Consider the following 447,237-nt stretch of genomic DNA (forward strand, 5'->3'; position numbering starts at 1 on the left):
GCTTGTTCTTCAGCATCTTGCCGGTCGCACCCAGCGGGATGCCGTCGACGAAGGCCACGTCATCGGGCGTCCACCACTTGGCGATCTTGCCCTCGTAGAACGCGAGCAGTTCCTCGCGCGTCACCGACGCGCCCGGCTTGCGCACGACGACCAGCAGCGGGCGTTCGTCCCACTTCGGGTGGGCCACGCCGATGCAGGCGGCCATCGCGACGGCGGGGTGCGACATCGCGATGTTCTCGAGGTCGATGGAGCCAATCCATTCGCCACCGGACTTGATCACGTCCTTGCTGCGGTCGGTGATCTGCATGAAGCCGTCGGCATCGATCGTGGCCACGTCGCCGGTGGGGAACCAGCCGTCCACGAGCGGGCCGGCGCCCTCGTCGTTCAGGTAGCGGGCGACGATCCACGGACCGCGCACCATCAGCTCGCCGCTCTGGCGGCCGTCCCACGGCAGTTCGGCGCCGTCCGCACCGACGATCTTCATGTCCACGCCGAACACGGCGCGGCCCTGCTTGAGCTGGATGGCCGCGCGTTCGCCATCGGGCAGATCGAGCTGGCGTCCCTTGAGGGCGCACACCGTGCCCACGGGGCTCAGTTCGGTCATGCCCCACGCGTGCAGCACCTGCACCTCGTGGCGTTCCTGGAAGGCCTTCATCATCGCGGGTGGGCACGCGGCACCGCCGATGATCGTGCGGCGCATGCTGCTGAACGTCAGCTTGTTCGCGTCGACATGGTTCAGCAGGCCCTGCCACACGGTGGGCACGCCGGCGGACAGCGTCACCTGCTCGGCCTCGAACAGCTCGTGCAGCGACTTGCCGTCGAGCCCCGGTCCGGGCAGCACCAGCTTCGCGCCCACCATGCAGGCGACATACGGCAGGCCCCACGCGTTGACGTGGAACATCGGCACCACGGGCAGGATGGCGTCGCGGCTGCTGCAGTTCAACGAGTCCGGCAGCGCCGCGGCCCACGTGTGCAGCACGGTCGAGCGGTGGCTGTAGAGAACGCCCTTCGGGTTGCCGGTGGTGCCGCTCGTGTAGCAGAGCGACGAGGCGCGCTGCTCGTCGAGGGCGGGCCACTCGAACGTGTCGGACGCGTCCGCGAGCAGTTCCTCGTAGCACAGCAGCCCGGGGACCTTGCTCGTGGCCGGCATGTGGGCGCGGTCCGTCATCGCGACGAAGGCCTTGATGCCCGGCAGCAGCGACGCGATGGCCTCCACCTGCGGCAGGAAGCTCAGGTCGAAGAACAGCGCGCGGTCCTGCGCGTGTTCCGCGATCCAGCGCAGCTGGTCGGGGTGCAGGCGGGGGTTGAGGGTGTGCAGCACACGGCCCGAGCCCGACACCGCGTAGTACAGCTCGAGGTGACGATAGCCGTTCCAGGCGAGCGTGGCGACACGGTCGTCATCGCCGAGGCCCAGTTGCCGGAGCGCGTTGGCCAGCTGGCGCGAGCGGCGCGCCAGGTCGACGAAGCGGTAGCGGTGGATGTCGCCCTCGACGCGGCGCGACACGATTTCCTGCTCACCGTGGTGGCGCTGCGCGTGGGTGAGCAGCGCGGAGACCAGCAGCGGCTGGCCCATCATCAATCCATTCATGGTCCGGGGCTCCGACATGTGATGTGCCGGATTGTTGGCGCAAGCCCCGGAAACCGATTGCCCCGTGATGCCAGCGGCTTACCAGTTCGTGCCATCGCCCGAACGGGACGGTGAAGGTCAGGTCGATGGCCCGTCAGGCCCCGAACGCTTCGGTGAGCGGGTGAAGGTCAACGAGGCCTGCTTGAGAAAATGCGTTTCAGGCCGTGTCCCGGGGGCTCGCCCGCCGGACAACGGACGATCCCGCACATCGATCCGCGCGGTGCTCGTCAGAACGCCCCGCTCGTCGGCGGCGCCTCCCCCTTCAGGTGCCACGCGCCCGTCACCGCCGCCTTCCAGTCCCGCGGGTTGTGGTTCGCGACCGTGCGCGCGTTGCGCCAGTGGCGGTCGAGGTTGTGCGTGCGGTCCGTGGCGGACGCGCCACCCACGTCGAAGAGCCGCTCGGCCGCCTTGAGCGCGGCCTGCACCGCGAAGTACTGCGCCTGCGCCACCTCCACGGAGGCGCGGGTCAGCGCGGCCTCGTCGAGATCGGCCGCCCACGCGTCGTCGAGGGCATCGGCCGCGCGCAACACCGCCGCCTCGGCGGCGTAGGCCTGCGCGGCGATCTCGCCGACGCTGTGCTGCACGTATGGATCGTCCACCGACTTCTGCGCGCTGCTGTGGCGGATGGGCCGGGCCACGTGGCGCGTGAAGGCCACGGCGTCGGTCAGCGCGTTGCGCGCGATGCCCGCCTCGACCGCGGCGAGGTACAGCTGGAACATCGGGATCACCGGGTTGCGGCGGTCGCGCGCGATCGGGTGCTGTCCCACCTCGTCGTCCGCGACCAGCACGTTCTCGTAGACCGACGTGCCGCTCGCGGTCAGGCGCTGGCCCATGGCGTCGAAGTCGTCGGCGAGGTACAGGCCCTCGCGGCCGCGCGGCACGATGAAGTTCGTCTCGCGGTCCTCGTCGTTCAGCGCGAACGAGCTGATCCAGTCGGCGAACAGCGCGCCCGTGCTGTAGTACCGGGTGCCCGAGGCCTTGTAGTGATCGCCCTCGCGGGTCAGCCGCGCGCGGGAGGTGCCGTGGGCGCCGCCCCGCTCGAGGCCGGCGTTGCCCACGATGTGTCCTGCGAGCAGCCGCGCGAACCAGCGCTCGCGCCCGGCCTCGTTGCCGGGGTTCGACAGCAGGCTCTCGACGAAGCCGAAGTTGGGCCGCAGCGCCTGGGCGATGTTCGAGTCGACAGAGGCGATCTCGATGACGACCCGGATGGCGTCGCGCACCGAGCCGCCCGGCCCGCCGTGGCGTTTCGGGATGCGCACGGTCAGCAGCCCCGCCTCGGCGATGCGCCGCACGAGCGCAAAGGGCAGCTCGCGTTCGCGCTCGCGGCGGGCCGCGCCCTCGGCGATCTGCGGCAGCAGCACGTCGAGGCGGGCGAACAGCGTGGCCACGTCGTGCGCGGGCGGCTCGGCGCGGGTCAGCGGGGCGGGATGGCGGGTGGAGGCGGACGAGGTCGACACGGCAGGACGGCGCGGGGCGCGGGAGGTGCGGATCGGTCGAGCTTAGGGAGGCGGATCCCGCGCGGCAAACTCGAAGAACGAGGATGCAACTGCGCCCCGCGAGGCCTGGTGCGCCCAGCGGGCGACGGCCGACCGGCTCCAGCGCCTGGGGGTCGTGCTCCGCCGGGTGAACGTGCGGGACATCGCCCGGGCCGAACGCGGCTGAGGAGCTTTTCGGGCGCTTCAGGCACTTGGATGCATTTGGTTGCAGGAAATCACGGCCCGAAAGCTGCTTTTTCTGGCAAATCGTGAGGGTGGTCGAGGTTTACAGTGTGGGTCGGATCGGCGAAGATGGTCCGATCCGCCCTCATTTCACCCTGTGACATAACGCCGTGCCCGTGGACACCCTTGTCGAAGCCCCCCAGTCGTCGTTGTCCGGCGTCGCACGCGTCCTGGTCCACGCTGGCAAGCTGAACGCCAAGACGGCCGAGGACCTGGTCAAGTCCTCCAAGGAAAAGAAAACCAGCTTCATCTCGTCGGTGATCGCTGGCGGCGCCATCACGTCCGCCGACCTGGCCCACACCCTGTCCGCCGCACTGGCCCTGCCGGTCATGGACATCAACGCGGTCGACCTGCAGCGGCTGCCGCGCAACGTCATCGACACCAAGCTCGCCAGCCAGTACCAGGTGCTGGTGCTCGGCAAGCGAGGCAACCGGCTCTTCATCGGCGGGGCGGATCCCACCGACCAGGAAGCGGTCGAACGCATCAAGTTCGCCACCCAGCTGTCGCCCGAGTGGGTCATCCTCGAACACGACAAGCTCGCCAAGATCCTCGAAGACTCGGGCGCCAGCGCCACCGAAACCCTCGAGAACATCGTCGGCGGCGACTTCGAGTTCGACGTCAGCGACGAGGAATCCGCCGCCCCCGAGACCCAGGAGGTCACGGTCGACGTGGAAGACGCGCCGGTGGTGCGCTTCCTCCAGAAGATGCTGATCGACGCCATCAACTCCCGGGCGTCCGACCTCCACTTCGAACCCTACGAGTTCCACTACCGCGTCCGCTTCCGCGTCGACGGCGAACTGCGCGAGATCACGCAGCCGCCCATCGCCATCAAGGACAAGCTCGCCTCGCGCATCAAGGTCATCTCGCGCATGGACATCGCCGAAAAGCGGGTCCCGCAGGACGGCCGCATGAAGCTGAAGTTCGGCAACAAGTCCATCGACTTCCGGGTCAGCACGCTGCCCACGCTGTTCGGCGAGAAGATCGTGATCCGGATTCTCGATTCCTCGAGCGCCAAGCTCGGCATCGAGGCCCTGGGCTACGAGAAGGTCGAGAAGGACCGCCTGCTCAAGTGCATCGCACGCCCCTACGGCATGGTGCTCGTGACGGGCCCCACCGGCAGCGGCAAGACCGTGTCGCTCTACACCTGCCTGAACATCCTGAACCAGCCGGGGGTGAACATCTCCACGGTGGAAGACCCGGCTGAAATCAACCTGCCCGGCATCAACCAGGTCAACGTCAACGACAAGGCCGGCCTCACCTTCTCGGCCGCCCTGAAATCCTTCCTCCGCCAGGATCCGGACGTCATCATGGTCGGCGAAATCCGGGACCTGGAAACGGCCGACATCGCCATCAAGGCCGCCCAGACCGGCCACATGGTGATGTCCACGTTGCACACGAACGACGCGCCCACCACCCTCACCCGGCTGCTGAACATGGGCGTGGCCCCGTTCAACATCGCCTCGAGCGTGCTGCTGATCACCGCCCAGCGCCTGGCCCGCCGCCTCTGCGAATCGTGCAAGGCCCCGGCGGAGTACCCGAAGGAGGCCATGCTGAAAGCGGGCTACAAGGAGTCCGACCTCGACGGATCCTGGAAACCCTACCGGGCCGTCGGCTGCTCGGCGTGCACGAATGGCTACAAAGGCCGGGTCGGCATTTACCAAGTGATGCCCATCAGCGAGGACATTCAGCGCATCATCCTGGCCGAGGGGACCTCGATGGACATCGCCGAGCAGGCCCAGCGCGAGGGGATCCGCGACCTGCGCCAGTCCGGCCTCGTCAAGGTGCGCGCCGGTTTCACCACCCTCGAGGAGGTGATCGCCGCCACCAACGAGTGACGTTCTTTGTCACCCGGAGGGCGTCGCCCGCCACCTGATCCAGTCCAGCAGCATCCAACGACAATCAACGGGACGGGAACCCCAGAGTTCCCGGAGAGACCATGGCAACAGCAGCAGCCGTCAGAGAAAAAGAGTTCGTATTCGAGTGGGAAGGCAAGGACAAGAACGGCAAGATCGTCCGTGGGGAAATCCGCGCCGGCGGCGAAGCCATGGTCAGTGCCACGCTGCGCCGCCAGGGCATCCTGATCCGCAAGGTGAAGAAGCGCCGCACGAGCGGCGGCCGTGCCATCCAGCCGAAGGACGTGGCGGTGTTCACCCGCCAGCTGGCCACCATGATGCGCGCCGGCGTGCCGCTGCTGCAGTCGTTCGACATCGTGGCCCGCGGCAGTTCGAACCCGCGCCTGACCAAGCTGCTGACCGACATCCGCACCGACGTCGAGACCGGTACCAGCCTGTCCTCCGCGTTCCGCAAGCACCCGCTGTACTTCGATTCGCTGTACTGCAACCTGGTCGAGGCCGGTGAAGCCGCCGGTATTCTCGACACCCTGCTCGACCGCCTGGCCGTGTACCAGGAAAAGACGCTGGCCATCAAGGCCAAGATCAAGTCGGCCCTGATCTACCCGGTGGCCGTGCTCGTCGTCGCCTTCATCGTGGTCGTCATCATCATGATGTTCGTGATCCCGGTGTTCAAGGAGGTGTTCACCTCCTTCGGCGCCGACCTCCCGGCGCCCACGCTGCTCGTGATGGCCATGTCCGACTTCTTCCTGAAGTGGTGGTGGGCCATCTTCGGCTTCCTGGGAGGCGGCATCTACTTCTTCTTCGAATCGTGGCGGCGCTCCGAGAAGATGCAGCGCACCATGGACCGCCTGCTGCTGAAGGTGCCCATCTTCGGCGAGCTGATCAACAAGGCGTCGGTGGCCCGCTGGACCCGCACCCTCTCCACGATGTTCGCCGCCGGCGTGCCGCTGGTCGAGGCGCTCGACTCCGTGGGTGGCGCTGCCGGCAATGCGGTGTTCCGCGACGCCACGTACCAGATCCAGAAGGACGTCTCCACCGGCGCCAGCCTCACCTCGTCGATGGAAACCACCGGCGTGTTCCCGAACATGGTGCTGCAGATGTCCGCCATCGGCGAGGAGTCCGGTGCACTCGACGGCATGCTCGGCAAGGCTGCCGAGTTCTACGAGGCCGAGGTGGACGAGGCCGTGGCCGGCCTGTCCAGCCTGATGGAACCGATCATCATCGTGATCCTCGGTACCATCATCGGTGGCATCGTGGTCGCGATGTACCTGCCGATCTTCAAGCTCGGGGCGGTGGTCTGATCGACACCGATGGAATGGCTTCAGCTTCCCCCCTCTGACCTCCTCGCCAGCCCATGGATCATGGGCCTGGTGGGGCTGTGCATCGGCAGCTTCCTGAACGTGGTCGTGCACCGCATGCCGCTCGCGCTCGAGCGCGGGTGGAAGCAGGACAGCGCCGAGCTGCTCGGCATCGAGGTCGATCTCCCCGAACCGGTGACGCTCTCGCGCCCGGCGTCGCGCTGCCCGTCCTGCGGGCACGCCATCCGGTGGTACGAGAACATTCCCGTGGTCAGCTACCTCGCGCTGCGCGGACGCTGCTCGGCCTGCAAGACCGGCATCTCGCTCCGCTACCCGCTGATCGAGATCGCCACCGCGCTGCTGTTCGCCGGCGTCGCCTGGCGCTTCGGTGAACACCCCGTCGCCTGGCTCTGGGCCGGGTTCACGGCGGTGCTGGTGGCACTGGCCGGCATCGACTGGGACACCACGCTGCTTCCCGACAACCTGACCCTCCCGCTGCTGTGGGCCGGCCTCGTCGCCAGCGCCCTCGGCTGGACGCTGCCGCTGTCGCAGTCGGTGTGGGGCGCGGTGGCGGGTTACCTCTCGCTCTGGTCGGTGTACTGGGTGTTCAAGCTCCTGACCGGCAAGGAAGGCATGGGCCATGGCGACTTCAAGCTGCTGGCCGCCCTCGGCGCCTGGCTGGGCGCCACGATGATCCTGCCCATCGTGCTGGGCGCCTCGGTGATCGGTGCCATCGTCGGCATCGGCATGAAGATCGCCAGCAGCCTGCGCGAAGGGCGTTACGTGCCGTTCGGCCCGTTCCTCGCGGGCAGCGGCCTCGTGATGATGTTCGCCGGCCCCGAGCGCGTGATGGGCTGGCTCGGCTGGCGCTGACCCCATGGGCACGCCCGGTGCCGCCCCGTCCGGCCGCCCGCGGCCGCTGCAGATCGGCCTGACCGGCGGCATCGGCAGCGGCAAGAGCACCGTCGCGGCCATGCTGGTGAAGCTGGGCGCCGTCCTGATCGACACCGACGCGATCTCCCGCGGCCTCACCCTGCCGGGTGGCGCCGCCATCGACCCGCTGCGCGCCGCGTTCGGCAACGACGTCATCGCGGCCGACGGCGCCATGGACCGGGTCCGCATGCGCGAACGGGTGTTCGCCGACCCCTCGGCGAAGGTGCGCCTCGAAGGCATCCTCCACCCGCTGATCGGGCTCGAGACCCAGCGGCAGTCCGATGCGGCCGGCGACGCGGTGCGGGTGTTCGACGTGCCGCTGCTCGTCGAGTCGTCCCGCTGGCGCGCCCGGGTCGACCGGGTGCTCGTGATCGACTGCCCCGAACACGTCCAGGTGCAGCGCGTGCTCGCCCGTTCGGCCTGGGCGCCGGGCACCGTGGAGGCGGTGATCCGCCAGCAGGCGCCCCGGGCGGCACGCCGTGCCGCGGCCGACGCCGTGATCTTCAACGACGGGCTGACCCTGGACGAACTTGCCGCCGAGGTGGCTTCTGTGTGGCAACGATGGAACCCTGTGGAACAATGTCACGGCAGCGATCGGTGCTGATCGAGCAGAAAGCCACCACTTGGTCCTCTACGAATACCCCTTCAACGAAAGCATCCGCACCATGCTCCGGCTCGAACACCTGTTCGACCGGCTGGGGCGCCTGCTCCCGCGCGACGAGGCGGTCGACCACCACTACGCGCTCGCGACCCTGTTCGAGATCATGGACGTCTCGTCGCGCGCCGACCTCAAGTCCGACGTCCTCAAGGACCTGGAACGCCAGCGCACGCAGTTCAACAGCTACCGCGGCAACCCGTCCATCTCCGAGGAAGCCCTCGACGACGTGATCCGCCGCATCGACCACGCGTTCGACGGCCTCAACAACCTCGCCGGCAAGGCCGGCCACTCGCTCAACAGCAACGAATGGCTGATGGGCATCCGCAGCCGCATCAGCATCCCCGGTGGCACCTGCGAGTTCGACCTGCCGGCCTACTACGCCTGGCAGCAGCACGAACCGGCCCGACGCCGGGCCGACCTGAACGGCTGGATCGGCACGCTGATGCCGCTGGCCGAGGCGCTCAAGCTCGTGCTCGCGCTGCTGCGCGACTCGGGCGTGCCGCACAAGGTGATGAGCCAGGGCGGCCAGTACCAGCAGAGCCTGCCGGCCGGCCGCGTGTACCAACTGCTCCGGCTGCGCATCGACCCCGCCCTGCAGCTCGTGCCCGAGATCAGCGGCCACCGGCTGATGGTGCTCGTGCGGCTGATGCGCCAGGACGCCGAGGGCCGCCTCAAGCCCGCCGGCACCGACGCCAGCTTCGAACTCACGCTTTGCACATGACCTCGCCCACCGGCACCCGCCGCCTCGTGAAGTGCCCCGGCTGCGGTGGCGACAGCCTCTACGCGCCCGAGAACCCGTTCCGCCCGTTCTGCAGCGAACGCTGCAAGAACGCGGACTTCGGCGCCTGGGCCACCGAGAGCTATCGCATCGACGCGAAGCCGCCGGCCCCCGAGGACGAGGACCCGGACGCCCCGCACCGGCACTGATCCCCGCGCCCGCCGGCGCCTTCCGGCCCCAGGAGCCCCATGGCCTACGACTACAGCTCCGAATCGAAGCGCCTCGAACTGCCGAACCCGTACCGGCTGCAGAACCGGCTGCTGTGGTTCTGCGCCGTCGTGCTCGTCGCCGCCGGCGTCACCAGCCTCTGGTGGGCGCGTGGCGCGGTGCAGGCGCAGTCCGTCCGGCTCGCCATCGCCCCGCTGCTGACCGGCGTGCTGCTGCTCGCCTCGGGCCTGGCGTGCGCGGCCACTGCGGCCCGGCGCCTGCGCTTCTTCTTCGGCCGCGGGCGCCCCGCGTCGCTCGCCCCCGAGATCCCGGCCGGCGCGGTCGGCGGGTCGGCCGCGGCCAATCACGTCAAGGAGATGCTGCGCCAGGGCGGACTCACGTACGCGGAACCGCAGGGCGCCGTCGAAGGCCTGCTGTACCACTGGGCGCCGAGCCTCATCACGGCCCCCGAGGAAGTGCAGTCCCTCGCCCGGCGCCACGTGTTCAACCTGGCGGCCATCGGCGCCACGCTCGTGAGCTTCCTGGTGTCGTGGGTGCTGTTCGGCACGCCGGCCACCCGGCCGTGGATCGGGTTCCTGTACTTCGCCTTCGGCCTGTTCTTCCTCGTCAAGCCCGCGCTGAGCCAGCAGCGGGCGCGGCTCAGCACGGCGTCGCTCGTGGGGCTGGTCGTCGCGGCCATCGTGGGGCCCGTGCTCGTCGCGTGGCTCGCGCCGCAGCTGCCGTCCACCCAGGGCTTCTCGCTCAACACCCAGACCTTCGTGATGCTGGGCACCGCACTCGTCGCCAGCGGCTTCGCGATGGCTGCGGTGCTGGGCCAGGTGGACCCCGCCCCGCAGACCCGCGCCAGCGTCGAGCAGGGCCGCCTCTCGATGAACGCGCCGCCGGCCACGCTGATGGACGAACTCGACCGCACGCTGCAGTCCGAATGGACCGAACGCATCCCGAACCGGCGCTACGCCCGCATCGACCCGCTCACGCCGGCCACGTCGCCGTCGGGCAGCTTCGCGGGTGAACTCTTCGAGGAGACACAACCCATGCCCGCCTCGGGTGCCGAGGCGCCCACGCTCGGCCTGGCCCTGTCGAACCGCCGCCACCGCCACGTGCTGCTGCTCGACCTGTACGGCGTGGTGCTGGTGTGCGTGGCCACGGGCCTGGCCCTCGCCTTCGTGCACGGCTTCGATGCGCTGGCCGACTGGCGCACGAACCGGTTGTCGCTGCTGGGCAGCGCCGTCATCCTCGGGTTCGTCGCCGCCTTCTGCTTCCAGTCGGCCGGCCGGCTGTGGGGCCGCTTCAACTTCGAGTCGGTGCTGGTGTGGGTCGAGATGGCCGGCAACTGGCAGACCTCGCGCGTGGGCACGGGCAACAACTTCCTGAGCCGGCTGAACACCGAAAACGACGTGGTGCGCACCGAGGGCATGACGCTGCGCGTGTGGCGCGCCCGCATCGAGTCGGTGGTGTTCGGCAAGGACGAGCGCCGGCAGGTCACCGCGATGTTCTCCACCGAGCCCGAGGCCAAGGCCCTCGCGGTGCACCTGGCCCGGTTCGCGCGCGAGCAGAGTGTGCTGGTGACACCGGGTTCCTCCGAGGACCAGGCCCGCTTCGCCACGCTGCGCGCCGGCGACGAGGCCCTGGGGGCTGCGCCGCCGGCGGCGCAGCTGGCGCACGAGCAGCACGTGGCGGCGGCCATCGCAGGGATGCCGGCGCTGCACTGCACGCGGTGTGGGGCGCCGGCGGCGTCGGCGGATGCGAAGTTCTGTGCGAAGTGTGGGGCGGCGTTGCCGGTGTGAGTCCGGAGAGCCGGGAATGTCCGCTATGTCAGGGGAAGCGGACTTTCTTGACTTCTCATGCCCAGAGGAATAACCAGGACTCCCCCGGGGAACGCGCGCCCTCACCCGCGTAAACGACAGAGGAGGTTAAGCGATGCCGATCAGGGATCTTGCGTTGTTTCCAGAGCGGACAGACGCCTATGGTGATTTTGGTTGGCTCACAAACAACGTCGAATACATCTACGGGTCGATATTGGCTGGCGCCCGTATCGAGTGTGCGAGGGTGTCTCGATTGAACATGATCTTGCACCCTGGTCCGGTCGATGAGTCCAGCGGCGTGGATTTCGAGGCGATTTATCCAGAGGTCAGGGTCCACTTCCCCGTTGACGGCTTTGCCGTTGACGATCCAATCGCGTCGCAGGCACGGTTATCGTCGGTGATCACCGCGGCGCTGAAGCGGATCTGCCCGCACAGCGATCAGGCGCTCGACGCGATTCACACAGAAGTGTTGGCGACGGGATTCAGCGTAGATAGCTATATCTCCAGAAAATGGGTGAAGAGCCCAGGACGAAAATATTCAATCAAGATTGGAATGACGACGGGATTTCTCCAGACCCGATTTTTCGTTGACCGCCTCATCAAGCGCGGCAATGTCCGTCGAAATTATGTCTTCGCTGGTCGGCCGTCGCCTCGGTATTGCGAGTTTATTTGCTTCAAAGACCTGATCGTTTCTGATGAGGGGATCGTGGAAATTGTGCTCAAGCACCCCGGCGACGAAATCTATCAAGGACTGGTGTTTGGTTCTCGGTATTACGACACCCGCAACTGCGACGTGGTTTCCGAGGTCGAGGACGAAGGTGATGTCGTCATTCGGTTCTCCTGCGCGCAAGAATGAAGAGTCATGGTCCATCGCCAGAACGAGAGCACGAAGTGGTGGCGAACCTCGTCGAGATGCTCATGCGGCTCGCAGATGCCACTTCAGACGAGCAGGAAGCTTCGATCACAGCGGCACTTGCTCGTCGGCTCGTTTCAGAGAACGGTCCAGCAGGGCTCGAGGCGTTGGTTTGCGCTACTCGCGATGAACTTGCGCACCACAAGGGACCGTTCTGCGATTCGCTCGATCAATCGGAAACGGTTCTCGTGCTCCGAGAAGGCGCTCGTGACGCGGCGAAGCGCGCCGTGAATTTCTTCGTCATCAAGCGAAGACCTGATCTGGGCTTCACGGCGCGCATTGACGGATGATTTCGCACGGGCGCTGCGACCGCTTTGTGCTTGACGCAGATGACCGATGTGCCCAGCGGAAGCGGACACTGCGCGGGCCGAGACCCGGCGGGACCTCACCCGAATAGAGGACACCACGCCAAATGAATCCATGCCACGAGGGCCGAGCCGACGCCCAAGGTCCCGGCCTTCGCCGGGACGACGAACGTTTGGAGAATGCGTGTGTTCCGGAGCCGGGTCAGGCCCGCAGCCGATCCACCGGCGCCATCGTGCCCGGCCACTGCCCCCCGAGCGACCGCGTCGCCATCTCCGCCGCCGTGAGCAGCAGCCCGCCCATGCGCTGCACGGCCAGTTCCGAGAAGCGTTCGAGCGGCCCCGACAAGGACAGCACGCCCAGCAGCAGCCCCGACGGACCGAACACCGGGCACGCGATGGCCGCGCACAGCGGGTCGCGTTCGCCGAAGGACGTGAAGATCAGGGGCGCCTGCGACGAGGCGCCCTTCGCGAAGGCCACCAGCGCGCGGCCGCCCGCGCCGCGGTCGAGCGGCAGCACGTCCCCCTCGCGGACGCGGTCCAGCGTGGAGTGCGGGGAGTCGATGCGGAAGAGGCACAGGCGCGTGTCACGGCCGTGCATCACGTGGAACGACGGGCTTTCGGTGTTGTGGGCCACGAGCCATTCGAGCACCGGCACCACCCCCTCCTTCAGGCCGTAGGTCTGCTCGAAGCTGCGGCCGAAGAGGAAGGCGAGCGGCCCGAGGGCGTAGCGCTTGTCGCTGCGGTGCACCACGAGGCCGCTGCGCTGCAGCGAGGACAGCAGCCGCAGCAGCGTGCTCTTGTACATGCCGGTGAGGCGGGCCAGGTCGGCCAGCGTGAGCGTGGTGTTCGACTGGGCCAGCACCGTGGCGATGGTGAGGGCACGATCGACCGCCGCGACGCCGTCGCCGGGCACGAAGGTCACTTCCGAGGGTGTCTTGGGCATCGCAGTCACTTCCGGGTCGTCGGATCACCGCTTGACCACGAAAGTGGACGGGCATCCAAAAACAAAGAATGCCAGAGCCCGATACGGGCTGCCCTCGGGAGACACCCTGAGTTCAGCCGGATCGGGGGCTGAACGTCCGGGGAAACACCACCGGCCCGGAGCGGTCCTTCAGCCGGTAGCCCATCGGTGGCCGGTTCGTGCCCCGCGGCACCTGGCCCGTCTCGACGAGGAAGTCGGCCGACAGCATCCGGGTGCGGAAGCCGCTCTTGTCGACCGGGCGGCCCAGCACCACCTCGTAGGCCTGCTGCAGTTCCGGCAGCGTGAACGGTTCGTCGAGCAGGAAGGCCGGCAGCGACGTGTACTCCACCTTGCCGCGCAGCCGCTCGACGGCCGCCCGGAGGATCTCGCCGTGGTCGAACGCGAGCGGTGCCGACGCCAGCACCTGCTCCACGTCGAACCAACCCACGTCGCTCGCGTTCGCGCCCTTTTCCAGCGGCGCGCTGCCCAACGAGACGAGGGCGAAGAACACGTGCGTGGCCGACCAGCCGCGCGGGTCGCGCGTGGCGCTGCCCCAGCTGCCCAGCTGCTCGAGGTAGGGGCTCGCGACCCCGGTCTTCTCGGCGAGCTTGCGCCGCGCGCAGGCGTCGAGGTTCGCGTCCCGGTCGACGTCGACGTACCCGCCCGGGAGCGCCCAGTGGCCCGGGAACGGTTCGTCCGGGCCTTCGGCCCGGCGCACCAGCAGCACGTTCAGCGCGCCGTCGCGGACCGCGAAGATGGCCACGTCGACGAGGGTGGCCGGCTGGGGAAAGGAGGGAGCGCGCCTGGCCATGGTCAACGCGGCGTGATGCCGAGGAAGTGATCGAGCATGTGGAAGTGGTCGTCGTGGAACTGGTCTTCCATCGACCCGAGCGTGTCGATGGGCACCCACGTGGCCTCCAGCGCGTCGTCCGCGCCGTGCACCTCCGGCAGCTCCCGGTCGCCGAGGTCGAAGTGGTGGGCGTGCGTGATGGTGCGGCCGCGCTGGCTGCGGTCGGGGTGGTCGAACACGGCGACCTCGCGCAGCGCGCGGCGCATCGCCGTGTCGAGCAGGTCGAGGCCGGTCTCCTCGGCGAGTTCGCGCACGGCCGACTGGTACACCGTCTCGCGCTGCTCGATGAATCCGCCCGGCACCGCACGCAGGCCCTTGCCCGGTGCAGCCCCGCGCCGCACCAGCAGCACGTGGCCCGCGCACTGCACCACCGCGTCGACCGTGACGAACACGGGCGGATACGGCGCCGACGACCAGGCGGCCTTGTACTGCCGCAGCATTCGCCACTCCTCGGCGAGCACTGCCGCCTCGGGCAGCGCGAGCCACGCCCGCAGGAAGGCCAGCGTGCTCGCCGGGGCCTGCTCGACGAGCGCGGCCAGCGTGGCGTCACGCGCGTCGAGGCCCGCGCTGAAGAGCGCGTCGCGCATGCCGGTGCCATCGGCCTCGCGCACGCGTGGCAGCGGCACCACGGACCAGCCCGCGAACGCGCGCAGGTAACCGCTGGTCGCGTCCTTGAAGTGCCCGACCAGGGCGACGGACGAGCCCTGCGGCAGACCCAGCGTCACGCCCGCCTGCACGGTGGTGACCCACCGCGCCTCGTCGTAGTGGTCGCGCACCGGCAGGAACGACACCCGGGCTGCGTCCGCCTCGCCGAGTGCGAGCCGGATCATCTCCGAGCGCTCGCGCCACGTGAACGGGTTCTTCGGCGACCGCGCCTGGAACGCCGAACCGATCACCACCATCACCTTCGGCGCGAGCGACAACGCGTGGTGCAGCAGCGCCAGGTGGCCGAAGTGGAACGGCTGGAAGCGGCCGACACACACCGCCACGTCGAAGGTCTGGGCCGCGCTCATGCGTGGAACGCCGCGATGGGCATCTGGCGGCCGCTGCCGAAGGCGCGTGAACGCACGCGCAGGATGGGCGGCGCCTGCCGCCGCTTGTACTCGCTGCGCGCAATCATGCGGCGGATGCGCGCGACGAGCGCGGGCCCCTCCGGCGTGGCGAGCAGCCGGTCGACGAAGGCCTGCGCCTGCGTGCGCTCCCAGCCCGCGAGCCGGCCGCCCTCGATCTCGAGCTTCAGGATCTCGTCGAGCACCTCGTACGGCGGGAGGCTGTCGGTGTCCTGCTGGCCCGGCGCCAACTCGGCCGACGGGGGCTTGTCGATGATGGCCTGCGGGATCAGCTCGCGCCCGGCGGCCTCGTTCAGGTGGCGCGACAGCGCGAACACCTCGGTCTTGTAGAGGTCGCCCAGCAGGCCGAGGCCGCCGTTGGTGTCGCCGTACAGCGTGCAGTAGCCCACCGACAGCTCCGACTTGTTGCCCGTGGTGAGCAGCAGGTGGCCGAAGTGGTTGGAGTGTTCCATCAGGATCGTGCCGCGGATGCGGGCCTGCAGGTTCTCGAGCGGCAGCCCCTTCAACGGGGTTCCGAACGTGGCCGCAAACCCCTCGGCATACCGGTCCACCAGCGGCGCGATGGGGTGGCGGTGCAGGCGGATGCCGAGGTTGTCGCAGAGCCGCACCGAGTCGTCGACGGACCCGCTCGACGAGAACGACGACGGCATCGTGATGGCCTCGACGTTGTCCGCGCCCAGCGCGTCGACGGCCAGCGCCAGCGTCAGCGCGCTGTCGATGCCGCCCGACGAACCCACCACCGCCTGGCGGAAGCCGCAGCGGCGGGCGTAGTCGCGCAGGCCCAGCACCGTCTGCGCGCGGTAGAACGCCATCGTGGAGAGGCCTTCCGCGGCCACCGGCGGCAGCGCCGAACCGTCGCGGGCGAGGAAACGCCCGTTGTCGAAGCGCAGCGTCTCGACGTGTTCGACGAACCGCTTCGCCTCGTAGGTCACGCCGCGGCCGGGCTCCACGGCGAACGACGCGCCGTCGAACACGATCTGGTCCTGCCCGCCCACCTGGTTCACGTACAGCAGCGGCAGGCCGTGGCGCGTGCTCGCCTGGCCGAACACCTGGTGGCGCTGCTCGCGCTTGCCCACGTTCGACGGGCTCGCGTTGATGGAGACGACGAGGTCGGGCGCCGCGTCGCCCAGCCGCGTGAACGGGTTGACGAGGTAGTCGCCCCCCTCGTCGTTCCAGCCGTCCTCGCAGATCATCAGGCCTACCTGGTTGTTGCCGATGCGCAGCACCCGCGCCACGTCGGGACCGGGGGCGAAGTGGCGCTGCTCGTCGAACACGTCGTACGTGGGCAGCAGCTGCTTCGCGTACTGCGTGACGACCTCGCCGCCCGCGATCACGAGCAGCGCGTTGTGCAGCTTCTTGCCGGGGCCCTGGCGGCGCACGGGGGCACCCACCACCCAGTGCAGGCCGGGCAGCTGGCGCGAGGCCGCGCGCAGTTCGTCGAGGCCTGCGGCCACGCGCACCAGGAATCCCGGTTCGTCGAGCAGGTCGCCGGGGTAGTAGCCGGTGAGGCACAGCTCGGAGAACACGACGAGGTCGGCCCCGTCGAGCGCCGCGCGGTGCGCGCTTTCGATCATCTTGCGCGTGTTGCCTTCGATGTCGCCGACGAACCAGTCGAGCTGGGCGACCGTGATGTGCAGCATGGGGAGCTCCTCAGATCGTGTGGTTGAAGACCTGGCGCAGGTACGCGAGGAAGGTCTCGTCGTCGCACAGGGTCTTGCCAGGGCTGTCGGACAGCTTGGCCACCGGCTGGCCGTTGCACCGGGTGAGCTTCATCACGATGTTGAGCGGCTGCAGGCCCACGTCGTTGCTGAGGTTCGTGCCGATGCCGAAGCCGAGCTGCACGCGGTCGGCGAAATGGCCGTACAGGCGGAAGGCCTCGGGCAAGTCGAGACCGTCGGAGTACGTGAGCCGCTTCGTGTTCGCGTCGATGCGCAGCTTCGCGTAGTGGGCCAGGGCCTTCTCGCCCCACACCACCGGGTCGCCCGAGTCGTGGCGCAGGCCGTCGAACAGCTTCGCGAAGTACAGGTCGAAGTCGGCGAGGAAGGCGTCCATGCCCACCACGTCGGTGAGGGCCACGCCGAGGTCGCCTCGGTACTCCTGCACCCAGTTCTCGAGCGCGAGGCGCTGGAAGTCGCGCAGCCGCACGTCGAAGGCCTGGTACGACTGCAGGTACTCGTGGGCCATGGTGCCGATGGGCACGAGGTCCAGCTGCTGCGCGAGGCGCACGTCGGACGTGCCCTTGAAGTACTGCGGCACCCGCGTCTTGAAGGTCTCGACCACCTCGGCGTGCCAGGCGCGCGAGAAGCGGCGGCGCACGCCGAAGTCGAAGAACTCGAACGGGTGGCGGTGCTTCACCTCGCGGCCCAGCGATTCGAGCAACTCGATCTTCGCGTTCAGCCGGCGCCGGCCCTCGGCCACCGCGGCGGCCTGGTCGGCGCGGCGGAAGTACAGCTCGTTGACGATGGCCAGCACGTAGATCTCGAACGCCATCACGTGCACCTGCGGCCCCTCGGCCACGATGCGCAGCGTCGGGCCGTCGGCCACCGCCTGGATGAAGCGGCGCTGGAACCGGAAGATGCGCAGGAAGTCGACGAAGTCGGGCTTGATGTAGCGCAGCGCGCCGAGGTAGGCGAGCTCGTCCTCCTGGAACGACAGCGAACACAGGTGGTCGAGCTGCGCGTTCACCTCGGGCAGCAGGTCGGCCAGCGGGAACGCCGGCGTGTTGCGGCAGACGAAGCGGTACTCCGCCTGGGCCTGCGGGTGCCGGTGCAGCATGGTCTGCCACATCGTGAACTTGTAGAGGTCGGTGTCCAGCAGGCTCTGGATGATCGGGGTCATGGACGGCTTTCTCGCAGTTCGTTCAACGGTTGCGCCAGGTGGCGAGCACCTCGGTGCTCGTGGCAAGCCGCGCTCCGCGTGCGGCCATGCCCTTCAGGAAGGCGTCGTGCTGCGCCTGGAAGCCGCCGACCGGGCTCATGCAGTCGGTCAGCAGCACGAGGCGGTCGGCGCGGCCGCCGGGCAGCTGGTCGACGAAGTCCTCGACGGTCGACTTGACGCAGTGGCTGCCGGCCTCGCCCGCGACGATCAGCGTGTCGGCCCGTTCCAGCACGCCCAGCAGGCCCTGGTTCAGCAACGTGTCGGGGTCGGACGGGTCGGGCACCTCGGCCTGCAGCGCGCTGTAGTGTTCGGTCCAGAGGTTCGAGCCCTTCGCGACCTTGCGCACCACCTTCAGCTGGCGCACTTCCCACGTGTTGTAGGCCGCGCGCACCGCGGCGTGCACGCCATGGCCCCAGCTGCCGATCTCGCAGTGCACGGGCCACACCATCAGCACGTAGCGGCCGCGGGCCTCGAGCGCCTCGACGTACTGCAGCGCCCTCGTCTGCGCCGAGGCGTCGCGCGTGCGGTACGTGCCCGCGCGCACGTCGGCGGCCGTGATGGCGGTGAACGGGGCCACGTCGCCGCCATCGCCCCGTTGCCAGAACGTGGGGTGCGCGATGTGCAGGCGGTTGTGGCTGTCGAGGGTGACGGTGATGTCGTCGAGCCGGTCGCCCGCATCGCGGATGAACGCGGCGAGGCGTTGCAGGTCGGCGTGGGCGCCGGCCACCGGCAGCGCGGGGGTGGTGCGTGCGCCCGACACGGGGTCGGTGGGGCACCACGATTCGGGCAGGTCGCAGAAGTCGTTCTGCGGGTCGATGATCAGCAGCTGGGTCGAGGCGGTCATTCATCTCTCCTTCGGTGTGAGGCCACTGTACCGCAGAAAGATGCACAGTACAACTTATTACGTCCCGAAGGGTCTTCCATCCCCTTCCCGCCGGTCGTGCACCCCGGGCGAGCGGCATGGATCTCGCTTCGACGACCGGGCCCATCCTTCACCCCGCGACACGGAGGAACGCCATGCACCAGCCCGACTCGCCCGACTCCGACCTGCTGCCCATGGAGGCCGCGGTTTCCGAAGTGTTGCCGAAGTTCGGCATCGCGTTCTTCACCGATGGGCGAAGCCGCACCTGGGGTGCCACGCGCACCACGCTCGGGCCCGCGCTCGACGACCTGACCGAGGGGCAACGGGTGCGCCTGTACCTGCTCGACCGCGATGGATTTTCCATCGTCCGCCATTGCGAGGTGCTGCAGGAGGCGCGGTAAAGTCGGCGGTCCGAAGGACACGGCCGCCCCCATGATCGAGATCGAACTGAAGTTCCAGGTGCCCGCCGCGGCACGCGACGCCGTGGCCAAGGCCATGGCGTCCGGCCGCAGCGAACGCACCCGCCTGCAGGCCGTCTACTACGACACCCCCGACCGCCGGCTGGCCGCCGCCAGCGCCGCGGTGCGCCTGCGCCTCGAAGGCTCCCGCTGGGTGCAGACCGCGAAGGCCGGCGATCCGCACGGCATGCAGCGGCACGAGCACAATGCCCCGGTCGATGGTGCGGCCGACGGGCCGCCGCCCGCCCTCGACCTCGCGCGCCACCAGGGCACGCCGGTGGGCGGCCTGATCGCGCGCGCCCTCGCCGGTGCGGCACCCGCACCGCTGTTCCGCACCGACGTCCACCGCACGCACCGCGAGGTGCGGGCCGGCAAGGGCACGCTGGAACTCGCGCTCGACATCGGCGAGATCACCGGCGGCGACCGGCGCTGGCCGCTGCACGAGCTGGAGATCGAACTGGTCGACGGCGATCCCCTCGCCGTGCTCGATGCCGCCTCGTGCTGGGTGGCGCGGCACGGGCTGTGGCTCGACGTTCGGTCGAAGGCCGAACGGGGCGATCGTGTGTCCCGCGGGGTCGACACGGGCGAGCCCGTGGTGGCGTCGTCGTGGCCCGCGAACCCGTCGCTGCGGCAGGTGGCCCGCCTGGGCCTCGCGCACCTGCTGCCCAATGCGAGCGAGGTGGCGTCGGGCACGTTCACGCCCGGCCACCTGCTGCAGGTGAACGACGCGCTGCGGCGCATCGTGGGCACGCTGCCCTCGTTCCCGGAAGCCGATCCGTCGTGGACCCCCACGCTCACCGGCACGCTCGCGGCCACGTCGGACGCCGCCACGGCCGTCGACGCGCTGCGCCAGCCGGCATTCACCCAGGTGCTGCTGGCCCTGCAGGCCGTGGCGCTGGTGCCGGAAGGTCAGCCGGTGACGATCAGCTGCACCATGGACCCGAGCACGTTCTCGTAGACCTCGTCGGCACCCGCCCGCGCCGTCACCGGCGCTGCGGGTTCGATCCCGGCCAGCAGTGGCGCGAGGGCCGAGACCGGCAGCCAGCGGTCGCCGTCGCGCAGCCCGGCGAACTGGCCGGCCGCGTTGAACACGCCCCCGCCAGCCGCGCCCGCGGGGGCATCGATGCCGAGGCGCCGCCGCCGGGCCACCCGGTCCGACGCGCCCAGGAACCCGGCGTGCAGCCAGGGCCAGGCGGCATCGCCCCCTTCCGAAAACGCCACCGTGTAACCGGGGCTGCCCGCGAACGGGTCGCGTGCGGCGAGCCCCGCCGCATGACCGGGCGACGCGAGCACGGCGACCCCGAGGTCGGTGTCGACCCGTTCGACGGTGGCGGTGGCCGCACGGCCCAGGCCGTCGCGCACCCACATCGACGAGGCAGCGACCGAACGCGCGGGCACGAGCACCCGCCCCGGTGCCACGCGCACACCGGAGGCCATCACACGGTGTCCCGCCGGCAACGTGTCGCCCGTGGGTTGCGGCGCCATGCGATGGGGCGTGTCGAGCAGCACACCGTCCGCCACCGGCCAGGCCGAGGCGAGCTGGCGTGCGGTGGCGTCCACCACGGCGTCACCGGCCCAGCGCGATTGCGCGAGCGCCAGCGTGCGCTGGCCCGCGTCGAGCTGCCCGCCCAGCCGCAACAGCCAGGCGTACAGCGCCCCCGGCGCCGCGGCCTCGCGGTGTCCGCCCGCGGTGTGGGCGCAGAACGCGAGCGCGCGGCGGTACTCCCCGGCCTGCAGCCAGGTTCGCACGAGGCCCATCTCGGTGTCGGCGGCATGGAGCAGGGCCGCCGCCCGTTCGAACGCCACCTGCGCGGCGTCCGTGTCGCCCCGGACCAGCGCGGCCTCGCCCGTGGCGAGCAGGGCCGCGCGGTCGGCCATGGCGGCCGCCTGGTGCACGCGCGGGTCGTTGACCCGCGCGGCCCGCTGCGCCATCAGTTCGCGCAGGCGGACCTCGCTGGCGGTCTCGGCGGCGGCCACGCCCGGCCCGGCGGCGAGCCAGGCCAGCAGCGTGCGTCGCCGGAGGCCGCTCACGGCAGGCGCGTGATGCGCGGCAGCTTCAGCGCCGGGTCGGCCGGGTCGTAGGCCGGCGCCGGGGCCTTGTAGCCGCTGCTCAGGTAGGCGATCAGCGCGTCGATGTCCTGCGCACCACCCAGCACCGCGGTGCCGCCCATCAGCACGGTGAAGCCGTCGCCGCCGGTCGCGAGGAAGTTGTTGACCGTCACGCGGTAGGTCTTCGTGGGGTTCAGCACGAGGCCGGCGCGCACGATCTCTTCGGCAACCCCGGCGGACACCGGCGGCACCACCGACACGTCGGTGGGCGTGAGGCTCAGGTCGACGATCTTCGCGCACGGCGCGGCCGAGGCGCTCCACGAGTACTTCACACCGTTGGACACCTGCAGGATGCGCTGGCCCGTCTGGCCGTTGCAGCCGGCGAACTGCTGCTCGAGCAGGTCCTTGAGCTGCTGGGCCGTCAGCGTCATCGTGACGAGGCTGTTGCCGAACGGCTGCGTGGTGAACGCGTCGCCGTAGGTCAGCGCGTACGGGTACGCGGCGCCGGTGAAGCCCGGGTTGCGCACGCCGCCCGGGTTCATGAAGGCGGCCACCGCGCCACCGAGGCCGGCGGGTTGCGTGGCCATCAGCTGCGCGTCGGCGATCAGGCTGCCGGCGGGCATCTCGCCAGCGGCGTTGGCGGTGTTGGGCAGCGCCGTGGTGATGGTGCCGATCACCTGGCCGGCGAGCGGCGACGCGAGCGCGGCGTAGCCGTCGACGAGGTTCTTCGTGGCCGGGTTCGTGGCCACGGCCTGGATCAGCGCCGGGTCGGTGCGGTCCACGAGGCGGTTGGTGGCGGCCACCGAGACCACGTCGCGCGTGGCGGTGTCGATGGTGAGGTCCACGTCGGTCAGCACGCGGCCGAAGGCGCTGGCGCTCGTGACGGGCACGAGGCGGCCCGTCTTGTTCGGCAGGCCCGTGGGACGCGGCGTCACGGTGACGGCACCGGCGACGCTGCGCACGTCGACCGTGCCGGCCGAGCAGTTGTAGGCCGCGTGCGTGTGGCCGCTGATCACGAGGTCGACGGCGTTGTCGAGCTTCTCGACGATCTTGCCGATGTCGGAGGCGCCACCGCCCGCGACGGCGAGGTTGCCGTCGCAGCCGTTGATGTCGCCGAGGTTCGGGCTCGACTGGAAACCGCCCTGGTGCACCAGCACGACGATGGACTCGATGCCTTGCGCGCGCAGCTTCGGCACGAGCGCATTCACCGTGGCGGCCTCGTCGTTGAACGTGAGGCCGGCGACGCCGGTGGGCGTGACGATCGACGGCGTGGCCTTGAGCGTCATGCCGATGAATGCCACCTTCACGCCGTTGAAGGTCTTGACGCCGTAGGCGGGCAACAGCGTGCGGCCGGTGGCGGTCTCGACCACGTTGGCCGACAGCCACTTGAACTTCGCGCCGTCGAACGTGCCCGGCGCGCCGGAGCCGAGGCCGCGGCAGCTGTTCGGGTCGGGCAGGCCGTTGGTGGTCTTGCAACCGCCGTTCTGCAGGCGGCGCAGCTCGGCCGAGCCCTTGTCGAACTCGTGGTTGCCCACGGCGTTGAACTCGAGGCCGATCTGGTTGAGCGACTCGATGGCGGGTTCGTCGAAGAACAGCGCCGACACCAGCGGCGAGGCGCCGATGAAGTCGCCGGCACCGACGACCACGTGGTTCGGGTTGCCGGCCTTCAGGCGGGCGACGGCGGCGGCGACGAACTCGGCGCCCCCCACGGCCGGGCGCTGGGCCGCGGGCACGGTGGTGTTGACCCCGAAGGTGCCTGGCGATTGCAGGTTGCCGTGGAAGTCGTTGAAGCCGATCACCTTGACGGTGACGGTGGGGCCGGCGTGGGCCAGCGAGCAGGCCGCAAGGGCCAGGGCGGCGGCGAGGCGGGAGATCGTCATGGTGTGCCTCCCGTTCAGCCGCGGCGGCGGGCCAGGCCGGCGAACAGCGCGAGGCCGGCCACCATCATCGCGAGGGCCGGGGCCTCGGGCACCGGGGCCATCGTCAGGTTCACGGCGCCGGCGGTCGAGTTCAGCGGCAGCCCGTCGAACTGCACCGATTGGCCGAGGTACCCCGAGATGCGGTAGGTGCCCGCGCCGAGGGAGAACGTGGCGCTGCTGAAGTTCGCGGGGTCGGCCAGGGCGGCCGCGTAGTCGAGGCCGGCGTAGGCGGCGGTGTCGACCGAAGTGGCCGGCACGAACGACGTGCTGCCGAGCAGGCTGCCGAAGTTGCTCACGAGGAAGGTGTCGCCCGCGAAGCCGGCGTCGACGACGGTGAGGCTGCCGGTGAACCCCGAGGCGATCGTGAATTCGAAGAAGAGCTGCGCGCCGAAGGCCGGGTCGAGGCTGTTCGCGTTGTCGATCCATTCGACACCCTGCGACAGGGCATCGAGGTCGCTGACGTTGAAGCCGACCCACTGCCCGTCGGCGGCGAGCGACACGGTGGTGGCGGCGGCCGGGGCGGCCAGCGCGGCCGACAGCAGGCCGGCGGCGATCAGATGCTTCTTCGACACGTGGGATCTCCCTGTTGGAACGATCCCGTGACTTTCTTCACGGCGCATGACGCGCCTGTGAAGCTCAGAATGAGCAACCCAGCGTGCGCAGCGCCCGGCGCAGCAGCGAGGAACGGGTGGGCACCACCGAGGGCGGCCGGGTGCCGGCGCGCGCCATCGACGGCGATGCCAGCGCGTGGCGGTGGTACGTCGCGCTGCGCACCACGCGGCGCGCCGTCGTCGGGAACAGGGTCGGGGATCCGGGGGCCATCACTCACTCCTTGAATCAGCCTCACGCGATGGTGGGGGCCGACCGTGTCAGGGGAATGACGCCGCCGGAAAAACCTTCAGGGCTCCCGGTTCTTCCGGAAGGCGAGCCAGCCCAGGCAGCCGGTGAGCGCCGCCACGAGGCCCACCACCACGAGGAACCCGTGCGGGTGGTCGGCGAGCGGGATGCCGCCCACGTTCATCCCCAGCAGGCCGGCGATCAGGTTGATCGGCAGCGCCAGCACGGTCACGATCGTCAGCACGAAGAGGCTGCGGTTGTTCTGCTCGTTGACCTGCGCGGCCACCTCTTCCTGCAGCAGCTTGATGCGTTCCTGCAGCGACTGCATGTCGCGCAACACCACCGAGAACTCCTCGGTCGCCTGGCGCAGCTCCTGCACGTCGCGCTCGGCCATCCACGACGGCGGGTGCTGCAGCAGCCGGAACAGCGAGGCGGGCTCCGGCGCCAGCAGCCGCTGCAGGCGCACGAGCAGCCGGCGCAGCACGCCGAGCTTGGCCCGCTTGGTGTCGAGCTTGCCGGCGAGCAGCTGGTCCTCGATGTCGTCGATGCGCGCGGTGACACTCCGCACGATCTCGACGAGCACGTCGGCCTGGTCGCGCATCAGGTGCTCGAGCAGCTCGACCGTGGAGCGCAGCGGGATGCCCCCGCGCACCGCGCCGCGCAGCTTGTCGACCGAACGCAGCGGCTGGCGGCGGGCGGTCACCATCAGGCGCCGGTCCACGTGCACCCACAGCGTGGAGAGGTCCGACGGCTCGAACGAGAAGTCGAAGTGCACGTCGTTGATCACGGCGATCAGCACGTCGTCGGCGCGTTCGATGCGGGTGGACCGGGTGTCGTCCTTCAGGGTCTCGAAGAAGGTCTCGGACAGCCCGCCCTGCTCCGCGAGCCAGCGCTCGGCGGCGTTGTGGGACAGGTTGAAGTGGAGCCAGACGAACGCATCGTCGTCCACGCCATCGCCGTCGGCCTTCGCCCAGGCAATGGCTTGCGCGGCGTCGATGGGCGCCGCCGCCTGCCCCGGGCGGAGCAGGTAACCGCAGATCAGGCCCGTGTCGTCGGCGCCGTAGGTGGGTGCGCCAGTGTCCATGGCGGGTCCTCGCATCGAAAGAAAGCGGGGCCGACTGTAGCGGAAGCGCCAGGCGGCGCGGTGAAGAATGGTCAGCGGCCGGTGCGCCGAGCCGCCTCGTCCACCCACTCGCCGAGCGACGCGGCGAAGGCGGTCGCGTCCATCGGCTTGGTCAGGTGCCGGTCGAAACCGGCCTCCAGCGCACGGCGCCGGTCGTCGTCGTGCCCCCAGCCGGTGGCGGCGACGATCAGCACGCGGCGGCCCCAGTCGGTGGCCCGCAGCCGCGTGGCCACCTCGTAGCCGCTCAGGCCCGGCATGCCGATGTCGAGCACCACCACCTGCGGCCGCAGGCGTTCGGCCGCGACGAGCGCGGACGTGCCGTCATGGGCGACCTCGACGGTGTGCCCCTCGAACTCCAGCAGCATGGCCAGGCTCTCGGCGGCATCCTCGCTGTCGTCGGCGACCAGGATGGTGAAGGCACGCGGCTCGGGCGACACGGGCAGGGAACTCCTCGGGACACCCGCGCCAGCCGCGGGCAGCCCGTCATTGTGGGCCGGACGAAGGCGAGCCGCGACACGGCCTCCGTGACGGATGCCCCGACTTCCCGCCCCGCGCATAGACTCGTGGCTGTCACGAAGGGAAAACCCATCCATGCTGAGAACCATCGCGGAACGCTGGCTGCGCAAACGGTTCACGTTCCCCGTGCTGGTCATCGTCGCCGCCGGTCTGCTCGTCCTGAGCGAGGTCACCTACTTCCAGACGTCCGCCACGCTGCGCGGCGGCATCGGCTGGAGCGAGGCCCGCATGGCCACCGCCCGGCTCCAGCAGCTGATGACCGACGTGGAATCCGCCTCGCGCGGCTTCCTGCTCACCGGCCACGTCGACGACCTCGCCCCCTACCAGACCGCTCTGGCGGAACTGCCCGGCGCGCGGCAGGCCGTCGCCGACCACCTGGAGCGGCTGGGCCCCGCCGGCCACGAGACCGGCCGGCGGCTCGCGCTGGTGACCAGCGAGGCGCTGGCCGAGACCGCCGAGGCGCTCGCGCTGGCCCAGTCCGGCCGGCGCGACGCCGCCATCGCCCTGCTGGAGACCGGCCAGAGCCGCGAGAAGATGGCCGCGCTGCGCTACACCCTCGGCGAGCAGCTGCAGCAGACGGCGAAGTCGCAGGTCGCGTCGCGGGTCACGATCTTCGATTCGCTGATGGTCAACCGCCTCGGCGTCGGCGCGCTGGCCGTGCTGAGCGTGCTGGGCCTCTTCGTCTACATGGGCCAGCTCCACCTGCAGGACCAGGAGCGCAACCAGCAGCAGGCCGCACTCGCGCGCGAGCGGGTGCGCCTGGAGGACGAGGTGCGCCGACGCACCGCCGACCTGCGCGAACTCACCCAGCACCTGCAGACCGCCCGCGAGGACGAACGCGCCCACCTCGCCCGCGAGCTGCACGACGAACTGGGCGGGCTGCTCACGGCCATCAAGCTCGACCTGGCCCGCCTGCGCAACAAGCTCACCGACCGCGACGACCTGAAGGAACGGCTCGACCACATGAACCGCAGCCTCAACGAGGGCATCGCGTTCAAGCGCCGCATCATCGAGGACCTGCGGCCGTCCGCACTCGCCAACCTGGGCCTGAAGGTGTCGTTGGAGGCCCTGTGCAAGGACATGGCGGAACGCCTGGACGTGCCGGTGGACGCGCAGCTGACCGACGTGAGCCTGAGCCCGCAGGCCGACCTCGCGATCTACCGCTTCGTGCAGGAGGCGTTGACCAACATCGGCAAACACGCCGAGGCCACGAGCGTGAGGGTGACGCTGGGCCCGTCCGGCGACCGGGCGGTGGTGGAGGTTCGCGACGATGGCGCGGGCTTCGACACCACCCTGCCGCGGCCCGGCCACCACGGGCTCACGGGCATGCGCTTCCGCGCCGAGACGATGGGCGGGCGCGTGACGGTGACGTCCGCGCCCGGGCGGGGCACGCTGCTGCGCGCCGAGTTCCCGCGGAAGGTGTCCGACGAGGAACGGGCGGCCTGACGCGGCGTCAGCGCCGGTGGGCGCCGGGCCTCACGCCGCCGTAGCGCGCGGCGAAACCGGCGGCGAACACGGCCCGCAGGGCCTGCCACGAAAAGGGGAACGGGTTGAGTCGCATGACCGCGGCGACGCAAGGCCCATGCCGCGGCACCCTCCCGCTGGCGGTGCATCCGTGCCCTGCCATGGTGCCGAACGGGCCGCTTTTGCTGGCACACCGCTTGCAACCGTTCGGCTCGCGAGAAAGACCATCACGTCTTCTTTCACAGGATGGCTAGGGTTCCGGCTGCCGGCACGGCAGCGCTGGTCCGAGAGCCATCGGCCTGTCGCGGCCTTCACCGCACCAGGCTCCACGGCGGGACAAAAGCCCGGGAGATTCACTTCGGTCCGAGAGGACGGAGGTGGTGTCTCTCGCGCGCCCATCCCTCGTCCAGGAGCCTGTGATGTCCCGATTCCCCTCAGCGTTCGTCCGCCGTGCCGCCGGCGCGGTCACCGCCCTCGCATTCGGCCTCGCCGCCCTCGCCCCGCTGCCCGCCGCGGCCGAGGTGAAGGTCGGGGTGTCCGACTGGCCCGGCTGGGTCGCCTGGTACGTGGCCGAGCAGAAGGGCTTCTTCAAGAAACACGGCGCCGACGTCAAGCTCGTCTGGTTCGCCAACTACACCGATTCCATCGCCGCGCTGTCGTCCGGCCAGCTCGACGCCAACGCGCAGACCTGGTCCGACACGCTCGGGCCGCTCGCCAAGGGCCTGCCGCTCAAGGCCATCCTCGTGAACGACAACTCGGCCGGCAACGACGCACTGCTCGTCGGCCCGAAGGTCACGTCGTTCGCGCAGCTCAAGGGCAAGTCGGTCGCGCTCGAGCAGTACAGCATCTCGCACTTCGTGCTGGCCACCGCGCTCGCGAAGAACGGCATGAAACCGTCCGACGTGAAGATCGTCAACCTGCCCGCGGGCGATGCGGCCGCGGCCTTCCTCACGGGCCGGGTCGACGCCGCCGTGGTGTGGAACCCGTGGATCAGCAAGATCGAGACGAGCGGCAAGGGCCGCGCGCTCTTCACGTCGAAGGACATGCCGGGCCTCGTGCCCGACCTGCTCGTGGCGCAGGAGAAGGCGATCGCGTCCAAGCGCAAGGACCTCGTCGGCATGATCCGCGCGTGGTTCGACACCGAGAAGTTCATCCGCGAGCAGCCCGACGAGGCCGCGAAGATCATGTCGAAGGTCGTGGGCATGACCCCGGCCGAATACAAGGTCTTCATGCCGGGCACCCGCTTCTTCGACAGCGCCGCCAACAAGAGTGCGCTCGACGGCAAGCAGCCCCAGTCGCTCTCGGCCACCGCCCCCACCATCGCGGCGTTCCTCGCCGAACACAAGCTGATCGACGGCAAGCCCGACGCCGCCCGCGGCATCGACGCCACGCTGCTCGCCGACGCGCTGAAGTAAGGCCATGGCGACACCGTCGATGTGGGCCATCCGCCAGGCGATCCCGCGGCGGGCGTACGGGATGCTCGCCCTCGCGGGCCTGCTGATCCCGCTCGTCGCGTGGGCGTGGCTGAGTGCGTCGTCCGGGGTCAACCCGGTGTTCCTGCCCGGCCCGCTGAAGGTGCTGGAACGGATCCACACCTGGTGGACCGAGGACGACCTGCTCGGCGACACCGCGATCAGCACGCTGCGCGTGTTCCTCGGCTGGGCGCTGTCGGTCGTGATCGCCGTGCCCATCGGGCTCTTCATCGGCACGTGGCGCTCGGTGCAGGCGCTGCTGGAGCCGCTGACGGACTTCGTGCGCTACATGCCGGCCGTGGCCTTCGTGCCGCTCGTGATGCTGTGGGTGGGCATCGACGAAAGCGCGAAGATCGCGATCATCTTCCTCGGCTCGTTTTTCCAGATGGTGCTGATGGTGGCCGAAGACGTGCGCCGCGTGCCGCTCGCGCAGATCGAGGCGGCGCAGACGATGGGGGCCACGCGGCGCGAGGTGCTCGAACGCGTGATCTTCCCGTCGGCCAAGCCCGCGCTGCTCGACACGCTGCGCATCAGCATGGGCTGCGCGTGGACCTACCTCGTCGTGGCCGAACTCGTGGCCGCGAACTCCGGGCTCGGCTTCTCGATCCTGAAGGCCCAGCGCTTCCTGCAGACCGACAAGATCTTCGCCGGCATCCTGCTGATCGGCCTGATCGGGCTCGTGATCGACCAGCTGTTCCGACTCCTCCACCGCAAGGTGTTCCCGTGGATGCACACCCGATGAAGATCGAATGCCGGCAGGTCTTCAAACAGTTCGGTGCGGTCACCGCGCTGCAGGACGTGAACCTCGCCATCGCCGACAACGAGTTCGTCACGTTCGTGGGCGCGTCGGGCTGCGGCAAGTCGACGCTGCTGCGCACCATCGCCGGGCTCGAGACCCACAGCCGCGGCGAGGTGCTGGTGAACGGCCAGCCCATCGCCGGCCCGGGCCGTGACCGCGCGATGGTGTTCCAGCACTACAGCCTGTACCCGTGGCTGTCGGTGACCGGGAACATCCGCTTCTGCCGCCAGCTCGACGCCCAGACGAACGGCCGCACCAGCGCCGACGTGGAAGCGGCCTCGGGCCGGGCCGACGCGCTGCTGCAGCTGATGGGCCTGTCGGCCAGCGCGAACGCGTACCCGAACCAGCTCTCGGGCGGCATGCAGCAGCGCGTGGCCATCGCGCGGGCGCTGATGGGCAAGCCCGAGATCCTGCTGATGGACGAACCCTTCGGCGCGCTCGATGCGCAGACGCGCGAGGTGATGCACGACCTGATCCTGCACGTGCACCGCCTGGAGAAGACCACGCTCGTGTTCGTCACGCACGACGTCGAGGAGGCGATCTACCTCGGCCACCGCATCGTGCTGATGGCGCCACGCCCCGGCCGCATCGACACGATCTACGACGTGCCGCTGCCCCGCGAGCGCACGCAGGACATGAAACACAGCCCCGAGTTCCTGGCGCTCAAGCGCCGGCTGCTCGACCGCATCCGCGAAACCTCGGGCATGGCCACCGACCTCGAACAGCTGGCCCGCCTGAACCGACAGGAGACTTCCGCATGAACGACCAACCCATCGTCGACGCCTTCCCGCACTGGCAGCGTTTCGCCGCCGACCTGCCCGCGGACCGCGTGGTGTGGAGCGAGGTGCTGCCCGGCGGCGCGCACTGGAGCTGGCGGCTCTCGCGCGGCACGGCGCTGCGGTTCGCGGCGCTGGACGACCGCGCGAACTGCTCGGTCGTGCTGTACGCCGCGCACGACCCGCTCGAACGCTACAACCTGCCCGACTCGCTGAAGGCGCAGCACACCGCGCACTACACGCGCGGGCACACGCTGATGAGCGACATGGGCAGGGCGCTCGCGTCGTTCACGCACGACACGCTCGGCTGGCACGACCCGTTCGGCGGGTTGCTGGACAGCGCCCGCATGGCGCAGAAGTACGGCGAGCACCGCTACGAGGTCCACCGCAACGCGATGTACCGCTCGGGTCGCGACGGGCTGCTGGTCGAGATCGGCAAGCACGGCCTCACCGCCCGCGACCTGATCGCGCCGGTCAACCTGTTCAGCCGGGTGACGGTGGACGCCAACGGCCGTTTCGTCTTCGACGACCAGCGGAAGACGGCAGGCGCCTCGGTGGAACTGCGCTGCGACATGGACGTGATCGTGGCCGTCTCCACCGCGCCGCACCCGCTCGACCCCCGGCCCGGCTACCAGCCCGGCAAGGTGGGCATCGCCGCGTGGAAGTCCGGGGCGGCCCCGGCCGACGACTACTGCCGCGGCTTCCGCCCCGAATGCGCCCGGGCCCTGCACAACGCCGACGTCTTCGCGCTGGCCTGAGGAACACGCCATGAACACGCTGAAAGAGAGCCCGCTCGACGTCGCCACCGCCGTCGCCCGCCACCGCCTGCCCGCCGGAGAACCCTGGCTCGCCGAGGTGAAGCGCGGCCAGACGGTGCGCATCGTCGACCTCGAGGGCAACCAGGCCGCCGACATCCTCTTCTACAACCGCCACGACCCCGCCGAACACTACGACGCGGCCGGCACGATGCTCGCCGAAGGCGGCATCTACCTGAGCACCGGCTCGGTGCTGCGCTCGAACGCGGGCAACCCGCTGCTGACCATCGTCGCCGACACCTGCGGTCGCCACGACACGCTGGGCGGCGCCTGCGCGGCCGAGAGCAACACCGTGCGCTACGCGCTGCAGAAGAAGTTCATGCACTCGTGCCGCGACAACTACCTGCTCGCGATGGCGAACGCCGACGTGGGCCTGACCAAGCGCGACCTCGTGCCCAACGTCAACTTCTTCATGAACGTGCCGGTCACCCCAGAGGGCGGGCTCGAGTTCGCCGACGGGGTCTCCGGCCCCGGCAAGTACGTGGAGCTGCACGCCGAGATGGACGTCTGGATGCTGGTGTCCAACTGCCCGCAGCTCAACAACCCCTGCAACGCCTACAACCCGACGCCCGTCGAGTTCGTGTTCTGGGACCCGGCCTGAACGGGCCCGTGCGGCGGGACGACCCGCTGCACGAAACCGATCCCGCCGGGACGACCCGGCACCAGGGACCTGACCCGATGACCACCACCGGAACCCGTTTCGACACCGTGCTGATCGCCAACCGCGGGGCGATCGCCTGCCGCATCATCCGCACGCTGCGGACGATGGGGCTGCGTTCGGTCGCGGTGTACTCCGAGGCCGACGCCGACTCGGCCCACGTCGCCGCCGCCGACGCCGCCGTGTGCATCGGCCCGCCGCCCGCGGCGCAGAGCTACCTCGACGCCGACCGCATCCTCGCCGCGGCCAAGGCCACTGGCGCAGGCGCCATCCATCCCGGCTACGGCTTCCTCTCGGAGAACCCCGGCTTCGCCGAGGCCTGCGAGGCCGCGGGCATCGCGTTCGTCGGCCCCACGCCGGAACAGATGCGCGCGTTCGGCCTCAAGCACACGGCCCGCGCGCTGGCCGAGCAGCACGGCGTGCCGCTGCTGCCCGGCAGCGGGTTGCTCGGTGACCTCGCCCATGCCGAGGCCGAAGCCCTGCGCATCGGCTACCCGGTGATGCTCAAGAGCACCGCGGGGGGTGGCGGCATCGGCATGCGGCTGATCCGCTCGGCCGCCGAAATGGCGCCGGCCTGGGAGGCCGTCGAACGCCTCGCCCGCGCCAACTTCAAGGACGCCGGCCTCTTCCTCGAGAAGTTCGTCGAACGCGCGCGGCACATCGAGGTGCAGCTGTTCGGCGACGGCCACGGCGAGGTGGTGGCCCTCGGCGAACGCGACTGCTCGGCGCAGCGGCGCAACCAGAAGGTGCTGGAGGAAACGCCCGCGCCGGGCCTGCCCGCCGACACCCGCACCGCGCTGATCGACGCGGCGCTGCGGCTCGGGCGTGCGGTGGGCTACCGTTCGGCCGGCACGGTGGAATTCGTGCTCGACGCCGACACCGGCGCGTTCTACTTCCTCGAGGTCAACACGCGGCTGCAGGTGGAACACGGTGTCACCGAACAGGTGACCGGCATCGACCTCGTCGCGTGGATGGTGCGGGTCGCACGCGGCGACCGCTGGGCACTCGCCGTGCCCGAGCCCACCGGCGTGTCGATCCAGGCGCGGCTGTACGCGGAGGACCCCGCCCGCCAGTTCCAGCCCAGCGCCGGCCTGCTCAACGAGGTGGTGTTCCCGGACGACGCCCGCGTCGAGACGTGGGTGGCCGCGGGCACCGAGGTGCCCGCGAACTACGACCCGATGGTCGCCAAGCTGATCGTCACCGGTTTCGACCGCGCCGACGCCGTGCGCCGCATGCAGGCGGCACTCGCCGCCACGCGCCTGGCCGGCATCGAGACCAACCTGCGCTACCTGCGCGAACTGGTGGCCTCGCCGGTGTTCGTCGGCGGCGAGGTGGTGACCCGGTCCCTCGCGGACTTCACGTACCGCCCGAACGCCGTGGAGGTGCTCGACGCCGGCGTGCTGACCACCGTGCAGGACCACCCCGGGCGCCTGGGCCACTGGGACGTGGGCGTGCCCCCGTCCGGCCCCATGGACGACCTCGCGTTCCGCCTCGCCAACCGGCTGGTGGGCAACACCGCCGAGGCCGCGGGCCTCGAATGCACGATCGGCGGGCCCACGCTGCGCTTCCACGCCGACGCGGTCGTCGCGGTGTGCGGCTCGCCAATGCCGGTGACCCTCGACGGCCGGCCGCTCGCCCCGTGGCAGGCCCACGCCGTGCCGGCCGGCGGGGTGCTGAAGATCGGCGGCGGTGCGGCCGCCGGCGCCCGCGCCTACCTCGCGGTGCGCGGCGGCCTCGACGTGCCGCACTACCTCGGCAGCCGCTCCACGTTCACGCTCGGGCAGTTCGGCGGGCACGCCGGACGCCAGCTGCGCGTGGCCGACCTCGTGCACATCGGGTCCGACATCGCGGGCGAAGTCTCCCCGCCGCTGCAGGCCGTCCCGGCCTACGGCCGCACGTGGACGCTGTCGGTGCTGTACGGCCCGCACGGCGCCCCCGACTTCTTCACGCCCGACGACATCGACACGTTCTTCGGCGCGACCTGGGAGGTGCACTACAACTCGAGCCGCACCGGCGTGCGCCTCGTAGGCCCGAAGCCCCAGTGGGCGCGACCCGACGGCGGCGAGGCCGGCCTGCACCCGTCGAACATCCACGACAACGCGTACGCGATCGGCGCGATCGACTTCACCGGCGACATGCCCGTGATCCTCGGCCCCGACGGTCCGAGCCTCGGCGGCTTCGTGTGCCCCGCGGTCGTGATCGCGGCCGACCGCTGGAAGCTCGGCCAGCTGCGCGCGGGCGATACGCTGCAGTTCCGCCGCGTGACGCTCGACGACGCGGTGGCCGCGCTGCAGGCGCAGGACCGGTTCGTCGAGACCTTCGAGGCGCCGCCCGCGCCATCCGACACGCACGCGCCCCTCGACTCGCCGGTGCTGCTGTCCGTCCCCGCGTCAGCGGGCCGACCTGCCCTCGTCATCCGCCGCGCGGGCGATCGCTACCTGCTCGTCGAGCTGGGCGAACTGCAGCTCGACATCGCGCTGCGCATGCGCATCCACGGCCTGTACGCGGCGCTGTCCGGACGCGCGCTCCCGGGAGTGATCGACCTCACCCCGGGCATCCGCTCGCTGCAGGTGCACTTCGATCCGGCGCGGCTGCCCCACGCCACGCTGATCGACACGATCGTGGCGCTGGACGCGGCCCTCGGCGACACCGACGACCTCGAGGTGCCATCGCGCACCGTGTGGCTGCCGCTGTCGTGGGACGATCCATCGACGCGCCTCGCGATCGAGAAGTACATGCAGTCGGTGCGGCCCGACGCGCCCTGGTGCCCGAGCAACATCGAGTTCATCCGCCGCATCAACGGCCTCGACTCGATCGAGGCGGTGCAGCGCACGGTCTTCGACGCGAGCTACCTCGTGCTGGGCCTCGGCGACGTGTACCTCGGCGCGCCGGTGGCGACGCCCGTGGACCCGCGCCACCGCCTCGTCACGACGAAGTACAACCCCGCCCGCACGTGGACGCCCGAGAACGCCGTGGGCATCGGTGGCGCCTACATGTGCGTGTACGGCATGGAAGGCCCCGGCGGCTACCAGTTCGTGGGCCGCACCCTTCAGATGTGGAACCGCTGGCGCGACGAACGTTCGGGCGCGCGCGACTTCGAGGCCGGCAAGCCGTGGCTGCTGCGCTTCTTCGACCAGATCCGCTTCTACCCGGTCGGCGAGGCGGAGCTGCACCGCATCCGCCGCGACTTCCCCGCCGGCCGCTACCCGCTGAAGGTCGAGGCGGGCCGCTTCGGCATGCGCGGCTACCGCGCCTTCCTCGACGAACACGCCGACGACATCTCGGCGTTCCGCACCACCCAGCGCGCCGCGTTCGCCGCCGAACGCGAGCGCTGGCGCGAGGCCGGCCAGGCCGAGTTCATGGGTGACGACGCGGTGTCCCTCCCGCCACCCGCGGGCGACTTGCCGGCAGGCGCCCGCGCGGTCGCGAGCCCGGTGCCGGGCAGCGTGTGGAAGGTGGTGGTGAACGAGGGTGACACGGTGGCCGAGGGCGACACGCTCGTCGTGGTGGAGTCGATGAAGATGGAGTTCCCGGTGCCCGCGCCGTGTGGCGGCACGGTGCGTTCGTTGCGCTGCCGCGCGGGCGGGTCGGTGGCGGCGGGGCAGGACGTGGCGGTGATCGACGTCACGCCAGCCTGAACGCGGCCACCGCCTGCACGAGCCGCGCGGCCTGCCCCTTGAGGCTCTCGGCGGCCGCCGCGCTCTGTTCGACGAGCGCGGCGTTCTGCTGCGTCGTCTCGTCCATCTCGGTGATGGCGCGGCCCACCTGGTCCACGCCCGCGCTCTGCCGGGTGCTGGCCTCGCTGATCTCGCCGACGATGCCCACCACGCGGCGGATGGCCGCGACGATCTCGTCCATCGTGCGGCCCGCCTGGCCCACGTAGGCGGTGCCGGCGTCCACGCGTTCGGCGCTGGTGCCGATCAGCACCTTGATCTCGCGCGCGGCGTCGCCGCTGCGGCCGGCCAGCGCGCGCACCTCCTCGGCCACCACGGCGAAGCCGGTGCCGGCCGCGCCCGCGCGTGCCGCCTCGACCGCGGCGTTGAGCGCGAGGATGTTGGTCTGGAACGCGATGGCGTCGATGACACCGATGATGTCTTCGATGCGGCGGGCGCTGTCGGCGATGCCCTGCATCGTGTCGACCACCTGCCCCACCACCCGCCCGCCCTCGGCGGCGAGGCCCGAGGCGTCCAGCGCCAGCTGGTTCGCCTGGCGCGCGCTGTCGGCGTTGTGGCGCACGGTGTCGCCCAGCTCGGCCATCGTCGCGGCGGTCTGCTGCAGCGCGCTCGCCTGCCGTTCGGTGCGCACCGACAGGTCGTGGTTGCCCTGGGCGATCTCGGCGCTGGCACCCGCCACCTGAGCGGCGTTGCCCTGCACGTCGCGCACGATCGCGCCGAAGTCGGCCTGCAGGCGCCCCATCGACTGCAGCAGCCGCACCGTCTCGTCGTTGCCGTCCGGCCGCACCGGGCCGGTGAGGTCGCCCTGCGCGAGGCGGTCGGCCACGTCCACCGCGTGGGCCATGGGACGGGTCATCCGGCCGGCGAGCCACCACGACGCGGCGGCCATGCCCGCGAACGCCAGCACCAGCACGACGGCCAGCACGGCGCGGGTGCGGCGCACGTTGGTGGCCGCGTCCTCGTTGACACGCACGCCGCGCTGCTCGATGGAGTCGGACAGCGAGGCCATCTGCTTCTCGAGTTCGGCGAAGGCGGCCTGCAGCGTGGCCATGGCCGTGTCCGCATCGGTGCGCCCCTCGCGCGCGGCCACGACGAGCCCCTGGGCGGCCTCGATGTAGCTCGTCACCAGCGGCTTCACCGTCGCGAGCGCGGTGCGGCTGTCCTCGTTCAGCGGCAGCGCGTCGAGGCGCGCCAGCGCGGCGTTGAACGTGTCGGCATGGGACTGCAGGCCCTCGCTCGCGGCCTGGATGCGGGCGGGCTCCTTCTGCAGGAGGCCGAAGAGGGCCATCTGGCCGTCGGCGCGGATGGCGTCGTGCATCATGTCCGCCTCCTGGCTGGCCTGGAGCGCCTGGCTCGCCTGCACGGAGGCTTCGATGGCCCCGCCGAGCCGCACGGTGGCGACCAACCCGATGCCTCCCACCGCCGCGGCGACCACCGCCCCCGCGAGGCCGAGGGCCATGACCTGCTTGCGCAATTTCATTCCGGGGGCTCCTTGTCTGGCCGGAGCTGCATCCTCGGCCCGGAGCCGGGGAGCCGTCAATGGCACAACCCGCTTGCTCGCCGGGTGCATGACCATCCTCGCCCGTGCGGCACGCCGCGATGGCACCATGGCGGGTTCGAATACCTCAGGAGGGTCTCCCATGCGTCCAGTTCTTCCACGCGCGCGCCACGTGGCCGCCGCCCTGTCCCTCGTGCTGCTGGCGGCCTCCGCCCACGCGGCCGACCTGCTCGACGAGGTGCGCCAGCGCGGCACCCTGCGGGTGGCGGTCGAGGGCACCTACCCCCCGTTCAACTTCAAGGACGCCAGCGGCAAGCTGACCGGCTTCGACGTCGAGATCGCCGAGGCCATCGCCGGCAAGCTGGGCGTGAAGGCGGCGTTCAGCACCACCGAGTGGAGCGCCATCCTCGCCGGGCTGCAGGCGGGCAAGTACGACGTGATCGTCAACCAGGTGGCGGCCACCGACAAGCGCCGCGAGACCTTCGACTTCAGCGACCCGTACGTGGTGTCGAGCGCCCAGCTGATCGTGCGCACGAACGAGACGCGCACGCTCGCCACGGCCGCCGACCTGAAGGGCAAGAAGATCGGCGTGGGCCAGGGCAGCAACTACGCCGACCTCGCCAAGGGCATCGCCGGCGCCGAGGTGAAGGTGTACCCGGGTGCGCCCGAGTACCTGCAGGACCTGGCCACCGGCCGCATCGACGTGGCCCTCAACGACAGCCTGCTGATCCCCTACCTCGCCGAGAAGACGAAGCTGCCGGTGAAGGCCGGCGCGCCCATCGGCCCCACGGAAAGCAACGCCATCCCGTTCAAGAAGGGCAACCCGAAGTTCAAGCAGGCGATCGACAAGGCCCTGGCCGACCTGAAGGCCGACGGCAGCTTCCAGAAGATCTCGGCCAGGTGGTTCGGCCGCGACGTCAGCAAGCCGCCGGTCGCCAACTGAGATGGACCTCGTCGCGCTGTTCCAGCTCGCCGCGCCGGTGCTGCTGCGGGCCACGCTGCTGACCCTCGGGTTCGCGGTGGCGGCCATGGTGCTGGGCCTCGCGCTCGGCGCCGTCATCGCGCTGGTGCGGGTGCTCGAGGTGCCGGGGCTGCAGTGGCTCGTCCGCGGCTACGTGAGCCTCTTCCGCGGCACGCCGCTGCTCGTGCAGGTGTTCGTCATCTACTACGGGCTGCCCAGCATCGGCATCGAGTTCTCGCCGCTCGTGGCCGGTGTGCTCGCGCTCACGCTCAACGTGGGCGCCTACCTGTCGGAGGGGCTGCGCGGCGCGATGGTGGGCATCGGCAATGGGCAGTGGCTGGCCGGCGCAAGCCTCGGCCTGACCCGGGTGCAGACGCTGCGCCACGTGGTCGCGCCGCAGGCGCTGCGCATCGCGGTGCCCAGCCTGTCGAACAGCCTGATCGGGCTGATCAAGGACACGTCGCTGATCTCGGTGATCGCGGTGACCGAGCTGATGCTCGCGACGAAGGAGCTGATCTCCACCACCTTCCAGCCGTTCCCGCTGTACCTCGCGGCGGCCGGCATCTACTGGGTGCTGAGCCTCACGTTCGAGGCGTTGCAGCGGCGGATGGAGAAGCGGCTGGCGTTTCCGCACTGAACGCGGGGGGCTCAGCCCGCCCGCGTCTTGAAGTTCGAGATCACGCCCATCAGTGCCACGGCCTGCTGCTTCATGCTCTCGGCCGCCGCGGCACTCTCCTCGACGAGCGCCGCGTTCTGCTGCGTGCCCTGGTCGATCGACGCGACCGACTGGTTCACCTGCAGGATGCCGGTGCTCTGCTCGAGGGTGGATGCGTTGATTTCGGCGACGAGGTCGGTCACCTGGCGAACGCGGGTCACGATGTCGTCCATCGTGCGGCCCGCCTCGCCCACGAGGGTGCTGCCCGCGTCGACGCGGTCCACGCTCGCGCCGATCAGGGCCTTGATCTCGCGGGCCGCGGTGGCCGAACGTTGCGCGAGGCTGCGCACCTCGGCCGCCACGACCGCGAAGCCGCGGCCCTGCTCACCCGCACGGGCCGCTTCCACGGCCGCGTTCAGCGCGAGGATGTTGGTCTGGAACGCGATGCCGTCGATGACCCCGGTGATGTCGGCGATCTTCTTGCTCGACTCGCTGATGTCGCCCATCGTGGCGACCACGCGGGCCACCACCTCGCCACCGCGGCCGGCCACCTCGGCGGCCGACGAGGCGAGCTGGCTCGCCTGGCGCGAGCTCTCGGCGTTCTGCTGGACCGTCTCGGTCATCTGCTGCATCGACGCGGCGGTCTGCTGCAGCGCGGCGGCCTGCTGTTCGGTGCGGTTGGACAGGTCGGCGTTGCCGGTGGCGATCTCGCTCGACGCGTTGGCGATGCCGTCGGCGGTCTGCCGCACGCTGCCCACCATCGCCGACAGGCTGCCGTTCATCTGGCGCAGCGCGGCGAGCAGCTGGCCGGTCTCGTCCTTGCGGTCCACGACGATGTCGGTGCGCAGGTCGCCCGCGGCCACCGATTCGGCGAGCCGCACGGCGCGCGTCAGCGGCACCGTGATGCATTGAGAGAGGTACCAGCCGAGGGCCATCGCGCCACCGGCGGCCAGCACGCACGCGATGATCATCGTCCAGCGGTCGGCGCGGAAGGCCGCCTCGGCCTGATCCACCTGGGCGGTGGCCTGGGTCTTGTCGTATTCGATGAACTCCGAGGTCGTCTTGAGCAGCGCGGCCAGCAGCGGGCGGCACTCGACGTTCATCTTGGCGACGGCCTCGTCGCGCTTGCCGTCCAGGGCGAGGCCCACGATGGCCAGCGCCACCGGGCCGTACCTGGCCTCGATGCCTTCGATCTCGGCGAGGATCTCCCGGTCGCGCGGGGTCGAGTCCTTCGACGTCTCGATCGCGGCCTTCAGCGCCGCGAACTGCTTGCCGACACGTTCGTGGGCGGCGGTCACCGCGGCCTTCTCGAGGGCCTGGTCCTCGGGTGTGGTCACCAGCACGAGGTTGCGCGCCGCGACCGCGCGGGCGTTGGCGGCGGCCCGGAGGTCGGTCGCCAGGCGCTCCCGGTTCCCGACCCCGTCGAGGTAGCCCGTGAACCGGTCGTTGGATCGCCCGAGCGACTGCAAGGCCAGCCCCGACACCACCAGCACCACCGCTGCCATCACCACGAAGCCGGTCAACAGCTTCGTCTTCACCCGCCAATCCGTCACGCTCATGTTCCGCTCCCACGGTTCCGCTCGAACAGGCACGCCTGAGCGGCGCCCCCTCCTCCGGGTTATCGACGCGGACCGGTCCGGGGTTGAGGCAAATCAACGTGAAAGTGTGTCTCCCGGTTCGTACACGTCGAGGAGCACGTTGAGCGCCCCGAACGCGCCGTTGCTGCCGTCAAAAAACGTCGCATTTCGGCCGTCCAGCACCACCACCGGTTGCGTGCCCACCACCCGGGCCTGCCCGCCATGCACCACGATGGCGCTCGATTCGCTGATGCCATACACCGGCGTGTGCCGCCGCTGAGCGCCCACGCCGTACAGCCGGCCCCAGCGCTTGTCGATCTGCAGCCGCGGTTCGAACGCCGCGCCGCGCAGCAGCCCGAGGCCCGGCCGCACCACGGCATTGCGGCTCTGGAAGGCGGCGATGGCGTCGTCGGCCGTGTCGCCTTCGGGGATGGCATCGAAGTGTTCACCGGCGGCCGCGGTCATCGCACGTTCGAACAGGACCACGTTCGCCGAACCCGCGGCCGAACGGATCCAGTCGGTGAACGCGCGGTCGGCGAGCACCGCACCCATCAGCGACTGGTCGCCGCCGAGCAGCAGCACCCCGCTCGCGTCCTTCGCCCGCGCCGCATCCAGCCGGGTCTGGCCGTGGAGGTGGATGGACGTGGTGCCGGCCCAGCCGGCGGCCACGAGCGCGCGGGCGTAGAGGTCGGCCGCGGCCTGGGCGTCGGCCGGCGACGCGTAGGCCGCGGCCACCACCACGATCTTGCCCAGGCGCTGCTTCGATGCCTGCCGCACGAACTCGCGGATCACGGGCCCGCCGAGGTCCTCGGAGACGTCGCCGCCCAGCATCAGCATGGCCTCGTGCCCGGAGCGCAGGCCCGGCGTGCCGCGGGGCTCGTCGTACGGCACCGGGCGGCCACGCCACCACGGCTCGCGCCGCGCGAGGTCGAACGCCACCTGCCGGCCCGGCGGCAGCACGTGGGTGAGCACGCGGCGGGCGCTCAGCGCGGCGTTCGGTCCGACCCACGCGTGGCGGGTGCGCGCGGTGCGCAGGTCCACCACGATGCCGGACGACACGCCCTGGATGCTCGAGATCCAGCGGTCCCCGGTGATCACCGCGCCCGTGTCGTAGTCGAAGCCCAGCCCGAGCAGGCCGCCGTGCCCGTAGGCGTCGGCGGTCTGCGCCGCGGCGTTGACCATGCGCCCGAGCCGGCCGCGCGAGTGCAGGTGTTCGTCGATCACGACCTGGCGCGAGCCGAACACGAGGCCGCGGTGCTGCGGCGGACGGCCCAGCCACAGGTCGATGGACCCCTTCTGCAGCGCGTTGGTGGAGTCGCCCGCGTCGGTGTAGCCCGCGTTCATCGCGAGGGACTGGATGGCCGCGCCCGCGCTGGTGCCGCCGAACACGACCCCGCGCTCGGCGGCCGTGGTCATCGTGGCCTCCGCCGGCGTGCCGGCGAGGATGCGCGCGGCATAGGCCTGGTCGCCGCCGGTGAAGAAGATGCCGTGCAGCGTGGGATCGGCCAGACGGACCAGGATGGCGGGGTCGTAGGCATCGCCGGCCACGTACAGCGGCACCGACGTCACGTCGCAGCCGGCCGGGAACGCGATGCGGTCGATCACGGCCTCGCAGGCCAGCCGCAGCGCCTCGACGTCCTCGGCGAGGATGATGGGGTCCTCCGGCAGCACCGGGTCGTCGGCGAACGCCGCCGGCACCATCACCATCCGCACCGCCGGGCCGCGCGCCGTGCGCGCCACCTCGACCGAGTAGCCCTTCAGGGCCTCTTCATAACCACCGCCCACCGGGTAGAGGCGCCGGACCGGGCCGTCGCGGGCGATGGCGCCGGAGGCCACGCACAGCGTGAGCAGCAAGGTGACGAGCAGCGAACGCGGCGCCATCGGCCGCCAGGGTGTGGAGGTCATACAGCGCCTTTCCGTGAGGGGAAGGCCACTGTGCCGGGGCGGCGCGCGGCCGGTCAACACCGGCTGGCGCGCATTCTGTCCGCATCGCGCCGGAACGGCGCGCTTCCTCCCTCATCGAGAGGATGAAGTCACGCGGGTGTCACGCCTTCGGCGGTGCGGCGGCCGGGTCCATCCACACCACTTCCCACAGGTGGCCGTCGAGGTCCTGGTAGCCGTGCTGGTACATGAAGCCGTGGTCCTTCGGCGGCCAGGGCAGCGTGGCGCCGCCCTTCACCGCGTTGGCCACCATCTCGTCGACGGCCTCGCGGCTGTCGGCCGACACGCAGACGATCACCTCGGTGACCTTGCGCGCGTCGGCGATGGGGGTGTGCGTGAAGGTCTGGAAGAACTTCTCGACCAGCAGCATCACGAAGTTGTCCTCGCCGAGCACCATGCACGTGGCGTTCTCGTCGGTGAAGTTCGGGTTGAAGGTGTAGCCCAGCCCCTTGAAGAAGGTGACGGACCGGTTCAGGTCCTTGACGGGGAGGTTGACGAAGAGTTTGGTGGCCATGGGTGCTCCTGGGGAATGGAAGTGGACAACGTACACAAGCAACACTGAACAAGATAGCAAACAATTTGGACAGTGTCCACATCCCCGGTTTCCCCCCGACGCCCGCCGACCGCAAGTCGTCGCACAATCCGGCACCGTCCTCTCCCGGAGTCCCGATCCCCATGCCCACCTTCTTTCCCCGCTGGACGTTGAAAACCTCGGGCGACGTCGCCCCCGACGAACGCCTGCCCTGGCCGCAGACCACGGTGATGGGCATCCAGCACGTGGTCGCGATGTTCGGTTCGACCGCGCTGGCCCCGATCCTGATGGGCTTCGACCCGAACACCTCGGTGTTCTTCTCGGGCATCGGCACGCTGATCTTCTTCCTCATCACGGGCGGCCGGCTGCCGAGCTACCTCGGTTCGAGCTTCGCGTTCATCGCCGTGGTGATCGCGGCCAGCGGCTACACGGGCAGCGGGCCCAACCCGAACATCGGCGTGGCGCTCGGCGGCATCGTGGCCGCGGGGGTGGTCTATGCGCTGATCGGGGTGCTCGTGCAGGCCTTCGGCACCGGGTGGATCGAACGGCTGATGCCGCCGGTGGTGACCGGGGCCATCGTCGCGGCCATCGGGCTGAACCTCGCGCCCGTGGCGGTGAAGAACCTCTCGGCCTCGTCGTTCGACGCGGTGGTGGGCCTCGCGACGGCGCTCGCGGTGGGCCTCGTGGCCGTCAACGGCCGCGGTGCGATCGGCCGACTCCCGATCCTGATCGGGGCCGCGTTCGGCTACGTCGTCTACATCGTGGGGGCCAACGTGATGGGCTTCGGCAAGCCGGTGGACTTCAGCGGCATCGGCCAGGCCGCGTGGTTCGGGCTGCCGAACTTCACGGCACCGGTGTTCCAGGCCTCGGCGATGGCGCTCGTCGCGCCCATCGCGGTGATCCTCGTGGCCGAGAACCTCGGCCACGTGAAGGCGCTCGCCGCGATGACCGGGCGCGACTTCGACCCGCTGATCGGCCGCGCCTTCATCGCCGACGGTGTCGCCACGGCCGTGTCCGGCATGGGCGGCGGCACGGGCGTGACCACCTACGCCGAGAACATGGGCGTGATGGCCGTGACCCGCATCTACTCGACGCTCGTGTTCGTCGTGGCCGCGGGCGTCGCGCTGCTGCTCGGCTTCTCGCCGAAGTTCGGCGCGCTGATCCTCACGCTGCCCGTGCCCGTGATCGGCGGCCTCGCGCTCGTGGTGTTCGGCCTCATCGCCGCCACCGGCGGCCGCATCTGGGTGCTCAACAAGGTCGACTTCTCGAGCCCGCGCAACCTGCTCGTGGCCGGCATCGCCCTCACCGCCGGCGCGGGCGACCTGACGCTGCACCTCGGCAGCTTCACGCTCGGCGGCATCGGCACCGCCACGTTCGGGGCGATCCTCCTGTACCAGGTGCTGCGCGAGCGGCGGGCCACCTGAGGCCTGGCACGGCTCGTGCACTCCGGGTGCCCATGACCCCCACCTCGCCCCGCCACTTCCATTTCAACGGCAGCCTCACCGGTCCGTGGCGCGTCACCCGGCAAGTCGCGCTGCGGGGCGACCCGCTGCCGGCCGCTCCGTGCCTCGTCGTCGGCACCGCTGACCAACGCCCTGGCGTGTGGCACCTGCAGGGCATCACCAGCAACGAGCGGTATGTCACGCGGGCCGAGCGCACCGAACTCGTGGCGCGGCAGGAGGGGCTCGGCCGTGTGGCGTCCACCCGCGCCGCGCTGATCCCAATCCGCAAGACCGCCGCGTGGTGGGCCCTGACGCAGGACGAACGGCGCGACGTGCTGGAAGGCCAGTCGCGCCACATCGCCATCGGACTGCGCTACCTGCCCGCCATCGCGCGCCGCCTGCACCATTGCCGGGACCTCGGACCCGACGAACCGTTCGACTTCCTGACCTGGTTCGAGTACGGCCCCGACGACGAACCCGCCTTCGACGACCTGCTGGCCGCGCTGCGCGCCTCGCCGGAGTGGACCTACGTCGACCGCGAAGTGGACCTGCGGCTCGCGCGCTGACGCGCCGTCAGTGCGTGGGCTCGTCGACGGCGTGGAGCCGCACGGTCCACGCCACGCCCACCGCCAGCAGCACGATGGCCGCCCACTCCAGCGGCCGCGGCATCGCACCGGCCAGCACGAAGCCGTAGGCCAGCGCGAAGAGCGTCTCGAAGACGATCAGCTGCCCGGACAGCGTGACCGGCACCCGCCGGCACGCGATGTTCCAGAGCTGGTTGCCGATGAGCGAGGCGCCCACGGCGAGGAAGAGGCACACACTCCAGAACACCACCGAGTCGCGCTCGGGTGACGGGGCCGGCGGCCGCCCGCCGAACGCCCACCACACGGCGGCAGCCACCAGCGCGAGGGTGCCGCTGGCCAGCCCGTACAGCGCCGACCACTCGCGGCCCGAGAACTTGTGCACCCGCTTGAGGTAGCGGGTGTTGTCGATCGCGTACCAGGTCCAGCACACGAGACCGCCCAGGGCGCACAGCAGCCCGATCGCCTTGTCGGCGAGCGACCCCGACGCCGGCCCCGCGTGCGAGAACAGGTCGACGTTGATGCAGGCGATGCCCGCGGCCACCACGGCCAGGGGCCAGGCCAGCACCTTCAGCGGCACCGCCCCCTGGTCACGCCGCCCGACGAGCGTGACGCTCAGCGGCAGCACGCCGATGATCAGTGACGTGAGCGTGACCCCCGCGAGCTGCACGCCGTAGCCCAGCAGCACGTAGTAGGCGACGTTGCCGGCCGCGCCCTGGCGGAACATCGCCACCAGGTCGGCCCGGTCGATCTTGCCCCACGTGGCCCGCCACGTGGGTGCGAGCGCCACGAGCGCGATGGCCGCGTACGAGGTGTAGCGCCCGAACGCCAGCTCCCACGGCGAAAACGCCGACAGCCATTTCGGCGCGATGAACACGGTGCCCCAGAACGCACCCGCCAACATTCCACACAGAACACCCCAAGTCATGGGGCGATTATCCGGCGCGGCCGGGATACCATTCGTTTCGGCGCACGCGGACATCGCGGCGACCGGGCCCGCACAGGGCCACGCATCAGAACAATGCAAAGGGGAGGGGCGAGGATGGAAACGGCCGCGCAGGTGCAGCTCGTGTTCCGCGGCGAGGTGCTGCAGGGATTCCACGTGGAGGACGTCAAGCGCGCGCTCGGTGAGCGGCTGCGCATCGACGAGAAGGGCCTCGCGAACCTCTTCACCGCGCGCCGCACCGTGGTCAAGCGCGCGGTCGCCCCCACCGAGGCGGCGCGCTACATCGCCACCTTCGCGAAGCTGGGCGCCATCCTCCACGCCGAAAGCCTGGCCCCGCCCGCGCCGCCGGTGCGCCCCGCCACCGGCCTGTCGCTGCCCACCATCGTCCCGCCCCCGGAAGACGCGGCGCCCCCTCCGGCGGCGCGCTCCGGGCCGCCCGCCCCCGCGCCCATCCCCGTCGCGACCCGCCCGCTCGCCCTGGCCTCCGCACCCGAGGCCCCGGCCGCCGCGGACGTCGAGGAGGTCGTCTGCCCGAACTGCGGCGAACGGCAGAGCAAGCGCCTGCTGTGCCGTTCCTGCACCACGAACATCGAGATGGCCCAGGCCGCCAAGACCGAGGCCGACGCGGCCGCGCGCGCCGCGGCGCTGGCCGAACGTCAGCGCAAGTACGGGATCAAGACCGGCATCGAACCCGAACGGGTGGTGGAGGCGTCCGGGGAGCCCGGGTACTGGGGACTGGGCTTCGAGGGCCGCATGCGGCGGCTGCCTTACTGGACCGGCGGCTTCGTCCTCCTGACGGCGCTGTACCTCGCCGCCCTGCTGCTCCTGCAGCGGCCCGGCTCGGGAGGGTGGGTCCTGCTGGCCCTCTTCTACCTGCCGTGCCTCGTGATCAGCCTGCGCTGGACCGCGATGCGGCTGCACGACCTGAACGCGAGCGGCTGGTGGGCCGTGGTGCTGTTCGTGCCCTACGTGGGCGCCGCAGCCGGCCTGGTCCTGTCGTTCGTGCCGGGCAACACGGGCGACAACGACCACGGCGAACCGCCCCCCGACGGCCGCTGGAGCCACCTCATCGCCGCCGCCGGCGCGTTCGTGCTGTCGGTGGTCTTCACGTTCTCCATCCTGACGGCCCTCCTGATGCGCGTGTACCTGGAGGACGAGGACGGCCTCGAGGCGCTCGCCGAACCGGCCGCCGCGGGCACCGCGTCGGCCGAGCACCTGCTCCCGCCCGGCGCCGCCCGCAGGGCGTTCGAGAGCGTCTACGCCACCGCGCCGGGCTTCAAGGCCTTCGCCTCGTCCTCGTCCGGCCCGTGGGGCTGGTACGGCGGCGCCCCGACGCTGGCCCACGCCACGGCCGCGGCCATGCAGCGCTGCGAAGGGCAGCGGCAGTCGGACCACGCGCCATGCGAGATCCTGGATGCGAGTGCCCGGTGACCGGAACCTCGTCCCACCCCGAAACGCGAACCCGTCCCCCGGCCTTCATGACCTCCAGACTCAGCGTTCTCTGCCTCTCCGTCGTGCTGCTGGCCGGCTGCGGAGAGGAACCCGACATCGAGGAATTCGGCGTCACGCCCAGCCCCATCACCGCCCCCACGGGCACCACGCCGTCGGCGTTCCGGATCGCCGTGCGGTCCACCGACGCCGACGACCTCACCTGCGTGGTGCAGCTGTTCGAATCGAGCAACGAGAGCGTGTCGACCTGGCCCGTCATCGAGAGCATTCCCGGCAGCGCCTGCGTCGCCCGGCACGAGATCCCGTGCCGCTCGTCGCTGTCGAGCACCGATGCGACCCGGCGCGAGATCGACTGCTTCGACGCGGCCGATCCGGAGAAGGCGGTGTTCCACGCCAGTCGACCGGCCGGCAGCCAGCTCGTCTTCCGGGTCGATGCGGTCTTCCAGAAGGCGTCGATCCCGAAGGCGGTGGCCTGGTCCCTGACCCATCCGGGCCGCAGCGGCAGCGGGGACCCGACCCGCGACACGACGGTCGAACTGCGCTGAACATGCTCAAACCCCTCACCGTCGCCACGGTCCTGGCCCTGTCCGCCTGCGCGGCGCCGATGACCTACGACACCACCCTCGCCTCCTGGGCCGGCGCCCCCGAAGAGGAACTCGTCCGCGAATGGGGCGCGCCGCTGCGCACCACCGAGGCCGATGGCCGCAGGTCCATCGCCTTCGAATCGCGCCGCATCGCCCGGGAGCGCTCCCGGACCGGCGATCGGGAGTACGTGAACGTGAGGTTGTCCTGCACCACGACGTTCGAACTGGAGAACGGCCGGGTCGTCGAATGGTCCCACCGTGGCAACGACTGCCGGCCGCGCCCGTCCGCGAACCGGGACGGCCAGCGTTCCGTGCCCATTTCCGATGAGGACACGCCGGGCGCCCCCGCGATCGTCCGGGTCGGTCGCACGGGCCACGCAGCGGGGTGCGGGCTGCTCACGCCGGACGACCTGGTCGAACTCGGCGTTCCCGGCGACCTGCGCAACACCCATTCGATCGAGAAGGGCGACGGCGCGCTCGTGTGCCGGTTCGACCCCGTGTCCGGCAAGCTGCCCTCGGTCACGCTGCTCTTCCTCCGGGGAAACGACCGGCGAATCAACCAGTTCAGGACCGACGTCGAGGAGAAGGCCCGCAAGCCGGCACCCACCCGGTTCGTCATGCCCGACGGCTTCTGCGAGGCAGGCGCAAGCCCGGTCGTGGCGGTCGTCAAGGTCATGGGCGGCACCGCGGCCACCGACCACTCGATCGTGACACTGACGGTGCTGACCTCGGGCCAGCACACGCGGCCGCCCCAAGGTGCCGAACCTGAGCAACGGGTGATGCAGCGGCTGCTCGATCGGGTGCGCGAGGGCGGAGCATGACCCTCGGCTTCTGGCAACTCGGCCGCTGGATGGGGGTTCCGGTCGCACTGCACTGGTCGGCCCTGCTGCCGTTCGGGTGGTGCCTGCTGCACCGCCAGAACGTGCTGGCGGCCCTGTCGAGCGTGCTGGCCTTCCTCGTGCTGATGGCGGTCCACGAACTGGGCCACGCGGTCGCCGCACGGTCGCGCGGGCTCGATGTCATCGGCATCCGCCTCTACCTGCTGCACGGCGTCTGCGAGGTCGAGGCGCCCGAGCGGGAGGAGGACGACGTGTTCATCGCCTGGGGCGGCGTGCTGGCGCAGCTGTGCCTGTTCGTGGCCGCCCTCCTCGTCCTCCAGGCCGCCTCCGCGCTGCTGCCCGGAAGCGCCCCGGTGCTGCAACCCGTCCTGTTCGTCTTCCTCCACGCGAACATCGTCATCGCCGCCCTCAACCTGTTTCCCATGGCGCCCCTGGACGGGCACCGGGCCTGGCGGGTCCTGCCGCTGCTGTGGCGGGCCGCGCCCCCTCGCCTGCAGGCGCTGGGACGAGGCCTCGGCCGCGCGGTCGACATCCACCGGCGGCGGCGCATCGAGAAGACGTCGCACGCCGCGGCCAACGAGTTGCTCGACCGGCTGAGGAAGAAGTAGCGCACGGCGCCGTCCGCGCCGGAACTCGAACCCGACCCATGAGGATCCGCACATGACCATCACGACCCGTCACCTGTTCGCTACGGCAGGCCTTGTCCTCGCCTGCCAGGGTCCTGCCTCGGCTCAGGAGGTCTTCAAATGCTCGGTCGGCGGCAAGACCGTCTATCAGTCGGCACCTTGTCCCGGGCAAGGCAAGTCGCTCGAGATCAAGCCCGGCCCGAGCGAAGAAGAAGTGCAGGCCGCGAAGGCCGAAGCCGACGCCCGGAAGGCGAAGCTCCCCGGCACCGTGGCGCCCGCACGGGCACCGCAGCCCATGGCCGCGGGCCATGCCATCGGCAAGACCGTCGATTGCGCCAAGCTGAACAAGCAGCGGGGCGACGCGTACGGCCGCCGCAACGCCGGCATCCGCGGGAGCACCAGCCCCAACGTCGACCGCTCCATGGAGGTGATGAACGCCCGGGACGACATCAACCGCATCGAGGCACAGATGGCCAGCGCCGGGTGCGCTCCGACCTGATCGGCCCGCGCGACGCCGTCACCCCGCCACCGCCACCACCTCGTCCCGCAACCACCGCTGCGCCACGTGCCCGTGGTTGCGCTCGTGCCAGACCAGGCACAGTTCGAACCCTTCGACCGGGAACGGGCACGGCAGCACCTGCAGCCCGGCCGCGCGGCCCTTGACGAGGCGCTCGGGCACCATCGCGACGAGGTCGGAGCGGGCAACGATGTCGGGCACGAACAGGAACGATGCGGCCGACAGCACCACCTTGCGCTGCAGGCCAAGCGCAGAGAGTGCATGGTCCACCGGGGACGAGAACGCGCCGCCGGCGGGTGACACGATCACCTGCTCCAGCCGCGCGTAGGCCTTCGGCGTCAGCTTCCCGTGCACGGCCGGATGGTTCCGGCGGGCGATGAGCACGTAGCGTTCGTGGAAGAGCGGCCGCATGCGCAGGCCCGGCGGCGCCTCGCTGGGCATCAGCAGCGCGACGTCCACCTCGCCGCGGGTCATCTGTCCGTCGAGCTGGTGCGGATCGAGGTGGCGCAGCGCGACCCGCACGCCGGGGGCACGCCGCCTCAGCCGCAGCACCAGCGGCTGCAGCACCGCCGTCTGCAGGTAGTCCGACGCGGCGATGGTCACGGTGATCTCCGCCGTCGCCGGATCGAACTCGAGGTGCGACCCCACGGCGGACCGCACCTGGTCCAGCGCCTGGCGCAACGGCTCCAGCAGCGCCAGGGCCTTCGCCGTGGGCGTCATGCCCCGCTGGGCGGGCAGCAGCAACGGGTCGCCGAAGTGGTCGCGCAGGCGGCTCAGCTGCGCGCTGACGGCCGGCTGGCTCAGGTGCAGCCTCGCAGCCGCCTTCGTCACGTTGCGCTCGGCCAGCAGCGCCTCCAGGGTCACGAGCAGGTTCAGGTCGAGGCGGCTGGTATCCATTCCATGGATGGTAGGCCAAGCCGATCGCGATTTCACGGATGGCGGCCGGCTCCCCAGAATCCGGGACATCGCTTCTTCAACGCCCGTCCCATGTCCAAGACCATCCTCATCGTCCACGCCCAGCCCGAACCCACGTCGCTGACCCGCACGCTCGTCGACACCGCCGACCACACGCTGCGCGAGGCCGGCCACCGCGTGCTGCAGTCCGACCTCTACGCCATGGGCTGGAAGGCCGTCGCCGACGCCGCCGACTTCCCGCAGCGCGCCGACCCGGAGCGCCTGTCCTTCGTCCGCGAATCCGGCCACGCCTACGCGAACGGCCGGCAGACCGACGACGTCGTGGCCGAGCAGGCCAAGGTGCTGGCCGCCGACCTCGTGATCCTGCAGTTCCCGCTCTGGTGGTTCGGCATGCCGGCCATCCTCAAGGGCTGGATCGACCGCGTGTGGGCGCAAGGGCTCGCGTACGGCTACCAGGGCGCCGGCAACCGGCACCGCTACGGCGAGGGCGGCTTCCACGGGCGCCGCGCGATGGTGTCGGTGACCACCGGCGGCCCGGCGGCCGACTACGGCCCGCGCGGCATCAACGGCCCGCTCGACCAGCTGCTGTTCCCGATCACCCACGGCACGCTGTTCTACCCAGGCATGTCGGTGCTGCGCACGCACGCGACCTACGGCACCGGGCGCATCACCCCCGAGGGCGTGGAAGCGGCCAGGGCGGCGTGGCGCACCCGCCTGCAAGGCGTGTTCGACGAAACGCCGCTGCCGTTCCGCGCACAGAACGGCGGCGACTTCCCCGACGGCCACGCGCTCGCCGAGCACGTCGCACCCGAGCGCACCGGGTTCGAGGCCCATCTGGCGTGACCGAGGCGGCGGCGGCGGCTTTGGAGTAGTCTGCCGGTTCGAGTTCTCCACCCGCCGCCATGAACCTCCGCGACCTCCTGGGCACCGCCCTCCCCCTGATCCAGGCCCCGATGGCCGGCATCCAGACGCACGCGATGGCCATCGCGGTGTCGAACGCCGGCGCCCTCGGGTCGCTGCCCGCCGCCATGCTGTCGCCCGACCAGCTGCGCGCCGAACTCACCGCGATCCGCGCCGGCACCGACCGCCCGTTCAACGTCAACTTCTTCGCCCACACCAACCCGGCCCCCGACGCGGCCCGCGAGAAGGTGTGGCGCGACGCGCTGCGGCCGTACCACGCCGAGTTCGGCCTCGACGTCGACAGCATCCCGCCCGGTGCGGGCCGCGCGCCGTTCGACGCGGCCATCGCCGACCTCGTCGAGCCGTTCCGCCCGCCCGTCGTCAGCTTCCACTTCGGCCTGCCCGCGCCCGAGCTGCTCGCCCGCGTGAAGGGCTGGGGCAGCCGCATCCTCGCGTCGGCCACCACGGTGGACGAGGCCCTCTGGCTCGAACGCCACGGCGTCGACGCCGTCATCGCGCAGGGCCTGGAGGCCGGCGGCCACCGTGGCATCTTCCTGACCGACGACCTGACCACGCAGGTGCCCACGTTCGCGCTGCTGCCGCAGGTGGTGGCCGCGGTGAAGGTGCCGGTGGTCGCGGCCGGCGGCATCGCCGACGCCGCGGGCGTGCGCGCCGCGATGGCGCTCGGGGCGGCCGGCGTTCAGGTGGGCACCTCGTACATGCTGTGCGACGAGGCCACCACCAGCGCCCTGCACCGCCGCGCGCTGCAGAGCGAGGCGGCGCGCCACACGGCACTCACCACCCTCTTCACCGGCCGCCCGGCCCGCGGCATCGTGAACCGGCTGATGCGGGAACTGGGGCCGCTCTCCCCGTCCGCACCGCCGTTCCCGACCGCCACCGCCGCCATCGCCCCGCTTCGCGCGAAGGCCGAGGCCGCCGGCAGTGGCGACTTCTCCCCCCTGTGGTCCGGCCAGAACCCCACCGGCTGCAAGGCGGTGGGCGCCGCAGCACTCACCGCCGAACTCGCCGCGGGCTTCTGAACGCCCGCCGCCCCAACCGCTGGAGGCCCCGATGAACGCCGATCAACTCCGTGCCGCCCAGGCGCCCCTGAAGGAGCGCTACCGCGACACCCCGCAGGCGGCCCTCGTCACCCTCAGCGCCGAAGGCCGCGCCGGCGAGGGGGTCACGTGCCGCCTCGAGACCGGCAAGGCCCTCGTCGTCGCCGGCCTCCACCCGGCCACCGGCGGCAACGGCCTGGCCGCGTGTTCGGGCGACATGCTGCTCGAAGCCCTGGTGGCCTGCGCCGGGGTGACCCTCGGCGCGGTGGCCACCTCGCTCGGCATCGAACTGCGCGACGCCACGCTGCGCGCCGAAGGCGACCTCGACTTCCGCGGCACCCTCGGCGTCACGAAGGACGTGCCCGTGGGCTTCCGCGACATCCGCCTCCAGTTCACGCTCGACACCGATGCGTCGGAGGAGCAGCTCGCCACGCTGCTGCGCCTGACCGAACGGTACTGCGTCGTCTACCAGACCCTCGCCCATCCGCCGGTCCTGGCGGTGACTCGCAAGATCCCCTAGACCCGCCCTTCGGCCTCCAGCGTGGCGAACTCCTCGTCCGTGAACAGGCGCGAGCGCGTGAGGAACCTCAGCCCTTCCGGTCCCTCCAGCGAGAACATGCCCCCGCGCCCCGGCACCACGTCGATGATCAGCTGGGTGTGTTTCCAGTACTCGAACTGCGGGCCGCTGATGTAGAACGGCGCGCCGCCGATGTGCCCCAGCAGGCGGTCGCGGTCGCCCACGATGAAGTCGCCCGCCGGGTAGCACATCGGGGCGCTGCCGTCGCAGCAGCCCCCGCTCTGGTGGAACATCACCGGGCCGTGCTTGCCCGTGACGACGCCGATCAGCGAAAGCGCGGCATCGGTGGCCGTCACCTGCGGCACGGTGGTGGTGTCCGTGTCCATCAGAAGAACCCCAGCGCGCTGTCGCTGTAGCTCACCAGCAGGTTCTTCGTCTGCTGGTAGTGGTCGAGCATCATCTTGTGGTTCTCGCGTCCGATGCCCGAGTTCTTGTAGCCGCCGAACGCGGCGTGTGCCGGGTAGTGGTGGTAGCAGTTCGTCCACACCCGTCCTGCCTGGATGCCGCGGCCCATGCGGAACGCGGTGTTCATGTCGCGGCTCCACACGCCCGCCCCGAGGCCGTAGAGCGTGTCGTTGGCGATGGCCAGGGCCTCCGCCTCGTCCTTGAACGTGGTGACCGACACCACCGGACCGAAGATCTCCTCCTGGAAGATGCGCATCTTGTTGTTGCCCTGGAACACCGTGGGCTTCACGTAGTAGCCGCCCTCCAGTTCACCGGCCATCTTGTGCCGCTCGCCACCGATCAGGCACTTCGCGCCCTCCTGCTTGCCGATGTCGAGGTAGCTGAGGATCTTCTCCAGCTGCTCGTTCGAAGCCTGCGCGCCGATCATCGTGTCGCTCTCGAGCGGGTTGCCCTGCTTGATCTTGCCGACGCGCGCGATGGCCTTTTCCATGAACTTCTCGTAGACCGACTCCTGCACCAGCGCGCGCGACGGGCAGGTGCACACCTCGCCCTGGTTCAGCGCGAACATCGCGAAGCCCTCCAGGGCCTTGTCGAGGAACGCGTCGTCCTTCGACATCACGTCGGCGAAGAAGATGTTGGGCGACTTGCCGCCGAGTTCCAGCGTCACGGGAATGATGTTCTGGCTCGCGTACTGCATGATCAGCCGGCCGGTGGTGGTCTCGCCGGTGAACGCGATCTTCGCGATGCGGTTGCTCGACGCGAGCGGCTTGCCCGCCTCCACGCCGAAGCCGTTGACGATGTTGACCACGCCCGGCGGCAACAGGTCGCCGATGAGCTCCATCAGCACGAGGATGGACGCGGGCGTCTGCTCCGCGGGCTTGAGCACCACGCAGTTGCCGGCGGCCAGCGCGGGCGCGAGCTTCCACACTGCCATCAGGATCGGGAAGTTCCACGGGATGATCTGGCCCACCACGCCCAGCGGCTCGTGGAAGTGGTACGCGAAGGTCTGGTGGTCGATCTCGCTGATGCCCCCTTCCTGCGCGCGCACGCACGACGCGAAGTAGCGGAAGTGGTCGACGGCGAGCGGCAGGTCGGCCGCCATCGTCTCGCGGATGGGCTTGCCGTTGTCCCAGGTCTCCGCCGTGGCCAGCATCGGCAGGTTCTGCTCGATGCGGTCGGCGATGCGGTTCAGCACGTTGGCGCGTTCGGCCGGCGAAGTCTTGCCCCAGGCCACCTTCGCGGCATGTGCGGCGTCGAGCGCGCGGTCGATGTCCTCGGCCGTCGAACGCGGCACCTCGCAGAAGACCTTGCCCGTGACGGGCGTGACGTTGTCGAAGTACTGGCCACCGGACGGAGCGACCCACTGCCCGCCGATGTAGTTCTCGTACCGCTTCTTGAACGGCACCGCGAGGCCGAACTTGCCGGGTTCCATCATGTCCATGAGTTTCTCCAGGGTTTGCGGGTGGGCCGCGTCGTGCGGCGCGAAACACGGCGCAAGGCCCATACCCGAAAGCCTCCGGACTTACCCGAGGCCCGCTGTGCGGGGCGTGCCCTCGGGCGCAAACTGCGAAGTCCACGCGTCGCATCGGCGGTGTCGCACGATGCGACACCGGCGGGTGCGACAACGTCGCATGGCGCGAATGCCGTGCGACACCGAGGAGTTGCCATGTCCGACATGCCATCCGGCCTGTCGCGGGTCCAGCAGGCCCGCGAACGCTTCTTCGACGAAGGCCGCGCCCCCGACGGCTGGGTGCCGCCGCACATCACGCGCTCGTGGATGCGCTGCCGCAGCCAGGGCCCGCGGCCCGAGCTGTGGGTGCCCATGGCCACCGCCCTCGTGCGCGAGCGCCGCCACGAAGCCCGCTCGCTGCTCGACTGCGCGATGCCCGAACTCGACGGCCTCGCCCAGCACGCCGCCGACACCGGCTGCATCGCGGTGATCTGCGGTCCCGACGGGATCATCCTCGATGAGGTGGGCTCCACCGAGTTCGTGCCGAAGGCCGACCGCGTGGCATTGCGCCCGGGCGCCGACTGGTCCGAGGGCGCGCGCGGCACCAACGCGATCGGCACCGTGCTCATCGAACGCGAGGCGCTCGCGGTGCTGGGCGGCGAACACTTCCTCGACCACAACGGGTTCCTCGCCTGTGCGGCAGCGCCCGTGTTCGACGGCGCCGGCCACGTGGCCGGGGTGCTGGACCTGTCGGGCGAACCCTCGCGGTTGGACGCCCATGCCCTCGGCCTCGTGCGCCTCGCCGCACGGCAGATCGAACACCGGTTGATGCTGGCCTCGGCCCGCGGCCAGGTGCTGCGTTTCCACGCGAAGGCGGGCCTGCTCGGCACGCCACGAGAAGGGCTGCTGGCGGTGGAGGACGGCCGCGTGGTCGCCGCCAACGGCATCGGCCTCTCGCTGCTCGGCGAGACCTGGGACTCGCTGCTCGGCCAGCCGGTCGAGCGGGTGCTCGGCCGCACCTGGTCGCGCATCGATCCGCGCGGCGAGGTGCTCGTGCTGCCCAGCGGCGCGTCGCTCGTCGCCGGCATCGCACCGTCCGCCCGGCCCGTCGCGGTGTCCGTGCCGGCCCGCGAGGCGCCGCGCCCGGCGCCGGTGGCCGATCCGTTCGACACGCTGCTGGCCGTCGCCGTGCGCGTGCTCGACGCGGGCGTGCCAGTGCTCGTGACCGGCGAGACCGGCGCGGGCAAGGAAGTCTTCGCGCAGCGACTGCACCACGAAGGCCGGCGCCGCCATGGCCCGTTCGTCGCCGTCAACTGTGCCGCGCTGCCCGAGACCCTGATCGAGGCCGAGCTGTTCGGCTACGACGACGGCGCCTTCACCGGCGCCCGCCGGCGCGGCGCCCCGGGCCGGCTGCGCGAGGCCGATGGCGGCGTGCTGTTCCTCGACGAGATCGGCGACATGCCGCTCGCGATGCAGACGCGGCTGCTGCGGGTGCTGGAGACCCGCGAGGTCACGCCCCTCGGCGGCGGCAAACCCGTGACGGTCGATTTCGACCTCGTGTGCGCCACGCACTGCGACCTGCCGCGCCTCGCGGCCGAAGGGGCGTTCCGCAGCGACCTGCTCTACCGCATCGCCGGCTACGGCGTCGCGCTGCCGGCGCTGCGCGACCGGCCCGACCGCCGCGGCCTCATCCGCAAGCTGTTCGACACACTCGCGGCGCCACGCCGGCTCGCGCTGTCGGACGAGGCGCTCGACCAGCTCGACCGGCATCCGTGGCCAGGGAACGTGCGGGAGTTGATCCACACCTTGAAGACGGCGGTGGCGCTGGCGCCGGACGGGGGGACGGTGGAGCGCGTGCAGCTCGTCGCACATCCCGCTCCCGCGGATCCGGCCCCGCCGGTGGCCGCGCCCGTCGCACTCGGCGACCTCACGGCACAAGCCATCGAACGGGCGCTGCAGGCCTGCGGAGGCCGGGTCGCCGACACCGCGCGCCAGCTGGGCATCCACCGCAGCACGGTGTACCGCCACCTGGCGCAGCGCCGGCGAGGCCACTGACCCCGGTCAGAACTCCTGCACGGTGGGGCGCAGCACCACCTCGTTGATGTCCACCTCGGCCGGCTGCTCGATGGCGTAGGCAATGGCACGCGCCACCGAGTCGGCCGGGATCTGGTTCTGCTCGTAGAAGGCCTGCACCCCCGCGCGGGCGGCCGGGTCCGTGCTGTGGTCCTTCAGCTCGGACGCCACGGCCCCGGGCGACACGATGGTCGTGCGCACACCCGCCGGGGCTTCGGCGCGCAGCCCTTCGGAGATGGCGCGCACCGCGAACTTCGTGGCGCTGTAGACCGTGCCGATCGGCGTGAACACCTTGTGGCCGGCGATCGAGGCGATGTTGACGATGTGCCCGCTCTTCTGCTCGGTCATGACCGGCAGCACCGCGGCGATGCCGTGCAGCACACCCTTGATGTTGATGTCGATCGTGCGGCTCCACTCGTCGACCTTCAGCGCGGCCAGCGGCGACAGCGGCATGGTGCCCGCGTTGTTGACGAGCACGTCGATGCGGCCGAAACGCTTCAGCGCCGCGTCGGCCAGCGCACGCACCTGCGCGGCGTCGCCCACGTCGGTGGTCACGGCGATGGCCTGGGCACCGTTCGATTCGAGTTCGGCGACGAGGCCTTGCAGCCGGTCGGTGCGGCGGGCGGCCAGCACCAGGCGCGCGCCGCGTGTGGCCAGCAGGCGGGCCGTGGCCTCGCCGAGGCCGCTGCTCGCGCCGGTGATGACGACGACCTTGTCCTGGATGCCGTTGAGGGAGTTCATGTCGGTTCCTTTCGGGGTGGGTTGGTGACGCAACTATCGGTGCGGCCCTTGTGCCCGTAAATGGAATCCGGCAGAGTTCAGAATTCCCGGAACTGGAACACCGATGAACAACCCCCTGGAAGCCCTGCGCGTGTTCTGCGTCGCCGCCGAGTCCGGCAACTTCCGCGAGGCGGCCACCCGCCTGTCGGTGTCGCCCCAGGTCGTGACCCGCGTGGTCAAGGCGCTGGAGGACGAGCTGGGGAGCCGCTGTTCCACCGCAGCACGCGCGGCGTGCAGGTGAGCGACTTCGGCATTCGCCTGCTGGAGCGCGCTCGGGCCGCGGTGGCGGGTGTCGACACGCTGTTCGAGCGGCGCGACCGCCGGGCCCTGTCGGCCCATGCCGGCACGGTGCGCGTGGCGGCGCCGTCCATCATCGGCCGCCCCTTCGTGACCGACGCGCTCGCGCCCTGCGCGGCCGAACACCCGGGCCTCGTGATCGACCTGCGGCTGTCGGAGGTGATCGCCGACGTGGTGCAACAGCAGATCGACGTGGGCGTGCGCATCGGCGCGCTCCGGGACAGCCGCTTCGTCGCCCGGCCCGTCGCGAAGGTGCACTTCCACGTCGTCGGGTCGCCTGCGCTGCTGGACCGCGTGGGCACACCGCGCGACCTCGAGGCGCTGTTCGCGCGCCCCACCACCGCGTTCGTCGACCGCAACAACGGCCGCACGTGGGCGTGGCTCTTCAAGGGCGGACGGCAGGTGACGCCGGCGAACCCCGCGTTCGTCACCGACGACCCCGAGGCCGAATGCGCCGCGGCGGTCGCGGGCTACGGCTTCGCGCAGCTGCCCGGGTTCCTCGCCGCGCCGCACCTGCGCGCGGGCCGCCTCGTCAGCCTGTTCGACTCGCTGGCCCCGGACCCGTGGCCGCTCTACGTGTACCGCGCGCAGCGGTCGCCGGTGCCGGCGCGGGTGCGGCTCGTGTACGACACGCTGCTGGAGGCGATGGCGGCGATCGACAGCCGGTGAGGACCGGTCACGGGCGCGCGGCCGACGTCACCAGCCGCAACCCCAGCAGCACCATCACGCCCCCGGCCAGCCGGTCGATGGCCGACTTGGCCCGCAGGTACACGCCGCGCGGCCGCGCCGACGACAGCACCACGGCCACGATGCCATACCACCCCGCTTCGATCGCGAACACCGAGGCACACACCGCGAGGTCGAACCCGAGGGTGGGCGCCACCGGCATGAACGCCGCGAACACACTCGCGTAGACGATCGCGGTCTTGGGATTGCTCACCTGCGTCGAGAGCCCGTACAGGAAGGAGCGGCGCCAGGAGACACCCGCCACGGGCCCTTCCGCGAACATCGACAACGCCGTTCCGGCCCCGCGCCAGATGCGCCAGCCGAGGTACGCGAGATAGGCCCCGCCCGCGACCTTCAGCGCCACATAGAGCGACGGCACCGCCTGCAGCAGCCCGTTGAGCCCGAGCAGCGCGGCGATGGCGAACAGCACCCCTCCGACGCCCATGCCCAGCGCCGCGGCCACGCCGTCGGCGCGCGACGCCGACACCGCGGTGCGCGCCACCATCACGAAGCTGGGCCCGGGGCTCATCGTGCCGACGGACAGGGTCATGGCGATGCCCAGCAGGGCGGCGAGGTCGACCATCGGAAGCTCCTTGCGGTGAATCAACACATCGTACGCCCGCCGCGCACTGACACGGTCGCGTCACGGCCCTGTCACCCCCGCTTCCGAAGATCCCCGGCTGCGCCCCCGAGCGCCGGGGCGGCCGAATGCTCCTGTGCCGGAGGGACGCAAGAACCAAAACACCACAGGAGTATTCATGGGCAAGTTCAACCTGCGCCTGGCAGCCGTCGCGGCCGCCATCGCACTCGTCTCGCCGCTGGCATCCGCCACGGTCCTCACGTTCGACGACATCGGCGCGGATGGTTTCGTGCCGTCCAACTACGGCGGCCTCGACTGGTCCGCCAGCAGCTGGTTCGCCTACGCCGGCGAACAGGCGCCGTTCTCGGCGCACTCGGGCGACTACCGCGCCACGGTGGGCTGGGACGGTTCCGTCGACACCAGCGCCGTCAGCTTCCTCACCGCCAGCACGTTCGACGGCGCCTGGTTCGCCGGCTTCGAAGGCGTGTCGGTCGCGTTCGACCTGTACTACCAGGGCGCCCTCGTCGGTTCCTCGGCCTCGCTGGGCCTGTCGGGCACGTCGTCGTTCCTGTCGAGCGGCTACGCCGGCCTCGTGGACCGCGTGACGATCCGCAGCAACGACCACGCGAACTTCGTGATGGACGACTTCACGTTCAGCGCCCCGGTGCCCGAACCCGAAAGCGTGCTGATGATGCTGGCCGGCCTCGGCCTCGTCGGCGCCGCCGCCCGCCGCCGCAAGAACGCCTGAGGACCGGACGATGACCCAGAACACCACCCCGGAACGCCGCAAGTTCCTGCGCACCGTCGCCACCACCGCCGGTGCCACCGCTGCGCTGACCTCGTTCCCGCCGGCCATCGCCCGCGCGCTGTCGATCGCGGCGAACCGCCGCACCGGCACGCTGAAGGACGTCGAGCACATCGTGATCCTCACGCAGGAGAACCGCTCGTTCGACCACTACTTCGGCACGCTGAACGGCGTGCGCGGCTTCGCCGACCCGTTCCCGATCCCCCGCGCCGACACCACGAACATCGCCGGCAAGACCGTGTTCGTGCAGCCGCCGCGCACCGGCACCGCCGCCACCACGACCACCGTCGCCCCGTTCCACCTCAACACGGCGCAGAACTTCGGTGTCATGCGCGTGGGCGGCACGCCACACTCGTGGACCGACGCGCAGGCCGCGTGGGACCACGGCCGCATGGACAAGTGGCCCGCCGCGAAGCAGAACCACTCGATGGGCTACTACAAGGAAGAGGACATCCCCTTCCAGTTCGCGATGGCCAACGCGTTCACCGTGTGCGACGCCTACCACTGCTCGTCGCAGACCGGCACCAACACGAACCGCCTGTTCCTGTGGACCGGCACGAACGACCCGCTGCGCAAGGGCAACGGACCGTCCACGGACAACAGCCACGACTGGTTCAACGAGAACCCGGCCGACGACTACACCTGGACCACCTACCCCGAGCGCCTGCAATCCGCCGGCATCTCCTGGCAGGTCTACCAGAACATGGCCGACAACTTCACCGACAACTCGCTCGCCGGGTTCAAGGTGTTCCGCGACGGCTGGTACAACCGCCCGGGCTACTCGCAGCAGCTCAAGGACCGCGGCATCTCCACGCGCGACCTCGACAAACTCAAGGAAGACGTGCTCGCCGACAAGCTGCCGCAGGTCTCGTGGGTCGTCGCCACCGCCGAAGGCTCCGAGCACCCGGGCCCGTCGAGCCCCGCGCAGGGCGCCGACTACACCGCCAAGGTGCTGGACGCGCTGACCGCCAACCCCGACGTCTGGGCCAAGACCGTCCTCTTCATCAACTTCGACGAGAACGACGGCTTCTTCGACCACGTGCCGCCGCCGGCCGCCCCGTCGTACGTGACGTGGAACGCCGACCCGGCGCAGGCCGTGCTGGCCGGCGCCTCGACGGTGGACACCACCGGCGAGTACAACGAGATCCTCAACGGCTCGTCGGCCACGTACCTGCACCGCAACTACGGCATGGGCCCGCGCGTGCCGCTCTACATCCTGTCGCCGTGGAGCAAGGGCGGGTTCGTGAACTCGCAGGTGTCGGACCACACGTCGGTGATCCGCTTCATCGAAGCCCGCTTCGGCGTGAAGGAGCCGAACATCAGCGCCTGGCGCCGTGCCGTGGCCGGTGACCTGACCTCGTGCTTCAACTTCGCCGACCCGGAAGACTCCGCGTTCTTCGCGAACCTGCCGAACACGGTGGCCCTGGCCAACCGCGCCCGCGCGCTGCCCAGCACCACCACGCCGGCCGCCCCGTCGGCCGTGACGCTGCCGGTGCAGAAGTCGGGCGTGCGCCCGGCCCGTGCGCTGCCGTACGACCTGCAGGCCACCGCCCGCATCGTGCCGAGCGCCGTGCTCAACGGCACGAAGGTCGACGTCGTGTTCGAGAACCTCGGCCGCGCCGCCGCCGTCTTCCACGTGTACGACCGCCTGAACCTCGCGGCCATCCCGCGCCGCTACACGGTCGAGGCCGGCAAGCAGCTGACCGGCACGTGGGCCCCGGCCGCGAGCGGTGCGTACGACCTGTGGATCCTGGGCCCGAACGGCTTCCACCGCCACATCGCCGGCAACGCCCGGCGTGCCGCGTCGGCCGGCCAGCCCAACCCGGACGTGATCGCCCGCGCGAACCCGCAGTACGGCGAGCTGTCGCTGCAGCTCGTGAACACGGGACCGGTGGCCGCGACGTTCTCGATCGTGCGCAACCGCTACGCCGCGGTGCCCGCGCAGACGGTCATCGTGCCGGCGCGTGGCACGAGCGACGTGCGCATCCCGGTCGCCGACACGGCGCACTGGTACGACGTGTCGGTGAAGGTGGTGGGCCAGGCCGACTGGCTGCGCCGCTTCGCCGGCCACGTCGAGACCGGCCAGTCGTCGGTCAGCGATCCGGCGATGGAAGGGGCGGCGAAGGCCGATCAGTTCCGCGTCGCGGGCTGATGATGTGAAACGTGGACGGCTTGGGGGATCCGGCCGTCCACTGCCTGGTGACTCTGGCGATTGCCTTGCGCCTGGCGTGAGCGAATGTCTTGCCTGCAGTTGGTCGAGATGAACCCAAAACCGCCGTGCCCAGCGGAAGCGGTCATGCGTCGCGAACCGTGGTTGAGACTGCAATCGGCCAGGAGCGGACATTCGCCAGCGGGTCAGGTGTGACAGACTCGTGGTTCAGGTTGTCGCCTGATGAGGACTTCATGCAGATACGTCGGTTCAGGCTTGGGGATGAAGCGGCCTTGTTCCGCGTGTATTTCACGGCCATCCACGAGGTTGCCTCCCGCGACTACTCACCTGAGCAGGTCGAGGCATGGGCTCCGGCGGACTTGGACACAGACCTATGGGCCAATCGAGTTCGAAGAATCCGACCCTTTGTCGCCGAGCTTGGTGACGAAATCGTCGGCTACGCGGACGTCCAACAGGACGGATACGTCGACCACTTCTTTGTGTCGGGCGCTCATCCGCGGCAAGGAATTGGGACAAGGCTGATGGCTCGTATCCATCAGGAGGCCAAGTCTCGTGGTCTGACCGAGCTGACGTCGGACGTGAGCAAGACTGCCGAGCCCTTTTTTGCCCTCCATGGATTTCACGTGGTCGAGCGACGCTTTCCAGTGCTTCGAGGCGTGACACTTCAGACCGCTCTGATGCGCAAGGTGCTTGCGAATGAGGGGGAGCGTCTCGTCTAGCCTCATGACCTACGGGCGCACGCCTGCTTCGGAGCGCGGCGTACAGCCGGTATGGGTCGGTAGCTGCCCGCCAACAATCCAGCAGCGAGGACCGCTTTGTGCCAGAAGCGGTCGCTGCAGCACAAGCGCAATGGGTTGGTGACGCGAGTGGCCACGCTCGCCTTCGCGCGGGGCTCAGGCATTCGACGGCATGACTCTGGCCGGCCGTTGAATCGCAACAAGCGCCGAATCGCCCTCACTCCGCCGGCAACGCCACCACGCGGAAGTCCTTGAGCTGGAAGTGGCTTGTGGTGGTGCGGAACGCGAACCAGCCCTCCGCATAGCGCGCCGGGTCCGTGTGGCTGAAGATCAGTTTGTCGTTCGCATACCAACGCAGCGTGACCGGATCCGCCGCGGTGGCCGCGCGCGACACGATGCGCACGCGCGTCGGCGTGTTGGCCACGAGGCTCGTGTCCGCGGTCATGCCGCCGGCCTTGTCGTCGGCGGTGGCCGATTCCGCGGTCGCGTAGCCGGTGATCTGCGGGCGCGCGGCCGTGCCGTCGTTGCGTCGCAGGCGCGTGGTCGTGTTGCTGTTCGCACCGAAGCCCACGTAGTACAGGTAAAGCGGGTTGTACGAGGCCAGCGCGCCGTCGTAGGTGACCGACGTGGGATCGGGGTTCGCCGCGCCCGGGATGGTCGCGTTCCAGAACACGTTCAGGTCGGAGATGCGGTCGACGAAGCGGGTGCCCGCGAAGGTGATGGGCACCGGGATCGCGGTGAAGCGGATCTCGTAGTTGCCCGAGAACTTCTGCTTGAACCAGATCGTCGCGCCGGACGGCTGCACGATGTCGAGCACGCCGTTGGCGGCCGTGACGGTGCCGGCCACGTCCTGTTGCTCGACCTTCCACTTGGCCGTGCCCTGCGTGAAGTCGTCGGAGGCGAGCACGGTGGGTTCCACGGTGTCGTCGTCGTCACCGCCGCAGGCCTGAAGGGCGGCGAGCGAGACGAGCAGCAGGGCCTGGGCGGCGGTGCGCCAGGAAGGGAGTCGGGAAGCGGGAGCGGTCATCGGGCCAGGAGGAAAGGATCGGAAGGTCGCGATCGTTCCACGTCCCTCGGGGAAACCCTAGGAAGCTTCTCGCATAAGGTTGTACGACAACCTGCCGCTCACCCCAGTCCGTGCGCCTCCCGGTAGGCCGTGGCTTCGGCGATCAGCCATCCACGAAACGCGGCGAGCAACGGCCGCTCCGACCGCTGCTGCGGATGGATCAGGTAGTAGGACCGATCGCTCAGGTAGTCGTGCCGCACCACCTGCACGAGGCGCCCCCGTTCCAGCTCGTCCTCCACCATGAAACGAGGCACCAGCGCCACCCCGAGCCCATGGATCGCCGCCTCGGTCAGCATCGAGAACAGCTCGTAGCGCGGCCCCGCCATGTCGTTCGCCGACCGCACGCCCGCCGACTCGAACCAGTGACGCCACGCGTGCGGCCGGGTGCTCTGCTGCAGCAGCGGCAGGCGGCCGAGTTCGTCGGGCTTGAGCTGTTCGCGCGGCGCGATGAGCTCCGGGCTCGCCACGGTGATCAGGTTCTCTCGCATCAGGAAGTGCCCCTCGGTGCCGGGCCAGCTGGCCTCGCCCGCGTAGATGGCGGCGTCGAACGGGGTGCCGTCGAACAGGAAGGGCCGGGTGCGCGGGGTGAGGTTCACGAGCGTGCCCTCGTGCGCCTGCTGGAACGCGCCCAGCCGCGGCAGCAGCCACTTGGTGGCGAACGTGGGCACCACGCCCAGCTCCAGCGTGCCGCCCTGCCCGCGCCGGGCCATCAGCTCGAGCGTGTCGCGTTCGATGGCCTCGAGCCGCGCGCCCACCTGCTCGCTGTAGTGCCGCCCGGCTTCGGTCAGCACGACACCACGCTTCGAGCGCCGGAACAGCTTCACGCCGAGGAAGGTCTCCAGTGCGGCGATCTGCCGGCTGACCGCGCTCTGGGTCATCGCCTGCTCGGTGGCGGCAAGCGTGAAGCTGCGGTGGCGCGCCGCCGACTCGAACACGGCCAGCGCGGTGGTGGACGGGATCCTGCGGCGCATGGGCGGGGCTCTCGGAGTTCCAAAAATGCATGGATGCGTGACAACAAAGCGATTGCCGCGCCCCTCGTACGATTCTATATTCCTGAGTCCAGCTCCCTACTGATCGGAATCCAACATGAGTTCAAAGAATGTGACCGGCAAGGCCAAGGCCGCCTTCCACTGGGACGACCCCCTGCTGCTGGACCAGCAACTCACCGACGACGAACGCCAGATCCGCGACGCCGCGAACGCCTACTGCCAGGGCAAGCTCGCCCCCCGCGTGCTCGAGGCCTTCCGCCATGAAAAGACCGATCCCGCGATCTTCCGCGAGATGGGCGAACTGGGCCTGCTGGGCCCCACCATCCCCGAGCAGTACGGCGGCGCCGGCCTGAACTACGTGGCCTACGGCCTGATCGCCCGCGAAGTGGAACGGGTGGACTCGGGCTACCGCTCGATGATGAGCGTGCAGTCGTCGCTCGTGATGGTGCCCATCAACGAATTCGGCAACGAGGCCACGAAGCAGAAGTACCTGCCGAAGCTGGCCTCGGGCCAGTGGATCGGCTGCTTCGGCCTCACCGAACCCGACCACGGCTCCGACCCGGGCAGCATGGTCACCCGCGCGAAGAAGGTCGACGGCGGCTACAGCCTCACCGGCGCGAAGATGTGGATCAGCAACAGCCCCATCGCCGACGTGTTCGTCGTGTGGGCGAAGGACGATGAAGGCGCCATCCGCGGCTTCGTGCTCGAGAAGGGCTGGAAGGGCCTGTCGGCCCCGGCCATCCACGGCAAGGTGGGCCTGCGTGCGTCCATCACCGGCGAGATCGTGCTCGACAACGTGTTCTGCCCGGAAGAAAACGCCTTCCCCGAGGTGCGCGGCCTGAAGGGCCCGTTCACGTGCCTCAACAGCGCGCGCTACGGCATCGCGTGGGGCGCGCTGGGCGCCGCGGAAGACTGCTGGTTCCGCGCCCGCCAGTACACGCTCGACCGCAAGCAGTTCGGCCGCCCGCTCGCGGCCAACCAGCTGATCCAGAAGAAGCTCGCCGACATGCAGACCGAGATCACGCTGGGCCTGCAGGGCTGCCTGCGCCTCGGCCGCATGAAGGACGAGGGCACCGCCGCCGTCGAGATCACGTCGATCATGAAGCGCAACTCGTGCGGCAAGGCGCTCGACATCGCCCGCCTGGCCCGCGACATGATGGGCGGCAACGGCATCAGCGACGAGTTCGGCGTGGCGAGGCACCTGGTGAACCTGGAGGTGGTGAACACCTACGAGGGGACGCACGACGTGCATGCGCTGATCCTGGGGCGTGCGCAGACCGGGATCGCGGCGTTCAGCTGACCCGCCCCGACCGCCGGGAGGGGACATGCGACGAGCTGTCATCCCGGCGACTCACCGTCCGTTCCGACGAGTCCGTTTTCCACCCCGAAGCGGCACAATCTCCCTTTTCGCCAACCCCTTCGGAGCTTTCCATGAGCAAGGACATCTGGATCCTCAGCGCCACCCGCACCGCCATCGGCAGCTTCGGCGGCGCGCTCAAGGAAGTGCCGCCCACCCAGCTCGGCGCCACCGTGCTGCGCGAAGCGGTGAAGCGCTCGGGCGTCGACCCGGAGGCCTTCGGCCACGTCGTGTTCGGCAACGTGATCCCCACCGAACCGCGCGACGCGTACCTCAGCCGCGTGGCCTCGATGGAGGGCGGCCTGTCGAAGGACGTGCCCGCGTTCAACGTGAACCGCCTGTGCGGCTCGGGGCTGCAGGCCATCGTGTCGGCCGCGCAGGCCATCGCGCTCGGTGACGCCGACTTCGCCGTGGGCGGTGGCGCCGAATCGATGAGCCGCGGCCCGTACATGGTGCCCGCCGCGCGCTGGGGCGCGCGCATGGGCGACATCGCGATGGTCGACTACATGACGGCCATCCTGCACGACCCGTTCGGCAAGTTCCACATGGGCATCACGGCCGAGAACGTGGCCGCCGAACACGGCATCTCCCGCGAGATGCAGGACGAGCTGGCGCTCGAGAGCCAGCGCCGCGCCGTCGCCGCCATCGACGCCGGCCGCTTCAAGGACCAGATCGTCCCGGTGGAGATCGCCGGCCGCAAGGGCACCGTGGTGTTCGACACCGACGAACACCCGCGCCGCGACGCCTCGTTGCAGGCCCTGTCGGCGATGCGCACCGTGTTCAAGAAGGACGGCACCGTGACCGCCGGCAACGCGTCGGGCATCAACGACGGCGCCGCCGCGCTGGTGCTCGCCAGCGCCGGCCGCGCCCGCACGCTGGGCCTGAAGCCGATGGCCCGCCTGGTGGCCTACGCCCATGCCGGCGTGGACCCGGCGCTGATGGGCATCGGCCCCGTGCCCGCCACGCAGCGCGTGCTGGAGAAGGCCGGCCTCAAGGTGAGCGACCTCGACGTGATCGAGTCGAACGAGGCCTTCGCCGCGCAGGCCTGCGCCGTGTCGCGCGCGCTCGACTTCGACCCGGCCAAGGTCAACGTCAACGGCTCGGGCATCTCGCTGGGCCACCCGGTGGGCGCCACGGGCGCCATCATCGCCACGAAGGCCCTGCACGAGCTGCAGCGCGTGCAGGGCCGCTACGCCCTCGTCACGATGTGCATCGGTGGCGGCCAGGGCATCGCCGCGATCTTCGAGCGCGCCTGATCCCCCTCAGGCGGGCGACGACCGCAGGCCGTAGGCCTGCTGGTCGACGAAGAGGTATTCCACCCGCAGCACCGCGTCGCCCTTCTCGCCGGCCGACGTGTACCCGATCACCGCCAGGGTGGCACCGGGCTTGATCTCCTTCACGCGCCACGCCTCCATGCGCGTGAGCGGCGCCAGCTCCAGCGTCCAGCGCTTGTCGCGCCGCGTGGGCAGCACCGTCTTCTTCAGCACCGCGGGGCCGTCCACCTGCGCGCTCTGCGCGGGCAGCGGCAGCTTGGCGAGGTCGGCGGGCAGCTTCAGGTCGGGCTTCACGTCGAGTTCCAGCTCCACGTGCGGGTTGCGCCAGCGCACGCTGGCGGCCTGGCCTTCGAGGTAGATCGGGTGGTCGGTGTCGAAGCTGCTCCACCCGTGGTGGGCGAAGGCGGGGGCGATCCAGCTTCCCGCGGCGGCGATCATCAGGTGGCGGCGTTGCATGACGAAGTCTCCTTCAGGCATAGGCGATCCAGCGACCGCAGATGATGACACCGAGCCAAGTCCCCAACGACAACGCGCCCAGCCAGCGGGCCAGCGCATCGTGGCGGCCGGTGCCGCCCCGCGCGTGGAAGGCCGCGGCGTTCAGGCCGGCGAGCACGATCAGCCCGAGCTTGACCTGGAAGGCGCGGTTGTGGAGCAGTTCGTCCGGCTGCGTGCCGAACATCGCGAGGCCGCTGGGCAGCACCAGCGCGAAGCCCGCCCAGGTGACCCCGAGGGTGAGCCGCGCGAGCCGGCCGGCGTCGAGCGCGGCCGCCAGCCCCCACAGCCGCAGGTCCAGCACCACGAGACTGCCGAACAGCATCGCGATGCCGGCGAGGTGCACCACCTCCAGCAGCGGATAGGCCCACGGGTGGGACAGCGTCAGGAACGGTTCGAGCATTCGTTGATCCTCCGGGGTTTGCCCTTTGGGGCAATGGTGCTCGGCGCCGCGACGGGATACCTTCCGTCCGAGATACCTTCGGGGAGGCCGAGTTCCCATGTCCCTGCGCATGATGCTCCTCATGGCGGCCGCCGTCCTGGCCACCGCCTGTTCAAAACCGCCACCCGCCGCCGCGCCACCCGCGCCCGCCGAGGTCGCGGCGCTCACGGTGTCCGCCCGCGAGGTGCCCGTGACCTTCGAGTTCGTGGGCCAGACCGAAAGCTCGCAGCAGGTGGAGATCCGCGCGCGGATCGACGGATTCCTCGAGAAACGGGTCTACACCGAAGGCTCGGCCGTGAAGGCCGGCCAGGTGATGTTCCTGATCGACCGCAAGCCGTTCGACGCGAACCTCGCCGCGGCGAACGCCGAACTCGCCCAGCAGCAGGCTCGCCTCACCACGGCCCGGGCCAACCTGACCCGGGTGAAGCCGCTCGTGGCCGACCATGCGCTGTCCGCCCGCGACCTCGACGACGCCACCGGGCAGGAGCAGGCCGCGGCCGCCGCGGTCGAGGCCGCGAAGGCGAAGGTCACCGACGCGAAGCTGAACGCGGGCTACGCCACCATCACCTCACCCGTCTCGGGCCTGTCGTCGTTCGCCAAGGTGCAGGAAGGCGCGTACGTCAACGCGTCGAACAGCCTGCTGACCTACGTCGCGAAGCTCGACCCGATGCGGGTGAACTTCAGCCTCTCGGAGAACGAGGTGCTGCGGGTGCGCGCCGAGACGGCCAAGGGCCAGCTCAAGGGATCGGACCGCGCGCACTACACGGTCACGCTCCGCATGGCCGACGGCTCGATCTACCCGTTCCCCGGCCGCATCACCTTCGCCGACGCCGCCTTCAGCCAGGACACCGGCACCTTCCTGCTCCGCGCGGAACTGCCCAACCCGAAAGGCGACCTGCACCCCGGCCAGTTCGTGCGGGTGAGCGTGTACGGCTTCACGCGGCCGAACTCCATCGTGTTGCCGCAGCGGGCTGTGCAGCAGGGGCCGCGCGGGTACTTCGTGTGGCTCGTCGACAAGGACAACAAGGCCGCCCAGCGCGAGGTCGAGGCCGGCGAATGGCTCGGGGACAACTGGCTCGTCGGCAGCGGGTTGAAGGACGGTGACCGCGTGGTGGTGGACGGCGTGATGCGCCTCGCGCCCGGCGTGCCGGTCAAGGCCACGGCCGCACCGGCGGTCGTGATCCCGACGGCGGCCGAGATGCAGGCGTCCGCGGCAGGCGCGGCCGGGGGCACGGGCGCCCACGTCGCGGCACCCGCGGGCGGCCTCGGCCGGGTGCTGTTCGCGAAGGGCAGCGCGGTGCTCGACACCCGCGCGAAGGCCACCCTCGAACAACTGGCCGCCACGATGAAGGCGTCGCCTTCGCTGCACGTGACGGTCAGCGGTTACGTGGACTCGGACGGCAGCCACGCGGCCAACACCACGCTCGCGAAGAACCGCGCGGTGGCCGTGCGCGACGCACTCGCCGCGGCTGGCGTGCAGGCCGACCGCATCGCGCTGCGCCCGCCCGCCGACATCGTGGGCGGCGCCGACCACGACCAGGCGCGCCGCGTCGACATCGCCGAGGCCGCCGCCCGATGAAATTCGCCCACTTCTTCATCGACCGGCCGATCTTCGCGTCGGTGCTGTCGATCATCCTGGTGCTGGCCGGCGCGGTGGCGATGTTCAACCTGCCGATCGCGCAATTCCCCGACATCACGCCACCCCAGATCTCGGTGAGCGCCACCTACCCCGGCGCCAGCGCCGAGGTCGTCTCGCAGAACGTGGCCGCCCCGATCGAACAGCAGGTCAACGGCGCGGACAACATGATGTACATGAGCTCCACGGCGAGCTCCACGGGCAACGTCACGCTGTCGGTCTTCTTCGAGATCGGCACCGACCCGTCGCTCGCGCAGGTGGACGTGCAGAACCGCGTGAACCTCGCATTGCCCACGCTGCCGTCGGCGGTGAGCGCGCAGGGCGTGAGCGTGGCGAAGAAGTCGGCGGCGTTCATGCTCATCATCACCATCTTCGCGCCCGACAACCGCTACGACGCGAACTTCATCGCGAACTACGCGAACATCAACGTGCTCGACGCGATCAAGCGCATCCCGGGCGCGAACCAGAGTTCGATCATGGGCTCGCCCGACTACGCGATGCGCCTGTGGCTCAAGCCCGACCGCATGGCGAGCCTCGGCATCACCGCCACCGACATCCAGCAGGCGGTGGCCGCGCAGAACCAGCAGTACGCCGCCGGCCGGCTGGGCGCGCCGCCCACGGCCGCGCCGGTGCAGCAGACCTTCCCGGTGACGACCACCGGGCGCATGACCGAACCCGCGCAGTTCGACAACATCATCCTGCGCGCCGAGCCGGGCACCGGCGCCATCGTGCGCGTGAAGGACGTGGGCCGCTCCGAACTCGGCGCGAAGGACTATTCCATCCGCGGCAAGTACAACGGCAAGACCGCGACGCTGATCGCGATCTACCAGCAGCCCGGCGCCAACGCGCTGCAGGTGGCCAAGGACGTGCGCGCCACGCTCGCCGAGCTCAAGAAGAGCTTCCCCGAGGGCCTGGAGTACGAGGTGGCGCTCGACACCACCGAGTTCGTGCAGGAGTCGATCACCGAGGTGGTCCACACCTTCCGCGACGCGGTGATCCTCGTGATCATCGTGGTGTTCGTGTTCCTGCAGAGCTGGCGCGCGACGCTGATCCCGATCCTCGCGGTGCCCGTGTCCATCATCGGCGCGTTCATCGGCATGACCGCGATGGGCTTCTCGGTCAACATGCTGACGCTCTTCGGCATGGTGCTCGCCATCGGCATCGTGGTGGACGACGCCATCGTGGTCGTCGAGAACGTCGAGCGCAACATGAACGAGTTCGGCCTCGCACCGAAGGATGCCGCCAAGCGCGCGATGGACGAGGTCTCCGGGCCGGTGGTCGCCATCGTGCTCGTGCTCTGCGCGGTGTTCATCCCGGTCGCCTTCCTGTCGGGCATCACGGGCCAGCTCTACAAGCAGTTCGCCATCACCATCGCGGTCTCGGTGGTGCTGTCGGGCCTGGTCGCGCTGACGCTGTCGCCGGCGCTCGCGGCCATCCTGCTCAAGCCCGGCCACACCGAGAAGAAGGGCTTCTTCAAGTGGTTCAACACGATGTTCGACCGCGCCACCACGGGTTTCGGCAACGTGGCGCAGGCCGCCATCCGCCGAGTGCTGATCGCGGTGCTGCTGATCGTGGGCATGCTCGTGCTGATGATGGGCCTGTTCTCGAAGGTGCCGTCGTCGTTCCTGCCGGTGGAGGACCAGGGCTACCTCTTCACGGCGGCCATCCTGCCCGATGCGGCGAGCCTCGACCGCACCGAGGCCGCCACCGGCCGCGCCGCCGGCTGGTTCCGCCAGCAGCCCGGCGTGAAGGGGGTCGTGGAGGCGCCGGGGTTCAGCCTGATCGACTCGCAGTACAAGGCGAACGCGGGCGTGCTGTTCGTCACCCTCAAGGGCTTCGCCGAACGCCACGCCGAGGCCGACAAGGCCGGCGCGATCATCAAGGCGGCCGGGGCCGAGTTCACCCGCTACACCGAGGGCCTGATGATCCCCGTGAACCCGCCATCGATCCCCGGCCTCGGCACCACCGGTGGCTTCGAGTTCTGGGTGCAGAGCGAAGGCGGCGCGTCGCTGCAGCAGCTGGAGGCCGTGACACGCGAGCTGATCGCCAAGGCGAGGCAACGGCCCGAGCTGCGCGGCGTCAATTCGACGATCAACACCCGCTCGCGCCAGCTGCTGGTGGACGTGGACCGCGACAAGGCCGAGAGCCTGGGCGTGCCGGTGCAGGAGGTCTACTCCACGCTGCAGACGCTGTTCGGGTCCCTGTACGTGAGCCAGTTCCCCAAGAACAGCCGCCTGTTCCAGGTGATCCTGCAGGCCGAGCCGGACTTCCGCGTCCGCCCCAACGACCTGCAGAACATGTACGTGCGCAGCCGCAACGGGCACATGGTGCCGCTGAAGGCCGTGGCCACCACCGTGCCCGCGTTGGGCGCCGACATCGTCACGCGCTTCAACAACTTTCCCGCCGCGAAGGTCACCGGCGACGCGGGCGCGGGGTACAGCTCGGGCCAGGCGCTCGCCGCGATGGAGGAACTCGCCCACGAGGTGCTGCCCGCGGGGTTCACGTACGCCTGGTCCGGCCAGTCGTACGAGGAGAAGAAGGCGGGCTCCACCGCGGGCATGGTGTTCGCGTTCGCGCTCGTGATGGTGTTCCTGATCCTCGCCGCGCAGTATGAGAAGTGGACGCTGCCGATCGGGGTGCTGCTGGCCGTGCCGTTCGCGCTGTTCGGCGCCATCGCGGCGATCTGGCTGCGCGGCATCCAGAACGACATCTACTTCCAGATCGGGCTCACGGTGCTGATCGCACTCGCGGCGAAAAACGCGATCCTGATCTTCGAGTTCGCGGTGGAGCTGCGCGAGAAGGAAGGCAAGTCGCCGCTCGACGCCGCCATCGGCGCGGCCCGCCTGCGGCTGCGCCCCATCGTGATGACCTCGCTCGCGTTCATCCTCGGCTGCATCCCGCTCGCCATCGCGAGCGGCGCGTCGTCGGCGAGCCGGCAGTCGCTCGGCACCGGCGTGATCGGGGGCATGCTGGGTGCCACGGTGATCGCGATCTTCTTCATCCCGATGTTCTTCTGGGCGTTCGAGACGCTGTCCGAACGCGCCTCGCGGAAGAAGCCCGCGGCCGGAGGCTCCCATGAGACGCCTTGACCTCGTCCCCTGCCTGCTCGCCACGGCACTCGCCGGCTGCACGCTCGGGCCGGACTACCAGCGGCCCGAGACCGCGGCACCCGCGTCGTTCCGCAGCGCCGGCGCCGCGGGCCCCGCCGATCCCACGCTGGCCGACGGCGCCTGGTGGGCGCAATGGAACGACCCGGTGCTCGCCACGCTGGTGAACGAGGCGCTGGCCGCCAACCTCGACGTGGTGGCCGCCGCCGCGCGCGTGGACCAGCTCCACGGCGCCGCCATCACGTCGCGCGGCCAGATGGCCCCGCAGGTGGGCGCCGAGGCGGCCGGCACGCGGCAGCGCATCACCGACCTGCAGGCCGGTTCGGCGCGCAACCCGTCGACCGTCTACCAGGCCGACGTGTTCGCGAGCTGGGAGATCGACCTGTTCGGCCGCCTGCGCCGGCTGAACGAATCCGCGCAGGCGGACTACCTCGCGGCCGAGGCGGCACGGCGCGGCGTGCTGCTGTCGGTGGTCAGCGCCACCGTCGCGAGCTACCTGAACCTGCGCGACCTCGACAACCGCCTGCTGATCTCCCGGCGCACGGTGGCCACGCGCGAGGATGCGCTGAAGCTCTTCACACGGCGCTACGAAGGCGGCGTGGTCTCGGAGGTGGAACTGAACCAGGCACGCTCGGAGTACGCCGCCGCGCAGGCGACCGTGCCGCAGCTCGAACGCTCGATCATCGTGCAGGAGAACGCGCTGTCACTGCTGCTCGGGCGGCCGCCCGGCCCCGTCGAGCGCGGCGCACCCATCGACACACTCGCCGCACCGGCGGTTCCGCCGGGCCTGCCGTCGGACCTGCTCGAACGCCGGCCCGACCTGCAGCAGGCCGAACGCCAGCTGGTCTCGGCCAACGCGCGCATCGGCGCCGCGAAGGCGCTGTACTTCCCGCGCATCTCGCTGACCGGTGCGTTCGGCGGTGCGAGCCCCACGTTCTCGTCGCTGTGGGACGGCCCGTCGCGCGTGTGGAGCTTCGCGGGCGCCGTGACCGTGCCGATCTTCAGCGGCGGCACCATCGCGGGCCAGGTCGAGTCCGCCGAAGCCGCGCAGCGCGAAGCCGTGGCCGCCTACCGGCGCGCGGTGCTGGCAGCGTTCCAGGACACCGACGACGCGCTGATCGGCGTGCGCAAGTCGGTCGAGACCCGCGACGCGATCCAGGTGCAGGTGGACTCGCTCGCGCGGTACGCGGGCCTGTCGCGCCGCAAGTACGAAGGCGGCTACACGAGCTACCTCGAGGTGCTGGACGCCGAACGCAGCCTGTTCTCCGCGCAGCTGCAGTACTCGCAGGCGCAGGCCGACGTGCTGCTGCAGCGGGTGGCGTTGATCAAGGCCCTGGGCGGGCCGTGGGTGGATGCGGCCGACCGGCTGGCGCCGCAGCCGGTGAGCGCAGCGGCGTCCCGGTGACGTTCATCGGCGCCGTGCCGGCGCTCTGATGAACCTGGTTCATGGATCGATGAGATCAAACCATTTTACTTCATCGATCCCCATCCATAGCATTCGCTCCATGACACGCCCACTCCGTCTGGTCGCCGTTTCCGGCGGACTGCAACGCCCGTCCCGGTCCGCCGCCCTGGCGGCGCACCTGCTGGACCTGATCTCCGACGAACTGCCGTGCGAGCAGCGCCTGGTCGAGCTGGGTCAACTCGCCCCGCAGCTGGCCGGTGCGGTGTGGCGCACCCACCTGCCCGACGCGGTCGAGCGGGAACTGGCGGCGGTCGAGCAAGCCGACGTCCTGGTGGTGGCGACCCCGGTATTCCGGGGCGCCTACACCGGACTGTTCAAGCACTTCTTCGACTTCGTCCACCAGGACGCCCTGGTCGACAAGCCCGTGTTGCTGGCGGCCACCGGCGGCAGCGAGCGCCATGCCCTGGTGATCGACCACCAGCTGCGGCCGCTGTTCAGCTTCTTCCAGGCGCGTGTTCTGCCATTGGGCGTCTACGCCACCGACAAGGACTTCACGGACTACCGCCTGCAGGACGAGGCCCTGATCGAACGGGCCCGGCTGGCGGTGCGACGGGCACTGCCGCTGCTGGACCTGGCCCAGGAAGTGGTCGTGGCCTGAAACCGGGCCCTTCCCTCCGACATCAGCTCACTGGATCGACATGAACACAGAACTCACCTTCAAGCTCAAGAGCCTCCGTTTCGATGAGAACTACCACCCATCGGACGGCACGCGCATCACCACCAACTTCGCCAACCTGGCGCGGGGCGCGAGCCGGCAGCAGAACCTGCGCAACACGCTGGGGATGATCGACAACCGCTTCAACGACCTCGCGCATTGGGACAATCCGACGGGGGATCGCTACACGGTCGAACTGGAGATCATCTCCGTCGAGGTGAGCCTCGATGCCGGGAGCGGCCCGGGCGCGTTTCCGCTGATCGAGATCCTGCAGACCCACATCCTCGACAAGAAAACGAACAAGCGCATCGAGGGCATCGCGGGGAACAACTTCTCGTCGTACGTGCGCGACTACGACTTCAGCGTCTTGCTGCCGGGCCACAACGCCGATCGCGCGGAGTTCAGCGTTCCGGACGACTTCGGCGACCTGCACGGCAAGCTGTTCCAGCAATTCGCCCACTCGCGCACGTACCAGGAGCGCTTCAGCAAGCCGCCCGTGATCTGCATCAGCGCGTCGACCAGCAAGACCTACCAGCGGACCGGCAACCAGCACCCCGTGCTGGGCATCGAGTACCAGCAGAACGAGCTGTCCTCGACCGACCAGTACTTCGCCAAGATGGGAATGCAGGTGCGCTTCTTCATGCCCCCGAAGAGCGTCGCGCCGCTGGCCTTCTACTTCCACGGCGACCTGCTGGGCGACTACACGAACCTCGAACTGATCGGCACCATCAGCACGATGGAGACCTTCCAGAAGATCTATCGCCCGGAGATCTACAACGCCAACTCGACTGCGGGCACACTGTATCGGCCGAGCCTGAAGAACCAGGACTACTCGTCGACCCGGATCGTCTACGACCGAGAGGAACGCAGCCAGCTGGCCGTCAAGCAGGGGAAGTTCGCGGAGGAGCACTTCATCAAGCCGTACAAGAACGTCCTCGACCAATGGGCTGCCGAGTTCGCGCTCTGACCCCACCCCCTCTTTGCCTGAAAGGAATCCCCGATGTTCGAATCCTCCATCGCCGGCAGCCTGCCGAAGCCCGCGTGGCTGGCTGAAACCAACAAGCTCTGGCCCCAGTGGCAGGCCGAAGGCGACGCGCTTCGCCAAGCCAAGGCCGACGCCACCCTGCTGTGGATCAAGGCCCAGGAAGACGCGGGCCTGGACATCGTGAGCGACGGCGAACAGTCGCGCCAGCATTTCGTGCACGGCTTCCTCGAGCAGATCGAGGGCATCGACTTCGAGCACAAGGTGAAGATGGGCATCCGCGACAACCGCTACGACGCGATGGTGCCGCAGGTGGTGTCGGCCCTGCGCCTGAAGGGCCGCGTGCATGCCTTCGAGGCGCAGCTGGCGCGCGCGCACACGAAGAAGAAGCTGAAGTTCACGCTGCCCGGCCCGATGACCATCGTCGACACGGTCGCGGACCGTTTCTACGGCGACAAGGTCAAGATGGCCTTCGCGTTCGCCGAACTGCTCAACCAGGAAGCGCTCGCGCTGCAGGCCGATGGCGTGGACATCATCCAGTTCGACGAGCCCGCCTTCAACGTCTACATGAAGGACGCCGCCGACTGGGGCGTGAAGGCGCTCGAACGCGCGGCGCAGGGCCTGACCTGCACGACGGCCGTGCACATCTGCTACGGCTACGGCATCAAGGCCAACACCGACTGGAAGAGCACCCTCGGCGACGAATGGCGCCAGTACGAGACGGTGTTCCCCGCGCTGGCCCGCAGCCGCATCGACCAGGTGAGCCTGGAATGCATCCACTCCCATGTGCCGCCCGACCTGATGAAGCTGCTGGCCGGCAAGGACGTGCTGGTCGGTGTCATCGACGTGGCCAGCGACGTGGTCGAGACCCCCGAGGAAGTGGCCGACACCATCGGCCGGGCGCTCGAGTTCGTGCCGAAGGAGCGGCTGTTCCCTTGCACGAACTGCGGCCTGGCGCCGATGGGGCGCGACGTGGCGTGGCGCAAGCTGAAGGCGCTGGCGGAAGGCACGAGGCTGGCGAAGGAGCGGTTCGCCAAGGCGTGACACCACGCCGGCCGCGGCGGCGGACAATGAGGAGCGATGTCCACCGTTCCGCCACCCCTGACCCGCCTCCACCGCGCCCGCCTGCAGCAGCTGTGGCGCTCGGCCGGCTGGCCCAGCCACGATGCCCTCGAGCTCGACCTGCTGGCCGCGGGCCTCGTCACGCGCGAGGCCGGGCCCGACCAGCGCGAGACCCTGCGCCTCACCGACGCCGGCATCGCGTGGCTCGCCGAGCAGCGGCGGCAGGGGCGCCGCGCCGAATCGCCGCACGACCGGCTCGCGGGGCGGGTGTCGGCGATGCTGATGGCGTCGGGGCGCATCGTGTGGCGCGAGCTGTCGCTGCGGGCGGTGGCCGACGCGCCGTCGGCGCCGGTGCCGGGACCGATGGCCCCGCTGTTCGGTGACGAGCCGGCCGAGGCGGCGCGTGCCACGTGGCGCATCGCGCGGCCCGACGTGTTCTCGGTGCGCCACACCACGGTCGAGGCGTACCTGCACCCCTTGGTCCATGAGATCAAGGTGAGCCGGGCCGACCTGCTGTCGGACCTGCGCCACGCGGCCAAGCGCCAGTCGTACCAGTGGCTGTGCTCGGAGGTGCACTACGTGTTCCCGGCCGGCATCGCCGAACCGCAGGAGATCCCCGAAGCCTTCGGCGTGTGGCTGCTGCACGGCGACGTGGACACGGGCCGGCTCGAACTCGCGCGGCCGGCGCGCCACGTGGCGTGCACGCTGCCGTTCCCGGTGTGGATGGCGCTCGCGCGGGCCACGCCCGACGTCGCGCCCGACGACGGGGTCCAGGGTGCGCTGGGCGACCCCGGGGACCCGACGCCGACTTAAAGCATCGCGAGCGGCTGCTTGCGCCGCGGCGCCGGGTGGGCTTCGTCGAGGTCGGCGAGGTCGTCCTCGGTCAGCACCAGCGAGGCCGCCGCGAGGTTCTCGCGCTGGTGTGCCTCCTTCGCGGCCTTCGGGATCGCGAACGCGCCCTCGCGCGACAGCACCCAGGCCAGCGCCACCTGCGCGGCCGACACGCCATGGCGCTCGGCCACGGCAGCCACCGCGTCGTCCTGTGCGAGCGCGCCCTGGTCGATGGGGCTGTAGGCCATCAGCGGCATCCGGCGGTCGCGCAGCCACGGCAGCAGGCTGAACTCGGGGCCGCGTTCGGTCATCGAGAAGTAGACCTGGTTCGTGGCACACGCCGGGCCGTCCCCGCCCACCTCCTCGAGTTCGCGCAGGTCGTCGACGTCGAAGTTGCTGACGCCCCAGTGGGACACCCGCCCCGCGCCCACCAGCTCGCGCATCGCGGCGACGGTGTGGGCGAGCGGGTGCTGGCCCGGCCAGTGCAGCAGGTACAGGTCGACGTGGTCGAGGCCCAGGCGCCGCAGGCTGCGTTCGCACGCCTCGACGGTGCCGCGGCGGCTCGCGTTGTGCGGGTACACCTTGGTGACGACGAACACGTCCTCGCGCGCGAGGACGCCGGTGCGGATGGCCTCGGCGAGCGCCTGCCCCACCACCTCCTCGGCGCCGCCTTCGCCGTACATCTCGGCGGTGTCGATGAGGCGGTAGCCCAGGTCGAGGGCCGAGCGGACGGCGCGGACGTCGGCCGGGCGGCGGCCGGGGTCCTCGCCGAGGCCCCAGGTGCCGAGCCCGAGCGCCGGGACGCGGGCGCCGCTTCGCAGCGAGACGGTGCGCATGGACGGTTCTCCGTGGATGGAACGGCGACTGTACGCCGAACGCGGCGGCCGGGCCAAATCGCGGTCTTGCCACCGGCGGGGATCCGGCATCGTCCTACAAGCAGGGCCTTTCTGCGGCCTTAAGGTCCGCATCAGTGCGTTTCGAACTTCAGGAGTGCCCCATGCCCCACCTTCAGAACCCCCATCCCCACGCTGACCACATCGATGTCCGCCAGGACGAGGACGTGGCCTACTGGACCCAGACCCTGGGTGTCAGCGAGGAGGAACTGCGCCGCACCGTCGCCGAGGTGGGCGACGAGGTGGACGCGGTGACCGACCGCCATCCGGCGGTGTGACCTCCGTCAGCGCGGCGAACGGTGCTGCGCGCCCGCGAGGCGCTCGCGCAGGCCGTGCAGGCGTTCGCGCAGGTCGATGACCTCGTCGGCAGACGCCTGCACCGCGCGGGCGATCTCGACCGGCACGCGCTCGGCCTTCTCGCGCAGCGCGGCCCCGGCCGGCGTGAGCGTGACCACCACGCGCCGCTCGTCGTCCTTCGCACGGGCCCGCACCACGAGGCCGCTCGACTCCATGCGCTTGAGCAGCGGCGTCAGCGTGCCCGAATCGAGGAACAGCTGGTCGCCCAGCTCACCCACGCTGCGGTGGTCGTGTTCCCACAGCGCCATCATCACGAGGAACTGCGGGTACGTGAGGCCCAGGTCGTCCAGCAGCGGCTTGTAGACCTTGGTCATCGCGAGCGACGACGCGTACAGGGCGAAACACAGCTGCTTGTCGAGGCGAAGGAGGTCCGCGCCGCCGGCGAGTGGCGGTCGGCCTCCGGGAGCGGTCGTCTTGGGCATGCGGACGAGGTCGTGGCAGAGGCCTCCATCAGAGCCCAGCGGACGCACAACGTCCATCCCCTGTGTGCTCGCCCCCGCTTGGGGGGTGCGAGGGAAAACGAGGTGCACGGACGGGACGTATAGTGCGTCCGCCCCGTCACCTCCCCGCCCGCCGACATGTCCCGACTGCTGGTGCGACTCACGGCCACGACCCTCGCGCTGGCCCTCTCCGGGTGTGCCCTCGTCCGGCTCGACCGCGAGTCGAAGGCGTTCTATGCCTCGGCCGTGCTGGCGGGCCGCATCGAGGCCCCCGGCTGCACGGGTGCGCCGCTGATCGTCGCCGCCTGGCAGGCCCGGCCCGACGGCCCCGCCCTCGCCCACCGCACACTGCTGCACGAGCCCGGCGGCTTCGAACTGGTGGTGCCGCCCGGGCGCTACGGGCTCTTCGCGTTCTGCGACCGCAACCGCAACGGCGCGCCCGATCCGGGCGAGCCGTCGGGCGCATCGGCGGGCGAACCGGTCGCGGTGGCCGATGCCGGCGTGGTGGTGATGCCCGACCTCGCCGTGGGCGACGGCTCGGGTGAATCCACGACAGCGGGCCGGGCCGCCGCCGCGTGGCCCGCGTTCACCGGCCACCACAGCACCCAGGCCGGCGCCCTGGCCGACCTCGACGCCCCCGCGTTCTCCGCGGAGAACGGCCGCCGCGGCTACTGGGAACCCATGGCGTTCTTCCGCGAGACGGGCGGCAACCTGTACCAGCTCGAACCGTACGACCCGAAGCGCATCCCGGTGATCTTCGCGCACGGCGCGACGGGCTCGGCGCAGGACTTCCGCGGCTTCTTCGACCACCTCGACCGCACGCGCTACCAGGCCTGGTTCTTCCAGTACCCGTCCGGCGCCTCGGTCGATTCGATGGCCTACCTGCTGTACTGGAAGGTCTTCGGCCTGCAGGTGAAGTACCGCTTCGAGAAGGTGCACTTCGTCGCGCACAGCATGGGCGGGCTCGTGGTGCGCAGATTCTGGGGACGGCACGGCCAGCAACTCGCGCCGCTGACGTCGTCGTTCATCTCGCTGTCGACGCCGTGGGCGGGCGAGACCTCGGCCGAGACCGGCGTGAAACACGCGCCGGCCGTGGTGCCCTCGTGGCGCGACATGGAACCCGGCGGCCCGTTCCTGGTGTCCCTGTTCGACACGCCGCTGCCCGCCGGTGTCGACCACTACCTGCTCTTCGGCTACCGCGGCAGCGCCGGGCTGACCCGCCCGAACAACGACGGCGTGGTCACGCTCGCGAGCCAGCTGCGCGGCCCGGCGCAGGCCGAGGCGAAGCTCGTGTACGGGTTCGACGAGGACCACGTGAGCATCCTGTCGTCGCCCCGCGTGTGGGCGCTGGTGAACACGCTGCTGGCAAATGCCGACACCGCGGCCGACACCGCGGCCGGCGCCCCACGCCCTGCCGGCCGTGTCGAGACCACCTTCGCATTCGACAACCCCGGAGGCCCGCCCCCAGGACTGCCGTGGCTCGTCCTCCGGCGCCCCGGTGGCGGGACGGCGGACACGCTCGTGATCCCGATGTCCGCCGCGGACAGCGGCCGCCCCATCGGGCCCATTCCGGCCGGCGTCTACGACACGAGCCTCGTGGTCCCGGCGTTCAAGGCCGAGCCGGCAGTGCAGCGCCTGCGGGTCCGGAACGACCGCACCGCGGCACTGTCCTTCCGCCTCGTGCCCCGCGGCGAACTCGCGGGCTACATCGGCGCCGACGACGGGGCCTTCGGCATGGCGGCGGGTGGGTTCCGTCCGCCGAGCCGCACGGTGCGCATCACGTCGGTGACGCTCGCGGGAGCCGGGGTGTCCCGGCACGTGGTGCCCCGGGAGGACGCGGCCACCGACCCGGCCGACTGCACCGTGTCGGGCACCGACGCCGCGTTCCCCGCGGGCTTCTGCTTCTTCGACCTGCCGGCCGGCGAGTACGAGCTGACCATCCAGGCGAAGGGACACCGGCCGCACGTGTCGCGCCACCAGGTGACACCCGGACGCCCGGGGCCGATGGCGCCCGTCGTGATGGTGGCGGAGTGACCCGGCTCAGCCGTTCTTGAAGAGACCCCTCTCCTTCATGCGCATCAGGCGCGAGCGCCGCTGCGGCGTCTCCGCGAGCGAGGCCAGGTGGTGGGGGTCGACGGGCAGGATGACCGCCTCGTCGGCGAGGGGCTCCACGGCCGCGGTGACCGGGTGGGGCACGGGATCCGGCAACGCCACGGGCGGCGGAGGCAGCGGTGGCGGGGGGAGTGGCACGGGCACCGGCTCGGCAGCCGCCGTCAGGGCCATCGTCCGGCTGTCCTCGACCTCCTCGTCGGCCACCACGTCCATCAGCACCGGCAGGTTGCGCGGGGCCGCGCGGCGTTCGACGAAGGGAGGCGCCGGCTCGGCACTGATGGCGAGGTCGACGAAGTCGGCGCCGCGCACGTCGTCCCTGCGGCGCGCGGGGGTCTTCTTCGGGCGCGGTGGCTTGCGTTCGACCGGCAGCTCGACCTCGGCCGCCAGCACGGGCAGCGGCGCGGGGGCGGGCACGGGAGGGGCCGCACGGACCGGCACCGGCGCCGCCGCGGGGTTGGGCCCGATGGCGGCCACCCCGTGGATGCGCACGTTCTCCCACACGAGCCCCGCCGCGGCGAGCTGGCGGATGCGTTCGCCGCGCAGGCCCGCGTCACCGAGCCGCAGCAGTGCCGCGTGCAGCTCGGGGTAGAGGTCGCTGTCGAGGTCGAACTCGAGGCGGACGGTGGCCATGGGCCGGTGTGACCGAAACCTCAGCCTTCCGCCAGCGCCTCGCCGATCATCTGGAAGCCGCGCACGTTGGCCGCCATCGAATCGGGCATCACGAACACGGGGATGGCGGGGAAGCGCTTCGTGAGCACGTCGCGGTAGCGCTCCGGGTGGCCGCCCACCAGCACCACGAGGTCGATGATTTCGTGGGCGTCGCGGAGGCCGTCGATCATGCGGTTCACCGAGTCCTCGACGACGCTCATGATCACCGGCTCGTAGCGGTCGAGGTCGTGGGCCACGCCGGACAGCTTCACCTTCGTGCGCAGGCGCAGCGCGTCGTTGACCTTGGGCATCACGGCCGGGCCGAGCGGCCGGCCCAGTTCGGCGCCGAGCGACTCCTGCACGGCCCGCACCACGCGGTGGCGACCGGCATCGGACGCCGCACCGCTCGCCTTCGGGTTGATGGAACCCTGCTGGATCAGCAGCCAGTCGAGGGTGTGTTCACCCGGGTCGACCATCAGCACCGCGAGGTCGTCGAGCGCGTCGCCGCTCGGCAGCGGGTCGAGCGCGCCGCCGGTCTTCGTGATCACGGCGTTCAGTTCGTCGAAGTGTTCGTCGATGGCGGCGTAGCCACCCATCGGCTGGGCCTGGACCACGACCTTGGCCACCGACACCGTCTTGCCGTCGCCCACGTCAATGTCACCCTGGTAGTGATCGCGGAGGTAGTCGCGGCGCTTGGCGTCGTTGTACTGGTTCACGGGGAGGCCCAGCACCAGCAGGTCGATGCGGCTGTCGCCGGCCTCGGCCATGTAGCGCAGCGCGCCCTTGGTGAGTGCCTCGTAGATGGCGCCGCGGTAGAACTCGTCGGTCACGTCACGCCCGAAGCTGCCGCCCGCCTGCGCGAGGCCCACGTCGCGGCCCACCTCGTACAGCGCGCCGTTGACCGGCACGTCGAACGTGTCTCGGCGGCGGGTGCCGAGCGTTCGCACCGCGCTGGCGTCGGCCGGCAGCGCGATGGAGGGGAAGTTGATGATGGTGGTGCCGTCGCCGTCCCCGTCGCGGACGCTCAGCTTGACGAGGCCGAAGCCGACGTCGATGGCCCGGACGACCGGGGAGGCGGAGGTTTGCGGAGCGGGGACTTCACGCAGCTTGGAAGTGTTGGGGGTGGGCATGGAGCGGCCTCTCTCGGATGGAGTTGTTTCTTCCCTCCCCAACCCGCCGCGGCTGCGCCGACGATGCGCCAACCGCGACTTGCTTGCTTTTCTGATCTTCACGCTTCGACCGCGTCGGATCGGTGCCGCGCGAGAATGTTCCTTTATGGCCCTCCTTATAGCGCGGGTGTTTGCCCCGGGCGATGAATTCAACACCCGAGGCAAGGACATCGGTGCGAAGGTCGCACCGAGCCGCGTGATCAGGTCGGCGTGCGCACCGCCTGGCGGGCCACCAGCTTCCACTGGCCACCCTGGCGCTGCCACACCTGCAGCACCTTGAGGCTCACGGTGCCCGGCTTGCCGGAGTCGTTGGTCTGGGCCGCGAGCGCGTGGCGGATCAGCGCCACGTCGTCGCCGCTCATCGCGACGGTCTGCTCGGTCAGGTCGAGGGTCACGAAGTCGGACTTCCCGTTCATCAGGTCGCCGATGAAGCTCTGCTTCGTGTCGACGCGGCCGCCGGAGTGGCCGTAGCTCAGCTGTTCGGCCACGAGGCCGTCGAGGGTCGAGGCGTTCGGGTCGATCATCGCGAGGCGCAGGCGCTCGGCCGCCGCGGTGACTTCCGCCTTGCCGTCGCCCGCGGGCGCCCCGCCGGACGTGGCGCAACCGGCCATCACGACACCCAGACCCGCCACCACCAGACCACGGCGGATCGCTTGCACTGCATTCACCATCGACATTCGGAACTCCTGAGGTACGAAGTCGGACATCGTACGACTGAGTCACCACACCAGCACCCCCGGGAAAACGCCGAGGCTCCACGGCCCGCCGCTGCTATCGTGTCGCGTCGCCACAGAACGGCAGGGAGCACGACGATGGCAAGCGTGGTCGAGAAGGTGATCCGGGGCGCGGTCTCGCGCGTGCTGGGGGGCATCGCGTCGTTCAACCGGCGCTGGCTGCCGGTGCCCGACGGGCCCTACCCGTACTTCACGGGCCTGCACGAGCCGGCCGCCGGCGAGTACACGGTCGAGAACCTGCACGTGACCGGCGTGCTGCCGCCCGAGCTGGACGGCCGCTACCTGCGCATCGGCCCCAACCCGGTCCACCGCGACACGCGCGGCCACCACTGGTTCGTGGGCGACGGCATGGTGCACGGCGTGCGCCTTCAGGGCGGGCAGGCCCGCTGGTACCGCAACCGCTTCGTGCGTTCGCGCAAGGTGTCCGAGGCCCTGGACGTGCCGATGGCGCCGGGCCCGCACCGCGGCCGCTTCGACAACGTCAACACCGCGCTCGTGGCCGTCGGCGGTTCGGCGTGGGCGCTGGTCGAGGCCGGCAGCGCACCGGTGCGCCTCGGCGACGACCTCGAGCAGCAGGCCTACGACGACTTCGGCGGCACGCTGCAGGGCCCCTTCTCGGCGCACCCTCACCGCGATCCGGTGACGGGTGACCTGCACGCCATCGCCTACCGCGGCGACGAGCCCGACAGCGTGCGCCACGTGGTCGTGAGCCCCGAGGGCCGCGTGCGCCGCGAGCTGCGCATCCCCGTCGCCCACGGCCCGATGGTGCACGACTGCGCCGTCACGGAGCGCTACGTCGTGATCCTCGACCTGCCGGTCACGTTCTCGATGAAGTCGATGCTGTCCGGCCAGTACTTCCCGTACCGCTGGAACCCCGAGCACCCGGCCCGCGTGGGCCTGCTGCCGAAGGACGGCGGCGTGGCCGACATCACGTGGGTCCCGGTCGACCCGTGTTTCGTGTTCCACACGGCCAACGCCTACGACACGGCCGACGGCCAGGTCGTGCTCGACGCGGTCGTCTACGACCGGGTGTTCGACGGCAGCACCCACGGTCCGGCCTCCAACCCGCGCGGCCTCGAGCGGTGGATCATCGACCCTGCCGCGGGCTCGGTGACCCGCCGCCTCGTGGACGCCGCCCCGCAGGAGTTCCCCCGCATCGACGGGCGCCGCAGCGGGCTGCCGCACCGCTTCGTCTACACGCTGGGCCTGCCGGAGGCCTTCACCCCCGACATCGTCGGCGCGAGCCACCTGTTCCGGCACGACCTGCACACCGGCGAACGCCAGCGCCACGACTTCGGTGCGGGCCTCGCGCCAGGCGAGTTCGTCTTCGTGCCGCGCCACGAAGCGGCGGCGGAAGACGACGGCTGGCTCGTGGGCTTCGTCATCGACGCCGCGGTCGACGCGACCGACCTCGTGGTGCTCGACGCCACCCGCTTCGAAGGGCCGCCGGTGGCCTCGGTGCGCATCCCGCACCGCATCCCGGTCGGGTTCCACGGAGAGTGGTTCCCGGCGCGGTAAGTCGACCGCGTTCCCATGCGGCCCTTTCGGACTGCACCCGACGGACGGAGTCCTCTTGCACAAGCGCAGACTATTGCGTGGCGCGCCGCACGATGCCGTTCCGGGTCCGGGCGTGAGCGGTCCTCTCGCCCCTAGTCGCGCAGCTGCCCCCGTTCATCCACCACCGTGATCCCGACCCAGCGCGATCCCTCGTTGAACCGGTTCGAGAAGTCGACCCGGAAGTCACCGAACGCCTGAGGCCCCCGCGCCTTCAGGCGCCGGGCCAGCTGTGCGCCGCCGCCCGCAGCGCCACCTGCGCCGCGAGGCACCCTTCGAGGTGGAACGGCGTGGGTTCCGTCCCGCGCCCCGAGCGGGCCCCGAGCGCACGGCTCCGTACAGCCCCGGGCCCGTTCGCCTGGCCTGTTTTCCTACACGCAGCAAAGCCGCGCCCTGATGCACCGTGCCAGTGCCGCGGCTTATCGTGATCTCGTCAAGCAGCCGGAGCACACGATGTCGACCTGGGATTTCACGGAGGCGAAAAAGCCAGCCGAGCGGTCCCTGCGCAAGGACTTGGCCTTCGCCGCCGCGGCCTTCGCCCGGCGCCGCCACGACCTGGTCCGCGGCGACATGGCGATGCGCCTGCATGCACAGGGCTGGATCGAATGGCACGAGGGACATCTTCGCCTCTCGCGCGAGGGCGCAGCAATCTGCGACGGGTACCTCGCGAGCCACTGGTGACCGGAGGCGCCCCTTGCACGACTTCGCCGATGTCGAGCTGCCCGCCGGTTCGTTCGCCCGCCTCGCGCAGCTTTGCGCGGCCGACACACGCTTCCCGAAGGACCTGCAGGATTGGGAAGCGCGCGTCTCGCACGACACCGAGGCCGCGCACCGCGGTGGCCATCCATCGCAGCCGATGCGGATCGACCCCGACCGCTTTGAACGCTGGTGCCACACGTTCGAAGTTCCGCCCTGCCTCGATTCGTTCAGGGCGTACTGCATCATCCACCGCCTGCCGCGTGGCCATCACCACTACGGACCGACCGCGCTCGACTCGGAGGCCGGCCCGCTCGAGCCCTGAATGCGTGACCCGGCGTGGCCTCCGCCCGCGGTGCTCTCGGGCGTCGATTTCAACGCCCCATCGATCGAAGTCGCCCGCGCGCTCATCGGCGTGGGATTGTTCGTCGACGGCGTGGGCGGCCGCATCGTCGAGACCGAGGCCTACGACGAGGACGACCCGGCCTCGCACAGCCACCGGGGTCCGTCGACGCGGAACGGCGCGATGTTCGGGCCACCCGCGCACACGTACGTCTACCGCTCCTACGGCATCCACTGGTGCCTGAACCTGGTCTGCCGCGAGGCCGGGCATGGCGCCGGGGTGCTGATCCGGGCGATCGAACCCACCGCAGGCCTCGCGGTCATGCGGCAGCGGCGCGGGGACGTCGGCGACCGGCAGCTGTGCGCCGGCCCGGGCCGCGTGGCGCAGGCGCTCGGCATCACGGGCGACCACGGCGCGCTGCCGCTTGACCACCCGCCGTTCGAACTGCGCGCAGCCGACACACCGTGCGAAGTGGCCTGCGGCGTGCGCATCGGCATCTCGAAGGCGGCGGAGCAGCCGTGGCGATTCGGCCTGGCCGGCTCGCGGTTCGTGAGCCGGCCGTTCCGCTGACGCGGTCGTCAGTTCGAGGCCGCCGACGCCGGCGTGCCCGGCATCGTCGAGCTGGTCGTGCCCGTGGCCGGCGTGTCGGCCGGCGTGCCCGTCTGGTTCGTGTCCTTGCGACCGCAGCCGGCAGTGGCCGCGAGTAGCGCAGCGGCCAGGACGAGGGCGAGGGGATGTCGGACGTTCATGCGGATCTCCTGGGAGTGGGTGACCCGCGTGCGGCAAACGGCATGCCCCGTCGCCCCGGGGTTCATGAAGCAGAATGCCACTGCTCCAACATTCAATGAACCGGATTCATCCATGATCGAACGCAGCCACCTGGCCATCGTGCAGGAGGTCGACAAGCAGGGGTCCCTCACCGCCGCGGCGGGTGTGCTGTGCCTGACCCAGTCGGCACTGAGCCACGCGATGAAGAAGCTCGAGCAGCAGCTGGGCACCGACATCTGGCTGCGCGAGGGCCGCAGCCTGCGCCTCACGCAGGCCGGCGAGTACCTGCTGGCCGTGGCCAACCGCGTGCTGCCGCAGCTCGACCTCGCCGAGGCCCGCCTGAAGCAGTACGCGCAGGGCGAGCGCGGCACGCTGCGCATCGGCATGGAGTGCCACCCCTGCTACCAGTGGCTGCTGAAGGTGGTGTCGCCGTACCTCGCCGCGTGGCCCGACGTCGACGTGGACGTGAAGCAGAAGTTCCAGTTCGGCGGCATCGGCGCGTTGTTCGGCTTCGAGATCGACATGCTCGTCACGCCCGACCCGCTCCACAAGGCCGGGCTGCTGTGGGAACCGGTGTTCGACTACGAGCAGGTGCTCGTGGTGGCGAAGGACCATCCCCTCGCGGACGTGCCGCACGTGAAGCCCAAGCAGCTGCTCGACGAGGTGCTCGTCACGTACCCGGTCGCCACGGACCGCCTCGACATCTACACCCAGTTCCTGATGCCGGCAGGCATCTCGCCCCGCCGCCACAAGACCATCGAGACCACGGACATCATGCTGCAGATGGTGTCGAGCGGCCGCGGCGTGGCCGCCCTGCCCCGCTGGCTCGCCGAGGAGTACGCGTTGAAGATGCCCGTGGTGGCCGTGCGGCTGGGCGCCAGGGGCATCGCGAAGCAGATCTTCCTCGGCATCCGCGAGGCGGATGCCGGGACGGACTACGTGAACGCGTTCATCCAGCTGGCGCGCGCATCGGCGACACGGGCGTAGCCGCCTCGAAGACCGCCTCCTCCTCGTCCCGCCCATGCACCAGCCGGTACAGCACCGGCAGCACCAGCAGCGTGAGCACGGTGGAGGACAGGATGCCGCCGATCACCACGGTCGCGAGCGGGCGCTGCACCTCGGCGCCCGTGCCGGTGGCCAGTGCCATCGGCACGAAACCGAGCGATGCGACGAGGGCCGTCATCAGCACCGGCCGCAGCCGGGTCAGCGCGCCGTCGTGGATCGCCGCGTCGAGCGGCTGCCCGGCCTCGCGCAGGTTGCGGATGAACGACAGCATCACGAGGCCGTTGAGCACCGCGACGCCGCACAGTGCGATGAATCCCACCGCGGCCGAGATCGACAGCGGGATGCCGCGCAACCACAGCGCGACGATGCCGCCGGTCAGTGCGAACGGAATGCCGGTGAACACCAGCAGCCCGTCCCGCAGGTTGCCGAACATCGCGAACAGCAGCGTGAACACGAGCAGCAGCGACACGGGCACGACCACCTTCAGCCGGTTCGTCGCCGACTGCAGGTTCTCGAACTGGCCGCCCCAGGTCATCCAGTAGCCCGTCTCCAGCTTGACCTGCCGCTGGATCGCCTGTTCGGCCTCGGCCACGAAGCCGCCGATGTCGCGCCCGCGCACGTTCGCGCTGACCACCACGCGGCGCTTGCCGTCCTCGCGGCTGACCTGGTTCGGGCCGGGGGCGACCGACAGCGACGCCACCTCGCTCAGCGGGATGAACCGCTGCGGGCCCTCGCCGCTGCGCGGCAGCGCGACGGGCAGGCGCTGGATGGCGTCCTGGTCGGCGCGCAGGCGCTCGGGCAGTCGCACGAGGATGTCGAAGCGGCGGTCACCCTCGAACACCGTGCCGGCCTCGCGCCCGCCCACCGCCGTGGCCAGCGTGTCCTGCACGTCCTGGACGTTCAGGCCGTAGCGCGCGGTCTTCTCGCGGTCGATCTGCACGGTCAGCATCGGCAGGCCCGTGGTCTGCTCGACGTTGACCTCGGTCGCGCCCCGCACGCCCTGCAGCACGCCCGCGATGCGGGTCGCCGTGTCCTCGAGCACGTCCATGTCGTCGCCGAACACCTTGACCGCGACGTCGGACCGCACGCCCGAGATCAGCTCGTTGAACCGGAGCTGGATGGGCTGCGAGAACTCGTAGTTCTGGCCCGGCAGCGTCGCCAGTTCGGCCTTCACGGCCGCGAGCAGTTCGTCGCGCGTGCGGCGCGGCTCGGGCCATTCGCCCGCGGGCTTGAGCATCACGTAGCTGTCGGAGATGTTGGGCGGCATCGGGTCGGCCGCGATCTCGGCCGTGCCGGTGCGGGCGAACACGCGGTCGATCTCCGGGAACTTCGCCTTCAGCGTGTGTTCCAGCTGCTGCTGCATCGCGACCGACTGCGACAGGCTCGTGCCCGGGATGCGCAGCGCCTGCACCGCGAAGTCGCCCTCGTTCAGGCTCGGCACGAACTCGCTGCCCAGCCGCGTGGCCAGCAGGCCCGACAGCACCACGACCACGGCCGCGGCGGTGAGCACGAGCGGCTTGGCCGACATCACCCGGCGCAGCAGCGGCTCGTACACCTGCCGCGCCCAGCCCATCAGGCGGTTCTCCTTCTCGGCGACCTTGTCGCCGATGAACAGCGCGACGGCCGCGGGCACGAAGGTGATCGACAGGATCATCGCGCCGATGAGCGCGATCACCACGGTGAACGCCATCGGGTGGAACATCTTCCCCTCGACCCCGGCCAGCGCGAAGATCGGCAGGTACACGACCATGATGATCAGCTGCCCGAAGAGCAGCGGCCGGCGGGCTTCCTGCGACGCGAGGAACACCTCGTGGAAGCGTTCGGCGCGCGTGAGCGGGCGGCCGTGGTGCGCCTGCGCATGCGCGAGGCGCCGCACGCAGTTCTCCACGATCACCACGGCGCCGTCGATGATGATGCCGAAGTCGAGCGCGCCCAGGCTCATCAGGTTCGCGCTGACCTTCTGGTTCACCATGCCGGAGAACGTGAACAGCATCGACAGCGGGATCACCATCGCCGTGAGCACGGCCGCGCGGATGTTCCCGAGGAAGAGAAACAGCACGGCGATCACGAGCACCGCCCCTTCGAGCAGGTTCTTCTTCACCGTGGCGATGGCCTTGTCGACCAGCACCGTGCGGTCGTACACCGTGACGGCGTGCACCCCGGCCGGAAGCCCGCGGTTGATCTCCACCATGCGCTTGTCCACGGCCTGCGACACGGTGCGGCTGTTCTCGCCGATCAGCATGAAGACGGTGCCGAGCACCACCTCGCGGCCGTTGTCGGTGGCAGCCCCCGTGCGCAACTCCCTGCCGATCTCGACGGTGGCGACGTCTTTGATGCGCACCGGCACGCTGCCCTGGTTGCGCAGCACCACGTTGCCGATGTCCGTCATCGACCGCACCTGGCCCGGCGCGCGGATCAGGTACTGCTCGCCCTGGCGCTCGATGTAGCCGGCGCCGACGTTCGCGTTGTTGCGCTCCAGCGCGGCGACGACATCCCCGAGCGTGAGCCCGTGCGCGGACAGCTTCGTCGGATCGGGGGCGACGTGGTACTCCTTCGCGAAGCCGCCGATCGAGTTGATCTCGGTGACCCCGGGCACGGTGCGCAGCTGCGGCTTGATGACCCAGTCCTGGATCTCGCGCAGGTCGGTGGGCGTGTACGGACTGCCATCCGGCTTCGCCGCGCCCTCCTGCGCCTCCACGGTCCACTGGTAGATCTCGCCGAGGCCGGTGGAGATGGGGCCGATCGCGGGCGTCACGCCGGGCGGCAGCTGGTCGCGTGCGCCCTGGATGCGCTCGTTGACGAGTTGCCGCGCGAAGTAGATGTCGGTGCCGTCCCGGAAGATGACCGTGACCTGCGAGAGCCCGTAGCGCGAGAGCGACCGGGTCTGCTGCAGGCCGGGCAGGCCGGCCATCACGGTCTCGACGGCGTAGGTCACGCGCTGCTCGGTCTCGAGCGGCGAATAGCCCGGCGCCTCGGTGTTGACCTGCACCTGGACGTTCGTGATGTCCGGCACCGCGTCGATGGGGAGCTTCTGGTAGTTGTAGACGCCGAGGGCCGCCATCCCGAGGACGGCGAGCAGCACCAGCCACCGTTGCTCGATGGCGAAGCGGATGATTCGTTCGAACATGGGGGGGTCCTCGTCAGTGCGAATGCGTGGCCGAGGCCTTGCCGGCCTCCGACTTGACGACGAAGCTGCCGGCAGCGGCGTAGCGGTCACCGGCGCTCAGGCCCTTCACCACCTCGACCCGAGCCCCGTCGGCGCGCCCCGTCGACACGGGACGTGCCACGAAGCCCGCCTCCGTCCGCACGAACACCACGCTCTGGTTCCCGACGGTCTGGATCGCATCGGCCGCCACGGCAACCGGCACCGGTGTCTCGTCGCCGCTCACCTCGACGTCGACGAACAATCCGGGGCGCCACAGCGCCTTCGGGTTGTCGACCACCATGCGCGCCTGGGCGGTGCGCGTCTGCTCGCCGATGAGCGAGCCCACGTAGGCGACCCGACCCGAGGCCACCTGGTCGAAAGCGCTCGCGCGGATGCGGATCTGCTCGCCCACGCGGACCCGCGGCAGGTCCCGGGCCGGCACGTCGATGCGGGCCCACACGGTGCGGAGGTCCGAGAGCGTGAAGACCTGCGTGTCCTCGCGCACCTGTTCGCCGAGCGAGATGTGTTTCTCGACCACGGTGCCGTCGAACGGTGCGCGCAACTCGAACCGGTTCAGGTTCCCCGTGCCCGGGCCGGCACCCACCGCCTGCAGCTTCTGCCGCGCGTTGTTCACCGCGATCTCCGCCTCGCGCAGCGCCGCCTCGGCCTGCAGCACGTCCTGCTGCGGCGAGATCTTCTGCTCCCACAGCGCCTTCTCGCGCTCATGGGTCGACCGCGCGAGCTGCAGCCGCGTCGTCGCCGCCTGCAGTTCGGCCCGCAGTTCCGAGACCGCCGAGCTGCCGATGACGGCCAGCACCTGGCCCTTCCTCACCGCTTGGCCGAGCGCCACGGGCACGGCCTCGACCACCCCCGTCACGCGGGGCACGACGTGGGCCGTGCGGTCCTCGTTGAAGCCGATCTCGCCGGGCAGGCGCAGCGTGGCGCGGAGGGCGGCGGGACCGGCGGTCTCCACCGCGATGCCGGCCGCCTTGATCTGCTCGGCGGTCATCGCGACCGTGCCTTCCGCGGGTTCCTCGTGGTGTTCACCCCCCTCGGCGTGGTCGTGGTCGTGGCCGTCTTTCTCCTCGCCGTGGTGTTCCGCGTCGGCGTGGCCCTTCGCTTCGTCATGGCCGTGGCCTGCTTCCGAGGCGGGTCTGGCGCCGAGGATCGCGGCGGCCCCGGCCCCGCCGAGGAGCAGCACGAGGACGATGGCGATCAGTTGTTTGCGGCCGAGGGCCGTGTTCGTCGTCTGGTTCATGGGAATCTCAGTGTTCGTTGTCCGCGGCGCCGAGGCGGCGCTCGAGTTCGGCGGCGGCGCGGTGGGCCGATGCCAGCGTGGTCAGGTACTGGGAGCGCGCGAGCAGCCACGTGCGCTGCGCGTCGAGCACCTCGATGAAGTCGAACTTGCCCAGTTCGAAGCCGCGGCTCGCCGCCTCGTAGGCGCTGCGTGCGCCGGGGAGGACCTCCTCGCGCAGGATCTGCACCTCGCCCGCCAGGGCCTGCAGCTGGTCGATGCCCTGCAGCACCTCGGCCTCGACCCGCCGCGCCTCGGCCAGCGCCAGGGCTTCGGCCGCGTCCCGGCGGCGCAGGGCCTCGTGCTGGGCGCCGCGGTTCGTGTCGAACACCGGCAGCGGGATCGAGAAGCCGATCACCGGCTGGTTGCGGCCCAGCTCCTGCGAGCGCTTGGTGCCGAGGCTCAGCGTCAGGTCGGGGATGCGCCGGGCCCGCTCGAGTTGGTAGGCCGCCCCCGCGCGATCGACCTCGCCCCGCGCACGCTGCAACAGCGGCGAATGGTCGATTCGCCGACGCAGCGTGTCGCCGGCCGGCAGCGGCGGGAGCGCCTCCGCCCGACCGTCGAGCCGGCCCGACGGGCCGCGGGGCTCGCCCATGGCCACGCCGAGCGCGAGCATCGCGCGCTGGCGGTCCGACTCGGCCTGGCGCAGCTCGATGCGCGCGTTGGACTCGGCGACCCGGGCGCGGGTCTCCTCGGTCGGCGACACCTTGCCGGCGGCGACCCGGCGCGTCGCCGCGGCCGTGCCACTCGCCGCGATGCGCAGCGATTCCTCGGTGACACCGACCCGCTCCTGGGCGATCAGGGCGTCGAAGAAGGCCTGGACGGTGTCCGCGCGGACCTCGGCCCGGCGGGCGGCGAGGTCCGCGTCGGCGACGGCCCGGCCGCTGCGGGCCAGCGCGACCCGCGCCGAGCGTTTGCCGCCCAGCTCGATGGGCTGGTTCAGCAGGAACGTGGTGGTGCGGGTGTCACGCCCCGCGTCCTCCTGTTCCACGCCGAGCGTCGGGTTGGGCCACACGCCCGCCTGGTCGACGGCACCGTCCGCGGCGTCGACCTCGGCCGACGCGGCGCGCAGCCGCGGATGCTGATGAAGCGCGGCCTGGAGGGCCGCCTCCAGCGTCAGGCCGGGACGTTCGGCCACGGGGGGTGATGGAAGGGCAGGCACGGGCGCCTGGGCGAAGGCCGTGGACACGGCCAGGGAAATCAGTGCCGCGCACAGGGGCGGCACGCAGGTTCTGCGCATCGAATGCTCCAAGGGGTTGCTAAGGCAGCCGGATGGGATTCGACGAGGGCAGCAGCGTCAGGTGGGAAAGGGGTTGGGCCTGGGGTGCGCTCGCCGAATCAGGCGAGGCCCCAGTTGGGCCGTTCGAGGCGATCGGGCTCGCGGGTCTGGAGCGGGTGCACGGTGCCGGCGGGTGCATGGCGGCCGTTCAGCGCGGGCACGGCCAGCGGCTCGGCCTGCAGCGGCTTGAGGGCCGTCAGATGGCAGGAGCCGCAGTCGTTGTCGCTCGCGAACTTGGCGAGCTTCACCGCATCGCGGGTGTCCTTCCCGGCCTGCACGGCGTCTTCGTGTTCGTGCTCGTGGTGGCCCACGTGCCGTGCGGCCGGCGCGGCTTCGTGCTGGCAGTACACGGCCGCCGCCGCCCAGGTGAACTGGAGCGGCAGGAGGACGAGCAGCAGCAGGGAAAGCCAGCGACGCATGGGGCGAGATTATAGGGAGGGCCCCGTTCGCGCCGTGCCACCGGCGGTTCACGCCGTCCGGACACGGTCCGTCGCATGGGGGTCGTCACCCGGGGACGCCTGGCGCACGATGCCTCCCATCCCACCCGGAGATCCACCATGAACCACCCCACCCTCCCCCGTGACGACGCATCGCTGACCCGCCTGGCCCGCCGCCGCGTGGCGATCAAGACCGGCTGGATGATCCATGCCCTGGTGTTCGTCGCCGTGAACCTCGGCCTCTTCGTGCTGAACAGCGTGACCGGCGGCCTGCGGTGGCACATGTTCCCGCTGGCCGGCTGGGGGCTCGGCCTGGCGATCCATGGGCTGGTCGTGCTGCTGGTGCTCGGCAACTGGCGCGACCGCCTGGTCGCCCGCGAGGTCGAGCGGCTGCGCACCCCGGCCGCGCATTGAGCCGGCGGCTCACTTGTCCTCGAGGTACGCCGCGTCGTTGATCCAGGCGCTCGTGCGCTTGTCGTCCCACGGGAACGAGAAGACGCGAGCGACCTGGCCGTTGTCGAAGTGCAGTTCGAGGGCGTAGCGGTCGACCGTGTAGGTGCCGCGGTTGCCCGCGCCGTCGCCGCCCGCACGCTGGTTCGAGACGGTGACGCCGCCGCCGCTCGCGAAGCCGGACGTCTGCGAGCCCTTCGTGTCGCGCACCGTGGTCTGCCCGGCGGTGAAGCCGTTCATGGCCGCCATCGAGCCGGCGCCGCTCTGCGAGAAGCCGAGGCTGCTGAAGCGGCCGTCGCGCTTGAAGAACCACACCTGCTTCGTGTAGGTGCCGCCCGTGGCGATGCTGCCGTAGAAGTCGGACTTGGCGAAACCGCCCTCGATGGACGGGCCGTCGGGCCAGGGTTTCACGCGCCACATGCCGGTGACGGGTTTCCAGTCCTCGCTCAGGCGTCCGCGGGCATCGGCCCGGCGTACCAGGTACTTGCCGCCCCCCGCCGACTTCCAGCGGTGCCAGTACTGGGGCTCCAGGTCGCGCGAGGCCTTGACGTCGAGGTCCGACGGCGGCGGCGCGCCCGGGCGGTCGTACAGCCAGCCGTCGTCGAGCAGCAGCATCGCGGCCTTGCCCGAGAACAGCACGGCCTCGATGTCGCCGGATCCGACACCGCCCCCCGGTTTCGTGCGCACGCGGTCGAGCGGCACGCCCTTGCGCACGAGCCAGTCCGCATCGGACCCCGTGGCCGCCACGAGCCGGGACGGGTCGGCCACCACGCGGCCGTCCTGCAGGAAGGCCACGGTCGACGGCAGTTCGTTCAGCGTGCCGGCCAGCACGATCTCCCGGCCTTCGTGGGCCGCCAGCGAAAAGCCCGGCGCGATCGACAGGCGCGCGACCCAGGTGCCGTCGTCCTGCACGAGGAACCAGCGGTCGCCGCGTTTCACCGCCGTGCCCTTCACGAACAGCGGCGCACGCAGGCGGCTGCGGCGTTCGTCGAGCGAACCCGTGGCGTAGTGGCGCTGGAGCTGGGCGACGGTGAACACCGTGCCGCTGGCGGACACCCCCTGCGGCGCGGTCGACGGCGATGCGGCCTCGGCGTACGCCAGCGGGTACCTGGCCCGCATGTCCATCCCGGCCTCGCGCCAGGCCGCGGGCAGCGCAGCACACACCACGTCGGGCGCGCCACGCTCGGCCATCTTCGCGTGCAGCGCCGACTCGTTCGACACGACCGACTGCCGCACCTTCTCGATCCACGCGGGATCGGTGCGCCGCGTCACCGCCTCGACGTCGTTGCGCTGCCGCCACTCGGTCCACGCGGCGCGGACCTTCGCCACCTGGCCCGGCGCACGTTCGTCGCAGAAGACCACGGTGGACTGGTTGGCGAGGTCGGTGGCGACCACCGAGGCGCGCGCGGTGGTGGCATCCGGGCCGGATGCCATGGCGGCCGTGGCGAACAGCGCGGCCACGAGGCCGGCCCGGACGTGTTGCATGTGGAGCTCCCTGGAGCGCGCGATGCTAGGGACCGCCGGGCGCGGGTGACATCCCTAACCCGGAGCTCCCGAGGCCGTCGCCATTGCCGTAGAGTCGGCGCCCATTCAGAACCACTGACCTGGGGAGGTCGCGTGATCGAAGGTCTCCGTTCCACGTTCGCGAGGGCACTGCTCTCTGCGTTCGCCTGCACCACCGCCCACGCGGCCGACACGCCCCCTCCGGCGAACATGTCCGTCGAGATCGCCTACCCGTCGCCCCAGGCCGCGCTGGAAGCGCTGCGCGCCAAGCCCGGCGTCACGGTGCGCGAGGAGAACGGCTGGTTCGTCCTCAAGGAGCCGGGCGGCGTCTCCTTCTGGTCCATCACCCAGTCGACACACCCGGCCCACCCGACGGCGGTCCGGCGAACCCTCGTGCAGGATGCCGAAGGCATCCGCATGGTGATGCGCGTGCAGTGCGGCGCACCGAAGGAGACCTGCGACCGGGTGGCGCATCAGTTCCAGCAGGGCGACGCCCGGCTCGTGGAACAGCTGCGGCGGGCCGCGAAGGGCCCGCAGGGCTGACCGCTCAGGCGCGGCGACGCGCCACGCCCGCGACGATGCCGAAGCCCGCCAGCATCAGCGCGAGGGCGCCGGGTTCGGGCACCGGCGCGGCCGTGTAGCTGAAGTCGTCCATCACGTAGAAGGCGTGCTGCCCGCTCGAGACGACGACCGTGTCGACCGCGCCGTCCCAGCCCGCGTCGAGGAAGGCCGGCGTGTCGGTCAGCGACAGCGTGGTCGAGCTGGCGACGAGGTTGCCCTCGAAGTACAGGTCGAAGCGCACGGCGGCTTCGGTGTAGCCGGCGAACCAGGCGCCGTCGAACACGGTGGGGGCGTTGAAGCGGATGGTGCTGGCGGTGTCGTCGCTGCCCCAGCCCATCGTCACGCGGCCCTGGCCGGAGTGGGCGGTGTACGGCGACATCCCGGTCGTCAGCACGGACCAGGTGGAACCCGACCAGTCCAGACCGCCGTACGAGGCGGGCACGGCGGTGTAGTCGTCGATGCCGGCGATGTCGTCGAAGGTCAGCACGGTGGCCGAGGCGAAGGGGGCGCAGAGCGCGAGCGCGGCAGCAACCGCGAGGTGGCGAATCATGGGAAATCCTCTCGAAATCATGGGATCGGTGGCGGACCGGCGGCAACGCGCCGGCCCGTGACCGGGTGTCAGGCGCGTTGGCCCAGGGCGGGGTCGCTGACCGTGTGGCGACCGGTCTCGACGCGGCCGGCGAAGCGCCGCACGTACTCGGGGTGGCCGGTGACCTTGACGCTGAAGTCGTACCAGCAGTCGCTGCCCGTGACGGGCAGGCGCACGGTCAGTTCGCCGCGGGCCGCGACCGTGTGGGTGCTGGTCGACGTCACGTAGGCGTTGGCACCGAGCGTGAACGTGCAGGGCGCCGTGCCGGCGTTGACGTAGCGCAGCACCAGCTCGCCGGTGCGGCCGTCGCAGGTCACGTGCACGTCGGGCCGCGGCTGGCCGGCTGCGGCGGCGCGCAGCGCGCTGCCGGTGAAGTGGCGGTGGAAGCCGTTGGGGCCCAGCACCCACAGGTCGTACGCGCCACCGAGCGCGGGCGTCCAGGTGTCCGACAGCGACTTGCCCGCCTCGACCGTGTACCGGCGCGGCACCGCGGCGAGGTTGTTGCGGTCGTAGACGTGGAACACCGCGGCCTGCCCGCCCGTGTTGCCGAAGGTCAGCGCCACGCGCGTGGCGGCGAGGCTGGCCGCGCCCGGCTGGATCTCGCACGTGGTCGACAGCTCGTACGGCAGCGCGCGCGACGGGCGCGTGCCCGCCGCCACCTGCGGCAGCTGCGGCGATGCCGGCGGCGTGATCTGCTTGAGGCCTTCCTGCTGCTTGCGCAATGCGTCGGCCTGGGCCTTGTCGCGGCGGCCGGTCAGCACCGGCAGCACTTCGGTGTTGGGCGTGGCGAAGTTGAACGCGCTGGTCAGGTCACCGCAGACGGCGCGGCGGAACGGGCTGATGTTCGGCTCCATCACCCCGAAGCGCGCCTCGAGGAAGCGCAGCACGGACGTGTGGTCGAACACCTGCGAGTTGACCCAACCGCCGCGGCTCCACGGCGAGATCACGTACATCGGCACGCGCGGTCCGGGGCCGTAGACGCGGCCGTCCGGCGCGGGCTGGCGCGTGCTGCCGGCCGGCTTCGGGTGGGTGTAGTACTCGGCGGCCAGCGCCCCTTCGGCGAGCGTCGTCTTGCCGGCGTAGCCGCCCTTGCCGTCCGGCGACGGGGCCGACGGCGACGGCACGTGGTCGAAGTAGCCGTCGTTCTCGTCGAAGTTCACGATGAGGACGGTCTTGCTCCAGACCTCCGGCACCGCGGTCAGCGCGTCCAGCACTTCCTGCAGGAACCACGCGCCCTGCACGGGGCTCGACGGGCCGGGGTGTTCGCAGTAGATCGACGGGGCGTTGAGCCACGAGACGCTCGGCAGCTTGCCCTCGCGGATGTCGCGGCGGAACGCGTCGAGGTAGGTTTCGGGCGTGGTGCCGGGCAGCGTGTTGGCGATGCCCTTGTAGAGCGGGTTGTTCGCGTTGTCGGTGGCGGCGTCGTACGCGTGGTACGGCACGGCCTGGCCGGTGTTGGTGTAGGGCTTGCCCGGCGAGCCGCCGCTGGAGACGGGGTAGCCCGACGCGATGTTCGCGCGCTTGAACTGGCGGAACGCTCCCAGCATGTTGTCGCCCCATTCATCGGGCATGTTCTGGTAGCTGATCCAGCTGATGCCGGCCTGTTCGAGGCGCTCGGCGTAGGTCGTCCACGTGTAGCCGGTGTTCACGCCGCTCGCGAGCCCGTCGATGGCGTCCCATTCGTTCGTCACGAACGCGGTGCCGGTGGGGACGGCGCCGTTGGTGCCGGTCAGGAAGAACGAGCGGTTGGCGTCGGTGCCGGTGTGCATCGCGCAGTGGTACGCGTCGCAGATCGTGAAGGCGTTGGCCAGCGCGTACTGGAACGGGATCTCGGCTTCCTTGAAGTAGCCCATCGAGATCTGGTTCTTGTAGCGCGGCCACTGGTCCATGCGGCCGTGGTCCCAGGCCTGCTGGCTGTCGTTCCAGTCGTGCGGCGTGCCGCTCGCGCGCTGCGCGTTGCCCACGTCGCCGTTCAGGTGGAACGGCAGGATGACCTGGCCAGCGGCGTTGCGCTGCTGCCAGACGTTGCGGCTGTCGGGCAGCGGGATCGGGAAGCGGTCGGCGAAGCCGCGCACACCCGGCAGCATGCCGAAGTAGTGGTCGAAGGCCCGGTTCTCCTGCATCAGGATCACGACGTGTTCGACGTCGCGGATGGTGCCGGTCGCGTTGTTCGCGGGGATGGCCAGCGCGCGCTGGATGGAGGGCGGGAAGGCGCCGAAGGCGGCGGCTGCGAAGCCGGCGGAGGCGCTGCCCCGCAGGAAGGTGCGTCGAGAAGTCATGGCTGTACTGCGGCAGGGTGAAGGTCACGCGCCGGAGCGCGCGGCGGCGCCGTTCGACGGGCGTCCGCAAGGTGCAGCAGTCTCGGCCGGGGGGGTGTCTTCGCCATGACCCGGGCGACGCACGGCATGGTCCGATCGGACCATGCCCGCAGGCTTCAGCCCGGGCGGCTCAGGGCGTGAGCGTGCCGAAGGCCCAGCCGACGGACAGCGAGGCGGTGGGGGTGCCCCGTCCGCCATCGCCCAGCGCCTGCAGGTAGCCGAGGCCGGCCTTCACGCGCAGCCGGTCCTTCGGCACGATCCCTTCCCACTGGGCCCAGACCTCGCCGCCGCCGACCGCACCGCCGCGCACGTCCACGCCGCCACCGCCCGCGGCACCCACGACCCCTTCGGCCCCCAGGCGCACGCCGTTCATCCGCGGCGTCTTCGCCCCGACGCCGACGAGGCCGTACGAGAAGGCCCCGGCCTGGCCCCAGGCGGCGCTGCCCGCCTGCGCGATGCCGTACCAGGTGGGGTCGAAGTCGCGGGTGAACGTGAGACCCAGTCCGGTCACGTCGTCCTGGGTGCCGTCCTTGAAGTGGAGCTTCTGGAAGTGCTGCGTGGAGAGGTACCAGGCCATCTCCTGCACGGTGCCCGTGAGCAACGCGTACGGGGCGCGTGCACGCGACGGGTTTTCCAGCGGGAACGACAGCGACAGCCGCACCTGCTCCGACTGGTAGTGCCCGTCCGGCGCGGTGAGGTACGACGCGTCGGCGCGCAGCGTCGGACCCCACGGCGTGATCCAGCGCAGCGTCGGCCCGGCGCGCAGCAGCCAGCCGCTGCCCGTGTCGATGTCACCACCGCCACCGAGGCCGGCCGAGGCCTGGACGCCGACGCGCAGGTTCTCGCTGAAGAGCCCCCAGTCGGCACCCGCATTGCCGAGGACTTCCATGTAGCCATCCCGGCCGCCACCGGCCGCGCCCGACGCCTCGACACCCCACCAGCGTCCCGGCGCCACGTAGCGGCGCAGGTCGGCGCCGGCCTTGTCGAGGCGGTCGGTCAACGGTGCGCCGCTGCGGCTGCGGCTGCCATGGCGGAAGTTGGCAGTGCCCGCGCTCAGCGCGAACTCGTCGAACTTGAGGCCGGTGCGCGCATCGGCCCGGCCGGGCAGGCCCGCGTCCGTGGGCAGGAAGCTGAAGAAGCTGTCGGACCGGCCGATCACGACGGTCCACTGGGTGTCGCGGATGTTGCCGCTCGGGAAGTTCACGTGAGCCACGCCCAGGCCCGCGTACATCGGCCCGAAGTTGCGGCGCACCGACAACTCGGGCCGCAGCATGAACCCGCCCCCGACATCCGCTCCCTTCGCACTGGCGCCGCCGCCCGCGCCGGCGTAGAGGCCGGCCGCGAGGTGCCACTGCGACGAGAACAGCCGCCAGCGCCGCTGCGCCGTGACCCCGAGGGAGAACATGCCGCCGTAGTCGCCCTGGGCCGCGGCGTACACCGACGGACCGAAGCCCCAGTCGGGGTTGACCGCGACCATGTAGGTGCCGCCCAGCAGCGCCGTGCGGTCGCCGTTGGGCATCACGATGGGGGTCCAGTTGAATTCGGCGGCCGCCTCGCGGCGTTCCGGGTAGGCCCAGGTCGGCGGTGCGGAGTCGGTCGTGGCGCCCATCGCCGCGGTGGCGGCGAGGGTCAGGAGGGACGGGGCGAAAGCGCGAGGGAAAGCTCGGCGAGGGAGTTGGCGTGGCATCGGGACGGCAGCGGCAGTGGCGCGCTGGACGCGCGGACAGACCGGCGGTTGTAGCACGCCGGCGCCGGCGGCCGGTTCAACCCGTCTTCAGGCGGAAGTGCCCCACGATCGCCGACAACTTCCGCGCCTGGCCGTCCAGGCTCTCGGCAGCGGCGGCCGACTGCTCGACGAGCGCGGCGTTCTGCTGCGTCATCTGGTCCAGCTCGACCATGGTGCCGTTGACGTCGCCGAGACCTTGCGATTGCACGCGGGCCGCGGCGGTGATCTCGCCGATCATGTCCGACACCTTGTGAACGGACCCGACGATCTCGGTCATCGTGCGGCCGGCATCGTCGACGAGACGGGCACCCACGTCCACCCTGTCGACACTCGCTCCGATCAAGGCCTTGATCTCCTTCGCGGCGTTGGCCGATCGGCTGGCGAGGCTTCGCACCTCGCTCGCGACCACGGCGAAGCCGCGGCCCTGCTCGCCGGCGCGCGCCGCTTCCACCGCGGCATTCAGCGCGAGGATGTTGGTCTGGAAGGCGATGCCGTCGATGACGCCGATGATGTCCGCGATCTTCTTCGAACTGGCCTGGATCTCGTTCATCGTCTTGACCACATCGCCCACCACCGCGCCGCCGCGCTCGGCCACCTGGGCCGCGGACGAGGCGAGCAGGTTGGCCTGGTGCGCGGCGTCGGCCGACTGGGACACGGTGCCGGTAAGCCGGGCCATCGAGGACGAGGCCTGCTGCAGGTTCGACGCCGTGCGTTCGGTGCGCTGGCTGAGGTCGAGGTTGCCGGTGGCGATCTCGCTGCTCGCCGTGGCGATGCCCTGCGTCGTGGCCTGGAGTTCCTCGACGGTGGCGCTCCATCGGGTGCGCATCGCTTCCAGGCGCTCCAGCAGCTGCCCGGTCTCATCGCGGCTGCCAGTGGCGCGGATGGCCTGCGACAAGTCGCCCTCGGCCATGCGGTCGGCCTCGCTCACGGCCAGGCGCAGCGGAACCTTCACGGAAGCGGTGATGCGCCACGCGGCCAGCACGGCGAACCCGATGGCGATCATCGAGGCCACCAGCACGACGGCGATGCCGCCGTCGGCGCGTCGCACCAGCATCGCCTGCTGCTCCGCCACCACGGTGGCGGTGCGGGCCTGCAGCGTGTCGATGTCCGCGAGCCACTTGTCCTGGGCCTTGTTCCAGGCGTCGAGGTTGACGCGCAGTTCCATGCGCATGAGCACCGAGATCTCCTGCACGGCATTCGGCGAGGACGCCTGCTTCACCGCGCGGTCGAACACCTCGGCGGCGGCCTTGCGGTCGTCCGCGAGCGCGCCGAGGAGCTGCTGCTCCTCCGCATCGGCCCCGGCCAGCAGGGCCTTCGACAAGGTGTCGTAGGTCGCGTAGGCCTGGGTGAGTTTCCGGAGCTCCTTCGCCAGGTCCTCGTCCGCGGTGAGGATGCCGATGTTGCGCATGGACATGGCCTGCTGGTTGACCTGCAGGCGCATCTGCACGAGGCGGTCGGTCTTGGGACGCAGGTGTTCCTCCATCAGCGTCACACGCTGCCGGGTGTCACGCATGCTGACGACCGCCACCAGGGCGACGACGGCGAGGAGGAAGACGATGACACCGAAGCCGACGGACAGGCGCCGGGAGATGCTGGAGGAGCGGGTGAGGAACAGTGACATGGAGGAGTTCCGCGGATCAGGCGGCCAGGCGGCGCCCCGGCGCAGTACCAGGACCTTTTCGGTTATCGGCACGGCGCCGGGATCCTGCCTCAGGGAAAACACCAGCGCGCACGGGCGCGGTGGAGGTGTCGGTTCTCATTGAGCGTGGACGTCATCGCCGTGCTGGATCAATGACTTGCAGTAACGCTCATCATCGAGTGTGGAACTGAGTTTTCAGTAAGCATGGAATTCTCCGAACCGCGTTTCTTTTAGCGTGGAATTTTCGCCGAAGTGCGTTGCCTGGGTGTCCTGGTTCAACAATCCGTCGCTGGAACTCATCGGCTACATCCCACCCGCGGAGGCTGAGGCAAACTACTCCAGGCAACTCGCCGGTCGAACCGTCGCGGTGGCGGCCTGACTTAATCCAACTGGCCTCCACCGAACCCGGGGCGATTCGCATTCGCAGCCTCAAGGCGCGGCCTCGACGTCGGGCAGAACCCACCGCTTCTCGAAGAACTCCTTCTTGGGTCCGTAGACGCGAAACATCAGTTCGAACCCCCGCGTGGGGTCGGTTGGAACCCAGCTCCGTTCCTTGCCTGCGGGGGCCGTCGGACCGAAGTAGACGTCGACCGAGCCGTCAGCGTTCCTCGGCATGTCGGCGATCTGGGAAGACCGGCTCGCGCGTGACATGCCCTTGATCAGCGCATGCGTCTCCCGGTCGTACGCCGTGACCGACCAGTACTGTTCGACCGGCGCGCCCGCCGGCACCCTGAGTCGGTACTGGCGCGAACCATGGAATGGCTGGCCTTCCTTGTCACGGATCGAGATCAGGTAGAACTGCGCAGTGCCTGGTCGTTTGATTGAGATGTAGCCGTAGGTGTAGAGGAGGCCTCGTGCATCCACAGGGTACTTGTCCTGTTCACCGTAGTTGCTGCCCTGTCCTTCGATGGCCTCCTGGTGGGTCGGGTTCGTCCAGTGGCTGCTCGCCGAAAAGAACGGCGCGAAGCCCTGGTCGTAGCGATGCACCAACGCCGCCTTGGCATCGGCTGCGCCGGCGAGCAAGGCTTTCTGCACCGCGTCATTCGGCGAGAACGGCTTGCCCTTCTCTATGCCCACTGTCCGCAGCACGTCGATCATCGCCCGGTCCCGCTCGATCCAAGGTTCGGCCTGCACCACGCGGTGCAGCGAACGGAAGAAAGAGAGGTCGTAGCGGATCGTGCTGTCGAATTCGATGTCCTTGACGTCAGAGATGACCGTGGCCGGCGGCTTCGACGCCTGTGCCAGCGGGTACACGCGGATGCGCCGCGCATAGGCAACCGCCTTCTGCACGTCCGCCTCGGCGTGGCTCGTCATGTTGACCCGGAGCAGGGCATACGTTGTGTGGGTGTCGGCCTTCAAGGGCGTGAAGCCCACGGGAACTTTCCCTGCATGACCAGGGGGCAAGATCACGAAACGGCCGCCCTTTCCCCTGTCGACGCCCAGCACGCCGACATCTTCGAGTGCGGTCTGCCACATGGTCATGGTATTGCCGGTCAGCGAGCCGCCAGCATCCGCCCTGGGGACCTCTAGAACTACCGGCCCGACCTGGCGAGTGTCGAAGAATGCCATCACGTAGAGCGTATCGGGATTGGGCGTCAGGGTCTGGTTGCGTGAATCCAGGGGACGTCCCCAGTAGATGAGCTGGTTCATCCGACCTGGTGTCTTGTCGAGCATCTGCTGCAACATCAGGTCCGTGTTCACTGCTGGCATGCCCCAGATCACGGCCTGCGACGCACGGGATCGGACGAGCGTGGCATTCGCTTCGTCCTCCGGAGGGAAAATTTGGGCCTGAGCAGCCGTCGTGACGCCTACGAAAAGGCAGATCGATAGCCCACGCATCATTGCACCTCCTCGAAGTCTCCGGGCTTCCAGCTGCCGTCGAACGCGGGCGCCTGCGGGCCGTAGATCCTGAAGTAGGCAAACCAACCCCGACCAGGTAGCGTCTTAATCCATCGACCTTCCTGTCCTCGCGGTGGCGTTGGCCCGAAGAAAAGGTCTGCAGATGTACCTGTCAGATCCTTGAGTTCAAACAGCGAACGCAGCGCAGCTTTCCCCTGATCGGTCTGCACTTGGCTGCGCGTCTGCGCGTCGTACACAGTCACCGACCAGAAGAGCTTTCCGGGCACGGGCAACGGCACCCGGAGCCGATATGACTTGCTGCCGTCGAGATAGGCTCCCTCGCGATCCCGCAGGCCCAACCAATACAGTGACCCCGCCGCGGGATCTCGCCGGAACATCGCCGGTGAGGCAGCAATGGCCTGGTAGAACCACTTGTCCCGCGCGTAGGTGTCGGTGTAGTCCGGCGTGTCGAAGCTGCCGTTCTCGAAGCGAAGAGCCGCCCACTGCCACGCGCGGTCTGGCCAAACCACACGGTCAGGACGACGGTCCGCGAATGACTCGACACGCATCTGGGCAGCGCCCTCTCGCGCCGCCTGTACGAGGATGCGCTTCATTCGCGCATCCGGTGTGAACGGTCGGCCCTTAGAGATTCCGAGTGCGGCGAGGTCGCCGTAGTGGGTCCGCAAGTTGGCAAGCGGGGGTTCCTGGTCCACCACTTGGTGCAGTGCCTCCCAAAAGCGAAGGTTGTCTTCGACGGCATTGGGCGTGGTGTCCTGAGGCTTCGGCGTCATGTCGATCCAGGTCGGCGGCGACCAAGGGGTCGACGGGTCGAGCGGATAGACCTTGATGCTCTGCAAGCGTGCGATGGCGCCCGGGACGTCCCCGTGTTCCGGCAGAGACCGCATGCCCGCGACCACGCGAAAGGATGTGGCCCTCGCCACGAAATATCCGGCAGGCACATCGCCCTGGTAGCCCGGCGGCAGCACCAAGTGTCTGCCGCCCTTGCCGCCGTCAGGCCCTGGAAGTCCCATGTCGGCGATCCACCGTTGGTGGATGTCCAGACCCGCCCCGAGCAAGGGTCCGGGCGGCACTTCAATAACTAGTGGGCCCGCGTGAAGGTCGAGGAGGATCCCGCCATACGGAGTGTCTGAATTGAGCGTATAGCCGACATGACGTGGCTTCGTATCCATGTAACCGAACACCTTGTTCGGCACCACACCGACTTTCAAAGTGCCGTCAAAGATGGCGGCTCCCGACACGGTCGGGAAAAAAGTGCGGTAGCTCTGAACGGCGCGGTTCAGGTCTGCAGCGTCGTGAGCGTGCTGCGCCGCCTCGTCGGTCGGATACCCGCCGTTGAAGCCGGCAAGCCCAGGTGTGGGGCCTTGCGCCCGTCCCACCGTCGCTCCGCACAGCGTGATTCCAACAAGCGCCAATGCACGGAATACTCGTTTCATGGCCAACTTCAAGAACCAAAGGGACCTCAGTGTGAGGTTGGGCATGTCTGGCCGCAATCGCCCTTTGGTGCAGAAGCAAGGTTGAACTGACCCGCAAGTGACCCGGCTTGAAGACGCTCGGGCAGCCCAATGTCCTAGCGCACGGATGCCGCCGGCGACGGCACCTCGGTGCGGGTCAGGGACATCCGACTTGATCTGCTTAGGATGCGGAGTGAGCCGCCTGCCTTGTCGACGGCCAATCATGCCGAAACCGGAACTCCGGCAGCTCAACAGGTTGCGGGCTGGCGCCCCGTCAAGTATAGACCTGCCGTTTCATTGAAGATGACACCCCGTCGGCTCACCAGCTGCGTTTCACCCCGATCCTCGCCGAGACGGCCGAGTACGACTGGTTGCCCCATTGCCAGCCCACGTTGCCCCAGCCGGTCCACCCCCGGTCTTGCATCACGTTGACGCCTAGCTTGATCTCGTAGCGGTCCTTCGGATACAGGTCCTTCATGGCGATCTCGTTGAAGGCGACGACGTTGTCGATGCGGTCGTGCCACCAGTTGAGCGTCAGGTACGGCTGCGTGCGGCGTCCGGATTCGTGGATCCAGGTGCGGTGGGTCCGAAGCCCGAGCCGACCGATCCAGCCGCTGCCTTCGGCACCGTCGATGCGGGTGCCGTTCGGTTCGTTGAAACCATCGGCCCGGCCGTGCACGTACACCAGCTGGGCCTGCGGTTCGAGGATCCAGTCGTTGTCCTCCTTCGGGCGGCCGGCGTAGCCCGCCTCGGCCGAGACGTTCACGACACGGGAGTCGTACTTCACGGCGCCGAGGCTGTCCCCGTCGACGCGGTTCTCGAACCAGCCGAGCAGGCCCCACAGGTCCGTGTACCAGCCGAGGCGCGAGGCATTGTTCTGGTACCACGTGCCGTAGGCGCCCACGTGGAACCCCTGGGTCGTGCCCTTCGCGCGGTTGGGATTGCCCCGCGCCGAGCCGTCCGTCCAGGCCTTGCCGTAACCAACCATCGCGCCCACGTGGAGCCGGTCGGTCTCGGAGGCCACGGACCAGTCGGCGACGTCGGCACCGACCTGCAGCATCAGCGATTTGCTCTCGACGTCGAACTCGCCGTCGCGGCTGGTGCTGTCGATGCGCTTGCCGACGAGCCGTGCCCACGCGGACCGGGGTTCGTCGTTCGCGGGGTCGAAGCCCTGGGACTCGATCCACTGCGGTTCGCCGAGCCGGTCGTGCAGGCTGTGGAGGAAGAGGCCGCCGGAGAGGCGCTGGTTCGACAGGTACGCGCCCACCTCGGGGCGGTACATGGGGTCGGGCGGCGGCGGGGGGGCCGGGGCGGGCGGCGGTGGAGGTGGCGGCGGGGGAGGAGGAGGAGGTGGTGGTGGCGGAGGAGGGGGTGGTGGAGGTGGTGGTGCAGGCTGCTCGGACCGGAGGTACCACGCCTCCCCGTTCGAGCCGTCCGCGCTCCCACGGTGCAACTGGTACTCGTACGGCCCCGCCACGACCCGGCCGTTCAGCGCGAACGCCGAAGTCCCGGTCGTGCCACCGTTCACCGCATCGACCACCATGATGCCGTTGCTCACCGTGTAGGCCCCGGCACCGCCCGCGTTCGTGATGCGCAGACCGGTCTGCCCGCCGGCGGTGCCGCCGTCGATCACCAGCTTGTCCGACGGCGAACCATCGGACGCGAGGACCGTGTTGAGCCCGATGACGGCGTTGCCGGTGCCGGTGTACTGGTTCACCGTCAGCGTCTTGAACGGCCCGGCCGACGAGGCCGGCGCACTGAACAGGATCTGGCTCGCGTTGTTGGCGAGCGTGGTGAGGTTCGAGTTGCCCGTCAGGTTCCACAGCGTGTTGCCGTTCAGCGCGACGTCGGAGACGCTGCCGGCCGCCGTGGTGGCCGAACCCGTCAGGATGGAGCCGGTGGCCACCACGTTCGAGCCGCCCACCGTGGCGAGGGGCACTTCCGTGAGGGACCGGTGCCGTCGCACGGGGTCGAGCCGCAACGGGTCCGGTCCCGGCACGGGGCTTTCGTCGGTCGGGTCCGGCACGCCGGTCAGCGGCGGTTCGGGCGCGGCCAGCGGCGGGAAGTCGGAGGATGGGCCGACGTGCAGCCACTGCCCGCTGCCGGAGACGCTCGTGCTCGTCAGCGTGACGTTGACTGCGCCGGTGAGCCCGATGGTCGGGCCGCTGGTGTTGGTGAGCGGCCCCCCGGAGAACTCGGCGGCGGACACCTGGGACGGACTGCCGATGGCGTACAGCGCCGCCGAAGCCGTGCCCGAGGCGCTGACGGTGGTGGCGGTGCCGATCACGCGTGCCCCGGCTTCCACCACGGCCCCGTGCGCACCCGGGCCGCGGGTGGAGACCGACGACTGGTCGAGGATCACGGACGCCGATGGGTTTCGCGCCAGCACGCCGTGGGCGCCCGCGCCGTCGGTGGAGACCACGCTGCGGGTCGCGGTCACAGTGGCGCCGGGCCCCGGGTCGGGCGCGGTGCTGCGGGTCACCCACACCGCGCGCAGGCCGACGGCCCCGTCGCCACGGGTGGACACCGTGGCGCGGTCCAGCGTGATGGTGGAGGGCGCGTTGTAGCTCTGCTGGGCCAGCACGCCGTGCGCCAGCGCCCCGCGTGTCTCGATGCCGATGTTGCTCGCGTCGATGGAGGCGACGAACCGGGTGCCGTCCTGCTCGACCACCGAGAACAGGCCGATCGAGCCCGCGCCCTCGGTGACGAGCGTGTTGCCCGACAGCGAGAGCGAACCCCCGTCGTCCGCGACACCGCCGATGGCGACCTGCCCGGTGGTGGTGACACGCGTGCCGTTCGCGACCAGCACGCCGCCCGGGTTCCGGGCCGCGAGGCCGATCGGGCGTCGGCCCTGGCCGTCGTCGTTGCCCGACGTGGTCACCGAACCACCCGTCAGCTCGACCCGGCCATCGAGGTCGGCGATCGCAGCCATCGCGTTGCCGTCGCCGGAGGTGGTGATGGCGGTGTTCGACAAGGTCACCGTCGCGCCGCCTCCCGCGGCCGTCACGGCGGTGGCATTGACACCTTGCGTGTTCACGGTGCCCCGCTCGACGGTCACCGCGGCGCCCGTCACGCTTCGGACTCCGTAGCCCGTGGCCACGGTGGTGCTCACGCCCACGTCCGTGAGGCCGATGCGGGAGCCCGCGCCCTCGGCGGAGATGGCGTTGCTGCCCGCCGACAGGACGCTGCCGCGCACGACTGTCGCCTCGCCGCCGCTCATGACGGTCACGCCGATGGAACGCGGGCCGCTGACGGAGACGGCCGTGTCAGTCAGGAAGACCTTCGAGCCGGCATCCTCCACCGAGGCCCCGTGCCCGAAGTTGCCGCCCGATGCGGTGATCGCGCTGCCCACGCCGTCCATCCGCACTGTCCCGCCGGTCACCGCTCGCACGCCGCCGGTCGGGTTCGACACGGTGCCCGCACCGGTGGTGACGAGCGTGCTGCCGGTGAGTGAAACCGACCCGCCGTTTTCGGCGCGGGCCGCGTTGGCCAGCGTCGCCGAGGTGCTGGCCGTGATGCCGGTCGCGTTGATCTGGCTGCCCGCGCCCGTCGCGATCAGCGCGTGGCTGCCGACCGGTGACGTGCCGGTGGTCTGGGCGCCCGACGTGGCGACCTGGGCGCCGTTGCCGAGCGTCACGTGCCCGCCGTCCTCGGCCGCGACACCGAACGCGCCGCGTGACGCGACCGAGACCGAGCCACCGGAGAAGCTCAGGCTGCTGCCGCTGCCGGACGCCAGCAGGCCCCGGTAGCCGGTGCCGTTGGTCTTTCCGTCGACGGTCACCTGCGTGTTGGTGAGCGTGATGGTGCCGCCCCCGAAGGCGCCCGCGCCCGTCACGCCCGCGGACGTGGTGGCCGTCGTCGGCCCGAGCGTGAGCGTCGCGCCGGTGGCGCGCACCTCGCTGCCAGCACCGGTCGCGCGCAGCCCCGTCTGCCCCGCGGCCTGCGCGGCGGTCGACGTGGTCCTGAGGGTGCTCCCGTCGAACGTGATGCGTCCGCCCGCCTCGGCGAGCGCCCCGGTGGTGTTGGCGTTGACGAGTTGGACCGTCGTGCCGCTGGCCGTCACCGTGCCCGCGGCGCCGGCCCGCAGGCCCACGGGGTTGGCCGTGTTCGCGGTGATGGTGGTTCCCGGCGTGACCGTGCAGGCCGAGCCGGTGGCGACGACCGGCGAGGGGCAGCCCTGCGCGGCTGCGTCCAGGGGCCCGCCGAAGAGCGCGGCCACGGCCGCCATCTGCAAGGCGTGTTGACTGAAACGGGGATCCCGACCCGTCTCGGCGATCCGCTCGCAGCGACGGGTCGGCAAGGCATTGGTTCTCATGCTCGCTCCCTTCTCGGCGTTCCGCACGCGGGGGAGTGGGTCCCCCGCGATGTGCCGACGGCCCCGTCGTCGAGGGCGGGGAGGCGGAGCTTAGCCCCCGGCGGAACGGGTTCCAATTGCCCTTTGGTGCAGGCGATTTACGTCGACTCCGTCACGGCCCGGGGCGAACAGGCGGTAAATCACACCCCAATCCGTTCGACCGGCACCGGGACCTTGAGGCAAGCTCCTGGGTCCTGCTCGTCCGTGATGCCGTTCTTGATCGTGTCGTTCGTTCCACCGCGCCTCTTATTCCGTTCGCTGCTGTTCTCGTGTGTCGTGCTGCTGGGCTGCGGCGGCGGCGGCGATGGCGGCGCTCCCGAGCCGGAGCGGCGCACCAGCGCGGTGTCACCCGCCTGCGAGGGCTGCGGCGCCGTGTCGCCGGACACCTACTCGGGCAGCGGCCTCGGCGTCTGGAGCCACCGGAACGATGGTGTGGTGGACACCGACGTGCCCGTCTACATTACCGGCGTCGGCGGCCGCGACGTGTCGCTCGTGTTCACGCGAGACACCACCACCACGTCCGTTGCATCGACCGGCGCCGTCGCGGCGACTCCCGCGCCTGCGGTGCGTTCCCTGGCCGAGGGTCCGGCGCCCGCCATCGGCACGCCGCGCACCTGGCGGCACAACGACAACTCCGACCGTTCGACGCGGCTTGCCGGTTCACGCCTCGCCAGGGACGGCACGCGGGTCGACCTGTGGGTGGAGGAGGGGCAGGCGGGTGACGGCAAGGTGTCCGCCGCCATCGTCGAATCGCTGCTGTCCGCCTATGCCGACACCCTCCACGACGCGCTGATCGAACTCGGGGGGCCGCTGTGGGGCCCCCACGTCTACGACGGCGGCATGCTGCCCGACGAGCCCCGCCCCGTCGACATCGTGCTGCTCGACTTCAAGGCCTCCGGCAACCAGCCGCGGGCCTACTTCTGGGCGCGCAACAACTACCTGAAGGCGTTCGCGCCCGACAGCAACGAGGCGCTGGCCGTTTTCCTGGACGCCGGCAGCACGTACGCGTCGGCGCGCGGACTCGCGTGGGCGCGCAGCAACCTAGCGCACGAGATGCTGCACCTGCAGAACTTCTACCGCCGCCAGGTGAGCTCGGCGTTCCGGGACACCTACCCCGTGTGGCTCGAGGAAATGACCGCGATGGTGTTCGAGGACATCGTCACGGCCCGGCTCGGCGGCACGTACAGCAGCCTCCGGGACGGCCGCCTGCCGAGCTACCTGGCCGGCAACGCGAACTGCGCCTGGATGAACTTCACGGCGGTCGAAGGAGGTTGCGACCCTTACGCAGCAACGGGCCTGTTCGGCGCCTACCTCTTGCGCCAGTTCGGCGTCGCTTGGTTCAGCGACGTGCTGCACCGCGGCGGGAACGACGGCATCACGGTGGTCGAAGGCGCGATGCGCGCCGTCGCACCCTCCAGCGACTTCGCCACGGCCTACCGGCGCTTCGCCGCGTCCGTGTCTTCGCTGGTGCAGTCCGCGTCGGCCCCTCCGGGCTACGGGTTCCCGGCTCGGCAGGACGCGCGGTGGGGCCTGGTGACCATCGAACCGCGCGACATGGCGCGCTACCGGATGGTTCCCGCGTCCCTGCCCGCGACGATTGCGGAATGGGGCAGCACGGTGCTCAAGCGTCAGCCGGATCGCGGCGTGTACTCGGACCTCGTCCGCGTTCCTCCGGGACTGACCCTCACCGTGGTGGTCCAGTAGGCGTCCCCCTCGGGCGCACGCCGCCAGCACGAACTCGCGATCTTCGAGGCTGTCGACAACGACTAGAACATGTTTCACCGCGGGGCGACTCTCAACCGACTACGGATGGGGGCATTGTCAAGTGAGTTTTCTCCCTCCGGTGTGGCTGCTGCCATTGCCCCCGCCATGCGGCCGTTCAACGCCAAGTGAGAAAAGCTCAGGACTTGGTGAGAACCGCCAACTGCCCACGCGCAGGGGCCGTGAGTTCCATTGTTAGTGAGAAAAATTCCAAACTCACTGAGAACCGACAGAGGGTCCCGCTGCAAACCCAGCACTTGAACCCACCCCATCCGGCCCAACTTCAGCAAGCTCTGGCCCGAAGCCAGCAGCCCGGGTCTTGCCAGCCGACCTCGGCTCCCTATAATCCGCTCTGCTAGCACTCGACCCGGTCGAGTGCCAACAGTGGTCCGAACCCCATCGATGCGGACTGCTGGAGATTCGTCAGTGATCGCCAACTAGCGATTTCTGCCCCGCAGAAGTTCGATACCGAGTCATCAAGGAGATGCTATGAAACTTCGTCCGTTGCACGACCGCGTGGTCGTCAAGCGCCTGGAACAAGAAACCAAGACCGCTTCCGGCATCGTGATCCCCGACGCCGCCGCTGAAAAGCCGGACCAGGGTGAAGTCATCGCCATCGGCACCGGCAAGCGCAACGACAAGGGCGAATTCGTCGCCCTGAGCGTCAAGGTCGGTGACCGCGTGCTGTTCGGCAAGTACAGCGGCCAGACCGTCAAGGTCGACGGCGACGAGCTGCTCGTGATGCGCGAAGAAGACCTCTTCGCCGTCGTCGAGAAGTAATCCCCCGCCCCCACAGAATTCGGAGAAATCAACATGGCAGCAAAAGACGTTGTCTTCGGCGGCGAAGCCCGCGCACGCATGGTCGAGGGCGTGAACATCCTCGCCAACGCCGTCAAGGTGACCCTGGGCCCGAAGGGCCGCAACGTGGTGCTCGAGCGTTCGTTCGGCGCCCCCACCGTCACGAAGGACGGTGTGTCGGTCGCGAAGGAAGTCGAGCTCAAGGACAAGCTCCAGAACATGGGCGCCCAGATGGTCAAGGAAGTCGCTTCCAAGACCAGCGACAACGCCGGTGACGGCACCACGACCGCCACGGTGCTGGCTCAAGCCATCGTCCGCGAAGGCATGAAGTACGTGGCCGCCGGCATGAACCCGATGGACCTGAAGCGCGGCATCGACAAGGCCGTCACGGCCCTGGTCGCCGAGCTGAAGAAGGCCTCGAAGGCCACCACCACGTCGAAGGAAATCGCTCAAGTCGGCTCGATCTCGGCCAACAGCGATGAATCCATCGGCAAGATCATCGCCGACGCGATGGACAAGGTGGGCAAGGAAGGCGTGATCACCGTCGAAGACGGCAAGTCGCTCGACAGCGAACTCGACGTCGTCGAAGGCATGCAGTTCGATCGCGGCTACCTGTCGCCGTACTTCATCAACAACCCGGAAAAGCAATCGGCGCTGCTGGACAACCCGTTTGTCCTGCTCTTCGACAAGAAGATCAGCAACATCCGTGACCTGCTGCCGGTGCTGGAGCAAGTGGCCAAGGCCGGCCGTCCGCTGCTGATCATCGCTGAAGAAGTCGAAGGCGAAGCGCTGGCGACCCTGGTGGTCAACACGATCCGCGGCATCCTGAAGGTTGTCGCCGTCAAGGCCCCTGGCTTCGGCGACCGCCGCAAGGCCATGCTCGAAGACATCGCCATCCTGACGGGCGGCAAGGTCATCGCCGAAGAAGTCGGCCTGACCCTCGAGAAGGTCACGCTGGCCGACCTCGGCCAGGCCAAGCGCGTCGAAGTGGGCAAGGAAAACACCACGATCATCGACGGTGCCGGCGCTGCTGCCGACATCGAAGCCCGCGTCAAGCAAGTGCGCGTGCAGATCGAGGAAGCCACGAGCGACTACGACCGTGAGAAGCTGCAAGAGCGCGTGGCCAAGCTGGCCGGCGGTGTTGCCGTGATCAAGGTCGGCGCTGCCACCGAAGTCGAAATGAAGGAAAAGAAGGCCCGCGTCGAAGACGCCCTGCACGCCACGCGTGCGGCGGTGGAAGAAGGCATCGTGGCCGGTGGTGGCGTGGCCCTGCTGCGCGCCAAGCAATCGGCTGGCGCCATCAAGGGTGACAACCCCGACCAGGAAGCCGGCATCAAGCTGGTCCTGCGCGCCATCGAAGCACCGCTGCGCGAGATCGTCGCCAACGCCGGTGGCGAAGCCAGCGTGGTCGTCAATGCCGTCCTGGGCGGCAAGGGCAACTACGGCTTCAACGCCGCCAACGACACGTACGGCGACATGATCGAAATGGGCATCCTGGATCCCACGAAGGTCACCCGCACGGCCCTGCAGAACGCGGCTTCGGTCGCTTCGCTGATGCTGACCACGGAAGCCATGGTCGCCGAGTCCCCGAAGGACGACGCTCCGGCCGCCGGCGGCATGGGCGGTGGCATGGGTGGCATGGGCGGCATGGGCATGGACATGTGATGTCCCGGCCGGACCCCTCCGGTCCGGCCAGTTGCCTCGCGCACATCGAAAAGGGCTGCTTCGGCAGCCCTTTTTTACGGGCCGAACACGGCGCATTTCGTCACCAACGCCTTTTTGCCACCGCCGCATAATGGCGTCGATGGCGACCGTAGTCCCCCCCCTGCTCCAATCCTTCGTCGACGCCGAACTCGGCCAGTCGGCCGACCTGATCGCCCGCACGCTCGCGACCATCCAGAGCCAGCTGCGCCAATCCGGCGACGGCATGCTGGCCGCAGCCGAGCGCCAGCACCACTTCGACCTCGCCCAGGCCCTGGCCCAGCACCAGGTCACGTTCCAGCGCCGCTTCGTCGACGCACTGCGCGATGCGGTCGTCGCGGAACTGAACCCCACGGACGACACCGCCAGCGGCATGTCCCTGGCCTCCAGCGGGCTGGGCGGCCTGCACCTGATGGACGAGACGCGGGTCGAGTCCGAGATCGGGCTCTCGCGCGCCATCCAGGAGATCGACACCGCCGCCGAATGGGAGCTGCGCGAACTGCAGACGTTCACGTCCACGCTGCGCGGCCAGGAACACGTCACCGCCGAGTCGAACCCGATGCGCCCCCGCGTCTACGCGAAGGCGCTGGCGGAGGCCTCGGAGGCCCTGCCCGTCCTGCCGGTGCAGCAGGCGCTGCTGCTGCGCCTGTCGGCCACGGCCATCGCCCCGCTGCTGAAGAAGGCCTGGGCCGCGGCCTCGTCGAGGCTGGAGCGCAAGGGGGTCACGCCCAGCATCTACCGCACCGTCGTGTTCGCCCCCGGCGTGGGCGTCAAGGCCCCGCCCGAGGTCAACGTGACCCAGCCCGGCGCGCTCGAAGCCCTTCGCCGCACGATGCCCGAAGGCCCGGCCACCACGGCGGCGCCCGGTGAACTCGACAACGCGCTGTCGCGGGTCGAGGCACTGCTGAGCCGCATGCCCACGGTGTCCGGCACCACGGCGCCGGCGCCGAAGCTGCTGGAGCACCGCGCATCGCTGCTGGCCAACACCGGCGCGTCGGTCGAGCGCCAGATCATCGAGCTGATCGCCCGCCTGTTCGAGGTGATCGTGTCCGACCCCGGGCTGAACCCCGTGCTGCGCTCGCAGCTGGGCCGGCTGCAGGTGCCGGCGCTGCGCATCGCGCTGAACGACCCCGACATGCTCGACCGCCACGAGCACCCGGTGTGGGTGTTCATGGCCCGCATCGTGAACGCCGCGTCCAGCTACCCGAACCCGGGCGACCCCCGCCTCGTGTCGCTGCTCGGGTGCACCGACAGCCTGATCGGCGACCTCACCGCCCGCCCGCGCCAGGACGCCGAGCAGTACGTGCGCGCGCTGTCCCAGCTCGACGCCTTCCTCGACGACCAGTTGCACCAGCAGCAGGACGCCGCCCGCTCGGCCATCGAGACGCTGCTGCGCGCGGAGCAGTCCGACCAGCTGCAACAGCAGATCTCGGCGCGCCTGTCGGAGCAGCTCGCGCCGGTGCGCACCACCCCGGTCATCCGCCGCTTCATCACGGGCGCCTGGGCCAAGGTGCTCGCCACGTCGATGCTGCAGCACGGCGACACGTCCGACATCACCTCCGGCTACGTGAAGGTGCTCGACGAACTCGTCTGGAGCCTCCAGCCGCCCGACCAGCCCCAGAGCCGCCAGCGGCTGCTGGCCGTGCTGCCCGGCATGCTGCAGAAGCTGCGCGCCGGCATGGCCGCCATCGACCTGCCCGCCGCCGAACGCCAGGCCGTGCTCGACGACCTCGTCACCGTGCACACCGAGGCGCTGCGCCCCGGCCCGCGTGCGGGTGCCACGCCGGAAGCGGCGCTGACGCCGGAAGAAATCGTGCGCCGCCTGCGCGAGGAAGTGACGGCACCGGATGACGACGGCCCGGGCTTCGGCGACTCGCTGATCGACCTGGCCTCCATGGACACGGTGCCCGCGGCGCTGATGACCGAGACCTCGCCGGTCTCCAAGGAAGACCCGGCCGACTGGGTGACCCAGGTGTCGCCAGGCACGCGCCAGCGCATCTTCCTGAACGGCCGCTGGACGCAGGCCCAGCTGCTGTGGCGCAGCCCGCGCGGCACGTACTTCGTCTACGCCGGCGAGGCGGCGGGCCGCACGCACTCCGTCACCCAGCGTGCGCTGGAGCGGCTGCGCAAGGCCGACCTCGTCGAGGACATCAGCGCGAACGCGCTGGTGCAGCGCGCCGTCGACGCCCTGTTGCGCCGCATCGACACGCCGGGCGCCTGAGCGCCGCCGGTCAGCGCGCCAGCGCCGTCTCGATCTCGGCCGCGATGCGGCCGGGCATCTCGTGCACGATCCAGTGGGTGGCGCCCGGGATGCGCACCACGGTGAGGTCGGGCACGAAGGCCTCGAGCCCGTCGAGCAGCGACGGCGGCAGCGCGCGGTCGGCCTCGCCCCACACCACGTGCACCGGCACCCGGATCGTCACGGCCTCGGGCGGGAACACCACGCTGCGCACTGCCGAGTCGGGCCCGGTGGGGGGGCGCAGCGGCGACGCCCGGTAGTAGTTCACCGGTCCTGTCAGCCCGACCGACCACACGGCGCGGTACTGCGCACGGACCTCGTCGGTGAGCCAGCCACCGCCCGGGTGGTCCGGGTCGGTGGCCCCGCTGCGGTCGAACAGGTGCCACAGCATCGCGAAATCGTCGGCGGCGAGCCGGTCTTCCGAACCCGGCTCGTTGAAGTCGTTCATGTAGGCGCTGGCCGCCTGCTGCACGGGGTTGCCCAGCAACTCACGCAGGAACACCGCGGGGTGCGGCGAATTGACGATGAACAGGCGCTCGACGAGGGCCGGGAACGCGGCGGTGAAGGTCCAGGCGACCGCACCACCCCAGTCGTGCGCGACCAGTGCGGCGAGCCGGCCTCCGAAGGCCCCGACGAGGGCCCGGATGTCGCCGATCAGGTGCTTGGCCCGGTAAGGCTCCACGCCGGCCGGGGTCGACGAGCGCTCGTAGCCCCGCAGATTCGGCGCCACGCAGCGGTAGCGGCCGGCGAAGTGTTCCAGCAGCGGGTCCCAGACGAACGCCGCCTCGGGGAAACCGTGCAGGAACATCAGCACCGGTGCGTCCTCCGGGCCGGTCACCCGGCAGCTGAGGGTGATGCCGTGGGGCAACGTGATGTCCTGGACGGTGATGGTCATGGCGTCGGGGTTTCCTCGGGGTGGGTCCACGCATGCAAGACCTGGGCGGCATCGCCGACCCCCGACTTGTAGAGCGCGGAGAAGAGCGACATGCTGACGTCGGCCTCGTCGGTGGACAACTCGCCCAGCACGTCCTGGGCGGCGGCCAGCGACTTGTCGGCGTCGCGGCGGTTGAGCTTGTCGGACTTGGTCAGCAGCACCAGCAGCTTGACCGAGCCATTGCCCACGCGCGGGGCCACGAACTCGAGCAGCTGGCGGTCGAGGTCGGTGAAGCCGAGCCGCGAATCCACCATCAGCACCACCCCGGCGAGCGACCGGCGCAGCTCCAAGTAGTCAGCCATCACTTTCTGCCATCTCAGCTTGGCGCCACGGGCCACGGCGGCGTAGCCGTAGCCGGGCAGGTCGGCGAACAGGGCGTCGGCCTGCAGCTTCGGGCCCAGCTCGAACAGGTTGATGTGCTGCGTGCGCCCGGGCGTCTTCGACGCGAAGGCGAGGCGCTTCTGCTGGGTGAGGGTGTTGATGGCGGTGGACTTGCCGGCGTTGGAGCGGCCCACGAACGCGATCTCGGGGAGCTCGGTGGCGGGCAGGTGTTCCAGCTGGCTGGCCGTGGTCAGGAACCGGGCGGTGTGGGTCCAGGCGAGTGCCGACTTCTCCGCGCTGGCGGCGTCGGCGACCGGGGGATTCGAATTGTTTTGCTCGGTCATGCGGGAGCCCAAAACTTGCATTGTAAAATCGCTGGGTTTTGCACAAGGAATCGCCTCACGCCATGAAGTCTTTTGCACCTGTGTTGTCCAGCCTCCTGTTGACCGCTTCGCTCACCGCGCCGGCAGTCGCCGCGGACCACGCACCCGCGAAGCCTGACCTGGCCAAGGGAGAGGCCATCTCCACGAACGTCTGCGCCGCGTGCCACGTGGCCGACAACACCCGGGGCGCCCCGGCGAACCCTCTGCTCAAGGGCCAGCACCCCGAGTACCTGGCCAAGCAGTTGCACGACTTCAAGGAAGACAAGCGCAAGAACGCCGTGATGAAGGGCTTCGCCTCCGCGCTGAGCGAAGACGACATCCGCAACGTCACCGCCTTCTACGCCAGCAAGGCCCCGTCGAATGGCACGGCCAAGAGCAAGGCCACCATCGCCCTCGGCGAGAAGATCTACCGCGGCGGCATCGCCGACCGTGGCGTGCCCGCCTGTTCGGGCTGTCATGGCCCCACCGGCAGCGGCCTGCCGTCGCAGTACCCGCGCCTGCGCGGCCAGCACGCCGACTACACCGTGGCCCAACTGCTTGCCTTCCGTGGCAACACCCGCACCAACAGCCCGCAGATGGTGGGCGTGGTCGCGAAGATGAACGACGCCGAGATCAAGGCCGTCGCCGACTACATCGCCGGGATGCGCTGAACTTCCCGCGGGTTGTCTGCTCCAAGAGGCCGGTCCGTTGACCGGCCTTTTTTGATGCGGCGGCCGCATCGCACGCCCCTGTTCTCCCGTTCCGCCTGAAGTCCATGGCCGCCTCCCCCTCCGGCATCCGCGTGCATTCCGGCTCGCGCCTCCTGCGCGACGCCATCGAGCTGCTGTCGTCGATGCGCTTCGCGATCTCGCTGCTGACGCTGATCTGCATCGCCTCCGTGATCGGCACCGTGGTGAAGCAGAACGAGCCCGCCGCGAACTACGTCAACCAGTTCGGGCCGTTCTGGTCGGAGTTGTTCGCCACGGTGGGCCTGACCCGGGTCTACAGCGTCTGGTGGTTCCTGCTGATCCTCGCGTTCCTGGTGCTGTCCACCACGCTGTGCATCCTGCGCAACACGCCGAAGATCCTCACCGACCTGCGCCAGTACAAGGAGCACGTGCGCGAGCAGAGCCTGCTGTCGTTCCACCACCGGGGCCAGGCCGACCTCGCCGAGACGCCCGAGCAGGCCTACGCCCGCGTCACGGGCGTGCTGGCCGGCGACGGCTGGCGCGCGAAGGTGCAGCAGCGGCACGAGGACGGCACCTGGCGCGGCACGATGATCGCGGCGCGCAAGGGCGCGGTGAACAAGCTCGGCTACATCGCGGCGCACTCGGCCATCGTGCTGATCTGCATCGGCGGCCTCCTCGACGGCGACCTGATCGTGCGCGTGCAGATGCTGCTGCAGGGCAAGACGGCGTACCACGGCAGCGGCCTCGTGAAGGACGTGCCCGCCGAACACCGCCTGGGCCCGGGCACCCTCACCTTCCGCGGCAACATGGAGGTGCCCGAGGGCGCCCGGCGCGGCACCGCGATCCTCACGCAGCAGGACGGTGTCGTGCTGCAGGACCTGCCATTCGACATCGAGCTGAAGAAGTTCGTCGTCGAGTACTACGAGACCGGCATGCCCAAGCTCTTCGCGAGCGACATCGTCGTGCACGACCGCGACACGGGCGAGGCGAAGGCCGTCACCGTGAAGGTCAACGAACCCGCGTTCCACCGCGGCGTGGCCATCTACCAGAGCAGCTTCGACGACGGCGGCTCGCGCCTGAAGCTGCGCGCCTTGCCGCTGCAGGCGGGCGTGAAGGGTTTCGACCTCGACGGCACGGTGGGCACATCCGGCACCTTGCCGCTCGTGGGCGTGGCCGACGGCGAGAAGCTGACGGTCGAGTTCACGGGCCTGCGCGCCATCAACGTCGAGAACCTGCAGGCCACCGGCAGCGGCACCGACGTGCGCAAGGTCGACCTCGTCGACAGCGTGCAGGCCCACCTGGGTTCCGGCGCGAAGGTGCGCCACCAGAAGGAGCTGCGCAACGTGGGCGCGTCGTTCAGCTACAAGCTGCGCGACGCGGCGGGCCAGGCGCGCGAGTTCAACAACTACATGGCGCCCGTGGACCTCGACGGCCAGCGCGTCTACCTGGCCGGCGTGCGCGACACGCCCGCCGAGAATTTCCGCTACCTGCGCATCCCCGTCGACGACCAGGACGGCATGGACCGCTGGCTGCACCTGCGTGCCGCGCTGCAGGACCCGGCCCGGCGCGAGGCCGCGGCGGCACGCTACGGCAAGCTGGCCACGCCCGCCGACAAGCCGGCGATGACGCCGCAGCTCGTGACCACGAGTCGCATCGCCCTCGACCTGTTCGCCGGTGCGATGCCGCCCGGCGACGGCGAGAAGCCGCTCGGCGGGCTGCCGGGCCTCTCGCGTTACCTCGAATCGAAGGTGCCCGAGGCCGAGCGCGCACGGGTGTCGGAAGTGATGCTGCGCGTGTTGAGCGGCAGCCTCTTCGAACTCGTCAACCTCGACCGCGAGGCCGCCGGGCAGAAGCCGCTGCCGGGCGACACCGCGACGCAGGCCTGGATGACGCAGGCCATGATGTCGGTGTCGGACAGCCAGTTCTATCCGGCCCCGGTGCTGCTCGAACTGATGGACTACACCCAGGTGCAGGCGAGCGTGTTCCAGGTGGCGCGCGCGCCCGGCAAGACGCTCGTGTACCTGGGCTGCGTGGCGCTGATCATCGGCGTGTTCGCGATGCTCTACGTGCGCGAGCGCCGGCTGTGGATCTGGCTGCAGCCCGCCGAGGGCGGCGGCACCCACGTGCGCACGGCGCTGTCGACCACCCGGCGCACGCTGGACGCCGACGCCGAATTCGAGACCTTGAAGTCGGCGCTGCTGACCCCGGCCGCAGGCAGGACCCCATGAACACGACCACCACCACCACGACCACCCTCGACTTCGGCCGCACCGGCTACTTCTCGGGCCGCAGTGTGTACGACTGGCTGTTCGCGCTGGCGGTGCTGGCCGGTGGCGCCTGGGCCTTCGCGCGGTACGGCGGGTCCATGGACATGTACGAGAAGCCCATCTTCGCGGCCACGCTGCCGTCGCTGGTGGCGCTCGGCTGGTTCTGGGGTCGCCTGCGCGGCCTGTCGCTCGGGGTCGCGGCCGCCGTGCTCGCCGCCATCGCGCTCTACCACCAGCACCTCGACGGCTTCGGCGCCGACCTGTCGAAGGCCGACAGCGTGTTCCTGCTGAAGTACTTCCTGTCGAGCCAGAGCGCCATTCTCTGGATGAGCGTGCTGACGTTCATGAGCACCGTCTTCTACTGGGTGGGCCTGCTCGCCCCGGGCGAGGACAACACCGCGCTGAAGCTCGGCTCGCGTTTCGCGTGGGCGGCCGTGGCGATGGCGCTCGTGGGCACGTTCGTGCGCTGGTTCGAGAGCCACCAGATCGCCCCGGACGTGGGCCACATCCCCGTCAGCAACCTGTACGAGGTGTTCGTGCTGTTCTGCTGGCTCACCACCACGTTCTACCTGTACTACGAGCAGCACTACCGCACCCGTGCGCTGGGCGCCTTCGTGATGCTCGTGATCAGCGCGGCCACCGGCTTCCTGCTCTGGTACACCGTGGTGCGCGAGGCGCACGAGATCCAGCCGCTGGTGCCGGCCCTGCAGAGCTGGTGGATGAAACTGCACGTGCCGGCGAACTTCATCGGCTACGGCACCTTCGCGCTGTCGGCCATGGTGGCCTTCGCGTACCTGGTCAAGCAATCGGCGGAACAGTCGCGCTGGTGGCAACTGGCCCCGCTGTTCCTGCTGGGCATGGTGCTGTGCCTGGAGCCGGTGGTGTTCCGCAAGAATCCCATCGAGGCGCTGAGCAGCTACTGGGCGGTCTACTTCGGGGTGGCCGCGCTGGTCACCGGCGGCATCCTGGCAGCCCGCCGCCGCATCGCGGCCCGGCTGCCGGCGCTGGAGGTGCTCGACGACGTCATGTACAAGGCCATCGCGGTCGGCTTCGCGTTCTTCACCATCGCCACCATCCTCGGCGCCTTCTGGGCCGCCGAGGCCTGGGGCGGGTACTGGAGCTGGGACCCGAAGGAGACCTGGGCGCTGATCGTCTGGCTGAACTACGCCGCCTGGCTGCACATGCGGCTGATGAAGGGCCTGCGCGGCCCGGTGGCCGCGTGGTGGGCCCTGGTCGGGCTGGCGGTGACCACGTTCGCCTTCCTGGGCGTCAACATGTTCCTGAGCGGGCTGCATTCGTACGGCGAACTTTGATGCCCGCTTTCATGCCGGCAGGGTCGGGACGGGTCTATAGTGCGTACATCGCAGCCCCCCACCGACCTGCACCATGCCTTACGTCCGACGTGGCCCCGACGGCCAGATCGACAGCCTGCACCGCCAGGGCGCCGAGGGCATGGAGTTCCTGCCCGACGGCCACGCCGAACTGATGGTGTTCCTGGGGCACACCGCCCCGGCCACGAGCGACTTCGGCCGTCTCGACGCCGACTTCGTGCGCGTGATCGAGGACGTGATCGACACGCTCATCGTCAAGAACATCATCAACATCACCGACCTGCCGGGCGAAGCCCAGGCCAAGCTGTTCGCGCGCAAGAACTTCCGCGAACGCATGTCGAAGAGCTCGCTGCGGCTGTTCGTCGACACCGGGTTCAACTCGCTGATCGACGACACCAACTTCGGCGAGTTCCGCTGACGGGTCCGGCCGCGGGGGTTCCGCCCCCGCGCCAGCGGAAACCGGGAACTGGCGGTAAGGTACGCGGGTCCCACACGGCCCGGATCGTCCGGCCGTCCCAAGGAGTTTCCTCATGCTGTTCCTCAAGGACCGCGGTTTCCAGCACCCCGCGGCGTCGGAGATCACCCCGCGCACGGTGTACGAGCAGCGGCGCCGCCTGCTGCAGCTGATGGCCGCCGGCAGCGGCGGCCTCGCGATGGCCGGCTGGGCCGCCCGCGACGCGATGGCGCAGATCCCCCGCCCGAACAAGCTGGCCGCCCTGCCCGGCGCGCGCAGCACGGTGCCCGGCGCCACCACGATGGAAAAGCTCACGGCCTACACGGACGTGACCACGTACAACAACTACTACGAGTTCGGCACCGACAAGAGCGACCCCGCCCGGGCCGCCGGTTCGCTCAAGACCCGCCCGTGGACCGTGGCCGTCGAGGGCGAGGTGAAGAAACCCCGCACGTTCGACATCGAGGAGCTGCTGAAGCTGGCCCCCATGGAGGAGCGCGTGTATCGGTTGCGCTGCGTTGAAGGCTGGTCCATGGTGATCCCCTGGGTGGGCTATTCGCTGTCCGAGCTGATCAAGCGCGTGGAGCCCACCGGCAACGCGAAGTTCGTCGAGTTCGTCACCCTGGCCGACAAGAAGCAGATGCCCGAGCTGGGCTCGCACGTGCTGTCGTGGCCCTACGTGGAGGGCCTGCGCCTGGACGAAGCCATGAACCCGCTGACGCTGCTGGCCTTCGGCCTGTACGGCGAGGTGCTGCCGAACCAGAACGGCGCCCCCATCCGCCTGGCCGTGCCCTGGAAGTACGGCTTCAAGAGCGGCAAGTCCATCGTGAAGATCCGCTTCACCGAGAAGCAGCCCGCCACGTCGTGGAACCACGCCGCCGCCTCCGAGTACGGTTTCTACTCGAACGTGAACCCCAACGTGGACCACCCGCGCTGGAGCCAGGCGAAGGAGCGCCGCATCGGCGAGGACGGCCTGTTCGCGAAGAAGCGCGCCACGCTGATGTTCAACGGCTACGAGGCCCAGGTGGGGCAGCTGTATGCCGGCATGGACCTGAAGAAGCTCTACTGACCCGCAGCTCCCCAGCACCCCACGTTCCGCGATGCCGTCCGCCGTTCCCCAGGCCGCACCCCCAGCCGCGGCCCCGGCCCGCCGCAAGCCCCTGTTGCTGCACCCCGCAGCCAAGGTGCTGCTGTTCGTGGCCGCGCTGCTGCCGCTGGCCTGGTACGTGTGGGGCGCCGTGGCGAACACGCTGGGCGCCAACCCCGCCGAGGCGCTGATCCGCGGCATGGGCGACTGGACCCTGCGCTTCCTGTGCCTGACGCTCGCGGTGACCCCGGTGCGGCAATGGACGAACACCCCGGCCCTCGCCCGCTTCCGCCGCATGCTGGGCCTGTTCGCGTTCTTCTACGGCTGCCTGCATTTCCTCTGCTACGCGTGGCTCGACAAGGACCTGCTGCTGTCCGACATCCTGCCCGACATCGCGAAGCGGCCGTTCATCCTCGTGGGCACGCTGTCGCTGCTGCTGATGCTGCCGCTGGCGGCCACGTCGTTCAACCGCGCCATCAAGGCGCTGGGGGCGCCACGCTGGCAGCGGCTGCACCGCCTCGTGTACGTCACCGTGCTGCTCGCGCTGCTGCACTTCTTCTGGATGCGGGCGGGCAAGAACAACTTCGCGGAGGTGGGTGTGTATGCGGCCATCGTGGCGGTGCTGCTGGGGTGGCGGGTGGTGAATGCACTGCGCCGGAAGCGCGCCACGGCTTGACATCAGGGAAGGCGGTCCGACGACTTCTCGCTCAGCTTTCCCTTGAGAAAAGTGAGCAGGACCCTGGGGCGGGTCTTGTCACCGTAGTGACCCCAGGCGTAACGCTGCTCATGGCCGTTGAACGTGAGGATGTCGGCCCGCAATTCGCCTTCACAGCCGAAGGCTCGCACGGCGGCGGCAAGATCAGTCTCGAACGGCTGCAGTTGATCGTAGGCCGCACGGGTGGGTTCGCAGGATGACGACGGCTTGTCCTCGGCCACTGAGAAGTAGCCACTGCGCATGAACAGCCCGAAGGGTGCCCTGAAAACCAACTCCATGCTGCGCCGGCCCTGCTGCAGGTCGGCCCACCGGTAGATCTTGTCCTCGGCGGTGGCGAGGGTCGGCGCCGGTTCGAAGCCCGGACAGCCGATGCGCTTGAGGGCCTCTTCCTGTGTCAGGTGGAGCACCAGCCCGTCGTACGTGGCCCGGTCGGGGAAACAGGCCGTGCGGTCATTCGTGGGCGGAGGAGATGGCGCGGCTTCGGCCGCGGCGACCTCGTCACCACCACCGCCACCACAGGCGGCCAACGTGGACACGGCGAGCAGGAAAACAGCAGTGACACTGCGGAACGAACGGGACATGACGAAGCCTTTGCGATGAGCCTTGGAAGACCTCCAGTCTCCCGCCGCCCCCGCCCCGTACTCCCTTCAGCCCCCCCGACTTTCCAGCTGCACCAGCAACAGATCCACCAGCGACAACACCTGCCCCCGATCCCGCACGTCCACCGCCACCACCGGACACACGACCCCGTGCCGCGCCGCCACGTCCGCGAACGCATCCAGCCCCGGCTCGTTGCCCGCGTGCATGCGCGCCACGCCGATCACGCAGCCCGTGCGCGCGATGAGGTCGAGGAAGTTCTCGAGGTAGATGGCGAGGTCGGCGAGTGGCGCCGGCCTCGCGTGGTCGACGAGCACGACGAGGCCCATCGCGCCGTCGGCGAGGGCCCGCCACGTGGGCTCGAACCGGCGCTGCCCCGGGGTGCCGTACAGGCGCAGCCGGTCGCCGTTGTCGAGCACCACGTCGCCATGGTCGACCGCAACGGGGACGCCATCGCCGTCCACGGCCTCGCTGACCAGCGGCACGCCCAGCAGCGAGGACACGGCGGTGGACTTGCCCACGCCGATGGTGCCGGTGAACAGAATGCGGTGTTCCTGGTTCATCGTGGCCCCTCGAGCCCGAGTTTCGAACGGATGCGGGAGAAGAGCCCCGCGTTGCCGGCTTCGTCGGCGTGTGGATCGTCGGGATCGATCAGCCATTGCGCCACACCGTTCGCATGCAGCACCGCGGCGAACGCATGGCACGTGGCCAGCGGGATGTTGGACTTGGCCGACAGTTCGTCGATGGCGAACGGCCGCGCGCCGAGCATCGTGGCGAGCCGCAGGTAGCGCAGGTCGGACCCGAGCAGCGCGTCGGGCGGCCAGCGCAGCAGTTGCAGGCGGCGGCCCGGTCCGGCCGCGACGGGGCGAGCCTCCCCCGTGTCCGAACGCCCCGGCCGCAACATGCCCTCGTCGAGCGCCAGCTGGCCGCTGACCCGGTCGAGCTGGCTCCACAGGTCGTCGGCCCGCAGCGGCAGCGCCACGTTCATGGCCGCCGCGCCCGCGGGCAGGTCGCCGGTGAAGCCCACCGGCACGATCACGAGGTGCACGGGGTCGGCATCCACCGCGGTCCAGCGGTCACGCGTGCGGCCCGCCAGCAGGCGCACCATCGAGCGCACGACGAGGCCGTCGCGTTCGGAGAACCCGACGAGGCGGAAGCGCCGGTCGACCGCGCGGGAAGCTGCGGACGCCATCGGTCAGACCACCGTGTCCCAGGGTTTCGACAGTCGCATCGCGCCGTTGATGATGCCCACCATCGAGTACGTCTGCGGGAAGTTGCCCCACAGCTCGCCGGTGTCGGGCTTCAGGTCTTCCGACAGCAGGCCCACGTGGTTGCGCCGCGAGAGCAGCGTCTCGAAGATCTCGCGCGCCTGCTCGACACGGCCGATGCGCGCGAGCGCGTCGATGCGCCAGAACGAGCAGACGTTGAACGCGGTCTCGGGCCGGCCGAAGTCGTCGGGCGCCTCGTAGCGGCGCATGAACGGACCGTCGCACAGCGTGGCCTCGAGCGCGTCGACGGTGGCGACGAACCGCGGGTCCTTCGGATCGATGAACCCCACCTCGGCCATCAGCAGCACGCTGGCGTCGAGGTCGCGGCCGCCGAAGCTCTCGACGAAGGCCTTGCGTTCCTCGTTCCACGAGGCCTCGAGGATGCGGCGGCGAATCACCGCGGCGCGGTCGGCCCACAGTGTGTGGCGGTCCCGCAGGCCCAGCGTGGTGGCGATCTTCGCGAGGCGGTCGCACGCGGCCCAGCACATCAGCGACGACGACGTGTGCACGCGCGAGCGCGTGCGCAGCTCCCACATGCCGGCGTCGGGCTGGTCGTGCAGCTGCCACGCGCGCTCGCCCATGGGCTCGAGCGCGGCGAAGTCGTCGACGTCGGCACGGCGGAACAGGCGGTGGTCGTGGAAGGCCTGAGCCGCGCCGAGCACGATGTTGCCGTACACGTCGTGCTGGAAATGTTCGTAGGCCTGGTTGCCCACGCGCACCGGACCCATGCCGCGGTAACCGCCGAGGTTCGCGAGTTCGCGCTCGACGAGCCCCTCCTCCAGCCCCACGCCATAGAGCGGCTGCACGTGGCCACCGTCCGCACTGCGCACCACGTCGTGCACCCAGCGAAGGTAGTCCTCCATCGTGCCCACCTCGGACAGGCTGTTGAGCGCACGCACCACGAAGAACGCATCGCGCAGCCAGCAGTAGCGGTAGTCCCAGTTGCGCTGGCTGTTCGGGGCCTCGGGGATGCTGGTGGTCATGGCCGCCACGATGGCGCCCGTGTCGCCGTACTGGCACAGCTTGAGCGTGATGGCCGCACGGATCACGGCCTCCTGCCATTCGAGCGGCAGCGCGAGGCGGCGCGTCCACTCGCGCCAGTACAGCGCGGTCTGTTCCTCGAAGTCGCGTGCGGTTTCGCCGATGCCGCTCGAGATGGTCTCGTCGGGCCCCAGCAGCATGCTGATGGGGCCGTGCAGCGAGAACCAGGTTTCATCGAGCACGTACGTGAGCGGCGCGTCGGTGCTCAGCCGCAGCGTGCCGGAAGGCGACACGTAGCGCACGTGGTTGCTGCCGCGCGTGAGCGTGGGGGCGACGGTGCCCCATTCGCTGCGCGGCCGCACGATGAGCCGCACGCGCGGCCGCCCGCTCAGCGGACGGATGCGGCGCACGAGCTGCGCGGGATGGAACATGCGCTCGCGCACCCAGAAGCGCGGCGCGAAGTCGGTGACCTCGATGCCGTGGCCCGCCGCATCGAAGAGGCGCGTGCGCACGACGGCCGTGCCGGGTTCGTAGAACTGCTCGCTGCGCACGGCGCCTTCGAGTTCCACCGCGAGCGTGCCGTCGTGGCCCACGCCCTCGCCCGAATCGAGCAGCGCGTGGAAGACGGGATCGCTGTCGAAGCGCGGCATGCAGCACCACACGATGCGTGCGTACCGGTCGACCAGCGCGCCGATGGCGCAGTTGCCGATGAGCGCGAGATCGAGCGTGGCATCGCGCTTCAGAAAGGGGTTGTCAGTTGCAGGTCCACTCACAGCGACTCCTTTGTTTGTAGGGCTTGTCCGACACGAGAAACCGCCGATTCGACACAGCGGCCCACTGTACATTCGTCCGCATGGATTTGTGTGATGCGAGTCCATTCCCCTTCGCTTCAAAGACCTCGGTAACGGTCCCTGCTGCGGGCCTTCCGTCAAGCCAATGAACTCTCTGAGACTGCAGCTTCGCTTCCTCCTGCCGCTCGTGCTCACGTTGATCGCGACGGCCTATCTCGTGCTACCGCTGATGGACCGCCTGACGCTCAGATGGTTCTCGCGCGACCTGAACCTGAGGGGCTCGCTGGTCGCGAGCGCGCTGTCCGACTCCATTGCCGAGAACCGCCAGGACTTCAAGACACGCCGCCTGCAGACGCTCATCGATCGCGCCGCGCAGGACGAACGCCTCGTGGGCATCGGCCTGTGTTCCATCGAGGGCGAGGTGGTGCGCCGCACGGCCGGCTTCCCGACCGACCTCACATGCGAGAAGGCCCGCGAGATCGCCGGCAAGAACGAATCGCAGCTCAAGCTCGAGGGCGGTTCGGTGCAGGTGGGCATGCACCCGATCAACGGCGACAACGGCCGCATGGCCGACCTCGTGATCCTGCACGACCTGAGCTTCCTCGAACGTCGCAGCCAGGACACCCAGAAGTACCTCATCATCCTGATCGCGAGCCTCGGCCTCGCGATGACCCTCATCACCGTGGTCGTCGCGCAGCTCAGCTGGCGCGGCTGGATGGCCGGCGCCCGCGCGCTGCTGCGCGGCGAAGGCGTGCTGATGCCGATGTCGCCCACGTCGCCGGCCGCGGCCGCGCCGCCCGAGCTCGCGCCGCTCGCGGCCGACCTGCGCGCGCGCCTGCGCGACCTGGAGGACGAGTACCGCCGCGCGCAGGGACCCGACGCCGAATGGAACCCCGAGCGGCTGCGCACGCTGCTGCGCACCACGCTGCGCGGCGACCAGGTCATCGTGGTCTCCAACCGCGAGCCCTACATCCACGAGAAGGGCCCGGACGGCGTGATCGTCAAGCGCCCGGCCAGCGGCCTCGTGACCGCGGTGGAGCCCGTGATGCGCGCGTGTTCCGGCACGTGGATCGCCCACGGCAGCGGCAGCGCCGACCACGACGTGGTGGACAGCAACGACCGCGTGATGGTGCCGCCGGGCCACGACGAGTACGTGCTGCGCCGCCTGTGGCTCACGCCCGAAGAGGAGCAGGGCTTCTACTACGGCTTCTCGAACGAGGGGCTCTGGCCGCTGTGCCACGTGGCCCACGTGCGCCCGGTCTTCCGCGAGGCCGACTGGAACCGCTACCGCGAAGTCAACCAGCGGTTCGCCGACGCGGTGGTGGCCGAGGCCGTGGTGGAGGACCCGGTGGTGCTCGTGCAGGACTACCACTTCGCGCTGCTGCCCGCGATGATCCGCAAGAAGCTGCCGCGCGCCACCATCCTGACCTTCTGGCACATCCCGTGGCCCAACCCCGAGTCGTTCGGCATCTGCCCGTGGCGCCGCGAGATCCTGGAAGGCATGCTCGGCAGCACCATCCTCGGCTTCCACACGCGCTTCCACTGCAAGAACTTCATCGAGACGGTGGACCGCTACCTCGAGGCGCGCATCGAACACGAACACTCCACCATCTCGTTCCACGACGACGACACGCTGGTCGAGAGCTACCCCATCTCGATCGAGTGGCCCTCCGACCGCGAGGTCGCCACCTGGGCGCCGGTGGACGTGTGCCGCCGCAACGTGCGCGAACGCTTCGGCTACGGCCCGGACCACTACATCGCCGTGGGCGTGGACCGCTTCGACTACACGAAGGGCATCCTCGAGCGGCTGCATGCCGTGGAACGTCTGCTCGAGAAACACCCCAAGTGGGTCGGTCGCTTCTCGTTCATCCAGGTGGCCGCACCCTCGCGCAGCTCGCTGGAGGAGTACCGCTCGTTCCAGGACCGCATCCAGCAGGTCACCGAACGCATCAACAAGCGCTTCGGCTCGGAGGGCTACCTGCCGGTGCACCTGCTGGCCGAGCACCACGAACACGCGGCGTTGATCGAGCTGTACCGGGCCGCGGAGATCTGCGTGGTCACGAGCCTGCACGACGGCATGAACCTCGTCTGCAAGGAGTTCGTGGCGGCGCGCGACGACGAGCTGGGCGTGCTGATCCTCAGCCGCTTCGCGGGCGCGGCGCGCGAGATGCCGGAGGCGCTGATCGTCAACCCGTACCACGTCGAGGAGTGCGCGGACGCGCTCGAACAGGGCCTCGCGATGCCGGCCGCCGAGCAGCGTGAACGCATGGCCAGCCTGCGCGCGAGCGTGCGCGAGTTCAACGTCTACCGCTGGGCCGGCCGCATGCTGGCCGACGGCGGCCGCTCACGCCTGCGCGACCGCATCCAGGCGCGCCTGAAGCGCCACCAGCGCGCCTGAACCGCAGGGACGACCTCGTGATGAAACACCTCTTCACCCCGCCCGGCGAGCAGGCACTGCACACGGTGATGGCGCTGCGCCCGCTGCTCGCGTTCGACTTCGACGGCACGCTCGCGCCCATCGTGGCACGGCCCGACGACGCCCGCGTGTCGGCCGCCATCGCGCAACAGCTGCGCCAGCTCGCCACCATGTGCCCCGTCGCCATCGTCACCGGCCGCAGCGTGGCCGACGTGGCCCAGCGCCTCGGCTTCGATCCGCACTTCATCGTGGGCAACCACGGCGCGGAGGACCCGCTCGACACGGCGCCACCCCACACCAGCCCGTCGCTCGACGCGCTGCGACTGCGCCTCGCGGCGGCCGGGCCCGCGCTGGCCGCGGCCGGCGTCTCCATCGAAGACAAGCGCTTCTCGCTCGCGCTGCACTACCGCCTCGCCCGCGACCGCGATGCGGCCCAGGTCGCCATCGACCAGTTGCTCGTGTCGCTGGAACCCGGCCTCGAAACCTTCGGCGGCAAGTGTGTCGTCAACGTGGTCGACACCACGGCGCCCGACAAGGGCGACGCGGTGGTGAAGCTCGTCGAGCGCACCGGCGCGGACGCCGCGGTGTTCGTGGGCGACGACGTCAACGACGAGTCGGTGTTCGTGCGCGCGCCGCCGCACTGGCTCACGGTGCGCATCGGCCGTGACGACCCGCGGTCCCGCGCGGCCTACTTCCTCGACGGGCACGCCGAGGTGGCGCTGTTCCTCGGGATGATGCTCAACGCGCTGTCCACACCCTAGGGGTCTGGGCGGCAGAGGGAAGGGCTCGCGCCGCCCAGACTCCTAGCGCGGCACCCGCTCCAGCTGCAGCTGGGCCAGCGCCGGGTACAGCGGCGGGCTCAGCAGCTTCGACACCAGGCTCGCGAGCAGCGCGCAGGCCATCAGGCTCAGCACCATGCCGTGGCCGTCGACCATCTCCATCACGATGATGAAAGCGGTCAGCGGGGCCTGCGTCACGGCGGCGAGGAAGCCCGCCATGCCGAGCGCGATCAGCGCCGGCGCCTCGCGCGCGCCGGTCAGCCAGGCCACGTCGTTGCCCAGCGCCGCGCCGATCGACAGCGACGGCGCGAAGATGCCGCCGGGCACGCCGCTCCACGCCGTGATCCAGGTGGCCAGGAACTTGAAGAGCACGTAGACCGCCGGCGTGCCCGGCTCGCCCTCGAGCATCGCGCGGGTGGGCTCGTACCCGCCGCCGTACGTCGCGCCGGCCGTGACGATGCCGATCACGGCGACCGCCAGCCCGCACAGCGCGGCGAACAGCACCGGCCGGCGCGCGCGCAGGCGGCTGGCGCGGTCGGTGCCGCCGGACAGCGACGTGACCATCAGCCGCGCGAACAGGCCGCCTGCGAGGCCGCTCAGCGCCGCCACGAGCAGGCCCGGCCCCAGCAGCGAGAGGTGCAACTCGGGCACGCGAATGACGCCGAAGTAGGTGGAGTTGCCGTAGATCGACACGGCCATCAGGCCCGCGAGCACGATGGCCGCGACCAGCAGCCCGCTGCTGCGCTGCTCGGGCCGCCGGGACAGCTCCTCGATGGCGAACATCACCCCGGCCAGCGGGGTGTTGAAGGCCGCGGCGATGCCGGCCGCGCCGCCGGCCACGAGCAGGCCGTGCGCGGTGACCGTGGAACGTTCGGGCAGCCACCGGCGCAGGTGGTGCATCACGCCGGCCGCGATCTGCACCGAGGGACCTTCGCGCCCCAGCGACAAGCCCGCGAGCAGCCCCCACGAGGTCGCGAGCATCTTGAACACGGTGAGCTTCACCGACACGAAGAGCCCGTGGTGCGTGGGCGGCACGGCCGGCTCGAGTGCGGCCATCACCTGCGGGATGCCGGAGCCCGAGGCGCCCGGCGCGAAACGCCGCGTGAGGTAGACGATCAGCGCGGCCGAGAGGGGCGTCCACAGCAGCGGCGACCACCAGGCCAGCGACGTCAGGTGCTGGAACAGGTCCAGCGACCGCTCGGCCATCCACGTGAAGGCGACCACCACGAGCCCGGCCAGCGCGGCGAATGCCAGCACGAGGCCCCGCGTGACCCAAGGGCGCCAGTCGGAGAACTCCTGACGGACGTTGGCAACGGGATCGTGGGGTTCGTTCATGGTCGAGGCAGGGTGAGAGGCACGGCCGGCTCCAGCAAGTCCCGCGCCCGCGTCAGCCGGCCTTGGGCTTGGGCGCGGTGTTCTGGCACCGCAGTGGCAGGTAGCGGGCCGGGACGTCGGTGACGTCGTCGCCCTGCGCTGTCATGTTGCCGGGCACCGGCGCGGCCGCGCACAGCCACACGAGCGGCACCTGCGGATAGCCCTCGACGAAGGCGGGCCGCCACGAAAGCCGCTTGCCCTTCAGCGCCGCATCGGCCGCGTTGCCGAACACCAGCACCAGCGCCCCGTCCGCCACGGCCACCGACGACAGGTGGTTGCTGACGATCTTGTCCGGCGGAGGCAGGCCCGCTTCGACGTTGTCGGCGGGAAAGGTTTTCGTGGCCACGTACCGCGCGTCGATGGCGCCGCGGGCGAAGGCCAGGCCGTCGAGGGCATCGGCCACCTGCTTGCGCACGATGCGGTCCCGGTACGACGGGATCGCCATCATCGACAGGATCGCGATCACGACGACCACGACCATCAGTTCGAGCAGCGTGAAACCGCGGGGGGCGGCGTTCGGGCGATTCATCCATCGGCACTGTACCGGCATTCCCCACCGCCGCCGCAGGGCTTTGGCGCCAGCATATGATGATCATCATAATTCGGTCCGGACCAACGCCATGAACGAGACCCCATCCCGCAAGGAACAGACGCACGACCGCATTGTGACAACCGCGTCGCAGGCCATCCGCCGCAAGGGCTACGGCGGCATCGGCGTGGCCGACATCATGAAGGAGGCGGGACTCACCCACGGCGGCTTCTACGCCCACTTCGCCTCGAAGACCGACCTGCTCGCCGAGGTGGCCGACCGCACGGGCGCCGAGAGTCTGGCGCGCCTCGGCCGCATCGCCGACCGCGCGCCGGAGGGCGAATCGCTGGCGGCCATCGTCGACGCCTACCTCTCCGACAAACACGTCGAATCCCCGGAGACGGGGTGCCCGGTCGGCGCGCTCGGCTCGGAGCTGGCCCGCCAGGAAGCCCCGGTGCGCCGGGCCGCCACCCGGCGCATGAAAGAGGTGATCGACCTGCTCGGCCGCCAGTTGCCCGGCTGGGCCGAGGGGGCGGACCGCGCCCAGGCCCTGGCCACCTACTGCACCCTCGTGGGCGCGCTCACCATCGCTCGCGCGGTGGACGACCCGGCCTTCTCCCGCGCCGTGCGCGACGCGGCCCGCGACCTGATCCTGGGGCCGCGCGATTGAGCGCGGCACCATCGATGACGATCATCATATTCTTTGCCTGAAAAGGACCCCTCGCCATGAAGATCAAAGACTCCGTCGCATTCGTCACCGGCGCCAACCGCGGGCTCGGCGCCGCCTTCGCCAAGGCGCTGCTCGCGGCCGGCGCGAAGAAGGTCTACGCCGCCGCGCGGGACCCCGCATCGGTCGACATCCCCGGCGTGCAGCCCGTGCGCCTGGACGTCACCCGCCCCGGCGAAGTGCTGGCCGCGGCGCGGGACTTCCGCGACGTCACGCTGGTCATCAACAACGCCGGCATCTCCAACGGCGGCGGGCTGCTGAACGGCCAGGCGAGCCTCGACGCCTTCCGTGTCGAGTTCGAGGTGAACACCTTCGGCCTGCTGGCGGTGAGCCAGGCGTTCGCGCCGCACCTCGCCGCCAACGGCGGTGGCGCCATCGTCAACGTGCTGTCGGCGCTGAGCTGGGCCACGCTGCCCGGCACAGGCAGCTACTCGGCCACGAAGGCCGCGTCGTGGGCCCTGACGAACGGCCTGCGCCAGGACCTGAAGGCCCAGGGCACGCAGGTCGTCGCCCTGCACGTCGGGTTCATGGACACCGACATGACGGCGAAGATCAACGCGCCCAAGTCGCGCCCCGAGGACGTCGTGGCCCAGGTGATCGCCGCCGTCGAGGCGGGTGAGTCGGAGGTGCTGGCCGACGCCATCTCGCACCAGGTGAAGCAGGGCCTGTCGGCCGGCGCGTACCTGGCCCCCGCCACGCGCGGATGAACGCGCCCGCGACCCCGGCGGCCCAGGCCGCCCGCGCGCGGGCGGACCTGCTGCTGCGCGGGCCCGTCGGGCCCACGCTGCTGAAGCTCGCGGTGCCCAACCTCGTGGTCATGCTCGCGCAGGCCGCGGCCAACTTCCTCGAGAGCTACTACGTCGGGCTCATCGGGGTCGATGCGCTGGCCGGGGCCGCGCTCGTGTTCCCGGTCGTCATGCTGATGCAGATGATGTCCGCGGGCGGCATCGGCGGCGGCATCTCCTCGGCCATCGCGCGGGCGCTCGGCGCCGGCGACCACGAACGCGCCGAGTCCCTCGTGATGCATTCGGTGGTGATCGCGCTGGGCTTCGGCGTGGTGTTCACGCTGTGTGCGCTGCTGGGCGGCCCGTGGCTGTACGCGGCGATGGGCGGGCGGGACGCCGGGCTGTCGGCGGCACTCACGTATTCCAACGCGATCTTCTGCGGCGCGACGCTGCTGTGGCTGCTCAACGCCTTCGCGAGCGTGCTGCGCGGCAGCGGCAACATGCGGCTGCCGGCGCTCGTGCTCGCGGGCGGCGTAGGGGTGCTGCTGGTCGTCTCGCCCGTGCTGATCTTCGGCGCGGGCCCGCTGCCCGGACTGGGCATCGCGGGTGCGGGCTTCGCCCTGGTGCTGTACTACCTGCTCGGCTGCCTCGTGCTCGGTCGCAGCCTGCTGCGCGGCGACGGGGGCGTGCGGCTGCGCTTCGGCCAGCCCCTGCGGCGCGACCACTTCGCCGACATCCTCGGCGTGGGCGGCGTCGCCATCGTCAACAACGTCAACACGAACCTGTCGGTGGTGGCGGCCACGGCACTCGTCGCGCCACTGGGCATCCCCGTGCTCGCCGGCTTCGGGCTCGGCATCCGCCTGGAGTACCTGCAGGTGCCGCTGGTGTTCGGCATCGGCACGGGCATGGTCGCGATGATCGGCATGAACGTGGGCGCGGGGCAACTCGCCCGCGCACGGCAGATCGCATGGACCGGCGCGCTGATGGCCGCCGCCGTCACCGAGGTGGTGGGCCTCGCCGCCGCATTGTTCCCGCGCGCCTGGCTCGGTCTCTTCACGCACGACCCCGCCGCCATCGAGGCGGGCGCGGCCTACCTGCGCCATGTCGCCCCGGCCTACGGGCTCTTCGGGCTGGGCCTCGCGCTGTACTTCGCGTCGCAGGGCGCTCGGCGCATGGGCTGGTCCACGCTCGCGAGTTCGGTGCGGCTGCTGGTGATCGCCGCCCTCGGCCACCTCGTGGTGACCCGCATGGGGGGTGGCTTGAACGGCCTGCTCACCGTGATGGTCGTGGCGCTCGCCGCGTTCGCCGCCATCGCATGCGTGCCGTGGGTCCGCCGCGTGCCGGAGGAACGCCCCTCCCCGACCCCATCCGTCCTGAAACCCGGAGAAGCCCGATGACCGCTCCCCTCTACCTCGACGACATCCACATCGGAGACCGATTCACCACCGGCGAACACACGCTCGACGAAACGCAGATCATCGCGTTCGCGCAGCAGTTCGACCCGCAGCCCTTCCACCTCGACCACGAGGCGGCAAAGGACTCGCTGTTCGGCGGCCTGGCCGCCAGCGGCTGGCATACCGCGTCCATCTCGATGCGGCTGATGGTCACGACCGGCATGCGCGTGCAGGGCGGCAACATCGGCGCGGGCTGCGAGCTGCAGTGGCCGCGCCCCACGCGGCCGGGCGACGTGCTTCACGTGGAGACCGAGGTGATCGACGTGCGCCCGTCGGCCACGCGCCCCGACCGTGGCATCGCCACGCTGCGCAGCGAGACGAAGAACCAGCGCGGCGAGGTCGTACAGGTCCTCGTGTCGAAGATGGTGATGCCGAGAAGGCCGGCCTAGGCGACGACGCTGCGGTAGGGCCAGAGCAGCCGCGTGTACGCGGCCTCGGCCCGCTCCAGCGAATGTTCGCTCTTCGAGAGCCGCTGGGCGTACATGAAGCTCATCATCAGCCCGAAGATCTCGAAGACGAGCTGTTCGGGGTCGGTGTCGGGCCGCAGGTGCTTGAGCGCCACGGCCTGGCGGATGGTGCGTTCGAGCGCCGACTGCCACAGCACGAAGCCCTTCACGAGGCGCGCGCGCAACGGCAGGTGCACGGGGTCGACCTCGAAGGTGCAGTGGCCGTACATGGAGCCGATCAGCACGTGCATGTCGGCGCCACCCGTGATCCACAGGTGCATCATCTTGTCGAGCCGCGGCAGGCCGGGCTCGGCGGTCATCGCGGGTTCGAACACGGTGCGGCGGAAGAACGCCTCGTACTCGTCGAGCACCATGTTCTTCAGCGCGTCGATGGACCCGACGCGCAGGGCGACACCGCCCTTGCTGATGTTCAGTTCCTTCGCGACGCTGGTGAGCGACACGTTCTGGAGGCCCTGCTGACGGGCAATGAGGAAGCCCGCGGCCACGATGGCCGCCAGGGTCTGTTCGCTCTTTTCGCTGCGCTTACGGTTCATGGAACGAACACGGTTCATCTCTGTGTCATGGAGTATACGAACGCGGGGGCTTCTGGCGTGTTTCTGCCCGGTTTCGCACACTTGAGGGTCGTTCCGCGACCACACGGACTCACCCCCGCCACCGCGCTCCGCTTCATGAAATGAAGGCGTTCTGCGACACCGCCTTCAATGCGGTCGAGTCCGAGGGAAAACCCGATTCGACACAAGTGAACGTCAGTTCATCTTCGTGCGGCACGCCGGAATCCACCGGCGGCAACCCCAGACCGTCACGGAGACAAACACCATGAAACTGCTGATCCAGCTGGCCGCCGCGTGCGGCGCCCTCGTGCTGTCCGCGGCCGCCGCCGCGCAGGCCAACCCGTACCAGAAGGGTCCGGACCCCACCGTCTCGGGCCTCGAAGCCGCACGCGGCCCGTTCGCCGTGGGCCAGACCCGCATCAGCAGCACCGTCTCCGGCTTCGGCGGCGGCACGCTGCACTACCCCACCGCGGCCGGCAGCTACGGGCTGATCGCCGTGGCGCCGCCGTTCATCGCGCAGTCCTCGTCGATCGGCTGGCTCGGCCCGCGCATCGCGTCGCACGGCTTCGTCGTCGTGATGATCGACGTCAACAGCACGCTCGACTTCCCCGAGAGCCGCTCGCGCCAGCAGCTCGCCGCGATCCAGTACGCCATCCAGCAGAGCAGCCGGGCCACGAGCCCGGTCTACAACAAGGTGGACGCCACGCGCATCGGCGTGTCCGGCCACTCGATGGGCGGCGGCGCCACGCTGCTGACGGCCCGCAACGCCCCGACCAACATCAAGGGTGCCTTCCCGCTCACGCCGTGGAGCAGCGACAAGAACTTCCGCAGCCTGAGCGTGCCGGCCGGCATCCTCGCGTGCGAGTCGGACACCGTGGCGGCCAACAGCAGCCATTCGAGCGTGTTCTACAACAGCACGCCGTCGAGCACGCCGAAGGCGTACTACGAGCTGCGCGGCGAGAGCCATTTCTGCCCGCAGTCGGTCTCCAACAACCCGGTCATCGGGAAGTACGCGGTGGCCTGGTTCAAGCGCTTCGTCGACAACGACGAACGCTACGCGCCGTTCCTCAGCGGCGCGCTGCCCCAGGCCGACCTCGGCAACCGCCGGTTCTCCGAACTGCGCACGAACGGGCTCTGACAGACAGACCCAGGTTGCGTGAAAACCCTCTGAACGAAAACTGAACAACGGTTCATCGTTCGTCTGCCGCCGGACAAGGACGGGCCACGACGCCCTCCGCCGGCGGCCACCCCGGCCGTCGGCCGGGGCGCCCCAGACCAGGAGACAGAGATGAAGACCTTGTTCCAGGCCGCCGTGCTGTGCGGCGCGATGCTGGCGTCCGCCACCGCCTTCGCCCAGACCAACCCGTACCAGAAGGGCCCTGCCCCTACCGTCGCCAACCTCGAGGCCGCGCGCGGCTCGTTCGCGGTGAGCTCCACCTCGATCAGCAGCCTGAGCGCCACGGGCTTCGGCGGCGGCTCGCTGCACTACCCCACCGCCGCCGGCACCTACGGCCTGATCGCCGTGGCCCCACCCTACCTCGCACAGTCGTCGTCCATCGCCTGGCTGGGCCCGCGCCTCGCATCGCACGGCTTCGTCGTCGTGATGATCGACGTCAACAGCACGCTCGACTTCCCTGAAAGCCGCTCGCGCCAGCAGCTCGCCGCGATCGACTACGCCATCGCCCAGAACGCCCGCCGCACGAGCCCCATCTACGGCAAGGTCGACACCACCCGCCGCGGCGTCACCGGCCACTCGATGGGCGGCGGCGCGTCCATCCTCACGGCGCGCAACTCCCCGGCCAACATCAAGGGCGCCTTCCCGCTCACGCCGTGGAGCAGCGACAAGAACTTCTCGAACCTGCAGGTGCCCACCGGCTACCTCGCGTGCCAGGACGACACGGTGGCGGGCAACGCCGACCACTCGCTGAACTTCTACAACCGCATGCCGGCCAGCACGCCCAAGGGCTACTACGAGCTGCGCGGCGAGACCCACTTCTGCCCGCAGAGCACCACCAACAACCCGGTCATCGGCAAGTACCTGGTGGCGTGGATGAAGCGCTTCGTCGACAACGACACCCGCTTCTCGCCGTTCCTGTCGGGCGCGCTGCCGAACGCCGACCTGTCGTCGGGCCGCTTCTCGGTGCTGCGCACGAGCGGGCTCTGATGGACTGACCGGCCCCGGAGGGCCGGCGCGAGGGGCGCCTTCCGCGAGGACGGCGCCCCTTTTTTCACGCACGACCGTGGGTCGCGTTCGTCCTCAAGGCACCGCGTCAGGGTCCTCGAACGCCAGCCCTTCGGCCGCCATCCACTCGCCCGCGGCACGGAAGGCCGCGACCGATGCCGGCACACCGGCGTACGGCGCGACGTGCAGCAACACCTCGCGCAACTCGGCGAGCGTCGCGCCGTTGTTTATCGCCCCGCGCAGGTGGCCCTTGAGCTCGTTCGTGTGGCCGAGCGCGGCGAGCATCGCCACCGTGCAGAGGCTGCGCTGCTTCAGCTCGATCACGCCGCGCTGCCACGTCGCACCCCACGCATGGTCGTTGACCAGCTGCTGCAGCGGCTGAGTGAACGGCGTGGCGGACGACAGCGCGCGGTCGACGAAGGCGTCGCCCATCACCTGGCGGCGGCGGGATTCGCCCGGGCTGCGGGCGGGAGGGGTGGAGTGGTCGGCCATGGGGTCTCGCTCGTGAAGGGAAAAGGGGGATGCCGAACGATAGCCCAAGCCCTTCGGAGCCCCTTCGGAACCTGGAACCGGTCTCAGGGTATGTCCCGAAGCGCCGTTGAGGGGCGCACCTCATATTGCCGCACAGCCCATCATGAACACGACCACCCGAGCCACCCTCAACGACGTCGCCCGTGAAGCGGGCGTGAGCCTCGCCACCGTCGACCGCGTGCTGAACAAGCGCCCCGGCGTACACGCGCGCACGGTGAACCGCGTGGCCGACGCCGTCGCGCGCCTCGGCTACCGCCCCGACCCGTCGGCCGCCCGGCTTGCCCGGCCGAAGCCGCACCGCGTGTGTTTCGTGCTGCCCGCGGGCAACAACAGCTTCGTCGCGATGCTGCGCGACCAGGTCACCGACAACCTCGGCTGGGCGAGCGACCACCGCGTCACGCTCGAGATCGCCGCCGTCGACGTGTTCGACCCGGCCGAACTGGCCGAAGGGCTGCGGTCGACGAAGGGCAACTTCGACACCGTCGTGGTCGTCGCCCACGACCATCCGCTCGTGCGCGCGGCCATCGACGAACTCGTCGACGCGGGGATGGGCGTCGTCACGCTCGTGTCCGACGCGCCGTCATCGCGCCGCCACCGCTACGTGGGCATCGACAACGTCGCCGCGGGCCGCACCGCCGCCACGCTGATGGGCCGCTTCCTCGCGGGCCGCCCGGGCGAGGTGGGGGTGGTGGCCGGCAGCCTCGCGCTGCGCGACCACGCCGAACGCTGGTTCGGCTTCGGCCAGGTCATGGCCTCGGAGTTCCTGCACCTGAAGGTGCTGCCGCCGCTCGAAGGCAAGGACGACTCGCTGCGCACCGAGCCCCTGATGCGCGAGCTGCTCGCGGCGCACCCGCGGCTGATCGGCCTCTACAGCCTCGGCGCCGGCAACCGCGGCATCGCCGCCGCGCTGCGCGAAGCCGACCGCGCGCGCGACGTGGTGTTCGTGGCCCACGAGCTCACGCCGTACGCGCGGCGCGAGCTGCTGTCCGGCACGATGGACGCCGTCATCAACCAGGACGCCGGCCACGAAGTGCGCTCGGCGCTGCGCCAGGCGCTGTCGCGCCTGACCCGCGAGCCTGTGCTCTCCGACCAGGAGCGCATCCGCATCGACATCTACGTCAAGGACAACCTGCCCTGACGGCCGCCACCCCGCGTCTCTCTCCTCCACAAAAGGAACGACCATGGCCACCACCCTGAAGGGCCCCGGCATCTACCTGGCCCAGTTCGCGAGCGATACCGCACCGTTCGACTCCTGGTCCGCCATCACGCGGTGGGCCGGCGAAAAGGGGTTCGAGGGGGTGCAGATCCCCTCGTGGGACGGCCGCATCTTCGACCTGCGCCGCGCCGCCGAATCGAAGACCTACTGCGACGAGGTGGCGGGCGTGGCGCGCGAGAACGGCGTCGCGATCACCGAACTCGGCACGCACCTCCAGGGCCAGCTCGTGGCCGTGCACCCCGCCTACGACGAGGCCTTCGATGCCTTCGCACCGGACGCCGTCAAGGGCAACCCGAAAGCCCGCCAGGCCTGGGCCGTGGAGCAGATGCTGCTGTCGGCGAAGGCGTCCTTCCACCTCGGCCTCACGAGCAACGTCAGCTTCCCCGGCGCCCTCGCGTGGCCGTACCTGTACCCGTGGCCGCAGCGCCCCGCCGGCCTGATCGACACCGCGTTCGACGAACTCGCCCGCCGCTGGCGACCCATCTTCGACGCGTTCGACGAGGCCGGCTGCCACGTGTGCTTCGAGCTGCACCCCGGCGAGGACCTGTTCGACGGCACCACCTTCGAGATGTTCCTCGAACGCGTGGACAACCACCCGCGCTGCTGCATCAACTACGACCCGTCGCACTTCGTGCTGCAGCAGCTCGATTACCTCGCGTTCATCGACATCTACCACTCGCGCATCCAGTCGCTGCACATCAAGGACGCCGAGTTCCGCCCCACCGGCCGCCAGGGTGTGTACTCCGGCTACAGCCCCTGGGTGGAACGCGCGGGGCGCTTCCGCTCGCTGGGCGACGGACAGGTGGACTTCGGGGCCATCTTCTCGAAGATGGCCCAGTACGACTACCCCGGCTGGGCGGTGCTCGAGTGGGAGTGCTGCCTCAAGCACCCGGAGGACGGCGCGGCGGAAGGCGCGGCCTTCATCCGCGACCACATCATCCGCGTGACCGGGAAGGCGTTCGACGACTTCGCCGGCTCGAAACAAGACCCGGCGCAGCTGCGCCGCATGCTGGGACTCTGACCCATGGCCACGACCTTCCCTCCCCGCGTGCGGCTCGGCATGGTGGGCGGCGGCGAAGGCGCCTTCATCGGCGCCGTGCACCGCATCGCCGCCCGGCTCGACGACCACTACACCCTCGTCGCGGGCGCGCTGTCGTCCACCGCCGAGAAGTCGCTGCGCTCGGGCGCCGCGATCGGCCTCGAACGCACCTACCCCGACTACGAGACGATGGCGCGCGAAGAGGCCGCACGCCCCGACGGCATCGAGGCCGTCGCCATCGTCACGCCGAACGACCAGCACGCGCCGGCCGCCGAGGCGTTCCTGAAGGCCGGCATCCACGTGATCTGCGACAAGCCCGTCACCACCACGCTGAAGGATGCGAAGCGCCTGAAGGCGCTGGCGCAGAAGCACGGGCGCCTCTTCGCCGTCACTCACAACTACACCGGCTACCCGATGGTGCGCCACGCGCGCCGGCTCGTGGCCGACGGTGCGCTCGGCACGCTGAGGGTCGTGCAGGTCGAGTACGCGCAGGAGTGGCTCACCGAGCGGCTCGAGTCCACCGGCCAGAAGCAGGCCGGCTGGCGCTCCGATCCGAAACGTTCGGGCGCCGGCGGCTGCATCGGCGACATCGGCACGCACGCCTACAACCTCGCCGACTTCATCACCGGCCTGACCGTGGAGTCGCTGAGCGCGGAGGTCAGTTCGTTCGTGAAGGGCCGCGTGCTCGACGACAACGTGCAGGTGCAACTGCGCTACGCCGGCGGCGCGCGCGGCTCGCTGTGGGCCAGCCAGGTGGCCCCGGGCAACGAGAACGGCCTGCGCATCCGCGTGTACGGCAGCAAGGCCGGCCTCGAATGGATGCAGGAACATCCGAACCAGCTGCGCTTCTCGCCGTTCGGCCAGCCCACGCAGGTCATCTCGCGCGGCACCCCCGCGGCCAGCCCGGACGCGGCCCGCGTGAGCCGCGTGCCGTCGGGCCACCCCGAGGGCTACCTCGAAGGCTTCGCGAACCTCTACACCGAGATCGCCGCGGCCATCCGCGCCGCGCGCCCGGGGAAGCGGCAGCGGCTCGACAAGGCCGTCACGTTCCCCACGATCGACGACGGCATCAAGGGCATGGTGTTCATCGAGACGGCGCTGAAGTCGTCGGCCAAGGACGGGCGCTGGACGAAGCTCTGATCCCGCCATGAGCCTGCACGTCCGCTTCAACGGCATCGTCAAGGACTTCGGTCCGGTGCGCGTGCTGCACGGCGTCAGCTTCGACCTGGAGCCCGGCCACGTGTACGGCCTGCTGGGCGAAAACGGCGCGGGCAAGTCCACGCTGATGAAGATCCTCTCGGGCTACGAGCAGGCGAGCGGCGGCGAACTCGCGGTGGCCTCGTCCCCCTGCCGGTTCAAGGACTCGCGCGAGGCCGAGGCCGCGGGCATCGTGCTGATCCACCAGGAGTTCAACCTCGCGGAAGACCTCACCGTGGCCCAGAACGTGTTCCTCGGCCGCGAACTCCACACCCTCGGCTGGCTCGACGACACGGCGATGCGCGCGGCCACCCGCGAGGCGCTCGCCGAGGTGGGGCTGCACATCGCCGCCGACACCCCCGTGCGCGACCTGATCGTGGCCGAGAAACAGCTGGTCGAGATCGCCAAGGCGCTGTCGCGCCACGCGCGGCTGCTGGTGATGGACGAACCCACGGCCACGCTGACCCCCTCCGAGACCGAACGCCTCTTCGGCCTGATCCGCCGCCTGCGCGAGCAGGGCACCACCATCGTCTACATCTCGCACAAGCTCGACGAGGTGGAGCGCATCACCGACGAGGTGCTGGTGATGCGCGACGGCCGCTTCGTCACCCGTGCGCCCACGTCCACCCTCACCCGCCAGCAGATGGCGAACCTGATGGTGGGCCGCGAGCTGGTCGACATGTTCCCGCCGCGCGAGCCGGTGGCCGACGCCCCGCCGCTGCTGCGCGTGCGCGGCCTCTCGGTGCCGGGCTGGGCGCACGACGTCGCCTTCGACGTGCGGCCCGGCGAGGTGCTCGGCTTCGCCGGCCTCGTGGGCGCCGGCCGCACCGAACTCTTCGAGGGGTTGCTCGGCTTGCGGCCACGGTCCGGCGGCGAGGTCGAACTCGCAGGCCGCCCCGTGCGTTTCGACAACCCGCGCCAGGCCGCGTCGATGGGCCTCACATACCTGAGCGAGGACCGCAAGGGCAAGGGCCTGCACCTGCGCCTGTCGCTGTCGGACAACCTCACCCTGATGGACCTCGACCGGCACGCCCGTCCGTGGCTCGACCTCGCCTCCGAACGGCGCGCGCTCGACCAGGCCATCGCGGGCCACGGCATCCGCACGCGCGACCCGGAGGCGCCGGCCTCGAGCCTGTCGGGCGGCAACCAGCAGAAGCTCGCGATCGCCAAGGTGCTTCAGCCCGACCCGCGCGTCGTGGTGCTCGACGAACCCACGCGCGGCGTCGACGTGGGCGCCAAGCGCGACATCTACTTCCTGATCCAGCGGCTCGCGGCGGAAGGCCGCGGGGTCGTCGTCGTGTCGTCCGAACTGATCGAGCTGATCGGCCTGTGCCACCGCGTGGTGGTGATGCGCGGCGGCCGGGTGTCGGCCACGCTCGACGCGGACCACCTCACCGAAGAGGAACTCATCGCCCATGCCACAGGCACCCACTAGCGAACTCGCCCCGGTCGCCGACCGCCCGCGCCGCGGGTCGTGGCGCCGCCATGCCGCCGGGCTCGGGCCGGTGCTGGGCCTCGTGCTGCTGTGTTTCGCGGGCACGCTGCTGAACCCCGACTTCGCCACGTGGGACAACGCGATGAACGTGCTCACGCGCACCGCGTTCATCGGCATCATCGCGGTGGGCATGTGTTTCGTCATCACGGCCGGCGGCATCGACCTGTCGGTGGGTTCGATGGCGGCGCTGATCGCGGGCAGCGTGATCCTGCTGATGAACGCGCTGATCCCGCACGTCGCGTCGCCCGTGGCCATCGTCGCGCTGGGCATGCTGTCGGCGCTCGCGCTCGGCGCGGTGTTCGGCTGGGCCCACGGCATCCTGATCACCAAGGGCCGCATCGAACCGTTCATCGTCACGCTGGGCACGCTGGGCATCTTCCGCGCGTTCCTGACGTGGTTCGCCAACGGTGGTGCCATCACGCTCGACGGCAAGCTGTCGGAGGTCTACAGCCCCGTGTACTACGGCAGCGCGCTCGGCGTGCCGCTGCCCATCTGGGTGTTCGCGCTGGTGGCGGTGGCCGGCCTCGCGATCCTCAACCGCACGCGCTACGGCCGCTACGTGCAGGCCATCGGGTCGAACGAGCAGGTGGCGCGCTACGCCGCCGTGGCCGTGGACCGCGTGAAGATCCTCACCTACGTGGGACTCGGCGTGTGCGTGGGCATCGCCACGCTGCTGTACGTGCCGCGCCTCGGTTCCGCCTCGCCCACCACCGGGCTGCTGTGGGAGCTGGAGGCCATCGCCGCGGTGATCGTCGGCGGCACGGCGCTCAAGGGCGGCGAGGGCCGCATCGTGGGCACCGTGGTGGGCGCGGTGCTGCTCTCGGTCATCAGCAACATCCTCAACCTCACGAACATCATCAGCGTGTACCTCAACGCGGCGGTGCAGGGCATCGTCATCATCGCGGTGGCCTTCCTGCAGCGCGGACGGCGCTGAACCCGGTATCCCTCGGCGGCCGGGGCTCGGCCGCGAACATCCTCAGGAGATTGACGTGAACGTTCGATTCCTCTCCCGTGTTGCACTGGCCGCCATCGGCCTGTTCGCCGCCGCCGGCTGTTTCGCGCAAGGCAATCCGAAGACCACGATGGGCGTGTCGATCCCGTCGGCCACCCACGGCTGGGCCGGCGGTGTCGTCTACTGGGCCAACCGCACGAAGGCCGAACTCGAGAAGCAGTACCCCGAGATGAAGGTCATCGTGAAGACCGCCGGGTCGGCCAGCGAACAGGCCAACCAGGTGCAGGACCTGCAGACGGTCAACAAGATCGACACGCTCGTGATCCTGCCGTTCGAGTCCGCGCCGCTCACGCAGCCGGTGGCGCAGGTCAAGGGCAAGGGCGTGTTCGTCACCGTCGTCGACCGCGGCCTCACCGACACCAGCGCGCAGAACGCGTACGTCGCCGGCGACAACCCGGGCTTCGGCAAGGTGGCCGGCGAGTACGTCGCCAAGGCGCTCGGCGGCAAGGGCAACGTCGTGATTCTGCGGGGCATCCCGACCGTGATCGACAACCAGCGCGTGGACGCGTTCAACGCCGTGATGAAGGCGAACCCGGGCATCAAGGTGCTCGACGCCAAACACGGCAACTGGAACCGCGACGACGCCTTCAAGGTGATGCAGGACTACCTCACGCGCTTCAAGCAGATCGACGCGGTGTGGGCGTCCGACGACGACATGGCGGTCGGCGTGCAGAAGGCCATCGAGCAGGCGAAGCGAACCGACATCAAGCTCGTGCTCGGTGGCGCCGGGTCGAAGGACTACGTGAAGAAGGTCCTCGACGGCGACAAGGTCGTCACCGCCGACGTGACCTACTCGCCGAGCATGATCGCCGACGCGATGAAGCTCACCGCGGACGCGCGGGTGAAGGGCACGGCGATGCCTGCGACGACGATCATTCCGTCGGTGCTGATCACGAAGGAGAACGCGGCGAAGTACCACTTCCCCGATTCGCCGTTCTAAAGGCCCCCCCAGTCGGCTGGCGCCTCCTGCCCCCAGGGGGCGCCACGGGTCGCCCGGGAAACCCGGGCTCGCGTGTTGCTTGATCGGTCGGCGGCTTCGCGCGCCTCCGTCGGGATGACGGGCGTGGGTTGTGCTACAAACGCGCCGGTTCACCGACCGGTCCGCGCTTTCCATGCCCACCACCCCGACGAAACCCCGCCCGGCCCGCAAGGCCGTGGTCCCCGCCGCCGAAGGCACCCGCCGCCACCGCCAGATCGCCGACAAGCGGGCCGCCATCCTCGGCGCCGCGCTGGGCCTGTTCTCGCGCTTCGGGCTGCACGGCACCACCATCGACCAGGTGGCCGCCGCGGCCGACGTGTCGAAGACGAACCTCTTCTACTACTTCGCGAACAAGGAAGCGCTGTACGTGGCCGTGCTGCGCGACCTGCTCGACGTGTGGCTCGAACCGCTGCGCGCCTTCGCGGCGGACCAGGACCCGCACGAGGCCCTGGCCGGCTACATCCGCAGCAAGCTCGCGTTCTCGCGCGACCGGCCCGAAGCCTCGCGGCTGTTCTGCCTCGAGGTCATCCAGGGCGCCCCGCTGCTGCGCGACGAACTCGCCAACGCGTTGCGCGCGCTGGTGGACGAGAAGGCCGGTGTGATCCGCACGTGGGTCGACGGCGGCCGCCTCGCCCCGGTGGACCCGCACCACCTCGTCTTCGCACTGTGGGCGGTGACCCAGCACTACGCCGATTTCGCCACGCAGGTGGAACTGCTGACCGGCCGCACGCTCGCCGACCCCGACTTCTTCGAGGAGACGGTGGCGAACGTGCAGCGCATCGTGCTGCAGGGCGCGGAACCGCGCGCCTGACGGCGGACGCTCAGGGGGCCAGCCGCAGCTCGTGGTAGGCCCGGCCGAAGTACACGAGCGCATGCGGCTCCGCGTGCGCCGCCAGCGACTGCACCTCGCAGAACAGCACATCGTGTGTGCCGACCTCGGTGCGGCGCACCACGCGGCAGTCGAACGACACGGCCGCGTCGTCGAGCACCGGCGCGCCGGTCGACTCGGCGTGCCACGCCACGCCGGCGAAGCGTTCCGCCATCGGCGTCTTGCCGCCGAAGAGGCCCGAGACCGCCTGCTGCCCCGCCCCCAGCGCGTTCACGCACAGCGCGTCGTTCGCGGCGAACACCGGGTACACCGAGGCGCCCCGGTTCAGGCACACGAGCAGCGTGGGCGGGTCGTCGGTCACGCTGCACACCGCGGTGGCGGTGAAGCCCGCGCGGCCGGCCGGACCGTCGGTGGTGACGATGTTGACGGCCGCCCCCAGGCGGGCCATCGCGTCGCGGAAGTCGGTCTTGTCCATCGTCACACCTCGCCAGTCACCGCGACCTCGGACAGGAACGCGATCAGCTGCGCGTTGAACACGTCCGCCTCCGTCACGGTGTGCGCATGGCCACCGTGGGGAACGGCCTGCAGCGTCGCACCGGGCAGGCCCTCGGCGAGGCGCTGCGACCGCGTCCAGGGCACCAGCACGTCGTCCATCGCCGCGGCCACCAGCACGGGCGCGGTGACCTCGCCGAGGCGCGCATCGACGTCGAACGCCCGCAGCGCACCGATGCGCGCGCGCATCGTGGCCTCGCCGGGGAAGTGCGCGAAGGCGTGGTCCACCTCGGCCTGCACACGCGAGGCGTTCGCGGCGGCCCAGGCCGCGGGGTACAGGAAGATCGGCTGCGCCTCCACGTAGGCGCGCGGGCCCACGGCGCCCAGCAGCGCCAGCCGCGCGTCGAAGCAGCGCGCCGAATGCGGGTTCGGCGCCGACCAGGCGTTGACGAGCACCAGGCTGTCGACCCGCTCCGGCGCATCGAGCGCGAGCTGCAGGCCCACGAGGCCGCCGAGCGCGTGGCCCATCAGGTGGCACGACGCCGTGCCGCTGGCGTCGAGCACCTCGACCACGTCGCGGGCCATGTGGGCGATGGTGTACGGCGCGGGCAGCGTGTCGGCGCTGCGGCCCGTGCCGCGCTGGTCGTACGCGATCACGCGGTAGCCGGCGGCCAGCAGCGCCGGCAGCTGCGGCTGCCAGAACGCGGCCGCGCCGCCGAGGCCGGAGGACAGCAGCACGGTGGGCGCGCCGTCCGGCCCATGCACGTCGAAGCGGACCGTCGCCATGGTCAGGCCTTCTTGCCGACGTGGGCGATGGACGCGATCTCGACGAGCGCGTCGGGTTTCACGAGGCCGCACTGGATGCAGTAGCGCGCCGGCTTCACGCCGGGGAAGAACTCGGCGTACACCGCGTTGATCTTCCCGTAGTCGGCCCAGTCCTTCAGCATGATCATGTTGAAGGTGACGTCGTCCATCGTGCCGCCGGCGGCCTCGACGACCCCCTTGATGATGGTCAGCACGTGTCGCGTCTGCGCGGTGGCGTCGCCCACGTGCACGACGTTGTTGTCCTTGTCGAACGGCAGCGTGCCGGACACGTACAGCACGCCGTCGGCGAGGGTGCCGGGCACGAACGGGGCGATGGGGACGCCGGTGCCCGGCGGGATGATGGCGGTCTTGGGCATGCGAGTTCTCCGGAGGAAGGTAGGGAGCGATCAGGCCGCGACGGTGCGGCGGAAGTCGGCGACGGTGGACACCCACCCGAAGAAGGTCTCGACGTTGTAGACCGAGGCCTTCTGGATGGCGGGGCCGCCCAGTTCGTGGGTGGCGTCCTCCAGCATCACGGCGAAGTACTCGAGGTGGAACGCGTCGCGCAGCGACGACTCCACGCACACGTTCGTCGCGATGCCGGTGAACACGAGGTTGCGGATGCCGCGCGCGCGCAGCGTGCTGTCGAGGGTGCTGTTGAAGAACCCGCTGTAGCGCGTCTTCGGCACCACGATGTCTCCCGGCGCGGGCTTCAGCGCGTCGACCAGTTCGTAGTCCCAGCCGCCCTCCGCCAGGAACTTGCCCGACAGCTCGGGCCGGCGGCGCATGGTCTTCAGCGCGTTCGACTTGTGCCAGTTCGGCGAGCCGGGACCGCCGGCCTTCACGTAGTCGGGGTCCCAGCCGTTCTGCAGGAACACCACGAGGATGCCGGCGCGGCGCGCCGCCTCGACGGTGGCCACGATGTTGTCGATCACCCCCTTCGCGCCGGAGATGTCGAAGCCCGCGGTGTCGACGTAGCCGCCTTCGGTGGCGTAGGCGTTCTGCATGTCGACGACCACCAGCGCGGTGTTCGCGGCATGGAACGCGAGCGGCTCGGGCCGCGCCGGCAGCACGAGCGGTGCGGGAGCGCCCGGCGCGTTCGGCACGCCCGCGGGCACGGTGGAGGTGAGCGTGGTGTTCGTCTTCATGCGGCGGCCAGCTCCGGCTTGGTGACACGCGACGGCACCTGGGCCTCGACGTGCGCGCGGCTCGCCATCAGCGGCTGGATGCGCGAGCCGAAGGCCTCGACGCCCGCGACGAAGTCGTCGAAGGTCAGCAGCACACCCTCGGTGCCCGGCACCTCGGCCATCTCGTCGAGCAACTTCGCCACGGTGGCGTACGAGCCCACGAGCGTGCCCATGTTGATGTTCACCGCGGACGTGGGGTCGGCCATCTGGCGCACGTTGGTGTCCGAGCCCGACTTGGTGTCGACCGCACTCTGCTGGCCGAGCCAGGCGATGGCCTCCTGGTCGGCGCCCGCCTTGTAGTGCTCCCACTTGGCGCGGGCCGCCTCGTCGGTCTCGTCGGCGATCACCATCACGAGCACGTAGGTGCTGACGTCGCGGCCCGTGGCGGCCGTGGCCTCGATCAGCTTTTCCGCCGCCGGCGCGAAGGCCTTCGGCGTGTTCACGCCCTTGCCGAAGCAGAAGTTGTAGTCGGCGTACTTCGCGGAGAACGCCATGCCGGCATCGCTCTGGCCCGCGCAGATCACCTTCATCGGCGCCTGCGGCATCGGGCTCACGCGGCAGTCGTCCATCTGGAAGTGTTCGCCCTTGAAGTCGGACTTCCCCGTGGTCCAGAGGTCACGCAGCACCTGCACGTACTCCGAGAGGTACTGGTAGCGCGTGCCGAAGAACTGGTCGCCCGGCCACAGGCCCATCTGCGAATACTCGGGCCGCTGCCAGCCCGTCACGAGGTTCACGCCGAAGCGGCCGCCCGAGATGGAGTCGATGGTGGAGGCCATGCGCGCGACGATGGCCGGCGGCATCGTGAGCGTCGCGGCGGTGGCGAAGAGCTGGATGCGCGACGTGACCGCGGCCAGGCCCGCCATCAGCGTGAACGACTCCAGGTTGTGGTCCCAGAACTCCGTCTTGCCGCCGAACCCGCGCAGCTTGATCATCGACAGCGCGAAGTCGAAGCCGTGGGCCTCGGCCTTCACGACGATCTCCTTGTTCAGCTCGAACGTCGGCCGGTACTGCGGCGCGTTCTCGGAGATCAGCCAGCCGTTGTTGCCGATGGGAATGAATACGCCGACCTTCATGGGAAGCACCTCGAAAGGGTGGGGGCGCCCGGTGCACCCCCTTCGACGGAGCCCTTCTGCACGGGGCGTGCCAGCCGAAATTCCGCTTAAAAATCAACGACTTGCCAGAAAGTGCCCTCTGTTTGCAGACCATTTGATCCACTTTGGATCACCAAGTCTGGTGCACCGTCCCCCTGCCGGTGCACCCGCCACAAATGAAACGTGGGCGAAGCGCGGTTGATACAGGGGCTGCGGAGACTCCGGTCCACGTTCAACCCTCTCCCGACCCTCCATGAAACAGACCGACCTGCTCCTTCCGTCCGTGCTCTTCGCGGCGCTGCTCGGCGCCGCCACGCTGGTGTTCGCCGTCGACGAACCCCGCACCGAGGTGTTCGCATCCCCCGCCCTGGTGAGCACCCTGGTGGGTGGGGTCAGTCCCCACCTCTTGATGGCGCCGTGACGCGCATTCGCTGCTATCTTCCGGGGGACCGTATCCGGCACCCGGCATGACGACGCACCCGTTCCTTCGCACCCTGACCGGCAAGATCCTCCTCCGACTGGCGGGCGGCGGGGCCGTGGTGCTGCTGCTGACGAGCGTGTTCGGCACCTACGTGCTCTACCGCCAGGCCGAGGAGCAGGCGCTGCAGCGGCTCGCGGACATGGTGGTGGAGCGCGCCCGGCTGGCCCAGCACGTGCTGCACCACACGGCCGAGACGGTGAACCCGCTCGGCGCCACCCCGGTGGAGGCCTGGACGCCGTACCAGAGCGCCGACTTCCTGATCCGCATGCTGCCGCCCCCCTCCGGCATGGGCCGCCACATGCTGTTCATGGGCGACGGGCAACTCATCGCCGACAGCACGCTCGGCGACGCCGTCTGGAAGGACGTGGGCCGCTACCCGCTGAGCCGCCTCGGCGGCGACCTGCCCGACGCCCTGATGGCCGCCGCGTCGGACGCCTACGGCGACGTGCGCACCGGCTTCAGCCCGCGCAGCGACGTGTACTTCGCCGTCGCCCGCATCGAACGCGCCGGCTGGTACATCGCCACCGCGGTGCCGGGCGCGTCCATCCGCGCGCAGGCCTGGGCGCCGGCGCTGTGGGCGTTCGGCCTGGGCCTCCTCGTGCTGCTGGGCCTGCTGCTGATCTTCTCGCGCGTGCTGCGCCGCCACGTGGCCGCGCCGCTGGGCGTGCTGACGCTCGCGGCCGAGCGGCTGTCGGCCGGCGACACCAGCGTGCGCCTGCCCGAAAGCCGCGACGACGAACTCGGCCGCCTCGGCGCCGCGTTCAACCACATGGCCGGCAACGTCGCGGAACGCGATGCCGCGCTGCGCGAGGACAAGCGCCAGATCGAGATGGCCCTCACCTCGCTGCGCATGACCGAGGAACGCTGGCGCGCGATGACGGACAACGCGTCCGACTTCATCGCCGTGGTCAACGAACAGGGCGTGTTCCGCTACGTCAGCCCGCCCGTCGAACGCATGCTGGGCTTCACGCCCGAGGAGATGGTGGGCCGCGGCGCGCTGTCGCTGCTGCACCCCGACGACCTCGACCGCATCCGCCCCCGCCTCGCCAACCCCACCGGCATCCCGTCGCAGTTCCGCTACCGGCACAAGGACAACCGCTGGCGCGTGCTCGAAGCCGTGGGCCGCAACCTGCGCGACCACCCCGCCGTGCTGGGCCTCGTGCTCAACGTGCGCGACGTCACCGAGACGGCCCATGCCGAGGAGGAACTGGCCCGCCAGCGCGATTCGCTGCACCAGAGCGAGAAGCTCTCGGCCCTCGGCGGCCTGCTGGCCGGCGTGGCGCACGAGCTGAACAACCCGCTCGCGGTGGTGGTGGGCCGTGCGAGCCAGCTCGAGTCCGATGCCGAGAGCATGGCCGACCGCAACACGGCCGCGAAGATCCGCCAGGCCGCCGAACGCTGCGCGCGCATCGTCAAGACCTTCCTCGCGATGGCGCGCCGCCAGGAGTCGGTGCGCGAGCCGGTGGACCTGAACAAGGTCATCAACGACGCGCTCGACGTGCTGACCTACACGCTGCGCAGCGGCGGCGTGACCCTCGACCTCCAGCTGGCGCCGAACCTGCCGCCGGTGCTGGCCGATGCCGACCAGCTGGGCCAGGTCTTCATGAACCTGTTCACCAACGCCCACCAGGCGATGGCCTCGCGGCCGGGAACGCGGGTGCTGAAGATCGCCAGCCACGCGGTGCCCGACCAGGCGAAGGTGCAGGTGACCGTCACCGACTCGGGCCCCGGCATCTCGCCGGAGCTGCGCAGCCGCATCTTCGAACCGTTCTTCACCACGAAGGCCGTCGGCGAAGGCACGGGCGTGGGCCTGTCGGTGAGCCTCGGCATCGTGCAGTCGCACAACGGCACGCTGCGCCTCGGCGACGCCGACGGCGACGGCGCGTGTTTCGTGCTGTCGCTGCCGGCCCTGCGCTCGATGGCGCCCCGCCCCAACGGGTCCGCCACCACGGCTTCGGCCCACGACCCGCGGCATGGCGCGCGCATCCTCGTGGTCGACGACGAGGTGGACATCGCCGAGATCCTCCGCGACATCCTGACGCCCGCCGGCCACCGCATCACGCTGACCCACAACGGCCTCGACGCGCTGCGCCGACTCGACGCCGAGCCGTTCGACCTGGTGCTCACCGACCTGAAGATGCCGGGCCTCGACGGGCCCGCGCTGTACGCGGAGCTGTCGCGCCGGCATCCGCACCTCGCGCACCGCGTGATCGCCATCACCGGCGACACGCTGGGCTCCACCGCGCGCGAGTTCGTGCGCACGAGCCAGGTGCCGGTGATCGACAAACCCTTCGAGCCCAACGACGTGCTGACGCGGGTCGCCGCGCAGCTGGCGGTGCCCGTCGGCTGACGCCCCTGTCCTTTGGTGCAGGGGACACACGGCCCGCCCCGATTCGGCATATGCTGCATCGAGCGGCCGGAACGGCCGTGCCGAGGAGACACCCCATGTCTGTCCAACGCCCCGTCTTTCTCGCGGCCGCCGCCGCGGCGCTGCTGGCCGCCTGCCAGTCCTATTCGCCGGGCGGCTTCCAGCCGGGCGCCACGGCGGTCCAGGTCCGCGAGAGCATGGGCGTGCCCACCGGCACCTACCCGCTGCCCGACGGCGGCGTGCGCTACGAGTACGCCCGCGGCCCGTGGGGCAAGCACACGTACATGATCGACTTCGACGCGCAGGCGCGCCTCGTCCGTTCGGAACAGGTGCTCACCGAAAACAACTTCGCGAAGATCCGCCCCGGCCAGACGCGCGACCAGGTGCTCTTCGCCATCGGCCACCCGTCGGACGTGAAGCAGGTGCGCTACCAGAACCAGACGGTGTGGTCGTACCGCTACGACGCGATCTTCTGCATCTGGTTCCAGGTCAGCCTGAGCCCCGAGGGGCAGGTGCTGGAGGTCGGCAACGGGCCCGACCCGGCGTGCGACCGGGACAACGAGCGGCCCTGAGGGGCGCTCGTCGTGCGCCCCTGAGTCACGCCCGCGCCAGCACCGGCTTGAGCGCCGCCCCCGTGTGGCTGCGCTTGTTGCGCGCCAGCGCCTCCGGGCCGCATTCGGCCACGATGGTGCCGCCACGCACGCCGCCCTCGGGGCCCAGGTCGATGACCCAGTCGGCCTCGGCGATCACGTCGAGGTCGTGCTCGATCACGACGACGCTGTGGCCGCCGTCGACCAGCCGGTGCAGCACGCGGATGAGCTTCTCGACGTCGGCCATGTGCAGGCCCACCGTCGGTTCGTCCAGCACGTACAGCGTGTGCGGCGCCTTCTGCCCGCGGCGGCCCACCTCGTCGCGCACCTTCGTCAGTTCGCTCACGAGCTTGATGCGCTGCGCCTCGCCGCCGCTCAGCGTCGGCGACGGCTGGCCCAGCGTCAGGTAGCCGAGCCCCACGTCCTTCAGCAGCTGCAGCGGGTGGGCGATGGACGGCATGCTGCCGAAGAACTCGACGGCCTCGTCGACCTCCATGCGCAGCACGTCGCCGATGCTCTTGCCGCGCCACGTCACCGCGAGCGTCTCGGCGTTGAAGCGCTGGCCGTGGCACACGTCGCACGGCACCTTCACGTCGGGCAGGAAACTCATCTCGATGGTGCGCATGCCCTGGCCTTCGCAGGCCGGGCAGCGGCCTTCGCCGGTGTTGAAGCTGAAGCGGTTCGGCGCGTAGCCGCGGGCGCGCGATTCGAGCGTGTCGGCGAAGAGCTTGCGGATGGTGTCCCAGAAGCCGATGTAGGTGGCTGGGCACGAGCGCGGCGTCTTGCCGATCGGGGTCTGGTCCACCTCCAGCACACGGTCCACCTGCTGCCAGCCCTCGATGGACTCGCAGCCGGCCCAGCTCGGCTTGCCGCCGCGCGTGTTGATGAACGTGAGGTTCGCGAGCAGCACGTCGCGTGCGAGCGTCGACTTGCCGGAACCGCTGACGCCCGTCACCGCCACGAGGCGCTTGAGCGGCACGTCCACGGTCACGTCGCGCAGGTTGTGCAGCGCGGCGCCCGTCACCGTCAGCACCGGGCCGTCGGCGACGGCGCGGCGCTGCTGGATCGGGTGCACGAGCGGCTTCGCGAGCGAGCGGCCCGTCACCGAATCGGGGTGGCTCGCGAGTTCGCTCACCGTGCCCTGTGCCACCAGAGTGCCACCGCGTTTGCCGGCGCCCGGGCCGATGTCGATGATGTGGTCGGCCCGGCGGATGGTGTCCTCGTCGTGTTCGACAACCACGAGCGTGTTGCCCTTGTCCCCGAGCTTGTGCAGCGCGTTCAGCAGGATCTGGTTGTCGCGCGGGTGCAGGCCGATCGTGGGTTCGTCGAGCACGTAGCAGACGCCCTGCAGGTTGCTGCCGAGTTGCGCGGCCAAGCGGATGCGCTGCGCCTCGCCGCCGCTCAGCGTGGGCGCGGCGCGGTCGAGCGTCAGGTAGCCGAGGCCCACCTCCTCGAGGAACTCGAGGCGGCTGCGGATCTCGGTGATCACGTCGCGGGCGATCTCGGCGTCGCGCCCGGTCAGGTCGAGCGACTCGACCCACTTGCGGCAGTCGGCCACGGACCACTGGGCGATCCACGCGATCGAGTGGTCCTCGAACTTCACTGCGCGTGACACGGCGTTGAGGCGCGTGCCGCCACAGTCGGGGCAGGCCTCGTCGCCCATGCCCTCGACCTCGGGCTCCTCCGACGGGAAGCTCTGCTCGCGGCCCTTGTTGTCCTCGTCGCGCACGGAGTCGTCGAACGCCTTGCGCTGCTCGCGCGTGAGCGCGAGGCCCGTGCCCACGCAGGTGGTGCACCAGCCGTGTTTGCTGTTGTAGCTGAACATGCGCGGGTCCAGCTCGGGGTAGCTCGTGGCACACACCGGGCAGGCGCGTTTGGTCGAGAACACCTTCACCTGGCCGATCTTGCGCGTGGGCGTGCCCGCGAGCATCGCGCCGCGCAGCGCGCCGAGCGGGCTCAGCAGGTGCATCACGCCCTTGCCGAGGTCGAGCGCGGTGGCCAGCAGCGAACGCAGCTGCGCCTCGTTGCCGGCCTCGACCACGAGGTCGCCCACCGGCAGCTCGACGGTGTGTTCCTTGAAGCGGTCGAGCTTGGGCCACGGCTCCACCTTCACGAACTCGCCGTCCACGCGCAGGTGCGTGTAGCCGCGGGCCTTGGCCCACTTCGCGAGGTCGGTGTAGAGGCCCTTGCGGTTGATCACGAGCGGCGCGAGCAGCCCGACGTGCTGGCCCTTGTGGTGCTTGAGGATCTGTGCCGCGATGCTCTCGGCGCTCTGCGGCATCACCGGCGAACCGTCGTTGACGCAGTGCTGGATGCCGAGCTTCACGTACAGCAGCCGCAGGAAGTGCCACACCTCGGTGGTGGTGGCCACCGTGCTCTTGCGCCCGCCGCGGCTCAGCCGCTGCTCGATGGCGACGGTGGGCGGGATGCCGTACACGGCGTCGACCTCCGGCCGCCCGGCCGGCTGCACGATGCTGCGGGCGTAGGCGTTGAGCGACTCGAGGTAGCGGCGCTGGCCCTCGTTGAACAGGATGTCGAACGCGAGCGTCGACTTGCCCGAACCCGACACCCCCGTCACCACGCTGAACTTGCCGCGCGGGATCTCGACGTCGAGCGACTTCAGGTTGTGTTCGCGCGCGTTGACGATGCGGATGGCCTCGCTGTGGTCGCGCGCCTCGCGCACCACCTGCTGCAGCGGGCGCCCCTCCTCCACCGCGTGGCCGTTGAGGCCCAACTGGCGGTCGTACTCGGCCAGCGCCCGGCCGGTGTGGGACGTGGGATGCAGCTTCACGTCTTCCGGCGTGCCGGTGCACACGACCAGGCCGCCGGCATCACCGCCTTCGGGGCCCAGGTCGATCAGCCAGTCGGCCGCGCGGATCACGTCGAGGTTGTGTTCGATCACGACGAGCGAGTGGCCGGCGTCCAGGAGCTTGCGGAACGCGCGCATCAGCTTCGCGATGTCGTCGAAGTGCAGGCCGGTGGTGGGTTCGTCGAACAGGAACAGCGTGCCCTTCTTCGCGACCGCCTGGCGGCTCGCGGTGGCGCTCTGCGCCGCCTCGGCGAGGAAGCCGGCGAGCTTCAGGCGCTGGGCCTCGCCGCCGCTCAGCGTGGGCACGGGCTGGCCGAGCTTCACGTACTCGAGGCCCACGTCGATGATGGGCTGCAGCACGCGCAGCACCTCGCGGTCGTGCGCGAACAGCTGCACCGCCTCGCTCACCGTGAGTTCGAGCACGTCGGCCACGTTCAGCTCGCGCACCACGTCGCCGGCCAGGCGCCGGTCGATCTTCACCTCGAGCAGCTCGGGGCGGAAGCGCTTGCCGTCGCAGTCGGGGCAGCGCAGGTACACGTCGCTCAGGAACTGCATCTCGACGTGCTCGAAGCCCGAGCCGCCGCAGGTGGGGCAGCGGCCGTCGCCCGCGTTGAAGCTGAACATGCCCGCGCCGTAGCCGCGCTGCTGCGCGAGCGGGGCCTGGGCGAACAGCTTGCGGATCTCGTCGAACGCGCCCACGTAGCTGGCCGGGTTCGAGCGGGCCGTCTTGCCGATGGGCGACTGGTCCACGAACACCGCGTCGGTGAGCCAGTCGGCCCCGAGCAGCGCGTCGTGTTCACCCGGCGTCTCGGTGGCCTTGCCGAAGTGGCGCTGCAGCGCGGGGAACAGCACGTCCTGCATCAGCGTGCTCTTGCCGGAGCCGGACACGCCGGTCACGCACACGAGGTGCTGCAGCGGGAACTCGACGGTGACGTCCTTCAGGTTGTGGTCGCGCGCGCCCTGCAGGATGAGCTTGGGCGTGGCTTCGTTGACGAGCCGGCGAAGCCCCAAGCCCACCTGCTTGCGCGCGCCGAGGTATTCGCCGGTCAGCGTGTCGGCCTGGCGGATGGCCGACGGCGTGCCGTCGAACACGATGGTGCCGCCGCGTTCGCCCGGGCCCGGACCCATGTCGATCAGCCGGTCGGCGGCCAGCATCACGGCGGGGTCGTGTTCGACGACCACGAGCGTGTTGCCCGCGTCGCGCAGCCGGTGCATCGCCTCGACGATGCGGTTCATGTCGCGCGGGTGCAGGCCGATGCTGGGCTCGTCGAGCACGAACATCGTGTTGACGAGCGACGTGCCGAGTGCCGTGGTCAGGTTGATGCGCTGCACCTCGCCGCCACTCAGCGTGCGGCTCTGGCGGTCGAGCGTGAGGTAGCCGATGCCCACGTCGTTCAGGTACTTGAGCCGCGTGCGGATCTCGTCGAGCAGCAGCTTGAGCGCGTCGTCGAGCAGCGAGCTGGGCAGCACGATGTTCGCGAAGAAGCGCTGGATGCGCTCGATGGGCACCAGCATCAGGTCGTGCACCGTGAGGCCCGGCAGCGCCTCGAGCTGCTCGCGGGACCACTTCACGCCGTTCGGCATGAACCGCTTCGACGGCGGCAGTGCGGCGTCCGCGTCCTCCTTGGAGCCGAGGCGCCACAGCAGCGATTCGGTCTTCAGGCGCGCGCCGTCGCAGGTGGGGCACGTCGTGTAGCTGCGGTACTTCGACAGCAGCACACGGATGTGCATCTTGTACGCCTTCGACTCGAGGTACTCGAAGAAGCGCGCGACACCGTACCACTGCTTCTGCCACTTGCCGTTCCACTGCGGCGAGCCCTTGATGACCCAGTCCTTCTGCGCGTCGGTCAGCTGCGACCACGGCGTGTCGCGCGGGATGCCGGCCTCGCCGGCGTAGCGCATCAGGTCGTCCTGGTTCTCCTGCCACGCGGGCGTCTGCAGCGTCTTGATGGCGCCGCCGCGCAGCGTCTTGCGCGGGTCGGGGATCACGAGGCCGTAGTCGACGCCGATCACGCGGCCGAAGCCGCGGCACGTCTCGCACGCGCCCATCGCCGAGTTGAACGAGAACAGCGCGGGCTGCGGGTCGGTGTAGCGCAGGTCGCTCTCGGGGCAGTGCAGCCCGGTGGAGTAGCGCCACAGCACCGGCTCACCGTCCTCGGCGAGCACGTAGACGTTGACACGGCCGCTGCCGCGCTTGAGCGCCGTCTCGATGGCCTCGACGGCACGCACCTTCTCGGTCCCCTGCAGGCGGAAGCGGTCGGCCACCACGTCGAGCAGCTTGCGCGGCCCGGTGGGCGAGGCGATCTCGCGTTCGGCCTGCACGCGGGTGAAGCCGCTGGCGGAGAGCCACTGCGTCACCTCGTCGGCGCTGGTGTTCGCCGGCAGCTCCACCGGGAACGTGATGGCCAGGCGCGGATCGCCCTCGGCCGTGCGGGCCATCAGCTCGGTGTAGATGGTCTCGGGCGTGTCGTGGCGCACGCGCTGCGCGGTCTCGCGGTCGAACAGCTCGGCGGCGCGGGCGTACAGCAGCTTCAGGTGGTCGTTCAGCTCCGTCATCGTGCCGACCGTGCTGCGCGACGTGCGCACCGGGTTGGTCTGGTCGATCGCGATGGCGGGCGGCACGCCGTCGACCCGCTCGACCGCCGGGCGGTCCATGCGGTCGAGGAACTGGCGGGCGTAGGCACTGAAGGTCTCGACGTAGCGCCGCTGGCCTTCGGCGTAGAGCGTGTCGAACACGAGGCTCGACTTGCCCGAGCCGCTGGGGCCGGTCACCACGGTCATCTCGCCGGTGCGGATGTCGAGGTCGAGGTTCTTCAGGTTGTGCTGGCGGGCGCCGCGGATGCGGATGAGGCCGGAGGACATGCGGGGGAGACCTGCTGCGGGGAGGAGGCGGAGATTCTAGGAGGGGGCTGCTGACAGCTTCTGGCGGAAGGCCATTGGCCTGCCGTTTCAACTGGACACAAAAACGTACGTAAAAACCCGTATCGGCGCCTTTAGGCTTCGCCCCCATCACACCGATAAAAACAGCATGGACAAGAAGCTGGTACGTTGGGGGGTTGGGGTGATGCTCGCGATGGTGGCTTCGGCCGGCCATGCGCTGGTCTTCGCCATCAACGAAGGGGTGACCTACCGGGTCACGAACGAGGAGATCGCCGCGCGGTACGCCGCCATCGCGACCGACCTCGGCAAGCTGCTGCGCCAGCCCGTCACCATCGAGCCGGTGGGGCCGTACCCGCTGCTGCGCAAGGGGCTGGCCGCGAAGTCGTACGACCTCGCGATGGTGCACCCCGCGCACCTGTCCATCCAGGCCATCAAGTCGTCCGGCTACAAGCTCGTGGCCGTCACGAAGGGGTACGAGGCGTACACCGCCAACTTCCTGATCAACCCCGATTCGCCGCTGAAGTCCCTCACCGAACTGAAGGACAAGAAGATCGGCGCCCCGGACGAGGACTCCATCACCTCGTGGATGGTGCGCGCCACGCTGCGCGACGCGCTGGGCGGCGCCGACAAGGTGAGCTACATCTACACCCGCTACCAGGACGCCGTGCCGTTCATGGTGGAGAACAAGTTCACCCCGACGGCGGCCACCGCGGCCGGGGCCGTGATCAAGGGCTGGCAGGCCAAGGGCGGCAAGGTGCTCGCCAAGTCGCGCCCGGTGCCCATCAAGCACATCATCGCGAGCCCGAGCCTCACGCCGGAGCAGGTCGAGAAGGTGCGCGACTACCTCGTCAACCTCGACACCACCGAGGAAGGCAAGAAGAAGCTCGAGACCACGAAGTACAAGGGTTTCGCCACGTACGACGAGCAGCAGATGCTCGCCATCGGCACGTGGCTGGGCCTCTGACCGGAACCGCCTTTTGAACCCGCCATCAGGGAATCCACAGGCTCGCACCGTCACATGACCCAACCATAATTCGCCGTTCCACCCCCGCACACAACGAGGCCGATCCCAAGTCGTACGGCCCGCGCTCAGGAGGATTCAAGTGACGTCCACACTCAAGGACCTGCTCGCCACCGGCTCCGATGCCGGCATCGCCATTTCCGCGCCCGACCGCCCGGCGCTCACCTACGCCGCGCTGCGCGAGCTGATCGCCAGCACGCTCGCGAGCCTCAACGCCCTGGGCGTGGGCCGCAACGACCGCGTGGCCATCGTGCTGAACAACGGCCCCGAGATGGCCACGTGCTACATGGCGGCAGCCTCCGGCACCACCAGCGCACCGCTCAACCCCGCCTACCGGGCCGACGAGTTCGAGTTCTACCTCTCCGACCTGAACGCCAAGGTGCTGATCGTCGAGTCGGGCAGCACCTCGCCCGCCATCGCCGTGGCGAAGAAGCTCGGCGTGCGCGTGGTCGACCTGGTGGTGCCGCCCGGTGCTCCGGCCGGCGCCTTCACGCTGGCCCCGCGGGAACCGGCACAGGCTTCGGCGCCCGCGAAGGGCGGCTTCTCGGAAGCCGGCGACATCGGCATGGTGCTGCACACGTCCGGCACCACCTCGCGGCCGAAGATCGTGCCGCTGTCGGTGGGCAACCTGTGCGCGTCGGCGGGCAACATCCGCGGCACGCTGCGGCTGACCGCGAGCGACACCGGCCTGAACATCATGCCGCTGTTCCACATCCACGGCCTGATCGCCGGCGTGCTCGCGCCGCTGTCGGCGGGCTCGCAGGTGTTCTGCACGCCGGGGTTCAACGCGCTGAAGTTCTTCGGGTGGATGGACGAGGCGAAACCCACCTGGTACACGGCCGTGCCCACGATGCACCAGGCCATCATCGGCCGCGCCAAGGGCAACGCCGACGTGATCGCGCGCAACCCGCTGCGGTTCCTGCGCTCGTCGTCGTCGTCGATGCCGCCGCAGGTGATCCGCGAACTCGAAGAGATCTTCGAGGCCCCGCTGATCGAGGCCTACGGCATGACCGAGGCCACGCACCAGATGGCCTCGAACCCGCTGCCGCCGCAGGCCCGCAAGCCCGGTTCGGTGGGCCTGCCCGCCGGCCCGGAGGTGCAGATCATGGGCGAGGACGGCCAGCTGCTCGGCGCGGGCGAGATCGGCGAGATCGTCATCCGCGGCCCGAACGTCACGGCCGGCTACGAGAACAACCCCAAGGCGAACGCCGAGGGTTTCCTGAACGGCTGGTTCCGCACCGGCGACCAGGGCACGAAGGACAGCGACGGCTACATCAGCCTCACCGGCCGCCTGAAGGAGATCATCAACCGCGGCGGCGAGAAGATCAGCCCGCGCGAGGTCGATGAAATCCTGATGGACCACGCCGCGGTGTCGCAGGTGGTGTGTTTCGCCATGCCCCACCCGAAGCTCGGCGAGGAAGTCGCCGCCGTGGTGGTGCTGAAGGAAGGCGTGGCCGCCACCGAACGCGAACTCCAGGACTTCGTCGGCCAGCGTGCCGCCGAGTTCAAGGTGCCGAAGAAGATCCTGTTCATGGACGAGATCCCGAAGGGCGCGACCGGCAAGCTGCAGCGCATCGGCCTCGCCCAGAAGCTCGGTCTCTGATCTGAATTTCACCGCTCGGCCACGAGGTGCCCGTCCAGAGGCGCCCGGATCGATGCGTCCCCGCTCGACCACTGTCATCACACTCAGGAGAGGAAAACCATGAGAAGCCGCCGTTCGACCGCGGGCCCGCTGGCCGCAGCCTTCTTCGCCGGCGCGATGCTGGCTCCCGCCGCGTTCGCCTGGGAGCCCAGCAAGCCCATCGAGTTCGTCGTGCCGGCCGGCACCGGCGGCGGTGCGGACCAGATGGCCCGCTTCATCCAGGGCGTGGCCGCGAAGAACAAGCTCACGTCGCAGCCCATCGTGGTCGTCAACAAGTCCGGCGGCGCCGGCGCCGAGGGTTTCCTCGACGTGAAGGGCGACAAGGGCAACCCCCACAAGATCGTCATCACGCTGTCGAACCTGTTCACCACGCCGCTCGCCACCGGCGTGCCGTTCAACTGGCGCGACCTGACACCGGTGCAGATGCTGGCGCTCGACCAGTTCGTGCTGTGGGTCAACGAGGAGTCGCCGTACAAGACGGCCAAGGCCTACCTCGACGCCGCGAAGGCGCAGCCGGACAACACGCTGAAGATGGGCGGCACCGGCTCGAAGCAGGAAGACCAGATCATCACGATGCTGCTTCAGAAGGTGGCCGGCAAGAAGATCACCTACGTGCCGTTCAAGGGAGGCGGCGACGTGGCCGTGCAGCTCGTCGGCAAACACGTCGACTCCACCGTCAACAACCCGATCGAGGCCGAGTCCCACTGGCGCGCGGGCAAGCTGCGTGCGCTCTGCGTGATGGACAAGGACAAGCTGCCGTACGCGGCCAGGCTGACAGCCACGCAGTCCTGGAACGACGTGCCCACCTGCACGTCGGCCGGCCTGCCGGTCGACTACCTGATGCTGCGCGGCATCTTCATGCCGCCCGACGTCACGCCCGACCAGGTGGCCTACTACCTCGACCTCTTCAAGAAGATCCGTGCCTTGCCCGAGTGGAAGGAGTTCATGGAAAAGGGCGCGTTCAAGCAGACCGCCCTGACCGGCCCCGACTACGTCGCCTGGCTCGGCCGCAACGAGCAGCTCCACCGAGAGCTGATGAAGGAAGCCGGCTTCATCGCCAAGTGACGACGACGACGATGACGTGACGACCGGGCCGCCGCGGCGGCCGATGGAGGCACACATGGAAGAGAACCCTGGGCCGCAGGATGCGGCCGGCCCGTCGGTCGGCAGCCGCTGGCCGGAGGCCATCGTCTCGGCGCTGCTGGTGGGCGTGGCGGTGCTCGTGATCACCGACAGCCTGCGGGTGGGCAACGGCTGGGCCGACGACGGCCCGCAGTCGGGCTACTTCCCGTTCTACATCGGGCTGATCCTGCTCGCGTCGAGCGGGTCGGTGCTGATCGGAACGCTGCTGAAGTGGCGTGGCGAGAACCCCGTGTTCGCCGAACGCACCCAGCTCGCGAGCGTGCTCGCGGTGCTGGTGCCGATGGGGGTCTACGTGGGCGGCATCGCGTGGCTGGGCATCTACGTGGCGTCGTTCCTGCTGATCGCCTACTTCATGAGGCGCCACGGCAAGTACGGCTGGACCGCGACCGGTGCGGTGTCGGTTGCGGTGCCGCTGGTGGTGTACGCGGTGTTCGAACGCTGGTTCCTCGTGCTGCTGCCGAAGGGTCCGCTCGAGTCGTTGCTGGGGGTATGACATGAGCCCCCACGTTCATTTCATTCACTGCCCCCCGAGGGGGCGCCTATTGCCCTTCGGGCGGCCGGGCGGGCAATAGCATGGACGAGATCGGCAACCTCCTCCACGGCTTCAGCGTCGCGCTGACCCTGCCCAACCTCGGCTTCATGCTGGTGGGCATCACGCTCGGTGTGCTGATCGGCGTGCTGCCCGGGCTGGGCGGCGCGAACGGCATCGCGATCCTGCTGCCGCTCACGCTGTCGATGAACCCCACGACGGCGATCATCATGCTGTCGTGCATCTACTGGGGCGCGCTCTTCGGCGGCGCCATCACGTCGATCCTGTTCAACATCCCCGGCGAACCGTGGTCGGTGGCCACCACCTTCGACGGCTACCCGATGGCCCAGCAGGGCCGCGCGGCGCAGGCCCTCACCGCGGCCTTCACGTCGTCGTTCGTGGGGGCGCTGTTCGCGGTGGTGCTCATCACCTTCCTCGCGCCGCTGCTCGCGAAGTTCGCGATCCGCTTCGGTCCCGCCGAGTTCTTCGCGGTGCAGCTGCTGACGTTCTGCAGCTTCGTGGGCATGAGCAAGGAGCCGCCCGCGAAGGTGATCGCCGCGATGATGCTCGGCTTCGCGCTCGCCGCGGTGGGCATGGACAGCGTCACCGGCCAGCTGCGCATGACCTACGGCTACCCGCCGCTGCTCAAGGGCTTCGACTTCCTGATCGCGGTGATCGGCCTCTTCGGCATCGGCGAGATCCTGCTGACGATGGAGGAAGGACTCGCGTTCAAGGGCAAACACGCGAAGATCGACCCGAAGGTGGTGTGGTCCACGTGGAAGACGCTGCCGCGGCACTGGCTCACGTTCCTGCGCTCCACCGCCATCGGCTGCTGGATGGGCATCACGCCCGGCGGCGCCACGCCGGCCTCGTTCATGAGCTACGGCATCGCGCGGCGCATGTCGAAGGAGCCCGACTCCTTCGGCAAGGGCCAGATCGAGGGTGTGCTCGCGCCCGAGACGGCGGCGCATGCGGCCGGCACGTCCGCGCTGCTGCCCATGCTGACGCTGGGCATCCCGGGCTCGCCCACCGCGGCGGTGCTGCTGGGCGGGCTGCTGATCTGGGGCCTGCAGCCGGGGCCCATGCTGTTCGTCGAGCAGAAGGACTTCGTCTGGGGCCTGATCGCGTCGATGTACCTCGGCAACATCGTGGGCCTGTTCGTCGTGCTGACCACGGTGCCGTTCTGGGCCGCGATGCTGCGCATCCCGTTCTCGGTCATCGCCCCGGTCATCGTGGTGATCTGCGCGATCGGCGCGTACACGGTCCACAGTTCCATGTTCGACGTGGTGCTGATGCTGGTGTTCGGCGTGCTCGGCTACCTGTTCAAGAAGTTGCGCTACCCTCTGGCACCGCTCGTGCTCGCCCTGGTGCTGGGTGACATGGCGGAGGCGAGCTTCCGGCAGTCGATGCTGATCTCGCAGGGCAGCCTGTCGATCTTCTGGAGCAACGGGCTGGTCGGCGGCATCGTGGGGCTCGCACTGGTGATGTTGTGCTGGCCCCTGCTCGGCACCGTGAAATCGTGGCTGCAGCGCCCGCCGCCCGCAGCCCCTGCAGAAGGAAACGCATCATGAAGATCGCGGTGGTCGGGGCCGGCGCCATCGGTGGCTACCTCGGCGCGAAACTGGCCCTGGCGGGCGAGGACGTGACGTTCATCGCCCGCAACCGCAACCTGGCGGCCATCAACGCGAACGGCTTCCGCCTGATCGCCGAAGACGGCACGGAACACGTCGCCCGCAACGTGCGCGCCGTCGAGAAGATGGCCGACGCCGGGCGCCAGGACGCCGTGCTGCTCACGCTGAAGGCCCACCAGGTGAAGGACGTGCTGCCCGAGCTGCGCGCGCTGTTCGGCCCGGACACGATGGTGGTCACGATGATCAACGGCGTGCCCTGGTGGTACTTCCACAAGCTGCCCGGCCCCTACGAAGGCCAGCACCTCGAGAGCGTGGACCCGGGCGGCGTGATCGCCTCGTTCATCGAACCCGAGCGCATCATCGGCAGCGTGGTGTACCCCGCCGCCGAGCTGGTCGAACCCGGCGTCGTGCGCGTGATCGAGGGCAACCGCTTCACGCTCGGCGAACCCGACGGCACCCGCAGCCCGCGCATCGAGCAGCTGGCCGGCGCGATGATGAAGGCCGGGTTCAAGTCGCCGGTGTCGAAGGACATCCGCGGCGAGATCTGGGTCAAGCTGTGGGGCAACCTGTGCCTGAACCCGCTCAGCGCGCTGACCCACGCCACGCTGGAAGACATCTGCCGCTTCCCCGCGTCGCGCGAACTCGTGGCCACGATGATGCGCGAAGGCCAGCAGGTGGGCGAGAAGCTCGGCGTGGAGTTCAAGATCTCCATCGACAAGCGCATCGCCGGCGCCGAGGCCGTGGGCGCCCACAAGACCTCGATGCTGCAGGACGTGGAACACGGCCGAGCGCTCGAACTCGAGGCGCTGGTGGGCAGCGTGGTGGAGCTGGGGCGCATCACCGGTGTGCCCACGCCCACCGTCGCCACCGTCTACGGCATCACGCAGCTGCTGGCGGCCACGCTGGCGGCCCAGCGCGGCAAGCTCGTCGTTCAGCCCGCGTAGACGTTCGACAGCACGCCGATGCCGTCGATCTCCACCTCGACGGCGGTGCCCGGTTTCATGGGCAGCGCGCCCACCGACGTGCCGCACAGGATCACGTCGCCGGGGTGCAGCGTCATGTCGAACGAGATGCGCGACACCAGTTCGGCGGGCGGGAAGGTCATGTCCGCCAGCGGGTAGTTCTGGCGCTCCCGGCCGCCCACGCGCGTGCGCACCGAGGCGCTGGCCACGTCCAGGTCCGTCTCGATCACCGGGCCGAACACGCCGAAGGTGTCGAAGCTCTTCGCGCGGGTCCACTGCGGGAAGCTCGGGTCGCGCGTGAGCAGTTCGAGCGCGGTCACGTCGTTCGCGCAGGTGTAGCCGAAGATGCACGACGGGGCGTCGGCCACGGACACGGCCGAGGCGGTGCGGCCGATCACGATGGCGAGTTCACCCTCGTACATCACCCGCCCGTCGTACGCCGCAGGCTGGCGGATGCCCTGCCCGTGCGCCGCGAAGCTGCTGGCCGCCTTCAGGAAGTACAGCGGCTCGGCCGGACGGCCCCAGCCGTTCTTCTCGGCCGCGGCGTTGAAGTTGTTCCAGAGGCCGATCATCTTGCCCGGCAGGCAGGGGATGAGCCACTCGATCTCGGCGACCGGCAGCCGCTCGCCCGTGGGTTCGGGCGATGCGAACAGGTCGCCGGTGAAGACCTCCACCTGGTCGCCGTCCAGGCGACCCAGGGCCTCGCGTCCACCGTGGCGGAACCGCATCCATTTCATCCGTGTCTCCCAGGGAGTTCTCGAAGCGGGTCGATTCTGCCCGGTCAGCGCCGGGAAACCGCTCCGTGAAAGCGCTCACTTCGGCGCGCAGTGGCCGCAGTGGATCCCGGCGTTCGCCGGGATGACGGTGCATGGGGGCTCAAAACAAGCACCGTGACGGGCCGAGCCCGTCACGGTGATTGCTGCCATGCGGCCACTGGGCCTGTCCACGACGCCCTTTCTCCCTGAGCAACGCCAGTCTGCTCGTCCAGCGACAGGCTCACAACTGTCAACTCTTGCAGGTGACAAATCGTGACAGGGAGGACTGGAAATGGAACGCCCGTTCAGCGACGGGCGGCGCGGATCTGCCGCATCTGGGGCGACACCTCGGTGGCGGCCCCGTCGAAGGGGATCGAGGTGGCTCCCACGCGGCGCAGGACCTTGGCCACGTAGGCGAGGGTCTCGGCGTACGGCGGCACGCCGCGGTAGCGGTTCACGGCCCCCTCGCCGGCGTTGTAGGCGGCGGCCACCAGAGCCACGTCGCCCTCGAAGTACGCCAGCAGCCAGCGCAGGTAGGACACGCCGCCGCGGATGTTCTGCGCCGGGTCGTACGGGCGCGAGACGTTGAAGCGGGCCGCCGTCTCGGGAATCAGCTGCATCAGCCCCTTCGCGTTTTTCGGGGACAGCGCGGCGGTGTTGAAGTTCGACTCGGCTTCGATGATGGCAAGCACCAGCTGCGGCTGCACCTTCATCTCGACGGCGGTGTTCTTCGCGATCTCGACGATGTGCGCCGGGGCGTTGGCCGGCACGACCAGGTCGACCGGCGGGACCACGCGGCCGGCCGCGGCCACGGGGACGGCCGCCGGCGGCCGCATGCACTCGGGCAGTTCGCTGCTCGGGCCGCCCACCGTGCGCAGCATGCGGATCGCCTGGGGCCAGCCCTGTTCCGCGGCGGCGTGGAAGAAGAAGGCGGCGGTGGCGTCGCTGCGCTCCACGCCGCGGCCGTTGCTGTACATCCACCCGAGGTTGTACTGGGACTGGGCGTCGCCCATCCGCGCGGCCTTGCAGTACAGCTCGGCGGCCCGGGCGCCATCGCGCGGCACCCCTTCGCCGTTCTCGTAGGCGGACGCCTCGTCGCGGATCAGGGTGGCCAGCAGGTTCTCGGTGGGGGTCTTCTGCACCGGCACGGGAACGGGGTCCGCCTCGACCTCCGCCCACGCGGCACCGCACACCGGCATGAGGCAGGTGAACGACAAGGCGGCGAGGGTCTGGCGGCGAAGGAACGGCATGCCGAGACTTTAGGCGGCACCCACCCCGGTCGGCCACCCCCGAAGCCCCCGATCCAAGGGGGAGCAGACATCCCCAGTCGGGGGGACGTTCAGTGCTTCTCGCCGCCGTCGACGCCCAGTTCGCGGCCGGGCAGGCGGTGCCGGGGATCGGCGTGGGGCCCGCCGAGCGCCCGGCGCAGGCCCGCCATCAGGTGGGCGCGGTCGACCGGCTTCACCCAGTATTCGTAGGCGCCAAGGCTCATCGCCTTGATGATGTCCATCGACAGGTTGTCGGCGGTGAGCAGCGCCACCTTCAGGCCGCTCGAGATCTCGATCATCAGTTCGCGCACCACCTCGAGCCCGCCGAAGTCGGGCAGGTGCATGTCGAGCAGCACCAGGTCGGGGTGTTCGGAGCGCACGAGGCGCACGCCGTCGGCGCCGGTGGTGGCCTGGATCAGCGTGATGCCGGGGAGGTCGGACAGCTGGGCCTCCATCAGCACCTGGTTGATCTCCTGGTCCTCGATGTAGAGCACCTTGCCCTTGACGTCCTGCATGCCGTCGACCGTCTCGTTCATGGGCCAAGCATAGAACGCGGCCCGACCGTGGCAAGCGGCCAGCGACTCCGCAACAGGGTCATCGTGCGGAATCCCCCACGTTGACACGCGACAGGCGTATGCAAAATGGCGGGATGACCGCCAACGACAACCTTTTCGTCGCCCTGCGCGACGCCTTCCCGTCCGACCGTGACCGCGTGGCCATCGAAACCACCGGTGACACCCCGCTGTACTACCGCTGGAACGACCTCGACCGCGCCACGGCCCGCATCGCCAACCTGCTGCAAGGCCTCGACCTGCCCGCCGGCAGCCGCGTGGCCGCCCACGTCGACAAGTCGGTCGAAGCGCTGATGCTGTACCTCGCGGTGCTGCGCGCCGGGTTCACGTACCTGCCGCTGAACCCCGCCTACAAGGCCGGCGAGCTGGGCCACTTCATCCAGGACGCCGAACCCGCGGTGGTGGTGTGCGCCGGCGCGAACTTCGGCTGGGTCAGCAAGCTCGCGTTCACCTCCGGCGTGGCCCACGTGTTCACGCTGAACACCGACCGCACGGGCAGCCTGCTCGAACGCGCGTCGTTCCAGCCCGACACGCACGAACCCGCGGTGCGGGCCGCATCCGACCTCGCGGTGATCCTCTACACGAGCGGCACCACCGGTCGCAGCAAGGGCGCGATGCTCACGCACGGCAACATGCTGAGCAACGCCCGCACGCTGAAGGAGTACTGGGCCTGGCAGCCGGACGACGTGCTCGTGCACGCGCTGCCCATCTTCCACATCCACGGCCTGTTCGTCGCGTGCCACGGCGCGCTGCTCAACGGCAGCCGCATGATCTGGTTCGACCGCTTCGAGCCGGGCCCGGTGCGCGCCCGCTTCGCCGACGCCACCGTGTTCATGGGCGTGCCCACGATGTACGTGCGCCTGCTCGCCGACCCGGCGCTCACGCCCGAGGCCTGCCGGGCCATGCGGCTCTTCGTGTCGGGCTCGGCCCCGCTGCTGGCCGAGACCTTCCGCGAGTGGCAGGCCCGCACGGGCCACACCATCCTCGAGCGCTACGGCATGAGCGAGACGGTGATGCAGACGTCGAACCCCTACGAGGGCGAACGCCGCGCCGGCACGGTGGGCCACCCGCTGCCGGGCGTGGACCTGCGCATCGCGTCGCCCGACGCGGACAGCGGCAACGGCGGCATCGAGGTGCGGGGGCCGAACGTGTTCGCCGGCTACTGGCGCCTGCCCGAGAAGACGAAGGAGGAGTTCACCGCCGACGGCTGGTTCCGCACCGGCGACGTGGGCCGCTTCGACAGCGACGGCTACCTGCACATCGTGGGCCGCGCGAAGGACCTGGTCATCAGCGGCGGATTCAACGTGTACCCGGCCGAGGTGGAGGCGACCATCGACGAACTGCCCGGCGTGGCCGAGAGCGCGGTGATCGGCGTGCCGCACCCCGACTTCGGCGAGGCCGTGGTGGCCGTGCTGGTGCCGCGGGCCGGGGCCACGCTCGACGGCGACACGATCGTGAACGCCGTCAAGACGCGCCTCGCGGGCTTCAAGGTGCCCAAGCGCGTGTTCGTCGTGGACGAACTGCCGCGCAACGCGATGGGCAAGGTGCAGAAGAAGGCGCTGAGGGATCAGCACCAGCACCTCTTCAAGGCCTGACCGATCAGAAGTTCAGGGGGAACTGGACGCCGACGGAGATGATGTCGCCACCGGAACCCCCGATGTTCTCGAAGTCGGCGCGCAGCGCGGCCTGCGGGATGAACTGCCACTTCACGCCCACGCCGATGCCGAGCTCGGCCGAACTGTCCTGCGTGGAGCCGTTGGGCGCGTCGTGTTTCATGCGGAAGTAGTGCACGCCCAGCTTGCCGAACACCGAGAGGTTCTGGACGACGGGCATCGTGGCGGTGCCGTAGATGCCGGCGGCCCAGGCCGAGTCCTTGTACGTGTACAGGCCCTGCTGGTAGGTCTTCGAGCCGTAGCTGGCGACCTGGCCCTCGATGCCGAAGATGTTGGTGAGCTGGCCGCCGCCGAACACGCGGATCGCGGTGTCGAGGTCGGTGTCGCCGATGGCGGCGCCGATGTACGGACCCGTGAACTTGACCTGCTGCGCCTGCACGGCTGCGGCGCCGCAGAGCGCGAAGGCCAGGGCCGCGGCACGGATGACCGCGCGTTGAATGAGTCGTTGCATCTTCTTCTCCTGTGGTTTCGAAATTCGCGGCCACCCCCAGTGCGGCCGACTGCCGGGCAGCTTACGGGCGCGGCGGTGCCCATCGCGCGATCTGCCGCGTCAAAGACGTGACAAGCCATTGCCGCGCGTTGGTTGAGCGCCACTCGTCGTAAGCAGACGCGTCGAGGGGAAACGCGCGGCAACGCACGCGTGTGCGGCGCGGTGCCAACTCGATCACGGAAAGGTGACGCGCACCCCGCGGCATCCCCGCAGGTTCGCCGCGCCGGCGCGGCACTCGCTGAACACCGAGTAACAACCTGCCACATCTCCCTCCCGGCCGACACGATGAAATCGCTTCCGGCCTCATGGGGGAGGCTCGCCTCACCGCGCCATCCAACGAGAACGAGATCCAGACCATGGCTCCACACACCACCGAACCGTCCGAGCAGGACACGACCGCGGACCGCAGCGCGGGCACGAACGGCCTCGCCGGCGTGGGCGCCCTGCTCGCCAGCGCCGCAGCGCTCGCGGCGTGCGGCGGGGGCGGCATGCGCGGCCCGCGCGGCCCCGAAGGTACCTCCGATCAAGCGAACCTGCCCGGCTCGGGCGGAGACGAACCGCCGCCCACCAGCACGCCGCCCACGCAGGTCGACGCCGCACGCTTCATGTCGCAGGCCACGTTCGGCGCCCGCTCGGCCGAGGAGATCGAGGCGTTGCGCACCGAAGGCTACGAGCACTGGCTCTGGGGCCAGTTCAACTCGACCACGATGTCCCACATGAGCTACCTCGACTGGCGCCGCGTCTCCGCCGAGGAGTTCCGCGTCAGCGACGACATGGCGTACGAGGCCATCTGGATGCAGTGGCTCAAGGGCGGCGACCAGCTGCGCGCCCGCGTGGCCTTCGCGCTGAGCCAGATCTTCGTGGTGTCCAACAGCTCGGGCGCCCTGCGCGCGTTCGGCATGGCCTCGTACATGGACATGCTCAACCGCGAGGCCTTCGGCAACTTCCGCACGCTGCTCAAGAGCGTCACGCTGCATCCGACCATGGGGTACTACCTCAACATGATCGGCAGCGAGAAGGAGAACGCGAAGCGGGGCATCCGCCCGAACGAGAACTACGCACGCGAGATCCTGCAGCTGTTCTCGATCGGCCTCGTGCGCCTCGACCTCGACGGCACCGTCATGCGCGACGGCGAGGGCCGCCCCGTGCCCACGTACGACGAGGACGTCGTCAAGGGGTTCGCGCGGGCCTTCACCGGCTGGTCCTCGCCGCGCGGCAAGAACTTCCACGACATCGACGTGAACGTCGAGGAGAACTGGTACCTCCCGATGCGGTCGTACCCCGACTACCACACGCCCGAGAGCAAGCTGCTGCTCGACAGCTTCGTGATCCCGGCCGGCGGCACCTGCGAGTCGGACCTCGAAGTCGCCATCGACAACATCTTCAACCACCCGAACGTCGCGCCCTTCATCTGCCGCCAGCTGATCCAGCGCCTCGTCACCAGCAACCCGAGCCCGGCCTACCTGCGTGCCGTCTCGCTCGTGTTCAACAACAACGGCGCCGGCGTGCGCGGCGACCTGCGCGCGGTGGTGCGCGCGATCCTGCTGCACCCCGAGGCGCGCGATCCGTCCCTCGGCGCCAACGGCCGCTTCGGCAAGCAGCGCGAGCCGGTGCTGCGCTTCGCCAACTTCCTGCGCGCGCTGGGGGCCACCAGCACCAGCGGCCGCAACGACATCCACGAACTCGACGGGTCCGACAACTCGCTGGGCCAGAGCCCGCTGCTCGCGCCCACGGTGTTCAACTTCTTCAAGCCCGACTACGCCCAGGCCGGCCCCATCATGGACCAGGGCCTCGTGGCTCCCGAATTCCAGATCACCACCGAGACCACGCTCGTCGGCGGCCTCAACTTCTTCGCGCGCCTGATCAACAACGAAGGCTTCGGCAACGGCGAGAACCGCCTGCGCATCGACTACGCGCCGCTGCAGGCGCTGGCGGCCGACCCGTCCGCGCTCATCGCGCACCTCGACCTGCTGTTCTTCAACGGCCAGATGAGCGCGTCCACGCGCCAGCGCCTGGCCACGATGCTCGCGGCCATTCCCGCGAACGACCCCAAGCGCCGGGTGAAGTCGGCGCTGATCGTCACGTCGCTGTCGCCCGACCACGTGATCCAGACCTGAGCCGCACCGAAGGCCACGACCATGAAGAAGAAACACCTCCACTGCGCCGACGCCTACCCGCGCGCCACGTCCGACCTGATGCCGCACCTGCCGGATCCGGCACGGCGCTCGCTGCTGAAGATGATGGGCGCCACCGGCGCGATGGGCGCGGCCTCGCACCTGCTCGCCCCGCTCACGGCGCTCGCCCAGACCACCACGGGCTCCGACTACAAGGCGATCGTCTGCCTGTTCATGTACGGCGGCAACGACGCGAACAACATGGTGGTGCCGCGCGACGCGACCGAGTACGCGCTGTACCGCACGGGCCGCACGAACCTCGCGCTGCAGCAGAACTCGCTGCTGCCGCTCACCACCACGCCGGTGGCCGAAGGCGCGACGGACCCGTCCCGCTACGGCCTGCACCCCGCCATGGCCGGCCTCGCGAACCTCTACACCCAGCAGAAGATGGCGGTGGTCGCCAACATCGGCCCGCTGATCGCACCCACCACGAAGGCGCAGTGGAACGCACGCTCGGTGCCGCTGCCGCAGGGCCTGTTCTCGCACAGCGACCAGCAGGACGCGTGGCAGAGCGCCATCTACGACACCATGGGCAAGACCGGCTGGGGCGGCCGGATGATGGAACGGCTCATCGCCGAAGGCAGCGTCAACCGCGGCTATGCCTGCATCTCGATGGCGGGCGGCAACCTGTGGGAGACCGGTGACAGCAGCCTGCTCGCGTACAAGATGTCCTCGTCGGGCAATTTCGGCTTCGACTTCTACAAGGCCGGCAACACCACCGACCCGCTCACGCTGGCCATCCAGCAGACCCTGGCCGACCAGCGCAGCCACCTCTTCCACCAGGCCTGGCTCAGCACGATGGGCCGGTCCATCGACATGCAGCAGGTGCTGACCGCGGCATTGAAGTCGTCCACCGTGGGCACCACGTTCCCGAACAGCGACCTCGGCCGCCAGCTCAACACCGTGGCCAAGCTGATCTCGGCCCGGTCCAGCCTCGGGCTCAAGCGCCAGGTGTTCTTCGTGTCCATCGGCGGCTTCGACACCCACGGCGACGACCAGATGCAGCAGCAGAACCGCCTGTTCGGCGAGATCAGCCAGGCGGTCTCGGCCTTCTACCAGTCCACCGTGGACATGGGAATCGCGGACGGCGTCACGCTGTTCTCGGCCTCCGACTTCGGTCGCACCTTCGCCTCCAACGGCCAGGGCTCGGACCACGGCTGGGGCAGCCACCAGTTCGTGGTGGGCGGTGCCGTCAAGGGTGGCCAGGTGCTCGGCGCAGTGCCGAACCAGACGCTCAACGGTCCCGACGACACCGGCGCCGGCCGCTGGATCCCCACGCTGTCGTCCGACCAGATGTCCGCCGCGCTCGCGCGATGGTTCGGCGCGGACACCAGCGTGATCGGGACCGTGCTGCCCCACGCGTCCGCCTTCAACGCCCTCGACCTGCTGGCCTGACCCCCTCCACCGATCACCTCCTCCGAACGACCATGCACCACGCCCTCCGCTCCACCTTCGCTTCCGCCACGCTGCTGGCCCTCGCCGCCGCCGCGTCGCCCGCCTGGGCCCAGGCCGCGGGCGACGTCGCCCGCGGCAAGCTGCTGTTCGAGGACACGGCCGCCACGTCGGGGGTCAGCACCCTCACGTCGAGCTGCACCGGCTGCCACCAGACCGTGCAGAACCGCCGCATCGCAGTGGGCGGCAGCGCCACGGCCCAGATCGAGCCCGACACCGCGTACACCGACATCGTCCGGGCCATCGGCTCCGTCAGCCAGATGACCCAGTTCAACGCGCTGGACGCCGACGACGTGCGAGACCTCGCGGCCTACATCGCCGACACCGCCCACGTCGACAAGACCACGCTCACCTTCACGTCCTCCGGCGTGAACACGGCCGCCGCCGCGCAGACGGTGACGCTGAAGTCGCCCACGGCGCCCTTCGCGCCGCTGATCGTGCGCAACATCGCCATCGCCGGCACCGGCGTGGGCAACTTCACCCGCACCTTCACGTGCGACAGCAAGACCTTCACGGCCGGCGAGTCGTGTACCTTCTCGGTCACCTACGACCCGCGCGACAACGTGAACTCCAACCCCGTGCTGACCGTGACCCTGCGTGACGGCACCACAGGAACCGACTACAACCGCCGGGTGCAACTCCAGGGCAGCATCTCGGGCACCACGCCCACCACCCCCACGACCCCGACCACGCCGACGACCTCGTCGGACTCGGGTGGCGGCGCCGCGGGCTTCGGCCTGCTGGCCCTGCTGGCCGCGGCCACCGGCGTGCTGGGCGTGCGCCGCCGCCGCGCCTGACCGGCCACACCGCCATGGACACGCCCGACCGCTGCCCCCGCTGTGGTGGCGGGTTCGTGTGCGAGGCGGCCACGGCACTGCAGTCGCCGTGTGCGTGTTTCGCGGTGAGGCTGTCGGACGGCGCACGCGCCGCGCTGCGCGAGCGCTACACCACGTGCGTGTGCGTGCCGTGCCTGCGGGCGGTGCAGGCCGAGTTCGAGGTCACGCCGCCGCAGGCACCCTCGCCGCCGCCACCCGGGCAGTGAGCCGCGGGCGCGGCTCGCCGCGCACCCGGGCCACGGTGTCGCTCGGCGATTCGCCGAACACCGCCCGGTAGTTCGACGCGAACCGCCCGAGGTGGTTGAAGCCCCAGTGCAATGCGGTGTCGGTCACGGAGCGGGTGTTGCCCGGGTCGGCCAGTTCCACGTAGACGCGGTTGAACCGCGCCATCGTGAGCCAGCGCTTGGGCGGCATGCCCACGCCCTGGCGCATCGCGTGTTCCACGAGGCGTTCGGAGGCGGCGCACAGCCGGCTCAGCGCCGCGGCGTCGATCTCGGCGCTCTGCGCACCCTGGCGGGCCACCGACTCCACCACCTCCATGATGCGCCGGCGTGTGCGCGCGCCGCGCGGCTCCGGGGTGCTGGGGGCGTGGGCCAGGGCCTCGGTGAGGGCGTCCAGCAGGGCCAGGTCGCAGTACAGCTGCGTCTCGGGGTCGGCGACGGGCTCGGACGCGAGGCGGTAGCCCGTCTCGATCTGCTCGAGCACCTGGCGGGTCAGCGCGGGGTCGGGTTCGAACTGCGCGCACCCGGCCACCGGGATGGCCAGCTCGCGGCCCAGGCGCCCCACGGCGTGGGCCTGCAGGTCCTCGCGCGTGACCGTCACCGTGTGCCAGCAGGCCGCATGCGTGGTGACGTAGTCGATGGACGCCCCTTCGGCGTACACCTGCAGCGCGTGGGGTGGCAAGGGGCGCCCGTTCAGGAACACCTCCCCGCGCCGCATGGGCGCGAGGCTGATGGTCAGCGCGCCCGGGTGCAGCACCCCCTGGGCGTAGACGGCGCAGCCGTAGTCGCCCGCGCCCACGGCGAAGCGTGGCCCGGTGCGGTTGCGCACCCGGATCTCGAGGTCGCCCGCACCGAGCAGGCGATGTTCGATGCGTGACTGGTGGACCACATCGCGCAGGGCCTCGGGATCGAAGCTCGTGTACGTGCGGTCGGCATAGTGGTGACGTCCCATGGTGTCGCTCCCTGCGGCCATGCGGCCGTAACGCCGGGTGGGTGCCTGCACGGAAACCGTGCAGCCCGGGGGACATGGGATGTCCGGGCCCGCCCTGGCGCGCAAAGCTTAGTACACACTCACGTTTTTGTGGAACTATTTGGCGGCCCGGGCGTGGGGGTTGTCCCTGCGGAATGCGGATAGTCGCGGCCGGGAGGGGACTTCTAGACTGAACTTCCCTAGACCACTGCGAGGACCTCTCATGTCCACAGCCCTTCACGCCACCGACATGCCGGTGCGGGACGAAACGGTCGACGACCACGGGCAAAGCCCGATTCTGCACACCGCATTCGAGACCGAACGGCTCGATCCCATGCGGCTCGAGACGGCGGACCACCTGCCGATCCGCGCGTTCCGGCTCCTGAGCCCGGGCCCACGGCGCCTGTCGCACCGCTCGTGCGACGACGGCAACCAGCAGGTGCACCTCCTGCAGATCGACGCCGCCGTGTACCTGGAGCTCGACCTGCCGCCGGGCAGCCGCTATCGCCTGTGGGCCGAGCGTGCCGAGGGGCTCTACGTCGACAACGAACCGGCCACCGTCGGTGCGGTGTTCGAGTCCGCGCTGGGCGGCCCGCTGCGCATCGTCAGCCGCCACGCCTTCTCGCTCGACCTGGTGTCGCGCCGCCTGCCCGCGGTGTCGGGCGCCACGCCCCAGGCGCCGTCGAACCTCGACGCCGACGCCCGGCAGTCGGTGCGCCAGCTGCTCGACGTGGCCCGTTCGCTGTGGATCACCCCGCCCACCGCCCCGCGCCGCCGCTCGCCGGCCTCCAACGTGCTGGAAGTGGTCGAGCGGGTGCTCGCCGAGCAGCCGTACGGCACGCTGCACCCGTCCGACTTCGCGCAGCCGGCCGGCATCTCCGTCCGGTCGCTGGAACGTGCGCTGCAGCGTTCCTACGCGATGGGGCCGAAGCGATGGATCACCACCACACGCCTCAACACCGCCCACCGCCACCTGAGCGACCCGGGGCCCGACGACCGCACCGTCGCCCAGATCGCGCGGCGCTGCGGCTTCCAGCACGCCGGGCGTTTCTCGCAGGCGTACCGGGCGCTGTTCGGGGACTACCCCCACGACGTGCTGGCCCCATCCACCCCCCACGGGAGCACCGGCACGCGCTGACGCCGGACCGGGCGAGGTCAGAAGCGGTAGCCGTAGCGCAACTGCAGGAAATCCTCGCCCGGGTTGGGCTCCTTGATGCCGGCGTTCGAGAAATGCTGCAGCCGCAGCGTCACCTCGTGCGCACCGCGCTCGCCGAAGCGCCGCCCCACGGCCAGGTGGTCGCCGAAGTTGAACGTCGTGCTGAAGCGCTTGTCGTCACTGCGATAGATCGGCAGCAGCAGGTTGGCGCCGATGCCCAGTTCCCCGAACCAGCCGGTGTCGCCACCGCCCGGGTACAGGCGCAGCACCGGCGTGATGCCCACCTGCGTGACCCACGCGTGCGCACTGCTGCCGCCGGCATCGCTCGCCCAGCGACCGAACGACACCTCCCAGTAGCCGGTGAACCGGCCCCAGCCGAGGTCGCGACGCCAGGACCAGTCCCACGTGAGCCCCAGGACGGCGGCATTGGCGTGTTCCGCGGCGCCCGCTTGCACGAACGCCGAGGTGGGTTGCCACCACGGGCGCGCGGCCTCGGCCGAGGCAGGCCCGGGCAGCAGCAGCAGACCGCAGAAGGTGAGAACGACGGGGCGAAGGAACGCTGGGGCAGGGGACTTCTTCATGCACGGCAGCGTCGCAGGATCGCTTCCGTGGCGAATCACCCGGGGGATCCACCCTCGGCATCCCGGAAGCGGCGCCTGACACTAGGCCGATCGACCGATCGGCACTTCCGCCGAGGCAATCCGAGGTCCCTCCGCGGAGGGGACGGGATTCAGGAGCCCGACACCACCGCGCAGAGCATGTCGGCGGCGGCGACGAGCATCGCGTCGCCCGTGGGCACCACCTGCGCCACCGGACCGGCGGACGCGGCCCCCGCGTCCTGCGCCATGAGCGTCAACGCGCCCGCCACGGCCAGGGCGGCGGTGGCGGCAACGAGGGCGTGACGGTTCAGGGTGCTCATGGCGGTCTCTCGGGAAAAGGGGGTTGGCTCAGGGTGAACTTTAGGTGGCCCGGCCCTCGGGAAAAAGACCTTCTTCCGGAACACGCTGTTGCGGCGATCGCAACAAACCCCCTCCAAAGACCTAGCCCGCGATGGCCCCGCGGCGAAACGACCGCGCCGCGGGTTTCCTGCACGATGGCGGCTTCCCCACTCCGGAGACCGACATGGCCGGCCTGACCTCCCTCGGCATCGTGCACACCGCCATCAGCCTGGTCGCCGTCGCGGCCGGCATCGCGGCCCTGGTGAAACACCACCACATCCTCGACACCACACCGTCCGGCCGCGTCTACCTGTGGGGCACGGTGCTCACCTGCATCACCGGCTTCGGCATCTTCCAGCACGGCGGATTCGGCAAGCCGCACGCGCTCGGCGTGATCACGCTGCTCGTGCTGGCCCTGGCCTGGGTGGCCGGACACACGGCCCTCTTCGGGCGGGCCTCGGCAGGGATCGCGTCGATCAGCTATTCGCTCACGCTGTTCTTCCACAGCATCCCGGGCATGACCGAAACCTCGACCCGCCTGCCGGTGAGCGCCCCGCTCGCCTCCGGCCCTGACGATCCGGGCCTGCAGGCGGCCGTGGGCATCGCGTTCCTCGTGTTCCTCGCGGGGGCGGCGCTCCAGATCCGTGACCTGCGCCGGCGGACCTCCGCCCGCCCGGGTGCGGTGCCCGCGGCCTGAAAAAGCAAGCGGGCCGGTGCGCCCTTCGGCAGCACCGGCCCGCATCCGGACGAGGGATCGTCCGGGGTCTGGCTACGGATTCGACGCGCTCGAGGCGGCGTGGGGTGCCACGTCGATGCCGTGTTTCTCTCCGCTGATGTCCACGTCACCGCCCTTGGAGAGCAGCCACATGGCCAGCGCAGCGAACACGAGGAATCCCACAACGATCTTCCACATCTCGATCAGTCCTTCGCGTAGATGTCCACGTCCTTCGTCTCCTTGACGAAGAGCATGCCGACCACGAACGTGATGGTCGCGAAGATGATCGGGTACCAGAGGCCGTTGTACATGTTGCCGGTCTGGGCCACGATCGCGAGGCCCGTGGCGGGCAGCAGGCCACCGAACCAGCCGTTGCCGATGTGGTACGGCAGGCTCATCGAGGTGTAGCGGATGCGGGTCGGGAACATCTCGACGAGCATCGCGGCGATCGGGCCGTACACCATGGTCACGTAGATCACAAGCAGCGTCAGGATCGCGATGATCATCGGCTTGTTCATCTTGGCCGGGTCGGCCTTGGCCGGGTAGCCGTGGGCACGCAGCTCGTCGATGGTGGCCTTCTTGAACGCGGCGTCCTTGGCCTTGGCTTCATCCGCCGGCAGGCCCTTCGACGAGTACGACTCGATCTCCTTGTCGCCGATCTTGATCTTCGCCGGGCCGGTGCCGGCCACGTTCTCGTAGCTCACCGAGTTGGCGGCCAGCACCTGCTTGGCGATGTCGCACGAGCTGGTGAACTTGGCGATGCCGGTCGGGTTGAACTGGAACGAGCATTCGTTCGGGTCGGCCACCACCGTCACCTGCGACGTGGCTTGCGCCTTGGCGAGGTCGGGGTTGGCGGCGACGGTGAGCGCCTTGAACAGCGGGAAGTAGGTCAGCGCGGCGATCAGGCAGCCGGCCATGATGATGGGCTTGCGGCCGATCTTGTCCGACAGCGAGCCGAACAGGATGAAGAACGGCGTGCCGATCAGCAGCGCGACCGCGATCAGGATGTTGGCGGTGGCGCCATCGACCTTCAGCGGGCCGGTCAGGAAGAACAGCGCGTAGAACTGCCCGGTGTACCAGACCACGGCCTGGCCCATCGTCAGGCCCACGAGGGCCAGGATCACGATCTTCAGGTTCTTCCACTGGCCGAACGACTCGGTCAGCGGGGCCTTCGAGGTCTTGCCCTCTTCCTTCATCTTCTTGAAGGCGGGCGATTCGTTCATCGAGAGGCGGATCCACACGCTGATGGCCAGCAGGAAGATCGACACGAGGAACGGGATGCGCCAGCCCCACTCGGCGAAGGCCTCCTCACCGATGGCGGTGCGGGTGCCGAGGATGACGATCAGCGAGAGGAACAGGCCCAGCGTGGCCGTGGTCTGGATCCACGACGTGAAGGCACCGCGCTTGCCGTGCGGGGCATGCTCGGCCACGTAGGTGGCCGCGCCGCCGTACTCGCCGCCGAGCGCGAGGCCCTGCAGCAGGCGCAGGCCGATCAGGATGATCGGGGCCGCGACGCCGATGGACGCATAGGTGGGCAGGATGCCGACGATGAAGGTCGACAGGCCCATGATCAGGATGGTGACGAGGAAGGTGTACTTCCGCCCGATCATGTCGCCGAGGCGGCCGAACACGAGTGCGCCGAAGGGCCGCACGATGAAGCCCGCGGCGAACGCGAGCAGCGAGAAGATCACCTGCGAGTTCGGGTCCAGTGCCGAGAAGAACTGTTTCCCGATGATCACGGCGAGAGTGCCGTAGAGGTAGAAGTCGTACCACTCGAAGACGGTGCCGAGGCTGGAGGCGAAGATGACCTTCTTCTCCTCCTGGGTCATCGGCGCGCCTTTTGCCGACGATGCCGGCATGGTTGCTGTTGCCATGATGCAGCTCCTGTGTGTGCTGTGTGCGTGCGAGGGGCCCCTCTCCCAACAGGGGGCTGAGGGCATCTTCTTGAAGGGCGCTGACGGTGTTCTGACGGGAAGCTGAACGCTGGCTGACAAACTCGGGACGAACCCGCACGCAACGTTTCTCATCGCGGGAATCCAAGGGTCCACCCTGTCAGGACTTTCGCTAGGGGGCTGTCGCAGGACGGCACAGCCTCCTATCGTGCGGCCTCTCCGCCCTCGCCTTCCGACCCCATGCGCCCACGCCTTCTCCGCCTCGCGTTGTCCCTCGCCGCGCTCGCCTTCGCCGGTGTGTCGTCCGCCGTCACCGTCACGGTCCGGCCCGACCGCGAGGGCCCCGCGGTGCGGCCCTCGACGATGGCGGGCTACAACTTCGGCAACTGGATGCCGGTGGCCGAGGTGCGCGACAGCCTGAAGGAGGTGCCGCCCGGCGCGCTGCGTTTCCCCGCGGGCAACGCGGGCGACGAATCCAACCTTGACGCCGCGGTGCTGGGCACGTTCGCCGCCGCGCTGACCCTGATGCCCGGCCAGCCCGAACTGATGGTGCAGACCCGAGTGTTCCAGGGCCGCGACGGCCGCCCCGCGGCCAACGCGCCCGAGGACGCGGCCGCGGCCGTGAAGCTCGCGCGCGAGCGCGGCCTGAACGTCACGTACTGGGAGATCGGCAACGAACCCGACCTGTACGGCCCCGTGCGCGGCGACACGTCGTGGACCGCCGAGCGCTACTGCGACGTCTTCCGCGCGCAGGCCGCGGCCGTGCGGCGCGAGCAGCCCTCGGCGAAGATCGCCGGCCCCGCGGTGTCGGGCGCCGTGCCCGGCGCGATGAAGTTCCTCGACACCTTCGTCGAGCGCTGCGGCGACGTGGTGGACCTGCTCACGTGGCACATCTACCCCACCGAGGGCGACGGCAGCGACGCCGCCGCGCTGACCACGGTGCGCGAGGCCGACCGCACGCTCGCGCATGCACGCGCCGTGTGGGCCGACCCCAAGCGCAACCCGAAGGGCCACACACGCACCATCGAGTTCGGCGTCACCGAATACGGCCTGTCGTGGCGCACCGAACGGCCGCGCTTCCTCTCCGACCAGACCGGCGCCCTGTGGGCGATGGAGACCACGCTGCGGCTCGCGAAGGGGGGCGCCGCGGTGGCCCACTACTTCGCCTACCTCGCGACGGGCTTCCACGGCCTGATCGACAACGGCGGCGGACCGCGCCCCACCTTCTATGCGTTCCGGCTGCTGTCGGACCTGAAGGGCCGCTTCGTGGACGCGGCCTCCGACAACACCGGCATCTGGGCGCACGCCGTGCGGGACGGCGACACGGTGAACCTCGTGCTGATCAACAGCCACGCCACGCGACAGACGGTGCAGGTGGACGCCGGCGCGTTCGCGGTGCGGGGCGCGCGCTGGTTCGATGCGGCCATCGCCGAGCAGGAGGCCGAGTACGGCACGCTGCCGGCCAAGCCCCAGCTCGTGCTGCCCGCGCGGTCGGCCACGGTGGTGACGCTGACACGCCCCGCCCCCTAGGACACCCATTGCGGAGCGGCTCGTCACCGCCTAAGGTCGTGGCCGGCGCCGCGTGATGGCGCCGCTCCGCCGCGCCACGACCGGGCCCGCCGGCGGAGCCGCTCCACCCGCCCGGACCGGAGGTTCCCGATGACCCCATCCCTCGCCGGACAAGGGCAAGCGCAGGGCAGTTCCCGCACCCGAGCCACCGTGCTGAACCTGCTCGACCGCAGCGGCCTGCGTGGCGCCGCCCGCGTGTGCCGCCGCACGCTGCGGCAGGCCGGCCGCCAGGCGGTGCGGCACGACCAGGCCCTCGTGGCCACCTACCTGGCACGGGCCGACTCCCCCCGCCTGCACATCGGCTGCGGGCCGCACCTGCTCCCGGGCTGGCTCAACTCCGACTTCGATCCCGCCTCGCGCGCCGTGCTGCGGCTCGACGCCACGCGGCGCTTCCCGCTGCCGTCGTCCACGTTCGATGCGGTGTTCAGCGAACACATGATCGAACATGTGCCGTTCGCCGGCGGCGCCGCGATGCTGGCCGAGTGCTTCCGCGTGCTCAAGCCCGGCGGCCGCATCCGCATCACCACCCCCGACCTCGCCTTCCTGCTCGCGCTGTACGGCCCCGCGCCCACGCCGATGCAGCAGGCGTACCTGCACTGGGCCACGAGCACCTTCCTGCGCGGCGCGCCGGCGGGCGACCCGGTCTTCGTGATCAACAACTACGTGCGGGACTGGGGGCACCAGTTCATCTACGACGACCGCATGCTGCGCTTCGCGCTGGAAGGCGCCGGCTTCACGCAGCTGGAGCGGCGCCTGCTGAACGACAGCAGCGACCCCACGCTGCGCGGCCTGGAGAACACGGACCGCATGCCCGAAGGCTTTCTCCAGCTGGAGTCGATCACGCTCGAGGCGGTCAAGCCGATGGCAGTGCCGCGATGAGCCGTTCGATCGCCTGATCGCCGTCGAAGCGACGGCCGTCCCACACGATGGCGGGCACGGGCCCGGTCGGTGCGGGCAACGCATGCCCATCGTGCGGCAGCCCGAGCGCGGACGCCAGCGCCTCCATCGGTTCGACGGGACCGCGCAGCAGCACCTGCTCGCACGGCCACCGTCCCGGTGCGGGCTGACCGCCCAGCAGCCGCATCCACGGGGCCACGCCGGCGGGCGAAGCCACGGGCCGGTAGTCCACCAGCACCGAGCGGCCCTCGAGCGCCTGGGGCAGGCGATCGAACAGGTCCCGCGTGGCCGCGGACACGCCGTCGAACTCGAACACCAGCGCAATCATGCGGGCAGCGGCGGGAAGCCGGGGTGTTCGCGCTTGCGCACGGCCAGCACCTCGAGCAGCGCACGGCGCGCGTCGTCATCGATCTTCGACCACGACGCGATCTCGTCCCGCGTGCGGTAGCACCCGCGGCACAGGCCGTCGACGGGATCGAGCTTGCACACGTCGGTGCACGGCGACGTCACCGACTGCACCACGTCGGCCACGGGCGCATCCGTCATCTCGACGAGCTGCTGCGGCGACGCCGCGAACACGCCGTTCGGATGCCCCGCCGCGGCCCACACCACGTCGAAGCGGAACAGCTCGCGGTCGATCAGCGTGACGGGCCGCTGCAGGTGGGCCACGGGGGACACGCCCCCGATCGAGAAGCCCGTCTGTTCCTTCACGAAGGCCGCGTCGGCGCGACCCAGCGGGCCGGTCAGCGCGGACACCTTGCGTTCGTCCACGCGCTGGTCGCCCGACGTGACGACGAGCACGGCCACCCCGTCGGAGACCCGGCGGAAGATCACGCTCTTGGCGATCTGGCCCAGCTGCACGCCGAGGCCGTCGGCCGCTTCCTTCGCGGTGCGCGCGGCCACCGGCAGCGCGATGGGCCGGTGCGCGTGGCCGTGCGCCTCCAGCCAGTCGGACACCCGTTCGAATCCGTCGTTCATGCAGCGGCCCTCTCGCGGCGCGCCAGCAGCGCCTTGCCCACGCGCGACGACACCGGCCGGCCGAGCGCACGCGAGATGCCCGCGGCCGCGTCGACGAGGCGTTCGATGTCGATGCCGGTCTCGATGCCCAGGCCGTTCAGCATGTACAGCACGTCCTCGGTGGCCACGTTGCCCGTCGCCCCCTTCGCGTACGGACAGCCACCGAGCCCGCCCACGCTCGCATCGAACGTGTGGATGCCCACTTCGAGGCACGCGTAGACGTTCGCGAGCGCCTGGCCGTAGGTGTCGTGGAAATGGCCGCTCACCTCGGCGACGGGGTAGTGCTTCAGCGCACGTTCCATCGCGGCCTGCACCTTGCGCGGCGTGCCCACGCCGATGGTGTCGGCGACACCGCAGTGGTCCACGCCGGCCTCCTTCATCAGCCGCACGACACGCTCCACCTCGTCGGCCGACACGTCGCCCTGGTAGGGACAACCGACCGCGCACGAGATGGCGCCGCGCACCTTGATGCCGTGGCGGTGCGCCTCGGCGACCACGGGGCGGAAGCGCTCGAAGCTTTCCTCGATGCTGCAGTTGATGTTGCGCTGGCTGAAGGCCTCGGTGGCCGCGGCGAACACCACGATCTCATCGGGCCTCGACGGCAGCGCCGCCTCCAGGCCCTTCAGATTCGGTGTGAGCACCGAATGGCGCACGCCCGCGGGCCGTGCAATGCCGGCCATCACCGCGGCGTTGTCCGCCATCTGCGGCACCCATTTCGGGCTCACGAAACTCGTGACCTCGATCTCGCGCAGGCCCGCGGCCTGCAACTGGTGCACGAGCGCCACCTTGTGGGATGTATCCACAGGCTGGGACTCGTTCTGCAACCCATCGCGCGGGCCGACGTCGACGAGGGTCACCCGTTGGGGCAACAACATGACTTTTTCCTCAATATTGTGGATTGGGCCCGCGAACCCCCTGACAGGGGGTATCTGCCACGGACCCATGGGAGGAAGATACCTGAACTCGCCAGGGAAATACGCCGTGTCCACCCCCGCTCAACTGCGCATCGCCGCCCGCATCCACTACGCCCTCAAGGGCCTGCTCGGAGAAGGCATCGATGTCTCGGCCATGCTGAACGACCCTGCCGAAGCGCGCGAAGTGCTGTACGTCTGCCAGGCCTCGGGGAACAACGAACTCATCGCACTCGCCAACCAGTTCTTCATCGAAAGCGAAGTGGCGCGGCTCGCCGACGCCTCGTCGCTCTCGAAGCCGAAGCGCAAGCCGCAGCCGAAGGCCGCCCCGCAGGACGCCGCCTGGTCGCGCGACACCTCGGGCTTCGGCATCTCGCAGCCGGGAGACCTGCCCACGCTGCCGAACTCCCGCACCAGCTGGATCAAGAGCTTCGCCCAGCGGCTGGTGCGCTGAGCGCCACCGGCCCGGGGCCGAAAATCCCTTCTGTCCGTTCTTTCCCCTTGATGCCGAGGGTGCCCTTCGACTACCGTCGAAACGCATCCACGATCAGGGAGACGACGATGATGAGCACGTGGCGCGCGCGGGCCGTGGGCATGTTGTGGAGCGGCCTGGCCGCGTTGCTGGCAGCATCGCCCGGTCCTGCGGCTGCCGCCGAGGGCTGGGCCGAGATCGGCTGGCGCTACAAATGGGGCGAAGGCAGCATCATCTACAACCGGGACATCGAACCCGTCGACCTGCAGGATGGCGGTGGCACGTTCCGCAACAGCATCGGCCCGTTCGACATCCTGGGCTGGGACATGATGACCCCCGTCTACTTCCAGGGCGTGGGTGGCACCATGACCACGCGGAACGGCATCCGCCCCGGCTGCCCGCCGGAAGACATCTGCGACATGATCTCGGTGCGCATCGACTTCGCCCCGCTGTCCAACGGCGACCCGGCCCACTGGCGGCTCGACATGACGGCCCCCGGCCGCCTCGACCGCTTCGGCCTGCCCGAGCTCGGCAACGGCTGGGAATGGGAAGGCCCCACCTTCGGCGGCGTGCTGACCAACGACCTCGACGACCGGCGCTATGGCGGCCCCAGCGAGTACTTCCACAGCTGGAACCTTTCGGTGGCCAAGCCGGTGCCCGAACCCGGGCCGCTCGCGCTGATGGCGCTGGGCCTCGCCGGCGTGGGCCTGGCGGCTCAGCGCTGGCCGAAGCGGGCCGCGAGGCCCCGTGCGCGGAACTCCTCGACCACGTAGTCGACGAACACCCTCACCTTCGGCGGCATCAGCTTGCGGCTCGTGTAGTAGATCGACAGCGGCAGCGTCTCGGCGTACCACTTCGGCAGCACCCGCACCAGTTCGCCGCGTTCGATGAGCTGCGAGGCGTGGGGCAGCGGCACCATCGCGATGCCCATGCCGGTGGCCGCGGCGCGGGCGAGCGCCTCCGGGTCGTCGAGCACCATCACCGGGCGCACGCTCGCCACCACCTCCTCGCCCGTGCTGTTCTTCAGCGTCCACGGCACGAGCCGCCCCGTGGCGAGCGAACGGCGCAGCAGCCCGCGGTGGCGCGCCAGGTCCTGGGGATGGGATGGCGCGGGATGGGCCTTCAGGTAGGCGGGGGCAGCGACCAGCACGATGCGCAGCCGCGCCAGTTCGCGCGCGATCAGCGCGTCGGTGAGTTCGATGCCGCCGCCGATGGCGACGTCGAAGCCCTGGGCGATCAGGTCGACCTGCCGGTTGTCGAAGTGCAGGTCGGGCACCACGTCGGGGTAGCGCCGCACGAACTCGTCCATCATCGGCACGAAGTACTCGCGGCCCACCGTGTGCGCCAGCGCGACCTTCAGCGTGCCGGCGGGCTTGCCCGCGCCCTGGCGCAGGTCGGTCAGCGCATCGCCGATCTCGCCCCAGGGCAGCCGCACCTGACCGTAGAGGCGCTCGCCTTCGGAGGTGAGCGCCAGCCGGCGGGTGCTGCGCTGGAAGAGGCGCACGCCCAGGCGCGACTCGAACTGCGCGACGCTCTTGCTGACGGCGGCCGGCGTGAGGCCGAGGCGCCGCGCGGCGGCTGAAAAGCTGCCCTCGTCCGCGGAGGTGACGAACGCATCGAGGTGGCTGCGGAGTTCGGTGGACATGCCGCCAGCTTATACCAATGGTTGAAACTGAACGCACCGTTCCGAGACTACCGCGATCAGGCGGCGACGCCGACACTGAACTCATCAACCACCCCATCCGAAAGGAAACATGATGAGCACCACCCCCTCCCTCCGCGGCCAAGTCGCCTTCATCCACGGCGGTTCGCGCGGCATCGGCGCCGCCTCCGCACGCCGCCTGGCCCGCGACGGCGCCACCGTCGCCATCGGCTACTCCACCTCGGCCATCGCCGCCGAAGCACTGGCCGAGGAGATCAAGGCGAACGGCGGCCAGGCCATCGCCGTGAAGGCCGACGGCGCGGACGCCAAGGGCCTCGTGCTGGCCATCGACAGCGTCGCCGAACGGTTCGGCCGCCTCGACATCCTCGTCAACAGCGCCGGCGTGCTGGCCGTGGCCCCGCTGGAGCAGTTCTCGCTGGAGGACTTCGACCGCACCGTCGCCGTGAACGTGCGCTCGGTGTTCGTCGCGTCGCAGGCCGCAGCCCGGCACATGAAGGAAGGCGGCCGCATCATCAACATCGGCAGCACCAACGCCCAGCGCATGCCCTTCGCGGGCGGGGCCGTCTACGCCATGAGCAAGTCGGCCCTCGTGGGCCTCGTGAAGGGCCTGGCGCGCGACCTCGGGCCTCGCGGCATCACCGTCAACAACGTGGCCCCGGGCCCGGTCGACACCGACATGAACCCGGAGAACACCGAGTTCGCCGCAGGCATGCACGACCTGATGGCCCTGCGGCGCCACGCGAAGGCCGACGAGATCGCCGGCATGGTGGCCTACCTCGCGAGCGCGGAAGCGGCGTTCGTCACCGGGGCCGACCTGCTGATCGACGGCGGGTTCGCGGCCTGAGTTGCTCGCGCCTCACCCGAGGCGCAGCAACTCCGCGCCCTCGCCCACCTGGTCGCCCGCCGTGAACAGCAGCGCCTCCACGGTGCCGGCCTTCGGCGAGACGATGGTGTGTTCCATCTTCATCGCTTCCATCACCGCGAGGGCCTGGCCGGCCTTCACGGCGTCGCCCGCCTTCACGAGGAAGGCGGACACGCGGCCCGGCATCGGGGCGGTGAGGCGGCCGGTGAACGCGGCCGGGTGGGCCTCACGCGCCAACGGGTCGCGGAGGGTCACGGCCGCCTGGGCCTCGTCGGCGAACAGGTACACCACACCGCCGCGGGCCAGTGCGGTGACACGCTGGCGATGGCCGTCGAGCTGGACTTCGTGCACATCACCGTTCGCGGTGGCAGCGAAAGCCCACGCGCCGCCATCGACCTGCAACCGGCGCGTGCCGTCGCGCGACGTGACGAGGCTCGCAGCCACCGTCTGTCCCGCGACGTCGAGCGACCAGCGCATCGCGCTGTCGCCCGCGACGCGCCAGCCATCGCGACGCGACCACGGGTCGGCATCGACCGCCGCGGCCTGGGCCGCGAGCGTGTGCGACACGAAGGCCGCGGCAGCCCAGCGCACCTCGAGCGGCGGCGCATCGAACAGCACGGCGCGCTCGCGTTCGATCAGCGCGGTGTCGAGGTCGGCCTCGGCGAACGAGCGGCTGCGCACGACCCGCCGCAGGAACGCGGCGTTGTGGTGCGGGCCCACGATGAAGGTCTGCGCCAGCGCCTGTGCGAGGCGTGCGCAGGCAGTGGCCCGGTCGGGCGCCCACACGATCAGCTTCGCGATCATCGGGTCATAGAACGGGGTGATCGCGTCGCCCTCGCGCACGCCGGCGTCGAGGCGCACGTCGCCGCGCGCGAAGCGCACCGTCTCCGGCGTGCGGAACACGCGCAGCGTGCCGGTGGACGGCAGGAACTGCTTGTCGGGGTTCTCGGCGCACAGCCGCGCCTCGATGGCGTGGCCGTGGATGCGCAGGTCCTCCTGTTTCAGCGGCAGGGGCTCGCCCGCGGCCACGCGCAGCTGCCATTCGACCAGGTCCAGCCCCGTGATCGCCTCGGTGACCGGGTGCTCGACCTGCAGCCGCGTGTTCATCTCCATGAACCAGAAGCGCACCTCGCCATCCGCGGCGGGTTCGGCGATGAACTCGACGGTGCCCGCGCCCACGTAGCCCACGGCGCGGGCCGCGGCCACGGCGGCCTCGCCCATCGCGCGGCGCTGCGTGTCCGACAGGCCCGGCGCGGGGGCTTCCTCGAGCACCTTCTGGTGGCGGCGCTGCACCGAGCAGTCGCGCTCGAACAGCGAAACCGCGTTGCCATGGGTGTCGGCGAACACCTGGATCTCGATGTGGCGCGGTCGCGTGACGTAGCGCTCGACCAGCACGGCCTCGTCGCCGAAGCTGTTCTTCGCCTCGCGGCGGCAGGCCGCGAGCGCGTCGGGAAACTCGGCCGCCGACGCCACCGCGCGCATGCCCTTGCCACCACCGCCCGCGCTCGCCTTGATGAGCACCGGGTAGCCGATGGCATCGGCCTCGCGCTGCAGCCGCGCGGGGTCCTGATCGTCGCCGTGGTACCCCGGGACGAGCGGCACACCCGCCGCGGCCATCAGCGCCTTCGCGGGCGCCTTCAGGCCCATCGCGCGGATGGCGGCCGCCGGTGGGCCGATGAACACGAGGCCCGCGTCGGCGCAGGCCTGCGCGAAGCCTTCGTTTTCGCTGAGGAAGCCATAGCCGGGATGGACCGCTTGCGCGCCGGTCGCCCGTGCGGCCTCGATGATGCGGTCGCCGCGGAGGTAGCTGTCCTTCGCGGGCGCGGGGCCGATGGCGACGGCCTCGTCGCAGGCCGCCACGTGGGCCGCGCTCGCGTCGGCCTCGGAAAAGACGGCCACGGTGCGGATGCCCATGCGCCGCGCCGTCGCAGCGACTCGGCAGGCGATCTCACCGCGGTTGGCAATCAGGATCTTAGTGAACATGTTGTCTCCGCGGCGCGAGCCGCGCCACCAGCGCCTTCAGGAATCGGAAGAACACCCACACGAGCGTGACCATCACCACGAGCGCCACGCCGAGCGCGACGAACAGCGCGATCGGATGCGCCCACGAGAGCCACAGCATGACCGGAACCGCGCCGTCGCCGAAGAGGGACAGCCCGAGGTTCGTGAAGGGCTCGGGCAGCGTGTTGGCCGCCGCGCGGGTGGTCGCCTTGGCGATGTGGCTCGTGGCGGCGAGCGTGCCGCCGAGCAGCGCCGCCGCGGTGGCCCACGTGGCCTCGTCGCTGCCGAACACGCCGGCGGCGAGCGCCGCGCCCGCGGGGATGCGCACCACCGTGTGCACGACGTCCCACACCGTGTCGACCCCGGGGATCTTGTCGGCGAAGAACTCGAGCGCGAACATCCCGCCGCTGGCCCACAGGAGCAGCGGCTGCTCCAGCACCTTCAGGCCCGCCGGCAGGTCGACCCAGCCGAGCGCGCCGGCGAGGCCCGTGAGGAACACGACGGCGTAGAGGCGCAGCCCGCTCGCCCACCCCAGGGCCGCGGCGATCGCGACGAGCTGGGGGGTGTCGAGGTTCACAAGCCGGGCCCTCGCCAGGACGGTGGCCGCTTCGCCAGGAACGCGGCGACGCCCTCGCGGCCTTCGTCGCTCGCGCGCACATCGGCGATGCGGCGTGCGGTGTCGGCGCGCAGGCCGTCGGTGATCGGGTGGCCGGCCACGTCGCGCACCAGCGCCTTGCAGGCGCGCGTGGCGAGCGGGCCGTTCGGCAGGATCGCGGCCAGCACCTCGTCGACGCGCGTGTCGATGTCGGCGAGCGGGCACACCTCGTGGACGAACCCGAGCGCGGCCGCGCGGGCGGCGCCGAAGCGTTCGGCCGTCACGGCGTAGCGCCGCGTGGCCTGTTCGCCGAGCGCACGCACGACGTACGGGCTGACCGTGGCGGGCAGCAGCCCGAGCTTCGCTTCGCTGAGGCAGAAATGCGCGGTGTCCGCGGCCACCAGCACGTCGCACACGGCGGCGAGGCCCACGGCACCGGCGTAGCAGTCGCCATGGATGCGGCCGATCACCGGCACGGGGCAGCGGTACAGCGTCCACAGCATGTCGGCGAGGGCCTGCGCGTCGGCACGGTTCTCCTCCCACGAGTAGCCGGCCATCGCACGCATCCATGCGAGGTCGGCGCCGGCGCAGAACACCGGGCCGTGGCCACCGAGCACGATGGCGCGCAGGTCCGGCTCGGCGCCCAGCGACGCGAAGGTGGCGGACAGCGCCGCGATCACCTCGTCGTTGAACGCGTTGCGCACGTCGGGCCGGTTGAGGAACACGCGCGCGACCGGGCCGTCGCGGCGCACGTCGAGGGGCGAGGTGTTCATCGTGCGGAGCTCTCCTGCTGCAGCATCCACACCAGGTCGAGCTCCGGGGCCGGGTGGCCGAACCGCGTGATCGCCGCGGTGATCTGCCCGCGGTGGTGGGTGCCGTGGTTGAAGACGTGGGCCAACGTGGCCGCGAACGGCAGCGAATGGGCGACCCCCTGCGTGCTGCGGTAGTCGAGCGAACCGTCGAAGCGGTCGTCGGGCCACGACGCGATCAGCGGGCCCCAGTTCGCGGCCGCATCCATCAGGCGCGCGCGCAGCGCGGCGCGATCGTGCTCGACCTCGTCGTCGAGCCGCAGCGACGGAGACGCGCCCTCGGCGAACCGCCGGTACCACAGCAGGTGCTCGGCCACGAGCAGGTGGTTCAGCGTGCCGTGCACGCTGTGGAAGAAGAGGCCCGCCTCGCCGCGGTACTCGGGTTCGGGCAGCAGGTCCACGTGTTCGTACAGCCGCGGGAGCACCCACACCCCGTAGCGCGCCAGCATCGCGAAGTGCGCGCGCATCGGTGCGGCGTTCACATGCGGAACACGCCGAAGCGTGTCTCCGGAATGGGGGCGTTGAGGCTCGCCGACAGGCCCAGCGCCAGCACGCGGCGGGTGTCGGCGGGGTCGATCAGGCCGTCGTCCCACAGCCGCGCGGTCGCGTGGTACGGGTGGGCCTGGCGTTCGAACTGGTCGCGCACGGGCTGCTTGAAGGCCTGCTCCTCCTCGGCCGACCAGGTGCCGCCCCGCGCCTCGATGCCGTCGCGCCGCACGGTGGCGAGCACGCTCGCGGCCTGCTCGCCCCCCATCACCGAGATGCGGGCGTTGGGCCACATCCACAGGAAGCGCGGGTCGAACGCGCGGCCGCACATGCCGTAGTTGCCGGCACCGAAGCTGCCGCCGATCACGACGGTGAACTTGGGCACCTGCGCGGTGGCCACGGCCGTGACCATCTTCGCGCCGTGTTTCGCGATGCCCTCGTTCTCGTGCTTGCGCCCCACCATGAAGCCGCTGATGTTCTGCAGGAACACGAGCGGGATGCGGCGCTGGCAGCACAGCTCGATGAAGTGCGCGCCCTTCTGCGCGCTCTCCGAGAACAGCACGCCGTTGTTGGCGACGATGCCCACGGGCATGCCCTCGATGTGCGCGAAGCCGGTGACCAGCGTGGCGCCGAAGCGGGCCTTGAACTCGTCGAACTCGCTCGCGTCGACGATGCGGGCGATGACCTCGCGCACGTCGTACGGCTTGCGGGTGTCGGTGGGCACGATGCCGTGCAGCTCGGCCGGGTCGAACGCGGGCGGCCGCGGCGGCAGGCACGCGAGCGGCGCCGGCTTGGTGCGGTTCAGGTGCGCCACGCAGCGCCGCGCGATGGCGAGCGCATGGGTGTCGTCCTCCGCGAGGTGGTCGGCCACGCCGCTGATGCGCGTGTGCACGTCGCCACCGCCCAGGTCCTCGGCCGACACCACCTCGCCGATGGCCGCCTTCACCAGCGGGGGCCCGGCGAGGAAGATGGTGCCCTGCCCCTTCACGATGATCGACTCGTCGCTCATCGCCGGCACGTAGGCGCCGCCGGCCGTGCACGAGCCCATCACCACGGCCACCTGCGGGATGCCCGCGGCGCTCATCTGCGCCTGGTTGAAGAAGATGCGGCCGAAGTGGTCGCGGTCGGGGAACACCTCGTCCTGGTTCGGCAGGTTCGCGCCACCGCTGTCGACGAGGTACACGCACGGCAGGCGGTTCTCGAGCGCGATCTGCTGCGCGCGCAGGTGCTTCTTGACGGTGACGGGGTAGTACGTGCCGCCCTTCACGGTGGCGTCGTTGCAGACGATCAGGCACTCGATGCCGTGGATGCGCCCGATGCCGGTCACGAGGCCGCCACCCGGCGCATCGCCGTCGTACAGGTCGTAGGCGGCGAGCGCCGACAGTTCGAGGAACGGCGAACCGGGATCGAGCAGCGCCTCGACGCGGTCGCGCGGCAGCAGCTTGCCGCGCGCCACGTGTTTCGCGCGAGGCCCCTCGCCGCCGCCGAGCGCGGCCTGCGCGAGTTTCGCGGCGAGGTCGTCCACCAGCGCGCGCATCGCCGCCGCGTTGGCCTTGAAGTCGTCCGACCGCGGGTTCACCGAGGACACGAAAACAGGCATGGGGGCTCCTACCGGGCTACCAGGGAATGGGCGACCCGTCGTGGTCGAGGAAGCGCCCCGTGTCGGCCGGGGTCAGGCCGGCGATCACGGCGCGCATGGACGACACGCTCTGCGCGGGCGTCAGGTCGGCGCCTGCGCCGCCCATGTCGGTCTGCACCCAGCCGGGGTGGAAGGCGACGCAGGTGGCGCGGTCTCCGAGCGCGAGCGACGTGTCCTTCAGCACCGAGTTCACCGCCGCCTTCGACGCGCGGTACAGCCAGCCGCCCGACTGCGTGCGCGAGCCGATGCCACCCATGCGCGACGACAGCACCACCAGCCGCGCGCCGGGCGCGAGGCTCTCGACGAGCTGCGGGATGACCCGCATCGGGCCGAGCACGTTGGTGCGCATCACCTCGTCGAACTCGTCGGCGGTGGGCGTGTCGAGCGCATTCTTGCGCGGGCCGTAGACGCCGGCGCAGACGATGACCACGTCGAAGGCCTCGCCGTCGAGCTGCCACGCGAGGCCCGCGGTGCTGTCGAGGCGCCCCACGTCGAGCCGCAGCGGGCGGCCACCGTACGCCTTGATGGCCGCGAGGCCCTCGTCGCTGCGCGCGGTGGCCACCACCCGCGCGCCGTCCTCGCCGTACTGGCGAACGAACTCCAGCCCGATGCCGCGCGAGGCGCCGACCACGAGCACGTTTCTTGTCATCGATTCATCTCCAGGAAAACCGGCCCGGACGTGCCGGGATCACTTGGCCAGCGCCGCCTGCTGCGCCGCGGCCTCGCGGGCGCGCCGGATGTTCTTGAAGCGCCGGCGCGTGTCGTACGGGAACACGTCGTGCACGTGGCCCGACAGGATGCGTTCCTTGTGACCTTGCCAGAACGCCGCGTCCAGCAGGTCCGCATGGTGTTTCATGAACACCTCGCGCACGCCCGGGTTGCCGAGCAGGAAGGGCTCGAAGGTCTCGGGGAACACGTCGTGCGGGCCCACCGAGTACCAGACCTCGCCCGACATTTCCTCTTCCTCGTTGCGCGGCGTGGGCACCTTGCGGAAGTTGCAGTGGGTGAGGTACTCGATCTCGTCGTAGTCGTAGAACACGACCTTGCCGTCGCGCGTGACGCCGAAGTTCTTCCACAGCATGTCGCCCGGGAAGATGTTGGCGGCCACCAGGTCCTTGATGGCGTTGCCGTACTCGACCACCGCGCGTTCGATCTGCCGCGGCGAGGCTTCCTGCAGGTAGATGTTCAGCGGAATCATGCGCCGTTCGATGTAGACGTGGCGGATCACGAGGTCGCTGCCGTCCTGTTCGAGCAGACTCGGGCAGAAGTGCTGCAGCTCGGCCACCAGCTCGTCCTCGAACCGCGCGCGCGGGAAGGCCACGTTCGAGAATTCGAGCGTGTCGGCCATGCGGCCCACGCGGTCGTGCTGCTTCACCAGCAGGTACTTGCCCTTGATCTGCTCGCGCGTGGTTTCCTTCTGCGGCGGGTAGAAGTCCTTGATGATCTTGAAGACGTACGGGAACGACGGCAGGTCGAACACCAGCATCACCATGCCCTTGATGCCGGGCGCGATGCGGAACTGGTCGCCGCTGTGGCGCAGGTGGGCGAGGAAGTCGCGGTAGAAGAGGTTCTTGCCGTGCTTCTGCAGCCCGAGCGTGTTGTAGAGCTCGGTGCGCGGCTTGCGCGGCATCATCGAGCGCAGAAACTGCACGTAGGCCGACGGGATCTCCATGTTGACCATGAAGTAGGCCCGCGCGAAGCTGAACAGCATCTGGAGGTCGCCCTCGCCGAACAGCGCCGTGTCGATGGTCAGCAGCCCGCTCGGGGCGTGCAGGATGGGCAGCGCGAACGGCGTCTCGCGGAAGCCGTTGATGATCTTGCCCACCACGTAGGCGCCCTTGTTCCGGTAGAAGAGCGAACTCAGCACCTGGAACTGGAAGTTGGCACGCGGCAGGAAGTCGCCCAGCTCGGCGGCCACGGCCTCCTCGACGTGGCGCACGTCGCGGTGGATGTCCTCGAACTCCAGCTGAAGCTGGAAGTTGTTGATCACCCGCACCCACGTGTCGTGCATGCGGTCCTTGGCCGGGTAGTACGCGCGGTACGTGGGGGTGGCGGCCGGCTCGTCGTTCTCGATGTATTCGGTCGAGATGGCCGGGCGCACGAAGATGAAGTCGTTCTTGAAGTACGCCCGGTGCAGGATCTTCGTGGTGACCGAGTTGAAGAACGTCTCGGCCAGTTCGGGCTGGTGGTGGTTGGTGAGCAGTCCGATGTAGTGCAGCTTGACCTGCTGCCACACCTCCATGCTGAGTTCACTCACCTTGAACTCGGTCTGGAGCCTCTCGGCGGCCTCGTCCACCCGCACGTCGTAGAACTCGATGCGTTCGCTCTGGCTGCGCTGCTGGCCGTGCCAGTCGGCCTCCTCGAAGCGCTGCTTCGCGTCGGCGCTGGTCTGGCGGAAGAGCCGGTAGTGGCGGTCGAACCCGTCGAGCATGGCCTGCGCGATGTCGAAGGCGCGCAGGTCGGTGAGTGCTTGCGGGAAGACGGCCAACGGCATGTGTCAGGGCTCCGGGGGGCTGTAGCGTTTGTGGATCGCGGCCAGCGCCTTCTCGAACGCGCCGGTGAGTTCCTCCGGCGAGGCGACCGAGATGGACAGGTCCTTCAGCCGGCCGTCGGCCAGGCGGTAGAACCAGCCGTGCACGGCGACCTGCTGGCCACGGGCCCAGGCGTCCTGCACGATGGTGGTCTGGCACACGTTGAGCGACTGCTCGATCACGTTGAGCTCGCACAGCGCGTCGACGCGGCGGTCGAGCGGCACGGTGTCGAGCCAGGCCTGGTGGCGGTTGCGCACGTCCTTGACGTGGCGCAGCCAGTTGTCGGCCAGGCCCACGGACACGTCGTTGAGCGACGCGGCCACGCCGCCGCAGCCGCTGTGGCCCACGACGATGATGTGCTTGACCTTCAGCATGTCCGTGGCGAACTGGATCACCGAGAGGCAATTCAGGTCGGAGTGCACCACGACGTTCGCCACGTTGCGGTGGACGAACAGTTCGCCGGGCAGCAGCCCCACGAGTTCGTTGGCGGGCACGCGGCTGTCGGCGCAACCGATCCAGAGGTATTGCGGCGCCTGTTGGGCGAGCAGGTTCGTGAAGAAGCCCGGGGTACGGGTCTCCGTCTCTTGCGACCAACGCAGGTTGTTGGCGAAGAGTTCTTGAAGTTCGGTGGAAGGCATGCGTGAGATTTTACCGGGCCTGTCGGGTCCGACCGTTCAGGCCGTCTCGCCGAACAGTTCCCGCCCGATCAGCATCCGGCGGACCTCCGACGTGCCCGCGCCGATTTCGTAGAGCTTCGCGTCACGCCAGAACCGCCCGAGGGGATAGTCGTTGATGTAGCCGTTGCCACCGAAGATCTGCACGCCCTCCCCGGCCATCCACGTGGCCTTCTCGGCGCACCAGAGGATGACCGACGCGCAGTCCTTGCGCACGCGGCGCACGTGGTCGGGGCCCAGCCGGTCGAGGTTCTTGCCCACGGTGTAGGCGAACGACCGGGCCGCCTGCAGCGTCGTGTACATGTCGGCGAGCTTGCCCTGGATCAGCTGGAACTCGCCGATGGACTTGCCGAACTGCTTGCGCTCGTGCACGTACGGCACCACGTGGTCCATCACCGCCTGCATGATGCCGATGGGGCCGGCGGCCAGCACCGCGCGCTCGTAGTCGAGCCCGCTCATCAGCACCTTGGCGCCGCCGTTGACCTGGCCCAGCACGTTGGTGAACGGCACCTCGACGTCCTTGAACACCAGCTCGCCGGTGTGGCTGCCGCGCATGCCCAGCTTGTCGAGCTTCTGAGCGACGCTGAATCCGGGCATGGCCTTCTCGACGAGGAAGGCCGTGACACCACCCGCCCCCAGCTGCGGATCGGTCTTCGCGTAGACCACCAGCGTGTCGGCGTCGGGGCCGTTCGTGATCCACATCTTCGTGCCGTTGAGCACGAAGACGCCGCCGCGCTCCTCGGCGCGCAGCGTCATGCTGAGCACGTCCGAGCCCGCGTTCGGCTCGCTCATCGCGAGCGCGCCCACGTGTTCGCCGGAGATCAGCTTCGGCAGGTACTTCGCGCGCTGGGCCTCGGTGCCGTTGCGGCGGATCTGGTTCACGCACAGGTTGCTGTGCGCGCCGTAGCTCAGGCCCACGCTGGCCGAGGCGCGGCTGATCTCCTCCATGGCCACCATGTGCGCGAGGTAGCCGAGGCCGGCGCCGCCGTACTCCTCACCCACGGTGACCCCGAGCACCCCCAGGTCGCCGAGCTTGCGCCAGAGGTCCATCGGGAACTGGTCGGTGCGGTCGATCTCGGCGGCGCGGGGCGCGATCTCGCGTTCGGCGAAATCGCGGACCGCATCGCGCAACGCGTCGATGTCCTCTCCGAGCTGATGGTCGAGTCCGGGCAGATCCATGGGCGTTTTCCTCGAAATGTCGTGGACACCTGAGCGACAGCAGGGGTCGGAGTCGATCCTAGGGGCCTGGGCGGCAGAGAAAAGGGCTCGCGCCGGGGCGAGTCGCGGTGCCAGACGAGGCGCCGACGAGGCCGTGTGGCCAGCCACACAACGAGTCGGCAACGACGGATGGCACCGCGAATCGCCCCGGCCCGGAGGGTTGGGCCTGAAAGGGTCCGCCGGCGTCGTTGCAAATGCTCACCGGGGATGACCCCGGTTCCGCTTTGCGCCTATCCGGCGGACCCTTTCAGGCCCAACGCGAGCCCTTTTCTCTGCCGCCCAGGCCCCTAGAATGGTTCGATCAAAGTGTAGCCATCCAAGCCATGAACGAACTCGAACGGCAACTGCAGTACCCCCAGGGAGAAACCCTCCCCGAACCCGGCCGGACGATCGAACTGGCCCCCGGCGTGCGCTGGGTTCGCATGGGCCTGCCCTTCGCGCTCGACCACATCAACCTGTGGCTGCTGCGCGACCGCCTCGACGGCCGCGAAGGCTGGACCATCGTCGACTGCGGCATCACGAACGCCGACACGCAGGCGAACTGGGAGAAGGTCTTCGAGACCGAACTCGACGGCCTGCCGGTGCTGCGCCTCGTGGTCACGCACATGCACCCGGACCACATCGGCCTCGCGCACTGGCTCACCGAGCGCTGGGGCACGCCCGACCATGAGTGCCGCCTGTGGATGAGCGCCACCGACTACACGAGCGCCTGCCTCGCGAGCCGCTCCACCACGGGCCACGGGGGCCCGGCCGCGGCCGCGTTCATGGCCAGCCACGGCCTGACCGATCCGGATGCCATCGAGAAGATCAAGGCCCGTTCGAACTACTACGGCTCGATGGTGCCCCAGGTGCCCGCGAGCTACCGCCGCCTGCTGGACGGCAGCGAGATCACCATCGGCGGCCACGTGTGGCGCTGCATCGCGGGCTACGGCCATGCGCCGGAACACCTGTCGCTGCACAGCGAGACGCTCGGCGTGCTGATCTCGGGCGACATGCTGCTGCCGCGCATCTCGACGAACGTCAGCGTGAGCGACCTCGAACCCGAGGCCAACTCGCTGACGCTGTACCTGCAGTCCATCGACCGCTACCGCGCGCTGCCGGCCGACACGCTGGTGCTGCCGTCGCACGGCCGCCCGTTCAAGGGCATGCACACACGGGTCGACCAGTTGCACGCCCACCACGACGAACGCCTCGCCGACGTCATGACCGAGTGCGCGAAGGAACCCCAGACCGCCGCCAGCCTGCTGAAGGTGCTGTTCCGGCGGCCGCTCGACCTGCACCAGACCACGTTCGCGATGGGCGAGTCCATCGCCCACCTGAACGCGCTGTGGATCGACGGGAAGCTCCGTCGCGAGCGGGGTGCCGACGGGGTGCTGCGCTTCTCCGTGGCCTGACCCGCGCGCCCGCGGGCGCCTCGGGCGAGTGATAATCGTTCGCAGTGTCGCGGCGCCACTCCGGCGCCGGTGCCCGTCTTCCGGAGTCCCGTTCCCATGACCGTTCCCTTCCGCCCCCTCGTCGACCCGTTCGGACTCGACCAGTGAGCAAGGGACCTCGCGCGGCCGGGCCGCTCTGGCGCACCGGCGCGCTGCTCGTGGCGCTGGGCGTGCTCGCCCCCGTCGCCACGCTGCTGTGGCTCGCCGCGGGCTCGGACATGGCCCACTGGGGGCACCTGTCGCAGCACGTGCTGCCGCGTGCCGCGCTGAACACCGCCGTGCTGCTCGCCGGCGTGGGCACCATCGTGCTCCTCGTCGGCACCGGCTGCGCCTGGCTCGTGACCGCACACGACTTCCCCGGCCGCGGCGTGCTGAGCTGGGCGCTGCTGCTGCCGCTCGCGATGCCGGCGTACATCGTCGCGTTCGCGTACCTCGACCTGCTGCACCCCATCGGCCCCGTGCAGGGCGCGATCCGCTGGATGCTGGGCATCGACAGCCCGCGCGACTTCCGCCTGCCCGACCTGCGCTCGATGCCCGGCGCGATCTTCGTGCTCGGCTTCGTGCTGTACCCCTACGTCTACCTCACCGCGCGGGCCATGTTCATGACCCAGCCCGCCCACCTGATGGACGCCGCACGGTCGCTCGGCGAGACCCGCCTCGGCGCGTTCTTCCGCGTGGCGCTGCCCCTCGCCCGGCCGGCGCTGATGGTGGGCCTGAGCCTCGCGTTGCTGGAGGCGCTGAACGACATCGGCGCCTCCGAGTTCCTCGGCATCCAGACGCTCACGGTGACCATCTACACCACGTGGGTCGTGCGGTCCGACCTGGCCGGCGCCGCGCAGATCGCCTGCACCATGCTGCTCATCATCGTGGCGCTCGTCCTGCTCGAACGCCATGGCCGCAGCGGCCGCCGGTTCGCCTCGGTGCGGCGCATGCAGCCGATGCGGCCACGGCGGCTGCACGGACTGTCCGCCGTCGGCGCCACCCTCGCGGCCACGGTGCCGGTGCTCATCGGTTTCGTCGCCCCGGCCGCCTACCTCGTGTGGGAGACCGTGAAGCGGCTGCAGCAGGGCGGCGGCGTCTCGCACGGCCTGCTGCTCAGCATGGGCAACACGCTCGGGCTCGCGGCGGGGGTCACGGCCACCGCGGTCGTCGCGGCGCTGCTCGTCACCTGGGCCTCGCGCCACACCGGCGCGGCGGCCAACCGGGCGCGGTGGCAGGCGCGGGTCGCGAGCCTCGGGTACGCGCTGCCCGGCACCGTGCTGGCCCTCGGGCTGCTGACCCCGGCCCTGTCCTTCGACGCCTTCGTCGGCCAGGCACTCGGCCTGCAAGGGCTGCCGCTGCTCGGCGCGGGCGTGGTGCTGGTGGCGGCCTGCGCGATCCGCTTCCTCGCGATGCCGGTGGGCACCCTCGAGTCCGGCCTCGCCCGCATCCCCGCCGCGCTCGAGCAGGCCGCGCGGCTGCTCGGCGAAACCGCCGCGGGCACGCTGCGCCGCGTGCACCTGCCGCTGCTGCGGCCCGCGCTGGCCGCCGGCGCGCTGCTCGTGTTCGTCGACGCGATGAAGGAGCTGCCCGCCACGCTGCTGCTGCGTCCGGCCAACTTCGACACCCTCGCCACCTGGCTGTATGCCGAGGCCGCGCGGGGCACCTATGAAGAGGGCGCCATCGCGGCGCTGATCATCGTGCTCGCCGGCCTGCTGCCGGTCGTGCTGCTGGCCCGCGACCCGCTCGGCGCGGCCACCCCTGAAGGAAATCCATGAGCGTCCGGCTCGAACTCGACGACCTGTCCGTGGTGTACGACGGCGCGCGCGACGGCCACCCCGCGGTGGCGGGCGTGTCCCTGTCCCTCGAAGCGGGCCGCATCGGCTGCCTGCTCGGCCCCTCGGGCTGCGGCAAGACCACGGTGCTGAAGGCCATCGCGGGCTTCGAGCCGGTGCGCGCGGGCCAGGTGCGGCTGGGCGGCTCGGTGCTGTCGGCGCCCGGCGTCCACGTGCAGCCCGAGCGGCGGCGCGTGGGCATGATGTTCCAGGAGTACGCGCTGTTCCCGCACCTGTCGGCCGCGGAGAACGTGGCCTTCGGCCTGCGCCGCCGACCCGCGCCGGAGCGGCGCGCGCGCGTGGCCGAGCTGCTCGCGCTGGTGGACCTGGCCGACGCCGGCGAACGCTACCCGCACCAGCTGTCGGGCGGGCAGCAGCAGCGCATCGCGCTCGCGCGCGCGCTCGCGCCGGAGCCCGCGCTGCTGCTGCTCGACGAACCGTTCTCGAACCTGGACGGGGCCACGCGCGAGCGGTTGTCCGTCGAGGTGCGCGACATCCTGCACCGCGCCGGCCAGACGGCGATGCTCGTCACCCACCACCACTCGGAAGCCCGCACGCTCGCCGACGACATCGGCACGATGCACAACGGCCGGCTGACGGACTGGGCCGCCGCGCCGCGCTGAAGCCCGTCAGCTGCGAACCAGCTTCGACGCGTACAGCCGCAGCGTCTCGCCGAAGCGCCCGCACGACCGGGCACTGACGTCCGGCGCGAACTCCCGGTCGTAGCGGCCCTTGAGCCGGTCGAACAGCGCGGCCGAGGTCTGGCGGGCCTCGTCGCGGCTGATCTTCAGCGCCTCGGCGGCATGGTCCTCGACGCGGCGCATCGAGGCCACGAACACCCCGGCGTTCTCCTGCTCCCAGGCGCGGAACGTGGCGCGGCCCGGGTAGCCGAGCTTCTCGCACAACTCGCCCTCCTGCGTCGCGAACGCGAAGTACATGACGTTGGCGGCGGCCTCGGTCTCGGTCATCGCGAACGCGGGCGTGCCGGCGATCAGCGCGGCGGCCAGCACCAGCGCGCGGGGCGGGAAATTCATTCGACGGTCCTCGGGAGCGATGGGGCGCACTGTACGCGGATTCAACGCGACTTCAGCGCCTCCCGCCGCGCCTCGGCCGCCGCCGCCGACTCGGGGTCGCCGAGCGCCCGGTGCAGCTGGACCAGTTCGGCGAACACGTGCGGATCCGGTTCGCCGGCCGCGTCGCCTTCGCGCGCGAGGCGCTGCTGCACGGCCAGGGCCTCGGCATGGTCGCCCATCGAACGCAGCGTCCACGCCACCATCCACCACGCGATGCGCGTGGCGCCGGGGTTCGCCTGCGCCTCGCGCAGCACCACCGCCTGCCGGAACTCGGCGAGGGCCTCGTCGAAGCGCCCCGACGCATGCAGCGCGAGACCGATGTTGTTGCGCAGCGGTGCCTCCCAGCGGCGGGCATCCGGCTGCGTGCTGGCGGCGGCGACCGCCAGCGCCTCGCGGTTGCGGCGCAACTGGTCCGCCGGGGCCGTGTCGACCAGCGCCAGCATGTGCAGGGCATCGACCGCCAGCGCGTCGAGGGCGGACTCGCGCGCGAGCGTGGCCGCGACCTCGTAGTCGGCCCGGGCGAGGTCCCGGTCGGTCGGCGTGATCGCCTCACGCGGGTGGGCGGCCGACACACGGCACCGCCCGCGCTCCAGCGCATGCCGCACCCGCGCCTCGGGCCCGGCCCGCGCCACCGCGGGCGCCATCTCGTCGAGAAGGGCCAGGGCGCGCACGAAGTCGCGCCGCAGCCCGTGCGTGCGGGCCACCTGGGTGCGCAGGATCAGCTGGTCGTCGCCCACAGCCTCGCCCATGGCAGCGAGGAAACGCTGCTCGGAGACGGCGGGGCGGGCGAAGTCCCAGAGCGGAGCGAGGTCGAGGGCCATGGCCGACCGTCAACCGCGCCGGGCGGGCGCCGAGGCCTGGACTTGCGCCCCGACCCTCAGCGCCGCGCGTTCCGCCACCACCACCGCCCACTGCGCATACTGCCCCGGCCCGGGGTGGTAGCCGTCGTGCGCGAACTGCTCGGGGCGCGCCGCCCACTGCAGCGGCAGGTACTCGTGGGTGGGCCGTGTGCGGGCCCAGGCGGCCAGCGCGGCGTCGTTGCGGAACGCGCATTGGCCGAGGTACCAGCGCAGCGGCTGCGGCACCTGCGGCAGCACGTGCATCGGCGGCACGCCGTTGACGATCACGACCCGTGCGCCGGTGCGCGCGACGAGGTGGTCCGACAGCGCGCGGTAGTCGGCGATGAACCGCCGGCCGAGGCGCTGCGCCGTGACGTCGTTGACCCCCAGGGCGATCACCACGACGTCGGCGGGCTCGAGGTTCGACGCGGCCGCGAGGGTCAGGGCCTCGCCGGTGTGGATGCCCGAGCGCGCGACGAGCTGCCACCGCACCGGCCGGCCCGTGCGCGCCGCGAGGCGCTGTGCCACCGGCTGCGCCAGCGCCTGGTGCTGGTGCTCGACCCCGACGCCCGCGGCGGAGGAGTCGCCCACCACGAGCAGGCGCAACGCGTCACCCGCCTCGGGGTCGCCCTCGAGTCCCGCCCGCGGACCGGCCGCCTCCGGCAACCGCAGCGCCTTCAGGCGCGTGCGCCGCCCCTGCACGAGCAGCATCGGCCCGAGGGCCATCTTCCAGACACCCAGCATCGTCTCGTCCCTGTCTTGTCGTTGTCAGGGACGGTCTCGCGCCGCCCCCTGGTCACACTTGCGGCACGCGAGCACCCAGCCGAGTGCCGCGGACCGCCCTTCGGCGGTGATCACCCACGGCCGGAGCTGCCAGGGCGGATCGTGCCGCACATGCTGATTGTGACCGCAGGCCAGTTCGGCGACCCAGTGCCGTTCGTCGTCCTGGTGGAAGCCGGTGATGGGCTGGTCCATCGTCAGCGCGTGAGCTGGCGGAACAGCGACCACGCGACCCGCGCGGCCTTCGTGGCGCCGAACAGCGCGATGGCCGCGATCACCGCGAAGAACACCACGGTGGCGGGCGCCGCGCCGGGCAGCCACACGAGGGCCGCGGCGGCACCCAGCGCGGCAACGGCCACCGACACGACGGCGGTCTTCAGCGTGACGGGGTCAATGGCCCGGGTCATAGAGCGGCTTGCCCTTGTCGACCACGTGCACCGTGTAGAGCTTCAACGAGGTGTCGCCCACCACCGTGAAGCCACCGTGTTTCACGTCGCGCAGGTTCAGCAGCGAGCTGCCGGTGGCCAGCAGCATCGGGTCCTTGCCGGGCACCTGCACGCGGGCGCCCTGGACGATGTAGGCGGCCTCCAGGCCGTGGTGGAAGTGGAGGTCGATCTTCTCGCCCGGCTTGTACTCGGCGGTGGACGTGATGACCTCCATGCCGGGCGCGCCCGACAGGTCGGCGCGCTTGAGTTCGACGCGCTGCGGCGAATCGGTGGTCTGCGCGACGAGGCCGGTGGCCACGCCGAGACCGAACAGCAGGACCGCGGCGGCGCCGCGCACGGCGTGGATCTTCTTCATGAACTCCTCCCGGTGTGATGGCACCGCGCAGTGTGCGTGCCGCGCGCCACCGGGGTCAAGGTCAGGCGCCGCGCACGTGGACGTAGCCGAACGCGCCCACCGACACCACGCGGCCGTCGACCGTGGTGTACGACAGCACGCCGAGCGGGTGGTACGTGGACACGAACGCGGTGAGCGCACCGATGCCCAGGGCCCCGGCGAGGGGACTGCGTTCGGCGATGGCCTGCCGCACTTTCGCGCGGTGGCGTTCCGGCGACGGATTGGTCGCGAAGGCGACCACGGCGAGGAGGGCGAGTGCGGCAACGATCCGGATCTTCTGCATCGGGGGATTCTGCACCGGCCGCCTCCGGCGATCTGCACCAAAGTGCCATAGACACCCCCCGGGCAACTGCGGGATAACTCGCTGGCGCCGGCGAGCCTCGTCGGCCGGCGCGCCGAACCAGGGAGAAGACGATGCCAGCGTGGAACCGGACCTGCCGTGTCATGACAACCCTCGTGGCCACCCTGGCGTGCGGCACCGCGGCCCAGGCCACCGAGGGTGCCCTCGGCCGCCCGGTGACCGGCACCAGCGTGACCCCGAACGCCGGCATCGTGCCGCCCTCGCCGATCTTCGCGGTGAACCTCGGGCAGATCTACCTCGACGGCGACCTCAAGGGATCGCGCCCGGCGCCCATCGCGGGCAGCGTGTCGGCCGGCATCGACGCGAAGGTGTCGTTCACGCTCGCGACCTTCATGAAGGTGTGGGACACCCACACCGGTCCGTGGAACTTCGCGTCGTCGATCACGCTGCCGTTCCTCTACACGAAGGTGAAGGCCTCGTTCGCGGCCGGCCCGCTGGCGGGCAGCCAGGAGGACTCGGCCTCGGGCCTGTTCGACCTGTACTTCACGCCGCTGATCGCGGGCTTCCACATCTCGAAGACCGAACACCTCGCGCTCAGCGTCAACATCTGGGCGCCCACGGGCAAGTACGACCCGTCGCAGCTCGCCAACACCAGCCTGAACAACTGGACCTACATCCCGCAGGTGGCCTACACCGCCATCCTGCCGCAGCATTCGCTGCAGTTCGACGTGACGGCGGGCATGCAGTTCTACACGCGGAACGAGGACACGGACTACAAGAACGCGCCGCTCTTCACGCTCGACGCGATGGTGCTGCGGCGCTTCCGCGACGGCCTGTCCGCCGGCCTGGTCGTCGGCACCACGCAGCAGATCGGCCACGACAGCGGCCCCACGGCCGACCGCCTCGGCGGCTTCCGCGGCTGGGACGTGGCGCTCGGCCCGATCGTCACGTACGACGCGAAGGTGAGCGGCGGCACGCCGCTGTCGCTGTCGCTGCGCTGGGTCCCCACGATCAGCAGCCGCAACCGGATCGACAGCACCGCCACCGTGATGGGCACCGCCACGCTGGTGTTCTGACCCGAGGGCCCTGCGATGAACGACGTGCTCCTCGACCGCCGCGGTCTCCTCGCGCTCGGCGCTGCCTCGCTGGCCGCGCCGGCCTTCGCCGCGCCCGCACCGCCCGCCCCGGGTCCGGCCGACACTCCCTGGCCCTTTGCAGTGAAGGTCAGCGGGACGCTGAGCCTGCTCGTGTACCCGCCGCAGCTCGACCACTGGGACGGCGGCGTGCTGAAGGCGCTCGCCGCGGTCGTGGCGCGCGAAGGCTCGGGCGACAAGACGCGCAACACCTACGGCACCGTGTCGATCGAGGCGAACACGCTCGTCGACAAGGGGGCGCGGCGCGTGACGCTCGACCACATCCGCATCGCCCACGCCGAGTTCCCGACGGCCGGCAACGAGGCGCAGGCCTGGGTGGACGCGCTGCAGAAGGACGCGGCCACGCGCACGCGCACCATCCCGCTCGACCTGCTCGAAAGCCAGCTGCACAACGCCGCGGCCGGCCGCTCCGCGGAAGCGCTGCCGCTGCGCAACGATCCGCCCGCCGTGGTGTTCTCGCGCCGGCCGGCGATCCTCGTGACGATCGACGGCAACCCGCACTACGGCACGCTGCAGGGCAATCCGCTGCAGCGCGTGATCAACACCCGCGTGCTGCTCGTGCGCGACGCCGATGGCCGGCACTACCTGCACGTGTTCGACGGATGGCTCACCGCCACGTCCCTTTCGTCCGAATGGACGGTGCTGCCGCGCGAAAGCGCCGACCTCGCGGCGCTGCGCGAGGTGGCCGAAAAGAACCGCGCCGCCGACCTGCTCAGCGGCACCACGGTGTCCACCGCCCAGGGCGCCAAGTCCGCGGAGAAACCGCCGTCGCTGAAGACAGGGACCGTGCCCGCCATCGTCATCGCGATGCGGCCCACCGAACTGGTCGTGAGCGACGGCGACTGGAGCTGGACGCCCGTCCCGGGCACGCGGCTGCTGTACGTGTCGAACACCACGGGCAACATCTTCCGCGACAACGGCGACCAGCAGGTGTACCTGCTGCTGTCGGGCCGGTGGTTCCGCGGCCCGGGCGAGAACGGCCCGTGGACCTACGTGGCCGCGAACGCGCTGCCGGAGGACTTCGCCAAGATCCCCGACGACAGCCCGAAGGAAAACGCGAAGGCGTCGGTGGCCGGCACGCCGCAGGCGCACGAGGCCGCCATCGCGGCCACGGTGCCGCAGACGGCCGCGGTGCGCATCTCGCAGACGAAGATGCAGCCGCTGCGATTCGACGGCGCGGTGCAGTGGAGCGGCATCCCCGGCACGGCGCTGCAGTACGCGCAGAACTCGGCCACGCCGGTGATCCGCATCGACGACCGCACGTTCTACGCACTCGAGAACGGCGTGTGGTTCGTCGCGACCTCCGAGCAGGGCCCCTGGGTGGTGGCCACCACCGTGCCGGCCGTGATCTACGGCATCCCGCCCGCGTCGCCGCTGCACTACGTGACCTACGTGCGCATCTACGGCGTGCAGGGCGACGTGGTCTACGAAGGGTATGCGGCCGGCTACCAAGGCACGTACATCGACCCGGTGACCGGGGTCGTGGTCTACGGCACCGGCTACGTGTACGACCCGTGGCTCGGCACCATCTGGGTCGGCTACCCGCCCACCTACGGCTATGCCACCGCGGTGACGTACACGCCGTGGACGGGCTGGTTCTTCGGCTTCTGCTTCGGCTGGGCCTGGGGGGCCGCCACGTCGGCGTGGGGCTGGGGCTGGGGCCCGTATCCGTACTGGGGACCGTGGGGCTACGGCTGGGGCGGGTGGTGGGGTGGCGCCGCCTACGGCCCGCGCGGCGGCATGGCGGCGTGGGGCCCGGGTGGCTGGGCGGGCTACACCGGCCCGATCTACCAGCGCTGGGGCAACACCGCGGCCGTGTCGCGCTACACCGGCGGCTTCGATGCCTGGACCGGCAACCAGTGGGCCACGCGGTCCGGCATCGCCTACAACTCGCGCACCGGCATCACCGCGGCCGGGCAGCGCGGCGTGGTCAGCAACGTGTACACGGGCAACTTCGCGGCCGGCTCGCGCGGGGTCGTCACCGGCCCTGGTGGCGTGGTGGCCGGCGGCACCCGGGGTGTCGCAGGCAACACCTTCACCGGCAACACGGTGTCCGGCAACAAGGGCTTCGTCTACAACCCGAACACGGGGAACGTGACGAAGGTCGGCGGCATCCACGGCGACCAGGGCGGCGTGGGCCACATCGGCGACGACGTCTACGCGGGCCACGACGGCAACGTCTACCGCAACACGGGCGACGGCTGGCAGAAGCACACCGACGGCGGCTGGCAGCCCGTGAACCCGGGCGGCGGCGCGGCTCCGGCCAGCCGCCTCGGCGAAGGGGGCGCCGGGCAACGCAACCCGAACCTCGTGCAGCGGCCCGGCGCGGGTGGCGGCGGCGAACGTGCCCCCGACATCGGCCAGCAACTCGACCACGACCGCGCGGGCCGCATGGCCGGCATGGACCGCGCCAACCGCTTCGAGGGCGCTCGCGGCGGCATGCAGCGCTCGTTCGGCGGCGGGCGGCTCGGTGGCGGCGGGTTCCACGGCGGCTTCCGCCGCTGAGCCGCCATGGCCGAGACCGGAGGGGTCCCGTCCCTGCTGTGGGTGATGCTCGCCGCGGCGATGGCCCCCTGGCTGTCGGACCGGCTCGCCGCGCTGCGGCTGCCGGTCGTGGCGCTCGAACTGCTGCTCGGCGTGCTGATCGGCCCGGAAGGGCTCGGCCTCGCGGCATTCGATGGCGCCCTGCCGGTCCTCGCGCGGATCGGCGTCGCCCTGCTCTTTTTCCTCGCCGGCACCGAGATCGACTTCGGCACGCTGGGCGGCGCACCGTTGCGCCGGGGCGCGGCCGGCTGGCTGCTTTCGCTCGCGCTGGCCGGCGCGGTCGCCTTCGGTCTCGCCCACCTGGGCTTCCTGCACAACCCGGCCGTGGTGGCGCTCGCGTTGTCCACCACCGCGCTGGGCGTGATCGCGCCGATCCTGCGCGACGCGGGCCTCACCGGCACGCCGACGGGCATCGCCGCCACGGCCTGCGGCGTGATGGGCGAGGTGGGGCCGATCCTGCTGATGTCGGCGCTGTTCGCCGGGCCCGGCCACCAGCTGACCCAGGTGGGGCTCACCGCGCTCTTCGCGGCCATCGCGGTGGCGGTGTGCTGGGCCTCGCTGCGCATCCGTCCCCCGGGACTGCTGGGCATGCTCGCGCGGACGATGCACCGCAGCGGCCAATGGCCGGTGCGGGTCTGCATGCTGCTCGTCATCGCGCTCGTGGTGCTGGCCGAGAACTTCGGGCTCGACCTGGCCCTCGGCGCCTTCGCCGCCGGCCTGGCGGTCGGCCAGGCCAACCGCAACCCGCGCAGCGAGGTACTCGCCCACAAGCTCGATGCCGTGGGCTTCGGCGTGATGGTGCCGGTCTTTTTCGTCACGAGCGGCATGCAGCTCGAGGTGCGGGCCCTGTTCGCCCAGCCCGCCGCGCTCGGGGCCGTGGCGCTGCTGACGCTGCTCCTGCTCGTCGTGCGGGGCTTGCCGGCGCTGGTGTTCCTGAATCCCCTCACGGCGCGCGAGACCGCCGCCGTGGGCCTCTACGCCGCAACATCGCTGTCCCTGATCGTCGCGCTGACCTCGGCGGCCGTGGCGGTGGGACAGATGACCCGCTTCCACGCCACCGAACTCGTTGCGGCCGGCCTCGTGTCCGTGCTGCTGTTCCCCTGGCTCGCCGGCCTGCTGTTGCCGCCGAGCCGGCGTTCATCCTCCGCGCCGGCCCCGGCCGATGCCCTCTGATCTTCAACCCGCACCCAGGAGACCCCGATGAAGTCCCTTCCCAACGCCCTGCTCGTCGCCCTGTCGATCGCCGCGATGTCGAGTGTCTCGACGGTCCATGCCCAGGCGGCCACCCCCACCGTGGCCGACGCCGCCGCCGACGGCGTGCGCATCACCGTGGTGGGCGAGATCACCGCCGTCGACGCGGCGGCCCGCACCGTGTCCATCAAGGGCCCGAGCGGCAACATCGGCGACTACGCGGTCGACCCGGCCGTGCGCAACCTCGAGCAGGTCAAGGTCGGCGACCGCGTGCAGCTCGACTACCGGGCCGCCGTGGGCCTCGCGCTGGTCAAGGGCGGCGACGGCATCCGCGAGAAGGTCGAGGGCGATTCGACCGCCACCGCCAAGGACGGCGCGAAGCCGGGCGGTGCCGTGCTGAAGACCACCACCATCGTCGCCAACGTGCTGAGCGTCGACAAGAAGCGCAAGCTGGTGAAGCTGCAGGGTCCGGAAGGCCGCGTGGTCGACGTGCAGGTTCGCGACCCCAAGGTGCTGAAGGAGGTCAAGGCCAACGACCAGGTGGTGGCGAAGGTGACCGAGTCGGTGGCGATCAACGTCAAGCCGGCGGCGAAGTGACCGCCGTCCCGGCCTCAGGCCGGGACGTGATGCATCACCGCCAGGCGTTGCCCACCTGGATGTACCAGGCCTTGTCCTGCGTGCTCCAGGCCATGTCCATGCCCACGTAGATCCCGAGCTTGCTCGCGATCAGGTACCGGAAGCCCGCGCCCTTCGAGACCGTGCTCGCACCGTCGGAGAAGTCCTCGCGGGTCCCCCAGGCCTTGCCGCCGCCGAGGAACCCGACGAGGGCCCAGCGGTGGTCGAGGTTCCAGCGCAGTTCGGTCTCGAGCACGGCGGTGCGGGTGTCCTGCAGCCGCATCGCGGGCACGCCGCGCAGGTCGACGAAGGGCAGCATGTAGAACGGCACGTCGCCCTCGGCGGCGCGACCGTCGGCGCGCAGGCCCAGCACGAGCACGGGCGACACCTTCCAGTAGCTGAAGACGTGGGCCCGGTACGACTGGAAGCGGGTGTCGCTGCCGATGTCGGGGTCGTAGAACGTGAGGTCGAGACTGCCGGTCCAGCCGGTGTTGGGTGTGAAGAGGTTGTCGCGCGAGTCGTACTCGAGCGACACGCCCAGGCCCGAGGCCTTGTTCGTGCGGGTGGTGTCGACGAACTGGCCGGCCTGCCCGGGCAGGTCGAACTTGTTCTCCAGGCTGAAGTAGTTCCAACGCAGCACGGCCCAGGCGTTGCTCTCGCCGAGGCGCACCATGCCGTGTTGCACCGACATCCATCCGTCGAGGTTGTAGGCGAGCGGGCCGATCAGCCCCCCGGCGCCGTAGAAGTCGAGGTTGACGTTGGTGCGGGCCACGCCGCCGCGCCAGCGGTAGCGGTCCTCCCGGAACGTGAACATGCCGCCGCCCCCCGCGCCCCATGTGCCGTTTTCGGTGCCGAACGCCGCCAGGGCGACGATGTCCGGCGGGGTGTAGTGGCCCGTCTCCTTGGCCTTCTCCGCCGAGTTCTTGATGGAATCGAGGAAGAAGACCGGGGCGATGCCGCCACCGTACCCGACGGCCGGCTCGGTGATGATGATGGGCACCGGCAGGAAGCCCTTCTGCTCGAGCAGCCAGTCGGACAGGTCGAGCTCACCCGTGGCCGGGTCCTTGAACCTGTCGGGCAGCCAGCCCTCGGCGAAAGCCGACGGCAACCCGAGCGCCATCAGCAACCCGGCCTTGCACCCCTGCGCCGCCAGGCGCCTCGCCACGGTGTGTCTCATCGTGGCGATTCTTCGAGCGGGTGGCGCGAAAGTAAATTGCACCTTGGTGCAAAGCGGCCGGAGAGGCTCAGACCGCGCGGCGCTGCTCCACCAGCAGGCGCACGGCGAGCGCGCCCAGCACGAGGCCCATGACGTAGCGCTGCACCGCGAGCCACGCGGGATTGCGCGCGAACCACCGCGCGATGCGCGCCGCGCCGAGGGTCACCGCGAGGTTGACGGAAGCCCCGATCAGGATCTGCGTCGAGCCGAGGGCCAGGCTCTGCCCGAGCACCGAGCCGTGCTCCGGCGAGATGAACTGCGGCAGCACCGACAGGTAGAAGATCGCGACCTTGGGGTTCAGGATGCTGGTCAGCAGCCCCATCGTGAACAGCCGCCGCGGCGATTCGTCGGGCAGTTCGCGCGCCTCGAACGGCGACGACGCGCCGGGCTTCACGGCCTGCCACGCCATCCACAGCAGATAGCACACGCCCGCGAACTTCAGCACCTCGTAGCCGAGCGGCACGGCCATGAACAGCGCCGTGAGGCCCAGCGCGGCCGAGCACATGTGCACGGTGAAGCCGAGCACCACGCCCACCCAGGACATCAGGCCCGCGCGCCAGCCCTGGCACAGCGAACGGGAGATCAGGTACAGCATGTTGGGGCCGGGCGTGAGCGCCATCAGCAGCGCGGCGCCGGCGAACACCGCGAGGGTGGTCAGCGAGATCAAGGGGAACTCCTCGGGGTCGAACGGTGGAACTTTACGGCAGATGGCTTGTCCGACGCCCACACCTGGAATCGAACGACCGTTCGATTTGGTTCACAATCGCGGAATTTCCACGCCCTCCCAGGAGCCTCCCATGTCCGACCTCGCCACCCAGTTCGAAGCCGCCCGCGCCGATTCCAAGAACCTGCCGGAGAAGCCCGACAACATGACGCTGCTCAAGCTGTACGCCTTCTACAAGCAGGGCAGCGAAGGTGATGTCAACACCGAACGTCCCGGCATGACCCAGTTCGTCGACCGCGCGAAGTGGGACGCCTGGAACGAACTGAAGGGCTCGTCGAAGGAGTCGGCGCAGCAGGGCTACATCGACCTGATCGAATCGCTGAAGTGATCCGGTGCCGGGCCGCTACCGCTTGCGGCCCAGCCAGGTGACCAGCGCCCACGTGGCCCCCATCACCACGAACGACACGAGCGTCGTCACCGTGCCCAGCGCGTAGATGGCCGGCGTGGTCACCGTGCTGGTCAGTCCCTGCAGTTCGAGGGGCAGCGTGTTGACGTCGCCGATGGCCTGCGACGTGCGCGCGATCTCGTCCCAGCTCAGCGTGAAGCCGAACATGCCGACGCCCACGAGGCTCGGCGCGACGAGCGGCAGCACCACGTGGCGGAAGCCCTGCCATGGCGTGGCGCCCAGGTCGCGCGCGGCCTCCTCGTAGGCCGGGTTGAATCGGTTGAACACCGCCAGCATGATGAGCAGACCGAACGGCAGCGTCCACGTCAGGTGGGCGCCCAGGGCCGAGGTGTAGAGGCCCATCGCGGTGCCGTAGCCTTCGAGCAGCCCGTCGAGTCCCCACTGTGTGAGCAGCGCCTGCAGGCCGGTGTCGACGAGCCGGAACTGCAGCCCGATGCCGAGCGACACCACGATCGACGGCATGATCAGGCTCGCCACCGACGTGTAGAACAGCGCCCCCGCCCCGTTCAACCGGCGGCGGAAGGCGAGCCCCGCGCCGAGCGACAGCAGCACCGTCAGCACCATCACCACGGCGCCCAGCGCCACCGAGCGGCGGAACGCGGCAGCGATGTCCACCACGCCCATGCCTTCCCAGAGCTTGCCGAACCAGTGGAACGAGAAGCCGCGCATCGGGAAGGTGAGGCCGCCCTCGGGGCCCTGCAGGCTCAGCACGAAGATCACGAACATCGGTCCGTAGAGGAACAGCACGAACAGCGCGAAGACGGCCGCGAGGCCGTAGAAGGCGGGGGGGCGGCGGGAGGCGCTCACAGCTCCCTCCGCAGGTCGACCACACGCGTCAGGGCCCACACCATCATCAGCGTGGTGGCGAGCAGGATCACCGCATTGGCCGCGGCCATCGGGAACTGCAGGTACGAGGTCTGCACCTGGATCACCTTGCCGACCGAGGCGATCTGCTGGCCGCCCATCACGCCGATGGTGACGAAGTCGCCCATCACGATGGTCACCACGAAGATCGAGCCGATGACGATGCCGGTGCGGCACAGCGGGACCACCACGTTCCACACCGTCTGCCAGCCCGTGGCACCCGAATCGCGCGAGGCCTCGATCAGCGCGGGGTCGATGCGCTTCATCGAGTTGAAGATCGGCACGATCATGAACATCGTGTAGAGGTGCACGAAGGCCAGCACCACCGAGAAGTCGCTGAACAGCAGCCACTCCACCGGTGAGTCGACCACGCCCAGCCCCAGCAGCCCCTGGTTCACGAGCCCGTTGCGCCCGAGCAGCGGCACCCACGAGATCATGCGGATCACGTTCGACGTCCAGAACGGCACCGTGCACAGCACGAACAGCAGCGTCTGCATGGACGTGGACTGCACGTGGAACGCGAGGAAGTACGCCACGAGGAAGCCGAGCAGCAGCGTGATGGCCCACACCAGCACGCAGAACTTCAGCGTCGACAGGTAGGTCTTCAACGTGACGCACAGCTCCTCGGTGTTCGCGCAGCCGTTGAACACGTCGACGTAGTTCTTCACCGTGAACGCGGGGATCAGCTCGTAGTCGGTCGCCTGCCAGAAGCTCACCGTGGCGACGAGCAGCAGGGGGAGCACGAGGAAGAGCGCGAAGACCAGGGCGAACGGAGTCGCCTGCAGCCACGGCGGAAGGTGCAGTGATTTCAAGGGGGCTCACCGAGGAGGCAGTGGGTCCCGGCGTTCGCCGGGATGACGCGCTTCGTCAGGCGGCGACGAATTCATTCCACTTTTGAACCATGTAGGCGTTTTCATCCATGATGGCGTTCCAGCACGCGATGCCGCCCATGCGTTCCTCGTAGCTGCCGCCGTCGCGCACGCCGCCGGCCTTCTGCAGCAGGTCGCCGTTCGGGCTCTTGATGTCCTTCGCGGCGGCCTTGCCTTCCATCCAGTAGGCCCACTCGTACGGCTCCATCTTGGCCTTGGCCGTCTCGAGCACCGCGCTGTAGTAGCCCTGGCGGTTGAGGTACGCGCCGGCCCAGCCGTCGAGGAACCAGTTGATGAACTCGTAGACGGCATCGGCCTTGCGGCCCGTCACCGACTTCGGCACGCCGAAGCCCGCGGCCCACGCGCGGTAGCCTTCCTTGAGCGGCTGGAACGTGCACGCGATGCCCTTCGTGCGCACGGCCGTCACGGCCGGCGACCACATCGACTGGATCACCACCTCGCCCGAGGCCATCAGGTTCACGCTTTCGTTGAAGTCCTTCCACAGCGCGCGGAACTGGCCGTTCTTCTTCGCCTCGATCAGCACCTTGATCGTGAGGTCGATCTCCTTCTTCGTCATGTTCCCCTTGTCGGGGTACTTGTAGAGGCCCGCGGCCTCCACCACCATGGCCGCGTCCATGATGCCGATGCTCGGGATGTTCAGGATGGCCGACTTGCCCTTGAACTCCGGGTTCAGCAACTCCGCCCACGACGAGATGGGCCGCTTGATCAGGTCGGGCCGGATGCCCAGCGTGTCGGCGTTGTAGACGGTGGGGATCAGCGTCATGAACTGCGTGGGGGCGGCCGAGAACGTCTTCGACGTGGGCGACTCGAGGTACATCACCTTCTTCGGGGCCGTGCCCTGGTCGCCGACCTTCTTGCCCCCGATCTCGCCCTTCGTGAACAGCGGCGTGATCTTGTCGGCGTTCTTGATGCGCTTCGTGTCGATGCCCAGCAGGTTGCCGGTGGGCAGGATCTTCTTCAGAGAGAAGTACTCGGTGTCGATCAGGTCGAACGAGTTGGGTGCCGTCACGGCGCGCTTCGTGACGTCGTCGGTGGTGACCGGGATGTACTGGATCTTGATGCCGGTGTCGGCCTCGAACTTCTCGGCGATGGCCTTGTCCTGGTTCACCGCGGTGCCCAGGTAGCGCAGCGTGATCTTCTCCTGTGCATGCACGAACGGGAAGGCGATGGCGCCGCCGGCGGCGGCCGCGCCCTTGATCAGGCTGCGGCGGGTCGTGTCGAGCTTGTTGGACGAGTCGGACATGGGTTCTCCAGGGGGCAAAAGAGGGGTCAGGCCACGAGCGCGTGGGCATCGCGCGCGGGCCACGACGCGTAGACGGTTTCACCAGGGGCCAGCGGGCCGGCGTCGAACACGGCATCGGGCACCGAGGCGGTCCAGAAGGTCTCGGCGCCACCGGCCACCGGGCTCACCTTCACGAGCACGCAGGTGCCCTGGTACTCGACAGCACGCACGGCCACCTCGCGCGCATCGGGCACCGGCGTGCGGTGCAGCGCGAGCCGGTCGGCGCGCACCGCGATCGGGCCGGCGGGGGAATCGATGACGTTGTGCGCGCCCATGAAGCGGGCGACGAATTCGGAGCGCGGCGCGTTGAACACCTCGCGCGGCGACCCGGCCTGCTCGATGCGCGCGTTGTTCATCACGACGACCTGGTCCGCGAGGGCCATGGCCTCTTCCTGCGAGTGGGTGACGTGCACGAACGTGAAGCCGAGCTCCTGCTGCCAGCGCTTGAGTTCGGCGCGCATCTGCACGCGCAGGAACGGGTCGAGGGCGGACAGCGGCTCGTCGAGCAGCAGCACGCGGGGTTCGGTCATCAGCGCGCGGGCGAGCGCCACGCGCTGCTGCTGGCCACCCGACAGCTGCGACGGCAGCCGCTGCGCGAGCGCGCCCATCGAGACGAGGTCGAGCAGCTCGCGCGCGCGTTTGTGGCGCTCGGCCTCGGACCGGCCGCGCATCTTCCAGCTGAACGCGACGTTGTCGAGCACCGAGAGGTGCGGGAACAGCGCATAGCTCTGGAACATCATCGCGGTGCCCCGGTCGGCCGGTGCGCTGCGGGTGATGTACTTGCCGCCGAGGAGGATCTCGCCGCTGCTGACCGTCTCGTGGCCCGCGATCATCCGCAGCGTGGACGTCTTGCCGCAGCCCGACGGCCCGAGCAGGCAGCAGTAGCTGGCGGACGGGATCTTGAGGTCGATGCCGGCCACGGCGACGGTGTCGCCATACCGCTTCACCAACGCCGTGAGCACGAGGGAGGAGTCCTGGACCATGCGCGGGACTGTATGCAAAGGGTATGCCACGAACCGCCCCCTTTCGACGCACCGAACTGGTTCATCCCGGGCCGACGCCCGGGCGCGCGACTTGCAGCGACGGCGCCATCCTTGATCTTTTTGTATACACGCCATGCGCATCGACGTGATCAACCCCAACACCACGGCCTCGATGACCGCGGCCATCGGCCATGCGGCCCAGGCCGTGGCGGCGCCCGGCACCCGCATCGTCGCGACGCAGCCGAGCTTCGGCGCGCCGTCGATCGAGGGCCACCACGACGAGGTCTGGGGCGCCGCGGGAGTCACCGAACAGGTGCGCCTCGGACAGGCCGCGGGCGCGGACGCGTTCGTCATCGCGTGCTTCGGGGACCCGGGCCTCGCCGCCGCGCGCGAACTGGCGTCCGGCCCCGTGATCGGCATCGCCGAGGCCGCCTTCCATTGCGCCTCGATGCTCGCCACCGGCTTCTCGGTGGTGACCACCCTCACGCGCACCTGCGTGATCGCCGAACACCTCGTCGTGCAATACGGCTTCGAGCGCACCTGCCGCGGCATCCACGGCACCGACATCGCCGTGCTGGAACTTGAGGACCCGGCCAGCGACGCCTACGGACGCATCCTCGCGAGCGCCCGCGACGCGCTCGCCCGTGACCGCTCCGGGGCCATCGTGCTCGGCTGCGCGGGCATGGCCGACCTGTGCCGGCGGTTGCAGCAGGCGCTGGGGGTGCCGGTGGTGGACGGCGTGGTGGCGGCGGTGAAGCTCGCCGAGTCGCTCGTGTCCCTGGGGCTCGGCACGAGCAAGGCCGGCGACTACGCCCGTCCGCTGCCGAAAACCTACGTGGGACTGGCCGCTCCGCACGGCCCTGTCGCGAACTGACACCAGGCAAGCGGATTGCCACCCGCTCCGCCTGCAGCGCCTCGCCGAGGCGCGCAGGAGGAACCGCCATGAACTGGTTACGCACGCTCACCCTGTCCACCCTGATGGCCGCCGCGGCGGCCCCTGCCCTCGCCTCGCGCGGCATCCCGCCGTGGTACCGGCACCCGCTGCTGCCCGAGACGTTCGCCTTCACGGGGGTGATCACGCCCACGGTGCTGCAGGACGGGGCGCAGGTGGCCGCGAACAACAACGTCCCGTCGGACTGGGCGGGCGGCACGATCCGCGGCACCATCACGCTCATTCCGGACCGGGCGGAAGGCGGGGATGCGGGCCCCGGCTCGATCTCCTGGTACGACGGCAACCCCGATTTCGGCCGCAGCGGCAACTGGTACACCGTGAGCATCACCAACCCCGACGGCAGCGTGTTCACGGTGCCGGGCGACGCGCCCGCCCCTTCACCCATGGGCGACACCAGCACCGGTGTCTTCCAGGCGGACGACGGCTGGTTCAGCCCGGCCGACCAGGCGCAGGAGACCTTCCACACGAGCCGCAGCTTCTCCGACGAAGCCCACCAGCAGGCCTTCCAGATCGACCTGGCCACGATCATCGGCCTGCCGCCGGAAGGGCCCCACATGCTCTCGTACCCGCCGCGGGAAGAGTGCTGCGTGTTCGAGCTGCTGCAGACCATCCAGGTCGACGTCGGCGCGGCCACCTTCACGAACGCCGGGTTCGTGAGCCAGTTCATCGCAGGCGCCGACGGCGAGCGCTACGCCTACGGCTTCCAGCTCACGAAGTTCGTGCACCTGGCGCCGGTGCCCGAGCCGGAGACGTGGGCCATGATGATCGCCGGGCTCGGACTGGTCGGCTGGGCCGGCCTGCGGCGAGCCCGGGGCTGAGGCAGCCCCATACAGGGTGCTGCAACCGTTTCCATCATCCGGAAAGCCCCCCGATGCACGTTTTGCGCCGGTGGGGCATCATGGACCCATGGCAAACCTCCGAAAACTCCTGCTGCTCGCCCTGCCCTTCGTGGCCGGCGCCACGCTGGCCCAGGCAGCCACGGAACCCGGTCCGGTCGAACGCACCGGCGCGGCCATCGACCGCACGGCCACCCGCACCGGTCACGCCATCGAACGGGGTGTCGAGCACACCGGCCGCGCGCTGAACCGCACCGGCGAGGCCATCGGCCGCGGCGCGCACCGCACGGGCGCCGCCATCGAGCGGGGTGCCCGCAAGACGGGCGCCGCGATCGGGCGCGGGCTCGACCACACCGGCGCAGCGATCCATCGCGGCGCCGAGAAGGTCGGCCTCACCGACTAGGCGCCACCTTCGGCAGCCACAGGCCCGCAATCGTGTTGAGTTCCGCCAGCGCGGGCTCGGTGCGGTCACGGCAGTCGAACAGCACCGAGTCGCCCTGCTGCGCGCGCACCAGCGTGAACGCATCGGCCAGCGAGCGGCTGTTGTCGAACATCAGCGTCATGTCGGCCAGCGGCGCGGCCTTCGCGATGGCCTGCTGCGTGCGGGCGTAGCGCGACCGCAGCGCGGCCTCGGGCACACCGTGGCCACCCTGGGCGCGGCGCGTCTGCACGCGCAGCATCGACATCTGCACCGTGGCCAGGCCCACGAACAGCAGCACCACGAAGTAGCCCGCGGCCTGCAGCTGCAGCACGGTGTCCGCCTTGCTTTCGACCGTGCCGTCGGGGCGCGGCTTCCAGTGCGAGAACACCGTCTCGAACGCGAACGGCATCTGCTTGCTCATGATCAGGCCGGTGAAGGCCTGCACGCCTTCCTGCGAGAGCCGCTGCCAGCGCTCGTCGTCGTCGCGCAGCCGCTGGGCCCACGGGGCGATGCGGCCGGTCAGCGGGTCGGGTGGCGGCAGGATCGAGGCGGTCAGCCGGTCGGCGTTGACGAGCGGGATCTGCAACTGGTGCGCCAGCCGGTCGTGCCACAGCGTGGACTTGCCCGAGCCGTTGTGGCCGGCGAGGATGAACGCGGGCGGGCGCTGGACGTTGGAGGCCGAGCGCAGCGCCGTGTCGAGCAGGGTTTCGACCCGGGGGACGCCGCGGGTGCGAACGCGGGGCGCCGGGCGGTCCGTCAAGCCTTGCCGGGCCCGACGGGGCGGAAGCGGCCACCGACGAGGCGGCCGATCATCTTGCTGCCGTCGGCGCTTTCGCGCACGACCTTGGTGGGGTCTTGCGGGTAGACGGAGTAAGCACTGATGCCGGCACCCGAGCCGGCACCGAAGACCGACTGGCGGCTGATGCCGGGCTTGCTCAGGGCCTTGCCGGCCTTCAGCACCAGGGCACCGGCCCGTTCGCCGGGGCCGAGCCGGGCCGGGTCGCGCGCGGCAGCGCCCAGGCGAACGAGCACGAGGTCGTCGTTCAGCGTGGGGATGCGGGTGCCCTTGACCTCGATGGCGTCCGCCTGCGGTTCTTCCACGGCGTGGGCAGGCGCGCGGGCAAGGGAACGGGCGGCGGAACGGGACATGGCGACACCACGGCAGATCGGTTGGTCAAAGCGTACCACCGAACGACCGGACGCGCCGTGACGGACGCCCGGAACCGGCCTTCCCGACGGGGTTCGTCAGGCGCGCCGGTCGCCCGCCTCGCGGGCCAGCAGCCCGTCGAGGTTCTTCTCGATCTCGGCCTGGATGGCCCGCTGGAAGCCGCTCAGCAGGAAACCCAGCCGCGCGGTCAGCTCGAAGTGGTCGCCCGACACGACCAGCTGGCCGGACACCCCCGTGCGCTTGAACTCGACCGTGTCGCCGGCCTCGCCCGAGTCCACCGAACAGACCATGTCGTACTTGCGGGCCGCGTCGGCGACCCACTGGCGGGAGATCTCGCGGGCGCGGTCGAGGCCCAGGTCGTGGGTGCGGTGGATGTGGACGTCGGACATCGGGTGGGGGATGGATGGGAAGTCAGGGGCCGAGTGTGGCCCGCCGCTCGGCCTGCGGCAAGGCGGCGAGGCGTCGCACCTCGGCGTAGAAGCGGTCGAAGTCGCCGCCCTGGGCCTGGAACAGCGCCTCGAAGCGGGGCACGAGTTCGAAGTAGGCGCCGATCACGCCCAGTGCGGCGTTGTTGGCGCGCTCGAACCACGGGTCGTAACCCTTGAAGCCGCCCCACGGGCCGGCCTTCAGCGCCTCGTACTCGGCGCGCATGGCCGCCATGGCCTCGGCCTTGGCCACGCGCTTCTCGTCGTCGGTGCGGCTGCTGCGGAAGATGCCGTCGAGCGTGACCCGCGTGCGCAGCGTCAGCGCGCGGAAATCCTCGCGGCGCGCCTCCAGCCGCTGGTACTCCTCGCGCACCGCCGGGCTGCCGTGGGCCGCCAGCCACCGCTGCACGCCGATGCGCTCGACCGCGGTGGCGAACGACTCGTTGAACACGGTGTCGCCGGGCGCGTACGCCACCTGGTGCGCGAGCTCGTGGAAGATCAGCCGCGCGAGGTCACCCTCGGCGTAGCGGATGAAGGTGTTGAGCAGCGGGTCGCTGAAGTACGCACCGGGGATGCGGCCGAGCGTCGAATACGCCGGCACCGGGTACACGCCCACCTCGAGCCCCTGGGCCCGCAGCTCGGCGGCCTCGGCGTCGGCCGCCGCGCGGTCGAAGTAGCCGCGGTAGCCCACGCAGCCCACGATCGGGAAGCACCAGGTCTTGAGCGTCAGGTCGAGCTCGGGCGTGGCCACCACGTTCCACACGGCCGCCGTGCGGTTCAGGTCGGCATAGCGGCGGTAGCTCGCGTTGTCGGGCAGGTGCAGCGCCTGCACGGCGAAATCGCGGATGGATTCGGTGAGCGCGAGGCGCTCGCGCAGCTGCGCCGGCGTGGCCGGGTCGGCGATCCAGTCGGGCACGGGCCGGGCGCTGTTGAGCAGCGAGAAGTGCCCGCCGATGGACTGGCCGTAGTAGCCGAGGGTGCCGCAGCCGGTGATGCCGCCGGCCAGCACGAGGGCGCCCAGGGCCCCGAGGACGAGGCGGCGCTTCACGCGGGGCGCACGTCCACGAGGCAGTCGTAGAACGACGGGGCGCGGCCGATGTCGGTGAGGTGCTGGTGCGTGAGTTCGTTGACGTTGGTGCCGCGGACGCCCAGCTTGCGCCACCAGATGCCCAGGCCATTGACCACGCCGGGCCGCGCGCGCGTGCTGACCCGCGCGGTGCAGTGGTACGTCCCGCGGTCGTTGAACACCTCGACGGTGGCGCCGTCGGCGATGCCGCGCACGGCCGCGTCGTCGGCGTGGATCTCGAGCAGCGGTTCGCTCTCGATGTCGCGCAGGCTCTTCACGTTGACGAACGTGGAGTTGAGGAAGTTGCGCGCGGGCGGCGAGATCATCGCGAGCGGGTACCGCGCGGCCAGCGCGGGCGTCGACTCGGCGGACTCGTGGTTCGGCACATGGTCGGGCACACCGAGCCCCGGCGCGTCGATCAGGCAGCGGCCGCTCGCGGTGGGGAACCGGCCGTCGGCCAGCGGCGCCTCGGGCAGCGGCAGCTTGACCCAGCCCTCGGCACGCAGGCGGTCGAAGTCGACGTCGCGCTTGAAGGCGACGCGGGCCATGTCCTCGTCGGTGTCGCGGAAGCACGGCTCGTCGAAGCCCATGTGGGTGGCCAGGTCGCGGAACACCTGCGTGTTCGACCGCGCCTCGCCCACCGGCGCCACGGCCTGCTCGTTGATCACGGCATAGGTGTGGCCGTAGCTCGTGTGCACGTCGAGGTGCTCGAGCTGCGTGGTGGCCGGCAGCACGTAGTCGGCGTGGTCGGCGGTGTCGGTCAGGAAGTGTTCCAGCACCACGGTGAACAGATCGTCGCGGCGAAAGCCCGCCACCACCTTCGGCGACTCGGGCGCCACCGCCACCGGGTTGCTGTTGTAGACCACCAGCGCCTCGATCCTCGGACCGAACGCGGGCGAGGCCTCGCGCAGCAGGTCGTCGCCGATGGTGCTCATGTTGATGGTGCGCGGGCGCCGGCCGGCGAGCAGGTCGGGCCGCTGCAGCGCCGCGGCGTCCTTCGGGAACCAGCCCGACGCCGACAGCAGCAGCCCGCCCGCACGGTGCCGCCACGCACCGGTGAGGCACGGCAGGATCGCGATCAGGCGCACGGCGTTGCCGCCGCCGCGCACGCGCTGCATGCCGTAGTTCAGGCGGATGGCCGCGGGGGCGGTGGTGCCGTAGTCGCGGGCCAGGCCGCGCACGTCGTCGGCGGTCAGGCCGCACACCTCGGCGGTGCGTTCGGGTGTCCACGCCTTCGCGCGCTCGCGCAGCGCGGGCCAGCCCTCGGTGTGCTGGTCGATGTAGTCGTGGTCGAGCCAGTCGTTGGCGACCAGCTCGTGGATCAGGCCGAGGGCCAGGGCCCCGTCGGTGCCAGGGCGCAGCGCGAGGTGCTGGTGGCACTTGTCGGCGGTTTCGGTGCGGCGCGGGTCGATGCACACGAGCTTCGCGCCCTGGCGCTTGGCCGCCTGGGCGAAGGTCCAGAAGTGCAGGTTCGACGCGATCGAGTTGCTGCCCCAGATCAGGATCAGCCTGCTTTCGGCGAAATGCTCGACGTGCATGCCGATGCGCGCGCCATAGGTGGCGGCGAGCGCCTCGCTGCCGGCGTTCGAGCAGATGGTGCGGTCGAGCAGCGAGGCGCCCAGCTTGTGGAAGAAGCGGCGGTCCATGCTTTCGCCCTGCAGCAGGCCCATGGTTCCGGCGTAGCTGTACGGCACGACGGCCTCTGGGTTCCGGGCGGCGATGGCCTTCAGGCGGGCGGCGATGTCGGCCAGGGCCTCGTCCCACGTCACGCGCACGAATTCACCCGCCCCCTTCGGCCCCACGCGCTTGAGCGGATGCAGCACGCGCTCGGGGTGGTACGTCCGTTCGGGGTAGCGGGACACCTTGGTGCACAGCGCCCCGTGGGTGGTGGGGTGCGCGGGATCGCCCTGGACGCGCACGGCGCGGCCGTCCTCGACGGTGACGCGCATGGCGCAGGTGTCGGGGCAGTCGTGCGGACAGGCGGCGCGAACGGTGACGGCGGAACTCATGCCCTCACTATTGCACAGGCCCGTCGCGGGGTCGCGAATCGCCGGGTAAACTGCTTTTTCGACCTCGGCGCGCCCGCGGACGCGCCGGTCCCCCGGGAGTCCCTCACCATGCAGTTGATCGAATCCATCCTGGCCGACAGCGCCGCCGCGACGGCGCTGCGCCGCGACCTCCACGCCCATCCGGAACTCTGCTTCCACGAGACGCGCACGTCCGACGTCATCGCCAACGCGCTCACCGAGTGGGGCATCCCCATCCATCGGGGCCTCGGCACCACCGGCGTCGTGGGCATCGTGAAAGGCACCCGGGGCGAAAGCCCCCGCGCCGTGGGCCTGCGCGCCGACATCGACGCCCTGCCCATCACCGAACACAACACCTTCCCGCACGCCAGCCGGCACGCCGGGAAGATGCACGCGTGCGGTCACGACGGCCACACCGCGATGCTGCTGGCCGCGGCCAAGCACTTCTCGAAGCACCGCGACTTCGCGGGCACCGTCTACCTCGTGTTCCAGCCCGCGGAGGAAGGGGGCGGCGGCGCGCGCGAGATGATCAAGGATGGCATCTTCGAGAAGTTCCCGATGGAAGCCATCTTCGGCGCACACAACTGGCCGGGCCTGAAGGTCGGGCAGTTCGCGGTGTGCGACGGGCCCTGCTTCGCGTCGAGCAACGAGTTCCGCATCACCATCCGCGGCAAGGGATCGCACGCCGCGATGCCGCACCTGGGTGTGGACCCCGTGCCGGTGGCGTGCCAGATGGTGCAGGCGTTCCAGACCATCATCTCGCGCAACAAGCGACCGTTGGAAGCCGGCGTGATCTCGGTGACGATGATCCACACGGGCGAGGCCACGAACGTGGTGCCCGACAGCTGCGAGATCCAGGGCACCGTGCGCACCTTCACGGTGGAACTGCTCGACCTGATCGAGCGCCGCATGCGCGACGTGGCGTCGCACACCTGCGCGGCCTTCGAGGCCACCTGCGAGTTCGAGTTCAGGCGCAACTACCCGCCCACCATCAACCACGACGCCGAGACCGCGTTCGCGCGGCAGGTGATGGCCGACGTGGTGGGCCCCGAGAACGTGCAGGAGTTCGAACCCACGATGGGCGCGGAAGACTTCAGCTTCTTCCTGCAGGCCAAGCCCGGCTGCTACTTCGTGATCGGCAACGGCGAAGGCGAGCACCGCATCGGCGGCCATGGCCTCGGGCCGTGCATGCTGCACAACCCGAGCTACGACTTCAACGACGACCTGATTCCGCTGGGCGCCACGCTGTGGGTGCGGATGGCGGAGGCCTGGCTGGCGCGTTGATCCTCTGAAAACACGTCATCCCGGCGAAGGCCCACTACTGTCCGGGGAAAATCGAGGCGTCGGCCAACAGGCCCGATCCAAAGCGGGATGCGCTGAATTTGCTGATTTCCCGACTCGATCGCATCGCAAGAACCAAGATGTCACCCCGGCGCAGGCCGGGGCCCTGGGCCTGGCGCGCGAACAGCCCGTCATCGCAGAGCCCGACGCGATCGCGTGCAGGCGCCAGCGCCTGCGCTCAGCAGGATGTTCCGCCCTGCGCGGAACGACGCGAGTGGCTCGGTTGAACCGAGCGCTCGCGAAGGCAGACCCCGCGAGTCAGAGCCTGGCGAGAAGTCCTGGCGTCATCGAGTTCTCGGCGTTCGACGCGCGAGTCCCGCGGAGCAGGAGCAGCAGAGCCGCATAAGCCGAAGCTGGTGTTCAGGTGCTTTGTTGGTTACTTATTTGCACCAGCAAATAAGTGACTCGCCCGCCGGGGCGAACTCCCGGCGCGGTCTCACTCACGAGGGGAACGGTGGCGCGCGCAGCCGGCACGGCCTGACCGGGCATGGCCATCCGCGCTTCGGGTCAGGCCCAGGGTCCCGGCCTGCGCCGGGATGACGGGTGTTTCGAAGGCGTCTCGATTTTCCCCGGACAGTAGTGGGCGAAGGCCGGAATGACAGTGCTTGTTGATCAGGCCGCTTTTTCGTCCCACACGCTGTTCGCAGCCAGCTGGTCACGCAGCCGCACGATGCTCTGCGGCTCGCTCAGCAGCCGCATGCGGTCGGCGTTCGACAGCCGTTCGGCATCCTGTGGCGCCATCACGGCGCGCATGAGGCTGCGCCGCACCTTGCCGCGCACGCCCCACGCCGTGTTGCGCGGGCCCATGGCCGAGCGCACCACGTCGAAGAGCCACGGGTCGGTGACGGCGTCGCTCCAGCTCGGCAGCGGCTCGGCGTCGTTCGCGTAGGCCCAGGCCTGGCGCAGCACCGTGGGCGACCACGATTCCTCGGGGGTCACGAGCAGCTGGCGCGCCTTCACGCGTTCGCCGAAACCGGCGCGGCTGGTCGCCACGGTGAGCGGCACGGCGAACAGCAGCGGCAGGGCCACCGGGGCCAGCCACAGCGCGGCCCCCGGCTCGATGGCCAGCGCCACGCCCACGAGCGCCACGACGACGGCCATGATGGGGGCGAAGCGGCGGACCGCATCGCCCCAGCCGATGTCCTGCGCCTCACGCGGAGGCGACTTCCAGTTCAGCTTCAGGCCGGTCAGGGCCACGACGACGAACATCGTGTGCGCCACCATGCGCACCGGCGCCTGCAGCACCGACAGCAGGCCTTCGAGGAAGCCGCTGCGCACCACCGCGCCACCACCGCCGTACAGGTGCTGTTCCTTCTTCAGGAAGATGGTGACCACGCCGAGGATGCGCGGCATGAACAGCATCGCGCCGGTGGCGAGCCACAGGCCCAGCATCTCCATGCGGATGCCGTACTGCGGCGTGAAGATCGCGTAGCCGCCGAACAGCCACAGCGCACCGCCCAGCAGCACGAAGCCGAGCCACAGCGGCGCCGACAGGTACGCGAGCGCACCGGTCAGCAGCATCGCGCGGTGCACGCCATGCAGGCCCGGCTCGGTGAGCAGGCGGGCGTTCTGCAGGTTGCCCTGGCACCAGCGGCGGTCACGCGACAGTTCTTCCAGCAGGTTGGGCGGCTGCTGCTCGTAGCTGCCCGGCAGGTCGGACACGAGCCACACGTGGTAGCCGGCGCGGCGCATCAGCGCGGCCTCGACGAAGTCGTGCGACATGATGTCGCCGCTCAGGCCGCCGCGGCCCGGCAGCGGCGCCAGCGAGCAATGCTTCATGAAGGGCTCGACGCGGATGATCGCGTTGTGCCCCCAGTAGTGCGACTCGCCCAGCTGCCAGTACTGCATGCCCGCGGTGAACAGCCGGCCGGCCACGCGGCCCGCGAACTGCTGCGCGCGTGCGTGAACGGTCGACAGGCCGCAGGCCTGCGGGGCCGTCTGGATGATGCCGGCCTTCGGGTGGGCTTCCATCAGCTTGACCAGCGTGACGAGGGCGTCGCCGGTCATCACGCTGTCGGCGTCGAGCACCACCATGTAGCGGTAGTCCTTGCCCCAGCGGCGGCAGAAGTCGGCGACGTTGCCGCTCTTGCGCTTCGTGCGGTGCTGGCGCCAGCGGTAGTACACGCGGCCGTTGCCGCCGAGCGTGGTCCGCAGCTCGGCCCACGCGGCGAGTTCGGCGGCGCGCAGGGTCGGATCGCTCGTGTCGGACAGCACATACAGGTCGAACAGGCGCGAGCCGCCCGCGGCCGCCACCGATTCGAGCGTGGCGCGCAGGCCGGCGAACACCGTGGCCACCTGCTCGTTGCAGATCGGCATGATGATGGCGGTGCGGGCGTCGGGCGACAGCGTGTCGTTCAGCACGTCCTGGTACCGCAGCGCGTGCGGATCGCCGCGCAGCTGCACCCAGAAGCCCATCAGCGCCGTGAAGAAGCCGGCCGCCACCCAGGCGAACAGCAGCGAGAACAGCGCGATCTGCCCCACGCGCAGCCAGTTCGCCTCGTAGACGGGCAGCACCTGCGTCAGCAGCGCGGTGGCCCCCACGGCGGACAGGGCGACCAGCACCAGCAGCACGCGCCGGCGCCACATCGCGGCCACCTCCCACGGCAGCTTCGGTTCGAACGACGTGCCGCTGCCGGAGAACACACCGGCCACACCTTCGAACAGGCCTCGCCAGAAGCCGCGCCACGGCGTGGCCACCATCGACGCGCGCCGGATCGGCGGGGCGCTGGGCCCCACGCCAGGCACGCGCGGGATCAGGGGGGACGAGGACGAGCCGACAGGACCCGGGCTCATCAAGCGGGCTGAATGATGGATGTCCATGTTTCGGTCAATGCGTGGGTGGATTGCTGGAGGAAGGCGCGCAGCTCGACCGGCTGCGTCGCATCGATTCGGCGCACGCGCAGCGTCAGGCGCCAGGCGCCGTTGGCCGCGATGCGGTAGGCGTTGGTCTCGACGACGCGGCCGTTGGGGCCGGCGGAGACCACGGGCTTGACCGCGGCGTCGTGCGGCAGAGCATCGAGTGCCGGGCCGGTGAAGTCGACGACGTAGTTCACTTCGTCGGCCGCCACCTCGGCGAAGCCGCGGCCCGTGCGCGACTGGGTGGCCCAGCCGGTGGGCGGGCGCTGCTGCACATCGCCCTGGAACGACATGCGGTACGCGAAGTCGAGCGGCTGGCCCGGGGCGGGCACCGTGTCGGGCACCCAGTACGCCACGATGTTGTCGTTGGTCTCGTCGGCCGTGGGCCACTGGAAGAGTTCGACACGGCCCGCCCCCCACGCGCCCTTCGGCTCGATCCAGGTGCTCGGGCGGCGTTCGTAGCTCGCCTCGGTGTCTTCATAGCTCGCGAACGCGCGGTCGCGCTGCATCAGGCCGAAGCCCTTCGGGTCGCGCGTGGCGAACGACGTCACGAGCGGCTTCGAGGGGTTGATCAGCGGACGCCACAGCCACTCGCCTTCACCGGTGGCCACCATCAGGCCATCGGAGTCGTGCACCTCGGGGCGGAACTCGCCTGCGCGCGGCTGGTTCTCGCCGTGCTGGAACATGCTGGTGAGCGGCGCGATGCCGAGGGTGGCGACGCCCGCGCGCAGGTACAGGCGGCTGCGCACGTCGGCCACCGTGCTTTCGCCCGGGCGCAGCGTGAACTGGTACGCCCCGGTCGCGCGCGGCGATTCGAGCAGCGCGTGGACCACGAGCGACGTCGCGTTCGACGCGGGTCGCTCGATCCAGAACTCCGTGAAGCGCGGGAACTCCTCGCCCTTGCCGCCGGCGGTGTCGATGGCAAGGCCGCGCGCGGACAGGCCGTAGTGCTGGTCGCGGCCCAGCGCTCGGAAGTAGCTGGCGCCGAGGAACACGACCAGCTCGTCCTTGTACGTCGGCTTGTTCAGCGCGTAGTGCACGCGAAAGCCCGCGAAGCCCAGGTCGCCCCAGTTCGCGGGGTTCACCTTGTTCTTGCCGTAGTCGAAGGTCTTCGGGTCGAAGGTGATGTGGCGCACGGCGCCGGAGGAGGTCACCTCGTGGATGCGGACGGGTGCGGTCTGGTGCTTGCCGAGGTGGAAGAACGCGAGCTCGAACGGCAGGCCGTCGGCACGCCACATCGCCTGGTCCGGCTTGAAGCGGATGTCGCGGTACTGGTCGTACGACAGCCCCCGGAGGTCGGGCGGCAGGTTCAGCGGCGCCGTGACGTGGGGCAACGCGGCCTTGGCCTTCGCGAGGCGGTCCACGTCGTCGAAGCCGAACGCGAAGCTGCCGCCGGCCGCGAGGCAGGCCGCCAGGCCGGCGGCCAGGCGAAGCAATGGCAGGGAACGCGAGAGGAGCTGCAAAACGGGGTCCTTGGGGCTAGGGGTCGGAAACCGCTGAAAACCAGCGGCGCGACTCCTCTAGCGCAATGACCATGCCAAAGCGACCAACCTCAATGAAATCAATGGCTTACGAGAAATGAGGTGACCGAGTCCACCCTCATTTCCTCGTTTTCTGTCGCCCCTCGGCGACAGCGGAAAGCGGACCTCCCGGTCGCTTTCCCTCTGCTGCACCGCGGCAAACCAGTTGTCGCGCATCGGCGACAACTCGGATCGGGTGACGCCGCCCGGTGGCCTATTCGGCCGTCGGCGTGTCGGCGCGGAACCGACCGGGGGTCAGCCCGTGCTTCTGCAACAGGCGGTAGAACTCGGTGCGATTGCGGTCCGCCAGACGGGCTGCATCCGCCACGTTGCCATCGGTCATTTTGAGCAAACCGACCAGGTAATCTCGTTCAAAGCGTTCCCGCGCCTGCGCGAAGCTGAGCACCTCGACGGTGGGCACGCGCAGCGCGCGCTGCACCAGCGCGAGGGGGATCAGCGGCGTGGTGGCGAGCGCGCAGACCTGCTCCACCACGTTGTGCAGCTGCCGCACGTTGCCCGGCCACAGGGCCGTGGCCAGGGCCTTCAGCGCATCGGGGGCGAAACCGTTGAGCGGCTTGCCGTACTTCTCGCCCAGTTTCGAGAGGAAATGGTTGGCCAGCAGCGGGATGTCCTCGCGGCGCTCGCCGAGCGGCGGCAGCGTCAGGGCCACCACGTTCAATCGGTAAAAAAGGTCTTCCCGGAATTGCCCTTCGGCCATCGCGGCGTCGAGGTCGCGGTGGGTGGCGGACAGGATGCGCACGTCGACGGGGATGCTCTCGCTCGCCCCGACCGGCCGCACCGACCGCTCCTGGAGCACCCGCAGCAGCTTGACCTGCAGCGCCGGGGGCATGTCGCCGATTTCGTCGAGGAACAGCGTGCCCCCGTCGGCGGCCTGGAAGAGGCCCCGGTGGTTGGCCACGGCACCCGTGAAAGACCCCTTCACGTGCCCGAACAATTCGGACTCGAGCAGGGCCTCGGGGATCGCGCTGCAGTTCACCGCGACGAAGGGTTTGTCGGCCCGCGCGCTGGCCTTGTGGATGGCCTGCGCGAGCAGTTCCTTGCCGCTGCCGCTCTCGCCGCAGATCAGCACGCTGGCGTCGGACGCGGCCACCATCTTGGCCTCGGCCAGCAGCTCGGCCATGCGGGCCGAACGGCTCACGATGGCCTCGCGCCACTGCTCGTCGCCGTCGGCCGCCTTGTGCGCGGGGGCGCCCAGCGCGAGCGCCTGCGAGATCTTCTCGAGCAGCGCCTTGCCGTCGAAGGGTTTGGTGAGGTACGTGAAGACACCGCGGGCCGTGGCCTCGACCGCATCGGGGATGGTGCCGTGCGCGGTGAGCAGGATGACCGGCAGCGCCGGGTGGTGGGCGCGGATCTCGTCGAACAGCGCGAGGCCGTCGCGGCCCGGCAGCTGCACGTCGCTCACGACGAGCTGCGGGCGGGCGACGTCGAGCTGCGCGAGGGCGTCCTCCGCGGACGCCACCGCCGTCACGTGGTAGCCGGCGGAGGTGAGCCGCATCGACAGCAGCTTGAGCAGGTCCGGGTCGTCGTCGACCAGCAGGAGGTTCGCCGGCATCACGGGGCTTTCGAGGCAGGAGCGGGTGCCGGCGGCGCGGACGGCGCCGGGGGTGGCGGTGGCGCGGAGGGCTTCACGGGAGCCGACGGCGGCCGCGCCGTCAGGCTGCGTTCGATGGCCTTGAGGGCCTCGAGCTTGTCGTTGGTCTGCTGCAGGTTGCGCTGGGCCTCGCGCAGCTGCAGGCCCTGGCGGTCCAGCTGTTCCTCGAGCTTGCGCTGTTCGACGAGCCGCACCGACAGCAGGCGCGCCAGCGGTTGCCACGGCGCGATGTCGGGGTTGGTGGACTTGACGATGGGGTCGAGCAGCGCGGCCGCCCGGGCGATGTCCCCGTTGTTGCGCGCATGGGTCAATGCAAGCGAAAGCTCCATCACGAGTTGCGGCGACGCCGCCTGCGCGTTGGCGGACACGAGCGCGTTCAGCCGCGTGAGTTCCTGGCCCAGCTCGGCCGGCGCCATCTGCCGCAGTTGCTCGTTGTAGGCGAGCAGCCGCCGCGCCACGCCCTCGCTCGGGTCGACCACCGGCGGCGGTGGGGGTGGCGGGGGCGGCGGCACGGGGGCCGGCGCGGGCGGCGGAGGCGGCACGGGGGCCGGCGGCGGCGCGGGCTGCAGCGCCGTGCAGGCGGCCAGCGCGAGGCTGCCGCCCGCCAGGGCCCAGGCACGAAGAAGGTCAGTCCGAGGACGCATGCGGAAGCTCGATGTGGAAGTGCGCCCCCGGCCCGTCGGGCAGCAGTTCGATCTGCCCGCCGTGCGCGGTGACGTATTCATGGACGATGGACAACCCGATGCCACTGCCACGCGCCTCGTCGGCCGGCTGGCGCTCGCCCCGGTAGAAGGGTTCGAAGACGCGGGCACGGTCGGCGGACGCGACACCCGGGCCGCTGTCGACGATGTCGATGCAGGCCCGGCCGGCTTCCCGGGAAACCGAAAACTGGATGGTACCGCCCGAGGGGCTGAAGCGGATCGCGTTCGACAACAGGTTGGCAAGGGCCATTCCCATCTTGTCGCCATCGATCTCGGTCCAGAGCGGGTCGCCGTCGACCCGCACGCGCAGCAGCTTGGCCTGCCACTGCAGGCGCTGCTGGTTCACGAGGTCACCGATGAAGGCCACGAGCTCGGTGCGCCGGCGCACGAGGCGGCGGGCCTCGAAGGCCGCGGCGTTGAAGCGCAGCAGGTCCTCGATCTGCCGCTGCAACACCACGGTGTTCTGCTGCAGGATGCGCACGACCTGCACCTGGTTGTCGTTGAGCGCGCCCGTGACCCCGTCCTCCAGCAGCGACACGCCCTCGCGCAGCGCCGCCAGCGGCGTCTTCAGCTCGTGCGACACGTGCCGCAGGAACCGCGCCTTGTCGGAGTCGAGCTCGGCCAGGCGCAGCCGCAGCCATTCGAGCCGCTGGCCGATCAGGCGCACGTCGGCCGGGCCGCGGATGTCGATGGTCTTCTCGAGGCGGTTCTCGCCGAGGCCCACGATGGCGTTCTCGATGCGCTTGAGCGGCCGCGCGAGCCACAGGCCGAACACCAGCGCCAGCACACCGGCGACCACGATGGCACCGAGGATCTGCTGCGCGAGGTCCACGCGCCGCGCCTCGAGTTCGTCGCGCAGCACCTGGTTGCGCTGCTCGGTGGCCTGGCGCACCTGCTCGGCGATGGTGGTGTTGAGCTGGTCGAGCGACGTGAACGCCGCGGTAAGCGCGAGTTCGCGCTGGCGCTGCGTGGGCGGCGTGCCGGTGAGCTGCGCCTCGATCTCCGCGAGCGTCGCGCGCCACTTGTCGGCCGACGCCTTCGGCAGCGACCCCGCCGACAGCTGTTCGAGCGAGTCGCCGGCCTCGCGGGCCGCGTCGTCGAAACGCTGGCGCAGGTTGGGGTCGCCCAGCACGAGGAACTGGCGCGCCGCACGTTCCATGTCGACGCTGCGCTCGGCCATCAGCTGCGCAGCCGCGCTGAGCGTGACCGCCTGGCGGGCGCCCGCGCTGCTCTGGCGCAGCAGGCCTTCGAGGGTGAAGAGGCCGCGCAGCGATGCGGCACTGAGCAGCGCGGCGATCAGCAGGAACGCCACCAGCAGCAACTGCCGGAAGGAGTAGCGATGAAGACTCATCGCGATGCGACCGTCAATCGAAGACCGGCAGCACGTCGTCCTTGAGGGTGCCGCGGGCCTTTTCGAAGTCGGGCATCACCGAACGCACCACGTCCCAGAAACGCGGGCTGTGGTTCATCTCGCGCAGGTGGGCGAGTTCATGCGCCACCACGTAGTCGATGGTGGACATGGCGAAGTGGATCAGGCGCCAGTTGAGGCGGATGGAGCCGTCGGCGCTGGCGCTGCCCCAGCGCGTCTGCGCGGACGACAGGCTGAGCCGCTTGTACTGCACGCCCAGCTGCACCGCGAAGTGGCGGCAGCGTTCCTCGAACACGCGGCGCGCTTCGCGCTGCAGCCAGCTCTGGACCGCGTCGCGGATCTGTTCCGGCCCCGCGGTGTGCGGCAGGCCGATGTGCAACGTGTGGCTGGGCACGCCCGGCAGCCCGGACGCATCGGTGTTGAGCGCGGCGCCGCCCTTGGCGGTGCTGGCCCGCGCGTCGAGCACCACGATGACGGTGTCGCCGAGGTACGGGATGCTGGTGCCGTCGCGCCACTCGACCTTCGCGGCCAGCAGGCGCTGCTGGCGCTCCTGCTGTTCGCGCAGCTTGCGCAGGATCCAGTCGGCCTTCTCGTGCAGCGCGGTGTCGATCTCGGCAAGGCCCACCCACTTCGGGGCGGAGACGGTCAGGCCGTCGAGCCCGACCACGAAGCCGATGCTGCTCCGGCGCGCGCGGCGCAGCGCGTAGGCGACCACGTGGGAGTTGAGGCGGATCTCGCGGTGCGCCTGCGGATGGCGGAACACGGCAGGCGCCAGCGCGCTCGGCGCCGGGCTCACCGCCAGGGGCAGGCGAGGCGTGGGCGCCGGGGCCGAAACCATCGGCGGTGCATCGGGAGGCACGGACATCAGGGGCAGAGCAGCCGGCGAGCCGTCATCGAACAGCGAAAGCTGCATCGTGCGGTGGGCCGGCGAGGGACGCGTCATGGGCGCTCATTCTATGCGGCGCCCATGACCTTCAGGTTGCGGAGGACACGTAGGCCTCGGGATCGATGCGGCGCATTTCCGCTTCGATCCAGGTTTCAACCTCGCGCATCAGGTCGTCGGCCGTGCGGCCCTCGGACGGGATGGGCTTGCCGATGGAGACGTCGACCACCCCCGCGCGCACCATGAACGACTTGCGCGGCCAGCAGCGCGCCGCGTTCACCGCGATGGGCACCACCGGCACGCCGGTGGCCACGGCCAGGCGCGTACCACCGGCCTTGTAGGTGCCCTGCCCGCCGCGCGGCGCACGGGTGCCTTCGGGGAACATGATCACCCAGTTGCCGTGGCCCATGTGCTTGCGGCCCTGCTCGGCCACCTTGTTCCAGGCCTCGGCGCGTTTGCTGCGGTCGATGTGGATCATGTCGATGCGCGCCATGGCCCAGCCGAAGAACGGGATGTAGAGCAGCTCGCGCTTGAACACGTAGCAGAGCGGCTTCGGCATGATCGTGGGGTACGCGAACGTCTCCCACGTGCTCTGGTGCTTCGACAGCAGGATCACCGGCCCGTCGGGCAGGTTCTCCATGCCCTGCACGCGCTTCTCGACGCCGCAGATCACCTTGCAGCCCCAGATGGCCACGCGCAGCCAGCCGGCGCACAGCCAGTAGATGGGCGCGCCGCGCACGAAGATCGAATAGACCAGCACAGCGAGGGCCCAGGGCACCACGGTGACGGCCATCCACAGCAGGAACAGGAACGACCGGATCGCGGTCAGCAGTTTCGTCATGGGGGTTCAGTCGAGACGTCCGAGGCTCGCGTCGCCCGCGCCGGCACTGCCGCGCAGGACACGCTCTTCCTGGATCAGGTATTCGGCGAAGGCCGCGAGGTCGTCGTGCACCACGGTGCCCGGCACCTGGTGCAGCACGTTGCCGGCCACGGTGGCGGCGCCCTTGCCGGTGCGCACGAGGTGCGGCTTGCAGCCCACCGCGGCGCCCGCCTGCAGGTCGCGCAGCGAATCGCCCACCACCGGCACGTTGGCGAGGTCCACGCCGTAGCGTTCGCCGATCTGGCGGAACAGGCCCGGCAGCGGCTTGCGGCAGTCGCACGATTCGTCGGGCGTGTGCGGGCAGAAGAACACCGCATCGATGCGGCCGCCCACCTTCGCGAGCAGCGAGTTCATCTTCGCGTGCATCGCGTTGAGCGCGGCCATGTCGAACAGCCCGCGGCCGAGGCCCGACTGGTTGCTCGCGATCACCGTGTGCCAGCCCGCATGGTTCAGCCGGGCGATGGCCTCGAGCGAGCCGGGGATCGGGATCCAGTCGTCGGCCGACTTGACGTAGTCGTCCCGATCCTCGTTGATCGTGCCGTCGCGGTCGAGGATGATGAGGTTCATCGCGTGATGCTCAGGTGGCCAGCTTGGACAGGTCGGCCACGCGGTTCATCGCGGCATGCAGGCTCGCCAGCAGCGCCAGGCGGTTGGCGCGCAGCGCGGGGTCTTCCGCGTTGACCATCACGCTGTCGAAGAACGCGTCCACCGGTGCCTTCAGCACGGCCAGGGCCTGCAGCGAGGCGGTGTAGTCACCGCGCTCGAAGGCCTCGGTGGCCGGGCCGTTGGCGGCGCGCAGCGCCTCGAACAGCGCCTGCTCCTGGGGCTCGACGAACCGCGCGGCGTCCGGCGTGGCGCCCACGGCACCTTCGGACTTCGCGAGGATGTTGCCCACGCGCTTGTTCGCGGCGGCCAGGCTCGCGGCCTCGGGCAGCGCGGCGAAGGCCTTCACGGCCGCGAGCGCACGCGGCACCTCGTGCACGCGGCTGCCGCGGCGGCTCAGCACGGCATCGATCTCCTGGGCGGCATAGCCCTGGTCGCGCAAGCTGACCGCGAGGCGGTCGAACATGAAGTCGACCACGAGGCCGGTGGTCTTGGCCGGGTCGGCGACCAGCGGGCCGAAGGTCTCGACGGCGGCGCGCACGAGCGCGTCGATGTCGAGCGGCAGCGCGCGCTCGACCAGCATGCGCACCACACCGAGGGCATGGCGGCGCAGCGCGAACGGGTCCTTGTCGCCGGTGGGCAGCTGGCCGATGCCGAAGAGGCCGGTCAGCGTCTCGAGCTTGTCGGCCAGGGCCACCGCGACACCCACGTCGTTGCGCGGCAGTTCGTCGCCCGCGAAACGCGGCTTGTAGTGGTCCTCGATGGCCGAGGCGATGGTGTCGCCCAGGCCGTCGCCACGGGCGTAGTAGCCGCCCATGATGCCCTGCAGCTCGGGGAACTCGCCCACCATGTCGGTGAGCAGGTCGGCCTTCGCCAGCTGGGCCGCGGTGTCCGCCTGCGCGGCCACGTCGGCGCCGCCGATCGCTTCGCCGATCACGCGGGCGATGGCGCGCACGCGCTCGACCCGTTCACCCTGCGTGCCCAGCTTGCCGTGGTACACGACGCGGCCGAGGCCCTCGACGCGCGATGCGAGCGTCTTCTTGCGGTCCTGGTCGAAGAAGAACTTGGCGTCGGCGAGGCGCGGGCGCACCACGCGTTCGTTGCCACCGATCACGCGGCTCGGGTCGGCCGGCGCGATGTTGCTGACGATCAGGAACTTGTTCGTGAGCTTGCCCGCCGCATCCAGCAGCGGGAAGTACTTCTGGTTGGCCTTCATCGTGAGGATGAGGCACTCCTGCGGCACGGCGAGGAACTCCGGCTCGAACTGGCACAGCAGCACGTTCGGGCGCTCCACCAGCGCGGTGACTTCGTCGAGCAGCGCGGGGTCGTCGATGGGCACGAGGCCTTCGCGGTCGGCGGCCACCTTCAGCTGGCGGGAGATCTCGGCGTGGCGCGCCTCGAAGCTCGCGATCACGGCGCCCTGCTCCTGCAGCTGGTGCGCGTAGTGGTCGGCGTCGAGCAGCATCACCGGGTCGACCGAGGCCTCGAAGCGGTGGCCGTGCGTGGCGCGGCCGGACTCGAGGCCCAGCGCCTTCACCGGCACCAGGTCGGCGCCGTGCAGCGCGACGAGGCCGTGGGCCGGGCGCACGAAGTTCACGCTCGACCAGCCGTCTTCCAGCTGGTACTGCATGACCTTCGGGATGGGCAGCTTCGCGAGCGCCTCGTCGAGCGCCTTCTGCAGGCCCTCGGCCAGGCGGGCGCCCTTCACGACGGTGTCGAGGAACAGGGCCTCGGCCTTGCCGTCCGGCTGGCGCTTGAGCTGGGGCACGACGGAGGCATCGAAGCCGAGCGAACCCAGCTTCTTCAGCAGCGCCGGCGTGGCGTTGCCCGAGGCGTCGAGCGCGACGGCCACCGGCATCAGCTTCTGCGTGACGGGCTTGTCGTCGGCCTGGTCCAGCACGCCGCTCACATGGGCGCCCAGGCGGCGCGGCGAGGCGAACGGGGTGACGGCCGACTGCGCCGAAGCGAGGCCCGAGGCCTTCAGGCTTTCGGCGATCGTGCGGGCGAAGGACTCGCCGAGCACCTTCAGCGCCTTCGGCGGCAGTTCCTCGACGAACAGTTCGATCAGGAGGTTCTTGGTGGTCATGGTTCAGGCCGCCTTCTTGTTCTTCTCGAGGGAGGCGACCACTTCGTCGGCCCAGGCCTTCGGGGCCATCGGGAAGCCGAGGCGGGCCCGGCTGTCGAGGTAGCTTTGCGCGACGCTGCGCGCGAGGTTGCGGATGCGGCCGATGTAGGCGGCGCGTTCGGTGACGCTGATGGCGCCCCGCGCATCGAGCAGGTTGAAGCTGTGCGCGGCCTTGAGCACCTGCTCGTAGGCCGGCAGCGCGAGCTGCGACTCCATCAGGTGCTTCGCCTGCTTCTCGTGCGCCGCGAAGGCGGTCAGCAGGAAGTCGACGTCGCTGTGCTCGAAGTTGTAGGTGCTCTGCTCGACCTCGTTCTGGTGGTACACGTCGCCGTAGCTGAGCGTGTCGGTCCACTTGAGGTCGTAGACGCTGTCGACGCCCTGCAGGTACATCGCCAGGCGTTCGAGGCCGTAGGTGATCTCGCCGGTGATGGGCTTGCACTCGATGCCGCCCACCTGCTGGAAGTACGTGAACTGCGTGACCTCCATGCCGTTCAGCCACACCTCCCAGCCGAGGCCCCAGGCGCCGAGCGTCGGGTTCTCCCAGTCGTCTTCCACGAAGCGGATGTCGTTGGCTTTCAGGTCGAAGCCGAGCGCCTCCAGCGAGCCGAGGTACAGCTCGAGGATGTTCGACGGCGCGGGCTTGAGCACCACCTGGTACTGGTAGTAGTGCTGCAGGCGGTTCGGGTTCTGCCCGTAGCGGCCGTCCTTCGGGCGGCGGCTGGGCTGCACGTAGGCAGCCTTCCAGGGCTCCGGACCCAGGGCGCGCAGGAACGTGGCGGTGTGGCTGGTGCCCGCGCCGACTTCCATGTCGTACGGTTGCAGCAGCGCGCAGCCCTGGCGGTCCCAGTAGTCTTGCAGGCGCAGGATGATTTGCTGGAAGGTCAGCATGGTGGTGCAGTCACGGGAAAAGGGCAGGAGGCGGGATTTTACGGGCCCGCCGCCCCGCCCGGGATGTCAGTCTTCGGCGCGGCGGAGGACGAGGGCGCCCAGCAGCGGCAGCAGCGCCACGATCAGCAGCGGCAGCAGCCCGAAGCGCGAGGACCACGACGCGAACGGCGTCAGCCCGGTGCGCCCCGTCACCGGAGCGTTCAGCACGCCCTGCGTGAACGTGGGCATCGCCTGCGTCACGTGGCCGGTGTAGTCGATCACGGCGGTGGTGCCGGTGTTGGTCGCCCGCACCATCGGCCGCTGGAACTCGAGCGTGCGCATGCGCGAGATGTGCAGGTGCTGGTCGACCGCGATGGTGTCGCCGAACCAGCCGATGTTGGTCAGGTTCGCGAACACCGTGGGCGCCACCGGCTCGTCGGCGAACCGGGCGGCGAGTTCCTCGCCGAACAGGTCCTCGAAGCAGATGTTCGGGGCGACCCGTTCGCCCTTCACCGGGAACGACGGAGCCACCCGCGGGCCCCGGCCGAAGTCGCCGAGCGGGATGTTCATCAGGTTCGTGAACCAGCGGAAGCCGGTGGGGATGAACTCGCCGAACGGCACCAGGTGGTGCTTGTCGTAGCGGAAGAAGCCGTCGTCCATCTTCACCGTGTCGCGGGAGATGCCCACGGCGGAGTTGGTGTAGCTGGTCTCCAGGCTGCCGAGCGGCCGGCCGAAGAGGGCCGCCTGCGAGCCGCGCTGGAAGTGCTTCAGCAGCGGCTGCCAGTACTCGGGCGGCAGCTGCTCCGGCAGCAGCGGGACGATGGTTTCCGGCGCGATGACCAGGTCGCCGCGGGCGGCCATCAGGTTCTTCGCGGCCCAGTCGAGGTTCTGCGGCAGCACCTCGACCGCGAACTTCTCGTTCTGCGGCACGTTGGGCTGCAGCAGCGACAGTTGCAGCGTGCCCGTGGCCGTGGTGTAGCCCGGCAGCTTGATGAAGGTCAGGCCCGCCAGCACGACGCCGACGGTGGCCACGCACACGGCCGTGACCCCGCCCGGCTGGCGGCGGTCGCGCAGCCCGGCCACGAGCAGCGCGGACAGCCCGGCGGCCACCGCCCCGATGCCGTACACCCCGATCACCGGAGCCAGCGCCGCCAGCGGCGAGTCGACATGGGCATAACCCGAGGCGGCCCACGGGAAGCCGGTCAGGACGTAGCCGCGGGCCAGCTCGGCCAGCAGCCAGCAGCCGGCGAACATGGGCACGTCGAGCCACAGCGCGTGGCGCCGGAACTTCGCGAAGAGCCCCATCGCGGCCGCGAGGTAGAGGGACAGGAACGCCGACAGCGCGAACACCGCGAGCGCCGACAGCGGCGCCGACAAGCCGCCGTAGCGGTGCATGCTGATGTAGAGCCACCAGGTGCCGGCGCACAGCCAGGCCGTGCCGAAGGCGAAGCCGAGCAGCGCCGCGCGCCCCACCGAGGCCCGGCTCACGCGGAACGCGAGACCGGCCGCACACAGCAGCTGGATCCACCAGAAGCGCGGGTAGGCGGTGGGCAGCGCGTGCAGCGCGCCCAGCAGGATCACGAGGGCCAGGTCGAACCCGACGAAGACCCGGTCGATGGCCGTGCCCTTGCTGCGCCGGGCCCCGGCGCGGGCACTCCTGCCAGCGCTCTTGCCGGTGTCGCCACCGCGGGTTGTCGTACGGGTTGTCGAATTGGTTTTTTGAATGTCAGGCACCGTCACTCCCCAGGGCGATCTCGGGGTTGCGGGTGACCTTGAACCAGCGCACCGCGCCACCACGGGTCAACATGACCGAGAACACGAGGTTCGCGATTGTCACGGATTCGCCGCGACGCGGGACACGGCCCAGTTCCTGGGCGACCAGGCCACCGATGGTGTCGAACTCGTCGACCGGCAGGTCGACCACGAACGCCTCGTTGACGGCGGCGATCTCGGTGTCGCCCGCCACGCGGTGGCTGCCGTCGGCCAGGGTGTAGATGCCGGACTCGCCGTCCTTCTCGTCGAACTCGTCCTCGATCTCGCCGACGATCTCCTCCAGCACGTCCTCGATGGTGATGAGGCCGGCGGTGTTGCCGAACTCGTCGATCACCATCGCCAGGTGGTTGCGGTTGGAGCGGAAGTCGCGGAGCAGTTCGTTCAGGCCCTTGGACTCGGGCACGAAGACGGCCGGGCGCAGCAGGGTGCGCAGGTTCAGCTCGGGGGCCCGCTGCAGCTTGAGCAGGTCCTTGGCCATCAGCGTGCCGATGATGTTGTCGCGGGAGCCCTCGAAGACCGGGAACCGGGAGTGCCCGGTGTCGATCACGACCCAGAGCAGGTCGTCGTACGGCGACTCGATGTCGAGCACGTCCATGCGCGGCGCGGGCACCATCGCGTCGCCGGCCGTCAGGTCGGCCATGCGGATGACCCCCTCGAGCATGACCCGCGACTCGGGCGGGATCAGCTCCCGCTGCTCGGCGTCGGCCAGGGTCTCGATGAGTTCGTCGCGCGAGTCGACGCCCGGCGACACGAACTCGACCAGCCGCTCGAACAGGCTGCGCTTGTCGGCCTGCGGGGCATGACGGTCCCCCCGGGGGGGGCGGCTGGGATGAGGGTCGGGCATCGCGCGGGCGCGGGGAGTCGGAATGGGCAAAAGCTTAACAGCAGTAGGCGTATGTCCGGTCCGGCGAGCTTGACACATCTGGTACCTTCGAGAAAATCGCTTGTCAACCCCGCCCGCGACCCCACATGGGCCCGCATGGGTTCTTCTCCGCCGCCGGCGGCACCCTCCCCCACAGGTTTTCCATGAGTCTGATCCCCGCCACCATCCTGACCGGCTTCCTCGGTTCGGGCAAAACCACGCTGCTCAAGCGCGTGCTCACCGAAGCCCACGGCCAGAAGATCGCCGTCATCGAGAACGAGTTCGGCGACGAGAACATCGACAACGAGATCCTGGTGCAGGACAGCCGCGAACAGATCATCCAGCTGAACAACGGCTGCGTCTGCTGCACCATCCGCGAAGACCTCCGCAGCACGCTGACCGTCCTGGCGGCCAAGCGCCGCAAGGGCGAACTGCAGTTCGACCGCGTGGTCATCGAGACCACCGGCCTCGCCGACCCGGGCCCGGTCGCCCAGACCTTCTTCATGGACGACGAGGTCGCCGAGAACTTCCTCCTCGACTCCATCCTGACCCTGGTGGACGCCAAGCACGGCGACCAGCAGCTCGACACCCGCCAGGAAGCGCGCATGCAGGTCGGGTTCGCCGACCAGATCTTCATCAGCAAGGCCGACCTGGTCGACGACGCCTCGGTCGACGCCCTGGCGCACCGCATCAAGCACATGAACCCCCGCGCGCCGCAGAAGCGCGTGAACTTCGGCGACGTGCCGCTGAAGGACGTGTTCGACCTCAAGGGCTTCAACCTCAACGCCAAGCTCGAGATCGACCCCGACTTCCTGAAGGCCGACGACCACGGGCATGGCCACCACCACCATGACCACGATCACGACCATGAGCACGGTGAACATTGCGACCACCCGCATCACCACGCCCACGACGACGATGTCAAGTCTTTCGTGTTCCGTTCCGATAAGCCTTTCAATCCGGCCAAGCTGGAAGACTTCCTCGCGGCCATCGTCCAGGTGTACGGCCCGAAGATGCTGCGCTACAAGGGGGTTCTGAACATGAAGGGCAGCGACCGCAAGGTGATCTTCCAGGGCGTGCACCAGCTGATGGGCAGCGACCTGGGCCCCGCGTGGGCGAAGGGCGAGAAGAAGACCAGCAAGATGGTCTTCATCGGCCTCGACCTCCCCAAGGACGTCTTCCAGCAGGGCCTGGAGCAGTGCCTGGCCTGACCCCTTGACGGGGGGCAGCCCGAAGGACGGCAACGTGGCTACAATCCGCGGCGCCTGATCTCGGCTACCGGGGTGCACGTGGCCCCCATAGCGGGTATAACTGCCGTTGCGAGGAGATTTCCAGTGAGCAAGACCCCGGTCCAGCGAACCAGCGCGAGCAAGCCAGCGGCGAAGAAGCCGGCGGCCAAGGCCGCCGCCAAATCTCCGGTGAAAGCCACAACCACGGCCACAACCACGGCCACCGCGGAGGCCAAGCCGGCCGCGAAGGCCGCGGCCAAGTCGGCCCCGAAACCCGCAACCAAGGCGGCGCCCGCCCCTGCCAAGCCCACCCCTGCTGCCGTGACCCGCACCCCCGCCCCGAAACCCGAACCCGCCCCCGCGAAGGCTGCCCCCAAGGCGGCGCCGGTGGCCGAGGCCGTCGAGGCGGACAGCGGGGTCATGAAGGCCTCCTCTCCGCGTGTCGCGGCGGCCCGAGCCGCCGCGGCGCCCCCGCCGGCCCCCATTCCGCCGGCCACCTCCCGCTTCGCGGACCGCTTCGCGCCTCCGCGGCCCCCTACCCGCCAGATGAATTCTTCCGTGATCGACATCGCCAAAACCCCTCACAAGGCCGACCCCAAACTCGCCAACGCCTGGAAAACCAAGGCCGGCAGCGAACTGACCGAGGCCGAAGTGCTCGCCATGCCGGACAGCGAGTACATGAAGGACAAGCAGATCGAATTCTTCCGCGCCAAGCTGCAAAGCCTGAAGGACGACCTGCTCAGCAACGCCGGCGAAACCACCGAGCACCTGCGCGAGGACACCTCCATCGTCCCCGACCCGGCCGACCGCGCCACCATCGAGGAAGAACACGCCCTCGAGTTGCGCACGCGCGACCGTGAACGCAAGCTTCTGAAGAAAATCGCACAGTCTCTGGTCCGCCTCGATTCGGGTGACTACGGTTTCTGCGACGAAACTGGCGAACCCATCGGTTTGGGCCGCCTGATCGCCCGCCCGACCGCTACACTGTCCCTGGAAGCCCAACAACGGCGCGAACTGAAACAGAAGATGTTCGGCGACTGACGCCCTGCGTCGGCCCGATCCAGCTTTATTTCTTTCGACATGGCGGACAACAAAGACAGCTCCAGCTTCTTCCGGAAGGTCGTCAAGTTCGTGGCCAACCCGGCCACGGATTGGGCGCAGCTCGGCGCGCCCACGGAAGACGCTCGCGAGAGCGAATACGCCAAGTCCGAGCTCAAGGCGATGATCGAGCGCAAGCGGCGCAACGACTTCGTGCGCAAGCGCGAGTTCGACATGCTCCGCAAGGTGCGCCGCGAGGGCCTGACGAGCGAACAGCTCGCCACGCTCGGCGGCTCGTCCCGCATCGACGACTCCGAAGCCCGCATGCCCGAGAGCGGCGCCAAGCCGTACAGTGGCGTGAAGGCCAAGATCGACGAGATCGAGCAGCAGATGGTCGGCGACGGCCTGGCATCGCCCTCGCGCCGCACCCCTGCCTTCTACGACGCCCCCACGCAGCCCGCCGCGATGGGTTACGCCGCGACGCAGCCCGATGGCGGCACGCCCGGCCTGACCCCGGTGCCGCCGCCCGGCCCGCGCCCGGGCATCGCCCCGCAGGCCGCCGTGGTCATGAGCCCGGGGCTGTCCCCGCTCAACGGCAGCGTCGAATCGTCCGAACTCGCCCGCCCGTTCGCGGCGGAGGTCAGCGAGGTCGAGCACGACCCCGAACTCGACGAAGCCGTCATCGCTTTCGCGAACGCCGACTTCGAGCTGTGCGAGGAATCACTCTCCCAGCTCACCGCCACCTCCGGGCCCCGCGCCCAGCACGCGGAAACCTGGCTCGCGCTGTTCGACCTGTACCGCGCCATCGGCCAGCAGCAGAAGTTCGAGGGCCTGGCCCTCGACTACGCCCAGCAGTTCGGCTGGTCGGCCCCGCAGTGGTTCTCGATGCCGCGCCTCGTGGCCGAGGCCGCCAGCGAAGAGCGCCGCCCGAGCAACGCCCGCATCGACGGCAACGTCGGCTGGGTGTGCCCGAGCCTGGTCGAGGCCGACACCGTCGCCGAGTTGCGCTCGCAGACGCTGCAGATGCCGCTCCCGTGGGTCTTCGACTGGAGCGCGCTCCAGTCCATCGACGCCGAGGGCTGCGCCCGCCTGAGCGAACTGTTCCGCAGCTGGATGCCGCAGTCGATCGACATGCGCTGGGTGGGCGGCGAACGCCTGCTGCAGGTGCTGTCGGATGCCGCGCCCACCGGCGTGCGCGACGCGGACCCCGTCTTCTGGCAGGTGCGCCTCGACGCACTGCGCCTGGCCAACCGCCCCGACCAGTTCGACGAAGCCGCCATCGACTACTGCGTCACCTACGAGGTGTCGCCGCCGTCGTGGGAGCCCGTCACGTGCCAGGTGCGCATCAGCGGCTCGAACCTCAGCACCCAGTCGCCGCCCATGTCGGTCGTCAGCGACGTCTCCACCAGCTTCCAGGAATCCCAGCTCATCGACGAGCCGGGGGTGGTGCAAGTGGCCGGCGTCGAACTGTCGGGCCAGCTGGTGGGCGACATCAGCGCCACGCTGACCAAGATGCACGAGGACCTGGGCAACGCCACCATCGTCAACGTGTCGTGCGCCCGCCTGATCCGCGTCGACTTCATCGCCGCGGGCGACCTGCTGAACTGGGTGCTCGCCCGCCGCAGCGAGAACCGCTCGGTGAGCTTCTCCGACGCCCACCGCCTCGTCGCGCTGTTCTTCGGCGCGATGGGCATCAACGAACACGCGAAGGTCAAGGTCCGCGTCGTCTGATCCCGGCTTTCGCCGGGATGACGGCCAGCCCGCCGCCCGCCCCACCACTTCCGTCATTCCGACGAAGGCCGGAACCCTGGGCATCGGCCGAAGGTCCCGGCCTTCGCCGGGATGACACGTTGCGTGGGTTTTCTGTTTCGCACCGGGGTTGAACCCGGCGCATCCGCCCGGATCTGACCCCCATGGAAAACTATCACGGCACCACCATCCTGAGCGTGCGCCGCGGCAACGTCGTCGCCCTCGGCGGCGACGGCCAGGTCACACTCGGCAACATCGTGGTCAAGTCCACGGCCCGCAAGGTGCGCAAGCTCTACCGCGACCAGGTGCTGGCCGGTTTCGCCGGCGCCACCGCGGACGCCTTCACGCTGTTCGAGCGCTTCGAGGCCAAGCTCGAGAAACACCAGGGCCACCTCGTGCGCGCCGCCATCGAACTGACGAAGGACTGGCGCACCGACCGCGTGCTGCGCCGCCTGGAGGCCATGCTGGCCGTGGCCGACCGCGACGCCTCGCTGATCATCACGGGCAACGGCGACGTGCTCGAACCCGAGAAGGGCATCGTCGCCATCGGATCGGGCGGCGCGTACGCCCAGGCCTCGGCCCTCGCCCTGCTGCAGCACTCCGAACTCTCGCCCCGCGACATCGTCAAGAAGTCGCTCGAGATCGCCGGCGACCTCTGCATCTACACCAACCAGCAGCACACCATCGAGACGCTGGAATGAGCACCATGACCCCCCAGGAGATCGTCTCCGAACTCGACCGCCACATCGTCGGCCAGAAGGACGCCAAGCGCGCCGTCGCCATCGCCCTGCGCAACCGCTGGCGCCGCCAGCAGGTCGAGGAAGGCCTGCGCGGCGAGATCACGCCGAAGAACATCCTGATGATCGGCCCCACCGGGGTCGGCAAGACCGAGATCGCGCGCCGCCTGGCCAAGCTGGCCGACGCGCCGTTCATCAAGGTCGAGGCCACCAAGTTCACCGAGGTGGGCTACGTCGGCAAGGACGTCGACTCCATCGTCCGCGACCTGCTCGAGATGGCCGTGAAGCAGGAGCGCGAGGCGCAGATGCGCCGCCAGCGCGTGCGCGCGGAAGACGCCGCCGAGGAACGCGTGCTCGACATCCTCGTGCCACCGCCGCGCCCGTCCGGCCACGACTTCGGTCTCACCGCGAGCCCCCCGCCCGCCCCCGCCGCCGACAACACGGCGCGCCAGGTGATGCGCAAGCGCCTGCGCGAAGGTGCGCTCGACGACAAGGAGATCGAGGTCGACCTGGTCGAGCCGAAGGCCAACCTCGAGATCATGGGCCCGCCGGGCATGGACGAGATGGCCGAGCAGCTCAAGGGCATGTTCTCCAACCTCGCGCCCACGAAACGCAAGACCCGCAAGCTCAAGATCGCCGAGGCGCTGAAGCTGCTGGGCGAGGAAGAGGCCGCCAAGCTCGTCAACGAGGACGAGGTGCGCACCCGCGCCCTCACCAACACCGAGCAGAACGGCATCGTGTTCCTCGACGAGATCGACAAGGTCGCCTCGCGCTCGGACAGCGGCGGCGCCGACGTGTCCCGCCAGGGCGTGCAGCGCGACCTGCTGCCGCTGGTCGAGGGCACCACGGTGAACACGAAGTACGGCATGGTCAAGACCGACCACATCCTCTTCATCGCCTCCGGGGCGTTCCACCTGAGCAAGCCGAGCGACCTGATCCCCGAGCTGCAGGGCCGCTTCCCGATCCGCGTCGAACTGGGCTCGCTCTCGGTCGACGACTTCGAGGCCATCCTCACGCAGACCCACGCCAGCCTGCTCAAGCAGTACCAGGCGCTGCTCGCCACCGAGGGGGTCACGCTCGACCTCGCGCCGGACGGCATCCGCCGCATCGCGCAGATCGCGTGCGACGTGAACGAACGCACCGAGAACATCGGCGCGCGACGGCTGTCGACGGTGATGGAGCGGCTGCTCGACGAGATCAGCTTCGATGCGCCGAACCGGGGTGGGCAGACGGTGTCGATCGGGGCGGCGGAAGTGGATGCGAAGCTCGGCGCCCTCGCGAAGAACGAGGACCTGTCTCGCTACATCCTCTGAGAAACGCTGTCATCCCGGCGAAGGCCGGGACCCTGGGCGCAGGCTGAAGGTCCCGGCCTTCGCCGGGATGACATGCTTGTTTTCAAAGGGCCAGGCGATGGGATTGCAGGGCCAGCAACCCGTCGAACACGAGCTTCTCGACGTTCTCGAACTTCAGGTCGGTGATGGCCGACAGCTTCGGCGCCGCCCCGCCGCTCATCAGCAGCACGGGGTCCTGGCCGCAACGTTCGCGCAGTTTGCGGTGCATGCGCTCCACCGCGCCCACCATCGCGCTCGAGCCGCCGGTCATCAGCGCGTCGCTCGTGTTGGTGGGGAAGTCGACGATCTCGCCGGTGGGCACCTTCAGGCCCGCGGTGCTCATCTCGAGCGCCCGCTGCATCACGCCGAAGCCCGGCAGGATCATGCCGCCGAGGAAGTTGCCGTCGGCGTCCATCGCATCCACCGTCACCGCGGTGCCCACCATCACGACCAGCGCCGGGCGCGGGGCGCCGTGGGCCAGCACGCGGTGGCGCGCCCCGATGAGGGCCACCCAGCGGTCGGTGCCGAGGCGCCCCGGGTGGTCGTAGCCGTTGGAGACACCGGCCGCATGGGCGCTCGACACGACCCAGCGCGGGTCGATGTCCCACAGCTCCAGCTGCTCCTCGACGCGGCGGCGGATGCCCTCGCCGGCCACGACGCAGCCGAGCATGCTGCCCGGCGGGGTGAGTTTTTTCCACTCGGACTCGGCGAGCGTGTCGATGGTCTCGAGGAACACCGCGCCGTGCGCGACGAGCGGGGCCCCGGGGAACGGGGCCGCGTACTGACCCCACTTCAGGCGCGTGTTGCCGATGTCGATGGCGAGGAACGTCATGCGACAGAGATTACTACGGTCATGTCACCGATTGTGACGACAGCAGCTCACGGACGCGCGACATGGTCTGGGAGGCCCACAGCCCCTTGAACGGCTTGGTGATGCGCAGCTCCACTTCCTCGAGCAGCCCTTCGAGGTCCGCACGGCTGCGCGCGCGCCGCAGGCGCAGCAGCGTGAGCGACCCGGCGACCGGGGCTTCGGCGCGCACGGCGCGGATCATCAGGTCGCGGGCCTCTTCCAGCTGGGCATCGCCGCCCTCGCGGATCAGCGAATCGAGGTCGCCCAGGTCGGACGGGGGAGGTTCGTTCAGCATCACCGAATCGTTCAGCGTGGACTCGGGCTGCAGCGTCAGCGAGGCGGGCAGCAGGCTGCTGTGGACCGAATCGGGGCCGGCGGGCGGCACGTCGACCAGCAGCACCGGGCCGGGCGCGGGCGCCGGCTCCTCGGCCAGCGGCATCGGCGCGCTGACAGGCACTTCCAGCACGGGCTCGGGCAGCGTGATCATGCCGAGTTCGACGAGTTCGTCGAAACAGGTTCCGGCCGCGCCGGCCTGCAACGCCATCTGCCGCACCTGGAGCTCGGACCGCTTGCCGTCGACCAGCAGCAGCACCGTGCGATGGCGCTGGCTCAGCTTGCGCTGGCGACTCGCCAGCTCGGCCACGGCCTCCGGCGTTTTCTGGGGAATGGTCTGGGCGGCCACGTTGACTCCTGCTGTCTCGTGTCTGTTTGTGCGCGGGGCGTACCCGTCGTTCTAGGACCGGATTGTGCCGGGATTCCGACAGCCCGAGCCCCCCGCCGATGGGTGACAGAATGAAAACCTGCACCGATTTCCACAGGGAAGGAACGCATCGATGGCCGCCACGAAGATTGACGCTAGCCCTTACCAACACGCCACGGCAGACAGCGCCTCGAAGAAGTTCCGCCTCGACAAGGTGGACCCCGGCGACAAGCCGTTCTCGACCGGCGACAAGGTGGAGGACCGCGCCCTCGTCGACACCCTCGCCGTCGAACTCGACACGCTGCAGAACCTGCTGTATGCCGACCGGCGCTTCAAGCTGCTGGTGGTGCTGCAGGGCACCGACACGAGCGGCAAGGACGGCACGCTGCGCGGGGTGTTCGGCCGCATGAGCGCCCTGGGCGTGAAGACCATCGGCTGGAAGGCCCCGAGCGAGCAGGAGCGGGCCCGCGACTACCTCTGGCGCATCCACCAGCACGTGCCGGCCGCCGGCGAGATCATGGTGTTCAACCGCAGCCACTACGAGGACGTGCTCGTGCCGCCCGTCAACGGCTGGATCACGAAGGCCCAGACGAAGCAGCGCTACGCCCACATCAACGACTTCGAGCGGATGCTCACCGAGACCGGCACGGTGGTCTGCAAGTTCATGCTGCACATCTCGAAGGACGAGCAGCGCGCGCGACTGCAGGAACGCCTCGACGACCCGGCCAAGCGCTGGAAGTTCGCGGCCGACGACCTGACGGCCCGCAAGCAGTGGGACGACTACCAGGCCGCGTACGCCGACCTGGTCTCGGCCACCGGCACCTCCTGGGCGCCGTGGACCGTGGTGCCGGCCGACTCCAAGACCCACCGCAACCTGATGATCGCGACGCTGCTGAAGCAGAAGCTCGAATCGATGGACCTGGGCTACCCGCCCGACGACCCGGCCCTGAAGGACCTGAAGGTCACCTGAGCCGGACCGATGCCCGCCGCGGGAGCGGCGGCCGGCTCGCTCGCCAAATGCACTAGCGTGCACTTACGAGCGTGAAACTCGCGGGGAAACCCGCGCAGCCCGCACACAAACTGTTGCATCGACACCCCCTAAATCGTTGTTGCGCGAAGGTTTTCCCTCGCGACACCGTCATGAACGCCCGTTTAGGATTTGCACATCCGTGCAGATCAGACCGCGCGGCAACGCGGCGGGACGGATTCCATCGCCCGCCGACGACTTGGTAGCCAAGCCATTGGAGGACAACGATGACAATGAATCGAAGAGACGTGCTGGCCACAGGGGTGGCCGGCGGAGCCTTGTGGGGGACCGGCCTGGGCAACGCCCAGGCGCAGGTCGTGCCCCCCGTGTCGGCACTCGATGCCGCCTCGCTCGCCATCGTGCGGGTGTGGGTGCCCATCGTGCTGGGCGAAAGCGCCCTGCCCGCCGACCCCACCGCGCGGCAGGCGGCCATCACCCTCGTCGCCCAGCGCGCCGGTGAACTGGTCAGCAACTACCACCCGTTCAACCAGGCGAGCGTGCTCGGCCTGTTCACCACGCTGAAGAACGGCCCCCAGATCTTCAACCCCGCCTTCCCGCCCACCTGGGAAGCGATGCCCGCGGCGGCCCTCACGGCCCTGCTCGACGCCCTGCGTCTGAGCGCATCCGCCAGCCAACGTTCGATCTACAGCGCCTTCATGGGGATCATCCCCAACGCGCACTACTCGAACCCGACCAACTGGCCCGCCATCAACTACCCCGGACCGCCGAGCATCAAATGACCATCACCATTCCACAAATCGTTCCCGTGCCCTCGAAGAAGCCGGTCGACCCGTGGGTCGTCGGCAAGAAGGCCGGATGGAAGATCACCGACGCCTCGACGATCACGGCGGACCAGACGGTCACGTTCGACGTCGTCATCATCGGCACCGGTGCCGGCGGCGGCATCACCGCCGAGATGCTCGCCACCGCAGGGCTGAAGGTCGCGCTGATCGAGGAAGGCCCGCTGAAGAGCTCCACCGACTTCAACATGAAGGAATCGGAAGCCTACCCGGCGATGTACCAGGAAGCGCTCGGCCGCCGCACGCTCGATGGCGGTGTCGGCATCCTGCAGGGCCGCACCGTCGGCGGTGGCACCACCATCAACTGGGCCACCAGCCTGCGCACCCCGCCCGTCGTGCTCGAGCACTGGCAACGTCGCTTCGGCCTAACCGACCTGACCCAGGCCCGCATGGACCCGTGGTTCCGGGCCGTGGAAGCGCGCCTCGGCGTGCAACCGTGGAAAGGCGTGCCGAACGCCAACAACGCGATCCTGTCGAACGGGCTTTCGCGCCTGGGCTACACGTGGGGCACCCTGTCGCCCAACGTGCGCGGCTGCGCGGACCTCGGCTACTGCGGCCTCGGGTGCCCGATCAACGCGAAGCAGTCGATGCTCGTGACCACGCTGCCCACGGCGCTCGCCCGCGGCGCCAGCCTGTACACGCGCCTTCGCGCCCAGAACTACGTGTTCAACGCCGCGAAGACGAAGGTGGAATCGCTGGTGTGCGACGCACTCGACCCCGCGGGCCTGCGCCCGAGCGGCCGCAAGGTGACCTTCAAGGCGAAGCACTTCGTGCAGGCCGCCAGTGCCATCAACGGCCCGGGCCTTCTGCTGCGTTCGGCGGCGCCCGACCCGTACGGCACGCTCGGCAAACGCACCTTCCTGCACCCGTCGGCGGCCGTGAGCGGCATCTACCCGAACCAGGTCAAGGCCTTCCAGGGCCTGCCGCAGTCGGTGTACTCGGACCACTTCCTCGACCAGAACCCCGTCACCGGCCCGCTCGGCTTCAAGCTCGAGGTGGCCCCGCTGCACCCGGTGCTCGTCGCCAGTTCGGTGGCGGCCACCGGTGAGGGCCATGCGGACGTGATGCGCAACTACGCCAACTACGGCACCGTGATCTCCTTCGTGCGCGACGGGTTCCACCCCGACGCGCCCGGTGGCTCGGTGGTGCTTCGCTCCGACGGTTCGCCGATCCTCGACTACCCGCTCACGGCGCCGGTGTTCGAGGCCCTGCGCCGCGCGATCAAGGTGCAGGTGGACGTGCAGTTCGCCGCCGGGGCGACCCGCGTGTTCACGGGACACCAGCAGTCGAAGCCGGGCGGCTACACGAGCAACGCCGAACTGCAGGCCGCGATCGACGGATTCAACTTCTCGTCGGGCCTCGTGCGCCTGCAGTCGGCGCACCAGATGGGCGGCTGCGGCATGGCGGCCGATCCGAAGCTCGGCGTGGTCAACGCCGATGGCCGGCACCACCAGCTGACCAACCTGTCGGTGCACGATTCGTCGATCTTCCCGACCAGCCTCGGCGCGAACCCGCAGGAGACCATCTTCGCGCTGTCGGCCCGCATGACCACGAAGCTCGCGCTCGACATCTTCAAGAAGAACTGCGCGCTGACCTCGGTCTGACCGCGGAACCCACCTCGTCGGTTTGAAAGGCGCCCCTCCCCCGGGGGGCGCCTTTTTTCATTCCAGGCGCGTCCAGGGCTGGGTGTAGTCCACACCCGTGGGGTAGCCGTCCGCGTTCAGCGTCCCGTCGCCCTGGCCGAGGAAGAGCTGGCCGCCGACGCGCACGCGCAGGTCCTTCTCGTTCGTGTAGCTCGCCTGCACGAGGTCGTCGCTGTAGATCACGAGGCCCGAATCGGGCGCCACCACCTGCAGCTGGCCGTCGACGATCCGCACGTGGTCGCTGCCGGTGTCGACCGTCAGCGCGCCGCCGGCCGACGAGGCGGTGAAGCGCACCGCGGTCACCGAGCCGGACGACGGCGCGGCAACCGACTGGGTGCCCGTGCCGGTGAGCAGGATCAGGGGGAAGCGGATCGAGACGAACGCGGGGCCACGGCACCGCGTGCCGAAGTACTGCCGCAGGCCGAACGAGGCCTGGGTGTCCGAGAACGTGAGCACCGTCTGCATCGACGTGAAGCCGTCGGCATTGGCCGCGCAGACCGCGAAGCTGCCGTTGACCGAGGTGTCATCGGCCGACACGTCCCCTTCGGCATCGCCGCCACCGCCACAGCCCGCCACCATCGCGCCCAGCAGCAGCGCCCATCCCCATCGTGATCGCATCGTCGTTCGTGTTCCCTGGAATCGATCGGGCCAGGATAGCTCAGGCCGCCCGGGCGTGCGGCACCTGCAGCGTCAGCGGCGACTCGGGCCGCGCCACGCACGGCAGGATCCAGCCTTCCTGCTTCTCCTCGGCGCTGAGCCCCGGCCACTCGATGGCGTAGCTGACGCGCCCGGCGGTGGCGAGGCACATGCAGGTGCGGCAGGTGCCGTTGCGGCACGAGCTGGGCAGCACCACGCCGGCGGCCAGCGCGGTGGCGAGCAGCGTGTGCTCGCGGGGTGCGTCGAGTTCGCGGCCGAGCGGCTCGATGCGCACGGGGAACGTGGGCTCCGCGTCAGCCATGCACGGCGCCCTGGAACTCGCGGCGGTAGGCCGACGGCGACGTGGCGAGCGCGGCCGCGAAGTGCTGGCGCATCGACAGCGCCGTGCCGAAGCCGGCCTCCACCGCGATCAGGTCGATGGGCCGCTGCGTCGTCTCGAGGAGGCGCTGCGCGAACGCGAGCCGCTGGCCCTGCAGCCACCGGCCCACCGTGGTGCCGGTGGCCTCGCGGAAGTGGCGGGTGAAGGTGCGCCGGCTCATGCGCGCGCGTTCGGCCAGGCTGTCGAGGGAATGCGTTTCGTCGAGGTGATGTCCCACCCAGTCGAGCAGCTCGGAGATGCGGTCGCCCTGCACCACGGTGCGCACCGGCTGCGCGATGAACTGGGCCTGGTTGCCCTGGCGGTGGGGCGCCACCACCATGCGCCGCGCCGCGCGGTTGGCCACCTCGGCGCCACACAGGCGGCGCATCAGGTGCAGGCAGCAGTCGAGGCCGGCGGCCGTGCCGGCGGAGGTCAGCACCTGGCCATCGTCGACGTACAGCACGTCGGCATCGAGCCGCACCTTCGGGTAGCGTTCGGCGAACGCCGGGGCCAGGTGCCAGTGCGTGGTGGCGGGGCGGCCGTCGAGCAGCCCGGCCTCGGCCAACACGAACGCCCCCAGGCACAGGCCCACCACGGTGGCCCCGCGCCGGTGGGCGGCCCGCAGCGTGTCGAGCAGCTCGGGCGGGGCGGGCCGCAGGTCGTCGTGCCACGACGGCACCACCACGATGCCGGCCGCGCCCACGGCCCCGAGCCCGTCGGGCACGTCGATGCGGAAGCCCGCGCCGGTGCCGAGCGACCCCGGCGCCACCGCACACACGCGGGTCTCGAAACGCGGGCTCTGGTCGTGGATGCGGTCCTCGCCGAACACGAGGCACGGCACGGACAGGTGGAACGGGCTGATGCCGTCGAAGGCGATCACGGCCACGGACAGGGGGGTCGACGTTGGCATGGCCCGATTCTATCGAAAGTTGACATTCGGGCCACTGTCGGCCGGCGTCGCCGCTGCGCAGAATGCCTTCCATGGACAGCGCCTCCCGCTGCCCTCCACCGAAAAGGAGAACCCCATGACCGCCCCGCGCCGCGCCCTTGTCGTGATCGACGTGCAGAACGAGTACTTCACCGGCAACCTGCCGATCGAGTTCCCGCCGGTGGCCACGAGCCTGCCGAACATCGGCCGGACCATGGACGCGGCCACCGCGGCCGGCATCCCGGTGGTGGTGGTGCAGCACACGGCCCCCGCCGGCGCCCCCATCTTCGACAAGGGCACGCCGGGCTGGGACCTGCACCCCGAGATCGCCCGCCGGCCGCATGACCACCACGTGCACAAGCGCGAGGCCAGCGTGTTCACCGGCACCGAGTTCGGCGCGTGGGTGAGCGCCCAGGGCATCGACACGCTGACCATCGTGGGCTACATGACACACAACTGCGACGTGTCCACCGTGATGCAGGCCTCGCACCTGGGCCTGAAGGCGGAGTTCCTGTCGGACGCGACCGGCGCGCTGCCGTACGAGAACGCCGCGGGACGCGTGAGCGCGGAGGAAATCCACCGCGCCTTCAGCGTGGTGCTGCACAGCAACTTCGCGGCGGTGGCCACCACCGACCAGTGGCTGGCGGCGGTGCGTGCGGGTGAAGCCCTCCCGATGGACAACGTGCCGATGTCGAACCGGCGCGCACGGGAGACAGCGGCCGGCCGCAACGCGTGATAGAACGGCAGGCTCCGACGTCCTCGAGGGCCTGCCCATGTCGATCATTCTCGTGCGCCACGGCGAAACGCTGCTCAACGTGGCCCGCACCCTGCAGCCCGCCGACACCCCGCTCAGCCCCACCGGCCTCGCGCAGGCCGCCGCGGTGGCCCGCCGCCTGGCCGATCAGGGCGTGGGGGCCATCGTCAGCAGCGACCTGCCGCGGGCCCGCGCCACCGCCGACGCCATCGCCTCGGCCACCGGCCTGCCGGTGGCCGAAACGCCGCTGCTGCAGGAACGCAACTTCGGCGACCTGCGCGGCCAGAGCTACGACAACCTCGGCTTCAACCCGCTGACGATGACCGACGCCCCGCCCCACGGCGAGTCGGCCGACGCCTTCTTCAAGCGCGTGGCCCGGGCCTTCGACGACGCCGTGCAGCGCCAGCGGGGTCTCGCGAAGCCGCTGGTGGTGGTGACCCACGGCCTGGTGATCCACGCGATGCTGCAACGCCACCTTCAACTGGCCGCGATGCACACGATGCCGGCGCGGCTCGGGAACACGTCGGTGACGGTGTTCAGCCCCGAGGCGCCCTACCCCGTGGACCTGGTCGATTGCACGGCGCACCTCGCGGGCGCGGTGCAGGACAAGGCCGGCAGCTTGTCGGGCGGGTGACGGCAGATCAGTCCGCCACCGGCGCCCAACCCAGTCGTTTCAGCAAGCCCCCCGCCGCCAGCGGCGCCTTTTCCTTCGCACCCGCGATGAACAGCATGAACACGTCGCGTGCCGACCCCGCCTTCGGCGCGGCCTCCACCCGCGGCAGGTCGGCCGGGTGCTGGCCCTGCGACCACGTGCGGGCCGCCTCGGCCCAGTCGTCGAGCGCCTTCGGCGTGTAGCCCAGCTTCACCGTGGGCTGGGTGCGCATCAGGCGGGCGTACACGAACGGGCCCGTGACGTCGGCGAACACGGGGTAGTCGTCGGAGTCGGCGAAGACCGTGGCCATGTGGTGCTGGCGGGCGAGCGCGAGGTACTCGGGCACCATGAAGCTCGGGTGGCGCACGTCGAGCACGTGGCGCAGCGCCACGCCGTCGACTTCCTTCGGCAGCAGGTCGAGGAAGGCGGCGAAGTCGTCGGGCACGAAGACCTTGGTCTCGGCGAACTGCCACACGATGGGGCCGAGCTTCTCGCCCAGTTCGGAGATGCCGCTGTGGATGAACTTGTTCACCGAGTCGCCGGATTCGGCGAGCACGCGGCGGGCCGTGGCGTAGCGGGAGGCCTTCACCGAGAAGACGAAGTCGTCGGGCGTGTCGTCGCGCCACTTGGCGAAGGTGGACGGCTTCTGGGAGCCGTAGAAGGTGCTGTTGATCTCGATCATCGAGACCTGACGGCTGGCCCAGGCCAGCTCCTTCGCCTTCGACAAGCCCTCGGGGTAGAAGGTCTCGCGCCAGGGCTCGTAGTTCCAGCCACCGATGCCGACACGGATTTCGGGTTTTCGCGCCATGGTCACCTCGCTCGGATTCGCATCACAGGAATGCCATCTTCGCCCAGGCGCGCGCCAAGTCCTGTCAGGGAATGGGTGGTAAATCCGCCACCCCGAAGGCGGTCGCCGCGGTCGATAGACTCGCCCTCTTTCGACTGTTCTGGAGTGCGAGATGTCCTGGATCCTGCTGGTCATCGCAGGCCTGTTCGAGGTGGGCTGGGCCATCGGCCTGAAGTACACCGACGGCTTCACGAAGCCGCTGCCCACCGTGCTGACGGTGGGGGCGATGGTCGCGAGCGTCGGCCTGCTGGGCCTCGCGATGAAGGAGTTGCCGGTGGGCACCGCCTACGCGGTGTGGACCGGCATCGGCACGGTGGGCACCGTGCTGCTGGGCGTGTGGCTGCTGGGCGACTCGGCCTCGCCGATGCGGCTGGCCTGCGTGGGCCTCATCATGCTCGGCATCGCCGGGCTCAAGCTCACAGCCTGATCAGGTCGTTGCCCTCGACGCGCACGCGGTCGCCCACCTGCAGGCCGTCTCGAGCGCCCACGCGCACGGTGCGCGTGTCGCCGTCGTCCATGCGAACCGACACGCGGTAGCCCACGACGTGTTCGCTGCGGCGCTTCTCGATCTCGTTGCCGGCGAAACCGCCGCCCACGGCACCGACCACGGTGGCGACCTTGCGGCCGTTGCCGTCGCCGATCTGGTTGCCCACGACCCCACCCACCACGCCGCCGATCACGGCACCGGCACCGGTGGGTTTCTTCGCCTCGACGATGGCTTCGACGCCGGTCACGCGGCCCAGGTGGCGCTCGACCGGGGGCGCGCGGCGCTCGGCCACCGGCTGGGTCCGCGTCGTGGGTGCGGCCGCGGTGGCTGGGGTGTCCATGCGAGGCATCACGGGGTCGCCCTTTTCCGGTCCGCAGGCGGTCATGACGGCGGCGGAACCGATGGCGGTCAGGAAGACGGCAAGGGCGGGAAGGCTGCGTTGATGGGCATTCATGGGAAACCTCGACTGGCAGAAATCGGTGCCAGGATCTTCCCGCCGCGCCCCTGCCGCGGCTGCCCGCCGATGGCGGATCGCGGCGTCAGCCGCCGCCGAAGCGCCCGTAGGACAAGGCCACACCCACGGCGAGCAGCACCAGCAGCACGGCGTTGATGGCGATGAGCCACCGCGCGCGGGCGCGCAGCACCCCGATGGCCTCGACCACCTTGGCGTTCTGCTCGGCCAGCGCCTCGACCAGCTTCGCCGACGCCTGCTCGCGTTCGGCCATCTCCTGCAGGCGCGCCTCGAGCAGCCGCAGCCGCTCGGAGGGGTCGGCGCCGGGCGGCACCACGGGCGCGGGGTCGTCCTCGGTGCGCGAGAAGATCTTGCGCGCACCCTTCACGATGGCCGGCGCGGCCGTGATGACGTCGCCCCACGGGACGACCTTGAGCGCGGTGATGAGGCTGCCGAGGGCCACGGGCGGGAACCTTTCTGCGGAGGAGAAACCGGACCCCAGTGTCTCACTGAACGTGTACGCCCGGGATGCGGGCGACCGCGCGCTGTAGTCATCCTCCTACGAGGTGTCGCTCGGTCGCCTGATATCCGGGATCGGACCCACACCGCACGATCTCGTTCCATGAACCTGTCGTGTCGCCGGGTCATCCAGGAGTGCCAGCATGAGCAGCAACGACGAGCAACGCATGGAAGACGTGAACCGCTGGTACTACGGGGGCACGCCGCCTGAGACCTACCGCGAGGACCCGGACGGCGACGACGCCATCGGCTACGAGGCCGCCCATCCCGCGCTGCAGGCCCTGCACTGGCCCGACGCCGCCTGGGCCGCGCCGGTCACGCCATGAACGCCACGGTGGCACACGCCTGGGAGCGGGTACCGGCGTGGCTGCGGTCGCCGAGGCTGCTGGTGCCCCTCGCGGTCGCCGCGATGCTCGTGCTGCTGTTCAGCTTCGCGTCGGTGGTGCAGGACATCGTGCACCAGGGCGAGGTGGGCAACGGTTCGCCCACCTCCGCGGTGTCACCAGGTATCGACCGGACGTGACCCCACGGGTCCCACCTTCGCCGACGCCAGCCCGAGCGACAGCCACCGCCGTGTGTCCGCGGGGTCGATGACCGCGTCGATCTCCAGCGCGCTCGCCATGTTCGTGGCCTGACCGCGTTCGTACTGCTGGGCCACCAGTTGCTGGAACAGCGCCTCGCGCGCCGGACCCTCGGGCACCGCTTCCAGCTCCTTGCGGTAGCCGAGCCGCACCGCCCCTTCGAGCCCCATGCCGCCGAACTCGCCGCTGGGCCAGGCCGCGGTGAACACCGGGGCGTGGAACCCGCCCGCGGCCATCGCCATGGCCCCGAGGCCGTAGCCCTTGCGCAGCACCACCGCGAACACCGGCACGCGCAGGTGCGCGGCCTGGACGAACATGCGGCTCACGTGCCGCACCTGCGCCTGGGCCTCGATGTCCGGCCCCACCATGAACCCCGGTGTGTCGATCAGGCTGACGACGGGCAGGCCGTGGGTGTTGCACAGCTGCAGGAACCGGGCGGCCTTGTCGGCCGCATCGGCGTCGATGGCGCCGCCGAGGTGGGCCGGGTTGCTGGCCAGCAGGCCCACCGGACGCCCCTCCACGCGCGCCAGCGCGGTGAAGATGCCGACGCCGAAGCCGGCCCGCAGCTCGAGGAGGCTGCCCTCGTCCGCCACGCCGTGCAGCACGTCGCGCATGTCGTAGGACCGCACGCGGTTCTCCGGCAGCACGTGGCGCAAGGCCTGCGGGTCGGGTGCGCTCCACTCGCTGATGCGCCCCTGGAAGTACGACAGGTACTGGCGGGCCGCGGCGACCGCGCGGGCCTCGTCGTCGACCAGCACGTCGATCACCCCGCTGCGGAACTGCACCTCGCTCGGGCCGATGTCCTCGGGCCGGAACACCCCCAGGCCTCCGCCCTCCACCATCGCCGGGCCGCCCATGCCGATGTTGCTGCCACGGGTGGCGATGACGACGTCGCTGCAGCCGAGCAGTGCCGCGTTGCCGGCGAAGCAGCGGCCGGCCGCGATGCCGACGACGGGCACCTGCCCGCTCAGGCGCGCGTAGCTCGCGAAACTGGTGAGGTGCAGGCCGGCCACGGCCGTGGAATCGGTGTCGCCCGGACGCCCGCCCCCGCCTTCGGCGAACAGCACCACCGGCAGCCGCTGGGCCAGGGCCACCTCGACGAGCCGGTCCGTCTTCGCGTGGTTGCGCATGCCCTGCGTGCCGGCGAGCACCGTGGCGTCGTAGGCCAGCACCGCGCAGCGCGAGGCCTCGGGGCCGAACAGCCCGGCATTGACCGACCCGATGCCCGTCACCATGCCGTCCGCCGGGGTGTTGCGGATCAGGTCGTCGAGCGAGCGGCGGCGGGTCTGGGCGGCGATGGCGAGTGCGCCGTATTCGATGAACGAGCCGGCTTCGCACAGGTCGTCGATGTTCTCTCGCGCGGTGCGCAGGCCGAGGGCGTGGCGCCTGGCCACCGCCTCGGGGCGCGCCGCGTCCAGCGTCAGCGCGTGGCGGTCGAGCACGGCCTGCAGGTCGGCCCGGATGGTCGCGGCGCTCACCCGGGGTGCGTCGTCCGCCACCTTCGCCACCGCCGCCGCCAGACCGGGCGCACCCAGCACCAGCAGGGCCTCGTCCTCGGCCACCGTGTCGCCCACCGCCACCGGGAGGGACGTGACACAGCCGTCGCGCGGCGCCCTCACCTCGTGTTCCATCTTCATGGCCTCCAGCACGAGGAGCAGCTGGCCGGCCCGGACGGTGTCGCCGGAACCGGCGCAGACCTGGACCACGGTGGCGGACATCGGGGCGAGGATCGGTTCGTTCATGCCGGTGACTCTAGGGCATCGCACCGAAACGGGGTGTCACCCAGGAGCCTCCCGAACGCCGCACAATGGGGGCCATGGCCACCCCCACCCTCCTCAAAGCGCAGTCCTTCACCGACGCCGATGCGGCCCTGGCCCATGCGTCGACCATCTACGCCGCCGGCATCGCCCACCTGCGGGACAGCCTGCAGCGGTTCGTCGCCGGCGAAACGCTCGGGCAGCACGTGCGAGCGTGCTACCCGTACCTGCGGGTGCACACCGACACCGTCGCCCGCGCCGACAGCCGCCTCGCCTACGGTTTCGTGGCCGGGCCCGGCACGTACGAGACCACCCTGACCCGCCCCGACCTCTTCGGCGACTACTACCGCGAGCAGTTCAGCCTGCTGCTGAAGAACCACGGCGTGTCGCTCGAGGTGGGCATGAGTTCCCAGCCCATCCCCGTGCACTTCTCGCTCGCCGAGAACGACCACCTGGAGGGCAGCCTGACCCGCGAGCGCCGCCTGCTGCTGCGCGACCAGTTCGACCTGCCCGACCTCGCCGCCATGGACGACGGCATCGCCAACGGCACCCACGAGCCCGAGCTGGGCCACGACGGCAAGCCGAAACACCCGCTGTCGCTGTTCACCGCCCCGCGCGTCGACTACTCGCTGCACCGCCTGCGCCACTACACCGGCACGGCGCCCGACCACTTCCAGAACTTCATTCTCTTCACGAACTACCAGTTCTACATCGACGAGTTCGTGCGCCTGGGCCACGACGCGATGGCGCAGGCCGACGGCGAGTACACCGCCTTCGTGGAACCCGGCAACGTGATCACGCGCCGCGCGGGCTCGCCGCGCGAACCCGGCGACGACACGGGCATCGCCCCGCCGCGCCTGCCGCAGATGCCGGCCTACCACCTGATGCGCGGCGACCGCGCCGGCATCACGATGGTCAACATCGGCGTGGGCCCGGCCAACGCGAAGACCATCACCGACCACATCGCGGTGCTGCGCCCGCACGCGTGGATCATGCTGGGCCACTGCGCCGGCCTGCGCAACACGCAGGCCCTCGGCGACTACGTGCTGGCCCACGGCTACGTGCGCGAGGACCACGTGCTCGACGAGGAACTGCCGCTGTGGGTGCCCATCCCGCCGTTGGCCGAGGTGCAGGTGGCGCTCGAATCGGCGGTGGAGGAAATCACGCAGCTCAAGGGCTACGAGCTCAAGCGCATCATGCGCACGGGCACGGTGGCCAGCACCGACAACCGCAACTGGGAGCTGCTGCCATCGCACCATTCGGCCACCACGCCGGAGCGCCGCTTCAGCCAGAGCCGGGCCATCGCGCTCGACATGGAAAGCGCCACCATCGCGGCCAACGGCTTCCGCTTCCGCGTGCCGTACGGCACGCTGCTGTGCGTGAGCGACAAGCCGCTGCACGGCGAGATCAAGCTGCCCGGCATGGCCAACACGTTCTACCGCGAACGCGTCGACCAGCACCTGCGCATCGGCATCCGCGCGGTGGAGCTGCTGCGCGACCAGGGGGTCGACCAGTTGCACAGCCGCAAGCTGCGCAGCTTCGCCGAAGTGGCGTTTCAGTAAGCCGGCGCGCCGTCGTCGTCGATGCCCCAGGGCGTCGGCGCACGGCCGCCGAAGGCCGCTTCACCGCGATGCCATCGCGGCGGCCCGTCCGCGTGGGTCCACGCGAGGGTCACCTCGGGCGACACCCAGGTCCACGCATCGTCGCCCCCCGGGCGCGTGGACACGCCCGCGAGGCGCGCGGGAGCCACACCCTCGAGGCGGCGCTTGAGCCACGCCTCCTTCAGCGTCCACAGCTCGCGGAACGCGGCATCGCGGGCCGGGCCCTGCAACGCGGTCAGGCGCGCCTGCTCCGCAGGTGAACACACGTTGGCGGCCAGCGCCAGCACGTCGCGGGCGCGGCCCGGGGTTTCGACGTCGAGGCCGATCGCCGTGGCCGACACCGCCCCGGCCACCCACCCGCCGCTGTGGCTCAGCGCGAGGCGCACGCCGGCGTCGGCCGGCACGAGCGGCGGGCCGTCGTCCGCCGCGGTCAGGGACCAGTCACGCGCCTCGCCGCCCAGCGTGGCGGCGAGCAGGCGGCGCAGCAGCAGCCGGCCCGCGAGGAACTCGGCCCGGCGCTTGGCCGAGCTGATGCGTGCAAGCCGCTGCTGCTCGGTCGCTGACAGCAACTGCAGCAGGCCCGCTTCCGCCTCGGCCGCGAGCGGGCCGATGCGGTCGAGCCAGAGCACCGCGCCCGTCAGGCCGAGTGCGGCCACCGCTTGAAGATCAGCGAGGTGTTGAGGCCACCGAACGCGAAGTTGTTGCTCATCACGAGGTCGGTGTCGAGCGCGCGGCCGTCGCCGGTGATGTAGTCGAGCGGGGCGCAGTCGGGGTCGACGTCGGTGAGGTTGATGGTGGGGGCGAACCAGCCCTCGCGCATCATCTCGATGGTCATCCACGCCTCGAGCGAACCGCAGGCGCCCAGCGTGTGGCCCATGTAGCTCTTGAGCGAGCTGATGGGCACCTGGCCGCCCAGCACCTGGTGCGTGGCCTGCGATTCCATCACGTCGCCCTGGTCGGTGGCCGTGCCGTGGGCGTTCACGTAGCCGATGGCGCTGGCCGGCAGGCCCGCGTCGTCGAGCGCGAGCTGCATCGCCACGCCCATGGTCTCGGCGTTGGGATGGGTCACGTGCTTGCCGTCGCTGTTGGTGCCGTAGCCCACGATCTCGGCGAGGATGCGCGCGCCGCGCGCCTGCGCGTGCGACAACTCCTCGAGCACCAGCGTGCATGCGCCCTCGCCCAGCACGAGGCCGTCGCGGCCCTTGTCGAACGGGCGTGGCGTGAGTTCGGGTTCGCCGTTGCGCACGCTGGTGGCGAACAGCGTGTCGAACACCGCCGCATCGATGGCATGCAGTTCCTCGGCGCCGCCCGCGAGCATGGCCACCTGCTTGCCGCTCTGGATGGTCTCGTACGCGTAGCCGATGCCCTGGCTGCTGGACGTGCACGCGCTCGACGTGGTGATGACCCGGCCGGTGATGCCGAAGAACACGCCCATGTTGACCGGGGCCGTGTGCGCCATGCACTTGATGTACGTGTTGGCGGTGATGCCCTCGGTGGTGTTCTCCGCGATCATCTTGCCGAACGCGCCGATGGCCGACGGCGAGCCGATGGACGAGCCGTACGCGATGCCCATGCGGCCGCTGCCGAGCAGCGGGTCGTTCAGCAGGCCCGCGTCGGCCAGCGCCAGCTCCGTGGCGCGCACCGCCAGCACCGCCACGCGGCCCATGCTGCGCATGGTCTTGCGGTTGTAGTGCTCGGGCAGGTCGAACGGCTTGGCCACCGACCCCAGCTGGGTGTTCAGGCCTTCGTAGACGGACCAGTCCGGGATCAGCTGCACGCTGTTGCGCAGGCTGCGCAGGTGCGCGTGGACGGTGGACCAGTCGTGGCCGAGCGGGCTCAGCGCCCCGACGCCGGTGACGACGACGCGCTTCATCCGACCATCCCCCCGTTGACCGAGATGACCTGGCGCGTGATGTAGGCCGCGTCGGCCGACACGAGGAACGCGACGAGCGACGCGACCTCGTCGGGGCGGCCCATGCGCCGCATCGGGATGATCTTCATGGCTTCTTCCAGTACTTCGGGGGAAATCATCTCGGTGTCGATGAGGCCGGGGGCGACGCAGTTGACGGTGATGTCGCGCTTGGCGAGTTCGATGGCCAGCGCCTTCGTGGCGCCGATGATGCCGGCCTTGGCCGCACTGTAGTTGGCCTGGCCCCGGTTGCCGACCAGGCCGGACACGGACGCGAGCGTCACGATGCGCCCCGGCTTGCGCCGGCGCACCATGGGCATCACGAGCGGATTGAGCACGTTGTAGAAGGCGTCGAGGTTGGTGTGGACGACGGCGTCCCACTCCTCTCCGGTCATCGCGGGGAAGGCGTTGTCGCGGGCGATGCCGGCGTTGCACACCACACCGTACGGCGCGCCGTGGGCCTCCACGTCGGCCAGCAGCGCGGCCGAGGCGGCGGCGCGGTCGGCCACGTCGAACGACAGCACCCGGGCCTCGCGGCCCAGCGCCCGCACCTCGGCGGCCACGGCCTCGGCCTGCTCGACGCCGCTGCGGCAATGCACCACGATGTCGTGCCCCGCTTGCGCCAGGCGCAACGCGATGGCGCGGCCGATGCCGCGGCTGGAGCCGGTGACGAGGATGGTGGAGTTGGCAGTCACGACGTCTGACCCTTGAGAATGCTGGCGCCGTCTTCCGGCTCGTAGATGGAAAGGCGGGCCGATGCGACCTCGTCGCCCTGCTGGAGGATGCGGCAGGCGAACATGCCGAGGCCGTTGTCGCCCACGAACTCCTGCTGCACCTCGATGCGCAGCACGCTGCCCGCGGCGAAGTCGGGCACCTGCGCCTGGTAGCGGCGAGTGCCCAGCAACATGCCGAGGCGCGGTGTACCGCCGGCCTCGGTGTGCCGCACGCCGGACCAGGCCGAGATGGCCTGCGCCATGTATTCGAGGCCCACCCAACCGGGCATCCGGCCGTCCTGCACGAACAGGCCGTCGGCGGGCACGGTGACCTCGGCCACGGCGTGCGTGGGGCCGGCGTCGAGCAGGCGGTCGATCAGCAGCATCGCGCCGCGGTGCGGCACGTACGCCTCGACGGGGCGGAAGGACGTGGTCATCTCAGGCGGCTCCCAGCAGCAGCGCGGCGTTGCTGCCGCCGAACGCGAAGGAGTTGCTCAGCACGTGCCGCGGCGCGCGCCCGAGCGATTCACCCGGGGCCACGAGGTGCAGCACCGGCAGGGCCGGGTCGGCGGCGCCGTCCCACCAGTGCGGCGGCAGCCGGCCCGACGGGTTGTCGACGAGGGTCAGCCAGCCGAGCGCGGCCTCGATGGCACCGGCCGCGGCGAGCGCGTGGCCGGTGAGCGGTTTCGTGGAACTGGTGGCCACGCCCGCGCCCAGCACCTGGGCGACGGCGGCGCTTTCCATCGCGTCGTTCAGCGGCGTGGCCGTGCCGTGCAGGTTCACGTAGTCGATGTCGCCGGCAGCCAGCCCGGCCCGGGCCAGCGCCTGCTGCATCACGGTGACGGCACCATGGCCCGTGGGATCCGGCGCGGACATGTGGTGGGCGTCGGAGCCCTCGCCCCAGCCCGCGAGCACCAGCGGGCCGGCGTCGCGGCCCATCAGGAACAGCGCGGCACCTTCGCCGATGTTGATGCCCGAGCGGTTCGCCGACATCGGGTTGCAGCGCGCGGCCGACACCGATTCGAGCGCGCTGAAGCCCGCGATGGTGAACTCGCACAGCGCGTCGACGCCACCGGCGACCACCGCGTCGACGAGGCCGGCATTGAGCAGGCGCGCCCCGGAGATCAGCGCCTTCGCGCCGGACGAGCAGGCCGTCGAGATGACATGCGCCGGGCCGCAGGTGCCCAGTTCGCCGGCGAGCCATTCGGCCGCGTTGCCCATCTCCTGGAGCGCGTAGTCGAACCCTTCGGGCCAGCGGCCTTCGGTCTGCCACATCCGGCTGGCGCGTTCACCCTCCTCGACCCCGGCAGTGCTGACGCCCAGCACGATGGCGACGCGGCGCGGGCCGAAGCGGGCGATGGCGGCATCGACCTGCGGACGGATCTCGGCGAGGGCCGCGGCCAGCACGGCGTTGTTGCGGCTGCGCTGGCGCAGCGGAGCGCCGTCGAGCGGCGCCACCTCGGCGGGCAGGACGCCCAGGTGCAGCGGGCGGCCGGCCGTGTAGCGGTCGGTCTCGACCACGCCGGCGAACGACGGTGAAAACAGGGCTTCGCGGACGGCCGGGGCGCCCATGCCGAGGGCACAGACGACACCCATCGCTTGCAGGTGGACGTGGTTCATGGAAGGCCTCGGGTGTCGACCACGAGGTGGTACTGGTCGCGCCGCTGGTCGATCTCGATGCGGGATGCGGAAGGATACGTGACGGCGACGACCGGGTCGGTGGCCTGGCGCAGCACGCGGCCGCCGGCCACGGTGTCGAGGAACCAGCCCGGGGGCAGCGCGGCGCGCACCGCGGCCTCGGGCCACATCGCGAGCTGCAGGTCGCTCAGGATGCGTTCGCCGGACACCACGGCGGGGAGCCACGGGGCGCGGGTCTCGGAAAGCTTCTGGCCGTCCCACTCCAGGCGGGCGGCCGTCTGGCCCATCGCCACGAGGGCCAGGCGCACGGCGGCGGCGTCGACCTCCAGCAGCACGTCGACGCGCTGGGTCTGGCCGCGCGTGGTCACCGACAGCTGCTGCTGCACGGCCAGGTCCTTGCCCAGCGAGGCGGGGGACAGGCGGAACACTGGCGCGGCCTGGTCGGGTGCGCAGTCGTCCGCCGCCTTCGGCAGCGAGGTTCTCGGCGTGGCGGCACACCCCGCGAGCGCGGCGGCGAGCAGCAGCGTGCACCAGGCCTTCCAGGTCATGCGGGCGCCCGTTTCCTGAAACGCATCAGCGTGTGGCAGTAGCCGATGCCGTCGCGGCTGGTCACGAGCTCCAGGCCCGCCGCCTCGGCGAGGCGCAGGTAGTCGGTGCTTTCGTAGACCTTGCTGTTGCCGCTGGCCATCGCCGTGAAGTACGGCGACGTGTTGATGAGGCAGTACGCAGCGATGTCGTAGCGCTGGCGGTCCCACAGCGTGTCGAGCACCAGCACCTGGCCATCCGGGGCGAGCGATGCGGCGGCCCGCTCGAAGATGGTGGCGATCACCGGTTCGCTGAAGCAGCTGAGGAACTGGCTCATCCAGACGATGTCGGCGCCGGCCGGAAACGCGGCCGCCGGGTCGAGCATGTCGATGGCGTGGAACTCGGCGCGGCCGGCCTGGCCCGTGGCGCCGACCCGGTCGCGCGCGGACGCCAGCTGCTGCGGCAGGTCGACCAGCCGCACCTCCACCCCGGGATGGGCCTCCAGCAGCGCCGCGGCGAACTTGCCGGTGTTGGCCCCCACGTCCATCACGCGCTTCGGCGCGGTGGCCAGCACGTCGGGCATCACGTCGGGGAAGGAGGTGTCGGAGTAGTGGTGGTCGAACGCGAACCAGCTGGTGCGGGCCGGCTCGGGCAGTTCGGACAACCCCTGGTACAGCGTGGGCCACGTGCCCAGTTCCTCGAGGCCCACCGGGGTGCCGGTGGCCAGCGCCTCTTCCAGCCGGTGCAGGCCGAGGTAGCAGACGTCGTGGATGAAATCGAGGTTGATGCGCGTGATGGGATCGGCCAGCAGGCAGTACCCGGCCTTGTCGAGCACGTAGCGCCCGTCGACCCGCATCACGACCCCGGCGGACAGGCACGACTCCAGCACCACCTTCAACGCATAGGCGGACCACCGCCCGGACGCGGCGAGCGTCTCCACGTCGAGCCCCGCCTCGCCGGCCTCGGCCAGGCGGTCCAGCATGCCCTGCTTCCAGGCGATGCGGACGCATTGGAACACCACCGGGCCGAAAGCGATCTTCTGCGCGTCGAAGCGCGCATCGAAAGCCGACTGGCCGGCGGGAGAGAACCGTTTGGAGTGCATGGTGGGGGTCGTCATGACGGTCATGGACCCGAGTATCCCTGGCGGGTTCCGGGGATTCGCGTCACGAGCACAACTCGGCCAGCACGGCCAGGCGGCGCTTGGGTTCGGCGACGAACGGATTCTTCGTGTCCCAGGCGTAGCCGGCCAGGATGGACGAGATCATGCGGTGCACCTCCGGCGACGAATCCTTGTGGAAGATGATCTTCTGGAATTCGCCGGCGTACCAGGCCTCGACGTAGGCACGGAAGCAGTCGACGCCGGCCTTCAGCGGCAGGGCGTAGTCGCGCTGCCAGTCGACCTCGACGCCCGCGGCCTCGCGGGCCAGGCAGTCGGTGGCGAGGCTCGCCGACTTGAAGGCGATGGTGACACCGCTCGAGAACACCGGGTCCAGGAACTCGCCGGCGTTGCCCAGCAGCGCGAAGCGGTTGCCCCACAGGGACGTGACGTTCGACGCGTAGCCGACGATGGTGCGCGCGGGCGTGTCCCACACGGCGTCGCCCAGCAGCGCCGACAGTTCGGGGTCTTCCGCGACGATGGCCTTCAGGCGTTCGGTCTCGTTGCCCGGGTACTTGGCCAGGAACTCGTTGTGGGCCACGACGCCCAGCGAGCAACGGCCGTCGGAGAACGGGATGGTCCAGAACCACACGTCCGGGAACTTCGGGTGCACGGTGACGCGGATCTTCTGGCGGTCGAACGTGCCGCCGGGCGGGATGCGGTCTTCCACGTGGGTGAAGATGGCACCGCGCACCGGGAAGTCGGACGGCCGCTCGAGCTTCAGCAGGCGCGGCAGGATGCGGCCGAAGCCGCTGGCGTCCAGCAGGAAGTTCGCCTCGATCACGTGGATGCGGCCTTCGGTGTCCTTGACCGTCACGCGCGGCTTGTCACCCGACACGTCGGCCTCGACCACCTCGTGGCGGTAACGGATCTCGGCGCCGGCACGCTCGGCGGCGTCGGCCAGCACCTTGTCGAAGGTCGCGCGCTGCACCTGGTACGTGCTGCCCCAGCCGGGCGAGAACTTGTCGCGGAAGTCGAAATCGGTGTACTGGCCGTTGCGGGCGAAGGCCGCGCCGTTCTTGTACTGGAAGCCGGCCTCGACCACGGCCTGCAGCATGCCGGCCGCCTCGATGTACGCCATGCTCTGCGGCAGCAGGCTCTCGCCGATGGAAAAACGCGGGAACTGCTCGCGTTCGACGACCAGCACCCGGCGCCCCTGCTTGCGCAGCAGGCCAGCGGCGACCGCGCCGGCGGGGCCCGCGCCGATGATGAGGATGTCGGTGGTTTCGGTGGGAGTGGACATGGGACGGTGGACCGTGGGAAAGAGGTTCAGGGAGAGGCCGGTGGGCCGTCGTCGCGGACGGCCAGCACGAACCGGAAGGGGCACCCGCTGTCGTCGGACTCGACGCGGAAACCGTGTTCCGCGAGGCGCGTGCCGAAGTCCTGCTTGTGCCAGGGTTCGAGGAAGGGTTCGAACGCGCGCTGCGACAGCCACTTGAAGTAGAGGCCACGCCAGCCGTAGCGGCGAAACACCCGCCACACCGACAGGTGCCACTGCTCGGGCGACGGTTCGAGCACGGCGAGGCGGCCGCCCGGACGCAGGATGCGGCGCACCTCGGCGAGGATCTGCAGCAGGTAGCGCGGCGGCACCTCGTGCAGCAGGAAACACATGGCGACCGCATCCACCGACGCATCGGGCAGGCCCGTGCGCTCGGCCAGCCCCTGGCGCCAGCGCACGTCGGGGTAGGTCTTCGCGGCGAACTGCAGCAGGTAGGGCGACGGGTCGATGCCGATCACCTCGGGAATGCCCGAGGCCTTCAGCGCCGCAGCGGTGTGCCCGCCGCCACAACCGAGGTCGACGACCTGCCGCGCGCCGGCCAGCGCCTGGGCGATGCGGGCGCGGCCGCCCGCCATGCTGCCGATCATCACGCGGTCGAAACCGCGGGCGTACCCCGCGCTGATGCGCTTGGAGTAGTTGCCGTTGGGCAGGTTGTGGAATTCCTGGAGGATGTACTTCGCGATGCCGTCGGCGCCGGGTAGCCCGTCGGGCAACTGGACACGGGCGCGGGAGCGGCCCAGGGCCTGGCGCATCAGGCGCAGGCCTGTGAGCGGATGTTTCCAGTCGAGCCGATCCGGCCAGGCATCCGGCAGTTCCACTGCCGCCCAGTCGATCGTCGAATCGGCCGAAAACCCCTCGCTCATTGCCCCACGCCCGAGAAAACAAACCGCGATTTTCCCCCATCGCGCGGGCGGTTCCTGTCACCCTTGCAGGGGTATCGCCCCCTAGGTTGATTTCGCGGGGATTTGTGCACGCTGCCCGGGGCGGGCGAAGTAGAACCATTCGGCCCCGGGCACGGCCCGCGGGTTCGGGAACACCACGTGCCCGTCGGCCGGGGCCACCACGGCCGTGCCGTCGTGGCGCACGCCGATCGGCTCGCCGGCCGCCACCGGATCGAAGCTGGACCAGTCCCGCACGAAGCGGTCGTCCGGATGCTGGCGGTCCACCACGTCGGCCAGGACCAGCAGTTGGAAGGCCGGGGCCGGCGGCGCGGGGGTCTCCCCCGTCAGGCCCAGCAGCGCGAGGGTCTGCACGATCGCCCGGTACGCCACCTCGGGCGCCTGCGGGTCCTCGTGCTGGCCGCATTCGAGCGTGATGCCGTAGCCGCCCTGCGAGCGCATGTACTCGGTGGTGCCCACGCCGTAGGACGGGTCGGCGCCGGGGCCGCGACGCTCCACGCCCTTCGCGTAGGTCTCCAGCCAGCCTTCCACGAGGCGGGTGGGCCCCAGGTGCAGCGCGAGGCGGGTCTCCGCGTCGGCGTGGGCGAAGGGTTCGAGCGCACCGGTGTTGTCCGGCGGGCCGATCATCGCGAACGGGCGGCCGGCGGTGTGGAAGGAGTGCAGGTCGAGCAGCACGTCGTGGGCCGCGAGCATCGGGCACAGCACGTTGGCGACGTGATCCTCGTAGTCGACCGGGTCGGCGCGGGGCACGAGGCGGCGGTTGAGGTTGCGCTCGCCCTCACGGGTGACCCGGGCGCCGGCGAGCGGGTTGGCGGCGGGCACCAGCGTCAGCAGCCCGCGCGAGACCGCACGTTCGCCGCGTTCGAGTTCGCCGAGCAGCCGGCGGATCGCGAGGGTGCCGCACACCTCGTTGCCGTGCACGCCGCCCAGCACGATCAGGCGGGGCCCGGGGGACAGGCCGGCGAACTGGTGGGCGCGCAGGTGCCCGAACTGCGGGGACGTCACGTGGGAGGAAGCCATGGCCCATTGTGCAGCGACCTGACATGCAGGCTGGCTACACTGCCCCGCATGGCCCTCTTCCCCCAGAACGCGCTCAACGACGGCGTGCGCAAGCGCGAGGTCTTCGGCTGGGCCATGTACGACTTCGCGAACTCGGGGTACACGACCGTCGTGCTCACCGCCGTGTTCAACGCGTACTTCGTGTCGGTGGTAGCGGGCGGGGCCTCGTGGGCCACGCTGGCGTGGACGCTGACCATCGCCGCGTCGAGCCTCGTCGTGATGCTGACGCTGCCGGCCCTGGGCGCCTGGGCCGACCTGCGCGGCGCGAAGAAGCGCCTGCTCGGCCTGACCACGGCCACCTGCGTGCTCGGCACCTGCGCCCTCGCACTCGCCGGCCCGGGCAGCCTGTGGCTCGCGGTGGCCGCGGTCATCGTCTCGAACGTGGCGTATTCGTACGGCGAATCGCTGGTCGCGGCCTTCCTGCCCGAACTCGCGCGGTCCGATTCGATGGGCCGTGTCTCCGGCTGGGGCTGGAGCCTCGGCTACGTGGGCGGCATGCTCGCGCTGGGCCTGTCGCTCGCCTACGTGCTGTCGGCCTCGGCGCGCGGCGTGCCCGCCACGTCGTACGTGCCGGTGACGATGCTGATCACGGCGGGCGTGTATGGGGCCGCGTCGCTCGCCACGTTCCTGCTGCTGCGCGAGCGGGCCGTGCCGGCCGCCGCGGCCGCGACGGACGACGGTGGCATCGGCGCCTCGCTGCGCCGCCTGGCCGGCACGTGGCAGCACGCGCGCCGCTACCGCGACTACGTGTGGTTCCTCGCGTGCAGCACCAGCTACCAGGCGGGCATCTCGATCGTCATCACGCTCGCGGCGGTGTACGCGAAGGAAGCCATCGGCTTCACCGACACCGACACGATGCTGCTGGTCTTCCTCGTCAACATCGCGTCGGCCCTCGGCGCGTTCGCGTTCGGCTACTGGCAGGACCGCATCGGGCACAAGCCCGCGCTGCAGGTCACGCTCGTGGGCTGGCTGGTGATGACGGGCCTGGCGGTGGCGTCCACCGGCCCGGTGCTGTTCTGGATCGCCGCCGTGGTGGCGGGCCTGTGCATGGGCTCGAGCCAGTCGGCGGGGCGCGCGATGGTGGGCCTCTTCACGCCGGAGGACCGGCGCGCCGAGTTCTTCGCGCTGTGGACGTTCGCGACGCGCCTGTCCGCGATCATCGGCCCCGTGACCTACGGGCTCTTCACGATGGTCACGTTCGGCAACCACCGTGCCGCGATGGCGGTGACGGCGCTGTTCTTCGTCGGCGGCCTGCTGTGCCTGCGCCGCGTGGACCTGTCGAGGGGCGAGGCCGCGTCAAGGGCGGTCACACCCCCTGAACCGGGCATCTGATCCCCCTCGTGCGGGTCATGTCCTAAGTCATTTGGGGGAGGCACCTCCCACAAATGGGGCATGGCAGCAAGCAGGGGTGACACCTACGCTTGATCCAAGGCCGCAATCGATCGCTGGCCCGCCAGGAGCAAGACCATGAACACCTCGTCGATGAACCCGTGCCGCTACGAACTCCGGTTCCAGCCGTTGGTGCCCGAAGGCGAGGTGTTCGCGTTCCCGTGCGACGCCGAAGGCCACGTCGACATGGACGGCCTGAGCGACCGCGACCGCCGCGAGTACCTCTACGCGCGGGCCGTCATGGGCCGTGAGGTGGCGATGCCGGCGGTGCGGATCCGGGGCGGTCACTGACCGCCGGCGGCCGGAACAGCGGCGCCATCATCCACACCAGCAGCACACCGAACAGCAAGGTCAGCCCGAACGCCCGCAACGCGGGGGTGGCCGACAAGCCCAGCAGACCGAAGGACAACCAGGTGCTCGCCGCGCCGAGCACCACCGCCAGCCAGGCCGACGGATCCCCGTCGTGCTCCAGCAGGAAGATGCCGTAGTCGACCCCGATGCCCAGCAGCAGCACGAGGGCCAGCACGGTGAAGAGCTGGAACGGCTGTCCCATGTACCCGAGGATCGCGACCGCGAGGCCGCTCGCGATCACCGCCGGCAGCGACGCGCGCCACGCGCGGCCGCGAAGGCGCCACCACAGCAGGACGAACACGGCCACGTGACCCAGCACCAGCAGCCACGTCATCGCGACGCGGTAACGGCCCAGCAGGTCGGAGACCTCGGCGGTCTTGTCGACCCAGCGCACGCCCTCCAGCCCCTCGGACAACGCCGCCAGCTGCGGCAGCAGCGCCGGGTCGTGCAGGCCGCGCACCATCACCACGCTGGCCACACCGCCACGCACCGGGCCCAGCCACAGGTCGCGCGACGGGGCCGACACGGGGTCGGCCAGCCAGCGGTCGAGGGTCAGCGGCGCCGCGTCGAACGCCGGCCGCCGCAGCGCTTCACCCAGCCGTGTGTTGACCGCGGCCACCACCTCGCCTTCGACCTTCGCGGTCAGCGCCGCGTCGGCGGCCTGGCGCGCGGCCGACGGCACCCAGTCGGACACGGCGCGGTAGCCCGCGAGCCGGCCATCGCGCACGAGGGTGTCGAGCCGGGCCTTCAGCGCCTCCTCGCGCGCCAGCACCGATTCGGCGTCGGCCCCGCGCACGAGGTAGAACTGCGCCGGGCTCGGCACGCCGAGCAGGCGGCCCACGTCGCGCTGCGACTGCATCAGCGCGGCGGGCGAGCCCTGCAGCTGGCGGATGTCGTCGTTCGTGTGCACGCGCCACCAGCCGCCGGCGCACAGCGCCAGCACCACGGCGTACAGCAGCAGCTCACGGGGCGACCACCCGAGGCGCGGCCAGCGGTCGAGGCTGGCCGCCACCTTGGCGGCGAACCGCGTGGGCCGCACGGCGCCGCGGTCGAGCCACGGGAACCAGCACGCGGCGGTGAGGAAGGCGGCGGTGAGCCCCACGGCCGAAAACACCGCCATCTGCCGCAGGCCGGGGAACGGCGCGAGCCCGAGCGTGAGGTACGCGAGCACGCTGGTGGCCAGCGCGAGCGCGAGGCCCGGCAGCAGCTGGCGCATCAGCGAGCGCGGCGCGGCATCGGGATTCCCCTGGCGCGACGCGAAGTAGTGGATGCCGTAGTCCTCCGCCACGCCCACGAGGCTCGCGCCGAACACGAGCGTGATCAGGTGCACCTGGCCGAACCACCACACGGTGACCGACAGCGCCGCGGCCACGCCCACGCCGAGCGACAGGGCCACGAGCACGATGGGCCGGAGCGACCGGAACGCGAGCCACACGAGCAGCAGCACGGCGGCGAGCGATCCCCAGCCGATGGTGTTGATCTCCTGGTTGGCCTGGACGGCCGCGGCCTCGCCGTGCAGCGGCACGCCGGCGCGCAGCAGCATGACCTGGGGCGCCACGGCCCGCGCCGCGGCATCGGCCGCGCCGAGCGCCCGGCCCAGCACGGCCTCGCCGTCGAGCGCGAACGCCGAGCCGCTGACCTCGTACGGCAGCGCGATCCATTCACGCCCCTCGACCGAGACCCACAGTTCGCCGTCGCGCGGGCGCAGCTTCGTGTCGGCCGCGCGATCGGTCCACCAGCGGCTCCACAGCGCGAGCGGGTCGGCCGCCCAGTCCGACAGGCGCAGGCCGGCTGCCGGCTGGAACAGCGTGGCGAGGGACTTGTCGACCCAGGCGGACGCGGGCTGGCGGGAGAGGTCGGCACGCTGGTCGGCCGTCAGCAGGCGGTCCCGCCACGGGCGGTAGAAGTCGACGGCGCGGCCGAGGCTGCCGCCGTCGAGGCCGGGCGCCGGCTTCAGCGTGGACGCGGGCAGCGCCTGGCGCCACGCAGCGGCGGCGGCCTTCGCCGTGGGCCAGTCGGACGCGCCCAGCAGCACGATGACCTGCCGCTGCGCGCGGTCGGCCAGGCGGCGCGTGGCCTCGGTGATCTCGGGTTCGTGTTCGTTCTCGGGCAGCAGCGCCAGCACGTCGGTGTCGATCGCCGCGTGCCGCCAGAAGTGCCATTGGTGCCCGGCCACGGCCAGCACGCAGGCCAGCCACAGCAGCGCGGCTGCCGCCCAGGCGCGGCGGTCAGTCGAAGCGGGCTGCATCGTCGCGGGTCAGGGCCGCGGCGGTGACGTGGCCGGACAGCACGATCTCGCTGCTGTCACCACCCGCTTCGGTGAAGCGCACCTTGCGCACGAAACGGTCGCCCTCGAGTTCGATGCGGGCCACCCACTGCGCGAGCGCGGCGTCGCGCGGCTTGAGCGCGAGGCGCCAGCCGTCCTTGCCCTGCAGCGCACCGTCGATCTCGAACCGGGCCGACAGCGCGGCGAGGTCGGCGGCCATCAGCGCGAAGAGCATCTCGTTGACGGCGCGGATGCCCGGCTCGTGGGCGGCGTCGACCCGCGTGTTGACCGAACCGTCGGCCTGCTTCGACAGCAGCCGGTCTCGCGTGACGATCAGCTGCGACGCGAACGGCTCGCGCGTGGCCCACACCACGCCGCGCTCGCGCGCGACGAGGAAGTCGCCGCGGGACACGAGCGGGTTGCGGAAGCCCTTGACGGTCTTGCGCTGTTCGAACGCGCCCTTGAGCACCGGCGCGTCGGCGAGGCGCTGGCGCACCTGGGCGAGCACGTCGCTGCCGGCGGCGAACGCGGGCACCGCGACGGACACCAGTGCGGCGGCGATCAGGTGGCGCCGCTTCAAGCGCTCACCCCCAGCCGCTCCCACAGCACCGGCGGGCAAACGAAACACATCTCGCGCGTGGCGATGTCGACGGCCACCTGGATGGTGTGGCCCGTGGTGAGCTTGCGGCCGGTGGCCTGGTCGCGGATCACGTACTCGATGCGCAGGCGGTTCTCCCACTCGACGATCTCGCAGCGCACGACGATGGGTTCACCGAACACGGCCGAGCCCACGTACTTCAGGCGCAGGTCGACGATGGGCCAGGCGTAGCCCGAGTCGCGCATGTCGCGGTAGCCGTACCCGAAGCTCTCGAGCATGGCCGACCGCGCGGCCTCGAGGAACTTCACGTAGTTGCCGTGCCACACGATGTCCATCGGGTCGACGTCGTAGAACTCCGGCCGGAGGACGTGTTCGTAGGTCAGGTCGGGCTGGCTCATGCGTGCGGATTCCAGACCGCTTCATCGCGCGCCGCCAGCAGCGCCTGCAGGTCACGATCGAGTGCACGGTCTTCCACGACCAGCGGCACGCGGTCGGACAGGTCGGCTTCGAATGCGGCCAGCGCGGGGGGCACGGCCAGCGACGGGTCGGCGCGGCGGCGCAGCGCGAGGCCCTGGCGCGCGGTGATCAGCATCGCGGCGAGCACCTGGTCGGTGAGGTCGAGCACGCGCAGGCAGTCGCGTGCGGCGATGGTGCCCATGCTGACCTTGTCCTGGTTGTGGCACTCGGTGGACCGCGAGAAGACGGACGCCGGCATGGTCTGCTTGAGCGCCTCGGCCGTCCATGCCGACACGCTGATCTGCAGCGCCTTCAGCCCGTGGTTGATGGCCGCGCGCGGGCCGGTGGCGCCCGACAGGTTCGACGGCAGGCCGTGGTTGTAGCGAGTGTCGACGAGCAGCGCCATCTGGCGGTCGAGCAGATCGGCCACGTTGGCGACGGCGTTCTTCAGGCCGTCCATCGCGAAGGCGATGTGGCCACCGTAGAAGTGGCCGCCGTGCAGCACGCGTTCGCCCTCGGCGTCGATGATGGGGTTGTCGTTCGCGCTGTTGAGTTCGTTGTCGATCAGCGAGCGGAAGAACGGCAGCGCGTCTTCGAGCACGCCGATCACGTGCGGGGCGCAGCGCAGCGAGTAGCGGTCCTGCAGGCGTTGTTCGTTGCGGCTGGCGCGCGCGGCGGAACCCGTGTCGAGGTCGGCGCGCAAGCGGGCGGCCACGCGCTGCTGGCCGGCGTGGGGCTTCACCGAGAACAGCGTCTCGTCGAAGTGGTGGGCGTTGCCGCTGCTGGCCACCACGTTGCAGGCGGTGAGCCGGGTGGCCAGGCGCGCGACGCGGTCGGCGCGACGGAACGCGAGGCACGCGAGCGCCGTCATCACGGCGGTGCCGTTCATGATGGCCAGGCCTTCCTTCGGCCGCAGGCGCAGCGGCGCGATGCCCAGTTCGGCGAGCACCTCGCCGGCCGGGCGCGTGCGGCCCTGGTACAGCACGTCGCGTTCGCCGCACAGCACGGCGGCCACGTACGACAGCGGTGTGAGGTCGCCGCTCGCGCCCACCGACCCTTCCGCGGGAATGAGCGGCAGCACGTCGTTCACGAGCAGCGCTTCGAGCTGAGAGAGCAGCGCGACGCTGACCCCGGACATGCCCTGCGCGAGCGACGCCAGCCGCACGGCCAGCACGGCGCGGGTCTCCTCGGCCGTGAGGAAACGGCCGGCACCGCAGCCGTGGTACGTGTAGAGGTGGTGCGGCAGCTCGGCCACCAGGTCGGGCGGGATGGTGACGGTGCACGAGTCGCCGTAGCCGGTGGTGACGCCGTAGACGACGCCGTCTTCCTTCAGCAGGCGGTCGAGGAAGTCGGCGCCGCGGGCGATGCGGGCGATGAACGCGGGCTCGCGCGACAGCACGGCGCGCGCGCGGCGCTCCGACAGCGCGGCGATGTCGTCGAGGCCGAGGCGGCTCCCGTCGAACAGCACGGTGGGAAGGTCGGAGGTGGAACGTGTCATCGTTGGGCCCAGAACGGGAAAAAATTGAACCACTCGTAGGGCGATCGCGCCAGCAACGTTTCGATCCGTTGCGCGTACTGCCCGGCCAGCGTGGCGAACACCTCGTCGCGCGAGCGGCGCGGCAGCACCACCTCGTCGGCGAGCCGGTCGAAGTGGAGGGTGTGGCCGTCGCCCTCGCGCAGGCAGGCCATCAGGAACAGCGGGCACTTGAGCAGCGCGGCGAGCACGTACGGGCCCACGGGCCAGTCGGCCTCGGCGCCGAGGAACGGCACGCGCACCGTGCGCCCGCCGCCGACCGGCACGCGGTCGCCCGCGATGGCGACGAACTCGCCACGCGCGACACACTCGGACAACAGCACCGCGGTGGCCGGCGTGATCTCGGCGACCTGGATCAGGCGCACCGCGCCGTCGGGGTCGAGCCGGCCCAGCAGGCGGTTGAACTGCTCGGCGTGGGCCGTGTGCACCAGCACGTTGAGGCGGATGCGGCGCGTGCGGTTGATGGCTGCCTGGCACATCTCGAGGCAGCCCATGTGGGCCGTGACGAACACGGCGCCCTGGCCGCGTTTCGTGAGCTCGAGGATGGCCTCGACGCCGTCGAAGCGGATGTTCTCGAAGCGGTAGCGGCCGCTCATCGCGAGGGTCTTGTCGAGCAGCGTGTCGGCGAACGACAGGAAGTGCCGCAGGCCGTGGCGCCATGTGGGTTCCTGCCCGAGGCTGCCGTGGGTGGCCTGCAGGTGCTGCAGGTACTCCATCGACGCGCGGCGCGCCACGCCGCGGCGCACGCGGTAGTAGAAGACCACGGGGTAGAGCACCAGCAGGAAAGGCACGCGCCCGAACAGGCGGTACACGGCCACGAGGAAGCGCAGGCCGAGCACGAAGGTGCTCTCGCCCACATCGGCCCAGTGAACGGGCTTCATGCCGCCACCTTGCGCCAGAGCAGCATCGGCAGGCGCAGCAGCATGCCGAAGAAGAGCCGGGCGTGCATGCGCGAGATCAGCACGTTGTCCTCGAGGCCGCGGAAGTGCGAGATGCCGTCCTGCGGGTACGTCACCGCCGTGGGCTGGTGCACGAACGGCACGCCGCGCCAGTGCAGGCGCACCAGGATCTCGGGGTCGAAGTCCATGCGCCGGCCGAGCCGCGCGCCATCGATGGCGGCCACGGTGGGGGCGAGCGGGTAGACGCGGAAGCCGCACATCGAGTCACGGATGTCGAGCGACAGCGTGTTGATCCACACCCACACGTGCGTGAGGTAGCGGCCGTACAGGCGGCCCTTCGGCACCGAGCGGTCGTACACCGGCGTGCCGCAGATGACCGCACCGGGCGAGGCCTTCGACAGCGCGATGAAGGCCGGGATGTCGGCCGTGGCGTGCTGCCCGTCGGCGTCGATCTGCAGCGCGTGCGTGTGGCCGCGGCGCAGCGCTTCGCGCAGGCCGGCCATCATCGCGCCACCCTTGCCCTGGTTGACGGTCAGGCGCACGAGCGTCACGTCGGGGCCGGACGCGGCCAGCGCGTCGAGCACGGCGGCACAGCCCGGTTCGCTGCCGTCGTCCACCAGCACGCACGGCAGGCCGTGGGCGCGCACCGCGGCCACCATCGTGCCGATGGTGGCGGGATGGTTGTAGACCGGGATCACGACCACCGGACGGTACGGCATGGCCTCAGGCATCGGCGGCTCCGAACACGACGGCGCCGCTCGCGTGCGGGCCGGCGTCGGACGTGTAGGTGAACGCGAGCGAACCGGTTTCCGGACGCCAGGTGAGCGTCAACGTGAGCAGCATGCCCGGTCGCACCGGGCTCTGGAACTTGAGGACGTCCAGGCGCAGGAACCGGGGTGGTATCGCGAAACACTCGCGGGCGAAGCCGACGGCCCAGTCGAGCTGCGCGACGCCGGGCAGGATGGGCACGGCGGGGAAGTGCCCGTCGAACACGAGCAACTCGGGGTCGATGGGCAGCCGGGCGATGGCCTTCAGCTCGCCGCGCTCGAGCCACTCGGGTTCGGGCCGCACCGGGCGGAACAGCGCCTGCAGCGTGGCGAGCGGCGTCTTGCCCTGCGCGTTCGCTGGCAGGCGGTCGAGGTAGCGGAAGCGGCGCGGAAGCACCACACGCTCGACCACCTGCAGCAGCTGGGCGCGCAGCCGTTCGTTGAGCACCCGCTTGCCTTCGGCGAGGCGGGCGCTTCCGGCCGGCGTGGGCACGCCCACCACGGCGAGGCGCGGGCCGGTGTCGCCGGGCAGCTCGATCACGCGCGCCTCGGCGAGGTCGCCGCCGGCAAGCAGCGCCTGCTCCATCGCGGTCAGCGACACGCGCTTTTCCTCGATCTTCACGATGCGGTCGGCCCGGCCGCGCAGCACGAAACCGTCGCCGTCGGCGGCCACGCGGTCGGCCGTTTCGAACCAGGCGCCGTCGGGCAGGTGGCGCGAACGCACGCTGAGCTGACCCTCGTCGCCCGCGCGCCAGTCGATGCCGGGCAGCGGGGTCCAGCGGTCGCCGTGTTCGGCGCGGCGGCGCCAGGCGATGCCGCCGGTCTCGGAGCTGCCGTACACCTCCGTGGGCGAATGGCCCAGCAGGTCGAGGGTGGTGGCCGCGGCCTCGGGCGGCAGCGGGCCGCCCGACGAGAACACGGCCAGGAGGCCCGCGCGCGCGGCCGACCAGTCGAGCGTGTCGGGGAGTCGCTTGAGGTGCGCCGGGCTCGTGACCAGCACGGACGTGCCGCCCAGCTGCGCGGCCATCTCCTCGGGGTACTGCAGCCGGTGCGCCACGAGCACGCGGCCCGAGGCCAGCGGCCACAGCGCATGGAACAGCAGCCCGTAGATGTGCTGGTGCGACACCGTGGCGAACACCTCGGCGCCGTCGCGCGCGGCCAGTTGCGCGCCGAAGGCGGCCTGCAGCGTGTCCATCTCGGCATCGAGCTGGGCGAGCGACTTGGCGATCTCGACCGGCTCGCCGCTGGAGCCCGACGTGTGCACGACGAGGCCGGTGCGCTGCGCATCGAGCGCGGCGAGTGGTGTCACCGCGGCCCCCTCGCGCGGTCCGATGGCGCCGGGCAGTTCACCCGCGCAGGCGTCCACGCCCGGCAGCACGCGCTGCAGCGTGGCGGGCTGGGTGTCGCCCGGCAGGGACACGTGTTTGCCGGCATGCCACGCGCCGTACAGCGCGCAGGCGAAGGTCCAGGTGTCGTCGAAGTACAGGGCGACGCGCGGGCCGGCCACGGCCTCGAACGCGGCACGCCAGGCGGCGACCTCGGCGAGGAAACGCGTGCGGTCGCGCACGACGCCGTCCACGCGCGCCACGGGCCGGGCGCCGAACCCCGGCGCCGAGGCGACCTCGGTCAGCGGCAGCCACTCAGCCATGGGCGGCCTCCGCGTGCACGCGGGCACGCACGCGCCGCCGCACGAGCCATTCGCCCGCGAACAGCAGCCCCATCAGCCCGTAGCTGATCAGTCCGTTGTAAAGCGCCCAGACGGCGTTCGACGCCCACAGCGCGGTGGCGAGGGAGATCGACCCGTTGAGCACGAAGAAGCCGCACCACACCTGGGTCACCCGGCGCGTGTAGGCCACACCCTCGGGCGGCAGGTCGGGTTCGGTGAGGCGGGCGAAACGTTCGATGGCCGACGGCGGGTGCACGAGGCTGATCGCGAACACGACCAGGAACACGGCGTTGACGAGCAGCGGGTAGAGCTTCAGCGGCAGCAGGCTGTTGCCCGCGAACCCGAGCGCGGCCAACACACCGGCGCCCGCGGCGGCCACCCACCAGAACGCCGTGCGGGACGCCAGCGCGCGCAGCAGCGCGACGCCGCCGAGCAGCAGCGCGAGCCACTGGGGCTGGAGGTGGGCGATGCCGGCGTAGACGAGGAACGGGTAGGCAAGCGTGACCGCGCCCAACAGCACGGTCAGCGGACGAAAGGTCATGTCGGTGGCGGCCGGACTCAGGCCGCGGGGTCGTGAACCAACTGGTAGAGCGCGTCGACCACGTCCTGCACGGTGCGCACCGACTTGAACGCGTCGGGTTGCAGGCGTTTGCCCACGAGCGGCTTGAGCTGCACGATGAGGTCGACCGCGTCGATGCTGTCGATGTCGAGGTCGCCGTTGAGCGTGGACGTGGGCGAGATGCGCTCGGGCGCGATGTCGAACGTCTCGTGGAGGATGGAGACGATCCGTTGGTAGATGTCGTCTTTGGTCATGATGGCGGCCCGGGGCGAGCGGTGGATCGGGTTCAGGTCGGTTGGGCGGGCTTGCGGTTCGCGGCGACGAATGCGGCGAGCGCCTTGACGTTGGCGAAATGCTTGCGGGTCTCGGCGGAGTCGGCCGACATGTGCACACCGTAGCGCTTTTGCAGCGCCAGGCCCAGTTCAAGGGCATCGATCGAGTCGAGGCCGAGGCCTTCGACGAACAGGGCGGCGTCGGAATCGATGTCCTCGGGACGGATGTCTTCCAGCGCGAGCGAGGAGATGATCAGCTCCTTGAGCTCGAGTTCAAGTGACGGCACGGCGGATCTCCAGGGAAAAGTAGTCGGTCAGGTGCGCAGTGAGTTCGCGGGTGGCGATGGCAGCGCTGCGGGCCTGCAGGAAGGGGGCCACGGGAATGTCGTCGCACACCTCGATGACGAAGTGCCCGCGACGGGGCGGCACGCGGTACCACGGCACGCCCTTGGCCAGCATGGGCGGATGGCAGCGGATGCGCACCGGAGTGATGTCGATCTCGCCTCGGACGGCGATGTTGGCGGCGCCGCGCTGCAGCGGCAGCGGCGGGGTACCGGGCAGCGGCGTGCGCGAACCCTCGGGGAAGATGATGAGGTTGTTGCCGCGCCGCACCGAGGCGACGCAGTCTTCCACGAGCCCCGCGCCTTCGTCGTTGCAGAGGAAGCCGGCCGCGACCACGGGCCCGCGCGTGAAGGGGTTGCGCGCGAGCGAACTCTTCACGATGCAGTCGGCGCGGTCGATGCAGGACATGAGGAACACAACGTCCACCAGCGACGGATGGTTGGCAACGATGAGCCGGCCGCCGCCCTGCAGCTTCTCCAGCCCGTGGATCTCGAGGCTCAGCACCCCCACCCGGCGCATCATCGCGACGAACACGCGGAACGTGGTGCGGATGATGGCCTTGACCCGCACCGCGCGGCGCTCGGGGTCGCGGGTGGACCAGCGCACGCAGGGGAACACGAGGACGCGCAGCGCCAGCCCGCCCAGCCCGAAGGTGGTGAAGCACAGGCCGGTGGCGACGATGCGCCACACGCGTTCGAGGCGCTCAAGCATCGTGGCGCCGCCAGGTCCAGGCCGTGCCCGAGGCCGTGCGGGTGAGGCTCGGGGCGTCGGCGGCGACGAACCGCATCACGTCGAGGCCGAAGGGCAGCGCCGCCGGCTCCGACGCGGCCGCCGCCGGCTCGGCGGCCAGCGAGTAGCGCACCTGCCCGGCCACGGGGGCGGTGACCCGCCACGCCCAGGCGTAGAGCGCGGCCGGCCCGTCCTCGAACGTGGCGTAGCCGCCGGGCAGCGGGGCGTCGCAGCAGACCACCAGCACCTCGGGTGCGCCGTCGGCCAGCAGGCCCGCGGCCTCGACGAGGCCGGCCGCCGCCGTGCCGGGGCCGGCGGCCACGGACAGGTAGTTGCTGCGGTCGCCCCGGATGATGGAGTACATCGCGCCGATGGCGTTGTGCACGGAGAGGCCGAACGACGTGGGCGACAGCGCCTCGCCGCGGACGAGTTCGGCGAGCAGGTCGAGCGCGCGGGAGGCGTCGCCGTACCGCGACGCGAACACCACGGGGACGTCGGGCGCCGGCGTGTGCACGTCGAACGCCGGCTGCAGCGCCGTGCGGCCGAGCGCGTTGAGGCGGCGCCGCACCATCGCGGGCACCTGGGACAGGTCGGGGCGCGGTTCGCCGGCCGGCACGCAGGGCGCGGCCGCCCACGCGCGCCAATCGGCGGGCGTCGACAGACCAGGACCGCAGGCGGCCCATGACGGGATGGCGAATTCGAGGTTCACGGTGTATCGGGGGGAGGCCGCGGGATCGTGCCCGTCGGTCCATCGGAATTCCGCGTCGGACGCGGTACCACTCCACCCGTTGGCTCCAAACCGTCGATTCTACGAAAGCCCCCTGCCCGCGGCCGACAACTTCATGCCCCCAAAGCGGGGTGTTTGCCACACGGACGAGCCCGGTGGCAGGACCGATTCAGCGCTCGAACGGCCGGGTGAGGGCAAACCCGTGGGCATCGGTGGGTACGCCCGGCGCGGCGCCTTCGCCCGTGCCGCGGGCCTGCAAACGATCGATCTCGGCATAGGCGAAGCGCAACTGGCCCTCGAGCCGCACCAGTTCGGCGCGGTGATCGGCCGCCGCGGCCGCGAGGCGCCCCTGGATGGCCAGCTTTTCCTTGTCGAGCGAGGCCTGGAGGCGGGCATTGGTGGCGCGCAGTCCCTGCGTGCCCGTGGCGTACTGCTCCCGCGCGGAGGCGACGAGCCGACGCTGGCGTTTCATCGCACGGCTGGAGCACCACTGCCATGCGATGGCGCCGCCCACGATCATTCCCAGCCCGGCGGCGGTGCCCGCCGAGATCATCCACGCCAGATTCATCTGACCACCCCATTTGTTATTCGCGCACCGAGGCCCCTTGGCCGACGGGAACGCATGGGGCGAACAGTAGCAGCCGCCGTGCCGGAGTGAACGCCCGCGAATGAGGGCCCGCCGCGGGCAGCGTGACAAAGTGACGCGCGGGAGGATCCGCGCGGGAGGGGCCGTCAGAACTGGCCCTTGACGTACAGGCCGACGCCGTTGCGCCGCACCCGGAGCGACATCTTGTAACCCGAGTCGAGCTGGAACGCCACGCTGCGGGAGGCGCCGTCGAGGCCGAACTTGTTGCTGCGGGCCTTCCACGCCACACCCACCTTCGTGCTGTAGCGGTCGTTGGTGTCGGCGTCGAAGCGGCGGGCGCCGGAGGCGTCGGCGAAGACGGTGGAGTGGTCGTCCACCTGGTAGCGCCAGCCGAGGGTGAGCACCGAACTGCTGTAGGCGAGCGCCTGGGCGCCGCCGGGTTCGGTGGGCGGCACGACGTAGCCCAGCGCGCCCACGCCCACCCCGAAGTTCGACGCGCCGCGGCTGACCCACCACCGGTACGTCACACCCCCCAGCTCGACGAGCGGGCGGCCGTAGGCGTCGAGGCCGGTGCGGCTGGAGGGGGCGCGTTCGTCGTCGAGCACTCGCTCGTGCTCGACGGTGAGGCGGGGGGCGGCGGCGAGGGTGGCCGGGGCGATGCGACCGAGCAGGGAGTTCATCGTTTCGCCGCTGGCGGCCGGGATGGCTGCCACGTCCTGGGCGTACGCGGTGTCGGGGGCGAGGGAGACCGCGGCCAGGAAGGCCAGCACACCACCGGCAACGGCCCAGGCATCCCTCGGGACGAGGGGGAAGCCGATCCTGGGCGCCAGCATGGTGTTCATGGTGACCTCGACGACGACAGTGAGGGTGAGTATGGAACTCCTGTCGGACTCGTGGCTCATGCCATTTGTCCCGGAGCGTGACCAAACTATCGTTCACCCCCTTCTCCACCACTGTCGGCCGCGTTTGGGACCGTCTGTAGGACAAGCGCACGGCGGAGCGCCTGTCCCCTTCCCCCGGGCGCGTCAGCCTTTGCGCGGACGCACCTTCGACGCAGCCTCCTTGGCCCGCCGGCGAGCCACTTCCACGTCGGCGTCGTACGCGAGCGCGACACCCATCCGGCGCTTCTCGAAGCTCTCGGGCTTGCCGAACAGGCGCACGTCGGTCTGGGGCACGCGCAGGGCTTCGTCAAGACCATCGTAGGCAATTCCGGTGGCTTCGACACCCCCGTAAATGACTGCACTTGCGCCCGGGCTCTTCAGCGCCGTGCTGACCGGCAGGCCGAGGATGGCGCGGGCGTGCAGCTCGAACTCGCTTTGCCACTGGGTGGTCATGGTGACCATGCCGGTGTCGTGCGGACGCGGGCTGACCTCGCTGAACCAGACCTGGTCGCCCTTCACGAACAGTTCGACGCCGAAGACACCATGTCCGCCGAGGTTGTCGGTCACGGCCTTGCAGATGTCGCGCGAACGCTGCAGCGCGGCCGGGTGCATCGGGTGCGGCTGCCAGCTCTCGACATAGTCGCCCTTGACCTGCACGTGGCCGATGGGCTCGCAGAAGTGGGTTTCGGTCTGGCCGTCGGCACCGGCGGCGCGCACGGTGAGCTGGGTGATCTCGTAGTCGAAGTCGATGAAGCCCTCGACGATCACGCGGCCGTGGCTCACGCGGCCGCCGGCCATCGCGAAGTCCCAGGCCTTCTGCACGTCGGCCGGGCCGTCGATCTTGCTCTGGCCCTTGCCCGAGCTGCTCATCACCGGCTTGACCACGCAGGGGTAACCGATCTTGGAGTCGATGGCCGCCTGCAGCTCGGCGAGCGAGTCGCAGAAGACGTACGGGCTCGTGGGCAGGCCGAGCGTCTCGGCGGCGAGGCGGCGGATGCCTTCGCGGTCCATCGTCAGGCGCGCGGCGCGGGCGGTGGGGATCACGCGGACGACCTTCTCGGCCTCGAGCTGCTCCAGCATGGGCGTGGCGATGGCCTCGATCTCGGGCACGACCAGGTCCGGGCGCTCCTTCTCGATCAGCGCGCGCAGCTGGGCCGGGTCGCTCATCGTGATGGTGCGGGCGTGGTGGGCGACCTGCTGGCCCGGGGCGTTCTCGTAGCGGTCGACGGCGATGGTCTCCACGCCGAGGCGTTGCAGGGCGATCAGCACCTCCTTGCCGAGTTCACCGCTGCCGAGCAGCATGACCTTGACGGCGGTGGGCGACAGCGGTGTTCCGAGAGTGACGCTCATGATTCAAGTCCCCGTGAAAAGCGAATGGAATGGCAAAGGGCGCAATTGTCCACCAGCCGCGCGCCTCCGCCGCTTGCGGCACACTCGCGCCCATGCCCGATGCCCTGATCTCGCTGTCCTCCGTCGACAAACGTTTCGCCTCCGGCACCGTGGCACTGCAGTCGGCCTCGCTCGAGGTCCGGGCCGGCGAGTTCGTCTCGCTGCTGGGGCCGTCCGGCTGCGGCAAGAGCACGGTGCTGCGGCTCGTCGCGGGGCTCGACCAGCCCACCGCCGGCCGCGTCGACACCCCCGCCTGGCGCGACCCCGGCCAGGCCCGCACCGGTTTCGTCTTCCAGGACGCCACGCTGCTGCCCTGGGCCGACGTGTTCGACAACGTGTGGCTGCCGCTGCGGCTGGCCGGCGTGTCCCGCGCCGAGGCCGCGCCGCGCATCGGCGCGCTGCTCGCCTCGATGGGGCTGGCCGACTTCGCTCATGCGATGCCGTCGGAACTGTCGGGGGGCATGAAGATGCGCGTCGCCATCGCGCGCGCCCGCGTGACGCAGCCCGAGGCGCTGCTGATGGACGAGCCGTTCGCCGCCCTCGACGAGATCACCCGCCAGCGCCTGAACGCCGAGCTGCTCGAGGCCTGGCAGGCCGAGCCGATGGCCGTGATGTTCGTGACCCACAGCGTGGTGGAGGCGGTGTACCTGAGCCAGCGGGTGCTGGTGATGGGTGCGCGGCCGGGGCGCATCGTCGACGTGGTCGAGATCGACGAGCCGCATCCGCGCCCCCCCGGGTTCCGCACCTCGCCCCGGTTCGCCGAACTGTGCCGGCGGCTGTCGGACGCGCTCGAAGCGGCGACGGCGGCATGAAGCGGCTCACCGACGCGCTGCTCCCCGCAGGGGTGATGGTGGCCCTGCTCCTGGCCTGGGAGGTGCTCGTACGGGTCGCGGAGATCCCGCACTACACGCTGCCCGCGCCGTCGCTCGTGCTCCAGACCCTGTGGGCGAACGCCGCCTCGCTCGCCGGCAGCTGGTGGTTCACGCTCAAGATCACGTTCGGCGCGCTGGCCCTGGCCGTGGCCGGCGGGGTGCTGGTGGCGAGCGTGTTCGCGCTGTCGCGGCCGCTCGAACGCGCGTTCCTGCCCGTGGCGGTGATGCTGCAGGTGACGCCCGTGGTGGCCGTGGCGCCGCTGATCCTGATCTACGTCGAGAGCACCACGGCCGCGCTGCTGCTGTGCACGTGGATCACCGCGTTCTTTCCGATCCTGTCGAACACCGTGCTGGGCCTGCGTGCGGCCGAACCGGGCCACCGCGACCTGTTCCGGCTGTACCGCGCGACGCCCTGGCAGCGGCTGCGCCTGCTGCTCGTGCCGACGGCCTTGCCCTACTTCGCGGCCGGGCTGAAAATCTCCGGCGGCCTGAGCCTGATCGGGGCCGTGACGGCCGAGATGGTGGCCGGCGCGGCAGGCCGTGAAACCGGGCTCGCCTCACGCATCCTCGAGGCGAGCTTCCGCACCGAAACGCCGAAGATGTTCGCCGCGCTCGTGCTGCTCGTGCTGACCGGGGTCGCGATCTTCTGGCTGTTCGACCGCCTGTCCCACGCGCTGCTCGGCCGCTGGCACCCCACGGGGTCGCCGAACTGAACCTGTCCCTCCCTGGAGTCCGCCTGCAATGACCGCCCTGCCCCGCTGGTCCCTGATCGCCCTCGCCTCGCCGCGCTGTGCGGCACCGCCGCCGCCGCCGACAAGGTCACCTTCGCCACGAACTGGAAGGCGCAGGCCGCCCACGGCGGCTTCTACCAGGCCATCGCCGACGGCACCTACCAGAAGCTCGGCCTCGACGTGACCCTGGTGCCGGGCGGCCCGCAGGTGAACAACCGGCCGCTGCTGCCGGCCGGCCGCATCGACTTCCTGATGACCGGCAACCTGCTGCACAGCTTCGACAACGTGAAGAACGGCGTGCCCACCATCGTGGTGGCCGCGATGTTCCAGAAGGACCCGCAGGCGCTGATCGCCCACCCGGGCCAGGGCTACGAGTCCTTCGAGTCGCTGAAGAACGCGCCGGTGGCGCTGATCGCGAAGGACGGCCAGTTCAGCTGGTGGCAGTGGCTCAAGGTCACGCACGGCTTCCGCGACGAGGCGCTCAAGCCCTACAACTACAACCTGGGCCCGTTCCTCTCGAACCCCAAGGCCATCCAGCAAGGCTACTCGGTGGCCGAGCCCATCTATGTGCAGAACCAGGGCAAGTTCAAGCCGGTGGTGCACCTGCTGGCGGACCACGGCTTCAGCACCTACTCCACCGTCATCGAGGCCCGCACGGCCACCGTGCGCGACAAGCCCGACCTCGTGAAGCGGTTCGTCGACGGGTCCATCCTCGGCTGGGTGAACTACCTCTACGGTGACCGCCGCGCCGCCAACGCGCTGATGCTGAAGGACAACCCCGAGATGACCATCGAGGAGCTCGAGGCGTCCGTCGCGCTGATGAAGCAGCAGGGCATCGTCGACTCGGGCCAGTCGCTCACGCAGGGCATCGGCGCGATGAACACCGCGCGCATCCAGGACTTCTACACGCAGATGGTGAAGGCCGGCCTCTACAAGCCCGGTGAGGTCGACGTGTCGAAGGTGGCCACGCTGCAGTTCGTCAACCGCAAGGTGGGGCTGGACGTGAAGGCCGCCCTGGGTAAACCCTGATTCAAGCGCGGCGCGGCGCACCGATATCCGAAGTGACGACCTCGCCTCCGTCCGCACCATGAGCCCGCTCGCCCCCGCCCCGCTGGACACCGCCCTGCCGAACCTCGACGCCTGGGTGGCGTGGTTCCGCAAGGCCGAGATGCCGGTGCTGGCGGACACGGCCGACGCGCTGGAGGCGATGCGCGCGAACGAGGACGACGTCGACGCGAACCTCATCGGCGAGATGGTGGCCCACGACCCGCTGATGACGCTCAAGATCCTCGCGCACGCGGCCACGCACCGACCCGAGCGCCGCGTCACGGACGTGGAGACCGTCACCGCCGCCATCGTGATGATGGGCATCTCCCCGTTCTTCAACACCTTCGGCCCGCAGCCCACGGTGGAGGACCGCCTGGCGCCCGTCGACGGGGCACTGGAAGGGGTGAACCACGTGCTGCGCCGGGTCCACCGCGCGTCGCGTTTCGCGTTCGCCTTCGCGGTGCACCGCATGGACCTCGATGCCGCGGTGATCCACGAAGCCGCGCTGCTGCACGACTTCGCCGAGATGCTGCTGTGGTGCCACGCCCCGTCGCTCGCCCTGCGCATCCGTGCGATGCAGCAGGCCGATCCTGCGCTTCGGTCCGCGGCCGCGCAGCAGTCGGTGCTGAACATCACGCTCGCCGACCTGCAGCACGAACTGATGAAGGCCTGGGCGCTGCCCGACCTGCTGATCCGCATCACCGACGACCGCCAGGCGCGGCACCCGAGCGTGCAGAGCGTGGTGCTCGCGATCCGGCTCGCGCGCCACACGGCCGAGGGCTGGGACAACCCCGCCGTGCCCGACGACATCACGGAGATCGCACAACTGCTCAACCTCTCCCCCGACGCAGCGCTGCAGTTCGTGAACAAAGTCGACGAATGAGCCCCCGCGAGTGTGGTGTCGCCCCTCCTCGGGGTGATTGTCCGGCTCGGGGGTGCGCTCGACACTCGTCGGCGTGAACCCGCAGTCTCCGCTACGACCCCACCCCGTCGCGCGCCCAGCGCACGGTTTCCTCGAACACGTCCGGATGGCCGGCGAGGTGGACGTGTGCCATCGCGGGCACGTGGCGGTTGTCGGCGCCATCGAGCGTCGCCGTGGACGGCGGGAAGACGATGTTGTCGCAGTGGCTGTAGAAGCACGTGAAGCGTGCGAGCAACTCCGGCGTTTCGGCCGCGGCGAGGCGGCCGAGCAGGCCGCTGTCCTGTCGCATGTCACCCGCGTTTTCGGTGGTGCTGAAGCGCGCGGCCCACGTGCCATGGTGCGGGCTGGCGATGGTGATCACGCGGTGCACGCCGCGGCCGCCAGCCGCCATCCATGCGCGCACCGCGAGGCCCCCCATGCTGTGGGCCACGATCACGGGCTCCCGGCCGGTGGCCTGGTGCACGCGCCGCACCGCCGCGCCCACGACCTCGGCGTAGGTCGTGATGGGGCAGAACGCGGGCTCGAGGTCCACGGCCACGTGCGGGATGCCGCGTGCGGCGAGCCGGGGCATCCAGTCGTTCCAGAAGCCGCGGTTGCAGACGAAGCCGTGCACGAGCACGACACCGCGCGCCGCTGCATCGGCCGGCAGCCAGTCGGGCTGCACCGTGGAACGGAACGGCTGCAACCAGCAGAACACACGGGGCGACGTGGTGACCTCGCCGAACCAGGCGCGCAGTCGCTGGCCGAACGTGGGCCGGGGCGCGGGGTCGTCGCCGTGCACCCAGGCCGCGAGCACCATCTCGAACCCCATGACCAGCAGGTAGCCGCCCACGACCAGTGCGGTGCCGACCCAGGCCCATCGGCCCTGGCCCAGCGCGATCGCCATCGCGGCCCAGCCGGACACGAAGGCCAGGAGACCGAGGGTCACGAAGCGCTGCAGGCGGGCGATCATCCGCGCGATGCTAGCAGCGGCCCGGAGGTTCCCCGCGCCGAACAACCACTTACAAAGACCCCCGCTTTCGGGTGCCGCCGTGTCCCGGGTGCCGGTGTGAAAATTCCGCGCCGCCCAGCGGGTCGGGCCCCGCTCCGTTTCTTCTCTTTCTTTCTCCCACTCATCTCGAAGGATCTCCCTTGAGGCAGCTCTTGTTCACCTTGCTTGCGTTCGTCGGCGCCCCCGCGTTCGCCGCCACGGTTTCGCTCGCCGGGTTCTCGTACTCCGGCGACGCGCAGTCGATCGCCGCGCGCTTCCCCTACACGCAGCGCTTCAACCAGGCCATGGCCGCGCAGGGCGCCACCACCGACAAGGTGCTGGGCCAGATGCTCGCCTCCACGAAGATCGACAACTTCACGCTGCAGCAGGGCGAACTCGCGCAGCTCAAGGGGCGTGATCAGGCCGTCGCGGTCTCGATGGTGATGACCAGCGAGACGGTCTCGTACGAGCGCTTCGGCGGCCTCTACAAGCTGTTCATCAACCTGCGCGGCCAGGCGCTGTTCTTCGACTTCAAGTCGATGACCATCCTGCGCTCGTACCCCATCACCGTCGCCTACCTCGACGTGCTGGGCGCGCCGCCGAGCGATGCCGTGCTCGACGACCGCGTGCGCAAGCTGTTCCTCGGCGACGGCGACAAGGCCGGCCTGCTGCAGCGCTTCGCGTCGCAGCTGTCCGTGGCCACGCTGCCGGAACACGTGCCGCGCTTCCTGCAGGTGGGCAAGGTGTCGATCTCGCCCGAGGCCCGCAACGAACTGCCCGAGGCCTTCAAGGCCACGCCCACCACGGCCGAGACGTGGCTGGCCGACCAGTTGAGCGAGATGATCGCCACCCGCGCCGGCGTGCCGGTGCTGCCCTATGCCAAGGGCTACGCCATCGGCAACACGATGGCCATGCGGTTCGCCGACGGCACGGTGTTCAACCTGAAGATCCCCGAGGCCGACTACGTGTTCTCGGTGGACCTGACCCAGTTCAAACGCGTGAAGACCGGCGAATCCGCCGCCGGCGCGAGCTACGTGTACGGCAGCTTCGTCGACCTCAAGCTCGTCGAGCCGGTCTCGGGCCGCTCGTACCTCGACGCGAAGATCAAGAACGGCGAGGTCAAGCTCGTGCCCGCCACGCAAAGCGAGATCGACGACTTCCCGTCGTACTCGGTGTCGCTCCGCAGCCTGTTCTCGAAGTTCACCTCGGTACTGGGTGGCAAGGACGACCCGTGGGTCAAGTCCGCCGTCACCGCCTCCGACATCAACGCCCAGATTTCTGCCACCAAGACGGTTCTCCAATCATGCAAGTAATCCGCACACTCCTGATCGCCCTGCTCGCCTTCGGCATGCAGTTCGCGTTCGCGCAGGTCGAAAACGCCAAGGGCTCGGCCACCGTTCGCTACGAGCGCAAGCTCACGCCCGAAGACAAGGACCGCGCGTTCAAGGAAGCCCAGGTCAAGGCCGTCGAGCGCTACTACGCCGAGAGCGGCGAGGCCGACAGCGCCAACTTCGACAACGTGCGCGACAAGGTCCTCGAGAACCTCGACAAGTTCGTGCTCAGCGCCACGCTGATCAGCGACCAGGACATGCCGGACAAGAAGCAGTACAACGCCGTCGTCCGCATCGAACTGAACGTCGCGCGCCTGCGCAACACGCTGAAGGCCAACTCGGCCATCGGCAGCACGCCGGCCGGCAACAAGTCGCCGCTGACCTTCGTCTTCATGGCGCGCCAGGTCGCCTCCGTGAAGGCCTACGACGCCCGCGTCGTCAAGCGCGCCGAAGTGCGTGCCGATGCCTCCGGCGCCATGCAGGCCCGCGAGAAGACCGCCGAATCGGAACGTGTCGGTGGCAGCAGCGTGAAGACCTCCACCGCCGTCGACCGTTCGTACAACGCGTCGGCCCAGCGCTCCATCACCGCCGAGACCGGCGGCAGCTCCACGCAGAAGTCGGATGACACCACGTGGCGCCTGATCCCCGCGCAGAGCCTGAACTCGCAGTTCACGGGCGTGTTCGCCAAGGCCGGCTTCGACGTCGTCGAGGCCGCCTACGTCGAGCCGCAATCGAAGGGCCTGCTGAGCGTGAAGTCGATCGAACGCGACTACGAAACCGGCAACGACCTGAGCCCCGAGACGCTGCGCAACACGGCCCAGGGCCTGAAGAACGCCGAGATCCCCTACCTCGCGCTGGGCACGCTCGACGTGGGCACGAAGGACCAGGATCCGGCCACCGGCCTCGTGCGCGTGTACGTGACGGTCTCGGGCAAGATCCTCGACCTGAACTCGCGCTTCCCGAAGGTCGTCTCGTCGGTGGGCCCCGTCCAGTTCGCCGGCACGGGCCCGACCGAGGCCGTCGCGCAGACCAACGCGCTTAAGTTGGCGGCCGACAGCGCCGCCCGTGAACTGGTGAGCCAGATCAACAACGTGGGTGTGCGCTGAGCACGTTCCCCCGTTTCTTCCCTTCCACTCGATTCATTCCGCAGGAGTTATTTCGATGATCAACCGCAAGCTGCTCGCCCTCGCCGTCGCCGCCGTGTTCGCGGCCCCCGCCATCTCCGTCGCGCAGTTCAAGCTGCCGTCGCTTCCCGGCACGGGCGGTTCCGCCTCCAGTTCCGACGCTGCAGCCCAGCAGGACCAGCTGGTCAACGCCTACGTCGGCGCCGACAAGGAAGTGCTGGCCGCACAGTCGAAGATGGCCGACGCCGTGGGCCTGAAGGATCGCGCCGCCCAGCTGCAGGCCACGAGCGATGCGCTCGGCGCTGGCGCCACGAAGGAAAGCCTCGAGCAGTCGGAGACGATGCAGAGCGAAGCCTCGCAGGAAATCCAGGCCAAGCTGAAGGACGGCAACACGAAGCTCGACGCCGCCGGCAAGAAGAAGTTCAGCGAAGGCCTGGGCCTGCTGGGCCGCGGCATCGCCAAGTACGCCAACCTGAAGGGTCCGATCGCCAACTTCCAGAGCGCGGTGTCCGGCAGTGGCGTCACCGGCGCACTCGGCGCGGCTTCGAAGCTCAACGCCGGCCGCTACATCGTGACCAGCACCCCGGGCCACGTGAAGAACCTGTCGAGCACCCTCAGCAACGCCGTCAGCTACGCGAAGAGCAACGACATCCCGGTGCCGGCCGACGCCACCGCGGCGCTCTGATCGACGTCCCCCGAAACCCGGAGCGAATCGCCTGATGATGAAACCGTACCCGTTGATGTTCGCGGCGGCCTGCCTCGTTCTCGCCGCCTGCGACAAGCAGGACGCGCCGCCGCCGGCGGCGGCCGCAGCGAGTGCGGTGGCGGTCGCTCCGGTGGCGCCGGCCCCTGCGCCGGCGCCGGCTCCCGCCCCGATGGTGGCGGGGCTCGATGTCGGCAAGACCGGCACCCAATCCACGCGGGCGCCGGGCGCCGGCAAGTCGCTGGCGGCCGCCGTCAACGACGCCATCCGCACCGCCATCCTCCAGGTCAACGGCACGGCCGTCGACCTGAGCACACAACAGTTCAAGTTCGCGCTGGACGTGGCCACGCCCTACAGCGAGACGAACATCCGCGCCACGGGCTTCGCCGACGTGGTGCAGCAGCAGTCGCGCGGCGCCATCACGGGCTTCAAGCTCGAGAGCGCCGAAGGCCCCGACAGCTCGGGCGTCTACAAGGTGTGGATCGACGCCCAGGTGGCGAAGTACACGCCGCCCGAAGCCGAGGCCAAGAAGATCAAGCTGGTCGTGGCGCCGCTGCGCTTCGACGCCAAGTCGTTCACCGTGGGCGGCCGTTCGGTGCCCGCGGCCCAGGTGGCGCAGGAGATCCGCGCCCGCGTGCTCGAGAACCTCGCGCAGTCCGGCCGCTTCGCCGTGCTGGACCGCGAGTTCGATGCCGAGGTGCAGCAGGAGCTCGACATGGTCGAGAGCGGCCAGACGCCCAACAGCCAGTTCGGCAAGCTGGGGCAGGCCTTCAGCGCCGACCTCATCTGGATCGGGCGCATCCGCAACCTCGGCTACGTGCGCCACAGCCGCGAGCTGCGCGCGACCGACCGTGAACTCGTCAGCTACTCGGGCGGCTGGGCGGTGTCCCAGAAACTCGTGAACGTGGCGACGCGGCAGGTGCTGCTCGCCAACTCGCTGCAGGACCAGCTGCCTGCCACCGCGCCCACCACGCTGGGCGCCACGGTCGACAGCGACAAGACACTCGCCACGATCCAGAACGGCATCGTGCAGCAGGTGGTGTCGTCGATCATGGCGACAAGCTTCCCGGTCAGCGTGGTCTCGCGCGACGGCAACGCCGTCATCCTGAGCCAGGGCGCGAACGCGCTCAAGGTCGGCACGCGGTACCAGGTCATCGCGCTCGGCGCGGAACTGAAGGACCCGCAGACGGGCCAATCGCTCGGCCGCACCGAAGCGCCGTGCTGCGAGGTCGTCATCGACCGCGTGACGCCCACGCTGTCGTACGGTCACCTCGAGGCCGTGACCATCGCCATCGACCAGGTGCCCGCGGGTGGCCTGCTCGTCCGGGAGGCGGTGAATCGCAAGGCCTCTTCGCAGGTGGCGGCCGCGGATGCACCGCCGCCGAAGACTGCGCGCGCACGCCGGGCCGAGAACGACGACATGGGTGGCCCGGCTGCCCCAGTGAAGTCCAAGCGGAGCGATGCCGACTGGTGACACGCTGACATCACCGTCGTCTCCACGAGACAAGGGCCCGCCACCTTCCGGTGCGGGCCTTTTTTTCGTGCATCCATCCTTTCGGGTGGGCGTGATGGGTGTCTCACCTCGCCGACACCCTCCGGTTCGCTAGTGCAACTACCGTAGCTGGGCGCGGGTGAACCGTCGAACATCGGCGGTTTCAACGTGCCCTGACTGATTGGAGTTCCGCCCATGCAAAAGCCTTGGCTGAAGAGTTATCCGCCTGGCGTTCCCGCCGAAGTCGACATCACGGCCTATGGCTCGCTCGTCGACCTGCTCGAGGAGTCGTTCCAGAAGTATGCGGATCGGCCGGCTGCCGACAGCATGGACAAGCAGATCACCTACCGCGAGATCGACGAAGGGTCGAAGGGGCTCGCGGCCTGGCTGCAGTCGAAGGGCCTGGTGCCCGGCGCGCGCGTGGCCATCATGATGCCCAACGTGCTGCAGTACATGATCGCCATCGCGGCCATCCTGCGCGCCGGCATGGTGGTGGTCAACGTCAATCCGCTCTACACGGCACGCGAACTCGAGCACCAGTTGAAGGACTCCGGGGCCGAGGCCATCATCGTGCTCGAGAACTTCGCGTCCACCCTGGAACAGGTGGTGACCCGCACCAACGTGCGCCACGTGGTGCTCGCCTCGATGGGCGAGATGCTGGGCGTCAAGGGCGTGCTCGTCAACTTCGTGGTGCGCAACGTGCGCAAGATGGTGCCCCCGTACCGCCTGCCTGTGGGTGACGGCCGCACGGTCACCAAGTTCAACGCCGCGGTGTCCGCCGGCCGCGGCCTCACGCTCAAGCGTCCGTCGCTGTCGCCCGACAGCGTGGCCTTCTTGCAGTACACGGGTGGCACCACGGGCGTCTCCAAGGGCGCCACGCTGCTCCATCGCAACGTCATTGCGAACATCCTGCAGTCCGAAGCGTGGTTCACGCCCATGCTGGACAAGATCGGCGAGAAGCAGATCGTGATCGTCTGCGCATTGCCGCTGTATCACATCTTCGCGCTGACGGCGTGCTACATGCTGGGTGCGCGCCAGGGGATGATGAACATCCTGATCGCCAACCCGCGCGACATCCCCGGCTTCATCAAGGTACTGAAGAAGCACCGCGTGAACATGTTCCCCGCGGTCAACACGCTGTTCAATGCACTCGCGCACTCACCCGACATCGGCCAGGTCGACTTCTCGGAGCTGGTGATCTCCAACGGCGGCGGCATGGCGGTGCAGCAGGCCACGGCGGACAAGTGGATCAAGATCACCGGGTGCCCGGTCATCGAAGGCTACGGCCTGTCGGAGACCTCGCCCGTGGCCACCGTGAATCGCCTGGATGCCCACGACTTCACGGGCACCATCGGGCTGCCGGTCCCTTCCACGGACATCGCCATCCGTGACGACAACGGCAACGACGTGCCGTTCGGCGAGGCGGGCGAGATCTGCATCCGCGGCCCGCAGGTGATGGCCGGCTACTGGAACCGTCCGGACGAAACCGCCAAGGCCATGACGGCCGACGGCTTCTTCAAATCGGGCGACGTCGGCATCATGGACGACGCCGGCTTCATCAAGATCGTCGACCGCAAGAAGGACATGATTCTGGTGTCCGGCTTCAACGTCTATCCCAACGAGATCGAGCAGGTGGTGGCGCTGCATCCCGGCGTACTGGAATGCGCGGCGGTGGGCATTCCCGACACCAAGTCGGGCGAAGCGGTGAAGCTGTTCGTGGTGCGGCGCGACCCCACGCTGACCGAAGACGCGCTGGCGGCGTACTGCCGGGAGAACTTCACGGCCTACAAGCGGCCGAAGGTCATCGAATTCCGCAACGAGCTGCCCAAGACGAACGTGGGCAAGATTCTGCGGCGGGAGTTGCGGGACAAGTGATGGGGCTGAGCCGGTTTCGCCGCGCTGCGGCGGGGCCGGCTGCTCGAGTATCTGGTGATTCCGGCAATCACGAAGATTCCGTCAGATACTCGATATCGTTTCAGTAGGAGGCGGAGTATCTCGACGCCAAACCCGGAGCCTGAATATTCGCGGCCAATAGCAAAAAGCCCTCGTCACGCCGTGACGAGGGCTTTGCAATTAATAGCCTGACGATGTCCTACTTTCACACGGGAATCCGCACTATCATCGGCGCTGAGGCGTTTCACTGTCCTGTTCGGGATGGGAAGGAGTGGGACCACCTCGCTATGGTCATCAGGCTTAACCGTTCGCTGCCGTGGCCTGTGGCCAGGGCAGCCAATTCGTAGAGTCTGCAGAGTGGCTTTCGCTCTCTCTGCTGCAATCAGAAGTGTTCTTGATTACGCCAAGCCAACGATTATGGCATAACGTGGCGACGGTGGCAAGCACCGAAGCACTCAATCTTTGACGATCGCTGTGGATCCATCAAAGTTATAGGGTCAAGCCTCACGAGCAATTAGTACTGGTTAGCTTAACGCATTACTGCGCTTCCACACCCAGCCTATCAACGTCCTGGTCTCGAACGACTCTTCAGGGGGCTCAAGGCCCCGGCAAGACTTATCTTGAGACGAGTTTCCCGCTTAGATGCTTTCAGCGGTTATCTCTTCCGCACTTAGCTACTCGGCAATGCCACTGGCGTGACAACCGATACACCAGAGGTGCGTCCACTCCGGTCCTCTCGTACTAGGAGCAGGCTCTCTCAATCTTGCAGCGCCCACGGAAGATAGGGACCAAACTGTCTCACGACGTTTTAAACCCAGCTCACGTACCTCTTTAAATGGCGAACAGCCATACCCTTGGGACCGGCTACAGCCCCAGGATGAGATGAGCCGACATCGAGGTGCCAAACACCGCCGTCGATATGAACTCTTGGGCGGTATCAGCCTGTTATCCCCAGAGTACCTTTTATCCGTTGAGCGATGGCCCTTCCATACAGAACCACCGGATCACTTAGTCCTACTTTCGTACCTGCTCGACTTGTCAGTCTCGCAGTCAAGCACGCTTATGCCTATGCACTATCAGCACGATTTCCGACCGTGCCTAGCGTACCTTCGAACTCCTCCGTTACGCTTTGGGAGGAGACCGCCCCAGTCAAACTGCCCACCATACACTGTCCCCAACCCGGATAACGGGCCAAGGTTAGAACCTCAAACACACCAGGGTGGTATTTCAACGTTGGCTCCACGACACCTAGCGGCACCGCTTCAAAGCCTCCCACCTATCCTACACAGATCTGTTCAAAGTCCAATGTAAAGCTACAGTAAAGGTTCATGGGGTCTTTCCGTCTTTCCGCGGGGAGATTGCATCATCACAAACATTTCAACTTCGCTGAGTCTCTGGAGGAGACAGTGTGGCCATCATTACTCCATTCGTGCAGGTCGGAACTTACCCGACAAGGAATTTCGCTACCTTAGGACCGTTATAGTTACGGCCGCCGTTTACTGGGACTTCAGTCAAGAGCTTGCACCCCATCATTTAATCTTCCAGCACCGGGCAGGAGTCACACCCTATACGTCGACTTTCGTCTTTGCAGAGTGCTGTGTTTTTAATAAACAGTTGCAGCCACCGATTCTCTGCGGCCTTATCGGGCTCCCCAAGTAAATGGTTCACCTACTAAAGGCACACCTTCTTCCGAAGTTACGGTGTCAATTTGCCGAGTTCCTTCTCCAGAGTTCTCTCAAGCGCCTTAGAATACTCATCTCGCGCACCAGTGTCGGTTTGCGGTACGGTCGTATGTAGCTGGAGCTTAGTGGCTTTTCCTGGAAGCAGGGTATCACTCACTTCAGCGGCAAGCCGCCTCGTTATCACGCCTCATCTAATCCCCCCGGATTTGCCTAAGGGGCACGACTACACGCTTGAACCGGGACATCCAACACCCGGCTGAGTTAACCTTCTCCGTCCCCACATCGCACTACATATCGGTACAGGAATATTGACCTGTTTCCCATCAGCTACGCATCTCTGCCTCGCCTTAGGGGCCGACTCACCCTACGCCGATGAACGTTGCGTAGGAAACCTTGCGCTTTCGGCGAGGGGGCTTTTCACCCCCTTTAACGCTACTCATGTCAGCATTCGCACTTCTGATACCTCCAGCAGCCTTCACAAGCCACCTTCACAGGCCTACAGAACGCTCTCCTACCACGCACATTGCTGTGCATCCGCAGCTTCGGTAACTGGCTTAGCCCCGTTACATCTTCCGCGCAGGACGACTCGATCAGTGAGCTATTACGCTTTCTTTAAATGATGGCTGCTTCTAAGCCAACATCCTGACTGTTTTAGCCTTCCCACTTCGTTTCCCACTTAGCCAATTTTGGGGACCTTAGCTGGCGGTCTGGGTTGTTTCCCTCTTGTGTCCGGACGTTAGCACCCGGTGCACTGTCTCCCAAGCTGTACTCATCGGTATTCGGAGTTTGCAATGGTTTGGTAAGTCGCCATGACCCCCTAGCCATAACAGTGCTCTACCCCCGATGGTAATACTTGAGGCACTACCTAAATAGTTTTCGGAGAGAACCAGCTATTTCCAAGTTTGTTTAGCCTTTCACCCCTATCCACAGCTCATCCGCTAGTTTTGCAACACTAGTCGGTTCGGACCTCCAGTACCTGTTACGGCACCTTCATCCTGGCCATGGATAGATCACTTGGTTTCGGGTCTACACCCAGCGACTGAACGCCCTATTCGGACTCGATTTCTCTACGGCTTCCCTATTCGGTTAACCTTGCCACTGAATGTAAGTCGCTGACCCATTATACAAAAGGTACGCCGTCACCCGTTTCCAGGCTCCGACTGTTTGTATGCATGCGGTTTCAGGATCTATTTCACTCCCCTCCCGGGGTTCTTTTCGCCTTTCCCTCACGGTACTAGTTCACTATCGGTCGATTACGAGTATTTAGCCTTGGAGGATGGTCCCCCCATATTCAGACAGGATTACACGTGTCCCGCCCTACTTGTCGCACGCCTAGTTCCACACTCTAGATTTTTCATACGGGGCTATCACCCACTATGGCCGGACTTTCCATTCCGTTCTGATATCAGGAGTGCTAAAACGTGCAGGCTCTTCCGATTTCGCTCGCCACTACTTTCGGAATCTCGGTTGATGTCTTTTCCTCGAGCTACTGAGATGTTTCAGTTCACTCGGTTCGCCTCGCATACCTATGTATTCAGTATGCGATACCCTTGCGGGTGGGTTTCCCCATTCGGAAATCTCCGGATCAAAGCTAATTTGCCAGCTCCCCGAAGCTTATCGCAGGCTATCACGTCCTTCATCGCCTGTAATCGCCAAGGCATCCACCACATGCACTTAGTCACTTGACCCTATAACTTTGACGCCACGCTGTTGTGACATCGTCAAGGACTGTTTATTGAGTAATTCGCGTTATGCCGATTCAAACTCTTTCGAGTTGAATTGTTGTTGACGCAATCAAAAACGATTCGCCGACGGCACGGTGCTTCCAGGAGGAAGCTTTCCGCCGACGATCTTCTGATTTGACTCTACGAATTGTTAAAGAACAACAGCCGATTCTTTCGAATCGCTGACTCAAACGCCCTGCAGGCACTTGAGTCAACGACGAATTTCTATCGTGGTGAGAATGGTGGAGGATGACGGGATCGAACCGACGACCCCCTGCTTGCAAAGCAGGTGCTCTCCCAGCTGAGCTAATCCCCCAATTGAACATTGGTGGGTCTGGTTGGATTCGAACCAACGACCCCCGCCTTATCAAGACGGTGCTCTAACCGACTGAGCTACAGACCCTGCATTCTTCTAGTGAAGCGCCAAGGGCCTGACCAGCGCCAGGTTGCGTTGCCGGCTCACATTTCACACTGTTGTGAATCACAGCCGATAAGCGTGGGCGCAAGAATTTGAGTGCAATTTCCAGAAAGGAGGTGATCCAGCCGCACCTTCCGATACGGCTACCTTGTTACGACTTCACCCCAGTCACGAACCCTGCCGTGGTAATCGCCCTCCTTGCGGTTAGGCTAACTACTTCTGGCAGAACCCGCTCCCATGGTGTGACGGGCGGTGTGTACAAGACCCGGGAACGTATTCACCGCGGCAAGCTGATCCGCGATTACTAGCGATTCCGACTTCACGCAGTCGAGTTGCAGACTACGATCCGGACTACGACCGGTTTTCTGAGATTAGCTCCCCCTCGCGGGTTGGCAGCCCTCTGTACCGGCCATTGTATGACGTGTGTAGCCCTACCCATAAGGGCCATGATGACCTGACGTCATCCCCACCTTCCTCCGGTTTGTCACCGGCAGTCTCATTAGAGTGCCCTTGCGTAGCAACTAATGATAAGGGTTGCGCTCGTTGCGGGACTTAACCCAACATCTCACGACACGAGCTGACGACGGCCATGCAGCACCTGTGTCCAGGTTCTCTTTCGAGCACCAAACCATCTCTGGTAAGTTCCTGGCATGTCAAGGGTAGGTAAGGTTTTTCGCGTTGCATCGAATTAAACCACATCATCCACCGCTTGTGCGGGTCCCCGTCAATTCCTTTGAGTTTCAACCTTGCGGCCGTACTCCCCAGGCGGTCAACTTCACGCGTTAGCTTCGTTACTGAACAGCAAGCCGTCCAACAACCAGTTGACATCGTTTAGGGCGTGGACTACCAGGGTATCTAATCCTGTTTGCTCCCCACGCTTTCGTGCATGAGCGTCAGTACAGGTCCAGGGGATTGCCTTCGCCATCGGTGTTCCTCCGCATATCTACGCATTTCACTGCTACACGCGGAATTCCATCCCCCTCTACCGTACTCTAGCCATGCAGTCACAAATGCAGTTCCCAGGTTGAGCCCGGGGATTTCACATCTGTCTTGCATAGCCGCCTGCGCACGCTTTACGCCCAGTAATTCCGATTAACGCTTGCACCCTACGTATTACCGCGGCTGCTGGCACGTAGTTAGCCGGTGCTTATTCTTCAGGTACCGTCATTAGCTCCTAATATTAGTAAGAGCCGTTTCTTCCCTGACAAAAGTGGTTTACAACCCGAAGGCCTTCTTCCCACACGCGGCATGGCTGGATCAGGCTTGCGCCCATTGTCCAAAATTCCCCACTGCTGCCTCCCGTAGGAGTCTGGGCCGTGTCTCAGTCCCAGTGTGGCTGGTCGTCCTCTCAGACCAGCTACAGATCGTCGCCTTGGTAGGCCTTTACCCCACCAACTAGCTAATCTGATATCGGCCGCTCCAATAGCGCGAGGTCTTGCGATCCCCCGCTTTCACCCGTAGGTCGTATGCGGTATTAATCCGGCTTTCGCCGGGCTATCCCCCACTACTGGGCACGTTCCGATATATTACTCACCCGTTCGCCACTCGCCACCAGGATTGCTCCCGTGCTGCCGTTCGACTTGCATGTGTAAGGCATGCCGCCAGCGTTCAATCTGAGCCAGGATCAAACTCTTCAGTTCGATCTTGATAATTTTGCTCAAAGAATTGAAGTGAACTTCACTTCCATGAGCGTTTAAGGTCCATGAGACCTCGAGTCAGAGACTCTTGGCACTCGCCTTCAAACGCCCACACTTATCGGCTGTTAATTTTTAAAGAGCATTGCAGGGCAGCTTTCGCTGCTTTGCCTACAACCTTATGGCACGTCCTGGTGCAATAAGGTTGGAAGCAAAAGCCCTCGTCACGCCGTGACGAGGGCTTTGCAATTAATAGCCTGACGATGTCCTACTTTCACACGGGAATCCGCACTATCATCGGCGCTGAGGCGTTTCACTGTCCTGTTCGGGATGGGAAGGAGTGGGACCACCTCGCTATGGTCATCAGGCTTAACCGTTCGCTGCCGTGGCCTGTGGCCAGGGCAGCCAATTCGTAGAGTCTGCAGAGTGGCTTTCGCTCTCTCTGCTGCAATCAGAAGTGTTCTTGATTACGCCAAGCCAACGATTATGGCATAACGTGGCGACGGTGGCAAGCACCGAAGCACTCAATCTTTGACGATCGCTGTGGATCCATCAAAGTTATAGGGTCAAGCCTCACGAGCAATTAGTACTGGTTAGCTTAACGCATTACTGCGCTTCCACACCCAGCCTATCAACGTCCTGGTCTCGAACGACTCTTCAGGGGGCTCAAGGCCCCGGCAAGACTTATCTTGAGACGAGTTTCCCGCTTAGATGCTTTCAGCGGTTATCTCTTCCGCACTTAGCTACTCGGCAATGCCACTGGCGTGACAACCGATACACCAGAGGTGCGTCCACTCCGGTCCTCTCGTACTAGGAGCAGGCTCTCTCAATCTTGCAGCGCCCACGGAAGATAGGGACCAAACTGTCTCACGACGTTTTAAACCCAGCTCACGTACCTCTTTAAATGGCGAACAGCCATACCCTTGGGACCGGCTACAGCCCCAGGATGAGATGAGCCGACATCGAGGTGCCAAACACCGCCGTCGATATGAACTCTTGGGCGGTATCAGCCTGTTATCCCCAGAGTACCTTTTATCCGTTGAGCGATGGCCCTTCCATACAGAACCACCGGATCACTTAGTCCTACTTTCGTACCTGCTCGACTTGTCAGTCTCGCAGTCAAGCACGCTTATGCCTATGCACTATCAGCACGATTTCCGACCGTGCCTAGCGTACCTTCGAACTCCTCCGTTACGCTTTGGGAGGAGACCGCCCCAGTCAAACTGCCCACCATACACTGTCCCCAACCCGGATAACGGGCCAAGGTTAGAACCTCAAACACACCAGGGTGGTATTTCAACGTTGGCTCCACGACACCTAGCGGCACCGCTTCAAAGCCTCCCACCTATCCTACACAGATCTGTTCAAAGTCCAATGTAAAGCTACAGTAAAGGTTCATGGGGTCTTTCCGTCTTTCCGCGGGGAGATTGCATCATCACAAACATTTCAACTTCGCTGAGTCTCTGGAGGAGACAGTGTGGCCATCATTACTCCATTCGTGCAGGTCGGAACTTACCCGACAAGGAATTTCGCTACCTTAGGACCGTTATAGTTACGGCCGCCGTTTACTGGGACTTCAGTCAAGAGCTTGCACCCCATCATTTAATCTTCCAGCACCGGGCAGGAGTCACACCCTATACGTCGACTTTCGTCTTTGCAGAGTGCTGTGTTTTTAATAAACAGTTGCAGCCACCGATTCTCTGCGGCCTTATCGGGCTCCCCAAGTAAATGGTTCACCTACTAAAGGCACACCTTCTTCCGAAGTTACGGTGTCAATTTGCCGAGTTCCTTCTCCAGAGTTCTCTCAAGCGCCTTAGAATACTCATCTCGCGCACCAGTGTCGGTTTGCGGTACGGTCGTATGTAGCTGGAGCTTAGTGGCTTTTCCTGGAAGCAGGGTATCACTCACTTCAGCGGCAAGCCGCCTCGTTATCACGCCTCATCTAATCCCCCCGGATTTGCCTAAGGGGCACGACTACACGCTTGAACCGGGACATCCAACACCCGGCTGAGTTAACCTTCTCCGTCCCCACATCGCACTACATATCGGTACAGGAATATTGACCTGTTTCCCATCAGCTACGCATCTCTGCCTCGCCTTAGGGGCCGACTCACCCTACGCCGATGAACGTTGCGTAGGAAACCTTGCGCTTTCGGCGAGGGGGCTTTTCACCCCCTTTAACGCTACTCATGTCAGCATTCGCACTTCTGATACCTCCAGCAGCCTTCACAAGCCACCTTCACAGGCCTACAGAACGCTCTCCTACCACGCACATTGCTGTGCATCCGCAGCTTCGGTAACTGGCTTAGCCCCGTTACATCTTCCGCGCAGGACGACTCGATCAGTGAGCTATTACGCTTTCTTTAAATGATGGCTGCTTCTAAGCCAACATCCTGACTGTTTTAGCCTTCCCACTTCGTTTCCCACTTAGCCAATTTTGGGGACCTTAGCTGGCGGTCTGGGTTGTTTCCCTCTTGTGTCCGGACGTTAGCACCCGGTGCACTGTCTCCCAAGCTGTACTCATCGGTATTCGGAGTTTGCAATGGTTTGGTAAGTCGCCATGACCCCCTAGCCATAACAGTGCTCTACCCCCGATGGTAATACTTGAGGCACTACCTAAATAGTTTTCGGAGAGAACCAGCTATTTCCAAGTTTGTTTAGCCTTTCACCCCTATCCACAGCTCATCCGCTAGTTTTGCAACACTAGTCGGTTCGGACCTCCAGTACCTGTTACGGCACCTTCATCCTGGCCATGGATAGATCACTTGGTTTCGGGTCTACACCCAGCGACTGAACGCCCTATTCGGACTCGATTTCTCTACGGCTTCCCTATTCGGTTAACCTTGCCACTGAATGTAAGTCGCTGACCCATTATACAAAAGGTACGCCGTCACCCGTTTCCAGGCTCCGACTGTTTGTATGCATGCGGTTTCAGGATCTATTTCACTCCCCTCCCGGGGTTCTTTTCGCCTTTCCCTCACGGTACTAGTTCACTATCGGTCGATTACGAGTATTTAGCCTTGGAGGATGGTCCCCCCATATTCAGACAGGATTACACGTGTCCCGCCCTACTTGTCGCACGCCTAGTTCCACACTCTAGATTTTTCATACGGGGCTATCACCCACTATGGCCGGACTTTCCATTCCGTTCTGATATCAGGAGTGCTAAAACGTGCAGGCTCTTCCGATTTCGCTCGCCACTACTTTCGGAATCTCGGTTGATGTCTTTTCCTCGAGCTACTGAGATGTTTCAGTTCACTCGGTTCGCCTCGCATACCTATGTATTCAGTATGCGATACCCTTGCGGGTGGGTTTCCCCATTCGGAAATCTCCGGATCAAAGCTAATTTGCCAGCTCCCCGAAGCTTATCGCAGGCTATCACGTCCTTCATCGCCTGTAATCGCCAAGGCATCCACCACATGCACTTAGTCACTTGACCCTATAACTTTGACGCCACGCTGTTGTGACATCGTCAAGGACTGTTTATTGAGTAATTCGCGTTATGCCGATTCAAACTCTTTCGAGTTGAATTGTTGTTGACGCAATCAAAAACGATTCGCCGACGGCACGGTGCTTCCAGGAGGAAGCTTTCCGCCGACGATCTTCTGATTTGACTCTACGAATTGTTAAAGAACAACAGCCGATTCTTTCGAATCGCTGACTCAAACGCCCTGCAGGCACTTGAGTCAACGACGAATTTCTATCGTGGTGAGAATGGTGGAGGATGACGGGATCGAACCGACGACCCCCTGCTTGCAAAGCAGGTGCTCTCCCAGCTGAGCTAATCCCCCAATTGAACATTGGTGGGTCTGGTTGGATTCGAACCAACGACCCCCGCCTTATCAAGACGGTGCTCTAACCGACTGAGCTACAGACCCTGCATTCTTCTAGTGAAGCGCCAAGGGCCTGACCAGCGCCAGGTTGCGTTGCCGGCTCACATTTCACACTGTTGTGAATCACAGCCGATAAGCGTGGGCGCAAGAATTTGAGTGCAATTTCCAGAAAGGAGGTGATCCAGCCGCACCTTCCGATACGGCTACCTTGTTACGACTTCACCCCAGTCACGAACCCTGCCGTGGTAATCGCCCTCCTTGCGGTTAGGCTAACTACTTCTGGCAGAACCCGCTCCCATGGTGTGACGGGCGGTGTGTACAAGACCCGGGAACGTATTCACCGCGGCAAGCTGATCCGCGATTACTAGCGATTCCGACTTCACGCAGTCGAGTTGCAGACTACGATCCGGACTACGACCGGTTTTCTGAGATTAGCTCCCCCTCGCGGGTTGGCAGCCCTCTGTACCGGCCATTGTATGACGTGTGTAGCCCTACCCATAAGGGCCATGATGACCTGACGTCATCCCCACCTTCCTCCGGTTTGTCACCGGCAGTCTCATTAGAGTGCCCTTGCGTAGCAACTAATGATAAGGGTTGCGCTCGTTGCGGGACTTAACCCAACATCTCACGACACGAGCTGACGACGGCCATGCAGCACCTGTGTCCAGGTTCTCTTTCGAGCACCAAACCATCTCTGGTAAGTTCCTGGCATGTCAAGGGTAGGTAAGGTTTTTCGCGTTGCATCGAATTAAACCACATCATCCACCGCTTGTGCGGGTCCCCGTCAATTCCTTTGAGTTTCAACCTTGCGGCCGTACTCCCCAGGCGGTCAACTTCACGCGTTAGCTTCGTTACTGAACAGCAAGCCGTCCAACAACCAGTTGACATCGTTTAGGGCGTGGACTACCAGGGTATCTAATCCTGTTTGCTCCCCACGCTTTCGTGCATGAGCGTCAGTACAGGTCCAGGGGATTGCCTTCGCCATCGGTGTTCCTCCGCATATCTACGCATTTCACTGCTACACGCGGAATTCCATCCCCCTCTACCGTACTCTAGCCATGCAGTCACAAATGCAGTTCCCAGGTTGAGCCCGGGGATTTCACATCTGTCTTGCATAGCCGCCTGCGCACGCTTTACGCCCAGTAATTCCGATTAACGCTTGCACCCTACGTATTACCGCGGCTGCTGGCACGTAGTTAGCCGGTGCTTATTCTTCAGGTACCGTCATTAGCTCCTAATATTAGTAAGAGCCGTTTCTTCCCTGACAAAAGTGGTTTACAACCCGAAGGCCTTCTTCCCACACGCGGCATGGCTGGATCAGGCTTGCGCCCATTGTCCAAAATTCCCCACTGCTGCCTCCCGTAGGAGTCTGGGCCGTGTCTCAGTCCCAGTGTGGCTGGTCGTCCTCTCAGACCAGCTACAGATCGTCGCCTTGGTAGGCCTTTACCCCACCAACTAGCTAATCTGATATCGGCCGCTCCAATAGCGCGAGGTCTTGCGATCCCCCGCTTTCACCCGTAGGTCGTATGCGGTATTAATCCGGCTTTCGCCGGGCTATCCCCCACTACTGGGCACGTTCCGATATATTACTCACCCGTTCGCCACTCGCCACCAGGATTGCTCCCGTGCTGCCGTTCGACTTGCATGTGTAAGGCATGCCGCCAGCGTTCAATCTGAGCCAGGATCAAACTCTTCAGTTCGATCTTGATAATTTTGCTCAAAGAATTGAAGTGAACTTCACTTCCATGAGCGTTTAAGGTCCATGAGACCTCGAGTCAGAGACTCTTGGCACTCGCCTTCAAACGCCCACACTTATCGGCTGTTAATTTTTAAAGAGCATTGCAGGGCAGCTTTCGCTGCTTTGCCTACAACCTTATGGCACGTCCTGGTGCAATAAGGTTGGAAGCAAAAGCCCTCGTCACGCCGTGACGAGGGCTTTGCAATTAATAGCCTGACGATGTCCTACTTTCACACGGGAATCCGCACTATCATCGGCGCTGAGGCGTTTCACTGTCCTGTTCGGGATGGGAAGGAGTGGGACCACCTCGCTATGGTCATCAGGCTTAACCGTTCGCTGCCGTGGCCTGTGGCCAGGGCAGCCAATTCGTAGAGTCTGCAGAGTGGCTTTCGCTCTCTCTGCTGCAATCAGAAGTGTTCTTGATTACGCCAAGCCAACGATTATGGCATAACGTGGCGACGGTGGCAAGCACCGAAGCACTCAATCTTTGACGATCGCTGTGGATCCATCAAAGTTATAGGGTCAAGCCTCACGAGCAATTAGTACTGGTTAGCTTAACGCATTACTGCGCTTCCACACCCAGCCTATCAACGTCCTGGTCTCGAACGACTCTTCAGGGGGCTCAAGGCCCCGGCAAGACTTATCTTGAGACGAGTTTCCCGCTTAGATGCTTTCAGCGGTTATCTCTTCCGCACTTAGCTACTCGGCAATGCCACTGGCGTGACAACCGATACACCAGAGGTGCGTCCACTCCGGTCCTCTCGTACTAGGAGCAGGCTCTCTCAATCTTGCAGCGCCCACGGAAGATAGGGACCAAACTGTCTCACGACGTTTTAAACCCAGCTCACGTACCTCTTTAAATGGCGAACAGCCATACCCTTGGGACCGGCTACAGCCCCAGGATGAGATGAGCCGACATCGAGGTGCCAAACACCGCCGTCGATATGAACTCTTGGGCGGTATCAGCCTGTTATCCCCAGAGTACCTTTTATCCGTTGAGCGATGGCCCTTCCATACAGAACCACCGGATCACTTAGTCCTACTTTCGTACCTGCTCGACTTGTCAGTCTCGCAGTCAAGCACGCTTATGCCTATGCACTATCAGCACGATTTCCGACCGTGCCTAGCGTACCTTCGAACTCCTCCGTTACGCTTTGGGAGGAGACCGCCCCAGTCAAACTGCCCACCATACACTGTCCCCAACCCGGATAACGGGCCAAGGTTAGAACCTCAAACACACCAGGGTGGTATTTCAACGTTGGCTCCACGACACCTAGCGGCACCGCTTCAAAGCCTCCCACCTATCCTACACAGATCTGTTCAAAGTCCAATGTAAAGCTACAGTAAAGGTTCATGGGGTCTTTCCGTCTTTCCGCGGGGAGATTGCATCATCACAAACATTTCAACTTCGCTGAGTCTCTGGAGGAGACAGTGTGGCCATCATTACTCCATTCGTGCAGGTCGGAACTTACCCGACAAGGAATTTCGCTACCTTAGGACCGTTATAGTTACGGCCGCCGTTTACTGGGACTTCAGTCAAGAGCTTGCACCCCATCATTTAATCTTCCAGCACCGGGCAGGAGTCACACCCTATACGTCGACTTTCGTCTTTGCAGAGTGCTGTGTTTTTAATAAACAGTTGCAGCCACCGATTCTCTGCGGCCTTATTGGGCTCCCCAAGTAAATGGTTCACCTACTAAAGGCACACCTTCTTCCGAAGTTACGGTGTCAATTTGCCGAGTTCCTTCTCCAGAGTTCTCTCAAGCGCCTTAGAATACTCATCTCGCGCACCAGTGTCGGTTTGCGGTACGGTCGTATGTAGCTGGAGCTTAGTGGCTTTTCCTGGAAGCAGGGTATCACTCACTTCAGCGGCAAGCCGCCTCGTTATCACGCCTCATCTAATCCCCCCGGATTTGCCTAAGGGGCACGACTACACGCTTGAACCGGGACATCCAACACCCGGCTGAGTTAACCTTCTCCGTCCCCACATCGCACTACATATCGGTACAGGAATATTGACCTGTTTCCCATCAGCTACGCATCTCTGCCTCGCCTTAGGGGCCGACTCACCCTACGCCGATGAACGTTGCGTAGGAAACCTTGCGCTTTCGGCGAGGGGGCTTTTCACCCCCTTTAACGCTACTCATGTCAGCATTCGCACTTCTGATACCTCCAGCAGCCTTCACAAGCCACCTTCACAGGCCTACAGAACGCTCTCCTACCACGCACATTGCTGTGCATCCGCAGCTTCGGTAACTGGCTTAGCCCCGTTACATCTTCCGCGCAGGACGACTCGATCAGTGAGCTATTACGCTTTCTTTAAATGATGGCTGCTTCTAAGCCAACATCCTGACTGTTTTAGCCTTCCCACTTCGTTTCCCACTTAGCCAATTTTGGGGACCTTAGCTGGCGGTCTGGGTTGTTTCCCTCTTGTGTCCGGACGTTAGCACCCGGTGCACTGTCTCCCAAGCTGTACTCATCGGTATTCGGAGTTTGCAATGGTTTGGTAAGTCGCCATGACCCCCTAGCCATAACAGTGCTCTACCCCCGATGGTAATACTTGAGGCACTACCTAAATAGTTTTCGGAGAGAACCAGCTATTTCCAAGTTTGTTTAGCCTTTCACCCCTATCCACAGCTCATCCGCTAGTTTTGCAACACTAGTCGGTTCGGACCTCCAGTACCTGTTACGGCACCTTCATCCTGGCCATGGATAGATCACTTGGTTTCGGGTCTACACCCAGCGACTGAACGCCCTATTCGGACTCGATTTCTCTACGGCTTCCCTATTCGGTTAACCTTGCCACTGAATGTAAGTCGCTGACCCATTATACAAAAGGTACGCCGTCACCCGTTTCCAGGCTCCGACTGTTTGTATGCATGCGGTTTCAGGATCTATTTCACTCCCCTCCCGGGGTTCTTTTCGCCTTTCCCTCACGGTACTAGTTCACTATCGGTCGATTACGAGTATTTAGCCTTGGAGGATGGTCCCCCCATATTCAGACAGGATTACACGTGTCCCGCCCTACTTGTCGCACGCCTAGTTCCACACTCTAGATTTTTCATACGGGGCTATCACCCACTATGGCCGGACTTTCCATTCCGTTCTGATATCAGGAGTGCTAAAACGTGCAGGCTCTTCCGATTTCGCTCGCCACTACTTTCGGAATCTCGGTTGATGTCTTTTCCTCGAGCTACTGAGATGTTTCAGTTCACTCGGTTCGCCTCGCATACCTATGTATTCAGTATGCGATACCCTTGCGGGTGGGTTTCCCCATTCGGAAATCTCCGGATCAAAGCTAATTTGCCAGCTCCCCGAAGCTTATCGCAGGCTATCACGTCCTTCATCGCCTGTAATCGCCAAGGCATCCACCACATGCACTTAGTCACTTGACCCTATAACTTTGACGCCACGCTGTTGTGACATCGTCAAGGACTGTTTATTGAGTAATTCGCGTTATGCCGATTCAAACTCTTTCGAGTTGAATTGTTGTTGACGCAATCAAAAACGATTCGCCGACGGCACGGTGCTTCCAGGAGGAAGCTTTCCGCCGACGATCTTCTGATTTGACTCTACGAATTGTTAAAGAACAACAGCCGATTCTTTCGAATCGCTGACTCAAACGCCCTGCAGGCACTTGAGTCAACGACGAATTTCTATCGTGGTGAGAATGGTGGAGGATGACGGGATCGAACCGACGACCCCCTGCTTGCAAAGCAGGTGCTCTCCCAGCTGAGCTAATCCCCCAATTGAACATTGGTGGGTCTGGTTGGATTCGAACCAACGACCCCCGCCTTATCAAGACGGTGCTCTAACCGACTGAGCTACAGACCCTGCATTCTTCTAGTGAAGCGCCAAGGGCCTGACCAGCGCCAGGTTGCGTTGCCGGCTCACATTTCACACTGTTGTGAATCACAGCCGATAAGCGTGGGCGCAAGAATTTGAGTGCAATTTCCAGAAAGGAGGTGATCCAGCCGCACCTTCCGATACGGCTACCTTGTTACGACTTCACCCCAGTCACGAACCCTGCCGTGGTAATCGCCCTCCTTGCGGTTAGGCTAACTACTTCTGGCAGAACCCGCTCCCATGGTGTGACGGGCGGTGTGTACAAGACCCGGGAACGTATTCACCGCGGCAAGCTGATCCGCGATTACTAGCGATTCCGACTTCACGCAGTCGAGTTGCAGACTACGATCCGGACTACGACCGGTTTTCTGAGATTAGCTCCCCCTCGCGGGTTGGCAGCCCTCTGTACCGGCCATTGTATGACGTGTGTAGCCCTACCCATAAGGGCCATGATGACCTGACGTCATCCCCACCTTCCTCCGGTTTGTCACCGGCAGTCTCATTAGAGTGCCCTTGCGTAGCAACTAATGATAAGGGTTGCGCTCGTTGCGGGACTTAACCCAACATCTCACGACACGAGCTGACGACGGCCATGCAGCACCTGTGTCCAGGTTCTCTTTCGAGCACCAAACCATCTCTGGTAAGTTCCTGGCATGTCAAGGGTAGGTAAGGTTTTTCGCGTTGCATCGAATTAAACCACATCATCCACCGCTTGTGCGGGTCCCCGTCAATTCCTTTGAGTTTCAACCTTGCGGCCGTACTCCCCAGGCGGTCAACTTCACGCGTTAGCTTCGTTACTGAACAGCAAGCCGTCCAACAACCAGTTGACATCGTTTAGGGCGTGGACTACCAGGGTATCTAATCCTGTTTGCTCCCCACGCTTTCGTGCATGAGCGTCAGTACAGGTCCAGGGGATTGCCTTCGCCATCGGTGTTCCTCCGCATATCTACGCATTTCACTGCTACACGCGGAATTCCATCCCCCTCTACCGTACTCTAGCCATGCAGTCACAAATGCAGTTCCCAGGTTGAGCCCGGGGATTTCACATCTGTCTTGCATAGCCGCCTGCGCACGCTTTACGCCCAGTAATTCCGATTAACGCTTGCACCCTACGTATTACCGCGGCTGCTGGCACGTAGTTAGCCGGTGCTTATTCTTCAGGTACCGTCATTAGCTCCTAATATTAGTAAGAGCCGTTTCTTCCCTGACAAAAGTGGTTTACAACCCGAAGGCCTTCTTCCCACACGCGGCATGGCTGGATCAGGCTTGCGCCCATTGTCCAAAATTCCCCACTGCTGCCTCCCGTAGGAGTCTGGGCCGTGTCTCAGTCCCAGTGTGGCTGGTCGTCCTCTCAGACCAGCTACAGATCGTCGCCTTGGTAGGCCTTTACCCCACCAACTAGCTAATCTGATATCGGCCGCTCCAATAGCGCGAGGTCTTGCGATCCCCCGCTTTCACCCGTAGGTCGTATGCGGTATTAATCCGGCTTTCGCCGGGCTATCCCCCACTACTGGGCACGTTCCGATATATTACTCACCCGTTCGCCACTCGCCACCAGGATTGCTCCCGTGCTGCCGTTCGACTTGCATGTGTAAGGCATGCCGCCAGCGTTCAATCTGAGCCAGGATCAAACTCTTCAGTTCGATCTTGATAATTTTGCTCAAAGAATTGAAGTGAACTTCACTTCCATGAGCGTTTAAGGTCCATGAGACCTCGAGTCAGAGACTCTTGGCACTCGCCTTCAAACGCCCACACTTATCGGCTGTTAATTTTTAAAGAGCTGTTGAAATCGTTTCCGATTTCGTTCTGCTGTTTGCGTTTTGTCGCGTTCAGCAGAGAGAGCGATTATGGCATTCTTTTTTCGAGACTGTCAACAGATCGCTCTGTTTGTTTTTCTTGCTGTTTTCAGTGCTGATCGGCGTCTGCCGGATCTGCGCTGCGTTCAGCGAAGTCCATGACTGTAGCACGAAATTCGGCGTCTGCAACACCCTCGTCACACAATCGTGAATGTCCCGATCAAGGACTCACTCGGCGGCTTGCTGCTGCTTCCTGTTGAAGAGCCGCTCGCTCGCCGCTTCGGGGTCGTCGCTGCTGAGCACTTCGTCAAGGTGCGGGAACAGCAAGCGCGTGTCGGCGCGGAGGATGCGCTGCTTGATGGAGGCGATGCGCGAAGGGTGCATCGAGAAACTGCGCAGGCCCATGGCCAGCAGCAGGTCGGTGAATGCGGGATCGCCCGCCATCTCGCCACAGACCCCCACGTGTTTCCCGGCCGAGCGGGCGTCGGCGATGGCGCGGGCGATCAGGGACAGCACCGCCGGATGCCAGGGGTCATATAGATGGGAGACCGCCTCGTCGGCCCGGTCGATGGCCAGGGTGTACTGGATCAGGTCGTTCGTGCCGATGGAAACGAAGTCGAAGTGCTTCAGCAGCGTGGGCAGCATCAGTGCCGCCGCGGGCACCTCGATCATGGCGCCCACCTCCACGTCGCCGTGGGGCTTGCCCGCCTCGTGCAGTTGCTGCTTGGCCCGGGCCAGCGCGTCCAGCACCTGGCGGACCTCACCCAGGTGCGCCACCATGGGAATCAGCAGGCGCACCTTCCCCAGCGCGGCGGCCCGGAGGATTGCCCGCAGCTGCTGGCGGAACATGTTCGGCTCGGACAGGCTCCACCGGATGGCCCGCAGCCCGAGCGCCGGGTTCATCGTGTATTCATGGCGCAGTTCGTGGACGGACAGCCGGTCGAGCGGCTTGTCGGCCCCGATGTCGACGGTGCGGATGGTGACCGGCAGCCCCTTCATCGCCTCGACCGCGTCCCGGTAGGCCTCGAACTGCTCTTCTTCGCCTGGCAGCTCGCCCCCACGGTTCATGAAGAGGAACTCGCTGCGGAACAGCCCCACCCCGACCGCCCCCGCCTCCAGCGCCGCCGGCGCGTCGACCGGCAGCTCGATATTGGCCTGGAGCTCGACCCGCTCGCCGTCGAGCGTGACCGCCGGGGTGTGCCGCAGGCGCGACAGCCGGTCGCGCTCCAGCCCGCTCTGGCGCTGCCGGAAGCGGTATTCCTCCAGCACGATGGGCGACGGGTCGACCACGACCACGCCGGAATCGCCGTCGATGACCACCCAGTCGTCCTGGCGGATCAGGTGGCTGGCCTCGCGGGCGCCCACCACGGCGGGGATGTCCATGCTGCGGGCGACGATGGCGGTGTGGGACGTCTTGCCCCCCACGTCGGTGACGAAGCCGGTGAAGACGCTGCGCTTGAACTGGAGCATGTCGGCCGGTGCGATGTCGTTGGCGACCAGCACCAGCGGATCCTCGCCGGCGAAGTCGCGCGGGCTCACCCCGGGCGCCGGCGCATAGCTGGTGGACGGCCCGCGGCCCATGGCACGCAGCAACCGCTCGACGACTTGCTCCAGGTCGGCCTTGCGCTCGCGGAGGTAGTCGTCCTCCATTTCGTCGAACTGGCGCGCCAGCACCTCGAGCTGCGCCGACAGCGCCCACTCGGCGTTGTAGTGCCGTTCCCGGACCCATTGTTTCGTGGCCACGATCAGCGCGTCGTCGCGCAGCAGCATCATGTGGACGTCGAGCAGCGCCGACAGCTCGGGCGGCGCGTCGGCCGGCAGGTCGCGCTGCAGCGTGCTCAGTTCGTCGGAAACGGCGTCGCGCGCCGCTCGCAGGCGTTCGATTTCCTGCTCCGCGTCGGCCTCGTCGATGAAGTAGTGAGCCACGTCGATGCGGCTGGATGCCACCAGCACCGCACGGCCGATGGCCACGCCGCGGGAAACGGGCAAACCGAAGACCTGAAAGCTCATGGCCCATCGTAGCAGCGGCGCCACGAGCGTCGCATCAGGGTCAGCCCCTTTTTCCCCTTGGTGCACCCCTGTCATGGCCTCGTCATGCCGGGTTCATGGCTGCGTCATCGGCCCGGCTGACCATCCCGACATCTACAGGAGAAAGACGTATGAGGGATCTGCCCCTGCCCACGATGCCGATTTCCGATCTGCTGGGCGACTCTTCCCGGAGGTCGCTTCACCGCCGCTCCCCGACGGCCGAAGGCTCCCGCACCGGCGCCCCGCATCTCGAAGTGGTTTGGGCTCGCCACGAAGCTGACGTTCGGGAAGCGCAGCAGCTGAGGCACCTCGTCTTCGCCCAGGAGATGGGCGCCCGGCTCAGCGTGCCGCATGGCAGCCCCGCCGGTCACGACATCGACATGTTCGACCCGTACTGCGAGCACCTGCTGGTCCGCGAAACGCGCGCCGACGGCGAGCCGGGCCGTGTCATCGGGACGTACCGCGTGCTGACCCCGGACGCCGCCAAGCGCGTGGGCGGCCTCTACAGCGAAACCGAGTTCGACCTGACCCGCCTGCGCCACCTGCGTTCGACGATGGTGGAACTGGGCCGCTCGTGCGTGCACCCCGACCACCGCTCCGGCGGCGCCATCCTGGCGCTGTGGGGCGCGCTGGCCGAGTTCATGGTGCGCAACCACCTCGACACGATGATCGGCTGCGCCAGCGTCAGCATGCGCGACGGCGGTCACGTGGCCGCCAGCCTGTGGGAGCAGCTGCGCAAGAACCACCTGGCCCCCATCGAGCTTCAGGTGCAGCCGCGCCTGCCGCTGCCGGTGGAAGAGCTTCAGCGCGACCTGCCCATCGAGGCACCCGCGCTGATCAAGGGCTACCTGCGCTGCGGCGCCAAGGTGCTGGGCCCGCCGGCCTGGGATCCCGACTTCAACACGGCGGACCTGCCCATGCTGATGCGCATCGGCGACCTGCCCGCGCGCTACCGGAAGCACTTCCTGGGCGCCTGACCCCCGCAAGGGGTCTCGCGGGACGGCGCGTCAGCGCCTCCCGCGGCAGGCCGAACTCACTCGGCTTCGCCGAACTTGTCGTCGACGAGCTTGCGCAGCGCATCCATCGCCGCCTGCTCGTCCGGCCCGGCCGTCTCGAGTTCGACCTCGGCGCCGAGCCCGGCGGCCAACATCATCACCCCCATGATGCTCTTCGCATTGATGCGCCGTTCGCCGCGCGTCATGAAGACGTCGCTCTGGAACGAACCCGCCAGTTTGGTGAGTTTCGCGGAGGCCCGCGCGTGCAGGCCCAGCTTATTGCTGATGGTGATGGTGGACTTGATCATTGGCACCCGGTTTGAAAGCTTGGTTCTGCGGACGTGACACGGCCACCTGCATCACGCCTTGCGTGGCGCCGGAGACCGCACGGGCCACCAGCGCGTCGAGCGGTTCATTGGCATAACAGAGCGAGCGCCACAGCATGGGCACGTTGACCCCCGCGATCACCTTGACGTGTTCGCCGTCGGCGAGCCGCTGCGCCACGTTGCACGGGGTGGCACCGAACACGTCGGTGAACACCAGCGCGTCGGGAGAGCGGATCTGGGCCAGCAGCGTGCGGGCCTTCGCCTCGATCTCCTCGGCGGGCATGTCCGGCGGGACGTCGAGCACGGCGAGCCGCGCGGCACAATCGGGAAACGCATGCTCGGCCACCGTCTTGAGCGACGAGGCCATGGGCGCGTGAGCGATGATCAACAGACCCGGCATGGCTCGAAATTATCGGGGGTTCCGGGCCATGCGCTCAAACTCGATTGCTCCACACAAGCTCCTTTCGCCCGGCGTCGACACCCCCCATTAGACAACAGGGGCACCCGCACAACGCCGTTCCGTGGGGAATGGCTGACACGTGCCCACGGCAACCCGTCACGGAAGCAGGCGGATTCCCTCGAAGAACGTGTCCACGACCTCGGCCGGCGCGTTGCGGGCGAGCACCGCGGCCTGGTACACCCGGGCGCCCCGGGCGAAGTAGACGAGGTGCTGGCTCACCGCCTCCCCGTCGGGCAGGCGTCCCTCCAGCCGGTAGCGCAGCATGTCGGGCCTGGCGTCCGCGCCAGGGATGGCCACGGACTTCGCCACCTTCGCTTCGGCGGCGAAATTCCCGGCCTGCGCGTCGCGCAGGGCGGCCACCGCCGCCGGCGACCGCGAGGCGTCGCTCAGCTCGACCATGGCCAGTCCGAACGTGGCGCCACCGGTTTCGCAGGCCACCATCGTCATCGGGGCCGCATCGCCCAGGAGCGTGACGGACCGGGTCTCGGCCTTCGGCTTGCAGGGGAACATCGCCAGCGCACCGGTGCCCGCCGGCCGCGCCTCGCGCCAGTCGTACGTGGGCGAGCAGCCCGCCGCAGCCAGCAGAACGATCCACACCACCCGCCTCGCGGGCCCCATCCGGCATTCAGACATGGGTGCATTATCCCCGCAGCCCTGCCGCACAATCGGCGGATGACTTCCTCGCACCCGCCCTCCTCCGCCCCGGCCCAGCCGCTCGCCGGCGTGCGCGTCCTCGACCTGTCCCGGGTGCTGGCCGGCCCCTGGTGCACGCAGAACCTGGCCGACCTCGGCGCCGACGTGATCAAGGTGGAACGCCCGATGCGCGATGGCGCCGGCGGCGACGACACGCGCGGCTGGGGCCCGCCGTTCCTGAAGGGCCGCGACGGGCAGGACACCGCCGAGGCCGCGTATTTCCTCGGCACGAACCGCAACAAGCGCTCGATCACCGTCGACATCGCCCACCCCGAGGGCCAGGCGCTCATCCGTCGGCTGGTTGCCCAGTGCGACGTGTTCATCGAGAACTTCAAGGTCGGCGACATGGCCCGCTACGGCCTCGACGCCGCCACGTTGCGCGCCGCCCAGCCCGGCCTCGTCTACTGCTCCATCACGGGCTTCGGCCAGACCGGCCCCTACCGCGAGCGCGCAGGCTACGACTACGCCATCCAGGGCATCGGCGGCCTGATGAGCGTGACGGGCGAACGCGACGACCTGCCCGGCGGCGGCCCGCAGAAGGTGGGCGTGGCCGTGGCCGACCTGTTCACGGGCATGTACGCCACCGTCGCGATCCTCGCCGCGCTGCGCCACCGCGACGCCACGGGAGAAGGCCAGCACGTCGACATGGCCCTGCTCGACACCCAGGTGGCGATGCTCGCCAACCTGGGCGCCAACTACCTCGCCACCGGAACCCCGCCGCGCCGCGCCGGCAACGCCCACCAGAACATCGTCCCCTACCAGGTGTTCGAGACGTCCGACGGCCACCTGATCCTCGCCGTCGGCAACGACGGCCAGTTCGCCAAGTTCTGCGAGATCGCGGGCGTCCCGCAGTTCGCCGCCGACCCGCGGTTCGCCCGCAACGCCGACCGCGTCCGCAACCGCGCCGTGCTGGTGCCGCTGCTGACGGAGATCCTGCGCACCCGCACGAAGGCGGACTGGCTCGCCGCGCTCGAGGCAGCGAAGGTGCCCTGCGGCGCCATCAACAACCTCGAGGAGGTGTTCGCCGACCCGCACGTGCAGGCACGGAACATGACCGTGCCCATGCCTCACCCCGAGAGCGACGCACTTCGCCTCGTCGCCAGCCCGATGAAGCTCTCCGGCACCCCGGTGCAGTACCGCCGGCCGCCGCCGCTGCTCGGCGAACACACCGGCGAGGTGCTGGAGGAACTCGGCTGGAGCCCCGAGGACATCGGGGCACTGCGGGACAAAGGCGTGTTGTGACGCTCCGGGCGGCCTCCCTCTATATGAGTTAGGGGGGTCCCCGCCCCCCCAGTCCGGGGTTTTGGTCCCGACAAGATGTCACAAGTGCCGAAAGGTAAGTGACACTTCTTGTCGTGGAACGACAGTTTTGGTGATTTTCGCCAACTGCCATGCATTCCGAGGATGGGAACCTGCCATGGACCTGAGCGACCTGAACCGAGCCCCCGCCAACACCGGCACCGCCACGCCCCCGCCGAACACCGACGACAAGGGCAGCCCCGACGCGCTGCGCTGGGCCGAGATCCTGAACGCCCTGAGCGCCGAGACGTCCGGCCCGCTGACGGCCGCGCTCGAGCGTGTGCAGACGCTCGCCACCACCGGCCGCATCGACCGCGCCAGCCTGCGGGCGCTCGCCGAAGAGATCCAGCACGCCCGCCAAGCCGGCATGACCGGCCAGCAGCTCACCCGCCTCGCGTCGGGCCGGGTGCGCCAGACCCACGAGCGCCTGCGCCTCACCGATGCCCTGAAGGAAGTGCTCGCCCAGCGCACCCGCGAAACCCAGGCCCGCGGCATCGTGATCAAGCAGGTGCTGAAGCCGGCCGAGGTCATCGTCGACGCCTCGCTGCTGTTCAGCCTCTTCAACGCGGTGCTGGCCTGGTCGCTGGCCCACGCCCGCTCGAACATCGAGTTCCGCACCGACATCAAGAGCTGGCCCACCCACGCCCGCGTCACCTGCCGGTTCGCCTACCGCCCCGCCGACGAACGCATCGAGGAGCCCGCCGACCTGGCCCTGCGCGCCTCGCTCGACACCATGACCTGGCGCCTGCTCGAGCAGACCGCCTGGGCCATGGGCCTGCCCCTCGACCGCAAGTTCGATGGCGCCAACGCCGTGCTGACGCTCGAGTTCCCGCGCACCGTCAACGACCAGATCGAGGGCGTCAGCGCCATCGAGCTCGACCAGGGCTTCTCGCCCTCGCTCAGCTCCAAGCCGCTCGCCGGCAGCCAGGTGCTCGTGGTCGCGTCGCGGCGCGACGTGCGGGTGCAGGTGCGCGACGCCATCCGCAGCATGGGACTGATCGTCGACTTCGTGGGGTCGGTGGAGGAAGCCCGCGACTTCTGCCGCAGCGGCGTGCCACACGCCATCGTGATCGAATCGGTGCTGCGCGGCGACCGCTTCAACGCCCTGCGCCAGGAGTGCATCGAGGCCGTCGCCGACGTGGTGTTCATCGAGATCATCGAGGAAGGCAACACCTTCGAGATCTCGGGCTTCGGCGGCCTGAACATGGCCCGCGTGGGGCGCGACGCCATCACGGCGTCGCTCCCCTCCGCCCTGATGTTCGAACTGTCGAAGGCGGCGGCCACCTGACCGCGCGGGTTCAGCGCCCGCCGAACACCTTGCGCAGGATCGCGCTGCCGGTGCCGATCGGGTCCTGGCGGATCTTCCGCTCCTCCTCGCCGATCATCAGGTACAGCCCGTCGAGGGCCTTCGACGTCACGTACTGCTGCACGTTGGCGTCCTCCTGGCGCACGAGACCGAACGCCGCGGCCTTGCCCGCCACCGCGTTGTACTTCTCCGCCAGCGCCACCCGTTCGGTGGCCCGGGTCACGATGGGCAGGAACTTCTCGCCGAGGGGCTGGCGGGTCTTCTCGGCGAAGAACAGGGTGACCGAGTTGTCGCCGCCGGTCACCAGGCGTTTCGCATCCTCCACGCTCAGGTTCTTCACGGTGGACACCAGCACCGACTTCGCCTCGGGCACCGCGGCCTCGGCCGCGCGGTTCATCGCGGTGACCAGCGCATCCACGCGCTGCCCCTGGCCCGCCGCGCGCAGCAGCGACGCGGCATCGTTCAGGTAGCCCGGCAGCGGGATGCGAACTTTCGGGTTGCCGAGGAATCCATCGGTGCGCCCGAGCAGGCCCACGGCCGCCAGCGCGCCGCGTTCCAGTGCGGCCCGCACGCCGGCGGCCGCGTCGGTCTCGCTGAACGGCGACGCGGCTCCGGCGAGGCCCCAAGGCCCCGCGCCCAAGGCCAACAGGGTCGCTGACGTAAACTTTCTGCGCTGCATGAACTGCCTTCCGACATGAAATCGATCCGTCATCTTGCCATCGTCCTCGGCGCCGTGGCGGTCACCGCGGCAGCGGCACTGGCTTACGTCTCGCTCGGCACGAAGACCCTGGCCCCGGACGTCGCCTACACCCGGCTCGACGGCAGCCCGGCCCGCACCGCCGACCTCAAGGGCAAGGTCGTGCTAGTCAACTTCTGGGCCACGAGCTGCACCACGTGCGTGAAGGAGATGCCGCAGATCGTCGCCACGCACAACAAATACCGCGGCGCGGCCTTCGACACGCTGGCCGTCGCCATGTCGTACGACCCGCCGGCCTACGTGGTGAACTTCGCCAAGTCCCGCGAACTCCCGTTCACGGTCGTGATCGACAACCTCGGCGAGATGGCGCGCCAGTTCGGCGACGTGCAGCTCACGCCCACCACCGTGCTGATCAACAAGCGCGGCGAGATCGTCAAGCGCTACGTCGGCGAGCCCGACTTCGCGGCGCTGCACACCCTCATCGATCAGCTGATCGCCGAGACCTGAGCGGCCTTCACGCCGCCAGCGCGACACGGCGCATACACGTCGCGCGCCGCGTCATACACCGACGTGCTGACCCCCATCAGGCCCAGCACCGAGTGGAAGTAGTGGTCGTGCGACAGACGCTCCTCGGCGCGTGACCGCAGGCAGGTGACCCCGAGGCCCGTGTCGTGCACGAAGCCCGGCGACATCCACGTGATCCACGGCACGCGCTTCTGCACGTCGGGTGCCACCGCGTACGGCAAGCCGTGCAGGTACAGGTTGTTCTCGCCGAGCGACTCCCCGTGGTCGGCCACGTACATCATCGCGGGACGCCAGTTCACCTCTTTCTGCTTCAGCCAGCCGATGGTGGCGCCGAGCAGGTGGTCGGTGTACGCGATGCTGTTGTCGTAGGCGTTGACCAGTTCCGCGCGCGAGCAGGACTGGAGTTCGTTCTGCGTGCACTCGGGCAGGAACCGCTTGGTCTCCGGAGACGAACGGCGGTAGTAGGCCGGCCCGTGGCTGCCGATCTGGTGCAGCACGAGCACCACGCCGCGGGCGCGCCGCTCGGCCGGCAGCGCGGCGAGGCGGGCGTCCAGCCCCTCGAGCAGCGCGGCGTCGAGGCACTCGCCGTCGGCGCAGGTGGCGGCGTTGGGAACGCGGTCGCACACGCCCTTGCAGCCGCCCTGGTTGTCGAGCCACAGCACGCCGTAGCCGGCCCGCTGCAGCACGTCGAGCAGGCCTTCCTCGTCGTGGTCCCGGTCGAGGAATCTCTCGCGGCCCAGCCGCGAGAACATGCACGGCACCGACGCCGCCGTGCTCGTGCCGCACGACCACACGTTGCGGAAGCTGACGATGTCCTGCCGGGCGAGCTCCGGTGTCGTGTCGCGCTCGTAGCCGTTGACGCCGAAGTTGCCGACTCGACCGGTCTCGCCGAGCACCAGCACCAGCAGCGGCGGATGGGCCGGGCCGAACGGGGCGGCGATGGCCGCGTCCTCGCCGATGGGCGCCAGTCCGCGCGCGTGGGCCGGGCCGGAGAAGGCCACCTTGCCGAGCGCGTAGACGACGTTGAGCGGGTTCACGAGGTACCGCACCTCGTGGTGGTTGCGCACGGTGGAGGCCAGCGGCTGGAAGCACGCGAACAGCGCCACCACGGTGATCACGAGCGACAGCACGGCCGTCTGCAGGTTGCCTTTCAGGCGCCCGGTCCAGCGCCCGTAGGACACCGGCCGGCGCACCACCCACACCGCCGGCAGCACCCCGAGCAGCAGCAGGTTGAGCAGCAGGCGCCCACTCATCAGGTCGGCCGCCTCGTGCGGGTCGGTCTGCAGCACGTTGACCAGCATCGAGGGGTCCATCACCATGCCGTACGACAGCATGAAGTGCGTGCAGCCCGCCGACACCAGCAGCCACAGCACGAGCACCGGCTTGAGCGTCCAGCGCCACGCGAGGAGGCTCGACAGGAGGGCCATCAGCCCGGCGATGCCGACGCCGAGGCCGGCCACCAGGATCCAGCCGCCGAAGCCTCGCAGCAGGGAGCGTTCGAACAGCCCGTGCCACAGCGCGACGTTGCCCACCGTGGCGAGCCACAGGCACACGACGGCGATCAGGAACGCCGGCCGGTCGGGCGCGAGGCCCCGGGTCACGGGTGCGAAGCGGCGGGCGCGCCGCCACCCGAGGACGAGGGTGTTCATGCCCGCACCTCCGGCCAAGCGGCATCGACACCCCAGGCCACCACCCAGCAGAGCCAGCCGGTCCACAGCGTGTGGCTCATGAAGTGAGCCCCGCGCATCTGCTGCGCGAGGCCGAACAGCAGGCCGGCGCCGGCCGCCGCGGCGAGCCACAGCTGCGCCACCCGTGGCCAGGCCCGGAAGACGAACCAGCCGCCCAGGAACGAGAAGCCGGACGAGGCATGCCCCGCCGGGAAGCAGTGGCCACTGCCACCGTCGGTGACACTCCAGCCGCGCCAGTGGGGCACGAGGTGGGCGACACCACCGAAGTCCTGCATGTCCCAAGGGCAGCTCGTGGCGCTGCTCGACTTCACGAGCGAGACCACGGTGGCCGCCACGAAGGCGCTCACCACCAGCTGCAAGCGCCGCGACAGGGAAATCCGGCGCAGCACGCCGAACGGCCACCACACGCCGATGCACAGCACCACCGCCACCAGCCACGAGGCCAGGCGGCCCCCTTCGTGCAACAGGTCGGCGAGCACCCAGTGGTCGCGCCACGGGAACCCGTGGCGGCTGCCGAACAGCGACGCGGCCGCCATGTCGAGCCCGGAGGCATCCCAGGCCAGAACCACCGCCAGCATGGCCGCCGTGGCCGCCGGCACGCGCCACGAAACCGGCGCTTTCGAGATCACTTCACTCATGGGGCCGCACGATCCAGGCCGCGGCTTAAGCCATCCTTAAGCGATCCCGGGGCACAATGACCGCATGCGCGTCCTCGTGGTGGAAGACGATGAAGGCATTGCCGACGGCCTGCGGGCCACGCTGCGGCAGCATGGCGCCGCCGTCGACGTGGCGGGCAGTGTCGCGGCCGGCTGGACCGCGCTGCGGGCCGAGACGTTCGACCTCGTGCTGCTCGACCTCGGCCTGCCCGACGCCGACGGCACCGAACTGCTGCGCCGCCTGCGCGCCGCACCGGCAGGCGGCCAGCCCGACCCGGCCACCCCCGTGCTGATCATGACCGCCCGCGACCAGGTCGCCTCGCGCATCGCGGGGCTCGACATGGGCGCCGACGACTACGTGGTCAAGCCATTCGACGCGGGTGAACTCGCGGCCCGCATCCGCGCGCTGCGCCGGCGCGCGCACGGCCGCGCGCAATCGCTGCTGCAGGCCGGCGACCTCGAGATCGACACCGCGGCCCGCGTGGTGCGCCGTGCCGGCGCGCCGGTGGATCTTTCCGCGCGCGAGTTCGCCGTGCTGCTCGCACTGGTCGAGGTGCGGCCGCGCGTGCTGTCCCGCGCCCAGATCGAGGCGCGGCTCTACAACTTCGACCAGCTGCTCGACAGCAACGCCATCGAGGTGCACGTGCACCACCTGCGCCGCAAGCTCGGCGACACGGTGATCCGCACGATGCGCGGCGTCGGCTACTTCGTTCCCGCGGACGACCCCGCCCCCTGACATGACCCAACGCACCCTGCTGCGCCACCTGCTCGCCTGGGTGCTCGGCGCCCTCGCCGTCGTGTGGCTCGGCTTCGTCGCCATCGGCCTGCGCACCGGCGTCCACGAGGCCGACGAACTCACCGACGGCCACCTCGCCAGCACCGCCTCGCTGCTGCTCAGCCAGCGCGGCATCGAGTTCGTGGCCGCGCGCGACGCCTCCGCGCCGGCGGAAGACCTCAAGCGCCACGACTACCAGCAGTCGATGAGTGTCGTGGTGTGGGACCACGAGGGCCGCGTGCTGAGCCGTGTCGGCGACGCCCCCGTACCCCCGTTCGACACCGGAGAGGGCTTCGCCACCCTCGACCTCGGCCAGCCCTCCGAGCCGTGGCGCACGTTCGCGCGCTGGGATTCCCCCGAACACCGCCGCCGCGTGATGGTGATGCTGGCCATCGACGAACGCGACGACCTGGCGTGGGACATCGCCGGACAGGTCGCCGAGCCGGGCTTCTGGCTGCTGCCCGTCATCGCGCTCGCGCTCGGTTTCGCGATCCGCCGCGGGCTGCGCCCGCTCGGGCAGCTGTCGAACGACGTCGCGCGGCTGGACGTCCGCTCGGGCGAAGCCCTGCGCGCCGACCACCGCCACGAGGAGTTCCGCGCGGTCGTCGATTCGATCAACGCGCTGACCGTGCGTTACCAGGCGGCCATGGCCCGCGAGCGCCAGCTCGCCGGGGAGCTCGCCCACGAACTGCGCACGCCGCTCGCCTCCATCGCGCTGCATGCGCAGGCCCTCGACGGCGCGCTGTCGGACGAGGACCGCCGCCACGCCCAGGCCCGCGTGGCCCACGACGCGCTGCGGGCCGGCCAGGTGCTGCAGCACCTGCTGACGCTCGCACGCGCCAGCCACGCGGAACTGGCCGAGAAGGCCGTCGCCTTCGACGTGGTGCCGATGGCCGCACGCGTGCTGGCCGACCACGTGCAGACCGCCATCGACGGCCGGCAGGAGCTGGCCCTGTCGGGCTCGGCCTCGCTCACGGTGGTCGGGCACGAACTGCTGCTCGAGCTGGCGCTGCGCAACCTCGTGGAAAACGCCCTCGCCCACGCCCCGCCGGACACGCTGATCGAGTTGCAGGTGGACGAAGCGGGCCGCTGGCTGCAGGTCATCAACCGCACGCGCCACGACGGGGACGCGCCGGATGCCGCCGGCGTGTCACGCCTGGGCCTGGGCCTCGGCCACCGCGTGGTGGAGAAGGTGGTGGCGATCCACGGCGCCTCGTTCTCCGAGGTGGCCCGCGGCCGCGACGAACGCTGCTACCGCATCACGTTCGGCGCCGCGGCCGCCTGAAGCCGCTCAGGCGCGGCGACGCCGGGCCCGCTTCAGCACGACCAGCAGCACCACGCCGCAGAGCAACTCGAACAGAGACATCGCCCCGCCGCCGCCACCCGACCCGCTGTCCGTCGATGACGTGCCGACGGGCGTGGCCGCGGAGATGGTGCCGGTCCAGTCCGCCGCCACCTGCTTGCCGAGGTCGTTCGTGACCGTGACCCGCACCTTGACCGTGCCCGCCGCCTTGGCCACGACGGTGATGGCGCTGTCCGTCTCCATCCCGCTGAGCGAGGCCAGCCCGTTTCCCTGCACGATGGACCAGACGTAGGTGACCTTCCGGTCCGGCGCCGTCGTCAGTTCGTCCACCGCGATCGTGGCGGTTTCGCCCACCTTCAGCGACGAGGTGACCGGCGACACCGTGACCGACAACTCGTCCACCACCACCGTCAGGTCCGCCGTGTCGAAGCCGCCCTGGTCGTCCACGACGTTCACCCGGACGGTGAACGTGCCGTTGCCCGACGGCTTGACCGTCACGCTCGGGCCGGTGTTGCCATCCTCGAAGCCCTGGACGATGTCGCCGCCGCTGACGATCGACCACGAGGCCGAGGCGAAGCCGCGGTTCAGCCCGAACAGCGTATCGGCCATCGACAGCGTGACGACGTTGCCCGGATCGGGGCGGGCCGGAGAGGCGGTGACCACCGCCTCCACGTTGCCGGACGGAGAGATGTGGCCGGCCTTCTGCACCGCCGCCGCGACGTCGAGCATGCCGGCGCCGCACGTGCTGGTGGTGCAGTAGCACTCGACCTGGTCGACGCCGTTGGGTGCGTGGCAGGCGGCCACGCCCGCGCCGGCGCCGGTGGAGGGGAACGCGCGTGCCGTGGAACGCAGCACGGTCTTGACCTGCGCCGGCGTCAGCGAGGCGTCGGCCGACAGCATCAGGGCCACCGTGCCGGACACGAGGGGCGCCGAGAAGCTGGTGCCCACCGCGTAGTTGGTGCCGTCGGTGTAGGCCGCGGAGTTGGCGACGGGCGTGGTCTTGCCCGCGTTCGTGGTGCTCAGGATGGGGTACAGGCAGCTGCCGGTCTCGTTGACGCAGTTGCCACCGGGCGCGGAGATCGTCACCTCGGGCCCGACGTCGGAGAAGCCCACCTTCGTGCCGATGTGGCGCAGGCCGGCGACGGCCACGACGCCCGTGCAGTTGGCCGGCACGCTCACCGCGTGGCCGGAGCTGTTGCCCGCGGCCACCACCACGACCGCCCCGGCATTGGTCACCTCGTTCACCGCGTCCGAATACACGCTGGTGCAGGCGCCGTCGCCGCCGAGGCTCATGTTGAGCACGCGGGCCGGGTTGGCATTCGCGGGCACGCCCGCCACCGTCAGGCCCGCGGCCCAGCGCATGCCGGCCACGATGTCGGAGTCGTAGCCGCCGCACTTGCCGAGCACCCGCACCGGCAGCACCTTCACGCCCGGCGCGAGGCCGGCCATGCCGATGCCGTTGTTCCAGGCGGCGCCCACGAGGCCGGCCACCTGCGTGCCGTGCCAGGAGCTGTCCGAGACCGTGCAGCCGGAGAACTTGGTCGTGCGGGCGTCGGCCGCCGTGATGTAGTCGCCCGGGTCGGACGGATCATCGTCGCGGCCGCTGCCGTCGTTCGCGATGGTGGTGTCGAGCACCATGTCGTAGCCGCTCAGCAGCTGGCCGGCGAGGTCGGGGTGGTCCTTGCGGATGCCCGTGTCGAGCACGGCGACGACGATGCCCGTCTTGCCGGTGGTGATGTCCCACGCACCCGGCGCGTTGATGGAGGCCAGCACCGGCGCCACGGGCGCCTTGAGGTACCACTGGCCCGAGGCCGGGCTGGTGCCGGCTGCGGGACCGTACAGCGGGTCGTTCGGGACGGCCAGCCAGGTGCGCAGCTGGTCGACCTCGGCGTATTCCACGTCGGCGTCGGCGCGCAGCTTGCGCGCGAGGGCGTGGCTGTCGAGGCCGGAGGCGGTGACGACCTGCGCGCGGTCGGAGATGGCGCGCCCGGCCGACAGCCGGGCCCCGGTGCGTCCGCCCAGTGCCTCGGCCCGGGCCTGCAGCATGGACTCGGCCCGGGCCGCCGTGCGCACGGCGTCGAGCGGGGCGGCGCGCACGGTTTCGGACGAGGCCCGGAACTTCACGATCACCCGGGCTTCATCCGCGGGAGCGGTGGGCACGGTGCGCCGTGCGGGCATCTGTTCGGCTGCCATGGCCGTGCAGGCCAGTCCCAGCGCCGCGCCTGCGATGGCCCAACGGCGCCATCCCCTGGTTGTCGTCATCGTCTCGATTCCTTGCTGGCCCGCGCCATCACGTCGCTTCCCGGACTCACCCGGACAAGCCCGCCTTTGTACCCGAGATGGGGCTTCCCGAGGGTTTGCAGTTGTTGCGGCGCCTCGGGTTTCCCCCCGCATTGTTCGGGCATCAGGTCACGCGGATGCTTCCGGATTGTTTCCGGTCGGACATGGCCGTGACCGATTCACGCGGACCCGCGGTGCACCTCCTGCTCCCCGTGGGCGGCCAGCAGTTCCATCAACTGTTTGCGCATGATCATCCCCGGACGGTCGGACTCCATCGAGAACTCCACGCCGCGGCGGCGGGTGTCCACCAACGCGTCCGGATCGGTCGATTCGATGATGTGCTTGTCTTCCCGCGTGATCTCGTAGTCGAAGTCGATCAGCAGCTGCGCCGGGCAGTCGGCCTCGGTGTCGTTCCGGAACAACCATTGGGTGATCTGGATGTGGCCGTCGTCGATGGGCGCCAGGCTGTTGATGATGATGTGGCGGATGCCGCTCGGGTATTCGATGTCGAGCCGGCGCGCGAACGGGCGGAACCATTCGTTGCGCATGTGGCGCGTGGTCGCCGGGTCGGTCAGGCCGCTGACCCGGTGGAAGGCGGGCGGGTTGAGCGCGTCGATGGTCGTCTCGGCGTAGAAGCCGTTCGGCGTTTCCTCGATGAAGTACTTGCTGGGCTTCGGTTGCGCGGCCACGCCGAAGGTGTTCTTGTGCACGAACGAGAAGTGCGAGTTGTCGAACGAGTTCTCCATGAAGCGCAGCCCGCTCGTGGCCCAGGTCTCGTAGAACTGGAAGATGCAGCGGTACGCCGGGTCGTCGAACTCGGGGATGGGCGGGATGGGTTCGAGCGGGTCCTCGAGGGCGACCCAGGCGTAGCCGTAGCGGCCCTCGCAGTGGTACGCCGTCGTCTTGTAGTCGCACGGGATGGCCTTCTCCGCGGGGTACTGCGGGATGCGCACCACCTGGCCGGTGCGGTCGTAGGTCCAGCCGTGGTAGCCGCACACGACCTTGCCGCCCTCGCACCAGCCCTTCGAGAGCTGGGCGGTGCGGTGGCAGCAGCGGTCCTTCAGCGCGGCGGGCTTGCCGGCCTCGTCGAGGAACAGCACGATCTTCTCGCCGAGCAGCGTGAAGGGCCGGGGACCGTCGGCCAGCTGCGAAAGCGGCATCACGGCGTACCAGAAGCGGCGAAGAATGGGTTGTCGGGTCGTCAGCATCGTCTTTGAAATCGTTTGGAAAAAACAGGGAGGGTCAGGCATCGCGCCGCAGGCGGCGCACCACGGCGTCCGCACGCGCGAGCCACGCCGGCAGGTCGAAGCCGGGGATGGCGCCGTCGCGCACGACCTCGCGGCCCGCCACCCACACGTGGCGCAGCAGCGGCGCGCCGGCGGCCGTGATGGGCGCCGACACCGGGTCGTGGTTGCCGGCGTACCGCGGGTGGTCGAGGCCGTACAGCACCAGGTCGGCCTGCCGGCCCGGGGCGATCTCGCCCACGTCGCCCAGGCCGAACAGGCGGGCGCCGCCCGAGGTGGCCCACTGCACGAGCTGGTCGGTGTCCATCGCACCCGCGCCCTTCGCGGCGCGGTGGATCAGCCAGGCCGCGTGCAGCTCGCTGACCATGTCGGCCGCCTCGTTCGACGCGGCTCCGTCCACCCCGATGCCCACGATGGCCCCGGCCTCGTGCAGCGCCTGCACCGGCGCGACGCCGCTGCCCAGGCGCCCGTTGCTCTGCGGACAGTGGGCGATGCCGGTGCGCGTGCTGCCGCACAGCGCGATCTCGCTCGCGTCGAGGTGCACCATGTGGGCGAACGACACGTCGGGGCCGATCCACTCGTGTTCGGCGCACCAGTGCACCGGCCGCATGCCGAAACGTTCGGCGGCGAAACGCACGTAGTCGTCGGTCTCCGACAGGTGCGAGTGCAGGCCGATGCCCATCGCCCGCGCGGCCCGCGCGAGTTCGCGCAGCTCGTCCGGCGTGGTCGAGTAGAACGGCGTGGTGGGCGCCATCACCACCTTGCGCATCGCCGACGGCGACGGGTCGTGGAAGCGGTGCACCGTGTCCTGCACGCCGCGCAGCATCGCGTCGAGCGGCTCGTGCGGCAGCGGCTTGTCGTCGGGGCCCGCGAAGGCGCGTGTCTTCGTCGCGCCGCCGCGCAGCAGCACGAAGCGCAGGCCGAGCGACTCGGCCGCGGCGAACAGGATCGGTGCCGGGTCGTAGCCGAGCGACGCGCCGAAGAGGTAGTGGTGGTCGGCCACCGTGGTGCAGCCCGACAGCAGCAGCTCCGCGAGGCCGAGCGTCGCGGCCACCGTCAGCGCCTCCTCGTCGATGCGCGGGCCGTAGGTGTACGGCACCGCCTCGAGCCACGGCATCAGCGGCACGGCCAGCCCCGCCGGCACACCCTTGAGCACCGACTGGAACAGGTGGTGGTGCGTGTTGATGAAACCGGGCATCAGCACGGCGCCGCGGGCGTCGACGACGGTCTCGCCGTCCGTCGCACCGAGCGCAGGACCGACCGCGGTGATCACGCCGGACTCGACGCGCACGTCGGTCACGCCGGCACGCGTCAGCGCGCCCTGGATGAGGAATCGGCCGGCCATGTCAGCGCTCCTGCTTCGCCATGCTCTCGTGCCACGAGCCGAGCGCCAGCCGGGTCGCCGCGAGCATGCCCCAGAACAGCAGCACGCCGGTCGCGCTGATGAGCGCGAGCGCGGCGAACAGCCGGGGGATGTTGATCTGGAAACCGGCCTGCAGGATCTGGTACGCGAGGCCCGCGCCCTGCCCGCCCGTGCCGGCCACGAACTCGGCCACCACCGCGCCGATCAGCGCGAGCCCGCACGAGATGCGCAGCCCCGCGAACCAGTACGGCAGGGCGCTCGGGATCTGCAGCCGCCGCAGCGTCTGCCAGCGCGAGCTGCGCTGCATGCGGAACAGGGACGCGAGGCCGGGCGACACGCTGCGCAGCCCGAGCGTGGTGTTCGCGATGATCGGGAACAGCGCGACGATGGCCGCGCACAGCGTCAGTGCGAGGGTGGTGTCCTTGCACCAGATGATGATGAGCGGCGCCACGGCGGCCACCGGCGTCACCTGCAGCAGCACGGCGTACGGGAAGAAGCTGAGCTCGATCCAACGGCTCTGCGCGAAGGCGAACGCGATGAGCGTGCCCACGACGGTCGCGAGCGCGAAGGCGAGGAAGGTGATCTTCAGCGTCACCCACAGCGAGCCCATCAGCATGCCGAAGTCGGCCGCCAGCGTGGCGGCGATGCGCGTGGGCGTGGGCACCAGGAACTCGGGCACGTCCCAGGCGCGGCACGCCGCTTCCCACGCACCGAGCAGCACCAGCCCCACGGCCAGCGGGATCACCACCTGCAGGAACCGTTCGGACTGCACCCAGGGGGTGCGGACGGTCGCGGTCATGGCTGCACCTCCGCTTCGGTCTCGAACTGGTCCGGCCCGCTCGCGAGGCTCGCCTGCAGCAGCGCGTCCGACAGCGTGCGGCAGATCTCGGCGAACGCGGGCGACGCGCGGAACTGCGCGTCGCGCGGTCCGTCGTGGTCGATGGAGATCTCCTTGAAGACCCGGCCCGGGCGCGCCGCCATCACGACCACGCGGGTCGACAGGAACGCCGCCTCGTACACCGAGTGCGTGACGAACAGCGCCGTGAGGCCGCGTTCGGACCAGAGCCGGCGCAGGTCGTCGTCGAGCCGGTTGCGCGTGATCTCGTCGAGGGCCCCGAACGGTTCGTCCATCAGCAGCAGGTCGGGTTCGGTGACGAGGGCCCGCGCGATCGACACGCGCATCTGCATGCCCCCGGACAGCTCGCGTGGGAAGTGCCGCGCGTACCGCGAGAGGCCCACGCGCGCGAGGGCCGCAGCCACGCGCGCATCGCCCTCGGCCCGCGGCACGTGGTGCAGGTCGAGCGGCAGCCGCACGTTCTCGGCCACCCGCGCCCACGGCATCAAGGTGGCCTCCTGGAACACGAACGCGAGGCGTCGGCCCGGTTCGTCGAGTGTCTCGGCACCGCCCCGCCACCAGCGCAGGCGGCCGTCGGTGGGCGACAGCAGCCCGGCCACGAGCTTGAGCAGCGTGCTCTTGCCGCAGCCCGACGGGCCGATCAGCGAGACGAACTCGCCGGGCATCAGCGTGAAGTCGGTGGGCGCCAGCGCCTGCGTGCCGTTGCCGTAGGTCTTGTGGGCCGACAGGGCCTCGACCACCGGCACGGCGTGGTTTCGGTTCGGTGCGAGCATCGGTGCGGTCTCCCCGAAGGTCAGTTCGGCATCACCTTGAGGCCCGACACCACGTCGAGCGTGAAGGCGTTCTTCCACGGCGTCTCGGGCTTGAGCAGGCCTTCCTTCACGAGGTAGTCGTAGCTGCGCTTCCAGCGGGCCTCGGTCATCGTGCCCACGCCCATCGTCGCGGCGTCCCCGCCATCGAGCACCTTGAGCTTCTTCATCTGCTCGATGCCGAACGCGATCTGCTCGTCGCTCATGTTCGGGTTGTCCTTCTTGATGAGCGCGTTGGCCGGGGCCGGGTCCTTGAAGTAGCTGACCCAGCCTTCCATCGTCGCGCGCACGAACCGCTTGACCACGTCGGGCTTGGCCTTGAGGAAGCTGCTCGTGGTGACGATGGTGGTGCCGTACGGCGGGTAGCCGTCGTCGGCGAACAGGAAGAAGTTGTAGGGCAGGCCCTTCTTCATCGCCTGGAACGGCTCGGAGGACGGGTAGGCCTGCTGCGCCGTCTTCGCGTCCGCGAAGAACGGCTGCAGGTTGAAGGTGTACGGCCTGGCCTGCTCCTCGGTGTAGTCGTACTTGGCCTTGAGCCACGGCCACCAGCTGGCGCGCCCCGACGAGGCCACGAGGATCGTGCGGCCCTTCAGGTCCGCGAGCGACTTCACGTCGTCGTGGGTCAGCATGCCCTGCAGGTCCTTCTGGAAGCTGGTGGCCACGGTGACCACCGGCAGGCCCTTCTCGACGCCGCTCAGCACCTGGAAGTCGTAGCCCATGATCAGGTCGGCCTGGCCGGCCGTCAGCAGCTGCATGCCGTTGACCTGCGGACCGCCCATCTTGATCGTCACGTCGAGCCCGGCCTTCTTGTAGAGGCCCGTGGCCACGGCCTGGTAGAAGCCGCCGTGTTCGGCCTGGGCGTACCAGCTCGTGAGGAAGGTGACTTTGTCCTGCGCGTGGGCGGGGGCGGCGAGCAGCGCCGTGGCGGCCAGCGCAAGCGCACCGCCGAAGCGGCGCGCCTGGGTGAAACAGGGAAAACAGGAGAACGCGAATGCAGTCATGCGGACCTCGTCGGCGAATGCGGGGAGCACCCACAGCGGCAGCCGGACGAGACGCGAGTCGCACCCGACAACCGGCGGCAGGCACCGTTGTCGGGAGCAATTTCCTGCCGTCCCGGGCGGGACGGTTGAACGCTTCTACTCCTGGGCGTTCAATCAGCAACCCTCATGCCAACGGCACCGCACCGGGCTGGGGCGCACGCCATCGCAGCCCGATGGAAATGCCCTGTCCGCCCAGACCATCTCCGAGGTCGAGGCGAGCACCGAGCCGGCGCGCGGCCGACACCACGATCGCGAGGCCGAGGCCCGAGCCGCTCGCGCTCACGCCGGCGCCGCGGTGGAAGCGCTCGAACACACGCGACCGGTCGGCCGGAGCGATGCCCGGCCCGTCATCGCGCACCGCGAGGTGCAGCCCGCTCGACTCGGCCGACAACACCACCTCCACACGCCCGCCGGGCCGCCCGTAACGCACGGCGTTGCCCACGAGGTTGTCGAGCACCGACTCCAGCGCCTCGGGGGCGCACGACAGCACATGGCTGTCGGGGCCCACGTAGGCGAGTTCGATGCCTGCGGTGCGGGCCGCGGGCGCGTGCGACGCGAGTGTGTCGCGCGCCACGTCGGCCACGTCGATCGGCGCGGGGTCGGCCGGCTGCCCCGCCTCCAGCCGCGCGAGCGCGAGCAGCTGGCCCACGAGCCGGTGGGCCCGCGCGAGGCCCTGGCGCAGGCGCGAGGCCGCGGCGTCGCGGTCCTCGGGTGAACGCGACTGGATCAGCGTGTCGCACTGAGCGCTCACCACCGCGAGCGGCGTGCGCAGCTCGTGCGCCGCATCGGCGAGGAAGGCCCGCTCGCGGTCCAGCAGCCCCTGCACCCGCGCGAGCGTGGCGTTGAGTTCGACCACGACCGGTGCCAGCTCGCGGTACTCGGCCGGCACGGCGAGCGGACGCAGGTCCGACGGCGAGCGGCCCGCGAGTTCGCGCGACAACCGCCGCAACGGCCGCAGCCCCGTGTAGACCGCGAGCCACACAGGCAGCAACAGCAACGGCACGCCCACCAGCAGCGGGCGCAGGCCGTCGCCGCTGAACATCACGGCGTCGAACGTGTGCTCGCGGCTCGCGATCGACTGCGTCACGTCCACGCGGTACGTGCGGTCGGGGGTCCAGCGGCGCAGCAGTCGATGGGCTCGGTCGTCCAGTCGTGTGTCGGCGAAACCCTCTGCCACCGCGGGGTCGGCATCGACGTCGGGCGCCTCGCCGCCACGCGCGACCACACGCCCCTGCGCATCGGTCACCCGGAACGCGAGGAACCCCGCCGGAAACCCGTCGAGCGCGGTGTCGGCATCGATCGACGCGGCCAGGCCCGCGAGCCCGGCCGGCTCGCCGCTCGCCAGCACCCGCACCGCGGCTTCGGACAGCGTCAGCATCTCGCGGTCGAACGACCCCGACTCCGACGCGTACACACCAGCCCGGCCCACGGCGTACACCGCGAGCCAGACACCCGCGCAGGCGAACAGCACGGCCAGCACGAGGCGGCGGGCGATCGACGGCTCACGCAACGCGCGCCACATCGCCATCACTCCCCGAGGCCGTAGCCGACGCCCCGCACCGTGCGGATGCAGTCGTCGCCGAGCTTGCGGCGCAGGTTGTGGATGTGCCATTCGAGCGCGCTGAGTTCGAGCGGCTCGCCGAGCGGCGCGAGCGCGCGGGTCAGCCGGTGTTTCGCCACCACCTCGCCGGGATGCCGCGCGAGTTCGGCGACGATCAGGAACTCCTTCGGCGACAGCGGCACGACGAAGCCGTCGGCGCGCACCTCGCGCCGGCGCGTGTCGACGTGCAGCCGCCCCACCGACCACACGGCGGAGGCCTGGCCGGCCGCGCGGCGGGTCACCGCCCGCACGCGCGACGCCACTTCCTCGGGCGCCGCGGGCTTGACCACGTAGTCGTCCGCGCCGGCATCCAGCCCGTCCACGCGCGAGGCCACGCCGTCACGGGCGGTCAGCACGATCACCGGCAGTGCGAAGCCATCGCGCCGCCACGTGCGCAGCAGCGCGAGGCCGTCGCCGTCCGGCAGGCCCAGGTCGAGCAGCACGCAGGCGTACGGCAGCGTGTCGCGGTCGTCGGTCAGCGTCCGCGCGTGGTGCACGCCGCGCACCCACTCGCTGGTGAGGCCGTGGCCCGCGAGCGCACGCTGCAGGTCGGCGCCGAGGTCGAGGTCGTCTTCGATGAGCAACAGGTGCATGGCCGGGGTCGTGGAGTCGATCCGGCGCGCAGCTTACGCCCACGGGCCTGGGGATTCCCAAAGGTTCGGCTGCCTACAGTCCGCACCGTTCCAACCGCCCTCGCCGAACCATGAACCCGAACCGATGCCATGCGGCCGTGACGCTGCAGTCGACACTCTGCGCGATCTACCTCACCGCCGCGGCCCCCGTGGCCGCGCAGTCCACCGCCCAGTCGCAGGAGGCGCCACCCGGCTTCAGCGGAACCCTCGGCGCCGCGGTGCTGGGCCTGCCCACGTACGAAGGCGGCCAGCGCCATCGGGCCGTCGTCGCGCCCGACATCACGCTCATCTACCGCAGCGCCAGCGCGGGCGCCGTGGAGTTCGGGCCGAAGGGCCTCGTCTGGCGCGTCGTCGAACACGACGGGTGGACCCTCGCGCTCGCCGGCTCGATCGACCTCGGCCGCAAGGACCACGACACGTCGGCCACCGACCCCACGCCCGGTGACGACCGCCTGCGCGGCATGGGCACGCTCGGCTCGGCGACCGAGGCGGGCGTGATGGTGGGCTGGGGGCCGGTCTACGCGACGTGGCGGCGGGCTTTGAATGGCCGGGGCCATGCGGGCACGCAGGCCGAGCTGGTGTTCGATGGCACGATGGACCTCTCCGAGCAGGTCGGGGTGCGCGTCTACGCCAACGCGCTGTGGACCGATGCGGCCTGCATGCAGGCCTACTTCGGCGTCACGCCGGCGCAGTCGGCCGCGACCGGCTTCGCGGTCTACACGCCCGGCGGCGGGCTGCGGCGGGTCGACCTGGGCGTGGGCGCCGAGTACCGGTTCCTGCCGAAGTGGAAGATGTCCGGCGGCGTGGGCTGGGTGCAGTTGGTGGGCGAGGCGCGCAAGAGCCCGCTCGTCGAACGCGCCGGCAGCGCCATCGCTGCGACCACGCTGTCCTATGAGTTCTGAGCCGATGCCGCAGTGGTCGCGCCGGCGCATCCTCGCGGTGTGGGCCGCGGCCGCGCTGCCGATGGCCGCCATCGCGTGGGTCGTCGCGCCGTGGTGGGCGGCGGACGACGGGTTCGAGTTGTCGAAAGCCTTGATCGCCGGGCTCGCCGCGGGGCTCGTGTGGCAGTCGCTGCTGGTGCTCGGGCTCGTGTGGCACGAACGAGGGTCGCTGCGTCCCGCCGTGGTGGCCGACGCCCTGTGGCTGCGGCCGCCCACCGAGCGCCGGGCGTGGCTCGTGGTGGCCCTGTTCGCCGTGCCCTTCCTGCTGGCCCCGGCGCCCGACCTGCCGCACAGCCCGCACCGCGACTTCGCGGCCTTCCTGCAGTCGGACGCGGGCCAGGCGTTCTTCCATGGCAACTGGGCGTGGTATGGCGTCGTGGTGGTGCTGCTGGTGGCGAACACCGTGACCGGCGAGGAACTGCTGTTCCGCGGCCTGCTGCTGCCGCGCATGGCCGGCGCCTTCGGACGGGCCGACTGGTTCGTCAACGGCGTGCTGTTCGCGGCCTACCACCTGCACACGCCGTGGGTGATTCCCGGCGCGCTGCTCGATGCCCTGTGGCTCGCGTGGCCCAGCCGGCGCTGGCGCAGCGCCTGGCCGGGCATCGTGGTGCACAGCACGGCGAGCGTGCTGGTGATGGTGTTGCTGTGGCCCGTGGTGGCCGGGTGATCGTCAGCCGTCGATCTCGACGCCGGCCTTCTCGGCCTGCTTGTCGGCGTGGTAGCTCGAACGCACCATGGCGCCGATGGCCGCCTGCGTGAAGCCCATCTTCTTCGCCTCTTCCTCGTACATCTTGAAGGTGTCGGGGTGGACGTAGCGGCGCACCGGCAGGTGGTGGCCGCTCGGGGCGAGGTACTGGCCGATGGTGAGCATGTCGATGTCGTGCTCGCGCATGTCGCGCATCACCTGCAGGATCTCTTCATCGGTTTCGCCCAGGCCCACCATGATGCCGCTCTTGGTGGGCACGTGCGGGGCGAACTCCTTGAAGCGCTTGAGCAGGTTCAACGAGTAGGCGTAGTCGGAGCCCGGGCGCGCTTCCTTGTAGAGGCGCGGCGCGGTCTCGAGGTTGTGGTTCATCACGTCGGGCGGGGCGGCCTTCAGGATTTCCAGCGCGCGGTCCATGCGGCCGCGGAAATCGGGCGTGAGGATCTCGATGCGGGTGCGCGGCGACAGCTCGCGCACCTGGCGGATGCATTCGACGAAGTGGCCGGCGCCGCCGTCGCGCAGGTCGTCGCGGTCGACGCTGGTGATCACGACGTAGTTGAGCTTGAGCGCGGCGATGGTCTTCGCGAGGTTGGCCGGCTCGTTGACGTCGAGCGGGTCGGGACGGCCGTGGCCCACGTCACAGAACGGGCAGCGGCGCGTGCACTTGTCGCCCATGATCATGAACGTGGCGGTGCCGCCGCCGAAACATTCGCCGATGTTCGGGCACGACGCTTCCTCGCACACGGTGTGCAGGTTGTGCTCGCGCAGGATCTTCTTGATCTCGTAGAAGCGGGTGCTGGGCGAACCGGCCTTCACGCGGATCCAGTCGGGCTTCTTCAGCTGCTCGGCCGGCACGATCTTGATGGGGATGCGTGCGGTCTTGGCCTGGGCCTTCTGCTTGGCAGTGGCGTCGTAGGCGGGGGGCGGGGTCAGCGTGGAATCGGTCGACATCGGTGAAGCTCGGGATGGAGCCGGTCAGCTCAGGTGAGACACCAGCCGGTCGCCCAGTCGTCGTGCAACGGTCGCCCAGTCGGTGCGGACGCCCAGTGTAGCCAAATCGACCGTCTGGAGCCCGGCATAACCGCAGGGGTTGATCCATTCGAAGGGCTTCAGGTCCATGTCGACGTTCAGCGCCACGCCGTGGTACGTGCAGTGCCGGCTGACCTTGATGCCCAGGGCCGCCACCTTGCCGAGACCGGCGAAGGGGTCCGGCCGGGGCCCCGTCAGCGCGGCGTGGCCGCCCGGATCGGCCAGGTTCACGTAGATGCCCGGCGCACCCGCGACGCGGTGGCCGGTGATGTCGAAGGACTCCAGCGTCTTCAGCACCGCATGTTCCAGCCGGTAGACGTACTCCTTGACGTAGATGTCGAGGCGGCGCAGGTCGATCAGGGGGTAAGCGACCACTTGCCCGGGGCCGTGATGGGTCACCTGGCCGCCCCGGTTGGTGGCCACGACCGGGATGCCGTGGGGGTCCAGCACGTGGTCGGCCTTGCCGGCGATGCCCTGGGTGTAGACGGGCGGGTGCTCGCACACCCAGATCTCGTCGGGGGTGTCGGCGGTGCGGGTGTCGGTGAAGGCGCGCATCGCCTCGACGGTGGGGGCGTAGTCGACGCGCCCGAGCATGCGGAGGACGGGGGACTGGGACATGCCCCCGATTGTCCCCCGCCCGGGGTCAGAACCGGGCCTGCAGGGTGACCCGCAGCGTGCGCGGCTCGGCGGGGTGGATGTGGCGGTCGGCCACGGGCCCCGCTTCACCCGGCAACTGCGACTCGTACCAGTACTCGATGTCGTTGGCGTCGCGGTCGAACAGGTTGAACACGTCCAGGGTCAGGTCGAGGTTCTTCGTGAGCTGGCGGCCGACGCGCAGGTTGGTGATCAGCGACGACCCCGCCCGCACCGAGTTGTCCTCGACGAGCGGCCGTGCGCCGAGGTAGCGCCATTGAAGGCTGCCGGACCAGCCGGAGAGGTCCTTGACCGAGGCCGCGATGGACGCCACGCGCTCGACCGCGCCCGGGATGCGGTCGCCCTCGGGGGCGCTGTCGGAGAAACGCGCCCGCGTCCAGGCCAGGTCGGCGTCGATCAGCAGCCACGGCAGCGGGATCCAGCGGTTGTTCCACTCGACGCCGTACCGTTCGCTGGGCCGGCCCGCCTCGGTGTTGCCGGCATCACCGATGTAGACCAGCTCCGAGCCGATGTCGAGTTTCCACAGCGCGAGCGAACTCTGCAGGCCGCGGACCGCCTCGGTGCGCAGGCCCAGCTCGTAGCCGCGCGTGGCCACCAGCGGCGGCACGGGCGAGACGGGGTCGTTCGGGGGACTCGGGTCGACGGTGGTGGTGGTGCCCCGGGCGTCGTTGCTGTGGAAGCCCCGGCCGGCGTTGACGAAGAACTCGGTGTTCGCCCACGGGCCGAACACGAGCGACAGTTTCGGCGACACCTGGGTGTCGTCCGTCGAGCCGCTGTTCGCGGCGAGCGAACTGTCGACACTGGCCCGGAACTGGTCGACCCGCAGGCCCGCCACGCTGCGCAGCCACGGCAGCCATTCGGTGCTGTTGCTGGCGTAGAGGCCCAGCCCGGTCTGGCCGACCTTGTCCTCGCGCACGGTGTTCTCCTGCACCCGGGCCACGGTGTCGTAGAGGCCCACGCGGATGCGGTCGTAGCGGACGCTGCCGCCCAGCTCGGTGCGGGACTCGCGGCCCGCGAGGCGGTGGTTCCAGTCGCGCGTGAGCTGCGCGCCGAACACGTTGCGGTCGTCCTTCTGCTGGAACTGGTCGCCGGTCGGGCCGCGGTCGAGGGTGTAGGTGAAGTTCGAGAACAGGTCCAGCTCGTAATGCATCGCGTACGCGGAGGCCGTCCAGCCGCCCTGGTCGCCGCGATCGCGCCATTCGCCGGACAGGCTGTAGCGGGCCGATTCGCCGCCGTCGGTGGGGTCGACGGCGCCGAAGCGGGACAGGCTGCCGTCCTGGATGGCGCGCATCGGGATCTGGTCGGTCGAGTCCCAGCTCGCGTGGTACGCCATGGCCGACACGCTCCAGCCCCGCGCGGCCGACCCGTCGGACCACGTGAGCAGGCCGTTGGCCTTCTTCAGGTCCATCGGCAGCACCCACGGGCCGTCGTAGCGCGCGAGTTCCAGCCCCCCGAGCAGCGTGGAGCCGTTGCCCAGCGTGGTCGACCCTGCGAACACGCCGCGCAGGTAGTCGTCCTGGCCGATCGTGAGCTGGGCCATCGGCTGCGGCAGCGAGCGCCGGTACGCGATGAACGCCGCGCCGGCCGACGCGAAGTCGCCCACGTCGGCGAAGTACGGTCCCTTGCGGTAGTCGATGCGGTCGACGAGTTCGGGCACCAGGAAATTCAGGTCGGTGTAGCCCTGGCCGTGGCCGTGCGTGGGCATGTTCGCCGGCATGCCGTTGACCCACGTGGCGAAGTCGGTGCCGTGGTCGAGGTTGAAGCCACGCAGGAAGTACTGGTTGGCCTTCCCGTCGCCGCTGTGCTGCGTGACGATGACGCCCGGCACGTACTCGAGCACCTCGGCGGGGCGCAGCGCGGGCCGGCTGTCAAGCAGTTCGCGGCGGATGGTGCCCTGGGACGCGGCGTCCGACGTGCCGACGGCGTTGTCGTAGTGGCCCTGCACCGTCACGGGCGCCAGTGTCGGCTCGCCATCGGCGGCATGGGCGACGGTCGCGGCGGCGGCCAGGGCGAGCAGGGTCAGGCAGGGGCGGGTCATGTCGGCTCCATGGACGAGATCGCGAGTATGACGTCGTTGAAATTCGTCACACATACGCCATCCGACGTACATGCTGCACACTGCCGGCCATGCAGCGCCTGACCATCTCCATCGACGACGACCTGGCCGCGGAGTTCGACGCCCTGGTGGCCGCCCGCGGCTACGAGAACCGCTCGGAGGCCTTCCGCGACCTGGTGCGCGGCGAACTGGCCCTCGCCGTGGTCGAGGCCCGGCCCGATGCCCCGTGTGTCGCCACCCTCACCTTCCTGTTCGACCACCACGAGCGCACGCTGTCGGCGCGCCTGCTCGACGCCCAGCACGAGCACCACGACCTCACGGTGTCGTCGACCCATGCGCACCTGAGCCACGACCTGTGCCTGGAAACCACGATCCTGCGGGGCCCCGCCGACCAGGTGCAGGCCTTCGCCAAATCGGTGCTGGCCCAGCGCGGCGTGCGCCAGGGGCACGTGCACGTGATGCCGCTGCTCTGACCCACGCCCCCGACATGGGCAAACGCGGAGGCGCATCCGCCTGAACGCCCTGTGCGTATGCGGTTCCTGCCGGTTCATCCCGACCGGCAGAGAAGCACACAGCCAGGAGTTCACCATGACACATGTCCTCACCAGGGCGGCCCCGCTCTGGATCGCCGCGGCATTGACGGTCTGCGGTTCCGCCTTCGCCTCCAGCCACCGGGAGGCGCCGTTCATCGCGACGTCGCCCAAGGTCGACGCCACCGACTTCTACCTCTTCCGCAGCTACGAACCGGACCGCGCCGGGTTCGTCACGCTGATCGCCAACTACCAGCCGCTGCAGGACGCCTACGGCGGGCCGAACTACTTCGCGATGGACCCGAACGCGCTGTACGAGATCCACATCGACAACAACGGCGACGGCCAGGAAGACATCACCTTCCAGTTCCGCTTCAAGAACACGCTGGCGGGGGACGGCAAGGGCGTCGCGCTGCCGGTGGGCGGCAGCAGCGTGGCCATCCCGCTCGTGCAGGCCGGGCCCGTTTCCAATGTGAAGGATGCGAACCTCAACGTGGCCGAGACGTACACGGTGTCCATCGTTCGCGGCGAGCGCCGCAAGGGCAACGTGGCCACGCTGACGAACGCGGCCAACGGCAGCGCGACGTTCGACAAGCCGGTCGACAACATCGGCCGCAAGACCATCGCCGACTACCCCGCTTATGCGGCGAAACACGTCTACGCGGTGAACATCCCCGGCTGCGGCACGCCGGGCAAGGTGTTCGCAGGCCAGCGCAAGGACCCGTTCGCCGTCAACCTCGGCACCATCTTCGACCTCGTCAACGCGCCGGTCTCGGTGATCACGAACCCCGACCTGATCGGGGCCGCACCGAACACCATCGCCGACAAGAACGTCACGACCCTCGCGCTCGAGGTGCCCATCGCGTGCCTCGTCGCGAACAACGAACCCGTGATCGGCGGCTGGACCACCGCGAGCCTTCGCCAGGCGCGCCTGCTCGACCCGACCCCGAAGGCCGGCCACCAGACCACCGAGAAGGTGGGTGGGGCCTGGACACAGGTGTCGCGCCTGGGCATGCCGCTGGTCAACGAGGTCGTCATCGGACTGAAGGACAAGGACCGCTTCAACGGTTCGCGCCCGAAGGACGACGGCCAGTTCGCCACGTACGTGACGAACCCGAGCCTGCCGAAGCTGCTCGAGATCGCGCTCGCGCTGCCGAACACCGCGCCGACGAACTACCCGCGCACCGACCTCGTCACCACGTTCCTGACCGGCATCAAGGGGGTCAACCAGCCCGCCCACGCCGTGGCCTCGGAGATGCTGCGGCTGAACACGGCCATCCCGGCCGTGCCCTTCGCGCAGCAGAACCGGCTCGGCATCGTCGGCAACATCCTGGCCGGCGGCACCGACAACGCGGGCTACCCGAACGGCCGGCGCCCGAAGGACGACGTGGTCGACATCTCGCTCGTCGCGGTGATGGGTGGCCTGTGCATGGCCAACGGCGACACCGACGCGCTCGGCTTCGGCGCGGCCTGCAAGCCCGCGGCCGTGCCGCTGAAGGAAACGGCGTTCAAGCTGCACGACGCGGTCGACCAGGCCGTGGTGCCGCTGCTCGCCGGGTTCCCATACCTCGCGACGCCCGTCGGCGGCACGCCCTGAGGAGCACACCATGAACAAGCTGCTGCTCCCCCTGGTCGCCGGCCTCGCCCTCGCCGCGTGTGGCGGCGACGGCGCCGAACCCGAGGCCGTCGCCACCGACGTGCCGGCCACCGCCGCGCAATCGCCCGAGACCTGGGTGGCCTACGCGACGGCGATGGTGTCGGGGGTAACCGACGACACCTCGTCGGCCCTCGGACTCGCGGCCATCGACGCGCCGCCCACCAGCGAAACCGCCGATCCGGTCGACTTCGACTAGGCCGGCCGGCCCCGCGGGCGCGCATCGCCGCGCCCGCGGTTTTCCCCTTGGATGTCCGTCCTGGAGCCGCCCATGAAAGCCCTCTGGTTGCTCGCGTTCGCCTGCGGTGTCGCCACCGCCGCGCCGTTCGTGCCCACAGACGCCGACGAGGTCGTCGAGCGCCTGCCCTCGCGGCTCGTGTCGCCTGCCGAACGCGACCAGCAGCGGGCGCTGCAGCAGCGCCGCGCGGCCGCGCCCGCGCAGCTGCCCGTCGCGCTGCAGGCGGCCCGCGCGGCGATCGATCGCGCCCGCCGTTTCGGCGACCCGCGCGAACTGGGCGAGGCCCAGGCCGCGCTCGCGCCATGGTGGTCGCTGACCGATCCCCCACCCGCCGTGCGCCTGCTACGCGCCACGGTGCGGCAGAGCCAGCACCAGTTCGACGTGGCGTTGCGCGACCTCGACGTGCTGGCCGCCGACGCTCCGCTCGAACAACGGGCCCAGGCCCTGCTGACCCGCACCGCGGTCCTGCAGGTCACCGGACGCTGGGCCGAGGCCGAGGCCTCGTGCCGCAACCTCGACCAGCCGACGTTCGCCGCCCTCGGGCCCGCGGTGCCGGTGAGCGCCCGAGTCTGCCGAGCCGAACTCGCGAGCTTGCGCGGCGCCACCGCACCGGCCGCCGCCGACCTCGCGGCACTGTCGCGCGGCACCCGCGACGAGGGGCTGCGCCGCTGGGTCGACCTCGTGCGCGCCGAGCTGGCTGAGCGGTCCGGCGATCCCCACGCGGGCGACCGCTACCGCGAGGCGCTGGGCGACACGCCCGACCTCTACACCCTCGCGGCGCTGGCCGACTGGCTGCTCGCACGGGACCGCCCGGCCGAAGTGCTGCCGCTGCTGGCTGGACGCGAGGACGCCGACGCACTGCTGCTGCGCCTTGCCGTCGCCCGCGTGCGCACCCGTGACCCGGCGGCGGCCGCCACCACCCGCCTACTGGCGGACCGATTCGACGCCGCCGCGTTGCGCGAGGACACGACCCACCGCCGCGAACAGGCGCGTTTCGAGCTCGACGTGCGCGGCGACGCCCGGGCCGCGCTGCCCCACGCCGTGGCCAACTGGGCGGTGCAGAAGGAGCCGGCCGACGCGCTGCTGCTCGTGCGGGTGGCGGCCGCGGCACGCGAGCCCCAGGCGGCCGAGCCGGTGTGGCGGTTCGTGCGCGAGCAGGGCCTGGCCGACGTGCGCCTCGCCGCCGCCCGCGATGGAGCCACACGATGAACGCCCGGTCGCTGCTGCTCGCGGTGCTGCTCGGGCTGCCCGCCGTCGCCTCCGCCCACAAGGCCAGCGACGCCTACCTGACCCTGGCCGTCGACGGGTCGACCGTCACGCAGCGCCTCGACGTCGCGCTGCGCGACCTCGACCGCGACCTGGTGCTCGACACCGACAACGACGGCCTGCTGCAATGGCGCGAGGTGATCGGCCGCTGGTCCGAGATCGACCGCGTCACGGCCGACGGCCTGGCGCTGTCGGCGGACGGCGCCCCCTGCACCGCGGGCCCGGCCGGGCCGCCCGCCCTCGAGACCCACAGCGACGGCCGCCACGCCGTCGTGACCCGCACCTGGCGCTGCGCCGGCGCCGTGCACCAGCTCGACGCCGACTACCGCCTCTTCGCCCGCACCGACCCCACGCACCGCGGCATCGTGCGCTGGTCGGACGGCCCGCGCAGCGGCACCGCGGTGCTCGTGCCGGACGCCGGGCCGCGCGTGCTGGTCGACGGCGCAGCGCCCACCGGCGGATGGCTCTCGCTGTTCCGCGAAGGGGTGCACCACATCCTGATCGGCACCGACCACGTGCTGTTCCTGCTGACACTGCTGCTGCCGGCCGTGCTGGTGCGGACGCCCCCCGGCTGGGCCGGCGCCCGCGCGTGGCGGCCGGTGCTGGCCGAGGTCGTGCAGGTGGTCACCGCGTTCACGGTGGCGCACTCGATCACGCTCGGGCTCGCCGTGTTCGGCGTGGTGGACCCGCCGTCGCGCTGGATCGAGTCGCTGATCGCCGCGAGCGTGGTGCTGGCGGCCGTCAACAACCTCGTGCCGGTGGTGCGCCACGGCCGCTGGAAGCTCACCTTCCTGTTCGGCCTGGTGCACGGCTTCGGGTTCGCCGGCGCGCTGAAGGCGCTCGGGCTGGCCGACGGCTTGCTCGCGCAATCGCTGCTGGCGTTCAACCTCGGTGTCGAGGCCGGGCAGTTCGCGATCGTGGCCTTATTCCTGCCGCTCGCGTGGGCCCTGCGAGACACCCTCGTGTACCGTCGCGGCCTGCTGCCGGCCGCCTCCGTGTCGATCGCGCTGCTGGCGGCCGCGTGGCTCGCCGAACGTGCCCTCGACCTGTCCCTGCTGCCTTCCGCCTGAGAACCCGCCATGAAACCCCTCGCCCTCGCGATGCTCATCGCCACCGGCGCCGCTGCCGCCGAACCCGACACGCCACTCGACGCCGTGCGCGTGCTGGGCCACTACGACAACGGCGTGGGCACCTCGAACGCCGCCAGCGAAGGCAGCGTGACCGCCCGGCTGCTCGCCAACCGGCCGGCACTGCGGCCAGCCGAGGTGCTCGAGTTCGTGCCGGGCCTGATCGTCACGCAGCACTCGGGCGACGGCAAGGCCAACCAGTACTTCCTGCGCGGCTTCAACCTCGACCACGGCACCGACTTCGCGACCTTCGTCGACGGCATGCCCGTCAACATGGTCAGCCACGCGCACGGCCAGGGCTACAGCGACCTGAACTTCCTGATCCCCGAACTCGTGAACCGCATCGACTACCGCAAGGGCCCGTACGCTGCGGCCGACGGCGACTTCGGCTCCGCCGGGTCGGCCCGCATCCGCCTGGCCGACACGCTGCCGAAGGGCCTGGCGCAGGTGACGTTCGGCCAGCGCGGCTACCGGCGCGGCCTGCTCGCCGACACCGTGGCCCTCGGCGCGGGCACGCTGCTCGGCGCGCTGGAACTGCAGTCGAACGACGGCCCGTGGGACGTGCCCGAACACCTGCGCAAGGTCAACGGCTGGCTGCGGTACGCCGACCGGGACGGCGACGGCTCGCGCAGCCTGACGCTGATGGCCTACAACGCACGCTGGAACGCCACCGACCAGATTCCCGCCGACCTCGTGGACGGTGGCTCGCTCGGGCGCTTCGCGTCGCTCGACCCCACCGACGGCGGCCGCACCGAACGCGTGAGCCTCTCCGGCCAGGCCACGCGGCGCGCGGCCGACGGGGAATGGCGCTTCAGCGCGTATGCCATCCGGTCCCGGCTGAGCCTCTACTCCAACTTCACGTACTTCCTCGACGACCCGGTGGACGGCGACCAGTTCGAACAGTCGGAGCGCCGCCGCGTGCTCGGCGGCGAGGCGAGCCGCCGGTGGGACATCACCGCCGGTGGCCGCGAGCAGCAGTTCACACTGAGCCTGCAGGCGCGCCACGACCGGCTCTCTCCCGTGGGCCTGTACGCCACCGCGGGCCGCACGCGGCTCGGCGCCACGGACGACCGCGAGAACACCGTGTCCCAGAGCCAGCTGGGCCTGTTCGGGGAATGGGGCGCGACCTGGACGCCGTGGCTGCGCAGCGTCGCGGGCCTGCGCGCCGACACCGCCCGTTTCCACGTCGACGCCGCCCGGGCGTCCGACCACCTCGTGTCGCCGAAGCTGTCGTTCGTGTTCGGCCCCTGGGCGTCGACCGAGCTGTTCGCGAACTGGGGCCAGGGGTTCCACAGCAACGACGCCCGCGGCGCCACCGACCCGGTGCAGCCCGTGCCGGGCCTCGTGAAGAGCCGCGGCGGTGAACTGGGGCTGCGCACCGAGGTCGTTCCCGGCCTGCAGAGCTCGCTCGCGCTGTGGCAGCTCGACCTGGACTCGGAGCTGGTCTACATCGGCGACGCCGGCACCACGGAACCCAGCCGCGCCAGCCGGCGTTCCGGCCTCGAGTGGAACAACCACTGGCAGCTCGACGGCTGGCTCGGCCGTGCCGCGGCGGGCTGGCTCGCCGACGTCGACGTGGCCGTCTCGAAGGCCCGCTATCGCACCGATCCCGACGGGGAAGGCACCCGCGTGCCCGGGGCCGTGGGGCGGGTCGTCTCGGCGGGCCTCACGTGGGCCGACCCGGCGTCACCATGGTCGGCGGCCGTCCAGGTGCGCCACTTCGGACCGCGCGACCTCACGAGCGACGGCACGCAGCGCAGCCGCGCCACCACCCTCGCCTACCTGCGCGGCGGCTGGCGCGTGAACCCGCGCACGACGGTGAACCTGGACGTCTTCAACCTGTTCGACCGCCCCGCGAGCGACATCGACTACTTCTACGAATCGGCCCCGCCGAACGCGGCAGCGGGGGAACGCCGCCACTTCCACCCGGTGGAGCCACGGACCGTGCGGCTGACGCTGGCGATGCAGCTGCGCTGATCCGGGGTCGCCGTCTTCAGCGCGGCTGGAACATGATCAACCCCATGCCGGCGAGCGCCACGGCGACGCCGGCGGCGTCCCAGGCCGTGGGGCGCACCCCATCCACCGCCCACAGCCAGACCAGCGCCACGCCGATGTAGACGCCGCCGTACGCGGCGTAGACACGGCCGGCGGCCGTCTCGTGCAGGGTGAGCAGCCAGGCGAAGAGGGCGAGGCTTGCGGCCGCGGGCAGCAGCAGCCAGGGCGAGCGGCCCTGCTTGAGCCACAGCCAGGGCAGGTAGCAGCCGACGATCTCCGCGAGGGCGGTGGCGGCGAACAGCAGGAAGGTCTTCATGCCGGTGATTGTCACCGGCACGGCGTCACAGCACGGTGCGGACGAACGGGTGTGTGGTGAGCGTGCGGTACAGCTCGTCGAGCTGCTCGCGGCTGGTGGCGGTGACCGTGATGGTCACGCCCAGGTACTTGTTGCCCGAACTCGCGCGCAACTCCACCGTGGCGGGGTCGAACGTGGGGTCGAACCGCTCCGCGATCTGCGTGATGGCGTGCACGTAGCCGTCGACGTTCAGGCCCATCACCTTGATGGGGAACTTAGACGGGTACTCGATGAGCGATTGCTCGGGCGGAATGTCTTGCATCGGGAAACTCATCCGGCACAGATGGGGGCCTCGCCCCCGGTTTCAACGGTCAAATGGACTGGGCGCGCTTGGCGCGCTGGTAGGCCTCGTACAGCCGCGCATAGACCGGGCCCGGCTTGCCCCGCATCGCGCCATGGCCCACCAGTTCGCCGTCGATGCGGGTGACCGGCAGGATCTCCTTGCTGGTGGAGCTCAGCATCACCTCGTCGGCGGCCCGCACCTCGGCCTCGGACAGCGGGCGCAGGTTGTAGGCGATGCCTTCTTCCTCGCACAGCTCGCGCAGCACCTCGTAGCGGATGCCTTCGAGCACGTGTTCGCTCTTCGGCGACCCGAGCAGCGCCCCTTCGGAGGCGATCCAGACGTTGCTGCTGGACGCCTCGGTCAGCATGCCGTTGCGGAACAGGATGGTCTCGACGGCGCCGTGGTCGGCCGACATCTGCCGCGCCAGCACGTTGCCGAGCAGCGACGTGGTCTTGAGGTCGCCTCGCTCCCAGCGGAAGTCGCGGGCGGTGATGCAGGCGACGCCCTGGTGGCGCTGCTCGGGGGTGGCCGCGCGCGTGGGCGTGGTCATCATGAACACCGTGGGGGTCAGGTCCGGCAGCATCGTGTGCTCGCGCGGGGCGACCCCCCGGGTGACCTGCAGGTACAGCAGCTGGTCCTCGGCGGCGGCCGCCTCGATCACCCGGCGGCTGGCCGCCAGCCAGTCGGCGGACGAGAGCGGGTTCGGGATGCGGATCTTGCCGAGGTTGCGGGCGAGCCGCGCCATGTGGTCGTCGAACCGGAAGATGCGCCGGCCGTAGACCGGCATCACCTCGTAGATGCCGTCGCCGAACAGGAACCCCCGGTCGAGCACGGAGACCTTCATGTCGCGCAAGGCCCCGAACTCGCCGTTCAGGTAACACAGGCTGTCAGGAATGTCGGACATGCGGCCTCCGTGGAACGGGGTGGTGGTTCAGGTTACTTGATCCAGAGGCGCAGCGCATCCCAGGCACGCCCCAGGATGCCGGCTTCCTCGACGCCCTCCAGCACGACCAGCGGCCGTTCGGCCACCTTCGCGCCGCTGGCGGTGGTGACACGCACCATGCCGACCTTCTGGCCCTTCTGCAGCGGGGCCACCAGCGGGTCGGTGCGCTCGACCTTCGTCTGCAGCTTGGCGCCCTCGCCCTTCGGGACGCTGACGAACACCGCGCCCGTGGCGCCGAGCTTGGCCTCGTTGGACTTGCCCTTCCACACCGGCACCGTGGAGATGGCGCGGTCGGCCTCGAACAGGCGCACGGTGTCGAAGGCCTGGAAGCCCCAGTTCAGCAGCTTCTGGCTTTCGTTCGCGCGGGCGTCCATGGACGCGGTGTTCAGCACCACGCTCAGCAGGCGGCGCTTGCCGCCGGCCGCGCCGGTGGCGCCGAGGTTCGGGAAGTCGCGCTGGGCGGACGCCACGAGGCAGTAGCCGGCGGCCGAGGTGTAGCCGGTCTTCATGCCGTCGACGCTCGGGTCGCGCAGCAGCAGCACGTTGCGGTTGTTCTGGTTCGACGCCGGGGCGTTCTCGTAGCGGTACGTGCGGGTCGAGTAGATCGGGTAGTACTCGGGGAAGTCGCTGATGATGCGCGAGGCGATCACGGCCATGTCGCGGGCCGTGCTCTGGTGGCCCGACTCGGTGAGGCCGGTGGCGTTCTTGAACGAGGTGTTCTTCAGGCCGAAGGCCTGGGCCTGGCGGTTCATCATGCCGACGAACTGGTCGACCGTGCCGGCCACACCCTCGGCCAGCACCACCGACGCGTCGTTGCCGGAGTTGACGATCATGCCGCGCAGCAGGTCGGACACCTTCGGCGTCATGCGCGGCTCGATGAACATCAGCGAGCCGCCGCCCTTGCGCTCTTCCCACGCGCGCAGCGACACCGGCAGCGTCTGCTCGAGCGTGAGCTTGTGTTCCTTCAGCGCGGCGAACACCACGTAGGCCGTCATCAGCTTCGTGAGCGATGCCGGGTCGGCCGGGGCGTCGGCCTCGCGCTCGGCGAGGGTCTGGCCGGTGGTGAGGTCGAGCAGGATGTAGCTCTTGGCGGCCACCTCGGGCGGCGTCGGCATCTGCGCGAACGCGGAGGCGGCGGAGAGGGCCAGGCCGAGGAAGAGAGCGAGTGTTCTTTTCATGTGTGGAGCGGTTCAGCGGATGGATCGGTTCGGCCTGACGGCCTGGAATATCGGGAACACCAGAGGCGTGCCGGTCTCGTTCAGTGAGGCCAGCTGCGCACCACCAGGGTCTTGAGCAGCGGCAGCTGCCCGTGGAAGAAATGGCCGGCACCGGGGATCACCACCACCGGCAACGACTGCGGACGGGCCCAGTCGAGCGTGGCCGACAGAGGGACAACGTCGTCGGCCTCGCCATGGATGACCACCGTGCCTTCGGGCACCGGCGGCACTTTCTGCTTCAGCGTGGACGGGCCCACCAGCACGAGGCCGATGGCCTTCCGGTCTTCGGGCAGTTCCGAGGCCGCTTGTGACGCCACGTACCCCCCGAACGAGAACCCGGCCAGCGCCAGCGGCAGCGACGGGTCGCGCTGCGCGGCGATCACGGCGAGCGCGTCGTCCACCTCGCCCCGGCCTTCGTCCCACTGGCCTTCCGAGGCGCCCACGCCGCGAAAGTTCAATCGGACCGCGCGGTAACCGAGCTGCACGAACGCGCGGGCCAGCGTGGCGGCCACCTTGTTGTCGAGCGTGCCGCCCTGCAGCGGATGGGGATGGCAGACGACGGCCACGCCGCGCGGCGGGTCGTCGGGGGTGTCGATGACGATCTCGAGGGCGCCGGCGGGGCCGGGCATGGTCAGGCGCTGGGAGGTGGGCATCTCAGCGGCCCACCGAGTCGGGCAGCACGAGGCGGTCGACCACAACGCCCTTCTTCAGGTGCGACTCGACGATCTCGTCGATGTCGCTGTTGTCGACGAACGTGTACCAGACGGCGTCCGGGTAGACGACGGCGACGGGCCCGCCGGCGCAGCGGTCGAGGCAGCCGGACTTGTTCACGCGCACACCGCCCGGACCGGCGAGTCCCTCGGCCTTCACGCGCTTCTTGCAGTGGTCGAAGGCGACCTGGGGCTGGTGGTCGCCGCAGCTGGCCTCGCCGTTCTCGCGCTGGTTCAGGCAGAAGAAGATGTGTCGCTCGAAATAGCTCATCCTTCGATTCTAAGGACTGGGGCCATCGCCGCACCAGGCGAAGTCATTGGTCCGCACGCGGACTCGGCGCGGGATCGCGGGCCACGACGCGCCCGAAGAGGTACATGAGCGCCGCGTACGGCCACAGCCATCCCACCCACTGCGCCAGGCCGTGGAAGCGGATGAACCGGCCCTGCTCCCAGGCGAACAGGCTCTCGGCGTAGTACGGGTCGGTGGGGGCCTGGGTCACGCGCAGCACCAGCGCGGTGAGTGCGATCAGACCCAGCGCGGCCGCCACGCGCCGCGGGATGCGCCACAGCAGCATGCCCGCCGCGATGCCGACCGCGAGGCCCGGCAACGTGGGCGCCGTGAGCCACGTCAGCGCATGCTGCGGCCCGAAGTTCATCGCGGTCGACAGCGTGGTGGCCAGGAAGCCGAGCAGCGCCGCGCCCGCCACGAGCACCACGCGGCGCCATCCGGCCGGCACCACGGTGAAGGACACCAGCACCGGCGACAGCACCCCGAGCACCACCACCAGCCATTCGCTGGCGCGGGACAGCGGCGTGAGCGACGCGGTGGCCGTCAACCAGCCGTCGGCCCAGTCGTCCCACGGCGTTTCGGCGAGCGCGGCCACGACCAGTTCCTGCAGCTTGAACAGCACCTGCCCCACGCCGAACGGCACCGGGGTGGGGAACAGCAGGCCGACGGGCCACAGCAGCAGCAGCGCGATGCCGCCGGCGCTGCGGTCGATGAACCAGCGGTCGCGCACGACCTGCCAGCGGTCGAGGCCGCCCAGCGCGTGGATGGCCAGCGCCAGCAGCATGCCGACCACCGTGCCGCCGGTGTTGAGCACCCAGTCGAGGCTCGACGGCACCCGCTGCGGCAGCAGGTTCTGCAGGCTCTCCATCAGGAACGACAGCAGCGCGCCACCCGTGATCGCCACGACCGCCGCGACGACGGTGCGCCCGCCGCTGCGCACGACGGCACCGAACAGCAGCGCGCCGAGCGGCATGTAGCCGACGAGGTTGGAGACGACGTCGAACGCCGTCCAGTACCGCGGCCAGGGCATGTGCCCGAAGCCGAACCAGGGCACGAGGTTCGGCAGGCCCCAGCCGGTGAACGGCGACAGGCTCGCGTAGACGATCAGCGCGGCATACAGCCCGGCCAGCGGCGCGGCGGAGCTGCGGTGGCGCGGTGAGGCCATCTCAGAAGGGCTTGACGACCACCAGCACGACGATGGCCGCGAAGATCAGCACCGCCGACTCGTTGAACACGCGGAACCAGCGCTCGCTGCGCTGGTTCGCGAAGGTCTCGAACTTGCGCAGCAGCGACCGGCACGCGTGGTGGTAGCCGATGGCCATCACCACCAGCACCAGCTTCGCGTGCAGCCACGCGCCGTGTTTCAGGCCGAAGCCCAGCCACAGCCACAGGCCGAGCAGCAGCGCCGGGACCATCAGCAGGCTCATGAAACGATAGAGCTTGCGGGCCATCAGCAGCAGGCGTTCGCGTTCGGCGTGGCTGTCCTGCGGCACCATCGCGAGGTTCACGAACACGCGCGGCAGGTAGAAGAGACCGGCGAACCAGCTGGCCACGAAGATCAGGTGCAGGGCTTTGACCCACAAGTACAGGCTGTCCATCGTGCCGATTATGGCGGGGGACTCGATCGAGGCCCGCGAAGCCTGGAACCGCGGCCTGCACGTAAAGAAAAATGAAGGTTTGAGTCTCGTGCGCATGTCGCACGCTTGGCATGTGCGGTTGCAAAAACGAGACGCGCAGGACCACTGTGCGGACCACGCGGCATGCAAATGAAGCCCGGAATGAAAAAAGCCCCAGCCAATGGGCTGGGGCCGAAAAGCCTTATCGCTGTCATCACGGCAAGGCTCCTGCTCAGGGAGGAAAAGCAGGGAATGAAAACCTTGCGGCTATCATTCGATGACAACTTTAGCAGAAGCAGACACTGCTGTTGAAGCCCCGAGGCACCGTAAATACACGTACGTGCCTACTATGACGCGATGGAACATTGCCCAATGTTTCCGTCTCGACACTTCGATCCGGACCCACTGCCGTGCACACCCCGCCGCCCTTCCCCGCCTCGCGTCCGCGCCGCCTCCGCCGCGATGAATTCACCCGCTCGCTCGTGCGCGAGCACCGCCTCCACCCGAGCGACCTGATCTACCCCGTGTTCGTGGTGGCCGGACAGAACCAGGCCATCGACGTGGCCTCGATGCCCGGCGTGCAGCGCCTGAGCCTCGACCGCCTGCTGCCCGTGGCCGAGGACTGCGTGAAGCTCGGCATCCCCGTGCTCGCGCTGTTCCCCGTGATCGAGGGGGGCCTCAAGACCGAGGACGGCCGCGAGGCCACGAACCCCGAAGGCCTCGTGCCCACGGTCGTGCGCGAGTTGAAGAAGCGTTTCCCCGAACTGGGCGTGCTGACCGACGTCGCGCTCGACCCGTTCACGTCGCACGGCCAGGACGGCCTGCTCGACCCCACCGGCTACATCCTCAACGACGAGACCGTCGCCGTGCTCACGCAGCAGGCGCTGGTGCAGGCCGAGGCCGGCGTCGACATCGTGGCGCCCAGCGACATGATGGACGGGCGCATCGGCGCCATCCGCACGGCCCTCGAGTCGCGCGGGCTGGTCCACACGCGCATCATGGCGTACAGCGCCAAGTACGCCAGCGCCTTCTACGGCCCGTTCCGCGATGCCGTGGGCTCGGCTGCCAACCTCGGCAAGAGCAACAAGAAGGTGTACCAGATGGACCCGGGCAACACCGACGAGGCGCTGCGCGAGGTGGCACTCGACCTGGCCGAGGGCGCCGACATGGTCATGGTCAAGCCCGGCATGCCGTACCTCGACATCGTGCGCCGCGTGAAGGACGAGTTCCGCGTGCCCACGTTCGCCTACCAGGTGAGCGGCGAATACGCGATGCTCAAGGCCGCGGCCGCCAACGGCTGGCTCGACCACGACGCGGTGATGATGGAAAGCCTGCTGGCGTTCCGCCGCGCCGGCGCCGACGGCGTGCTGACCTACTTCGCCCGCGACGCGGCCCGCAAGCTGCGCGCCGAGGGCTGATCCGCCGCATGCGCATCTTCCACATCCTGCCCGACCAGTTCACCGAACTCGCCGAGCTGCCCGCCCAGCTGCCGGCCACCGGCTACCTGTGGGTGGGCTCGGCCCGTCGCGAGTTCGAGGTCAGCACGCCCACGCTGCAGGCGGCGCTGCAGCGCTGGACGGGCGGGCAGCTGGTGGACCTGCACATCGCCGACCTGCTCAACAGCCAGCTGCCGTCCCACTTCGACTACACCTCGTGGTACGACCTGATGGTGTTCCGCCGGCTCGCGGCCGGCGCGGGCACCAACGGCCTGTTCCTCGACGAGACCACCGGCACGCACAGCTCTGCCAAGAAAGCACTCGCCGCCATCGACACCAGCCCGGTGGGCTTCGCGGTGTTCGACGGCGTGCTGATCACCGTGCACCCCACCGATTGCATGGTGCGCGATTTCTTCGCGAACAAGCTGCAGCAGATGACCGTGGGCGCGGAACCCCGGCAGGACCAGCGCCCCGCGCTGATGCGCCTGCCCACCACGCCGGCCGACCTGATGCTGCGCATGATCAACCACATGGTCGACAGCTACCTCGAGCTGCGCCGGCTGCTCACGAAGCAGCTCGACCAGCTGCAGCAGGAGCTGCTGAACCCGCGCAGCCACTTCGACAGCTGGCAGGTGTTCCTCGATTCGCGCAACGCGCTGCACCTGCTGGAAGACACCTGCGAGGACCAGCGCAGCGCGATCGTCGAGTGGATCGACGCACTCGATGAATGGCCGGGCGAGGCCGACCCGCAGGCCACGCGAGAGCGCGAGCTGCTGCGGGTGCGCTCGCGCGACGTGCTCGAGCACATCGAGCGCGTGCTGGCCCACGTGCGTCGGCTCGAGTCGTCGGCCGAGGCCGCGGTGCAGATGCACTTCTCGGCCCAGAGCAACCGCACGAACGACATCATGCGCACGCTCACCGTGCTGACCGCCATCTTCATGCCGCTGAACCTGATCACCGGGTTCTTCGGCATGAACTTCGACGCACTGCCACTCATCCACAGCAGCACCGGCGTGTGGGCGGCCACGGTGGTGATGGTGCTCGTGGGCATCGCGCTCGGGTGGTTCTTCTGGCGCAAGCGGTACCTGAGCACCTCGCGGCGGCCCTGAGCGCCGTCACACAAGGTTCACGCGTTTCCGTCGCGCCCGCGACACGTTCCCGGCCGTTCGCACGCGAGGATGGAGGCCTCTGTGTTTCACGAGGCCCCGCCATGGACATCCTCTGCCACACGTTCGCCGTCGACCGCGGCGACCTCTCGCGCACCGCGGTGCTGTCGAACACCGAAGCGCCCCCGGCCCCCGGCGAGGTGGTGCTGAGGGTCGACACCTTCGCGCTGACCGCGAACAACACCACGTACGCCGACCTCGGCGACCAGCTCGGCTACTGGCGCTTCTTCCCCGCCGAGGCACCGTGGGGCGTGGTCCCCGCCTGGGGATTCGCCGACGTGATCGCATCGGCGTGCGACGGCATCGCACCCGGTGAACGGCTCTACGGCTACTGGCCCATGGCCACGCACGCGCGGCTCACGCCGGTGCGCCTGACCCCCGACAGCCTGGTCGACGCCACCGGACACCGGCAGGCGCTGCCCGCGGCCTACAACCTGTACCTGCGCACGTCGGGCGACCCGGCCTGGCGCCCGGACCTGGAGGCCATCCAGGCGCTGCTGCGCCCGGTGTTCATCACGTCGTTCCTGATCGACGACCTGCTCGGCGACGTCACGCCGCCGCCCGAGCAGGTGGTGCTGACCAGCGCGTCGAGCAAGACGGCCCTCGGCCTCGCGTGGCTGCTGCAGCAGCGGGGCATGGCCGTGGCCGGGCTCACGTCGGCGGCGAACCTCGCGTTCGTCCAGGGCCTCGGCTGTTTCGGCACGGTGCTGCCCTACGACCGGCTCGACGCGCTGCCGCGCGGCCTGTGTTCCGCCACGGTGGACTTCGCCGGCAGCGGCACACTGCGCCAGCGCGTGCGGGACCACCTCGACGATCCGTCGGCCTGGCGCCTCGCCGTGGGCTTCACGCACCGCGACGCCACGCCCGAGGCCCACCCGCCCCCGTTCTTCTCGGCGGCGGACCGGCTGCGCCAGCGCGGGCGCGACTGGGGACGCGACGAGATCGCGCGGCGCGTGGCCGACCGCTGGGCGGACTTCGCGCCATGGGTGGCGCAACGGCTCACCGTGCAGGCCGGCCGGGGCCTGGCGGACGTGGAGGCGGTGTACCGGCAGTTGCTGGCCGGCGGCGTGCCCGCGAACGTCGGGCACGTGCTGTCGCCAGCAGCCTAGCGGCGGCGATAGGGGTCGGCGAAGCCGAGGTCCGCGAGCACCTCGGTTTCGCGCGCTTCCATCACCTCGGCCTCGTCGTCCGCTTCGTGGTCGTACCCCTGCGCATGCAACGTGCCGTGCACCAGCAGGTGGGCGTAATGGGCCTCGAGCGTCACCTTCTCGGCGGCCGCCTCGGTCTCGACCACCGGCGCGCACAGGATCAGGTCCGCCACCACCACGGGCTCGTGGCTGTAGTCGAACGTCAGCACGTTGGTGGCGTAGTCCTTCTGGCGGAAGTCGCGGTTGAGCGCCTGGCCTTCCTCGGCGTCGACGATGCGCACGGTGATCTCGGCCGGCGACTCGAGCGCGGCGCGGATCCAGCGGATCACCTTGTGCCGCGGCAGGTGCGCGCGGTGGCGCGGGTCGGCGAACTGAAGGGACAGGGAGAGGTCGGGGCGTGCCATGGCGGAACGGAGGATCAGTTGCGGTCGCTGGAGGCGATGTCGTAGGCCTCGACGATGCGCGCCACGAGCGGGTGGCGCACGACGTCGGCGGACGTGAAGCGGGTGGTGGCCACGCCGCGCACGCGGCGCAGCACGCGCTCGGCGTCGATCAGGCCGCTGTCGACGCCGCGGGGCAGGTCGATCTGGCTCACGTCGCCGGTGACCACGCAGCGGCTGCCGAAGCCGAGCCGGGTGAGGAACATCTTCATCTGCTCGCGGGTGGTGTTCTGCGCCTCGTCGAGGATCACGAACGCGTGGTTCAGCGTGCGGCCGCGCATGAACGCGAGCGGGGCGATCTCGATCTGGCCCTTCTCGAACGCCCGGCCCACCTTGTCGAAGCCCATCAGGTCGTACAGCGCGTCGTACAACGGGCGCAGGTACGGGTCGACCTTCTGCGAGAGGTCGCCCGGCAGGAAGCCGAGCCGCTCGCCCGCCTCGACGGCCGGGCGCGACAGGATGATGCGCTGCACCGCGCTGCGTTCGAGCGCGTCCACCGCGCACGCCACCGCGAGGAAGGTCTTGCCGGTGCCGGCCGGGCCGATGCCGAACGTGATGTCGTGCTGCTGGATGTTGTTCAGGTACAGCCGCTGGTTGTCGGTGCGGCCGATCAGGTCGGCGCGCCGGGTGCGCAGCGCCGGGCCGGTGTCGCGTCCGTCGGCCTTCGGGGGGCGGCCGCGCTCGGTGTCCATCAGCGAGAGCTGGAACTCCTCGTGCGGGATGGGCGCGTCGGCGCGGGCGTAGAGCGCCTGCAGCAGCGCCATCGCCCGCTCGGCCGACACCTTGGGCCCCTCGACGCGGAAGAACTCGTTGCGCCGGGAGATGCTGACGCCGAGCACCGTCTCCATGTCGCGGAGGTGGCCGTCCATGCTGCCGCACAGGTGCGAGAGCCGGTTGTTGTCGACGGGAAGGAACTCGTGGCGCAGGATCACGGGCGGGTGGCTTTCGGGTGGGAACGGCGGCGGAGGCCCCCCGCGAAACGGGGGGGCCGGCCGCGGATTGTCGCCCGGGCCGCGGCCGGTTGCACGCGGCAACTCCTGCACAATGACCGGCCATGCACCCCCACACCCGCCCCGCCCGGGCCATCGACCGCTTCGCCGCCGCGCTTCGCGCCCTGCTGCTGTGCCTGCTCGCCGGGGTGGTGCTGCCCTGCGCCGCCCAGGCCGATCCACCGGCCATGACGATCGAGGGCGAGCTGCGCATCTTCAATTCGGCACTGACCGTGGCCGGCGACGACGCCCACTTCCCCGCCGACCGCGCGATGCGCAAGGTGCGCCTGCCCGACGACTGGTGGACCAGCCGCCCCAAGGAAGACGGCCCCGTCTGGTACCGCGTGCAGTTCGAGGCGCCGGCCCAGCCGAGCCGCCTGATGGCCGTCTACATGGAACGGGTGTGCAGCAACGCCGAGGTCTACCTGAACGGCCAGATGGTGTTCAGCGGCGGCAGCATGGTCGAGCCCCTCACCCGCAACTGCTACTACCCGCAGCTGGCCGCGCTGCCGTCGGCGCTGCTGCGCGACGGCACCAACGTGCTGGACATCAAGGTGATGGGCTACCAGCTCCAGAAGGTGTCCACCCGCCAGCGCGCGGGGGGCATGTCGGCCGTGAAGGTGGGGCCGTACGACGTGCTCCGGGCCGAGTACACCTCGTACCGCTTCTGGCGCCTGACCATCGTCGAGATCATCACCATCGCCACCACCATGCTGGGCCTGCTCGTGCTGTGCCTCGGCTGGCTCAACCGCCGCGAGCCGCACCTGATCTGGTTCGGCCTGCTCACGCTGATGTGGAACCTGCTGGCCATCCGCATGCTGGTGCGCGACCTGCCCTTCGACAACGGCACGGTCGAACTGATCTCGGGCGCGGGCTGGGCGCTCGTCACAGCCTTCGGCGTGCAGTTCATGCTGAGCTACGCGAACCTGCGCTCGCGCACGCTCGAGGTGGGCCTCGTGCTGCAGTGCATCCTGGTGCCGCTCACGCTGCTGCTCGCGGGCCCGCAGCGCCTGTTCGTCGTGATGAGCGCGTGGCAGCTGCTGATGGTGGTCGAGGCCATCGCCACCATGGGCCTCTACCTGTACGCCGTGTGGCACCACCGGCGCGAGGAATTCTGGATCATGGCCGTCACGGTGGCCAGCATGGGCGTGCTGCTGCTCCTCGAACGGGCGATCCAGCACAACCTGCTCGACCCGATGCGGCTGCAGCTGTCGCACTTCGCGATGCCGGTCGTGTTCATCGTGCTGAGCACCCGCCAGCTCCGCTCGTTCAGCCGCGCGCTGCAGGACGCCGAGGCCGCCCGCAACTCCCTCGAAAGCCGCGTCGCCGAGGCCACCGCCGAGATGGAGCGCAACTACGCGCAGATGGCCGAGCTGCGGGTCGAGCAGGTCACCGAGAAGGAACGCAAGCGCATCGCCGGCGACCTGCACGACGACCTCGGCGCCAAGCTGCTCACCATCGTCCACACCAGCGAATCCGAACGCATCTCGTCGCTCGCCCGCGAGGCGCTCGAGGAGATGCGCCTGTCGGTCAAGGGCCTCACGGGCAAACCGCTGCCGGTGGCCGACGCGCTGGCGGACTGGCGCGCCGAAACCGTGCTGCGCCTGGGCCAGGCCGGCGTCGAGGCCGACTGGCGCAGCCCGAACGAGGACCTGACGCAGCAGCTGTCCGCCCGGGCCTTCGTGCAGACCACCCGCATCCTGCGCGAGGCCATCAGCAACGTCATCAAGCACAGCGGCGCCTCGCACTGCAAGGTGCGCTGCACGCTGGGCGAACACGACTTCGTGCTGGTCGTGCAGGACAACGGCAAGGGCATCCCGATGGAACTCGACGGCAAGCTCGACCGGGGCCACGGCATGGCGAGCATGAAACACCGCGCCAAGCAGATGCAGGGGCAGTGCCTCGTCGAATCCGGCCCGGGCTACGGCACCGTGATCCGGCTGACCCTGCCACTCTGAGGCCCGGAAATCCCTGTGCACGGGGTCTGCCCAGCGCAGGCCCCGGCTGTTACGATATTCCCCGCGCCGCGGGCGCACGCACGCATCCACCTGCCGGGTACCGCCATGAACAAAATCCTGTTGCTCGAAGATCTGCCCGAGATCCGCTCGTGGCTCAAAGCGCTCGCCCTGCAGGTGTTCCCGAACGCGCAGGTGTCGGAAGCCGCCCGCGTGCACGACGCCCTGGCGCTCGTCAGCGCCGAACGCTTCGAGGTCGCCCTGATCGACCTGGGCCTGCCCGACGGCTCGGGGGTGGACGTGGTGGCGGCGCTGCGCGAGAACCAGCCCGAGGCCCAGTCGGTCGTGGTCACCATCCACGACGACGACGACCACCTCTTCCCCGCGCTGCAGGCCGGCGCCTTCGGCTACCTGCTGAAGGAGCAGCCGCGCGAGCACTTCGTCGAGCAGTTGCAGCGCATCAGCCAGGGTGAACCGCCGCTGTCGCCGTCCATCGCCCGCCGCGTCATCGCGTACTTCGCGGCCCAGAACAAGCCGCAGGAGCGACCGCAGAACCTGCCCCACGTCTCGCTGACCGACCGCGAGAACGAGGTGCTGCTGTGGGTGGCCAAGGGCTTCACGCTGCCCGAGATCGGCGTGCAGCTGAACCTGTCGCGCCACACCATCGCCGACTACGTGAAGCAGATCTACCGCAAGCTCAACGTCAGCTCGCGCGCGGAAGCCGCCCTCGAGGCGCAGCGCCTGGGCCTGTTCCGCCGATGATCGGCCGCCTGAGCGGGCAGCTCGCGGAGAAGAACCCGCCGCAGGTGCTGGTCGACGTCAATGGCGTCGGCTACGAGGTCGACGTGCCCATGAGCACGTTCTACAACCTGCCGGGGCTCGGCGAACGCGTCGTGCTGCTGACGCACTTCGTGGTGCGGGAAGACGCCCAGGTGCTGTTCGGCTTCCTGACCGCCTCCGAACGCACCACGTTCCGCCAGCTGATCAAGATCACCGGCGTGGGCCCGCGCATGGCGCTGGCCGTGCTGTCGGGCATGAGCGTGTCCGAGCTGGCCCAGGCGGTGTCGCTCCAGGAGGCCGGCCGGCTCGTGAAGGTGCCCGGCATCGGCAAGAAGACCGCCGAGCGCCTGCTGCTCGAACTCAAGGGCAAGCTCGGGCCCGACCTGTCCCTGCCGGCGCACGTCGCCAGCGATGCACAGGCGGACATTCTCCAGGCGCTGGTGGCCCTCGGCTACAGCGACCGCGAGGCGGCGGCGGCGCTCAAGAGCCTGCCGGCGGACGTGGGCGTCAGCGACGGCATCAAGCAGGCGCTCAAGGCGCTGGCCAAGTAAGCCCCACCCCCTCGCGGTATCGACCGCTTACAACTCGCGGCACCCACACCACAAGCCCCCGGCAATAAGTGCATGGGCGTGCAGTTTTGCGGCATAGAATTCCGGTTCCTGTCCCCGGTGGCCCGATGTCCGACCCGATTCACCCCCGCCTCCTGGCCCGTGTCGAACGTTCGCTGCGCAAGCGCCTGAACGTGAACATCGGCCCGCACCTGCAACGTTTCGCCGCCCAGGCGAGGACGGAGGACGACTTCATGGCGGCGGCGGCCCGGCTGCTCGTGAACCCGCGGGAACGGGAGGAATGGCTGGCCTCGTGGGCCGTCCGCCGCCTGCCGGGCGACGACACCAGCCCCATGGGGCTCGACAGCGCCCCTGCCCCGCTCGACGCACCGCCCTCCGGCCCCGGCGCCCTCGTGACCCAGCGCAGCTTTCGCATCAGTCCGGCCCAGCTCGTCCGCATCCGCGAGGCCCTCGCGCACGAAGTGGGGCCCATCGCCTCGCTGCTGATCGAGACCGAGTCGGCCCGCTCCGAATCGGCCGGCGAACTGCTGGCCCGCCTGCAGGCCCACCTCGACGACGAGGAGCAGCGCAGCCGGTTCGTGGCCGCCACGCTCTCCAAGTTCGACCCCGAATACTAGAAAAGCATCCCGAGACTCCCACTCCGTCCGCGGAGACCCGCATGAACCTGAAGCTCAAGTTCAACCTCGTCTTCGCAACCCTGTTCGCCCTGGCGCTCGTGGTGGCCGGCGGCATCGTCTACCGCCTCGTGCTGAAGAACGCCCAGGCCGAGGTGGTGCACGACGCCCGCCGCATGATGGACGTGGCCCTCGCCGTGCGCGACTACACGGTCACCCACGTGAAGCCGCACCTCGACCCGCTGCTCGACCGCCACTTCCTGCCCGAGACCGTGCCGGCCTTCGCCGCCACCGAAACCATCGCCCGGCTGGCCAAGGCCCAGCCCGGCTATGGCTACAAGGAAGCGACGCTGAACCCCACGAACCCGCGCAACGCGGCGGTCGACTGGGAGCGCGAGGTCGTCGAGCGCTTCCGCGCGAGCCCCGACCTGAAGGACCAGACCGGCGAGATCGCCGACGCCTCGGGCACCAAGTTCTACGTGGCCCGCCCCATCCAGATCAGGAACGCCGCCTGCCTCGCGTGCCACAGCACGCCCGAGGCCGCGCCGGCCTCGCTGATCACCAAGTACGGTCGCGAACACGGCTTCGGCTGGCAACTGAACGAGGTGATCGGCGCCCAGGTGGTCTCGGTGCCCACGCAGGTCGCCAACGACAAGGCCCGCGAGGTGGCCACCGCGTTCATCGGCACGCTGGTGGGGGTGTTCGCGCTGCTGTTCGTCGCGCTCAACATGCTGCTGCAGCGCTGGGTGGTGACCCCGGTGCGCCAGGTGGCGCACGCCGCCAACCGCTTCAGCCAGGGCGAGATGGACACGCCCGAGTTCCCCGAGGGCCGCAAGGACGAGATCGGTTCGCTGCAGCGCTCGTTCAACCGCATGCGCCGCAGCCTCACGAAGGCCATGGACCTGCTCCGGCGCTGACCCCTCCCGGGCCCGCCGCGTGACGCGGATCACGCGGCCGGGCCGGCACGCTCAAGTCGACCGCCCCGGGGCCGAAACACGAGGGACGGGCCCGCCGGGCCCGGCTGCTCGTCCGTTGTCGTGCCCATGTTGTTCGTCCGTCCGCTCGCCCTCTGTGCCTCCGCAGCCCTGCTGCTGCCCGTGGCCGGCCACGCCGCCCGCCCGCTCGTCACCGAGGACGCCGGGGTGCTCGCCCCGCGCGACTGCGAACTGGAAGGCTTCGGCGGACGCCAGCGCGAGGAGACCACCGAAGTCACCGCCGGCGCCCAGATCGGCTGCGGCGTGGGGTTCGGCACCCAGGCGACCCTCGCCTTCACCCGCGGCCAGGAGACGGAGGAACCGTCGACCCGCGCCGTGTCCCTCGGCCTGAAGACCGCGCTGCCCTGGTGGAAGGACGGCCCCGCCGAATGGGCGATCGCGATGACCCTCGGCCACGAACGCCGCGTGGGCGGCGAGACCGCGGAGCTGACCGCCAACGTGGTGCTGGTGGCCACCGGCAAGTTCAGCGAAACGCTCACGTGGCACGCGAACCTGGGCTGGCTCAACAGCCGCCCGACCCGGGTCACGACCACCACCTGGAACCTGGCCGGCGAGGCCGCGGTGAGTTCGCTCGTGGACCTGACCGCCGAGTTCTATGGCGACGACCGGCAGCGCCCCTGGCTCGCCGCGGGCATCCGCTTCAACGGCGGCAAGCAGTGGAGCCTGAACGCCGCCTGCGGCGCCCAGCCCACCGAACCCCACGCGCGGCAATTCACCGCGGGCGTGAAGTTCGCGTTCTGATCGATCAGCTGGCGGCCTTCTCGCGCCGCAGCCAGCCGTACCAGAGGCACACGACCACCGGCACGCCCAGCGTGACCCACGACAGCGCGTCCCACACCCCGTCGCCGAGCAGGGCCGACAGCAGCCCGATGGTGGTCAGCACGCCGAGGACGATGGGCCAGGTCCAGAGTCCGCTTTTCATGGGTTCGCTCCTGCCGGCGCTTCGGCCAGGCGTTCGGGTTCGGTGAGGTCGCGCTGCACGACCGGGTTGCGCCGCTTCAGCCAGAGGTACAGGCCGCTGCCCAGCACGATGATGGTGAGGATGTCGAGCACGGCCCACAGGATCTGCATGGGCCTGCCGCCGTAGTCGCCGAAGTGCAGCGGCTGCGACAGCAGCAGGCCGGTGAGGTACCAGGGCGGCTCGCGGCTGTCGGTGATCTGGCCCGTCTGCGAGTCGACCAGCACGGGCTTGAAGAGCTTGGACGTGAACGGCGTGTTGCCACGCATGAACACGGTGTAGTGGTGCGGGCTCGAGAACGACGTGCCCGGGAACGCGATGAAGCCGAGCTTCATGTGGGGCTCGAGCGCCAGCGCCGCGGTCACGGCCTTCTGCAGCGAACCGTGCGTGGAAGGCGGCGGCAGTCCCTTGTACGGCGCGATCATCTCGGCCATCTGGTCGTTCTGCCAGTACTTGACCACGAGGTCGGCCCACGTGTTGATGACCCCGGTGGCGCCCACGACGAACACCCACACCAGCGTGACGATGCCCAGCAGGTTGTGCAGGTCGAGCCACTTGATGCGCGTGGAGCGTTCGCGGCGCACGTCGCCGAAGCCCAGCTTGCGCATGAACGGCGCGTAGAGCACGACGCCCGAGACGGTGGCCACCACGAGCAGGATGCCCATCAGCCCGAGGAACAGCGTGCCCGGCAGACCCGCGAAGAGGTCGATGTGCAGCGAGTACATGACGTACATGAAGCCGCTGTCGAGCGACGGTTCGGCCAGCGGCGCGGCGGTGCGCGCGTCCACCGCCACTTGCTTCAGGCCGCTGGTGGACGTGGGGGTGGGCGACATCGTGACGTACCAGACCCGGTCATCGTCGGGTTCACGCGACACGAACATGCCGCCCAGCGACGGGTTGCGGGCCTTGGCCGTCTCCATGACCCGGTCGAGGTCGGCCATGGGCGTGCCGGCGGGCACGGCCGGCGCTTCCACGTCGGTGCCCAGCAGGTGGTTGATCTCGTGGTGGAAGATGAGCGGCAGGCCGGTCAGGCACAGCAGCAGCATGAAGACCGTGCAGACGAGGCTGCTCCACTTGTGCACCCACGCCCAGGTGCGGATGGCCTTCGGGCTGATCATCGGGAAAGCCCCGCGCGGCGGGAGGACGGATGGGCGGACATCGGAGGTACGGCAGATGAGAATCCGTCGCATTTTCGTCGATTTGCGGCAGGCCGGGTGAATCCGCCCGATCCTGCGGACAATGGCCCCAAACCCCTCAGCCTCCGGAGTCGCCGTTGCCATCCCGACCGAACGACCTCGCCCGCATGAAATGGATCGCCATGGCGCTGCTGGCGGGCGCGGCGGTCGTCTACGCCGTCGCCTCGCTGCTGGGCGGCCAGCACCCGGCCTGGGGCTACGTCGCCGCGTTCGCGGAAGCCGCGATGGTGGGGGCGCTGGCCGACTGGTTCGCCGTCGTCGCGCTGTTCCGCCACCCGCTCGGCCTGCCCATTCCCCACACCGCGATCATCCCGAGCAACAAGGACCGCATCGGGGCCAACCTCGCCACCTTCATCTGCGAGAACTTCCTCGGCACCGAGCAGGTGCTGGAGAAACTGCGCACGTTCCGCGCGGCCGACCGCCTGGCCGCATGGCTCGCCGACCCGGTGCACGCGCAGCAGGTGGCCCATCACCTCGGCGCCCTGCTGGCCCATGCGCTGCGCGCACTCGACGACGAACCGGTGCGCCACTTCTTCCGCACCACGGTGCTCGCACGGCTCGACCGGGTCGACAGCACGCGGCTCACCGGCCAGCTGCTGGACGTGCTGACCGCCGACGGCCGCCACCAGCAGCTGCTCGACGCCGCGCTGCGCCAGCTGGGCCACGTGCTCGACGACGAAACGCTCAAGCACGAGGTGGCCGAGGTGGTGGCGCGCGAGGTCAAGTACCTGCGCTTCGTGGGCCTCGACCATGCCGCGGGCCGGTACGCCACCGAGAAGATGGTGGCCGGCGTCGTGCAGCTCGTCGGCGAGATGGGCGAGGACGCCGGCCACCCGCTGCGCGTGCGCTTCGACGCCTTCATGGCCGACTTCATCCGCGACCTGAAACACGACCCGGCAATGCACGAGAAGGGCGAACGCCTGAAGCAGGAGCTGCTGGCCCACCCGCAGCTCACGCAGTACCTGCACGGCCTGTGGACCCAGGTGATCGAATGGACCCGCCAGGACCTCGCCAGCGACCAGTCGTCGCTGCGCGAGCGCGTGGCCGACGCCACGCGGGGCCTGGGCGAGCAGCTGCTGAAGGACGAGGCGATGCGGGCGTGGATCGACGGCCAGCTGCTGGCCACGGCGCCCCGGTGGATCGAACGCTACCGGGAGGACATCCGCGCGTACATCGTGTCGCGCGTGGCGGAGTGGAACGCGGCCGAGATGACGTCGGAGCTCGAACGCAACATCGGCCGCGACCTGCAGTTCATCCGCATCAACGGCACGCTGGTGGGCGGGCTCGCGGGGCTCGTGATCCATGCGGTCACGGAAGCACTGCGAACCCTCTGAGGATCACTTCACGAAGCTGTCGATCGCCTTGCGCCCGAGGAACGGCTGGTCGGTGAAGAAGCCGTCCATGCCGAGCTTCAGGAACGCATGGATCTGGCCTTCGAGGTCGCCCAGCGCCGTGGGATCGGTGCCCGCGTCGAACTCGTTCGGCAGGAAGGTGTTCTCCGCGCGGAAGGTCCAGCCGTGCACGATCAGGCCGGCGGCGTGGGCATCGGCCACCAGCGTGGTGGGCGTGCCGAGGCGGCCGCCCACGAGCGGGATCATCAGGTTCGTGTTCGCGCCGATGCCGTCGGCATACGTCGCGATGTCGGCCAGGCCCGCGGGCTTGGCGAGGTCGGCGTACGTGCGCGGGTCGCCGCTTTGCACGAAGTCCCACGGCTTGCCCGACCCGTTGAGCAGCTGCGCGAGTGGCACGCGGGTCATCCGCGACAGCTGGCGCAGGTTCTGCGTCTCGAACGACTGGATGATCACCGGGGCGTTCTTGCCGGTGTAGCCGTAGCGGTTCAGCAGGCGCACGAGCGGCTGCTCGAGGGGCTTGCCGATGCCCTGGAAGTAGCTCGGGTGCTTGGTCTCCGGGTACACGCCGATGGGCTGGTCGTCGCGGTGCCAGCGGCGGCCGCCTTCGCGGCGCGCCTCTTCCTTGCGCGCCTCGTTGGCGCGCTCGACGAGTTGCAGCACCTCCTCGAACGTCGGGATCTCGAACTGGCCGTCGAAGCGCGTGTTGGCGGCTCGCACGGCGGGCAGGCGCTCGCGGGCGCGCAGCGTCTTCAGCTCGGCGAGCGTGAAGTCTTCCGTGAACCAGCCGGTGATGGCGGTGCCGTCGATGGTCTTCGTGGTCTTGCGCGCGGCGAACTCGGGGCGGTCGACCACGTCGGTGGTGGCTTCGCGCACGGAACCGTCGGCGTTCAGGATCGCGATGGCGTTCTCGTGGCGGGCGACGAGCACGCCGTCCTTCGTGATGACGAGGTCGGGCTCGACGAAGTCGGCGCCCTGCTCGATGGCCAGCCAGTAGGCCGCCAGCGTGTGCTCGGGCACGTAGCCGCTCGCACCGCGGTGGGCGATCAGCGTGGGCTTGGCCGGCTGGGCGGGCTTGTGGTCGTGGGCGAGGGCCGGGGCGCAGAGCGCGGTGGCCAGCGCCAGCACGGCGGCGAGACGAAGGGGACGCAGGGTCATCGGGAGCCTCCTTGGGTTGAGTCGGAAAACGATAGGGCCGCCCCGTGACGGACACATGACCTATGCTGCCCCTCCGTAGGCCCTCCCGCAAGCATGATTCCCACCGCCCTCCGCACGATCCTGCCGCTGTCGCTCGTCACCTGCACCAGCATGCTGGCGATGGACCTGTACCTGCCCGCCGTGCCATCGCTGCTGGGGGCGCTCGGCATCTCCGTGCCGCTGGCGCAGGCCACGGTCGCGGTGTTCCTCGCCGGCCTCGCGGCGTCGCAGCTGTTCTGGGGCGCGGCGCTGAACCGGCTCGGGCCCCGCCGCTGCGTGCTGGTCGGCGGCGGCCTGCTCGTGGCCACCAGCGCGGGCTGTGCCCTGGCGCCCGACATCGCCTGGCTGCTCGCGATGCGCTTCGTGCAGGGCGCCGCGGCCGGGGCCGCCGCGGTGGTGGCGCCGAGCGTCGTGCGCGCCACGCTCGGCGACCACGACGCGGTGCGCGGCCTCGCCGCCATCTCGATGATCGAGTCGGCCGTGCCCGCGGCCGGGCCGGTGCTGGGCGCGGCGCTGCTGCTCGTGACGGACTGGCGGGGCACGTTCTGGGTGCTCGCGGCCGTGACATTCGCCGTGCTGCCCTTCGTCGTGAAGGTCTCGCCGAAAGTGCTGCCCGGCCTGGACCGCAGCGTGCCGTCCGGCTACGGCACGCTGCTGCGCCACGGCAAGTTCGTGCGCATCGCACTGTCGCAGGCGCTGTGCATGGGGGCGCTGCTGACCTTCGTCGCCAGCGCGCCGCAGCTCGTCGTGAACGCCTTCGGCCTCGGCAACGCGGCCTTCGCCACGTTGCAGGTGCTGAGCGTGGCGACGTTCATGGTGGCGGCCAGCCAGTCCGGCCGCATCAGCAAGGGCGTGGGCGCGCCCCGGGCGATCCAGATCGGCGCGGGCCTGCACGTGCTGCTGTGCGCACTGCTGCTGGCGGCAAGCCTGGCAGGATCACTGCCGTTCACCGCGCTGCTGCTGTTCTGGTGCGCCTTCTGCGGTGCGCTGGCCGTGCGCGGACCGGCCTCGTTCAGCGAGGCGCTGTCGCTGCCGCCGTCGCAGATGGGGCGGGCGTCGGCGCTGATGATGCTGGCCATCCTGCTCGCGGGGGCGCTCGGCACACAGGCCGTGGCGCCCTTCCTCGCGGGCACGAGCCCGGCACCGCTCGCCCTCGCGATGCTGCTGATGTGCGGGGCTGCCTTCGCACTCGTCACCCCCGCCCCGAAGGCCCTCGCATAATCGCCGGACCACCACCTCACCGGAATGCCATGACCGCACGAGACCGTTCGTCCCGCCGCTGGCCCGACGCCGGGGGTGACGTCGCCGCGCTGATGCGGGCCGATGGCTGGGAATCGACCGCCCTCGGTCCGCCGGAGCGCTGGCCCGCGAACCTGAAGTCCGTGATCGGGCTGATGCTGCCGGCCCACGTGCAGATCGTGCTGTTCTGGGGGCCGCAGTACGTGGCCTTCTACAACGACGTCTACGCCCCCACCATCGGCAACAAGCACCCGCGCGCGCTCGGCCGCCCGGCCATCGAGTCGTGGACCGAGCTGTGGGACGACCTGGAACCCCTGCTCGCGAAGGTGCGCACCACCGGCGAGACCGTGTCGGCCGCCGACCGCCCCTTCCGCATCGAGCGGCACGGGTTCCTCGAAGAGGTGTATTTCGACATCTCCTACTCGGCCGTGTCCGGCGACGACGGGGGCGTCGCCGGCGTGCTGTGCATCGTCAACGAAACCACCGGCCGGGTGGTCGCATCGCGCGAACGCGATCGGGCGGAAGCCACGCTGCGCGCGAACCAGGACGAACTCGCGCGGGTCAACACGTCGCTCGAGGAACGCGTGGCGCGCCGCACGCGCGACCTCGACCGGGTCTGGCGCCTGGCCACCGACCTGATGATGATCTCCCGGCTCGACGGCACGATCCAGGCGATCAACCCCGCGTGGCTCGCGCAGCTCGGCTGGCAGCCGGCCGACCTGGTCGGCCAGCCCTACATCGACCTCGTCCACCCCGACGACCGCGCGCGGTCGCTCGAGGAAGCCGCCCGCCTGGGTGCGGGCCTGGCCACGCGGCACTTCGAAAACCGCTGGCGCCACCGCGACGGCACGTATCGCACCGTGGCGTGGACCGCCGTGCCCGAGGCCGGCTTCGTGCACGCCGTGGGCCGCGACATCACCGCCGAAAGCGCCGCGGCCGAGGCGCTGCGCGAGGCCGAGGCGCAGTTGCGGCAGAGCCAGAAGATGGAGGCCGTGGGCCAGCTGACCGGGGGCATCGCCCACGACTTCAACAACCTGCTCCAGGGCATCTCGGGTTCGCTCGAGGTGGTGCGCAAGCGCATCGCGCAGGGCCGCCCCGGCGAGATCGAACGGCACGTGGACGCCGCGCTCGGCGCCACGCAGAAGGCGGCGTCGCTCACCCACCGCCTGCTCGCGTTCTCGCGCCGCCAGCCGCTCGACCCGAAACCCGTGCGCCCGAACCCGCTGGTGGGTTCGATGGAGGACCTGCTGCGGCGCACGCTCGGCGAACACATCGCGCTCGAGATGGTGCTGGCCGAGGGGGTGTGGACCACGCTGTGCGACCCGAACCAGCTCGAGAACGCGCTGCTGAACCTCGCGATCAACGCGCGCGACGCGATGCCCGGCGGCGGCACCCTCGAGATCGAGACCCGCAACCTCCACCGCGAGGCCGGCCACCCCGCCGGGCCCGGCGAGTACGTCTGCATCTCGGTGACCGACACCGGCATCGGCATGCCGCCCGACGTGGCCGCGCGCGCCTTCGAACCGTTCTTCACCACGAAGCCGATCGGCCAGGGCACCGGTCTCGGGCTGTCGATGATCTACGGCTTCGCGCTGCAGTCCGAAGGCTTCTGCCACATCGACACCGCCGTGGGCCGCGGCACCACGGTCACGCTGGCACTGCCCCGCCACCACGGGACGGACACGGGCGAGGACGAGGCGGCCGACGACCCCGCCTGCCACGCGGAGCGCGGAGAGGCGGTGCTCGTCGTGGAGGACGACCCCGTCGTGCGGTCGCTGATCGTCGACGTGCTCGGCGAACACGGCTACCGCGTGTCGACCGCGGCCGACGGGCCCGAAGGCCTGGCCCGCGTGCAGGCGCCCGGCCCCATCGACCTGCTGCTCACCGACATCGGCCTGCCCGGCCTCGACGGCCGCCGGCTGGCCGACGCCGCCCGCGCGGCCCGACCGGGCCTCAAGGTGCTGTTCATGACCGGCTACGCCAGCGAGGCGGCCGCCGCGCACGGTTTCCTGGAGGCCGGCATGGGCATCGTGACGAAGCCGTTCACGATGGACGGCCTGGTGGCGCGGGTGAGCGACCTGCTCGCCGCGGGGCGGCACTGAACTACGTCGCGCCGCCGGCCTCGCCCACCACCGCCTCGATGGCGGCCGACGTGAACGGCTTGGCGAGCACCCGCACGTTCCGACCCAGCGCCCGCAGGCCCGGATCGATCGCGTAGCCGGACGCGAGCACCACCCAGCCCGCCGGGTCGCGGGCCAGCACCGCGCGGGCGAGGTCTACGCCGGACATCGCCCCGAGGGTGAGGTCGGTCACCACCAGGTCGAAGGGATCGGCCGTGTGCAGCGCGAGCGCCTCCTCGGCCGTCGCCGTGGTCACCACCTCGCGGCCGTCGGCCTCCAGGAGGATGGCCATCGTCTCGCGGAGCTGGTCGCTGTCCTCGACGAACAGCAGGCGGAACGGGCGGGTGGATTTCAAGGGCATGCGAAGGAGAGAGGCAGCGCGGACAGTGTCCACGAGAAAATGCCCGGCGAACGCGACGTGCCCGCGGCCGGCGCGAATTAATTCCACCCCACCCGTCCGGAGCCCGCCATGAAGATCGACCTGACCGACAAGACCGCCATCGTCACCGGCTCCACCGCCGGCATCGGCCTCGCCATCGCACGGGGGCTCGCCTCCTGCGGCGCCACCGTGGTGGTGAACGGCCGTTCGTCGGATGCCGTCGCGAAGGCCGTCGCGGCCATCGCCAACGATGTCGCCGGCGCCCGCGTGCGCGGCGTGCCGGCCGACCTCGGCACCGCGGAGGGCTGCGCGGCGCTCGTGAAGGCGGAACCCGCCGCGGACATCCTCGTCAACAACGTCGGCATCTACGGACCGAAGGACTTCTTCGAGATCACCGACGAGGACTGGGACCGCTTCTACGAGGTCAACGTGATGTCGGGCGTGCGCCTCTCGCGGGCCTACGCCCCCGGCATGGCCGAGCGCCGCTGGGGCCGCGTGGTGTTCATGTCGTCCGAGTCGGGGCTCAACATCCCGGTGGACATGGTGCACTACGGCTTCACGAAGACGGCGAACCTGTCGGTCTCGCGCGGCCTGGCCAAGCGCATGGCCGGCACGGGTGTCACCGTCAACGCGGTGCTGCCGGGGCCCACGATGTCCGACGGCGTCGTCGGCATGCTCAAGCCCGGGGCCGACCAGGCGGGCAAGACCGTCGACGAGGCCGGTGCCGCATTCGTGCGGAAGATGCGGCCCACCTCCATCATCCAGCGGGTGGCCACGCCGGAGGAGGTGGCGAACCTCGTCGTGTACGTCTGCTCGCCCCTGGCGTCGGCGACGACCGGCGCGGCCCTGCGCGTCGACGGCGGCATCGTCGACACCCTCGCATGACGGACGAACCCGACGGCCTGCGCACGCTGACCGCGCGGTTCCCGCGGCCGGGCCGGGTCGACACGATCCTGCTGCGGCCCGGCCGGCGCGAGCCGATGAAGGCGGTGAACGAAGCCACGGCCCTCGTGCTGCGCGGGCTGGACGGCGACCGCTCAGCGGTGCGCGTCGCGGCCACGGGCAAGCGCCACGTGACGCTGGTCCAGGCCGAACACCTGGCCGTGGTGGCCTCGCTGCTGGGAATCGGCGCGGTGGACCCCGCGCTGCTGCGCCGCAACGTCGTGGTCTCGGGGCTCAACCTGCTGGCCGCGAAGGCCCTCTTCAAGGACACGCCGCTGCAGCTCGCCCTCGGTGACTCGGTGCGGCTGGAAGTCACCGGCCCGTGCGAACCGTGTTCGCGCATGGAGGAGACCTTCGGCCCCGGTGGCTACAACGCGATGCGCGGCCACGGCGGCATCACCGCCCGGGTGGTGGCCGGCGGCGTGTTCCGCGTGGGTGATCCGGTGACGGTCATTCCAGGCTGAGCAGGTAGTCGGCCATCTGGCCGGCGTGTTCGTCGCTCACGCCCAGGTCGGGCATCGCGGTGCCGGGGCGCAGGGACTGCGGCGAGCGGATCCACCGCACGAGGTTCTCGCGCGTGACGGGCACGGCGCCCGCGAAGGCCGACCGCCGGCCGAAGCCGGCCAGCGGCGGCCCCACCTGCGGACCCGAGTCCACCGCGCCGGGGATCTCGTGGCAGCCGGTGCACGCGTGCTGGCGCAGCACCATCAGGGCCTGCTCGCGCGGGTCGCGGTCGTGCGCGGGTGCCCGGCGCTCCGGTCGATCGAGTTCGCAGTCGCCCGCGTTCGCCTGCAACCGGCCGTACGCGGCCGCGTCCAGCGACGGCAGCTGCTGCAGGAAAGCCACCACCGCCCACAGCTCGGCCTCGTCGAACCGGAACTCCCACGCGGGCATGCCGCTCATCTTGATGCCGTGGCGGGTGATCCAGTACAGCTCGGCCGGGCGCCACCGCCGGGCGCCGTCGACGAGCGGGCCGGGCAACGGCTGCATGCCCTGCCCCGCGGCGCCCTGCGGCACGCCCGGGGCGCCGTGGCACAGCACGCAGTGGTCGCGAAAGCAGGCGGCCCCCTTCGCCACCTGCGCGGGATCGCCGAGCGGCGGCACGGCGACACCCGCCGCGTGCCGGCGCACCGAGGCGTGCATCGTGGTCTCCATCACCGTGTAGACGGGCTGCACGTGCTCCTTCGTCGCGCTGACGTCGTAGACACCGCCGAACACCACGGCCACGGCGCCGCCCGCGGCGAGCACCGCGGTGGCGATCGCACACCATCCGAGTCGGGTCATGCCCCCGTCCAGCAAACCGCGCGCCTCGGGCACGCCGTTTGTTCCTCCGGGAGTCATGACCGGTCCCGCTTCGTCCTCGGTGCTGCTGTGCGGCATGCTGCTGCTGGCCGGGTGCGATCGTTCGTCCACCGGCGCCGACGCGGCCCGCGGCCAGGCGTTGCTGGCGCAATACCAGTGCGGCCGCTGCCACGTGATCCCGGACGTGCCCGCGGCCACGGGCACGTCGGCCCCCGCGCTCACGGCGTGGGGACGGCGCAGCTACATTGCCGGGCAACTGCAAAACGAACCGCAAAACTTGCAGCGGTGGCTGCGGTCGCCGCGGTCCGTGGTGCCCGGTGCGGCCATGCCCGACCTCGGCGTCTCCGAGGCCGACGCCCGCGACATGGCCGCCCACCTGATGGGCCTGCGATGAACCCGGCCTCGACCGAAGCCGATGTGCTGGCCGAGGTGGCCTGGGTGCTGATGGTCGGCGGCTTCGCCGTGCTCGCCGCCACGATGGGCGTGCTGGCCCTCGCGCTGCGGCGGGGCCGGCGACCCGTGCCACCGCGGTGGTGGATCGTCGGCGGGGCGGTGGGGCCCGCCACGCTGCTCGCCGCGCTCGCCGTCTGGAGCCAGCTGCGCACGGCCGGGCTGGACGCGCCCCCACCGCCCGGCGCGCTGGTCGTCGCGGTCACCGGCCGGTCGTGGTGGTGGCATGTGCAGTACCGCGAGGTCGGGGTGGTCACCGCCAACGAACTCCGCCTGCCCGCGGGCCGCCCGGTGCACCTCGCACTGATGAGCGACGACGTGATCCACAGCCTCTGGGTGCCCGCGCTCGGCGGCAAGATGGACCTCGTGCCGGGCCGCATCAACCGCCTCGTGATGACCCCGCGCACGCCCGGGACGTACCGCGGGGCGTGTGCCGAGTTCTGCGGCGAGCAGCACGCGAAGATGGCGTTGCACGTCGTCGTGCTGCCGCCGGCCGAGTTCGACCGCTGGCTCGCGGCCCAGGCCGCGCCGGCCGGCCCGCCGCGCACCGACGAGGCACGCCGCGGCCAGCAGCGCTTCACCGACCTCGGCTGCGCGCAATGCCACGCCGTGCGCGGCCACGCCGATGGCGCCGACGCCGGCCCCGACCTCACCCACGTGGCGAGCCGCCTGCACCTGGGCGCGGGCACGGTGAAGAACGACGGCGGCGCACTCGCCGACTGGATCGTGCGCGTGCAGCAGCTCAAGCCGGGCGCCCGCATGCCGGCGGGTCACCACCTGCCGGCCGGCGACCTCGCGGCGCTGGGCGCGTATCTGGCGGAGCGCGAATGAACACCCTGCCCCGCCCGCCCGACGAACTGCCCGCACTGCGCGAGGCGTGGCGCATGCCCACGGGCTGGCGCCGGCTCACGGCCGTCAACAACACGTACATCGGCAAGCTCTACATCGCGACGGCCATGCTGTTCCTCGTGCTGGCCGGCGTGCTCGCGCTGCTGATGCGCGCGCAACTCGCGTTGCCCGACGGGATGGTGATGGGTCCCGCCACGTACCACCAGGTGTTCACGATGCACGGCACCGTGATGATGTTCCTGTTCGCGGTGCCGGTGGTCGAGGCCATCGCCGTGTTCCTGCTGCCCAACATGCTCGGCGCACGCGACCTGCCCTTCCCGCGCCTGTCGGCCTACGCGTACTGGGCCTACGCGTTCGGCGGCATCGCGTTCTTCTGCACGCTGTTCTTCGGCGTGGCGCCCGACGGCGGCTGGTTCATGTACCCGCCGCTCACGGGCCGCGCGCACTCGCCGGGCCTCAACGCGGACTTCTGGCTGCTGGGCATCGGCTTCATCGAGATCTCGGCCATCGCCGGCGCCATCGAGCTGATCGTGGGCATCCTGATGACCCGCGCGCCGGGCATGACGCTCGCGCGCCTGCCGGTCTACGCGTGGGCGATGCTGGTGGTGGGGTTCATGATCGTGTTCGCGTTCCCCGCCGTCATCGCGGGCACGATGCTGCTCGAGCTGGAGCGGGCGTTCGACTGGCCCTTCTTCATCGCCGAACGCGGCGGCGACCCGCTGCTGTGGCAGCACCTGTTCTGGTTCTTCGGGCACCCGGAGGTCTACATCATCTTCCTGCCCGCGGCCGGCCTCGTGTCGGCGCTGCTGCCGGCGGCCGTGCAGGCGCGGCTGGTGGGCCGCACCGCGGTGGTCGTGTCGCTCGCGGCCACCGGGCTCATCAGCTTCCTGCTGTGGGCGCACCACATGTTCACGGCGGGGCTGGGCGGCCTGTCGATGAACCTCGTCTCGCTCGCGAGCCTGGCCGTGGCCGTGCCCACCGCGGTGCAGGTGTTCGCGTGGATCGGCACGATCTGGCGCGGCACCGTGCGCCTGGACACCACGATGCTCTACGTGCTCGGTTTCCTGTTCACGTTCGTGTTCGGCGGCCTCACCGGCGTGATGGTGGCCATCCTGCCGTTCGACTGGCAGGTGCACGACACGTACTTCATCGTCGCCCACCTGCACTACGTGCTGATCGGCGGCGTGCTGTTCCCGATCCTCGCGGCGCTGTACCACTGGGGGCCGCTCGTGAGCGGCCACGCGCTGGGCGAGCGCGCCGGCCGCTGGTCGTTCGCCCTCGTGTTCGGCGGCTTCCACCTCACCTTCTTCCCGATGCACGTCGCCGGGCTGATGGGCATGCCGCGGCGCGTCGCCACCTGGGCGCCGGGGCTCGGCTGGGAGTGGCCGAACCTGCTCTCGTCCATCGGGTCGGCGGTGCTGGCCGTCGGATTCGCGGTGGTGCTGGTCGAAGCCGTGCGCACGTTCCGCCGGCCGGCGAAGGTGCCCGGCAACCCGTGGCACGCCCCCACGCTCGAATGGCTGCCCACGGAAACCTTCGGCGCCCGCAGCACACCGCAGGTCACGTCCGCCGAACCGCTGTGGGAGCAGCCGAACCTGTCCACCGAGGTCGCGGCCGGACAGCACTGGCTGCCCGGCACGGTCACCGGCGGGCGCGAGACGCTGGTCACCACGCCGCACCGGGCGGCGCTGTCGCACCTGGTCGTGCTGCCGGGCCCGAGCTGGCTGCCGGTGGTGGCCGCCCTCGGCACAGCGGCGTTCTTCTTCCTGCTGACGGTGAAGTGGCTCGTGGTGGCGTTCGCGTTCGGGGCGCTGGCGATCGGCGCGACGGTGGCGTGGCTCTGGGAGACCGACCGCGCCCCTGACGAGGCCACCGCGACGGTGGGCGACGGCGTCTTGGTGCCGATCGGCGCGGCCGGGGTCCGGTCCCACTCGTGGTGTGCGATGGTGATCCTGCTCGTGGTGGACGGCACCGTGCTCGCCTCGATGGCGTTCGCCCACGTGCACGTCGCGATGGCCGCGCCGGTGTGCCCGCCGCCGGGCGCCGCGCTGCCGGACGGCATGGGGTGGTCCGCAGCCGGTTTCGCCGCGAGTGCCGTGGCGATGGCCCTCGGCGGCCGGGGCCGGGCCATGCGGCCGCTGGGGGGCGTGGCGATCGCCTGGACCCTCGTGGCCACGGGCCTGGCGGCCTGGGCCTTCACCGGCCTGTTCCAGCAGCACGCCGCGGCGGACCTCGACCCGCGCGCCACCGCCTGGGGCGCGACCGTGGCCGCGCTGCTGGGCTACCAGGGCTTCCACCTCGCGCTCATGGCGCTCCTCGCGGCGGTGCTGGTCACCCGCGTCGCCCGGGGCCTCGCGACACCCCGCCAGAGGGCCACGCGCGACAACGTCGCGCTGCTGTGGCATGGCGCGTGCGCCCAGGGCGTGGTGGTGGCGCTGCTGCCCCACGCCACGGCGTGGGCGATGTCGTGAAGATCAGGCGGCCACGAGCCGCAGGCAGGTGATCTCGGACGGCGCGCCGAAGCGCTTTGGCGGCCCCCAGTAGCCGGTGCCCCGGCTCGTGTAGACCCACAGGTCCTTCAGCTTGTGCAGCCCGGCCGTGAACGGCTGCTGCAACGGCACGAAGAAGTTCCACGGAAAGAACTGGCCGCCGTGGGTGTGGCCCGACAGCTGCAGGTCGTAGCCTGCGTCCACGGCCAGCGCCGCGGTGCGCGGCTGGTGGGCGAGCAGCACGCGCGCGCCCGCGTCCGGCGGGGCCCCGGCCATCGCCCGCACCGGGTCGCTGCGGTGGGTCGGATCGAAGTGGTGGGCCGACCAGTCCGCCACGCCCGCCACGACCAGCTCGCCGCCGCCGTGGCGAAGCACCACGTGTTCGTTCATCAGCACGTTGAGCTGCAACCGGCGCAGCTCGTCGATCCACGCGTGGGCCCCGGCGTAGTACTCGTGGTTGCCGGTCACGACATAGGTGCCGTGGCGCGACACCAGCCGCCCGAGCGGGGCGACGTGGTCGCGCAAATCCGGCACCGTGCCGTCCACGAGGTCGCCGGTCACGGCCACCATGTCGGGCGACAGGCCGTTGACCCGGTCGACGATGGCCTGCACGTAGCGCGCCTTGATGGTGGGCCCGACGTGGATGTCGGTGATCTGGGCGATGGTGAACCCGTCGAGCGCGGCCGGCAGGCCGGCGATGGGCACGTCCACCCGCACCACCGCGGCGGTGCGCCGGGCGTTCAGGAACCCGGCGGCGGTGACCAGCGCGCCCAGCACGAGCACGCCCACGGCCGATCCCGAGACCCAGGCCGGCGCCCAGCCGCCGAACGGCCAGGCCGCCAGCAGCAGCACGTCGCGCGCGAGCGTGAGCACGAAGACGGACGAGAACAGGCCCATCGCCAGCAGCCCGGCCCAGGCCGTGGCGTCGGCGAACCGGCGCGACCGCCAGCGCGTGGCCAGCAGGCCGAGCGGCATCAGCGCGGCCGACACGGCCAGCACCACGCCGAAGGCGGCGTGCCCGGCGGGCAGGTGGGGCCCCAGGCGCAGGCCGAGGTACAGGTGCAGCAGGGCCGACAGGCCGAACAGGAACAGGCGGGACATCCGTCCCATGTGCGGGTCCGTGCGGGGGTTTCAATGGCGGAGCCGCCGATACAATGCGGGCCCCTCGATTGCTTCAGGTTCTCCATGTCCGACCGCCTTGCCGTGTTGCCGCAATACCTGTTGCCGAAGCAGGCACTGACCGCGCTCGCGGGCCGCATCGCCTCGACCCCTGCCGGACCGGCCACCACGCGGTTGATCGAGTGGTTCATCGGCAAGTACAAGGTCGACATGTCCGAAGCGGCCAACCCGGACCCGGCCGCCTACAAGACGTTCAACGAGTTCTTCACCCGGCCGCTGAAGCCCGGCCTGCGCCCCCTCGCGAAGGCCGACCTGGTCTGCCCGGTGGACGGGGCGGTGAGCCAGCACGGGGTCATCGAACACGACCAGATCTTCCAGGCCAAGGGCCACCGCTACTCCACCACCGCGCTGGTGGGCGGTGACGCGGCGCTCGCGAAGCAGTTCGACCACGGCCACTTCGCCACCATCTACCTGAGCCCCCGCGACTACCACCGCATCCACATGCCGTGCGAGGGCCGCCTGCGCCGCATGATCTACGTGCCGGGCGCGCTGTTCTCGGTGAACCCCACCACCGCGCGCGGCGTGCCGGGCCTGTTCGCCCGCAACGAGCGCGTCGTGTGCGTGTTCGAGTCGGCCCTCGGCCCGTTCGTGCTCGTGCTGGTGGGCGCCACCATCGTCGGCAGCATGGCCACGGTGTGGCACGGCGTCGTCAACCCGCCGCGCGGCCGCGACGTGAGGGAATGGACCTACCAGGGCAACGACGTGGTCCTGAAGAAGGGCGAGGAGATGGGCCGGTTCCTGCTCGGCTCCACCGTGGTGCTGCTGTTCCCGAACCTGCCGCTCGCGTTCAACCCGGTGTGGGAACCCCAGCGGCCGGTGCGCCTGGGCGAACTGATGGCGAACAAGTCCACCTGAAAGGCCTGATCACGGCCCTGCCTTCCGGCCAGGGAGACTGACCAGCGGCATCAATCGGAGGACACTGCGGGATTCCCCGTCCAGGAGCCCACGCGATGTCCTCCCTCACTCCCCGAACCCGCCTCGAACGCGACAGCATGGGCGAGCTGGCCGTGCCGGCCGACGCCCTCTACGGTGCGCAGACCCAGCGGGCCGTCGACAACTTCCACATCAGCGGCCAGCGCATGCCGGTCGGCTTCATCCGGGCGGTGCTGCTCGTGAAGGCCGCGGCCGCGCGCGCCAACATCACGCTGGGTGCGATTGCCCCGGAGACGGGCCGCGCCATCGGCGACGCCATCGCGCAGCTGCTCGCCGCGTCCGACGACGAGCGCATGCAGCACTTTCCGGTCGAGGTGTTCCAGACCGGCTCGGGCACCAGCACCAACATGAACGCGAACGAGGTGATCGCCACGCTCGCGGGCCGCGCGCTCGGCGCGCCGGTCGGCGCGAACGACCACGTCAACGCGAGCCAGAGCAGCAACGACGTGATCCCGACGGCGCTGCACGTCAGCACCGCGCTCGCGATCCACGGAGAGCTGCTGCCGGCGCTGGACCACCTCGCGATGGTCATCCGCACGAAGGCCCGCACGGTGCACCAGCACGTGAAGACCGGCCGCACCCACCTGATGGACGCGATGCCCGTGCGCCTGAGCCAGGTGCTCGACGGCTGGGCGCAGCAGGTGGAGGACGCCGCGGCGCACCTGCGCACGGGCCTGCCCGCGCTGCAGCGCCTCGCGCAGGGCGGCACCGCGGTGGGCACCGGCGTCAACACCGACCCGGCCTTCGCGCAGCGCTTCGCCGAGGAGCTGAGCACCGCCACCGGCCTCGCCTTCTCGCCCGCGCCGAACTTCTTCGCGGTGATGGGCGCGCAGGACACGGTCGTCGCCACGTCGGGCCAGCTGAAGGCGGCGGCGGTGGCGCTGATGAAGATCGCGAACGACCTGCGCTGGATGAACTCGGGGCCGCTCGCCGGCCTCGCCGAGATCGAGCTGGAAGCGCTGCAGCCGGGCTCGTCGATCATGCCGGGCAAGGTGAACCCGGTGATCCCGGAAGCCACGGCCATGGTGGCCGCGCAGGTGATCGGCAACGATGCCACCATCACGGTGGCCGGCCAGTCGGGCAACTTCGAACTGAACGTGATGCTGCCGGTGATCGCGCGCAACGTGCTCGAGTCGGTGCAGCTGCTGGCCAACGCCAGCCGGCTGCTGGCGGACAAGGCCATCGCCACGTTCAAGGTCAATGAACCGAGCCTCAAGGAGGCGCTGGCACGCAACCCGATCCTGGTGACGGCGCTGAACCCGCTGATCGGCTACCTGAAGGCGGCGGAGATCGCGAAGATCGCCTACAAGGAAGGGCGGCCCATCCTGGACGTGGCCGACGAACACACGGACCTCGGCCGGGAGAAGCTGGCCGAGTTGCTGGATCCGGTCAAGCTGACCGGGCCCTGAGGTTCGACGTCATCCCGGCGAACGCCGGGATCCACCGCGGCCGCAGCGCGCAGGCGGGCGAGTGGGCCCCGGCGTTCGCCGGGGTGACCGCTGTCGTGTGTCAGTGCTTGTGGTTGCCGTGCCCACCGTGATCCTGCGCCGGCGCGGCCGCCGCATTCACCTGCACCGTCACCTTCACCTCCCCCGCCTTCGCGAACTTCAGCGTGGCCGGGAAGGTGTCGCCCGCCTTCAGCGGCCCCTTGAGGCCGATGAACATGATGTGCAGGCCGCCCGGCTTCAGCTCCACGCTGCCGCCCGCGGGCACGTCGATGCCGTCGACCTGGCGCATGCGCATCACGTCGCCCTCCATCGACATCGAGTGCAGCTCCACCGACTTCGACACGTCGGCCGAGACCGACAGCAGGCGGTCGGCCTCCTTGCCGGTGTTGGTGACCTTCAGGTAGCCTCCGCCGGCCGGCTGGCCAGGCACGGTGGCGCGCGCGTAGGGCGCGTCCACGCGCACGGTGGACTGGGCCGCCGCCACGGAGGCGAACAGCGCGAGGGAGAGGCCGGCGAGGGTGCGGGAAAGAGAGGTCATCGGGGATTCCTTCTGGGCATCGGTGCCCGGGTATTGTCAGCGAACGGGATAATGGGGGAATGAGCATCCAGACCGACGAATTCGAGCCCGTGCGACGGGTCGTCAGCGCCGCCCCGGCCTCGCCGAACGAGGAGGCCATCGAACGCGCGCTGCGTCCGAAGGGCCTGGCCGAGTACGTGGGGCAGGCGAAGGCGCGCGAGCAGCTCGAGATCTTCATCGGCGCGGCGAAGAAGCGGTCGGAGGCGATGGACCACGTGCTGCTGTTCGGCCCGCCGGGCCTCGGCAAGACCACGCTCAGCCACATCATCGCGAACGAGCTGGGCGTGAACCTGCGCCAGACCTCGGGCCCCGTGCTCGAGAAGCCGAAGGACCTGGCCGCGCTGCTCACGAACCTCGAACGCAACGACGTGCTGTTCATCGACGAGATCCACCGGCTCTCGCCGGTCGTCGAGGAAATCCTGTACCCCGCGCTCGAGGACTACCAGATCGACATCATGATCGGCGAAGGCCCGGCGGCCCGCTCGATCAAGCTCGACCTGCAGCCGTTCACGCTCGTGGGCGCCACCACCCGCGCGGGCATGCTCACGAACCCGCTGCGCGACCGCTTCGGCATCGTCGCGCGCCTCGAGTTCTACACGTCCGAGGAACTCGCGCGCATCGTCACGCGTTCGTCGGGCCTGCTCGACGTGCCCATCGACGCCGAAGGTGCGGTGGAGATCGCCCGCCGCTCGCGCGGCACGCCGCGCATCGCGAACCGCCTGCTGCGCCGCGTGCGCGACTATGCCGACGTGAAGGGCGACGGCCGCATCACGAAGCCGCTGGCCGACCGCGCGCTGCAGATGCTCGACGTGGACCCGCAGGGTTTCGACGTGATGGACCGCAAGCTGCTCGAGGCCGTGATCCACCGCTTCGACGGCGGGCCCGTGGGCCTCGACAACGTGGCCGCGGCCATCGGCGAGGAACGCGACACGATCGAAGACGTGATCGAGCCGTACCTGATCCAGCAGGGCTTCCTGCAGCGCACACCGCGCGGGCGCATCGCCACGATGGCGGCGTACCGCCACCTGGGCGTGACCCCGCCGAAGCGCGGCAGCGCGCCCGACCTGTTCGACGCGGTCTAGATCAGGTCCTGCACCGCGAGGCGGTGGTACTTGACCGCCATCGGCGCGCCGAAGCGTTTCGCCACCGCGGTCACCTGGTCGGTCTCCTCGTCCTCCGGCGCGTACACCAGCAGCCAGCGGTGGCCCTCGTCGGAGAGCTTCTGGTAGCGGCGCATCAGCGTGATCTCGTAGCCGAAGCCCGCGGCCTCGCTGCTGTGCTCGATCATCTCGCGCATGCGCACCTGGCCCTCCTCCGAGTCGAAGTGCAGGATGTCCTCGGCCTCGAAGCCGGCCTCGAGCAGGGCCTGCGCGGCCTGCCGCACCGGCTCGCCCTCGGGCAGCGCGATCATCACGTGCCCCACGGGCTTGAAGGTGCCCAGCGACTGGGGCATGTCGGCGAGGGTCAGTCGGCGTGTCCACATGGGAGGTCTCCGGCAGTTGAGGCCTGACCCAGTCTAGGCATCGAGCCGGTCTCGTCAAACTGTCGGACAAGTTTCCCTGCCCGGTCGCGGGGCGACGCATCTCAGCGGAACTTCCAGTCGAGGCCGGCATACACGGCACGGCCATCGCCCGGCATGAACTGCGCCGTGTCGGCCCCGCCCGCGTTGCGCACGACACCCGTGGCCGAGGCGTAGTGCTTGTCCGACAGGTTGCGCCCGTCGACGAACCACGACACGCCCTTGACCACGTCACCGGACGCGCGCAGGCCCCAGATCACGTAGCGCTTCGCGCCGAAGCTGTTCGTGAAGTCGATGGGGTAGCCGCTCGACCCTTCGGCGTGCAGCGCCACCAGCGTGCCCTGCGCGAAGCGCCAGCCGGCCTGGGCGCGGCCGAAGTACTTCGGGATGCCAGGCAACGCGTTGTTGCCGTACACCGCGTCGTCGCGGAAGCGGAAGTGGTTCCACAGCGCGTTGGCGGACCATTCGACCTGGCCTTCGGGCCGGCGCAGCGCCTCGCCCGACAGGCCCAGTTCGATGCCGCGGTGCAGCGTGCGGTCGGCGTTCACCGTGGTGCTGGCACCCGCCGAGTTGACGGCGATCTGCAGCAGTTCGTCCTTCACGCGGGCCTCGTAGAACGAGGTGTCCCACACGAGGCCGTTCCACCGGCCGCGCGTGCCGACCTCGAAGGTGTCCGCGCGCTGGGCGGCGTTGAGCGTGGGCGTGAGGCCGCCGGCCAGTTCGCTGAACGTGGGCGGCTCCATGCTGCGCGAGAGGTTCGCGTAGACCTGCACGGTTTTCGAGAGGTCCCAGCGCACGCCGAGCTTCGGGTTCGTGCCGCTGTAGTGCTGGTCGAAGCCCTCGTCGACGCCGGCCACGACGAACCGATCCTCCAGGCGGCGGGACGACTCGACGTGCTGCAGGCCGGCGATCAGCGCGACATCGGGGCGCAGGAGGTACTGGTCCTCGACGTACACCTCGACGTTGCTCGCGGTCTGCTTCGACGCGTTCGTGCGTGCGCCCGAACGGCCGCCGACGTTGACGTAGCGGTCCTCGTCGGTCACGCCGCGGCTCGGCGCGATGCCGGCGGTGAGGCGGTTGGGGCCGTCCTCGCGCACGTAGCGCAGCTCGAGGCCCACGTCCTGGTTGTGCTGGTCGATGACCTGGAAGATCGGGTGGTGCAGGGTCTTGTCGGACAGGAACACGAAGCCTTCGACACGCTGCGGGCCGTCCTGCCACACCGTCTTGTTCGACAGGCGCGTCCAGCGGATGTCGCGGTGCTGGTCGCCCGTGATGTTGCCCACGGCCGCCTGGCTCGGGTCGCTCTCGAGCTGCGCCCGCGTCAGCGAGCCGGGCAGTTCGGAGTCGCTGTCGACGTAGCCCAGGTAGAAGCGGGTCTCGAGGTGGTCGGCCAGCTGGTAGCCGAGGTTGGCGGAGAGGCGGCCCGTCGACTGCTGCGCGTGGTCGCGGAAGCCGTCCTGGCGGAAGCCGCTCGCGGACACGTAGTGGTCGAGCCGGCCGTTCACGTCGCCGGTCGCGACCTGCACGCGGCCGTAGCCGAAGCTGCCGGCCTCGCCGCGCACCCGCAGGAGGTCGGCGTTGTAGCCGTTCGGCGAGACGAAGTTGACCGCGCCGCCGAGCGTGGCCGCGCCGTACTGCAGTGCATTGGCGCCGCGCCACACCTCGATGTAGCGCGCCGACAGCGGCTCGATCGCCTGGAAGTCGAAGCTGCCGTCGGCGAGGTTCAGCGGCACGCCGTCCTGCATCAGCTTGAGGCCCCGGCCATGGAAGGTGCGCTGCAGGCCCGAGCCGCGGATCGAGATGCGCGACTCCTCGGCGCCGAAGCGCGGCTGCACGTAGACGCCGGTGGCGTTGCCGAGCGCGTCGGTGAGGTTCGAGACGCGGCCGCTGTCGTACGTGGCGGCATCCACCACCTCGGCCCCGCCGGGCACCGTGGCCAGGCGCTGGCGGGCGGTGGGCAGGTCGGGCTGGGTCAGCGTGGACTGGTCGGGGTTCTTCTGGCCGGTGACGACGACCGGGGCGAGTTCGACGCCCGTCTGGGCATGGGCGAACGAGGCGAGGACGCACAGCGGCGCCAGGGCCGCGAGCGGCCGGGGAATGCGGGACATGGTGTCTCCAGAAACGAATGCGAGCCCGCGCGGTGGTGCACCACGCGGGGAATGGCAGGTCGGATCAGGAGAGGACGGGCGGGCCGCGCGACAGCGGCGCGAGCCATTGCGCCGCGAGGCGCTGGGCGGTGAGCGGTTCGGCCGGGGCCGCGTGCGACAGCGGGTGCAACGCCATCGCGGCCACCGTGGGCAGCAGCGCCGGCGGCGTCATGGCGCCGCAGCAGTCGAGGCACGAACGGGGCTGGGCGTCGATGGCCTTGCCGTTCGCGTCGAACACCTGCGGACCGGTGCTGGTGCAGACCTCGGTGCCCGAGGCCATCGCGACCGCGTGCGCCGTGGACACCCACGGCTGCCACAGCAACGACAGCACGAGCAGCACCGCCAGCAGGAGGCGGTGGTGTCGGGGGGCGGTGCGGGGCGCGGTCACGGCCGCCATTCTAGGGCGGCCGGGTCGGAACGTCAGAACCGGTAGGTCGAGAACACCGAGTACGTGTTCTGGGTCGTGTCCTGCGTGATCGGGCTGTCGGCCGCGTCGCCGCGCAGCTTCGACAGCACGACGCGTGCACCCAGGCCCCAGCGCGGGGACAGGCCGTACTCCGCGCCGAAGGCGAGGCGCACGCTGTTGAGGCCGCCGTCGGCGTGGTACTCGGCGCGGCCCGAACGGGCGCTCTGGGTGGCGTCGATGCCGAAGAAGGTCTGCTGGTTGCGGCGGTCGCCGAACGTGAAGCCCGGCGCGACGCTCAGCGCGAAGCGCTCGGTCACGCGGTACTTGCCTTCGAGGTCCACGAGGCCGTACGTGCCGTGGCCGTTGCCGCCGATGTCGGTGGTGACGGCCGCGCGCGCGGTGAACCACTGCTCGGTGAAGCTGCCGAACGCGGCCAGCTGCGCGGTGGCGTCGATGTCACCCAGGCCGGCCAGGCGGGCGTCGTCCTTCTCTTCGCGGGGTTGGGCGAAGCCGCTGCCCACGGCGAGGCCGAAGCGCCACTGCGAAGTGCGCACCAGGTCGTAGCCGATGCCGAACGGCACGCCCGCGGCCGGCAGCGCGCCGAGGAACCAGCGGCCGTTGTTCGCGAGCAGCACGGGCACCGGCATGACCTTCTGCTGGTCGCTGCCGGGGTACTCGGGGGTGCTGACCACGCCGAGCCCGAGCGTGACGTTCCAGTTGTTGTCGGGGGCGGCGGGCTGGGCGAACGCGGGGGCGGACGCGGCGAGCGCCGCAACGAGGCAGGTGATCGAACGGATCATCGGGCGGGCTCCGGTGGGAAAACCCGCGATTGTGCCGGCGAGTTTTTAAGAATCGATGAGGGGGGCCATCGCAGCGGGTTCGCCGTCGGTCGCCGCGCGCTGGCACAACCAGCCCACGGCGCACAGCCCCGCGACGATGCCGGCCGCCACGGCCACCGACGTTCCCGTGGCGAGGAGGTGGGCGTTCCAGAGCCACCATGCGGTGGCGCCGAGCAGCACCACGAACAGGCCAGCGGCGGCCCCGGCGGCGCGGCGCGACATCGGCGGGTCGAAGCGCTCGACCTTCGCGATGTCGAACGGCACCTTCGGGAACCGGGCCGCGACGTCGTCAGGCCGCCAGCCCGGTGGCTCGAACCACACGCGCAGCTTGTCGGACCAGCGCTTCGTGTGCCAGCTGTCGTGGGCCAGCCCCGCGTACACCTGCAGGTTCGCCCACAGGGGGTTCCAGCTGCGCAGCGGGCCACGGCTGCCGTACACGCACGGGTCGCTGTCGACCTCCTCCTGGAACGTGCCGAAGAGGCGGTCCCACACGATCAGGATGCCGCCGTAGTTGCGGTCGAGGTAGCGGTCGTTCACCGCGTGGTGCACGCGGTGGTTGCTGGGCGCGCAGAACCAGCGGTCGAACGCGCCGAGCTTGCCGATCTGCTGCGTGTGCACCCAGTACTGGTAGAGCAGGTCGATCAGGGCGACCACCGCGAAGACCAGCGGCGGGAACCCGAGCACGGCCATCGGCAGGTAGAAGAGCCAGCCGGCCACCCAGCCGCTGCCGGTCTGGCGCAGCGCGGTGCTGAGGTTGTAGTCCTCGCTCTGGTGGTGCACCACGTGCGCGGCCCAGAACAGCGCCACGGTGTGGCCCAGGCGGTGGTGCCAGTAGTAGCAGAAGTCGTAGAGCATGAGGCCGACGACCCACACCCAGGGGCTGGACGCGGACAGCTGCACGAGCGACGCGTGCTCGAACACCACCGTGTAGAGCCCGAGCGTGATCACGGCGCTGAACACGCCGACGATCTGGCTCAGCACGCCGAGCCCGATGCTGTTGAGCGCGTCGTTGAGGCGGTAGGTGTCGCGCCCGCGCCGCCGGCCGACGAACCACTCGAGGGCGATCAGCAGCAGGAAGACGGGGGTTGCGAGGACGATGACTTGGGGGCCGGTCATGGCCCCATGCTCGCCCCATCCGGGCGCACGCGACAGAGCGGTTTCCCCGAGGGGAACCGCTCAGGCGGCGTGGCCCACGCGGCCGGCGCCGGACGCGTCGTTGGTCTCGTCGCGCGCGACCGCGCCGTCGAGGTGCTGCGTGTCGCTCCAGCCCACGAGCGAGAAGCCCTCGGGGGACCACAGCAGCCGGTTGATGCTCGCGTTGCCGAGCAGCCAGGACCGCGGCGCCTGCAGGTCCACGCGGGTGGCCGCGCGGTACAGGCAGTCCATCACGCCGCCATGGGCCACGAGCGCGATCGACTGGCCCGGGTGGGCCGCGGCGATGCGGGCCGCGGTGTCGACACAGCGCTGGTAGAACTCGGTGAGCACCTCGCCGCCGTCGGGTCCGAACGATGGATCGCGCTTGCGCCAGCGCACTGCGGCCTCTGGCCACTGCGCCTCGATCTCGGCGAACGTGAGGCCCTGGAACACGCCGAAGGCGCGCTCGCGCAGGCCGGTGTCCAGCACCAGCGGCAGGCCGGCGCCGCGGCCCACCGCCTCGGCGGTTTCGCGGGCGCGGGCCAGGTCGCTCGTGTAGACGGCGTCGAGCCCTTCGTCGGCGATGGCGCGGCCGAGCTGCTCGGCCTGCCAGCGTCCGGTGGCATTCAGGGGGATGTCCAGCTGGCCCTGGATGCGGGTGTCGACGTTCCAGGCGGTCTCGCCGTGGCGGATCGCCAGGATGCGGGTGGTCTGGTTCACAGGAGGCGGGCGTTGAGCGTGTAGGTGGCGGTGAGCGAGGCCTCGGCGAGCACGTGCGGCGCGATCGCGGCACGCACCTGGGCGCCGGTGAACGCGCCGTCGACGGCCACCTTCGGCACCGACAGCGCGTAGAGCGTGAACACGTAGTGGTGCACGAGCGCGTCGTTGAACGGAGGGAACGGGCCGTCGTAGCCGAAGTACTGGCCGGCCATGTCCGGGTTCGAGGCGAACCAGCCGGTGAAGTCGTTCAGGCCGTGGCGCGCGCCGTGCGCCGTGGCCGGACCGGGCCGGCCCTTCGGCACGAAACCCTTGGCGAACTCGCCCTGGGCGATCTCGCGCAGCGCGGCGGGCAGGTCCACGAGAGTCCAGTGGAAGAAGTCGACGCGCGGCAGGTCGGCGGGCACCTCGCGGCCGGGCTGGTTGACGTCGTCGCCGCGGCTCGGCACGTCGCCGTCGCAGCAGACCAGCACGAACGACTGGGTGCCGGCAGGCACGTCGGACCACGCCAGGTGCGGGTTCACGTCGTCGGAGAAGGTGGCCTGGCCCTGGCCGTCGGGCTTCCCGGCGGCGAAGCGCGCGGGCAGGGGTTGGTGGTCGGTGAAGTCGTTGCTGTCGAGTTTCATGGCGGGTTCCTGTCTCAGACGCCCCAGACGATGTCGTGGCCGGCGGGCTGGGCGCGTTTCATCAGTTCGACGAGGGGCCAGGCACGCTGGCGCAGGGACACCCCTTCGCGCGGCGGCAGGGTCTTGCCCTCGGCTTCGGCCTCGGCTTCCTGCTGCTTGCGCAGGGTGTCCTCGGCGGCGATGGCCTGCTCGATGGCGGCGATGGCCGCGGGCATGGCGGCGGGTTCGATGATGCCGGTGGGCGCCGGCGACTTGCCGATCACGCGCAGCACCTCGTCGCCGTTGGCGCCCATCATGATCACGTCGCTGCCGGCCTTCGATCTGAATTTGTAGAGCATCGGGGTCTTCCTGGAAGCGGAGAGACCATGATCGTACGCCGGACGGCAGAGCCCTTACCCGGTCACCAGACGGATGCTGGGTTTCGACGGCGGTGCCGGGCGCCCGAGGCGCGCCTCGAAGGCGGGCACGTCGAGGGCCGGCGAGTACAGGAACCCCTGGAACTCGTGGCAGCCCGCGTCGAGCAGGAACTGCCGCTGCGGCTCGGTCTCCACCCCCTCGGCGATCACGCGCAGCTGCATCGCCCGGGCCATCTGCACGATGGCGTTGACGATGGCCACGTCGCCGGTGTCCCCGGGCAGGCTGCGGATGAAGCTGCGGTCGATCTTCAGCCGGTCGATGGGGAACCGCTTCAGGTAGGCGAGCGACGAGTAGCCCGTGCCGAAGTCGTCGATGGACATCAGCACGCCCAGCTGGTCGAGCGCCTTGAGCCGGTGCAGCGCGTCCTCGGCGTCGTGGATCAGGATGGATTCGGTGAGTTCGAGTTCCAGCCGGTTCGGCGGCAGCCCCACGGCCGACAGCGTGGACGCCACGCGTTCGATGAAGTCGGCCTGCTGGAACTGCAGCGCCGACACGTTGATGGACACCGGGAAGTCCCACCCCGCCGCGCGCCACGCCGCCGCCTGGCGCACGGCCTGCGCGAGCACCCAATCGCCGATGGCGATGATGAAGCCGCTCTCCTCGGCGAGCGGGATGAACTCGGCCGGCGACACGTCGCCCAGCACGGGGTCGCGCCAGCGGATCAGCGCCTCGGCGCCGACGACGTCGCCGGTGGCGAGGTCGATCTGGGGCTGGTAGTGCAGGCGGAAATGACCGCTCACGAGCGCCTGGCGCATCGCGTGGTCGATGTGCATCTGCGAGCGCGGCGCGGTGTCGGCCTGCGCCTGGTGGAAGCGGAAGCTCGCGCGGCCCAGTTCCTTCACGCGGTGCATCGCGGCGTCGGCGCGGCGCATCAGCTCGTCGAGGTTGTCGCCGTCGTTGGGGCACAGCGCCACGCCGATGCTGCAGGTGACGGTGAACTCGACGGCGTCGAGCCGGAACGGGCGGGACATCGCCTCGATCACGCGGCGCGCCGTGGCCTCGGCGCCCTGCGCGTCGGCCTTGTGCACGAGCAGCACGAACTCGTCGCTGCCGAGGCGCGCGACCGTGTCGAGGCTGCGCAGGCAGCCCTTGATGCGGTCGGTCACCTCGAGCAGCACGCGGTCGCCGAAGCCGAGGCCGAAGGTGTCGTTGATGTGCTTGAAGCGGTCGAGGTTGACGACCATCAGCGCGAACGAATGGCCGTTGCGCTGGGCCATCGCCAGCGCGAACTCCACGCGGTCGGCCAGCAGCCGGCGGTTCGGCAGGCCGGTGAGCGGGTCGGTCTGGCTCAGCTCCTCGATGCGCTGGCTGGCGGCGAGCTTCTCGGTGATGTCCCGGAACGAGAACACCCGGCCGATGGGCTGGCCGCGGCTGCACTGCGGCAAGGTGACCCGTTCGATCACCTTGCCGGAATGCAGCGCGAACACGTCGCTCGTCTGGAGCAGCGTGGCGTCGCGGATGGCGGCGAGCCGCCGGTCGTAGTCGGTCACGTCGACGACGCTGCTGCGCATCCACGCCTGCACGGCGGCGTCGTCGCGCTGGGTCAGCAGGTCTTCCGACAGGTTCCACAACGCGGCGAAACGCCGGTTGAAGCCGCGGATGGAGCCGGCGAGGTCGGTGACGAGGATGCCGTCGGCCGTGGATTCGAGCGTGGCGCGCAGTTCCGAGAGCCGGTGCTCGAGTTCGTCCTGCGTGGCCTGGTGGGCGCTGCGGTCCTGGAACACCACCACGTAGACGGCCCGGCCATCGGACTCGACCCGGCTCACCCGGCGCATGACCGGCACCACCGTGCCGTTGAAGCGGCGCACCAGCGACTCGGAGACGATGGCGTCCTGCCAGCCGTGGTCGACCCCCTCCCAGAACGCGAGGTCTTCCGGCGTGGCGCTGAGTTCGGCGGCCGTGCGCGCGTGCAGGGCCGAGGGTTCGATGCCGAAGAGCGTGCCGGCGGCGGCGTTGGCGGCGGTGATGCGGAGCGTGTCGCCGTCGACGAGCCACACCGCATCGAGGAAACCCTCGATGAGCGCGGACCACGCCTCGCGAACGGCCGGACCGGTCATGCCACCGGATCCTCGGTGGTGACGTTCGGTTCGAAGAAGTAGGAAACGCGCGGGCGGGGCGACAGGTAGGCGATGGCGTCCGGCGGCAGCGCCTGCGGCTTCAGGCTGCGTCGGATGCCCAGGCGCGAGTCGGCCTCGAGGTTGAGCAGCAGCGCGTCGTCGCGCGGCGTCCTGGGATCGTGGACCAGCACCGTGGGCTTGAGCGGGCGGGTGGAATTGACCGACATCACCAGAGCATAGCGGTCGTCGGTGAGCTGCACCGTGGAGCCTGGCGGGTACACGCCCATCATGCGGATGAAGGCACCGAGGATGGCCGTGTCGTACCGGTTCTTGCCCTGGGCGAACAGCAGCGACAGCGCCTCGTGCGGCGTGAGGGCGCGCGACGGCACGTGCGGGTTGCACATGTTGTCGTAGCGGTTGACGAGGGAGACGATGCGTGCGGCCGTGGTCATGCGGTCGCTGTTGAGCTTGAGCGGGAAGCCGCTGCCGTCGGCGTGTTCGTGGTGCTGGGCGATGACCAGCGTGGCGCCGGGCTGCAGGCCCATCTTGCGGGCGATGGTGACGCCGTGGGCCACGTGCTCCTGGTAGAACTGGGTCTCGGCGACGGTGAAGTGTTCCTCGCGATGGCGCACGCGCTCGGGCAGTTCGAGCTTGCCGATGTCGTGCATCAGCGCGCCCACGCCCACGTCCATCATCTCGTCCTGCGACAGGCCGAAGGTGCGGCCCATCAGCAGCGAGATCACCGCGACATTGACCGCGTGGTGGGAGGCCTTGTCACCTGCGGCCTCGGTCAGCAGCCGGATGCACATCTCCTGGTCGCCCACCATCTTGTCGACGAAGGCGCGCGACAGCGCCTCGGCGGTGGTGCGCGCCTCGTCGGGGCGGGTGAGGGCCGCCTCGGTGGCCTGGCGGCACGCCTTGGTGGCTTCGGCGAACTGGCGCTCGCACAGGGTCAGGCGCGACCGCGCGGCGGCCAGCGCCTCGCGGTGGCGGCGGGCCTCGGCGGCCTGCGGGGTCTCGACGGGGACGCCGATGCCCGAGCCCATCGCCGGGGCGTTGGCGGCCTCGGCGGCCTCCGCGACCACGACGGTCTCGGCTGCGGCGTCGGGATCGCTCTTGTCCGGGCTCCAGCGCACCCGGGCCTTGCCCAGGCCCCGGATGGTGGCGATCTGGTCGGCCGAGGAGATCTTGAAGCTGCTCAGCGGAAACGGATGCGCCATCCAGCCGACGTCGAGATGCACGAACATCCCCACGCGCAGCTTCTGTACCTCGATCAGCGATGTTGGCAAGGCGTCTTTCATACCGTGAACCGCGTGGCCTCCTTGAGCGAAGGCTTGGCTGGTAAGGCGTTTTCGGCGGTCACTCCCCGAGACTTGAGGTTAAGCCGGGGACGGAACGGACGCACCTGACACAACTGACAGGGAGAGCGGTCTGGAATCGGAACTGCAGCACGGTTGGGTGCATCTTTTCGCATCATGGGATCGGGAGCCGGCCGGAATTTGCATTGCGCGCGAGGCTTTGTCCAGTAGGGCTTGTTCTCCTGACCGCACACCGGTGACAGAGTTGGCGTTTCACCCGACTTAAACTCGGAGCATCCGACAACACCCTCCGGCCCGAGCCTCGCCCAGAAGGCGCCGCCCCCGCCGATTCCGCCAGCCGCTGCCCGGGCCCGCCCCGGCCCCGCTGTCCTTGTTTCCATTCAGGAGAATTCCGTGTCCGACGCTTTCATCTGCGATGCCATTCGCACCCCCTTCGGCCGCTACGGCGGCGCCCTGTCGTCGGTGCGTGCCGACGACCTCGGCGCGATCCCGCTGAAGGCCCTGATCGCCCGCAACCCGAAGGTCGACTGGGCCGCCATCACCGACGTCATCTTCGGCTGCGCCAACCAGGCCGGCGAGGACAACCGGAACGTCGCCCGCATGTCCAGCCTGCTGGCCGGTTTGCCGATCGAGCTGCCCGGCGCCACCGTGAACCGCCTGTGCGGCTCCGGCATGGACGCCGTGGGCACCGCGGCCCGCGCCATCAAGTCGGGCGAAGCCCGTCTGATGATCGCCGGCGGGGTGGAAAGCATGAGCCGTGCCCCGTTCGTGATGCCGAAGGCCGAGTCGGCCTTCAGCCGCAGCAACGCCGTCTACGACACCACCATCGGCTGGCGCTTCGTCAACAAGCTGATGAAGGAGATGTACGGCGTCGACTCGATGCCCGAGACCGCCGAGAACGTCGCCACCGACTACAAGATCGACCGCGCCTCGCAGGACGCGATGGCCCTGGCGAGCCAGCTCAAGGCCGTGGCCGCGCAGAAGTCCGGCTTCTTCGACGCCGAGATCACCCCGGTGACCATCGCGCAGAAGAAGGGCGACCCCATCGTCGTCTCGAAGGACGAGCACCCGCGTGAGACCAGCCTCGAGGCGCTCGCCAAGCTCAAGGGCGTGGTGCGCCCGGACGGCACCGTGACGGCCGGCAACGCCTCGGGCGTCAACGACGGCGCCTGCGCGCTGCTGCTGGCCAGCGAGTCCGGTGCCGCGAAGAACGGCCTCACGCCGCGCGCCCGCGTGGTGGGCATGGCCACCGCCGGCGTCGCCCCGCGCATCATGGGCATGGGCCCGGCCCCCGCCACCCGCAAGGTGCTGGAGCTGACCGGCCTCAAGCTCGACCAGATCGACGTGATCGAGCTGAACGAGGCCTTCGCCGCCCAGGGCCTCGCCGTGCTGCGCGACCTGGGCCTGCAGGACACCGACCCGCGCGTGAACCCGAACGGCGGCGCCATCGCCCTCGGCCACCCGCTGGGTGCCAGCGGTGCCCGCCTGGTCACCACCGCGGTGAACCAGCTGCACCGCACCGGCGGCCGCTACGCGCTGTGCACGATGTGCATCGGCGTGGGCCAGGGCATCGCGCTGATCGTCGAGCGCGTCTGATCGTTCGCTGATCGCCAATGAAAAGAGCGCCCCGCGGGGCGCTCTTTCTTTGGGCTGGCTGACCGCCGGGGTCAGCGGTTCAGGGTGTCCTGCATGACCTTGAAGAAGTCCGCCGGGTAGACCATCTCGTAGCCGTAGAAGCCGTACGACTGGGTGTTGGCGCCGACCTTCATGGCGTTCAGTTCGTCGTAGCGGCGGGTGGCGATGGTGGCCCACTTCGGTTGCGAGGTGTACCAGCTGCTGTTGACCAGGCGGCCGGCGGCCTTCTCCTGCTTGTAGAGGCGGTCGAGGTAGGCCAGCGGGTAGATGATGTGCGTGTCGCCGCCGCTGTACGTGCGGGTGGTCTCCGAGTACACGAACCACTGCTTCGTGTCGTCGTAGCCGTACTTCACGATGTAGTCCATGCCCTGCAGCATCATGTCGACGATCTGCGTGCGGTCCAGGCCCGAGCCCTTGCCCGCGGCGGTGAACAGCTGGTCGGCTTCGTAGAACTTGATGATGTTGCCGAGAAACGCGCCGGCCATCCACGGGTTCGTGCCCGTGGCGTTGTAGCCGAGGTTGTTGTCCATCTTCGTCATCGTCCAGTACCCCGTGCCGGCGGCCGCGTTGTTCTGGTTGATCACGTTGTTCGAGATCACGTTCGTCGCCGCGTTGTAGCCGATGTGGTTGGCCGGCGTGCGGAACCACTGGTTCAGGTAGTCGACGAGGCCGCCGGCCACGTCCTTGTGGTACGTGGCGTCGCCGGTGGCGCGCACCCACTCGTTCATCACGTACAGCGGCCAGCCGTAGTCGCGCTCGGCTTCGCGGTACTTGTCGGCCATCGCGAACGGCCGCTTGAAGAACTGCGGCGACACGGCCTTCCACCACATGGCCACTTCCTCGAGCACGTCCTTCGAGCGCTTGTCGCCGGTGAGCAGCCAGCTGTCGCTCATGCCGCTCACGTGGGCGTGGCCCCAGTGCATGTTGCGCACCTGGTGGTCGATGTTCTCGTGGGAGATCGCATGGATCTCGCCGGCCGGCGTGGTGCCGTCCCAGTAGCCCGACCGCGGGCCGTGCGAGACGTCGATGTCGCGGAAGTGGTTCGTGGCGATCTCGGCGATGCCGTACCAGCGCTGGTCGCCCGTGCGCAGGAACTGGGTGAAGAAGTTGTTCGCGCCGACGTGCGTGTCGTTGTAGAAGCTCGGGATCTTCACGTTGTTCACGACGTTCCAGCCCGCGCGCAGGCGGTCGCCGTAGTCGCGCCAGCCGAACATCGTGGCGTTGCCGTCGGTCTTCTCGACGCTGCGCTCGTAGATGTCCTGCATCAGGTAGGCGTTGTAGCCGGTGGCGCCCGTGGTGGACGCGCCGACGTTCAGGTCGCCGAACACGCCGGAGGCCGCGTACCACGCCGGGGTGGACATCAGCTCGAGGCGGTGGCGCTGGAAGCTTTCGTTCAGCGCGACGAGGTCGGTCGTGCCGGCCTTGGCCTCGTCGATGGCCAGGCGCAGCTGGTAGGTCTTCGCGCCACCCGGGCGAGCGAAGTACAGCGTGTTCGCGCGGAGGTACTCGGTAGCGGTGGGGGCCGGCGCGGTGGTCTGCGCGGTGGCGCCCACGGAACGGGCCGGGAACAGCGACGCGGTGATCGTCTTCGTGGTGGTGTTGACGCTCAGCTCGTTCGGGAACTGCTGCCAGAAGTCCTTCACCATCACGCCGATGTGCGCATTGCCGCCGTCGACGGCCATCCAGCCCGGGGCCTTGGCGCCCGTGCCGGCGCCGGTGTAGCTGAAGGTGTGGCCGTTGTCGACGCCGTCGACGTAGTTGAACTTGCCGCCCTGCGCGATGTAGGTCTCGCCGGCGGCCGTGCCGCCGTAGGCCGCGCCGTTCTCGCCGCCGAAGCGGTACTCGGCCGACGTCGCGACGTAGTTCCAGCGCAGGCCCAGCGCCTTCGCGGCGAACGCGAACGTGGTGGGCACGACCTGGACGTTGTCTTCCTTGCGGTCGTCGATGATCGTCGCCTCGACGTCGATCTTGTCCGAGCCCTGGCTGGCGTAGTAGCGCACCAGGTACTTGATCGGGTTCGAGCCGCCGGAGGCCGTCAGCGTGCCGGTGGCCTTCACCACGGCGCGCAGCGGGCCGCTCTCCTCGACCGTCACGACGGCGTCGCCGGCAGCGGACGCCGTGTATTCGAGGTTGTCCTTCGCGTTGACGAGGAAGAACTCGCCGCCGTCGATGACCGGGTTGTAGACGGTGCCGCTCTTGCGCGAGACCTTGTTGACCACGCCCTTCGTGGTCACGGCGAACTGCACGAGGCCGGTGTCCACGGTCAGGCCGGTGCTGCCGGTGCCGGTGACGCTCACCGGGGTGGCCAGCGAGGCGCGGGACACGTTCGGGCCGTAGGCGACGCGGTAGTCGGCCTGCGAGCCGAGGCTCGCGACGATCTGGGTCAGCGCGACCTTGACGGAACCGTCGGGCCAGTAGACCAGCGCGTCGAACTGCGCAGGCACTTCGGTGCCGGCCGTGGTCTCGAGGCGCAGCTTCGCGATGCTGCTGACGGCGCCGACCGGGAACGGCACGCCGGTGCGCACCGGAACACGCGCCGCGGCGGGGCCGGAGGCCAGCGTCAGGGGCACGTACTGCGTGCCGGTGACGGTCGCCGGCACGAAGTCGGCCTGGACGACCTGGGACGAGCTCAGCGTGACCTTGCAGGACGCGGTACCGGAGCAGCCGCCGCCGGTCCAGCCCGAGAACGTGTAGCCCGAGCCGGCGGTGGCGGTCAGTTCGACGGCCGTGCCGGTGGCGAACGACGCGGAGCAGGTGCCGCCGCAGGAGATGCCTGCGGGGGCGGAGGTGATGGTGCCCGACCCGGTGCGGGTCAGCGTCAGGACCGGCGTGGTGGAGCCCGAACCGGAACCGGTGCCCGAGCCGCTGCCGGACCCCGAACCCGAACCCGAGCCGGAGCCCGTGTTGGAACCGGTGTCGGTGCCGCCGGAGCCCGAACCGGCCGTGCCGTTCGACGGCGTGGTGGTGCCGGTTTCCTCAGCCCCCTTGCTGCCGCCGCAGGCGGACAGGACCGCCACCGCCAGCAGGGCGGACCAAAAACGCGCGTTCTTCATCTGGAATTTCTCCCTGTCCGTGGCGGCCACACCATGGGGCCGCTCGCGGTTTCCCCATCCGGTTTCTCGGCATTCTCAGGAGGGCCTTGATACCCAACCCGTGTGAATCCGTGACCGGATGTACTTCGTTTTACTGCTGAGGCGCACACTGCTTCGGCGGGGCCGTGGCAGTCGTGCGGTGGAGTTTGAGTGATTGCGCCGGGGCGCAACACAAAAGATGCAATTTGTCACCGGCGTTCGCCGATGGAACGCGCATTTTTCCACTGTTTTTGGATGGCGGCGGTAAAAGTGACAAAATTTGACATGTTGCCAGGACGAGGCACGCGGTCACAACCGTGTCGGGCCCGACACGGTCCACGCCGCGATGGCCCTATGCTCCGGCCCTCGTCCCCCTTGGAGATCCCATGATTCTTGAGTTTGCCGACATCCGCATCCAGCCCGGCCAGAACGCCGCCTTCGACGAAGCCATCCAGCGCGGGGTCGAGACCGTGATCGCGAAGTCGCCCGGCTTCCGCGGCTACAAGGTCAACCGCGGCATCGAGTCGCCCGAGCGCTACCTGCTGATGATCTACTGGGAGACGCTGGACAACCACATGAAGGACTTCCGCGAAGGCCCGCTGTTCCCGCAGTGGCGCGCCATCGTGGGCCCGTTCTTCGCGGCGCCGCCCGTGGTCGAGCACTTCGACCTGGTCGCCCGTTCGACCTGATCAGCGGATCAGGCTCAGCACCCAGAGCCACAGCGGCGCGCTGGCGGCGAACAGGATCGTCGAGACCACGGTGGTCGCCGTGGCCTCGGCCTCCAGCGTCCGGTAGCGCTGCGAGAAGATCAGCGCGTTGTTGCCCACCGGCAGCGCGCCGGCCATCACCACCACCGCGAGCGGCAGGCCGGTGAGGCCGAACCCCCAGTGGCCCACCACCAGCACGGCCAGCGGCAGCACCAGCAGCTTCAGCGCCGACAGCCACAGGGCCCCGCGCAAGGCGCCCTTGAGCCCGTAGTAGGCGAGCGACATCCCGATCAGCACGAGGCACAGCGGCACCACGGCCTGGCCGAGCTGCAGCAGGGTCTCGTCGACGAGGCCCGGCAGCGGCAGGCCGAGCACGTTCCAGGCGAACCCGGCCAGGATCGGCAGCACGACGGGGTGGATCACGGTGTTGCGGGCGGTGGTCAGCAGCATGCGCCCGACGTGGGTGTCGCCGCCGCCCTGGCGCACGCGGTCGCGCGCGAGGTCCATCTCGACGAAGGCCGTGAGCATGGTCAGCAGCGTGAGCGCATGCAGGCTCACCAGGGCCACGTGGATCGACAGCCCCGCCTCGCCGAACATCGCGGCGGCCATCGGGATGCCCATCTGCACGGTGTTGCCGAAGCAGGCGCTGATGGACCGCACGCTGGGCCCGGCCACCGGCTCGCCCGGCTGCAGGCGCCAGCGCAGCACCGCGTACACCCCGATCATCAGGGCCACCACCGGCACGAAGAAGGCGATCAGCGTGCCCCACGGCATCGCGCCGATGTCGAGCCGGGTGGTGGTGCGGAACAGCAGCGCCGGGACGAAGATATAGAACGCCGCATTGCCGAGCGTGCGCGCCGGATCGTTGTCACCCAGCCACCGCGCCCGGCCGACCACGTACCCGAGCGCGATCACACACAGGATCGCGACGAGCTTGAGCAGGACGGGGCCGAGGAGCATGGGGCCACGAGTATCCGTGGAAACCCGCAGCGGCGCGTTGCGTCTTCTACGTAGAACCGCCCCCGCCACACACCGTCATCCCGGCACAGGCCGGGACCTCGGGCGGTGGCTCACCGAGTGGCGCATGAAGGCACCCCCAGGGTCCCGGCCTGCGCCGGGATGACGTGCGCGGGGGCGTTATTCCTGCAGCGCGAGCTTGCAGTTGGCGACCACCTTGCCCTTCGCGGTCACCACCTCGTTCTCCAGCACCACCGACCGCACATCCGTCCCCACGCTCTGCGCGAGCTTCTGCGTGGCCTCGACCACGCAGGTCTGCTTGATGTCGGCGACGGTCTGGTTGTCCTTGCCGATGTAGGAGTGCGTGATGACCGGCTTGTCCTTGCCGGTGCCTGCCGCGCCACGCGCCTGCTGGATCAGGTCCTTCGCGGCCGCCTGCTCCTTCGCGGTCTCGGCGGCCTTGCGGGCGGCCTCGATCTCGGAGGGCATCGTCACGCTGACACAGCCGCCGAGCAGCAGGCCCAGCAGCGCGGGCGTCACGATCTTGGTCATCACGTTCATGGTCTTGTTGTTCCTGTGCATGGTCACGGGCGCGGCACCCCGGTCAAGCCGCTTTCTTGGCGGCCGTCTTGGCCGCAGTCTTCTTCGCCGCCGGTGGCTTCGCGGCCCGCGGCTGGAATTCGAAGCTCACCTTGCCTTCCTTCTTGTCGAACGCGAGGAACGCCTTGAACTTGCGGCGCGTCTTGTTCGACACGAAATTCTCCAGCAGGTCGGTCTTGCCGGTCTCGAGCAGCTTGGTCATCTGCTCGCGGATCACCGGCTGCTGCAGGATGATCTTGCCGGTCTTGAAGTCGCAGGTGACCTTCGCGCCCACGCTGTGCTCGCACACGTAGTTCGCGCCGTGTTCGTACACGTGGCCCTGGCACTTCGGGCACGGGCCCAGCGACTGCTGGTCGGAGAAGTCGACCGGTTCGCCGGACTCGCCGTCCTTCTTGGCGTCCTCGCCGAAGTCGAACTCGAGCTTCCAGTTCTTGATCTCGTCGTCGAACGTCAGCTTGAGCTCGGCCGTGAACGGCCAGCCGGCCTTCGAGCGGAAGCCCTCGAGCGGGCCGATGCGCTTGTTCGCGAGGAACTGCTCCACCTCGTCGAGCTCGAAGCTGCGGCCGCCCGGAATCTTGCCGATCGAGAAGCCGCAGCCCTCGCTCGCGCCGTCGGCGCCGGTGCAGGTGAAGCGGCGGTAGTTCTCCTTGACCACGCCACCGCAGTTCGGGCACGGGGTCTTGAGCGTGGCGTAGTCGCCGGGGATGGTGTCGCGGTCGTATTCCTTGGCCTTCGCGACGATGCGCTCCGTCATGGCGGCGATCTCGGCCATGAAGCGCTCGCGGCTCAGGCGGCCCTTTTCCATCTCGGACAGCTGGTGCTCCCAGTTGCCGGTGAGTTCGGGCTTGGTGAGGTCTTCCACGCCGAGGCCGCGCAGCAGCGTGGTCAGCTGGAAGGCCTTCGCGGTGGGGATCAGCTCGCGGCCGTCGCGGATGATGTACTTCTCGAGGATCAGGCCTTCGATGATGGCCGCGCGCGTGGCCGGGGTGCCGAGGCCCTTCTCCTGCATGGCCTCGCGCAGTTCGTCGTCGTCGATCAGCTTGCCGGCGCCTTCCATCGCGCTCAGCAGCGTGGCTTCCGAGTAGCGCGCCGGCGGCTTGGTCTTCTGCGCGTTGAGGTCCACGCTTTCGGCGCGCACCTTCTCGCCCGGCTCCACGGCCACGAGGTTGGCGTCGTCCTCCTGCACCTCGCGGCCGTACACGGCCAGCCAGCCCGGCTTGACCATCACCTTGCCGTTGGTCTGGAAGCTGTGCGACTTGCCCGCGGCCTCCACCGTGCTGATGCGCGTGGTGACCAGGAACTCGGCCGACGGGTAGAACACCGCGAGGAAGCGCTTGACGACCATGTCGTACAGCTTGGCCTCGATCTCGGTGAGGCTCTTCGGGGCCTGCAGCGTGGGGATGATGGCGAAGTGGTCCGACACCTTCGCGTTGTCGAAGATGCGCTTGTTCGGCTTGACGTAGCCTTCCTTCACGGCCTTGCGCGCATGCGCGGCCAGCGCCTGCAGCGGACCGGGCAGGTCCTCCGTGGCGAGCATCTCCATGGTCTGCTTGACCACCGGCACGTAGTCCTCCGGCAGCGCCTTGCTGTCGGTACGGGGGTAGGTCAGCACCTTGTGCTTCTCGTACAGGGCCTGGGCCAGCGACAGCGTGGTCTTGGCCGAGAAGCCGAAGCGCGAGTTGGCCTCGCGCTGCAGGCTGGTCAGGTCGTACAGCTGCGGGGCGCTCTGCGTGCTGGGCTTCGATTCCTCGGTGACCGAGGCGGGCTGGCCGCGCGAGGCGTCGGCGATGGCCTTGGCATCGGCCTCGTTCCACACGCGGTCGGCGCGCAGCTCGGGGTCGTCGGGGTTCTTCTTCCACTTCGGGTCGAACCACTTGCCGTCGTACTCGCCGGCCTGCGCGGCGAACGTGGCCTTGATTTCCCAGTAGTCGCGCGAGACGTGGCGGCGGATCTTCTCTTCACGCTCCACCACGATGGACAGCGTGGGCGTCTGCACGCGGCCCACGGTGGTCAGGAAGAAGCCGCCGTCGCGCGAGTTGAACGCGGTCATGGCGCGCGTGCCGTTGATGCCCACGAGCCAGTCGGCCTCGGAGCGGCAGCGCGCGGCGTCGGCGAGCGGCAGCATCTGCTGGTCGGTGCGCAGGTTCTCGAAGCCCTCGCGGATGGCCGCGGGCGTCATGCTCTGCAGCCACAGGCGCTTGACCGGGTGCTTGCTCTTGCTGTGCTGCTGGATGAGCCGGAAGATCAGTTCGCCCTCGCGGCCCGCGTCACACGCGTTGACGAGTTCGGAGACGTCCTTGCGCTTGACGAGCTTGACGATGGCGTTCAGCCGCCCCTTGCTCTTGTCGATGGGATTCAGCTCGAAGTGCGGCGGGATGACCGGCAGGTTCGCGAAGCTCCACTTGCCCCGCTTCACGTCGTACTCCTCCGGCGCCTTGATCTCGAGCAGGTGGCCGACGGCCGAGGTGACGAGGTGGTGCTCGCCTTCGAAGTACTCGTCGTGCTTCTCGAACTTGCCGGCAACAGGGGTCAGCGCGCGCACGATGTCCTGCGCGACGGAAGGCTTCTCGGCAATGATGAGGGTCTTGCTCATGGCTCTTTCTGATGCAAACGCCGACCCGGTCGGCGTGTCTCTCTACAATCGAGGCTTGTGTGCGTGTATACGCACGCGCGCCGCAGGCGCACGCACGCTCATGCGCGCACCTACGATTTCAATGTACCCAAAGACGATGATGACGCAAGCCCGCGCCGCCAAGACCCCGAAAAACCGCATTTCCGCCGCCGCCCCCACGTCAGGGCGCCGAATCCAGGTCCGTCAGTCGGGAGTCCACGGCCGCGGGGTCTTCGCCGTCGCCGAGATTCTCCCCGGTGACACGGTCATCGAGTACAAGGGCGAGGTCATCACCTGGCCCGAGGCGTTGCGGCGCCACCCGCACGACCCGAGCCAGCCGAACCATACCTTCTATTTCCACGTCGACGAGGAACACGTCATCGACGGGAACGTCCAGGGCAACTCCGCCCGCTGGATCAACCACGCCTGCGATCCCAACTGCGAGGCCGACGAGGTCGACGGCCGGGTGTTCATCAAGGCGCTGCGCCCCATCCTGCCCGGCGAGGAGCTGTTCTACGACTACGGCCTCGTGATCGACCAGAAGTACACGAAGAAGCTGAAGAAGGAATTCGAGTGCCGCTGCGGCACCGACACCTGCCGCGGCACCATGCTCGCCCCGAAACGCTGACCCGCCCGCCCCGCCCATGACCCTCCTGTGGAATGCCGAATCGCTCTGGGAAGAACTCGAGCCGCTGCTGCCCGGGCTGAGCATCGAGGTGGTCCCGCAGACCGCCTCCACCAACACCACGCTGCTCGAGCGCGCCCGCGCGCTGGGTGAGGACGACACCACCCTCGCCCAGGTGCGCCGCAGCCGCGAGAGCGCCGCGTTCGGCCGGCGCGCGGCCGACGTGCTGCCCTGCCTGCTCGTCGCCGAGCACCAGACCGGTGGCCGGGGCCGCATGGGGCGCACCTGGTCGTCGGCCCGGGGGGCGTCGCTGACGTTTTCCCTGTCGCTGCCGATGGGCAACGTCGACTGGTCGGGGCTCTCGCTCGCCGTGGGCGTGGCGCTGGCCGACGCCATCGAGCCGCGGCCCGCGGCCGCCGGCCCGCGCGTGGGCCTCAAGTGGCCCAACGACCTGTGGCTGCTCGACCGCCAGACGCCCGAGGCCCTCAGCGGCCGCAAGCTCGGCGGCATCCTGATCGAGTCCACCACGGTCGGGCGCAACCGGCTCGCGGTGATCGGCGTCGGCCTGAACGTGCTGCCGCTGCCTGCGGGCACCCCGGCGGAACTCACGACCGGCTACGCCTGCCTCGACGAACTCGACCCCGGCATCAGCGCCCCGGCCGCGCTCGGCCGCATCGCCCGGCCGCTGGTGGACGCCCTCGTGGCCTTCCAGCGCGACGGCTTCCCCGCGTTCATGGAGCGGTTCGCCGCGCGCGACCTGCTGCGCGGCCGCGCGGTCACCACCACCCTCGCCGACCTGCCCGAAGGTGTCGCCCAGGGCATCGCGCCGTCCGGCGCACTGCTCGTGCTGACGCCGCAGGGCACCGTGCGCGACGTCGCCAGCGGCGAGGTCAGCGTGCGCCTCCAGGGAGCGGCCGAGGACGCCCCGTGCTGAGGCTGCTGGTCCTGCTCCTCGTGATCGCCAACGCCGCGTTCTACGGCTGGCGCCAGGGCTGGCTCGACGACCTCGTGGGCGTGCGCGCCCAGGGCGACCGCGAACCCGGCCGCCTCGCGCTGCAGGTGGAACCGCAGCGCGTGCGGGTGCTGTCCACGGGGCCCGCCAAGGGCGGCACCACGACGGCCGTGGCGGCCGCCGAAGCCCCCACGGTGTGCCTCGAGGTGGGCCCGTACACGGCCGCCCAGCTGGGCCCGGCCCAGTCGGCGATCGCCGGTGTCGTGCCGCCCGAGCGCATCGAGGACGCACGCCACGAGACCCCGGCGGCCTGGATCGTCTTCATGGGCCCGTACACCGACGCGGACACCCGGCGCAAGAAGGTCGACGAGTTGCGCCGGCTCAAGGTCACCTCCGAGGAGGTCCGCCAGGTGCCCGAACTGGGCGATGGCCTGGCGCTGGGCCGTTTCGACAACCGTGCGGCCGCCGAACGTGCGCTGGCCGACGTCACCACGAAGGGCGTGCGCACCGCGCGCCTCGCCCAGCTGGTGCCGCCGGTGGTGACCCACACGCTGCGCATCGCGGCCGTGTCGCCGGAGCTGCAGCAGCAGCTGGTGGCGCTTCAGGTGCCGGGGCTGGCGGGGAAGAGCTTCGCGGCCTGCGCGCGCCCATGAAAAACGGCTCCTGAAAAGGAGCCGTTCTTCCATCCGTCATCCCGGCGAACGCCGGGATCCACTGCTGGCAGTGGGCCCCGGCTTCCGCCAGGGTGACAGCGTCGCTTACTTGGAGACGACGCGCGCCATCTCGAGCACCTTGTTCGAGTAGCCCCATTCGTTGTCGTACCACGACACGAGCTTCACGAACGTGCTGTCGAGGGCGATGCCGGCCTCGGCGTCGAAGATCGAGGTGCGGGCGTCGCCGCGGAAGTCGGTGGCGACCACCTTGTCTTCCGTGTAGCCCAGCACGCCCTTCAGCGCGCCTTCGGACTGGGCCTTGAACTCGGCGCAGATGTCCTTGTAGCTGGCTTCCTTGACGAGTTCGACGGTCAGGTCGACCACCGAGACGTCGGACGTGGGCACGCGGAACGACATGCCGGTCAGCTTCTTGTTCAGCTCGGGAATCACGACACCCACGGCCTTGGCCGCGCCCGTGCTCGACGGGATGATGTTCTCGAGGATGCCGCGGCCGCCGCGCCAGTCCTTGTTCGACGGGCCGTCGACGGTCTTCTGCGTGGCCGTGGCGGCGTGCACCGTGGTCATCAGGCCGCGCTTGATGCCCCACTTGTCGTTCAGCACCTTGGCGAGCGGCGCCAGGCAGTTCGTGGTGCACGAGGCGTTCGAGATGATGGCCTCGCCCTTGTACGTCTCGTGGTTCACGCCGTAGACGAACATCGGGGTGTCGTCCTTCGACGGGGCCGACAGGATGACCTTCTTCGCGCCGGCGGCCAGGTGCTTCTCGGCGGTTTCCTTCGTCAGGAACAGGCCGGTGGACTCGACGACCACGTCGGCGCCGACCTCGCCCCACTTCAGCTCGGCCGGATCCTTGACCGCGGTCAGGCGGATCTTCTTGCCGTTGACGATCAGCGTGTTGCCGTCGACGGAGACTTCACCGTCGAAGCGGCCGTGCACCGAGTCGTACTGCAGCATGTACGCGAGGTAGTCGGGTTCCAGCAGGTCGTTGATCGCGACGATCTCCACGTCCTTGAAGTTCTTCACGGCGGCGCGGAACACCATGCGGCCGATGCGGCCGAAACCGTTGATACCGATCTTGATCGTCATGTCTACTCTCCTGGGTGAGGTCGATTGAAAGAAAGAGGTCGTTGGACCCACGTCAGCCCCCGCGGCGGGTGGCCACGGGGGTGATGTCTGTCAGCCCTTGCCGAGCACGACGCGGACGGTGTCCACGACGTTTTCAGCGGTGAAGCCGAAGTGCTTGAACAGCACGCCGGCAGGCGCCGATTCGCCGAAGGTGTCGATGCCCACGACGGCCGAGACGCCGTACTTCCACCAGCCGTCGGTGGAGCCCATCTCGACGGCGATGCGCGGCAGCTTCGCCGGCAGAACGTCGTTCTTGTAGGCGACCGACTGGCGGTCGAACACCGTGGTGCTGGGCATGGAGACCACACGCACCGCGATGCCCTTGACGGCGAGCAGCTGCTGCGCGTGCAGCGCGAGGCCCACTTCGGAACCGGTGGCGATGATGACGGCCTGGGCCTTCTTGTTCAGGCCCACTTCGCTCGGCTCGGCGAGCACGTAGGCGCCCTTCGAGATGTCGGCGAGGTCGCTCTTCGGTGCGTACGGCAGGTTCTGGCGCGACAGCAGCAGCGCGGCGGGGCGGTTCTTCGTCTGCAGCGCGGTGGCCCAGGCCACCACCGTCTCGGCGGTGTCGGCCGGACGCCAGACGTCGAGGCCCGGGATCAGGCGCAGCGACGCGGCGTGTTCGATGGACTGGTGCGTCGGGCCGTCTTCGCCGAGGCCGATGCTGTCGTGCGTGAACACGTGCACCACGCGCTGCTTCATCAGCGCGGCCATGCGGATGGCGTTGCGGCTGTAGTCGCTGAACGTGAGGAAGGTGCCGCCGTAGGGAATGTAGCCGCCGTGCAGCGCCACGCCGTTCATGATGGCGGCCATGCCGAACTCGCGCACGCCGTAGTTGATGTGGCGGCCGCCGTTCGGCTTGCCTTCGTCGTCGAAGCGCAGCGCCGGGGTGCTGCTGGTGTTCGTGAGGTTCGAGCCGGTCAGGTCGGCGCTGCCGCCGAGCATCTCGGGCAGGGCCTTCGTGAAGGCTTCGAGCGCGAGCTGGCTGGCCTTGCGGCTGGCGACGGTCTCGGCCTTGGCGTGGGCGGCGATGGCGGCATCGACGGCCACTTGGGCGAAGTTCTTCGGCAGCTCGCCTTCGACCCGGCGCACGAACTCGACGGCCAGTTCCGGGTAGGCCTTCGAGTACGCCTCGAACGCGTCGACCCATTGGGTCTCGGCCGCGAGGCCGGTGTGGCGGGCGTCCCACTGCTCGTAGGCCGGCTCGGGGATCACGAAGGGCTCGTGGCCCCAGCCCAGCGCTTCGCGCGTCAGCTTGATTTCCTCGGCGCCCAGCGCCTCGCCGTGGGCCTTGGCCGTGCCCTGGCGGTTCGGCGAACCCTTGCCGATGGCGGTCTTGCAGACGATCAGCGTGGGCTTCGTGGCCGAGGTCTTGGCCTTGGCGATGGCACGGTCCACGGCGTCGACGTCGTGTCCGTCGACCGCGTCGATGACGTTCCAGCCGTAGGCTTCGAAGCGCTTCGGCGTGTTGTCGATGAACCAGGGGGCGACCTGGCCGTCGATCGAGATGCCGTTGTCGTCGTACAGCGCGATCAGCTTGTTCAGCTTCCAGGCGCCGGCGAGCGCGGCGGCTTCGTGGCTGATGCCTTCCATCAGGCAGCCGTCACCCAGGAAGACGTACGTGTGGTGGTTCACGATGGTGTGGCCATCGCGGTTGAATTCGTGGGCCAGCAGCTTCTCGGCGAGCGCGAAGCCGACGGCGTTGGTGACACCCTGGCCCAGCGGGCCGGTGGTGGTCTCGACACCCGGGGTGATGCCCACTTCGGGGTGGCCGGCGGTCTTGCTGTGCAGCTGGCGGAAGTTCCGCAGCTCGCTCATCGGCAGGTCGTAGCCGGTGAGGTGCAGCAGCGCGTAGATCAGCATCGAGCCGTGGCCGTTCGACAGGATGAAGCGGTCGCGGTCGGCCCACTGCGGGTTGGCCGGGTTGTGGCGCAGGTGGCGGCCCCACAGCGCGACGGCGATGTCGGCCATGCCCATCGGGGCGCCGGGGTGGCCGCTGTTGGCCTGTTGGACCGCATCCATCGCCAGGGCGCGGATGGCGTTGGCCATCAAGGAGGTGTCTTGGACGGGAGCGTTCGTGGCCATGCGGTTCCTGCAGGGGGGCGGTGGGGGAAAACCCCGCATTTTACCGGTCCGGGCGAACCACCCGGAATTTCAGGGCCGGTCGCCCTCCAGCAACGCCTTCAAGGCCTCGAGGTCCTGGCGGACGTGCGCCACGTCCTTCGCGTGGGCCTCGGCCCCGACACCCTCGGTCTGGAACACCGTGAACACGAAAAGGCAGCCCTCGGCGTTCGGCACCACGCGGAACGGGTTGTGGAAGCGTGTGCCATCGGGCAGCTCGACCTCGTGGTCGAGGACACCGAACAGGTTCTCCGGCGCCATCTCCACGGCCACGGGCCCCATCGGCGACTGCGTGATCCAGCGGCCGTGCTCGAACGCGATGCCGCTCGACAGGCCCGAGGCCCACGACGGCAGGTTGTCGGGATGGCGCGCGTAGTCGTAGGCGCGGTGCCACGGCACGCGGGCCGAGACGGTGACGGTGGTGGAAGGCCAGGTCATGGAGGATCCTCCTTGATAATCGTGCGACATGAACGGACTGCACCTGACCGCCGACCTGCGCGACTGCGCCGCCCGCACGGCGGCCCTGACCGACATCGATGCGCTGCGCACGCTGTGCCTCGAGGCCGTGCGCGAGGCCGGGCTGACCCCGGTCGGGGAATTGTTCCACCGTTTCCCCGGTGCCGGCGGCGGCACCGGCGTTGTCCTTCTCGCCGAGTCGCACCTCGCGGTGCACACCTGGCCGGAGCTCGGCGCGGTCACGCTCGACGTCTACGTCTGCAACTTCGGCGCGGACAACACCCACCGCGCCCACACGCTGATGAACCACCTGCATGCCCACTTCGCGCCCGCGCGCGCCGAACGCCACGCCCTCGAACGAGGGACCGGGGCATGACCACGCCGCTCAGGGCCATCGTGCTCGCGGCCGGCCGCGGCAACCGCATGCGCCCGCTCACCGACCACACGCCCAAGCCGCTGCTGCCGGTGCACGGCAAGCCGCTGATCCAGTGGCACCTCGAGGCGCTCGCGCGCGACGGCGTGCGCGAGGTGGTGGTCAACACCGCGTGGCTCGAAGACCAGATCCCCGCCGCACTCGGCGACGGCTCGCGCTTCGGCCTCACGATCCGCTATTCGATGGAAGGCCGCGACCACGGCGACGCGCTCGAGACCGCGGGCGGCATCGCGAAGGCCCTGCCCTGGCTCGCCGACGGTCCGGACGATGCGTTCTGGGTCGTCTCGGGCGACATCTTCTGCCCGGGTTTCCGCTTCGACGCGGCCACCGGCGCCGCGTTCGCCGCGGGCGACCGGCTCGCCCACCTGTGGCTCGTGCCCAACCCGCCGTTCCACCCGAAGGGCGACTTCGGCCTCGGGGACGACGGCTTCGGCCTCGCCGACGGCGCGGGCCCGGACGGCCGCACGTGGACCTACTCCAACCTCGCGCTGTGCCGCGCCTCGCTGTGCGCGCACCTCGCGGCCGGCACGCGGGCGCCGCTCGGGCCGCTGCTGTTCGACGGCATGCGGCAGCACCGCATCACCGCCGAGGTGTACGGCGGCGCCTGGGAGAACGTCGGCACGCCCGAGCAGCTCGCCGCGCTCAATGCCCTGCCGCCGGATGGCTACACCTCGTAAAGAATTGAGTCTTCCGAACCACAGATCCGCCGGTTGAAATCGACGCCAGGCCGCCCCGGACGCCGCCGGCGGCGGACGGGCCGGCGCACCCCCTATCCCGCCGCCATCCTTCTTGGTACCGTGGCACCCTGATGATCCTGAAAACCTCTTCGCTGCCCGCAGTCGCGGCCGGTGCCGTCGTGGCCCTGGGTGCGCTCGGCTACGCGCTGTGGCTGCTGCCGGCCACCCATTCGCGCTTCTGGCTGCTCTTCGGGTTCGTGCTGGCCGTCGGCGTGCATGCCGCCATCGGCCGGACGCTCAAGGCCATCTTCTCGTCCGTCACGCCGCTCGCCAGCGGCGCGCCCGAGGCCTCGGGCTACCAGCGCTCCATCTACGGCACCCCCGGCTCCGCCACGTCCCAGATCGTCGGCATCGTGCTCGTGGCGGGCCTGCTGCTCGGCCTCGGCATCACGCTCGGCAACGGCTGGGTCGGCAGCGCGGGCCTGCTGGTCCTGGTGGTCGCCATCGGCCTCGACCTGCAGCGCTGGGAACGTGTGGCCGCCAGCGCCGACTGGGTCTGGTTCCAGCGCGGCTTCGGGCAGAAAGTGCACCAGGTCGCCATCGAGAACATTCGGGACATCTCGGTGCAGGAAGACGACGCGCCGGGCTTCACGCTGCGCCACGGGTCGCGCAACCGCGTGTGCCGGCTCAACCTGCGCATGAACGACAAGCGCATCGTCGCGCTGCCGAAGACCGATGCCCACGTCGACCTCGACGCGGTCGAGACCGTGGCCAACCACATCCGCTCCCGCCAGGAACTGATGCAGGAACTCGCGTCCCGCCGCCCGGGCGGTGCACGCCCACCGCAGGCACCGGAGCCCGACTCCGTCCCGCCGGTCGACACCCCGGCCGACGACGCCGACAAGGAGATGCAGCGCGCCCTGCGGCGCCTGCGCCGGCAGGCGGCCTCGGCGCAGCCCGCGGCCGCTCCGCGAGACGAAACACGCCGCCCCCCCAAGTCATGAAAAAGCCCCCTTCCGAGGGGGTGGGTCCGGCGGTTCCGATGATGACAATCAGCGCATGAATGCTCAACCGTACCGCGATCGGCGGCGCCAGCTGGCGCACCGGCTGCAATCCGCCGGCGGTGGCATCGCGATCCTTCCCACCGCTCCGGAACGCCCGCGCAACGGCGACAGCGACCACCCCTTCCGCCACGACAGCCACTTCCACCACCTGAGCGGCTTCGATGAACCCGAGAGCTGGCTCGTGCTGCGCAGCGACGGACACAGCACGCTGTTCTGCCGCCCCGTGAACCCCGAGCGCGCCATCTGGGAGGGCCCCCGCCTCGGCCCCGAGCAGGCGCCCGCCGTGCTCGGTGTCGACGAAGCCCATCCCGTCGAACGCCTGAACGAACTGCTGCCGGCCCTCATCGCCCAGGCGCCGGCCGTGTGGAGCGTGTTCGCCGCGGCCGACCACGCCGGGGCCCCGCTCGCCCGCTGGATCGCCGAGGCCCGCGCGTCCGGCGGCACGCCCACCGGCGTGCCCCACCTCGACCTGGGGCCGCTGCTCGACGAGATGCGCCTCATCAAGGACGGCCACGAACTCGCCACCATGCGCCGCGCCGCAGCCATCTCGGCCGGAGCCCACGCGCGGGCCATGCGCTTCTGCGGCCGGCACTTCCGCCAGCACCCGCAGGGCGGCCTGCACGAATACGAGATCGAGGCCGAGCTGCTCCACGAGTTCCGCCGCCACGGCGCGCAGAGCCCCGCCTACCCGTCCATCGTCGCCGCGGGGGCCAATGCGTGCGTGCTGCACTACGCGGCGGGCAGCACGCTGCTGCACCCTGGCGAGCTGTGCCTGATCGATGCCGGCTGCGAGTACGACGGCTATGCGAGCGACATCTCCCGCACCTTCCCCGCCAACGGCCGCTTCAGCGCACCGCAGCGCGAGCTGTACGAGATCGTGCTCGCCGCGCAGGAGGCCGCCATCGCCGTCACCCGCCCCGGCGCCCGCCAGCGCGACGCCCACCACGCCGCGGTGCGCGTGCTGTCGCAGGGCATGCTCGACACCGGCCTGCTCCGGCGCGACGTGGTCGGCAGCGTCGACGACGTGCTCGAACAGGGCGCCTACCAGCGCTTCTACATGCACGGCACCGGCCACTGGCTCGGCCGCGACGTGCACGACGTGGGCGAGTACCTGGCCCTCGACGAGCCCCCGAGCGAAACGAACGACGAGCAAGGCCACACCGTCGTGAAGCCGCCTTCGCGCGCGTTGCGGCCGGGCATGGTGGTCACGCTCGAACCGGGCCTCTACGTGCGCCCGGCACCCGACATTCCCGACCGCTACTGGAACCTCGGCATCCGCATCGAGGACGACGCGGTCATCACGGCCACCGGCTGCGACCTGATCAGCCGCGGCGTGCCGGTGTCGGTGGCCGACATCGAAGCGCTGATGCGGGACTAGCCTTTGCGGCCCGACACCTCGCGCGCGGCCCGCATGCCGTGCGCGTAGGCCTCCTCGAACACCGAGTACCCCGACAGGTCCGCATGCGCGAACGACAGGCGCCCGTGCGGCCGCGCCAGGGCCGCCAGCGCCGCGCTGCCGCGCACGCCCGGCACCGGGATGCTCATCGCATGGCCGTAGCGCATCAGGTCCACCTGGCGCACCTTCGCGGGCAGGTCCGGGTGAGGCACGGCGAGGTCGGTCACCACCGCATCGGCCCACGCGCGCCACGGGTCCGCCATCAGCCGGGCGCGCTGCGCCTGCAGCGTGGCCGCGTCGTCGCCGCCCAGCGCCCAGTACGCCGTGAGCACGGTGGGGCCGTCGTGCGGGCGGGTGTCCTGGTGCATCGCGTTCACGTACCCGAGCAGCGGGCTGCCGTGGATAACGTTGTCCCACGCGGGCGCGGCGCCGGGCGGATCGTCCAGCGCGTCGTCGACGAACAGGTTCGCCACCAGCCACGGCGCATGGCGCTGGCGCGACACCGCCTCGGCCAGCGCGAGGGGCGGCGTGGCCAGCAGGCGGGCCGACACGAACAGCGGCGTGGCGAGCACCACGCGGCCGGCCGTCCAGCGTTCGACCGTGTCGCGGCGCACGTCGAACGTGTCCACCATCACCTCGTCACGGCCCGCCTCGACCCGCAGCGCGATGCGCCCGGTGTTCAGGCGTGACTGCAGCGGCGCCGCCATCCGTGCCGTCAGCCAGCCGTTCCCCTCGGGCCACGTGAGCACGGCGTCGCGGTCGGCGGCTTCGGCCCCCGGCGCGTGGAAGCCGTGGCGGCTCGCGAAGTAGTTCAGCCCGGCCCACGCCGAGACCTGGCCGAGGCCCGCGCCGTAGTCGTCGCGGCAGCAGTAGTCGAGGTAGGCGCGCAGCAGCGGGTGGTGCAGGTCCTGCGCATCGAGCCACGAACGCATCGTGACGGCGTCCAGCGCGGCATGGGCCGGCATCCACGGCACGGTGGCGGTGGGCAGCGCGAAGCCGGCCTCGCGGCTGGCGGCGGCCACCAAGTCGCTGAAACGCCGGTAGGCCGCGAGCGCCGCGGGGTCGTCGTCGGGCACCGGCAGCAGGCCTTCGTGCCAGTGGCCGCGGAAGAACAGGCGCTCCTGCGGGCTGTGGCACAGGTGCCGTTCGTCGAAGACCCACTTGCCGTGCCGGTGGCGGCACAGGTCGAAGGACTCGAGCAGCGCCAGCAGGTCGCGGTCGCTCTCCGCGGGCACGGGCAGGTAGTGCGCGCCGAGCGGGCACCCCATGCCGGCGAGCCGGTGGCCGCGGCTGTTGCCGCCGGCCTGGTCTTCCAGCTCCAGCAGCTGCACGTCGTCGATGCCGGCTGCCACCAGCGCGCGGGCGCAGGCGAGACCCGCGACACCCGCCCCCACCACCAGCACACCGGCGCGGCGCATCACCGAAGGCGGCGGCAGGCGGCCGCTCTTGCCGAGGTCGCGCAGCCGGTGCCCGCGGTCGGCCGAGGCCCCCACCCAGCCGCCGGTGAACGGCGGTGGGGTGCGGTGGCAGCCCACCAGCGGCGCGGCCGCGGCCGCCGCCAGCAACGCGCGGCGGGTGGGGTCGACCATCAGTGCACCTTGCCCCATTCCTGCTCGAAGGTCTGCACCAGCACCTGGTTCGAGAGGCGGTTCACCTCGGCCGGCACCCGCGACATGTCGGGCGGGAACTGGAACAGCGCGGGCAGGCCGTCGAGCGTGAGGAAACGCAGCACCGCCGGCAGTTCCGTGGGCGCGCGGAAGGGCCGCCGGCTCGCGAGGATGAAGCCCCATTCGCCGAAGCTCGGCACGTGCGCGTGGTACGGCGTCGTCGTGAGGCCCGCCGCCTCGATGGTCTGCGCAACGGTCCAGTAGCTCTTGCGCGCGATCAGCGGCGAGGTGGTCTGCACCACCGCGTAGCCCGAGGCCGCGAGGTGCTGGTCGATCAGCGTGTAGAAGCTCGTGGTGTAGAGCTTGCCGATCGAGAAGTTCGTCGGGTCGGGGAAGTCGACCACGATCACGTCGTACTCGCCGGGGTTCTGCTCGAGCCAGGCGAACGCGTCGTGGTTCACGACGTGCACCTTGGGCGACCGCAGCGCATCGCCGTTGAGCGAGCGCAGCAGCGGTTGCTCGGAGAACAGCGTGGTCATGTGCGGATCGAGCTCGACCAGCGTGACCCGCTCGACCGACGGGTACTTCAGCACCTCGCGCACCACCATGCCGTCGCCGCCCCCCAGCACCAGCACACGCTTCGGCGCGCCGTGGCCGGCCATCGCCGGGTGCACGAGCGCCTCGTGGTAGCGGTACTCGTCGCGCGAGTGGAACTGCAGGTTGCCGTTGAGGAACAGCCGCGTGCCGGCCTTGCTCGACGTGACGACCACCCGCTGGTAGCGGCTCGTCTCGCTGTAGAGGATGCGGTCGGCGTAGAAGCGGTCTTCCGCCCAGGTGCTGATGCGGTCGGCCCCCACCATCGCCGCGGCGAGCGCGGCGATCACCAGCGCGCACGACACGACGTGGCCCCACAGGCCGCGCAGCTCGCCGCGGAACAGCCACAGCGCCCACACCGCCACGCCCGCGTTCATCAGCCCGAACAGCGCGCCGGTGCGCACGAGGCCGAGCGACGGCACCAGCAGCAGCGGGAACGCGACGGCCACCGCGAGCGCACCGAGGTAGTCGAAGGTCAGCACCTGCGACACCAGGTCCTTGAGCGCGTAGCGTTCCCGGAAGTGGCGCTTGAGGATGCGCATCACGAGCGGGATCTCGAGCCCGACGAGGGTGCCCACGACCAGCACGAGGCTGTAGAGCGCGAAGCGGAACGAACTGGGCGACGCCGTCTGCAGCGCGAACAGCGCCGCCGGCATCAGCCCGCCGATGAACCCGACGAGCAGTTCGATGCGCAGGAACTGCGCGATGAGCTGGCGTTCGAAAAACCGCGACAGGTACGAGCCGATGCCCATCGCGAACAGGTAGGCCCCGATCACGGTGGAGAACTGCAGGATCGAGTCGCCGAGCAGGTAGCTCGCGAGCGCGCCGGCGGCCAGCTCGTACAGCAGCCCGCAGGCGGCGACGACGAAGACCGAGACGAGCAGGGCGACCTCGGCGGGGCGCACCCGCGACGGCGAAGGGGAGTCAGCGGTCATCGGGAGGCACAGGGTCCCGGCCCTCGCCGGGATGACAGCATCTTCAATGGATCGCTGCGCTCACGATCATGCCGATGGCGATGCACATCGAACCGACCACGATGCCCAGCGCCACGTTCTTCTTCTCGACGATCTCCGCCCACAGGTCGTAGGGCGTGAGCTTGTCGACCACGATGAAGCTGATCCAGAAGACCAGCACGCCGATCAGGGCGTACAGGATGGACCCGCCGAACACACTCGGCTTCAACCATTCGATTCCGAACATGAGGACCTCCTCGGACACGTCTTGACAATGATGATGGACAGGGAAGCGGCCGTCACTTGTGGCCTCCCCCGCTGGAGAAACCGCCCCACGCCCCGCCGCCCGTGCGGCTGCCGCCGCCGCTGCTGCTGCGGTTGGCCATGCAGGCCTGGTATTCGGCCGACGCCTGCCCGAAGCGGCTGCGTTCGGACCCGCAATCCTCGTGCGTGGCGCAGCGCACCACCAGCAGCACGACGATCAGGATGAAGCCCCACAGGAACAGCTTGCCGAGCCACGAACCCCCGCCCGACGTGGGCGAGACGTCGCGCTGCAGTGCGGCGGCCTTGTCGGGCGCGAGCCGGAAGGCCTTGCGCACCGTCTCGGCCGAAAGCGATTCGCCGGCGGACCACACCACCTCGTGGGTGTCGCCCTCGCGGGTCTCTTCGCGGTTCAGGCGCTTGGTGCCGCTCAGGTAGTCGGTGTTGTACGTCAGCTGGCCGCGCGTGAGCTGCCAGTAGAACTCGCCCAGCACGTAGGTGATCTGGCCGCGGTAGTCGTACAGCTTGCGATACGCCTTGCCGTCGTACTTGACCTTGGCGCCCTGGCCCTCGGGCACGCCGGTGATGGGCGCGGACCAGCTCCAGCCGTCCTCCGCGTCGATCAGGAACGCGAAGCCGGACGTGCGGTGGTACAGCAGGTACTCGCGCCAGAAGGATTGCTCCTCGTCCTCGGCGTCCTCCGGCACCTCGCAGCGTTCGACGTAACCCACCACCTGCCACGTGACCCCGGCCCGGTTGCCGAGCTTGAGCGCCCCGTTGGTGCCGAGCGGGATCAGCGGCTCGCTGCCGTTCTCCTGCGCGTAGTGGGCGAGGTCGCCGCCGACACCCTGCGACACGTCGACCACCGCGTGGCACTGGTGGCACACGATCGACTGCGTGGTGGACAGCTTCACCTCGAGCGCCGCGCCGCAGCTCGGGCATTCGAGGCCGCGGGCCTTCAGCGTCTTTTCGGCGCCCCCGCCGCCGCCCTGCCCGTCGGCCAGGCCCACGAGCTTGAGGTCGGCGAGCTGGATCGACCGTCCCACCGACCACATCGGGCGCGCGCGGTCGCTGTAGTCGAGCGTGCCGACGTCGCCACCGGCCGCGCGCAGGTCGGCCACGACGAAGCCCCGCTCGACGTTCGGCGGGTGGGGCAGTTCCCCCTGCGCGGCGATCAGCTTGGCGACGGTGACCGAGGCCACGTGCCAGCGCTGGCCCGCGACGGTGAGCGCATTGCCCACCATCAGCTTGTCGGGCGCAGGCACGGCCTCGGCCAGCGGCTGGTCGAAGGCCAGCACGTAGGCGCCGTTGTCCTCGCTCAGCCAGCCGCTGCGCCCGTTGTCGAAGAGGGCGTGCCATTCGTTCCACGTGCCCTGGCCGTAGCGGTACTGCAGCCGGCCGACGAGCGCGAAGCCGTGCCCCGACGCGGAGCCGGTGACGCCGAGCTGCAGCGGCGAGTGGTCGTCGAACAGGTCCGCGGCCTGGCCGATCTTGCGCAGTGCGTCGCCCTCGCGCACCAGCGTGCTGCGGCAGAACGAACACACCGCGAAGGCGGAGGCCGCGGAACGGAAGTCGACGGGCGCGCCGCAGTTCGGGCACGCCGCGCGGTAGGCGCGCTGCGGGGACGGTTCGGTGGTCAAGGGAAGCGGGGACGGCGGGGTGCGGTCACACCAGCTTCTTCAGCAGCTCGGCCTTCTTGGCGTCGAACTCTTCCTGGGTCAGGATGCCCTTGGACTTCAGGTCGCCGAGCTTCTCGAGCGTGGCCATCACGTCCTCGGGCTTCACACCGGCCGCCGCGGCGGCCGGCACCGGCACGGCGACGGGCTGCTGCGGCTGCAGGCCCTGGGCCAGCTGGCCGGCCAGCACCTGGCCGAGCGCGACGCCGGCGCCGAGGCCCATGGCATCACCCGCGACGCCGCCCCCCTGCCCCGCCCCTTCGGCGAACTTCGGGATGGCCTGCGCCGTCTGGTACTGCATGAACTTGCCCATGTCGCCGCCGACCATGCCCATGCCGATCTTCTGATCGAGGATCTTCTGCAGTTCCTCGGGCAGCGACACGTTCTGCATCGTCACGCCCTCGAGCTTGAGCCCGATGGCCTCGAACGACGGCGCGGTGGCTTCGCGCAGCGCCTTCGCGAACTCGATCTGGTTCGCGGCCAGGTCGAGGAAGGCCACGCCGCTCGACGCGACGGCGTCGGAGATGTGCTGCAGCATCAGCCCGCGCAGCTGGCCGTCGAGGTCGGCGACCGTGTAGAGGTCGCGCGTGCCGGAGATCTCGGTGTGGAACAGCTTCGGGTCGGCGATGCGGTAGCTGTAGTTGCCGAACGCGCGCAGGCGCACGGCACCGAAGTCCTTGTCGCGGATGGTCACCGGCTGCGACGTGCCCCAGCGCTGGTCGACCTGCTGGCGCGTGCTGAAGAAGTACACGTCGCTCTTGAACGGGCTCTCGAAGAGCTTGTCCCAGTTCTTCAGGTACGTGAGCACCGGCAGCGTCTGCGTCGTCAGCTTGTACATGCCGGGGCCGAACACGTCGGCCACCTTGCCTTCGTTGACGAACACGGCCATCTGCGACTCGCGCACCGTGAGCGATCCGCCGTACTGGATTTCGTTCCCGGCCATGGGGAAGCGCCAGGCGAGCGTGCCGTCGCCGGACTCCGTCCACTCCAGTACGTCGATGAACTGTTTCTTGATGAAATCCATCAGGCCCATGTCGGTCTCCCCGTGAAGATCCCCGGATCATAGGGCTTCCCGGAGAGCGTCCGGGCACCCCCGGAGGGGTGTGGGCTCACGGCGTCGGCGGCTTGCCCACCACGCGCACGCGCAGCGGTGCGGGCACGGCCGCAACGAGCGCGTCCGCGAAGCGGGCCTGCGTGGCCCAGGCGCGATCGACGTGTGTGTCGATCGTGGACACACGCACCAGCATGCCGTCGAGGATCTGGCCGCGCAGGCCGAACGAGATCTGCCGCCAGCGGAAGGCGCGGCTGTCGTTCTCGGCCTGGTCGCCCAGCACCGTCCAGTACGTGATGGGTTCCGAGCGGCCGGGCTGGGCCGCGAGCATGCGGGTGACCGGCAGGTCCATGCCGCCGATGGGCAGCGACCGCCGTTCCAGCTGCGAGACCTTGAAGCCGCCGCCGGGGTAGCAGACCTCCGGCCGGTGCACCTGCAGGCCCACGGACTGTTCGGTGCCGTAGGCCACGGACAGCATCACCGTCTCGCCGCGCGGGTTGAAGTAGACGCGCTCGAGCACCTGGTCGTAGATGCCGTAGAGCTTGCCCGTCTCGTCGGACGGCCGCACGAGTGCGCCGGCCGACGGCACCAGCTGCCATTCGCCGAAACGCTCCGGGAAGATGGCCTCGAGTTTCATCGGCGGCCGGTCGTCGGAGAGCTTGTGCGTGGGCTTGCCCACCACCGCGAGCGCGGCGGAACCGCCCATCGCGGCGGCGAGCACCAGGGCCTTGCGTCGTGCGGGGACCATCATTCAGCCCACTTTTTCGGAAGGACCAGGCCGAGCAGCCGGTCGAAGCCCATGATGAACACGAGCGCGATGGCGAACAGCACCATGCCCGCGAAGCCGTGCACGAAGCCCTGCCCCACCTCGTCGCCGAGGTGGTACGTGATCAGCACGAGGATGATCACGCGCACGACGTTCGCGAAAAACGCCACCGGCACCACCATCACCGCGAGGATGACGCTGCGCACGGCCGAGCGGTAGGCCATCAGGTTCGTGTAGAGCAGGCCCATGGCCTCGAGCGTGAACATGGTCTGCAGGCCCGCGCAGGCCTCGGCCACGAGCAGCTGGTACTGGCCGATGGTGATGACCACGCCCGAGCGGCCGATGGGATAACCGAGCGCGGACATCACCGTGGTGGCCACCACCGACACCGCGGCCTTCAGCGGCCCCGTGATGGCCATCACCGTGCCGTACGGCAGGGGCACGACGAACAGCAGGAAGAAGAGCGGGAACCACACCAGGCGCAACCCGGCCCAGCCCCGGTAGTACAGCGCGATGGCCGCCAGCACGAGGATCTGCGAGACGAGCTCGATGCGCAGGAACTGCTGCGTGCGGCCGAACACGTAGCACAGCAGGCCGATGCCGAGCACCACCGCCGTCGCCACGGGGGCCCCGCGGCTGTCGAGCGCGGCGAGCGCATGGCGCTGGCGCCACGCGAGCCACGCGCAGATGGCCATCACCAGCGGCTCGTGGCCCTGGCTGTACGACACCCAAAAGCCGTGCAGGAAGTCCCAGTACGTGGGGACGTACAGCGCGGCCACGCCGGCCACCACGAGCAGCGTGGCGACCGGATCGAGCGGCGCGAACCAGCGGCCCGCTCCGTGGTCGGGCCGGGCGGCGGAAGCGGGGGCGACGTCGGCCATGGGGTCGATCAGGGGGCCGAGGCCGGAGCGGCGGCCGGTGCAGCATCCGGGGCGCTGGCGGCGCCGGACACCAGCTGGGCGAACCGGCCCTGGTATTCGATCTTGCCCTGCTCGCGCAGCGATTTCACGCCTTCCTGGAGCGCGGTGCGCTTGCGGTCGTTCGTGAGGTAGCCGGAGATCAGGCGCTTGGCCGGCACCGGGCCCACGGGCGCGAGCTGCGCGTTGATCAGTGTCAGCACGCGGCCGGCGCCGTCGCGCGTCAGCACGAGGGACTGGCCTTCCTTCAGGGCCGCCAGCTGGTCGAGGATGGCGAGCGGCACGTCCTCGGCGGACACGGAGGTCTGGCGGGCCGTGAACTGCACCGAGTCGCCGCGCAGCACCTCGTTCATCTTCTCGAGGCTGGTGGTGGCCTCGAGGCGGGCCTTCATCGCGGCGGCCTTCTGCGGATCGATCTGGAAGTTGGTTTCCTGCAGCGAGTACAGGCGGCGCTGGCTGAAGAGGTTCGGGTGGGTCTCGTAGTAGCGGTCGATCTCGTCGCTCGACGGTTCGGTGACCTTCTCGCCGAGGCGCTCGAGGTAGGCGCGGGCGAGCACGTCGCGCTTGGCGGCCTCCATCTGCTGCACGATGCGCGGGTCCTGGTCGAGCTTGTCCTTCTTCGCGGCCTGGGCGGCGAGTTCCTGGTCGACCAGGCCTTCGAGGATGCGCTTGGCCGCCGCGTCCTGCTGGGCCGGCGGCACGTTCGCGGCCTGGCGGCGCATCACGAGATCGACCTGGTGCACGGACAGCTCCTCGCCGTTGACCTTGACGGCCACCTGCGACGTGGACTTCTTGTCGCTGCCCTTGCTGCAGGCCACGGTCGCGAGCGCGGCGCAGAGCACCGTGGCCAGCAGGACGAGGTGGCGGGAGGAAGGACGGTTCGAAGCGGACATGGGCGATGTTTCCTGATCAGGACTGCGGACAGGGATGGAAGCCTAACGCGGCGACGGGGGCGGAGCCTCCCGGACCCGGGAGAGCGAGCATGGCACAGACCCGGATCCCGTGCGGGAGTTCACGCCTCGAATCGGGGGTGTCATGCGTGGGATGGCAAAAAAAAGCGGACCGGAAAACCGATCCGCCTTCCAGCGACCGGCGCCGCGGGCGGCGCCGTGGTGCCGCTTACTTGCCGAGTTGCTTGCGGCGACGGGCGACGAAGCCCATCACGCCCAGGCCCAGCGCCATCATGGCGATGGTTTCGGGTTCCGGCACCGGAGCGGCGACCGCTTCGGCACGGATGGTGCCGATGTAGCCCACTGCACCCAGCCCCGTCGCCTTGCCGTTCACGGTGAGGCTGTACGTACCGGCCAGCAGATTGCTGAACGAGAACGTCTCCGGGCTGCTGTCGAAGAGGGAACCGACGATGCTGCCACCGGTCAGCGACAGCGAGGTCAGCGCGATGCCACCCCAGTTCGTCAGATCCCAGGTCAGCGAGCCACCGTACGAACGACCGTTGTCGGCCAGCGTGAAGGTGAAGACGTCGCTGAAGGTTTGACCCCACAGGAACTCGTTGTGGAAGGTCTTGGTCTGCTCGGTACTGAGCGTACCGAGGTTGAACGTCTCTGCCATCGACGCGCCGGATGCGGCGAGTGCAACAGCAGCGACGAGCGCTTTCAATTTCATAGTACTACCTCCTAGTCAAAAGCCGCGGGCAAAAATGCCTGAGTCAATGTGCCACGTCGTGTAAAGAATTGTGCTCCCGCTCCCCCCGCGTGCAGGGGGACAATGCATCGTTCATGCCCCCCTCATTCATGGGTGTCCCTCGTTGACTTTTGGCGCCGAGACCCCCCATTCGTGACACGCTTCACAGATGACCGCCAAAACGCCGGATTTCTCCATTTCGATCATCGGTGCGGGGCCCGTCGGCCTCGCCCTCGCATTGCAGATCTCGCGCCAGCTGCCGCACGTGCGGGTCTGCACCTTCGACACCCGCCCCGAAGACGCCCCCGTCGCGGCCGATCCGCGCACCCTCGCGCTGTCCCTGGGCAGCGTCCAGATCCTCCAGCGCCTCGGCGTGTGGCCGGCCATTTCGGCCCGGTCGATGCCGATCCGCACCGTCCACGTCTCGCAGCAGCAACCCGCCCTGCTGGGCCTCGCCCTCGGGTCGGACCGTGAGCCCGCACTTCGCATCGACGCGGCGGCAGAGCACGTGCCACAACTCGGCGCGGTGGCGTCGTACGGGGCCATCGTGGCGCCGCTGCAGGCGGCCTGGCGGGCGGCCTGCGAGGCCGAGCCGGCCCGGCTGTCGGCCCGTTTCGGCGCTCGGGTGACGGCGATGAAAGCCGTGCCGGACGGTGTGGAAATCGATGCCGGCGTCGCGGAGCGGTTCGACCTGGCCGTGGTGGCCGAGGGCGGCATATTCAGCGACCAGGCACGCAAAGGCGTGAGCAGGGATTACCGGCAGACCGCCTGGGTCGGCACCGTGACCCTGTCGGGCGGCGAACGTGGCGTCGCCTACGAGCGCTTCACGCCCAACGGCCCCGCCGCGCTGTTGCCGCTGCCCGACGGGCCGGGCGGCGAGCAACGGGCCTCGCTCGTGTGGTGCGTGCCGTCCGAGGACGATCCGGTCGCCCCGCTGAACGAAGCCCAGCGCCTCGCCGTGCTCAACACCCTGTTCCCGGAAGGGGCGGGGCGCGTCACCGCCGTGACCCCGCTGAAGTCATTCGCCCTGGGGCTGAACGCCGAACGCAGCCTGGTGGACGGGCGCACCGTGCGCATCGGCAACGCCGCGCAGACGCTGCACCCGGTCGCCGGACAGGGCCTGAACCTCGGCCTGCGCGACGCCCACGACCTGGTGGCCCAGCTGGGCCGCCACGCCGACCTCGACACCGCGCTGCGCCGCATCCAGTGGCAGCGTGCGCCCGACCGCTGGGCGATGATCGCCGCCACCGATTTCCTGGCCCGCAGCTTCACGTGGCAGCTGCCCGGCCTCAGCACGCTGCGCGGCGTGGGCCTCGCGGCACTGCAGGTGGCGCCGCCGCTCAGGTCGCTGCTGGCCCGGCAGATGATGTTCGGACGCCGGTGACCGTGGGCGGGAAGGCGCCGCGCCGGTGCGACAGCGCCGGCAGCTGCGACCGCACCGCCTGGATGCGTTCGGACGACAGCGTGGCCATCACCACGCCGTCGCCCTCCTCGCGCATCGCGAGCACCTCGCCCCACGGGTCCGCGATCAGGCTGTGGCCGAAGGTGCGGCGACCGTTCTCGTGCAGGCCGCCCTGCGCGGGCGCGATCACGTAGCACTGGTTCTCGACGGCCCGCGCCCGCAGCAGCAGCTCCCAGTGGGCGCGGCCCGTGGTGTGGGTGAATGCCGCGGGCACGGCGAGCAGGTCGCACGGGGGCACGGTCAGCGCCCGGTACAGCTCGGGGAAGCGCAGGTCGTAGCAGATGCTCAGGCCCACGCGCAGCGGGCCCGCATCGAAGGCCACCGGCTGCTGGCCGGCGTCGAGCACCTGCCCCTCGTCGTAGCGTTCGCGGCCGTTGTCGTAGCGGAACAGGTGCATCTTGTCGTAGCGCGCGGCGTGGTGCCCGTCGGGCGCGTAGACGTTGCAGCTGTTGAGCACCCGGTCGGGCGAGGCCGTGCGCAGCGGCAGCGTGCCGCCGATCACCCACACGCCGTGGGTGCGGGCGGCCTCGGCGAGGGTGTCCTGGATGGGGCCGCTGCCGGGGGCCTCGGCCACCGAGAGCTTGTCGCGGTCGCTGCGGCCCATCAGGCAGAAGTACTCGGGCAGGGCCACCAGGGACGCGCCGGCCGCCGCCGCCTCGCCGATGAGGGCCCTGGCGCGGTCGAGGTTGCGGGCCACGTCGGGGGTGGAAACCATCTGCAGGGCAGCGATCAGCATGGTGTGCTCCGGGAGCGGGTCGTCGAGCGGGTCGTTCGAGCTTACGCCGAACGCGCGGCATGCGTGCAGGCGACACATCACGTTGCATCGCCGTGCGTTTTTCAGGGTGTCCCCGCACAGCAGAGGGTTTGGATGTGGGGCAGAATCCGGCGAAATCCCTGGGCCCAGCCCCGCCGACAGCGGCATCGCGGGCACTTCGCAACACTCATGGTCACCGAGTCCACCTCCGCCCCGCCGGCCCGCACGCGCCCTGCCGCGTCTCCCGCCCGCGGCGCCCTCGCCGAACACAGCCGCTTCGTCCAGCGCGTGCGCCGGCGCTATGCCGACGAACTGTCGCTGCTGCCACCCGGCCTGCCCGACACCGACCTCATCGGCGCGCTGATCGACACGCTCCTCGCGCGCGGCCGCGCCCTGCCAAGCGCCATGCGGGTGGCCCGCCACCTCGTGCTGGAACGCCTCGCCGTGCTCGACGTCGAGCAGAACGCGGCCATGGAAGACATCACCCGCGCGATGACGAACCTGGCCGAGGTCACGCTCGACCGTGCCGTCGTGCAGGCCTGCGCCGACCAGGACGCCCGCTTCGGCCCGCCGCTGAACGAGGCCGGCGAGCGCATCGAATTCTGGGTCGTCGGCATGGGCAAGCTCGGCGCGCACGAGCTGAACGTCTCGTCCGACATCGACCTGATCTACGTCTACGAAGACGCCGGCCAGACCACCGGCCCGAAGTCCGTCACCGCCCACGAGTACTTCAGCGAGGTGGCCCGCAGCCTGTACGCCCTCATCGGCGACGTCACGGAAGACGGCAACGTGTTCCGGGTCGACCTCGCGCTGCGGCCCAACGGCAACTCGGGTCCCGCCGTCGTGAGCCTGTCCATGCTCGAGGAGTACTTCCTCGTGCAGGGCCGCGAGTGGGAGCGTTTCGCGTGGCTCAAGAGCCGCGTGGTGGCGCCGTTCTCCAGCCTGCGCACCGGCCGGGCCCTCGCGCTGCGCGACACGGTCACCGCGTTCGTCTACCGCAAGTACCTCGACTACGGCGTGTTCGAGGGGCTGCGCCAGTTGCACCGCAAGGTGCGCGACGAAGCCCAGCGCCGCGCCGCCGGCCGCCCGGAACGCGCGAACGACGTGAAGCTCTCGCGCGGCGGCATCCGCGAGATCGAGTTCATCGTGCAGCTGCTGCTCGTCGTGCGCGGCGGCCAGTTCCCCGAGATCCGCACGCGCTCCACGCTGAAGGCGCTGCAGCGGCTCACCGCCGGCGGCCTGATGAAGCCGGCCAGCGCCGAACGCCTCGCCGAGGCCTACACGTTCCTTCGGCGCATCGAACACCGCATCCAGTTCCTCGACGACCAGCAGACCCACCTGCTGCCCACGGCCGACGGCGACCTCGCCTGGATCGCCGCCAGCATGGGCATGGCCGCCTGCGACACCGACGCCTGCGAACTGCTCGACACGCTCTGCGAGACCCGTGAGTTCGTCGCGATGGAATTCGACGCGCTGCTGCACGACGGCCAGCCCCCCGCGGGCGGCGGCAACGGCGGCTGCAAGGGCAAGAGCTGCCGCCCCGCGCCGCAGCCCATCGACAGCGACGAATTCCTCGAGCAGCTGCCGCTGGCGCTCGCCGAACGCGTGCGTCCGTGGATGGACCACCCGCGCATCCGCCTGCTGCGCGACGAAAGCAAGCAGCGCCTCGCGCGCCTCGTGCTGCGCGCCGCGCAGTCCGTCACCGCGGGCACCTGCAGCCTCGAGGCCGCCACGCGCTTCATCGACTGGCTCGAACCGCTGCTGCGCCGCGAAAGCTACCTCGCGCTGCTGGTCGAACGCCCCGAGGTGCAGGTGCGGCTGCTGCGCCTGCTGGGCCTCGCCCGCTGGCCGGCACAGTTCCTGATGCGCCACCCGGGCGTGATCGACGAACTGGCCGACGAACGCCTGCTGCACGGCCGTTTCGAACGCGACAGCTACATCGCCGACCTCGACGCCCGCCACGTGGCCTGGGAGCGCTTCAACCAGGCCGACGAGGAATCGCTGCTCGACACACTGCGCCGCGCCCACCACGCCGAGGTGTTCCGCACCCTGGTGCGTGACGTCGAGGGCCACATCACGGTGGAACAGGTGGCCGACGACCTGTCCGCGCTGGCCGACGCCACGCTCGACTGCGCCGTGCGCTGGGCCTGGATGCACCTGCGCCAGCGCCACCGGGACAACCCGGTCTTCGCGGTCATCGCCTACGGCAAGCTCGGCGGCAAGGAGCTCGGCTACGGCAGCGACCTCGACGTGGTCTTCCTGTTCGACGACGCCGACGAACCCGACCGCGACCGCGTGCCCGAGATCTACACCGCGTTCGTGCGCAAGCTGATCAACTGGCTCACCACCCGCACCGCGGCCGGCGAACTCTTCGACATCGACACCGCGCTGCGGCCCAACGGCAACTCGGGCCTGCTCGTCACGTCGCTGCAGTCCTACGAGAACTACCAGGTGGGCCGTGGCAGCAACACCGCGTGGACCTGGGAACACCAGGCCGTCACGCGCGCGCGCCTCGCCGCCGGTGACACCTCGCTGACCCCGCGCTTCGAGTCCGTGCGGCGCGCCGTGCTGTGCGCCCCGCGCGACCCCGTGGCGCTGCGCAACGAGGTGGCGGCCATGCGCGAGAAGGTGCGGTCCGCCCACGTGGTCAAGCCGGGCCTCTTCGACGTCAAGCACAGCCCCGGCGGCATGATGGACGTGGAGTTCGCGGTGCAGGTGCTGGTGCTCGCCGAAAGCGCGAACCACCCCGAACTGCAGGACAACGTGGGCAACATCGCGCTGCTGCAGCGCGCCGAGGCCTGCGGGCTGCTGCCCGCCGGCGTGGGCCGCGACGCCGCCAACGCCTACCGCGAACTGCGCCGTGCGCAGCACCGGGCGCGGCTCGACGAGAAGCCCACGCAGTTCGAGACCAGCCTGCTGGCCACCGAACGCGACGCCGTGCTCGCGCTGTGGGCCGCGGTGTTCCCGCCCGCGGCCTGATGCCCACCCTGCACCCGCGGTCCCCCGGGGTGGCCTGGGTGGCCCTGGCCGTGGTGCTCGCCGCCGGAGCGCTGCTCGCGCCCCTGCTGGTGGGCCCGCAGGCCATCGACTGGCAGCCCGCCCGCTGGCTCGCCGAACCCTGGCGCTGGTGGACCGCCGCCTTCGTGCACCTGAGCCCCCTGCACCTGTGGGGCAACCTCGCCGCCACGGCGCTGATCGCCGCCTTCGGCGTGTCGGGCGAGATGCCGCCACGCGCCACGGTCGCGTGGTTCGCCGCCTGGCCGCTGACCCACCTCGGCCTGCTGAGCATGCCCGAGCTGCGCCACTACGGCGGGCTGTCGGGGCTGCTCCACGCCGGTGTCGCCGTGGCCGCGGTGCAGCTCGCGGCCACCCGCACCGGGCTGCACCGCTGGATCGGCGTGGCCACGCTCGTGGCGGTCGCCGCGAAAGTGCTGTCCGAAACGCCGTGGCGCGCCGCGGTGCAGGTGTCGCCGCAGTGGGACATCCCGGTCGCCCCCATCGCCCACCTCACCGGCGCGGTGGCCGGGCTGCTGTGCGGGCTGGCCGCGGTGGCCCTCGGCGCGAGGTCCCGCCGTGCCTGACCGCCACGCACACCTCGACCGGCTGGCCGTGGCGCTGGTCATCGGCTGCAGCTTCCTGTGGGGACTGAACCAGGTCGCGGTGAAGGCCATCGTCGGCGAGGTGCCGCCGCTCGCGCAGGCCGCGTTGCGGTCCCTGCTGGGCGTGGTGCTCGTGCTCGCGTGGGCCCGCTGGCGGGGCATCCCGATGGGCGCGCGCGACGGCACCCTGGCCGGCGGCCTCGCGGCGGGCACGCTCTTCGGCGCGGAGTTCGCCTGCGTGTTCCTCGGGCTGCAGTACACCACCGCATCGCGCATGATCGTGTTCATCTACCTCGCGCCGTTCGTCGTGGCGCTGGGCATGCCGTTCGTCTCGCACGCGGAACGCCTCACGCGCACGCAGCTCGCGGGGCTGCTGCTCGCCTTCGCGGGCGTGGCCTTCGCCTTCGCCGAGGGCTTCACCCAGCCCGCCGCGGGGCCGCGCCAATGGCTTGGCGACACGCTGGGTGTGGTCGCGGCCGTGCTGTGGGGCGCCACCACGCTCGTGATCCGCGCGTCGCGCCTCGCGTCCGCGCCACCCGAGAAGACGCTCGCGTGGCAACTGGGGGTGTCGGGCCTGCTGCTGGCCCTGGGCTCGTGGTGGCATGGCGACCACTGGACCCTGACGCTGTCACCGCTCGCGTGGACCTCGCTCACCTTCCAGGTGGCGATCGTGGTGTTCGCGAGCTACCTCGTGTGGTTCTGGCTGGTGCGGCACTACCGCGCCACGCAGCTCTCGGCGTTCACGCTGCTGACGCCGGTGTTCGGGCTGCTGCTGGGGGTGGTGCTGCTGGGCGAGCCGGTGACCGCGCGGCTGCTGGTGGCGCTGGCCGGCGTGGTGGCCGGCATCGCGCTGGTCAATCGTCAACCGCGGATGCGGCGAACGAGCGACGTGGTGGAGTAGCCGTCGACGAAGGACAGCGCCCGGGCATCACCGCCCCAGCTGCGCACCCACTTCGTTTCCTCGAGCGACTCGATGTCGTAGTCGCCGCCCTTCACGTACAGCTGCGGCCGCACGCGCTTGAGCAGCTCGACCGGGGTCTTCTCGTCGAACAGCACGACGAGGCTCACGCTCTCGAGCGCGGCCAGCACGCAGGCACGGTCGGCCTCGGCGTTGAGCGGGCGGTCCGGCCCCTTGCCCAGCTGGCGCGCGGACTGGTCGCTGTTGAGGCCCAGCACCAGGCTGCCGCCGAGCGCACGGGCCTGGGCCAGGTAGCTCACGTGGCCACGGTGCAGGATGTCGAACACCCCGTTGGTGAACACCACCGGCTGCGGCAGCGCCGCGACCCGCGCGGGCAGGTCGTCAGGCGCGCACAGCTTGTCGAGGAAGGACATCAGGCCGGTTGGGGCGCATCACCGGCGGCAGGCCGGCCGTTCGCGGCGGCGAGCGCCTTCGCGGTCACTTCCTTGCGGTAGCGGTTGAGTTCCTGGACGCTCGCGAAGCTGCGTTCGAGCAGCAGGCTCATGTTGTGCAGGATGCGGTCGACGACCTTCGTTTCCCACACGGCATCGAACTGGATCTGCTTGTCGAGCCACTGCTCGAGCCATTGCGGGTCGGGCAGGCGGCTCTGGATGGTGTCGCGCGGGAACAGCTTTTCGTTCACGTGCAGGTTCGTGGGGTGCAGCGCCTGGGCGGTGCGGCGGGCGCTGGCCATCAGCACGCCCACCTTCGCGAACGCGGCACGGGCCTCGTCGCCGAACTTCTGCATCGCACGCTTCATGTAGCGCAGGTAGGCGCCGCCGTGGCGGGCCTCGTCGCGGGCGAGCGTCTCGTAGATGGCCTTGATGACCGGCTCGGAGTGCCATTCGGCGGCACGGCGGTACCAGTGGTTCAGGCGGATCTCGCCGCAGAAGTGCAGCATCAGCGTCTCGAGCGCCGGGGCCGGGTCGAACTCGAAGCGCACCTCGTGCAGTTCGGCTTCGGTGGGCACCAGGTCGGGACGGAAGCGGCGCAGGTACTCCATCAGCACCAGCGAGTGCTTCTGTTCCTCGAAGAACCAGACGCTCATGAATGCCGAGAAGTCGCTGTCGTCACGGTTGTCGCGGAGGAACATTTCCGTGGCGGGCAGGGCCGACCACTCCGTGATCGCGTTCATCTTGATGGTCTGCGCCTGCTCTTCGCTGAGCTGGCTGCCATCGAACTGATCCCAGGGGATGTCGGTGTCCATGTTCCAACGGACGGCTTCGAGTTGTTTGAAGAGTTCGGGATACAGCATGGTTCGGCCCAAGGTGAGGGTGCAGCATTCTAGACGTGCCTCCATGACAGTTCGGGGCTGCCCCGGACTTGTCAAGGACATCGGTCATCCGGAATGCATTTTCCCCCGTCGGCACACGGGACGGCGAAGTGGCATCCTGATCCTTTTTCCTGCCGCCGGAGATCCCCATGACCGCCCGATTCCTTTCCCGCTGCCTGCTGTGGGCCACCCTCTCGCTCGGCGCCGCGGGCGCCCAAGCCGCCTGCCCCGCCCTGCTCGACCGCCAGGTGCCGCGCCTGCAGGACGAGAAACCCCAGAACCTGTGCCAGTACACCGGCAAGGTCGTCGTCGTGGTGAACACGGCGAGCTTCTGCGGCTTCACGCCCCAGTACAAGGACCTCGAGGCCCTGAACGAGAAGTACGGCCCGCGCGGGCTCGTCGTGCTCGGTTTCCCGTCGAACGACTTCGGCAGCCAGGAGCCGGGCTCCAACAAGGAGATCGCCGACTTCTGCGAGAACACCTTCGGGGTCAAGTTCCCGATGTTCGTGAAGAGCCGCGTGGCCGGCGAACCGCTGAACCCGCTGTTCGCGGACCTGAAGGCCAAGACCGGCGCCGCACCCCGCTGGAACTTCCACAAGTACCTGATCGCCCGGGACGGGCAGACCGTCCAGAGCTTCGGCAGCACGACGAAACCGGGCGATCCGGCCTTCGTTTCGGCGGTGGAAAAACTTCTGGATGCAAAATGAGAACTCATGGGTTATATTTGTGACCAATGAGTTCACTTCATGTCCCTGCCGGTTCTTGCACACCTCCGACGCCCCTCCCAGGGCGCGATGTGCAAATTCGTGCGGACGTGACGGAACTCAACCCGACCCGATGCATCGAAAAGGCACGAGCGACCCGGCCCCGCCGGATCACCGCCTCCCTTTTCCTGTCGCACAGCCGTTCGGTTCCACCGACTGCAATCCCTGGATGGTTTTCCTCCTCCCTCCTCCCTCCCTACTTCATCCTGGGGCGCTGTGCGGCAATCTTTCTTCCTGACGACCGGCGGGGGTCTGCATGACCCGCCGCGTCGCTGTCGTGGGCTCCGGCATCGCCGGCCTGTCGGCGGCCTACAGGCTCGCGCCTGACGCCCGGGTCACGCTGTTCGAGGCCGGCTCGCACTTCGGCGGCCACACGAACACGGTCGACCTCGCGCTCGACGGCCACACCTTCGGCGTCGACACCGGCTTCCTCGTCTTCAACGAACGCACCTACCCGCAGCTGATCCGGCTGTTCGCCGAGCTCGGGGTCGAGACGGCACCGAGCGACATGTCGTTCTCGGTGAAGGCCCCGGCCGACGACCTCGAGTGGAGCGGCTCCGACCTGAACACCGTGTTCGCCCAGCGCGGCAACCTGCTGCGCCCCGGGTTCTGGCGCATGCTGTTCGACATCACCCGCTTCAACCGCCTGTGCACGGGCCTCGCCGAGCGCGGGGAGGACGAGGCGCTGCAGCAGCCCATCGGCGCGTTCCTGCGCGCCCACGGGTTCTCGGACGCCTTCCGCGACGGCTACTTCCTGCCGATGGTGGCGTGCATCTGGTCCTGTCCCACCGACCAGATGCTGCAGTTCCCCATCGCCACGATGATCCGGTTCTGCCACAACCACGGCCTGATCCAGGTGCGCGACCGGCCCCGCTGGTTCACCGTGGTGGGCGGCGCGCGCGAGTACGTGCGCCGCATGTTGCCCGCCCTCGGCGACACGCGCCTCGCGACACCGGTGCGCCAGGTGCGCCGCCTCGCCGACGGCGTGCTCGTCGCCACCGACCACGGCACCGAGCGCTTCGACGACGTGGTGCTCGCGTGCCACAGCGACCAGTCGCTCGAGCTGCTGGCCGATCCCTCCGCGGAAGAGCGTGTGGTGCTCGGCGCCATCCGCTACCACCGCAACCGCGCCGTGCTGCACACCGACACGGCCGTGCTGCCGCGGCGCCGGCTCGCGTGGGCGGCCTGGAACTACGAACGGGCGCCCGACCTGTCCCGCGAACACGCCTCGGTCTGCCTGCACTACCTGCTGAACCGGCTGCAGCCGCTGCCGGTCGAGACACCGGTCATCGTGTCGCTGAACCCGGTGACGGCCCCCGCCGCCCACCGGGTCCACCGCACCATCGACTACGCCCACCCGGTGTTCGACCAGGCCGCCATCGCCGCGCAGAAGCGCGTGCCCGGCCTGCAGGGCCGCCAGCGCACGTGGTTCTGCGGCGCGTGGACCCGCTACGGCTTCCATGAGGACGGCCTGATGTCGGGCCTCGCGGTGGTGGACGGCCTGCGGCGCGAGTGGGCCGCCCGTCCGTCGCTGGAGACGGCCGCATGAACGCGCCGCTGCTCGGCCGCGGCCAGGTGCGGCACACGCGCCTGCGGCCCGTGCCGAACCGCTTCGCCTACCCCACGTACTTCCTGATGCTGCCGATGCGCAGCCTGCGCGCGCAGCCGTCGCCGGACCTGCCCCGCAACCGCTTCGGCCTCGTGAGCTTCCACGACCGCGACCACGGCGACGGCCGGGACGACAGCCTCGCCTGGCTCGACGAACTGCTCGCCCGCGAAGGCATCGCCGACGCCGCGGGCGAGGTGTGGCTGCACTGCTATCCGCGGGTGCTGGGCCACACGTTCAAGCCCGTGAGCTTCTGGTACTGCCACCGCACGGACGGCTCGCTCGCCGCCGTGGTGGTCGAGGTCAACAACACGTTCGGCGAACGGCACTGCTACCTGCTGACCGGCCCCGGCCTCGCGTTCGGCCGCGAACTGCAGGCCACCAAGGTGTTCCACGTCTCGCCGTTCTGCCGCGTGGCGGGCACCTACCGGTTCCGGTTCATGCGCACCGGCGAAGGCCGCACCGTGGTCCGCATCGACCACGACGACGAACAGGGTGCCCTGCTGCAGACCAGTGTGTCGGGCCACCTCGAGCCGCTCGACACGCGCAGCCTCCGTGCGGCCTTCTTCGGCATGCCGCTGATGACCCTCGGCGTGATCGTGCGCATCCATTGGCAGGCCCTGCGACTGTGGGTGAAGCGGGTGCCGTTCTTCCGCAAGCCCGAGGCTCCGAAAGCCTTCGTCACCCACTGACCCGACAGGCCGACGACCGATGAGCACCACCACCCGTCCGACCACATTCCCGTCCCTGCCGCCGGCGGCCCCCGCCGCCGCGCGGGCGGTGTTCACGCTGCTGAAGAACCTGCCCCGCGGCGTCCTCGACGTGCAGCTGCCGGACGGCAGCGTGCGCCACTTCGGCCAGGCCGCCCCCGACGCGCCGCGCGCCACGATCCGGCTGCGCAACTGGAACGCCTGCAGTGCGGCCCTGCGCTCCGGCGACATCGGCTTCGCGGAAAGCTTCATCGCGGGCGATTGGTCCTCGCCCGACCTCGTCGCGCTGATGACCCTGCTGGCCGCGAACCGCGATGCCATCGACACCATCGTGTACGGGTCGTGGTGGGGCGCGTTGCTGCACCGTGCGAAACACCTGCTGCAGCGCAACTCCCGAGCGGGCAGCAAGCGCAACATCCACGCGCACTACGACCTCGGCAACACGTTCTACGCGCTGTGGCTCGACCCCACGATGAACTACTCGAGCGCCTGGTTCGACGGCGACCTCTCGCGCCCGATGGCCGACGCGCAATGGGCCAAGGTGCGCCGCGCACTCGCCGAATGCGGTACGGCGCCGGGCGCGCGCGTGCTCGAGGTCGGCTGCGGCTGGGGCGCGCTCGCCGAATGTGCCGCGAGCGAGTTCGGCGCCCGGGTCACGGGCGTCACGCTGTCGTCGGAACAGCTCGCGTTCGGCCAGCGGCGGCTCGCGTCGCAGGGCCTTGCCGGCGACCTCCGCTACCAGGACTACCGGGACATCGCCGACGGCCCGTTCGACGCCGTCGTGTCCATCGAGATGTTCGAGGCGGTGGGCCGCGAGTACTGGGACGGGTACTTCGCGATGCTGCGGCGCCAGTTGAAGCCCGGCGGCCGCGCGTGCATCCAGACCATCACGATCCGCGACGACCTGTTCGACCGCTACGTGAACGGCACCGACTTCATCCAGCAGTACATCTTCCCGGGCGGCCTGTTGCCCAGTCCGTCGCAGTTCCGCGCGGCTGCGGCACGCGCCGGCCTGCAGGTGGTCAACGAGCTGTCCTTCGGCGCCGATTACGCCGAGACGCTGCGCCGCTGGCGCCTGCAATTCCTCGCCCGCGAGGCCGACGTGCGCACGCTGGGCTTCGACACCCGCTTCCTGCGCACGTGGGAGTTCTACCTCGCCTACTGCGAGGCCGCGTTCGCGACGGGCAACACCGGCGTCTCGCAGTTCACGCTCCAGCACGCCTGAGGCCATGGTCACCCGCCGCGCCCTGCTGATCGCCATCGCGGCCGCGGCCGGCGGTGCGACGGCGCAGCCGCGGGTGCCGGACGAGGTGGCCGCCGAACTGCCCGGCGCCCGCCTGCAGGGCAGCGGACGCATGCGGCACTTCGGCTTCCTGGTCTGCGATGCACGCCTGTGGACCCGCCCGGGCTTCGACGCCGCCGGCTTCCAGCGCCAGCCGCTCGCGCTCGAACTGCAGTACGCGCGCGCCCTCTCCGGCGTGGGCATCGCCGAGGCCTCGCTCGACCAGATGCGCCACGTGGGCGACGTGCCCGCCGCGAAGGCCGACGGCTGGCTCGCCGAGATGTCCGCCGCATTCCCCGACGTCGTGAAGGGCGACCGCATCACCGGCGTGCTGCGGCCGCGCGAGAGCGCCCGGTTCTTCGTCAACGGCACGTTCCGCCGCGAGATCGGCGACCCCGATTTCGCGGACCGCTTCTTCGGCATCTGGTTGTCCCCGCGCACCTCCGCGCCGTCGCTTCGCCGCGACCTGATCGGAGCCTCGACATGAACCCCGCGTGGACCGGCCGCTGGACCGACGGCCTGCGCTACGGTGGCCTCGGCCTGCCGCTCGCCTTCGCCGCGCTGCCGCTGTACGTTGTCGTGCCGAACCACTATGCCGGCCGCTTCGGCGTGCCGCTCGCCGTGCTCGGTGCCGTGCTGCTGGGCGTGCGCCTGCTCGACGCCCTCGTGGACCCGTGGATCGGACGCTGGGCCGACCGCGTGTTCGCGCGCCCGCCCGCCACCGCCTGGACGACCGCGGCCATCGCCGCACTGCTGCTCGCGCTCGCGTTCCACGGGCTGATGGTGCCGCCGGCCGCGGTGCAGGGGACCGGCGTGCTGGTGTGGTTCGGCGTGCTGCTCGCGGCCACCACGCTCGGCTACAGCGTGCTGTCGATCCTGCACCAGGCCTGGGGTGCGCGCCTCGGCGGCGGCGAGGCGCAGCGGGCCCGCGTCGTCGCGTGGCGCGAAGGCCTCGCACTGGCCGGCGTGCTGCTCGCGAGCGTGCTGCCCACCGCGGCAGGGCTGCCGGTCACCACCGCCGTGTTCGCTCTGGCACTGGCCGCGGCCGTCGTGCTGCTGCGCCGCGCCCCGCGGGCCGATGGCGCGCCCTCACGCCTGCACGCGGCCCGTTCTCCGCTGCACACCCCGGCGTTCCGCCGGCTGCTCGCGATCTACCTCGTCAACGGCATCGCGAGCGCGATCCCGGCCACCCTGGTGCTGTTCTTCATCCGCGACCGGCTGCAGGCGCCGGGGCTCGAGCCGCTGTTCCTGCTCTGCTACTTCGGGGCGGGGGCGCTGTCGATCCCGGTGTGGGTGCGCGTGGTTCGCCGCGTGGGCCTGGCCCGCGGGTGGTGGATCGCGATGGTGCTCGCCACCGCGGTGTTCGCGTGGGCCACGCGGCTCGGGCCGGGCGACGTGGCCGCATTCGCCGCAGTGTGCGTGCTGAGCGGCCTCGCGCTCGGGGCCGACCTGACCTTGCCCGGGGCGATGGTGGCCGGCGTGATCCAGGGGGCGGGCCACGGCGGCGCCGCCGAAGGCGCGTACTTCGGCTGGTGGAACTTCGCGACGAAGCTCAACCTCGCGCTGGCCGCGGGCCTCGCGCTGCCCGTGCTGCAGTGGGCCGGATACGCCCCGGGCGCGTCCACACCCGAGGCACTCGACGCCCTCACGCTCGCGTATTGCCTGATCCCCTGTGCACTGAAGCTGCTGGCCGCCACGCTGCTGGCGGTGCTGTGGATCCGCCACCACCCGCGCACGCAACACGGGGGACCCGCGCCATGCCATTGAACCCGCGCCTGACCGACTGGCGGGGCCGCGTCGTGTGGATCGTGGGCGCCTCCAGCGGCATCGGCCGTGCCACCGCATCGGCCCTGCATGCGCGGGGCGCGCAGGTGGTGGTGACGGCCCGCAACGGCCCGGCGCTGCAGGCGTTCATGGCGCTGCATCCGGGCAGCCTCGCGATCGCGGCCGACGCGTGCACGCCAGGAACGTTGCGGGCCGCCGCGCGGCAGATCGTCGCCGCGCGCGGCCGCATCGACGTCGCGATGTACTGCGCCGGCCACTACAAGGCCATGCGCGCGATGGACTTCGACCTCGATGAAGCGCTGCAGCACCAGCAGGTCAACTACGTGGGCGCGCTGTTCCTGCTGGACGCCGTGTTGCCGCACCTGCTCGCGCAGGGCGATGGCCACGTGAGCCTCGTGTCGAGCGTGGCCGGCTATCGCGGGCTGCCGCAGTCGCTCGGCTACGGGCCCACGAAGGCCGCGCTGATCAACCTCGCGCAGGCGCTGTACCTCGACCTGCACCCGCGCGGGCTCGGTGTCTCGGTCATCAACCCGGGGTTCGTGCGCACGCAGCTCACGGCCCAGAACGACTTCGCGATGCCCGCGCTCATCTCGCCCGAGACCGCGGCGGACAAGATCCTCGAGGGCTGGGCCGCGGGCCGCTTCGAGATCCACTTCCCCAAGCGCTTCACGTGGTGGATGAAGGCCCTGCGCCACCTGGGCGACGGGCTCTACTTCACGGCCGTGCGACGAGGCACCGGCCTCTGAGGATCACTTCAGCCAGCCCTTGCGCCGGAAGTACCAGAACGGCGAGATGATGCTCGCGAGCATCAGGCCGATGGCGAGCGGGTAGCCGAAGCGCCACTCCACCTCGGGCATGAACTTGAAGTTCATGCCGTAGATGCTGGCGATGAGCGTCGGCGGCAGCAACGCCACGCTCGCCACCGAGAAGATCTTGATGATCTTGTTCTGGTTGATGTTGATGAAACCGACGGTCGCGTCCAGCAGGAAGTTGATCTTGTCGAACAGGAACGCGGTGTGGCTGTCGAGCGAGTCGATGTCGCGCAGGATCTGGCGCGCCTCCTCGAACTGCTCGGCGTTGAGCATGCGGCTGCGCATCATGAAGCTGATGGCGCGGCGCGTGTCCATCACGTTGCGGCGGATGCGACCGTTCAGGTCTTCCTCGCGCGCGATGGCGGCCAGCGCCTCGCCGGCGGCCTGGTCGCCCACGTCCTGCTTGAGCACGCGGGCGCTGACCTTCTCGAGGCTGTCGTAGATGCCCTCGAGCGCATCGGCGCTGTACTCGGCGTCGGCGTCGTACAGCTTGAGCAGCACGTCCTTCGCGTCGTCGATGAGGGCGGGAATGCGGCGCGCGCGCAGGCGCAGCAGGCGGAAGACGGGCAGGTCCTCGCCGTGGATCGAGAACAGCACCTTGTTGTGCAGGATGAAGGCCACGCGCACGTTGCGCGGGGTTTCGTCGTCGTCGATCAGGAAGTCGGAACGGATGTGGAGTTCACCGTTGTCCTCCTCGTAGAAGCGGGCGGACTCCTCCAGGTCTTCGTCGACGATGTCCTGCGGGATGCTGAGGCCGAAACGCTGCTCGACCCAGCCGATCTCTTCGGGCGAGGGGTTCTCGAGGTCGACCCACACCGGGTTGACGTCGGCCAGCGCTTCGAGGCGCTCGATCTCTTCTTGAAACAACCGGCCATTGGCCAGCGTGAACACGTTCAGCATGCAGGGGCTCCAGCGGGACCCCGACGGAATGCTCGTCGTCGTGCGGGGCCAGGGAATGAGGTCGGGGGTGAGACCGTCTCACTCCGGGCCGCATCGGGGCACGAGGCTCGCCGAGGGTGTCGGAGCGGACGGTCAGCGAGAGTGAGGGCTGTCCATGCCGGTTCCAGGAAATCGCGTCGACCGAAATTATGTCACCCGCGCCGTGCACCCGGACCCGCCCTGGTGCGACTGGACCCGGATTTACCCCCGGAAACAGTGCTTTACCTTGAAAAACGCCCGGATTCCGCACTCTGACCGTGCCATGCGGATCGGGCATGTTCCCATGCGGGTCACACCCTTGTCACACACCGATTTCGGGCGCACACTGAATTCATCGACCTCGGGTTTTTCTCTCGCACAGCGTTGTTCTTCCACTCCCTCGAAAAGCCCAAATCCCCCCTTTCCCGCGCCCCTGGCGCTTCCACGTTTCCATCCCTACCCACGTCCATCAGCCACCTTTCCGCCCCCTGACTTTGCAAGCCAGTCTGCGGTTCGATTTCTTGCCCGGTTTCTTCACCCCCTGCGAAAGGAGTCTTCATGAACTTGACGATCAGCGGCCACCACCTCGACGTCACTCCGGCCTTGCGTGAGTACGTGCTCACGAAGCTGGACAGGGTCACCCGCCACTTCGACCAGGTCGTCGACATCAACGTGTTGCTCTCCGTGGAGAAGAACAAGGAGAAGGAACGCAGGCAGAAGGCCGAGGTCACCGTCCACGTGAAGGGGAAGGACATCTTCGTGGAGCAGAGCCACGAGGACCTGTACGCCGCCATCGACCAACTGATGGACAAGCTCGACCGGCAGGTGTGCCGCCACAAGGACAAGCTCCAGGACCACCACCACGTCGCGGCCAAGCGCATCGACGCCACGGCGTGATTTCCTGACGCGAACGTCAAAGCGGCCTGCGGGCCGCTTTTTTACGTGCTCCGCTCGTCGCTTTTTTCGTTCCGGTCAACGATATGCTGTCGAAACCCGTTCATTCGGGGTGCTGCAATGCAACAACAAAAGTGCACAATTTCGCTTTTGGACAAGCCCCGAGCCCTGCGCGCTTTTCCGGCAGGCTCGTAGAATTTGAGGTCTGTCATTCAGAAGACATGCCCGTCCGGGGCACACCGTGATCCGCAGATGAACCGACTCGCCGCGATCTTGCCTCTCAGCAACGTGCTGGTGGATGTGGATGCCACCAGCAAGAAGCGCGCGTTCGAGCACGCGGGTCTGCTGTTCGAGAACCAGCACGCCATCGCGCGTGCCACGGTCACCGACAACCTGTTCGCCCGCGAACGCCTCGGCTCCACCGGCCTGGGCCATGGCGTGGCCATCCCGCACGGCCGCATCAAGGGCCTCAAGAACCCGCTCGCCGCCGTCGTGCGCGTGCAGCAGCCCATCCCGTTCGACGCGCCCGACGACGAACCGGTCTGCCTGCTGATCTTCCTGCTCGTCCCCGAGGCCGCCACCCAGCGCCACCTCGAGATCCTTTCCGAAATCGCCGAGATGCTCGGCGACCGCGAACTGCGCGAACGCCTCAAGACCGAAGACTCGGCGGCCAAGGTGCACGAACTGATCGCCAACTGGGAACCGCTCAAATCGGTCGCCTGAGCGCACCCCGCACCCCACCACTGCCCGTCAACCTCGTCCGCGCGTGAAACCATCCGTCATCAGCGCCGAGGCGCTGTTCGAAGAACACCGGCCGGCGCTGCGCTGGGAATGGATCGCCGGTCACGCCCACCCGGAACGCCGCTTCGACGAGGCGGCCGTGCGCAACGCGCAGTCGGCCGCCGACCTGGTCGGGTACCTCAACTACATCCACCCGTACCGGGTGCAGCTGGTGGGCCGCCGCGAGGTCGCCTACCTCCAGGACTCCTCCCTCGAGGACCAGGAACGCCGCATCCAGCGCATCGTCACGCTCGAGCCGCCCGTGGTGATCGTGGCCGACGCACAGTCGCCACCGGACCGCCTGGTGGCCCTGTGCGACCGCGCCGACATCCCGCTCTTCGTGACCGACGAATCCGCCGGCCACGTGATCGACGTGATGCGGGGCTACCTGAGCCAGCTGTTCGCCGAACGCACCACGCGCCACGGCGTGTTCATGGACATCCTCGGCGTGGGCGTGATGCTCACGGGGGAATCGGGCCTGGGCAAGAGCGAACTCGGCCTGGAGCTGATCTCCCGCGGTCACGGCCTGGTGGCCGACGACGCGGTGGACCTGTACCGCATCTCGCAGACCGCCATCGAGGGCCGCTGCCCCGAGTTGCTGCTGAACCTGCTCGAGGTGCGCGGCATCGGGCTGCTCGACATCAAGTCCATCTTCGGCGAGACCGCGGTGCGCCGGAAGATGCGCCTGAAGCTCATCGTGCACCTCGTGCGCAAGGAGACGCTCGAACGCGACTTCGAGCGCCTGCCCTACGAACCGCTCAACGAGGACATCCTCAACGTGCCGGTGCGCAAGGTGGTGATCGCGGTGGACGCGGGGCGCAACCTGGCCGTGCTGGTGGAAGCCGCCGTGCGCAGCACGATCCTGCAGCTGCGCGGCATCGACACGTACCGCGAGTTCATCGAGCGGCACCAGAAGGCCATGCAGAAGGCGGGTTGACCGCCACACGCGTCAACCCGCCCCGGCGGAGGCCGGGGCCCCGTGCCTCGTGAGCGCGGCCGAAGCGAGCCCCTCGCCCAGGGTCCCGGCCTCCGCCGGGATACAACCTGTTGGCTTACTTGCTGGGTTTATGTTCGCAGTTCTTCTTGGTGCACACGGCGTACAGCGCCAGCGCATGGTCCTGCAACTCGAACCCACGGCTGTGCGCCACGTTGTGCTGCCGCTTCTCGATCTCGGCGTCGTAGAACTCCTCCACGCGGCCGCAGGTCACGCACACGAGGTGGTCGTGGTGCTTGCCCTCGTTCAGCTCGAACACGGCCTTGCCGGATTCGAAGTGGTTGCGCGACAGCAGGCCCGCCTGCTCGAACTGCATCAGCACCCGGTAGACGGTGGCCAGGCCGATGTCGGCCCCCTCCTGCAGCAAGGCCTTGAACACGTCTTCCGCGGTCATGTGCCGCTGGGTGGTGTTCTGGAAGACCTCGAGGATCTTGATCCGGGGAAGGGTGGCCTTCAGGCCACTGCTCTTGAGTTCGTCGGCGTTGGACATGGCGGACATCGGCAGTCTGGACGTCAATGGGAGACCGCGCACCCCCTGGTGGCCCAGGGTTTTGCACGGGTGCGGCACGGCCAGGGCATCAGCCCCAGCCGCTAGAATCGTCGAATCATATCGAGGTTGCAGTCTCCGCTGCCCATCCCCATCACCATGCGCTCTTTCCGTTTCCCTGTCCAGTCCCGCCGGAACCAGGTGCTCGTGCTGCTGGCGCTGGGTGTTTCTGCCCTGGGTGGCTGCAGCTCGCTGCAATCGTCCGACAGCACCCTGCTCGGCCTCATCACCCCGTACCGCATCGAAGTCGTCCAGGGCAACGTGCTCACGAAGGAGCAGGTCGCCCTGGTCAAGCCGGGCCAGAACCGCACCCAGGTCCGCGACATCCTCGGTTCGCCGCTGCTCACCGACACCTTCCACGGCGACCGCTGGGACTACGTCTTCACCATCCGCCGCCAGGGCACCGAACCCCAGCAGCGCCAGGTCGTGGTGTACTTCGACGGTGAAACGCTCAAGAGCATCCAGGGCGCCGAATCGCTGCCGGCCGAGCGCGACTTCGTGAACTCCATCGACAACGCGAAATCGTCGCGCAGCCCCAAGCCCCTCGCGCTCACACCCGAGCAGCTGAAGGAACTGCCGGTGCCGGTGCAGGCCGCCATGCCCGCCTCCGCCCCCGAAGGCCCCGTGCGCGCCTATCCGCCGCTCGAACGCTCCTGACCCGCCCCCTGCACGCCCCGATGAACTCCCCCATCCAGATCGCCATCGCCGGTTCGTCCGGCCGCATGGGCCGCATGCTGATCGAAGCGGTCGCCAACACCGACGACTGCGTGCTCTCCGGCGCCCTCGACGTGCCCTCGAGCCCCGCCATCGGCCAGGACGCCTCCGCCTTCCTCGGGCGCCCGAGCGGCGTGGCCATCACCGCCGACCTCGCCAAGGGCCTCGCCGGCGCGCGCGTGCTGATCGACTTCACCCGCCCCGAAGGCACGCTCGCCCACCTCGCGGCCTGCCGTGAACATGGCGTGGCCGCGGTCATCGGCACCACCGGATTCTCCGAGGCGCAGAAGGCCGAGATCGCCGAACACGCCCGCCACATCGGCATCATGATGGCGCCCAACATGAGCGTGGGCGTCAACGTCGTGATGAAGCTGCTCGACATGGCCGCCCGCGCGCTGAACCAGGGCTACGACATCGAGATCATCGAGGCCCACCACCGCCACAAGGTCGACGCGCCGAGCGGCACCGCCCTCAAGATGGGCGAAGTGGTGGCCGACGCCCTCGGCCGCGACCTCCAGGAATGCGCGGTCTACGGCCGCGAAGGGGTCACCGGCGAACGCGATCCCTCCACCATCGGCTTCGCCACCGTGCGCGGCGGCGACATCATCGGCGACCACACCGTGCTGTTCGCGGGCACCGGTGAACGCATCGAGATCTCCCACAAGAGCAGCAGCCGCGCCACCTATGCGCAAGGCAGCCTGCGGGCCGCACGGTTCCTCGCCAGCCGCGGTCCCGGGCTGTTCGACATGAACGACGTGCTGGGCCTCGCCTGAGAGCGCCCGCATGAACGGCAGCGCCTGGCAGTTCTGGGAACACGGCGACGCGGTCATCCGCGGCGTCGCCGTGCTGCTCGTCCTGATGTCCGTCAGCGCATGGGTGCTGATCTTCTGGAAGGGCTGGCTGCTGCAGCGCGTGCGCACCGACATCCGGCGCGCCGTGCCGGCCTTCTGGTCCGCACCGTCGCTCGATCGGGGGCGCGAGCAGCTCGCGGCCTTCGACCGCGAACGCACGCTGTCGCCGCTCCTCGACGCCGCCACCGCCACGCCGCCCGCCGGCACG

General features: G+C 69.6%; 410 protein-coding genes, 6 tRNA genes, 9 rRNA genes, 2 pseudogenes and 1 riboswitch (2 of these 428 only partly in view). Of the genes and pseudogenes, 197 read left to right on the top strand and 230 right to left on the bottom strand.

Annotated features, from left to right (window positions below; genetic code table 11):
• Together A4W93_RS24640 and A4W93_RS24645 are read right to left on the bottom strand one after the other, a co-directional pair.
• On the bottom strand, positions 1 to 1,588 hold the 5' portion of the coding sequence (locus A4W93_RS24640) for a 3-(methylthio)propionyl-CoA ligase (RefSeq protein WP_085753128.1). Its footprint begins 35 nt before the window's first position; only the first 1,588 of its 1,623 coding nucleotides appear in the window; the start codon lies at positions 1,586 to 1,588; its stop codon lies off the left edge, out of view.
• A gap of 266 nt (positions 1,589 to 1,854) precedes the next feature.
• Positions 1,855 to 3,084, bottom strand: a complete 1,230-nt coding sequence (locus tag A4W93_RS24645; protein ID WP_085753129.1) for an acyl-CoA dehydrogenase family protein — start codon at positions 3,082 to 3,084, stop codon at positions 1,855 to 1,857.
• A 371-nt stretch (positions 3,085 to 3,455) separates the two neighbouring features.
• On the opposite strand from A4W93_RS24645, the gene pilB reads away from it, so the two are divergent.
• The 9 genes from pilB (at position 3,456) to A4W93_RS29910 (ending at position 12,041) form a co-directional block, all read left to right on the top strand.
• Positions 3,456 to 5,180: a type IV-A pilus assembly ATPase PilB gene (gene pilB, locus A4W93_RS24650; RefSeq protein WP_085753130.1), complete on the top strand. Its 1,725-nt coding sequence runs from the start codon at positions 3,456 to 3,458 to the stop codon at positions 5,178 to 5,180.
• Positions 5,181 to 5,281: 101 nt separating this feature from the next.
• The gene (locus A4W93_RS24655; protein WP_085753131.1) at positions 5,282 to 6,499 is read left to right on the top strand and encodes a type II secretion system F family protein; all 1,218 of its coding nucleotides are present in this window, start codon (positions 5,282 to 5,284) and stop codon (positions 6,497 to 6,499) included.
• Between the two features lie 60 nt (positions 6,500 to 6,559).
• Positions 6,560 to 7,369: a prepilin peptidase gene (locus A4W93_RS24660; protein WP_269466971.1), complete on the top strand. Its 810-nt coding sequence runs from the start codon at positions 6,560 to 6,562 to the stop codon at positions 7,367 to 7,369.
• 4 nt (positions 7,370 to 7,373) lie between these two features.
• Positions 7,374 to 8,033, top strand: a complete 660-nt coding sequence (gene coaE, locus A4W93_RS24665; RefSeq protein WP_085753133.1) for a dephospho-CoA kinase — start codon at positions 7,374 to 7,376, stop codon at positions 8,031 to 8,033.
• 19 nt (positions 8,034 to 8,052) lie between these two features.
• Positions 8,053 to 8,808, top strand: a complete 756-nt coding sequence (gene zapD / locus A4W93_RS24670; RefSeq protein ID WP_085753134.1) for a cell division protein ZapD — start codon at positions 8,053 to 8,055, stop codon at positions 8,806 to 8,808.
• The gene (locus tag A4W93_RS24675; protein WP_085753135.1) at positions 8,805 to 9,014 is read left to right on the top strand and encodes a DNA gyrase inhibitor YacG; all 210 of its coding nucleotides are present in this window, start codon (positions 8,805 to 8,807) and stop codon (positions 9,012 to 9,014) included. The genes zapD and A4W93_RS24675 overlap by 4 nt, the downstream gene beginning before the upstream one ends.
• A 39-nt stretch (positions 9,015 to 9,053) precedes the next feature.
• Entirely contained in the window at positions 9,054 to 10,820 is a 1,767-nt protein-coding gene (locus A4W93_RS24680) for a zinc ribbon domain-containing protein (RefSeq protein WP_085753136.1), read from the top strand.
• 133 nt (positions 10,821 to 10,953) lie between these two features.
• Positions 10,954 to 11,694 (top strand): hypothetical protein, encoded by a 741-nt coding sequence (locus tag A4W93_RS24685; protein ID WP_085753137.1) that lies wholly within the window; start codon positions 10,954 to 10,956, stop codon positions 11,692 to 11,694.
• A 38-nt stretch (positions 11,695 to 11,732) separates the two neighbouring features.
• Complete coding sequence (locus A4W93_RS29910; protein ID WP_157131768.1) at positions 11,733 to 12,041, top strand: hypothetical protein; 309 nt, start codon at positions 11,733 to 11,735, stop codon at positions 12,039 to 12,041.
• 217 nt (positions 12,042 to 12,258) lie between these two features.
• Here the strand turns inward: A4W93_RS29910 and A4W93_RS24690 are convergent, their stop codons facing one another.
• From A4W93_RS24690 to A4W93_RS24715, 6 genes are all read right to left on the bottom strand, one after another.
• The gene (locus A4W93_RS24690) at positions 12,259 to 12,999 is read right to left on the bottom strand and encodes a helix-turn-helix domain-containing protein (RefSeq protein WP_085753138.1); all 741 of its coding nucleotides are present in this window, start codon (positions 12,997 to 12,999) and stop codon (positions 12,259 to 12,261) included.
• Positions 13,000 to 13,111: 112 nt separating this feature from the next.
• Complete coding sequence (locus A4W93_RS24695; protein WP_085753139.1) at positions 13,112 to 13,828, bottom strand: NUDIX hydrolase; 717 nt, start codon at positions 13,826 to 13,828, stop codon at positions 13,112 to 13,114.
• A gap of 2 nt (positions 13,829 to 13,830) precedes the next feature.
• Positions 13,831 to 14,880, bottom strand: coding sequence for a bifunctional nicotinamide-nucleotide adenylyltransferase/Nudix hydroxylase (locus tag A4W93_RS24700; RefSeq protein WP_085753140.1), 1,050 nt, complete (start codon positions 14,878 to 14,880; stop codon positions 13,831 to 13,833).
• Entirely contained in the window at positions 14,877 to 16,577 is a 1,701-nt protein-coding gene (locus A4W93_RS24705) for an NAD+ synthase (RefSeq protein ID WP_085753141.1), read from the bottom strand. The genes A4W93_RS24700 and A4W93_RS24705 overlap by 4 nt, the downstream gene beginning before the upstream one ends.
• A 10-nt stretch (positions 16,578 to 16,587) precedes the next feature.
• The gene (gene pncB, locus A4W93_RS24710; protein ID WP_085753142.1) at positions 16,588 to 17,775 is read right to left on the bottom strand and encodes a nicotinate phosphoribosyltransferase; all 1,188 of its coding nucleotides are present in this window, start codon (positions 17,773 to 17,775) and stop codon (positions 16,588 to 16,590) included.
• A 22-nt stretch (positions 17,776 to 17,797) separates the two neighbouring features.
• Positions 17,798 to 18,658: a cysteine hydrolase family protein gene (locus tag A4W93_RS24715; RefSeq protein WP_085753143.1), complete on the bottom strand. Its 861-nt coding sequence runs from the start codon at positions 18,656 to 18,658 to the stop codon at positions 17,798 to 17,800.
• Positions 18,659 to 18,831: 173 nt separating this feature from the next.
• Here A4W93_RS24715 and A4W93_RS24720 point away from each other — a divergent pair, with 173 nt between their 5' ends.
• On the top strand, positions 18,832 to 19,077 hold the full coding sequence (locus A4W93_RS24720; protein ID WP_085753144.1) for a hypothetical protein: 246 nt from the start codon (positions 18,832 to 18,834) through the stop codon (positions 19,075 to 19,077).
• Positions 19,078 to 19,108: 31 nt separating this feature from the next.
• Positions 19,109 to 20,092, top strand: coding sequence for a CYTH domain-containing protein (locus A4W93_RS24725; RefSeq protein WP_169726586.1), 984 nt, complete (start codon positions 19,109 to 19,111; stop codon positions 20,090 to 20,092).
• On the opposite strand, the gene A4W93_RS24730 is transcribed toward A4W93_RS24725, so the two are convergent.
• The 6 genes from A4W93_RS24730 to A4W93_RS24755 form a co-directional block, all read right to left on the bottom strand.
• Entirely contained in the window at positions 20,044 to 21,165 is a 1,122-nt protein-coding gene (locus A4W93_RS24730; RefSeq protein ID WP_085753146.1) for a tetratricopeptide repeat protein, read from the bottom strand. The genes A4W93_RS24725 and A4W93_RS24730 overlap by 49 nt on opposite strands.
• Positions 21,162 to 23,063, bottom strand: coding sequence for a bifunctional metallophosphatase/5'-nucleotidase (locus tag A4W93_RS24735; protein ID WP_085753147.1), 1,902 nt, complete (start codon positions 23,061 to 23,063; stop codon positions 21,162 to 21,164). The genes A4W93_RS24730 and A4W93_RS24735 overlap by 4 nt, the downstream gene beginning before the upstream one ends.
• Positions 23,064 to 23,077: 14 nt before the next feature.
• Positions 23,078 to 23,674, bottom strand: coding sequence for a hypothetical protein (locus tag A4W93_RS24740; protein ID WP_085753148.1), 597 nt, complete (start codon positions 23,672 to 23,674; stop codon positions 23,078 to 23,080).
• A 64-nt stretch (positions 23,675 to 23,738) separates the two neighbouring features.
• On the bottom strand, positions 23,739 to 23,924 hold the full coding sequence (locus tag A4W93_RS24745; RefSeq protein WP_085753149.1) for a hypothetical protein: 186 nt from the start codon (positions 23,922 to 23,924) through the stop codon (positions 23,739 to 23,741).
• Positions 23,925 to 24,000: 76 nt separating this feature from the next.
• Positions 24,001 to 25,023 (bottom strand): transporter, encoded by a 1,023-nt coding sequence (locus A4W93_RS24750; RefSeq protein WP_085753150.1) that lies wholly within the window; start codon positions 25,021 to 25,023, stop codon positions 24,001 to 24,003.
• A 71-nt stretch (positions 25,024 to 25,094) separates the two neighbouring features.
• A complete protein-coding gene (locus tag A4W93_RS24755; protein WP_157782229.1) occupies positions 25,095 to 25,499 on the bottom strand; it encodes a response regulator in 405 nt (134 codons plus the stop codon).
• 154 nt (positions 25,500 to 25,653) lie between these two features.
• On the opposite strand from A4W93_RS24755, the gene A4W93_RS24760 reads away from it, so the two are divergent.
• The 7 genes from A4W93_RS24760 to uca all read left to right on the top strand — a co-directional run bounded on the left by A4W93_RS24760 (position 25,654) and on the right by uca (position 35,200).
• Positions 25,654 to 27,024 (top strand): sensor histidine kinase, encoded by a 1,371-nt coding sequence (locus tag A4W93_RS24760; RefSeq protein ID WP_169726587.1) that lies wholly within the window; start codon positions 25,654 to 25,656, stop codon positions 27,022 to 27,024.
• Positions 27,025 to 27,281: 257 nt separating this feature from the next.
• A riboswitch (guanidine-I (ykkC/yxkD leader) is annotated at positions 27,282 to 27,395 on the top strand.
• A gap of 66 nt (positions 27,396 to 27,461) precedes the next feature.
• Positions 27,462 to 28,457, top strand: a complete 996-nt coding sequence (locus A4W93_RS24765; RefSeq protein WP_085753152.1) for an ABC transporter substrate-binding protein — start codon at positions 27,462 to 27,464, stop codon at positions 28,455 to 28,457.
• 4 nt (positions 28,458 to 28,461) lie between these two features.
• Positions 28,462 to 29,256 (top strand): ABC transporter permease, encoded by a 795-nt coding sequence (locus tag A4W93_RS24770; protein ID WP_085753153.1) that lies wholly within the window; start codon positions 28,462 to 28,464, stop codon positions 29,254 to 29,256.
• A complete protein-coding gene (locus tag A4W93_RS24775) occupies positions 29,253 to 30,074 on the top strand; it encodes an ABC transporter ATP-binding protein (RefSeq protein ID WP_085753154.1) in 822 nt (273 codons plus the stop codon). The genes A4W93_RS24770 and A4W93_RS24775 overlap by 4 nt, the downstream gene beginning before the upstream one ends.
• Positions 30,071 to 30,847, top strand: coding sequence for an urea amidolyase associated protein UAAP1 (locus A4W93_RS24780; protein ID WP_085753155.1), 777 nt, complete (start codon positions 30,071 to 30,073; stop codon positions 30,845 to 30,847). The genes A4W93_RS24775 and A4W93_RS24780 overlap by 4 nt, the downstream gene beginning before the upstream one ends.
• A 10-nt stretch (positions 30,848 to 30,857) precedes the next feature.
• Positions 30,858 to 31,505 (top strand): urea amidolyase associated protein UAAP2, encoded by a 648-nt coding sequence (locus A4W93_RS24785; RefSeq protein ID WP_085753156.1) that lies wholly within the window; start codon positions 30,858 to 30,860, stop codon positions 31,503 to 31,505.
• A gap of 77 nt (positions 31,506 to 31,582) precedes the next feature.
• Complete coding sequence (gene uca / locus A4W93_RS24790) at positions 31,583 to 35,200, top strand: urea carboxylase (protein ID WP_085753157.1); 3,618 nt, start codon at positions 31,583 to 31,585, stop codon at positions 35,198 to 35,200.
• On the opposite strand, the gene A4W93_RS30745 is transcribed toward uca, so the two are convergent.
• Complete coding sequence (locus A4W93_RS30745; protein ID WP_269466972.1) at positions 35,187 to 36,716, bottom strand: methyl-accepting chemotaxis protein; 1,530 nt, start codon at positions 36,714 to 36,716, stop codon at positions 35,187 to 35,189. The genes uca and A4W93_RS30745 overlap by 14 nt on opposite strands.
• Before the next feature lie 160 nt (positions 36,717 to 36,876).
• On the opposite strand from A4W93_RS30745, the gene A4W93_RS24800 reads away from it, so the two are divergent.
• Positions 36,877 to 37,677: a transporter substrate-binding domain-containing protein gene (locus A4W93_RS24800; protein WP_085753159.1), complete on the top strand. Its 801-nt coding sequence runs from the start codon at positions 36,877 to 36,879 to the stop codon at positions 37,675 to 37,677.
• A 1-nt stretch (position 37,678) separates the two neighbouring features.
• Positions 37,679 to 38,332 carry an amino acid ABC transporter permease gene (locus tag A4W93_RS24805; protein ID WP_085753160.1) on the top strand — a complete coding sequence of 218 codons (654 nt, stop codon included), beginning with the start codon at positions 37,679 to 37,681 and terminating at the stop codon, positions 38,330 to 38,332.
• Positions 38,333 to 38,343: 11 nt separating this feature from the next.
• Here the strand turns inward: A4W93_RS24805 and A4W93_RS30750 are convergent, their stop codons facing one another.
• The 3 genes from A4W93_RS30750 to A4W93_RS24820 all read right to left on the bottom strand — a co-directional run bounded on the left by A4W93_RS30750 (position 38,344) and on the right by A4W93_RS24820 (position 42,382).
• Positions 38,344 to 39,909 (bottom strand): methyl-accepting chemotaxis protein, encoded by a 1,566-nt coding sequence (locus A4W93_RS30750; protein WP_085753161.1) that lies wholly within the window; start codon positions 39,907 to 39,909, stop codon positions 38,344 to 38,346.
• A gap of 93 nt (positions 39,910 to 40,002) precedes the next feature.
• Complete coding sequence (locus A4W93_RS24815; RefSeq protein ID WP_157131769.1) at positions 40,003 to 41,832, bottom strand: cyanophycinase; 1,830 nt, start codon at positions 41,830 to 41,832, stop codon at positions 40,003 to 40,005.
• A gap of 139 nt (positions 41,833 to 41,971) precedes the next feature.
• Positions 41,972 to 42,382, bottom strand: a complete 411-nt coding sequence (locus A4W93_RS24820) for a VOC family protein (RefSeq protein ID WP_085753163.1) — start codon at positions 42,380 to 42,382, stop codon at positions 41,972 to 41,974.
• Between the two features lie 161 nt (positions 42,383 to 42,543).
• Between A4W93_RS24820 and A4W93_RS24825 the strand changes: the two genes are divergently transcribed.
• Both A4W93_RS24825 and A4W93_RS24830 read left to right on the top strand, forming a co-directional pair.
• Complete coding sequence (locus tag A4W93_RS24825; protein ID WP_085753164.1) at positions 42,544 to 43,824, top strand: solute carrier family 23 protein; 1,281 nt, start codon at positions 42,544 to 42,546, stop codon at positions 43,822 to 43,824.
• Positions 43,825 to 43,856: 32 nt separating this feature from the next.
• On the top strand, positions 43,857 to 44,408 hold the full coding sequence (locus tag A4W93_RS24830; protein ID WP_085753165.1) for a chlorite dismutase family protein: 552 nt from the start codon (positions 43,857 to 43,859) through the stop codon (positions 44,406 to 44,408).
• A 7-nt stretch (positions 44,409 to 44,415) separates the two neighbouring features.
• Here A4W93_RS24830 and A4W93_RS24835 read toward each other — a convergent pair whose 3' ends face one another.
• Positions 44,416 to 45,351: a DMT family transporter gene (locus A4W93_RS24835; protein ID WP_085753166.1), complete on the bottom strand. Its 936-nt coding sequence runs from the start codon at positions 45,349 to 45,351 to the stop codon at positions 44,416 to 44,418.
• Positions 45,352 to 45,465: 114 nt separating this feature from the next.
• Between A4W93_RS24835 and A4W93_RS24840 the strand changes: the two genes are divergently transcribed.
• The 5 genes from A4W93_RS24840 to A4W93_RS24855 are packed head-to-tail and all read left to right on the top strand — an operon-like array spanning position 45,466 to position 49,366.
• Positions 45,466 to 46,800, top strand: a complete 1,335-nt coding sequence (locus tag A4W93_RS24840) for a DUF805 domain-containing protein (protein WP_085753167.1) — start codon at positions 45,466 to 45,468, stop codon at positions 46,798 to 46,800.
• 47 nt (positions 46,801 to 46,847) lie between these two features.
• On the top strand, positions 46,848 to 47,363 hold the full coding sequence (locus A4W93_RS29915; protein ID WP_157131770.1) for a hypothetical protein: 516 nt from the start codon (positions 46,848 to 46,850) through the stop codon (positions 47,361 to 47,363).
• Between the two features lie 2 nt (positions 47,364 to 47,365).
• Entirely contained in the window at positions 47,366 to 48,223 is an 858-nt protein-coding gene (locus tag A4W93_RS24845; RefSeq protein ID WP_085753168.1) for a hypothetical protein, read from the top strand.
• Positions 48,220 to 48,849 (top strand): zinc metalloprotease, encoded by a 630-nt coding sequence (locus tag A4W93_RS24850; RefSeq protein ID WP_085753169.1) that lies wholly within the window; start codon positions 48,220 to 48,222, stop codon positions 48,847 to 48,849. Before A4W93_RS24845 ends, A4W93_RS24850 begins: the two co-directional genes overlap by 4 nt.
• A gap of 52 nt (positions 48,850 to 48,901) precedes the next feature.
• A complete protein-coding gene (locus tag A4W93_RS24855; protein ID WP_085753170.1) occupies positions 48,902 to 49,366 on the top strand; it encodes a DUF4124 domain-containing protein in 465 nt (154 codons plus the stop codon).
• Between the two features lie 18 nt (positions 49,367 to 49,384).
• Here A4W93_RS24855 and A4W93_RS24860 read toward each other — a convergent pair whose 3' ends face one another.
• A complete protein-coding gene (locus A4W93_RS24860) occupies positions 49,385 to 50,281 on the bottom strand; it encodes a LysR family transcriptional regulator (protein ID WP_085753171.1) in 897 nt (298 codons plus the stop codon).
• A 90-nt stretch (positions 50,282 to 50,371) separates the two neighbouring features.
• Here A4W93_RS24860 and A4W93_RS24865 point away from each other — a divergent pair, with 90 nt between their 5' ends.
• From A4W93_RS24865 to A4W93_RS24875, 3 genes are read left to right on the top strand one after another with little or no spacing between them, the layout of a single operon-like run.
• Positions 50,372 to 51,142: an NAD(P)H-dependent oxidoreductase gene (locus A4W93_RS24865; protein WP_085753172.1), complete on the top strand. Its 771-nt coding sequence runs from the start codon at positions 50,372 to 50,374 to the stop codon at positions 51,140 to 51,142.
• Positions 51,143 to 51,201: 59 nt separating this feature from the next.
• Complete coding sequence (locus A4W93_RS24870) at positions 51,202 to 52,239, top strand: NAD(P)H-dependent flavin oxidoreductase (protein WP_085753173.1); 1,038 nt, start codon at positions 51,202 to 51,204, stop codon at positions 52,237 to 52,239.
• Between the two features lie 31 nt (positions 52,240 to 52,270).
• Positions 52,271 to 52,777 (top strand): OsmC family protein, encoded by a 507-nt coding sequence (locus tag A4W93_RS24875; protein ID WP_085753174.1) that lies wholly within the window; start codon positions 52,271 to 52,273, stop codon positions 52,775 to 52,777.
• On the opposite strand, the gene A4W93_RS24880 is transcribed toward A4W93_RS24875, so the two are convergent.
• Together A4W93_RS24880 and adh are read right to left on the bottom strand one after the other, a co-directional pair.
• Positions 52,774 to 53,160 (bottom strand): DUF779 domain-containing protein, encoded by a 387-nt coding sequence (locus A4W93_RS24880; protein ID WP_099959983.1) that lies wholly within the window; start codon positions 53,158 to 53,160, stop codon positions 52,774 to 52,776. The genes A4W93_RS24875 and A4W93_RS24880 overlap by 4 nt on opposite strands.
• Positions 53,160 to 54,680 (bottom strand): aldehyde dehydrogenase, encoded by a 1,521-nt coding sequence (gene adh, locus A4W93_RS24885; protein ID WP_085753175.1) that lies wholly within the window; start codon positions 54,678 to 54,680, stop codon positions 53,160 to 53,162. The genes A4W93_RS24880 and adh overlap by 1 nt, the downstream gene beginning before the upstream one ends.
• Before the next feature lie 225 nt (positions 54,681 to 54,905).
• Here adh and A4W93_RS24890 point away from each other — a divergent pair, with 225 nt between their 5' ends.
• Positions 54,906 to 56,744, top strand: a complete 1,839-nt coding sequence (locus A4W93_RS24890; RefSeq protein WP_237357620.1) for a sigma-54-dependent Fis family transcriptional regulator — start codon at positions 54,906 to 54,908, stop codon at positions 56,742 to 56,744.
• A 6-nt stretch (positions 56,745 to 56,750) separates the two neighbouring features.
• On the opposite strand, the gene A4W93_RS24895 is transcribed toward A4W93_RS24890, so the two are convergent.
• A complete protein-coding gene (locus A4W93_RS24895; protein ID WP_085753176.1) occupies positions 56,751 to 57,503 on the bottom strand; it encodes an SDR family oxidoreductase in 753 nt (250 codons plus the stop codon).
• 103 nt (positions 57,504 to 57,606) lie between these two features.
• Here A4W93_RS24895 and A4W93_RS30765 point away from each other — a divergent pair, with 103 nt between their 5' ends.
• Complete coding sequence (locus tag A4W93_RS30765) at positions 57,607 to 57,783, top strand: helix-turn-helix domain-containing protein (RefSeq protein WP_320409204.1); 177 nt, start codon at positions 57,607 to 57,609, stop codon at positions 57,781 to 57,783.
• The gene (locus tag A4W93_RS24900) at positions 57,774 to 58,508 is read left to right on the top strand and encodes a substrate binding domain-containing protein (protein ID WP_320409205.1); all 735 of its coding nucleotides are present in this window, start codon (positions 57,774 to 57,776) and stop codon (positions 58,506 to 58,508) included. Before A4W93_RS30765 ends, A4W93_RS24900 begins: the two co-directional genes overlap by 10 nt.
• 7 nt (positions 58,509 to 58,515) lie before the next feature.
• On the opposite strand, the gene A4W93_RS24905 is transcribed toward A4W93_RS24900, so the two are convergent.
• Complete coding sequence (locus A4W93_RS24905; RefSeq protein WP_085753177.1) at positions 58,516 to 59,148, bottom strand: LysE family translocator; 633 nt, start codon at positions 59,146 to 59,148, stop codon at positions 58,516 to 58,518.
• Positions 59,149 to 59,323: 175 nt separating this feature from the next.
• On the opposite strand from A4W93_RS24905, the gene A4W93_RS30545 reads away from it, so the two are divergent.
• The 3 genes from A4W93_RS30545 to A4W93_RS24920 all read left to right on the top strand — a co-directional run bounded on the left by A4W93_RS30545 (position 59,324) and on the right by A4W93_RS24920 (position 62,839).
• Entirely contained in the window at positions 59,324 to 59,893 is a 570-nt protein-coding gene (locus A4W93_RS30545) for a PEP-CTERM sorting domain-containing protein (protein WP_085753178.1), read from the top strand.
• A gap of 10 nt (positions 59,894 to 59,903) precedes the next feature.
• Positions 59,904 to 62,102, top strand: a complete 2,199-nt coding sequence (locus A4W93_RS24915) for a phosphocholine-specific phospholipase C (protein ID WP_085753179.1) — start codon at positions 59,904 to 59,906, stop codon at positions 62,100 to 62,102.
• Between the two features lie 251 nt (positions 62,103 to 62,353).
• Entirely contained in the window at positions 62,354 to 62,839 is a 486-nt protein-coding gene (locus tag A4W93_RS24920; protein ID WP_085754318.1) for a GNAT family N-acetyltransferase, read from the top strand.
• 235 nt (positions 62,840 to 63,074) lie between these two features.
• On the opposite strand, the gene A4W93_RS24925 is transcribed toward A4W93_RS24920, so the two are convergent.
• Positions 63,075 to 63,884 carry a DUF6250 domain-containing protein gene (locus tag A4W93_RS24925; protein ID WP_085753180.1) on the bottom strand — a complete coding sequence of 270 codons (810 nt, stop codon included), beginning with the start codon at positions 63,882 to 63,884 and terminating at the stop codon, positions 63,075 to 63,077.
• Positions 63,885 to 63,982: 98 nt separating this feature from the next.
• The gene (locus tag A4W93_RS24930; RefSeq protein WP_085753181.1) at positions 63,983 to 64,894 is read right to left on the bottom strand and encodes a LysR substrate-binding domain-containing protein; all 912 of its coding nucleotides are present in this window, start codon (positions 64,892 to 64,894) and stop codon (positions 63,983 to 63,985) included.
• A gap of 115 nt (positions 64,895 to 65,009) precedes the next feature.
• Here A4W93_RS24930 and A4W93_RS24935 point away from each other — a divergent pair, with 115 nt between their 5' ends.
• The gene (locus tag A4W93_RS24935; RefSeq protein WP_085753182.1) at positions 65,010 to 66,212 is read left to right on the top strand and encodes an acyl-CoA dehydrogenase; all 1,203 of its coding nucleotides are present in this window, start codon (positions 65,010 to 65,012) and stop codon (positions 66,210 to 66,212) included.
• A 131-nt stretch (positions 66,213 to 66,343) separates the two neighbouring features.
• Positions 66,344 to 67,525, top strand: a complete 1,182-nt coding sequence (locus tag A4W93_RS24940) for an acetyl-CoA C-acyltransferase family protein (protein WP_085753183.1) — start codon at positions 66,344 to 66,346, stop codon at positions 67,523 to 67,525.
• Between the two features lie 6 nt (positions 67,526 to 67,531).
• On the opposite strand, the gene A4W93_RS24945 is transcribed toward A4W93_RS24940, so the two are convergent.
• Together A4W93_RS24945 and A4W93_RS24950 are read right to left on the bottom strand one after the other, a co-directional pair.
• A complete protein-coding gene (locus A4W93_RS24945) occupies positions 67,532 to 67,999 on the bottom strand; it encodes a DUF6152 family protein (RefSeq protein WP_085753184.1) in 468 nt (155 codons plus the stop codon).
• 13 nt (positions 68,000 to 68,012) lie between these two features.
• The gene (locus A4W93_RS24950; protein ID WP_085753185.1) at positions 68,013 to 68,438 is read right to left on the bottom strand and encodes a hypothetical protein; all 426 of its coding nucleotides are present in this window, start codon (positions 68,436 to 68,438) and stop codon (positions 68,013 to 68,015) included.
• Between the two features lie 121 nt (positions 68,439 to 68,559).
• Here A4W93_RS24950 and A4W93_RS24955 point away from each other — a divergent pair, with 121 nt between their 5' ends.
• The 7 genes from A4W93_RS24955 (at position 68,560) to A4W93_RS24985 (ending at position 78,197) form a co-directional block, all read left to right on the top strand.
• Positions 68,560 to 70,056, top strand: a complete 1,497-nt coding sequence (locus A4W93_RS24955) for an efflux RND transporter periplasmic adaptor subunit (RefSeq protein WP_320409206.1) — start codon at positions 68,560 to 68,562, stop codon at positions 70,054 to 70,056.
• On the top strand, positions 70,053 to 73,202 hold the full coding sequence (locus tag A4W93_RS24960) for an efflux RND transporter permease subunit (protein WP_085753187.1): 3,150 nt from the start codon (positions 70,053 to 70,055) through the stop codon (positions 73,200 to 73,202). Before A4W93_RS24955 ends, A4W93_RS24960 begins: the two co-directional genes overlap by 4 nt.
• A complete protein-coding gene (locus A4W93_RS24965) occupies positions 73,189 to 74,625 on the top strand; it encodes an efflux transporter outer membrane subunit (protein WP_085753188.1) in 1,437 nt (478 codons plus the stop codon). The genes A4W93_RS24960 and A4W93_RS24965 overlap by 14 nt, the downstream gene beginning before the upstream one ends.
• A 100-nt stretch (positions 74,626 to 74,725) precedes the next feature.
• The gene (msuE, locus tag A4W93_RS24970; RefSeq protein WP_085753189.1) at positions 74,726 to 75,283 is read left to right on the top strand and encodes an FMN reductase; all 558 of its coding nucleotides are present in this window, start codon (positions 74,726 to 74,728) and stop codon (positions 75,281 to 75,283) included.
• Between the two features lie 40 nt (positions 75,284 to 75,323).
• Entirely contained in the window at positions 75,324 to 76,307 is a 984-nt protein-coding gene (locus A4W93_RS24975) for a DUF1852 domain-containing protein (RefSeq protein WP_085753190.1), read from the top strand.
• Positions 76,308 to 76,340: 33 nt separating this feature from the next.
• Positions 76,341 to 77,366, top strand: a complete 1,026-nt coding sequence (locus A4W93_RS24980; RefSeq protein WP_085753191.1) for a methionine synthase — start codon at positions 76,341 to 76,343, stop codon at positions 77,364 to 77,366.
• Positions 77,367 to 77,402: 36 nt separating this feature from the next.
• Positions 77,403 to 78,197, top strand: a complete 795-nt coding sequence (locus tag A4W93_RS24985; RefSeq protein WP_085753192.1) for a hypothetical protein — start codon at positions 77,403 to 77,405, stop codon at positions 78,195 to 78,197.
• On the opposite strand, the gene A4W93_RS24990 is transcribed toward A4W93_RS24985, so the two are convergent.
• Positions 78,194 to 79,051 carry an aldo/keto reductase gene (locus A4W93_RS24990; RefSeq protein ID WP_085753193.1) on the bottom strand — a complete coding sequence of 286 codons (858 nt, stop codon included), beginning with the start codon at positions 79,049 to 79,051 and terminating at the stop codon, positions 78,194 to 78,196. The genes A4W93_RS24985 and A4W93_RS24990 overlap by 4 nt on opposite strands.
• Positions 79,052 to 79,212: 161 nt before the next feature.
• Here A4W93_RS24990 and A4W93_RS24995 point away from each other — a divergent pair, with 161 nt between their 5' ends.
• On the top strand, positions 79,213 to 79,386 hold the full coding sequence (locus A4W93_RS24995) for a DUF3606 domain-containing protein (RefSeq protein ID WP_085753194.1): 174 nt from the start codon (positions 79,213 to 79,215) through the stop codon (positions 79,384 to 79,386).
• Positions 79,387 to 79,392: 6 nt separating this feature from the next.
• Here A4W93_RS24995 and A4W93_RS25000 read toward each other — a convergent pair whose 3' ends face one another.
• Positions 79,393 to 79,887, bottom strand: a complete 495-nt coding sequence (locus A4W93_RS25000; protein ID WP_085753195.1) for a MarR family winged helix-turn-helix transcriptional regulator — start codon at positions 79,885 to 79,887, stop codon at positions 79,393 to 79,395.
• Positions 79,888 to 80,043: 156 nt separating this feature from the next.
• On the opposite strand from A4W93_RS25000, the gene A4W93_RS25005 reads away from it, so the two are divergent.
• Entirely contained in the window at positions 80,044 to 81,939 is a 1,896-nt protein-coding gene (locus A4W93_RS25005; RefSeq protein ID WP_085753196.1) for an esterase/lipase family protein, read from the top strand.
• Between the two features lie 6 nt (positions 81,940 to 81,945).
• Here the strand turns inward: A4W93_RS25005 and A4W93_RS29920 are convergent, their stop codons facing one another.
• The 3 genes from A4W93_RS29920 to A4W93_RS25025 form a co-directional block, all read right to left on the bottom strand.
• A complete protein-coding gene (locus A4W93_RS29920; protein ID WP_099959985.1) occupies positions 81,946 to 82,647 on the bottom strand; it encodes a hypothetical protein in 702 nt (233 codons plus the stop codon).
• A gap of 20 nt (positions 82,648 to 82,667) precedes the next feature.
• A complete protein-coding gene (locus tag A4W93_RS25020) occupies positions 82,668 to 83,795 on the bottom strand; it encodes a ParM/StbA family protein (protein WP_085753199.1) in 1,128 nt (375 codons plus the stop codon).
• Positions 83,796 to 84,034: 239 nt separating this feature from the next.
• Positions 84,035 to 84,505, bottom strand: coding sequence for a nuclear transport factor 2 family protein (locus A4W93_RS25025; protein ID WP_407081719.1), 471 nt, complete (start codon positions 84,503 to 84,505; stop codon positions 84,035 to 84,037).
• 141 nt (positions 84,506 to 84,646) lie between these two features.
• Here A4W93_RS25025 and A4W93_RS25030 point away from each other — a divergent pair, with 141 nt between their 5' ends.
• The 4 genes from A4W93_RS25030 to A4W93_RS25045 all read left to right on the top strand — a co-directional run bounded on the left by A4W93_RS25030 (position 84,647) and on the right by A4W93_RS25045 (position 87,731).
• Complete coding sequence (locus tag A4W93_RS25030) at positions 84,647 to 86,086, top strand: 8'-apo-carotenoid 13,14-cleaving dioxygenase (protein ID WP_085753200.1); 1,440 nt, start codon at positions 84,647 to 84,649, stop codon at positions 86,084 to 86,086.
• Positions 86,087 to 86,575: 489 nt separating this feature from the next.
• Positions 86,576 to 86,803 carry a hypothetical protein gene (locus A4W93_RS25035; RefSeq protein ID WP_085753201.1) on the top strand — a complete coding sequence of 76 codons (228 nt, stop codon included), beginning with the start codon at positions 86,576 to 86,578 and terminating at the stop codon, positions 86,801 to 86,803.
• A gap of 13 nt (positions 86,804 to 86,816) precedes the next feature.
• Positions 86,817 to 87,143: a hypothetical protein gene (locus A4W93_RS25040; protein WP_085753202.1), complete on the top strand. Its 327-nt coding sequence runs from the start codon at positions 86,817 to 86,819 to the stop codon at positions 87,141 to 87,143.
• Positions 87,144 to 87,731: a DNA-3-methyladenine glycosylase gene (locus A4W93_RS25045; protein ID WP_085753203.1), complete on the top strand. Its 588-nt coding sequence runs from the start codon at positions 87,144 to 87,146 to the stop codon at positions 87,729 to 87,731. It abuts the gene before it with no gap.
• An 8-nt stretch (positions 87,732 to 87,739) separates the two neighbouring features.
• Here A4W93_RS25045 and A4W93_RS29925 read toward each other — a convergent pair whose 3' ends face one another.
• Positions 87,740 to 87,910: a hypothetical protein gene (locus A4W93_RS29925; protein ID WP_157131771.1), complete on the bottom strand. Its 171-nt coding sequence runs from the start codon at positions 87,908 to 87,910 to the stop codon at positions 87,740 to 87,742.
• Positions 87,911 to 88,022: 112 nt separating this feature from the next.
• Here A4W93_RS29925 and A4W93_RS25050 point away from each other — a divergent pair, with 112 nt between their 5' ends.
• Positions 88,023 to 88,916, top strand: a complete 894-nt coding sequence (locus tag A4W93_RS25050; protein WP_085753204.1) for a LysR family transcriptional regulator — start codon at positions 88,023 to 88,025, stop codon at positions 88,914 to 88,916.
• On the opposite strand, the gene A4W93_RS25055 is transcribed toward A4W93_RS25050, so the two are convergent.
• The 4 genes from A4W93_RS25055 to czcI form a co-directional block, all read right to left on the bottom strand.
• Positions 88,879 to 92,061 carry a CusA/CzcA family heavy metal efflux RND transporter gene (locus tag A4W93_RS25055; protein ID WP_085753205.1) on the bottom strand — a complete coding sequence of 1,061 codons (3,183 nt, stop codon included), beginning with the start codon at positions 92,059 to 92,061 and terminating at the stop codon, positions 88,879 to 88,881. The genes A4W93_RS25050 and A4W93_RS25055 overlap by 38 nt on opposite strands.
• Before the next feature lie 13 nt (positions 92,062 to 92,074).
• On the bottom strand, positions 92,075 to 93,337 hold the full coding sequence (locus tag A4W93_RS25060) for an efflux RND transporter periplasmic adaptor subunit (protein ID WP_085753206.1): 1,263 nt from the start codon (positions 93,335 to 93,337) through the stop codon (positions 92,075 to 92,077).
• A 7-nt stretch (positions 93,338 to 93,344) separates the two neighbouring features.
• Entirely contained in the window at positions 93,345 to 94,613 is a 1,269-nt protein-coding gene (locus A4W93_RS25065; RefSeq protein ID WP_085753207.1) for a TolC family protein, read from the bottom strand.
• 98 nt (positions 94,614 to 94,711) lie between these two features.
• Positions 94,712 to 95,071 (bottom strand): cation efflux protein, CzcI family, encoded by a 360-nt coding sequence (gene czcI / locus A4W93_RS25070; RefSeq protein WP_085753208.1) that lies wholly within the window; start codon positions 95,069 to 95,071, stop codon positions 94,712 to 94,714.
• A 138-nt stretch (positions 95,072 to 95,209) separates the two neighbouring features.
• Between czcI and A4W93_RS25075 the strand changes: the two genes are divergently transcribed.
• Complete coding sequence (locus tag A4W93_RS25075) at positions 95,210 to 95,503, top strand: 2TM domain-containing protein (RefSeq protein ID WP_099959986.1); 294 nt, start codon at positions 95,210 to 95,212, stop codon at positions 95,501 to 95,503.
• A 9-nt stretch (positions 95,504 to 95,512) separates the two neighbouring features.
• Here A4W93_RS25075 and A4W93_RS25080 read toward each other — a convergent pair whose 3' ends face one another.
• Positions 95,513 to 97,024 (bottom strand): hypothetical protein, encoded by a 1,512-nt coding sequence (locus A4W93_RS25080; protein WP_085753209.1) that lies wholly within the window; start codon positions 97,022 to 97,024, stop codon positions 95,513 to 95,515.
• A 132-nt stretch (positions 97,025 to 97,156) separates the two neighbouring features.
• Between A4W93_RS25080 and A4W93_RS25085 the strand changes: the two genes are divergently transcribed.
• Entirely contained in the window at positions 97,157 to 97,585 is a 429-nt protein-coding gene (locus A4W93_RS25085) for a hypothetical protein (protein WP_085753210.1), read from the top strand.
• 4 nt (positions 97,586 to 97,589) lie between these two features.
• Here A4W93_RS25085 and A4W93_RS25090 read toward each other — a convergent pair whose 3' ends face one another.
• From A4W93_RS25090 to A4W93_RS25120, 7 genes are all read right to left on the bottom strand, one after another.
• On the bottom strand, positions 97,590 to 98,153 hold the full coding sequence (locus A4W93_RS25090; protein ID WP_085753211.1) for a PEP-CTERM sorting domain-containing protein: 564 nt from the start codon (positions 98,151 to 98,153) through the stop codon (positions 97,590 to 97,592).
• Between the two features lie 68 nt (positions 98,154 to 98,221).
• Complete coding sequence (locus A4W93_RS25095; RefSeq protein ID WP_085753212.1) at positions 98,222 to 100,471, bottom strand: phosphocholine-specific phospholipase C; 2,250 nt, start codon at positions 100,469 to 100,471, stop codon at positions 98,222 to 98,224.
• 169 nt (positions 100,472 to 100,640) lie between these two features.
• Positions 100,641 to 102,119: a hypothetical protein gene (locus A4W93_RS25100; protein ID WP_085753213.1), complete on the bottom strand. Its 1,479-nt coding sequence runs from the start codon at positions 102,117 to 102,119 to the stop codon at positions 100,641 to 100,643.
• Positions 102,120 to 102,273: 154 nt separating this feature from the next.
• Positions 102,274 to 103,857 (bottom strand): methyl-accepting chemotaxis protein, encoded by a 1,584-nt coding sequence (locus tag A4W93_RS30755; RefSeq protein WP_085753214.1) that lies wholly within the window; start codon positions 103,855 to 103,857, stop codon positions 102,274 to 102,276.
• Between the two features lie 447 nt (positions 103,858 to 104,304).
• Positions 104,305 to 105,717, bottom strand: a complete 1,413-nt coding sequence (locus A4W93_RS25110) for a DUF1214 domain-containing protein (protein WP_218919166.1) — start codon at positions 105,715 to 105,717, stop codon at positions 104,305 to 104,307.
• Positions 105,714 to 107,168, bottom strand: coding sequence for a DUF1254 domain-containing protein (locus A4W93_RS25115; RefSeq protein ID WP_085754321.1), 1,455 nt, complete (start codon positions 107,166 to 107,168; stop codon positions 105,714 to 105,716). Before A4W93_RS25115 ends, A4W93_RS25110 begins: the two co-directional genes overlap by 4 nt.
• A 337-nt stretch (positions 107,169 to 107,505) precedes the next feature.
• Positions 107,506 to 111,405 carry an autotransporter outer membrane beta-barrel domain-containing protein gene (locus A4W93_RS25120; RefSeq protein WP_157131773.1) on the bottom strand — a complete coding sequence of 1,300 codons (3,900 nt, stop codon included), beginning with the start codon at positions 111,403 to 111,405 and terminating at the stop codon, positions 107,506 to 107,508.
• Positions 111,406 to 111,747: 342 nt separating this feature from the next.
• Here A4W93_RS25120 and A4W93_RS25125 point away from each other — a divergent pair, with 342 nt between their 5' ends.
• From A4W93_RS25125 to A4W93_RS25140, 4 genes are all read left to right on the top strand, one after another.
• Positions 111,748 to 113,244, top strand: a complete 1,497-nt coding sequence (locus tag A4W93_RS25125; protein ID WP_085753216.1) for a M30 family zinc metallopeptidase — start codon at positions 111,748 to 111,750, stop codon at positions 113,242 to 113,244.
• 546 nt (positions 113,245 to 113,790) lie between these two features.
• Positions 113,791 to 114,081, top strand: coding sequence for a co-chaperone GroES (gene groES / locus A4W93_RS25130; RefSeq protein WP_085753217.1), 291 nt, complete (start codon positions 113,791 to 113,793; stop codon positions 114,079 to 114,081).
• A gap of 33 nt (positions 114,082 to 114,114) precedes the next feature.
• Positions 114,115 to 115,764, top strand: coding sequence for a chaperonin GroEL (groL, locus tag A4W93_RS25135; protein ID WP_085753218.1), 1,650 nt, complete (start codon positions 114,115 to 114,117; stop codon positions 115,762 to 115,764).
• Positions 115,765 to 115,903: 139 nt separating this feature from the next.
• Positions 115,904 to 118,021, top strand: a complete 2,118-nt coding sequence (locus A4W93_RS25140) for a DUF1631 family protein (RefSeq protein WP_157782231.1) — start codon at positions 115,904 to 115,906, stop codon at positions 118,019 to 118,021.
• A 10-nt stretch (positions 118,022 to 118,031) separates the two neighbouring features.
• On the opposite strand, the gene A4W93_RS25145 is transcribed toward A4W93_RS25140, so the two are convergent.
• The gene (locus A4W93_RS25145; protein WP_085753220.1) at positions 118,032 to 118,934 is read right to left on the bottom strand and encodes an alpha/beta fold hydrolase; all 903 of its coding nucleotides are present in this window, start codon (positions 118,932 to 118,934) and stop codon (positions 118,032 to 118,034) included.
• Positions 118,931 to 119,638, bottom strand: coding sequence for a ribosome biogenesis GTP-binding protein YihA/YsxC (gene yihA / locus A4W93_RS25150; protein ID WP_085753221.1), 708 nt, complete (start codon positions 119,636 to 119,638; stop codon positions 118,931 to 118,933). The genes A4W93_RS25145 and yihA overlap by 4 nt, the downstream gene beginning before the upstream one ends.
• A gap of 62 nt (positions 119,639 to 119,700) precedes the next feature.
• Here yihA and A4W93_RS25155 point away from each other — a divergent pair, with 62 nt between their 5' ends.
• The 6 genes from A4W93_RS25155 to A4W93_RS25180 all read left to right on the top strand — a co-directional run bounded on the left by A4W93_RS25155 (position 119,701) and on the right by A4W93_RS25180 (position 126,160).
• Positions 119,701 to 120,327: a c-type cytochrome gene (locus A4W93_RS25155; RefSeq protein ID WP_085753222.1), complete on the top strand. Its 627-nt coding sequence runs from the start codon at positions 119,701 to 119,703 to the stop codon at positions 120,325 to 120,327.
• Positions 120,328 to 120,431: 104 nt separating this feature from the next.
• Positions 120,432 to 122,573, top strand: coding sequence for a cytochrome c biogenesis protein ResB (locus tag A4W93_RS25160; RefSeq protein ID WP_085753223.1), 2,142 nt, complete (start codon positions 120,432 to 120,434; stop codon positions 122,571 to 122,573).
• Positions 122,570 to 123,925 (top strand): c-type cytochrome biogenesis protein CcsB, encoded by a 1,356-nt coding sequence (ccsB, locus tag A4W93_RS25165; RefSeq protein WP_085753224.1) that lies wholly within the window; start codon positions 122,570 to 122,572, stop codon positions 123,923 to 123,925. Before A4W93_RS25160 ends, ccsB begins: the two co-directional genes overlap by 4 nt.
• 73 nt (positions 123,926 to 123,998) lie before the next feature.
• On the top strand, positions 123,999 to 124,361 hold the full coding sequence (locus tag A4W93_RS25170; protein WP_085753225.1) for a hypothetical protein: 363 nt from the start codon (positions 123,999 to 124,001) through the stop codon (positions 124,359 to 124,361).
• Between the two features lie 112 nt (positions 124,362 to 124,473).
• The gene (msrP, locus tag A4W93_RS25175; protein WP_085753226.1) at positions 124,474 to 125,466 is read left to right on the top strand and encodes a protein-methionine-sulfoxide reductase catalytic subunit MsrP; all 993 of its coding nucleotides are present in this window, start codon (positions 124,474 to 124,476) and stop codon (positions 125,464 to 125,466) included.
• Positions 125,467 to 125,497: 31 nt separating this feature from the next.
• Positions 125,498 to 126,160 (top strand): protein-methionine-sulfoxide reductase heme-binding subunit MsrQ, encoded by a 663-nt coding sequence (locus A4W93_RS25180; RefSeq protein WP_085753227.1) that lies wholly within the window; start codon positions 125,498 to 125,500, stop codon positions 126,158 to 126,160.
• Between the two features lie 2 nt (positions 126,161 to 126,162).
• Here the strand turns inward: A4W93_RS25180 and A4W93_RS25185 are convergent, their stop codons facing one another.
• The 4 genes from A4W93_RS25185 to A4W93_RS25200 form a co-directional block, all read right to left on the bottom strand.
• Positions 126,163 to 126,780: a hypothetical protein gene (locus tag A4W93_RS25185; protein WP_085753228.1), complete on the bottom strand. Its 618-nt coding sequence runs from the start codon at positions 126,778 to 126,780 to the stop codon at positions 126,163 to 126,165.
• Between the two features lie 66 nt (positions 126,781 to 126,846).
• Positions 126,847 to 127,359: a GTP-binding protein gene (locus A4W93_RS25190; protein ID WP_085753229.1), complete on the bottom strand. Its 513-nt coding sequence runs from the start codon at positions 127,357 to 127,359 to the stop codon at positions 126,847 to 126,849.
• Entirely contained in the window at positions 127,356 to 127,988 is a 633-nt protein-coding gene (locus tag A4W93_RS25195) for a hypothetical protein (RefSeq protein WP_085753230.1), read from the bottom strand. The genes A4W93_RS25190 and A4W93_RS25195 overlap by 4 nt, the downstream gene beginning before the upstream one ends.
• A gap of 3 nt (positions 127,989 to 127,991) precedes the next feature.
• Positions 127,992 to 129,890: a glycoside hydrolase family 15 protein gene (locus A4W93_RS25200; RefSeq protein WP_085753231.1), complete on the bottom strand. Its 1,899-nt coding sequence runs from the start codon at positions 129,888 to 129,890 to the stop codon at positions 127,992 to 127,994.
• A 91-nt stretch (positions 129,891 to 129,981) separates the two neighbouring features.
• Here A4W93_RS25200 and A4W93_RS25205 point away from each other — a divergent pair, with 91 nt between their 5' ends.
• Together A4W93_RS25205 and otsB are read left to right on the top strand one after the other, a co-directional pair.
• Complete coding sequence (locus A4W93_RS25205; RefSeq protein ID WP_085753232.1) at positions 129,982 to 132,234, top strand: alpha,alpha-trehalose-phosphate synthase (UDP-forming); 2,253 nt, start codon at positions 129,982 to 129,984, stop codon at positions 132,232 to 132,234.
• A gap of 20 nt (positions 132,235 to 132,254) precedes the next feature.
• The gene (otsB, locus tag A4W93_RS25210) at positions 132,255 to 133,013 is read left to right on the top strand and encodes a trehalose-phosphatase (protein ID WP_085753233.1); all 759 of its coding nucleotides are present in this window, start codon (positions 132,255 to 132,257) and stop codon (positions 133,011 to 133,013) included.
• Between the two features lie 42 nt (positions 133,014 to 133,055).
• Here otsB and A4W93_RS25215 read toward each other — a convergent pair whose 3' ends face one another.
• Together A4W93_RS25215 and A4W93_RS25220 are read right to left on the bottom strand one after the other, a co-directional pair.
• Positions 133,056 to 134,366, bottom strand: coding sequence for a chloride channel protein (locus tag A4W93_RS25215; RefSeq protein WP_085753234.1), 1,311 nt, complete (start codon positions 134,364 to 134,366; stop codon positions 133,056 to 133,058).
• Positions 134,367 to 134,418: 52 nt separating this feature from the next.
• On the bottom strand, positions 134,419 to 134,934 hold the full coding sequence (locus tag A4W93_RS25220) for a pilin (protein WP_237357622.1): 516 nt from the start codon (positions 134,932 to 134,934) through the stop codon (positions 134,419 to 134,421).
• A 91-nt stretch (positions 134,935 to 135,025) separates the two neighbouring features.
• Here A4W93_RS25220 and A4W93_RS25225 point away from each other — a divergent pair, with 91 nt between their 5' ends.
• The 4 genes from A4W93_RS25225 to A4W93_RS25240 are packed head-to-tail and all read left to right on the top strand — an operon-like array spanning position 135,026 to position 138,229.
• A complete protein-coding gene (locus A4W93_RS25225; protein WP_085753236.1) occupies positions 135,026 to 135,604 on the top strand; it encodes a TetR/AcrR family transcriptional regulator in 579 nt (192 codons plus the stop codon).
• Positions 135,605 to 135,660: 56 nt separating this feature from the next.
• The gene (locus A4W93_RS25230) at positions 135,661 to 136,368 is read left to right on the top strand and encodes an SDR family oxidoreductase (RefSeq protein ID WP_085753237.1); all 708 of its coding nucleotides are present in this window, start codon (positions 135,661 to 135,663) and stop codon (positions 136,366 to 136,368) included.
• Complete coding sequence (locus tag A4W93_RS25235; RefSeq protein ID WP_085753238.1) at positions 136,365 to 137,783, top strand: MATE family efflux transporter; 1,419 nt, start codon at positions 136,365 to 136,367, stop codon at positions 137,781 to 137,783. Before A4W93_RS25230 ends, A4W93_RS25235 begins: the two co-directional genes overlap by 4 nt.
• Positions 137,780 to 138,229, top strand: a complete 450-nt coding sequence (locus A4W93_RS25240; RefSeq protein ID WP_085753239.1) for a MaoC family dehydratase — start codon at positions 137,780 to 137,782, stop codon at positions 138,227 to 138,229. The genes A4W93_RS25235 and A4W93_RS25240 overlap by 4 nt, the downstream gene beginning before the upstream one ends.
• Here A4W93_RS25240 and A4W93_RS25245 read toward each other — a convergent pair.
• A complete protein-coding gene (locus A4W93_RS25245) occupies positions 138,226 to 138,840 on the bottom strand; it encodes a TetR/AcrR family transcriptional regulator (protein ID WP_085753240.1) in 615 nt (204 codons plus the stop codon). The two genes, A4W93_RS25240 and A4W93_RS25245, sit on opposite strands and share 4 nt — an antisense overlap.
• 283 nt (positions 138,841 to 139,123) lie before the next feature.
• Here A4W93_RS25245 and A4W93_RS25250 point away from each other — a divergent pair, with 283 nt between their 5' ends.
• Both A4W93_RS25250 and A4W93_RS25255 read left to right on the top strand, forming a co-directional pair.
• Positions 139,124 to 139,996, top strand: coding sequence for a poly(ethylene terephthalate) hydrolase family protein (locus tag A4W93_RS25250; protein WP_218919167.1), 873 nt, complete (start codon positions 139,124 to 139,126; stop codon positions 139,994 to 139,996).
• Positions 139,997 to 140,146: 150 nt separating this feature from the next.
• Positions 140,147 to 141,022 carry a poly(ethylene terephthalate) hydrolase family protein gene (locus tag A4W93_RS25255; protein ID WP_085753242.1) on the top strand — a complete coding sequence of 292 codons (876 nt, stop codon included), beginning with the start codon at positions 140,147 to 140,149 and terminating at the stop codon, positions 141,020 to 141,022.
• A gap of 93 nt (positions 141,023 to 141,115) precedes the next feature.
• Here the strand turns inward: A4W93_RS25255 and A4W93_RS25260 are convergent, their stop codons facing one another.
• Entirely contained in the window at positions 141,116 to 141,532 is a 417-nt protein-coding gene (locus tag A4W93_RS25260) for a carboxymuconolactone decarboxylase family protein (protein WP_085753243.1), read from the bottom strand.
• 142 nt (positions 141,533 to 141,674) lie between these two features.
• Between A4W93_RS25260 and A4W93_RS25265 the strand changes: the two genes are divergently transcribed.
• The 7 genes from A4W93_RS25265 (at position 141,675) to rutR (ending at position 149,320) form a co-directional block, all read left to right on the top strand.
• Complete coding sequence (locus A4W93_RS25265) at positions 141,675 to 142,709, top strand: LacI family DNA-binding transcriptional regulator (RefSeq protein WP_085753244.1); 1,035 nt, start codon at positions 141,675 to 141,677, stop codon at positions 142,707 to 142,709.
• A 43-nt stretch (positions 142,710 to 142,752) separates the two neighbouring features.
• Entirely contained in the window at positions 142,753 to 143,808 is a 1,056-nt protein-coding gene (locus tag A4W93_RS25270; RefSeq protein WP_085753245.1) for a sugar phosphate isomerase/epimerase family protein, read from the top strand.
• A 3-nt stretch (positions 143,809 to 143,811) separates the two neighbouring features.
• Positions 143,812 to 144,966: a Gfo/Idh/MocA family protein gene (locus A4W93_RS25275; protein WP_085753246.1), complete on the top strand. Its 1,155-nt coding sequence runs from the start codon at positions 143,812 to 143,814 to the stop codon at positions 144,964 to 144,966.
• Positions 144,967 to 144,973: 7 nt separating this feature from the next.
• Complete coding sequence (locus A4W93_RS25280; protein ID WP_085753247.1) at positions 144,974 to 146,458, top strand: sugar ABC transporter ATP-binding protein; 1,485 nt, start codon at positions 144,974 to 144,976, stop codon at positions 146,456 to 146,458.
• A complete protein-coding gene (locus A4W93_RS25285; protein ID WP_085753248.1) occupies positions 146,439 to 147,452 on the top strand; it encodes an ABC transporter permease in 1,014 nt (337 codons plus the stop codon). The genes A4W93_RS25280 and A4W93_RS25285 overlap by 20 nt, the downstream gene beginning before the upstream one ends.
• A gap of 85 nt (positions 147,453 to 147,537) precedes the next feature.
• A complete protein-coding gene (locus tag A4W93_RS25290) occupies positions 147,538 to 148,470 on the top strand; it encodes an ABC transporter substrate-binding protein (RefSeq protein ID WP_407081720.1) in 933 nt (310 codons plus the stop codon).
• A gap of 172 nt (positions 148,471 to 148,642) precedes the next feature.
• Positions 148,643 to 149,320, top strand: coding sequence for an HTH-type transcriptional regulator RutR (gene rutR / locus A4W93_RS25295; RefSeq protein ID WP_085753250.1), 678 nt, complete (start codon positions 148,643 to 148,645; stop codon positions 149,318 to 149,320).
• A 10-nt stretch (positions 149,321 to 149,330) separates the two neighbouring features.
• On the opposite strand, the gene rutF is transcribed toward rutR, so the two are convergent.
• From rutF to rutA, 5 genes are read right to left on the bottom strand one after another with little or no spacing between them, the layout of a single operon-like run.
• On the bottom strand, positions 149,331 to 149,813 hold the full coding sequence (rutF, locus tag A4W93_RS25300; protein WP_085753251.1) for an NADH-dependent FMN reductase RutF: 483 nt from the start codon (positions 149,811 to 149,813) through the stop codon (positions 149,331 to 149,333).
• Between the two features lie 2 nt (positions 149,814 to 149,815).
• Positions 149,816 to 150,616: a pyrimidine utilization protein D gene (gene rutD / locus A4W93_RS25305; protein WP_085753252.1), complete on the bottom strand. Its 801-nt coding sequence runs from the start codon at positions 150,614 to 150,616 to the stop codon at positions 149,816 to 149,818.
• Between the two features lie 2 nt (positions 150,617 to 150,618).
• Positions 150,619 to 151,011, bottom strand: coding sequence for a pyrimidine utilization protein C (rutC, locus tag A4W93_RS25310; RefSeq protein ID WP_085753253.1), 393 nt, complete (start codon positions 151,009 to 151,011; stop codon positions 150,619 to 150,621).
• A 30-nt stretch (positions 151,012 to 151,041) separates the two neighbouring features.
• A complete protein-coding gene (gene rutB, locus A4W93_RS25315) occupies positions 151,042 to 151,782 on the bottom strand; it encodes a pyrimidine utilization protein B (protein ID WP_085753254.1) in 741 nt (246 codons plus the stop codon).
• Positions 151,779 to 152,894 (bottom strand): pyrimidine utilization protein A, encoded by a 1,116-nt coding sequence (gene rutA / locus A4W93_RS25320; protein WP_085753255.1) that lies wholly within the window; start codon positions 152,892 to 152,894, stop codon positions 151,779 to 151,781. Before rutA ends, rutB begins: the two co-directional genes overlap by 4 nt.
• A 271-nt stretch (positions 152,895 to 153,165) precedes the next feature.
• Here rutA and A4W93_RS29935 point away from each other — a divergent pair, with 271 nt between their 5' ends.
• The 3 genes from A4W93_RS29935 (at position 153,166) to bamE (ending at position 156,333) form a co-directional block, all read left to right on the top strand.
• On the top strand, positions 153,166 to 153,333 hold the full coding sequence (locus A4W93_RS29935; protein ID WP_157131774.1) for a hypothetical protein: 168 nt from the start codon (positions 153,166 to 153,168) through the stop codon (positions 153,331 to 153,333).
• A gap of 46 nt (positions 153,334 to 153,379) precedes the next feature.
• Entirely contained in the window at positions 153,380 to 155,743 is a 2,364-nt protein-coding gene (locus tag A4W93_RS25325; protein WP_085753256.1) for an ATP-binding protein, read from the top strand.
• A 95-nt stretch (positions 155,744 to 155,838) separates the two neighbouring features.
• Positions 155,839 to 156,333, top strand: a complete 495-nt coding sequence (gene bamE, locus A4W93_RS25330; protein ID WP_085753257.1) for an outer membrane protein assembly factor BamE domain-containing protein — start codon at positions 155,839 to 155,841, stop codon at positions 156,331 to 156,333.
• Between the two features lie 25 nt (positions 156,334 to 156,358).
• Here the strand turns inward: bamE and uvrA are convergent, their stop codons facing one another.
• Positions 156,359 to 162,022, bottom strand: coding sequence for an excinuclease ABC subunit UvrA (uvrA, locus tag A4W93_RS25335; RefSeq protein WP_085753258.1), 5,664 nt, complete (start codon positions 162,020 to 162,022; stop codon positions 156,359 to 156,361).
• A 166-nt stretch (positions 162,023 to 162,188) separates the two neighbouring features.
• Between uvrA and A4W93_RS25340 the strand changes: the two genes are divergently transcribed.
• From A4W93_RS25340 to A4W93_RS25365, 6 genes are all read left to right on the top strand, one after another.
• Positions 162,189 to 163,004 (top strand): phosphate/phosphite/phosphonate ABC transporter substrate-binding protein, encoded by an 816-nt coding sequence (locus A4W93_RS25340; RefSeq protein ID WP_085753259.1) that lies wholly within the window; start codon positions 162,189 to 162,191, stop codon positions 163,002 to 163,004.
• Positions 163,005 to 163,143: 139 nt separating this feature from the next.
• Complete coding sequence (locus tag A4W93_RS25345; protein WP_218919168.1) at positions 163,144 to 164,664, top strand: acyl--CoA ligase; 1,521 nt, start codon at positions 163,144 to 163,146, stop codon at positions 164,662 to 164,664.
• A 99-nt stretch (positions 164,665 to 164,763) separates the two neighbouring features.
• Positions 164,764 to 165,768: a Bug family tripartite tricarboxylate transporter substrate binding protein gene (locus A4W93_RS25350; protein ID WP_085753261.1), complete on the top strand. Its 1,005-nt coding sequence runs from the start codon at positions 164,764 to 164,766 to the stop codon at positions 165,766 to 165,768.
• Positions 165,769 to 165,823: 55 nt separating this feature from the next.
• Entirely contained in the window at positions 165,824 to 166,339 is a 516-nt protein-coding gene (locus A4W93_RS25355) for a tripartite tricarboxylate transporter TctB family protein (protein WP_085753262.1), read from the top strand.
• Between the two features lie 80 nt (positions 166,340 to 166,419).
• Positions 166,420 to 167,946, top strand: coding sequence for a tripartite tricarboxylate transporter permease (locus tag A4W93_RS25360; protein WP_085753263.1), 1,527 nt, complete (start codon positions 166,420 to 166,422; stop codon positions 167,944 to 167,946).
• Positions 167,943 to 168,950 carry a 2-dehydropantoate 2-reductase gene (locus A4W93_RS25365; RefSeq protein ID WP_085753264.1) on the top strand — a complete coding sequence of 336 codons (1,008 nt, stop codon included), beginning with the start codon at positions 167,943 to 167,945 and terminating at the stop codon, positions 168,948 to 168,950. The genes A4W93_RS25360 and A4W93_RS25365 overlap by 4 nt, the downstream gene beginning before the upstream one ends.
• Here A4W93_RS25365 and A4W93_RS25370 read toward each other — a convergent pair.
• The 3 genes from A4W93_RS25370 to A4W93_RS25380 all read right to left on the bottom strand — a co-directional run bounded on the left by A4W93_RS25370 (position 168,938) and on the right by A4W93_RS25380 (position 171,527).
• Positions 168,938 to 169,696 (bottom strand): fumarylacetoacetate hydrolase family protein, encoded by a 759-nt coding sequence (locus A4W93_RS25370; protein WP_407081693.1) that lies wholly within the window; start codon positions 169,694 to 169,696, stop codon positions 168,938 to 168,940. The two genes, A4W93_RS25365 and A4W93_RS25370, sit on opposite strands and share 13 nt — an antisense overlap.
• Before the next feature lie 332 nt (positions 169,697 to 170,028).
• Positions 170,029 to 170,973, bottom strand: coding sequence for a transglycosylase SLT domain-containing protein (locus tag A4W93_RS25375; protein WP_085753266.1), 945 nt, complete (start codon positions 170,971 to 170,973; stop codon positions 170,029 to 170,031).
• 89 nt (positions 170,974 to 171,062) lie between these two features.
• The gene (locus A4W93_RS25380; protein WP_085753267.1) at positions 171,063 to 171,527 is read right to left on the bottom strand and encodes a response regulator; all 465 of its coding nucleotides are present in this window, start codon (positions 171,525 to 171,527) and stop codon (positions 171,063 to 171,065) included.
• A gap of 113 nt (positions 171,528 to 171,640) precedes the next feature.
• Between A4W93_RS25380 and A4W93_RS25385 the strand changes: the two genes are divergently transcribed.
• Positions 171,641 to 173,158 (top strand): malonate--CoA ligase, encoded by a 1,518-nt coding sequence (locus A4W93_RS25385; RefSeq protein ID WP_085753268.1) that lies wholly within the window; start codon positions 171,641 to 171,643, stop codon positions 173,156 to 173,158.
• Between the two features lie 4 nt (positions 173,159 to 173,162).
• On the opposite strand, the gene A4W93_RS25390 is transcribed toward A4W93_RS25385, so the two are convergent.
• Positions 173,163 to 173,687, bottom strand: a complete 525-nt coding sequence (locus A4W93_RS25390; protein WP_085753269.1) for a porin family protein — start codon at positions 173,685 to 173,687, stop codon at positions 173,163 to 173,165.
• A gap of 395 nt (positions 173,688 to 174,082) precedes the next feature.
• Here A4W93_RS25390 and A4W93_RS25395 point away from each other — a divergent pair, with 395 nt between their 5' ends.
• The 4 genes from A4W93_RS25395 to A4W93_RS25410 are packed head-to-tail and all read left to right on the top strand — an operon-like array spanning position 174,083 to position 178,394.
• Positions 174,083 to 175,843, top strand: a complete 1,761-nt coding sequence (locus A4W93_RS25395) for a DUF1800 domain-containing protein (RefSeq protein ID WP_157782232.1) — start codon at positions 174,083 to 174,085, stop codon at positions 175,841 to 175,843.
• A gap of 21 nt (positions 175,844 to 175,864) precedes the next feature.
• Positions 175,865 to 177,295 (top strand): DUF1501 domain-containing protein, encoded by a 1,431-nt coding sequence (locus tag A4W93_RS25400; RefSeq protein WP_085753271.1) that lies wholly within the window; start codon positions 175,865 to 175,867, stop codon positions 177,293 to 177,295.
• Positions 177,296 to 177,327: 32 nt separating this feature from the next.
• Positions 177,328 to 178,149, top strand: coding sequence for a cytochrome c family protein (locus A4W93_RS25405; protein ID WP_085753272.1), 822 nt, complete (start codon positions 177,328 to 177,330; stop codon positions 178,147 to 178,149).
• 14 nt (positions 178,150 to 178,163) lie between these two features.
• Positions 178,164 to 178,394, top strand: coding sequence for a cysteine-rich CWC family protein (locus A4W93_RS25410; protein WP_085753273.1), 231 nt, complete (start codon positions 178,164 to 178,166; stop codon positions 178,392 to 178,394).
• Here the strand turns inward: A4W93_RS25410 and A4W93_RS25415 are convergent.
• Positions 178,351 to 179,361: a helix-turn-helix transcriptional regulator gene (locus A4W93_RS25415; protein WP_085753274.1), complete on the bottom strand. Its 1,011-nt coding sequence runs from the start codon at positions 179,359 to 179,361 to the stop codon at positions 178,351 to 178,353. The genes A4W93_RS25410 and A4W93_RS25415 overlap by 44 nt on opposite strands.
• Positions 179,362 to 179,602: 241 nt before the next feature.
• On the opposite strand from A4W93_RS25415, the gene A4W93_RS25420 reads away from it, so the two are divergent.
• Positions 179,603 to 180,517: a helix-turn-helix transcriptional regulator gene (locus A4W93_RS25420; RefSeq protein WP_099959989.1), complete on the top strand. Its 915-nt coding sequence runs from the start codon at positions 179,603 to 179,605 to the stop codon at positions 180,515 to 180,517.
• Between the two features lie 17 nt (positions 180,518 to 180,534).
• Here the strand turns inward: A4W93_RS25420 and A4W93_RS25425 are convergent, their stop codons facing one another.
• Together A4W93_RS25425 and A4W93_RS25430 are read right to left on the bottom strand one after the other, a co-directional pair.
• Entirely contained in the window at positions 180,535 to 181,116 is a 582-nt protein-coding gene (locus A4W93_RS25425) for an acyloxyacyl hydrolase (RefSeq protein WP_085753276.1), read from the bottom strand.
• A gap of 149 nt (positions 181,117 to 181,265) precedes the next feature.
• Complete coding sequence (locus A4W93_RS25430) at positions 181,266 to 181,454, bottom strand: hypothetical protein (RefSeq protein ID WP_085753277.1); 189 nt, start codon at positions 181,452 to 181,454, stop codon at positions 181,266 to 181,268.
• A 131-nt stretch (positions 181,455 to 181,585) separates the two neighbouring features.
• Here A4W93_RS25430 and A4W93_RS25435 point away from each other — a divergent pair, with 131 nt between their 5' ends.
• Positions 181,586 to 182,170: a hypothetical protein gene (locus A4W93_RS25435; protein WP_320409207.1), complete on the top strand. Its 585-nt coding sequence runs from the start codon at positions 181,586 to 181,588 to the stop codon at positions 182,168 to 182,170.
• A gap of 72 nt (positions 182,171 to 182,242) precedes the next feature.
• Here A4W93_RS25435 and A4W93_RS30150 read toward each other — a convergent pair whose 3' ends face one another.
• Positions 182,243 to 182,386, bottom strand: a complete 144-nt coding sequence (locus A4W93_RS30150; protein ID WP_169726588.1) for a hypothetical protein — start codon at positions 182,384 to 182,386, stop codon at positions 182,243 to 182,245.
• 5 nt (positions 182,387 to 182,391) lie between these two features.
• The gene (locus tag A4W93_RS25440) at positions 182,392 to 184,062 is read right to left on the bottom strand and encodes an MFS transporter (RefSeq protein WP_085753278.1); all 1,671 of its coding nucleotides are present in this window, start codon (positions 184,060 to 184,062) and stop codon (positions 182,392 to 182,394) included.
• A gap of 258 nt (positions 184,063 to 184,320) precedes the next feature.
• On the opposite strand from A4W93_RS25440, the gene A4W93_RS25445 reads away from it, so the two are divergent.
• Positions 184,321 to 185,610 (top strand): hypothetical protein, encoded by a 1,290-nt coding sequence (locus A4W93_RS25445; protein WP_157131776.1) that lies wholly within the window; start codon positions 184,321 to 184,323, stop codon positions 185,608 to 185,610.
• Positions 185,611 to 185,739: 129 nt separating this feature from the next.
• On the top strand, positions 185,740 to 186,528 hold the full coding sequence (locus tag A4W93_RS25450; protein ID WP_085753280.1) for a class I SAM-dependent methyltransferase: 789 nt from the start codon (positions 185,740 to 185,742) through the stop codon (positions 186,526 to 186,528).
• Here the strand turns inward: A4W93_RS25450 and A4W93_RS25455 are convergent.
• Genes A4W93_RS25455 through A4W93_RS25465 form a run of 3 tightly spaced genes read right to left on the bottom strand, consistent with a single transcriptional unit; the run spans position 186,503 to position 188,438 of the window.
• Positions 186,503 to 186,874 (bottom strand): hypothetical protein, encoded by a 372-nt coding sequence (locus tag A4W93_RS25455; protein ID WP_085753281.1) that lies wholly within the window; start codon positions 186,872 to 186,874, stop codon positions 186,503 to 186,505. The two genes, A4W93_RS25450 and A4W93_RS25455, sit on opposite strands and share 26 nt — an antisense overlap.
• Complete coding sequence (locus A4W93_RS25460; RefSeq protein WP_085753282.1) at positions 186,871 to 187,524, bottom strand: YbaK/EbsC family protein; 654 nt, start codon at positions 187,522 to 187,524, stop codon at positions 186,871 to 186,873. Before A4W93_RS25460 ends, A4W93_RS25455 begins: the two co-directional genes overlap by 4 nt.
• The gene (locus A4W93_RS25465; RefSeq protein ID WP_169726589.1) at positions 187,521 to 188,438 is read right to left on the bottom strand and encodes a hydroxymethylglutaryl-CoA lyase; all 918 of its coding nucleotides are present in this window, start codon (positions 188,436 to 188,438) and stop codon (positions 187,521 to 187,523) included. The genes A4W93_RS25460 and A4W93_RS25465 overlap by 4 nt, the downstream gene beginning before the upstream one ends.
• Before the next feature lie 106 nt (positions 188,439 to 188,544).
• Here A4W93_RS25465 and A4W93_RS25470 point away from each other — a divergent pair, with 106 nt between their 5' ends.
• Positions 188,545 to 188,928 (top strand): hypothetical protein, encoded by a 384-nt coding sequence (locus tag A4W93_RS25470; protein WP_085753283.1) that lies wholly within the window; start codon positions 188,545 to 188,547, stop codon positions 188,926 to 188,928.
• A 107-nt stretch (positions 188,929 to 189,035) separates the two neighbouring features.
• Positions 189,036 to 189,719, top strand: a complete 684-nt coding sequence (locus A4W93_RS25475) for a PEP-CTERM sorting domain-containing protein (RefSeq protein ID WP_085753284.1) — start codon at positions 189,036 to 189,038, stop codon at positions 189,717 to 189,719.
• Here A4W93_RS25475 and A4W93_RS25480 read toward each other — a convergent pair.
• Positions 189,662 to 190,591, bottom strand: a complete 930-nt coding sequence (locus A4W93_RS25480; RefSeq protein ID WP_085753285.1) for a LysR family transcriptional regulator — start codon at positions 190,589 to 190,591, stop codon at positions 189,662 to 189,664. The two genes, A4W93_RS25475 and A4W93_RS25480, sit on opposite strands and share 58 nt — an antisense overlap.
• Positions 190,592 to 190,703: 112 nt before the next feature.
• Here A4W93_RS25480 and A4W93_RS25485 point away from each other — a divergent pair, with 112 nt between their 5' ends.
• The gene (locus tag A4W93_RS25485; protein WP_085753286.1) at positions 190,704 to 191,453 is read left to right on the top strand and encodes a 3-oxoacyl-ACP reductase family protein; all 750 of its coding nucleotides are present in this window, start codon (positions 190,704 to 190,706) and stop codon (positions 191,451 to 191,453) included.
• Between the two features lie 12 nt (positions 191,454 to 191,465).
• On the opposite strand, the gene A4W93_RS25490 is transcribed toward A4W93_RS25485, so the two are convergent.
• The 9 genes from A4W93_RS25490 to A4W93_RS25530 are packed head-to-tail and all read right to left on the bottom strand — an operon-like array spanning position 191,466 to position 201,385.
• Positions 191,466 to 193,454, bottom strand: coding sequence for an acetyl/propionyl/methylcrotonyl-CoA carboxylase subunit alpha (locus A4W93_RS25490; protein WP_085753287.1), 1,989 nt, complete (start codon positions 193,452 to 193,454; stop codon positions 191,466 to 191,468).
• On the bottom strand, positions 193,444 to 194,049 hold the full coding sequence (locus A4W93_RS25495; protein ID WP_085753288.1) for a DUF4126 domain-containing protein: 606 nt from the start codon (positions 194,047 to 194,049) through the stop codon (positions 193,444 to 193,446). The genes A4W93_RS25490 and A4W93_RS25495 overlap by 11 nt, the downstream gene beginning before the upstream one ends.
• Positions 194,046 to 194,840, bottom strand: a complete 795-nt coding sequence (locus A4W93_RS25500; RefSeq protein WP_085753289.1) for an enoyl-CoA hydratase/isomerase family protein — start codon at positions 194,838 to 194,840, stop codon at positions 194,046 to 194,048. The genes A4W93_RS25495 and A4W93_RS25500 overlap by 4 nt, the downstream gene beginning before the upstream one ends.
• On the bottom strand, positions 194,837 to 195,343 hold the full coding sequence (locus A4W93_RS25505; RefSeq protein WP_085754324.1) for a DinB family protein: 507 nt from the start codon (positions 195,341 to 195,343) through the stop codon (positions 194,837 to 194,839). Before A4W93_RS25505 ends, A4W93_RS25500 begins: the two co-directional genes overlap by 4 nt.
• A gap of 11 nt (positions 195,344 to 195,354) precedes the next feature.
• Positions 195,355 to 196,962 (bottom strand): carboxyl transferase domain-containing protein, encoded by a 1,608-nt coding sequence (locus A4W93_RS25510; RefSeq protein WP_085753290.1) that lies wholly within the window; start codon positions 196,960 to 196,962, stop codon positions 195,355 to 195,357.
• 16 nt (positions 196,963 to 196,978) lie between these two features.
• Positions 196,979 to 197,650, bottom strand: coding sequence for an SDR family oxidoreductase (locus tag A4W93_RS25515; protein ID WP_085753291.1), 672 nt, complete (start codon positions 197,648 to 197,650; stop codon positions 196,979 to 196,981).
• Between the two features lie 39 nt (positions 197,651 to 197,689).
• Positions 197,690 to 199,495 carry a bifunctional isocitrate dehydrogenase kinase/phosphatase gene (gene aceK / locus A4W93_RS25520; RefSeq protein WP_085753292.1) on the bottom strand — a complete coding sequence of 602 codons (1,806 nt, stop codon included), beginning with the start codon at positions 199,493 to 199,495 and terminating at the stop codon, positions 197,690 to 197,692.
• A gap of 3 nt (positions 199,496 to 199,498) precedes the next feature.
• Positions 199,499 to 200,170: a carbonate dehydratase gene (gene can / locus A4W93_RS25525; protein WP_085753293.1), complete on the bottom strand. Its 672-nt coding sequence runs from the start codon at positions 200,168 to 200,170 to the stop codon at positions 199,499 to 199,501.
• Between the two features lie 36 nt (positions 200,171 to 200,206).
• The gene (locus A4W93_RS25530) at positions 200,207 to 201,385 is read right to left on the bottom strand and encodes an isovaleryl-CoA dehydrogenase (protein WP_085753294.1); all 1,179 of its coding nucleotides are present in this window, start codon (positions 201,383 to 201,385) and stop codon (positions 200,207 to 200,209) included.
• A 362-nt stretch (positions 201,386 to 201,747) separates the two neighbouring features.
• On the opposite strand from A4W93_RS25530, the gene A4W93_RS25535 reads away from it, so the two are divergent.
• The 3 genes from A4W93_RS25535 (at position 201,748) to A4W93_RS25545 (ending at position 205,294) form a co-directional block, all read left to right on the top strand.
• On the top strand, positions 201,748 to 202,818 hold the full coding sequence (locus A4W93_RS25535; RefSeq protein WP_085753295.1) for an MBL fold metallo-hydrolase: 1,071 nt from the start codon (positions 201,748 to 201,750) through the stop codon (positions 202,816 to 202,818).
• A 143-nt stretch (positions 202,819 to 202,961) separates the two neighbouring features.
• Entirely contained in the window at positions 202,962 to 204,614 is a 1,653-nt protein-coding gene (locus A4W93_RS25540) for an ABC transporter permease (protein ID WP_085753296.1), read from the top strand.
• Positions 204,611 to 205,294 carry an ABC transporter ATP-binding protein gene (locus A4W93_RS25545; protein WP_085753297.1) on the top strand — a complete coding sequence of 228 codons (684 nt, stop codon included), beginning with the start codon at positions 204,611 to 204,613 and terminating at the stop codon, positions 205,292 to 205,294. Before A4W93_RS25540 ends, A4W93_RS25545 begins: the two co-directional genes overlap by 4 nt.
• Positions 205,295 to 205,300: 6 nt before the next feature.
• On the opposite strand, the gene A4W93_RS25550 is transcribed toward A4W93_RS25545, so the two are convergent.
• The 7 genes from A4W93_RS25550 to A4W93_RS25580 form a co-directional block, all read right to left on the bottom strand.
• Positions 205,301 to 205,705 carry a hypothetical protein gene (locus tag A4W93_RS25550; RefSeq protein WP_085753298.1) on the bottom strand — a complete coding sequence of 135 codons (405 nt, stop codon included), beginning with the start codon at positions 205,703 to 205,705 and terminating at the stop codon, positions 205,301 to 205,303.
• 41 nt (positions 205,706 to 205,746) lie between these two features.
• Entirely contained in the window at positions 205,747 to 206,565 is an 819-nt protein-coding gene (locus A4W93_RS25555; protein WP_085753299.1) for a tetratricopeptide repeat protein, read from the bottom strand.
• 9 nt (positions 206,566 to 206,574) lie between these two features.
• Positions 206,575 to 207,327 (bottom strand): SGNH/GDSL hydrolase family protein, encoded by a 753-nt coding sequence (locus A4W93_RS25560; protein WP_085753300.1) that lies wholly within the window; start codon positions 207,325 to 207,327, stop codon positions 206,575 to 206,577.
• 24 nt (positions 207,328 to 207,351) lie between these two features.
• Positions 207,352 to 207,558 carry a DUF3565 domain-containing protein gene (locus A4W93_RS25565; RefSeq protein ID WP_085753301.1) on the bottom strand — a complete coding sequence of 69 codons (207 nt, stop codon included), beginning with the start codon at positions 207,556 to 207,558 and terminating at the stop codon, positions 207,352 to 207,354.
• 2 nt (positions 207,559 to 207,560) lie between these two features.
• Positions 207,561 to 207,770 carry a hypothetical protein gene (locus A4W93_RS25570; RefSeq protein WP_085753302.1) on the bottom strand — a complete coding sequence of 70 codons (210 nt, stop codon included), beginning with the start codon at positions 207,768 to 207,770 and terminating at the stop codon, positions 207,561 to 207,563.
• Positions 207,754 to 208,164: a cupin domain-containing protein gene (locus tag A4W93_RS25575; RefSeq protein WP_085753303.1), complete on the bottom strand. Its 411-nt coding sequence runs from the start codon at positions 208,162 to 208,164 to the stop codon at positions 207,754 to 207,756. Before A4W93_RS25575 ends, A4W93_RS25570 begins: the two co-directional genes overlap by 17 nt.
• 61 nt (positions 208,165 to 208,225) lie before the next feature.
• Positions 208,226 to 208,486, bottom strand: coding sequence for a hypothetical protein (locus A4W93_RS25580; RefSeq protein WP_085753304.1), 261 nt, complete (start codon positions 208,484 to 208,486; stop codon positions 208,226 to 208,228).
• Between the two features lie 161 nt (positions 208,487 to 208,647).
• Here A4W93_RS25580 and A4W93_RS25585 point away from each other — a divergent pair, with 161 nt between their 5' ends.
• From A4W93_RS25585 to A4W93_RS25600, 4 genes are read left to right on the top strand one after another with little or no spacing between them, the layout of a single operon-like run.
• Positions 208,648 to 209,580: a SphA family protein gene (locus tag A4W93_RS25585; protein WP_085753305.1), complete on the top strand. Its 933-nt coding sequence runs from the start codon at positions 208,648 to 208,650 to the stop codon at positions 209,578 to 209,580.
• 15 nt (positions 209,581 to 209,595) lie between these two features.
• Positions 209,596 to 212,163, top strand: coding sequence for a hypothetical protein (locus A4W93_RS25590; protein WP_085753306.1), 2,568 nt, complete (start codon positions 209,596 to 209,598; stop codon positions 212,161 to 212,163).
• A 6-nt stretch (positions 212,164 to 212,169) separates the two neighbouring features.
• Complete coding sequence (locus A4W93_RS25595; RefSeq protein WP_085753307.1) at positions 212,170 to 213,375, top strand: cation:proton antiporter; 1,206 nt, start codon at positions 212,170 to 212,172, stop codon at positions 213,373 to 213,375.
• Between the two features lie 27 nt (positions 213,376 to 213,402).
• Positions 213,403 to 213,990, top strand: coding sequence for a hypothetical protein (locus tag A4W93_RS25600; protein WP_085753308.1), 588 nt, complete (start codon positions 213,403 to 213,405; stop codon positions 213,988 to 213,990).
• Between the two features lie 34 nt (positions 213,991 to 214,024).
• Here A4W93_RS25600 and A4W93_RS25605 read toward each other — a convergent pair whose 3' ends face one another.
• Positions 214,025 to 215,185, bottom strand: coding sequence for a BamA/TamA family outer membrane protein (locus tag A4W93_RS25605; protein WP_085753309.1), 1,161 nt, complete (start codon positions 215,183 to 215,185; stop codon positions 214,025 to 214,027).
• Between the two features lie 67 nt (positions 215,186 to 215,252).
• On the bottom strand, positions 215,253 to 215,891 hold the full coding sequence (locus A4W93_RS25610; RefSeq protein WP_085753310.1) for a LysE family translocator: 639 nt from the start codon (positions 215,889 to 215,891) through the stop codon (positions 215,253 to 215,255).
• Positions 215,892 to 216,021: 130 nt separating this feature from the next.
• Here A4W93_RS25610 and A4W93_RS25615 point away from each other — a divergent pair, with 130 nt between their 5' ends.
• A complete protein-coding gene (locus tag A4W93_RS25615) occupies positions 216,022 to 216,276 on the top strand; it encodes an acyl-CoA-binding protein (protein WP_085753311.1) in 255 nt (84 codons plus the stop codon).
• A gap of 15 nt (positions 216,277 to 216,291) precedes the next feature.
• Here A4W93_RS25615 and A4W93_RS25620 read toward each other — a convergent pair whose 3' ends face one another.
• From A4W93_RS25620 to A4W93_RS25635, 4 genes are read right to left on the bottom strand one after another with little or no spacing between them, the layout of a single operon-like run.
• The gene (locus tag A4W93_RS25620) at positions 216,292 to 217,161 is read right to left on the bottom strand and encodes an ABC transporter permease (protein ID WP_237357623.1); all 870 of its coding nucleotides are present in this window, start codon (positions 217,159 to 217,161) and stop codon (positions 216,292 to 216,294) included.
• On the bottom strand, positions 217,158 to 218,030 hold the full coding sequence (locus tag A4W93_RS25625; RefSeq protein WP_085753312.1) for an ABC transporter permease: 873 nt from the start codon (positions 218,028 to 218,030) through the stop codon (positions 217,158 to 217,160). The genes A4W93_RS25620 and A4W93_RS25625 overlap by 4 nt, the downstream gene beginning before the upstream one ends.
• A gap of 55 nt (positions 218,031 to 218,085) precedes the next feature.
• Positions 218,086 to 219,351, bottom strand: a complete 1,266-nt coding sequence (locus tag A4W93_RS25630) for an ABC transporter substrate-binding protein (RefSeq protein WP_085753313.1) — start codon at positions 219,349 to 219,351, stop codon at positions 218,086 to 218,088.
• 26 nt (positions 219,352 to 219,377) lie between these two features.
• Complete coding sequence (locus tag A4W93_RS25635) at positions 219,378 to 220,373, bottom strand: ABC transporter ATP-binding protein (RefSeq protein ID WP_085753314.1); 996 nt, start codon at positions 220,371 to 220,373, stop codon at positions 219,378 to 219,380.
• A 133-nt stretch (positions 220,374 to 220,506) separates the two neighbouring features.
• Between A4W93_RS25635 and A4W93_RS25640 the strand changes: the two genes are divergently transcribed.
• The 3 genes from A4W93_RS25640 to A4W93_RS25650 all read left to right on the top strand — a co-directional run bounded on the left by A4W93_RS25640 (position 220,507) and on the right by A4W93_RS25650 (position 222,564).
• Positions 220,507 to 221,247, top strand: a complete 741-nt coding sequence (locus tag A4W93_RS25640) for an aspartate/glutamate racemase family protein (protein WP_085753315.1) — start codon at positions 220,507 to 220,509, stop codon at positions 221,245 to 221,247.
• 68 nt (positions 221,248 to 221,315) lie between these two features.
• Positions 221,316 to 222,143: a PEPxxWA-CTERM sorting domain-containing protein gene (locus tag A4W93_RS25645; RefSeq protein WP_085753316.1), complete on the top strand. Its 828-nt coding sequence runs from the start codon at positions 221,316 to 221,318 to the stop codon at positions 222,141 to 222,143.
• A gap of 88 nt (positions 222,144 to 222,231) precedes the next feature.
• The gene (locus A4W93_RS25650; protein WP_085753317.1) at positions 222,232 to 222,564 is read left to right on the top strand and encodes a hypothetical protein; all 333 of its coding nucleotides are present in this window, start codon (positions 222,232 to 222,234) and stop codon (positions 222,562 to 222,564) included.
• On the opposite strand, the gene A4W93_RS25655 is transcribed toward A4W93_RS25650, so the two are convergent.
• The 5 genes from A4W93_RS25655 to A4W93_RS25675 all read right to left on the bottom strand — a co-directional run bounded on the left by A4W93_RS25655 (position 222,554) and on the right by A4W93_RS25675 (position 227,250).
• Positions 222,554 to 223,342 (bottom strand): toxin, encoded by a 789-nt coding sequence (locus A4W93_RS25655; protein WP_218919169.1) that lies wholly within the window; start codon positions 223,340 to 223,342, stop codon positions 222,554 to 222,556. The genes A4W93_RS25650 and A4W93_RS25655 overlap by 11 nt on opposite strands.
• Positions 223,339 to 223,731 carry a hypothetical protein gene (locus tag A4W93_RS25660; RefSeq protein ID WP_237357624.1) on the bottom strand — a complete coding sequence of 131 codons (393 nt, stop codon included), beginning with the start codon at positions 223,729 to 223,731 and terminating at the stop codon, positions 223,339 to 223,341. Before A4W93_RS25660 ends, A4W93_RS25655 begins: the two co-directional genes overlap by 4 nt.
• Before the next feature lie 96 nt (positions 223,732 to 223,827).
• Entirely contained in the window at positions 223,828 to 224,139 is a 312-nt protein-coding gene (locus tag A4W93_RS25665) for a polyhydroxyalkanoic acid system family protein (protein WP_085753318.1), read from the bottom strand.
• 22 nt (positions 224,140 to 224,161) lie between these two features.
• Positions 224,162 to 225,223 carry an aminopeptidase gene (locus A4W93_RS25670; RefSeq protein WP_085753319.1) on the bottom strand — a complete coding sequence of 354 codons (1,062 nt, stop codon included), beginning with the start codon at positions 225,221 to 225,223 and terminating at the stop codon, positions 224,162 to 224,164.
• Positions 225,220 to 227,250 (bottom strand): molybdopterin-containing oxidoreductase family protein, encoded by a 2,031-nt coding sequence (locus A4W93_RS25675; protein ID WP_085753320.1) that lies wholly within the window; start codon positions 227,248 to 227,250, stop codon positions 225,220 to 225,222. Before A4W93_RS25675 ends, A4W93_RS25670 begins: the two co-directional genes overlap by 4 nt.
• Positions 227,251 to 227,358: 108 nt before the next feature.
• Here A4W93_RS25675 and A4W93_RS25680 point away from each other — a divergent pair, with 108 nt between their 5' ends.
• Positions 227,359 to 228,552 (top strand): M20 aminoacylase family protein, encoded by a 1,194-nt coding sequence (locus A4W93_RS25680; protein WP_085753321.1) that lies wholly within the window; start codon positions 227,359 to 227,361, stop codon positions 228,550 to 228,552.
• Positions 228,553 to 229,221: 669 nt separating this feature from the next.
• Here the strand turns inward: A4W93_RS25680 and mdoH are convergent.
• The 12 genes from mdoH to A4W93_RS25740 form a co-directional block, all read right to left on the bottom strand.
• Positions 229,222 to 231,402 (bottom strand): glucans biosynthesis glucosyltransferase MdoH, encoded by a 2,181-nt coding sequence (gene mdoH / locus A4W93_RS25685; RefSeq protein ID WP_174694896.1) that lies wholly within the window; start codon positions 231,400 to 231,402, stop codon positions 229,222 to 229,224.
• Positions 231,402 to 232,928, bottom strand: a complete 1,527-nt coding sequence (locus tag A4W93_RS25690) for a glucan biosynthesis protein G (protein ID WP_237357625.1) — start codon at positions 232,926 to 232,928, stop codon at positions 231,402 to 231,404. Before A4W93_RS25690 ends, mdoH begins: the two co-directional genes overlap by 1 nt.
• Before the next feature lie 271 nt (positions 232,929 to 233,199).
• Positions 233,200 to 234,558 carry a sigma 54-interacting transcriptional regulator gene (locus tag A4W93_RS25695; RefSeq protein WP_085753323.1) on the bottom strand — a complete coding sequence of 453 codons (1,359 nt, stop codon included), beginning with the start codon at positions 234,556 to 234,558 and terminating at the stop codon, positions 233,200 to 233,202.
• Complete coding sequence (locus A4W93_RS25700) at positions 234,558 to 235,241, bottom strand: hypothetical protein (RefSeq protein ID WP_157131778.1); 684 nt, start codon at positions 235,239 to 235,241, stop codon at positions 234,558 to 234,560. The genes A4W93_RS25695 and A4W93_RS25700 overlap by 1 nt, the downstream gene beginning before the upstream one ends.
• A complete protein-coding gene (locus A4W93_RS25705) occupies positions 235,225 to 236,649 on the bottom strand; it encodes a sensor histidine kinase (protein ID WP_085753325.1) in 1,425 nt (474 codons plus the stop codon). The genes A4W93_RS25700 and A4W93_RS25705 overlap by 17 nt, the downstream gene beginning before the upstream one ends.
• A gap of 13 nt (positions 236,650 to 236,662) precedes the next feature.
• Positions 236,663 to 237,610 (bottom strand): M48 family metallopeptidase, encoded by a 948-nt coding sequence (locus A4W93_RS25710; protein WP_085753326.1) that lies wholly within the window; start codon positions 237,608 to 237,610, stop codon positions 236,663 to 236,665.
• A gap of 31 nt (positions 237,611 to 237,641) precedes the next feature.
• Positions 237,642 to 238,391: a lysophospholipid acyltransferase family protein gene (locus A4W93_RS25715; protein WP_085753327.1), complete on the bottom strand. Its 750-nt coding sequence runs from the start codon at positions 238,389 to 238,391 to the stop codon at positions 237,642 to 237,644.
• Between the two features lie 6 nt (positions 238,392 to 238,397).
• Entirely contained in the window at positions 238,398 to 238,997 is a 600-nt protein-coding gene (gene gmhB / locus A4W93_RS25720; protein WP_085753328.1) for a D-glycero-beta-D-manno-heptose 1,7-bisphosphate 7-phosphatase, read from the bottom strand.
• A gap of 10 nt (positions 238,998 to 239,007) precedes the next feature.
• Positions 239,008 to 241,119, bottom strand: coding sequence for a glycine--tRNA ligase subunit beta (gene glyS / locus A4W93_RS25725; protein WP_085753329.1), 2,112 nt, complete (start codon positions 241,117 to 241,119; stop codon positions 239,008 to 239,010).
• Between the two features lie 3 nt (positions 241,120 to 241,122).
• Entirely contained in the window at positions 241,123 to 242,046 is a 924-nt protein-coding gene (glyQ, locus tag A4W93_RS25730; RefSeq protein ID WP_085753330.1) for a glycine--tRNA ligase subunit alpha, read from the bottom strand.
• A 66-nt stretch (positions 242,047 to 242,112) separates the two neighbouring features.
• Positions 242,113 to 243,759: an apolipoprotein N-acyltransferase gene (gene lnt / locus A4W93_RS25735; protein WP_237357626.1), complete on the bottom strand. Its 1,647-nt coding sequence runs from the start codon at positions 243,757 to 243,759 to the stop codon at positions 242,113 to 242,115.
• Entirely contained in the window at positions 243,752 to 244,642 is an 891-nt protein-coding gene (locus tag A4W93_RS25740; protein ID WP_085753331.1) for a CorC family transporter, read from the bottom strand. The genes lnt and A4W93_RS25740 overlap by 8 nt, the downstream gene beginning before the upstream one ends.
• Positions 244,643 to 244,824: 182 nt before the next feature.
• Here A4W93_RS25740 and A4W93_RS25745 point away from each other — a divergent pair, with 182 nt between their 5' ends.
• From A4W93_RS25745 to hslU, 5 genes are all read left to right on the top strand, one after another.
• The gene (locus A4W93_RS25745; protein WP_085754330.1) at positions 244,825 to 245,871 is read left to right on the top strand and encodes a CobW family GTP-binding protein; all 1,047 of its coding nucleotides are present in this window, start codon (positions 244,825 to 244,827) and stop codon (positions 245,869 to 245,871) included.
• A gap of 123 nt (positions 245,872 to 245,994) precedes the next feature.
• Complete coding sequence (gene dksA / locus A4W93_RS25750) at positions 245,995 to 246,930, top strand: RNA polymerase-binding protein DksA (protein WP_099959992.1); 936 nt, start codon at positions 245,995 to 245,997, stop codon at positions 246,928 to 246,930.
• A 39-nt stretch (positions 246,931 to 246,969) separates the two neighbouring features.
• Positions 246,970 to 248,658, top strand: coding sequence for an STAS domain-containing protein (locus A4W93_RS25755; protein ID WP_085753332.1), 1,689 nt, complete (start codon positions 246,970 to 246,972; stop codon positions 248,656 to 248,658).
• A 182-nt stretch (positions 248,659 to 248,840) separates the two neighbouring features.
• Positions 248,841 to 249,377, top strand: a complete 537-nt coding sequence (gene hslV, locus A4W93_RS25760) for an ATP-dependent protease subunit HslV (protein ID WP_085753333.1) — start codon at positions 248,841 to 248,843, stop codon at positions 249,375 to 249,377.
• The gene (gene hslU / locus A4W93_RS25765; protein WP_085753334.1) at positions 249,374 to 250,726 is read left to right on the top strand and encodes an ATP-dependent protease ATPase subunit HslU; all 1,353 of its coding nucleotides are present in this window, start codon (positions 249,374 to 249,376) and stop codon (positions 250,724 to 250,726) included. The genes hslV and hslU overlap by 4 nt, the downstream gene beginning before the upstream one ends.
• Positions 250,727 to 250,808: 82 nt before the next feature.
• Here hslU and A4W93_RS25770 read toward each other — a convergent pair whose 3' ends face one another.
• Together A4W93_RS25770 and A4W93_RS25775 are read right to left on the bottom strand one after the other, a co-directional pair.
• Complete coding sequence (locus A4W93_RS25770; RefSeq protein WP_085753335.1) at positions 250,809 to 251,576, bottom strand: type III pantothenate kinase; 768 nt, start codon at positions 251,574 to 251,576, stop codon at positions 250,809 to 250,811.
• 19 nt (positions 251,577 to 251,595) lie between these two features.
• Positions 251,596 to 252,276 carry a hypothetical protein gene (locus tag A4W93_RS25775; RefSeq protein WP_085753336.1) on the bottom strand — a complete coding sequence of 227 codons (681 nt, stop codon included), beginning with the start codon at positions 252,274 to 252,276 and terminating at the stop codon, positions 251,596 to 251,598.
• A gap of 151 nt (positions 252,277 to 252,427) precedes the next feature.
• Here A4W93_RS25775 and A4W93_RS25780 point away from each other — a divergent pair, with 151 nt between their 5' ends.
• The 3 genes from A4W93_RS25780 (at position 252,428) to A4W93_RS25790 (ending at position 255,725) form a co-directional block, all read left to right on the top strand.
• Positions 252,428 to 253,264 (top strand): PPK2 family polyphosphate kinase, encoded by an 837-nt coding sequence (locus tag A4W93_RS25780; RefSeq protein ID WP_085753337.1) that lies wholly within the window; start codon positions 252,428 to 252,430, stop codon positions 253,262 to 253,264.
• A gap of 290 nt (positions 253,265 to 253,554) precedes the next feature.
• Positions 253,555 to 254,061 (top strand): hypothetical protein, encoded by a 507-nt coding sequence (locus A4W93_RS25785; RefSeq protein WP_157131779.1) that lies wholly within the window; start codon positions 253,555 to 253,557, stop codon positions 254,059 to 254,061.
• Positions 254,058 to 255,725: a GMC family oxidoreductase gene (locus A4W93_RS25790; RefSeq protein ID WP_085753339.1), complete on the top strand. Its 1,668-nt coding sequence runs from the start codon at positions 254,058 to 254,060 to the stop codon at positions 255,723 to 255,725. The genes A4W93_RS25785 and A4W93_RS25790 overlap by 4 nt, the downstream gene beginning before the upstream one ends.
• 57 nt (positions 255,726 to 255,782) lie before the next feature.
• Here A4W93_RS25790 and A4W93_RS25795 read toward each other — a convergent pair whose 3' ends face one another.
• The 3 genes from A4W93_RS25795 to A4W93_RS25805 are packed head-to-tail and all read right to left on the bottom strand — an operon-like array spanning position 255,783 to position 257,689.
• Complete coding sequence (locus A4W93_RS25795) at positions 255,783 to 256,382, bottom strand: hypothetical protein (protein ID WP_157131780.1); 600 nt, start codon at positions 256,380 to 256,382, stop codon at positions 255,783 to 255,785.
• Between the two features lie 40 nt (positions 256,383 to 256,422).
• Positions 256,423 to 256,722 (bottom strand): 2Fe-2S iron-sulfur cluster-binding protein, encoded by a 300-nt coding sequence (locus A4W93_RS25800; RefSeq protein ID WP_085753341.1) that lies wholly within the window; start codon positions 256,720 to 256,722, stop codon positions 256,423 to 256,425.
• Entirely contained in the window at positions 256,715 to 257,689 is a 975-nt protein-coding gene (locus A4W93_RS25805) for a GlxA family transcriptional regulator (protein WP_085753342.1), read from the bottom strand. Before A4W93_RS25805 ends, A4W93_RS25800 begins: the two co-directional genes overlap by 8 nt.
• A gap of 115 nt (positions 257,690 to 257,804) precedes the next feature.
• On the opposite strand from A4W93_RS25805, the gene A4W93_RS25810 reads away from it, so the two are divergent.
• Positions 257,805 to 258,443: a cysteine hydrolase family protein gene (locus tag A4W93_RS25810; RefSeq protein WP_085753343.1), complete on the top strand. Its 639-nt coding sequence runs from the start codon at positions 257,805 to 257,807 to the stop codon at positions 258,441 to 258,443.
• 37 nt (positions 258,444 to 258,480) lie between these two features.
• Entirely contained in the window at positions 258,481 to 259,095 is a 615-nt protein-coding gene (locus A4W93_RS25815; RefSeq protein WP_085753344.1) for a histidine phosphatase family protein, read from the top strand.
• A gap of 7 nt (positions 259,096 to 259,102) precedes the next feature.
• On the opposite strand, the gene A4W93_RS25820 is transcribed toward A4W93_RS25815, so the two are convergent.
• Positions 259,103 to 259,921, bottom strand: a complete 819-nt coding sequence (locus A4W93_RS25820; protein WP_085753345.1) for a DUF72 domain-containing protein — start codon at positions 259,919 to 259,921, stop codon at positions 259,103 to 259,105.
• A 151-nt stretch (positions 259,922 to 260,072) separates the two neighbouring features.
• Here A4W93_RS25820 and sugE point away from each other — a divergent pair, with 151 nt between their 5' ends.
• Complete coding sequence (sugE, locus tag A4W93_RS25825) at positions 260,073 to 260,387, top strand: quaternary ammonium compound efflux SMR transporter SugE (protein ID WP_085753346.1); 315 nt, start codon at positions 260,073 to 260,075, stop codon at positions 260,385 to 260,387.
• On the opposite strand, the gene A4W93_RS25830 is transcribed toward sugE, so the two are convergent.
• Together A4W93_RS25830 and A4W93_RS25835 are read right to left on the bottom strand one after the other, a co-directional pair.
• Complete coding sequence (locus A4W93_RS25830) at positions 260,377 to 260,901, bottom strand: glycine zipper 2TM domain-containing protein (protein WP_085753347.1); 525 nt, start codon at positions 260,899 to 260,901, stop codon at positions 260,377 to 260,379. The two genes, sugE and A4W93_RS25830, sit on opposite strands and share 11 nt — an antisense overlap.
• Positions 260,902 to 260,986: 85 nt before the next feature.
• Positions 260,987 to 261,361, bottom strand: a complete 375-nt coding sequence (locus tag A4W93_RS25835; protein ID WP_085753348.1) for a hypothetical protein — start codon at positions 261,359 to 261,361, stop codon at positions 260,987 to 260,989.
• A 199-nt stretch (positions 261,362 to 261,560) separates the two neighbouring features.
• Between A4W93_RS25835 and A4W93_RS25840 the strand changes: the two genes are divergently transcribed.
• On the top strand, positions 261,561 to 261,743 hold the full coding sequence (locus A4W93_RS25840) for a hypothetical protein (protein WP_085753349.1): 183 nt from the start codon (positions 261,561 to 261,563) through the stop codon (positions 261,741 to 261,743).
• Positions 261,740 to 261,940: a hypothetical protein gene (locus A4W93_RS25845; RefSeq protein ID WP_085753350.1), complete on the top strand. Its 201-nt coding sequence runs from the start codon at positions 261,740 to 261,742 to the stop codon at positions 261,938 to 261,940. The genes A4W93_RS25840 and A4W93_RS25845 overlap by 4 nt, the downstream gene beginning before the upstream one ends.
• Here the strand turns inward: A4W93_RS25845 and A4W93_RS25850 are convergent.
• Positions 261,917 to 263,728 (bottom strand): annotated as a pseudogene (locus A4W93_RS25850) (carboxyl transferase domain-containing protein); the annotation flags it as partial. The gene A4W93_RS25845 and the pseudogene A4W93_RS25850 sit on opposite strands and share 24 nt — an antisense overlap.
• Positions 263,729 to 263,814: 86 nt before the next feature.
• On the opposite strand from A4W93_RS25850, the gene A4W93_RS25855 reads away from it, so the two are divergent.
• On the top strand, positions 263,815 to 265,317 hold the full coding sequence (locus A4W93_RS25855) for an AMP nucleosidase (RefSeq protein ID WP_085753352.1): 1,503 nt from the start codon (positions 263,815 to 263,817) through the stop codon (positions 265,315 to 265,317).
• Here A4W93_RS25855 and A4W93_RS25860 read toward each other — a convergent pair.
• The 10 genes from A4W93_RS25860 to A4W93_RS25905 all read right to left on the bottom strand — a co-directional run bounded on the left by A4W93_RS25860 (position 265,311) and on the right by A4W93_RS25905 (position 274,495).
• On the bottom strand, positions 265,311 to 266,012 hold the full coding sequence (locus A4W93_RS25860; RefSeq protein WP_085753353.1) for a 4'-phosphopantetheinyl transferase family protein: 702 nt from the start codon (positions 266,010 to 266,012) through the stop codon (positions 265,311 to 265,313). The genes A4W93_RS25855 and A4W93_RS25860 overlap by 7 nt on opposite strands.
• Positions 265,994 to 267,229, bottom strand: coding sequence for a beta-ketoacyl-ACP synthase (locus A4W93_RS25865; protein ID WP_085753354.1), 1,236 nt, complete (start codon positions 267,227 to 267,229; stop codon positions 265,994 to 265,996). The genes A4W93_RS25860 and A4W93_RS25865 overlap by 19 nt, the downstream gene beginning before the upstream one ends.
• Positions 267,226 to 267,960 (bottom strand): 3-ketoacyl-ACP reductase FabG2, encoded by a 735-nt coding sequence (locus tag A4W93_RS25870; protein ID WP_085753355.1) that lies wholly within the window; start codon positions 267,958 to 267,960, stop codon positions 267,226 to 267,228. The genes A4W93_RS25865 and A4W93_RS25870 overlap by 4 nt, the downstream gene beginning before the upstream one ends.
• Positions 267,957 to 268,415 (bottom strand): hotdog family protein, encoded by a 459-nt coding sequence (locus A4W93_RS25875; protein WP_085753356.1) that lies wholly within the window; start codon positions 268,413 to 268,415, stop codon positions 267,957 to 267,959. Before A4W93_RS25875 ends, A4W93_RS25870 begins: the two co-directional genes overlap by 4 nt.
• A 1-nt stretch (position 268,416) precedes the next feature.
• The gene (locus tag A4W93_RS25880) at positions 268,417 to 269,598 is read right to left on the bottom strand and encodes a beta-ketoacyl-ACP synthase (protein WP_085753357.1); all 1,182 of its coding nucleotides are present in this window, start codon (positions 269,596 to 269,598) and stop codon (positions 268,417 to 268,419) included.
• Positions 269,595 to 270,164 (bottom strand): DUF3261 domain-containing protein, encoded by a 570-nt coding sequence (locus A4W93_RS25885; RefSeq protein ID WP_085753358.1) that lies wholly within the window; start codon positions 270,162 to 270,164, stop codon positions 269,595 to 269,597. Before A4W93_RS25885 ends, A4W93_RS25880 begins: the two co-directional genes overlap by 4 nt.
• Positions 270,161 to 271,258 carry a class I SAM-dependent methyltransferase gene (locus A4W93_RS25890; protein WP_218919170.1) on the bottom strand — a complete coding sequence of 366 codons (1,098 nt, stop codon included), beginning with the start codon at positions 271,256 to 271,258 and terminating at the stop codon, positions 270,161 to 270,163. Before A4W93_RS25890 ends, A4W93_RS25885 begins: the two co-directional genes overlap by 4 nt.
• 46 nt (positions 271,259 to 271,304) lie before the next feature.
• Positions 271,305 to 272,540 (bottom strand): NAD(P)/FAD-dependent oxidoreductase, encoded by a 1,236-nt coding sequence (locus A4W93_RS25895; RefSeq protein WP_085753360.1) that lies wholly within the window; start codon positions 272,538 to 272,540, stop codon positions 271,305 to 271,307.
• A gap of 26 nt (positions 272,541 to 272,566) precedes the next feature.
• On the bottom strand, positions 272,567 to 273,439 hold the full coding sequence (locus A4W93_RS25900) for a class I SAM-dependent methyltransferase (protein ID WP_085753361.1): 873 nt from the start codon (positions 273,437 to 273,439) through the stop codon (positions 272,567 to 272,569).
• 81 nt (positions 273,440 to 273,520) lie between these two features.
• The gene (locus A4W93_RS25905; protein ID WP_085753362.1) at positions 273,521 to 274,495 is read right to left on the bottom strand and encodes a M14 family metallopeptidase; all 975 of its coding nucleotides are present in this window, start codon (positions 274,493 to 274,495) and stop codon (positions 273,521 to 273,523) included.
• Between the two features lie 48 nt (positions 274,496 to 274,543).
• On the opposite strand from A4W93_RS25905, the gene A4W93_RS25910 reads away from it, so the two are divergent.
• Together A4W93_RS25910 and A4W93_RS25915 are read left to right on the top strand one after the other, a co-directional pair.
• A complete protein-coding gene (locus A4W93_RS25910; RefSeq protein WP_085753363.1) occupies positions 274,544 to 275,866 on the top strand; it encodes an MFS transporter in 1,323 nt (440 codons plus the stop codon).
• A 135-nt stretch (positions 275,867 to 276,001) separates the two neighbouring features.
• Positions 276,002 to 276,214, top strand: coding sequence for a hypothetical protein (locus A4W93_RS25915; RefSeq protein WP_085753364.1), 213 nt, complete (start codon positions 276,002 to 276,004; stop codon positions 276,212 to 276,214).
• Here A4W93_RS25915 and A4W93_RS25920 read toward each other — a convergent pair.
• The 15 genes from A4W93_RS25920 to purT all read right to left on the bottom strand — a co-directional run bounded on the left by A4W93_RS25920 (position 276,162) and on the right by purT (position 289,906).
• On the bottom strand, positions 276,162 to 278,522 hold the full coding sequence (locus A4W93_RS25920) for an MMPL family transporter (protein WP_085753365.1): 2,361 nt from the start codon (positions 278,520 to 278,522) through the stop codon (positions 276,162 to 276,164). The two genes, A4W93_RS25915 and A4W93_RS25920, sit on opposite strands and share 53 nt — an antisense overlap.
• Positions 278,503 to 279,120, bottom strand: coding sequence for a LolA family protein (locus tag A4W93_RS25925; protein ID WP_085753366.1), 618 nt, complete (start codon positions 279,118 to 279,120; stop codon positions 278,503 to 278,505). The genes A4W93_RS25920 and A4W93_RS25925 overlap by 20 nt, the downstream gene beginning before the upstream one ends.
• A complete protein-coding gene (locus A4W93_RS25930) occupies positions 279,117 to 279,536 on the bottom strand; it encodes an acyl-CoA thioesterase (protein ID WP_085753367.1) in 420 nt (139 codons plus the stop codon). Before A4W93_RS25930 ends, A4W93_RS25925 begins: the two co-directional genes overlap by 4 nt.
• Positions 279,533 to 281,092 carry an HAL/PAL/TAL family ammonia-lyase gene (locus A4W93_RS25935; RefSeq protein ID WP_085753368.1) on the bottom strand — a complete coding sequence of 520 codons (1,560 nt, stop codon included), beginning with the start codon at positions 281,090 to 281,092 and terminating at the stop codon, positions 279,533 to 279,535. The genes A4W93_RS25930 and A4W93_RS25935 overlap by 4 nt, the downstream gene beginning before the upstream one ends.
• A complete protein-coding gene (locus A4W93_RS25940; protein ID WP_085753369.1) occupies positions 281,089 to 282,009 on the bottom strand; it encodes a lysophospholipid acyltransferase family protein in 921 nt (306 codons plus the stop codon). Before A4W93_RS25940 ends, A4W93_RS25935 begins: the two co-directional genes overlap by 4 nt.
• Complete coding sequence (locus A4W93_RS25945) at positions 282,006 to 282,758, bottom strand: glycosyltransferase family 2 protein (RefSeq protein ID WP_085753370.1); 753 nt, start codon at positions 282,756 to 282,758, stop codon at positions 282,006 to 282,008. Before A4W93_RS25945 ends, A4W93_RS25940 begins: the two co-directional genes overlap by 4 nt.
• Positions 282,751 to 284,442, bottom strand: a complete 1,692-nt coding sequence (locus A4W93_RS25950; RefSeq protein WP_085753371.1) for an ApeI family dehydratase — start codon at positions 284,440 to 284,442, stop codon at positions 282,751 to 282,753. The genes A4W93_RS25945 and A4W93_RS25950 overlap by 8 nt, the downstream gene beginning before the upstream one ends.
• Entirely contained in the window at positions 284,435 to 285,001 is a 567-nt protein-coding gene (locus A4W93_RS25955) for a COG4648 family protein (RefSeq protein WP_085753372.1), read from the bottom strand. The genes A4W93_RS25950 and A4W93_RS25955 overlap by 8 nt, the downstream gene beginning before the upstream one ends.
• Positions 285,002 to 285,018: 17 nt before the next feature.
• Entirely contained in the window at positions 285,019 to 285,273 is a 255-nt protein-coding gene (locus tag A4W93_RS25960; RefSeq protein WP_085753373.1) for an acyl carrier protein, read from the bottom strand.
• Positions 285,274 to 285,305: 32 nt separating this feature from the next.
• Positions 285,306 to 285,578, bottom strand: coding sequence for a phosphopantetheine-binding protein (locus A4W93_RS25965; RefSeq protein WP_085753374.1), 273 nt, complete (start codon positions 285,576 to 285,578; stop codon positions 285,306 to 285,308).
• Positions 285,565 to 286,344: a lysophospholipid acyltransferase family protein gene (locus A4W93_RS25970; RefSeq protein ID WP_085753375.1), complete on the bottom strand. Its 780-nt coding sequence runs from the start codon at positions 286,342 to 286,344 to the stop codon at positions 285,565 to 285,567. Before A4W93_RS25970 ends, A4W93_RS25965 begins: the two co-directional genes overlap by 14 nt.
• Positions 286,337 to 287,071 carry a beta-ketoacyl synthase chain length factor gene (locus A4W93_RS25975; RefSeq protein WP_085753376.1) on the bottom strand — a complete coding sequence of 245 codons (735 nt, stop codon included), beginning with the start codon at positions 287,069 to 287,071 and terminating at the stop codon, positions 286,337 to 286,339. Before A4W93_RS25975 ends, A4W93_RS25970 begins: the two co-directional genes overlap by 8 nt.
• A gap of 187 nt (positions 287,072 to 287,258) precedes the next feature.
• Complete coding sequence (locus A4W93_RS25980; RefSeq protein ID WP_157131781.1) at positions 287,259 to 287,657, bottom strand: hypothetical protein; 399 nt, start codon at positions 287,655 to 287,657, stop codon at positions 287,259 to 287,261.
• Positions 287,658 to 287,821: 164 nt separating this feature from the next.
• Positions 287,822 to 288,517, bottom strand: a complete 696-nt coding sequence (locus tag A4W93_RS25985; protein WP_085753378.1) for a hypothetical protein — start codon at positions 288,515 to 288,517, stop codon at positions 287,822 to 287,824.
• 183 nt (positions 288,518 to 288,700) lie between these two features.
• Positions 288,701 to 289,906 carry a formate-dependent phosphoribosylglycinamide formyltransferase gene (purT, locus tag A4W93_RS25990; protein ID WP_085753379.1) on the bottom strand — a complete coding sequence of 402 codons (1,206 nt, stop codon included), beginning with the start codon at positions 289,904 to 289,906 and terminating at the stop codon, positions 288,701 to 288,703.
• Between the two features lie 92 nt (positions 289,907 to 289,998).
• On the opposite strand from purT, the gene A4W93_RS25995 reads away from it, so the two are divergent.
• From A4W93_RS25995 to A4W93_RS26010, 4 genes are all read left to right on the top strand, one after another.
• On the top strand, positions 289,999 to 290,757 hold the full coding sequence (locus tag A4W93_RS25995) for an ABC transporter ATP-binding protein (RefSeq protein ID WP_099959993.1): 759 nt from the start codon (positions 289,999 to 290,001) through the stop codon (positions 290,755 to 290,757).
• Positions 290,754 to 291,530 (top strand): ABC transporter permease, encoded by a 777-nt coding sequence (locus A4W93_RS26000; RefSeq protein WP_085753381.1) that lies wholly within the window; start codon positions 290,754 to 290,756, stop codon positions 291,528 to 291,530. Before A4W93_RS25995 ends, A4W93_RS26000 begins: the two co-directional genes overlap by 4 nt.
• Before the next feature lie 75 nt (positions 291,531 to 291,605).
• Positions 291,606 to 292,577 carry an ABC transporter substrate-binding protein gene (locus tag A4W93_RS26005; RefSeq protein WP_257790082.1) on the top strand — a complete coding sequence of 324 codons (972 nt, stop codon included), beginning with the start codon at positions 291,606 to 291,608 and terminating at the stop codon, positions 292,575 to 292,577.
• 58 nt (positions 292,578 to 292,635) lie between these two features.
• Positions 292,636 to 293,478 carry an HDOD domain-containing protein gene (locus A4W93_RS26010; RefSeq protein ID WP_085753383.1) on the top strand — a complete coding sequence of 281 codons (843 nt, stop codon included), beginning with the start codon at positions 292,636 to 292,638 and terminating at the stop codon, positions 293,476 to 293,478.
• Positions 293,479 to 293,569: 91 nt separating this feature from the next.
• Here A4W93_RS26010 and A4W93_RS26015 read toward each other — a convergent pair whose 3' ends face one another.
• Positions 293,570 to 294,469 (bottom strand): esterase/lipase family protein, encoded by a 900-nt coding sequence (locus A4W93_RS26015; protein WP_085753384.1) that lies wholly within the window; start codon positions 294,467 to 294,469, stop codon positions 293,570 to 293,572.
• Between the two features lie 179 nt (positions 294,470 to 294,648).
• Between A4W93_RS26015 and A4W93_RS26020 the strand changes: the two genes are divergently transcribed.
• From A4W93_RS26020 to A4W93_RS26040, 5 genes are all read left to right on the top strand, one after another.
• The gene (locus A4W93_RS26020; RefSeq protein ID WP_085753385.1) at positions 294,649 to 295,800 is read left to right on the top strand and encodes a hypothetical protein; all 1,152 of its coding nucleotides are present in this window, start codon (positions 294,649 to 294,651) and stop codon (positions 295,798 to 295,800) included.
• Positions 295,791 to 296,924 (top strand): hypothetical protein, encoded by a 1,134-nt coding sequence (locus tag A4W93_RS26025; RefSeq protein ID WP_085753386.1) that lies wholly within the window; start codon positions 295,791 to 295,793, stop codon positions 296,922 to 296,924. The genes A4W93_RS26020 and A4W93_RS26025 overlap by 10 nt, the downstream gene beginning before the upstream one ends.
• Positions 296,925 to 296,979: 55 nt before the next feature.
• Entirely contained in the window at positions 296,980 to 297,627 is a 648-nt protein-coding gene (locus A4W93_RS26030; protein ID WP_085753387.1) for a hypothetical protein, read from the top strand.
• 34 nt (positions 297,628 to 297,661) lie between these two features.
• Positions 297,662 to 299,119 carry a CsgG/HfaB family protein gene (locus A4W93_RS26035; RefSeq protein ID WP_085753388.1) on the top strand — a complete coding sequence of 486 codons (1,458 nt, stop codon included), beginning with the start codon at positions 297,662 to 297,664 and terminating at the stop codon, positions 299,117 to 299,119.
• 213 nt (positions 299,120 to 299,332) lie between these two features.
• The gene (locus A4W93_RS26040) at positions 299,333 to 301,012 is read left to right on the top strand and encodes a long-chain-fatty-acid--CoA ligase (protein ID WP_085753389.1); all 1,680 of its coding nucleotides are present in this window, start codon (positions 299,333 to 299,335) and stop codon (positions 301,010 to 301,012) included.
• Positions 301,013 to 301,216: 204 nt separating this feature from the next.
• On the opposite strand, the gene rrf (A4W93_RS26045) is transcribed toward A4W93_RS26040, so the two are convergent.
• The 16 genes from rrf (A4W93_RS26045) to ptsP form a co-directional block, all read right to left on the bottom strand.
• Positions 301,217 to 301,329, bottom strand: a 5S ribosomal RNA gene (rrf, locus tag A4W93_RS26045).
• A gap of 194 nt (positions 301,330 to 301,523) precedes the next feature.
• Positions 301,524 to 304,400, bottom strand: a 23S ribosomal RNA gene (locus tag A4W93_RS26050).
• A gap of 276 nt (positions 304,401 to 304,676) precedes the next feature.
• Positions 304,677 to 304,752: transfer RNA gene (locus A4W93_RS26055), tRNA-Ala, on the bottom strand.
• Between the two features lie 10 nt (positions 304,753 to 304,762).
• Positions 304,763 to 304,839: transfer RNA gene (locus A4W93_RS26060), tRNA-Ile, on the bottom strand.
• Between the two features lie 124 nt (positions 304,840 to 304,963).
• A 16S ribosomal RNA gene (locus A4W93_RS26065) occupies positions 304,964 to 306,494 on the bottom strand.
• A 249-nt stretch (positions 306,495 to 306,743) separates the two neighbouring features.
• A 5S ribosomal RNA gene (gene rrf / locus A4W93_RS26070) occupies positions 306,744 to 306,856 on the bottom strand.
• A gap of 194 nt (positions 306,857 to 307,050) precedes the next feature.
• Positions 307,051 to 309,927 (bottom strand): 23S ribosomal RNA (locus A4W93_RS26075).
• A 276-nt stretch (positions 309,928 to 310,203) separates the two neighbouring features.
• Positions 310,204 to 310,279, bottom strand: a tRNA-Ala gene (locus A4W93_RS26080).
• Positions 310,280 to 310,289: 10 nt separating this feature from the next.
• Positions 310,290 to 310,366 (bottom strand) — tRNA-Ile (locus A4W93_RS26085).
• Positions 310,367 to 310,490: 124 nt separating this feature from the next.
• Positions 310,491 to 312,021, bottom strand: a 16S ribosomal RNA gene (locus tag A4W93_RS26090).
• Between the two features lie 249 nt (positions 312,022 to 312,270).
• Positions 312,271 to 312,383 (bottom strand): 5S ribosomal RNA (gene rrf, locus A4W93_RS26095).
• A 194-nt stretch (positions 312,384 to 312,577) separates the two neighbouring features.
• Positions 312,578 to 315,454, bottom strand: a 23S ribosomal RNA gene (locus A4W93_RS26100).
• A gap of 276 nt (positions 315,455 to 315,730) precedes the next feature.
• Positions 315,731 to 315,806: transfer RNA gene (locus A4W93_RS26105), tRNA-Ala, on the bottom strand.
• A gap of 10 nt (positions 315,807 to 315,816) precedes the next feature.
• A tRNA-Ile gene (locus tag A4W93_RS26110) sits at positions 315,817 to 315,893 on the bottom strand.
• Between the two features lie 124 nt (positions 315,894 to 316,017).
• Positions 316,018 to 317,548 (bottom strand): 16S ribosomal RNA (locus tag A4W93_RS26115).
• Together the 16S, 23S and 5S rRNA genes with 6 tRNA genes alongside form the textbook arrangement of a ribosomal RNA operon.
• Before the next feature lie 381 nt (positions 317,549 to 317,929).
• Positions 317,930 to 319,711, bottom strand: a complete 1,782-nt coding sequence (ptsP, locus tag A4W93_RS26120; RefSeq protein WP_085753390.1) for a phosphoenolpyruvate--protein phosphotransferase — start codon at positions 319,709 to 319,711, stop codon at positions 317,930 to 317,932.
• Between the two features lie 149 nt (positions 319,712 to 319,860).
• Here ptsP and A4W93_RS26125 point away from each other — a divergent pair, with 149 nt between their 5' ends.
• Complete coding sequence (locus tag A4W93_RS26125) at positions 319,861 to 320,706, top strand: GNAT family N-acetyltransferase (RefSeq protein WP_085753391.1); 846 nt, start codon at positions 319,861 to 319,863, stop codon at positions 320,704 to 320,706.
• Positions 320,707 to 320,762: 56 nt separating this feature from the next.
• Here A4W93_RS26125 and A4W93_RS26130 read toward each other — a convergent pair whose 3' ends face one another.
• From A4W93_RS26130 to A4W93_RS30245, 3 genes are all read right to left on the bottom strand, one after another.
• Positions 320,763 to 321,032 (bottom strand): HPr family phosphocarrier protein, encoded by a 270-nt coding sequence (locus A4W93_RS26130; RefSeq protein WP_085753392.1) that lies wholly within the window; start codon positions 321,030 to 321,032, stop codon positions 320,763 to 320,765.
• Complete coding sequence (locus A4W93_RS26135) at positions 321,001 to 321,450, bottom strand: PTS sugar transporter subunit IIA (protein ID WP_085753393.1); 450 nt, start codon at positions 321,448 to 321,450, stop codon at positions 321,001 to 321,003. The genes A4W93_RS26130 and A4W93_RS26135 overlap by 32 nt, the downstream gene beginning before the upstream one ends.
• A gap of 156 nt (positions 321,451 to 321,606) precedes the next feature.
• Positions 321,607 to 322,107, bottom strand: coding sequence for a hypothetical protein (locus A4W93_RS30245; protein WP_179951338.1), 501 nt, complete (start codon positions 322,105 to 322,107; stop codon positions 321,607 to 321,609).
• A 75-nt stretch (positions 322,108 to 322,182) separates the two neighbouring features.
• Here A4W93_RS30245 and A4W93_RS30250 point away from each other — a divergent pair, with 75 nt between their 5' ends.
• Both A4W93_RS30250 and A4W93_RS26150 read left to right on the top strand, forming a co-directional pair.
• Positions 322,183 to 323,445, top strand: a complete 1,263-nt coding sequence (locus tag A4W93_RS30250) for a CaiB/BaiF CoA transferase family protein (RefSeq protein WP_085753395.1) — start codon at positions 322,183 to 322,185, stop codon at positions 323,443 to 323,445.
• A gap of 175 nt (positions 323,446 to 323,620) precedes the next feature.
• The gene (locus A4W93_RS26150) at positions 323,621 to 324,790 is read left to right on the top strand and encodes a hypothetical protein (protein WP_085753396.1); all 1,170 of its coding nucleotides are present in this window, start codon (positions 323,621 to 323,623) and stop codon (positions 324,788 to 324,790) included.
• A 10-nt stretch (positions 324,791 to 324,800) separates the two neighbouring features.
• Here A4W93_RS26150 and A4W93_RS26155 read toward each other — a convergent pair whose 3' ends face one another.
• Positions 324,801 to 325,487 carry a DUF4197 domain-containing protein gene (locus tag A4W93_RS26155; protein WP_085753397.1) on the bottom strand — a complete coding sequence of 229 codons (687 nt, stop codon included), beginning with the start codon at positions 325,485 to 325,487 and terminating at the stop codon, positions 324,801 to 324,803.
• Positions 325,488 to 325,502: 15 nt separating this feature from the next.
• Between A4W93_RS26155 and A4W93_RS26160 the strand changes: the two genes are divergently transcribed.
• A complete protein-coding gene (locus tag A4W93_RS26160) occupies positions 325,503 to 326,012 on the top strand; it encodes a TlpA family protein disulfide reductase (RefSeq protein WP_085753398.1) in 510 nt (169 codons plus the stop codon).
• Here the strand turns inward: A4W93_RS26160 and A4W93_RS26165 are convergent.
• The gene (locus A4W93_RS26165; protein ID WP_085753399.1) at positions 325,991 to 327,679 is read right to left on the bottom strand and encodes a phosphoethanolamine transferase; all 1,689 of its coding nucleotides are present in this window, start codon (positions 327,677 to 327,679) and stop codon (positions 325,991 to 325,993) included. The genes A4W93_RS26160 and A4W93_RS26165 overlap by 22 nt on opposite strands.
• Positions 327,676 to 328,356 carry a phosphatase PAP2 family protein gene (locus A4W93_RS26170; RefSeq protein ID WP_099959995.1) on the bottom strand — a complete coding sequence of 227 codons (681 nt, stop codon included), beginning with the start codon at positions 328,354 to 328,356 and terminating at the stop codon, positions 327,676 to 327,678. Before A4W93_RS26170 ends, A4W93_RS26165 begins: the two co-directional genes overlap by 4 nt.
• A 64-nt stretch (positions 328,357 to 328,420) precedes the next feature.
• On the opposite strand from A4W93_RS26170, the gene A4W93_RS26175 reads away from it, so the two are divergent.
• Both A4W93_RS26175 and A4W93_RS26180 read left to right on the top strand, forming a co-directional pair.
• Complete coding sequence (locus tag A4W93_RS26175; RefSeq protein WP_085753400.1) at positions 328,421 to 329,110, top strand: response regulator transcription factor; 690 nt, start codon at positions 328,421 to 328,423, stop codon at positions 329,108 to 329,110.
• A 1-nt stretch (position 329,111) separates the two neighbouring features.
• Entirely contained in the window at positions 329,112 to 330,434 is a 1,323-nt protein-coding gene (locus tag A4W93_RS26180) for a histidine kinase dimerization/phospho-acceptor domain-containing protein (protein ID WP_085753401.1), read from the top strand.
• A 6-nt stretch (positions 330,435 to 330,440) separates the two neighbouring features.
• Here the strand turns inward: A4W93_RS26180 and A4W93_RS26185 are convergent, their stop codons facing one another.
• The 8 genes from A4W93_RS26185 to A4W93_RS26220 form a co-directional block, all read right to left on the bottom strand.
• Positions 330,441 to 332,714: a S8 family serine peptidase gene (locus A4W93_RS26185; RefSeq protein ID WP_085753402.1), complete on the bottom strand. Its 2,274-nt coding sequence runs from the start codon at positions 332,712 to 332,714 to the stop codon at positions 330,441 to 330,443.
• Between the two features lie 197 nt (positions 332,715 to 332,911).
• Positions 332,912 to 333,940, bottom strand: a complete 1,029-nt coding sequence (locus A4W93_RS26190; RefSeq protein WP_085753403.1) for an aromatic ring-hydroxylating dioxygenase subunit alpha — start codon at positions 333,938 to 333,940, stop codon at positions 332,912 to 332,914.
• Positions 333,941 to 333,974: 34 nt separating this feature from the next.
• Positions 333,975 to 335,321, bottom strand: a complete 1,347-nt coding sequence (locus tag A4W93_RS26195) for an amidohydrolase family protein (protein ID WP_085753404.1) — start codon at positions 335,319 to 335,321, stop codon at positions 333,975 to 333,977.
• Position 335,322: 1 nt separating this feature from the next.
• Positions 335,323 to 336,138: an ABC transporter permease gene (locus A4W93_RS26200; protein WP_085753405.1), complete on the bottom strand. Its 816-nt coding sequence runs from the start codon at positions 336,136 to 336,138 to the stop codon at positions 335,323 to 335,325.
• Complete coding sequence (locus A4W93_RS26205; RefSeq protein ID WP_085753406.1) at positions 336,135 to 336,968, bottom strand: ABC transporter ATP-binding protein; 834 nt, start codon at positions 336,966 to 336,968, stop codon at positions 336,135 to 336,137. Before A4W93_RS26205 ends, A4W93_RS26200 begins: the two co-directional genes overlap by 4 nt.
• 20 nt (positions 336,969 to 336,988) lie before the next feature.
• The gene (locus tag A4W93_RS26210) at positions 336,989 to 338,005 is read right to left on the bottom strand and encodes an ABC transporter substrate-binding protein (protein WP_085753407.1); all 1,017 of its coding nucleotides are present in this window, start codon (positions 338,003 to 338,005) and stop codon (positions 336,989 to 336,991) included.
• Positions 338,006 to 338,168: 163 nt separating this feature from the next.
• Positions 338,169 to 339,572: an ATP-binding protein gene (locus A4W93_RS26215; protein WP_169726590.1), complete on the bottom strand. Its 1,404-nt coding sequence runs from the start codon at positions 339,570 to 339,572 to the stop codon at positions 338,169 to 338,171.
• Positions 339,572 to 340,237, bottom strand: a complete 666-nt coding sequence (locus A4W93_RS26220) for a response regulator (RefSeq protein ID WP_085753409.1) — start codon at positions 340,235 to 340,237, stop codon at positions 339,572 to 339,574. The genes A4W93_RS26215 and A4W93_RS26220 overlap by 1 nt, the downstream gene beginning before the upstream one ends.
• A 110-nt stretch (positions 340,238 to 340,347) precedes the next feature.
• Here A4W93_RS26220 and A4W93_RS26225 point away from each other — a divergent pair, with 110 nt between their 5' ends.
• Positions 340,348 to 341,178, top strand: coding sequence for a MipA/OmpV family protein (locus A4W93_RS26225; protein WP_085753410.1), 831 nt, complete (start codon positions 340,348 to 340,350; stop codon positions 341,176 to 341,178).
• Positions 341,168 to 341,884 (top strand): CPBP family intramembrane glutamic endopeptidase, encoded by a 717-nt coding sequence (locus A4W93_RS26230; protein ID WP_085753411.1) that lies wholly within the window; start codon positions 341,168 to 341,170, stop codon positions 341,882 to 341,884. Before A4W93_RS26225 ends, A4W93_RS26230 begins: the two co-directional genes overlap by 11 nt.
• A gap of 3 nt (positions 341,885 to 341,887) precedes the next feature.
• Here A4W93_RS26230 and lipA read toward each other — a convergent pair whose 3' ends face one another.
• Genes lipA through A4W93_RS26245 form a run of 3 tightly spaced genes read right to left on the bottom strand, consistent with a single transcriptional unit; the run spans position 341,888 to position 345,641 of the window.
• Entirely contained in the window at positions 341,888 to 342,871 is a 984-nt protein-coding gene (gene lipA / locus A4W93_RS26235; RefSeq protein WP_085753412.1) for a lipoyl synthase, read from the bottom strand.
• Positions 342,872 to 342,895: 24 nt separating this feature from the next.
• Complete coding sequence (gene lipB / locus A4W93_RS26240; RefSeq protein ID WP_407081694.1) at positions 342,896 to 343,567, bottom strand: lipoyl(octanoyl) transferase LipB; 672 nt, start codon at positions 343,565 to 343,567, stop codon at positions 342,896 to 342,898.
• A 25-nt stretch (positions 343,568 to 343,592) separates the two neighbouring features.
• Entirely contained in the window at positions 343,593 to 345,641 is a 2,049-nt protein-coding gene (locus tag A4W93_RS26245; protein ID WP_085753413.1) for a TonB-dependent receptor, read from the bottom strand.
• Positions 345,642 to 345,730: 89 nt separating this feature from the next.
• On the opposite strand from A4W93_RS26245, the gene nikR reads away from it, so the two are divergent.
• From nikR to A4W93_RS26275, 6 genes are all read left to right on the top strand, one after another.
• Positions 345,731 to 346,132, top strand: a complete 402-nt coding sequence (gene nikR, locus A4W93_RS26250) for a nickel-responsive transcriptional regulator NikR (protein WP_085753414.1) — start codon at positions 345,731 to 345,733, stop codon at positions 346,130 to 346,132.
• Positions 346,133 to 346,247: 115 nt separating this feature from the next.
• Positions 346,248 to 347,786 carry a DUF4331 domain-containing protein gene (locus tag A4W93_RS26255; protein WP_085753415.1) on the top strand — a complete coding sequence of 513 codons (1,539 nt, stop codon included), beginning with the start codon at positions 346,248 to 346,250 and terminating at the stop codon, positions 347,784 to 347,786.
• A gap of 10 nt (positions 347,787 to 347,796) precedes the next feature.
• Complete coding sequence (locus A4W93_RS26260) at positions 347,797 to 348,042, top strand: hypothetical protein (protein WP_085753416.1); 246 nt, start codon at positions 347,797 to 347,799, stop codon at positions 348,040 to 348,042.
• A gap of 72 nt (positions 348,043 to 348,114) precedes the next feature.
• Positions 348,115 to 349,290 (top strand): hypothetical protein, encoded by a 1,176-nt coding sequence (locus tag A4W93_RS26265; RefSeq protein WP_085753417.1) that lies wholly within the window; start codon positions 348,115 to 348,117, stop codon positions 349,288 to 349,290.
• Positions 349,287 to 350,417: a HupE/UreJ family protein gene (locus tag A4W93_RS26270; RefSeq protein WP_085753418.1), complete on the top strand. Its 1,131-nt coding sequence runs from the start codon at positions 349,287 to 349,289 to the stop codon at positions 350,415 to 350,417. Before A4W93_RS26265 ends, A4W93_RS26270 begins: the two co-directional genes overlap by 4 nt.
• Positions 350,418 to 350,426: 9 nt before the next feature.
• The gene (locus A4W93_RS26275; RefSeq protein WP_085753419.1) at positions 350,427 to 352,451 is read left to right on the top strand and encodes a TonB-dependent receptor; all 2,025 of its coding nucleotides are present in this window, start codon (positions 350,427 to 350,429) and stop codon (positions 352,449 to 352,451) included.
• Between the two features lie 16 nt (positions 352,452 to 352,467).
• On the opposite strand, the gene A4W93_RS26280 is transcribed toward A4W93_RS26275, so the two are convergent.
• The 8 genes from A4W93_RS26280 to A4W93_RS26315 form a co-directional block, all read right to left on the bottom strand.
• Positions 352,468 to 352,785 carry a YnfA family protein gene (locus tag A4W93_RS26280; protein WP_085753420.1) on the bottom strand — a complete coding sequence of 106 codons (318 nt, stop codon included), beginning with the start codon at positions 352,783 to 352,785 and terminating at the stop codon, positions 352,468 to 352,470.
• A gap of 25 nt (positions 352,786 to 352,810) precedes the next feature.
• Positions 352,811 to 353,086: a YbeD family protein gene (locus A4W93_RS26285; RefSeq protein ID WP_085753421.1), complete on the bottom strand. Its 276-nt coding sequence runs from the start codon at positions 353,084 to 353,086 to the stop codon at positions 352,811 to 352,813.
• 49 nt (positions 353,087 to 353,135) lie between these two features.
• A complete protein-coding gene (locus A4W93_RS26290) occupies positions 353,136 to 354,011 on the bottom strand; it encodes a D-amino acid aminotransferase (protein ID WP_085753422.1) in 876 nt (291 codons plus the stop codon).
• A 32-nt stretch (positions 354,012 to 354,043) separates the two neighbouring features.
• Entirely contained in the window at positions 354,044 to 355,228 is a 1,185-nt protein-coding gene (locus A4W93_RS26295; RefSeq protein ID WP_085753423.1) for a D-alanyl-D-alanine carboxypeptidase family protein, read from the bottom strand.
• An 80-nt stretch (positions 355,229 to 355,308) separates the two neighbouring features.
• Positions 355,309 to 355,920, bottom strand: coding sequence for an alpha/beta hydrolase (locus tag A4W93_RS26300; RefSeq protein WP_085753424.1), 612 nt, complete (start codon positions 355,918 to 355,920; stop codon positions 355,309 to 355,311).
• A 1-nt stretch (position 355,921) separates the two neighbouring features.
• A complete protein-coding gene (locus A4W93_RS26305; protein WP_085753425.1) occupies positions 355,922 to 356,248 on the bottom strand; it encodes a (2Fe-2S) ferredoxin domain-containing protein in 327 nt (108 codons plus the stop codon).
• 43 nt (positions 356,249 to 356,291) lie between these two features.
• A complete protein-coding gene (locus A4W93_RS26310; RefSeq protein WP_085753426.1) occupies positions 356,292 to 357,431 on the bottom strand; it encodes a VanZ family protein in 1,140 nt (379 codons plus the stop codon).
• A 1-nt stretch (position 357,432) separates the two neighbouring features.
• On the bottom strand, positions 357,433 to 357,864 hold the full coding sequence (locus A4W93_RS26315; RefSeq protein WP_085753427.1) for a CopD family protein: 432 nt from the start codon (positions 357,862 to 357,864) through the stop codon (positions 357,433 to 357,435).
• A 428-nt stretch (positions 357,865 to 358,292) separates the two neighbouring features.
• Between A4W93_RS26315 and hemB the strand changes: the two genes are divergently transcribed.
• The 3 genes from hemB to A4W93_RS26330 all read left to right on the top strand — a co-directional run bounded on the left by hemB (position 358,293) and on the right by A4W93_RS26330 (position 361,593).
• Positions 358,293 to 359,300, top strand: a complete 1,008-nt coding sequence (gene hemB, locus A4W93_RS26320) for a porphobilinogen synthase (protein WP_085753428.1) — start codon at positions 358,293 to 358,295, stop codon at positions 359,298 to 359,300.
• Positions 359,301 to 359,308: 8 nt separating this feature from the next.
• Positions 359,309 to 360,427, top strand: coding sequence for a CorA family divalent cation transporter (locus tag A4W93_RS26325; RefSeq protein ID WP_085753429.1), 1,119 nt, complete (start codon positions 359,309 to 359,311; stop codon positions 360,425 to 360,427).
• Between the two features lie 101 nt (positions 360,428 to 360,528).
• Positions 360,529 to 361,593 carry a DUF2855 family protein gene (locus tag A4W93_RS26330; protein WP_085753430.1) on the top strand — a complete coding sequence of 355 codons (1,065 nt, stop codon included), beginning with the start codon at positions 360,529 to 360,531 and terminating at the stop codon, positions 361,591 to 361,593.
• On the opposite strand, the gene ybeY is transcribed toward A4W93_RS26330, so the two are convergent.
• Complete coding sequence (ybeY, locus tag A4W93_RS26335) at positions 361,590 to 362,036, bottom strand: rRNA maturation RNase YbeY (protein ID WP_085753431.1); 447 nt, start codon at positions 362,034 to 362,036, stop codon at positions 361,590 to 361,592. The genes A4W93_RS26330 and ybeY overlap by 4 nt on opposite strands.
• Positions 362,037 to 362,050: 14 nt before the next feature.
• The gene (locus A4W93_RS26340; RefSeq protein ID WP_085753432.1) at positions 362,051 to 363,004 is read right to left on the bottom strand and encodes a PhoH family protein; all 954 of its coding nucleotides are present in this window, start codon (positions 363,002 to 363,004) and stop codon (positions 362,051 to 362,053) included.
• Positions 363,005 to 363,126: 122 nt separating this feature from the next.
• Here A4W93_RS26340 and A4W93_RS26345 point away from each other — a divergent pair, with 122 nt between their 5' ends.
• The 6 genes from A4W93_RS26345 (at position 363,127) to A4W93_RS26370 (ending at position 368,715) form a co-directional block, all read left to right on the top strand.
• Complete coding sequence (locus tag A4W93_RS26345) at positions 363,127 to 365,019, top strand: sensor histidine kinase (protein WP_085753433.1); 1,893 nt, start codon at positions 363,127 to 363,129, stop codon at positions 365,017 to 365,019.
• 105 nt (positions 365,020 to 365,124) lie between these two features.
• A complete protein-coding gene (locus A4W93_RS26350) occupies positions 365,125 to 365,778 on the top strand; it encodes a response regulator (protein ID WP_056667628.1) in 654 nt (217 codons plus the stop codon).
• Complete coding sequence (gene ruvA / locus A4W93_RS26355; protein WP_085753434.1) at positions 365,775 to 366,347, top strand: Holliday junction branch migration protein RuvA; 573 nt, start codon at positions 365,775 to 365,777, stop codon at positions 366,345 to 366,347. The genes A4W93_RS26350 and ruvA overlap by 4 nt, the downstream gene beginning before the upstream one ends.
• A 125-nt stretch (positions 366,348 to 366,472) precedes the next feature.
• A complete protein-coding gene (locus tag A4W93_RS26360) occupies positions 366,473 to 366,982 on the top strand; it encodes a DUF8082 domain-containing protein (RefSeq protein WP_085753435.1) in 510 nt (169 codons plus the stop codon).
• Positions 366,983 to 367,023: 41 nt separating this feature from the next.
• Positions 367,024 to 367,896, top strand: a complete 873-nt coding sequence (locus tag A4W93_RS26365) for a Tll0287-like domain-containing protein (RefSeq protein ID WP_085753436.1) — start codon at positions 367,024 to 367,026, stop codon at positions 367,894 to 367,896.
• Positions 367,897 to 368,022: 126 nt separating this feature from the next.
• Positions 368,023 to 368,715, top strand: coding sequence for a PA4824 family protein (locus tag A4W93_RS26370; protein WP_085753437.1), 693 nt, complete (start codon positions 368,023 to 368,025; stop codon positions 368,713 to 368,715).
• Between the two features lie 4 nt (positions 368,716 to 368,719).
• On the opposite strand, the gene A4W93_RS30155 is transcribed toward A4W93_RS26370, so the two are convergent.
• Both A4W93_RS30155 and A4W93_RS26375 read right to left on the bottom strand, forming a co-directional pair.
• Positions 368,720 to 368,896, bottom strand: coding sequence for a hypothetical protein (locus A4W93_RS30155; protein ID WP_169726592.1), 177 nt, complete (start codon positions 368,894 to 368,896; stop codon positions 368,720 to 368,722).
• Complete coding sequence (locus A4W93_RS26375) at positions 368,893 to 370,050, bottom strand: PepSY-associated TM helix domain-containing protein (RefSeq protein WP_218919171.1); 1,158 nt, start codon at positions 370,048 to 370,050, stop codon at positions 368,893 to 368,895. Before A4W93_RS26375 ends, A4W93_RS30155 begins: the two co-directional genes overlap by 4 nt.
• A 185-nt stretch (positions 370,051 to 370,235) precedes the next feature.
• Here A4W93_RS26375 and A4W93_RS26380 point away from each other — a divergent pair, with 185 nt between their 5' ends.
• Complete coding sequence (locus A4W93_RS26380) at positions 370,236 to 371,462, top strand: DUF445 domain-containing protein (protein ID WP_085753438.1); 1,227 nt, start codon at positions 370,236 to 370,238, stop codon at positions 371,460 to 371,462.
• Positions 371,463 to 371,465: 3 nt separating this feature from the next.
• On the opposite strand, the gene A4W93_RS26385 is transcribed toward A4W93_RS26380, so the two are convergent.
• Positions 371,466 to 372,635: a glycerophosphodiester phosphodiesterase gene (locus tag A4W93_RS26385; RefSeq protein ID WP_085753439.1), complete on the bottom strand. Its 1,170-nt coding sequence runs from the start codon at positions 372,633 to 372,635 to the stop codon at positions 371,466 to 371,468.
• A 93-nt stretch (positions 372,636 to 372,728) separates the two neighbouring features.
• Between A4W93_RS26385 and A4W93_RS26390 the strand changes: the two genes are divergently transcribed.
• Entirely contained in the window at positions 372,729 to 373,895 is a 1,167-nt protein-coding gene (locus tag A4W93_RS26390) for an MFS transporter (protein ID WP_085753440.1), read from the top strand.
• Between the two features lie 29 nt (positions 373,896 to 373,924).
• Complete coding sequence (locus A4W93_RS26395) at positions 373,925 to 376,015, top strand: hybrid sensor histidine kinase/response regulator (protein WP_085753441.1); 2,091 nt, start codon at positions 373,925 to 373,927, stop codon at positions 376,013 to 376,015.
• 1 nt (position 376,016) lies between these two features.
• Here A4W93_RS26395 and A4W93_RS26400 read toward each other — a convergent pair whose 3' ends face one another.
• Positions 376,017 to 376,388, bottom strand: a complete 372-nt coding sequence (locus tag A4W93_RS26400) for a response regulator (protein WP_407081695.1) — start codon at positions 376,386 to 376,388, stop codon at positions 376,017 to 376,019.
• Between the two features lie 114 nt (positions 376,389 to 376,502).
• On the opposite strand from A4W93_RS26400, the gene A4W93_RS26405 reads away from it, so the two are divergent.
• Both A4W93_RS26405 and A4W93_RS26410 read left to right on the top strand, forming a co-directional pair.
• A complete protein-coding gene (locus A4W93_RS26405) occupies positions 376,503 to 377,297 on the top strand; it encodes an SDR family NAD(P)-dependent oxidoreductase (RefSeq protein ID WP_085753443.1) in 795 nt (264 codons plus the stop codon).
• Positions 377,294 to 377,818 (top strand): MOSC domain-containing protein, encoded by a 525-nt coding sequence (locus tag A4W93_RS26410; RefSeq protein WP_085753444.1) that lies wholly within the window; start codon positions 377,294 to 377,296, stop codon positions 377,816 to 377,818. The genes A4W93_RS26405 and A4W93_RS26410 overlap by 4 nt, the downstream gene beginning before the upstream one ends.
• Here the strand turns inward: A4W93_RS26410 and A4W93_RS26415 are convergent.
• Positions 377,805 to 378,638, bottom strand: coding sequence for a c-type cytochrome (locus A4W93_RS26415; RefSeq protein ID WP_085753445.1), 834 nt, complete (start codon positions 378,636 to 378,638; stop codon positions 377,805 to 377,807). The genes A4W93_RS26410 and A4W93_RS26415 overlap by 14 nt on opposite strands.
• 55 nt (positions 378,639 to 378,693) lie before the next feature.
• Here A4W93_RS26415 and A4W93_RS26420 point away from each other — a divergent pair, with 55 nt between their 5' ends.
• Genes A4W93_RS26420 through A4W93_RS26430 form a run of 3 tightly spaced genes read left to right on the top strand, consistent with a single transcriptional unit; the run spans position 378,694 to position 382,426 of the window.
• Positions 378,694 to 379,050, top strand: coding sequence for a c-type cytochrome (locus A4W93_RS26420; protein WP_085753446.1), 357 nt, complete (start codon positions 378,694 to 378,696; stop codon positions 379,048 to 379,050).
• Positions 379,047 to 379,937: a cytochrome c oxidase subunit II gene (coxB, locus tag A4W93_RS26425; RefSeq protein ID WP_085753447.1), complete on the top strand. Its 891-nt coding sequence runs from the start codon at positions 379,047 to 379,049 to the stop codon at positions 379,935 to 379,937. The genes A4W93_RS26420 and coxB overlap by 4 nt, the downstream gene beginning before the upstream one ends.
• A complete protein-coding gene (locus tag A4W93_RS26430; RefSeq protein WP_085753448.1) occupies positions 379,934 to 382,426 on the top strand; it encodes a cbb3-type cytochrome c oxidase subunit I in 2,493 nt (830 codons plus the stop codon). The genes coxB and A4W93_RS26430 overlap by 4 nt, the downstream gene beginning before the upstream one ends.
• Positions 382,427 to 382,429: 3 nt before the next feature.
• On the opposite strand, the gene A4W93_RS26435 is transcribed toward A4W93_RS26430, so the two are convergent.
• Complete coding sequence (locus A4W93_RS26435) at positions 382,430 to 383,554, bottom strand: metallophosphoesterase (RefSeq protein WP_085753449.1); 1,125 nt, start codon at positions 383,552 to 383,554, stop codon at positions 382,430 to 382,432.
• A gap of 75 nt (positions 383,555 to 383,629) precedes the next feature.
• On the opposite strand from A4W93_RS26435, the gene asd reads away from it, so the two are divergent.
• The gene (gene asd, locus A4W93_RS26440; RefSeq protein WP_085753450.1) at positions 383,630 to 384,478 is read left to right on the top strand and encodes an archaetidylserine decarboxylase; all 849 of its coding nucleotides are present in this window, start codon (positions 383,630 to 383,632) and stop codon (positions 384,476 to 384,478) included.
• A 95-nt stretch (positions 384,479 to 384,573) separates the two neighbouring features.
• Positions 384,574 to 385,965 carry a class II fumarate hydratase gene (locus tag A4W93_RS26445; RefSeq protein ID WP_085753451.1) on the top strand — a complete coding sequence of 464 codons (1,392 nt, stop codon included), beginning with the start codon at positions 384,574 to 384,576 and terminating at the stop codon, positions 385,963 to 385,965.
• A gap of 100 nt (positions 385,966 to 386,065) precedes the next feature.
• Here the strand turns inward: A4W93_RS26445 and A4W93_RS26450 are convergent, their stop codons facing one another.
• Positions 386,066 to 386,542, bottom strand: a complete 477-nt coding sequence (locus tag A4W93_RS26450; protein WP_085753452.1) for a copper chaperone PCu(A)C — start codon at positions 386,540 to 386,542, stop codon at positions 386,066 to 386,068.
• Positions 386,543 to 386,601: 59 nt separating this feature from the next.
• Between A4W93_RS26450 and ruvB the strand changes: the two genes are divergently transcribed.
• Complete coding sequence (gene ruvB, locus A4W93_RS26455) at positions 386,602 to 387,663, top strand: Holliday junction branch migration DNA helicase RuvB (protein WP_085753453.1); 1,062 nt, start codon at positions 386,602 to 386,604, stop codon at positions 387,661 to 387,663.
• Here ruvB and A4W93_RS26460 read toward each other — a convergent pair.
• The 10 genes and pseudogenes from A4W93_RS26460 to A4W93_RS26505 form a co-directional block, all read right to left on the bottom strand.
• Positions 387,660 to 388,064: a hypothetical protein gene (locus A4W93_RS26460; RefSeq protein ID WP_085753454.1), complete on the bottom strand. Its 405-nt coding sequence runs from the start codon at positions 388,062 to 388,064 to the stop codon at positions 387,660 to 387,662. The two genes, ruvB and A4W93_RS26460, sit on opposite strands and share 4 nt — an antisense overlap.
• A 101-nt stretch (positions 388,065 to 388,165) precedes the next feature.
• The gene (locus A4W93_RS26465; protein ID WP_085753455.1) at positions 388,166 to 390,208 is read right to left on the bottom strand and encodes a TonB-dependent receptor family protein; all 2,043 of its coding nucleotides are present in this window, start codon (positions 390,206 to 390,208) and stop codon (positions 388,166 to 388,168) included.
• A gap of 64 nt (positions 390,209 to 390,272) precedes the next feature.
• The gene (locus A4W93_RS26470; protein WP_157131782.1) at positions 390,273 to 390,635 is read right to left on the bottom strand and encodes a hypothetical protein; all 363 of its coding nucleotides are present in this window, start codon (positions 390,633 to 390,635) and stop codon (positions 390,273 to 390,275) included.
• 32 nt (positions 390,636 to 390,667) lie between these two features.
• Entirely contained in the window at positions 390,668 to 391,453 is a 786-nt protein-coding gene (locus tag A4W93_RS26475) for a MipA/OmpV family protein (protein ID WP_085753457.1), read from the bottom strand.
• A 111-nt stretch (positions 391,454 to 391,564) separates the two neighbouring features.
• A pseudogene (locus A4W93_RS26480) lies at positions 391,565 to 392,608 on the bottom strand (sterol desaturase family protein); the annotation flags it as partial.
• 60 nt (positions 392,609 to 392,668) lie between these two features.
• The gene (locus A4W93_RS26485) at positions 392,669 to 393,346 is read right to left on the bottom strand and encodes a histidine phosphatase family protein (RefSeq protein ID WP_085753459.1); all 678 of its coding nucleotides are present in this window, start codon (positions 393,344 to 393,346) and stop codon (positions 392,669 to 392,671) included.
• Positions 393,343 to 393,969: a YbhB/YbcL family Raf kinase inhibitor-like protein gene (locus A4W93_RS26490; protein ID WP_085753460.1), complete on the bottom strand. Its 627-nt coding sequence runs from the start codon at positions 393,967 to 393,969 to the stop codon at positions 393,343 to 393,345. Before A4W93_RS26490 ends, A4W93_RS26485 begins: the two co-directional genes overlap by 4 nt.
• 14 nt (positions 393,970 to 393,983) lie before the next feature.
• Positions 393,984 to 394,307 (bottom strand): DUF1840 domain-containing protein, encoded by a 324-nt coding sequence (locus tag A4W93_RS26495; RefSeq protein WP_085753461.1) that lies wholly within the window; start codon positions 394,305 to 394,307, stop codon positions 393,984 to 393,986.
• 54 nt (positions 394,308 to 394,361) lie between these two features.
• Complete coding sequence (locus A4W93_RS26500; RefSeq protein WP_085753462.1) at positions 394,362 to 396,443, bottom strand: putative bifunctional diguanylate cyclase/phosphodiesterase; 2,082 nt, start codon at positions 396,441 to 396,443, stop codon at positions 394,362 to 394,364.
• Positions 396,440 to 397,732: an HD-GYP domain-containing protein gene (locus A4W93_RS26505; protein WP_320409208.1), complete on the bottom strand. Its 1,293-nt coding sequence runs from the start codon at positions 397,730 to 397,732 to the stop codon at positions 396,440 to 396,442. The genes A4W93_RS26500 and A4W93_RS26505 overlap by 4 nt, the downstream gene beginning before the upstream one ends.
• Before the next feature lie 423 nt (positions 397,733 to 398,155).
• Between A4W93_RS26505 and pcaF the strand changes: the two genes are divergently transcribed.
• Positions 398,156 to 399,358 (top strand): 3-oxoadipyl-CoA thiolase, encoded by a 1,203-nt coding sequence (pcaF, locus tag A4W93_RS26510; RefSeq protein WP_085753464.1) that lies wholly within the window; start codon positions 398,156 to 398,158, stop codon positions 399,356 to 399,358.
• Positions 399,359 to 399,429: 71 nt separating this feature from the next.
• On the opposite strand, the gene A4W93_RS30220 is transcribed toward pcaF, so the two are convergent.
• Positions 399,430 to 402,450, bottom strand: coding sequence for an exo-rhamnogalacturonan lyase family protein (locus tag A4W93_RS30220; protein ID WP_157131783.1), 3,021 nt, complete (start codon positions 402,448 to 402,450; stop codon positions 399,430 to 399,432).
• Positions 402,451 to 402,854: 404 nt separating this feature from the next.
• Here A4W93_RS30220 and A4W93_RS26525 point away from each other — a divergent pair, with 404 nt between their 5' ends.
• Positions 402,855 to 403,157: an antibiotic biosynthesis monooxygenase family protein gene (locus tag A4W93_RS26525; protein ID WP_085753467.1), complete on the top strand. Its 303-nt coding sequence runs from the start codon at positions 402,855 to 402,857 to the stop codon at positions 403,155 to 403,157.
• Here A4W93_RS26525 and A4W93_RS26530 read toward each other — a convergent pair whose 3' ends face one another.
• The 3 genes from A4W93_RS26530 to A4W93_RS26540 all read right to left on the bottom strand — a co-directional run bounded on the left by A4W93_RS26530 (position 403,158) and on the right by A4W93_RS26540 (position 407,325).
• Positions 403,158 to 404,135 carry an AEC family transporter gene (locus tag A4W93_RS26530; protein ID WP_085753468.1) on the bottom strand — a complete coding sequence of 326 codons (978 nt, stop codon included), beginning with the start codon at positions 404,133 to 404,135 and terminating at the stop codon, positions 403,158 to 403,160. It abuts the gene before it with no gap.
• A 177-nt stretch (positions 404,136 to 404,312) separates the two neighbouring features.
• Complete coding sequence (locus A4W93_RS26535; RefSeq protein ID WP_157131784.1) at positions 404,313 to 404,693, bottom strand: hypothetical protein; 381 nt, start codon at positions 404,691 to 404,693, stop codon at positions 404,313 to 404,315.
• Between the two features lie 43 nt (positions 404,694 to 404,736).
• Positions 404,737 to 407,325, bottom strand: a complete 2,589-nt coding sequence (locus tag A4W93_RS26540; RefSeq protein ID WP_085753470.1) for a DNA topoisomerase III — start codon at positions 407,323 to 407,325, stop codon at positions 404,737 to 404,739.
• A 136-nt stretch (positions 407,326 to 407,461) separates the two neighbouring features.
• On the opposite strand from A4W93_RS26540, the gene A4W93_RS26545 reads away from it, so the two are divergent.
• From A4W93_RS26545 to A4W93_RS26555, 3 genes are read left to right on the top strand one after another with little or no spacing between them, the layout of a single operon-like run.
• Positions 407,462 to 407,971: an SET domain-containing protein gene (locus tag A4W93_RS26545; protein ID WP_174694897.1), complete on the top strand. Its 510-nt coding sequence runs from the start codon at positions 407,462 to 407,464 to the stop codon at positions 407,969 to 407,971.
• A gap of 16 nt (positions 407,972 to 407,987) precedes the next feature.
• Positions 407,988 to 408,902, top strand: coding sequence for a biotin--[acetyl-CoA-carboxylase] ligase (locus A4W93_RS26550; RefSeq protein ID WP_085753471.1), 915 nt, complete (start codon positions 407,988 to 407,990; stop codon positions 408,900 to 408,902).
• The gene (locus A4W93_RS26555) at positions 408,896 to 409,573 is read left to right on the top strand and encodes a hypothetical protein (protein ID WP_085753472.1); all 678 of its coding nucleotides are present in this window, start codon (positions 408,896 to 408,898) and stop codon (positions 409,571 to 409,573) included. The genes A4W93_RS26550 and A4W93_RS26555 overlap by 7 nt, the downstream gene beginning before the upstream one ends.
• 105 nt (positions 409,574 to 409,678) lie before the next feature.
• On the opposite strand, the gene gap is transcribed toward A4W93_RS26555, so the two are convergent.
• The 3 genes from gap to A4W93_RS26570 form a co-directional block, all read right to left on the bottom strand.
• Positions 409,679 to 410,677: a type I glyceraldehyde-3-phosphate dehydrogenase gene (gap, locus tag A4W93_RS26560; protein ID WP_085753473.1), complete on the bottom strand. Its 999-nt coding sequence runs from the start codon at positions 410,675 to 410,677 to the stop codon at positions 409,679 to 409,681.
• A 90-nt stretch (positions 410,678 to 410,767) separates the two neighbouring features.
• Complete coding sequence (gene tkt, locus A4W93_RS26565) at positions 410,768 to 412,765, bottom strand: transketolase (RefSeq protein WP_174694898.1); 1,998 nt, start codon at positions 412,763 to 412,765, stop codon at positions 410,768 to 410,770.
• A gap of 105 nt (positions 412,766 to 412,870) precedes the next feature.
• Positions 412,871 to 413,275, bottom strand: a complete 405-nt coding sequence (locus tag A4W93_RS26570) for a hypothetical protein (RefSeq protein WP_085753475.1) — start codon at positions 413,273 to 413,275, stop codon at positions 412,871 to 412,873.
• A 28-nt stretch (positions 413,276 to 413,303) separates the two neighbouring features.
• Here A4W93_RS26570 and speD point away from each other — a divergent pair, with 28 nt between their 5' ends.
• The 4 genes from speD (at position 413,304) to A4W93_RS26590 (ending at position 416,845) form a co-directional block, all read left to right on the top strand.
• Entirely contained in the window at positions 413,304 to 413,669 is a 366-nt protein-coding gene (gene speD / locus A4W93_RS26575) for an adenosylmethionine decarboxylase (RefSeq protein WP_085753476.1), read from the top strand.
• The gene (gene murU / locus A4W93_RS26580) at positions 413,666 to 414,403 is read left to right on the top strand and encodes an N-acetylmuramate alpha-1-phosphate uridylyltransferase MurU (protein WP_085753477.1); all 738 of its coding nucleotides are present in this window, start codon (positions 413,666 to 413,668) and stop codon (positions 414,401 to 414,403) included. The genes speD and murU overlap by 4 nt, the downstream gene beginning before the upstream one ends.
• A 131-nt stretch (positions 414,404 to 414,534) precedes the next feature.
• Positions 414,535 to 415,407, top strand: coding sequence for a hypothetical protein (locus tag A4W93_RS26585; protein WP_085753478.1), 873 nt, complete (start codon positions 414,535 to 414,537; stop codon positions 415,405 to 415,407).
• 55 nt (positions 415,408 to 415,462) lie between these two features.
• Entirely contained in the window at positions 415,463 to 416,845 is a 1,383-nt protein-coding gene (locus tag A4W93_RS26590) for an aminopeptidase P N-terminal domain-containing protein (protein WP_085753479.1), read from the top strand.
• Here the strand turns inward: A4W93_RS26590 and A4W93_RS26595 are convergent.
• The 9 genes from A4W93_RS26595 to A4W93_RS26635 all read right to left on the bottom strand — a co-directional run bounded on the left by A4W93_RS26595 (position 416,842) and on the right by A4W93_RS26635 (position 426,308).
• The gene (locus tag A4W93_RS26595; RefSeq protein ID WP_237357627.1) at positions 416,842 to 418,452 is read right to left on the bottom strand and encodes a flavin monoamine oxidase family protein; all 1,611 of its coding nucleotides are present in this window, start codon (positions 418,450 to 418,452) and stop codon (positions 416,842 to 416,844) included. The genes A4W93_RS26590 and A4W93_RS26595 overlap by 4 nt on opposite strands.
• Positions 418,452 to 419,999: a polyamine aminopropyltransferase gene (locus tag A4W93_RS26600; RefSeq protein ID WP_085753481.1), complete on the bottom strand. Its 1,548-nt coding sequence runs from the start codon at positions 419,997 to 419,999 to the stop codon at positions 418,452 to 418,454. Before A4W93_RS26600 ends, A4W93_RS26595 begins: the two co-directional genes overlap by 1 nt.
• Before the next feature lie 43 nt (positions 420,000 to 420,042).
• Complete coding sequence (locus tag A4W93_RS26605; protein ID WP_085753482.1) at positions 420,043 to 420,264, bottom strand: DUF350 domain-containing protein; 222 nt, start codon at positions 420,262 to 420,264, stop codon at positions 420,043 to 420,045.
• A 52-nt stretch (positions 420,265 to 420,316) separates the two neighbouring features.
• On the bottom strand, positions 420,317 to 421,918 hold the full coding sequence (locus A4W93_RS26610; protein WP_085753483.1) for a DUF4178 domain-containing protein: 1,602 nt from the start codon (positions 421,916 to 421,918) through the stop codon (positions 420,317 to 420,319).
• Positions 421,919 to 421,943: 25 nt separating this feature from the next.
• Positions 421,944 to 422,987, bottom strand: coding sequence for an SPFH domain-containing protein (locus A4W93_RS26615; protein ID WP_085753484.1), 1,044 nt, complete (start codon positions 422,985 to 422,987; stop codon positions 421,944 to 421,946).
• 76 nt (positions 422,988 to 423,063) lie between these two features.
• Complete coding sequence (gene epsI, locus A4W93_RS26620; RefSeq protein ID WP_085753485.1) at positions 423,064 to 423,756, bottom strand: exosortase-associated protein EpsI, B-type; 693 nt, start codon at positions 423,754 to 423,756, stop codon at positions 423,064 to 423,066.
• Positions 423,753 to 424,652 carry an exosortase B gene (xrtB, locus tag A4W93_RS26625; RefSeq protein ID WP_085753486.1) on the bottom strand — a complete coding sequence of 300 codons (900 nt, stop codon included), beginning with the start codon at positions 424,650 to 424,652 and terminating at the stop codon, positions 423,753 to 423,755. Before xrtB ends, epsI begins: the two co-directional genes overlap by 4 nt.
• An 8-nt stretch (positions 424,653 to 424,660) precedes the next feature.
• Positions 424,661 to 425,581, bottom strand: a complete 921-nt coding sequence (locus tag A4W93_RS26630; protein WP_085753487.1) for an EpsD family peptidyl-prolyl cis-trans isomerase — start codon at positions 425,579 to 425,581, stop codon at positions 424,661 to 424,663.
• Positions 425,582 to 425,807: 226 nt separating this feature from the next.
• Positions 425,808 to 426,308, bottom strand: coding sequence for an FxDxF family PEP-CTERM protein (locus A4W93_RS26635; RefSeq protein ID WP_085753488.1), 501 nt, complete (start codon positions 426,306 to 426,308; stop codon positions 425,808 to 425,810).
• Positions 426,309 to 426,495: 187 nt separating this feature from the next.
• Between A4W93_RS26635 and A4W93_RS26640 the strand changes: the two genes are divergently transcribed.
• Positions 426,496 to 427,710 (top strand): FAD-dependent monooxygenase, encoded by a 1,215-nt coding sequence (locus tag A4W93_RS26640; RefSeq protein WP_085753489.1) that lies wholly within the window; start codon positions 426,496 to 426,498, stop codon positions 427,708 to 427,710.
• Here A4W93_RS26640 and A4W93_RS26645 read toward each other — a convergent pair.
• Entirely contained in the window at positions 427,667 to 428,524 is an 858-nt protein-coding gene (locus A4W93_RS26645; RefSeq protein WP_085754336.1) for a carbon-nitrogen hydrolase family protein, read from the bottom strand. The genes A4W93_RS26640 and A4W93_RS26645 overlap by 44 nt on opposite strands.
• A gap of 207 nt (positions 428,525 to 428,731) precedes the next feature.
• On the opposite strand from A4W93_RS26645, the gene glnE reads away from it, so the two are divergent.
• From glnE to A4W93_RS26660, 3 genes are read left to right on the top strand one after another with little or no spacing between them, the layout of a single operon-like run.
• Positions 428,732 to 431,521, top strand: coding sequence for a bifunctional [glutamate--ammonia ligase]-adenylyl-L-tyrosine phosphorylase/[glutamate--ammonia-ligase] adenylyltransferase (gene glnE / locus A4W93_RS26650; RefSeq protein ID WP_085753490.1), 2,790 nt, complete (start codon positions 428,732 to 428,734; stop codon positions 431,519 to 431,521).
• Positions 431,521 to 432,123: a rhombosortase gene (gene rrtA / locus A4W93_RS26655; protein ID WP_157131785.1), complete on the top strand. Its 603-nt coding sequence runs from the start codon at positions 431,521 to 431,523 to the stop codon at positions 432,121 to 432,123. The genes glnE and rrtA overlap by 1 nt, the downstream gene beginning before the upstream one ends.
• A complete protein-coding gene (locus A4W93_RS26660) occupies positions 432,116 to 433,042 on the top strand; it encodes a DMT family transporter (RefSeq protein ID WP_085753492.1) in 927 nt (308 codons plus the stop codon). The genes rrtA and A4W93_RS26660 overlap by 8 nt, the downstream gene beginning before the upstream one ends.
• Here A4W93_RS26660 and rfaE2 read toward each other — a convergent pair.
• The gene (rfaE2, locus tag A4W93_RS26665) at positions 433,003 to 433,473 is read right to left on the bottom strand and encodes a D-glycero-beta-D-manno-heptose 1-phosphate adenylyltransferase (RefSeq protein WP_085753493.1); all 471 of its coding nucleotides are present in this window, start codon (positions 433,471 to 433,473) and stop codon (positions 433,003 to 433,005) included. The genes A4W93_RS26660 and rfaE2 overlap by 40 nt on opposite strands.
• Positions 433,473 to 434,354, bottom strand: coding sequence for a ferritin family protein (locus tag A4W93_RS26670; protein WP_085753494.1), 882 nt, complete (start codon positions 434,352 to 434,354; stop codon positions 433,473 to 433,475). Before A4W93_RS26670 ends, rfaE2 begins: the two co-directional genes overlap by 1 nt.
• Positions 434,355 to 434,521: 167 nt before the next feature.
• Here A4W93_RS26670 and A4W93_RS26675 point away from each other — a divergent pair, with 167 nt between their 5' ends.
• From A4W93_RS26675 to A4W93_RS26705, 7 genes are all read left to right on the top strand, one after another.
• A complete protein-coding gene (locus A4W93_RS26675; RefSeq protein ID WP_085753495.1) occupies positions 434,522 to 435,079 on the top strand; it encodes a glutathione peroxidase in 558 nt (185 codons plus the stop codon).
• A gap of 313 nt (positions 435,080 to 435,392) precedes the next feature.
• Positions 435,393 to 436,685, top strand: a complete 1,293-nt coding sequence (locus A4W93_RS26680; RefSeq protein ID WP_085753496.1) for an NAD(P)/FAD-dependent oxidoreductase — start codon at positions 435,393 to 435,395, stop codon at positions 436,683 to 436,685.
• Positions 436,682 to 437,434: a DUF1365 domain-containing protein gene (locus A4W93_RS26685; RefSeq protein WP_085753497.1), complete on the top strand. Its 753-nt coding sequence runs from the start codon at positions 436,682 to 436,684 to the stop codon at positions 437,432 to 437,434. The genes A4W93_RS26680 and A4W93_RS26685 overlap by 4 nt, the downstream gene beginning before the upstream one ends.
• A 19-nt stretch (positions 437,435 to 437,453) precedes the next feature.
• Positions 437,454 to 438,677: an SAM-dependent methyltransferase gene (locus A4W93_RS26690; protein WP_085753498.1), complete on the top strand. Its 1,224-nt coding sequence runs from the start codon at positions 437,454 to 437,456 to the stop codon at positions 438,675 to 438,677.
• 4 nt (positions 438,678 to 438,681) lie between these two features.
• Positions 438,682 to 439,221, top strand: coding sequence for a chalcone isomerase family protein (locus A4W93_RS26695; protein WP_085753499.1), 540 nt, complete (start codon positions 438,682 to 438,684; stop codon positions 439,219 to 439,221).
• Positions 439,218 to 440,501 carry an MFS transporter gene (locus tag A4W93_RS26700; RefSeq protein ID WP_085753500.1) on the top strand — a complete coding sequence of 428 codons (1,284 nt, stop codon included), beginning with the start codon at positions 439,218 to 439,220 and terminating at the stop codon, positions 440,499 to 440,501. The genes A4W93_RS26695 and A4W93_RS26700 overlap by 4 nt, the downstream gene beginning before the upstream one ends.
• Positions 440,492 to 441,265, top strand: coding sequence for an SDR family NAD(P)-dependent oxidoreductase (locus A4W93_RS26705; protein WP_085753501.1), 774 nt, complete (start codon positions 440,492 to 440,494; stop codon positions 441,263 to 441,265). The genes A4W93_RS26700 and A4W93_RS26705 overlap by 10 nt, the downstream gene beginning before the upstream one ends.
• 3 nt (positions 441,266 to 441,268) lie before the next feature.
• Here the strand turns inward: A4W93_RS26705 and corA are convergent, their stop codons facing one another.
• The gene (corA, locus tag A4W93_RS26710) at positions 441,269 to 442,231 is read right to left on the bottom strand and encodes a magnesium/cobalt transporter CorA (protein WP_085753502.1); all 963 of its coding nucleotides are present in this window, start codon (positions 442,229 to 442,231) and stop codon (positions 441,269 to 441,271) included.
• 576 nt (positions 442,232 to 442,807) lie between these two features.
• Here corA and hpf point away from each other — a divergent pair.
• From hpf to hprK, 3 genes are all read left to right on the top strand, one after another.
• Complete coding sequence (hpf, locus tag A4W93_RS26715) at positions 442,808 to 443,146, top strand: ribosome hibernation-promoting factor, HPF/YfiA family (protein ID WP_085753503.1); 339 nt, start codon at positions 442,808 to 442,810, stop codon at positions 443,144 to 443,146.
• A gap of 249 nt (positions 443,147 to 443,395) precedes the next feature.
• A complete protein-coding gene (locus tag A4W93_RS26720; protein WP_085753504.1) occupies positions 443,396 to 443,866 on the top strand; it encodes a PTS sugar transporter subunit IIA in 471 nt (156 codons plus the stop codon).
• 43 nt (positions 443,867 to 443,909) lie between these two features.
• Complete coding sequence (gene hprK / locus A4W93_RS26725) at positions 443,910 to 444,860, top strand: HPr(Ser) kinase/phosphatase (RefSeq protein ID WP_085753505.1); 951 nt, start codon at positions 443,910 to 443,912, stop codon at positions 444,858 to 444,860.
• Between the two features lie 115 nt (positions 444,861 to 444,975).
• On the opposite strand, the gene fur is transcribed toward hprK, so the two are convergent.
• The gene (fur, locus tag A4W93_RS26730) at positions 444,976 to 445,407 is read right to left on the bottom strand and encodes a ferric iron uptake transcriptional regulator (RefSeq protein WP_085754337.1); all 432 of its coding nucleotides are present in this window, start codon (positions 445,405 to 445,407) and stop codon (positions 444,976 to 444,978) included.
• Between the two features lie 156 nt (positions 445,408 to 445,563).
• Between fur and A4W93_RS26735 the strand changes: the two genes are divergently transcribed.
• The 3 genes in view from A4W93_RS26735 to A4W93_RS26745 are tightly spaced (at most 20 nt apart) and all read left to right on the top strand, a layout consistent with a single transcriptional unit that may run on beyond the window.
• Positions 445,564 to 446,121, top strand: a complete 558-nt coding sequence (locus A4W93_RS26735) for an outer membrane protein assembly factor BamE (protein WP_174694899.1) — start codon at positions 445,564 to 445,566, stop codon at positions 446,119 to 446,121.
• 20 nt (positions 446,122 to 446,141) lie between these two features.
• Positions 446,142 to 446,951 (top strand): 4-hydroxy-tetrahydrodipicolinate reductase, encoded by an 810-nt coding sequence (gene dapB / locus A4W93_RS26740; protein ID WP_085753507.1) that lies wholly within the window; start codon positions 446,142 to 446,144, stop codon positions 446,949 to 446,951.
• Positions 446,952 to 446,961: 10 nt separating this feature from the next.
• On the top strand, positions 446,962 to 447,237 hold the 5' portion of the coding sequence (locus A4W93_RS26745; protein WP_085753508.1) for a MotA/TolQ/ExbB proton channel family protein. 384 nt of this gene lie beyond the right edge of the window; only the first 276 of its 660 coding nucleotides appear in the window; the start codon lies at positions 446,962 to 446,964; its stop codon lies off the right edge, out of view.

The sequence above is a fragment of the Piscinibacter gummiphilus genome (genome assembly GCF_002116905.1).
Taxonomy (GTDB): Bacteria; Pseudomonadota; Gammaproteobacteria; order Burkholderiales; family Burkholderiaceae_C; genus Rhizobacter; species Rhizobacter gummiphilus.

Excerpts from the sequence above, each read along its gene's own strand:
- A4W93_RS25075 (WP_099959986.1), top strand. The coding sequence starts at position 95,210 with ATGAACCACCCCACCCTCCCCCGTGACGACGCATCGCTGACCCGCCTG.
- A4W93_RS26220 (WP_085753409.1), bottom strand. The coding sequence starts at position 340,237 with ATGCACCTGTTGCTCATCGAAGACGACCTCGACCTCGGCGCCGACCTG.
- A4W93_RS26375 (WP_218919171.1), bottom strand. The coding sequence starts at position 370,050 with ATGATCAGCCCGAAGGCCATCCGCACCTGGGCGTGGGTGCACAAGTGG.
- A4W93_RS26325 (WP_085753429.1), top strand. The coding sequence starts at position 359,309 with ATGCGCATCTTCCACATCCTGCCCGACCAGTTCACCGAACTCGCCGAG.
- A4W93_RS25365 (WP_085753264.1), top strand. The coding sequence starts at position 167,943 with ATGAAGATCGCGGTGGTCGGGGCCGGCGCCATCGGTGGCTACCTCGGC.
- A4W93_RS26310 (WP_085753426.1), bottom strand. The coding sequence starts at position 357,431 with ATGGCCTCACCGCGCCACCGCAGCTCCGCCGCGCCGCTGGCCGGGCTG.
- A4W93_RS26550 (WP_085753471.1), top strand. The coding sequence starts at position 407,988 with ATGACCCTCCTGTGGAATGCCGAATCGCTCTGGGAAGAACTCGAGCCG.
- hslV (WP_085753333.1), top strand. The coding sequence starts at position 248,841 with ATGGAAAACTATCACGGCACCACCATCCTGAGCGTGCGCCGCGGCAAC.
- A4W93_RS25810 (WP_085753343.1), top strand. The coding sequence starts at position 257,805 with ATGACCGCCCCGCGCCGCGCCCTTGTCGTGATCGACGTGCAGAACGAG.
- corA (WP_085753502.1), bottom strand. The coding sequence starts at position 442,231 with ATGCTGAACGTGTTCACGCTGGCCAATGGCCGGTTGTTTCAAGAAGAG.
- A4W93_RS29935 (WP_157131774.1), top strand. The coding sequence starts at position 153,166 with ATGAAACAGACCGACCTGCTCCTTCCGTCCGTGCTCTTCGCGGCGCTG.
- ruvA (WP_085753434.1), top strand. The coding sequence starts at position 365,775 with ATGATCGGCCGCCTGAGCGGGCAGCTCGCGGAGAAGAACCCGCCGCAG.
- A4W93_RS25090 (WP_085753211.1), bottom strand. The coding sequence starts at position 98,153 with ATGATTCGCCACCTCGCGGTTGCTGCCGCGCTCGCGCTCTGCGCCCCC.
- A4W93_RS25780 (WP_085753337.1), top strand. The coding sequence starts at position 252,428 with ATGGCCGCCACGAAGATTGACGCTAGCCCTTACCAACACGCCACGGCA.
- A4W93_RS26390 (WP_085753440.1), top strand. The coding sequence starts at position 372,729 with ATGATTCCCACCGCCCTCCGCACGATCCTGCCGCTGTCGCTCGTCACC.
- bamE (WP_085753257.1), top strand. The coding sequence starts at position 155,839 with ATGTCTGTCCAACGCCCCGTCTTTCTCGCGGCCGCCGCCGCGGCGCTG.
- A4W93_RS25125 (WP_085753216.1), top strand. The coding sequence starts at position 111,748 with ATGCCGTTCTTGATCGTGTCGTTCGTTCCACCGCGCCTCTTATTCCGT.
- A4W93_RS25215 (WP_085753234.1), bottom strand. The coding sequence starts at position 134,366 with ATGAACGAACCCCACGATCCCGTTGCCAACGTCCGTCAGGAGTTCTCC.
- A4W93_RS24800 (WP_085753159.1), top strand. The coding sequence starts at position 36,877 with ATGCGTCCAGTTCTTCCACGCGCGCGCCACGTGGCCGCCGCCCTGTCC.
- A4W93_RS25970 (WP_085753375.1), bottom strand. The coding sequence starts at position 286,344 with ATGCTTGAGCGCCTCGAACGCGTGTGGCGCATCGTCGCCACCGGCCTG.
- A4W93_RS24770 (WP_085753153.1), top strand. The coding sequence starts at position 28,462 with ATGGCGACACCGTCGATGTGGGCCATCCGCCAGGCGATCCCGCGGCGG.
- A4W93_RS25715 (WP_085753327.1), bottom strand. The coding sequence starts at position 238,391 with ATGACGAAACTGCTGACCGCGATCCGGTCGTTCCTGTTCCTGCTGTGG.
- A4W93_RS24785 (WP_085753156.1), top strand. The coding sequence starts at position 30,858 with ATGAACACGCTGAAAGAGAGCCCGCTCGACGTCGCCACCGCCGTCGCC.
- A4W93_RS24915 (WP_085753179.1), top strand. The coding sequence starts at position 59,904 with ATGACCCAGAACACCACCCCGGAACGCCGCAAGTTCCTGCGCACCGTC.
- A4W93_RS25405 (WP_085753272.1), top strand. The coding sequence starts at position 177,328 with ATGCACCACGCCCTCCGCTCCACCTTCGCTTCCGCCACGCTGCTGGCC.
- A4W93_RS24945 (WP_085753184.1), bottom strand. The coding sequence starts at position 67,999 with ATGCAACGCCGCCACCTGATGATCGCCGCCGCGGGAAGCTGGATCGCC.
- A4W93_RS25755 (WP_085753332.1), top strand. The coding sequence starts at position 246,970 with ATGGCGGACAACAAAGACAGCTCCAGCTTCTTCCGGAAGGTCGTCAAG.
- A4W93_RS25140 (WP_157782231.1), top strand. The coding sequence starts at position 115,904 with ATGGCGACCGTAGTCCCCCCCCTGCTCCAATCCTTCGTCGACGCCGAA.
- A4W93_RS25420 (WP_099959989.1), top strand. The coding sequence starts at position 179,603 with ATGTCCACAGCCCTTCACGCCACCGACATGCCGGTGCGGGACGAAACG.
- A4W93_RS25700 (WP_157131778.1), bottom strand. The coding sequence starts at position 235,241 with ATGCGTCCTCGGACTGACCTTCTTCGTGCCTGGGCCCTGGCGGGCGGC.
- A4W93_RS25560 (WP_085753300.1), bottom strand. The coding sequence starts at position 207,327 with ATGCTGGGTGTCTGGAAGATGGCCCTCGGGCCGATGCTGCTCGTGCAG.
- A4W93_RS25545 (WP_085753297.1), top strand. The coding sequence starts at position 204,611 with ATGAGCGTCCGGCTCGAACTCGACGACCTGTCCGTGGTGTACGACGGC.
- A4W93_RS26040 (WP_085753389.1), top strand. The coding sequence starts at position 299,333 with ATGCAAAAGCCTTGGCTGAAGAGTTATCCGCCTGGCGTTCCCGCCGAA.
- A4W93_RS26180 (WP_085753401.1), top strand. The coding sequence starts at position 329,112 with ATGACCCAACGCACCCTGCTGCGCCACCTGCTCGCCTGGGTGCTCGGC.
- A4W93_RS25505 (WP_085754324.1), bottom strand. The coding sequence starts at position 195,343 with ATGCGCGCGCACTTCGCGATGCTGGCGCGCTACGGGGTGTGGGTGCTC.
- A4W93_RS25640 (WP_085753315.1), top strand. The coding sequence starts at position 220,507 with ATGCGCATCGACGTGATCAACCCCAACACCACGGCCTCGATGACCGCG.
- A4W93_RS25945 (WP_085753370.1), bottom strand. The coding sequence starts at position 282,758 with ATGCCTGAGGCCATGCCGTACCGTCCGGTGGTCGTGATCCCGGTCTAC.
- A4W93_RS26635 (WP_085753488.1), bottom strand. The coding sequence starts at position 426,308 with ATGAAATTGAAAGCGCTCGTCGCTGCTGTTGCACTCGCCGCATCCGGC.
- A4W93_RS25000 (WP_085753195.1), bottom strand. The coding sequence starts at position 79,887 with ATGCCCAAGACGACCGCTCCCGGAGGCCGACCGCCACTCGCCGGCGGC.
- A4W93_RS25985 (WP_085753378.1), bottom strand. The coding sequence starts at position 288,517 with ATGAACACCATGCTGGCGCCCAGGATCGGCTTCCCCCTCGTCCCGAGG.
- A4W93_RS24820 (WP_085753163.1), bottom strand. The coding sequence starts at position 42,382 with ATGGCCACCAAACTCTTCGTCAACCTCCCCGTCAAGGACCTGAACCGG.
- A4W93_RS24835 (WP_085753166.1), bottom strand. The coding sequence starts at position 45,351 with ATGACTTGGGGTGTTCTGTGTGGAATGTTGGCGGGTGCGTTCTGGGGC.
- A4W93_RS25770 (WP_085753335.1), bottom strand. The coding sequence starts at position 251,576 with ATGACGTTCCTCGCCATCGACATCGGCAACACGCGCCTGAAGTGGGGT.
- A4W93_RS25490 (WP_085753287.1), bottom strand. The coding sequence starts at position 193,454 with ATGTTCACTAAGATCCTGATTGCCAACCGCGGTGAGATCGCCTGCCGA.
- A4W93_RS25385 (WP_085753268.1), top strand. The coding sequence starts at position 171,641 with ATGACCGCCAACGACAACCTTTTCGTCGCCCTGCGCGACGCCTTCCCG.
- A4W93_RS25390 (WP_085753269.1), bottom strand. The coding sequence starts at position 173,687 with ATGCAACGACTCATTCAACGCGCGGTCATCCGTGCCGCGGCCCTGGCC.
- A4W93_RS25035 (WP_085753201.1), top strand. The coding sequence starts at position 86,576 with ATGTCGACCTGGGATTTCACGGAGGCGAAAAAGCCAGCCGAGCGGTCC.
- A4W93_RS24920 (WP_085754318.1), top strand. The coding sequence starts at position 62,354 with ATGCAGATACGTCGGTTCAGGCTTGGGGATGAAGCGGCCTTGTTCCGC.
- A4W93_RS25080 (WP_085753209.1), bottom strand. The coding sequence starts at position 97,024 with ATGCAACACGTCCGGGCCGGCCTCGTGGCCGCGCTGTTCGCCACGGCC.
- A4W93_RS24745 (WP_085753149.1), bottom strand. The coding sequence starts at position 23,924 with ATGGCCCCCGGATCCCCGACCCTGTTCCCGACGACGGCGCGCCGCGTG.
- A4W93_RS30220 (WP_157131783.1), bottom strand. The coding sequence starts at position 402,450 with ATGAAGAACGCGCGTTTTTGGTCCGCCCTGCTGGCGGTGGCGGTCCTG.
- A4W93_RS25435 (WP_320409207.1), top strand. The coding sequence starts at position 181,586 with ATGGCCCCGCGGCGAAACGACCGCGCCGCGGGTTTCCTGCACGATGGC.
- A4W93_RS24925 (WP_085753180.1), bottom strand. The coding sequence starts at position 63,884 with ATGACCGCTCCCGCTTCCCGACTCCCTTCCTGGCGCACCGCCGCCCAG.
- A4W93_RS26410 (WP_085753444.1), top strand. The coding sequence starts at position 377,294 with ATGACGGACGAACCCGACGGCCTGCGCACGCTGACCGCGCGGTTCCCG.
- A4W93_RS24705 (WP_085753141.1), bottom strand. The coding sequence starts at position 16,577 with ATGCTGCACATCACGGTCGCCCAGCTCGACTGGTTCGTCGGCGACATC.
- groL (WP_085753218.1), top strand. The coding sequence starts at position 114,115 with ATGGCAGCAAAAGACGTTGTCTTCGGCGGCGAAGCCCGCGCACGCATG.
- A4W93_RS25535 (WP_085753295.1), top strand. The coding sequence starts at position 201,748 with ATGAACGAACTCGAACGGCAACTGCAGTACCCCCAGGGAGAAACCCTC.
- A4W93_RS26630 (WP_085753487.1), bottom strand. The coding sequence starts at position 425,581 with ATGTCCGCTTCGAACCGTCCTTCCTCCCGCCACCTCGTCCTGCTGGCC.
- czcI (WP_085753208.1), bottom strand. The coding sequence starts at position 95,071 with ATGCGTCGCTGGCTTTCCCTGCTGCTGCTCGTCCTCCTGCCGCTCCAG.
- A4W93_RS25115 (WP_085754321.1), bottom strand. The coding sequence starts at position 107,168 with ATGAAACGAGTATTCCGTGCATTGGCGCTTGTTGGAATCACGCTGTGC.
- A4W93_RS25915 (WP_085753364.1), top strand. The coding sequence starts at position 276,002 with ATGAACACCTCGTCGATGAACCCGTGCCGCTACGAACTCCGGTTCCAG.
- A4W93_RS25250 (WP_218919167.1), top strand. The coding sequence starts at position 139,124 with ATGAAACTGCTGATCCAGCTGGCCGCCGCGTGCGGCGCCCTCGTGCTG.
- A4W93_RS26585 (WP_085753478.1), top strand. The coding sequence starts at position 414,535 with ATGATCCTGAAAACCTCTTCGCTGCCCGCAGTCGCGGCCGGTGCCGTC.
- A4W93_RS25675 (WP_085753320.1), bottom strand. The coding sequence starts at position 227,250 with ATGAGTTCCGCCGTCACCGTTCGCGCCGCCTGTCCGCACGACTGCCCC.
- A4W93_RS24655 (WP_085753131.1), top strand. The coding sequence starts at position 5,282 with ATGGCAACAGCAGCAGCCGTCAGAGAAAAAGAGTTCGTATTCGAGTGG.
- A4W93_RS25895 (WP_085753360.1), bottom strand. The coding sequence starts at position 272,540 with ATGTCCACTCCCACCGAAACCACCGACATCCTCATCATCGGCGCGGGC.
- A4W93_RS25955 (WP_085753372.1), bottom strand. The coding sequence starts at position 285,001 with ATGACCTTTCGTCCGCTGACCGTGCTGTTGGGCGCGGTCACGCTTGCC.
- A4W93_RS26675 (WP_085753495.1), top strand. The coding sequence starts at position 434,522 with ATGACCGCCCGATTCCTTTCCCGCTGCCTGCTGTGGGCCACCCTCTCG.
- gap (WP_085753473.1), bottom strand. The coding sequence starts at position 410,677 with ATGACGATCAAGATCGGTATCAACGGTTTCGGCCGCATCGGCCGCATG.
- A4W93_RS26265 (WP_085753417.1), top strand. The coding sequence starts at position 348,115 with ATGAAAGCCCTCTGGTTGCTCGCGTTCGCCTGCGGTGTCGCCACCGCC.
- A4W93_RS26395 (WP_085753441.1), top strand. The coding sequence starts at position 373,925 with ATGACCGCACGAGACCGTTCGTCCCGCCGCTGGCCCGACGCCGGGGGT.
- sugE (WP_085753346.1), top strand. The coding sequence starts at position 260,073 with ATGTCCTGGATCCTGCTGGTCATCGCAGGCCTGTTCGAGGTGGGCTGG.
- A4W93_RS25205 (WP_085753232.1), top strand. The coding sequence starts at position 129,982 with ATGAACTCTCTGAGACTGCAGCTTCGCTTCCTCCTGCCGCTCGTGCTC.
- A4W93_RS24870 (WP_085753173.1), top strand. The coding sequence starts at position 51,202 with ATGAACCTCCGCGACCTCCTGGGCACCGCCCTCCCCCTGATCCAGGCC.
- A4W93_RS26525 (WP_085753467.1), top strand. The coding sequence starts at position 402,855 with ATGATTCTTGAGTTTGCCGACATCCGCATCCAGCCCGGCCAGAACGCC.
- A4W93_RS30545 (WP_085753178.1), top strand. The coding sequence starts at position 59,324 with ATGGGCAAGTTCAACCTGCGCCTGGCAGCCGTCGCGGCCGCCATCGCA.
- A4W93_RS24720 (WP_085753144.1), top strand. The coding sequence starts at position 18,832 with ATGCACCAGCCCGACTCGCCCGACTCCGACCTGCTGCCCATGGAGGCC.
- ruvB (WP_085753453.1), top strand. The coding sequence starts at position 386,602 with ATGAGCATCCAGACCGACGAATTCGAGCCCGTGCGACGGGTCGTCAGC.
- rutC (WP_085753253.1), bottom strand. The coding sequence starts at position 151,011 with ATGCCCAAGACCGCCATCATCCCGCCGGGCACCGGCGTCCCCATCGCC.
- A4W93_RS24775 (WP_085753154.1), top strand. The coding sequence starts at position 29,253 with ATGAAGATCGAATGCCGGCAGGTCTTCAAACAGTTCGGTGCGGTCACC.
- tkt (WP_174694898.1), bottom strand. The coding sequence starts at position 412,765 with ATGGCCAACGCCATCCGCGCCCTGGCGATGGATGCGGTCCAACAGGCC.
- A4W93_RS24715 (WP_085753143.1), bottom strand. The coding sequence starts at position 18,658 with ATGACCGCCTCGACCCAGCTGCTGATCATCGACCCGCAGAACGACTTC.
- A4W93_RS26385 (WP_085753439.1), bottom strand. The coding sequence starts at position 372,635 with ATGACCCTGCGTCCCCTTCGTCTCGCCGCCGTGCTGGCGCTGGCCACC.
- A4W93_RS25095 (WP_085753212.1), bottom strand. The coding sequence starts at position 100,471 with ATGACTTCTCGACGCACCTTCCTGCGGGGCAGCGCCTCCGCCGGCTTC.
- msrP (WP_085753226.1), top strand. The coding sequence starts at position 124,474 with ATGCTGTTCCTCAAGGACCGCGGTTTCCAGCACCCCGCGGCGTCGGAG.
- A4W93_RS26435 (WP_085753449.1), bottom strand. The coding sequence starts at position 383,554 with ATGGGACGGATGTCCCGCCTGTTCCTGTTCGGCCTGTCGGCCCTGCTG.
- A4W93_RS25180 (WP_085753227.1), top strand. The coding sequence starts at position 125,498 with ATGCCGTCCGCCGTTCCCCAGGCCGCACCCCCAGCCGCGGCCCCGGCC.
- A4W93_RS25920 (WP_085753365.1), bottom strand. The coding sequence starts at position 278,522 with ATGCAGCCCGCTTCGACTGACCGCCGCGCCTGGGCGGCAGCCGCGCTG.
- ptsP (WP_085753390.1), bottom strand. The coding sequence starts at position 319,711 with ATGAGCTTTCAGGTCTTCGGTTTGCCCGTTTCCCGCGGCGTGGCCATC.
- groES (WP_085753217.1), top strand. The coding sequence starts at position 113,791 with ATGAAACTTCGTCCGTTGCACGACCGCGTGGTCGTCAAGCGCCTGGAA.
- A4W93_RS25395 (WP_157782232.1), top strand. The coding sequence starts at position 174,083 with ATGGCTCCACACACCACCGAACCGTCCGAGCAGGACACGACCGCGGAC.
- A4W93_RS25910 (WP_085753363.1), top strand. The coding sequence starts at position 274,544 with ATGGCCCTCTTCCCCCAGAACGCGCTCAACGACGGCGTGCGCAAGCGC.
- purT (WP_085753379.1), bottom strand. The coding sequence starts at position 289,906 with ATGAGCGTCACTCTCGGAACACCGCTGTCGCCCACCGCCGTCAAGGTC.
- msuE (WP_085753189.1), top strand. The coding sequence starts at position 74,726 with ATGACACGCCCACTCCGTCTGGTCGCCGTTTCCGGCGGACTGCAACGC.
- A4W93_RS25045 (WP_085753203.1), top strand. The coding sequence starts at position 87,144 with ATGCGTGACCCGGCGTGGCCTCCGCCCGCGGTGCTCTCGGGCGTCGAT.
- A4W93_RS26670 (WP_085753494.1), bottom strand. The coding sequence starts at position 434,354 with ATGCTGTATCCCGAACTCTTCAAACAACTCGAAGCCGTCCGTTGGAAC.
- A4W93_RS25875 (WP_085753356.1), bottom strand. The coding sequence starts at position 268,415 with ATGACCACGTCCTTCCGCCCCGTCGAGGCGTACGTGCCGCACCGCGGC.
- A4W93_RS24765 (WP_085753152.1), top strand. The coding sequence starts at position 27,462 with ATGTCCCGATTCCCCTCAGCGTTCGTCCGCCGTGCCGCCGGCGCGGTC.
- A4W93_RS26590 (WP_085753479.1), top strand. The coding sequence starts at position 415,463 with ATGAATGCTCAACCGTACCGCGATCGGCGGCGCCAGCTGGCGCACCGG.
- A4W93_RS24845 (WP_085753168.1), top strand. The coding sequence starts at position 47,366 with ATGCTCAAACCCCTCACCGTCGCCACGGTCCTGGCCCTGTCCGCCTGC.
- speD (WP_085753476.1), top strand. The coding sequence starts at position 413,304 with ATGAACGGACTGCACCTGACCGCCGACCTGCGCGACTGCGCCGCCCGC.
- A4W93_RS26160 (WP_085753398.1), top strand. The coding sequence starts at position 325,503 with ATGAAATCGATCCGTCATCTTGCCATCGTCCTCGGCGCCGTGGCGGTC.
- A4W93_RS26000 (WP_085753381.1), top strand. The coding sequence starts at position 290,754 with ATGAAGCGGCTCACCGACGCGCTGCTCCCCGCAGGGGTGATGGTGGCC.
- A4W93_RS24875 (WP_085753174.1), top strand. The coding sequence starts at position 52,271 with ATGAACGCCGATCAACTCCGTGCCGCCCAGGCGCCCCTGAAGGAGCGC.
- A4W93_RS24895 (WP_085753176.1), bottom strand. The coding sequence starts at position 57,503 with ATGAACTCCCTCAACGGCATCCAGGACAAGGTCGTCGTCATCACCGGC.
- A4W93_RS25500 (WP_085753289.1), bottom strand. The coding sequence starts at position 194,840 with ATGAACACCTCGCCCCTCGACGTGCGCCGCGACGGCCCGGTCGCGCGC.
- dapB (WP_085753507.1), top strand. The coding sequence starts at position 446,142 with ATGAACTCCCCCATCCAGATCGCCATCGCCGGTTCGTCCGGCCGCATG.
- ybeY (WP_085753431.1), bottom strand. The coding sequence starts at position 362,036 with ATGGCACGCCCCGACCTCTCCCTGTCCCTTCAGTTCGCCGACCCGCGC.
- A4W93_RS26540 (WP_085753470.1), bottom strand. The coding sequence starts at position 407,325 with ATGAGCAAGACCCTCATCATTGCCGAGAAGCCTTCCGTCGCGCAGGAC.
- A4W93_RS26175 (WP_085753400.1), top strand. The coding sequence starts at position 328,421 with ATGCGCGTCCTCGTGGTGGAAGACGATGAAGGCATTGCCGACGGCCTG.
- A4W93_RS25240 (WP_085753239.1), top strand. The coding sequence starts at position 137,780 with ATGACCGCTCCCCTCTACCTCGACGACATCCACATCGGAGACCGATTC.
- A4W93_RS26280 (WP_085753420.1), bottom strand. The coding sequence starts at position 352,785 with ATGAAGACCTTCCTGCTGTTCGCCGCCACCGCCCTCGCGGAGATCGTC.
- A4W93_RS24855 (WP_085753170.1), top strand. The coding sequence starts at position 48,902 with ATGACCATCACGACCCGTCACCTGTTCGCTACGGCAGGCCTTGTCCTC.
- A4W93_RS26380 (WP_085753438.1), top strand. The coding sequence starts at position 370,236 with ATGAAATGGATCGCCATGGCGCTGCTGGCGGGCGCGGCGGTCGTCTAC.
- A4W93_RS26330 (WP_085753430.1), top strand. The coding sequence starts at position 360,529 with ATGGACATCCTCTGCCACACGTTCGCCGTCGACCGCGGCGACCTCTCG.
- yihA (WP_085753221.1), bottom strand. The coding sequence starts at position 119,638 with ATGACCGAGCAAAACAATTCGAATCCCCCGGTCGCCGACGCCGCCAGC.
- A4W93_RS25430 (WP_085753277.1), bottom strand. The coding sequence starts at position 181,454 with ATGAGCACCCTGAACCGTCACGCCCTCGTTGCCGCCACCGCCGCCCTG.
- A4W93_RS26225 (WP_085753410.1), top strand. The coding sequence starts at position 340,348 with ATGAACCCGAACCGATGCCATGCGGCCGTGACGCTGCAGTCGACACTC.
- uca (WP_085753157.1), top strand. The coding sequence starts at position 31,583 with ATGACCACCACCGGAACCCGTTTCGACACCGTGCTGATCGCCAACCGC.
- A4W93_RS24990 (WP_085753193.1), bottom strand. The coding sequence starts at position 79,051 with ATGCGCACCGTCTCGCTGCGAAGCGGCGCCCGCGTCCCGGCGCTCGGG.
- A4W93_RS26640 (WP_085753489.1), top strand. The coding sequence starts at position 426,496 with ATGACCGCCAAAACGCCGGATTTCTCCATTTCGATCATCGGTGCGGGG.
- A4W93_RS25510 (WP_085753290.1), bottom strand. The coding sequence starts at position 196,962 with ATGCCTGTTTTCGTGTCCTCGGTGAACCCGCGGTCGGACGACTTCAAG.
- A4W93_RS29925 (WP_157131771.1), bottom strand. The coding sequence starts at position 87,910 with ATGAACGTCCGACATCCCCTCGCCCTCGTCCTGGCCGCTGCGCTACTC.
- A4W93_RS25530 (WP_085753294.1), bottom strand. The coding sequence starts at position 201,385 with ATGGATCTGCCCGGACTCGACCATCAGCTCGGAGAGGACATCGACGCG.
- A4W93_RS25565 (WP_085753301.1), bottom strand. The coding sequence starts at position 207,558 with ATGGACCAGCCCATCACCGGCTTCCACCAGGACGACGAACGGCACTGG.
- A4W93_RS25005 (WP_085753196.1), top strand. The coding sequence starts at position 80,044 with ATGTCCCGACTGCTGGTGCGACTCACGGCCACGACCCTCGCGCTGGCC.
- A4W93_RS24935 (WP_085753182.1), top strand. The coding sequence starts at position 65,010 with ATGAGTTCAAAGAATGTGACCGGCAAGGCCAAGGCCGCCTTCCACTGG.
- A4W93_RS25570 (WP_085753302.1), bottom strand. The coding sequence starts at position 207,770 with ATGACCCGGGCCATTGACCCCGTCACGCTGAAGACCGCCGTCGTGTCG.
- A4W93_RS26530 (WP_085753468.1), bottom strand. The coding sequence starts at position 404,135 with ATGCTCCTCGGCCCCGTCCTGCTCAAGCTCGTCGCGATCCTGTGTGTG.
- A4W93_RS24880 (WP_099959983.1), bottom strand. The coding sequence starts at position 53,160 with ATGGACACGGACACCACCACCGTGCCGCAGGTGACGGCCACCGATGCC.
- A4W93_RS24760 (WP_169726587.1), top strand. The coding sequence starts at position 25,654 with ATGCTGAGAACCATCGCGGAACGCTGGCTGCGCAAACGGTTCACGTTC.
- A4W93_RS25475 (WP_085753284.1), top strand. The coding sequence starts at position 189,036 with ATGATGAGCACGTGGCGCGCGCGGGCCGTGGGCATGTTGTGGAGCGGC.
- A4W93_RS25235 (WP_085753238.1), top strand. The coding sequence starts at position 136,365 with ATGAACGCGCCCGCGACCCCGGCGGCCCAGGCCGCCCGCGCGCGGGCG.
- A4W93_RS24825 (WP_085753164.1), top strand. The coding sequence starts at position 42,544 with ATGCCCACCTTCTTTCCCCGCTGGACGTTGAAAACCTCGGGCGACGTC.
- A4W93_RS26500 (WP_085753462.1), bottom strand. The coding sequence starts at position 396,443 with ATGACCGGTCCGGCCGTTCGCGAGGCGTGGTCCGCGCTCATCGAGGGT.
- A4W93_RS25880 (WP_085753357.1), bottom strand. The coding sequence starts at position 269,598 with ATGAACCACGTCCACCTGCAAGCGATGGGTGTCGTCTGTGCCCTCGGC.
- A4W93_RS25905 (WP_085753362.1), bottom strand. The coding sequence starts at position 274,495 with ATGGCTTCCTCCCACGTGACGTCCCCGCAGTTCGGGCACCTGCGCGCC.
- rfaE2 (WP_085753493.1), bottom strand. The coding sequence starts at position 433,473 with ATGTCCTTCCTCGACAAGCTGTGCGCGCCTGACGACCTGCCCGCGCGG.
- fur (WP_085754337.1), bottom strand. The coding sequence starts at position 445,407 with ATGTCCAACGCCGACGAACTCAAGAGCAGTGGCCTGAAGGCCACCCTT.
- glyQ (WP_085753330.1), bottom strand. The coding sequence starts at position 242,046 with ATGCTGACCTTCCAGCAAATCATCCTGCGCCTGCAAGACTACTGGGAC.
- A4W93_RS25170 (WP_085753225.1), top strand. The coding sequence starts at position 123,999 with ATGCCTTACGTCCGACGTGGCCCCGACGGCCAGATCGACAGCCTGCAC.
- A4W93_RS26450 (WP_085753452.1), bottom strand. The coding sequence starts at position 386,542 with ATGACCTCTCTTTCCCGCACCCTCGCCGGCCTCTCCCTCGCGCTGTTC.
- A4W93_RS26125 (WP_085753391.1), top strand. The coding sequence starts at position 319,861 with ATGAGGGATCTGCCCCTGCCCACGATGCCGATTTCCGATCTGCTGGGC.
- A4W93_RS30250 (WP_085753395.1), top strand. The coding sequence starts at position 322,183 with ATGACTTCCTCGCACCCGCCCTCCTCCGCCCCGGCCCAGCCGCTCGCC.
- xrtB (WP_085753486.1), bottom strand. The coding sequence starts at position 424,652 with ATGGCCGACGTCGCCCCCGCTTCCGCCGCCCGGCCCGACCACGGAGCG.
- A4W93_RS26155 (WP_085753397.1), bottom strand. The coding sequence starts at position 325,487 with ATGCAGCGCAGAAAGTTTACGTCAGCGACCCTGTTGGCCTTGGGCGCG.
- A4W93_RS26690 (WP_085753498.1), top strand. The coding sequence starts at position 437,454 with ATGAGCACCACCACCCGTCCGACCACATTCCCGTCCCTGCCGCCGGCG.
- A4W93_RS26680 (WP_085753496.1), top strand. The coding sequence starts at position 435,393 with ATGACCCGCCGCGTCGCTGTCGTGGGCTCCGGCATCGCCGGCCTGTCG.
- A4W93_RS26365 (WP_085753436.1), top strand. The coding sequence starts at position 367,024 with ATGAACCTGAAGCTCAAGTTCAACCTCGTCTTCGCAACCCTGTTCGCC.
- A4W93_RS25820 (WP_085753345.1), bottom strand. The coding sequence starts at position 259,921 with ATGGCGCGAAAACCCGAAATCCGTGTCGGCATCGGTGGCTGGAACTAC.
- A4W93_RS24905 (WP_085753177.1), bottom strand. The coding sequence starts at position 59,148 with ATGGTCGACCTCGCCGCCCTGCTGGGCATCGCCATGACCCTGTCCGTC.
- A4W93_RS25425 (WP_085753276.1), bottom strand. The coding sequence starts at position 181,116 with ATGAAGAAGTCCCCTGCCCCAGCGTTCCTTCGCCCCGTCGTTCTCACC.
- A4W93_RS26460 (WP_085753454.1), bottom strand. The coding sequence starts at position 388,064 with ATGTGGACACGCCGACTGACCCTCGCCGACATGCCCCAGTCGCTGGGC.
- A4W93_RS26215 (WP_169726590.1), bottom strand. The coding sequence starts at position 339,572 with ATGGCGATGTGGCGCGCGTTGCGTGAGCCGTCGATCGCCCGCCGCCTC.
- A4W93_RS26195 (WP_085753404.1), bottom strand. The coding sequence starts at position 335,321 with ATGGCCGGCCGATTCCTCATCCAGGGCGCGCTGACGCGTGCCGGCGTG.
- can (WP_085753293.1), bottom strand. The coding sequence starts at position 200,170 with ATGCCTTCCACCGAACTTCAAGAACTCTTCGCCAACAACCTGCGTTGG.
- A4W93_RS25855 (WP_085753352.1), top strand. The coding sequence starts at position 263,815 with ATGGCCACCCCCACCCTCCTCAAAGCGCAGTCCTTCACCGACGCCGAT.
- A4W93_RS26150 (WP_085753396.1), top strand. The coding sequence starts at position 323,621 with ATGGACCTGAGCGACCTGAACCGAGCCCCCGCCAACACCGGCACCGCC.
- A4W93_RS25950 (WP_085753371.1), bottom strand. The coding sequence starts at position 284,442 with ATGGCTGAGTGGCTGCCGCTGACCGAGGTCGCCTCGGCGCCGGGGTTC.
- A4W93_RS26705 (WP_085753501.1), top strand. The coding sequence starts at position 440,492 with ATGCCATTGAACCCGCGCCTGACCGACTGGCGGGGCCGCGTCGTGTGG.
- epsI (WP_085753485.1), bottom strand. The coding sequence starts at position 423,756 with ATGATGGTCCCCGCACGACGCAAGGCCCTGGTGCTCGCCGCCGCGATG.
- A4W93_RS24735 (WP_085753147.1), bottom strand. The coding sequence starts at position 23,063 with ATGACGATCTCCCGCCTCGCCGCCGCCCTGGCCCTTGCGGCCTGCTCG.
- A4W93_RS25745 (WP_085754330.1), top strand. The coding sequence starts at position 244,825 with ATGAGTCTGATCCCCGCCACCATCCTGACCGGCTTCCTCGGTTCGGGC.
- A4W93_RS26025 (WP_085753386.1), top strand. The coding sequence starts at position 295,791 with ATGCAAGTAATCCGCACACTCCTGATCGCCCTGCTCGCCTTCGGCATG.
- A4W93_RS25060 (WP_085753206.1), bottom strand. The coding sequence starts at position 93,337 with ATGAACCAGACGACGAACACGGCCCTCGGCCGCAAACAACTGATCGCC.
- A4W93_RS26720 (WP_085753504.1), top strand. The coding sequence starts at position 443,396 with ATGAACCGACTCGCCGCGATCTTGCCTCTCAGCAACGTGCTGGTGGAT.
- A4W93_RS25370 (WP_407081693.1), bottom strand. The coding sequence starts at position 169,696 with ATGCGGTTCCGCCACGGTGGACGCGAGGCCCTGGGTCGCCTGGACGGC.
- A4W93_RS24780 (WP_085753155.1), top strand. The coding sequence starts at position 30,071 with ATGAACGACCAACCCATCGTCGACGCCTTCCCGCACTGGCAGCGTTTC.
- A4W93_RS24950 (WP_085753185.1), bottom strand. The coding sequence starts at position 68,438 with ATGCTCGAACCGTTCCTGACGCTGTCCCACCCGTGGGCCTATCCGCTG.
- A4W93_RS25580 (WP_085753304.1), bottom strand. The coding sequence starts at position 208,486 with ATGCAGAAGATCCGGATCGTTGCCGCACTCGCCCTCCTCGCCGTGGTC.
- A4W93_RS25650 (WP_085753317.1), top strand. The coding sequence starts at position 222,232 with ATGGCAAACCTCCGAAAACTCCTGCTGCTCGCCCTGCCCTTCGTGGCC.
- glnE (WP_085753490.1), top strand. The coding sequence starts at position 428,732 with ATGGTCACCGAGTCCACCTCCGCCCCGCCGGCCCGCACGCGCCCTGCC.
- rutR (WP_085753250.1), top strand. The coding sequence starts at position 148,643 with ATGCCCACCACCCCGACGAAACCCCGCCCGGCCCGCAAGGCCGTGGTC.
- A4W93_RS25885 (WP_085753358.1), bottom strand. The coding sequence starts at position 270,164 with ATGACCTGGAAGGCCTGGTGCACGCTGCTGCTCGCCGCCGCGCTCGCG.
- A4W93_RS25275 (WP_085753246.1), top strand. The coding sequence starts at position 143,812 with ATGGCCACGACCTTCCCTCCCCGCGTGCGGCTCGGCATGGTGGGCGGC.
- lipA (WP_085753412.1), bottom strand. The coding sequence starts at position 342,871 with ATGTCGACCGATTCCACGCTGACCCCGCCCCCCGCCTACGACGCCACT.
- A4W93_RS25270 (WP_085753245.1), top strand. The coding sequence starts at position 142,753 with ATGGCCACCACCCTGAAGGGCCCCGGCATCTACCTGGCCCAGTTCGCG.
- A4W93_RS25260 (WP_085753243.1), bottom strand. The coding sequence starts at position 141,532 with ATGGCCGACCACTCCACCCCTCCCGCCCGCAGCCCGGGCGAATCCCGC.
- A4W93_RS24815 (WP_157131769.1), bottom strand. The coding sequence starts at position 41,832 with ATGACCTCCACACCCTGGCGGCCGATGGCGCCGCGTTCGCTGCTCGTC.
- A4W93_RS26405 (WP_085753443.1), top strand. The coding sequence starts at position 376,503 with ATGAAGATCGACCTGACCGACAAGACCGCCATCGTCACCGGCTCCACC.
- A4W93_RS26190 (WP_085753403.1), bottom strand. The coding sequence starts at position 333,940 with ATGCTGACGACCCGACAACCCATTCTTCGCCGCTTCTGGTACGCCGTG.
- A4W93_RS26430 (WP_085753448.1), top strand. The coding sequence starts at position 379,934 with ATGAACACCCTGCCCCGCCCGCCCGACGAACTGCCCGCACTGCGCGAG.
- A4W93_RS26035 (WP_085753388.1), top strand. The coding sequence starts at position 297,662 with ATGATGAAACCGTACCCGTTGATGTTCGCGGCGGCCTGCCTCGTTCTC.
- A4W93_RS25815 (WP_085753344.1), top strand. The coding sequence starts at position 258,481 with ATGTCGATCATTCTCGTGCGCCACGGCGAAACGCTGCTCAACGTGGCC.
- A4W93_RS25025 (WP_407081719.1), bottom strand. The coding sequence starts at position 84,505 with ATGGTGAATGCAGTGCAAGCGATCCGCCGTGGTCTGGTGGTGGCGGGT.
- A4W93_RS26300 (WP_085753424.1), bottom strand. The coding sequence starts at position 355,920 with ATGCCCACCTCCCAGCGCCTGACCATGCCCGGCCCCGCCGGCGCCCTC.
- A4W93_RS26255 (WP_085753415.1), top strand. The coding sequence starts at position 346,248 with ATGACACATGTCCTCACCAGGGCGGCCCCGCTCTGGATCGCCGCGGCA.
- A4W93_RS25605 (WP_085753309.1), bottom strand. The coding sequence starts at position 215,185 with ATGAGACACACCGTGGCGAGGCGCCTGGCGGCGCAGGGGTGCAAGGCC.
- A4W93_RS25465 (WP_169726589.1), bottom strand. The coding sequence starts at position 188,438 with ATGTTGTTGCCCCAACGGGTGACCCTCGTCGACGTCGGCCCGCGCGAT.
- A4W93_RS25265 (WP_085753244.1), top strand. The coding sequence starts at position 141,675 with ATGAACACGACCACCCGAGCCACCCTCAACGACGTCGCCCGTGAAGCG.
- A4W93_RS25830 (WP_085753347.1), bottom strand. The coding sequence starts at position 260,901 with ATGAATGCCCATCAACGCAGCCTTCCCGCCCTTGCCGTCTTCCTGACC.
- A4W93_RS25360 (WP_085753263.1), top strand. The coding sequence starts at position 166,420 with ATGGACGAGATCGGCAACCTCCTCCACGGCTTCAGCGTCGCGCTGACC.
- A4W93_RS25695 (WP_085753323.1), bottom strand. The coding sequence starts at position 234,558 with ATGCCGGCGAACCTCCTGCTGGTCGACGACGACCCGGACCTGCTCAAG.
- A4W93_RS25100 (WP_085753213.1), bottom strand. The coding sequence starts at position 102,119 with ATGGGCGCCACGACCGACTCCGCACCGCCGACCTGGGCCTACCCGGAA.
- A4W93_RS25340 (WP_085753259.1), top strand. The coding sequence starts at position 162,189 with ATGGACAAGAAGCTGGTACGTTGGGGGGTTGGGGTGATGCTCGCGATG.
- A4W93_RS24995 (WP_085753194.1), top strand. The coding sequence starts at position 79,213 with ATGCCCCACCTTCAGAACCCCCATCCCCACGCTGACCACATCGATGTC.
- A4W93_RS25940 (WP_085753369.1), bottom strand. The coding sequence starts at position 282,009 with ATGAAGCCCGTTCACTGGGCCGATGTGGGCGAGAGCACCTTCGTGCTC.
- A4W93_RS25805 (WP_085753342.1), bottom strand. The coding sequence starts at position 257,689 with ATGCCAACGTCGACCCCCCTGTCCGTGGCCGTGATCGCCTTCGACGGC.
- A4W93_RS26700 (WP_085753500.1), top strand. The coding sequence starts at position 439,218 with ATGAACCCCGCGTGGACCGGCCGCTGGACCGACGGCCTGCGCTACGGT.
- A4W93_RS26605 (WP_085753482.1), bottom strand. The coding sequence starts at position 420,264 with ATGTTCGGAATCGAATGGTTGAAGCCGAGTGTGTTCGGCGGGTCCATC.
- A4W93_RS26600 (WP_085753481.1), bottom strand. The coding sequence starts at position 419,999 with ATGACCGCTGACTCCCCTTCGCCGTCGCGGGTGCGCCCCGCCGAGGTC.
- A4W93_RS24675 (WP_085753135.1), top strand. The coding sequence starts at position 8,805 with ATGACCTCGCCCACCGGCACCCGCCGCCTCGTGAAGTGCCCCGGCTGC.
- rrtA (WP_157131785.1), top strand. The coding sequence starts at position 431,521 with ATGCCCACCCTGCACCCGCGGTCCCCCGGGGTGGCCTGGGTGGCCCTG.
- A4W93_RS25375 (WP_085753266.1), bottom strand. The coding sequence starts at position 170,973 with ATGCCGTTCCTTCGCCGCCAGACCCTCGCCGCCTTGTCGTTCACCTGC.
- A4W93_RS25030 (WP_085753200.1), top strand. The coding sequence starts at position 84,647 with ATGGCAAGCGTGGTCGAGAAGGTGATCCGGGGCGCGGTCTCGCGCGTG.
- A4W93_RS25710 (WP_085753326.1), bottom strand. The coding sequence starts at position 237,610 with ATGACGCGTCCCTCGCCGGCCCACCGCACGATGCAGCTTTCGCTGTTC.
- A4W93_RS24865 (WP_085753172.1), top strand. The coding sequence starts at position 50,372 with ATGTCCAAGACCATCCTCATCGTCCACGCCCAGCCCGAACCCACGTCG.
- A4W93_RS25840 (WP_085753349.1), top strand. The coding sequence starts at position 261,561 with ATGAGCAGCAACGACGAGCAACGCATGGAAGACGTGAACCGCTGGTAC.
- glyS (WP_085753329.1), bottom strand. The coding sequence starts at position 241,119 with ATGACCACCAAGAACCTCCTGATCGAACTGTTCGTCGAGGAACTGCCG.
- A4W93_RS25740 (WP_085753331.1), bottom strand. The coding sequence starts at position 244,642 with ATGCCCGACCCTCATCCCAGCCGCCCCCCCCGGGGGGACCGTCATGCC.
- A4W93_RS25515 (WP_085753291.1), bottom strand. The coding sequence starts at position 197,650 with ATGACAAGAAACGTGCTCGTGGTCGGCGCCTCGCGCGGCATCGGGCTG.
- A4W93_RS25600 (WP_085753308.1), top strand. The coding sequence starts at position 213,403 with ATGAAGTCCCTTCCCAACGCCCTGCTCGTCGCCCTGTCGATCGCCGCG.
- A4W93_RS26615 (WP_085753484.1), bottom strand. The coding sequence starts at position 422,987 with ATGGGCCTGATGGATTTCATCAAGAAACAGTTCATCGACGTACTGGAG.
- A4W93_RS30745 (WP_269466972.1), bottom strand. The coding sequence starts at position 36,716 with ATGAAATTGCGCAAGCAGGTCATGGCCCTCGGCCTCGCGGGGGCGGTG.
- A4W93_RS24685 (WP_085753137.1), top strand. The coding sequence starts at position 10,954 with ATGCCGATCAGGGATCTTGCGTTGTTTCCAGAGCGGACAGACGCCTAT.
- A4W93_RS25145 (WP_085753220.1), bottom strand. The coding sequence starts at position 118,934 with ATGACCATCACCGTCCAGGACATCACGTTGCCCCACGGCATCACCCTC.
- A4W93_RS25785 (WP_157131779.1), top strand. The coding sequence starts at position 253,555 with ATGAATCGAAGAGACGTGCTGGCCACAGGGGTGGCCGGCGGAGCCTTG.
- A4W93_RS26645 (WP_085754336.1), bottom strand. The coding sequence starts at position 428,524 with ATGCTGATCGCTGCCCTGCAGATGGTTTCCACCCCCGACGTGGCCCGC.
- A4W93_RS25350 (WP_085753261.1), top strand. The coding sequence starts at position 164,764 with ATGAGAAGCCGCCGTTCGACCGCGGGCCCGCTGGCCGCAGCCTTCTTC.
- A4W93_RS26260 (WP_085753416.1), top strand. The coding sequence starts at position 347,797 with ATGAACAAGCTGCTGCTCCCCCTGGTCGCCGGCCTCGCCCTCGCCGCG.
- A4W93_RS24680 (WP_085753136.1), top strand. The coding sequence starts at position 9,054 with ATGGCCTACGACTACAGCTCCGAATCGAAGCGCCTCGAACTGCCGAAC.
- uvrA (WP_085753258.1), bottom strand. The coding sequence starts at position 162,022 with ATGTCCTCCGGCCTCATCCGCATCCGCGGCGCCCGCCAGCACAACCTG.
- A4W93_RS26535 (WP_157131784.1), bottom strand. The coding sequence starts at position 404,693 with ATGAACGTGATGACCAAGATCGTGACGCCCGCGCTGCTGGGCCTGCTG.
- A4W93_RS25960 (WP_085753373.1), bottom strand. The coding sequence starts at position 285,273 with ATGACCAAAGACGACATCTACCAACGGATCGTCTCCATCCTCCACGAG.
- A4W93_RS26695 (WP_085753499.1), top strand. The coding sequence starts at position 438,682 with ATGGTCACCCGCCGCGCCCTGCTGATCGCCATCGCGGCCGCGGCCGGC.
- A4W93_RS25230 (WP_085753237.1), top strand. The coding sequence starts at position 135,661 with ATGAAGATCAAAGACTCCGTCGCATTCGTCACCGGCGCCAACCGCGGG.
- A4W93_RS24860 (WP_085753171.1), bottom strand. The coding sequence starts at position 50,281 with ATGGATACCAGCCGCCTCGACCTGAACCTGCTCGTGACCCTGGAGGCG.
- A4W93_RS25460 (WP_085753282.1), bottom strand. The coding sequence starts at position 187,524 with ATGAACGACGGATTCGAACGGGTGTCCGACTGGCTGGAGGCGCACGGC.
- coaE (WP_085753133.1), top strand. The coding sequence starts at position 7,374 with ATGGGCACGCCCGGTGCCGCCCCGTCCGGCCGCCCGCGGCCGCTGCAG.
- A4W93_RS25280 (WP_085753247.1), top strand. The coding sequence starts at position 144,974 with ATGAGCCTGCACGTCCGCTTCAACGGCATCGTCAAGGACTTCGGTCCG.
- A4W93_RS26230 (WP_085753411.1), top strand. The coding sequence starts at position 341,168 with ATGAGTTCTGAGCCGATGCCGCAGTGGTCGCGCCGGCGCATCCTCGCG.
- A4W93_RS24660 (WP_269466971.1), top strand. The coding sequence starts at position 6,560 with ATGGGCCTGGTGGGGCTGTGCATCGGCAGCTTCCTGAACGTGGTCGTG.
- A4W93_RS25660 (WP_237357624.1), bottom strand. The coding sequence starts at position 223,731 with ATGTCCCGTTCCGCCGCCCGTTCCCTTGCCCGCGCGCCTGCCCACGCC.
- A4W93_RS26420 (WP_085753446.1), top strand. The coding sequence starts at position 378,694 with ATGACCGGTCCCGCTTCGTCCTCGGTGCTGCTGTGCGGCATGCTGCTG.
- A4W93_RS24830 (WP_085753165.1), top strand. The coding sequence starts at position 43,857 with ATGACCCCCACCTCGCCCCGCCACTTCCATTTCAACGGCAGCCTCACC.
- A4W93_RS26030 (WP_085753387.1), top strand. The coding sequence starts at position 296,980 with ATGATCAACCGCAAGCTGCTCGCCCTCGCCGTCGCCGCCGTGTTCGCG.
- hpf (WP_085753503.1), top strand. The coding sequence starts at position 442,808 with ATGAACTTGACGATCAGCGGCCACCACCTCGACGTCACTCCGGCCTTG.
- A4W93_RS26130 (WP_085753392.1), bottom strand. The coding sequence starts at position 321,032 with ATGATCAAGTCCACCATCACCATCAGCAATAAGCTGGGCCTGCACGCG.
- A4W93_RS26010 (WP_085753383.1), top strand. The coding sequence starts at position 292,636 with ATGAGCCCGCTCGCCCCCGCCCCGCTGGACACCGCCCTGCCGAACCTC.
- A4W93_RS29920 (WP_099959985.1), bottom strand. The coding sequence starts at position 82,647 with ATGGCCACCGTCCGCCTCGAGTTCGACCTCGACAGCGACCTCTACCCC.
- A4W93_RS26345 (WP_085753433.1), top strand. The coding sequence starts at position 363,127 with ATGCACCCCCACACCCGCCCCGCCCGGGCCATCGACCGCTTCGCCGCC.
- mdoH (WP_174694896.1), bottom strand. The coding sequence starts at position 231,402 with ATGAGCCCGGGTCCTGTCGGCTCGTCCTCGTCCCCCCTGATCCCGCGC.
- lipB (WP_407081694.1), bottom strand. The coding sequence starts at position 343,567 with ATGTCCCAGTCCCCCGTCCTCCGCATGCTCGGGCGCGTCGACTACGCC.
- A4W93_RS24695 (WP_085753139.1), bottom strand. The coding sequence starts at position 13,828 with ATGGCCAGGCGCGCTCCCTCCTTTCCCCAGCCGGCCACCCTCGTCGAC.
- A4W93_RS24960 (WP_085753187.1), top strand. The coding sequence starts at position 70,053 with ATGAAATTCGCCCACTTCTTCATCGACCGGCCGATCTTCGCGTCGGTG.
- A4W93_RS26595 (WP_237357627.1), bottom strand. The coding sequence starts at position 418,452 with ATGGTCGACCCCACCCGCCGCGCGTTGCTGGCGGCGGCCGCGGCCGCG.
- A4W93_RS26210 (WP_085753407.1), bottom strand. The coding sequence starts at position 338,005 with ATGACTGCATTCGCGTTCTCCTGTTTTCCCTGTTTCACCCAGGCGCGC.
- A4W93_RS26285 (WP_085753421.1), bottom strand. The coding sequence starts at position 353,086 with ATGCAAGACATTCCGCCCGAGCAATCGCTCATCGAGTACCCGTCTAAG.
- A4W93_RS25020 (WP_085753199.1), bottom strand. The coding sequence starts at position 83,795 with ATGCCCACCCCCAACACTTCCAAGCTGCGTGAAGTCCCCGCTCCGCAA.
- A4W93_RS26735 (WP_174694899.1), top strand. The coding sequence starts at position 445,564 with ATGCGCTCTTTCCGTTTCCCTGTCCAGTCCCGCCGGAACCAGGTGCTC.
- A4W93_RS24750 (WP_085753150.1), bottom strand. The coding sequence starts at position 25,023 with ATGGACACTGGCGCACCCACCTACGGCGCCGACGACACGGGCCTGATC.
- A4W93_RS25245 (WP_085753240.1), bottom strand. The coding sequence starts at position 138,840 with ATGAACCGTAAGCGCAGCGAAAAGAGCGAACAGACCCTGGCGGCCATC.
- A4W93_RS24975 (WP_085753190.1), top strand. The coding sequence starts at position 75,324 with ATGAACACAGAACTCACCTTCAAGCTCAAGAGCCTCCGTTTCGATGAG.
- A4W93_RS26165 (WP_085753399.1), bottom strand. The coding sequence starts at position 327,679 with ATGAACACCCTCGTCCTCGGGTGGCGGCGCGCCCGCCGCTTCGCACCC.
- A4W93_RS25055 (WP_085753205.1), bottom strand. The coding sequence starts at position 92,061 with ATGTTCGAACGAATCATCCGCTTCGCCATCGAGCAACGGTGGCTGGTG.
- A4W93_RS24725 (WP_169726586.1), top strand. The coding sequence starts at position 19,109 with ATGATCGAGATCGAACTGAAGTTCCAGGTGCCCGCCGCGGCACGCGAC.
- A4W93_RS25705 (WP_085753325.1), bottom strand. The coding sequence starts at position 236,649 with ATGAGTCTTCATCGCTACTCCTTCCGGCAGTTGCTGCTGGTGGCGTTC.
- A4W93_RS25255 (WP_085753242.1), top strand. The coding sequence starts at position 140,147 with ATGAAGACCTTGTTCCAGGCCGCCGTGCTGTGCGGCGCGATGCTGGCG.
- A4W93_RS25110 (WP_218919166.1), bottom strand. The coding sequence starts at position 105,717 with ATGATGCGTGGGCTATCGATCTGCCTTTTCGTAGGCGTCACGACGGCT.
- A4W93_RS26415 (WP_085753445.1), bottom strand. The coding sequence starts at position 378,638 with ATGACCCGACTCGGATGGTGTGCGATCGCCACCGCGGTGCTCGCCGCG.
- A4W93_RS26370 (WP_085753437.1), top strand. The coding sequence starts at position 368,023 with ATGTTGTTCGTCCGTCCGCTCGCCCTCTGTGCCTCCGCAGCCCTGCTG.
- asd (WP_085753450.1), top strand. The coding sequence starts at position 383,630 with ATGTCCGACCGCCTTGCCGTGTTGCCGCAATACCTGTTGCCGAAGCAG.
- A4W93_RS25595 (WP_085753307.1), top strand. The coding sequence starts at position 212,170 with ATGGCCGAGACCGGAGGGGTCCCGTCCCTGCTGTGGGTGATGCTCGCC.
- A4W93_RS25590 (WP_085753306.1), top strand. The coding sequence starts at position 209,596 with ATGAACGACGTGCTCCTCGACCGCCGCGGTCTCCTCGCGCTCGGCGCT.
- A4W93_RS26475 (WP_085753457.1), bottom strand. The coding sequence starts at position 391,453 with ATGATCCGTTCGATCACCTGCCTCGTTGCGGCGCTCGCCGCGTCCGCC.
- A4W93_RS25645 (WP_085753316.1), top strand. The coding sequence starts at position 221,316 with ATGAACTGGTTACGCACGCTCACCCTGTCCACCCTGATGGCCGCCGCG.
- A4W93_RS25400 (WP_085753271.1), top strand. The coding sequence starts at position 175,865 with ATGAAGAAGAAACACCTCCACTGCGCCGACGCCTACCCGCGCGCCACG.
- A4W93_RS25555 (WP_085753299.1), bottom strand. The coding sequence starts at position 206,565 with ATGGCCCTCGACCTCGCTCCGCTCTGGGACTTCGCCCGCCCCGCCGTC.
- A4W93_RS30765 (WP_320409204.1), top strand. The coding sequence starts at position 57,607 with ATGAACAACCCCCTGGAAGCCCTGCGCGTGTTCTGCGTCGCCGCCGAG.
- A4W93_RS26290 (WP_085753422.1), bottom strand. The coding sequence starts at position 354,011 with ATGTCCGACATTCCTGACAGCCTGTGTTACCTGAACGGCGAGTTCGGG.
- A4W93_RS26205 (WP_085753406.1), bottom strand. The coding sequence starts at position 336,968 with ATGCTCGCACCGAACCGAAACCACGCCGTGCCGGTGGTCGAGGCCCTG.
- A4W93_RS24690 (WP_085753138.1), bottom strand. The coding sequence starts at position 12,999 with ATGCCCAAGACACCCTCGGAAGTGACCTTCGTGCCCGGCGACGGCGTC.
- A4W93_RS24980 (WP_085753191.1), top strand. The coding sequence starts at position 76,341 with ATGTTCGAATCCTCCATCGCCGGCAGCCTGCCGAAGCCCGCGTGGCTG.
- gmhB (WP_085753328.1), bottom strand. The coding sequence starts at position 238,997 with ATGAACCTCATCATCCTCGACCGCGACGGCACGATCAACGAGGATCGG.
- A4W93_RS25550 (WP_085753298.1), bottom strand. The coding sequence starts at position 205,705 with ATGAATTTCCCGCCCCGCGCGCTGGTGCTGGCCGCCGCGCTGATCGCC.
- A4W93_RS26490 (WP_085753460.1), bottom strand. The coding sequence starts at position 393,969 with ATGAAACTCGACAGCAACGACTTCACCGACCACCAACCCCTGCCCGCG.
- A4W93_RS25615 (WP_085753311.1), top strand. The coding sequence starts at position 216,022 with ATGTCCGACCTCGCCACCCAGTTCGAAGCCGCCCGCGCCGATTCCAAG.
- A4W93_RS26135 (WP_085753393.1), bottom strand. The coding sequence starts at position 321,450 with ATGCCGGGTCTGTTGATCATCGCTCACGCGCCCATGGCCTCGTCGCTC.
- A4W93_RS30150 (WP_169726588.1), bottom strand. The coding sequence starts at position 182,386 with ATGTGGAAGATCGTTGTGGGATTCCTCGTGTTCGCTGCGCTGGCCATG.
- A4W93_RS25410 (WP_085753273.1), top strand. The coding sequence starts at position 178,164 with ATGGACACGCCCGACCGCTGCCCCCGCTGTGGTGGCGGGTTCGTGTGC.
- A4W93_RS26445 (WP_085753451.1), top strand. The coding sequence starts at position 384,574 with ATGTCCTCCCTCACTCCCCGAACCCGCCTCGAACGCGACAGCATGGGC.
- otsB (WP_085753233.1), top strand. The coding sequence starts at position 132,255 with ATGAAACACCTCTTCACCCCGCCCGGCGAGCAGGCACTGCACACGGTG.
- A4W93_RS25415 (WP_085753274.1), bottom strand. The coding sequence starts at position 179,361 with ATGGGACGTCACCACTATGCCGACCGCACGTACACGAGCTTCGATCCC.
- A4W93_RS24890 (WP_237357620.1), top strand. The coding sequence starts at position 54,906 with ATGTCCGACATGCCATCCGGCCTGTCGCGGGTCCAGCAGGCCCGCGAA.
- A4W93_RS26305 (WP_085753425.1), bottom strand. The coding sequence starts at position 356,248 with ATGAGCTATTTCGAGCGACACATCTTCTTCTGCCTGAACCAGCGCGAG.
- rutD (WP_085753252.1), bottom strand. The coding sequence starts at position 150,616 with ATGGCGACGGTCCGCTTCGACGTGCATGGGCCGGACGGCGCGCCCACC.
- pncB (WP_085753142.1), bottom strand. The coding sequence starts at position 17,775 with ATGACCCCGATCATCCAGAGCCTGCTGGACACCGACCTCTACAAGTTC.
- A4W93_RS24840 (WP_085753167.1), top strand. The coding sequence starts at position 45,466 with ATGGAAACGGCCGCGCAGGTGCAGCTCGTGTTCCGCGGCGAGGTGCTG.
- ccsB (WP_085753224.1), top strand. The coding sequence starts at position 122,570 with ATGAACACGACCACCACCACCACGACCACCCTCGACTTCGGCCGCACC.
- A4W93_RS25185 (WP_085753228.1), bottom strand. The coding sequence starts at position 126,780 with ATGTCCCGTTCGTTCCGCAGTGTCACTGCTGTTTTCCTGCTCGCCGTG.
- rutB (WP_085753254.1), bottom strand. The coding sequence starts at position 151,782 with ATGAAGACGAACACCACGCTCACCTCCACCGTGCCCGCGGGCGTGCCG.
- A4W93_RS26570 (WP_085753475.1), bottom strand. The coding sequence starts at position 413,275 with ATGACCTGGCCTTCCACCACCGTCACCGTCTCGGCCCGCGTGCCGTGG.
- rutF (WP_085753251.1), bottom strand. The coding sequence starts at position 149,813 with ATGGACAAGACCGACTTCCGCGACGCGATGGCCCGCCTGGGGGCGGCC.
- A4W93_RS24955 (WP_320409206.1), top strand. The coding sequence starts at position 68,560 with ATGGCGGCCGCCGTCCTGGCCACCGCCTGTTCAAAACCGCCACCCGCC.
- A4W93_RS26200 (WP_085753405.1), bottom strand. The coding sequence starts at position 336,138 with ATGACCGCGACCGTCCGCACCCCCTGGGTGCAGTCCGAACGGTTCCTG.
- A4W93_RS25795 (WP_157131780.1), bottom strand. The coding sequence starts at position 256,382 with ATGCGATCACGATGGGGATGGGCGCTGCTGCTGGGCGCGATGGTGGCG.
- A4W93_RS25865 (WP_085753354.1), bottom strand. The coding sequence starts at position 267,229 with ATGAAGCGCGTCGTCGTCACCGGCGTCGGGGCGCTGAGCCCGCTCGGC.
- A4W93_RS30750 (WP_085753161.1), bottom strand. The coding sequence starts at position 39,909 with ATGAGCGTGACGGATTGGCGGGTGAAGACGAAGCTGTTGACCGGCTTC.
- nikR (WP_085753414.1), top strand. The coding sequence starts at position 345,731 with ATGCAGCGCCTGACCATCTCCATCGACGACGACCTGGCCGCGGAGTTC.
- A4W93_RS25450 (WP_085753280.1), top strand. The coding sequence starts at position 185,740 with ATGACCCCATCCCTCGCCGGACAAGGGCAAGCGCAGGGCAGTTCCCGC.
- A4W93_RS26245 (WP_085753413.1), bottom strand. The coding sequence starts at position 345,641 with ATGACCCGCCCCTGCCTGACCCTGCTCGCCCTGGCCGCCGCCGCGACC.
- A4W93_RS24940 (WP_085753183.1), top strand. The coding sequence starts at position 66,344 with ATGAGCAAGGACATCTGGATCCTCAGCGCCACCCGCACCGCCATCGGC.
- A4W93_RS25575 (WP_085753303.1), bottom strand. The coding sequence starts at position 208,164 with ATGAAGAAGATCCACGCCGTGCGCGGCGCCGCCGCGGTCCTGCTGTTC.
- A4W93_RS26015 (WP_085753384.1), bottom strand. The coding sequence starts at position 294,469 with ATGATCGCCCGCCTGCAGCGCTTCGTGACCCTCGGTCTCCTGGCCTTC.
- A4W93_RS29915 (WP_157131770.1), top strand. The coding sequence starts at position 46,848 with ATGACCTCCAGACTCAGCGTTCTCTGCCTCTCCGTCGTGCTGCTGGCC.
- A4W93_RS25485 (WP_085753286.1), top strand. The coding sequence starts at position 190,704 with ATGAGCACCACCCCCTCCCTCCGCGGCCAAGTCGCCTTCATCCACGGC.
- A4W93_RS25635 (WP_085753314.1), bottom strand. The coding sequence starts at position 220,373 with ATGGTCCAGGACTCCTCCCTCGTGCTCACGGCGTTGGTGAAGCGGTAT.
- A4W93_RS25155 (WP_085753222.1), top strand. The coding sequence starts at position 119,701 with ATGAAGTCTTTTGCACCTGTGTTGTCCAGCCTCCTGTTGACCGCTTCG.
- murU (WP_085753477.1), top strand. The coding sequence starts at position 413,666 with ATGACCACGCCGCTCAGGGCCATCGTGCTCGCGGCCGGCCGCGGCAAC.
- A4W93_RS26465 (WP_085753455.1), bottom strand. The coding sequence starts at position 390,208 with ATGTCCCGCATTCCCCGGCCGCTCGCGGCCCTGGCGCCGCTGTGCGTC.
- rutA (WP_085753255.1), bottom strand. The coding sequence starts at position 152,894 with ATGAAGGTCGGCGTATTCATTCCCATCGGCAACAACGGCTGGCTGATC.
- A4W93_RS24700 (WP_085753140.1), bottom strand. The coding sequence starts at position 14,880 with ATGAGCGCGGCCCAGACCTTCGACGTGGCGGTGTGTGTCGGCCGCTTC.
- A4W93_RS25935 (WP_085753368.1), bottom strand. The coding sequence starts at position 281,092 with ATGACACGTTCCACCTCCGACCTTCCCACCGTGCTGTTCGACGGGAGC.
- A4W93_RS26185 (WP_085753402.1), bottom strand. The coding sequence starts at position 332,714 with ATGACGACAACCAGGGGATGGCGCCGTTGGGCCATCGCAGGCGCGGCG.
- A4W93_RS24850 (WP_085753169.1), top strand. The coding sequence starts at position 48,220 with ATGACCCTCGGCTTCTGGCAACTCGGCCGCTGGATGGGGGTTCCGGTC.
- A4W93_RS25980 (WP_157131781.1), bottom strand. The coding sequence starts at position 287,657 with ATGAATCTGGCGTGGATGATCTCGGCGGGCACCGCCGCCGGGCTGGGA.
- A4W93_RS25285 (WP_085753248.1), top strand. The coding sequence starts at position 146,439 with ATGCCACAGGCACCCACTAGCGAACTCGCCCCGGTCGCCGACCGCCCG.
- A4W93_RS25440 (WP_085753278.1), bottom strand. The coding sequence starts at position 184,062 with ATGGCAACAGCAACCATGCCGGCATCGTCGGCAAAAGGCGCGCCGATG.
- A4W93_RS25200 (WP_085753231.1), bottom strand. The coding sequence starts at position 129,890 with ATGTACAGTGGGCCGCTGTGTCGAATCGGCGGTTTCTCGTGTCGGACA.
- adh (WP_085753175.1), bottom strand. The coding sequence starts at position 54,680 with ATGGACATGATGGAACCCGGCAAGTTCGGCCTCGCGGTGCCGTTCAAG.
- A4W93_RS25995 (WP_099959993.1), top strand. The coding sequence starts at position 289,999 with ATGCCCGATGCCCTGATCTCGCTGTCCTCCGTCGACAAACGTTTCGCC.
- hslU (WP_085753334.1), top strand. The coding sequence starts at position 249,374 with ATGAGCACCATGACCCCCCAGGAGATCGTCTCCGAACTCGACCGCCAC.
- A4W93_RS26685 (WP_085753497.1), top strand. The coding sequence starts at position 436,682 with ATGAACGCGCCGCTGCTCGGCCGCGGCCAGGTGCGGCACACGCGCCTG.
- A4W93_RS26545 (WP_174694897.1), top strand. The coding sequence starts at position 407,462 with ATGATGACGCAAGCCCGCGCCGCCAAGACCCCGAAAAACCGCATTTCC.
- A4W93_RS25585 (WP_085753305.1), top strand. The coding sequence starts at position 208,648 with ATGACAACCCTCGTGGCCACCCTGGCGTGCGGCACCGCGGCCCAGGCC.
- A4W93_RS25890 (WP_218919170.1), bottom strand. The coding sequence starts at position 271,258 with ATGACGACCCCCACCATGCACTCCAAACGGTTCTCTCCCGCCGGCCAG.
- A4W93_RS25900 (WP_085753361.1), bottom strand. The coding sequence starts at position 273,439 with ATGAGCGAGGGGTTTTCGGCCGATTCGACGATCGACTGGGCGGCAGTG.
- A4W93_RS26275 (WP_085753419.1), top strand. The coding sequence starts at position 350,427 with ATGAAACCCCTCGCCCTCGCGATGCTCATCGCCACCGGCGCCGCTGCC.
- A4W93_RS25160 (WP_085753223.1), top strand. The coding sequence starts at position 120,432 with ATGGCCGCCTCCCCCTCCGGCATCCGCGTGCATTCCGGCTCGCGCCTC.
- A4W93_RS24930 (WP_085753181.1), bottom strand. The coding sequence starts at position 64,894 with ATGCGCCGCAGGATCCCGTCCACCACCGCGCTGGCCGTGTTCGAGTCG.
- A4W93_RS25480 (WP_085753285.1), bottom strand. The coding sequence starts at position 190,591 with ATGTCCACCGAACTCCGCAGCCACCTCGATGCGTTCGTCACCTCCGCG.
- A4W93_RS30155 (WP_169726592.1), bottom strand. The coding sequence starts at position 368,896 with ATGAAAAGCGGACTCTGGACCTGGCCCATCGTCCTCGGCGTGCTGACC.
- A4W93_RS24985 (WP_085753192.1), top strand. The coding sequence starts at position 77,403 with ATGTCCACCGTTCCGCCACCCCTGACCCGCCTCCACCGCGCCCGCCTG.
- A4W93_RS25050 (WP_085753204.1), top strand. The coding sequence starts at position 88,023 with ATGATCGAACGCAGCCACCTGGCCATCGTGCAGGAGGTCGACAAGCAG.
- A4W93_RS25790 (WP_085753339.1), top strand. The coding sequence starts at position 254,058 with ATGACCATCACCATTCCACAAATCGTTCCCGTGCCCTCGAAGAAGCCG.
- A4W93_RS24805 (WP_085753160.1), top strand. The coding sequence starts at position 37,679 with ATGGACCTCGTCGCGCTGTTCCAGCTCGCCGCGCCGGTGCTGCTGCGG.
- A4W93_RS25445 (WP_157131776.1), top strand. The coding sequence starts at position 184,321 with ATGCGCCCACGCCTTCTCCGCCTCGCGTTGTCCCTCGCCGCGCTCGCC.
- A4W93_RS25930 (WP_085753367.1), bottom strand. The coding sequence starts at position 279,536 with ATGAGCCAGCCCGACCTGACCTACGAACACGTCCTCCGGCCGGAGTTC.
- A4W93_RS25195 (WP_085753230.1), bottom strand. The coding sequence starts at position 127,988 with ATGGCGTCCGCAGCTTCCCGCGCGGTCGACCGGCGCTTCCGCCTCGTC.
- A4W93_RS25220 (WP_237357622.1), bottom strand. The coding sequence starts at position 134,934 with ATGAATCGCCCGAACGCCGCCCCCCGCGGTTTCACGCTGCTCGAACTG.
- A4W93_RS26170 (WP_099959995.1), bottom strand. The coding sequence starts at position 328,356 with ATGAGTGAAGTGATCTCGAAAGCGCCGGTTTCGTGGCGCGTGCCGGCG.
- coxB (WP_085753447.1), top strand. The coding sequence starts at position 379,047 with ATGAACCCGGCCTCGACCGAAGCCGATGTGCTGGCCGAGGTGGCCTGG.
- A4W93_RS26315 (WP_085753427.1), bottom strand. The coding sequence starts at position 357,864 with ATGGACAGCCTGTACTTGTGGGTCAAAGCCCTGCACCTGATCTTCGTG.
- aceK (WP_085753292.1), bottom strand. The coding sequence starts at position 199,495 with ATGCCGTTGGCCGTCTTCCCGCAAGCACTCACCGACCTGCGCGCCTTC.
- A4W93_RS25190 (WP_085753229.1), bottom strand. The coding sequence starts at position 127,359 with ATGAACCAGGAACACCGCATTCTGTTCACCGGCACCATCGGCGTGGGC.
- A4W93_RS25665 (WP_085753318.1), bottom strand. The coding sequence starts at position 224,139 with ATGTCCGACGTCCACATCCACCGCACCCACGACCTGGGCCTCGACCGC.
- A4W93_RS25225 (WP_085753236.1), top strand. The coding sequence starts at position 135,026 with ATGAACGAGACCCCATCCCGCAAGGAACAGACGCACGACCGCATTGTG.
- A4W93_RS25325 (WP_085753256.1), top strand. The coding sequence starts at position 153,380 with ATGACGACGCACCCGTTCCTTCGCACCCTGACCGGCAAGATCCTCCTC.
- A4W93_RS26495 (WP_085753461.1), bottom strand. The coding sequence starts at position 394,307 with ATGCTCTACAAATTCAGATCGAAGGCCGGCAGCGACGTGATCATGATG.
- A4W93_RS25455 (WP_085753281.1), bottom strand. The coding sequence starts at position 186,874 with ATGATTGCGCTGGTGTTCGAGTTCGACGGCGTGTCCGCGGCCACGCGG.
- A4W93_RS25380 (WP_085753267.1), bottom strand. The coding sequence starts at position 171,527 with ATGAACGAGACGGTCGACGGCATGCAGGACGTCAAGGGCAAGGTGCTC.
- A4W93_RS25065 (WP_085753207.1), bottom strand. The coding sequence starts at position 94,613 with ATGCGCAGAACCTGCGTGCCGCCCCTGTGCGCGGCACTGATTTCCCTG.
- A4W93_RS30755 (WP_085753214.1), bottom strand. The coding sequence starts at position 103,857 with ATGTCACTGTTCCTCACCCGCTCCTCCAGCATCTCCCGGCGCCTGTCC.
- A4W93_RS26270 (WP_085753418.1), top strand. The coding sequence starts at position 349,287 with ATGAACGCCCGGTCGCTGCTGCTCGCGGTGCTGCTCGGGCTGCCCGCC.
- A4W93_RS25680 (WP_085753321.1), top strand. The coding sequence starts at position 227,359 with ATGCAGTTGATCGAATCCATCCTGGCCGACAGCGCCGCCGCGACGGCG.
- A4W93_RS25355 (WP_085753262.1), top strand. The coding sequence starts at position 165,824 with ATGGAAGAGAACCCTGGGCCGCAGGATGCGGCCGGCCCGTCGGTCGGC.
- A4W93_RS25800 (WP_085753341.1), bottom strand. The coding sequence starts at position 256,722 with ATGGCTGACGCGGAGCCCACGTTCCCCGTGCGCATCGAGCCGCTCGGC.
- A4W93_RS26295 (WP_085753423.1), bottom strand. The coding sequence starts at position 355,228 with ATGAAAAGAACACTCGCTCTCTTCCTCGGCCTGGCCCTCTCCGCCGCC.
- A4W93_RS26360 (WP_085753435.1), top strand. The coding sequence starts at position 366,473 with ATGTCCGACCCGATTCACCCCCGCCTCCTGGCCCGTGTCGAACGTTCG.
- A4W93_RS25845 (WP_085753350.1), top strand. The coding sequence starts at position 261,740 with ATGAACGCCACGGTGGCACACGCCTGGGAGCGGGTACCGGCGTGGCTG.
- A4W93_RS24965 (WP_085753188.1), top strand. The coding sequence starts at position 73,189 with ATGAGACGCCTTGACCTCGTCCCCTGCCTGCTCGCCACGGCACTCGCC.
- A4W93_RS25630 (WP_085753313.1), bottom strand. The coding sequence starts at position 219,351 with ATGTCCGACTCGTCCAACAAGCTCGACACGACCCGCCGCAGCCTGATC.
- A4W93_RS26350 (WP_056667628.1), top strand. The coding sequence starts at position 365,125 with ATGAACAAAATCCTGTTGCTCGAAGATCTGCCCGAGATCCGCTCGTGG.